Source organism: Pseudomonas putida (assembly GCF_016406145.1).
Taxonomy (GTDB): Bacteria; Pseudomonadota; Gammaproteobacteria; order Pseudomonadales; family Pseudomonadaceae; genus Aquipseudomonas; species Aquipseudomonas putida_E.
In genome coordinates this window covers 2,400,452-2,861,824 of sequence record NZ_CP066306.1, presented here as the reverse complement: position 1 = coordinate 2,861,824, position 461,373 = coordinate 2,400,452, and the positions used below count along the sequence as shown (strand labels likewise).

The 461,373-nt window shown below is 61.1% G+C and carries 409 protein-coding genes and 17 pseudogenes (2 of these 426 only partly in view); 213 read left to right on the top strand and 213 right to left on the bottom strand.

What is annotated here, in order from left to right; genetic code table 11:
* The 6 genes from JET17_RS13080 to JET17_RS13055 all read left to right on the top strand — a co-directional run.
* On the top strand, window positions 1-479 hold the 3' portion of the coding sequence (locus JET17_RS13080; protein WP_012314431.1) for a bestrophin family protein. Its footprint begins 442 nt before the window's first position; 479 of the gene's 921 nt are visible here — the last part of the coding sequence; its start codon lies beyond the left edge, outside the window; it ends in the stop codon at window positions 477-479.
* Between the two features lie 135 nt (window positions 480-614).
* The gene (locus JET17_RS13075; protein WP_012314430.1) at window positions 615-1,622 is read left to right on the top strand and encodes a zinc-binding alcohol dehydrogenase family protein; all 1,008 of its coding nucleotides are present in this window, start codon (window positions 615-617) and stop codon (window positions 1,620-1,622) included.
* An 11-nt stretch (window positions 1,623-1,633) separates the two neighbouring features.
* Window positions 1,634-2,017, top strand: a complete 384-nt coding sequence (locus JET17_RS13070) for a hypothetical protein (protein ID WP_012314429.1) — start codon at window positions 1,634-1,636, stop codon at window positions 2,015-2,017.
* 229 nt (window positions 2,018-2,246) lie between these two features.
* A complete protein-coding gene (locus tag JET17_RS13065; protein ID WP_012314428.1) occupies window positions 2,247-4,781 on the top strand; it encodes an HWE histidine kinase domain-containing protein in 2,535 nt (844 codons plus the stop codon).
* Between the two features lie 192 nt (window positions 4,782-4,973).
* Window positions 4,974-6,347, top strand: coding sequence for an APC family permease (locus tag JET17_RS13060; RefSeq protein WP_012314427.1), 1,374 nt, complete (start codon window positions 4,974-4,976; stop codon window positions 6,345-6,347).
* Window positions 6,348-6,435: 88 nt separating this feature from the next.
* Complete coding sequence (locus JET17_RS13055) at window positions 6,436-7,623, top strand: MFS transporter (protein ID WP_012314426.1); 1,188 nt, start codon at window positions 6,436-6,438, stop codon at window positions 7,621-7,623.
* 69 nt (window positions 7,624-7,692) lie between these two features.
* On the opposite strand, the gene JET17_RS13050 is transcribed toward JET17_RS13055, so the two are convergent.
* From JET17_RS13050 to JET17_RS12985, 14 genes are all read right to left on the bottom strand, one after another.
* Window positions 7,693-8,658, bottom strand: a complete 966-nt coding sequence (locus JET17_RS13050; protein ID WP_012314425.1) for a 2-hydroxyacid dehydrogenase — start codon at window positions 8,656-8,658, stop codon at window positions 7,693-7,695.
* Window positions 8,659-8,667: 9 nt separating this feature from the next.
* The gene (locus tag JET17_RS13045; protein ID WP_012314424.1) at window positions 8,668-9,960 is read right to left on the bottom strand and encodes an MFS transporter; all 1,293 of its coding nucleotides are present in this window, start codon (window positions 9,958-9,960) and stop codon (window positions 8,668-8,670) included.
* 61 nt (window positions 9,961-10,021) lie between these two features.
* Entirely contained in the window at window positions 10,022-10,972 is a 951-nt protein-coding gene (locus JET17_RS13040) for a sugar kinase (protein WP_012314423.1), read from the bottom strand.
* Entirely contained in the window at window positions 10,965-11,744 is a 780-nt protein-coding gene (locus tag JET17_RS13035; protein ID WP_012314422.1) for a sugar phosphate isomerase/epimerase family protein, read from the bottom strand. Before JET17_RS13035 ends, JET17_RS13040 begins: the two co-directional genes overlap by 8 nt.
* Window positions 11,745-11,815: 71 nt before the next feature.
* The gene (locus tag JET17_RS13030) at window positions 11,816-12,838 is read right to left on the bottom strand and encodes a LacI family DNA-binding transcriptional regulator (RefSeq protein ID WP_012314421.1); all 1,023 of its coding nucleotides are present in this window, start codon (window positions 12,836-12,838) and stop codon (window positions 11,816-11,818) included.
* Between the two features lie 250 nt (window positions 12,839-13,088).
* Entirely contained in the window at window positions 13,089-14,336 is a 1,248-nt protein-coding gene (locus JET17_RS13025; protein WP_012314420.1) for a cytochrome c, read from the bottom strand.
* Between the two features lie 11 nt (window positions 14,337-14,347).
* The gene (locus JET17_RS13020; protein ID WP_012314419.1) at window positions 14,348-16,132 is read right to left on the bottom strand and encodes a GMC family oxidoreductase; all 1,785 of its coding nucleotides are present in this window, start codon (window positions 16,130-16,132) and stop codon (window positions 14,348-14,350) included.
* A 3-nt stretch (window positions 16,133-16,135) separates the two neighbouring features.
* Window positions 16,136-16,873, bottom strand: coding sequence for a gluconate 2-dehydrogenase subunit 3 family protein (locus tag JET17_RS13015; RefSeq protein ID WP_012314418.1), 738 nt, complete (start codon window positions 16,871-16,873; stop codon window positions 16,136-16,138).
* 228 nt (window positions 16,874-17,101) lie between these two features.
* Window positions 17,102-18,385, bottom strand: a complete 1,284-nt coding sequence (locus JET17_RS13010; protein ID WP_012314417.1) for an OprD family porin — start codon at window positions 18,383-18,385, stop codon at window positions 17,102-17,104.
* Window positions 18,386-18,437: 52 nt separating this feature from the next.
* Window positions 18,438-19,754, bottom strand: a complete 1,317-nt coding sequence (locus JET17_RS13005) for an MFS transporter (protein WP_012314416.1) — start codon at window positions 19,752-19,754, stop codon at window positions 18,438-18,440.
* A gap of 65 nt (window positions 19,755-19,819) precedes the next feature.
* A complete protein-coding gene (locus tag JET17_RS13000) occupies window positions 19,820-20,344 on the bottom strand; it encodes a gamma carbonic anhydrase family protein (RefSeq protein ID WP_012314415.1) in 525 nt (174 codons plus the stop codon).
* Between the two features lie 2 nt (window positions 20,345-20,346).
* Window positions 20,347-21,540, bottom strand: coding sequence for a CaiB/BaiF CoA transferase family protein (locus tag JET17_RS12995; protein ID WP_012314414.1), 1,194 nt, complete (start codon window positions 21,538-21,540; stop codon window positions 20,347-20,349).
* Window positions 21,541-21,551: 11 nt separating this feature from the next.
* Window positions 21,552-22,460 (bottom strand): hydroxymethylglutaryl-CoA lyase, encoded by a 909-nt coding sequence (locus tag JET17_RS12990; protein WP_012314413.1) that lies wholly within the window; start codon window positions 22,458-22,460, stop codon window positions 21,552-21,554.
* A 101-nt stretch (window positions 22,461-22,561) separates the two neighbouring features.
* Window positions 22,562-23,473, bottom strand: a complete 912-nt coding sequence (locus JET17_RS12985) for a LysR family transcriptional regulator (protein ID WP_012314412.1) — start codon at window positions 23,471-23,473, stop codon at window positions 22,562-22,564.
* Between the two features lie 196 nt (window positions 23,474-23,669).
* Between JET17_RS12985 and JET17_RS12980 the strand changes: the two genes are divergently transcribed.
* Both JET17_RS12980 and JET17_RS12975 read left to right on the top strand, forming a co-directional pair.
* Window positions 23,670-24,521 (top strand): LysR family transcriptional regulator, encoded by an 852-nt coding sequence (locus JET17_RS12980; RefSeq protein ID WP_012314411.1) that lies wholly within the window; start codon window positions 23,670-23,672, stop codon window positions 24,519-24,521.
* 96 nt (window positions 24,522-24,617) lie between these two features.
* Window positions 24,618-25,613, top strand: coding sequence for an aldo/keto reductase (locus JET17_RS12975; protein WP_012314410.1), 996 nt, complete (start codon window positions 24,618-24,620; stop codon window positions 25,611-25,613).
* 69 nt (window positions 25,614-25,682) lie between these two features.
* On the opposite strand, the gene JET17_RS12970 is transcribed toward JET17_RS12975, so the two are convergent.
* The 7 genes from JET17_RS12970 to JET17_RS12940 all read right to left on the bottom strand — a co-directional run bounded on the left by JET17_RS12970 (window position 25,683) and on the right by JET17_RS12940 (window position 34,771).
* Window positions 25,683-26,741: a lipocalin-like domain-containing protein gene (locus JET17_RS12970; protein WP_012314409.1), complete on the bottom strand. Its 1,059-nt coding sequence runs from the start codon at window positions 26,739-26,741 to the stop codon at window positions 25,683-25,685.
* Entirely contained in the window at window positions 26,731-29,190 is a 2,460-nt protein-coding gene (locus JET17_RS12965; RefSeq protein ID WP_012314408.1) for an ABC transporter permease, read from the bottom strand. The genes JET17_RS12970 and JET17_RS12965 overlap by 11 nt, the downstream gene beginning before the upstream one ends.
* Window positions 29,190-29,846, bottom strand: coding sequence for an ABC transporter ATP-binding protein (locus JET17_RS12960; protein ID WP_012314407.1), 657 nt, complete (start codon window positions 29,844-29,846; stop codon window positions 29,190-29,192). Before JET17_RS12960 ends, JET17_RS12965 begins: the two co-directional genes overlap by 1 nt.
* A gap of 87 nt (window positions 29,847-29,933) precedes the next feature.
* The gene (locus JET17_RS12955; protein WP_012314406.1) at window positions 29,934-30,707 is read right to left on the bottom strand and encodes an IclR family transcriptional regulator; all 774 of its coding nucleotides are present in this window, start codon (window positions 30,705-30,707) and stop codon (window positions 29,934-29,936) included.
* A 69-nt stretch (window positions 30,708-30,776) separates the two neighbouring features.
* Window positions 30,777-32,234 (bottom strand): amidase, encoded by a 1,458-nt coding sequence (locus tag JET17_RS12950; protein WP_012314405.1) that lies wholly within the window; start codon window positions 32,232-32,234, stop codon window positions 30,777-30,779.
* The gene (locus tag JET17_RS12945) at window positions 32,231-33,541 is read right to left on the bottom strand and encodes a citrate-proton symporter (RefSeq protein ID WP_012314404.1); all 1,311 of its coding nucleotides are present in this window, start codon (window positions 33,539-33,541) and stop codon (window positions 32,231-32,233) included. The genes JET17_RS12950 and JET17_RS12945 overlap by 4 nt, the downstream gene beginning before the upstream one ends.
* Before the next feature lie 60 nt (window positions 33,542-33,601).
* On the bottom strand, window positions 33,602-34,771 hold the full coding sequence (locus JET17_RS12940) for a M20 aminoacylase family protein (RefSeq protein WP_012314403.1): 1,170 nt from the start codon (window positions 34,769-34,771) through the stop codon (window positions 33,602-33,604).
* Window positions 34,772-35,247: 476 nt separating this feature from the next.
* Between JET17_RS12940 and JET17_RS12935 the strand changes: the two genes are divergently transcribed.
* Both JET17_RS12935 and JET17_RS12930 read left to right on the top strand, forming a co-directional pair.
* Window positions 35,248-35,490: a hypothetical protein gene (locus JET17_RS12935; protein ID WP_042111452.1), complete on the top strand. Its 243-nt coding sequence runs from the start codon at window positions 35,248-35,250 to the stop codon at window positions 35,488-35,490.
* Between the two features lie 164 nt (window positions 35,491-35,654).
* Complete coding sequence (locus tag JET17_RS12930; RefSeq protein ID WP_012314401.1) at window positions 35,655-35,924, top strand: DUF3077 domain-containing protein; 270 nt, start codon at window positions 35,655-35,657, stop codon at window positions 35,922-35,924.
* Between the two features lie 427 nt (window positions 35,925-36,351).
* Here JET17_RS12930 and JET17_RS12925 read toward each other — a convergent pair.
* The 31 genes and pseudogenes from JET17_RS12925 to tssI all read right to left on the bottom strand — a co-directional run.
* Window positions 36,352-36,531, bottom strand: a pseudogene (locus JET17_RS12925) (DUF6531 domain-containing protein); the annotation flags it as partial.
* A 285-nt stretch (window positions 36,532-36,816) separates the two neighbouring features.
* Window positions 36,817-37,401 carry an imm11 family protein gene (locus tag JET17_RS12920; protein ID WP_042111451.1) on the bottom strand — a complete coding sequence of 195 codons (585 nt, stop codon included), beginning with the start codon at window positions 37,399-37,401 and terminating at the stop codon, window positions 36,817-36,819.
* A gap of 94 nt (window positions 37,402-37,495) precedes the next feature.
* A pseudogene (locus tag JET17_RS27795) lies at window positions 37,496-37,792 on the bottom strand (DUF6531 domain-containing protein); the annotation flags it as partial.
* Window positions 37,793-38,460: 668 nt separating this feature from the next.
* Window positions 38,461-38,988, bottom strand: a complete 528-nt coding sequence (locus JET17_RS12915) for an SMI1/KNR4 family protein (RefSeq protein ID WP_012314397.1) — start codon at window positions 38,986-38,988, stop codon at window positions 38,461-38,463.
* Window positions 38,989-39,023: 35 nt separating this feature from the next.
* Entirely contained in the window at window positions 39,024-39,281 is a 258-nt protein-coding gene (locus JET17_RS27790) for a DNA/RNA non-specific endonuclease (protein WP_420094550.1), read from the bottom strand.
* Window positions 39,227-40,014: pseudogene (locus JET17_RS12905) on the bottom strand (RHS domain-containing protein); the annotation flags it as partial. The pseudogene JET17_RS12905 and the gene JET17_RS27790, both read right to left, overlap by 55 nt.
* A 91-nt stretch (window positions 40,015-40,105) precedes the next feature.
* A complete protein-coding gene (locus JET17_RS12895; protein WP_233100430.1) occupies window positions 40,106-40,834 on the bottom strand; it encodes an SMI1/KNR4 family protein in 729 nt (242 codons plus the stop codon).
* Window positions 40,835-41,040: 206 nt separating this feature from the next.
* Window positions 41,041-41,502, bottom strand: a complete 462-nt coding sequence (locus tag JET17_RS12890) for an Imm26 family immunity protein (protein ID WP_012314395.1) — start codon at window positions 41,500-41,502, stop codon at window positions 41,041-41,043.
* Window positions 41,503-41,687: 185 nt separating this feature from the next.
* Window positions 41,688-42,270 (bottom strand): annotated as a pseudogene (locus JET17_RS27785) (type IV secretion protein Rhs); the annotation flags it as partial.
* A gap of 192 nt (window positions 42,271-42,462) precedes the next feature.
* On the bottom strand, window positions 42,463-42,810 hold the full coding sequence (locus JET17_RS12880) for a hypothetical protein (protein ID WP_012314394.1): 348 nt from the start codon (window positions 42,808-42,810) through the stop codon (window positions 42,463-42,465).
* A 290-nt stretch (window positions 42,811-43,100) separates the two neighbouring features.
* Window positions 43,101-43,736: an imm11 family protein gene (locus JET17_RS12875; protein WP_012314393.1), complete on the bottom strand. Its 636-nt coding sequence runs from the start codon at window positions 43,734-43,736 to the stop codon at window positions 43,101-43,103.
* Window positions 43,733-44,086: an AHH domain-containing protein gene (locus JET17_RS12870; protein WP_233100429.1), complete on the bottom strand. Its 354-nt coding sequence runs from the start codon at window positions 44,084-44,086 to the stop codon at window positions 43,733-43,735. The genes JET17_RS12875 and JET17_RS12870 overlap by 4 nt, the downstream gene beginning before the upstream one ends.
* A gap of 10 nt (window positions 44,087-44,096) precedes the next feature.
* Window positions 44,097-44,231: pseudogene (locus tag JET17_RS27250) on the bottom strand (RHS repeat-associated core domain-containing protein); the annotation flags it as partial.
* Window positions 44,219-44,761 (bottom strand): annotated as a pseudogene (locus JET17_RS12865) (IS630 family transposase); the annotation flags it as partial. The pseudogenes JET17_RS27250 and JET17_RS12865, both read right to left, overlap by 13 nt.
* A 39-nt stretch (window positions 44,762-44,800) precedes the next feature.
* Window positions 44,801-44,974: a choline/carnitine O-acyltransferase gene (locus JET17_RS12860; RefSeq protein WP_150105125.1), complete on the bottom strand. Its 174-nt coding sequence runs from the start codon at window positions 44,972-44,974 to the stop codon at window positions 44,801-44,803.
* A gap of 633 nt (window positions 44,975-45,607) precedes the next feature.
* Window positions 45,608-45,827, bottom strand: a pseudogene (locus JET17_RS27245) (RHS repeat-associated core domain-containing protein); the annotation flags it as partial.
* Window positions 45,809-46,420 (bottom strand): hypothetical protein, encoded by a 612-nt coding sequence (locus JET17_RS27780; RefSeq protein WP_012314388.1) that lies wholly within the window; start codon window positions 46,418-46,420, stop codon window positions 45,809-45,811. The pseudogene JET17_RS27245 and the gene JET17_RS27780, both read right to left, overlap by 19 nt.
* Window positions 46,421-46,530: 110 nt before the next feature.
* Window positions 46,531-46,870: pseudogene (locus tag JET17_RS27775) on the bottom strand (hypothetical protein); the annotation flags it as partial.
* Between the two features lie 199 nt (window positions 46,871-47,069).
* The gene (locus JET17_RS12845) at window positions 47,070-47,480 is read right to left on the bottom strand and encodes an immunity 22 family protein (protein ID WP_012314387.1); all 411 of its coding nucleotides are present in this window, start codon (window positions 47,478-47,480) and stop codon (window positions 47,070-47,072) included.
* Between the two features lie 316 nt (window positions 47,481-47,796).
* Window positions 47,797-48,720, bottom strand: a pseudogene (locus JET17_RS27235) (type IV secretion protein Rhs); the annotation flags it as partial.
* A gap of 185 nt (window positions 48,721-48,905) precedes the next feature.
* Window positions 48,906-49,436, bottom strand: a complete 531-nt coding sequence (locus JET17_RS12835; protein WP_012314385.1) for a DUF4303 domain-containing protein — start codon at window positions 49,434-49,436, stop codon at window positions 48,906-48,908.
* Between the two features lie 12 nt (window positions 49,437-49,448).
* Window positions 49,449-49,535: pseudogene (locus JET17_RS12830) on the bottom strand (RHS domain-containing protein); the annotation flags it as partial.
* A 335-nt stretch (window positions 49,536-49,870) separates the two neighbouring features.
* Window positions 49,871-50,380 (bottom strand): DUF4303 domain-containing protein, encoded by a 510-nt coding sequence (locus JET17_RS12825; RefSeq protein ID WP_012314384.1) that lies wholly within the window; start codon window positions 50,378-50,380, stop codon window positions 49,871-49,873.
* A 375-nt stretch (window positions 50,381-50,755) separates the two neighbouring features.
* Window positions 50,756-52,226 (bottom strand): annotated as a pseudogene (locus tag JET17_RS12815) (RHS repeat-associated core domain-containing protein); the annotation flags it as partial.
* Window positions 52,227-52,510: 284 nt separating this feature from the next.
* A complete protein-coding gene (locus tag JET17_RS12810) occupies window positions 52,511-53,104 on the bottom strand; it encodes an SMI1/KNR4 family protein (protein WP_012314382.1) in 594 nt (197 codons plus the stop codon).
* Window positions 53,104-54,888 (bottom strand): annotated as a pseudogene (locus tag JET17_RS12805) (RHS repeat-associated core domain-containing protein). The gene JET17_RS12810 and the pseudogene JET17_RS12805 overlap by 1 nt, the downstream one beginning before the upstream one ends.
* 252 nt (window positions 54,889-55,140) lie before the next feature.
* Complete coding sequence (locus tag JET17_RS12800; RefSeq protein ID WP_012314381.1) at window positions 55,141-55,926, bottom strand: hypothetical protein; 786 nt, start codon at window positions 55,924-55,926, stop codon at window positions 55,141-55,143.
* Between the two features lie 8 nt (window positions 55,927-55,934).
* Window positions 55,935-60,170 carry an RHS repeat-associated core domain-containing protein gene (locus JET17_RS12795; RefSeq protein WP_012314380.1) on the bottom strand — a complete coding sequence of 1,412 codons (4,236 nt, stop codon included), beginning with the start codon at window positions 60,168-60,170 and terminating at the stop codon, window positions 55,935-55,937.
* A gap of 4 nt (window positions 60,171-60,174) precedes the next feature.
* Window positions 60,175-60,642: a DcrB-related protein gene (locus tag JET17_RS12790; protein ID WP_012314379.1), complete on the bottom strand. Its 468-nt coding sequence runs from the start codon at window positions 60,640-60,642 to the stop codon at window positions 60,175-60,177.
* A 38-nt stretch (window positions 60,643-60,680) separates the two neighbouring features.
* On the bottom strand, window positions 60,681-61,292 hold the full coding sequence (locus JET17_RS12785) for a hypothetical protein (RefSeq protein WP_233100428.1): 612 nt from the start codon (window positions 61,290-61,292) through the stop codon (window positions 60,681-60,683).
* The gene (tssI, locus tag JET17_RS12780; protein ID WP_012314377.1) at window positions 61,273-63,123 is read right to left on the bottom strand and encodes a type VI secretion system tip protein TssI/VgrG; all 1,851 of its coding nucleotides are present in this window, start codon (window positions 63,121-63,123) and stop codon (window positions 61,273-61,275) included. Before tssI ends, JET17_RS12785 begins: the two co-directional genes overlap by 20 nt.
* 211 nt (window positions 63,124-63,334) lie before the next feature.
* Here tssI and JET17_RS12775 point away from each other — a divergent pair, with 211 nt between their 5' ends.
* Window positions 63,335-64,351, top strand: coding sequence for a hypothetical protein (locus JET17_RS12775; protein WP_012314376.1), 1,017 nt, complete (start codon window positions 63,335-63,337; stop codon window positions 64,349-64,351).
* Between the two features lie 951 nt (window positions 64,352-65,302).
* Window positions 65,303-65,674, top strand: coding sequence for a hypothetical protein (locus JET17_RS12770; RefSeq protein ID WP_012314374.1), 372 nt, complete (start codon window positions 65,303-65,305; stop codon window positions 65,672-65,674).
* 637 nt (window positions 65,675-66,311) lie between these two features.
* Here JET17_RS12770 and tri1 read toward each other — a convergent pair.
* Window positions 66,312-67,427, bottom strand: a complete 1,116-nt coding sequence (tri1, locus tag JET17_RS12765; protein ID WP_012314373.1) for an ADP-ribosylarginine hydrolase Tri1 — start codon at window positions 67,425-67,427, stop codon at window positions 66,312-66,314.
* Between the two features lie 130 nt (window positions 67,428-67,557).
* Between tri1 and JET17_RS12760 the strand changes: the two genes are divergently transcribed.
* From JET17_RS12760 to JET17_RS12665, 20 genes are all read left to right on the top strand, one after another.
* A complete protein-coding gene (locus JET17_RS12760) occupies window positions 67,558-68,109 on the top strand; it encodes a hypothetical protein (RefSeq protein ID WP_012314372.1) in 552 nt (183 codons plus the stop codon).
* 742 nt (window positions 68,110-68,851) lie between these two features.
* Window positions 68,852-69,601 carry a hypothetical protein gene (locus tag JET17_RS12755; RefSeq protein WP_012314371.1) on the top strand — a complete coding sequence of 250 codons (750 nt, stop codon included), beginning with the start codon at window positions 68,852-68,854 and terminating at the stop codon, window positions 69,599-69,601.
* A 62-nt stretch (window positions 69,602-69,663) separates the two neighbouring features.
* The gene (tssB, locus tag JET17_RS12750; protein WP_012314370.1) at window positions 69,664-70,197 is read left to right on the top strand and encodes a type VI secretion system contractile sheath small subunit; all 534 of its coding nucleotides are present in this window, start codon (window positions 69,664-69,666) and stop codon (window positions 70,195-70,197) included.
* Window positions 70,198-70,211: 14 nt separating this feature from the next.
* Window positions 70,212-71,714 (top strand): type VI secretion system contractile sheath large subunit, encoded by a 1,503-nt coding sequence (gene tssC / locus JET17_RS12745; protein WP_012314369.1) that lies wholly within the window; start codon window positions 70,212-70,214, stop codon window positions 71,712-71,714.
* A gap of 26 nt (window positions 71,715-71,740) precedes the next feature.
* Window positions 71,741-72,223, top strand: coding sequence for a type VI secretion system baseplate subunit TssE (tssE, locus tag JET17_RS12740; RefSeq protein ID WP_012314368.1), 483 nt, complete (start codon window positions 71,741-71,743; stop codon window positions 72,221-72,223).
* On the top strand, window positions 72,223-74,043 hold the full coding sequence (gene tssF / locus JET17_RS12735; RefSeq protein ID WP_012314367.1) for a type VI secretion system baseplate subunit TssF: 1,821 nt from the start codon (window positions 72,223-72,225) through the stop codon (window positions 74,041-74,043). The genes tssE and tssF overlap by 1 nt, the downstream gene beginning before the upstream one ends.
* Entirely contained in the window at window positions 74,007-75,077 is a 1,071-nt protein-coding gene (gene tssG, locus JET17_RS12730; RefSeq protein ID WP_012314366.1) for a type VI secretion system baseplate subunit TssG, read from the top strand. The genes tssF and tssG overlap by 37 nt, the downstream gene beginning before the upstream one ends.
* The gene (gene tssH, locus JET17_RS12725; RefSeq protein WP_012314365.1) at window positions 75,074-77,671 is read left to right on the top strand and encodes a type VI secretion system ATPase TssH; all 2,598 of its coding nucleotides are present in this window, start codon (window positions 75,074-75,076) and stop codon (window positions 77,669-77,671) included. Before tssG ends, tssH begins: the two co-directional genes overlap by 4 nt.
* A gap of 25 nt (window positions 77,672-77,696) precedes the next feature.
* Entirely contained in the window at window positions 77,697-78,419 is a 723-nt protein-coding gene (gene tssJ / locus JET17_RS12720; RefSeq protein ID WP_012314364.1) for a type VI secretion system lipoprotein TssJ, read from the top strand.
* Window positions 78,416-79,759 carry a type VI secretion system baseplate subunit TssK gene (tssK, locus tag JET17_RS12715; protein WP_012314363.1) on the top strand — a complete coding sequence of 448 codons (1,344 nt, stop codon included), beginning with the start codon at window positions 78,416-78,418 and terminating at the stop codon, window positions 79,757-79,759. Before tssJ ends, tssK begins: the two co-directional genes overlap by 4 nt.
* Entirely contained in the window at window positions 79,756-80,472 is a 717-nt protein-coding gene (gene icmH / locus JET17_RS12710; protein WP_012314362.1) for a type IVB secretion system protein IcmH/DotU, read from the top strand. The genes tssK and icmH overlap by 4 nt, the downstream gene beginning before the upstream one ends.
* Before the next feature lie 30 nt (window positions 80,473-80,502).
* On the top strand, window positions 80,503-84,309 hold the full coding sequence (locus JET17_RS12705; RefSeq protein ID WP_012314361.1) for a type VI secretion protein IcmF/TssM N-terminal domain-containing protein: 3,807 nt from the start codon (window positions 80,503-80,505) through the stop codon (window positions 84,307-84,309).
* Window positions 84,306-85,214, top strand: coding sequence for a type VI secretion system-associated protein TagF (gene tagF, locus JET17_RS12700; RefSeq protein ID WP_012314360.1), 909 nt, complete (start codon window positions 84,306-84,308; stop codon window positions 85,212-85,214). The genes JET17_RS12705 and tagF overlap by 4 nt, the downstream gene beginning before the upstream one ends.
* Window positions 85,211-87,706 carry a type VI secretion system membrane subunit TssM gene (gene tssM, locus JET17_RS12695; RefSeq protein WP_012314359.1) on the top strand — a complete coding sequence of 832 codons (2,496 nt, stop codon included), beginning with the start codon at window positions 85,211-85,213 and terminating at the stop codon, window positions 87,704-87,706. Before tagF ends, tssM begins: the two co-directional genes overlap by 4 nt.
* Window positions 87,707-87,849: 143 nt before the next feature.
* The gene (locus tag JET17_RS12690) at window positions 87,850-88,368 is read left to right on the top strand and encodes an Hcp family type VI secretion system effector (RefSeq protein WP_012314358.1); all 519 of its coding nucleotides are present in this window, start codon (window positions 87,850-87,852) and stop codon (window positions 88,366-88,368) included.
* 94 nt (window positions 88,369-88,462) lie between these two features.
* Window positions 88,463-89,557 (top strand): type VI secretion system protein TssA, encoded by a 1,095-nt coding sequence (gene tssA, locus JET17_RS12685; protein WP_012314357.1) that lies wholly within the window; start codon window positions 88,463-88,465, stop codon window positions 89,555-89,557.
* Between the two features lie 62 nt (window positions 89,558-89,619).
* Window positions 89,620-92,136: an excinuclease ABC subunit UvrA gene (gene uvrA, locus JET17_RS12680; protein WP_012314356.1), complete on the top strand. Its 2,517-nt coding sequence runs from the start codon at window positions 89,620-89,622 to the stop codon at window positions 92,134-92,136.
* Between the two features lie 123 nt (window positions 92,137-92,259).
* Window positions 92,260-93,909: an MFS transporter gene (locus JET17_RS12675; RefSeq protein WP_012314355.1), complete on the top strand. Its 1,650-nt coding sequence runs from the start codon at window positions 92,260-92,262 to the stop codon at window positions 93,907-93,909.
* The gene (locus JET17_RS12670; protein ID WP_012314354.1) at window positions 93,906-95,039 is read left to right on the top strand and encodes an HlyD family secretion protein; all 1,134 of its coding nucleotides are present in this window, start codon (window positions 93,906-93,908) and stop codon (window positions 95,037-95,039) included. Before JET17_RS12675 ends, JET17_RS12670 begins: the two co-directional genes overlap by 4 nt.
* Window positions 95,040-95,168: 129 nt before the next feature.
* Window positions 95,169-95,801, top strand: coding sequence for a hypothetical protein (locus JET17_RS12665; RefSeq protein ID WP_012314353.1), 633 nt, complete (start codon window positions 95,169-95,171; stop codon window positions 95,799-95,801).
* Between the two features lie 35 nt (window positions 95,802-95,836).
* On the opposite strand, the gene JET17_RS12660 is transcribed toward JET17_RS12665, so the two are convergent.
* A complete protein-coding gene (locus tag JET17_RS12660) occupies window positions 95,837-96,712 on the bottom strand; it encodes an AEC family transporter (protein ID WP_012314352.1) in 876 nt (291 codons plus the stop codon).
* A 536-nt stretch (window positions 96,713-97,248) separates the two neighbouring features.
* Between JET17_RS12660 and JET17_RS12655 the strand changes: the two genes are divergently transcribed.
* From JET17_RS12655 to JET17_RS12630, 6 genes are all read left to right on the top strand, one after another.
* Window positions 97,249-98,541 (top strand): MFS transporter, encoded by a 1,293-nt coding sequence (locus JET17_RS12655; RefSeq protein WP_012314351.1) that lies wholly within the window; start codon window positions 97,249-97,251, stop codon window positions 98,539-98,541.
* Window positions 98,542-98,653: 112 nt separating this feature from the next.
* Window positions 98,654-98,965 carry a hypothetical protein gene (locus JET17_RS12650; RefSeq protein ID WP_012314350.1) on the top strand — a complete coding sequence of 104 codons (312 nt, stop codon included), beginning with the start codon at window positions 98,654-98,656 and terminating at the stop codon, window positions 98,963-98,965.
* Between the two features lie 48 nt (window positions 98,966-99,013).
* Window positions 99,014-99,565, top strand: a complete 552-nt coding sequence (locus JET17_RS12645) for a YbhB/YbcL family Raf kinase inhibitor-like protein (RefSeq protein WP_012314349.1) — start codon at window positions 99,014-99,016, stop codon at window positions 99,563-99,565.
* A 44-nt stretch (window positions 99,566-99,609) separates the two neighbouring features.
* Complete coding sequence (locus JET17_RS12640) at window positions 99,610-100,281, top strand: class I SAM-dependent methyltransferase (RefSeq protein WP_012314348.1); 672 nt, start codon at window positions 99,610-99,612, stop codon at window positions 100,279-100,281.
* 200 nt (window positions 100,282-100,481) lie between these two features.
* Complete coding sequence (locus tag JET17_RS12635; protein ID WP_012314347.1) at window positions 100,482-101,318, top strand: bifunctional allantoicase/(S)-ureidoglycine aminohydrolase; 837 nt, start codon at window positions 100,482-100,484, stop codon at window positions 101,316-101,318.
* 89 nt (window positions 101,319-101,407) lie between these two features.
* The gene (locus JET17_RS12630) at window positions 101,408-102,007 is read left to right on the top strand and encodes an START domain-containing protein (RefSeq protein WP_012314346.1); all 600 of its coding nucleotides are present in this window, start codon (window positions 101,408-101,410) and stop codon (window positions 102,005-102,007) included.
* A gap of 6 nt (window positions 102,008-102,013) precedes the next feature.
* On the opposite strand, the gene sodC is transcribed toward JET17_RS12630, so the two are convergent.
* The gene (sodC, locus tag JET17_RS12625; protein WP_012314345.1) at window positions 102,014-102,529 is read right to left on the bottom strand and encodes a superoxide dismutase family protein; all 516 of its coding nucleotides are present in this window, start codon (window positions 102,527-102,529) and stop codon (window positions 102,014-102,016) included.
* A gap of 205 nt (window positions 102,530-102,734) precedes the next feature.
* Here sodC and JET17_RS12620 point away from each other — a divergent pair, with 205 nt between their 5' ends.
* Complete coding sequence (locus tag JET17_RS12620) at window positions 102,735-103,652, top strand: AEC family transporter (protein ID WP_012314344.1); 918 nt, start codon at window positions 102,735-102,737, stop codon at window positions 103,650-103,652.
* A 48-nt stretch (window positions 103,653-103,700) separates the two neighbouring features.
* A complete protein-coding gene (locus tag JET17_RS12615) occupies window positions 103,701-104,312 on the top strand; it encodes a cell wall hydrolase (protein WP_012314343.1) in 612 nt (203 codons plus the stop codon).
* Window positions 104,313-104,374: 62 nt separating this feature from the next.
* Here the strand turns inward: JET17_RS12615 and JET17_RS12610 are convergent, their stop codons facing one another.
* Window positions 104,375-104,548: a hypothetical protein gene (locus JET17_RS12610; RefSeq protein WP_190273323.1), complete on the bottom strand. Its 174-nt coding sequence runs from the start codon at window positions 104,546-104,548 to the stop codon at window positions 104,375-104,377.
* 12 nt (window positions 104,549-104,560) lie between these two features.
* Between JET17_RS12610 and JET17_RS12605 the strand changes: the two genes are divergently transcribed.
* Entirely contained in the window at window positions 104,561-105,412 is an 852-nt protein-coding gene (locus JET17_RS12605; protein WP_012314342.1) for a CAP domain-containing protein, read from the top strand.
* Here the strand turns inward: JET17_RS12605 and JET17_RS12600 are convergent.
* Entirely contained in the window at window positions 105,379-106,374 is a 996-nt protein-coding gene (locus JET17_RS12600) for a GlxA family transcriptional regulator (RefSeq protein WP_012314341.1), read from the bottom strand. The genes JET17_RS12605 and JET17_RS12600 overlap by 34 nt on opposite strands.
* A gap of 106 nt (window positions 106,375-106,480) precedes the next feature.
* On the opposite strand from JET17_RS12600, the gene JET17_RS12595 reads away from it, so the two are divergent.
* Window positions 106,481-107,092 carry a LysE family translocator gene (locus JET17_RS12595; RefSeq protein WP_012314340.1) on the top strand — a complete coding sequence of 204 codons (612 nt, stop codon included), beginning with the start codon at window positions 106,481-106,483 and terminating at the stop codon, window positions 107,090-107,092.
* 4 nt (window positions 107,093-107,096) lie between these two features.
* Here the strand turns inward: JET17_RS12595 and JET17_RS12590 are convergent, their stop codons facing one another.
* The gene (locus tag JET17_RS12590; RefSeq protein ID WP_012314339.1) at window positions 107,097-108,305 is read right to left on the bottom strand and encodes an MFS transporter; all 1,209 of its coding nucleotides are present in this window, start codon (window positions 108,303-108,305) and stop codon (window positions 107,097-107,099) included.
* A 113-nt stretch (window positions 108,306-108,418) separates the two neighbouring features.
* A complete protein-coding gene (locus JET17_RS12585; RefSeq protein ID WP_012314338.1) occupies window positions 108,419-109,318 on the bottom strand; it encodes a LysR family transcriptional regulator in 900 nt (299 codons plus the stop codon).
* A 117-nt stretch (window positions 109,319-109,435) separates the two neighbouring features.
* Here JET17_RS12585 and JET17_RS12580 point away from each other — a divergent pair, with 117 nt between their 5' ends.
* The 3 genes from JET17_RS12580 to JET17_RS12570 all read left to right on the top strand — a co-directional run bounded on the left by JET17_RS12580 (window position 109,436) and on the right by JET17_RS12570 (window position 111,311).
* Complete coding sequence (locus JET17_RS12580) at window positions 109,436-109,789, top strand: cupin (protein WP_012314337.1); 354 nt, start codon at window positions 109,436-109,438, stop codon at window positions 109,787-109,789.
* Window positions 109,790-109,830: 41 nt separating this feature from the next.
* A complete protein-coding gene (alkB, locus tag JET17_RS12575) occupies window positions 109,831-110,475 on the top strand; it encodes a DNA oxidative demethylase AlkB (protein ID WP_012314336.1) in 645 nt (214 codons plus the stop codon).
* Between the two features lie 113 nt (window positions 110,476-110,588).
* Window positions 110,589-111,311, top strand: coding sequence for a ribonuclease T2 family protein (locus JET17_RS12570; RefSeq protein ID WP_012314335.1), 723 nt, complete (start codon window positions 110,589-110,591; stop codon window positions 111,309-111,311).
* Between the two features lie 92 nt (window positions 111,312-111,403).
* On the opposite strand, the gene JET17_RS12565 is transcribed toward JET17_RS12570, so the two are convergent.
* The 19 genes from JET17_RS12565 to mnxG all read right to left on the bottom strand — a co-directional run bounded on the left by JET17_RS12565 (window position 111,404) and on the right by mnxG (window position 132,800).
* Window positions 111,404-112,255, bottom strand: a complete 852-nt coding sequence (locus tag JET17_RS12565; protein WP_012314334.1) for a CsgG/HfaB family protein — start codon at window positions 112,253-112,255, stop codon at window positions 111,404-111,406.
* Window positions 112,256-112,288: 33 nt separating this feature from the next.
* On the bottom strand, window positions 112,289-112,702 hold the full coding sequence (locus JET17_RS12560; RefSeq protein ID WP_012314333.1) for a curli assembly protein CsgF: 414 nt from the start codon (window positions 112,700-112,702) through the stop codon (window positions 112,289-112,291).
* Window positions 112,699-113,106: a curli production assembly/transport protein CsgE gene (csgE, locus tag JET17_RS12555; RefSeq protein ID WP_012314332.1), complete on the bottom strand. Its 408-nt coding sequence runs from the start codon at window positions 113,104-113,106 to the stop codon at window positions 112,699-112,701. The genes JET17_RS12560 and csgE overlap by 4 nt, the downstream gene beginning before the upstream one ends.
* A complete protein-coding gene (locus JET17_RS12550; protein ID WP_012314331.1) occupies window positions 113,103-113,630 on the bottom strand; it encodes a type II secretion system protein in 528 nt (175 codons plus the stop codon). Before JET17_RS12550 ends, csgE begins: the two co-directional genes overlap by 4 nt.
* Window positions 113,605-113,979, bottom strand: coding sequence for a type II secretion system protein (locus JET17_RS12545; RefSeq protein WP_012314330.1), 375 nt, complete (start codon window positions 113,977-113,979; stop codon window positions 113,605-113,607). Before JET17_RS12545 ends, JET17_RS12550 begins: the two co-directional genes overlap by 26 nt.
* A 5-nt stretch (window positions 113,980-113,984) precedes the next feature.
* Window positions 113,985-114,458: a type II secretion system protein gene (locus tag JET17_RS12540; RefSeq protein ID WP_012314329.1), complete on the bottom strand. Its 474-nt coding sequence runs from the start codon at window positions 114,456-114,458 to the stop codon at window positions 113,985-113,987.
* Window positions 114,455-116,332 carry a secretin N-terminal domain-containing protein gene (locus JET17_RS12535; RefSeq protein WP_012314328.1) on the bottom strand — a complete coding sequence of 626 codons (1,878 nt, stop codon included), beginning with the start codon at window positions 116,330-116,332 and terminating at the stop codon, window positions 114,455-114,457. Before JET17_RS12535 ends, JET17_RS12540 begins: the two co-directional genes overlap by 4 nt.
* Entirely contained in the window at window positions 116,329-116,826 is a 498-nt protein-coding gene (locus tag JET17_RS12530) for a hypothetical protein (RefSeq protein ID WP_012314327.1), read from the bottom strand. The genes JET17_RS12535 and JET17_RS12530 overlap by 4 nt, the downstream gene beginning before the upstream one ends.
* On the bottom strand, window positions 116,826-117,389 hold the full coding sequence (pilO, locus tag JET17_RS12525) for a type 4a pilus biogenesis protein PilO (RefSeq protein ID WP_012314326.1): 564 nt from the start codon (window positions 117,387-117,389) through the stop codon (window positions 116,826-116,828). Before pilO ends, JET17_RS12530 begins: the two co-directional genes overlap by 1 nt.
* Complete coding sequence (locus JET17_RS12520) at window positions 117,376-117,918, bottom strand: PilN domain-containing protein (protein ID WP_012314325.1); 543 nt, start codon at window positions 117,916-117,918, stop codon at window positions 117,376-117,378. The genes pilO and JET17_RS12520 overlap by 14 nt, the downstream gene beginning before the upstream one ends.
* A gap of 1 nt (window position 117,919) precedes the next feature.
* Complete coding sequence (locus tag JET17_RS12515) at window positions 117,920-118,714, bottom strand: hypothetical protein (protein ID WP_012314324.1); 795 nt, start codon at window positions 118,712-118,714, stop codon at window positions 117,920-117,922.
* On the bottom strand, window positions 118,695-120,323 hold the full coding sequence (locus JET17_RS12510; protein WP_085984878.1) for a GspE/PulE family protein: 1,629 nt from the start codon (window positions 120,321-120,323) through the stop codon (window positions 118,695-118,697). Before JET17_RS12510 ends, JET17_RS12515 begins: the two co-directional genes overlap by 20 nt.
* A 219-nt stretch (window positions 120,324-120,542) precedes the next feature.
* Window positions 120,543-121,076 carry a response regulator gene (locus JET17_RS12505; RefSeq protein WP_042111969.1) on the bottom strand — a complete coding sequence of 178 codons (534 nt, stop codon included), beginning with the start codon at window positions 121,074-121,076 and terminating at the stop codon, window positions 120,543-120,545.
* A gap of 237 nt (window positions 121,077-121,313) precedes the next feature.
* A complete protein-coding gene (locus JET17_RS12500) occupies window positions 121,314-121,955 on the bottom strand; it encodes a SurA N-terminal domain-containing protein (protein ID WP_012314321.1) in 642 nt (213 codons plus the stop codon).
* Between the two features lie 12 nt (window positions 121,956-121,967).
* Window positions 121,968-123,494, bottom strand: a complete 1,527-nt coding sequence (locus JET17_RS12495; protein WP_012314320.1) for an ABC transporter substrate-binding protein — start codon at window positions 123,492-123,494, stop codon at window positions 121,968-121,970.
* A gap of 110 nt (window positions 123,495-123,604) precedes the next feature.
* Window positions 123,605-124,270: an SCO family protein gene (locus JET17_RS12490; RefSeq protein WP_012314319.1), complete on the bottom strand. Its 666-nt coding sequence runs from the start codon at window positions 124,268-124,270 to the stop codon at window positions 123,605-123,607.
* The gene (locus tag JET17_RS12485) at window positions 124,267-124,923 is read right to left on the bottom strand and encodes an SCO family protein (RefSeq protein WP_012314318.1); all 657 of its coding nucleotides are present in this window, start codon (window positions 124,921-124,923) and stop codon (window positions 124,267-124,269) included. The genes JET17_RS12490 and JET17_RS12485 overlap by 4 nt, the downstream gene beginning before the upstream one ends.
* On the bottom strand, window positions 124,920-126,902 hold the full coding sequence (locus JET17_RS12480; RefSeq protein ID WP_012314317.1) for a cytochrome D1 domain-containing protein: 1,983 nt from the start codon (window positions 126,900-126,902) through the stop codon (window positions 124,920-124,922). Before JET17_RS12480 ends, JET17_RS12485 begins: the two co-directional genes overlap by 4 nt.
* An 18-nt stretch (window positions 126,903-126,920) precedes the next feature.
* The gene (gene mnxG / locus JET17_RS12475; RefSeq protein WP_012314316.1) at window positions 126,921-132,800 is read right to left on the bottom strand and encodes a manganese-oxidizing multicopper oxidase MnxG; all 5,880 of its coding nucleotides are present in this window, start codon (window positions 132,798-132,800) and stop codon (window positions 126,921-126,923) included.
* A 270-nt stretch (window positions 132,801-133,070) separates the two neighbouring features.
* On the opposite strand from mnxG, the gene JET17_RS12470 reads away from it, so the two are divergent.
* The gene (locus JET17_RS12470; protein WP_012314315.1) at window positions 133,071-133,358 is read left to right on the top strand and encodes a hypothetical protein; all 288 of its coding nucleotides are present in this window, start codon (window positions 133,071-133,073) and stop codon (window positions 133,356-133,358) included.
* Window positions 133,359-133,438: 80 nt separating this feature from the next.
* On the opposite strand, the gene JET17_RS12465 is transcribed toward JET17_RS12470, so the two are convergent.
* The 4 genes from JET17_RS12465 to JET17_RS12450 form a co-directional block, all read right to left on the bottom strand.
* Window positions 133,439-133,699: a DUF1652 domain-containing protein gene (locus JET17_RS12465; protein WP_012314314.1), complete on the bottom strand. Its 261-nt coding sequence runs from the start codon at window positions 133,697-133,699 to the stop codon at window positions 133,439-133,441.
* A 219-nt stretch (window positions 133,700-133,918) separates the two neighbouring features.
* A complete protein-coding gene (locus JET17_RS12460) occupies window positions 133,919-134,794 on the bottom strand; it encodes a pirin family protein (protein WP_012314313.1) in 876 nt (291 codons plus the stop codon).
* Window positions 134,795-134,895: 101 nt separating this feature from the next.
* Window positions 134,896-135,768, bottom strand: a complete 873-nt coding sequence (locus JET17_RS12455; protein ID WP_012314312.1) for an alpha/beta fold hydrolase — start codon at window positions 135,766-135,768, stop codon at window positions 134,896-134,898.
* Window positions 135,769-135,789: 21 nt separating this feature from the next.
* Entirely contained in the window at window positions 135,790-136,419 is a 630-nt protein-coding gene (locus JET17_RS12450; RefSeq protein ID WP_012314311.1) for a LysE family translocator, read from the bottom strand.
* 128 nt (window positions 136,420-136,547) lie between these two features.
* Here JET17_RS12450 and JET17_RS12445 point away from each other — a divergent pair, with 128 nt between their 5' ends.
* A complete protein-coding gene (locus JET17_RS12445) occupies window positions 136,548-137,027 on the top strand; it encodes a GNAT family N-acetyltransferase (RefSeq protein ID WP_012314310.1) in 480 nt (159 codons plus the stop codon).
* Between the two features lie 139 nt (window positions 137,028-137,166).
* On the opposite strand, the gene JET17_RS12440 is transcribed toward JET17_RS12445, so the two are convergent.
* Window positions 137,167-138,288, bottom strand: a complete 1,122-nt coding sequence (locus JET17_RS12440; protein WP_042111968.1) for an MFS transporter — start codon at window positions 138,286-138,288, stop codon at window positions 137,167-137,169.
* A 230-nt stretch (window positions 138,289-138,518) separates the two neighbouring features.
* Here JET17_RS12440 and mexE point away from each other — a divergent pair, with 230 nt between their 5' ends.
* From mexE to JET17_RS12415, 5 genes are all read left to right on the top strand, one after another.
* Complete coding sequence (gene mexE / locus JET17_RS12435; RefSeq protein ID WP_012314308.1) at window positions 138,519-139,760, top strand: multidrug efflux RND transporter periplasmic adaptor subunit MexE; 1,242 nt, start codon at window positions 138,519-138,521, stop codon at window positions 139,758-139,760.
* Between the two features lie 12 nt (window positions 139,761-139,772).
* Entirely contained in the window at window positions 139,773-142,952 is a 3,180-nt protein-coding gene (locus JET17_RS12430) for an efflux RND transporter permease subunit (protein ID WP_012314307.1), read from the top strand.
* Window positions 142,949-144,364, top strand: coding sequence for an efflux transporter outer membrane subunit (locus JET17_RS12425; RefSeq protein ID WP_012314306.1), 1,416 nt, complete (start codon window positions 142,949-142,951; stop codon window positions 144,362-144,364). The genes JET17_RS12430 and JET17_RS12425 overlap by 4 nt, the downstream gene beginning before the upstream one ends.
* 200 nt (window positions 144,365-144,564) lie before the next feature.
* Entirely contained in the window at window positions 144,565-145,620 is a 1,056-nt protein-coding gene (locus JET17_RS12420) for a tetratricopeptide repeat protein (RefSeq protein WP_012314305.1), read from the top strand.
* A gap of 92 nt (window positions 145,621-145,712) precedes the next feature.
* On the top strand, window positions 145,713-147,326 hold the full coding sequence (locus tag JET17_RS12415; protein WP_042111426.1) for a response regulator: 1,614 nt from the start codon (window positions 145,713-145,715) through the stop codon (window positions 147,324-147,326).
* A gap of 5 nt (window positions 147,327-147,331) precedes the next feature.
* Here the strand turns inward: JET17_RS12415 and JET17_RS12410 are convergent, their stop codons facing one another.
* A complete protein-coding gene (locus tag JET17_RS12410; protein ID WP_233100427.1) occupies window positions 147,332-149,320 on the bottom strand; it encodes a hybrid sensor histidine kinase/response regulator in 1,989 nt (662 codons plus the stop codon).
* Window positions 149,321-149,599: 279 nt separating this feature from the next.
* Here JET17_RS12410 and JET17_RS12405 point away from each other — a divergent pair, with 279 nt between their 5' ends.
* Both JET17_RS12405 and JET17_RS12400 read left to right on the top strand, forming a co-directional pair.
* Entirely contained in the window at window positions 149,600-150,283 is a 684-nt protein-coding gene (locus JET17_RS12405) for a type 1 glutamine amidotransferase domain-containing protein (RefSeq protein ID WP_012314302.1), read from the top strand.
* 134 nt (window positions 150,284-150,417) lie between these two features.
* Window positions 150,418-151,224: a CSS-motif domain-containing protein gene (locus JET17_RS12400; protein ID WP_012314301.1), complete on the top strand. Its 807-nt coding sequence runs from the start codon at window positions 150,418-150,420 to the stop codon at window positions 151,222-151,224.
* Window positions 151,225-151,240: 16 nt separating this feature from the next.
* On the opposite strand, the gene hppD is transcribed toward JET17_RS12400, so the two are convergent.
* A complete protein-coding gene (gene hppD, locus JET17_RS12395; RefSeq protein ID WP_012314300.1) occupies window positions 151,241-152,317 on the bottom strand; it encodes a 4-hydroxyphenylpyruvate dioxygenase in 1,077 nt (358 codons plus the stop codon).
* 298 nt (window positions 152,318-152,615) lie between these two features.
* On the opposite strand from hppD, the gene JET17_RS12390 reads away from it, so the two are divergent.
* Together JET17_RS12390 and rarD are read left to right on the top strand one after the other, a co-directional pair.
* A complete protein-coding gene (locus tag JET17_RS12390; RefSeq protein WP_012314298.1) occupies window positions 152,616-154,202 on the top strand; it encodes an EAL domain-containing protein in 1,587 nt (528 codons plus the stop codon).
* Window positions 154,203-154,234: 32 nt separating this feature from the next.
* Window positions 154,235-155,122, top strand: coding sequence for an EamA family transporter RarD (rarD, locus tag JET17_RS12385; protein ID WP_012314297.1), 888 nt, complete (start codon window positions 154,235-154,237; stop codon window positions 155,120-155,122).
* On the opposite strand, the gene JET17_RS12380 is transcribed toward rarD, so the two are convergent.
* Window positions 155,085-156,656 (bottom strand): TerC family protein, encoded by a 1,572-nt coding sequence (locus tag JET17_RS12380; protein ID WP_012314296.1) that lies wholly within the window; start codon window positions 156,654-156,656, stop codon window positions 155,085-155,087. The two genes, rarD and JET17_RS12380, sit on opposite strands and share 38 nt — an antisense overlap.
* 258 nt (window positions 156,657-156,914) lie before the next feature.
* On the opposite strand from JET17_RS12380, the gene JET17_RS12375 reads away from it, so the two are divergent.
* Window positions 156,915-157,496: a LysE family translocator gene (locus JET17_RS12375; RefSeq protein ID WP_012314295.1), complete on the top strand. Its 582-nt coding sequence runs from the start codon at window positions 156,915-156,917 to the stop codon at window positions 157,494-157,496.
* On the opposite strand, the gene JET17_RS12370 is transcribed toward JET17_RS12375, so the two are convergent.
* The 4 genes from JET17_RS12370 to JET17_RS12355 all read right to left on the bottom strand — a co-directional run bounded on the left by JET17_RS12370 (window position 157,458) and on the right by JET17_RS12355 (window position 161,381).
* Window positions 157,458-158,279, bottom strand: a complete 822-nt coding sequence (locus JET17_RS12370) for a helix-turn-helix domain-containing protein (protein WP_012314294.1) — start codon at window positions 158,277-158,279, stop codon at window positions 157,458-157,460. The genes JET17_RS12375 and JET17_RS12370 overlap by 39 nt on opposite strands.
* 145 nt (window positions 158,280-158,424) lie before the next feature.
* Window positions 158,425-159,843: a short-chain fatty acid transporter gene (locus tag JET17_RS12365; protein ID WP_012314293.1), complete on the bottom strand. Its 1,419-nt coding sequence runs from the start codon at window positions 159,841-159,843 to the stop codon at window positions 158,425-158,427.
* 147 nt (window positions 159,844-159,990) lie between these two features.
* Complete coding sequence (locus JET17_RS12360) at window positions 159,991-160,647, bottom strand: CoA transferase subunit B (protein WP_012314292.1); 657 nt, start codon at window positions 160,645-160,647, stop codon at window positions 159,991-159,993.
* Window positions 160,648-160,682: 35 nt separating this feature from the next.
* Window positions 160,683-161,381: a CoA transferase subunit A gene (locus JET17_RS12355; RefSeq protein ID WP_012314291.1), complete on the bottom strand. Its 699-nt coding sequence runs from the start codon at window positions 161,379-161,381 to the stop codon at window positions 160,683-160,685.
* A 139-nt stretch (window positions 161,382-161,520) separates the two neighbouring features.
* Between JET17_RS12355 and JET17_RS12350 the strand changes: the two genes are divergently transcribed.
* Together JET17_RS12350 and JET17_RS12345 are read left to right on the top strand one after the other, a co-directional pair.
* Complete coding sequence (locus JET17_RS12350; protein WP_012314290.1) at window positions 161,521-162,426, top strand: LysR family transcriptional regulator; 906 nt, start codon at window positions 161,521-161,523, stop codon at window positions 162,424-162,426.
* The gene (locus JET17_RS12345) at window positions 162,414-163,235 is read left to right on the top strand and encodes an aldo/keto reductase (RefSeq protein WP_042111421.1); all 822 of its coding nucleotides are present in this window, start codon (window positions 162,414-162,416) and stop codon (window positions 163,233-163,235) included. The genes JET17_RS12350 and JET17_RS12345 overlap by 13 nt, the downstream gene beginning before the upstream one ends.
* 55 nt (window positions 163,236-163,290) lie before the next feature.
* Here JET17_RS12345 and JET17_RS12340 read toward each other — a convergent pair whose 3' ends face one another.
* Genes JET17_RS12340 through lexA form a run of 4 tightly spaced genes read right to left on the bottom strand, consistent with a single transcriptional unit; the run spans window position 163,291 to window position 169,030 of the window.
* Window positions 163,291-166,371 (bottom strand): error-prone DNA polymerase, encoded by a 3,081-nt coding sequence (locus JET17_RS12340; protein ID WP_012314288.1) that lies wholly within the window; start codon window positions 166,369-166,371, stop codon window positions 163,291-163,293.
* A complete protein-coding gene (locus JET17_RS12335; protein WP_012314287.1) occupies window positions 166,368-167,786 on the bottom strand; it encodes a Y-family DNA polymerase in 1,419 nt (472 codons plus the stop codon). Before JET17_RS12335 ends, JET17_RS12340 begins: the two co-directional genes overlap by 4 nt.
* Before the next feature lie 6 nt (window positions 167,787-167,792).
* Window positions 167,793-168,413, bottom strand: coding sequence for a translesion DNA synthesis-associated protein ImuA (gene imuA, locus JET17_RS12330; protein ID WP_012314286.1), 621 nt, complete (start codon window positions 168,411-168,413; stop codon window positions 167,793-167,795).
* Window positions 168,413-169,030: a transcriptional repressor LexA gene (gene lexA / locus JET17_RS12325; protein ID WP_012314285.1), complete on the bottom strand. Its 618-nt coding sequence runs from the start codon at window positions 169,028-169,030 to the stop codon at window positions 168,413-168,415. Before lexA ends, imuA begins: the two co-directional genes overlap by 1 nt.
* Window positions 169,031-169,123: 93 nt before the next feature.
* On the opposite strand from lexA, the gene JET17_RS12320 reads away from it, so the two are divergent.
* From JET17_RS12320 to JET17_RS12310, 3 genes are all read left to right on the top strand, one after another.
* Window positions 169,124-169,789 carry an HAD family hydrolase gene (locus JET17_RS12320; RefSeq protein WP_012314284.1) on the top strand — a complete coding sequence of 222 codons (666 nt, stop codon included), beginning with the start codon at window positions 169,124-169,126 and terminating at the stop codon, window positions 169,787-169,789.
* A 119-nt stretch (window positions 169,790-169,908) separates the two neighbouring features.
* Window positions 169,909-170,631 (top strand): DUF899 domain-containing protein, encoded by a 723-nt coding sequence (locus JET17_RS12315; RefSeq protein ID WP_012314283.1) that lies wholly within the window; start codon window positions 169,909-169,911, stop codon window positions 170,629-170,631.
* 131 nt (window positions 170,632-170,762) lie between these two features.
* Complete coding sequence (locus JET17_RS12310) at window positions 170,763-172,343, top strand: sensor domain-containing diguanylate cyclase (RefSeq protein ID WP_233100426.1); 1,581 nt, start codon at window positions 170,763-170,765, stop codon at window positions 172,341-172,343.
* On the opposite strand, the gene ureG is transcribed toward JET17_RS12310, so the two are convergent.
* The 8 genes from ureG to JET17_RS12270 are packed head-to-tail and all read right to left on the bottom strand — an operon-like array spanning window position 172,306 to window position 177,859.
* Window positions 172,306-172,929 (bottom strand): urease accessory protein UreG, encoded by a 624-nt coding sequence (ureG, locus tag JET17_RS12305; RefSeq protein WP_012314281.1) that lies wholly within the window; start codon window positions 172,927-172,929, stop codon window positions 172,306-172,308. The genes JET17_RS12310 and ureG overlap by 38 nt on opposite strands.
* 11 nt (window positions 172,930-172,940) lie before the next feature.
* Window positions 172,941-173,615 (bottom strand): urease accessory protein UreF, encoded by a 675-nt coding sequence (locus JET17_RS12300; protein WP_012314280.1) that lies wholly within the window; start codon window positions 173,613-173,615, stop codon window positions 172,941-172,943.
* Entirely contained in the window at window positions 173,615-174,160 is a 546-nt protein-coding gene (locus tag JET17_RS12295) for a HupE/UreJ family protein (protein WP_012314279.1), read from the bottom strand. The genes JET17_RS12300 and JET17_RS12295 overlap by 1 nt, the downstream gene beginning before the upstream one ends.
* Before the next feature lie 20 nt (window positions 174,161-174,180).
* Window positions 174,181-174,666, bottom strand: a complete 486-nt coding sequence (ureE, locus tag JET17_RS12290; protein ID WP_012314278.1) for an urease accessory protein UreE — start codon at window positions 174,664-174,666, stop codon at window positions 174,181-174,183.
* Between the two features lie 10 nt (window positions 174,667-174,676).
* On the bottom strand, window positions 174,677-176,380 hold the full coding sequence (gene ureC, locus JET17_RS12285; protein ID WP_012314277.1) for an urease subunit alpha: 1,704 nt from the start codon (window positions 176,378-176,380) through the stop codon (window positions 174,677-174,679).
* Window positions 176,377-176,694: an urease subunit beta gene (locus tag JET17_RS12280; protein WP_012314276.1), complete on the bottom strand. Its 318-nt coding sequence runs from the start codon at window positions 176,692-176,694 to the stop codon at window positions 176,377-176,379. The genes ureC and JET17_RS12280 overlap by 4 nt, the downstream gene beginning before the upstream one ends.
* 19 nt (window positions 176,695-176,713) lie before the next feature.
* A complete protein-coding gene (locus JET17_RS12275; RefSeq protein WP_012314275.1) occupies window positions 176,714-177,016 on the bottom strand; it encodes an urease subunit gamma in 303 nt (100 codons plus the stop codon).
* 9 nt (window positions 177,017-177,025) lie between these two features.
* Window positions 177,026-177,859: an urease accessory protein UreD gene (locus JET17_RS12270; protein ID WP_012314274.1), complete on the bottom strand. Its 834-nt coding sequence runs from the start codon at window positions 177,857-177,859 to the stop codon at window positions 177,026-177,028.
* Between the two features lie 328 nt (window positions 177,860-178,187).
* Here JET17_RS12270 and JET17_RS12265 point away from each other — a divergent pair, with 328 nt between their 5' ends.
* From JET17_RS12265 to JET17_RS12240, 6 genes are all read left to right on the top strand, one after another.
* Window positions 178,188-178,565, top strand: a complete 378-nt coding sequence (locus JET17_RS12265) for a glyoxalase superfamily protein (protein WP_012314273.1) — start codon at window positions 178,188-178,190, stop codon at window positions 178,563-178,565.
* Entirely contained in the window at window positions 178,562-178,921 is a 360-nt protein-coding gene (locus tag JET17_RS12260) for a hypothetical protein (RefSeq protein WP_012314272.1), read from the top strand. The genes JET17_RS12265 and JET17_RS12260 overlap by 4 nt, the downstream gene beginning before the upstream one ends.
* Window positions 178,922-179,089: 168 nt before the next feature.
* On the top strand, window positions 179,090-180,682 hold the full coding sequence (locus JET17_RS12255; protein ID WP_012314271.1) for an ATP-binding cassette domain-containing protein: 1,593 nt from the start codon (window positions 179,090-179,092) through the stop codon (window positions 180,680-180,682).
* Window positions 180,683-180,804: 122 nt separating this feature from the next.
* A complete protein-coding gene (locus JET17_RS12250; RefSeq protein ID WP_012314270.1) occupies window positions 180,805-181,824 on the top strand; it encodes a branched-chain amino acid aminotransferase in 1,020 nt (339 codons plus the stop codon).
* Between the two features lie 239 nt (window positions 181,825-182,063).
* On the top strand, window positions 182,064-182,744 hold the full coding sequence (locus tag JET17_RS12245) for a response regulator transcription factor (protein WP_012314269.1): 681 nt from the start codon (window positions 182,064-182,066) through the stop codon (window positions 182,742-182,744).
* Window positions 182,722-184,113 (top strand): sensor histidine kinase, encoded by a 1,392-nt coding sequence (locus JET17_RS12240; protein WP_012314268.1) that lies wholly within the window; start codon window positions 182,722-182,724, stop codon window positions 184,111-184,113. The genes JET17_RS12245 and JET17_RS12240 overlap by 23 nt, the downstream gene beginning before the upstream one ends.
* Before the next feature lie 134 nt (window positions 184,114-184,247).
* Here the strand turns inward: JET17_RS12240 and cysS are convergent, their stop codons facing one another.
* Together cysS and JET17_RS12230 are read right to left on the bottom strand one after the other, a co-directional pair.
* Complete coding sequence (gene cysS, locus JET17_RS12235; RefSeq protein WP_012314267.1) at window positions 184,248-185,630, bottom strand: cysteine--tRNA ligase; 1,383 nt, start codon at window positions 185,628-185,630, stop codon at window positions 184,248-184,250.
* Window positions 185,631-185,639: 9 nt separating this feature from the next.
* The gene (locus JET17_RS12230) at window positions 185,640-187,343 is read right to left on the bottom strand and encodes a glutamine--tRNA ligase/YqeY domain fusion protein (RefSeq protein WP_012314266.1); all 1,704 of its coding nucleotides are present in this window, start codon (window positions 187,341-187,343) and stop codon (window positions 185,640-185,642) included.
* Between the two features lie 248 nt (window positions 187,344-187,591).
* Here JET17_RS12230 and JET17_RS12225 point away from each other — a divergent pair, with 248 nt between their 5' ends.
* Window positions 187,592-188,092: a peptidylprolyl isomerase gene (locus tag JET17_RS12225; RefSeq protein WP_012314265.1), complete on the top strand. Its 501-nt coding sequence runs from the start codon at window positions 187,592-187,594 to the stop codon at window positions 188,090-188,092.
* Window positions 188,089-188,811 (top strand): UDP-2,3-diacylglucosamine diphosphatase, encoded by a 723-nt coding sequence (locus JET17_RS12220; protein WP_012314264.1) that lies wholly within the window; start codon window positions 188,089-188,091, stop codon window positions 188,809-188,811. The genes JET17_RS12225 and JET17_RS12220 overlap by 4 nt, the downstream gene beginning before the upstream one ends.
* Window positions 188,812-188,942: 131 nt before the next feature.
* Here the strand turns inward: JET17_RS12220 and JET17_RS12215 are convergent, their stop codons facing one another.
* A complete protein-coding gene (locus tag JET17_RS12215; protein ID WP_042111420.1) occupies window positions 188,943-191,234 on the bottom strand; it encodes an acylase in 2,292 nt (763 codons plus the stop codon).
* A gap of 219 nt (window positions 191,235-191,453) precedes the next feature.
* Between JET17_RS12215 and JET17_RS12210 the strand changes: the two genes are divergently transcribed.
* Window positions 191,454-191,828: a hypothetical protein gene (locus tag JET17_RS12210; protein WP_012314262.1), complete on the top strand. Its 375-nt coding sequence runs from the start codon at window positions 191,454-191,456 to the stop codon at window positions 191,826-191,828.
* 36 nt (window positions 191,829-191,864) lie between these two features.
* On the opposite strand, the gene JET17_RS12205 is transcribed toward JET17_RS12210, so the two are convergent.
* On the bottom strand, window positions 191,865-192,053 hold the full coding sequence (locus tag JET17_RS12205) for a hypothetical protein (protein WP_012314261.1): 189 nt from the start codon (window positions 192,051-192,053) through the stop codon (window positions 191,865-191,867).
* A 151-nt stretch (window positions 192,054-192,204) separates the two neighbouring features.
* Between JET17_RS12205 and JET17_RS12200 the strand changes: the two genes are divergently transcribed.
* The 4 genes from JET17_RS12200 to JET17_RS12185 all read left to right on the top strand — a co-directional run bounded on the left by JET17_RS12200 (window position 192,205) and on the right by JET17_RS12185 (window position 194,670).
* Window positions 192,205-192,705, top strand: coding sequence for a hypothetical protein (locus tag JET17_RS12200; protein WP_012314260.1), 501 nt, complete (start codon window positions 192,205-192,207; stop codon window positions 192,703-192,705).
* A 232-nt stretch (window positions 192,706-192,937) separates the two neighbouring features.
* Window positions 192,938-193,318: a Mor transcription activator family protein gene (locus tag JET17_RS12195; protein WP_012314259.1), complete on the top strand. Its 381-nt coding sequence runs from the start codon at window positions 192,938-192,940 to the stop codon at window positions 193,316-193,318.
* Window positions 193,319-193,383: 65 nt separating this feature from the next.
* Window positions 193,384-194,040, top strand: a complete 657-nt coding sequence (locus tag JET17_RS12190) for a DUF2589 domain-containing protein (RefSeq protein WP_012314258.1) — start codon at window positions 193,384-193,386, stop codon at window positions 194,038-194,040.
* Between the two features lie 72 nt (window positions 194,041-194,112).
* Window positions 194,113-194,670, top strand: a complete 558-nt coding sequence (locus JET17_RS12185; protein ID WP_012314257.1) for a DUF2589 domain-containing protein — start codon at window positions 194,113-194,115, stop codon at window positions 194,668-194,670.
* 10 nt (window positions 194,671-194,680) lie between these two features.
* Here the strand turns inward: JET17_RS12185 and JET17_RS12180 are convergent, their stop codons facing one another.
* From JET17_RS12180 to JET17_RS12170, 3 genes are read right to left on the bottom strand one after another with little or no spacing between them, the layout of a single operon-like run.
* The gene (locus JET17_RS12180) at window positions 194,681-198,355 is read right to left on the bottom strand and encodes a translocation/assembly module TamB domain-containing protein (protein WP_080516473.1); all 3,675 of its coding nucleotides are present in this window, start codon (window positions 198,353-198,355) and stop codon (window positions 194,681-194,683) included.
* On the bottom strand, window positions 198,352-200,094 hold the full coding sequence (locus tag JET17_RS12175; RefSeq protein WP_042111966.1) for an autotransporter assembly complex protein TamA: 1,743 nt from the start codon (window positions 200,092-200,094) through the stop codon (window positions 198,352-198,354). Before JET17_RS12175 ends, JET17_RS12180 begins: the two co-directional genes overlap by 4 nt.
* 51 nt (window positions 200,095-200,145) lie before the next feature.
* A complete protein-coding gene (locus JET17_RS12170) occupies window positions 200,146-200,796 on the bottom strand; it encodes a GNAT family N-acetyltransferase (protein ID WP_012314254.1) in 651 nt (216 codons plus the stop codon).
* Between the two features lie 162 nt (window positions 200,797-200,958).
* On the opposite strand from JET17_RS12170, the gene xthA reads away from it, so the two are divergent.
* Window positions 200,959-201,771, top strand: a complete 813-nt coding sequence (gene xthA / locus JET17_RS12165) for an exodeoxyribonuclease III (RefSeq protein ID WP_012314253.1) — start codon at window positions 200,959-200,961, stop codon at window positions 201,769-201,771.
* A 157-nt stretch (window positions 201,772-201,928) separates the two neighbouring features.
* Here xthA and JET17_RS12160 read toward each other — a convergent pair whose 3' ends face one another.
* The gene (locus JET17_RS12160; RefSeq protein ID WP_012314252.1) at window positions 201,929-202,681 is read right to left on the bottom strand and encodes an anti-sigma factor family protein; all 753 of its coding nucleotides are present in this window, start codon (window positions 202,679-202,681) and stop codon (window positions 201,929-201,931) included.
* Window positions 202,678-203,199, bottom strand: coding sequence for a sigma-70 family RNA polymerase sigma factor (locus tag JET17_RS12155; protein WP_012314251.1), 522 nt, complete (start codon window positions 203,197-203,199; stop codon window positions 202,678-202,680). The genes JET17_RS12160 and JET17_RS12155 overlap by 4 nt, the downstream gene beginning before the upstream one ends.
* A 129-nt stretch (window positions 203,200-203,328) precedes the next feature.
* On the opposite strand from JET17_RS12155, the gene JET17_RS12150 reads away from it, so the two are divergent.
* From JET17_RS12150 to JET17_RS12135, 4 genes are all read left to right on the top strand, one after another.
* Complete coding sequence (locus JET17_RS12150; RefSeq protein ID WP_012314250.1) at window positions 203,329-204,375, top strand: catalase family peroxidase; 1,047 nt, start codon at window positions 203,329-203,331, stop codon at window positions 204,373-204,375.
* Complete coding sequence (locus JET17_RS12145; protein WP_012314249.1) at window positions 204,372-204,905, top strand: cytochrome b; 534 nt, start codon at window positions 204,372-204,374, stop codon at window positions 204,903-204,905. The genes JET17_RS12150 and JET17_RS12145 overlap by 4 nt, the downstream gene beginning before the upstream one ends.
* Window positions 204,906-204,992: 87 nt before the next feature.
* On the top strand, window positions 204,993-206,195 hold the full coding sequence (locus tag JET17_RS12140) for an MFS transporter (RefSeq protein ID WP_012314248.1): 1,203 nt from the start codon (window positions 204,993-204,995) through the stop codon (window positions 206,193-206,195).
* 76 nt (window positions 206,196-206,271) lie between these two features.
* Complete coding sequence (locus JET17_RS12135) at window positions 206,272-206,817, top strand: cupin domain-containing protein (RefSeq protein ID WP_012314247.1); 546 nt, start codon at window positions 206,272-206,274, stop codon at window positions 206,815-206,817.
* Window positions 206,818-206,874: 57 nt separating this feature from the next.
* Here the strand turns inward: JET17_RS12135 and JET17_RS12130 are convergent, their stop codons facing one another.
* Together JET17_RS12130 and JET17_RS12125 are read right to left on the bottom strand one after the other, a co-directional pair.
* Window positions 206,875-207,468, bottom strand: coding sequence for a 2-hydroxychromene-2-carboxylate isomerase (locus JET17_RS12130; protein WP_012314246.1), 594 nt, complete (start codon window positions 207,466-207,468; stop codon window positions 206,875-206,877).
* 27 nt (window positions 207,469-207,495) lie between these two features.
* Entirely contained in the window at window positions 207,496-208,227 is a 732-nt protein-coding gene (locus JET17_RS12125) for an SDR family oxidoreductase (RefSeq protein WP_012314245.1), read from the bottom strand.
* An 88-nt stretch (window positions 208,228-208,315) separates the two neighbouring features.
* Here JET17_RS12125 and JET17_RS12120 point away from each other — a divergent pair, with 88 nt between their 5' ends.
* Both JET17_RS12120 and JET17_RS12115 read left to right on the top strand, forming a co-directional pair.
* Complete coding sequence (locus tag JET17_RS12120; RefSeq protein ID WP_012314244.1) at window positions 208,316-208,879, top strand: TetR/AcrR family transcriptional regulator; 564 nt, start codon at window positions 208,316-208,318, stop codon at window positions 208,877-208,879.
* Complete coding sequence (locus JET17_RS12115) at window positions 208,866-209,459, top strand: DUF4157 domain-containing protein (protein ID WP_012314243.1); 594 nt, start codon at window positions 208,866-208,868, stop codon at window positions 209,457-209,459. Before JET17_RS12120 ends, JET17_RS12115 begins: the two co-directional genes overlap by 14 nt.
* Window positions 209,460-209,515: 56 nt before the next feature.
* On the opposite strand, the gene JET17_RS12110 is transcribed toward JET17_RS12115, so the two are convergent.
* Window positions 209,516-210,508, bottom strand: a complete 993-nt coding sequence (locus tag JET17_RS12110; RefSeq protein ID WP_012314242.1) for a bile acid:sodium symporter family protein — start codon at window positions 210,506-210,508, stop codon at window positions 209,516-209,518.
* A 118-nt stretch (window positions 210,509-210,626) separates the two neighbouring features.
* Here JET17_RS12110 and ampC point away from each other — a divergent pair, with 118 nt between their 5' ends.
* A complete protein-coding gene (gene ampC / locus JET17_RS12105) occupies window positions 210,627-211,766 on the top strand; it encodes a class C beta-lactamase (RefSeq protein WP_012314241.1) in 1,140 nt (379 codons plus the stop codon).
* Between the two features lie 298 nt (window positions 211,767-212,064).
* Complete coding sequence (locus tag JET17_RS12100) at window positions 212,065-212,397, top strand: hypothetical protein (RefSeq protein ID WP_012314240.1); 333 nt, start codon at window positions 212,065-212,067, stop codon at window positions 212,395-212,397.
* Window positions 212,398-212,454: 57 nt separating this feature from the next.
* Here the strand turns inward: JET17_RS12100 and JET17_RS12095 are convergent, their stop codons facing one another.
* The 4 genes from JET17_RS12095 to JET17_RS12080 all read right to left on the bottom strand — a co-directional run bounded on the left by JET17_RS12095 (window position 212,455) and on the right by JET17_RS12080 (window position 214,531).
* Entirely contained in the window at window positions 212,455-212,754 is a 300-nt protein-coding gene (locus JET17_RS12095) for a hypothetical protein (protein ID WP_012314239.1), read from the bottom strand.
* Window positions 212,755-212,896: 142 nt separating this feature from the next.
* Window positions 212,897-213,085: a hypothetical protein gene (locus JET17_RS12090; RefSeq protein ID WP_012314238.1), complete on the bottom strand. Its 189-nt coding sequence runs from the start codon at window positions 213,083-213,085 to the stop codon at window positions 212,897-212,899.
* Window positions 213,086-213,227: 142 nt separating this feature from the next.
* Entirely contained in the window at window positions 213,228-213,548 is a 321-nt protein-coding gene (locus JET17_RS12085; protein WP_012314237.1) for a YbjQ family protein, read from the bottom strand.
* A gap of 95 nt (window positions 213,549-213,643) precedes the next feature.
* Window positions 213,644-214,531, bottom strand: a complete 888-nt coding sequence (locus JET17_RS12080; protein ID WP_012314236.1) for an O-acetylserine/cysteine exporter — start codon at window positions 214,529-214,531, stop codon at window positions 213,644-213,646.
* 243 nt (window positions 214,532-214,774) lie between these two features.
* Here JET17_RS12080 and JET17_RS12075 point away from each other — a divergent pair, with 243 nt between their 5' ends.
* Together JET17_RS12075 and JET17_RS12070 are read left to right on the top strand one after the other, a co-directional pair.
* Complete coding sequence (locus tag JET17_RS12075; RefSeq protein ID WP_012314235.1) at window positions 214,775-215,830, top strand: GlxA family transcriptional regulator; 1,056 nt, start codon at window positions 214,775-214,777, stop codon at window positions 215,828-215,830.
* Between the two features lie 82 nt (window positions 215,831-215,912).
* Window positions 215,913-217,118: an NAD(P)/FAD-dependent oxidoreductase gene (locus JET17_RS12070; RefSeq protein ID WP_012314234.1), complete on the top strand. Its 1,206-nt coding sequence runs from the start codon at window positions 215,913-215,915 to the stop codon at window positions 217,116-217,118.
* Window positions 217,119-217,175: 57 nt separating this feature from the next.
* Here the strand turns inward: JET17_RS12070 and JET17_RS12065 are convergent, their stop codons facing one another.
* Entirely contained in the window at window positions 217,176-218,078 is a 903-nt protein-coding gene (locus JET17_RS12065) for a LysR family transcriptional regulator (protein WP_012314233.1), read from the bottom strand.
* 122 nt (window positions 218,079-218,200) lie between these two features.
* On the opposite strand from JET17_RS12065, the gene JET17_RS12060 reads away from it, so the two are divergent.
* A complete protein-coding gene (locus tag JET17_RS12060) occupies window positions 218,201-219,265 on the top strand; it encodes an AbrB family transcriptional regulator (RefSeq protein ID WP_012314232.1) in 1,065 nt (354 codons plus the stop codon).
* 29 nt (window positions 219,266-219,294) lie between these two features.
* Here the strand turns inward: JET17_RS12060 and JET17_RS12055 are convergent, their stop codons facing one another.
* Window positions 219,295-219,774, bottom strand: coding sequence for a VOC family protein (locus tag JET17_RS12055; RefSeq protein WP_042111416.1), 480 nt, complete (start codon window positions 219,772-219,774; stop codon window positions 219,295-219,297).
* Between the two features lie 241 nt (window positions 219,775-220,015).
* On the opposite strand from JET17_RS12055, the gene JET17_RS12050 reads away from it, so the two are divergent.
* Window positions 220,016-221,233 (top strand): hypothetical protein, encoded by a 1,218-nt coding sequence (locus JET17_RS12050; protein ID WP_012314230.1) that lies wholly within the window; start codon window positions 220,016-220,018, stop codon window positions 221,231-221,233.
* Window positions 221,234-221,490: 257 nt separating this feature from the next.
* The gene (locus JET17_RS12045) at window positions 221,491-222,141 is read left to right on the top strand and encodes a TIGR04211 family SH3 domain-containing protein (RefSeq protein ID WP_042111414.1); all 651 of its coding nucleotides are present in this window, start codon (window positions 221,491-221,493) and stop codon (window positions 222,139-222,141) included.
* A 127-nt stretch (window positions 222,142-222,268) separates the two neighbouring features.
* Here the strand turns inward: JET17_RS12045 and JET17_RS12040 are convergent, their stop codons facing one another.
* Entirely contained in the window at window positions 222,269-222,532 is a 264-nt protein-coding gene (locus JET17_RS12040; RefSeq protein WP_012314228.1) for a hypothetical protein, read from the bottom strand.
* 93 nt (window positions 222,533-222,625) lie between these two features.
* Window positions 222,626-223,546 carry a LysR family transcriptional regulator gene (locus JET17_RS12035; RefSeq protein WP_012314227.1) on the bottom strand — a complete coding sequence of 307 codons (921 nt, stop codon included), beginning with the start codon at window positions 223,544-223,546 and terminating at the stop codon, window positions 222,626-222,628.
* A gap of 124 nt (window positions 223,547-223,670) precedes the next feature.
* Here JET17_RS12035 and JET17_RS12030 point away from each other — a divergent pair, with 124 nt between their 5' ends.
* A complete protein-coding gene (locus JET17_RS12030) occupies window positions 223,671-224,405 on the top strand; it encodes an SDR family NAD(P)-dependent oxidoreductase (RefSeq protein WP_012314226.1) in 735 nt (244 codons plus the stop codon).
* Between the two features lie 18 nt (window positions 224,406-224,423).
* Window positions 224,424-224,630, top strand: a complete 207-nt coding sequence (locus tag JET17_RS12025; protein WP_012314225.1) for a tautomerase family protein — start codon at window positions 224,424-224,426, stop codon at window positions 224,628-224,630.
* A 40-nt stretch (window positions 224,631-224,670) separates the two neighbouring features.
* Here the strand turns inward: JET17_RS12025 and JET17_RS12020 are convergent, their stop codons facing one another.
* Window positions 224,671-225,552 (bottom strand): LysR family transcriptional regulator, encoded by an 882-nt coding sequence (locus JET17_RS12020; RefSeq protein WP_012314224.1) that lies wholly within the window; start codon window positions 225,550-225,552, stop codon window positions 224,671-224,673.
* Between the two features lie 124 nt (window positions 225,553-225,676).
* Here JET17_RS12020 and argC point away from each other — a divergent pair, with 124 nt between their 5' ends.
* Together argC and JET17_RS12010 are read left to right on the top strand one after the other, a co-directional pair.
* On the top strand, window positions 225,677-226,618 hold the full coding sequence (gene argC / locus JET17_RS12015) for an N-acetyl-gamma-glutamyl-phosphate reductase (RefSeq protein WP_012314223.1): 942 nt from the start codon (window positions 225,677-225,679) through the stop codon (window positions 226,616-226,618).
* A gap of 79 nt (window positions 226,619-226,697) precedes the next feature.
* Window positions 226,698-227,384, top strand: a complete 687-nt coding sequence (locus tag JET17_RS12010; protein WP_012314222.1) for a GNAT family N-acetyltransferase — start codon at window positions 226,698-226,700, stop codon at window positions 227,382-227,384.
* Between the two features lie 49 nt (window positions 227,385-227,433).
* Here the strand turns inward: JET17_RS12010 and JET17_RS12005 are convergent, their stop codons facing one another.
* Complete coding sequence (locus tag JET17_RS12005) at window positions 227,434-227,973, bottom strand: RrF2 family transcriptional regulator (protein WP_012314221.1); 540 nt, start codon at window positions 227,971-227,973, stop codon at window positions 227,434-227,436.
* A gap of 835 nt (window positions 227,974-228,808) precedes the next feature.
* Here JET17_RS12005 and JET17_RS12000 point away from each other — a divergent pair.
* A complete protein-coding gene (locus JET17_RS12000) occupies window positions 228,809-229,363 on the top strand; it encodes a hypothetical protein (protein ID WP_012314220.1) in 555 nt (184 codons plus the stop codon).
* A gap of 58 nt (window positions 229,364-229,421) precedes the next feature.
* On the opposite strand, the gene JET17_RS11995 is transcribed toward JET17_RS12000, so the two are convergent.
* Entirely contained in the window at window positions 229,422-230,468 is a 1,047-nt protein-coding gene (locus tag JET17_RS11995) for a hypothetical protein (protein ID WP_146018910.1), read from the bottom strand.
* Window positions 230,469-230,670: 202 nt separating this feature from the next.
* Here JET17_RS11995 and JET17_RS11990 point away from each other — a divergent pair, with 202 nt between their 5' ends.
* From JET17_RS11990 to JET17_RS11980, 3 genes are all read left to right on the top strand, one after another.
* Window positions 230,671-231,588, top strand: coding sequence for a hypothetical protein (locus JET17_RS11990; RefSeq protein WP_012314219.1), 918 nt, complete (start codon window positions 230,671-230,673; stop codon window positions 231,586-231,588).
* Between the two features lie 759 nt (window positions 231,589-232,347).
* Window positions 232,348-233,130 carry a CHAP domain-containing protein gene (locus JET17_RS11985; protein WP_012314217.1) on the top strand — a complete coding sequence of 261 codons (783 nt, stop codon included), beginning with the start codon at window positions 232,348-232,350 and terminating at the stop codon, window positions 233,128-233,130.
* Between the two features lie 133 nt (window positions 233,131-233,263).
* Window positions 233,264-234,487 carry a S1 family peptidase gene (locus tag JET17_RS11980; RefSeq protein WP_158246725.1) on the top strand — a complete coding sequence of 408 codons (1,224 nt, stop codon included), beginning with the start codon at window positions 233,264-233,266 and terminating at the stop codon, window positions 234,485-234,487.
* A gap of 201 nt (window positions 234,488-234,688) precedes the next feature.
* Here JET17_RS11980 and JET17_RS11975 read toward each other — a convergent pair whose 3' ends face one another.
* Together JET17_RS11975 and JET17_RS11970 are read right to left on the bottom strand one after the other, a co-directional pair.
* Window positions 234,689-236,713, bottom strand: coding sequence for a CHAT domain-containing protein (locus tag JET17_RS11975; protein WP_190273322.1), 2,025 nt, complete (start codon window positions 236,711-236,713; stop codon window positions 234,689-234,691).
* Between the two features lie 624 nt (window positions 236,714-237,337).
* Entirely contained in the window at window positions 237,338-238,192 is an 855-nt protein-coding gene (locus JET17_RS11970; protein WP_012314214.1) for a glycoside hydrolase family protein, read from the bottom strand.
* Between the two features lie 526 nt (window positions 238,193-238,718).
* Here JET17_RS11970 and JET17_RS27230 point away from each other — a divergent pair.
* Window positions 238,719-238,856 (top strand): annotated as a pseudogene (locus tag JET17_RS27230) (NAD(P)-dependent alcohol dehydrogenase); the annotation flags it as partial.
* Here JET17_RS27230 and JET17_RS11965 read toward each other — a convergent pair.
* Complete coding sequence (locus JET17_RS11965) at window positions 238,794-239,120, bottom strand: hypothetical protein (RefSeq protein WP_102667843.1); 327 nt, start codon at window positions 239,118-239,120, stop codon at window positions 238,794-238,796. The pseudogene JET17_RS27230 and the gene JET17_RS11965 sit on opposite strands and share 63 nt — an antisense overlap.
* Before the next feature lie 872 nt (window positions 239,121-239,992).
* Between JET17_RS11965 and JET17_RS11960 the strand changes: the two genes are divergently transcribed.
* Window positions 239,993-240,433 carry a hypothetical protein gene (locus tag JET17_RS11960; protein ID WP_012314211.1) on the top strand — a complete coding sequence of 147 codons (441 nt, stop codon included), beginning with the start codon at window positions 239,993-239,995 and terminating at the stop codon, window positions 240,431-240,433.
* Window positions 240,434-240,787: 354 nt separating this feature from the next.
* Here JET17_RS11960 and JET17_RS11955 read toward each other — a convergent pair whose 3' ends face one another.
* On the bottom strand, window positions 240,788-241,063 hold the full coding sequence (locus tag JET17_RS11955; protein WP_012314210.1) for a helix-turn-helix domain-containing protein: 276 nt from the start codon (window positions 241,061-241,063) through the stop codon (window positions 240,788-240,790).
* Between the two features lie 142 nt (window positions 241,064-241,205).
* Between JET17_RS11955 and JET17_RS11950 the strand changes: the two genes are divergently transcribed.
* Entirely contained in the window at window positions 241,206-241,667 is a 462-nt protein-coding gene (locus JET17_RS11950; protein ID WP_173857497.1) for a hypothetical protein, read from the top strand.
* A 191-nt stretch (window positions 241,668-241,858) separates the two neighbouring features.
* Window positions 241,859-242,617, top strand: coding sequence for an SIR2 family NAD-dependent protein deacylase (locus JET17_RS11945; protein ID WP_012314208.1), 759 nt, complete (start codon window positions 241,859-241,861; stop codon window positions 242,615-242,617).
* A 69-nt stretch (window positions 242,618-242,686) separates the two neighbouring features.
* Here JET17_RS11945 and JET17_RS11940 read toward each other — a convergent pair.
* Window positions 242,687-243,543 (bottom strand): IS5 family transposase gene (locus JET17_RS11940; RefSeq protein ID WP_085984877.1). Its coding sequence is split into 2 segments (ribosomal slippage): window positions 242,687-243,199 and window positions 243,202-243,543, totalling 855 coding nucleotides; the frame shifts between segments, so codons are not numbered across the junction.
* A 580-nt stretch (window positions 243,544-244,123) separates the two neighbouring features.
* Here JET17_RS11940 and JET17_RS11935 point away from each other — a divergent pair.
* The gene (locus JET17_RS11935; RefSeq protein WP_012314205.1) at window positions 244,124-244,486 is read left to right on the top strand and encodes a histone-like nucleoid-structuring protein, MvaT/MvaU family; all 363 of its coding nucleotides are present in this window, start codon (window positions 244,124-244,126) and stop codon (window positions 244,484-244,486) included.
* Window positions 244,487-244,555: 69 nt separating this feature from the next.
* On the opposite strand, the gene JET17_RS11930 is transcribed toward JET17_RS11935, so the two are convergent.
* Both JET17_RS11930 and JET17_RS11925 read right to left on the bottom strand, forming a co-directional pair.
* The gene (locus tag JET17_RS11930; protein ID WP_052293016.1) at window positions 244,556-245,539 is read right to left on the bottom strand and encodes a DUF2220 family protein; all 984 of its coding nucleotides are present in this window, start codon (window positions 245,537-245,539) and stop codon (window positions 244,556-244,558) included.
* Window positions 245,532-246,188 (bottom strand): DUF6791 domain-containing protein, encoded by a 657-nt coding sequence (locus JET17_RS11925; protein ID WP_233100425.1) that lies wholly within the window; start codon window positions 246,186-246,188, stop codon window positions 245,532-245,534. The genes JET17_RS11930 and JET17_RS11925 overlap by 8 nt, the downstream gene beginning before the upstream one ends.
* A gap of 85 nt (window positions 246,189-246,273) precedes the next feature.
* Here JET17_RS11925 and JET17_RS27510 point away from each other — a divergent pair, with 85 nt between their 5' ends.
* A complete protein-coding gene (locus JET17_RS27510) occupies window positions 246,274-246,408 on the top strand; it encodes a hypothetical protein (protein WP_256587412.1) in 135 nt (44 codons plus the stop codon).
* Here the strand turns inward: JET17_RS27510 and JET17_RS11920 are convergent.
* Together JET17_RS11920 and JET17_RS11915 are read right to left on the bottom strand one after the other, a co-directional pair.
* The gene (locus tag JET17_RS11920; RefSeq protein ID WP_233100440.1) at window positions 246,405-247,556 is read right to left on the bottom strand and encodes a putative bifunctional diguanylate cyclase/phosphodiesterase; all 1,152 of its coding nucleotides are present in this window, start codon (window positions 247,554-247,556) and stop codon (window positions 246,405-246,407) included. The two genes, JET17_RS27510 and JET17_RS11920, sit on opposite strands and share 4 nt — an antisense overlap.
* A 169-nt stretch (window positions 247,557-247,725) precedes the next feature.
* Complete coding sequence (locus JET17_RS11915) at window positions 247,726-248,160, bottom strand: mercury resistance transcriptional regulator MerR (protein ID WP_003131969.1); 435 nt, start codon at window positions 248,158-248,160, stop codon at window positions 247,726-247,728.
* A 71-nt stretch (window positions 248,161-248,231) separates the two neighbouring features.
* Between JET17_RS11915 and merT the strand changes: the two genes are divergently transcribed.
* The 7 genes and pseudogenes from merT to JET17_RS11880 all read left to right on the top strand — a co-directional run.
* Entirely contained in the window at window positions 248,232-248,582 is a 351-nt protein-coding gene (gene merT, locus JET17_RS11910; protein ID WP_003131974.1) for a mercuric ion transporter MerT, read from the top strand.
* Between the two features lie 12 nt (window positions 248,583-248,594).
* Window positions 248,595-248,870 (top strand): mercury resistance system periplasmic binding protein MerP, encoded by a 276-nt coding sequence (gene merP / locus JET17_RS11905; RefSeq protein WP_003131987.1) that lies wholly within the window; start codon window positions 248,595-248,597, stop codon window positions 248,868-248,870.
* Window positions 248,871-248,941: 71 nt separating this feature from the next.
* A complete protein-coding gene (gene merA, locus JET17_RS11900) occupies window positions 248,942-250,627 on the top strand; it encodes a mercury(II) reductase (RefSeq protein WP_003156770.1) in 1,686 nt (561 codons plus the stop codon).
* Between the two features lie 17 nt (window positions 250,628-250,644).
* Window positions 250,645-251,010 (top strand): mercury resistance co-regulator MerD, encoded by a 366-nt coding sequence (gene merD / locus JET17_RS11895; protein WP_000995360.1) that lies wholly within the window; start codon window positions 250,645-250,647, stop codon window positions 251,008-251,010.
* Window positions 251,007-251,243 (top strand): broad-spectrum mercury transporter MerE, encoded by a 237-nt coding sequence (gene merE / locus JET17_RS11890; protein WP_003132004.1) that lies wholly within the window; start codon window positions 251,007-251,009, stop codon window positions 251,241-251,243. The genes merD and merE overlap by 4 nt, the downstream gene beginning before the upstream one ends.
* A complete protein-coding gene (locus tag JET17_RS11885; RefSeq protein ID WP_012314201.1) occupies window positions 251,240-252,229 on the top strand; it encodes a DUF3330 domain-containing protein in 990 nt (329 codons plus the stop codon). The genes merE and JET17_RS11885 overlap by 4 nt, the downstream gene beginning before the upstream one ends.
* Window positions 252,230-252,405: 176 nt before the next feature.
* Window positions 252,406-252,783 (top strand): annotated as a pseudogene (locus JET17_RS11880) (helix-turn-helix domain-containing protein); the annotation flags it as partial.
* A 259-nt stretch (window positions 252,784-253,042) separates the two neighbouring features.
* Here JET17_RS11880 and JET17_RS11875 read toward each other — a convergent pair.
* Together JET17_RS11875 and JET17_RS11870 are read right to left on the bottom strand one after the other, a co-directional pair.
* A pseudogene (locus tag JET17_RS11875) lies at window positions 253,043-253,306 on the bottom strand (LysR family transcriptional regulator); the annotation flags it as partial.
* Between the two features lie 144 nt (window positions 253,307-253,450).
* Window positions 253,451-254,113, bottom strand: a complete 663-nt coding sequence (locus tag JET17_RS11870; protein ID WP_011005883.1) for a recombinase family protein — start codon at window positions 254,111-254,113, stop codon at window positions 253,451-253,453.
* Between the two features lie 85 nt (window positions 254,114-254,198).
* Between JET17_RS11870 and JET17_RS11865 the strand changes: the two genes are divergently transcribed.
* From JET17_RS11865 to JET17_RS11855, 3 genes are read left to right on the top strand one after another with little or no spacing between them, the layout of a single operon-like run.
* Window positions 254,199-254,600, top strand: coding sequence for an ArsR/SmtB family transcription factor (locus JET17_RS11865; RefSeq protein ID WP_012314199.1), 402 nt, complete (start codon window positions 254,199-254,201; stop codon window positions 254,598-254,600).
* 18 nt (window positions 254,601-254,618) lie between these two features.
* Window positions 254,619-255,071, top strand: coding sequence for a DMT family transporter (locus JET17_RS11860; protein WP_014003980.1), 453 nt, complete (start codon window positions 254,619-254,621; stop codon window positions 255,069-255,071).
* Between the two features lie 52 nt (window positions 255,072-255,123).
* Window positions 255,124-255,456, top strand: a complete 333-nt coding sequence (locus JET17_RS11855; RefSeq protein WP_011005940.1) for a DMT family transporter — start codon at window positions 255,124-255,126, stop codon at window positions 255,454-255,456.
* Between the two features lie 284 nt (window positions 255,457-255,740).
* On the opposite strand, the gene JET17_RS11850 is transcribed toward JET17_RS11855, so the two are convergent.
* From JET17_RS11850 to JET17_RS11840, 3 genes are read right to left on the bottom strand one after another with little or no spacing between them, the layout of a single operon-like run.
* Window positions 255,741-257,030: an ISL3-like element ISPpu12 family transposase gene (locus JET17_RS11850; protein ID WP_004574636.1), complete on the bottom strand. Its 1,290-nt coding sequence runs from the start codon at window positions 257,028-257,030 to the stop codon at window positions 255,741-255,743.
* Between the two features lie 21 nt (window positions 257,031-257,051).
* The gene (lspA, locus tag JET17_RS11845) at window positions 257,052-257,564 is read right to left on the bottom strand and encodes a signal peptidase II (RefSeq protein WP_003821921.1); all 513 of its coding nucleotides are present in this window, start codon (window positions 257,562-257,564) and stop codon (window positions 257,052-257,054) included.
* A gap of 3 nt (window positions 257,565-257,567) precedes the next feature.
* A complete protein-coding gene (locus JET17_RS11840) occupies window positions 257,568-258,464 on the bottom strand; it encodes a cation transporter (RefSeq protein ID WP_004364974.1) in 897 nt (298 codons plus the stop codon).
* 95 nt (window positions 258,465-258,559) lie between these two features.
* Here JET17_RS11840 and cadR point away from each other — a divergent pair, with 95 nt between their 5' ends.
* Window positions 258,560-258,967, top strand: coding sequence for a Cd(II)/Pb(II)-responsive transcriptional regulator (gene cadR, locus JET17_RS11835; RefSeq protein WP_010794431.1), 408 nt, complete (start codon window positions 258,560-258,562; stop codon window positions 258,965-258,967).
* Between the two features lie 81 nt (window positions 258,968-259,048).
* Here cadR and merB read toward each other — a convergent pair whose 3' ends face one another.
* On the bottom strand, window positions 259,049-259,594 hold the full coding sequence (gene merB / locus JET17_RS11830) for an organomercurial lyase (protein WP_011005942.1): 546 nt from the start codon (window positions 259,592-259,594) through the stop codon (window positions 259,049-259,051).
* Between the two features lie 92 nt (window positions 259,595-259,686).
* Here merB and JET17_RS11825 point away from each other — a divergent pair, with 92 nt between their 5' ends.
* From JET17_RS11825 to JET17_RS11815, 3 genes are all read left to right on the top strand, one after another.
* Window positions 259,687-260,121, top strand: coding sequence for a mercury resistance transcriptional regulator MerR (locus JET17_RS11825; protein ID WP_011005943.1), 435 nt, complete (start codon window positions 259,687-259,689; stop codon window positions 260,119-260,121).
* Window positions 260,122-260,385: 264 nt separating this feature from the next.
* Window positions 260,386-260,946 carry a recombinase family protein gene (locus JET17_RS11820; RefSeq protein ID WP_010921730.1) on the top strand — a complete coding sequence of 187 codons (561 nt, stop codon included), beginning with the start codon at window positions 260,386-260,388 and terminating at the stop codon, window positions 260,944-260,946.
* Window positions 260,947-260,949: 3 nt separating this feature from the next.
* Complete coding sequence (locus JET17_RS11815; RefSeq protein WP_010921731.1) at window positions 260,950-263,916, top strand: Tn3-like element TnAs1 family transposase; 2,967 nt, start codon at window positions 260,950-260,952, stop codon at window positions 263,914-263,916.
* On the opposite strand, the gene JET17_RS11810 is transcribed toward JET17_RS11815, so the two are convergent.
* From JET17_RS11810 to JET17_RS11790, 6 genes and pseudogenes are all read right to left on the bottom strand, one after another.
* Window positions 263,893-264,999: a GGDEF domain-containing protein gene (locus tag JET17_RS11810; protein WP_012314197.1), complete on the bottom strand. Its 1,107-nt coding sequence runs from the start codon at window positions 264,997-264,999 to the stop codon at window positions 263,893-263,895. The two genes, JET17_RS11815 and JET17_RS11810, sit on opposite strands and share 24 nt — an antisense overlap.
* Window positions 265,000-265,003: 4 nt before the next feature.
* Window positions 265,004-265,780 (bottom strand): methyl-accepting chemotaxis protein, encoded by a 777-nt coding sequence (locus JET17_RS27770; RefSeq protein WP_371316875.1) that lies wholly within the window; start codon window positions 265,778-265,780, stop codon window positions 265,004-265,006.
* Window positions 265,781-265,861: 81 nt separating this feature from the next.
* Window positions 265,862-266,644: pseudogene (locus JET17_RS27765) on the bottom strand (MCP four helix bundle domain-containing protein); the annotation flags it as partial.
* Between the two features lie 160 nt (window positions 266,645-266,804).
* A complete protein-coding gene (locus JET17_RS11800; RefSeq protein ID WP_004577346.1) occupies window positions 266,805-267,182 on the bottom strand; it encodes a response regulator transcription factor in 378 nt (125 codons plus the stop codon).
* An 81-nt stretch (window positions 267,183-267,263) separates the two neighbouring features.
* Window positions 267,264-267,893: a response regulator transcription factor gene (locus tag JET17_RS11795; RefSeq protein WP_004577345.1), complete on the bottom strand. Its 630-nt coding sequence runs from the start codon at window positions 267,891-267,893 to the stop codon at window positions 267,264-267,266.
* Window positions 267,890-269,338 (bottom strand): sensor histidine kinase, encoded by a 1,449-nt coding sequence (locus tag JET17_RS11790; protein WP_052293013.1) that lies wholly within the window; start codon window positions 269,336-269,338, stop codon window positions 267,890-267,892. Before JET17_RS11790 ends, JET17_RS11795 begins: the two co-directional genes overlap by 4 nt.
* A gap of 330 nt (window positions 269,339-269,668) precedes the next feature.
* Here JET17_RS11790 and JET17_RS11785 point away from each other — a divergent pair, with 330 nt between their 5' ends.
* Window positions 269,669-270,739 (top strand): cupin, encoded by a 1,071-nt coding sequence (locus tag JET17_RS11785; RefSeq protein WP_012314194.1) that lies wholly within the window; start codon window positions 269,669-269,671, stop codon window positions 270,737-270,739.
* Between the two features lie 16 nt (window positions 270,740-270,755).
* Here the strand turns inward: JET17_RS11785 and JET17_RS11780 are convergent, their stop codons facing one another.
* Window positions 270,756-271,661 carry a LysR family transcriptional regulator gene (locus JET17_RS11780; protein WP_004577342.1) on the bottom strand — a complete coding sequence of 302 codons (906 nt, stop codon included), beginning with the start codon at window positions 271,659-271,661 and terminating at the stop codon, window positions 270,756-270,758.
* A 43-nt stretch (window positions 271,662-271,704) separates the two neighbouring features.
* A complete protein-coding gene (locus JET17_RS11775) occupies window positions 271,705-272,610 on the bottom strand; it encodes a LysR family transcriptional regulator (protein ID WP_004577341.1) in 906 nt (301 codons plus the stop codon).
* Window positions 272,611-272,722: 112 nt separating this feature from the next.
* Here JET17_RS11775 and gcl point away from each other — a divergent pair, with 112 nt between their 5' ends.
* The 5 genes from gcl (at window position 272,723) to pyk (ending at window position 279,116) form a co-directional block, all read left to right on the top strand.
* Window positions 272,723-274,498, top strand: coding sequence for a glyoxylate carboligase (gene gcl, locus JET17_RS11770; protein WP_004577340.1), 1,776 nt, complete (start codon window positions 272,723-272,725; stop codon window positions 274,496-274,498).
* Window positions 274,499-274,511: 13 nt separating this feature from the next.
* On the top strand, window positions 274,512-275,282 hold the full coding sequence (gene hyi / locus JET17_RS11765; RefSeq protein WP_012314193.1) for a hydroxypyruvate isomerase: 771 nt from the start codon (window positions 274,512-274,514) through the stop codon (window positions 275,280-275,282).
* Between the two features lie 76 nt (window positions 275,283-275,358).
* Window positions 275,359-276,243: a 2-hydroxy-3-oxopropionate reductase gene (locus JET17_RS11760; protein ID WP_004577338.1), complete on the top strand. Its 885-nt coding sequence runs from the start codon at window positions 275,359-275,361 to the stop codon at window positions 276,241-276,243.
* Between the two features lie 181 nt (window positions 276,244-276,424).
* Window positions 276,425-277,705, top strand: a complete 1,281-nt coding sequence (locus JET17_RS11755) for a glycerate kinase type-2 family protein (protein ID WP_004577337.1) — start codon at window positions 276,425-276,427, stop codon at window positions 277,703-277,705.
* Window positions 277,695-279,116, top strand: coding sequence for a pyruvate kinase (gene pyk / locus JET17_RS11750; protein ID WP_004577336.1), 1,422 nt, complete (start codon window positions 277,695-277,697; stop codon window positions 279,114-279,116). The genes JET17_RS11755 and pyk overlap by 11 nt, the downstream gene beginning before the upstream one ends.
* A 48-nt stretch (window positions 279,117-279,164) precedes the next feature.
* Here the strand turns inward: pyk and glcC (JET17_RS11745) are convergent, their stop codons facing one another.
* Window positions 279,165-279,944, bottom strand: coding sequence for a transcriptional regulator GlcC (glcC, locus tag JET17_RS11745; RefSeq protein WP_012314192.1), 780 nt, complete (start codon window positions 279,942-279,944; stop codon window positions 279,165-279,167).
* Window positions 279,945-280,203: 259 nt separating this feature from the next.
* On the opposite strand from glcC (JET17_RS11745), the gene glcD (JET17_RS11740) reads away from it, so the two are divergent.
* From glcD (JET17_RS11740) to JET17_RS11710, 7 genes are all read left to right on the top strand, one after another.
* A complete protein-coding gene (glcD, locus tag JET17_RS11740) occupies window positions 280,204-281,703 on the top strand; it encodes a glycolate oxidase subunit GlcD (RefSeq protein ID WP_004577334.1) in 1,500 nt (499 codons plus the stop codon).
* On the top strand, window positions 281,703-282,755 hold the full coding sequence (gene glcE / locus JET17_RS11735; RefSeq protein ID WP_012314191.1) for a glycolate oxidase subunit GlcE: 1,053 nt from the start codon (window positions 281,703-281,705) through the stop codon (window positions 282,753-282,755). Before glcD (JET17_RS11740) ends, glcE (JET17_RS11735) begins: the two co-directional genes overlap by 1 nt.
* 9 nt (window positions 282,756-282,764) lie before the next feature.
* A complete protein-coding gene (glcF, locus tag JET17_RS11730) occupies window positions 282,765-283,982 on the top strand; it encodes a glycolate oxidase subunit GlcF (RefSeq protein ID WP_012314190.1) in 1,218 nt (405 codons plus the stop codon).
* Window positions 283,983-284,180: 198 nt separating this feature from the next.
* The gene (locus JET17_RS11725; RefSeq protein ID WP_004577331.1) at window positions 284,181-284,579 is read left to right on the top strand and encodes a heme-binding protein; all 399 of its coding nucleotides are present in this window, start codon (window positions 284,181-284,183) and stop codon (window positions 284,577-284,579) included.
* 45 nt (window positions 284,580-284,624) lie between these two features.
* Window positions 284,625-286,802: a malate synthase G gene (locus JET17_RS11720; protein ID WP_012314189.1), complete on the top strand. Its 2,178-nt coding sequence runs from the start codon at window positions 284,625-284,627 to the stop codon at window positions 286,800-286,802.
* Between the two features lie 216 nt (window positions 286,803-287,018).
* Entirely contained in the window at window positions 287,019-288,704 is a 1,686-nt protein-coding gene (locus JET17_RS11715) for a lactate permease LctP family transporter (protein WP_012314188.1), read from the top strand.
* A gap of 61 nt (window positions 288,705-288,765) precedes the next feature.
* Window positions 288,766-290,010 carry a malic enzyme-like NAD(P)-binding protein gene (locus JET17_RS11710; protein ID WP_004577328.1) on the top strand — a complete coding sequence of 415 codons (1,245 nt, stop codon included), beginning with the start codon at window positions 288,766-288,768 and terminating at the stop codon, window positions 290,008-290,010.
* A 14-nt stretch (window positions 290,011-290,024) separates the two neighbouring features.
* Here the strand turns inward: JET17_RS11710 and JET17_RS11705 are convergent, their stop codons facing one another.
* The 12 genes from JET17_RS11705 to JET17_RS11650 form a co-directional block, all read right to left on the bottom strand.
* A complete protein-coding gene (locus JET17_RS11705; protein ID WP_042111395.1) occupies window positions 290,025-290,747 on the bottom strand; it encodes an LrgB family protein in 723 nt (240 codons plus the stop codon).
* A complete protein-coding gene (locus tag JET17_RS11700) occupies window positions 290,744-291,145 on the bottom strand; it encodes a CidA/LrgA family protein (protein WP_012314186.1) in 402 nt (133 codons plus the stop codon). Before JET17_RS11700 ends, JET17_RS11705 begins: the two co-directional genes overlap by 4 nt.
* Before the next feature lie 451 nt (window positions 291,146-291,596).
* Window positions 291,597-292,616 carry an aldo/keto reductase gene (locus JET17_RS11695; protein WP_012314185.1) on the bottom strand — a complete coding sequence of 340 codons (1,020 nt, stop codon included), beginning with the start codon at window positions 292,614-292,616 and terminating at the stop codon, window positions 291,597-291,599.
* 97 nt (window positions 292,617-292,713) lie between these two features.
* Window positions 292,714-293,085: a 4-carboxymuconolactone decarboxylase gene (gene pcaC / locus JET17_RS11690; protein ID WP_012314184.1), complete on the bottom strand. Its 372-nt coding sequence runs from the start codon at window positions 293,083-293,085 to the stop codon at window positions 292,714-292,716.
* A 61-nt stretch (window positions 293,086-293,146) separates the two neighbouring features.
* Window positions 293,147-294,160, bottom strand: a complete 1,014-nt coding sequence (gene proX / locus JET17_RS11685) for a glycine betaine/L-proline ABC transporter substrate-binding protein ProX (protein WP_012314183.1) — start codon at window positions 294,158-294,160, stop codon at window positions 293,147-293,149.
* A gap of 75 nt (window positions 294,161-294,235) precedes the next feature.
* Window positions 294,236-295,150 carry an ABC transporter permease gene (locus JET17_RS11680; protein ID WP_012314182.1) on the bottom strand — a complete coding sequence of 305 codons (915 nt, stop codon included), beginning with the start codon at window positions 295,148-295,150 and terminating at the stop codon, window positions 294,236-294,238.
* Window positions 295,143-296,321, bottom strand: a complete 1,179-nt coding sequence (locus tag JET17_RS11675) for a quaternary amine ABC transporter ATP-binding protein (protein ID WP_012314181.1) — start codon at window positions 296,319-296,321, stop codon at window positions 295,143-295,145. The genes JET17_RS11680 and JET17_RS11675 overlap by 8 nt, the downstream gene beginning before the upstream one ends.
* A gap of 233 nt (window positions 296,322-296,554) precedes the next feature.
* Window positions 296,555-297,382, bottom strand: a complete 828-nt coding sequence (locus tag JET17_RS11670) for an alpha/beta fold hydrolase (RefSeq protein WP_012314180.1) — start codon at window positions 297,380-297,382, stop codon at window positions 296,555-296,557.
* Window positions 297,383-297,400: 18 nt separating this feature from the next.
* Complete coding sequence (locus tag JET17_RS11665; protein ID WP_012314179.1) at window positions 297,401-298,465, bottom strand: LLM class flavin-dependent oxidoreductase; 1,065 nt, start codon at window positions 298,463-298,465, stop codon at window positions 297,401-297,403.
* Window positions 298,466-298,504: 39 nt separating this feature from the next.
* Window positions 298,505-300,016, bottom strand: coding sequence for an aldehyde dehydrogenase (locus tag JET17_RS11660; RefSeq protein ID WP_012314178.1), 1,512 nt, complete (start codon window positions 300,014-300,016; stop codon window positions 298,505-298,507).
* 25 nt (window positions 300,017-300,041) lie between these two features.
* A complete protein-coding gene (locus tag JET17_RS11655) occupies window positions 300,042-301,013 on the bottom strand; it encodes a flavin reductase family protein (protein WP_012314177.1) in 972 nt (323 codons plus the stop codon).
* 159 nt (window positions 301,014-301,172) lie between these two features.
* Window positions 301,173-302,966: a helix-turn-helix domain-containing protein gene (locus JET17_RS11650; protein WP_012314176.1), complete on the bottom strand. Its 1,794-nt coding sequence runs from the start codon at window positions 302,964-302,966 to the stop codon at window positions 301,173-301,175.
* A gap of 142 nt (window positions 302,967-303,108) precedes the next feature.
* On the opposite strand from JET17_RS11650, the gene JET17_RS11645 reads away from it, so the two are divergent.
* The 4 genes from JET17_RS11645 to JET17_RS11630 all read left to right on the top strand — a co-directional run bounded on the left by JET17_RS11645 (window position 303,109) and on the right by JET17_RS11630 (window position 309,839).
* Window positions 303,109-303,699, top strand: coding sequence for an amino acid synthesis family protein (locus tag JET17_RS11645; RefSeq protein ID WP_012314175.1), 591 nt, complete (start codon window positions 303,109-303,111; stop codon window positions 303,697-303,699).
* Between the two features lie 124 nt (window positions 303,700-303,823).
* Window positions 303,824-305,296, top strand: a complete 1,473-nt coding sequence (locus tag JET17_RS11640; protein ID WP_012314174.1) for an NAD-dependent succinate-semialdehyde dehydrogenase — start codon at window positions 303,824-303,826, stop codon at window positions 305,294-305,296.
* Window positions 305,297-305,317: 21 nt separating this feature from the next.
* Window positions 305,318-306,709 carry an aspartate aminotransferase family protein gene (locus tag JET17_RS11635; protein WP_012314173.1) on the top strand — a complete coding sequence of 464 codons (1,392 nt, stop codon included), beginning with the start codon at window positions 305,318-305,320 and terminating at the stop codon, window positions 306,707-306,709.
* A 1,168-nt stretch (window positions 306,710-307,877) separates the two neighbouring features.
* Complete coding sequence (locus JET17_RS11630; RefSeq protein ID WP_012314172.1) at window positions 307,878-309,839, top strand: methyl-accepting chemotaxis protein; 1,962 nt, start codon at window positions 307,878-307,880, stop codon at window positions 309,837-309,839.
* 587 nt (window positions 309,840-310,426) lie between these two features.
* On the opposite strand, the gene JET17_RS11625 is transcribed toward JET17_RS11630, so the two are convergent.
* A complete protein-coding gene (locus JET17_RS11625; protein WP_012314171.1) occupies window positions 310,427-314,089 on the bottom strand; it encodes a DEAD/DEAH box helicase in 3,663 nt (1,220 codons plus the stop codon).
* A 3-nt stretch (window positions 314,090-314,092) separates the two neighbouring features.
* A complete protein-coding gene (locus tag JET17_RS11620; protein ID WP_012314170.1) occupies window positions 314,093-315,013 on the bottom strand; it encodes a hypothetical protein in 921 nt (306 codons plus the stop codon).
* A gap of 504 nt (window positions 315,014-315,517) precedes the next feature.
* On the opposite strand from JET17_RS11620, the gene JET17_RS11615 reads away from it, so the two are divergent.
* The gene (locus JET17_RS11615; RefSeq protein ID WP_012314169.1) at window positions 315,518-316,459 is read left to right on the top strand and encodes an SMEK domain-containing protein; all 942 of its coding nucleotides are present in this window, start codon (window positions 315,518-315,520) and stop codon (window positions 316,457-316,459) included.
* A gap of 62 nt (window positions 316,460-316,521) precedes the next feature.
* Here JET17_RS11615 and JET17_RS11610 read toward each other — a convergent pair whose 3' ends face one another.
* From JET17_RS11610 to JET17_RS11590, 5 genes are all read right to left on the bottom strand, one after another.
* Complete coding sequence (locus JET17_RS11610) at window positions 316,522-320,733, bottom strand: DEAD/DEAH box helicase (RefSeq protein ID WP_012314168.1); 4,212 nt, start codon at window positions 320,731-320,733, stop codon at window positions 316,522-316,524.
* Window positions 320,734-320,763: 30 nt separating this feature from the next.
* The gene (locus tag JET17_RS11605) at window positions 320,764-322,848 is read right to left on the bottom strand and encodes a hypothetical protein (protein ID WP_146018917.1); all 2,085 of its coding nucleotides are present in this window, start codon (window positions 322,846-322,848) and stop codon (window positions 320,764-320,766) included.
* A 415-nt stretch (window positions 322,849-323,263) separates the two neighbouring features.
* Window positions 323,264-323,944, bottom strand: coding sequence for a DUF2290 domain-containing protein (locus JET17_RS11600; protein ID WP_012314166.1), 681 nt, complete (start codon window positions 323,942-323,944; stop codon window positions 323,264-323,266).
* Window positions 323,941-326,103 (bottom strand): DEAD/DEAH box helicase, encoded by a 2,163-nt coding sequence (locus JET17_RS11595; RefSeq protein WP_012314165.1) that lies wholly within the window; start codon window positions 326,101-326,103, stop codon window positions 323,941-323,943. The genes JET17_RS11600 and JET17_RS11595 overlap by 4 nt, the downstream gene beginning before the upstream one ends.
* A 404-nt stretch (window positions 326,104-326,507) precedes the next feature.
* Complete coding sequence (locus JET17_RS11590) at window positions 326,508-327,416, bottom strand: site-specific integrase (protein ID WP_042111950.1); 909 nt, start codon at window positions 327,414-327,416, stop codon at window positions 326,508-326,510.
* Window positions 327,417-327,588: 172 nt separating this feature from the next.
* Here JET17_RS11590 and JET17_RS11585 point away from each other — a divergent pair, with 172 nt between their 5' ends.
* Complete coding sequence (locus JET17_RS11585) at window positions 327,589-328,563, top strand: DNA-binding protein (RefSeq protein WP_012314163.1); 975 nt, start codon at window positions 327,589-327,591, stop codon at window positions 328,561-328,563.
* Window positions 328,564-328,903: 340 nt separating this feature from the next.
* A complete protein-coding gene (locus tag JET17_RS11580) occupies window positions 328,904-329,326 on the top strand; it encodes a hypothetical protein (protein WP_042111389.1) in 423 nt (140 codons plus the stop codon).
* A gap of 136 nt (window positions 329,327-329,462) precedes the next feature.
* Here the strand turns inward: JET17_RS11580 and JET17_RS11575 are convergent, their stop codons facing one another.
* The 3 genes from JET17_RS11575 to JET17_RS11565 all read right to left on the bottom strand — a co-directional run bounded on the left by JET17_RS11575 (window position 329,463) and on the right by JET17_RS11565 (window position 332,665).
* Window positions 329,463-329,621, bottom strand: coding sequence for a hypothetical protein (locus JET17_RS11575; protein WP_173857510.1), 159 nt, complete (start codon window positions 329,619-329,621; stop codon window positions 329,463-329,465).
* A 135-nt stretch (window positions 329,622-329,756) separates the two neighbouring features.
* A complete protein-coding gene (locus JET17_RS11570; protein ID WP_012314161.1) occupies window positions 329,757-329,945 on the bottom strand; it encodes an antitoxin Xre/MbcA/ParS toxin-binding domain-containing protein in 189 nt (62 codons plus the stop codon).
* A gap of 1,571 nt (window positions 329,946-331,516) precedes the next feature.
* Window positions 331,517-332,665 carry a hypothetical protein gene (locus JET17_RS11565; protein WP_012314159.1) on the bottom strand — a complete coding sequence of 383 codons (1,149 nt, stop codon included), beginning with the start codon at window positions 332,663-332,665 and terminating at the stop codon, window positions 331,517-331,519.
* A gap of 1,015 nt (window positions 332,666-333,680) precedes the next feature.
* On the opposite strand from JET17_RS11565, the gene JET17_RS11560 reads away from it, so the two are divergent.
* The 8 genes from JET17_RS11560 (at window position 333,681) to JET17_RS11525 (ending at window position 344,755) form a co-directional block, all read left to right on the top strand.
* A complete protein-coding gene (locus tag JET17_RS11560) occupies window positions 333,681-334,382 on the top strand; it encodes a hypothetical protein (protein WP_012314158.1) in 702 nt (233 codons plus the stop codon).
* A gap of 179 nt (window positions 334,383-334,561) precedes the next feature.
* Window positions 334,562-334,813, top strand: coding sequence for a hypothetical protein (locus JET17_RS11555; RefSeq protein WP_012314157.1), 252 nt, complete (start codon window positions 334,562-334,564; stop codon window positions 334,811-334,813).
* A gap of 432 nt (window positions 334,814-335,245) precedes the next feature.
* Window positions 335,246-335,881, top strand: a complete 636-nt coding sequence (locus tag JET17_RS11550; protein ID WP_042111387.1) for a hypothetical protein — start codon at window positions 335,246-335,248, stop codon at window positions 335,879-335,881.
* Complete coding sequence (locus JET17_RS11545; protein ID WP_012314155.1) at window positions 335,878-337,758, top strand: DDE-type integrase/transposase/recombinase; 1,881 nt, start codon at window positions 335,878-335,880, stop codon at window positions 337,756-337,758. The genes JET17_RS11550 and JET17_RS11545 overlap by 4 nt, the downstream gene beginning before the upstream one ends.
* A 93-nt stretch (window positions 337,759-337,851) precedes the next feature.
* The gene (locus JET17_RS11540) at window positions 337,852-338,799 is read left to right on the top strand and encodes a TniB family NTP-binding protein (RefSeq protein WP_012314154.1); all 948 of its coding nucleotides are present in this window, start codon (window positions 337,852-337,854) and stop codon (window positions 338,797-338,799) included.
* Complete coding sequence (locus tag JET17_RS11535) at window positions 338,792-341,338, top strand: TniQ family protein (protein WP_158246729.1); 2,547 nt, start codon at window positions 338,792-338,794, stop codon at window positions 341,336-341,338. The genes JET17_RS11540 and JET17_RS11535 overlap by 8 nt, the downstream gene beginning before the upstream one ends.
* Before the next feature lie 367 nt (window positions 341,339-341,705).
* Window positions 341,706-342,905, top strand: coding sequence for an NAD(P)/FAD-dependent oxidoreductase (locus JET17_RS11530; RefSeq protein ID WP_012314152.1), 1,200 nt, complete (start codon window positions 341,706-341,708; stop codon window positions 342,903-342,905).
* A 224-nt stretch (window positions 342,906-343,129) separates the two neighbouring features.
* Window positions 343,130-344,755, top strand: a complete 1,626-nt coding sequence (locus tag JET17_RS11525; protein WP_012314151.1) for a methyl-accepting chemotaxis protein — start codon at window positions 343,130-343,132, stop codon at window positions 344,753-344,755.
* 94 nt (window positions 344,756-344,849) lie between these two features.
* Here JET17_RS11525 and JET17_RS11520 read toward each other — a convergent pair whose 3' ends face one another.
* The gene (locus JET17_RS11520; RefSeq protein WP_012314150.1) at window positions 344,850-346,253 is read right to left on the bottom strand and encodes a purine-cytosine permease family protein; all 1,404 of its coding nucleotides are present in this window, start codon (window positions 346,251-346,253) and stop codon (window positions 344,850-344,852) included.
* A gap of 316 nt (window positions 346,254-346,569) precedes the next feature.
* Between JET17_RS11520 and JET17_RS11515 the strand changes: the two genes are divergently transcribed.
* The 10 genes from JET17_RS11515 (at window position 346,570) to JET17_RS11470 (ending at window position 356,121) form a co-directional block, all read left to right on the top strand.
* The gene (locus JET17_RS11515) at window positions 346,570-347,055 is read left to right on the top strand and encodes a flavin reductase family protein (protein WP_012314149.1); all 486 of its coding nucleotides are present in this window, start codon (window positions 346,570-346,572) and stop codon (window positions 347,053-347,055) included.
* Between the two features lie 66 nt (window positions 347,056-347,121).
* Entirely contained in the window at window positions 347,122-348,165 is a 1,044-nt protein-coding gene (locus JET17_RS11510; protein WP_012314148.1) for an LLM class flavin-dependent oxidoreductase, read from the top strand.
* 245 nt (window positions 348,166-348,410) lie between these two features.
* The gene (locus JET17_RS11505; protein ID WP_003256068.1) at window positions 348,411-349,007 is read left to right on the top strand and encodes an amino acid synthesis family protein; all 597 of its coding nucleotides are present in this window, start codon (window positions 348,411-348,413) and stop codon (window positions 349,005-349,007) included.
* Between the two features lie 68 nt (window positions 349,008-349,075).
* The gene (locus JET17_RS11500) at window positions 349,076-349,909 is read left to right on the top strand and encodes an alpha/beta fold hydrolase (RefSeq protein ID WP_012314147.1); all 834 of its coding nucleotides are present in this window, start codon (window positions 349,076-349,078) and stop codon (window positions 349,907-349,909) included.
* Entirely contained in the window at window positions 349,906-351,387 is a 1,482-nt protein-coding gene (locus JET17_RS11495; RefSeq protein WP_012314146.1) for an aldehyde dehydrogenase, read from the top strand. Before JET17_RS11500 ends, JET17_RS11495 begins: the two co-directional genes overlap by 4 nt.
* A 13-nt stretch (window positions 351,388-351,400) precedes the next feature.
* Window positions 351,401-351,886 (top strand): flavin reductase family protein, encoded by a 486-nt coding sequence (locus tag JET17_RS11490; protein WP_012314145.1) that lies wholly within the window; start codon window positions 351,401-351,403, stop codon window positions 351,884-351,886.
* A gap of 137 nt (window positions 351,887-352,023) precedes the next feature.
* Window positions 352,024-352,413, top strand: coding sequence for a carboxymuconolactone decarboxylase family protein (locus tag JET17_RS11485; protein WP_012314144.1), 390 nt, complete (start codon window positions 352,024-352,026; stop codon window positions 352,411-352,413).
* Window positions 352,414-352,501: 88 nt separating this feature from the next.
* Window positions 352,502-353,266, top strand: coding sequence for a GntR family transcriptional regulator (locus JET17_RS11480; protein ID WP_012314143.1), 765 nt, complete (start codon window positions 352,502-352,504; stop codon window positions 353,264-353,266).
* 2 nt (window positions 353,267-353,268) lie between these two features.
* Window positions 353,269-353,832, top strand: a complete 564-nt coding sequence (locus tag JET17_RS11475; RefSeq protein ID WP_012314142.1) for an NUDIX hydrolase — start codon at window positions 353,269-353,271, stop codon at window positions 353,830-353,832.
* A gap of 105 nt (window positions 353,833-353,937) precedes the next feature.
* Window positions 353,938-356,121: an ATP-binding protein gene (locus JET17_RS11470; protein ID WP_042111385.1), complete on the top strand. Its 2,184-nt coding sequence runs from the start codon at window positions 353,938-353,940 to the stop codon at window positions 356,119-356,121.
* 6 nt (window positions 356,122-356,127) lie between these two features.
* On the opposite strand, the gene JET17_RS11465 is transcribed toward JET17_RS11470, so the two are convergent.
* Entirely contained in the window at window positions 356,128-358,293 is a 2,166-nt protein-coding gene (locus JET17_RS11465; protein ID WP_012314140.1) for a response regulator, read from the bottom strand.
* Between the two features lie 117 nt (window positions 358,294-358,410).
* The gene (locus tag JET17_RS11460) at window positions 358,411-359,025 is read right to left on the bottom strand and encodes a LysE family translocator (RefSeq protein WP_012314139.1); all 615 of its coding nucleotides are present in this window, start codon (window positions 359,023-359,025) and stop codon (window positions 358,411-358,413) included.
* 109 nt (window positions 359,026-359,134) lie between these two features.
* Between JET17_RS11460 and JET17_RS11455 the strand changes: the two genes are divergently transcribed.
* Together JET17_RS11455 and JET17_RS11450 are read left to right on the top strand one after the other, a co-directional pair.
* Complete coding sequence (locus JET17_RS11455; protein WP_012314138.1) at window positions 359,135-359,587, top strand: Lrp/AsnC family transcriptional regulator; 453 nt, start codon at window positions 359,135-359,137, stop codon at window positions 359,585-359,587.
* Window positions 359,588-359,874: 287 nt separating this feature from the next.
* Window positions 359,875-361,287 carry a purine-cytosine permease family protein gene (locus JET17_RS11450; RefSeq protein ID WP_012314137.1) on the top strand — a complete coding sequence of 471 codons (1,413 nt, stop codon included), beginning with the start codon at window positions 359,875-359,877 and terminating at the stop codon, window positions 361,285-361,287.
* 238 nt (window positions 361,288-361,525) lie between these two features.
* Here the strand turns inward: JET17_RS11450 and JET17_RS11445 are convergent, their stop codons facing one another.
* Window positions 361,526-362,230: an NUDIX hydrolase gene (locus tag JET17_RS11445; RefSeq protein WP_012314136.1), complete on the bottom strand. Its 705-nt coding sequence runs from the start codon at window positions 362,228-362,230 to the stop codon at window positions 361,526-361,528.
* Between the two features lie 138 nt (window positions 362,231-362,368).
* On the opposite strand from JET17_RS11445, the gene JET17_RS11440 reads away from it, so the two are divergent.
* The 3 genes from JET17_RS11440 to JET17_RS11430 all read left to right on the top strand — a co-directional run bounded on the left by JET17_RS11440 (window position 362,369) and on the right by JET17_RS11430 (window position 364,686).
* Complete coding sequence (locus tag JET17_RS11440) at window positions 362,369-363,019, top strand: isochorismatase family protein (protein WP_012314135.1); 651 nt, start codon at window positions 362,369-362,371, stop codon at window positions 363,017-363,019.
* Complete coding sequence (gene pncB / locus JET17_RS11435; RefSeq protein ID WP_012314134.1) at window positions 363,016-364,215, top strand: nicotinate phosphoribosyltransferase; 1,200 nt, start codon at window positions 363,016-363,018, stop codon at window positions 364,213-364,215. The genes JET17_RS11440 and pncB overlap by 4 nt, the downstream gene beginning before the upstream one ends.
* Window positions 364,216-364,395: 180 nt before the next feature.
* The gene (locus tag JET17_RS11430) at window positions 364,396-364,686 is read left to right on the top strand and encodes a hypothetical protein (RefSeq protein WP_012314133.1); all 291 of its coding nucleotides are present in this window, start codon (window positions 364,396-364,398) and stop codon (window positions 364,684-364,686) included.
* Between the two features lie 125 nt (window positions 364,687-364,811).
* Here the strand turns inward: JET17_RS11430 and JET17_RS11425 are convergent, their stop codons facing one another.
* Window positions 364,812-365,681: a LysR substrate-binding domain-containing protein gene (locus JET17_RS11425; protein ID WP_012314132.1), complete on the bottom strand. Its 870-nt coding sequence runs from the start codon at window positions 365,679-365,681 to the stop codon at window positions 364,812-364,814.
* Between the two features lie 110 nt (window positions 365,682-365,791).
* Between JET17_RS11425 and JET17_RS11420 the strand changes: the two genes are divergently transcribed.
* Window positions 365,792-366,853, top strand: coding sequence for a YeiH family protein (locus tag JET17_RS11420; protein WP_012314131.1), 1,062 nt, complete (start codon window positions 365,792-365,794; stop codon window positions 366,851-366,853).
* Between the two features lie 50 nt (window positions 366,854-366,903).
* The gene (ppnN, locus tag JET17_RS11415) at window positions 366,904-368,277 is read left to right on the top strand and encodes a nucleotide 5'-monophosphate nucleosidase PpnN (protein ID WP_012314130.1); all 1,374 of its coding nucleotides are present in this window, start codon (window positions 366,904-366,906) and stop codon (window positions 368,275-368,277) included.
* Between the two features lie 103 nt (window positions 368,278-368,380).
* On the opposite strand, the gene JET17_RS11410 is transcribed toward ppnN, so the two are convergent.
* Both JET17_RS11410 and pssA read right to left on the bottom strand, forming a co-directional pair.
* The gene (locus JET17_RS11410; RefSeq protein WP_012314129.1) at window positions 368,381-369,547 is read right to left on the bottom strand and encodes a GGDEF domain-containing protein; all 1,167 of its coding nucleotides are present in this window, start codon (window positions 369,545-369,547) and stop codon (window positions 368,381-368,383) included.
* Window positions 369,548-369,629: 82 nt separating this feature from the next.
* The gene (gene pssA, locus JET17_RS11405; RefSeq protein WP_012314128.1) at window positions 369,630-370,958 is read right to left on the bottom strand and encodes a CDP-diacylglycerol--serine O-phosphatidyltransferase; all 1,329 of its coding nucleotides are present in this window, start codon (window positions 370,956-370,958) and stop codon (window positions 369,630-369,632) included.
* Window positions 370,959-371,114: 156 nt separating this feature from the next.
* Here pssA and JET17_RS11400 point away from each other — a divergent pair, with 156 nt between their 5' ends.
* The gene (locus JET17_RS11400; RefSeq protein ID WP_012314127.1) at window positions 371,115-372,107 is read left to right on the top strand and encodes a GlxA family transcriptional regulator; all 993 of its coding nucleotides are present in this window, start codon (window positions 371,115-371,117) and stop codon (window positions 372,105-372,107) included.
* A 4-nt stretch (window positions 372,108-372,111) separates the two neighbouring features.
* Here the strand turns inward: JET17_RS11400 and JET17_RS11395 are convergent, their stop codons facing one another.
* The 3 genes from JET17_RS11395 to katG all read right to left on the bottom strand — a co-directional run bounded on the left by JET17_RS11395 (window position 372,112) and on the right by katG (window position 377,269).
* On the bottom strand, window positions 372,112-373,446 hold the full coding sequence (locus tag JET17_RS11395) for an MFS transporter (protein WP_012314126.1): 1,335 nt from the start codon (window positions 373,444-373,446) through the stop codon (window positions 372,112-372,114).
* Window positions 373,447-373,560: 114 nt separating this feature from the next.
* Window positions 373,561-374,772 (bottom strand): M24 family metallopeptidase, encoded by a 1,212-nt coding sequence (locus JET17_RS11390; protein WP_012314125.1) that lies wholly within the window; start codon window positions 374,770-374,772, stop codon window positions 373,561-373,563.
* 238 nt (window positions 374,773-375,010) lie between these two features.
* Window positions 375,011-377,269 (bottom strand): catalase/peroxidase HPI, encoded by a 2,259-nt coding sequence (gene katG, locus JET17_RS11385; protein WP_012314124.1) that lies wholly within the window; start codon window positions 377,267-377,269, stop codon window positions 375,011-375,013.
* 381 nt (window positions 377,270-377,650) lie between these two features.
* On the opposite strand from katG, the gene JET17_RS11380 reads away from it, so the two are divergent.
* Window positions 377,651-378,553 (top strand): LysR family transcriptional regulator, encoded by a 903-nt coding sequence (locus JET17_RS11380; protein ID WP_012314123.1) that lies wholly within the window; start codon window positions 377,651-377,653, stop codon window positions 378,551-378,553.
* Window positions 378,554-378,571: 18 nt separating this feature from the next.
* Here the strand turns inward: JET17_RS11380 and JET17_RS11375 are convergent, their stop codons facing one another.
* On the bottom strand, window positions 378,572-379,450 hold the full coding sequence (locus tag JET17_RS11375; protein ID WP_012314122.1) for a DMT family transporter: 879 nt from the start codon (window positions 379,448-379,450) through the stop codon (window positions 378,572-378,574).
* A gap of 228 nt (window positions 379,451-379,678) precedes the next feature.
* Between JET17_RS11375 and JET17_RS11370 the strand changes: the two genes are divergently transcribed.
* Window positions 379,679-380,503, top strand: a complete 825-nt coding sequence (locus JET17_RS11370; RefSeq protein ID WP_012314121.1) for an aldo/keto reductase — start codon at window positions 379,679-379,681, stop codon at window positions 380,501-380,503.
* A 26-nt stretch (window positions 380,504-380,529) separates the two neighbouring features.
* Here the strand turns inward: JET17_RS11370 and JET17_RS11365 are convergent, their stop codons facing one another.
* From JET17_RS11365 to JET17_RS11350, 4 genes are all read right to left on the bottom strand, one after another.
* Complete coding sequence (locus tag JET17_RS11365) at window positions 380,530-382,629, bottom strand: EAL domain-containing protein (protein ID WP_012314120.1); 2,100 nt, start codon at window positions 382,627-382,629, stop codon at window positions 380,530-380,532.
* Window positions 382,630-382,765: 136 nt separating this feature from the next.
* Window positions 382,766-383,260, bottom strand: coding sequence for a GNAT family N-acetyltransferase (locus JET17_RS11360; protein ID WP_012314119.1), 495 nt, complete (start codon window positions 383,258-383,260; stop codon window positions 382,766-382,768).
* Window positions 383,261-383,381: 121 nt separating this feature from the next.
* Window positions 383,382-383,594: a PLDc N-terminal domain-containing protein gene (locus tag JET17_RS11355; protein ID WP_012314118.1), complete on the bottom strand. Its 213-nt coding sequence runs from the start codon at window positions 383,592-383,594 to the stop codon at window positions 383,382-383,384.
* A 53-nt stretch (window positions 383,595-383,647) separates the two neighbouring features.
* Window positions 383,648-384,127: a hypothetical protein gene (locus tag JET17_RS11350; RefSeq protein WP_012314117.1), complete on the bottom strand. Its 480-nt coding sequence runs from the start codon at window positions 384,125-384,127 to the stop codon at window positions 383,648-383,650.
* Between the two features lie 139 nt (window positions 384,128-384,266).
* Between JET17_RS11350 and JET17_RS11345 the strand changes: the two genes are divergently transcribed.
* The gene (locus JET17_RS11345) at window positions 384,267-385,274 is read left to right on the top strand and encodes a GlxA family transcriptional regulator (RefSeq protein WP_012314116.1); all 1,008 of its coding nucleotides are present in this window, start codon (window positions 384,267-384,269) and stop codon (window positions 385,272-385,274) included.
* Window positions 385,275-385,281: 7 nt separating this feature from the next.
* On the opposite strand, the gene JET17_RS11340 is transcribed toward JET17_RS11345, so the two are convergent.
* Both JET17_RS11340 and quiC read right to left on the bottom strand, forming a co-directional pair.
* Entirely contained in the window at window positions 385,282-385,953 is a 672-nt protein-coding gene (locus JET17_RS11340; protein WP_012314115.1) for a TetR/AcrR family transcriptional regulator, read from the bottom strand.
* Window positions 385,954-386,125: 172 nt separating this feature from the next.
* Window positions 386,126-388,033, bottom strand: a complete 1,908-nt coding sequence (gene quiC / locus JET17_RS11335; RefSeq protein ID WP_012314114.1) for a 3-dehydroshikimate dehydratase QuiC — start codon at window positions 388,031-388,033, stop codon at window positions 386,126-386,128.
* Between the two features lie 493 nt (window positions 388,034-388,526).
* Between quiC and JET17_RS11330 the strand changes: the two genes are divergently transcribed.
* Window positions 388,527-389,900, top strand: a complete 1,374-nt coding sequence (locus JET17_RS11330) for an MFS transporter (RefSeq protein WP_012314113.1) — start codon at window positions 388,527-388,529, stop codon at window positions 389,898-389,900.
* Between the two features lie 35 nt (window positions 389,901-389,935).
* Here JET17_RS11330 and JET17_RS11325 read toward each other — a convergent pair whose 3' ends face one another.
* The 5 genes from JET17_RS11325 to JET17_RS11305 all read right to left on the bottom strand — a co-directional run bounded on the left by JET17_RS11325 (window position 389,936) and on the right by JET17_RS11305 (window position 396,159).
* Window positions 389,936-391,348, bottom strand: a complete 1,413-nt coding sequence (locus JET17_RS11325; protein WP_012314112.1) for a DOPA decarboxylase — start codon at window positions 391,346-391,348, stop codon at window positions 389,936-389,938.
* 201 nt (window positions 391,349-391,549) lie between these two features.
* Window positions 391,550-392,494 carry a LysR family transcriptional regulator gene (locus tag JET17_RS11320; protein ID WP_012314111.1) on the bottom strand — a complete coding sequence of 315 codons (945 nt, stop codon included), beginning with the start codon at window positions 392,492-392,494 and terminating at the stop codon, window positions 391,550-391,552.
* A 136-nt stretch (window positions 392,495-392,630) separates the two neighbouring features.
* Window positions 392,631-393,341 carry a YebC/PmpR family DNA-binding transcriptional regulator gene (locus tag JET17_RS11315; RefSeq protein WP_012314110.1) on the bottom strand — a complete coding sequence of 237 codons (711 nt, stop codon included), beginning with the start codon at window positions 393,339-393,341 and terminating at the stop codon, window positions 392,631-392,633.
* Window positions 393,342-393,436: 95 nt separating this feature from the next.
* Window positions 393,437-394,828, bottom strand: a complete 1,392-nt coding sequence (locus JET17_RS11310) for an FAD-dependent oxidoreductase (RefSeq protein WP_012314109.1) — start codon at window positions 394,826-394,828, stop codon at window positions 393,437-393,439.
* 14 nt (window positions 394,829-394,842) lie between these two features.
* Complete coding sequence (locus tag JET17_RS11305; protein WP_012314108.1) at window positions 394,843-396,159, bottom strand: MFS transporter; 1,317 nt, start codon at window positions 396,157-396,159, stop codon at window positions 394,843-394,845.
* 240 nt (window positions 396,160-396,399) lie between these two features.
* On the opposite strand from JET17_RS11305, the gene JET17_RS11300 reads away from it, so the two are divergent.
* A complete protein-coding gene (locus JET17_RS11300; protein WP_012314107.1) occupies window positions 396,400-397,269 on the top strand; it encodes a LysR substrate-binding domain-containing protein in 870 nt (289 codons plus the stop codon).
* Window positions 397,270-397,370: 101 nt separating this feature from the next.
* Window positions 397,371-397,745, top strand: coding sequence for a DUF2784 domain-containing protein (locus JET17_RS11295; protein ID WP_042111377.1), 375 nt, complete (start codon window positions 397,371-397,373; stop codon window positions 397,743-397,745).
* Here JET17_RS11295 and tam read toward each other — a convergent pair.
* Entirely contained in the window at window positions 397,735-398,511 is a 777-nt protein-coding gene (gene tam / locus JET17_RS11290; protein WP_012314105.1) for a trans-aconitate 2-methyltransferase, read from the bottom strand. The genes JET17_RS11295 and tam overlap by 11 nt on opposite strands.
* A gap of 103 nt (window positions 398,512-398,614) precedes the next feature.
* Between tam and JET17_RS27215 the strand changes: the two genes are divergently transcribed.
* Window positions 398,615-398,794: a hypothetical protein gene (locus JET17_RS27215; protein WP_012314104.1), complete on the top strand. Its 180-nt coding sequence runs from the start codon at window positions 398,615-398,617 to the stop codon at window positions 398,792-398,794.
* 3 nt (window positions 398,795-398,797) lie between these two features.
* Here the strand turns inward: JET17_RS27215 and JET17_RS11285 are convergent, their stop codons facing one another.
* Window positions 398,798-400,207 (bottom strand): amino acid permease, encoded by a 1,410-nt coding sequence (locus tag JET17_RS11285; protein ID WP_012314103.1) that lies wholly within the window; start codon window positions 400,205-400,207, stop codon window positions 398,798-398,800.
* A gap of 325 nt (window positions 400,208-400,532) precedes the next feature.
* On the opposite strand from JET17_RS11285, the gene JET17_RS11280 reads away from it, so the two are divergent.
* Window positions 400,533-401,957, top strand: a complete 1,425-nt coding sequence (locus JET17_RS11280) for a PLP-dependent aminotransferase family protein (protein ID WP_012314102.1) — start codon at window positions 400,533-400,535, stop codon at window positions 401,955-401,957.
* Between the two features lie 282 nt (window positions 401,958-402,239).
* Window positions 402,240-402,782 carry a WYL domain-containing protein gene (locus JET17_RS11275; RefSeq protein WP_012314101.1) on the top strand — a complete coding sequence of 181 codons (543 nt, stop codon included), beginning with the start codon at window positions 402,240-402,242 and terminating at the stop codon, window positions 402,780-402,782.
* Window positions 402,783-402,798: 16 nt separating this feature from the next.
* Here JET17_RS11275 and JET17_RS11270 read toward each other — a convergent pair whose 3' ends face one another.
* The 5 genes from JET17_RS11270 to JET17_RS11250 form a co-directional block, all read right to left on the bottom strand.
* Window positions 402,799-403,533 carry a hypothetical protein gene (locus JET17_RS11270; RefSeq protein ID WP_012314100.1) on the bottom strand — a complete coding sequence of 245 codons (735 nt, stop codon included), beginning with the start codon at window positions 403,531-403,533 and terminating at the stop codon, window positions 402,799-402,801.
* Between the two features lie 98 nt (window positions 403,534-403,631).
* A complete protein-coding gene (codA, locus tag JET17_RS11265; protein ID WP_012314099.1) occupies window positions 403,632-404,873 on the bottom strand; it encodes a cytosine deaminase in 1,242 nt (413 codons plus the stop codon).
* A 4-nt stretch (window positions 404,874-404,877) separates the two neighbouring features.
* Window positions 404,878-406,095: a PucR family transcriptional regulator gene (locus tag JET17_RS11260; RefSeq protein WP_012314098.1), complete on the bottom strand. Its 1,218-nt coding sequence runs from the start codon at window positions 406,093-406,095 to the stop codon at window positions 404,878-404,880.
* Window positions 406,092-407,357: a cytosine permease gene (gene codB / locus JET17_RS11255; RefSeq protein WP_012314097.1), complete on the bottom strand. Its 1,266-nt coding sequence runs from the start codon at window positions 407,355-407,357 to the stop codon at window positions 406,092-406,094. Before codB ends, JET17_RS11260 begins: the two co-directional genes overlap by 4 nt.
* A gap of 241 nt (window positions 407,358-407,598) precedes the next feature.
* Window positions 407,599-408,228, bottom strand: coding sequence for a glutathione S-transferase family protein (locus JET17_RS11250; RefSeq protein ID WP_012314096.1), 630 nt, complete (start codon window positions 408,226-408,228; stop codon window positions 407,599-407,601).
* 146 nt (window positions 408,229-408,374) lie between these two features.
* On the opposite strand from JET17_RS11250, the gene JET17_RS11245 reads away from it, so the two are divergent.
* The 3 genes from JET17_RS11245 (at window position 408,375) to JET17_RS11235 (ending at window position 410,695) form a co-directional block, all read left to right on the top strand.
* Window positions 408,375-408,896 (top strand): GNAT family N-acetyltransferase, encoded by a 522-nt coding sequence (locus JET17_RS11245; protein WP_012314095.1) that lies wholly within the window; start codon window positions 408,375-408,377, stop codon window positions 408,894-408,896.
* A gap of 126 nt (window positions 408,897-409,022) precedes the next feature.
* Window positions 409,023-409,340: a DUF2388 domain-containing protein gene (locus JET17_RS11240; RefSeq protein ID WP_012314094.1), complete on the top strand. Its 318-nt coding sequence runs from the start codon at window positions 409,023-409,025 to the stop codon at window positions 409,338-409,340.
* Window positions 409,341-409,462: 122 nt separating this feature from the next.
* Window positions 409,463-410,695, top strand: coding sequence for a M20/M25/M40 family metallo-hydrolase (locus JET17_RS11235; protein WP_012314093.1), 1,233 nt, complete (start codon window positions 409,463-409,465; stop codon window positions 410,693-410,695).
* Window positions 410,696-410,751: 56 nt separating this feature from the next.
* Here JET17_RS11235 and glcC (JET17_RS11230) read toward each other — a convergent pair whose 3' ends face one another.
* Window positions 410,752-411,519, bottom strand: a complete 768-nt coding sequence (gene glcC / locus JET17_RS11230; RefSeq protein WP_012314092.1) for a transcriptional regulator GlcC — start codon at window positions 411,517-411,519, stop codon at window positions 410,752-410,754.
* A gap of 195 nt (window positions 411,520-411,714) precedes the next feature.
* Here glcC (JET17_RS11230) and glcD (JET17_RS11225) point away from each other — a divergent pair, with 195 nt between their 5' ends.
* From glcD (JET17_RS11225) to JET17_RS11205, 5 genes are all read left to right on the top strand, one after another.
* On the top strand, window positions 411,715-413,214 hold the full coding sequence (gene glcD, locus JET17_RS11225; RefSeq protein ID WP_012314091.1) for a glycolate oxidase subunit GlcD: 1,500 nt from the start codon (window positions 411,715-411,717) through the stop codon (window positions 413,212-413,214).
* Window positions 413,214-414,266 carry a glycolate oxidase subunit GlcE gene (gene glcE / locus JET17_RS11220; RefSeq protein WP_012314090.1) on the top strand — a complete coding sequence of 351 codons (1,053 nt, stop codon included), beginning with the start codon at window positions 413,214-413,216 and terminating at the stop codon, window positions 414,264-414,266. Before glcD (JET17_RS11225) ends, glcE (JET17_RS11220) begins: the two co-directional genes overlap by 1 nt.
* 9 nt (window positions 414,267-414,275) lie before the next feature.
* On the top strand, window positions 414,276-415,511 hold the full coding sequence (glcF, locus tag JET17_RS11215; RefSeq protein WP_012314089.1) for a glycolate oxidase subunit GlcF: 1,236 nt from the start codon (window positions 414,276-414,278) through the stop codon (window positions 415,509-415,511).
* The gene (locus JET17_RS11210) at window positions 415,504-415,905 is read left to right on the top strand and encodes a heme-binding protein (RefSeq protein ID WP_012314088.1); all 402 of its coding nucleotides are present in this window, start codon (window positions 415,504-415,506) and stop codon (window positions 415,903-415,905) included. The genes glcF (JET17_RS11215) and JET17_RS11210 overlap by 8 nt, the downstream gene beginning before the upstream one ends.
* A 193-nt stretch (window positions 415,906-416,098) precedes the next feature.
* Entirely contained in the window at window positions 416,099-416,437 is a 339-nt protein-coding gene (locus JET17_RS11205; protein ID WP_012314087.1) for a hypothetical protein, read from the top strand.
* A gap of 300 nt (window positions 416,438-416,737) precedes the next feature.
* On the opposite strand, the gene JET17_RS11200 is transcribed toward JET17_RS11205, so the two are convergent.
* Complete coding sequence (locus JET17_RS11200; RefSeq protein ID WP_012314086.1) at window positions 416,738-417,748, bottom strand: AraC family transcriptional regulator; 1,011 nt, start codon at window positions 417,746-417,748, stop codon at window positions 416,738-416,740.
* Between the two features lie 168 nt (window positions 417,749-417,916).
* Here JET17_RS11200 and JET17_RS11195 point away from each other — a divergent pair, with 168 nt between their 5' ends.
* From JET17_RS11195 to JET17_RS11185, 3 genes are read left to right on the top strand one after another with little or no spacing between them, the layout of a single operon-like run.
* Window positions 417,917-419,101, top strand: a complete 1,185-nt coding sequence (locus JET17_RS11195) for an acetyl-CoA C-acyltransferase family protein (RefSeq protein WP_012314085.1) — start codon at window positions 417,917-417,919, stop codon at window positions 419,099-419,101.
* A 13-nt stretch (window positions 419,102-419,114) separates the two neighbouring features.
* Window positions 419,115-419,963 (top strand): 3-hydroxybutyryl-CoA dehydrogenase, encoded by an 849-nt coding sequence (locus JET17_RS11190; protein WP_012314084.1) that lies wholly within the window; start codon window positions 419,115-419,117, stop codon window positions 419,961-419,963.
* Between the two features lie 12 nt (window positions 419,964-419,975).
* Window positions 419,976-420,557, top strand: a complete 582-nt coding sequence (locus JET17_RS11185; RefSeq protein ID WP_012314083.1) for a TetR/AcrR family transcriptional regulator — start codon at window positions 419,976-419,978, stop codon at window positions 420,555-420,557.
* A gap of 37 nt (window positions 420,558-420,594) precedes the next feature.
* On the opposite strand, the gene JET17_RS11180 is transcribed toward JET17_RS11185, so the two are convergent.
* Window positions 420,595-421,236, bottom strand: a complete 642-nt coding sequence (locus JET17_RS11180) for a DUF1109 domain-containing protein (RefSeq protein WP_012314082.1) — start codon at window positions 421,234-421,236, stop codon at window positions 420,595-420,597.
* Window positions 421,226-421,810 (bottom strand): sigma-70 family RNA polymerase sigma factor, encoded by a 585-nt coding sequence (locus JET17_RS11175; RefSeq protein ID WP_012314081.1) that lies wholly within the window; start codon window positions 421,808-421,810, stop codon window positions 421,226-421,228. Before JET17_RS11175 ends, JET17_RS11180 begins: the two co-directional genes overlap by 11 nt.
* 198 nt (window positions 421,811-422,008) lie before the next feature.
* Here JET17_RS11175 and JET17_RS11170 point away from each other — a divergent pair, with 198 nt between their 5' ends.
* The 6 genes from JET17_RS11170 to JET17_RS11145 all read left to right on the top strand — a co-directional run bounded on the left by JET17_RS11170 (window position 422,009) and on the right by JET17_RS11145 (window position 426,563).
* The gene (locus JET17_RS11170; RefSeq protein ID WP_012314080.1) at window positions 422,009-422,287 is read left to right on the top strand and encodes a DUF2282 domain-containing protein; all 279 of its coding nucleotides are present in this window, start codon (window positions 422,009-422,011) and stop codon (window positions 422,285-422,287) included.
* 16 nt (window positions 422,288-422,303) lie between these two features.
* A complete protein-coding gene (locus tag JET17_RS11165; RefSeq protein WP_012314079.1) occupies window positions 422,304-423,137 on the top strand; it encodes a DUF692 domain-containing protein in 834 nt (277 codons plus the stop codon).
* Window positions 423,134-423,889, top strand: coding sequence for a DNA-binding domain-containing protein (locus tag JET17_RS11160; protein ID WP_012314078.1), 756 nt, complete (start codon window positions 423,134-423,136; stop codon window positions 423,887-423,889). Before JET17_RS11165 ends, JET17_RS11160 begins: the two co-directional genes overlap by 4 nt.
* A 10-nt stretch (window positions 423,890-423,899) precedes the next feature.
* Window positions 423,900-424,367 (top strand): DoxX family protein, encoded by a 468-nt coding sequence (locus JET17_RS11155; protein WP_012314077.1) that lies wholly within the window; start codon window positions 423,900-423,902, stop codon window positions 424,365-424,367.
* 138 nt (window positions 424,368-424,505) lie between these two features.
* Window positions 424,506-425,846: an MATE family efflux transporter gene (locus JET17_RS11150; RefSeq protein ID WP_012314076.1), complete on the top strand. Its 1,341-nt coding sequence runs from the start codon at window positions 424,506-424,508 to the stop codon at window positions 425,844-425,846.
* Window positions 425,847-425,918: 72 nt separating this feature from the next.
* Window positions 425,919-426,563 (top strand): TetR/AcrR family transcriptional regulator, encoded by a 645-nt coding sequence (locus JET17_RS11145; RefSeq protein WP_012314075.1) that lies wholly within the window; start codon window positions 425,919-425,921, stop codon window positions 426,561-426,563.
* Window positions 426,564-426,571: 8 nt separating this feature from the next.
* On the opposite strand, the gene JET17_RS11140 is transcribed toward JET17_RS11145, so the two are convergent.
* Window positions 426,572-429,226 carry a glycoside hydrolase family 3 protein gene (locus tag JET17_RS11140; RefSeq protein WP_012314074.1) on the bottom strand — a complete coding sequence of 885 codons (2,655 nt, stop codon included), beginning with the start codon at window positions 429,224-429,226 and terminating at the stop codon, window positions 426,572-426,574.
* Window positions 429,227-429,302: 76 nt separating this feature from the next.
* Window positions 429,303-429,545: a hypothetical protein gene (locus JET17_RS11135; RefSeq protein ID WP_012314073.1), complete on the bottom strand. Its 243-nt coding sequence runs from the start codon at window positions 429,543-429,545 to the stop codon at window positions 429,303-429,305.
* Window positions 429,546-430,027: 482 nt separating this feature from the next.
* On the opposite strand from JET17_RS11135, the gene gspE reads away from it, so the two are divergent.
* From gspE to JET17_RS11070, 13 genes are all read left to right on the top strand, one after another.
* Entirely contained in the window at window positions 430,028-431,719 is a 1,692-nt protein-coding gene (gspE, locus tag JET17_RS11130) for a type II secretion system ATPase GspE (protein ID WP_012314072.1), read from the top strand.
* A gap of 1 nt (window position 431,720) precedes the next feature.
* Window positions 431,721-432,920, top strand: a complete 1,200-nt coding sequence (locus tag JET17_RS11125; RefSeq protein ID WP_012314071.1) for a type II secretion system F family protein — start codon at window positions 431,721-431,723, stop codon at window positions 432,918-432,920.
* Between the two features lie 10 nt (window positions 432,921-432,930).
* Window positions 432,931-433,353, top strand: a complete 423-nt coding sequence (gene gspG, locus JET17_RS11120; protein WP_012314070.1) for a type II secretion system major pseudopilin GspG — start codon at window positions 432,931-432,933, stop codon at window positions 433,351-433,353.
* 2 nt (window positions 433,354-433,355) lie between these two features.
* Window positions 433,356-433,796, top strand: coding sequence for a GspH/FimT family pseudopilin (locus tag JET17_RS11115; RefSeq protein ID WP_012314069.1), 441 nt, complete (start codon window positions 433,356-433,358; stop codon window positions 433,794-433,796).
* Window positions 433,793-434,155, top strand: a complete 363-nt coding sequence (locus tag JET17_RS11110; protein WP_012314068.1) for a type II secretion system protein — start codon at window positions 433,793-433,795, stop codon at window positions 434,153-434,155. Before JET17_RS11115 ends, JET17_RS11110 begins: the two co-directional genes overlap by 4 nt.
* On the top strand, window positions 434,152-434,757 hold the full coding sequence (locus JET17_RS11105; RefSeq protein ID WP_012314067.1) for a prepilin-type N-terminal cleavage/methylation domain-containing protein: 606 nt from the start codon (window positions 434,152-434,154) through the stop codon (window positions 434,755-434,757). The genes JET17_RS11110 and JET17_RS11105 overlap by 4 nt, the downstream gene beginning before the upstream one ends.
* The gene (locus JET17_RS11100; RefSeq protein WP_012314066.1) at window positions 434,754-435,467 is read left to right on the top strand and encodes a type II secretion system protein GspK; all 714 of its coding nucleotides are present in this window, start codon (window positions 434,754-434,756) and stop codon (window positions 435,465-435,467) included. Before JET17_RS11105 ends, JET17_RS11100 begins: the two co-directional genes overlap by 4 nt.
* The gene (locus tag JET17_RS11095) at window positions 435,455-436,504 is read left to right on the top strand and encodes a type II secretion system protein GspL (RefSeq protein WP_150105122.1); all 1,050 of its coding nucleotides are present in this window, start codon (window positions 435,455-435,457) and stop codon (window positions 436,502-436,504) included. The genes JET17_RS11100 and JET17_RS11095 overlap by 13 nt, the downstream gene beginning before the upstream one ends.
* Entirely contained in the window at window positions 436,488-437,099 is a 612-nt protein-coding gene (gene gspM / locus JET17_RS11090; protein WP_012314064.1) for a type II secretion system protein GspM, read from the top strand. The genes JET17_RS11095 and gspM overlap by 17 nt, the downstream gene beginning before the upstream one ends.
* The gene (locus JET17_RS11085) at window positions 437,096-437,605 is read left to right on the top strand and encodes a type II secretion system protein N (RefSeq protein WP_012314063.1); all 510 of its coding nucleotides are present in this window, start codon (window positions 437,096-437,098) and stop codon (window positions 437,603-437,605) included. The genes gspM and JET17_RS11085 overlap by 4 nt, the downstream gene beginning before the upstream one ends.
* A complete protein-coding gene (gene gspD / locus JET17_RS11080) occupies window positions 437,602-439,839 on the top strand; it encodes a type II secretion system secretin GspD (protein ID WP_012314062.1) in 2,238 nt (745 codons plus the stop codon). Before JET17_RS11085 ends, gspD begins: the two co-directional genes overlap by 4 nt.
* A gap of 398 nt (window positions 439,840-440,237) precedes the next feature.
* Window positions 440,238-442,370, top strand: coding sequence for a bifunctional mannitol-1-phosphate dehydrogenase/phosphatase (gene mtlD, locus JET17_RS11075; protein ID WP_012314061.1), 2,133 nt, complete (start codon window positions 440,238-440,240; stop codon window positions 442,368-442,370).
* A gap of 199 nt (window positions 442,371-442,569) precedes the next feature.
* Window positions 442,570-443,694, top strand: coding sequence for a mechanosensitive ion channel family protein (locus tag JET17_RS11070; RefSeq protein WP_012314060.1), 1,125 nt, complete (start codon window positions 442,570-442,572; stop codon window positions 443,692-443,694).
* Between the two features lie 24 nt (window positions 443,695-443,718).
* On the opposite strand, the gene JET17_RS11065 is transcribed toward JET17_RS11070, so the two are convergent.
* Entirely contained in the window at window positions 443,719-444,099 is a 381-nt protein-coding gene (locus JET17_RS11065) for a hypothetical protein (protein ID WP_012314059.1), read from the bottom strand.
* Window positions 444,100-444,315: 216 nt separating this feature from the next.
* Between JET17_RS11065 and JET17_RS11060 the strand changes: the two genes are divergently transcribed.
* From JET17_RS11060 to JET17_RS11050, 3 genes are read left to right on the top strand one after another with little or no spacing between them, the layout of a single operon-like run.
* Window positions 444,316-444,528 carry a hypothetical protein gene (locus JET17_RS11060; RefSeq protein WP_042111372.1) on the top strand — a complete coding sequence of 71 codons (213 nt, stop codon included), beginning with the start codon at window positions 444,316-444,318 and terminating at the stop codon, window positions 444,526-444,528.
* A gap of 16 nt (window positions 444,529-444,544) precedes the next feature.
* Window positions 444,545-446,398 carry an ABC transporter ATP-binding protein gene (locus tag JET17_RS11055; RefSeq protein ID WP_012314058.1) on the top strand — a complete coding sequence of 618 codons (1,854 nt, stop codon included), beginning with the start codon at window positions 444,545-444,547 and terminating at the stop codon, window positions 446,396-446,398.
* Window positions 446,399-446,401: 3 nt separating this feature from the next.
* Window positions 446,402-448,162, top strand: a complete 1,761-nt coding sequence (locus JET17_RS11050; protein ID WP_012314057.1) for a S8/S53 family peptidase — start codon at window positions 446,402-446,404, stop codon at window positions 448,160-448,162.
* Window positions 448,163-448,196: 34 nt separating this feature from the next.
* Here JET17_RS11050 and JET17_RS27210 read toward each other — a convergent pair.
* Together JET17_RS27210 and JET17_RS11040 are read right to left on the bottom strand one after the other, a co-directional pair.
* A pseudogene (locus JET17_RS27210) lies at window positions 448,197-448,337 on the bottom strand (DUF6021 family protein); the annotation flags it as partial.
* A 348-nt stretch (window positions 448,338-448,685) separates the two neighbouring features.
* Complete coding sequence (locus JET17_RS11040) at window positions 448,686-449,084, bottom strand: nuclear transport factor 2 family protein (protein ID WP_012314055.1); 399 nt, start codon at window positions 449,082-449,084, stop codon at window positions 448,686-448,688.
* 184 nt (window positions 449,085-449,268) lie between these two features.
* On the opposite strand from JET17_RS11040, the gene JET17_RS11035 reads away from it, so the two are divergent.
* From JET17_RS11035 to JET17_RS11020, 4 genes are read left to right on the top strand one after another with little or no spacing between them, the layout of a single operon-like run.
* Complete coding sequence (locus tag JET17_RS11035) at window positions 449,269-450,441, top strand: ABC transporter substrate-binding protein (protein WP_012314054.1); 1,173 nt, start codon at window positions 449,269-449,271, stop codon at window positions 450,439-450,441.
* A gap of 15 nt (window positions 450,442-450,456) precedes the next feature.
* Window positions 450,457-451,326 carry a branched-chain amino acid ABC transporter permease gene (locus JET17_RS11030; RefSeq protein WP_012314053.1) on the top strand — a complete coding sequence of 290 codons (870 nt, stop codon included), beginning with the start codon at window positions 450,457-450,459 and terminating at the stop codon, window positions 451,324-451,326.
* Entirely contained in the window at window positions 451,323-453,809 is a 2,487-nt protein-coding gene (locus JET17_RS11025) for an ATP-binding cassette domain-containing protein (RefSeq protein ID WP_012314052.1), read from the top strand. Before JET17_RS11030 ends, JET17_RS11025 begins: the two co-directional genes overlap by 4 nt.
* Window positions 453,806-455,053, top strand: a complete 1,248-nt coding sequence (locus JET17_RS11020) for an amidohydrolase family protein (protein WP_012314051.1) — start codon at window positions 453,806-453,808, stop codon at window positions 455,051-455,053. The genes JET17_RS11025 and JET17_RS11020 overlap by 4 nt, the downstream gene beginning before the upstream one ends.
* On the opposite strand, the gene JET17_RS11015 is transcribed toward JET17_RS11020, so the two are convergent.
* Both JET17_RS11015 and JET17_RS11010 read right to left on the bottom strand, forming a co-directional pair.
* Window positions 455,022-455,717: a GntR family transcriptional regulator gene (locus JET17_RS11015; RefSeq protein ID WP_012314050.1), complete on the bottom strand. Its 696-nt coding sequence runs from the start codon at window positions 455,715-455,717 to the stop codon at window positions 455,022-455,024. The genes JET17_RS11020 and JET17_RS11015 overlap by 32 nt on opposite strands.
* Window positions 455,718-455,791: 74 nt before the next feature.
* Entirely contained in the window at window positions 455,792-457,333 is a 1,542-nt protein-coding gene (locus JET17_RS11010) for a gamma-glutamyltransferase family protein (protein WP_012314049.1), read from the bottom strand.
* Window positions 457,334-457,471: 138 nt separating this feature from the next.
* On the opposite strand from JET17_RS11010, the gene JET17_RS11005 reads away from it, so the two are divergent.
* Window positions 457,472-457,720 (top strand): CsbD family protein, encoded by a 249-nt coding sequence (locus JET17_RS11005; RefSeq protein WP_012314048.1) that lies wholly within the window; start codon window positions 457,472-457,474, stop codon window positions 457,718-457,720.
* Window positions 457,721-457,815: 95 nt separating this feature from the next.
* Here JET17_RS11005 and JET17_RS11000 read toward each other — a convergent pair whose 3' ends face one another.
* Window positions 457,816-459,291 (bottom strand): PAS domain S-box protein, encoded by a 1,476-nt coding sequence (locus JET17_RS11000; protein ID WP_012314047.1) that lies wholly within the window; start codon window positions 459,289-459,291, stop codon window positions 457,816-457,818.
* A 195-nt stretch (window positions 459,292-459,486) separates the two neighbouring features.
* Here JET17_RS11000 and JET17_RS10995 point away from each other — a divergent pair, with 195 nt between their 5' ends.
* The 3 genes from JET17_RS10995 (at window position 459,487) to JET17_RS10985 (ending at window position 461,156) form a co-directional block, all read left to right on the top strand.
* Window positions 459,487-460,473, top strand: a complete 987-nt coding sequence (locus JET17_RS10995; protein WP_012314046.1) for a hypothetical protein — start codon at window positions 459,487-459,489, stop codon at window positions 460,471-460,473.
* A 73-nt stretch (window positions 460,474-460,546) separates the two neighbouring features.
* Window positions 460,547-460,726, top strand: coding sequence for a CsbD family protein (locus JET17_RS10990; RefSeq protein ID WP_012314045.1), 180 nt, complete (start codon window positions 460,547-460,549; stop codon window positions 460,724-460,726).
* Window positions 460,727-460,940: 214 nt separating this feature from the next.
* On the top strand, window positions 460,941-461,156 hold the full coding sequence (locus JET17_RS10985) for a TIGR02450 family Trp-rich protein (protein WP_012314044.1): 216 nt from the start codon (window positions 460,941-460,943) through the stop codon (window positions 461,154-461,156).
* 51 nt (window positions 461,157-461,207) lie between these two features.
* On the opposite strand, the gene JET17_RS10980 is transcribed toward JET17_RS10985, so the two are convergent.
* Window positions 461,208-461,373, bottom strand: the end of a protein-coding gene (locus JET17_RS10980) for an IclR family transcriptional regulator domain-containing protein (RefSeq protein WP_012314043.1). It continues 605 nt past the right edge of the window; only the last 166 of its 771 coding nucleotides appear in the window; its start codon lies beyond the right edge, outside the window; it ends in the stop codon at window positions 461,208-461,210.

Genomic DNA, 461,373 nt, shown 5'->3' with positions numbered 1-461,373 from the left:
TGGCGGGAACCAGCAATTTGCCCAACGACATTCTTAGCGGTTCGGCAGAACTGATCACGCGCGAGTTCAGCGAAGGCCGGCTGGACAGCATCAGGCTGGCGCGCATCGAGTCGACGCTGGTAGACCTTTCAAACTGGCAAGGTGGCATGGAGCGTATCGCCAATACACCGCTGCCCTACCCTTATGTGTATTTCCCAAGGCTGTTTGGCACGCTGTTCTGCATCATCATGCCGCTGAGCCTCGTCCCCTCCCTGGGCTGGTTCACACCGGTGGTGTCGACGGTCGTGGGCTGCATGCTGCTGGCCATGGAGCGCATCGGCACGGACCTTCAGGCGCCTTTCGGCAACAGCCAGCACCGCATCCGCACCGAAGACTTTTGCCGCAATATCGAAAGCAACCTCAAGTCGATGTTCAACTCGCCAGAACGAGGGGTGCTGTCGGTATGCGGTGAGCTTACGCCAGCGCTCAAGAGGCTTTGACCGCGCTGATCGAAACATGCAGGCATCGCCGGATTTTCACTGGAAAAGTGAAAGTCTTATCTCACTCCCCCTGTTTTTGACTTAACGCAATGCAGGTAGCCTGACCAGCACTCCCCCCTTATCGAGGTAATGGCAATGAAGGCCATTGTATTCAACCAGCCCGGCTTGCCCATTGAAGACCCGCAATCGCTGTATGAGGCAGACCTGCCCAAGCCAACCCCGGGTGCCCGCGATCTGTTGGTCGAAATCAAGGCCATTGCGGTCAACCCGGTCGATACCAAAGTGCGCGCATCACGCAGCGCCGAGCAACCCCAGGTGCTGGGCTGGGATGCTGTAGGTATCGTGCGCGAGGTCGGCAACGCAGTGACACTGTTCCAGCCCGGCGACGAGGTGTTCTACGCCGGCGCCATCGACCGCCCTGGCAGCTACAGCGAGTATCACCTGGTGGACGAACGCATTGTCGGGCACAAACCCCGCAGCCTGGACAATGCCAGCGCTGCGGCGTTGCCGCTGACGTCCATCACTGCCTGGGAGTTGCTGTTCGACCGGCTGAGCGTCGAGCAGTACGGTGGCAAGGGGCAAAGCCTGCTGATCATTGGCGCCGGTGGCGGCGTCGGCTCGATCCTGGTGCAACTGGCCAGGCAGCTCACCCAACTGACCGTGATCGGCACGGCCTCCCGCCCGCAAACCCAGCAATGGGTCAGCGAACTGGGCGCCCATCATGTCATCGATCACACGGTTCCGATTCCACAACAACTGGCGGAACTCAAGCTGGAGCCAGTGGATTACGTGATCAGCCTGACGCACACCGATACTTACCTGGCGCAACTGGTGGAAGTGCTTCGGCCGCAAGGCAAGCTTGCGCTGATCGATGACCCCGTACAACTGGACGTCGTGCCGCTCAAACGCAAGTCATTGTCCCTGCACTGGGAGCTGATGTTCACGCGTTCGCTGTACACGACCGAAGACATGATCAAGCAGCATCAATTGCTCGAGCGCGTATCGGCCCTGGTCGACGAGGGTGTGCTCAAAACCACCGTAGGCGAGCACTTCGGCGCAATAAACGCTGACAACCTCAGGCGCGCCCATGCCCTGCTCGAAAGCGGTAAGGCCCGCGGCAAGGTCGTGCTGGAAGGTTTCTGAACCAAAGGTTCATGGCAAAACTGCAGCACCCGGTGATGATGTGCATCGGCGTGTTGGCCACCCGGATACCGGATCACATGGGAACATCACTGCTGTGCCCCGAAGGCGCCCGTTCTGCCAAAGCAGGCGCAAGGAGTGCCACAGCAGCCAAGCCAGGCTGCATCCTTGAGCCTTGGGCGGTATGGTACGGGGCATTGCGCAACCCAACTGCCAAGGAGGTGGCCATGGCGCTGTTCTGTAGGCTGAGTTTGTTGACCCTGCTCGCTGGCATGCTGCTGGGTGACATCGTGATCGCCACGGTAGGCCTGGTCGGCGTGTGCGCAGCTGCCGTATACCTCGACATCCGCCAGGATGCACACAATGATGCGCCCAACGAACCGGACTTTCTGGCATAGGTAGGCCCGCCCCGGCGTGCTTCGCTCAAGCCTGAGCATCCACGCCAATGCACCGCTGCCCGATGATGGCAATTTGGGCGATAGCTCGCGAAACCTCTGCGACGCCAAGGTGACTAAGCCATAGGCGCAGGCTAGACTCGCCCATGAAAGCGACTGTGAACACTGCGTTTACTTGAACATGCTCGGCGGTCACACAGGCAGCCGGCCTTTGCACTGCCGGCGGGAACCCATGACCTTGCAACCTGACGTCAATTTGACCAATTGTGATCGCGAACCGATCCAGATACCGGGCAGCATTCAGCCACACGGCTGTCTGCTCGCTTGCGACGCCTCTGCCAGCCTGGTCCTGCGCCACTCCGTAAATACCTCCCAAATGCTTAGCGTGACCGGCGGCGTCAATGGTCAGAGACTTGAGGCGATCATCGGAATCGAGGCTGCCCACACGGTTCGCAACTCCCTGGCACGTGTGAAGGAAGCTTCCCGGCCAGCGCTGTCATTCGGCGTGCCGCTGGCTTCAGGCCAGGCGTTCGATGTGTCTGCCCACCTGTTCAAGGGTACTGTCATCCTCGAATTCGAGCCCGCCAGCCAGAGCATCGCCGAACCGATCGAACTGGTGCGCACGGTCATCGCCCAGTTGCGCGAGATCGACCGCTCCGACAGGCTTGTGGCCGATACCGCCAAGCGTGTTCGTGCACTGCTGGGTTACGACCGCGTGATGATCTATCAGCTCGGCGCCGACGGCGCTGGCAAGGTTGTAGCCGAAGCCCGGCGTAGCGGGCTTGAAAGCTTTCTGGGGCAATACTTTCCGGCATCGGATATTCCCCAGCAGGCCCGTGCGCTGTATGTGCGCAACCCTGTGAGGGTGATTGCCGACGCCAACTTCAAAACCGTGCCGCTCGAGCCGGTGCTGGATTTGTCTGGCGAGCCGCTCGACCTGTCCTACGCGCACCTGCGCAGCGTTTCGCCGATTCACTGCGAATACCTGAACAACATGGGCGTGGGCGCATCCATGTCCATTTCAGTGATCGTCGACGGTGCCCTTTGGGGGCTGATCGCCTGCCACCATTACGCACCACGCACGCTGAGCATGGGCCAACGGGTCGCCGCAGAAATGTTCGGTGAGTTCTTTTCCCTGCATATCCAGACACTGCAGGCCAGGCAAACCCTGGAGGCCGCCGCCCACGCCCGTCAGGTGCTCGACAACCTGCTGCACGATGCCCACCGCACAACGGACATCGATGAACTGCTGCGCGCTCGCTTGAGCGACTTCCAGGCCCTCATCCCCTGCGATGGCATTGGCATGTCGTTGCAAGGCCAATGGACCGTGGCCGGGCTGACGCCGCCAAGGCAGGCGGTGCCCGGGCTGCTCAGCTTCGCCGAGGGTGTTGCCGAGGGCCGCACCTGGGCGTCGAACTGCCTGTCGCTGGCGCACCCTGCAGCACAGGACTATGCCATGGAGGTCTCGGGGGTACTGATCATCCCGATGTCGCAGCACCCACGGGACTACCTCATGCTGTTTCGCAAGGAGGTGATCGAAACCCTGGATTGGGCCGGCGACCCCAACAAGACCTACGAGAGCGGGCCCCTGGGTGACCGCCTCACCCCCCGCAAGAGCTTCGCCGTGTGGAAGCAGACGGTCCACCACCACTGCCTGCCCTGGTCCGAGCAGGACCGCCAGTTTGGCGAAGCCATCCGCGCGGCGGTGGTCGAGGTCGCGCTGCACAACAGCGAGCTACTGGCCGATGAACGCTCCAAGGCGCAGGTTCGCCAACGCATGCTCAACGAGGAGCTCAACCACCGGGTGAAGAACATTCTTTCGCTCATCGGTGCGTTGGTGGCCCACCCCACCTCAGAACACCAGACCCTCAACGGCTATGTGGCGACGCTCAAGGGTCGGATCCAGGCGTTGTCACTGGCACACGATCAGGTGGTCCGGGGTGACGGTGGTGGCCGTTTTGCCAACTTGCTGGAGGCCGAACTGTCCCCGTACCGCACCAGCGCCGATGCACTGGTACTCACCGGCCCCGCGCTGTTGCTCGATGCCCGCGCCTATTCGGTGATGGCTTTAGTGCTTCATGAGCTGGCGACCAACGCGGCAAAGTACGGGGCCCTGTCCAGGGCGGGCGGCAGGTTGTCTGTCGACTGGGTTGTCGACACGGGCGGGGCCTGTGACATCACGTGGCGCGAGAGCGGCGGGCCAACGGTACGGGCACCGACGCGCAGCGGCTTCGGCTCTGTTCTGATCGAACGAAGCATCCCGTTCGACCTCGGTGGCAGCAGCACCCTTGAATACAGGCCAGAGGGCCTGCAGGGGTTCTTCCGGATTCCGGCAAAGCACCTGACGCTGGTCGAAGAGCTCGCCAGCGATACCCCGGCGGTTGCACAGCAGCCACAGGTAGACTGCAGCAGCCTGGTCAGCGCGCGTGTGCTCATACTCGAAGACCAGTTGGTGATTGCGGTTGGCCTTGAGCAGATTCTGGCCGATGCACAGGTGCAGGATGTGCTTACCGCAAGCTCCGAAGCCGAAGCCCTGAAGCTGCTTGCCAGCCACACGCCGGATGTCGCAGTGCTGGACATCAACCTGGGTACCGGCACCTCCATTGCCGTGGCCGAAGCCCTCACAAGCCTGGGTATCCCCTTCCTGTTCGCCACCGGCTATGGCGACAGCCTGAACATCCCTGACCATTTGAAGCATGTGCCGGTGGTGCGCAAGCCCTACGACGCAGCCTCGATCCTGCACAACCTGGAAAACCTGCTGGCCTAGCGCGTCACCTGCGCGAGGGGACCGTGCGGCGGTCCCTGCACGGGCTCCCCCCAAAGGGTGATTTCGAGTGCCCCGCGAGTGTGGGAGCATTCCCACGTCCCACCTCAAGCTCTGCCCCTGATCCAACGCCATCAACAGTATCGAGCCTGCTCGCATATTGCGGCGTCCTGCATCCAGAACCAGGAGTCAGCAATGCATACAACAACAAATACAGCCCATCCGCCCCACCCTGCGTCGCACCCCACCGCTTCAGGCCGTTTCAGAAAATCCATGGGCATGACCGCGCTGGTGCTGTTCGGCCTCGCCTACATGGTCCCCCTGGCCGTATTCACCACCTACGGGCTGGTCACCCAGATGACCAAAGGGCACCTGCCCACCGCCTACCTGCTGACCCTCGCCGCCATGTTGCTCACGGCCTACAGCTATGGCCGCATGGTCCAGGCGCACCCCTACTCCGGCTCGGTCTACACCTACACCCGCAAAGCCTTCGGCAGCCACTTCGGTTTCATCGCCGGCTGGACCCTGCTGCTCGACTACATCTTCCTGCCCTTGCTCAGCTACCTGCTGATCGGCATCTACATGTCCGAGTATTTCCCGTCGGTGCCTGCGTGGGTGTGGGTGCTGGGCTCAATCGCCCTGGTCACCTTCCTCAACCTGATCGGCATCGAGTCGATCACACGGGTCAACTGGATACTGGTGGTTGCGCAACTGGTGTTCATCGTCGTGTTCGTCGCGCTGTCGTTGCGCAACCTTAGCGAGCAGAGCGCGCCGGTGTCATTGCTGGCACCGTTCCATCATGAGGGCTTCAGCGTTCCGCTGGTCATGGCCGGCGCTGCGGTGCTGTGCCTGTCTTTTCTGGGCTTCGACGCCGTGTCGACCATGGCCGAGGAAACCAGCGACCCGACCCGGCGTATCCCGCAGGCAATCATGGCAGTGTCGGTGATCGGTGGCCTGCTGTTTCTGCTGGTGTCGTATTGCGCCCAGATGGTCTTCCCCGATTGGGCCTCGTTCGCTGACCCGGACTCCGCCTCGGTGGATGTGATGCGCCATGTCGGTGGCGAACTGCTGGTGACCGGCTTTACCGCTACCTACGTGGCCGGCTGCTTCGCCTCAGCCATGGTGTCCCAGGCCAGCGTGTCCCGCGTGCTGTTCGCCATGGGCCGCGACGGCGCATTGCCGCGGGCCTTTGGCCGCCTGGTGACGAAAAAGCGCGTGCCGGCCACGGCGATCATGCTGGTCAGCACCCTGTCGCTGGTCGCTCTGTTCATCACCCTGGACACTGTCGCCAACATGATCAGCTTCGGCGCGCTGTTCGCCTTCTCGGCAGTCAACCTGGCGGTGCTCAAGCATTACCTTGTCGACCAAAAGCTGCGTGGCACACGCAACTGCCTGCTGTATGGCGCGCTGCCGGCGCTGGGTTTTATGAGCACACTGTGGCTGTGGAGCAGCCTGTCGAGCATGTCGTTCACCATCGGCCTGTGCTGGATGGCCGCAGGTTTCGTCTGCCTGCTGGGGCTGACCCGCGCGTTCCGGGTGAAACTGCCCGACCTGCAGATGACAGACTGATCCGGCAAGCCGTCATCCTCGACGCTCAGGGCGCGAATTGACTATGATCCCGACTTGAACGTTTCAGCATGTTTCAATAGGGACTCCAATGTCTGTTCAGGAAATACCGCCGGTCGCCCTCTCCAAAGGCGAAATCGGCAAGATGGAAGCCGCCATGGCCTTGGGCAGTTTTGCCATTGGCACCGGCGAATTCGCGATCATGGGGCTGATGCCGGACATCGCCGGCAACCTGCAATTGAGCGAACCGCAGGTAGGCCATGCGATCAGCGCTTACGCGCTGGGCGTGGTGGTGGGTGCGCCGGCGCTCGCCATTCTTGGCGCCAAGCTGCTGCGCAAGCACATGCTGCTTTTGTTGATGGCGCTGTATGCCGTGGGCAACCTGGCCACCGCCTTCGCTCCGTCGTTCGCAGGCCTGGTGGCCTTCCGCTTCATCAGCGGCCTGCCCCATGGGGCGTACTTCGGCATCGCCGCGGTGGTTGCCTCGAGCATGGTGCCGAGCAACCAGCGCGCCGGTGCCGTGGCCCGGGTAATGATGGGCCTCACACTGGCCATGTTGCTGGGTAACCCCGTGGCGACATTGCTGGGGCAGTACTTTGGCTGGCGCTCGGCGTTTTTGCTGGTAGGCCTGATCGCTGTGTGCACCATCGCGCTGGTCTGGCAGTACGTGCCGCAGCGTCGCGATGAAGCACGCAGTGACCCACGCAAGGAGCTTAAAGCCTTCACCTTACCGCAAGTGTGGATGGCGCTGGCCATCGCCTCGATCGGTTTTGCCGGCATGTTCTGTGTGTTCAGCTACCTCGCGCCGACCATGCTAGAGGTGACTCAGGTCGCCCCCCAGTGGATCCCCTTCGGCCTGGCCGCATTCGGTATCGGCGGCATCATCGGCAACATTGCCGGCGGCAAGCTGTTCGACCGGCTGCAATTCCGCGCCGTGGGCATCGTACTGGTGTGGTCGACCGCCGTGCTGTTGTTCTTCACCTTCGCTGCCCATGCGCTGTGGACACTGCTGCTGGGCATCGGCCTGGTCGGCACCATGATCGCACTGGCCGCCCCCTTGCAGATCCGCCTGATGGACATTGCCCACGAAGCCCCGAGCCTGGCAGCAGCGTCCAACCATGCAGCCTTCAACCTGGCCAATGCCTTGGGGCCTTGGTTTGGCGGCATGGCCATCAGTGCCGGACTGGGCTGGACCAGCACCGGCTATATCGGTGCCGCTGCGGCGCTGGTAGGTCTGGGGATCTACGCGGTGGCACGGCGGATGAAGGGTGGCCAGTAGTCGCCTACTGCCTATCGAGCGCCGCACGAGCGGCGCTCGTTTTAGCCAGGCGTTACTCCCCCAAAACCACTAGACCTCATTCACCAGATTCGCCGGCCTCTGCCCCGCCAACGCGCTCAACAGGTTCTCTACCGCACAGCGCGCCATGGCCTCACGGGTTTCGTGGGTCGCCGAGCCGATGTGCGGCGTGGCCACCACGTTGTCCAGTTGCAACAGCGGCGAGTGGGCCGGCAGTGGCTCCTGCACGAACACATCCAGCCCGGCGCCGCGGATGCGCTTGGCTTGCAACGCCGCAAGCAGTGCCTGTTCATCCACCACACGCCCGCGGGCAATGTTCACCAGGATCGCCTCGGGCTTCATCAGCGAAAGCTCCCTTGCGCCGATCAGGCCTTCGGTGCTGGCGCTCAAGGGCACCGTCAAACAGACAAAATCCGCCTCGCGCAGCAACTCGTCCAGGGTGCGATACCGGGCACCATAGCGGGCCTCCACCTCTGGTTTGGCCCGCGAACTGTGGTACAGCACGCGCATGCCGAACCCGGCCGCACCACGGCGGGCCAAGGCCTCACCAATGCGCCCCATGCCGACGATGCCCAAGGTCTTGCCATGCACGTCACTGCCAAAATGCGCCGGCCCAAGGTTGGCCTGCCAATGGCCGTCACGTACCCAGCCGGCCAGCTCCACCACCCGCCGGGCAGTGGCCAGGATCAAGGCAAAGCCGGTGTCGGCGGTGGTCTCGGTCAATACATCAGGGGTGTTGGTCAGCATCACGCCACGGCGGGTCAGCTCGGCAACGTCGTAGTTGTCGACGCCAACCGACACACTGGCCACCACCTCAAGCTGTGGCGCCAGGTCCAGCAGGCTGCTGTCCAGCCGCAAACTGGCGCCCAGCAGGCCATGGGCACCGGGCAAGGCATCGCGCAGCCGGGCCAGGCCATCACTGCCGGAGGTATCCACCCAGGTCACCTCGACCTGCTGTTGCAGGCGCGCCAGCAGGGCCTCGGGCAGGCGCTTGTAAAGGACGATTCGCTTTTTCATAGCCGTTTCCTATTGGCTCATTGCCAGGCGCTGGCTGCGGGGCTTGGCCTGGCCTGAGGTTTGTGATGTTTTCAGCACAGCCGTGAGCGCCACTGCCGTCAGCAGCGCACCGCACATGAACAGGTACGAAGCGCCAGGGCCACCGGTGGCGCCGTTGAGATAGCCGACTAGCCACGAGCCGCCAAACGAACCCAGCGCTCCCATGCTGTTGATCAGGGCCATGGCCCCACCGGCCACGTTGCTGGGCAGGATCTCCGGCACGATGGCGAAGAACGGGCCATAGGGGGCGTACATACAAGCCCCGGCGACCACCAGCAGCGCATAGGACGCCCAGAAATGCTCGGTGCCCAAGGCGTAGGAGCCATAGAAGGCCAGCGCGGCAATCAGCAAGGGCGGCCAGACGAAACGCTTACGCTTCTGCAGTTTGTCAGAGGCCCACGACACCCCGACCATGGCCACGACCGCTGCCAGGTAAGGCACCGAGGCCAGCCACCCGGCCTCGACGATGTCGACGTTCGCCGCCTGCTTGAGGATCGAGGGCAGCCACAGCACGAAACCGTACACCCCGATGCTCCAGCAGAAATACTGCAGCGACAGCACGATGACCTGCGGCGAGCGAAACGCCTCGCGGTAGTTCTTAACCGGTTTGATGCCTTGCTGTTCAGCGGCCAGTGCCTGTTCGAGCGCGGCTTTCTCCTGCTCGCTCAACCACGTCACCTGAGCTGGCCGGTCGTCCACCAGGCGCCACCAGACGAACGCCCAGAGCACCGCAGGCAGGCCCTCGATTATGAACATCCAGCGCCAGTCGAAATGCTTGATCAGGTACCCCGAGACCACCGACATCCACAGGATGGTCACCGGGTTGCCCAGCATCAGGAAGGTATTGGCGCGCGAGCGTTCGGCGCGGGTGAACCAGTGGCACAGGTACACCAGCATCGCCGGCATCACCGCCGCCTCGACCACGCCGAGCAGGAAGCGGATGCCGATCAGCAGGTAGACATTGCTGACCATGCCGGTCAGGGTCGCCAGGCTACCCCAGAGGATCAGGCTGACGAAAATCAGCTTTTTGACGCTGCGTTTTTGCGCGTAGATGGCGCCAGGCACCTGGAAGAAGAAGTACCCGAGGAAAAACAGCGCCCCCAGCAGGGACGACAGCGCCGGGGTGATCTTCAGGTCATCGGCCATGCCCGAGGCGGCGGCGAAGCCGTAGTTGGCACGGTCGAGGTAGGCCAGGCTGTAAGTGACGAAGACGATCGGGATGATGTACCACCAACGGCGTGGGGCGAGGCTTGTCGATTGCATGATGCGGCTCCTGAGCTTGTTGTTTTTGTAGCAACCGGCCGGCGTACCGGCGATCAAAGTTTCAGGCACTCTCGGGTAATGCGTAAGCTTCCAGCTCCCGGCGCAGTGGCAAGCCTTCCATGTCGCCGCGCGATTGCACGGCGCGGCTGCCGCACCAGTTGCCGCGAACCACCGCCTCGGCGAGCGGGCGGCCTTCGAGTAGGCCGCTGACCACGCCAACGGCAAAGGCGTCGCCGGCACCGACGGTGTCCACCACCCTGGCCACCGGCACCGGGGCGACCTGCCCTTGGCACTGGGCATTGCGGTAGTAGGCACCCTCACCGCCCAGCTTGATGACTACGTGCTCGACACCACGGTCGAGGTAGAACGCGGCGATGTCCGCCGGGGTTTGCAGGCCGGTCAACAGCCGCCCTTCCTCGAGCCCTGGCAGCAGCCAGTGCGCCTTTACCGCCAGCGCATTGACCTCACGGACCATGCTCGCGCAGTCAGGCCACAGCGACGGGCGCAGGTTGGGGTCGAAGGAAATGCTGCGCCCCTCACTGCGCATGCGCTCGACCAGTTCATGGGCCAGCACCCTGCAGCCGGCCGACAGCGCCAGCGGAATACCGGTGGCGTGCAGGTGGCGGGCCTGCAGCAACGCCGGGCTGAGCTGCGCCAGCGATAGGTGGCTGGCCGCAGAGTTGCGGCGAAAATACTCCACCACCGGGTCGCTGCCATCGTCGCTACGGCCCTTGAGCTGGAAGCCTGTCGGGTGGTGGTCATCGACCTCCACGTGGCTGCAGTCCAGGCCCTCTTGCTGCAGGGTGTCGAGCACGAAGCGGCCCAACGAGTCGTTGCCCACCCGGCTCAGCCAGCGCACCCGAAAACCCAACCGGGCCAGGCCGATGGCCACATTGCTGTCGGCGCCGGCAATGCGCTTGGTAAATGCCCCCACCGCCGCCAGATCACCGACCTGCTCGGCAACGAACATGGCCATGGTTTCGCCAAAACACAGCACGTCATGCTCAGGCATGGCTCACCTCCTCGGTCATGCCGATGCGGGCCAGGTTGTTGACCTGGGCGCGGGTCAAAGCCAGCAAGTCAGCCCCGGCCAGCGGGTACTCCACGGCGCGCATCAGCCCGGGGGTGAACTCGGCGAACATTGCCTCCCAGGCCATCAGGTCCCGTGCCTGCGGCACAACGGCCACCAGGCGCCCGCTGGCCTCGCGCTGCACTGCCTTGCAATGCACGTAACGCACCCAGCGACCGAGCAAGCGCGCTGCCTGCGCGGCGGATTCACCCTGCCATTGCCAGTTGCCGATATCGAAGGTCATGCCCAGCGCCAGCCCCTGGGCCTCGCAGCGCTCAAAGAACTGCAGCAGCGGCGCGATGCGCCCGCCCTGCGCGGTCTGGTCGTTCTCCACCAGCAACAGTGGGTCACCAGGGCGCAGTTGCGCTTGCAAGGCCGCCAGGTCGCATGCGCAAGCGTAATGCCCCAACGACACCTTCAGCGCCATGGCGCCGAGTGCGCGGGCAAGCGCCAGCTTGGCAGGCAAGCGCGCGTCCAGCTGCCCTTCAGGCGTCCACAGCTCCAGTGGCGAGGAATACAGGCACTGCAACTGCAGCGCGTTGATTGCCGCCGACAGCGCGGCGGCATCCGGGGCCTCGTCGAACAACTCTTCGCGCAGTTCGACACGTGTCACGCCGGCAGCGGCCAGCAGTTCAAGGAAGCTCTCCTGCCCACGCTCCCGGACCAAGCTGGCACCGTAGCTGGAGAGGCTGATGGAAACGGGGTTCGCGTGCATTGTTTTTGTCCTTATGAAACCGGTTTCATTTTTGACTGCAGCAATGGCCGGCGTCGTTACCGGCCGTTTCTTCATTCGCGTGTTTGAGTGGAACCTCGGATGATCAACTCTGCCTTGAAGTCCAGGCGCCGTGGCGCCCCGCTCTCGCCGCGCAGGCGGTCGTGCAGGCAGTCGAAGGCGGCCACACCGATGCGTTCGGTGGGTTGGGCGAGCGCGGTAATGCCGCTACCGACCAGCGGGTACCAGTCCAGTTCGTCCAGCGCAATCAGGCCGACGTCCTGGAACAGGTTGCAACCAGCGTCGTGCAATACACGGGTCACCGTCAGGGTGGCCACGCCGTTGAAGGTAAAGATCGCCTGCGGCCCGTGCCCGTTACTGCCGAGGAAGGCGTCAAGCCGGGCGTGCAGGTTGCCGTCGATCTCCACCAGTTGCTGACGCATGCCGGCGCGACGGCTGATCGAGGCGGTGAACGCCTGCGTGCGTTCGAGCCGGGAGCTGGTGCCGTCCAGTGGTTCGGTGACCGCCAGGATGTCGCGGTAGCCACGCGCCTGCAGGTGGTCCAGGGCCTGCTCGATGGCCTGGGCGTTATCGAGCCCTACCAGGTCTACGTTCAGCTCCGGCAGTTGCCGGTCTACCAGGACCATGGGCATGTCACGCTGAAGGTTGAGCAGCTCGCCGGGGTGATGGCCAAGGGTATTCACGATCAGGCCCTCGACGTTGTAAGACTGCAGGGCCGCCAGGTGATGGCGCTCCTGCTCGTCGTCGCGGTTGGTGTTGCATACCACAAGGCTGTAGCCGTGCTGACGGCAGGCGGTTTCGACGCCGTGCATCACCGCGACTGAATAGGGGTTGAGGATGTCTGCTACCAGCATGCCGATCAAACGCGTCTGGCCACGCTTGAGGCCGCGGGCCATCTGGTTGGGCCGGTAGCCCAGGCGCTCGATGACTTCTTCAAGGCGCTTGGCGGTAGCTTCGGCCAGCAGCTGGCGATCGCCGCCAATGTAGCGCGACACGGTGGCCTTGGAGACGCCGGCAACGCGTGCGACCTCACTTATGGTCACGCGTTCGCGGGAATGGGCAGGCAAGTCGGTCATTTCGGTCCCTTGTGATTATTGTCGGTGACGGTGACTGAAACCGGTTTCAATACATCAAAACCGAGCGGTTTCGTCACCTACCGTTCGTCGGGATTCTACCTTTTCCGGCGCACTGCCCCACCCAATTTCTACAGCCGACGCCAATCCTGTAGGAGCCGGCTTGCCGGCGATCACCGGCAAAGCCGGTGCCATGCACTGCAGCGTCTGCATTGCCGGCAAGCCCCTCAAGGTATGACGCCGGGCGCCGGCCTTAGCGGATGGCTTTCACATCACTGGCCGAAACAGCACTGCCTTGGTTACCCCAACTGGTCCGGATGAAATTCACCACCTCAGCCACTTCCTGGTCGCTCAAGCGCCAGCCGAACGCTGGCATGGTGAGATTCGACGGCGCGGTATGCGTCGCCGGCACAGTGCCGCCATCCAGCACCACATGGATCAACGAGGTGGCATCGGCCGTCTGCACCACCGGGTTGCCGGCAAGCGCCGGGAACACGCGGGTATACCCCTGGCCGTCGGTACGGTGGCAGGCAGCGCAGTTGTCGACGTACACCGCCGCACCCGGCTTGCTGTCATCCCCGTTCCATAAAGCCTGTGCCACGTGCTTGTCGTACACATGCGGCTGGTCGTGCGGGTCGCTTGCCGGTAGCGTCTTGAGGTAGCGGGCAATGGCCGTCAGGTCGGCATCGCTCAAGTGCTGCATGCTGTGTTCGACCACATCGCTCATGCCGCCGAACACGGCACTGCGGTCACTGCGGCCGGTTTTAAGGAACTGCACCAGCTGTTCCTCACTCCAGCTACCCAGGCCGTCCTTGTGGTCACCGCGCAGGTTCTTGGCGATCCAGCCTTCCAGTGGCGCACTGCCAGCGAGGAACTGCTTGCCATCAGCGGGGCTCAGGGCCTCTTCCTGCATGGTCAGGGCACGCGGGGTATGGCACGCGCCACAATGGCCCAGCCCCTCCACCAGGTAGGCGCCGCGGCTGACCACCGGGTCGGCACCGGCCGGCGCTTGCCAGGCTTTCACCTCTGGCGCGAACACGCCACGCCAGATCGCCAGCGGCCAACGCATGCTCAGGGGCCAAGGGATGTCGGTGGCCTTGTTTGGCTGCGCCACCGGTTGCACGCCTTGCATGAAGTAGGCGTACAAGGCGCGCATGTCCTCGTCCTTGACCCGCGCATAGGACGGGTACGGCATGGCCGGGTACAGCGTGCTGCCGTCCTTGGCCACACCTTTGCGCACGGCCAGGTCGAAGTCTTCGAAACTGTACTGGCCGATGCCGGTGGCATCCGGTGTGATGTTGGTGGAGTACACGGTGCCGATGGGGGTTTCCATCGGCAGCCCACCGGCAAAAGGCTTGCCGCCCTTGGCGGTATGGCAGGCCACGCAGTCACCGGCACGGGCCAGGTACTCGCCCTTCTTCACCAGCGCATCGGTAGCTTCATCAGCCTGGGCAGCCAGGCCCGTGCCCAGCAGCAGGGTCGCGATCAACAGTTTTTTCATGCCATCGCTCCTCAAGCCTGAACCAGCGGGCCGGGGTTTTTCAGGTACTGCTCCCGGATGGCCCGCGCCGACCAGTAGGTCAGCGCAGCCACCAGGCCGGTGGGGTTGTAACCCAGGCCTTGGGGGAACGCCGATGCGCCCGGCACGAACACGTTGTGCACGTCCCAGCTTTGCAGGTAGCGGTTCAAGGCACTGGTTTTGGGGTCGGTGCCCATGATTGCGCCGCCGTTGAGGTGGGTGGTCTGGTAGCTGGCGGTGTTGAAGTGCTCCTGGACCTTCTTGCCTAGCACAGCGATGGCCTTGGGGTTCATCGCCTGGGCGATCTTGCTCAGCTTGTCGACCATGAACTGGTTCATCTTGATGTCGTTTTCCTGCCAGTCGAAAGTCATGCGCAGCAGCGGCTGGCCGTAGGCATCCCGGTAGGTCGGGTCGAGGTCCAGGTAGTTGCCACGGTACGACTGGTGCGCGCCGTGGGCGTCCATCGACAGCTGGTGGGTGTAGTAATCGGCCGTGGCCTTCTTCCAGGCACTGCCCCAGGCGGGCGTGCCGGGCGGGTTGGCAATACCGGCAATCGGCCGGCTGCCGGCCTGGTTGACCCACATCGGCGAGCCGCCGACGAAACCGTGCGGCCCATGGTCGAAGTTGTCGGCGTTGAAGTCGTCGATCGCCACACCGTTGCCGCCGGCGCCGATGAAGTTGTTGGTGTAGGTGTCCTTGTCGAAGAACGCTTTCACCGTGCCCATGTTCTGGTAGGCGAAGTTGCGCCCCACAACCCCTTCGTTCTTGATCGGGTCATAGGGTTTGCCGATGCCCGACAGCAGCATCAGGCGCACGTTGTTGAACTGGAACGCGGCAAGGATGACGATGTCAGCCGGCTGCTCCACTTCCCGCCCCTGGGCATCGATGTAGGTCACCCCGGTAGCCTTGCGCTTGCTGTCGTCCAGGTTCACCCGCAGCACATGGGCATTGGCCCGCAGCTCGAAATGGGGCACCTGGCGCAGCGCCGGCAGGATGTTCACGTTGGGTGACGCCTTGGAGTACATGTAGCACACGTACCCGCTGCAGAAACCACAGAAGTTGCACGGCCCCATCTGCGCCCCATAAGGGTTGGTGTAGGGCCCTGATGTGTTGGCCGAAGGCAGGTTGTAGGGCTTGTAGCCCAGGCTGGCGGTTGCCTTCTGGAACAGCTGCGCAGACACCACGTTCTTCTGCGACACCAGCGGGAAGGGGTTGGAGCGGTCCGGTGCATAAGGGTTGCCACCCTTCCCTTCGCCGACCACCTTGCCGTTCACGGTCCAGGCCTGGCCCGAGGTGCCGAAGACCTTCTCGGCGAAGTCGAAGCAGGGCTCGAGCTCCTCGTAGCTCACGCCAAAGTCCTGGATCGTCATGTCTTCAGGAATGAAGCGTTTGCCGTAGCGCTCTTCGTAGTGGCTGCGCATGCGCAGCTCCATCGGGTCTACACGAAAATGCACGCCGGACCAGTGCAGGCCTGCGCCGCCCACGCCCTTGCCGGGCAGGAAGGCACCGAGCTGGCGGTTGGGCAGCGCGACATCGTTGACGCTGTGGCGGATGGTGACGGTTTCTTTGGAGACATCCACGAACAGCTTCTTGCGCACGCTGTAGGTCAGCTCATCGATGACCTGCGGGTAGCTGCCTTCGGGGTAGGTGTCCTGCATCGGCCCGCGCTCCAGCGCGACCACCTGCAACCCGGCCTCGGTGAGTTCCTTGGCCATGATGGCGCCCGCCCAGCCGAAACCGACGATCACCGCATCGACCTTCTTCATTGCATTGGCCATGCCTTACGCCCTCTCGCCACGAATCGATACTGCCGGGAACGGGTAAGGCTCATTGCGCTCGACCCAGTCCATGAAGTCTGCACGGGCGCCGGGGAAGCCGATTTGCGTCCAGCCGACCATACCCTTGTTGCCACCGTGAATCGGGTCGCAGAAGAACCCCTCGCGGGTGTTCTGCACCAGCAGGCTGAAAAACACCTTGGCAGGCAGCTGTTCGAAAACGATCTCACCGGCTTCGATCTTGCCGAGAACTTTGTCTCGGGTAGCGCTATCTTGCTCAGCAAACGTTTTACCGCTGGCGTTTTTGCACCATGCATCCGCAGCGGCGATGCCCAGGCGGTAGATTTGCTGGGGGCTCAGTTGCAGCTGGTAGCCAAGCTCTGGCGCGGCGTCGGCCTTGAACGGGCCCTGCATGTACCACTGGGCACCTGTGGCATAGGGGGTGTTCATCTGGCGATCAATAAACTCGGCGGCGCCTGCTTCGAGTGCGCCGGGGCCCAGCTCGTCAGCGGGGATGATGCGCGACACCGCCGCCTGTACAAAGGCCCATTCTTCGGCGGTGAAGAAAGTCGGCTGGTAATGGCCAGGGGGCGGTGTAGCAGGCACCTTGGGTTCGCGGGCCGGCTGGGCCAGCAGCTGGCCGGCACCCAGGCCGGTGCTGGTAGCCACGGTGACCACGGGAATAAGGGTCAACGTTTTGCGCAGAAAGTCCCGGCGCGGGTTGTCGGGGGCATGCTCAGGCATTGCAAATCCTCATCAGCATTGGGGCGGCCTTGGGTTGCGCCGTCTGGGTTTGGATCAGGGAGAGGCCCTGAGAAAGCCGCGTAATCTAGCTGGTTCGGAAACATTTTGAAACCGGTTTCATAGGGAGCACCAGGCTCTCCCAATACCGTTAACTTGATGACATGCACCCAGAAATGCCCCTTCCAACGCACCCGATATCAACCTAAGAGCACATTTGTACTCCACCTCTCAAAACTCGACCGTGTACCCCACGATCACCCGATTTTCATCCGCCGCATCGGCAAAATTGGAGCGCATGGTCGCATTGCGCCAACGCAGCGCCAGGCTCCTGAACACCCCCGACTGCACTACATAGCTGATGTCGGTGGTCCGCTCCCACTCCTCACCTTCGCCACCCCGCGCGGCCAGCGCCCGGCCTTTGCTGCTGGCAATCCGCTGTGGGTCGATCTGGTCACCCTTGACGTAGCGCACATTGAACGTCAGCCCCGGGATGCCCAATGCTGCAAAGTTGTAGTCGTAACGCAGCATCCATGCCCGCTCGTTGGCCAAGGCAAAAGTGCTCACCTGCTGCTCGCTGAACAGGTAGGTATCGGTCCCACCAACATACGCGTAGGCGGTATTTCCACTGGCCTTCTGGTAACCACCGCTGAAGGTATGCCCGTGCAGGCCATAGCCGATGTTGGTGCTCAAGGTCCGGTTATCCACCTCGCCCAGCAACGCCCTGCCCTGGTCGTGCGCGTTGAACCAGCGCCATTCGGTGAATGCCTCCCCCGGCCCAAGGCCGGCCCTGTACTTGAACCCCGCAAAGTCCCGCTGGAACAGGTCTTCAAGCTGACTGGTGTGCACGCTGAGGGTCAGGCTCTTCGCCGGCTGATAATCGACACCCGCGTAGTACAGGCGGTCGCTGGTCACCGTTGCCGAATAGGCGCCCTGTTGCGCCATGGCGGTCAGGCTTTCAAAGTCGGTGGAGTCGCGCAGCTTGGTGGCATCGACCTGCAGCAAGGTAAAGGTGAAACGGTCCAAGTCCTTGCTGACCAACTGGGTACCCTTGAACCACTGCGGGAACAACCGGCTGTAGTTCGACGCCAGCAATGGCAACTGGGGGCTCAAACCACCCAGCTGCAGTTGGGTCTGCGAAAGCTTCGCCTTGACGGTGGCAACCGCCTTGCCATAGCCATCCACCGCGCGCCTGTCACTGCCGCGGGGCAACAGCCCGCTGCCGCTGCGGTCCGGGGATGAATCGAGCTTGACGCCGAGCATCCCTGCCGCATCCAGGCCAAACCCGACGACACCTTCGGTGTAGCCCGATTGCCACTTGAGCAAAAAGCCCTGGGCCCATTCACCGCGCCTGGACTGGCTGGCAGCAGCACCGTGAAAGTCGCGATCAAAGTAAAAATTGCGCAGCTCCAGGCTGCCTTTGCCGTCAGCGACAAAGGCCGCCTGGGCCGATTGCCACGCACAGCACAACGCCGCGAGCATCAGTGATGCCCGCCGTGAGACGGAAGTGTTCATGGGTTATGCCTTGTTATTGTTCTTGTTGTTCAGCGTCAAGGGCTTGCCAGGTTCAGACCTTGGGGTTTCTGACGTAGCGCATCACCACCAGGCAGGCGAGCAGGATGAGCGGTGCAATCGAGAGCATGCCCATGTATGTGCTGCCTGTGATGTCGTTGATCTGCCCCACCATCACCGGTGCCACGATGCCGCTGAGCTGGCCCACGGAGTTGATTGCCGCGGTACCGGTTGCAATCGCCAACCCGGAGAAGGTCGACTGCGGGATGGTCCAGAAGATCGGGATGGCAATGAACGTACCCGCTGTCGCCAGTACCAGCGCCGCCATCATCGCCCAAGACGAGCCCGAGAACAGGCACGCGAGCAAGTAACCAACGGCTGCGGCCAGCAAGCAGTACACAAGGTAGCGCTTGCGCTCGCCGGTGCGGTCCGAGCGCCGGGTGAGCAGCACCATACCGACGCACGCCACCGCATAAGGCAGCGCAGACAACACACCGACCCACAGCATGTCCTGTACCCCTGAAGACTTGATCAGGTGCGGCATCCAGAAATTCAGGCCATAGGACGCGCTTTTGATCACGTAGTAGATGAACGCCATGATCGCCACCTCTCGGGTCAGCAGCACCCGCCACAGCGAACCCAGCACCGGTTTGTCCGCGCGTTTGTCCTGGGCAAGGTTTTCCTGCAACAGGGCTTTCTCTTCAAGGGTCAGCCACTTGGCCGACGCAATGTCGCGATCGAGCTTGCACAGCACCAACACGCCCAGCACCACGCACGGCAAGCCCGACATCAGAAACAGCCAGTGCCAGCCGGCAAGGCCCAGCACACCGTCCATGGTCCCCAGCAAAAAGCCCGCCGCAGGGCCGCCAACCGCGCCAGCCAAGGGCACAGCCAGAAACCACAGCCCGTTCATCTTCGCCAGGTGCTTGCGGGGGAACCAGCAGGCCAGATAGAACAGGATGGCCGGCCCGAAACCAGCCTCCATCACGCCGATCAGAAAACGCAGGAAGTACAGGGTGTAATGGGTATAGGCAAATACCAGAGCCGCAGTAGCCAGCCCCCAGGACACCATGATCCGGCAGATCCACGCCGGCGCGCCGTAGCGCTTCAGGCCCAGGCTGCTCGGCACCTCGAACAGCACGTAGCCAATGAAGAACATGCTCGCGGCCAGCCCGTAGGCCGCGTCGCTCAGGCCAAGCTCGGCCTGCATCTGGGTCTTGGCGAAGCTGATGTTGATGCGGTCGAAATAGGAGAACAGGAAACAGATGATGGCCAGTGGCATGATGCGCCAGGCCACCCGCCGGTACAGCAGCAGTTCATTGATGTGACGCTCATTGCGCTCACGCGCCAGAACACCGGTCAAGGCAACCATGGTGGATCTCCATTCTTGTAATTATTGGAGAGCGGCGGCGCCCTTCAGGGCGCCACTGAAGGGGGTTAGCCGATACGCACGAGCTTTTCCTTGCAGGCTTGGCCTTTGCGCACGTAGTCAGCGGCATTGGCGTGCATGTGCGCGATGGCCTCTGGCGACAGCTCACGCACCACTTTGGCAGGTGCACCGAGGATCAGTGAATTGTCGGGGAAGACCTTGCCTTCGGTGACGATGGCACCCGCCCCCACCAGGCAATTGCGGCCGATGACCGCGCCGTTGAGTACCACCGCCTGTATGCCGATCAGTGCACCATCGCCAATCGTGCAGCCATGCAGCATCGCCTGGTGGCCGATGGTCACGCCACTGCCCACGGTCAGGTTGAAACCAGGGTCGGCATGCAGCACCGCGCCCTCCTGCACATTGCTGTGCTGGCCAATGTGGATCGGTTCATTGTCGCCGCGCAGCACCGCTTGCGGCCACACACTAACGCCTTGCGCCAGCGTGACATCGCCGATCACCGTAGCTTGCTCGGCAACGAAGGTTTCCGGGTGCAGGTTAGGGACAAGCGTGTCGTATCGGTAGATGGCCATTTTCAGCGCTCCTGCTCGTCAGTCTTGAGCACGCCTGCGGCGCACAGCTCGGCAATGTGCGCATCGCTGTAACCAAGCTCGCGCATGACTTTCTGGGTGTGCTCGCCGATACGCGGGATCGGCCTGCGCGGTTGCAGGCGCTGGCCATCGAGCGCCAGCGGCAGCAGTGGCATCGGCGTGCTGCTGCCGTCCTCCAGGGTGAGGTCGGCCATGCCCCCGCTTTGCATCAGGTGGGGGTCATCGAACAGCTCCTCCGGGCGACGGATCGGCGCGAAGGGGATGCCATTGGCCTCAAGCTCGACCGCCAGTTGCTGCGCATCAAGTGTGGCGAATACCTCGGCCAGGTGCGCCAGCAAACGCGGGCGCTGCAACACCCGGTCGTTGTTGCTGGCCAGGGTGGGGTCGTCGCGCAATGCCGCCTGGCCAAGCACGGTGCACAGCGCCTGCCACTGCCCCTCCCCTGTGGCGGCGACAAACATCTGCTCGCCCCCGGCAAAGGTGAACACATCATAAATGGCCCAGGCACTGATACGGTTGGGCATTGGCGCTGCCGCCTCCCCCGTGACCACAAACTGCTGCATGTGCTGGGCGGCCAGCAGCACGCAGTTCTCGTACAGTGCGCTCTGTACCTCGCGGCCAACGCCGGTGCTGTTGCGCTCGTTGAGCGCGGCCAGCACCCCGATGGCCCCGAACATGCCGCCCATGATGTCGTTCACCGAACTGCCCGCACGCAGCGGCCGCCCCACCGGCCCGGTCATGTAGGCCAGGCCCGCCATCATCTGCACCACTTCATCCAGAGCCAGCCGATTGTCGTAAGGGCCGCTGAGAAAGCCCTTGTGCGAGGCGTAAATCAACCGCCGGTTGCGCTCGCGCAGGGCGGTGTAGTCAAAGCCGAGCGTATGCATGCGCCCTGGCTTGAAGTTCTCGATGAACACATCGGCCGTGTCGATCAGCGCCAGCACGGCATCCCGGCCCTGGGGCGTTTCCACATCCACGGCGATGCATTGCTTGTTGCGGTTGAAGGTGCGGAAAAACCCGGCGCCTGCGCCGAGCAAGCGCCGTGTGCCATCGCCACGGGTGGGCTCGATCTTGATCACTTCTGCGCCAAGATCACCGAGGATCATGCCGCAGGTGGGGCCCATGACCATGTGCGAAATCTCAACGACACGAATGCCGTCCAAGGGGAGTCTGGACATGCGGGTAGCCCTTAGTAGTTGAGCGGCAGGCCGGCGCGGGCGAGCGCGCCGTACAGAGGTTCATCGGGCAAGGCATCACGCAGTACCTGGCGTGAGTCGATCAATGCCTGCAGGTCGATGCCGGTGTCGTAACCCATGCTTTGCAGCATGAACACCAGGTCTTCGGTCACGGTATTGCCGGAGGCACCTGGCGCGAACGGGCAACCGCCAAGGCCGGCCAGCGAGGCGTCCAGCTCGCGGATACCTTGCTGCACGGCGACCAGGCTGTTGGCCAGCGCCAGGCCACGGGTGTCGTGGAAGTGCGCGGCGCGCAGGCGCTCCCCGGCAATGCCCCGCACCGCCTGGATCACCTTGGCTACCTGCCCGGGGTTGGCGTAGCCGACGGTATCGGCCAGCGACACCAGGTCGCAACCCGCCTCGATCACCTGGCGTGTCAATGCGCACAGGTCACCCAGCGGCACATCACCCTGACGGGTGCAGCCGAAGGCCACTGACATGCCGGCGATCATCTGCACGTCATGCCGGCCCATCTCGCTGCGCAGCTGGCACATGCGCCCCAGCTCCTCAACCATTTCCTGCGGCGTGCGGCGTACGTTGGCCATGCTGTGGGCGTTGCTTACCGACACCGGGGCGACGACGCGTTGCGCACCAGACTCCAGTGCATCCTGGGCACCGCGCAGGTTAGGGGCCAGTACCGTAACCAGCAGGCCCGGGTAGGTCAGTGCGTGGGCGACCACCTGTTTGGCGTCGGCCATCTGCGGCAACAGCCTGGCCGGCACGAACGAGGCAACTTCCATGTGGCGCACGCCAGCGGCATACGCGCTGTCGATCCAGCGCAGCTTGGCGGCAGTCGGCATGACCGTCTGCAGGCTCTGCAGGCCATCGCGCAGGCCGACTTCATTGATTGTTATTGTTGTCATCAGGGGGCTCTCTGTCTGAAGCGTGTGGCCAGACTAAGAGCAGCATGGCGGGCAGAAAAGACGTCTTTCACGGGCTGATCCATCGTCAGCCGCGATGGATATCAGGGCATGGCCTGCCAGGCCGGCGCGCGCAGCAGCAAGTGGTCCAGCAGGCGCCGCGCCGACAGCGACAGCGCGTGCCGGTCACGCATGCAGATGACGAACTCACCCAACGCCCAGTCATCGGTCAGCGGGATCACCCGCAAGTCGAACAGTGGCGCATAACGCGCCACCGCCTCCTGCGGGAACACCGCCAGGCCCAGGCCGAACTGCACCAGCCGGTAGGCCGCATCGAACGACGACACGTACGAGCGAAAACGCAATTCCTTGCCAGCTGCCTCGGCGCTCTTGCACATGAAACTGTTCAACGTGGCGAACGCCGACAGCCCTAGGTGCTCGTAGCCAAGCGTTTCGGCAAAGGCAATGCTGCTGCGCGCTGCCAGCGGGTGGCTGGCACCGACCACCACCGCCAGGTGGTCTTGCCGATAAGGCACGAACTCAAGGCCGCCGACTGCGGTGGACTTCCTGCAGATACCCAGGTCGGCATTGCCCTCCGCCACGCCACGGACCACATCGGGGCTGAAGCGCTCTTCGATATCGGCCTGGATCAACGGGTTTTCCAGCATGAAGGCCGACAGTTCCTCGGGCAGAAACTCCATGATCGACGAGACATTGGCCAGCACCCGCACATGCCCCCGGGCGCCCTCGGCGTATTCGCTCAGCTCACTGTCGAGGCGCTCCATGGCCCGGGTCAGGCCGCGGGCATGGCGCAACAGGGCAAGCCCTGCCGGGGTGGGTTCGACCCCGCGCTTACTGCGCTTGAGCAGCGTGGTGCCAAAGCGCGCTTCGATGTCCGAGATACGTTTGCTGACAGCCGAAGGCGCCATGAACGCCCGCTCACCGGCGCGGGCGATGGTGCCCTCTTCGCAGACCACGATGAACAGGTGCAAGGACAGGTGGTCGAGGGGCTGCATGGCGGTATCCGGGTAAGGAGAGGCAGCCATCCTAGCATCAGTTATTTGTGTTGCCCCACCGCCGGCAAGCCGGCTCCGGCAGCGATGGCGGTGCTTTTGAAATGGACGCGAAACGTGTGTGCCGGCATTGGAGCCGGCTCAGCTCGTGGGAATCGCCAAGAGGCTTTATCATGGCCCTCCACCACAGAGGCCCGCCATGTTCGATTGGGAAGACCTGCGCCATTTCTGCGCCTTCATCAGCACCGGCTCCCTGTCGGCCGCAGCCAAGCAGCTGGGCGTCGACCACGCCACCGTGGCCCGGCGCATCGCCGCACTGGAAGCTGCGCTCAACCTCAAGCTGGTCGACCGCCGCCCCAGGGCTTACGTGCTGACCGAGCAAGGCCGCCGGGTGGGCGATTACGCCGAGCAGATGACCCAGGCCTCCTTCGCCCTGGAACACTTCGCCAGCGCAGGCCAGCAGCAGGTTGAAGGCCAGGTGGTACTGGCCGCCCCGCCCGCCTTGCTCGGCAGCCTCATTGCGCGGCGCCTGGCCACGCTGTGCAACCGCTACCCGCAGCTGCACCTGAAACTGGTCGGCAGCAAGTCGCGCGCCTCGCTGGCGCGCCGCGAGGCCGATATCAGCGTGGCCCTGGCCAGGCCCAGCGAGCCCACCCTGGTGGCCAGCCTGCTGGGTTACCTGGATTACCGCCTGTACGCCGCCCCCGGCTACCTGCGCAGCACCAGCACGCCGCGCTATATCGGCTACGACCAGTCCCAGGCCAAGTCGGCGCAGCAACAGTGGCTGCTCGCCCAGACCCACCACCAGCCCTTTGTAGTGCAAAGCAACGATTTGCGCATCCAGGCCCAGGCCGCTGCCGGCGGCATCGGCATTGCCTGCCTGCCGGCATTCATGGCCCAGGAGCATGGCTTGCAGGCCATCGGGGAGGAAACACAGACCATGAGCATCGAACTATGGCTGGCCGTGCATGAAGACGTGCGCAACACACCGCGCATCAAGGCCGTCACCGATTTTTTGCAGCAACAGGTCAAGCCACTGCTGCGCTTGTGAATTTCTGCAGAGCTCGCCTGCACCGATACGGGATTTCCGCACGCCCACAGCCCCGCTAAGCTTCCCCCATCGCAAACGACCACCGAGGAGAAGCAGATGCAGTACGTCAAGTTGGGCAACACCGGCCTGGATGTTTCGAAACTGTGCCTGGGCTGCATGACCTTCGGCGAGCCGGGCGCCGGCACCCACCCCTGGACCCTCGGCGAAGCCGACAGCCGCCCGATCATCCGCCACGCCGTGGAGCAAGGCATCAACTTCTTCGACACCGCCAACAGCTACTCGGCCGGCACCTCGGAGCTGATCCTGGGCAAGCTGCTGAAGGCGTTCACCCGCCGCGAAGAAACCGTGATCGCCACCAAGGTGTTCTTCCCGGCCAACATGTGGGAAGGCAGCACCCGGCCCAACGAGCAGGGCCTGTCACGCAAGGCGATCATGGCCAACATCGACGCCAGCCTCACCCGGCTTGGGACCGACTATGTCGACCTGTACCAGATCCACCGCTGGGACTACCACACCCCGATCGAGGAGACCATGGAGGCGCTGCACGATGTGGTCAAAGCCGGCAAGGCGCGCTACATCGGCGCATCCTCGATGTATGCTTGGCAGTTCGCCAAAGCCCAGCAGGTGGCGGCCAGCAACGGCTGGAGCCGCTTCGTGTCGATGCAGAACTACCTCAACCTGATCTACCGCGAGGAAGAGCGCGAAATGATCCCGCTGTGCCTGGACCAGGGCGTGGGCCTGATGCCCTGGAGCCCGATGGCCCGCGGCCGGCTGACCCGCCCGCATGGCCAGCAGACTGAACGTACCCGTACCGACATTTCCGGCCGGTCGTTCTATGAGAAGACCGAAGTGGAGGACGGCCGGGTGATCGATGTGGTCGAACAGATAGCCCGCGAGCGTGGCGTGCCCATGGCGCAGGTGGCGCTGGCCTGGGTACTGGGCAAGCAAGGGGTTTCGGCGCCGATCGTGGGCGCGTCGAAGGTGGCGCAGCTCGATGATGCGATTGGCGCGTTGCAGTTCGAGCTCAGCGCCGAAGAAGTGGAGCGCTTGCAAGCGCCCTACGTGCCGCATGCAGTGACGGGCTTCAAGTAGGCCTGCCCGGGCCTCACCAGCGGCATACCGATGCCCCCACAGGTACTGCACCCAGGCAGGTGCAGTACCTCAATAGCCCGTCATTTCCAGATACCCACGCCCCTCCTTACCCACACGCACCGGGCCCTCCCAGTAAGGGAAGCGCGTGCCCATCCAGGCCTTGGGCTCCAGCGCATCCACCTCGACATCCACCTGTACCGCTGGCACCTTGACCCGCCAACGGGTGGGCACCTTTTTGCCATTGTCCTGCCGCGTCCAGGCCAGCGGTGTCAGCTCGATCTGCCCGCCCTGCAGCGCACGCGCCTGCCCTTGGGCATCGACCCAGGTGCCCGCGCGGTAAGGCGGCCCCTGGTCCTCGCGCACCTGGAACAGCATCAGCTTGGCGCCCGTGCCCAGGTGCAGCGAAAACCAGTCCCAGCCACTTTGCCCGGCGGCCAACGGCTGGCTGCTCCATTCCCGGTCAAGCCAGGCCTGCCCTGTGACGGCGACCCGCTGCCCCTCGCGCTCGACCTCGCCACTAACCGTGTAGAACGGCTGGCTGTAGTAGTACGACGCCTGGCCCTTGCCGGATTTTTCGCTGTAACCCTGCACACCGTGCAGCAGCAGCGGCTGATCACTGGTGAGGGCAAGGTCATAACCAAACCCTTGGCCCCTGGCCCGCATCTGCAGGCGGTCGACTCCGGGTTTGCCCTGCAGCGACCAGTCGTTGATCCACGCCCGGAACGGTTGTGCCTCGACGCCCGCCTGGCCAACCCCACCGCGCGCGAGCGTTTCACTGACCTGGTGGCCGCCCGGGCCGGTCAGCGCGGCGTGGCCCATCCACAGGTTGGGGCTGTTCCAGTTCCAGGTCTCAGGCCCAGGCCGCAAGGCCGAGCGGAACAACGTCCATTGCACACCCCAGTCACGGCCCTGGGCATCGCGCAGGTTGGCGGTGACGTACCACCATTCGATACGAAAGCCCCCATGCGCGCCATGGTCACGTGGAAATTCCAGCGCATGCCCTGGTATCACCTGCCTGAACGCCGCCGCATCGTCGCCCAGGCCCGCATAACTCTTGGGTTCTGGCGCAGGCGGGTCGCACCCTGCCAGCAGCAGGCAGGCCATCAATAGCAAGGTTTCAGCTTTCATCGGCAAATTGCCTCAACAGCGCACTTGGCTGGCTGCGTGCCAGTTGCCACAACGGCCAGGCACTGGCCAGCAGGCTAGTCAACAGGCCCAGTACGGCCAGTTGCACCAGTTGCCCGGTAAATACATGCCAAGGCAGACGCCAGCCGAACGCCTGCACATTCACCACCGCCACCAGGCACCAGGCCAGCAGCAGGCCCAAGGGGATCGCCAGCAGCACGGTGAAGCAGCTGAGCATCAGCGTTTGCCCCAGGCTCAGCCAGGCCAGCCAGCGCCGTGGTACACCCAAGGCCCACAACGGTGCCAACTGCCCCAGGCGGCGCTGGCTCAAGGTCAGCTGGCTGATGAACAACGCCACGCCGGCAACCCCTAGAGTCAGGCTGTTCAATGCCGCCGTGACCGCGAAGGTGCGGCTGAACACCTCGCTGGACCAGGCTTTGAGGCGGGCCTGCTCCACCACCTGATTGTCATCCAGGGCATAGCGCCGTTGCAGTTCATCCTTCAGCGCAGCCACCCGTTCAGGCGGCACCAGCAGGCTGAAACCCGCAAGGCTGGCCGCTGGTGCATGGCTACGCAACCAGCCGGCGTTTACCAGCACATGGCCCTTGGGGTTGCCATAGTCGGCATAAACGCCCACCACGGTCATGGCCTGGGGCGGCTCGCCAGGCAACTGCAGCGTCTGCCCTACAGCCAGGCCAAGGCGACGGGCAAGTTGCTCGCTGAGCATTGCACCACGGCCGGCGGCCAGCGCCTGCCAGGCGCCCGGTGCCTGCTGCAGCAGTGGCCAGTGCTGGCGGTAGAAAGGGTGATCATCCACCCCCTGTACCTGCACCGGCCACTGCTGCAGGCGCCAGTCCACCCGCCAGCTGGGCAGCACCGCGCTGACGGTACGGTCTGCCAGCAAGCGCGCGTAGATCTGCTGCGCCTGCGCGCTGTCGCGGGGCGTGACGTACACATCGGCGGCCAGGCGCTGGTCCAGCCAGCCGATGAAGGTGCGGCGAAAGCCTTCGGTCATGCCGCCAACCCCGACACTGGCGGCCAAGGCCAGCAACAGCGCCATCAACGCCAGGCTCAAGGCCGGTAGTTGCTGGCGGCTGTCGGCAACGAACCACTGCGCCAGCGGGCGCTTGCACACCCGCGCCAAGCCGCCGAGCAAGAGCGCCAGCAACCCCGGCAACAACAGCGCCGCCGCCAGCAGCAAAGCCGCCAGCATGCCGAATGCACTGGGCAGCCCATTGCCCAGGTAGCCGCAGCCCCCCGCCACCATCAGCAGCACGGCGCCGGCGCCACCCTGGCGCCGCAACCACGGCACTTGCGCCAGGCGCCAGGCCTGGGGCTGCGCCAAGGCCAGCAATGGCAGGCGCGCGGCACGCAGCAGGCTGTCGAGCCCCGCCAGCAACGCGCCCAACAGGCTGACGGCAATGCCTGCCAGCCACCAGGTGGCCGGCAAGTGCAGCTCCCCCGCCACCTGGGCGCCATAAAGCCCGCGCAGGCTGGAGGCGAAATCAGGCAGCATCAGTGCGGCCAGCAGGTAACCTGCAGCCACGCCTGCCACACCGCCCAGCACGGCAAACAACCCCAGCTCCAGGGCAAGGGCTGCCAGCAGCACCTGCAAGCTCACACCACAAGCGCGCAAGGTGCGGATCAACCCGCGCCGCTGTTCCAGCGCCAGGCCAATGGCCGCATGGGCAATGAACAGCCCCACCACGAAGGCCAGCAGGCCGAGGGCGGTGAGGTTCAGGTGAAAGCTGGCGGTCAGCCGCTGCAGGTCGGCATCATCCCCGGGCGGCTGCAGCTTCAGCCTCGCCGCAATGTCGCTCGGCAGTGGCTGGTCACTGTCGCTGAGCAGCCACGACAATTGCCCGGGGGCATTGAGCAAGGCCTGCGCCTGGCCGATGTCGACCACCACCACACCCGGTGCCAGCTGCGCATGCATGGTAAGCGGCGGCAATACTTGCCCGTCCACCGTGGTCAGCTGCTCGCCGGGTTGGCGCCCCAGCTGGCGCAGCGTGTCCGGGCCCACCCACGCTTGCCCCGGCGTACCCACGAACGCCTGCAGGTCAAAATCCTGCACATCGGCACCGGCAACGGCCATGCCCGGCAACAGGCCAAGCGGCTCGATCCCGACCAGGCGCAGCGCAACCTGCGGCGCTGCAGCCAGCCGCAAGCGCCCTTCCAGCACCGGCGTCACCGGCCAGCCTAGCCTGCGCAATTGCACATACAGCGCCTGGTCGAAGCGCTGCCCCGAGCGTGCCACCAATTGCGGGCGGGCAGGCCCGGCGAGCACCGCACTGGCTTGTGCGTAGTCGTTGCGCGCCTGAGTGTTGAGCGCCTGAACGCCGGCCCACAGGGCCGTGGCCAGCCACAAACCGGTGAAGATGCTGATGCACTGCAGCCGGTGACGCCACCAATGGCTGCACAGGGCCTGCACGGTGATCCGCAAGCTGTTCATCACCCCTGCACCCGGCCCATCTGCAGCACGCAGCGGCGCTGCAGCATGGCGGCCAGGCGCTGGCTGTGGGTCACCATCAGCACGCTGCTACCCGCCTCGTGCACCAGCTGCAGCAGCAGCGCCAACACCTCGTCGCTGCTGGCCTCGTCAAGGCTGCCGGTGGGTTCGTCGGCCAGCAGCAGCAAGGGCCTGCTGGCCAGCGCGCGGCCAATGGCAACGCGCTGCTGCTGCCCGCCAGACAGTTGTTCCGGGTAGCGTTGCAGCAACGGGGCCAGCCCCAACCGGGTGGCCAGGTGCGTCACCCAGACCGGGTCATGGCGCCCCGCCAGGCGCGCCTGGAAGGCCAGGTTGGCGGCCACGTCCAGGCTGCTGATGAGGTTGTACTGCTGGAACACCAGGCCGATGCCCTCGCGCCGCCAACGTGCCAAGGCAGCTTCGCCGCGGTTGTCCAGGGGTTGGCCATCGATCAGGATGCGCCCGCTGTCGGCGCGGTCCAGGCCCGCCAGCAGGTGCAGCAAGGTGCTCTTGCCGCTGCCGGATTCGCCCATCAAGGCCAGGCTGCTGCCGCGTGCCAGCGTCAGGTCCACCCCGCGCAGCACCTCCAGCGGGCCTTGGGCAGTGGCGAACGACTTGCACAGGTTTTCGACGACCAACATTTGGCGGGCCTTATTTGCCGGGTCAGACTGTAGGCATAGCTGCAAACGCCGCTTTGGGGCAAATAGCTTGCGCTGTTTTCACTGGCCTCAGTTCACCAATGCGTGCTGCACCTGCCCCACCGTCGCCGCCAAGCTGTTCAGGTGCAAGCTCAGCACCCGCTCCACCGGTGCCTGGTCCAGCGGCCAGTGCAGCGCAATGCTGCCCGCCAGCCGCCCCTCCACCCGCACCGGTAAGGCAATCGCCCGGATCAGGAACGGCAAGCGCACGGGGTATTCCCAAAACCCTTCGGTGCGCTGGCCAAAGCCTTTGTGCCCATCGGCCTCGATATCGCGCAACAGCGCTTCATCGCCCACCCGCTGATGCGTCGCCAGGCGCTGCACCTCAGCCGGCGCCAGCTCCTTCAGGCACGCCCGGCCCATGGCCGAGTGAAACAAGCTGGCATGCTGCCCGACGATCTGACAGTTGTGCGGGTAGCGTTTACGCAGCACCTGCGGGATGGCGCTCTCCATCACCTCCAGCCGCTCGCCGTCGAATGAAGAAAGGTCCGCCACCAGCCCGGTGCGCTCGCTCAGCTCCAGTAGCAGCGGCGCGGCACGTTCCACCAGTTGGCGCTTGAAGCGCAGCTGGCGGTCGCCAAACAGGCGCCGGGCACACAAGCGGTAACGGCGGTCGCTCAGGCCACGGTAAACCCAACCCTGTTCCTGCAAGGTGGCAAGCATGCGCGATACCGTGGCCTTGGGCAGTGCCGTCAGGTAGTGCAGCTCTTCGAGCCCCAGCGCCTGGTGCTCGCCAAGCAGTTCGACGATCGCCAGTGCCCGCTCCACCGAGCGCACGCCACCGCTGTCTGCGGTAATACCCATGGGTCCGACCTCCCTGTCTGTGCGTGGATGGTCATCATGCCCAGCAAGATACGGGCCTGCCCAGGGCTTTCAGCGCACCTGCAAACACCCGGGCGGCCGCCGCGCTATCCAGCGCGTCAGTTGTTCATGGGCATAGGCCAGTTGCAGCACGGCGTGATCGGCCTGGGCCGGGCCTATGATCTGCAGGCCCATCGGCAGCCCGGCGGCGTTGAAACCCACCGGCACGCTCATGCTCGGCAGGCCGGCCAAGGTCGGGCCAATCACCACCTCCATCCAGCGGTGGTAGGTGTCCATGGCCTGCCCGCCAACCACCTTCGGCCATGGCTCGGTTGCGTCGAAAGGGAACACCTGGGCAGCCGGCAACAGCAAATAATCGTAACGCTCGAACAATTTACCCAGCGCCTGGTACCACGCGCTGCGGTCCAGCGAGGCCTGGTAAACGTCCGCCGCGGTCAGGCGCAGGCCACCCTCCACCTCCCACTGCGCCTCCGGCTTGAGCTGGGCGCGTTTGCCTGGGTCGGCATACGCCGCGCCCAGGTTGCCGTGCACCAGGAAGTGGCGATGGGTGAGCCAGCATTGCCATAAACGCCCCAGGTCGAACCCCGGCTGGCACGCCTCGACCTCGCAGCCCAGCTCGGCGAAGTCTGCCAGCGCCGCCTGGCACAGGCCCAACACCCCTTCGTCCATCGGCAGGTAGCCGTCAAAGTTACCCAGCCAGCCAACCCGTACGCCCTTGAAATCGCGCTGCAACCCGGCGGCAAAGTCACGCAGGCCGTCACTGAGCGACAGGGGCGCGCGCGGGTCGTGCCCGGCCTGCACCGACAGCAACCGCGCCACGTCCGTCACCGTGCGCCCCATCGGCCCCTCGGTGGCCAGCTGCTGCACGAACAGCTCCGGCGTTGGCCCGTATGGCACCCGCCCTTGCGAAGGGCGCAGGCCGAACACGTTGTTGAACGCTGCCGGGTTACGCAGCGAGCCCATCATGTCGCTGCCGTCGGCCACCGGCAGCAGTCGCATGGCCAACGCCGCTGCGGCGCCGCCACTGCTGCCGCCTGCCACACGGCTGTGGTCGTAGGCATTGGTGGTGGTGCCGAACAGCGTGTTGTAGCTCTGCGAGCCCAAGCCGAATTCCGGCACATTGCTTTTGCCGACAATGATCGCCCCGCTCGCCCGCACCCGCGCCACGCTGATGGCGTCATGCGCCGGCACCTGCTCGGCAAACAGCGGCGAGCCCAGCGTCGTGCGCAGCCCCGCCGTGGCCGCCAGGTCTTTGACTGCCTGCGGCATGCCATGCATCCAGCCACGCGACTGGCCGGCGGCCAGCTCACGGTCGCGCACCTCAGCCTCGGCCAGCAGCACCGCGCCCTCGCGCAGCGATACCAGCGCATTGACCTGCGGATTGAAGCGCTCGATATGGCCCAAGTAGGCCTGCATCACCTCACGGCACGACAACTGGCGCGCGTGGATCGCCTCGGACAGCGCCTGGGCATCGAGGGCGACGATCGGGTCGATGGCTAACGGGTTCACGGTTTCACTCCAAGGTTGAAAGCGACAGCCTTGCCAGCGCGGGGTGCTTCTTTCAGGCAATAGGTGCCCAGCAGCGTCAACAGGCAGGCGAACAGCACATAGAACGACGGGGCCACCGGGGTGCCGAGCACCTTGCTCAGCCAGGTGACAATCAACGGGGCAAAGCCGCCGAACACCATCACCGCCACGTTATAAGCCACCGACACGCCGGTGGAGCGCACCGCGATCGGGAACTGCTCGGCCAGGGCGGTTGGCGCCGGGCCGAAGAAGCCGCCAATGGCGGTGCACAGCAGCAGTTGCATCACCAGCAGGCGCTCGATCGACGGCGCTGCGGCCACCCACACGTACAGCGGGTACACCATCACGAAAAATGCCAGGGTAAAGGCCATCAGCACCGGCCGCCGGCCAAGCCGGTCCGACAGCGCTCCGGCCAGGGGGATGACCACGGTCATCAGGCCCACGGCCAGCATCTGCACCAGCAGCACCTGGTCCAGTGGCAGGCCAAGGTTTTTGTGGGCGAAGGTGGGCATGTTCACCAGCACTACGTAAAACGACACCGTCGCACCACAGGCCAGGCCCATCGAGACCAAAAGGCTGCGCCGATGCTCCCGCAGCACCTGCAACAGGCTGGGCGCCTGGCCCTTGGCCTGCTTGCGCGCCTCTAGGAATTCCTCGGGTTCTTCCATGTGTTTGCGAATCCACAGCCCCACCGGGCCGATCAGCAATCCGATCACGAACGGAATCCGCCAGCCCCAGCTGTCCAGCGCCTCGGGCGTGCACAGGTGGGTCACCAGCGCGACCATCCCCGCCCCGCTGAACACCGCCAGGCACTGCCCCACCAGCTGCCACGAGCCGTATAGCCCCTTGCGATGGGCTGGTGCGCTTTCCACCAGAAACGCCGTTGCACTGGCGTACTCACCGCCCGTGGCAAAGCCCTGCAGCATGCGCGCCACCACGATCAACAGCGGCGCGCCCATGCCAATGGCCAGGTAGCTGGGGGCAAAGGCGATCATGGCGATGGACACCGTCATCAGGCGGATGATCAGTTGCATCGCCGCCTTGCGCCCCTTGCGATCGGAATAGATGCCCAGCAGCACGCCGCCCACCGGGCGCATGAAAAAGCCCACGCCGAAGGTGGCCAAGGCCATCAGCAGCGAGGCGTACTCGTCGTCGGAGGGGAAGAACTGGCGGGCGATGATGCTGGCCAGAAAGCCGTACACGATAAAGTCATACCATTCCAGGGCATTACCGATGACCGCCGCGACCACTTGCCGGGTACGCGACGCGCCTGTGTGTGAAGTCTGCATGCGGAACACTCCATCAATCTGTTGGCCAGAAACGGCGGCGGGCTGCAGCTTGAAGCTTCCCTAGTTGAGCCAGCGCTCGGTCAGGGCGCCCCAGTAGGCGGCGCCGGTCAGCAGGATGTCGTCGTTGAAGTCGTAGGCAGGGTTGTGCACCATCGGCCGCTGCACGCCGTTGCCGATGAACAGGTAGGCGCCGGGGCAGCGCTGTAGCATCCAGGCGAAGTCTTCGCTGCCCATCAGCTTGCGGGTGTTGCCGTCCACCGCCTCGGCGCCGAGCAGCTCGACGCCGACCTGGTGGGCAAAGGCGTTTTCGTCGGCGTGGTTGACCAGCACCGGGTACGCCGGGCGGTGTTCGATGCTGGCGGTGCAGCCGTAGCTTTGGGCCTGGCTAAGGATGATGGCCTGCACCCGCTCCAGGGTCTGCGCGCGCACCTCGGCGTTCAGCGCACGCAAGCTCAAACGCAGCAACGCCTGCTGCGGGATCACGTTGGCCGCCTCGCCTGCCTGCAGTGCGCCCACGGTGACCACGGCCGCCTCCTGCGCATCGATATTGCGCGCCACCACGGTTTGCAGGGCCATCACCACACTGGCTGCGGCCACCAACGGGTCGACCGCCAGGTGCGGCATGGAGCCATGCCCGCCGACGCCTTCGATGGTCACGGTGAGCAGGTCCTGCGAAGCCATCATCGGCCCTTCTCGAAAGCCCAGGTGCCCCGCCGGCAACCCCGGCATGTTGTGCATGCCGAACAGGGCGTCACACGGGAAGCGCTCCAGCAGCCCATCGGCCAGCATCGCCTCGGCGCCGCCCTGGCCTTCCTCGGCCGGCTGGAAGATCAGCGTCAGCGTGCCATCGAACTGGCGCGTGGCCGCCAGGTAGCGTGCCGCGCCCAGCAGCATGGTGGTATGCCCGTCGTGGCCGCAGGCGTGCATGCAGCCCTGGTGGCGGCTGGTGTATTCAGCGCCGGTGGCTTCTACGATGGGCAGCGCGTCCATGTCGGCACGCAGGCCCAGTTTGCGTGGGCTGCTGCCATTGCGCAGCACGCCGACCACACCGGTTTTGCCGATGCCGGTGTGCACTTCGTAGCCCCAGTCTTTGAGCAGTTGCGCGACCAGGGCCGCGGTGCGGTTTTCTTCGAAACCGAGTTCGGGGTGGGCGTGGATATCGTGGCGGATGGCGTGCAGGTCGCTGGCCACGTCGTTGAGCCAGGCCAGGATGTGCTGGTGTTGCTGCATGTGGAATCTCCTCGCGCGGGTGGGTGCCGTTCTTGTTGTTCGCTTTGAGATCACGACGGTTTAGGCAGGTCGTGGTTGCGGACAGATAAGCGCGAGTGGGGCGGGAGCACAATTGAATGTGGTTTCACGTGGTGGAACATCACATGGGCGGGGATGTTTTCCTACAGAAACCGGCTGAAAAAATCAGATTAATTCCCTTTCTTGTAGTCCGTTTCCCAAAGATACTGCCGACGCCTGTTTTTCGTTGCACGCGCTAAACGTGGGCCATAGTCTCGGCCGGTCGCTGCCAATTCAGCGACCGGCTTTGACAGGCCGTCGATTGTTGTCCGTGTGCATACGCTTATGGCGGCTGTACGTGCGGGCACCTTCGTGTGCGCCGAGTGCCAACAATCTCGGTCTGTCAACCCGCGTACAGCTGCCACCCTCTTGTTTGACAGCAAGGCGGCTTGCAGCTCAACCATTGTTGGAGCGTAAGCATGCTGAAGATAGTCCCCGATCCACCCTACACTTCCCACTCCCTGGAAGACACACTCATGATGGCTGCTGACTACGCACTTTGCGCAGAAGCCGTTGCCCAGCAGGCGATGATGATGCAACCCAAATCGCCCTCCTCCTTGTTGATCATGACCTCCATGCACGAGCTCGAAACCTTGCGCAAATTGCTTGAGGTGGCCTTGGCGCAAGTGCAAATGCCGACAGAGCCGAGAACGCTGCACTAAGTCGCATCATGTCAGGCCTGGCCTGGCTCTTTCAAAAGTTAACCACTCGCACGGCGCCGCCCCTGAGGTTGTAGACGACCCTTAGGCGCACGGTGAACCCGTGTGGGCCCGGCTTGCCAGCGAAAGGGCCAGCCCAGGCATCCGCATTTTCAGGGAGCCAACCAATGCCAAAAGACGGCACAAACGAATACACCACACCCGGTAAAACCATGTTCTACCAGGCAGAGGGCCAGACCCGACCCCTGTTCTGCATCGCCCCAGGCATCCCCTGCCAAGATGCCCGGGAGCAAGCCTCGGAGCTGATGGGGTGTGTGCGCGACCTGACCATCGCCGGGCTGATGGAAGAAAACCCGCAACTGATCTGGGCGTCCTATTACCTGAGCGCGCTGGCCAAGGCGCTGCTGGATGATGCCGAGTTGGGGATGCAGCGGTAGGTCAGCAAGCGGCGGGCTCGCCCATCGAGGACAACTAGGCTCCGTACGAAAAATTGTGTATCGCTGCCACCGTTGGAGCCGGCTTGTCAGCGCCTTCAGGAGTTTTCATACAAAGCCAAGTGATGGGCCAGTTCGATAAGGCGATGCGGTGATCATGGGCTCTCAAATGGCCCGATTATGGCACCAAAGGAGTACAATCCAACGTGATCTCACGTGGGGGAACTTATCTACCAAACGTGATTATACAGCGCGTACCCACACGCTAGTACAGAAGCGATCAGAATGAACCCAGAAATCCTGCGCCCTTCATAAATATGGCTCCAAGGCACTACATGTACCAGCCGCTCAGGCGGCACGCTTTTCAGAAAACGGTAGCGAATGATGAAGTACGTGATGCTGATCAGGGGATAAATGAATACGGCTATCTGCCCTTGCGGCGCAGGCTTTGTTCCCACGGCAGTACCCAGCCGCGGCCGAGCACGCTGTCGACCGTCAGGTCGCTTGCGTAGAAGCGCGCCCCCTCGATGGGCATCAGGCCGGGCAGGCTGAAGTCGATTTCGTCGGGGATGAGTTTGCGGCCGGTGGTCAGGTTTACCGGGCTACCGCTTCGACCACGTAGCGGCTGGCGCCGCCGCCAGCGACAGGGCAGCCCTGTCAAAAACATGCAAAAAACTAATTAACCTCATGCAACATCACGGCCAGCAATACAACTCTAGCAGCACATAAAGCTGGAAGCGTAATGAGACAAAGTTGGCATCGACGTCCAAACCAGCTATTTTAAAGATCATTTTGTGGTTGGCGACCCTGAGCGCCCCTGATAAATAAACTTGATCGAACTCCATCCCCCATACTTAGCATATCAACGCATAAAAACACCCGCCAAGCCAATTGCTCAACCGAGAGCAACAAACCTTATCGCGAGCTTCTTGCTTTCGACCTTACTGACAAAAACCTCCGACACGATCGGATCAATCCAAATGACGTCACCCAAAAATAAGAAATGAGAACCATCTGCTTTTGATTCATCAACACACAGCTTTGTTACACCTCGGGCCATGTACTCAGCATCCAACTCACTCGACTTCAATTTTTTTAAAATCATAGCTTTACCAGAGTAATCTGAACGCTCATAGTCGAAGCATTTTATCTTCTGATTCAAGTGTATTAAAAAGTAATCTTTTTCTACAGGCCTGCCGTCAAAATATTTCACCTCAGCCTTTACAAGTTCAGCGCTAGAACCTAACCCTTCAAATACAACTCTTAATTCCCTCGAGCCAAAAAATGCACCGCATGCAGTTAAGAAAAAATCAGATTTCAGACTGCGAATTTTTTTATCCAGCACTACAGTAATTGATAGCCCTTTTAACGAAATGCATTTCCCTACTTGATAGTAGTCATTGAGCTCCGGAGAGAATGAAACCTCGCCATCCGTATACCCCCCTTCAACTACTTCATGCAACATTGTAAAATAATTCATAATTTCCCTCCTAACATGTCGATCTAGCGCCTTTCGGCCTAGGGTCCGTATTTTGTAAGCGCTAGGTGTCTGAACCAAGACTCATCCTCATACTGCGTTCGCCAGGGCCGATCGTGTTAAGAACGGTCTTATCAGTGTGATACACGAAGCCGCCGCTGCGGCGTAGGCTTTCCTCCCAAGGCAGCACCCAGCCTCGGCCCAGCACGCTGTCGATAGCCAGGTCGCTGGCGTAGAAGCGTGACCACTCGATTGGCATCGTCCCTGGCAGGACAGAACCCGTTTCGTAGGCCAGCAATTTGCGGCCAGTCGTCATATTTACAGGATTACCGGTGAAACCGCCGATCGCACGTTCGATGGCCGGGCCAACGATGAAGCGCCCGGCAAGGTAGCCGCCCGGGATCTTCGCTCAATATCGATAACCTAATGATAGGGTTAATCTTGACCTTAAAACTCAGGTCAGAACCAAGAAAACGCAAGAAGTGGCTGAGACAAAGTTGGCAGCCACTTCCATGGCTCATCCTCAATTTTAATGAGCAAAACCCGTGCTACCGTTTACGCGTCACTCCAACCGCACCTCAAACCAATCACCACACCCGAATTCACTAGACATCTAATACATATAGATAAATAAGGCGACAATTCAACATTCAATCAACTAAAATAGTTCCCGGCTCATTCTTATATTGCTAGACCAGTTTTACAACCATTTCCCAACCATCATCCTGACGGTCTTTTTGACCAAAAAATACATACGTCATCAAACCCTCGTAACGATCGCCACTCGAGCAACCCTCCACTTCAAACTGATGCACAAAATCCATTGGCGTATTACCCAGAAATCGCCAGCTTGGCTCGTCCACCCATTTCGGCGACGCCCCGTAGCAACGAAAACTATTGGCCAATCGGGAGGTTATCCAGGTTACGGCTTTCTTTGGAGCTGCGACAATCCAGTCTACTGTCGTCTACCATGTGCCCACTCCTTTTATGACTGCAATCAACTCGTAGCCTCCTTTCTGATGGCCCGCCAACTCTCTACCATTACCCCTTATGACCAACAGGCTAAATGATATCGAAACGAATGCCGGCAGAAGCAAAACCACTGGGTAGTGAGCTCGAACTTAATCGACCTATGAGCAATCCCTCAAGCACGGCAGTCAAATTATCTTTAAAATATTCAATTTCTGGCGACCTAGAGGCAATAATCGCCACATGCCACTCGTCGCTATTTTGCTTCGAGGTCACAACCCAAAAAATGCAATCTCCATTATCCGTAACACCTACCGGAATCAGCCCGTTCTCTACAGGATAAAGAGGATATTTAAAATACTCACTATCAGACGCTACCAGATCATTAAAACTACCTAAAACCAACCTAAACTGATCAAAAAAATTGATGTCTTCATTTTGACTAAAAGGGTTAAATACAATCAAGAAATCCGCTATCCTCCCTGACCCATATACATTTATGAACTCAACATAGTCCGAAGGGAAAAACATCCCATCAATCATTGGCCACTGTTTCCCTGCACCCGCTTCATTAGGTGTGGCAGGAGGCGTCAATACTACAAGAAGGTTATTTATTGACATAATCACATCCCAGGAGGTTTAAGTACTGTAACATGCTACCCCCCCGCCCCCTCCACCTTGATAGTGATACCGGCTGGAATCCTAGAGGGACCGGGGTAAATCGGTGCTATATTAACATCTACAACCCGCCCCTGCTCCAAAGCCTTACCAATCCGCCCCTCAACTGCACTCATAACAGGTGTATTAGCCGGTCGCTGCTGATTAGTAATTATGTTTCTGAAATCTTCTCCTGAGCCGCCTAGCTGACAGCCCAATAAGTGGCCGCGAGCCCTGTTTGAGTCTGCACCGGCAATGAACCCTGGAGGCTGTATACCAGGAAACGATACGTCGCCTGCCAGACAATCTCGCCCTCGCTATTGCTCATTTTTAGGGGCGTGCCAATCTGATCGGTATGGAAGTAGTAGACCTCCTGCTCTTCCCCCTCCGCTTGATCCACCGCGCCAACGGCGCATAGCTACCCGGCTCGTAGAGATACAGATGCTCTGCCCCGGCGTCTCCTCGCGTAGCATCTTCAGTCCTTCCCAGAGGAAATGCTTATGTTCCGAGGTGCCGCCGATTTCAGCGGTTGCGGTACTCCTGATCCCGCCAGCGCTTGATGCGGTTATCTCTGACCTTCTCCAGTTGCCGCGCATTGAAGTCCAGCCGGTTGGCCGCCGGGTCGTAGCGGAACGCTTCGCTACCTACGAGGGCCCCGGTATCGCGGCTATGCAACTGGCCGTTGGTTTCGTATTCGTACTTGATCTTGCCACGCAGCTTGTCCAGTGTGCGCACCAATTCGCCCGCCGGGCCGTACTGTTAGCGACGGTGAATCGGGTTGTACGCATGCTCCACCAGCAACGAGGTGTTGATACCGGTGTTGTGCACCTGTGACAGCTTTTCGGCCAGCAGCGTGGACGCAAACTGCCAGGGCTTGCGCCCCATCGCATCGTAGCCAAAGCAACTGGTGAGCTTGCCCTGCGTGCGATACACCTCACGGTGCAAGTCGTCGCGCTCCATGTCGCTGATCACCTGGCCGTCCAAGTTCAACATCACCTAAAACAGCAAGCGAACACGAGAATTGGAGCGCATGAGATTTCTATATGCGACAGCAACCACGCAAAACCTAAAGATTCAAAGCTCATTGATTGAGACGACTTAAAAACTCAGGAAAAGCATCTGCAACCACATGATACTCCTCAGTATCCATAATCCACAACCCGACTTCACCTTGCTCTTCTCCTGACAGAGTAAGCAAAAAATAGTTACCACCCTCATCAAACGCAAACGGCACTCGCCCTTTCATTTGCGGAAAATCCTCGACCAACTCTCTATACGCTATGTCCATTGGAATGCGACCATACTTAATAGGGACAAATCCAGTAAGCAACAAATCATTCCCACCTTGCGCATCGCCAATATAACCGCCATTCGATGACAAGTACAACCGACGAAACTCCGGCGGCAGCCTGCCGCCCAATACCTCTTCCAAAAAGTCAAGATCCGCGCACGATATTGCTTTTTCAGTATCACTCAATGGAATCAACATGAAGATTTTCCACTCCTTTTTACTTGCTGGGTGAACATATGTTTTTCCAGTTGCAGCCTTATATTGACTCACTCCACCTATATGAGGAATACCGCTGTGAGCTGGCTGTTCAACCAACTGCATAGTACCTTTACTAGTGACCGGGCCGTAATCATCCACATGATGCCATCCATGGCCGATAGGAGTTGTTTTTTGATTAAGGCCAGCCTTATGATTAGCAGCTTCAAAATCCAAGTCGTAGTCGCTAGTATATGATATTTCGAGTATTGGATTGACATTAGGCCTCTTAGGATAAAGAGCATTGCTTTCTGCATAATTCAACCCTCCCCCTTCGGTAAACTGAACTCCAGAGTAGAATTCAATAGCGGCCTGACAACGCCACACCTAATGCAGAACAAAATTGATTCATGCCAGAATTCTTCAGGCTAGGCCTATATACAGATAGCATACTTTCACCCTGCTAACCACCGAACGGCTCACTTACAATAACCCTACAAGAAACAAAAAACCCAAGTACCGACACCTAGTTAAACACCCATAAACTCTTTAATATCTTCATCACCCATAGGCGCGTAGAGAGGAAAGCTAGCCTTAGCACCGCTGAAGGGCACTTCGTTGTCAAATATATCAACCAGTTTTACATTGTCAGCCACTCCATAAACAAATCGGACTGGTTCCTCAACCGAAGGTTGATACTTCAGGTCGTGAGCAATAATTCGCCAGTCTCCTTCCGTTTTACGATCAAAAAGTGAGTACGAATCTAAAATAACAGGCCTAGCAAACCTTTTTTCAGGAATTTCATTTATGTTCGGTTCTTGGGTTACGACATCAAATATCTCCGCAACATGACCAAGGCTATTACGGGTCATAATTCGCCCTACACCATAGCCTCTGCCATTTATTACAAAGCAGAAAATATCTCCAACCTTTATACTTCGCAATGCAGTTTTTGCTTTTTTATTCCAACCAAAAAACTGAATAGCACTCATCCACAACCCCCTTTCAAACCAGCAGTCTTTCTATCGAAATTACTTTCAAAGTTTGCCTGTCGAGCGGCACTTCTTGTTGCATTAGCATGATCATAAGAATTGATTTTATTACCGCGATTAGTCGACGAGATATCCTCACCAATCACTCCAGTTTTCGTCTCATAGTGCTGTATATGAGCCTCGTCCTTGAAGTGCAACTGGTTGCCGTCCGGCAGGGTCAGGCCGACCATGTTGCCGTAGTCGTCCAGCGCGATGGCGTAACGCTCGCCGCCGTAGTCGCGGCTGGCGAACACGCGGTGGTCGGCAGTTGTACTGCACCTCCAGCTCGCGGACGAGTACGTCCGTGGCCCAGCTGATGCGCCGGGCGAAGTCATAGCGGAAATGGAAATGTTCGCCGTCGCTGGTCCAGTGCTCGACCACGCGGTGCTGGCCGTCGAGGGTTTCCCAACGGTAATGGCAGGTCAGGCCCAGGGCATTGCTGTGGCTAGCCATTACGCCGTCGGCGTAGCTGAAGCTGCGCACGGTGTCGCCGTTGCGGTTGATCACCGTGCTGAGCTGGCCGTGTTCGTCGTAGCGGTATTGAGCCAGGGTTTCGACCGCTTCGTTGTTCACCACCCGTTTGATGTCGGTCAGCCGGCCCAGCGGATGGTCGTAATGCAGGTGCACGCGGGTGCCGCCGGTGGCGCTGATGTCGGTCAGCGTGCCTTCGGCGGTACGGGTGAAGTGCAGGAAGTGGCCGAGGGCGTTTTCGATGCGTTGCAGCGGCACGTCTCAAAATGAGATTCCAGTGACTGGCTATTACACCTGAGCCCTAACAAAATAAACAAAAAAGGGACCATTAGAGCCCCTTCTAATTTCAATAACCCCATTTATTAAAGATCATATCGCAACACCAGACCATTTAATCAAGAACTTTTCGACACCTAAGCCAGCCATACCGGAGGCACAGATCACGGCCGATCAGCCATAAACATTTTCCTCTTGTGCTTTGTCAATGAAAATATCTTGCAAATCACCTTGAATCTCTTCACTATCGCAAATCAATACAAAGTCCTCTACCAGATTATCTAGATAATGAACCCCATCTAAGGTTCCGAGAATGACGGAGGCGCTATCTGCAATGACCAGCTTGAGAAAACCAATAACATCTTGCTTTTGAGTGCTGTCAAGTAGTGACAAAGCATTTCGTGCACGCGCATATGCATCATCATCCTTGTTGACTGGCTTTAGGAGCGCCTCTTTGTATTGTTCAAAGTTTTTGTAAAAAAGCTCGCCAAACACTGCCCCTACAAACTGTTTGTCTTTCATGCCACACAACCCTTTATTTACGCACCCCAGGATACATTAATTTATTTAGAGCTATCAGCTCATGAAATTCTGAATTCGTGACATCCGAATAAACGCGCCATAGCGCCTAAGACCCTGCACCACAAAATCTATCCTCGTTGTGCTAATTTTCAGCATTAAGCGCCAGAAAAAAACAACGCTGGCCCTGCCACTGGCTAGGCCGCACCAACGCAGCTGCATATTTTTAAGGATCTGGCGTAACGAACAACAATAGAAAATACCTTACTCCTTGCAAAACACACTCAAAACCTTCAAATATCTCTCAACTCAGTCCATGCATCATACGAGTAAGTATCATCAACTATTTCAAACGAAACACCCTTCAAGCCAGTTGCCGCTGACTTAAAGCTCTCACTACAAAATAGTTCTAAGGTTTCCTGGCATCTGAAAATTTCCGACTGCAGCTCCGGGGAAACTACAAACTTACTTATAGCATCAATATTCACAGCCCCAGGATATATATGACTTTCAATTTCGAGGCCGGTTTCCAGGTCCTTGGATGCCTCGAACAACGACTCAGCCTTATCCAGAGCCGCCAAACTTTCACCAGGAAGGAAAATAAAAAAATCTCCTTTTCTAGACTGTTCCTTATAGGTTATTTCCAAAGGAATAGCCTTGTACTTTCCCCCGACCTTATCGCAAGCCTCTAAAAACCTTTTAGAAACATAGGTATCACCTATGCTATAGTAATCAAACTCTAACTCAGATAACTCCATTTCCAATCCGGACAGCTTTAAAACATATTTCTTTTCTACACTCAACCCCATAGGGTTTGGTTCAAGTGGATCCCATTCAAATTCAGTACAATTAAAGAAGCCCGACAGCACGACTGGACAGCCACTATCTTTCGGATTATAGCGCAAAACGTAATAATTGGAACTACTCACAAAAGCCTCTCAGTGATCGTATCCACTACAAATGTATTATTTGTAAGGTTTTCTCTCGCGAAACTTTGAATTTTACCTATACCTAAGACCAATTGCGCATCAGAAATCTTACCAGCCCTAAAGGCGTCATTCAAAGCAGAAACCTTAGTCTCCACGATCTTAGTATATTTAGCATGATCTGACCAATGCCCAGGCAAATCTATATTTTGCGTTAACTTCTTACTACCCGGTAAAAATACACCATTGGAAGCACCATCATCATTAAAATCCATTGATCGAAGTTTGTTAAACATTTTCGCGTAACGAGGCTTTTTCATGATTTCTTCGGGGATTAAATGATGATTAGCCATTCCATCGCCACCACCCCAGGGGATCGATTTCTTGAATAGGATTTTCAGCGTACGAATATATATTCAAGCCGCCTGCCAAACCTATAGGATCCTGCGTCAAAAATCGGCCAACATTAGGATCATAGAACCTGAAAGTGTTGTAATTTGGCTCTTTTCATCGCAGCAGAGCACCAACGCCTTATCCGGTGGCGCAAGGTACAGTCCGATGACGTCCCAGAATTTCTCTTCGAACTGAGGATCATTGGACAGCTTGAAGGTACGTGTGAGGTGCGGCTTGATGTCGTAGGCAGCCCAGATCCGCTAAACGCTGGCCGGAGAAATACCCGCGACACGCGCCATGCTACGGCAGCTCCAACGAGGCTGACCGATACGCGGTTGGGTGACTTGCTCAAGTGTTCGCTTCAAGGCTTCGGCAGGTAATGATGGCTTGCGACCTCGTCCCGGCAGATCCACCAGTCCTTCTAGACGTAGTGCCTGGAAACGCTTGCACCAGCGAGTAACGGAAACAAGGGAGAGCCCCGTCAGTTCGGCGATTTCTTTACGTGAATGACCTTGAGCGGCCAACAGAATCACGCGTGCTCGGCGACCGTCGCGTTGGCTAATGGTGGCCGAGCGAACCCGCCGGCTCAGCTCGGCCTGCTCATCATCACTGAGCACGATGTCTTGAGAGTTCATGGCTTCACCCAATATCCCGGTTGACGATGGAAGTTAAGCTCAAATGGAATATTTATTTTTGAGACAGGACACTAGGCCGCCAAAAAGCGCCAGGAACGCTGGGGTAAACAGGTAGGCATACTTCACCCAAAAGTCCAGCTCTAAAAGGTGCTCATGGACTTCACCGCCGGGGTGCTGTGCTTTTTTTGTACGTTTGCTCGTCCTTGCAGGCATTTGAAATCTCCTTTTTCACTTATTGCGGCTTGGCACGCACAGATAGCCTTGCCTGGAACAAGCCCAGTTATGCTGCTACTTTGGGATCCTGGTGACACGATACGTCTGTTTAAATGCGAACTCCCTCAAGGCAGAGATAGCAGCCTCAGCATCAGGATCCTGATAATTCAATCCTTGCACCGCATTGAATGCATCAATCCAACATTTATCAAAGGGTGGCTTATCTCGCTTCCCGAGAATAACTTCCCAATTCTCGACACCCGCGACAACTGATTCAAAATAACCATTGCTTTGAATCATATGCCAAAGCGCAATCAAGCCTATCTATCAGCTGCAAAGAGCCAGGGCTATCACCGTGGTGCCATGTCAGCTTCGGAGGTGAGTCGCCGGAGAAGCCACCATCGACACGATAGTTGTACATGCTTAGTAATGCCTGGATATTTGGCCTCAATAGAGGCTTTGAAGTCAGCATCAGGATCTGCGTTCATGCGTTCATGCGTTCATGCGTTCATGAACGGACTGATTTGCGAGGCTAAAGTGCGCAGCATCGTTTAGCTTGAATTCAGGCGGCGCTAGTATTTTCTCATGAAACACATCATACACCCCGAGCTGACGCACTCCTTCTCCGTTATACCAGCCCAGCGGGTCTATCCATTTTATTGGATTTGGTGCGTATAAATATAAATTCAGCCTCCCAATTAATCCGATTGGGTCCTGAGTATTAAAATGCCCCGCAACAGCGGTCATAATATCTGAAGTTGTTGTAGTGCAGCGTCGTTTCGCTATCGAAATATTGCCCTTGAAAGCGCGGATTCTGCTCAACCTCATTAATCGTCAGCTGCTCAATCGCCCCCCCCACGGAGCATATACAAATCCCTCATCAATTTTCTCAAAATAGAGCCCGATGAAACTATTTCTTAGGTATGCCTCTCTAAACACAGAAGAACAGACCATTTGCTTCAATTCCTCACAGTAGAATAAATCATACTCTACATCTGATCTCGGGAAAAACTTATCTATTCGAGCATACAATGGCGACATATGTTGGCGCTCGCTTTCTGGGCACAAAACTCCGTCATCCACCAATTCAAAAGTAGATCGATCAACATCTAGCAATGAACATCTACTAAGGACGCAGAAAAATCTATAATCCTTTTTAGGCTTCGCAGAACCGCGAAGCGAAATCATCACAGGAATGGTCAGAGAATTACAATGAAAATTTTCGCACATTCGAATGAATTCCGATGACGCGAGATACTGCTCAAATATCACATCTACGTGAAGCTTATTCAAGTCAGCTTTCATTTCATAGGAGCTTGAAAAATCCAATACATCAGGGTTTGCAATTACTTGATTGAACTCCGGTAATTCCGGGACCCACATCTCATCAAAGAAAAGCGGAACATCGTCGCCTTCCGCAGCACTGAGCACATAAAATTCTTTCATAAGAACTCACAGCAACCTAAAAGTAGATGGACCGGTCTTAAACAGCCCGTTTTGAAGCCCGGAGCTCGCCGAGCTTTGAATATTTTTAACACCCAAAACCAGGGGCCGTCGAGGGTTTCCCAACGGTAATGGCAGGTCAGGCCCAGGGCATTGCTGTGGCTTGCCATTACGTCGTCGGCGTAGCTGAAGCTGCGCACGGTGTCGCCGTTGCGGATGATCACCGTGCTGAGCTGGCCGTGTTCGTCGTAACGGTATTGAGCCAGGGTTTCGACCGCTTCGTTGTTCACCACCCGCTTGATGTCGGCCAGCCGGCCCAGCGGATGTTAGTAATGCAGGTGCACGCGGGTGCAGCCGCCCTCGGTGCACACCAGGTACACCTGCTCGTGCGGGTTGTAGATGCGTTCGCCCGGCTGCAGGGTCACGAACGGCACCACGTCCCTGTTTGTCGGTGGGAGATGAGGTCGGTGGCTTAACATCGCGAGCACTCACTAAAGTGCCATTTCTCAGAAACCATTAGACGTAAAAGTTGCTGCCCATATATGACAGCAACCTAATTCCGATCCATACTTTTAAGAAATAACAGCATCCTCACGCAGATCAAACAGCTCCATGAGAAGCAAATACTAAGCTTGATCCAAAAATCCTACCATCAATTCCCCTCAAAAAGCCCTATATATACCAACCCGTTATAACTTTTCTTTAAGGGCTCAGATACTACAATCCCACCATCTGAGTACCAAAAAATAGCGTTTGCGTTATTAATACCTTTGCTAAGGCAGATAGCCTTCAGCCTGTCTAGTTCACTAGGATCAACCGAAGAGTCCTTGATTATCTCATCCAAACCAACTTCCTGAGGACTCCTCGGAATTATTCCGATAAAGTCCTCATCATACCATCGGATACCGACATCCTTGCAGAAACCGCACATTTTGTATGAAGGATCATCTATACCTACGGAATAATCCAACTCGAAATACTTCAAGTAATCAGCTTCCGACTCAAAATTACTCCCAACCCATACATGGATTTTTTCATATCTCTCGATATCATAAATATCCACTTAGCAAGCTCCCAATCTCATATGATTACGATGATGAACGCCAATTACGCTTAGCGTCTCAACTTTACTCTGCGTTTTAACCAAGTCTTTAATCAGCTTACTATGAAACTTCCTTTCTGCACTACTTCCATGGTGCGGGCCATCCGGTACAAGATTCCCGTGCCTATTAGTAATAGCCTACGAAAGTGATATTTTTTGTAGGCACAGTCATCTCTTTAGCTCTTGAGCAGTGATTCCAAGTTCCTTCGCTTTCGAGGCAATTGAGACAGGAAACATCTCATGCTTACTACCAGGTTTTCGAAGTACATCCTCTACCCCCGTCCGTCTTGCGTTCCAGCGTGGTGGTCTGGTGCGCCGCATCCGTCACGGCCACCAGGTGCTGGCGGTCGTCGTAGCGGTAATAGGTGTTTTAACCCGAACAGTCCTGATAGCGTTCGACCTGGGCCAGGGTGTTCCACCACAGGTACTTGGACTTGTAGCTTGCATCGATGATGGTATGCGGCAAACCATCTTCGCCATTGAGGTACTCGGTCAGGTGGCCCAGGGCATCGGTTTCGGCGAGCAGGTTGCCCTTGTCGTCGTAGCGCGCCTGCCAGGTGCTGCCGTCCGGGTAGGTGACCTTGGTTACCAGGGTGGTCAGGTGGTGGTATTCGTAGGCGATGGTGCGGCCCAGCGGGTCGGTCTCTTCGAGCAGGCGGGCGTATTCGTCGTACTTGAAGTGCAACTGGTTGCCGTCCGGCAGGGTCAGGCCGAACATGTTGCCGTAGTCGTCCAGCGCGATGGCGTAGCGCTCGCCGCCGTAGTGGCTGGCAAAAACGCGGTGGTCGGCGTTGTACTGCACCTCCAACTCGCGGCCGAGTACGTCCGTGGCCCAGCTGATGCGCTGGGCGAAGTCGTAGCGGAAATGGAAGTGTTCGCCGTCGCTGGTCCAGTGCTCGACCACGCGGGGCTGGCCGTCGAGGGTTTCCCAACGATAATGGCAGGTCAGGCCCAGGGCATTGCTGTGGCTTGCCATTACGCCGTCTGCGTAGCTGAAGCTGCGCACGGTGTCGCCGTTGCGGTTGATCACGGCACTTAGCTGGCCGTGTTCGTCGTAGCGGTACTGGGTCAGCGTTTCGACGGCCAGGTTGTCGACCACCCGCTTGATGTCGGTCAGCCGGCCCAGCAGGTTGTCGTACTGTAGGTGTACGCGGGTGCCGCCGGTGGCGAGAAAACGCAAGAAGTGGCTGAGACAACGTTGGCAGCCACTTCTATGTCTCATCCCTCAATTTTAATGAACAAAACCCGTGCTACCTTTTACGCGTCACTCCAACCACACATCAAAACCATAACATATAAACCTTAACTTTTGAATGACCGACAATTATAATCGCTCAAATTTTAGTCCATCTTACTGCCGATCATCTAACGCTCACGAAAACATGATCAAGCTTCATACCTGCTTGAAAACTCTTCATAAACATCCAAAGAATTAAGCCTGCAAGCCGTTCTATCTTCAAGCTCTTCAGCAGCATTATCATCGGTAACGCTAACAAACAAAATAGGTTCTGTCGCCAAGAAGCTCTGAAAGAAGCCTGTCTCTCGCAACGAACTTAAAACTCGTGCCATGGCAGAATAAAGCCCCTCCCTGAAGGTCGAGATATCAGTACGCTCACTGTCCTCTCTCAACTCCTTACAAGCATTTTTAAACAGATCTCTACGCCAGCCCTCGTACACCCACTCCGAAGTAGCCCACTTGAAATACGAGACTGAATCCTCGCGATCCTCCTCATCTTCTTTCTGAACTTTTAGATCCAACGCTTCGAGAGAGCTGCCTGCAACGGCAATAGTCATTGCACTGCTGTCAGTATAAAGAGAAAATGCGTAAAATCTCTCGTCAGAGTGCGTCCTCTGCAACGCATCCAAAGCTTGTTTGACAAGCGGCGTAATTTTGCCTTCAAATTCCGTCCAGTTCATCATCCACTCCTACAAAGTACCCCACGAGCGATACGTCGACTGCCAGACAATCTCACCCTCGCTATTGCTCATTTCTAGGGGCGTGCCGATCTGATCGGACATCGATGATGGTATGCGGCAGGCCGTCTTCGCCACAGAAAATCTCGTTCTCTAACTAAGCGTAGCTTTGGATAACCTCAAGCGCGGCAATGGCAGCGACATAACCCCTACTGCAGATTTAAATGGATCTCAATAAATTGGGGCGGTTACCGCCCCATAGATATCATCTCCTATTTTAAAGAGCATGATCTAGATTCGGCCTGTAGAACATACACATTATGGAAAGTGGAACTGATTTGATCGATGACGCCAAATCTTGTAACAGGGCGCTAATCTAAACACCACCCAGAAACCAAGAACATTGAATTATACGGCTTAAATAAAAATTTGAACCGTCAGAGATCATTTATCCAAATCTCGAACTTCTTGGCCTCCTCCGCCGAGTTCAACTGGGCAATCCACTTGCACTCCCAGTCTGGCCTAACCATATCGGAAACCGCAAAGACTACAATTTTACCGGACAAATGCGTAGCACGCACCTCATCCAACACGTCTACGCACATTTGAAAAACACCTTCACAATGAGCTTCAAAATCTTGCTCTGGACTTACGGAATCGCTCAGGCTTGCTAACTCCTCAGAAATTCCATCAAACAATTCAGCAGCATAAGCTTCATGGCTCCACTCCGCTGGCGCCCACTTATAATATATAGCATCATCTGGATCACTCGACTGCATTGCTTCCAAATTGCTCTTCAGATTAAAGGAGGGGGCTAAAGTACGAGCATCTGTGTCCGAGTAAAGAGCAAACGCACAAACTTCATGACCCGAAAACTCATTAGTCATTCTATTAATAGCGGCAATCGTAGCCGCCTTAATTTTTTCTTTCAAATCCTTGCAGTCCATATACTCACCTTCATCATCTATGGCAATAAATCAATCGTACCGTCCGCGAAATGCTGGCCGATTTTTCTTAAAGCTGCGACTACGCTATCTCTGGACCCTGCGCCACCGGCATCGGCCTTAGCCAAAGCCTCGTATACTTTTCTCGCGTTGGCAGTTGAGTGCCCAGTATTGGGCGCCCAAACCAAGTTCTCTTTACCCTTGTACCAATCAATATCATGTCTTTCCAGAATTTCCTTACTCTTATCAAGAATAGCTCGCATCTCTTTGCTTTTACCATTCTTGAACACAATGTGATGGGCATGCGGCCTGACCATTCCTTTAGTGGGTTCACCTCCACCAATGCTTCAGAGTGATTACCCCACTTGACAGTATCGGCGCAGAGGCCCAAGGGATCCACCCAGGTGAATGGATTGACTGTATACTCATAAAGGTTCCAGCCACCATATAAACCGATTGGATCTTGCGTTAAAAACTTACCAACTTCAGGGTCATAGTACCGTAACGTGTTGTAATGAAGTCCTGTGTCGTAATCAAAATACTGACCTTGGAATCGCAGATTTTGCTCAATCTCATTAACAGCAAGGCTCTCAATCGCCCCCCACGAACGATACGTCGCCTGCCAAACGATCTCACCCTCACTATTGCTCATTTCAAGGGGCGTGCCGATCTGATCGGTGTGGAAGTAGTAGACCTTCTGCTCTTGGCCCTCCGCCTGATCAACACGAGCCAACGGTGCATAGCTGCCCGGCTCATAGAAATACAGAATACTCTGCCCAGGCGTCTCCTCACGCAGCATCCTCAGCCCTTGCCAGAGGAAGCGCTTTTGTTCCGAGGTGCCGCCGATTTCAGCGGTTTTGGCAATCCGCCGCCCCAGGCTGTCATAGCGATAAGCGCCCGTACTTTCCAGCTTGCCGTTGACCAGCGTCTCCGCCCGAACCAGCCGGTTCTCGCAGTCATAGGCAAAGTTCTGCAGCTTGCTATGCCCCGAGCGCTTCTCGATCAGGTTGCCCCACGGATCGTAGCGGTACTCCTGATCGCGCCAACGCTTGATGCGGTTGTCCTTCACCTTCTCAAACTGCCGAGCGTTGAAGTCGAGCCTGTTGGCCGCCGGGTCATAGCGGAACTCTTCGCTGCCTACGAGGGAACCAGTATCGCGGCTGTGCAACTGGCCGTTGGCTTCGTACTCGTACTTGATCTCGCCGCGCAGCTTGTCCAGCGTGCGTACCAATTCGCCCGCCGGGTCGTACTGGTAGCGACGGTGAATCGGGTTGTAAGCGTGCTCCACCAGCAGTGAGGTGTTGATGCCGGGGTTCTGCACTTGCGACAGCTTTTCCGCCGGCAGGGTCGACGCAAACTGCCAAGCCTTGCGCCCCATGGCGTCGTAGCCAAAGCAACTGGTGAGCTTGCCCTGCGTGCGGTACACCTCGCGGTGCAGGTCATCGCGCTCCATGTCGCTGATGACCTGGCCGTCCAGGTTCAGCTGGTGCAGATGGCCGCTGCCGTAGTACAGATGGTTGACCTTGCGCCCGTCAGGCAGGATCAGCGTGATCAGGTTGCTGCGCGCTTCGTACTTATAATCCACTACACCGCTCGGGGTGAGTTCCTGGGTCAGCCGTCCCAGCAGCTCGTAGCGGTCACTCAGATTTTCATCCGTGATGCCCAATTGTTTACCCGTGCTGGTCGGCAGGCGCTGGATATTCAGCACCCGGTCGGCATCGTCGTACTCGAAGGCTTGCCCGGCATCGCGATTGACCTTGGCCAGCAACCAGCCAATGGCATCATGCTTGAACAGCTTGTGCCGCTCTGGGCGCTCACCGCTTTCGCCTTAGCCGATTTCGTCTAGGCGGGGGCTGTCTACGTAGTGCAGCGGACTTATTCAATCATATACGAAATCATCTGGAGCAGGAGTGTCATTCAGCTGAGAAATGCGCAGTGTGGGTCCAACCAGCAACGCCTCCCTTAAAAATTCCATTTAATGAGCAAATTCAGACTATAAATCAGCAAATTGAAGAGCACTACCGTAAGCGACCAAATGGACAGGGCCATCTTTTACAATAAAAGATTATGCGACCTGAGGGCCAACGGCGTCAATTTCGACCATGAAGCAACTCACTACTTAGAATCGTAAAATTACCTAAATTCAATAATATGCGAAAATCTTTTTAGGGCCTCTTGGTATTTCTGAGCGTAAACAGATTTCATTACAACCTGCCCAGATTCACCCAACATAGCCTTTAGCTGCACAATCGAATAATTTAGCCCTAGCATTTTCTTTATATCAACAACTTCTTCAATGCTTGGCTTGCAGCTTCCCTTACTGAAGATGTCACCTAAACCAGCTGTCGCGACCTCTCCCTCATCCTCCTCAATATAATCTAAAAGCTTTTCGATAGTTTCGAATCGGTCACATCCGTCCAGAGTCGTGCTCCCTGAATCCACAAGAAAAAAATCCCCCTCCCCACATTTATTTATTAGTATTAATCGGCCACCAGAATCATCTCCAACGGCAATCATTCCTTTAAAATTATCTTCGACTTCAAATGTATTATTGCGCTCTTCAATATCGCTAACGGAATAAATCAAGACCTGATCATTCAAGAGTGCTCCATCACTTTTTCTCCAGAAGTCAACAATCCATGCCCTATTGGAGATACCAAGAGCATTACGCAAAGCTTCAATGCTCGCAGCAGAAGCAGCCCCGTGACGCTCAGTAAAAATAACCATCAGTTAAATGCTCCCAAAGCTTCGTAATATTTATATGATTTAGCCGCTGCCCGTTTCGCAGCATCCGGAAGGACCCCAGCGTCGATCATCTCCTTGTACGCAACATTGAATTCGTCCCTTAATGTACCGCTAAAGCCTAACGACTTGCGCCTTGCCCGCTGCATGGCAGAGATCATAGCATGCGACTCGCCAGAGCTACTTTTGAGCAGAATTGCTGGCGCACTATTCCTCTTATATCCTTTTACATTGAGCTTAGCCCATTCATGCTGGATAAAGTGGTGTGACTGCACGAAATCATCCGCAGCAATATTCTTATTACCCACAGCCCTGTTCACTTGAGGTGATAAATTGCCGTGAGCATCAACGTCACCAGCTTTGTATCCGCCAGGCCTATTGCAAGCCCAGCCCCACGGATCCACCCAGCTAGTTGGATTCGGGACGTACCGATACAGATTGAGCCCACCATCTATACCTATCGGGTCTAGCGTAACAAAGCGCCCCACCAAGGGATCGTAATAACGGAACGTGTTGTAGTGCAGCCCTGTCTCATCATCTTGATACTGCCCTTGGAATCGCAGATTCTGCTCGACCTCATTGATCGTCAGCTGCTCGATCGCTCCCCACGAACGATACGTCGCTTGCCAAACAACCTCACCCTCGCTATCCGTCAGCTCCAGCGGCGTACCAATCTGGTCAGTGTGGAAGTAGTAGACCTTCTGCTCTTCCCCTTCCGCCTGGTCAACCCGCGCCAACGGCGCATAGCTACCCGGCTCATAGAGATACAGAATGCTCTGCCCCGGCGTCTCCTCGCGCAGCATCCTCAGCCCTTGCCAGAGGAAATGCTTCTGCTCCGTCGCGCCTTCGATTTCAGCGGTTTTGGCAATCCGTCGCCCCAGGCTGTCATAGCGATAAGCGCCCGTACTTTCCAGCTTGCCGTTGACCAGCGTCTCCGCCCGAACCAGCCGGTTCTCGCAGTCATAGCTAAAGCTCTACAACTTGCTATGCCCCGAGCGCTTCTCGATCAGGTTGCCCCACGGATCGTAGCGGTACTCCTGATCGCGCCAACGCTTGATGCGGTTGTCCTTCACCTTCTCAAACTGCCGAGCGTTGAAGTCGAGCCTGTTGGCCGCCGGGTCATAGCGGAACTCTTCGCTGCCTATGAGGGAACCAGTATCGCGGCTGTGCAACTGGCCGTTGGCTTCGTATTCGTACTTGATTTCGCCACGCAATTTGTCGAGGGTGCGTACCAGTTCACCTGCCGGATCGTACTGGTAGCGACGGTGAATCGGGTTGTAAGCGTGCTCCACCAGCAGTGAGGTGTTGATGCCCGGGTTCTGCACTTGCGACAGCTTCTCTGCAGGCAGCGTCGAAGCAAACTGCCACGCCTTGCGCCCCATGGCGTCGTAGCCAAAGCAACTGGTGAGCTTGCCCTGCGTGCGGTACACCTCGCGGTGCAGGTCATCGCGTTCCAAGTCGCTGATGACCTGGCCGTCCAGGTTCAGCTGGTGCAGGTGCCCGCTGCCGTAGTGCAGTTGGTTGACCTTGCGCCCGTCCGGCAAGGTCAGCGTGGTCAGGTTGCTCAGTGGGTCGTATTCGTAGCCGAGTACGCCTTGCGGTGTGATTTCCTGGGTCAGTCGGCCCAGCAGGTCATAGCTGTACTCCAGCTTTTCTTCGGCGATGCCCAGCTGCTTACCGATGCTGGTTGGGTGTCGCTCAATGCTCAACAACCGGTCTACTTCGTCGTATGCATAATCCTGACGGGCATCACGGTTGAGCTTGGCCATCAGCCGGCCAATGGGGTCGCGCTCGAACAGCGTTTCGCGTTGCGGCTGCTCACCGTTCTCGCCGTAGCCAATTCCGTCCAGCCGGGTCAGATGGCCGCCTGTGTCATAGCTGAAGCGTCGGGTCAGGTTGTCGACCCGCACTTCTTCAATCAGGCGGTCCAATGCGTCATAGGCAAAGCATATAACTAGGCTCTGCGAGCAAATAACTGGCCCAGGCAGTACCTTTCGCAAAAATATTGCTCGAAATAAAAATCAAAAACGCTTTTTGACATCCGGTTTTTTCCATGAAATTAGGATACCGGCCTCGCCTAGAGACTTATTTACGTTTTGAAGCTGATCGGCCTCAACGTACCACAGCCAAGTCGAGGAGGTTAATGGCTCGAGTGATCCTCGCCCGCCACTCTCACCAATCCAATCTCTCAGCACCACCCCCTCAACGTCCGCCTCCAAATGTCGGCTACTTAATATATTAACGGGATAAACCATCCTCAATAAATCCTCCTTATAGCGCTCTCGCCCCTGAAATCTACCAGGCACTTCCCTTTTAAATGCAGATGAATTCTCATACGGATATATCGCCACCATATTATTACCAGCAGCGTAACTAAATGCCTTACTTACTTTTTCGCAATTATAGATAATTCCATAAGGCACTACAACATCAGCACTGATATCTTTAACAAACTTTATCAGGCTCTCTAGCCCCACAGAACCCTCAGAGCATTGGCCATCAAAGTGATAGAAGCTGCCAAAATCATTCGTAGAATAACCAAAGGATGCAAACCATGGGATAGCACCTGATGCCTCGTTGTATATCCTAAACGCAGTAACTGTACCGTTATTCACTCTCGCCTCAAGTTCGGTCAATTCCACAGCTACAAGATCGTGATCGCCAACATGATCCCCTTCTCTCAAATATGTATAATAACCCGCACCCGTAATCGACAGGTTGATGCAAGCAAAAAAGTGCTTAGCAAATTTAAGGGCCAACTTAGGATTAACGTCTTCAACACCGTACAAAGCCAACGCAACAGACATATACCCACCTATATTCCAGAAATCAAATCATCAAGCAAAGACTTCATGTCAGAAGCACTATATGGATGCTCTAACACCAAAACCTCGCCTTGCTTACTAAGAGGTAAATTACTCATTGCAGTTTCATTACGCGTAGTAAGCGTGGGAAGCTTTCTGCCCATATCCGTCTTAGAGGCAAGTTCGATCGCATGGACCTTTCCGTTCACATCAACAGCCATGACATCTGGACGTCGAGCTGAGACGCCTCGCCCATTTGCGAAGCTATATGAACGATTTAAGTACACATCCGAGAACCTTCCGCTCATAGCCAATTTATTAGCGATCGCTTCTGAAAACTGATCATGCCCAGGGGTTCCGTCTACCTGTCCACGACCATGAATCTTTGTGTTATTAACAACTCGCACTTGACATGGGGCGAGCCCCGTTGGATCAATCCAATAAATCGGATTTACATTGTATCTAAAAAGATTTACACCGCCGCGCAAGCCAATGGGATCTGGACCAATGAATCTACCAACGTCAGGGTCGTAATATCTTAGCGTATTGTAATGAAGCGACGTCTCGCGATCAAAGTACTGGCCCTGGAACCGTAAATTTTGGTCAATCTCGTTGACCGTTAGCTGCTCAATCGCGCCCCACGAACGATACGTCGCCTGCCAAACAATCTTACCCTCGCTATCAGTCAGCTCCAGCGGCGTACCAATCTGGTCAGTATGGAAATAGTAGATCTTCTGCTCATCCCCTTCCGCCTGATCCACCCGCGCCAACGGCGCATAGCTACCCGGCTCATAGAGATACAGAATGCTCTGCCCCGGCGTCTCCTCACGCAACATCCTTAGCCCTTGCCACAGAAAACGCTTCTGCTCCGTGGTGCCGTTAATCTCCGACTGCTTGGCAATCCGCCGCCCCAGGCTGTCATAGCGATAAGCGCCCGTACTTTCCAGCTTGCCGTTGACCAGCGTCTCCGCCCGAACCAGCCGGTTCTCGCAGTCATAGCTGAAGCTCTGCAACTTGCTGTGCCCCGAGCGCTTCTCAATCAAATTGCCCCACGGATCGTAGCGGTACTCCTGATCGCGCCAACGCTTGATGCGGTTGTCCTTCACCTTCTCAAACTGCCGAGCGTTGAAGTCGAGCCTGTTGGCCGCCGGGTCATAGCGGAACTCTTCGCTGCCTACGAGGGAACCAGTATCGCGGCTGTGCAACTGGCCGTTGGCTTCGTACTCGTACTTGATCTCGCCGCGCAGCTTGTCCAGCGTGCGTACCAATTCGCCCGCCGGGTCGTACTGGTAGCGACGGTGAATCGGGTTGTAAGCGTGCTCCACCAGCAGTGAGGTGTTGATGCCGGGGTTCTGCACTTGCGACAGCTTTTCAGCCGGCAGGGTCGAAGCAAACTGCCAAGCCTTGCGCCCCATGGCGTCGTACCCAAAGCAACTGGTGAGCTTGCCCTGCGTGCGGTACACCTCGCGGTGCAGGTCATCGCGTTCCATGTCGCTGATGACCTGGCCGTCCAGGTTCAGCTGGTGCAGATGGCCGCTGCCGTAGTACAGGTGGTTGACCTTGCGCCCGTCTGGCAGGGTCAGTGTGGTCAGGTTGCTCAGCGGGTCGTACTCATAATCCAGTGCTCCGCTTGGGGTCAGTTCCTGCGTCAAGCGTCCCAGCAGGTCGTAGCGGTAACTCAGCTTTTCACCCGTGATGCCCAACTGTTTGCCCAAACTGCTCGGCGTGCGCTGAATGCTCAGCAGCCGGTCGGCCTCGTCGTACTCGAAATCCTGGCGTGCATCGCGGTTGACCTTGGCCAGCAAGCGGCCAATCGCATCGCGCTCAAATACGGTATCGCGCTCCGGGCGCTCGCCGTTTTCGCCATAGCCGATTTCGTCCAGGCGAACCAGATTGCCGCCAGCGTCATAACTGAAGCGCCGGGTCAGGTTGTCCACCCGCACTTCTTCACTCAGGCGGTCCGAGGCGTCATAGGCAAAGCGGTAGGCTGCGCTGTTCTCGTTGACCAGGGCGGTCAGGCGCAGCGCTTTGTCGTACTCGTAGCGAACCCACTGCCCTTTGGCATCCTGGCGGCTGCTGGGCAAACCGCGCGACGTACGCTGCAGCCGTGTGGTCTGGCCTTTGCCGTCGGTGTGGGTGAGCACTTGGCCAAGGGTGTTGTAGGTGAAGCTCTCTGCTGTACCGTCCGGGTGGTGGATGCGCAGCACTTCACCATCCGGCTTGCGCTCCAGCGTGGTGGTCTGGTTCAGCGCGTCGGTGACGGCTATCAGGTGCTGACGCTCGTCGTAGCGGTAATACGTGCTCTTGCCCGAGCAGTCTTCAAAGCGCTCGACCTGGGCGTAGGTGTTCCACCACAAGTACTTGGACTTGAAGTTCGCATCGATGATCGTGTGCGGCAGGCCATCCTCACCGTTGAGGTACTCGGTCTTGTGGCCAAGTGGGTCGATCTCGGCAATCAGATTGCCCTTGCCGTCGTAACGAGACTTCCAGATGCTGCCATCGGGGAAGCGGGTTTCAGTTACCAGTGGCGTGGCGAGGTGGTGTTTGTAGCTGATCTTGCGGCCCAGTGGATCGGTTTCCTCGACGAGCCTGCCAAAGTCATCGTACTTGAGCCCAAGGCGATTGCCGTCCGGCAAGGTGAAGCCAATGATGTTGCCGAACGCATCGAACTCCATGCCGTAGCGCTCGCCGCCAAAGTCGCGGCTGGCGACGACGCGGTGGTCTTCGTTGTAGTGAATCTCCAGCTCTCGGCCCAGCACATCGGTTGCCCAGCTCGTGCGCTGGGCGAAGTCGTAGCGGAAATGGTAATGCTCGCCGTCACTGGTCCAGTGTTCGACAACGCGGGGTTTGTCGTTCTGGGTTTGCCACCGGTATTCGCAGATCAGGCCAAGGGCATTGCTGTGGCGAACCATCAGGCCTTCGGCGTAATGGAACTGTCGGACCGAATCACCGTTACGGTTGATGACTTCAGTCAGTTGGCCGCTGTCGTCATAGCGGTAGCGCACCAGGGTTTCCACGGCTTGCTGGTCGACGATGCGTTTGACTTCGGTCAGGCGACCGAGGGGGTGCTCGTAATGCAGGTGCACCCGCACACTGCCGGGCGCGCTGATATCGGTCAGGCGCTGATCGGCATCACGGGTGAAATGCAGGTAGTGACCCAGCGCATTTTCCAGGCGGTACAGCGGTACGGCGGTGTTGTCGTCCGGTACCTCACCGAAATAGAAGAACACATTGTCCAGGGTCTGCAGCAGGTAGTGGCCGCCTACGGTGCGGACCAGATGGATTTTCTCGTTCGGGTTGTAGATGCTTTCGCCCGGCTCAAGGTCAATGAACGGAACGCTGCGCCCCTGGTTGTCGGCGTGATACACGAAGCCGCCGCTACGGCGCAGGCTTTGCTCCCAAGGCAGCACCCAGCCTTGGCCCAGCACGCTGTCGATAGCCAGGTCGCTGGCGTAGAAGCGTGACCACTCGATTGGCATCATCCCTGGCAGGACGAAATCCGTTTCATTGGCCAGCAATTTGCGGCCAGTCGTCATATCTACAGGATTACCGGCGAAACCGCCGATCGCACGTTCTATGGCCGGGCCAACGATGAAGCGCCCGGCAAGGTAGCTGCCTGCGATCGTCGCGCCCGTCTGCAAGGCACAGGGGCCGGCAGCCTTGAGGCCTGCCTGTAACCCCAAACGGCCAACCGCGAGTATCGACCGGCCCATTGAAGCCGCGATCATCAGCACATCGACGGTGACACGCAGCCATTCCGGGATTTCTTCGTCTACCGGCAGATAGCGCTGGGTACCACCGCCGATGAAGACGTTGTTCGAGCCGCCGGAGATCTTTGCCCCGCAGGTGAGCTTGTCGCCTTTGCGCGACGCCGCTACACCGTTGATGAAGACATTCGAAGACCCTTCAGCCACCAGCACCGGAGGTGGATGCTTGTCGCATTTAGCAGTGCTCAGTTCAGCATGAGCAGCATTGCGATTGTTGATGAAAACGTTGGTCGAACACCCGGCTAACTCGATCTGCCCAGCCGGTGAGCTGAACATTGACCCGAATTTCTCCCCCAGCATTGGCAGCAGGCCTGCGCCCAGGCCAATAGCCGCGCCCAGCAAAAAACCGCCAAGGCCAGCCGTGCAAATCGTGAAGGCTGCGGCCGTCGCGATCGCCAGCCCAATTACCGCACCGGCAAGAAACCCAGCCAGGGCGCCAGTGTGTTCGATCTCATCACCCCACCGCGCTGCTTCAAACATGAGCTCAGTCCTGAGTGGCGTTTTCGGACGATGCCACTGCATCCTGGCGCGGCTGGAAGCTATTCAGAAGCTCAAGCCAGCTTTCATTCTGTTTGCCGCTGAAATCCTTCTGGCTGGTGGTGGAGAACACCAGGATTCGGCCTGGGGCGACTTCAAAAGCGGCCTGGCGCTGATAAACAGGCCGGCCCTCGTTCATGTAATACCCCTCGACCTGGATGCCGGCCAATGGTTGGCTGGAAGACAACTGCGCAGGCGTTTTGCTGAGCACCGTGTAACCGCGAAGCTTTGTGGCGATCAGTTTCACTTGGCGGTCAATGTAGGCTTTGAGGTCTTCGGCAGGTAACAGGTTGTCACGCGAAAGCGTGATATTCAGCGGCGCTGGAATGTTGTTGCCCAGGATGAACATGTTCACTGTCCGGTCCTGGAAGCCTTCCGGCAACGTGATAGATCCTTCCTGAAGCTGATAGTCCATTGTTTTAAAATTCCATTAACACGAAAAATTAGGAGTACTTACTGTGCGGTCATGCCGGCAAGCATTGCGTCGAATTCGATCAGCCAGTCGGCCAATTGAGCCTGGCTCGGGTCGATGTGCGTGGACATTTCGAGCCATTGCCGTGGGCCATCGTCGCTACTGATAATCGCGCATACGGTGCGCCCGTGCCGACGCTGCTGGGCAACAGGAAACAAATAATCGAGCGCTATGGCCGGGTGCCCCGCCAGCAGGCGGTCGTCCTGACGTACCAGGGTCATCTGGGCGTGGCATTCGCGCAGGTTCTTGACATACAGCTCAACTGCCTTGGGCAGATCCAAACCTTCTGGCGCCGCTCTTCGGCGCGCGCTGAACGTTACCTCGCACCCCGCAAACTCCAGGGTGGTTTCGATATCGCGAAAGCTGAAACCCGACGGCATCAACAGATTGAGCCCTGCAATCCGTAACGCATTCTGCTCAACCTGCAACCCCAATACCGGCACAGGTTCTGGCAGGCTGCTCAGGACTTCGGCGGCCGCCCGCTCCTGCTCGGCCTGTTGTCGGGCGAGCGCTTCGGCGGCCTCACGCTTTTGGGAGATTCTGTCGTAAATGCTGGTAGCCATCGGCTTCGTCTTACTCGTTGATATCGACACGGTCACCTTTGACGAAGGTGTTTTTACCAAGGATGTCGATCTTGTCGGCTTCGATGGTGATGCCTTCGGGTGTAATCGCGATCTTGCTGCCCCCGACCTGAAGCAATATGCGTTCTTTGGCGCTCACCTGAACGAACTTGTTATCCACCTGCAGGGTGTAGCCACCTTCCTGAACATTCACTACCGTATCTTTCTTGATGATCTCGGTGTGCGCGCCCCCCACCGTGATCGTCCGGTTGTTCCCCACATCATGGGTCTCATCCAGCTCGATCTCGGTGTCCATGTTGCGCTCGGCGTGCATGATGATCTGCTCGGCGCCGGCCTTGTCTTCGAAGCGGAAGAAGTTCGCGGTACCGCCGTCGCCTTTCATCGAGCGGGTCAGGAAGCCACTCTGGGTCTTGTTCGCCGGCAACGACCAGGGCGGGGTGTTGCTGCTGTTGTACAGGCTGCCCATGATCAGCGGGCGGTCGGGGTTGCCGTCGAGGAACACCACCACCACTTCGTCGCCGACGCGGGGGATCAAAATGCTGCCGAAGCCGCCGCTGGCACCGGACTGGGCGACGCGTACCCAGCAGGAACTCTGGTCGTTGAACTCGCCGTTGCGGTCCCAGTGGAACTGCAATTTCACTCGGCCCAGTTCGTCGGTGTAGATCTCTTCGCCCGGCGGGCCGACGACAATGGCTGTTTGGGGCCCGGAGATGCCTGCCCTAGGCGTGCTCAATGAGGGGCGGAACGGAATTTTGCGACGGATACAGGTAAAGCTGTTCCCATACCCTGCTTCACCGTCATTGGCGTAATTGTTACGCCCCCAGTGAGTGACGGACAGCAGAAGAAACTGGCGATCGTCCGGAGTGTCGTTGTCGTGATCGTAATGCTGGCTAAGCTCGAAGTAACGACCCGGCTCCATGGCGCGGCAATTGCTCTTGCCATGGAATGTCTTGCCGTCCACCTCTATTGCCTCCAGCCGACGCCGAGCCTTGCGCAGGCCCTCATCTGAATCGGCGTAACCGTAAAGGCCTTCGTATTCGAAGACTTCGTACTGGCCGACCTCGCCCTGCTGGTTGACGGAATTGAGCTGTACCAAATGCGGGTTGGCAGGCTGCTTGTAGTCGAACGACTTTAGAGCCAAGCGCGTTGGCTGCATCCGCCGCGCCGAAGACCAGGCGGTGATCGAATCTGCAGTTTCGGTGACCGAAGCACTGTGGTAACGGATCAGTGGCTGACGCTCCAGCTGCGGAAGAATGCTGCTGTCATCGCTGATAATCATGCGATGACCTTCCTTAGAATGCTCGAAGGTGAAGAACAGCCCTTCCTGCTCAAGCATACGCAGCACGAAATTCAGGTCAGATTCCTGATACTGCGTACAGTAGCTGATCGGTTTGAGCGGTTGGCTCAGGCGGAATTCGTGGTCGGCCAAGGTCAGGTAGTAATCGAAGACTTCCTTGACGATCTGCTCGGTGGTCTTGTCTTGGAAGATGCGCGAATCACGGCGACGGCTGAGGATCCAGATCCACGGCACGAGCTCTGCGCTGTAGTTAGCAACGCCCCCATCGGCACCGGTATGCACGAAGTCAGAAACATGCGCACTGAGGTATCTGGTGCTCCCATCGGCCAGCGCGATGCCTACAGTTACCTTCTTGCCAATGAGTTTCTTGAGCTCGATCCGAGCATCCTGGGAGATGAGTTCTGCCTGGAAGCTGAACAGTTCCGAAATCGCCTCGCGGCCGCTGAAGCTAAGCAGTTGAAGCTCTTGTTCGGGAGGCAAAGGTGAGTCGAAAGTGAACAGGCGTTTATTCTGCGTGAGCATCGACTCGAGGGCGTCCGTAATCATTTCAATGCATCCTGCATCAAGCTGGAAATCTACCAATGAAAACGTGGTTCGCTGGTGCTGTCAAATGATGCCATTAAGCCATCTCCCTTTCGCCAAAGCTGAAACCACATGAGATCATGACCATCAGTTTGCTCTCGCTCACGTCTGGGGTGTAGGCTCCCTGCGCTTAGCCATGAGGCAGCACACAGCGAATTTTTCAGGGAGAACCGCGATGAGCGTGAGTGAAAGCCAACTCAGCCAACTTGACCGGGAGATGGATTCTAACCACATGGAAGTGGTGATGATGCCGATAGAAGCTTTCCAGGCTCAGGCCCGCTCCACACAACAAGCACACGCCGTGACACAGCCTCCGCAGGTATGCACTCGCACACAGGGCGACCTGCTGAGCGGCATCGGGCAAAGCGTCAAGTCAGCCTACAACGGGCTGCCTCACACGTTTGTCAATACCACATGGGGCGTTCCCGCAGCCATGGCCGCCTGGGATGCACGCAATGCGGCTTCTTTCGTTAGAGATATGGGTGGCTTACTCACCAAGGTGCGCCACACCGTGTACAAGGGTAAGCAGTACGTGATCATCACGGGTTACCCTGGATTGCGCAAAACGCTTAATGCGCCGCGCTATGGTATTCAGAACGCGAAACTGATCAGCATGGGCATCGGCAAATACGGTGTTCGCGGTTCCTCCCTCAAGGCACTCAGGCTCTCCTGCTATGTTGCCGTCGGTATCGAAGTGGCGGAGTGGGTGTTTGGCGACGAGCACGTGATGAGTGACTTGTTTGGTGGTATCGGGGTGGAGTTGGTCAAAGCAGGGATCGCAACAGCAGTGGGATATGCCGTTGGACTGGCCCTTGGCACAATGGCCACTTTCGCCGCCGCACCGGTGATCGCGGGTGCGGCTGTGGTGTTCGCAGTGGGCTGGGGGCTTAACGTACTCGACACCGAATACGGGATAAAAAATTCTGTTAAAGCCGGCCTCCGCTACGCCGTGGATAATATTCAATATTTACAGCAGCAGGCCAGCCGCATCAGCGTTGAGGACATGCAAAAATACGCAGAGGAAACCGTCACCAACATTGTCGGTGAGATTGCGGAGAACCTATATAGCGAGGCCAAGCGCTGGGCACTTCGAAAATTGCAGCCTGGAGACCTCAATTTACCGGGGTGGCCGTCTTTGCCTGAGTTACCGTCCATGCCCTCCCTCCCGACTTTCAATCTACCAAAGTTCTAACAATGACCACACATCGCCCCTATGAATTTCACGAGCGCTCACCCTATATTTTCCGCCTCGTGGCTTTTATTACCTGCCTATTGACTGCCGCTTTAGGCTTCCTTTCGGCCCGCTGGCTTGCAAGCGACATACTGCCGTTATTCGGCAGTCTGTTTACAGATACACCCATTGTAGTCACGCCTTATTTGGGGTTTATGCTCATTGCCATGTGCACTGTTAGCCCCATACTTATCATAACCTCCGCTTACGCATGCTGGCGCGCCAAAAAATTTGACCCGCCCATCAACTCTCGCCTTTACCGATTCCAGTATCAATCTTATAAATTGACACTATGGTCAATGATTTGTATAGCCCCGGCATTGGCGATACTTGTAACGCTAGGCTTATGGGCGAAGGGATACACGCCATGTCAAAAATTGCTGATCTCCGGGTCGGCGTGGAAAGTGTATTGGGTGAACGATGCGCGGTACTGCTTCAAACCTGACTCCTACACTGACGACAACCAACCATGTAAGCGTATCGGGGATAAAACTGTATGCGTACAATTTGAGGATCGGTAACTAATTCTGGAGATGGGCTACGAAGCTCCGGAGGGCTAATGCTCTGCGCAAGAACAGTTCGCGCACCGCATAATCGGGCCGGTACTCGTCATCGCAGGTCGCTGCCAAGCAAAGCGCCGTACTCGTATAGTCGACCCACTCGCCTAGCTTCAGGCGCAATGGCCAAGCGCTGACTCTCTCTGATCTGACCATGATCCCCCCCAAGCTCTGAGCATTGGAAATGAATTCTAACAACCCGACATTTGCCTCTATTAAGTTCAGACTACTCGCTGCCTTGACACTTTTGATCTGTGCGACAGTAGGGGTATTCGCTACGTACTGGTTGATTACACATGTCCTGCCAATATATGGACAAATGTGGCGTCGCGCCTCGGCCATCGAGGCCCCATACATGGCTTTCGGCCTCATCATGGCACCACCTGTTATGCTTGCCTGTACAGTAGCCAGCGCATTCGCCATATGGAGAGGCAAACGATTTGATCCACCGGAACAATCCGCGCTTGCGAAACTTCAGACAGGCCTGATGAAGGCCTCAGTCTATTCACTCATAGGCCTTGCACCACTCACTGCTATCAGCACGACAATTGCACTCAACGCATTAGACTATACAACCTGCCCGCAACTCAGAAAATCGGGATCGGCATGGCAGACGTACTGGGTAAACCATCCCGGCTTTTGTTTTAAACCGGACAGCTATACCGAAAATCGATGGCCCTGCAAAAATATAGACGGCAAAAAACTTTGCATAAACATGGACGATTAGCGACGGTCTGAGGCCCTCGGGCACGATTGGCTGGATGCAGGGCCCGCACTTGCTCCTGGCTTGGCTACCACCGCGCTGGCGTTGGTGGCGTACGGATTGGGATATTACCGACCTGGCAAAAGTAGCATGCTGCAATTCATGGGGGTTTCAAACACAAGTTCCCACCAACTCGGACGAACCCCTGGCGGGTGGCATACGTGACCGCTAGTGTGCGGAGCGATGCGAACAGCGGTGAGGATGATAAGTTGAAGAACATGCGCAAATTCGCAAAACTACAAAGCGTTCACTGCAATAAGCACAGTTTATGCACCACAATGTCATCGTCATCATCACACCGAGGGCCGGTATAGCGAAAAACTTTGGAGCTACACCGATCATAAGCACGGCGACTATCACGGTCAGCATCCAGACCGACCAAATTTTTGCAAAAAATCTATCCGTGGTAAACATAAGACTATTTCTAAAGTATTTTGCCTGATCATCAACAGTGGGGTTGCAAATCACACTCCTATCCGGAAGTTGAGCAGCACCCCGAAGGCCCCTTGCCCAAAGCAGCAAACCTGGTAGTGATTCGTACCTCAACGTGGTGGCGCGAGATCCCGTGCCGCCAGCCGTTCACCATAGGAAAGCTTGAGCATCAGTTGTCGTCATACACCAGCTCATCGAGTTCGTCAGTTGCCGGCGAATGCTCAAACAAGTGCCTTGCCAAGTGACATATACGCTGCGACCAGGCCACCTTGGCTACCCACTCGGGCGGCATTCCCGACACCCCATACAAGGCACCTGCCAACTGCCCCGCCGTGGCGGCCACGCTGTCGGCATCGTCGGCAAGGTTGGCCGCGAGCAGAATCGCATCCTTGAAATTGTCGGTGTGCCAAACTGCCCAGAGCGCTGCTTCGAGGGTGTCGACCACATAGCCGGAAGAGCGAATCTGCTCTCGTGACTTGAGCTTGTATTCGCCGGCATTGATGATCCGCGGCCGAGACTTCAGCGGGCGCACTTTGGCTGCCAGCGCCTCGTGTTTGTCGGCGCCATTGAGTGCCAGATGCAACTGCGCGCCGAATAGGCTACAGCACTGCAGCACTTCGGGCGCGCTGTGCGTGACCGTGCTCTGCGTGGCACTTTCTCCCCAAGTCGCCGAGAGCGAGTGGCGCCGAAAAATGGCAGTGGGCGCAAGCCTGATCAACGAACCGTTGCCAGCAGCCGAGGGCTCGGCATTCCCTTGCCAAGCAAGCCGCTCAGTTTCCCACCCTTCGAGCGCGCGCCGAGTGACATTGCCGATGTCGAAACAGCGCCCATTGACGCTGTTCTCGCCCTGGCGGTACCAACGCACCAGTGCGTCTGCAAAAGTCGCGAAATCGAACCTGCCCTTGGCCTCGTAAGTATCCGCCAGGCACAGCGCCATGCTGGTATCGTCGGTCCACTCGCCGGGCGCCAGACGGAATGGGCCACCACCGACCATGTCTGTAACCTGGCCCTGACCGCGGCGCTGAAACTCCAGTGTGGTCCCCACCGCATCACCGATTGCCAGGCCCAGCAGTGCGCCCTGTGCGCGGTCGAGTGCTTGTTCGCGTGAAAGCGTGCAAGGCCTGTCGCTAAGCCAGGCTGGCTTGATGCGTGGCAATATGGGCGCGTCTGGATCGTATATGTACTCCATGCGCTGCTGTAACTGGGGGGATACGTCGGGGACCAGGTCGATGTAGCGCTGGGCGTATTCGCTCAGGACTGCGTCCGGACTTCTCAGGTCGATCATGCTGGCTCCTTGCAAAGGCTTGCTCTCATCCATCGGCCCATTTTGCTGACCTGGTCAGGCCCTGACAACAGCTCCAGACAGGATCGGGCATAATCTACGATCAAGCACAGCAAGGAACGCTGACGTCATCATGAAATCTCATCCCGAACTCCATCTCAGATCCCCGCTGCTCTTTCGCTGCGTGGCCATCGGCTTTGCGCTGTGCATGCTAGCGGTGTGCGCACTTGCGTTCTACGTACTGTGGGCCGAACTGCTGCCGCTGTATGGCCGCCTCTACAGAAATGCACCCGTTGTGGAAACGCCGCTCATGAGTTTTTTCGTACTCGCGGCGATTCCGGGGACGCCCTACTCGCTCGTTGTCTGCGCCTTCGCGGCATGGACCGGTCAGAAATTCGACCCGCCCAAAAAGTCCAGGCTTCACACGTTCGAAATCCGGTCGTTGCAGTTGATGTTCGCGATAATGTGCTGCGCTGCCCCGGCCATGATCATTGCGACCACGGCCACACTCTCTGCGAAGGGCTACTGGTCTTGCCCAAAGCTCCGTATTTCAGGCTCCGCATGGCAGATGTTCTGGGTGAACGATGAGCGCATATGCTTTACGCCCGATTCCTACATCAACGACCATTGGCCATGCAAAGTTGTCGGGAACAAGACTATTTGCGTCCAGGTGGACGGTAGGTAGCAACGCCCCAACCTGCCGCCGAACGACACGATCGAGGGGGGATGGCACCGGCTTTGCCGGTGATCGCCGGCAAGCCGGCCACAGGGGTGTGGACTGCCCTTGGATAAACCTCATCAATACTGGAAAAGCGCCAGGCAAGCGGTGCCACAATCGTCGGCGCTGATGACGCACAAGCGGTTGCGACCAGCGTGCCAATAGCGGCCTGGGTCAAATATCCAAAGCCCACACCTCCCCCTGTGGGAGCCGGCTTGCCGGCGATCACGGGCGCAGCCCGTGCCAGTCATCCTGTCAAACACGCAGCTCAAATACGCCGGCTCTTGGATCATAAAAACCTCGCCACCGCCTGCTACATGCGGCGTATTCCGTCGCATTGCCATCATTGAAAGGCCCGCCGTAAAGCCCTTGCATCACCGCCCGACCCAACCAGAAATGCGACCTGCTTCACCTTTTGAAAAATATTTTCCAATCTCTTTTTCAGTTGTTTTCACACACCCCAAACCCCTTCCCCACGGGCCCAAGCCCAGATTTTACGCCCCCAAAACCCCTGGCCGATATCAATGCGACATCATTGCGCCGCGTCACAAACAGGGAAAAAATCGCGGCCCCGGCGGGAACTTCTTCCAACGCGGGGTGCCCTACACGGCATTACTGGCAACACGATATTCATGTGCCAGTACCGAGTTTCCAGTCCACGCCAGCGGCGTATCAGGACGATTCAAAAAGGCTCATGGACGATGTACCGATGACACAGACGTTTGATGTCGAAGCACTGATCAAGCTGCGTAGCCAAACGCGGGCAATCTCCGATGCGCTCAAGGCGCAGGCGGCCGATTACCTCGCCACCGCGGCGCCGCTGATCCGTCCGCAAACGCTGTTCGGTGAATACCTGCAGGGGGCGCAACGCAGCAGCGGGCGCGAAACCCAGGGCCACTTCCAGTCGCTTATCGAACTCTACGAGCGCATCGGCTCGGCCGCGCCCTTCCAGCTGGTCAGCGAGCTGGAAGTGCCGCTCAACCTCATCAGCACCACCCCCGAACTGTTCCCCCTGGAATACGACAAGGCCCTGGTCCCCAGCGGCCAGGTCATCCGCATCACCAGCCCAGTGCGCTGGGTCGTGGGCTTTCAGGGCTTCGAGCTGGCGCGCTTTCGCAATGTCATCCACGACCCCAACCGCAGCAGCGCCGAGCTGTACCGCTTCGTGGTGCACTACCTGGTGCTGTTCTACTGCCTGAGCAAGTCGCCTGGCCTTGGCCGCCTGTTCGAAGGCCTGCGCTTTGGCTTGAGCTTCGAACGCCTCAAGGGCATGGGTGACCTGCCCTTCTGCGTCATCAGCTCGCCGGTGCGTTCGGAACTTCCCGACGATTCGGTCATCCGTAGCAGCACGCAAATTGCCGGCAACACCAGTTTCGAAGAGCTGGTGGGCCGCGACAACATTCTGGAAATGAACGACGAAATCCGTCAGCGCCTGCTGCTGACGATCGAAGGACTGTAACGCGCAGGCCCCCGCCGGGCCGCGCCATGATTCGCAGCGAATTGCTCGCACTGGAGAACACGATGGCGAAGAAGGAAAGTACCCAGCACAAACTCGACCGCGTTCGCGCGCCGCGGGTTCACATCACTTACGACGTGGACATCGGTGATGCGATCGAGAAAAAGGAGCTGCCCTTTGTCGTTGGCGTGCTGGGCGATTTTTCCGGCAACCCGCTGGAGCCCTTGCCCAAGCTCAAGGACCGCAAGTTCGTCTTCATCGACCGCGACAACTTCAACGGCGTGCTCAAAGGCATCAAGCCGCGCCTGACCTACCGCGTCGACAACACCCTGGCCAAAAACGGCACCCAGCTGGGCGTGGAGCTGAACTTCAACAGCATGGAAGACTTCGAGCCACAGAACGTGGTGAAGCAAGTCGAGCCACTGCGCAAGCTTTTGGAAGTGCGCAACAAGCTGGCCGACCTGCGTAACAAGATGGGCGGCAACGACAAGCTCGAAGAGTTGCTGATGGACGTGCTGCAGAACACCGAGAAGCTGAAAACCCTGGGCAAGGAATTCGGTCGCGAAGCCGCCGTACCCGCCGCCGATGGCAAAGAGTAAGCAGGAGCCAGACGATGACCGACAAGCAAACACTGCCACAACAGGACACCGACCTGGTCGAGGTGGAAACCTTCGCCCCGCAGGCCTCGCTGCTCGACAGCATCATTTCGCAAAGCCGTGTGGCCCGCTCCGACACCGAGCGCAACCGCACCCGTGACCTGATCGGTGAGCTGGTCAACCAGGTGCTCGAGGGCGAGATGACCCCGAGCAAGGACCTGATCGCTGTGCTGGACGCGCGCATCGCCGAGATCGACTCGATGCTCTCCGAGCAGATGAACGAGATCATGCACGCCCGCGAATTCCAGCAGCTGGAAGCCTCGTGGCGCGGCCTGAAGTATCAGGTCGACCAGACCGAAACCAGCACCACGCTGAAGATCCACCTGCTCAACGCCTCGAAGAAGGACCTGGTGCGCGACCTCAAGGCCGCCAGCGAATTCGACCAGAGCGCGCTGTTCAAGAAGGTATACGAAGAAGAGTACGGCACCTTCGGTGGCGCCCCGTTCGGCATGCTGATCGGTGACTACGAATTCAACCGCAACCCCGAAGACATGTACCTGCTCGAAGAGATCTCGCACGTGGCCGCCGCGGCCCATGCGCCATTCATCTCGGCCGCATCGCCCGAGCTGTTTGGCTGGGACTCGTTCACCGATATGTCCGGCCCGCGTGACCTGGCGAAAATCTTCGACACGGTCGAATACGCCAAGTGGAAGTCGTTCCGCGCCTCGGAGGACTCACGCTATGTCGGCCTGACCCTGCCGCACGTGCTAGGCCGCCTGCCATATGGCCCTGATACCACCCCGGTGGAAGAATTCAACTTCGTCGAAAGCGTCGACGGCCGTGACCACAACAAGTACCTGTGGATGAACGCCGCCTACGCCCTGGGTACCCGTGTCACCGATGCCTTCTCGCGTTACGGCTGGTGCGTGGCCATCCGCGGTGTAGAAGGTGGCGGCCTGGTAGAAGGCCTGCCAACCCACACCTTCAAGACCGATGACGGCGAAATTGCCCTCAAATGCCCAACTGAGATCGCCATCACCGACCGCCGTGAAAAAGAGCTGTCGGACCTTGGCTTCATCCCGCTGGTGCACTGCAAAGGCACCGACTACGCCGCGTTCTTCGGCACCCAGTCGGCGCAGAAGCAGAAGCAGTACAACACCGACATCGCCAATGCCAACGCACGCCTGTCGGCGCAGCTGCAGTACATCTTCGCCACCTCGCGCATTGCCCACTACATGAAGGCGATCATGCGCGACAAGATTGGCAGCTTCGCCTCGCGCATGGACGTCGAGCGTTTCCTCAACCAGTGGCTGGCCAGCTATGTGCTGCTTGACGACACTGCCAGCCAGGAAGCCAAAGCCAAGTTCCCGCTGCGCGAAGCCCGTGCCGAAGTGTTCGAGGTACCAGGCAAGCCAGGTGTGTACAAGGCCGTGACCTACCTGCGGCCGCACTACCAGCTCGACGAACTGACCGCTTCGCTGCGCCTGGTCGCAGAGCTGCCGCAAGGCGCTCGCGGCTGACCGGCCTGCGTGTTCAAGGATGACACATGAGTAATCAGGCCCGCCTGCTGCCCTCGCTGCTCGACCGGCTGCTGGACGACCGTCCGTTTCAGTCGGCCGAGCCGGCTGTGCAGCGCACCTGCTCGCTGGCCGAATACAAGGCCAGCATCGTGCGCGACCTGGAGGTGCTGGTGAATACCCGCCAGTCCCTGGTCGCCGAGCAGATCGAAGGTTTCAGCCAGCTCGGTGGCTCCATCCTTGAATACGGCATGCCCGACTTCATCAGCCGCAGCGTGCTCGACCCGCACGACCGGCGGCTGATCCAGCAACAGCTGGAGCGCGCGATCAGTACCGGCGACCGGCGTTTTCGCCGGGTGCGCGTACAGCTGCTGGCCCAGCAGAACGGCCATCGCATGTTGACCTTCCGCGTGGACGCCGTGTTGCGTCTGCAGGACATCAGCCGCCAGGTGTCGTTTGACGCCGTGCTGCAGGTCAACACCCAGGAATACAAAGTGCAGAACCTCAACTGATGCTCGACGAACTGCTGCCCTACTACGAAAAGGAACTGTCGCACCTGCGCTTCCTCGGCCAGGAGTTTGCTGCGCAGTACCCGAAAATCGCCTCGCGGCTGCTGATCGAGGGCGACAACTGTGAGGACCCGCATACCGAGCGCCTGATCGAGGCGTTCTCGTTCCTCTCGGCGCGGGTGCACAAAAAGCTCGATGACGAGTTCCCGGAGATTGTCGAGTCGTTCCTTGAGGTGCTGTACCCGCACTACCTGCGCCCTACCCCGTCGATGTCGATCGCCGAGCTTAGCCTTGGCAAGCAGGAGAAGGTCACCGAAGCCTACCGCGTGGCGCGGCACACCGAGATGCATGCCAATGCCGTTGAAGGCGTGGTTTGCAAGTTCCGCACCTGCTACCCGGTGGAGCTGTGGCCGGTTGCCGTGCAGCAGGCCTCGTTCACCGAGATGGAACGCTCGGCCTTCAACGGCCACAGCGCCGATCTGGTGGCGCGCTTGCGCATCCGCCTGCAAGCCACCGGCGACGTCTTGTTCGGCCAGATGGAGCTTGACCGCCTGCGCTTCTTCCTCGACGGCGAAGCAACGCTGATGCACCAGCTCTACGAGCTGCTGTTCAACAACCTCGCCAAGGCCACACTCAGCTTCCAGGACGAAGGCCGCAGCCGTGAAGTCGCACTGCCCGCCGGCGCCCTGAAAGCGGTGGGTTATGCCCGCGACGAAGGTCTGGTGGATTACTCCGAGCGCTCGTTCCTCGGTTACCGCCTGCTGCACGAGTACTTCACGTTCCCCGACAAATTCATGTTCTTCGACCTCTCAGGTTTTGCCCGCATCCTGCAGGGCAAGGCCATCGAGCAGGTCGAGATCAACTTCTACTTCAACGATTACGACCTCAGCGAGCGCCTGGCGCGGCTGGCCCAGAACATCGGGCGCAACAATTTCAAGCTCAACTGCACGCCGATCATCAACCTGTTCCGCCAGCAGGCCGAGCCGATCAAGCTCACCCACACCCAGCACGAATACCCGGTCACCCCGGACATTCGCCTGCACAACGCGGCGGAAGTGGTGTCGATCGACCGGGTGCGGCGCGTACGCAAGCTCGGTGGCATCGACCACGTCGGCACCTGCCAGCCGTTCTTCGAGCCGCGTGGCGAGCAAGACCCGCACAACAGCTTCTGGATTGCCCGCCGGCGCAACCAGGGCGATGCCACGGCGATGAGCATCCGCGTGGTCGACCGCGACCTGGAGCTGATCGACGGCACCAGCGACACCCTGAGCATCAGCCTGACCTGCAGCAACCGTGATGTACCCCTGCTGCTGCCGTTCGGTGGCGAGCGCGGTGATTTCAACATCCCGGCCAACTCGGTGATCAAAGACATCCGCTGCCTGCGCAAGCCCACCGCCACGGTGCGCGTCCCGCTGGGCAAAGGCCTGATCTGGCGGCTGATCGCGCACCTGTCGCTCAACCACCTGTCGCTGGTGAGCCAGGGCCGCGAAGTGCTGCTCGAGCTGCTGTCGCTTTACAACTACCGCAACGTCTCGGCCATCCGCAAACAGATCAACGGCATCAAGGCAATCAGCAGCGAGCCGGTGGTAGCGCGCATCGGCCACCCGCGGCCGAATTTCGTGCGCGGCGTGGGCATCACCCTGACCTTCGACGAAAGCCAGTTCACCGGTAGCGGCGTGTTCCTGTTCGGCATGGTGCTGGACCACTTCTTTGGCCAGTACTGCTCGATGAACAGCTTCACCCAACTGACCCTGCGTACCCAACAACGAGAAAAGAGAGTCGTCCAATGGCCAGCACGTACTGGCGATCAGCCCCTGGTCTGATCGATCAAGCCAGAGCCGAGCCGCACCGATTCGAATTCTTTCAATTGGTGCGTCTGCTTCGCCTGCACTACAGCCGCACCGGGCGCATGGACCTGGCAACCCGGCCGCACGAAGACCCGCTGCGTTTCCGCACTCAGCTGTCGCTGGCGTTTCCGGCCAGCGAGGTCAGCGACCTGCAGTTCGAGCGTGAGGGCAAGGTGTCGACGGCCGGCCTGCCGCTGTCGGAAGTCCAGGTCACTTTCATGGGCCTGGTAGGCCCGTCGGGCGTATTGCCTCGCCCGTACACCGAGCTGCTGCTCGAGCGCCACGTGCAGTACCGCGACGATGCCGCCCATGCGTTTCTCGACATCTTCTCGCACCGCATGACCACGCTGTTCTACGAAGCCTGGCAAAAGTACAAATTCCATATCGAGCACGAGCGCAACGGCACCTCGGGCTTCGATGGCTACCTGCTCAACCTGGTCGGCCTGGGCCCGCGCGCCCAGCAGCTGAAGTTCGAACGCCAGCAACCGGTGCTGCGCCGCGAGCTGTTCAGCTACTTTGCCGGGCTGCTCAGCCAGAAGCCACGCAACGCGCTGAACCTGGAGCGGATGCTCGGCTTCTATTTCTCCCTGCCGATCAAGGTCAGGCAGTTCGCCGGCCGTTGGTTGAACCTGCAGCCCGAACAGTGCACCCAGCTTGGCCGCAAGAACGCCCAGCTCGGCATCAGCGCCGTGGCCGGCAACCGCGTGTGGGACTACCAGTCGTGCATCCGTATCGAGCTCGGCCCCTTGGCGTTGGCCGATTACCGGCGGTTCCAGCCTGGCACCGACGACTACCGCAAGCTGGTCGAGCTGGTGCGCTTCTATGTAGGCGCCGAGCTTGATTTCGAAATCGCCCCGCTGCTCAGACGCGAAGCCGTGCCCCGTGCCCAACTGGGCCGCAGCGGCAATGTCGCGCTGGGCTGGCTGGGCTGGCTCAAACGCCCTGGCCGTGACGCGGAGCCTTCGCGTTGCGCCGTCTTCCACATTCCTTACGATGGGGTCGCCTTGTGAACCTGAAGTCTCTGTTCGCCAAGCTTAACGAAACCAGCCGCACGGCCACTGAAAGCGCGGCGGCCCTGTGCCTGTCGGAGCACCACTACGACGTCGAGGTGGAACACCTGCTGCTGCAGTTGCTGGACAACAGCGACAGTGACCTGCCGCTGATCCTGCGCCACTACGACGTGGTCGCCGAGCGCCTGCAGGCGCAACTGGTGACCGCCCTGGGTACCTTCAAGAAGGGCAACACCCGCACCCCGGCGCTGTCCCCGCACATCACCCGCATGATCGAGCAGGCATGGGTACTGGCCTCGATCGAGTATGGTGTGGGCCAGGTGCGCAGTGCGCACCTGTTGCAAGCATTGCTCGACGACGCCGAACTGCGCCGGGTGGTCATCGCCTCCGCACCGGAGCTTGAGAAGATCAACGCCGACGACCTGCGCCTGAACCTCAGCGCACTGGTCGAAGGCAGTGCCGAATCCCGGCTCGCCAGCCCTCTGGCCAGCCCCTCGGCGCCAGTGGCAGGCGCCGGCAAGGTTGGCGGCAAGACCCCGGCCCTGGACCAGTACACCGTCAACCTCACACAAAGCGCCCGTGACGGCCGGATCGACCCGGTGCTTGGCCGCGAGTTCGAAGTGCGGCAGATGGTCGACATCCTCACCCGTCGCCGCCAGAACAACCCGATCCTCACCGGCGAAGCCGGCGTCGGCAAGACCGCAGTGGTCGAAGGCCTGGCCTTGCGCATCGCCCAGGGCGATGTGCCAGCCCCACTCAAGGACGTCGCCGTGCACACCCTCGACCTGGGCCTGCTGCAGGCGGGTGCCGGGGTCAAGGGCGAGTTCGAAAACCGCCTCAAAGCGGTGATCGAAGAGGTCAAGCGCAGCCTGCACCCGATCATCCTGTTCATCGACGAAGCCCACACCCTGATCGGCTCCGGTGGCCAGGCCGGGCAGAACGATGCCGCGAACCTGCTCAAGCCAGCCCTGGCCCGTGGCGAGCTGCGCACCATCGCTGCCACCACCTGGGCCGAATACAAGAAGTACTTCGAAAAAGACGCCGCCCTCGCCCGTCGCTTCCAGGTAGTCAAGGTCGAAGAGCCTGACGAAGACAAGGCCATCCACATGCTGCGCGGCCTGCTCGGCAAGATGCGCGAGCACCACAAGGTGGCGGTGATGGACGAAGCACTGGTACAGGCCGTGCGCCTGTCCAACCGCTACATCACCGGCCGCCAGCTGCCCGACAAGGCGGTCAGCGTGCTCGATACCGCCTGCGCACGCATCGCCTTGGCGCAGTCGTCGCAACCCGGCGCGCTGGAAGACTGCCGCCGCCATATCGACAACCTGCAGGCCGAAATCGCCGTGCTCGACCACGAAGCCGGCAAGGGCCACGACCATGCCCGGCGCCTTGCCGAGCTGCAGGCCGCCCTGCAGGCCGAGCAGTCGCACGAACAGCGCCTGAGCGCCCAGTGGCAGCAGGAGCTGGGCCTGGTCGAGCAACTCAAAGCCCTGGACAGCGCCAAGGACACCGACGCCGCCCAGCTCAACGCCCTGCGCGCCGAGCTGAGCGCCGTCCAGGGCGACCAGCCCCTGGTCCACGCCTTGGTCGATGCCGGCGCCATCGCCCAGGTGATCAGCGGCTGGACCGGTATCCCGCTGGGCAAGATGCTGCGTGACGAGATCGACACCGTGCAGCGCCTGCCTGCGCTGCTCGGTGAACGCGTGCTGGGCCAGGACCACGCGCTGCACGAAATCGGCAAGCGCATCAAGATTTCCCGCGCCCGCATGGAAGACCCAAACAAACCGATCGGCGTGTTCCTGCTGCTGGGCCCCAGCGGCGTCGGCAAGACCGAAACCGCGCTGGCATTGGCCGACACCCTGTACGGCGGTGAGCGCAACCTGATCACCATCAACATGTCCGAGTACCAGGAGGCCCACACCGTATCGAGCCTCAAAGGCTCGCCACCCGGCTACGTCGGTTACGGCGAAGGCGGCGTGCTGACCGAGGCCGTGCGCCGCAAGCCCTACAGCGTGGTGCTGCTCGACGAGGTGGAGAAGGCCCACCCCGACGTGCTCGAGCTGTTCTTCCAGGTGTTCGACAAAGGCGTGCTGGACGACGGCGAAGGCCGCGAGATCAACTTCCGCAACACGGTGATCATCCTCACGTCCAACACCGGCACCGAGCGCATCATGCAGACCTGCCTGAATGCCCAGACGCTGCCTACCCCCGAGGCCATCGTCGAAGGCCTGCGCGACGAGCTGAACCACGTCTTCAAACCGGCCTTCCTCGGCCGCCTGAGCATCGTGCCGTTCTACCCGGTGCAGGACCAGATCCTCGAGCGCATCGTTGCCCTCAAGCTCGAGCGTATCGCCAAACGTTTCGCCCGCAACCACCAGGCTGAGCTGAGCTACGACGACGCCCTGGTCAAGGCCATCGCGGCACGTTGCACCGAGGTCGACAGCGGCGCACGCAACATCGACAACATCCTGTCCCGCACCCTGATGCCCGAGCTTGCCCAGCACGTTCTCGAGCGCATGGCCCAGGACGCGCCGATCGAGCGCTTGACGATCGAGCTGGGCAGCGATGGCGATTTCGCCTATCGCCTGGCCTGAACGAGTACCCGGAGGTTTAGCCGTCATGTACCACACACACACCGCCCTGAAGCGCCTGACCGTCGCAGCCCTGCTGCTGGCACTGGCCGGTTGCGGCGTCACCGACCGTATCGGCAAGCGCATGGAAGACAGCTGGGCGGCCGATATGCTGGCCGACAGCGAGAAGGTCATCCTGACCTCCGACGGTGGTAACCAGCTCAACCCCGACGCCGAGGGCAAGCCGTTGTCGGTGGTGATGCGCGTGTACCAGCTGACCGACCTCGAGCGCTTTGCAGCCACCGACGCCGAGACACTTTGGGACACACCGGAAAAAGCCCTAGGCAACACGCTGGTCGAAGCCCGCGAGCTCACCCTGCTGCCGGGTATCGGCCAGACCGACCAGTGGCCGCTGGCCAAGACCGCCCGCTATGTCGGCGTGGCAGCGTTCTTCCGCAATGAGCAGGATGCCCGCTGGAAGGTCGCATTCGATGCCGAGTCGCTGCGCAAGGACGGTATCTGGTTCTCGTCCGATGGCCTGCGGGTACTGGTGGACAACACCGAAATCAGCGCCCTGCGTGGCGTCGATGTGCTGAACAAGCCGCCCACCGCCGACCAGTTGGCTGCTGCGCAAAAGGCCGACGATACGCCGCCTGCCCTCACCGACAAAGTGCAGGACGCCGTGATCGAAAAGGCCACCGACGCTGCCGGTAAATCGGCCAGCAACGCCATGGATTCAACCTTCAACTCTTTAGTGGATAGCGTCAAATGAGCAAGCAGAGCCGGGTGATGTGGTCGGAAGGCATGTTCCTGCTGCCCCAGCACTTCCAATACCAGGATGAGTTCCACCAGCACCAGCTGGCCGAGGCCACCCTGCGCGGCACCCCGTTCCATTGGGGCGTGCAGGCGCTGCAGGTGGACGAAGATGCCCTGGCCAATGGTTCGCTGCAGCTCAAGCGCCTGAAACTGGTGTTTCCGGACGGCAGCCTGTACGACGCGCCGCAGCACGACCCGCTGCCGGCCGCGCGCGACCTCAAGGACCTGCTCAAGGCCAACGACCTGAAGGTTTACGCCGCACTCAAGCTGCCCGAGCCCTTCGGCCTGAACTATGTCGAAGATGGCCAGGAGCACAAGGCGGCGCGGCGCTTTCGCAAGCAGTTCGACACCCTGCCGGACCTTAACGAAGGTGAACTGGAAAACGAAATCACCAGCCTGCGCCTGAATGTGGTGCTGCTGGTCGATGGCGACAGCCTCGATGGCTACAGCCATTGCCCGTTGGCCAAACTCACCCGCAACAGCATGGGCGGCTTCAACCTGGACCCGCACTTCGTCCACCCCACCCTGCACCTGGGCAGCCACGAGACCCTGGCCGGCATCGGCAAGCGCCTGCTCGGTGCCCTGCAGGCCAAGAGCAAGGCGTTGTCGGGCCGGCGCCGTGAGCGCGCCGACCAGATCGCCGAATTCGGCTCCAGCGACGTCACACTGTTCTGGTTGCTGAACACGGTCAACCGTGCGCACCCGCAACTGGCCCACCTGCTGGCCCACCCGCGGCTGCACCCCGAGCGCCTGTACCTGTTCCTGGCCGACCTTGCCGGCGGGCTGTTGACGTTCACCCTCGACACCCAGCTTAGTGATATCCCCGAATACGATCACCACGACCCGGCGGCATCACTGGTCAAACTGGACGAGATGATCCGGGTGATGCTCGACAATGTCGTGCCCAACCAGTGCATCGTCATCAACCTCACCCAGACCAAGCCGTCGTACTGGCAGGGGCAACTGCGCGACCCGCGCCTGGCCGAGGCCGACTTCTATATCTCGGTACACGCCGACATGCCAGGTGCCAGCCTGCTGGAGCTGGTGCCACGGGCGTTCAAGGTTGGCTCGCCGGAAGACATCGAAGTGGTGGTCAACAGCGCCATGCCCGGCGTCACCCTCAACCATGCTGCGCGGTTGCCCAACGCCATTCCGGTACGCCTGGACAACCAGTACTTCGCCATCGAGCCGCATGGCCATGTTTACGAGCGAATGATGAACGCCCAGACCATCTGCTTCTATGCGCCCAGCGCCTTTACCAACCTCAAGCTTGAACTGATGGCGGTGCTCAAATGACCGAAGCCGTATTGCAACAGGGCGCCGTTGCGCCCGCCAGCGACAAACCGACCCTCAAGGGCCTGGTACAGGACTTCATCAGCATGGCGCTGATTGTCCGCCGTGGCCGCCAGGTCACGTCAGTACAAGCCTTCGAAGCCAGCGTCGACCGCTTCTTCGCCAACCTGGAGCGCGATGCCCGCGCCGCCAACTACAGCGTCGAGCAGGTCAAGGACACCCAATACGCCCTATGCGCGTTCCTCGACGAAAGCGTGCTGCGCTCCGGCGACAACGAACTGCGCGGGCACTTCGAGCTGCAACCGCTGCAGTTCCGCTACTTTGGCGTGCACCTGGCCGGTGAAGGCTTCTTCGAGAAGGTCGAAGCGTTGCGCGCCGACGTCAAACAGAACCTCGATGTGCTGGAGGTCTACCACCTGTGCCTGGCGCTGGGTTTCGAGGGCAAGTTCAGCCTCGGCCAGAAAGACCAGCTGCGCTACCTGGCCAACGCCCTGGGCCAGGACATCGCGCGCTACCGCAAACCACCCAAAACCCTCTCGCCGGACTGGGCCCTGCCCGACCAGGTGTCGCAGATGCTGCGCCACGAAGTACCGCTGTGGGTGTACCTGGTGTTGATTGCGCTGGTCTGTGTCGCGGTGTACCTGACGCTCGACTGGTTGCTGGACAAGGATGTCGCCGCCCTTTCCGAACAAATCCGCCAGCTGTTCAGTGCCTGAGCACACCTCAGGTAGCCGAGTCAGGAAGACATGAAAACATTACTGCGTCTGTTGAAGAGTTTCTGGATTCTCCTGCCACTGCTGTGGTTGGTGACCCTGTTGATCTGCTGGCTGGTGGCACCGATGGTGCCCTGGCTGCGCCACCATGTGCCCGAAGCGCTGGCCATCATCAGCGCCTGCTTCCTGCTGGTGATCGTGCTGCGCCAGTACCAGCGCATCCGCGCCGAGCATAACCTGGAGAACCTGCTGCAGATCGAGGTCGATCGCTCGTGGAACGCCACCGGTGAATTCCGCGACCAGCAAGTGCTGCGCGAGCGCCTCAAGCATGCCATCGCCATGCTGCGCACCGACCGCTCCGCCGGTGGCGGTGGCAAGGCGGCCCTGTCCGACCTGCCCTGGTACCTGGTGATCGGCATGTCGGCTGCAGGCAAAACCTCGCTGTTGACCCACTCGGGCCTCTCGGCCAGCATCGCCACCGCCAATGACAGCGAAAGTGGCACCCAGCACTGTGACTGGTATTTCAGCCCCGACGCAGTGATGATCGACACCGCAGGCCGTTACCTGCGCGACGATCAGTCTGCCAGCGAGTTTTCAGCCTTCCTGCGCATGCTGCGCAAGCAACGCGGCAAGGCAGCGATCAACGGCCTGGTGCTGGTGGTCAGCCTGCCTGAACTGTTGGCGGCCAACAGCGACGGCCGTAACGCGCTTGCCGCGCAGTTGGTGGCGCGCGTGGAGGAATACGCCGAGTGCCTGGGCACCAACCCGCCTGTGTACCTGATGCTGAGCAAGACCGACCAGTTGCCCGGCTTCAACCAGGCCTTCGAAGGCCTGGACCTGCACCAGCGCCAGCAGCCGCTGGGCATGACCTTTGGCCTGTCGGAAATCCGCAACAACGGTTTGCAGGCGGTGCTCAACACTCGCCTGAAAAACCTGCAAAGCCACATCCGCCGCCACGTCGATGCGCAGATGATCAGCCTCGGCGCAGATGCCGACAGCACACTGCTCAACTTCCCCCAGTACTTCGCAGAACTCAATGGCGTGCTGGAGCAGTTCCTTGAGCACTTCACCCGCGGCCAGGGTGGCGGTGCCCCGCTGCTGTTGCGCGGCTTGTACTTCACCAGTGCGCTGCAGACCGAGCAGCAACTGGGCCAGGTGTACGATGACGTCATCGCCGACAACTTTGCCCTGCAAGCGGCCCACGATGAAGGCGCCCAGCCGGCCAGCCACACGCAGGGCAACCGCAGCTACTTCATCACCGACACATTCCGCCAGGTGATTTTCCCCGACCGCGACCTGACCCTGTACCAGTCGCGCCTGGGCCGCAAGGCAGGCTTCAGCCCCCTGTTGCTGGGCCTGGCCGCTGCCGCCGGGGTGGCCTTTATCGGCTGGCAGGCGCTATCGTTCGCCAACAACCGCCAGTGGCTGGACAGCCTGCGTGGCCAACTGGCCGAAATCGAACGCGCCGATGACCGCGCACAGCTGTTGGCTGCCGGTAAAGGCCTGGAAGTGCTACGCGGGCAGATGGCCACGGTCGAGGCCCATCGCCAGCAGGGTGTCCCGCTGCAATTGAGCGCCGGCCTGTACCACGGCGAGGCTATTCACCAGGTGGCCCGCGACGCCTACCTGGCGCAACTGCGCAGCCAGGCACTGGAGCCGATTGCCCGCAGCCTGCAGGTGCAGATGCGTGCGTTCAACACCTTTGCCAGCGGCATCAACCAGGAGCTGGAGTTCACCCCGGCGCCGAAAAGCCGCAATGGCAAACCGTTGACGCCTCGCCTGGCGGCCAAGGCCCAAGCGGCCCTGACCAAAACCCGTGCCGGCGCCTACGCCGCCAAGGTCAACCTGGCCACGGCCAGCGACGCGGCCGAATTGTCCGCCACCACCGGCGGCCTGTCACTGTCAGAAGAGATGCTCGGACGCCTGGACGAACAGCAGGTGGCGTCGATCATCGAGGCCTATAACACCCTCAAGCTGTACCTGCTGTTGACCGAGCCACAAGCCCACCCGGACCCAGCCTTCGTCGCTGCCAGCCTGCCGCAGGCCTGGGCAGGCGCCGCAACCCAAGGTTCCCCCGCCGACGCAGCCGTCATCAGCGAAAACGCCCCTCTGTACGTTCAATTGCTGGAGCAAGGCCAGGCGCCGTCGCTGCCGCGTAACCAACAGCTGATCGACGAAACCCGGCAGAACCTCAAGGCATTCATGATTTCCAGCTCGCTGGTGGATCGCGAATACCTGCGCCTGCAACTGGAGTCCAGCCGCCAGTTCCCGGCGCTGAGCCTCAACGACCTGGTGCCAACGCCTGGCCGTAACCTGTTGTACAGCTCTGCCGGCGTGCCGGCGATCTATACCCGCCAGGGCTGGGACACCTTCGTCAAGCCCGAGCTGATCAAGCTGGTTTCGGGCAACCTGCGCAACGAGTCGGACTGGGTGCTCGACGGCGAAGGCGGCGATGCCATCGTGCAGAAAGCCAACTTCGTGCGCGAGTTCATGGCCCGCTACAAACGCGATTACACCCAGGCCTGGTACAAGATGGTCAGCAGCGTGGGCGTGCGCCACTTCGCCGACCTGGCCTCGGCCACAGAACACCTTGGGCTGCTCAGCGATGTGCAGAACTCGCCGGTGAAGAACCTGCTGGCAGCGGTCAATGACAACACTCAGTGGGACTTGCCGGTCAAGCGCGACACCACGCCTACGGGCAATGCCCGCGCGGACGGCTTCTGGAGCAAGGTAACCGGCCTGATCGACGAAGCCAAAGACGTGGCGCCTGAAGCCCTGGCCCCTAGCCTGCCGGCCGTGGACGACGGCAGCCTGGCCAAGCGTTTCGAGCCGGTCGCCCGGGTGTTCGCAGCCAACAACGCCGAAGGCGCCGACAGCACCATCATGGACCGCTACCTGGCCGCGCTGCGCAAGCTCAAGGTGCGCATGAACAACATCCAGCGCTCGCAGGATGTCGGTAAAAGCAGCAAGCAGCTGATCAGCGAAACTCTGGAAGGCCAGCCGAGCGAGGTGACCACCGTGCGCAACTACGTGGAAACCAGCGTCGACACCAGCCAGGACGGCCTGTCGCGTTCGCTGCAGGGCCTGTTCAGCCTGCCGATCCAGTACGCCTGGGAAACCCTGCGCGACCCGGCCGGCCAACAGATCGCCAAAGCCTGGAAGCAGCAGATCGCCAAGCCCTGGGAGCAGGTCATGGCGCACCGTTACCCGATCGCCACCGGCAGCCGCAACGAAGCTTCGGTCAAGGACCTGCAGCGTTTCGTCGACCCCGAAAGCGGCCTGCTGCCGACCTTCAAGCGCAACGAGATCGGCAACCTGTCCGGCGGTGAAGGGCTGGGCCTGAGCAACGGCAAGGCGCCGGCGCTGGTCAACCCGGGGATGCTCAACAGCATCGACAAGGCCAGCAACGTGGGTCAGGTGATCGCCAGCCTGTCGGACCGCGACAACGGCTTCGAGATCATGCTTGAGCCGTCGGCCAACTTTACCGACATTGTGTTCACCCTTGATGGCCAGGAGCAGCACTACCGCAACGGCCGCAGCAGCTGGAGCCGCTTTGCCTGGCCAGGCACCAACAACACGCCGGGCGCACGCCTGGACGTGGTCACCCTCAGCGGTGCACGCATCACCGTGTTCGACTTCCCGGGGCGGTGGGGCCTGCTGCGCATGAACGAAAGCGCCCGGGTCGACGACCTGGACGGCATCCAGCAGCGCTTCAGCTGGAACACGGCCAATGGCCGGGTCAGCCTGGTGGTGCGCAACTTCGGCGGGGTCAAACTCACCGACCTGGGCGACGTCAAGGCGCTGAGCGCCCTCAACGACGCTGGCAGGGGCGCACAATGATCGGCTGCTTCGGCAAGCTGCCGTCGAGCGCAGACTTCGTCAGCCTGCATGGCGCGGCGGAGGAAGTCTGCGAGTTCGACGCCTGGCTACAGGCCTCGTTGGCGGCAATGCGCCACCGCGAGGACTGGCAGGCGTTGTTCGATGCTCTGCCGATGTGCTTCTTCTGCTACCGCGCGCGCAATGGCAACTGGCTGCTGGGCGGCCTGCTCAGCTCCCGCGATGCCAGTGCCCGACGCTACCCGTTCTTCATCTTCCAGCTGCTCAAGGGCCAAGAAGGTGAAACGCTGCTCAACCCGTTCACCCTCGGCGAGCTGTTCAGTGCGCAAATCAAGCCGTTGCTGCATCAGGCAGTGCAAGGCGCCGAGCGCGCCAGCCTGTTCGAACGCATCAAGGCCCTGCGCCCGCTGCAGGCCCAGGACATGGACCTGTTCCGGCGTGTGTACAGCAAGTTCCTGCATGATTTCAGCTTCAGCGACATCGCCCGTGCGCTGAAGGGCTCCTGGCCGGCCTTCGACGGTGCTACCGCGCTGGCACGCTTGCGGGCTACGCAATTGGCGCTGCACGGCGACTTCGACGGCGGTATCGAGCTGCCGTTGCCGGCCGAGCGTGGCCTGAAAAACCCCACCGCCGACCTGTGGCTGACCTGGCTGACGCGCATTGCCAGGCGCCATGACGTACCAGCGGTAACCTTGCTGGCCGACGATTTCATGCACCCGCGGCTGTACTGCTTCCCGTCGCGCCATACCGGCACAGCGTATCGCCTGCTCAGCGGCACGGCCGCAGCCGGCCAACGCTTGGATCTGCTCAACCCGTTGCCGCCACAAACGCCCGTGCACGACTACGACCGACCTCTAGAACACGTCATCGACCGCTTTGTCGATGCGTTGGATGCGACGCCTGTATGAACAAGATCAAGTACTACTGCCTGCGCTATCAACCTTACCTCCTGGGGCTGGCCTTCTTCCTGGCGATCTTCGTGGTGTGGGCCCTGGGCCGTGCCCTGGGTTTTGCCTCGCTGCACAGCCTGCTCGCGGGCATTGGCGTGTTCCTGCTGCTGTCGGCGGGCTATGTACTGCTGCTTTACCGTGGCGCAGGCCAGCACCACAACCTTGAGGCGCTGCTGCGTGATGACGCAGACCAGGCGGTACTCAACGCCACCCCGGCCGACCGCGAAGAAATCAGCCTGCTGCGCGAGCGCCTGCTGCAGAGCATCGAGCGCCTGCACAGCAACAAACCACGCGCCACCCCTGCAAAGGACGCCTTGTACGCCCTGCCCTGGTACCTGGTGATCGGCCAACCGGCCGCCGGCAAAAGCACCATGATCCTGCAGTCCGGGCTCAATTTCCCTTACGCCGAGCGCGAAGGTGCGCGGGTTGCAGGCTTGGGCGGCACGCGCAACTGCGACTGGTTCTTCAGCTCCGAAGCGGTGCTGCTGGACACCGCCGGCCGCTACATGAACAGCCCCGAGGAAGCCGGCAAGTGGCGTGGTTTTCTGCAGCTGCTACGCCAGCACCGCCAGCGCCGGCCACTCAACGGGCTGATCGTCAGCGTCAGCATCGCCGATATCCTGCATGGCTCGGCCGAAGACCAGGAGCGTGTGGCCAAGCGCCTGCGCGAGCGTATCCAGGAAAGCTGCGCCCTGCTGGAAGTACGCCTGCCCATCTACCTGGTGTTCACCAAATGCGACCTGATCCCAGGCTTCACACCCTTCTACCGCCAGCTGGATGACGCAGCGCGCGGTGAGGTGATGGGCAAGACGTTCTCGCACAAAGGCTATGAACAAGCCGACTGGGGCCAGCGCTTCGGCAAGGCCATGGACGAGCTGACCGGCTATTGGGAGCAGGTGGCGAGCCAGCAACTGATGCAGCAGGATATTCAGGTAACCCGCCAGAACAATGCCGCCTACCGCTTCCCGCTCGAGCTGGCTGCGCTCAAGCCACGCTTGCAGCAGTTCGTCGACAGCCTGCTGCGGGCCAACCCGTACCAGAACGCCGAACTGCTGCGTGGTTTCTATTTCACCGCAGCGCTGGAAGCCGACGACGCCCTGTGGGGCAGCCATGGCCAGCATGTCGCCGAGCGTTTCGCCCTGGCGCATGGCCAGGACCGTAGCGGGGGTAACAGCCAGCCGGCACCGCTTTTCATCAACAGCCTGTTCCGCAAGGTGATAATCCCCGACCAGCACCTGGTGGCGGTGTACACCAGCAACCGCCGTGAACGCCAGCGCAAGGCCGCCTGGGTGGGTGCCGCCAGCCTGGCGGGATTGCTGCTGTGCAGCCTGTGGGGCTGGTCGTACATGAACAACCGCAACACCCTCGACACCATGGCCGCCGAACTTGCCCAGGCCAAGCGCGAAGACCAGGCCAACCCTGGCCATTACGCCCCTTGGCACAGCCTCGACCGCCTGCGTTTCTGGGCAGCACACTACTACCAACAGCACCACGACCAGGCCGTGCCGCTGGGTATGCGCCTGGGCTTGTACCAGGGCCATGCGGTCGAGCCGGTACTGCGTGCGCGCTACTTCGCCACCCTGCAGAACGTGATGCTCAAGCCCACGGCAGACAACCTGACACGCACCCTGTACCTGCTGACCACACTGAAGGTCTACCAGCGCAATACCCGTGAGTTGCAGCCGGTGACCGGTGTCGACAGTGTCGAGGCAGAAGCCCTGCCCCATGACAACCGTGCCCAGTCGATCGCCGACTTCGGCAAGGCAGCGCTGGACACCTACGTGATGCTGTCACCTGCCCAGCGGGAAAAGGCCGACCCGGCATTGCTCAAGGCCAGGTTACCGGACTACTGGTACCCGGCCATCGCCCGCCACACCGGCAAGCGCATGGACGCCGCCGGCGGCGAAAGTCCTGCCAACCAGGACTACCTGTACGCCAGCCGCCAGATCGTGTTCTACAGCGACCAGATCCGTGAACCCGATGTACCGCGCATCCTCGACAACGCGTTCCTGATGTCCAGTTCGCGCAACTACATCAACAGCCTGCTGACCCAGTCGTTGCGCTCGATCGAAACCATCACGCTGGAGTCCGACACCCTGTTCGCCTTTGCCCGCGCCGACTTCCAGAGCCTCAAGAGCGAAGGCCAGAACCAGCTGAGCGCTATCGCCAGCAAACTGCTGAACACCCCGAACATCGGCAAGATCATCATCTCGGGCCACGCCGACCAGCTCGGCGATGCCCAAGGCAACCTGCAGGTTTCCCGGCAACGGGCGCAAACCATCCGCACCTACCTGGTCGGCAAGGGCGTACCCGCCGAGCTGGTAAGTGCACAGGGCGAAGGCAGCCGCAAACCGCTGGTCAACTGCGACATGCAACAACCGCGGGCGCAACTGATCAAGTGCCTGGAGCCCAACCGGCGGGTGGAAATCGAAGTGCGCGGGCTCAACTGAGGCCGCGCTGCAAGAACCGGCCACCCGGGCCTCACAGGAGGAGGCCCGGGTGGCGGCAAGCTACCTCTGCTGACAGGTTCGGCGAGGTCAACACGAAGGGGCGCATGAGCGGCCTTTAATTGATGTTAATGGAGAGTTTTACAATGGCATTTGACGCGTATATCCAAATCGACGGCATCCCGGGCGAAGTTCTGGATGAAAAACACAAGGACTGGATCGAAGTGCTGGGCTACGAGTACGGCGCCACCCAGGCCACTTCGGCCACTGCCAGCTCCTCGGGCGGTGCATCCTCCGAGCGCGTGTCGCTGACCGACTTCAAGATCCGCAAGGCAGTCGACAAGGCCTCGGCCAAACTGTTCGAGCACTGCTGCACCGGCAAGCACATCGCCAAGCTGAAGCTGAACGTCAACCGTGCCGGTGGTGACAAGGTCACCTACCTGACCATCGACATGGAAGAAGTGGTGGTGTCCTCGGTCAAGTTCGTCGCCGGTGGCAACCAGGGCGGTGAAGACAAGGCGGTAAGCGACCTGCCGATTGAAGAAATCAGCTTCAACTTCGCCCGCATCAAAACCACCTACACCCAGCAGAACCGTACCGACGGCCAGGCTGGCGGCAACATCGTCGGTGGCTGGGACCGCACCGCGAACAAAGTGTTTGCCTAAGCACTTGTTTGGCCTGGGCCGCGCAAGCGGCCCATACCCTGCGGCGTGCCGGGCCTCCCGGCACGTTGCTCTTTACCCCTGATCAGAGTGTTTTATGCCTGAATTCCTCAACGGCCTTTCGCTGGCCGAGCTGGCCGCGCCGATCGACGGTGGCAGCGGCGAAGACTTGAGCTTCTCTGCCTTGTTCGACCAGATCAAGGAGGCGCGCCGGGCAGACCCTGACTACCTGACCCAGGGCGACTGGCAGACCGACCTGAAAACCGCCGACTGGGAAAAGGTCATCAACCTGTCGGCCCAAGGGCTTGAGCAGCAGAGCAAGGACCTGATGCTGGTCGCCTGGCTCAACGAAGGCTTGGCCCAGCGCGATCACTTCCAAGGCATCACCTTCGGCCTGACCCTGTGCGAACGCATCCTGGAAACATTCTGGGAGACCGCCTACCCGTCACTCGAAGACGGCCTGGACGAGCGCGCTGCGCGGCTGTCCTGGCTCAAGACCACCCTCACCGACATTGTCGGTGGCTTGCCCATTACCCAAGGGCAGAATTTCGGCGTGCTGCGTTACGACGAATCACGCCATGTAGAAAACCTTGCCTTGCAGAACCCCAAGGCGATGCAAACCGCGCTCAATGAGGGCAAGATCAACGCCGAGATCTTCCAGCGCTCGGTGGTGCTCAGCGACACCGAGCACCTGCAGGCCAAAGCGGTGGAGATTGCCGCCAGCCTGCAGGCCTGCCAACGCCTGCAAGCGACCACCGACCGCCTGTTCGGTACCGAAGCGCCAAGTTTTGCCAGCCTCGCCGACATGCTGTCGCGGGCCAGCCAACTGGCAGAGAAACTGCTCAAGGACCGCGGCATCGAACTGCACCCTGTCGCCGCAGAGCCAGAGCCTGCCGTCACCCTCAGCGCAGCCAGCGAGCCAGGTGAACCTATGAATACGCCCGTTCAGGCCGCAGCGCCTGCGCCCATGCGCACCACGCCACTGACCCGCGACGAAGCCTTCACGATGCTCGCCGGCATTGCCCAGTTCTTCAAACAGACCGAGCCGCAAAGCCCGGTACCGTACCTGATAGAGCGCGCCATCAAGTGGGGCAACATGCCGCTCGAGGGCTGGCTGAGCGATGTGATCAAGGACAGTAATGTGGTGGACAACATCCGCGACGTGCTGGGGACACGTGAGCAGCGCTCCTGAGGCCTGCACTACCCGCACAAATGGTGCAAACTTGAGGCTTGCCCCCCGCGAAGGAAAGCCCCATGCCACCACGCCACCCCACCCCGCCAGGCTTCATCCGCGTACGTGGCGCCCGTGAGCATAACCTCAAGAACATCGACGTCGACATCCCCCGCGACGCCTTGGTGGTATTCACCGGCGTCTCTGGCTCAGGCAAGTCCTCGCTGGCCTTCTCCACCCTCTACGCCGAAGCCCAGCGCCGCTACTTCGAGTCGGTCGCGCCCTATGCCCGGCGCCTGATCGACCAGGTCGGCGTGCCGGATGTCGACGCCATCGAGGGCCTGCCGCCAGCCGTGGCCCTGCAGCAGCAACGCGGTACCCCTAGTGCGCGCTCGTCGGTGGGTAGCGTCACCACCCTGTCCAGTTCGATCCGCATGCTCTACTCCCGAGCCGGCAGCTACCCGGCGGGCCAGCCGATGCTGTATGCAGAGGACTTTTCGCCCAACACGCCCCAGGGCGCCTGCCCCGAATGCCATGGCCTGGGCCGGGTCTATGAGGTGACCGAGGCGACCATGGTCCCCGACCCGTCGCTAACCATACGTGAAAGGGCGGTGGCAGCCTGGCCAATGGCCTGGCAAGGGCAGAACCTGCGCGACATTCTCGTGACCCTGGGCTACGACGTCGACATCCCCTGGCGTGAATTGCCCCAAGAGCAACGCGACTGGATCCTCTACACCGACGAGACCCCCACCGTACCGGTGTACGCCGGCCTCACCCCGGCGCAGACCCGCACCGCGCTCAAGCGCAAGCTCGAACCCAGCTACCAGGGCACCTTCAGCGGTGCCCGGCGCTATGTGATGCACACGTTCATGCATTCGCAGAGTGCGCAGATGCGCAAACGCGTCTCCCAGTTCATGCGCCCCAGCCCTTGCCCGCTGTGCCAGGGCAAACGCCTGAAGCGTGAAGCGCTGGCAGTCACCTTCGCCGGCCGCGACATCGGCGAGCTGTCGCGCCTGCCGCTGCAGGCACTGGCCGAGGTGTTGCGCACAGTGGCGGCGCCCGGTTACCTGGAGCAGCATGAAGACACCCTGACGCTGGAAAAACGCCTGGCCGCACAGCGCATCGCCCACGAGTTGCTGGAGCGCATCGCGCCGCTGATCGACCTGGGGCTCGGCTACCTGGCCCTGGAGCGCAGCACACCGACGCTTTCTTCGGGCGAACTGCAGCGCCTGCGCCTGGCCACGCAGCTCAACTCGCAGCTGTTTGGCGTCATCTATGTGCTCGACGAGCCGTCGGCCGGGCTGCATCCGGCTGACAGCGAGGCGCTTTTCGAGGCGCTGCAGCGGCTAAAACAGGCGGGCAACTCGGTGTATGTGGTGGAGCACGACCTGGACACCATGCGCAGGGCCGACTGGCTGATAGATGTCGGCCCTGCGGCGGGTGAACACGGCGGCCAGGTGCTTTACAGCGGCCCGCCACCGGGCCTTGCACAGGTTGCGGCGTCGCGCACCGGCGCCTACCTGTTCGCCGGGCGACAGCCGGCCAGCCGCACACCACGCCCGGCGCAGGCCTGGTTGCGGCTTGAAGGCATTACCCGCAACAACCTGCGTGAGCTCAGTGCGCAGTTTCCGCTGGGCTGCTTCACTGCGGTCACTGGCGTTTCCGGCTCGGGCAAGTCGAGCCTGGTCAGCCAGGCCTTGCTGGAGCTGGTCAGTGCACACCTGGGCCATGCCGCACAGCCGGCCGAGCCCGAGGAACAGAGCCTTGAAGACGCGCCCGAGCAGCCCAGCAGCGGGCGCGTGAGCGCGGGGCTGGAGTGCGTCAAGCGGCTGGTGCAGGTCGACCAGAAACCCATCGGCCGCACGCCACGCTCCAACCTGGCCACCTATACCGGGCTGTTCGACCATGTGCGCAAGCTGTTCGCCGCTACCGAGCAGGCCAAGGCCCTTGGCTTCGATGCCGGGCGCTTCTCGTTCAACGTCGCCAAGGGCCGCTGCGCGACCTGCGAGGGCGAAGGTTTCGTCAGTGTCGAGCTGCTGTTCATGCCCAGCGTCTATGCGCCCTGCCCGACCTGCCACGGCGCACGCTACAACCCACAGACGCTGACCGTGACATGGCAAGGCATGACCATCGCCCAGGTGCTGCAATTGACCGTCGACCAGGCGCTTGAAGTGTTTGCCGAACAGCTCCCGGCCCGGCGCTGCCTGCAGGTGCTGCAGGACATCGGCCTGGGCTACCTGCGCCTGGGCCAGCCGGCCACCGAGCTGTCCGGCGGCGAGGCGCAGCGGATCAAGCTGGCCACCGAACTGCAGCGCACCGCCCGCGGCGCCACGCTGTATGTGCTGGATGAGCCCACCAACGGCCTGCACCCGCAGGACATCGACCGCTTGCTGGTGCAGCTCAACCGCCTGGTCGACGGCGGGCACAGTGTGGTGGTGGTCGAACATGACATGCGCGTGGTAGCGCAGAGCGACTGGGTGATCGACATTGGGCCGGGGGCTGGGGATGCGGGGGGCACGGTGGTGGTGAGTGGTACGCCTCGGGATGTGGCGGGGTGCGCTGAAAGCCGCACAGCCGAGTTTCTGGCCAGAGCACTTTAGCGCCTTTAGTGGCCCTATCGCCGGCAAGCCGGCTCCCACAAGTACCCCGCTGCTCTCAAGCTCAGCGCAAACCCAGTGAGAGCCGGCTTGCTGGCAGTAGGGCCTGTGGGTACAGTCTGCGCCATGGATAAATACACCCCTCACCAGTGGCTCCCGCACGAAAGGCCGAGCCTTCCCGGTTCCCCTTCCACGCCCCTGCACAGCCCAGCCAAACGCCTGGCCTTCGGTGTGGTCGGCCTGCTGGTGGCGATCACCGGCGGCCTGGGCAACGCGCTGGTCACCGCCAACCTGGTTTTTCTGCAGGGTGCCTTGGGCGCAACCACCGCAGAAATGGCCTGGCTGCCTGCCGCCTACGTGATGACCAACGTGTCGATCAACCTGCTGCTGGTCAAGTTTCGCCAGCAGTTCGGCCTGCGCGCCTTCACTGAAGTGTTTCTGGTGCTCTATGCACTGGTCACCTTCGCCCACCTGTTCGTCAACGACCTCAACTCGGCCATCGCCGTACGGGCGGCCCATGGCATGGTGGGCGCCGCGCTGAGTTCGCTGGGCTTGTACTACATGATCCAGGCGTTCCCGGCGCAGTGGCGGCTCAAGGCCATGGTGCTGGGCCTGGGTGCCTCGCAGCTGGCCCTGCCGCTGGCGCGGATTTTCTCCGAAGACCTGCTGCAAATCGCTGAGTGGCGCGGCCTGTACCTGTTCGAACTGGGCCTGGCGCTGGCCGCGCTCGGTTGCGTTCTGCTACTCAAGCTGCCCCCTGGCGACCGCTTCAAAACCTTCGAGCCGCTGGACTTTTTGACCTTCACCCTGATGGCCAGCGGCACCGCCCTGCTGTGCGCCGCCCTGTCGCTGGGGCGCATCGAGTGGTGGCTGGAGGCGCCATGGATAGGGGTCGCCCTGGCAGCGTCGATCGCCCTGGTGTTCAGTGGCCTGGCCATCGAGCACAACCGCCAGAACCCGCTGCTGATGACGCGCTGGCTGGGCAGCGGCGCAATCATCCGCCTGGGCTTGTGCGTGATCCTGATCCGTATGGTCACCTCCGAGCAGTCCACCGGCGCCGTGGGTTTTCTGCAAGTGCTGAACATGGGCAGCGAGCAGATGCGCACGTTGTACTGGGTGATGCTGCTCGGCGCGGTGGCGGGCCTGGCCAGCAGCGCGCTGACCATCAGCCCCAACCACCTGGTGATCCCGCTGTTCATCTCGTTGCTGGCCATGGCCACCGGGGCGTTCATGGACAGCAGCTCAAGCAACCTCACGCGGCCGGCGCAGATGTACCTGAGCCAGTTCCTGCTGGCCTTTGGCAGTACCTTCTTCCTCGGCCCGTCCATGGCCCTGGGCATCAGCCACGTGCGCGCCAACCCGCGCAACCTGGTGAGCTTCTCGGTGCTGTTCGGCATCTGCAACAACCTCGGAGGCCTGATCGGCGCCGCGCTGCTGGGTACCTTCCAGACCTGGCGCGAAAAATTCCATTCCAGCCACCTGGTCGACCGCCTCAGCTACCTCGAACCGCTGGTCAACGCCCGCGTGCAAAGCGGTGGCGGTGGTTATGCCGGCATCCTCGCTGACCCGGCCCTGCGCAGCGAGGCCGGGCTGCGCGTATTGGCCAACGCGGCCACGCGTGAGGCCAACGTCATGGCCTACAACGATGTGTTCATGCTGATCGGCAGCATCGCTATCCTCACCATGATCTGGATTTGCATCCGCGGTTCCTGGCTGTGGTACACAGCCCGCCAGGCCGCTTCACCCGACTCCACCAGCGGTACTGCCAACCGATGACCGACCCAACCCGCACAACCACCACCACTGCCCTTGCCGAAACCCCGGAAGGCGCCGCACCGCCCAGCGAACCGACCAGCCCGGTGCGCACGCGACGGGTGCGCATCCTGTCTTCGGTCATGTTCGCCTGCGTGGCTCTGGCCGGCATCCTGCTGGTGCTCTATGCCTGGCGCCTGCCGCCGTTCGGCAGTGCCATCGAAAGTACCGAAAACGCCATGGTACGCGGCCAGGTCACCATCATCGGGCCGCAACTGAGCGGCTATGTGGTCGATGTGCCTGTGCATGACTTCCAGTTCGTCAAGGCCGGCGACTTGCTGGTGCAACTGGACGACCGCATCTACAAACAGCGCCTGGCCCAGGCCATCGCCCAACTGCAACAGGAGCAGGCGGCGCTGGCCAACAACCTGCAGCAGCGCAATAGCGCCGAAGCCACCATCGCCCAGCGCCAGGCCGCCATTGGCGATGCCAAGGCCCAGGCGGAAAAGGCCCGCGCCGACCTCAGCCGCAACCAGGCGCTGGTCAGCGATGGCTCGGTGTCGCGCCGCGACCTGGACGTTACCCGCGCCAGCCAGGCCGCCGCCGTCGCCACCCTCGCCCAGGCCAAGGCCGCGCTGGCCATCGCCCGCCAGGACCGCGAGACGGTCATCGTCAACCGCGCCGCGCTGGAGGCCTCGGTTGAAAACGCCAAGGCTGCCGTGGAGCTGGCCCGCATCGACCTCGACAACACCCGGGTCACTGCGCCGCGTGATGGCCAGCTGGGGCAGATCGGTACCCGCCTGGGCGCTTACGTCAACTCCGGCGCACAACTGATGGCACTGGTGCCCGATACCGTGTGGGTGATTGCCAACATGAAGGAAACCCAGATGGCCGATGTGCGCATCGGCCAGCCGGTGACCTTCACCGTGGACGCCCTCAACCACCTGAAGCTGCGGGGCCATGTGCAGCAGATTTCACCGGCCACAGGCTCCGAGTTCGCCTTGCTGCAGGCCGACAACGCCACCGGCAACTTCGTCAAGATCGCCCAGCGGATACCCGTGCGGATCACCGTCGATGCCGACCAGCCAGCGGCGAGGCGCCTGAGCCCGGGGATGTCGGTGGTGGTGAGTATCGATACCCGTGACGAAAAATGACTGGGCCCGCGCGGGGGTGAATCTGAGAATCGCGTCGAGATGCCGTCCTGCCACGATTGCGCCGCTCTAGCCCGTGGGTTCTAATTCTGACCCACCGGTTTTATCTTCGCCATCCAAGGACGCTTGATCATGTACAGGAAGCTCGTACCGCTGGCGCTGCTGGCCACTATGGCCGGCTGCTCGGACACCACGGACACCAGCGAAACCCATTTCCAGAAAGCAGCGCAGGCCTACCTCGACACCCAGTACCCCCATTGTTTCGTGGTCACTTCTTTCCCCGCCAAGACCCAGGACTTCGATACCAACGGCACCAACAAGGCGCTGCATGCGCTGGCGCAAGTCGGCGTGGTCAGCGAGAAGGAAATCTCCCGCACCGAAGTGCCGGAACGCCTGTGGCAACCGGCACGCACCGACATCTACTACGCCTACGATCTTACCGCTGAAGGCCGCAAGTACTACAAGGCCGATGCGCAGAAGATGCTCAACGGCAGCACCCGCGGCGGGCTGTGTTTCGGCAAGGCGCAGGTCACTGCAATCGAGCGGTTTACCGAACCGGGTGAGGTGATGGGCCAGACGATTTCCAACGTCACCTATACCTACAAGATCACCGGCCTGCCGGCCTGGGCGGCTAACAACGAAGTGCAAACGAACATACGCCTGCTGGCTGAGGCCGTGGCCACCAACCAGACCCCGGCCAGGGAGACAAGGGCAATGGTGCTGACCAACAAGGGCTGGGTGCACGAGCGCCTGTTTGATAAATGAGGGTGCCTACCGGCCCTTTCGCGGGGCCGGCCCCGTCACAGCCACCAGGCCAGCACCAGCGGTAACCAGGCAAACGACAGCACTGTCGAGCACATCACCAGGTTGGCTACCTGCTCCGGCTCACGGTTGGCGCGCACTGCCATCAGGTAGTTGAACACCGCCACTGGCATGGCCGACTGCAGCATCAGCACCGCGCGCTCCATCTGCTCCAGCCCCAGCGCCATGCCCACTGCCCAACCCACCGCCGCCCCCAGCACGATGCGCAGGCCGCCCAGCACCAGGCCGCTGCCAATGTGCTGCGCGCGGATGCTCGCCAGCGATACACCCAGGGTCAGCAACATCAACGGGATCGACATGCCACCGAGCAGGTCTGCCGTGTTGGCCAGCCAGCGCGGCAGCTCGAAGTCCAGGAAGATGATCGGCATGGCCCCAGCCAGGCTGATGACGATGGGGTTGCGCAGCAGCGCCTTGAACGAGGCCGCCGTACCGGCGATGGCCATGCCGAGGGTGAACTGCACGATCGACAGGGTAAGGAAGAACGCTACCGCCAACGCCAGCCCATGCTCGCCGAAGGCGTACAGGCTGATGGGCAGGCCCATGTTGCCGGTATTGGGGAACATGAACGCCGGCATCAGCACGCGCCAGTGCTGGCCCGAGGCACGACACACCAGCCAGCCGCCCAACGCCATCGCCAGCGTGCACAGCAGGCAGGCGATCGCCATGCTGGTAAAGGCAGCCGGATCCAGCTCGGTGCGGCTGAGGGTCGACAGTACCAGCGAAGGGGTGCCCACCGTCATCACCATGCGGGCGACGAATGCCGTGGGGTAGTCCAGGCCCTTGCGGGCCCAGGCGTAGCCGATGCCGGCGACGATGAAGACCGGGGCCAGAACGGCGAACAGTGAAGCGAGCATGGGGTAGGCCTTCCTTGGAGCGTTTGGGCGACATTATGCCGCAGCCTTCAACATCGCGGGGTTGCTTTGCAGCCCTATCGCCGGCAAGCCGGCTCCCACAGGGACAGCAGTATGCTTGGGATCACGCTGTCGGGGTGGGAGCTGGCTTGCCAGCGATGGGGCTGCAAAGTAGCCCCACACAATGTCGGCTCCAGACACAAAGCCGAAGTATTCCGACCTGCGGCGTCCCGTCGCACTCTACCCCCCCTTGGGCAAACCCCTCGAAGGCCGTAGAATCGCGCCTCCTTTTCGCCCGTCGCCTTGAACGGTGGCAACCGGCAGCAACGACAGAGTCCGTGCCTGACCACATGCCCGTCCATGTGAAATAGGCTCAACCGACCCCGCCCGGCCAAGCTCTTTATGGGGCCAGCGGTTGAGTCTTGCCCAGGTCGCATCCAGCCCAGGCACACCCGTGCAGCCTTGCGGCCCTCATTGGGCCTGTTTGGCGTGCGCGTTCGAAAAGGCGCTCCCAACCGCCACTCCAACTTGAGGTTTGTATGTCTGCGCGTTTGCTGGCCATGGCGCTGGCGCCCCTGCTCGGGCTGTTCATCATTGCCCTGGGCAACGGTTTCATGTCTTCCCTGACGACCCTGCGCCTTGGCGCTGCCGGTGAATCGGCAACGATGATCGGTATCGTGTCGTCGAGCTACTTCCTGGGCCTGACCCTGGGCGCGATCTTCAACGACCGGCTGATCCTACGCATCGGCCATATCCGCGCCTACTCCAGCTTCGCCGCGCTGATCGCCGCGACTATCCTGCTGCAGGGCCTTTTCTACGACACCACCTGGTGGTCGATCCTGCGCCTGATCAATGGCTGGGCTGCGGTCGGTGTGTTCCTGGTGATCGAGAGCTGGCTGCTGCTGGCGGGCGATGCGAAAATCCGCGGCCGATTGCTGGCGCTGTACATGATTGCCTTCTACGGCGCCGGGGTGATTGCCCAGGCCGGTTTGGGCGAAATCACTCACCTGGGTGACAGCGCTCCGTTCATGCTGGCAGGGATGCTCGCCGCGTTGTCGGTGCTGCCGATCGTGATCCTGCCACGTGTATCGCCGCTGCTGGACCAGGTCGAACCGTTGAAACCGCGCCAGTTGCTGGGTGTGGCGCCTTCCGGGCTGGTCGGCTGCTTCGGCTCGGGCGTGGCCATTGCCGGGATCTACGCCTTGCTGCCGCTGTACCTGCAGCGCATCGGCCTGGACGTGGGTGAAGTCGGCAACATGATGGCCTGGGTAATCCTCGGCGCCATGCTGCTGCAGTATCCGGTGGGGCGCTGGTCCGACCGCAAGGACCGCCAGGATGTGCTGATCGCGCTGGCGGCGCTGTGCGTGGTGCTGTCGCTGATCACCGTGTTCCTGCCGTCGCAGTCATCGTTGCTGCCGGTGATGCTGTTTTTGCTCGGTGGTGGGGTGTTCGCGCTGTACCCGGTTGCGGTCAGCCATGCGGCCGACCGGGCCCCGTCCGATGCGCTGGTGCCGATGATCCAGGGCCTGCTGCTGATCAACTCGCTGGGTTCGGCCATGGCCCCGCTGGCGATTTCTCCGGCCATGACCGAGTTTGGCGAGGCCGGGCTGTTCTGGGCATTCGCCGTGGTCAACCTGGGCATGGTGTGCTTTTTCCTGTGGCGCCGGGGCAAACGCCCGGCGGCGGAGCACCCGGCACCGTTCACTGCCTCGACCACGTTCTCGCCGACCGGTGCCGAGTTGCGGGTGACCGAAGACCTCAAGCAGGCGGCGCAGGAGCACCCGCCGCTGGAGCCGGCAGAGGCTCAGGCCTCAGGCGTCAACGCGCACTGAACCCAGGGGGCTGGCGAGCAGCCCCTGATGGTGACCGCCCGTCGCCCCAAGGGCACCCCGCCATCACTGGCCAGCCAAACGAATGACAGATCATCCTCACAGGAGATTCGCCATGATCCGCATTCGTCCACTCCCCCTGCTCCTAACACTTGCCCTGGGCCTGGGCTCGGCCACCAGTTTCGCTGCTTCCGATACCTCAAACACCAACACCGACGCTTACCCGAAAACCGACCAGCAAGGCGGCAAGACTGCCGGTGAGGGCAGCAGCGTCAACAGCCCCGGCAGCAGCCAGGACAACGACAGCGCCGATACCGGCGGCGATGCGGCCGATGGCGCCGCAGGCGGCTCCAACAGTACTGGCGAAGCAACGGGGTCTGGCGCCGGGCATACCGGTGGCACCGCCGAGGACCAGGACAGCCGTTGACGGCAGCCTGGGCTACACTGCGGCGAGTCGCCCTGCCAAGGAATCGTCATGAACCTCAAACCCTGGCTGTTCGCCGCGCTGCTGCCCGGCACTGTGCTGGCCGCGGGCAGCGGCTCCGGTGCGCTGTCGATCAGCTCAGCGTCTTTCACCGATGGCGGTGTCATCGCCCTGCAGCAGGTCGGGCCCGACCCGGCCTGCGGTGCGGGCGAGGAGCGTACCCCACAGTTGAGCTGGACGAACTTGCCTGCCGGCACGCGCTCGCTGGCCTTGGTGATGTTCGACCCGGACGGCGGCAAGGGTATCGGGGTGGTGCATTGGGTCGCTTATAACATCGACCCTGAATTGGGTAGCCTGGAAGAAGGCAAGTACGCCTTGACCACCAAGGGTGTGACCGTGGGCCGCAATTCGCGCGGCACCCTCACCTACCGTGGGCCGTGCCCGCCAGCCGGGGATAACCCGCACCACTATGCGTTGACACTGATAGCGACCGACATCCCCATCGGAGTATTGCCCGATGGGCTGGACCGCAATGGTCTGATGGAGTTGCTGCAAGGGCATGCCTTGGGTGCGCAGAGCCTGGTTGGCCGGTATGGACATTGAGGTTGAAGGCGCCGGTTTTTTCGCAGGCAAACCCGGAGGCCATCGTGCCCTCACCTGAAGCAGCCCTGCGCCTGAGCTGGCAGCAAAACGCCAATAGCTGGATCGAAGCCGTGCGCAGTGGCGCCATCGAAAGCCGCCGGCAAGTCACCGATCAAGCCATCCTGGTAGCGATACTGGGCCGCCAGCCTGAACGTGTTCTCGACCTGGGTTGTGGTGAGGGGTGGCTCCTGCGCGCCTTGGCCGAGCGCGGCATCGACGCCACCGGGGTGGATGGCGATGCGTCGCTGGTTGAGGCGGCACGGGCAGCCGGCTCGCCACAGGTGCACCTGGCAAGCTACCGGCAACTGTGCGACGGCGCTGTGCCGATTGGCACAGGTTACGACCTGGTTTGCAGCAACTTCGCCTTGCTGCACCAGGACATCATCCCGCTGCTGGCGGCGGTCAACGCACTGCTGGCACCCGGCGGTGCGCTGGTGATCCAGACACTGCACCCTTGGAGTGAGGCGCACGGGGATTACCAGGATGGCTGGCGCGAGGAATCGTTTGCCGGCGTTGCCGGCAACTGGCGGCCGATGCCGTGGTACTTCCGCACCCTGGCCAGTTGGTTGAACGCGCTGGAAATGGCAGGTCTCAAGTTGGTGAGCCTGCAGGAGCCGCAACACCCACAGAGTACAGAACCGCAGTCATTGCTACTGGTGGCTGATCGGTTTGATTGACTGCGCACATAGCCCGGGGCAACCCCTTGGCCAAGGCGTGCACAGCGTAGCTGGCTCACATTCAGTAACTAAATACCGCGCATTCCAACATTTAATTTGTGGATGCGCGGGGCTTGCCCCTATGCTGGCCGTGCATCCCCTGCACGCACCGGCCGGTGTGGTCCAAGGCATGGGGAGAGAACAACAAGTCGAGATCGTTCATGTCGAATCACTCCTACTTCGCCCCCCACGGTGGGCACCCGGCTCAAACCGAGCTGCTGACTGACCGTGCAATGTTCACCGAAGCCTATGCCGTCATTCCCAAAGGCGTGATGCGTGACATCGTCACCAGCCACCTGCCGTTCTGGGACAAGATGCGCATGTGGGTCATCGCCCGCCCACTCACCGGCTTTGCCGAAACCTTCGCCCAGTACATCGTCGAAGTGGCCCCGGAAGGCGGCAGCGAGCGTCCTGAACTGGACCCCAATGCCGAAGCCGTCGTATTCGTCGTCGAAGGCGAAATCGACATCACCGTCGAAGGCAAGCACCACACCCTGGGCCAGGGCGGTTACGCATTCCTCGCCCCGGGCGCCGAGTGGAGCCTGCGCAACAACAGCAAGTCCAACGTCACCTTCCACTGGCTGCGCAAGCACTACCAGAAGGTTGAAGGCCTGGATATCCCTGAGTCGTTCGTTACCCACCGCGACAACGCCACCGTCATCGAAATGCCGGGTACCGAAGGCCGCTGGGTCACTACCCGCTTCGTCGACATGGCCGACATGCGCCACGACATGCACGTCAACATCGTGACCTTCCAGCCGGGCGGCGTGATTCCGTTCGCTGAAACCCACGTCATGGAACACGGCCTGTACGTACTGGAAGGCAAGGCGGTCTATCGCTTGAACCAGGACTGGGTCGAAGTGGAAGCGGGCGACTTCATGTGGCTGCGTGCATTCTGCCCGCAAGCCTGCTACGCAGGCGGCCCAGGCAAGTTCAGCTACCTGCTGTACAAAGACGTGAACCGTCATGTGCACCTGACGCTGAACCCACAGCGTTAAGCCCTGAATGCGGTAGCAAAGCCCGCCACCTGGCGGGCTTTGTGTTTGCCACACATACTCAAAGGCCTACCCACTTCGCGGTGCACGCCATGAACCGCAGTACCTTGTTCGCCGCCCTGTTGGCCTGCGCCTGCGTGCAAGCCGCTGATGACTGGAACCTGGCTTACGACCGCGAAGGCATTCGCGTGTACCTGCGCGGCGTGACCGGCTCACCCTATCAACAGTTTCGCGGGGTCAGCACCATGCAGGCCAGCGTGCGCACCCTTACCGACCTGCAGGAAAATTTGCGCGTCGCCTGTAAATGGCTGTATGCCTGCGAGCAGATGCGCCTGCTGGAGGTCGCGGGCGACAGCACCTGGGTCTACCTGACCACCGACTTGCCATGGCCTACCCTGCCGCGCGACATCATCCTCAAAGTCACCAGCGAACGGCTCGACGACGGCACCCTGGTGCGCCACTTGAGTGCCGAGCCGAACAAACTGCCGGAGCAGCCGGGGCTGATCCGCGTACAGCACCTGAGTGGCGAGTGGGTCATGAAGCCGCTGGGCGAACGCACGACCGAGGTTACTTATCAGCTGCAGGCCGATCCGGCCGGGGATGTGCCAGGCTGGCTGGCCAACCGCTTCGTGGTGGATGCGCCGGTGGTAACGCTGCGAACCCTTCGGGCTGTGGCCGAGCGCCAGCCTTGAGGCAGCCTACTGGACTACCCCGCAAGCAACCCGTGCACCGCCGCCACCGAGCTTCTCGGGGTGGTCACTGTGGTTGTCGCCCCCTGCATGCACCATCAGCGCGTGCCCTTTGAAGTCCGAAGCCTTCAGGCGTGGCGCCAGTACCGGGTAATTGGCCTTGCCATCTGCGCCCACATACAGCGCCGGCAGGTCACCGCGATGACCGCTGTCGTCGTAAGGGCCCTTGTGTGCATTGGTCGAGTCCGGATCCCAGTGGCCGCCCGCTGCACCTGCAGGCACAGGTTTGCCATTTTCCTCGGCAGGTGCGCAAGAAGGTTTCTGGTGCAGGTGGAAGCCGTGCACACCCGGTGGCAAGTCTTTGAGGTCCGGGGTGAGCACGGCGCCGTACTTGCTCTGCTCGATGCTGACGGTGCCGATCACTTTGCCTGGGCCGTCCGGGGCGGCCAGCTTCAGTTCCACGGTCTGCGCTGCCTGGGCGAGGCCGGCCGAGGCCAGCAAGGCGCTGAATACCAGTGCTTTCATGTTGTATCTCCATGGTTTGAGGTGAGCGGGTGTCATACCCACATAACAGGTGTGACTGCACAGGTTTGCAGGCATTCCATCCAGCCACAGAATGAAATATTTCCTACCGGAACCCGTCGGCGTATCCCTCAAGGCCGAAATAAGCGTTTTTACCAACCCGCCAGCCACGCTAACCTGTGGCTGTACCCGGCCCTGGATCCCGCCCATGCTTCACCTTCTGCTGACCACGCTGGTTCCCATCATCCTGCTGATCGCCCTGGGCACATTGCTGCGTGTACGCGGTTTTCTTGCTGAAACCTTCTGGCCAGGTGCCGAACGCCTGAGCTACTACGTGCTGCTGCCATCGCTGTTCCTTCATGGCCTGGCCACCGCCAACCTCGACGGTGTGCCGGTGCTTGGCATGGTCGGCGTGCTGATGCTCTCAACCTTGCTCGGCGCCGCGCTGCTGGTGCTGTATCAAGGTGCAGTGAATCACGATGGCGCAGACTTCACCTCGGTGTTCCAGGGTGGAGTGCGGTTCAACAACTATATTGGCGCCACCCTGGCCGCCGGGCTCTACGGTAGTGCAGGCATCGCCCTGGCTGCGGTGGCCAATGCCGCAATCGTGCCCCTGGTGAATCTGCTTTGCGTGCTGGTGTTCGCCCGCTTCAGCGCTCGCCACAGCTCCCCGGCCACCGTGCTGCGGGCGATTTTCGCCAACCCGCTGATCGTGGGGTGCGCTGGCGGGCTGCTGCTGCGCGTCACCGGGCTGGGGCTACCCGCTGGCATCGAGCCAACAGTCAAGGCACTGGGTCAGGCCGCCCTGCCCCTGGGCCTTTTGTGTGTCGGCGCAGCACTGGGCGGCGCCAGCGTCGGCCAGCAGGTACGCCCCCTGCTGGCGGCCTCGACGTTCAAGTTTCTGGTCATGCCACTGACCACTTGGGGCCTGTGCCGCCTGCTCGGCCTTAGCGGCCAGGCGGCAGTGGTGGCGGTGCTGTTCCAGGCATTGCCTACAGCATCGTCGTCCTATGTCATGGCGCGGCAAATGGGCGGCAACGCACCGTTGATGGCGACCATCATTGCCTTGCAGACCGTGGCCGCTGCGGTGACCCTACCCTTGATGTTAATGCTTTCGCTCAACTGAATACGCTTGGCTAGACTGAGGATCAGCACACACTTCGGGACCTGGACCATGCGCCTATTTTGGATAGTGATCGGCTTCACCTCGGCCCTGCTCGCAGGCCCATTGAATGCCGCCGACACTGCCAAGGCCATTGTTGCAGAGGACAAGGCCGAGGTACTTGAAGAGAAGGTGGCCGACGATGCGCCACCGCCGAAAAAAACCGAAACCCTGACGCCCAGTGAAGTCAAGGCAGTCGACCCGGCAGGCCAGGCGCCGCTGGACGACAGCATCACCTGCCTGGCACGCACGATCTACTGGGAAGCCAAAGGTGCCGATCAAAAAGACATGAGCGCTGTGGCCAGCGTGGTGCTCAACCGCCTCGGCAAGGACGGTTTCCCCGACACCATCTGTGGTGTGGTCAAGCAAGGGGTTGAAAGCAAGTCTTGCCAGTTCTCCTGGTGGTGTGACGGGCGTTCCGACCAGGTAGAGGAGCCGCAGCGGTATGACATCGCCAAGGAAATCGCGCGCAAGGCGCTCAACCAGCAGCTAAAAGACACCACCGGTGGCGCGCTTTACTTTCATGACCGCACAGTGCGCCCCGACTGGGCCAAAGCCTACCGCAGGACCGCCCAGACAAGGCTCTTTCTGTTCTACAAACCCAACCCGGCGCTGGCGCGCTGAGCCGGTGCCTGTTGCAGAGCCCCTAACACCGACGAACGTTTACTCACGGCGTGCAGTCGAACTTAAGCCCCGGCATTGATTGGCAACTCATCGCACTTTTCCGGCAGCACGCGGTCTACCACCTCTTTTGTCGCCTGCAAGCCATTGCTGGTGTTTTCATTGCTTTGCACGACACCGGGCCAAAAGCCTTGGGCTTGTGTAGGATGAGCAGCGCATACCAAGACGCTGCCAGTCACAGGGAGATCCACATGCGCGTCCTGTCATCCGTTGCCGCCTTGTCGTTAAGCCTGGCCGTTTCGACTTCGAGCCTGGCTGCCAACGGCGAAGAGGCGCAACTGATCGATTCGATCAATGCCTACCGCAGCCAGGCCCAACCCTGCGGCGATGAAGCATCGCTTGAGCTGCCGCCGCTCAACAGCGACACCCGCTTGGCGCTGTCGCCCGAAGGTACACGCGACCTCCAGCAGGCCATGACCCGCGCGGCCTACCCCATGGTCAACGTACAGGCGATCAGCCTGTCCGGCCCACGCGACGCCCGCGCCGCGATGCATGCGATCCAGGAAAGCTTCTGCCAGGTGGTGCTCGACCCGCAGTTCGTCGACATTGGCGTCAGCCAGGAAGGCCGCGACTGGCGCATCGTACTGGCGCGCCCATTGCTCAGCGGGCGCCTGGGCGACTGGCAGGCTGAGGGGCAAAATGTGCTGCAGGCGATCAACGCTGCGCGCAAGGCACCGCGACAATGCGGCGGCCAACCCTTCGCCGCAGCACCCGCGCTTGGCTGGAGCACCGCGCTGGCGGGGGTGGCGGCCAACCATACACGGGCCATGGCCAACCAAAATTTCTTCGACCACATCGACCACGACGGCCGCACCCCGGGTGACCGTGCCGAACTGGCCGGCTACCTGTACCAGCAGATTGGCGAGAACATCGCAGCCGGGCGTGACTCGGCACAAAAGGTGGTAGATGGCTGGTTGGCCAGCCCTGGGCATTGCGCAACCTTGATGAACCCAGACTTCCGCGAAATGGGGGCTGCCTATGCAGTGGACCCCAAGAGTGATGCGGGCATCTATTGGACAGGGTTGTTCGGCACGCCGCAGTGAGCCCCCTTGCGCAGCGCCTGCGCGGTGCAACCAAAGCGCTGTCGTACGCGCCTGCCCAGGTAACTGGCATCTGCAAACCCTACCTCCTCGGCAATCTGCGCCAGGCCATGGCTGGAGTTGCACAGGCGCCAGCGGGCCTGTTGCAGGCGCATTTCCAGCCACCAGGCCTTGGCGCTCATACCATGGCTGGCCTGGAACTGGCGGTCCAGTTGCCGTCGGCTGATAGCCAGCTCTGCCGCCAATCGCTCGATGGACAGGCGCGCCCCCATGTGGTGGCGCATCAACGCCAGCGCGCGCTGCACCTGGCGCCCCTGCCCTGCGCCGGCCTCCAGCGAGCGCAGGGCATGGCGGCTGTCACGGGTCTCATCCACCAGCATGTCGGCCAACCCCTTGAGCGCGCGAGCGCGGCCACAGGCCTCTGACAGCAGCGCCACCGCCAGGTCGATGGCTGCCGTGCCACCGGCGCAGGTAATACGGGCCCCATCGATGCAGTACAGCTGCTCGCGCAGTACCTGAAGGTGCGGGAACGTTGCCCGGAACTCGGTTTCGTGACGCCAGTGCACAACCACCCTGTGCCCCTCCAGCAAACCGCAGGCCGCCAGCAGGAAAACCGCGTTGTCGATGGCGACCAGTTTCACACCAGCTTTGGCCGCGCGCCTGAGCAGGCTTTTATAGCGAGGAGCCAACCCGGCAGTGGCCTGCGCGTTGCGGCTGCCGAACAGCACCAGGTAATCGAAACCCTTCAGCGCCAGCGAATCGGTAATAGCCTCCACCTGCACCACCGCGCCGCTGCTGGAAACCACAGGCTCCCCGGTCAGCCCGCCAAGTGTCCAGCTGCAGTAGCGCTGGCGACTGTAATCTTCGTCATCGGCGCTGAAACGCAGCTTGTCGAGAAATGCGCCGAAGGGCAGCAACGCGAAATCCGGCAAGGGCAGGATCAGCAGGCGAATATCGGGGACCATGCAAGGATGTCCAGAAAGTACCTTCGAATGTCCAGATAATACCCTGCCCCAACCACGCCGTCGCTTAGACTGGACACCTGAACACTGATCGAAAAAGGCGCGTTACATGGCTCTGGATATCTGGCTCATTTACCTGCTGGCAAGCATCGGCCTGTCGCTGACCCCTGGGCCGAACAGCTTGCTGGCACTGACCCATGGCGCGCTGTATGGCGCTCACCGCACCTTGTTCACCATCGTTGGCGGCGTGTTCGGCTTCAGTGCGTTGATCGGCCTGGCCATGTTCGGCCTGACGGCCCTGCTGCAAACGTCAGCGGCATTGCTGACGGTATTGAAGTGGGTGGGCGGCGCCTACCTGGTGTGGTTGGGCATTGCGCTCTGGCGCAGCCCGCCCTTGCACCTTGAGATGAACACGCGCGCCGTGCAGTCGAGCAATGCCGGCCTGTTCCGCCAGGGCCTGCTGTCGGCCATGGCCAACCCCAAGGTGCTGCTGTTCTATGGCGCATTCCTGCCTCAGTTCATCGACCCCCAGCGCGGCTTGCTCCTGCAGTTTCTGATCATGGCAGCCACCTTCGCCAGCGTGGAGTTCGTGGTTGAATACCTGCTGGCGCGGTTGGCGTTCCGTATCAGGCCTTGGCTGGCCAGAGGTGGCAAGGGTTTCAATCGGTGCTGTGGGGGGTTGTTCGCGTTGATCGGGGTGGCGCTACCGCTCGGCCGCTAGCGGGTCAATGGCCAGGTTCGCGCCGCGCAACCAGAAGGAATGCCGCCAACGCCAGGCCCGGTAACAAAGCCCCCAGTGCGGCCACGCCGTGCCATCCGTAGTCGGAAAACACCGCGCTGGCCGCGGCCGAACCCAGTGCACCACCGAGGAAAATGCTCGTCATGTACAGCGCGTTGAGCCGCCCACGGCTAGCCGGGTCCAGCGCATAGACCTCGCGCTGGCCGATGACCATGTTCATCTGCACCGCAAAATCCAGCAGTACCCCTGTCGTTGCCAGGCCGATGACGCTAAACCCCGGTGCGGTCAACCCCAGCAGCAATGCCACAGGCGCCAACACCAAGGCAAGCAGTGACGCGGCGCGGGCATGGCCGGCGTCGGCCAGGCGTCCAGCCAGTGGCGCGGCGATGGCCCCGACTGCACCAACCAGGGCAAACAACGCGATCTGGCTCTGCGAAAGGCCATGCTCTTGCGCCAGGACCAGCGGCACCGCCGTCCAGTAAAGGCTGAACGCCCCGAACATCAATGCTTGATACAACGAGCGTTGGCGCAACACCGGGTACTGTCGCAACAATGCAATCAACGAGACCATCAGTGCGGCGTAGCTGGCCTTGTGGTCGGGTACCCGACGCGGCAGGGTCAACACCAACAGCAAGATGATCGCCAACATCAGGCTCGCTGCACCGATGAACACCATGCGCCAGCCGAAATGGTCAGCCACAAGGCTCGACACCGGCCGCGCCAGCAGGATGCCCAACAACAGGCCGCCCATGATATTGCCGACCACACGCCCGCGCTGCTGCTCCGGCGCCAGGTGCGCTGCCAGCGGAATGAGCATCTGTACTGCGACCGAACTGAAACCGATCAACAGCGCGTACCCGAGGAATAACAGACCTTGGCCATGGCTGCTGGTACCCGCCAACACAAGGCTTGCGCAAGCGAGCACGGCAGTGAAGATCATCAGCCGACGGTTTTCAAGCAGATCGGCCAGCGGTACCAGTAGCAGCAGACCCAGCGCATAACCCAACTGGGTCAACGAAACGATCAGGCTGGCTCGCTCTGCAGACAGCCCAAGGTCCGGAGCAATCAACCCGACAATAGGTTGGGCGTAATAGATGTTGGCGACGATGGCGCCGCAACAGAACGCCAGCAGCGTAATCAGGGCACGACTCAGTACTGGAGCTGTAGCCTGCGCAGCAGCTAGAGAGGGATTCATGCGAGGTTCCTCGGCATTGGGTGGAATATGCCGGGCACATTAGCGGTACATGCCCGGCAAGAGAATCCGGCCTCGACGCAACGGGGCTTTGCATCCTGCGCAACGCAAGTTTCTCAAGGCTCCAGCAGCCCTTCGCAAAACCTTATGAATGCCTGCACGCGTCGCGAACCGCGATGGTTGGGGAGATACAAGGCATTGATGCTGGCGTTGGCGGTGCCCGGGCTGATCTGCCAGGTATCGAACAGACGGCGCAAGCGCCCGGCTGCGACATCCTCGCGGACCAGCCAGTCAGCCAGCAGCGCGATGCCGCTACCGGCCAGCGCAGCTTCGCGCAGCAGATCAGCGTTGGCGCTGCGCAGTGGGCCCCTGACATCCAGCTCCAGCACTTCATCGCCCAGCCGCAAGCGCCAAGGGCGCACCATCGGCCCATAGCTAAAGCGCAGGCAGGCGTGATCAAGCAGCTGACCGGGGTGCTGCAAGGGCTCGCAACCGGCCAGATAGTCAGGACTTGCCACCAGCCAGCGCTCGAAGCGGCCCAGTTGCCGGCACACCAGTTCCTCGCTGGGCGCAGGGTCGCCAAGCCGGATCGACAAGTCGTAACGACCGCCAAGCAGGTCATCGACCCGGTCACTCATGTCGATGTCCAGCTCCAGAGCACGATGGCGCGCCAGAAACTGCCCAAGGTGTGGCGCAATCACCCGACGGCCGAACTCAACCGGCAGGCATAAGCGCAGCACACCTACCGGCTCCTCGCCACGGTCGGCGACACTGGCATCGGCTTTATCAAGCGCTTCGAAAATTTCACGTGCACGGGCGTAGTAACGGGCACCTGCTTCTGTAAGGGTGACCTGGCGCGTGGAGCGGTTAAGCAAGGTGGCCCCAAGCGCCGATTCCAGAGCATCGACCAGGCGCGTCACCGACGAGGTGGCCACGCCGAGCTTGCGCGCTGCGGCGGAAAAGCCCTGAGCGTCGACGGTGGCAGCGAACATCCTCATTGCCAGAAGCTTGTCCATATGAGTCCTTTGGCATTTGGTCTCAGAAAAGTCTTACATTCGAGATAGGTGGTCAAGAAGCGCGCGTTATTTCGATCCAGTCCATAGTGAAATACCTCCCATACAGCGAGATCTGCCATGACACCTGCCAACGTGCTGATCCACCTCCCACCCTGTGATCCTGGCGCACCGGAACGGGTCGATGACCTCCTCAAACGCCCGGGCCTGCGTATCGAGCGCATTGTTTCCAGCGGCCAGTGCAGCCCTCCCGGGTTCTGGTACGACCAGCCCGAAGGCGAATGGATCGTGCTGCTGAGCGGCAGTGCCGGCCTGCGCCTCGAGCATGAAGCCTACACACGGCTGCTGGCCCCGGGTGATTGCCTGGACATCCCGGCCCATTGCCGCCATCGCGTGGAATGGACCGCACAAGGCACCCATACCGTGTGGCTCGCCGTGTTCTATAGCAGTGAAAAACCCTGGCCTGCCTGCTGAGCGGGTTAGAATGGCCACACCCATCCCTCGACATCACGACCATGATCCAGTCCGATCTCGACCTGTTCGGCCCCCAGCCACAACGACTGGCCAGCCACACCGTGCTGTTGCCCGGCTTTGCCCTTGCGCAAGTCGAGCAGCTGCTCGACGCCCTGCGCCCTGTGCTTCGCGCAGCCCCCTTCCGGCACATGCGTACGCCCGGCGGTCTGCACATGGCGGTGGCCTTGACCAACTGCGGTTCGCTGGGTTGGGTCAGCGACGCCAAAGGCTACCGATACAGCCCGACCGACCCCGTCAGCGGCGAGCCTTGGCCAGCCCTGCCTGAAGCTCTGCTTGAGCTGGCCGGGCGCGCTGCGGCCGCGGCAGGCTTCGACGCGTTCGTACCTGATGCCTGCCTGGTCAACCACTATCTGCCCGGTACCCGCCTGAGCCTACACCAGGATCGCGACGAAGCTGACTTCGGCCAGCCGATCGTGTCGGTATCTCTAGGGTTGCCGGCGGTGTTCCTGCTGGGTGGTTTCCAGCGCTCGGACAAGACTCGGCGAATAGCGTTGAGCCATGGCGATGTGCTGGTCTGGGGAGGTGAGGACCGGTTGCGCTTTCATGGGGTATTGCCGATCAAGCCGGGCGTGCATCCGCGGATGGGCGAGCGGCGGATCAACCTGACTTTGCGCAAGGCCGGGTAATGCAAGCAAATAGCCACCCGACATTTCTGCCAGTAGACGCGCGCCCGCCTGCTCCCGGTTAATTGATCTGACGCCGCCACTACCAGAGCGGTCCCGTTCAAGGGAGCGAACCCATGCGCTTGATGATAACAATCTTGCTACTGCTGACCCTCTTAGGGGCAAGCCGTGTGATGGCACTGGATGCCAATGAAGAGGCCCACATCAATGCACCTCCCTCCAAGTACCTGGTCTACTCCGTCACTTGGCAACCCACTTTCTGCCTCATGAAGCCCTCGACGCCAGGCTGTGAGGAGGCACCGGAACGCTTTCTCACCCACGGTATCTGGCCCTACAGCGAAAGCATTGGCAACCTGACCAATCGTCACCCCCAGTACTGCACCAATTCCCCTGACTGCACCAACGGCGAAGCCTGTGCAATGAGGGCCGATGAGATGAGTGCAGTGCTTGCCAACAAAGCCCTGCGGGCCATCGTTACCAGCGAACCCGAGAAGCTGTTCGCGCATGAATGGCAAAAACACGGCACTTGCTCGGGCAAGCGTATGCAGGAGTACTTTCAGGACTTCGTCGACTTGAACAAGGTGGTCAGTTTTGACAATGACGCGTTCGAGGCGATGGTAGGGCACGCTACCGAGTTCTCGAAGATTCGCGAGGTCTTCCCTGACAACACGGCGTTCAGATGTTACCGGGATAAGCAGGGTAAGCAGTACCTGCATGAGGTGTTCTACCTGGTCGACGAAAAAGGGAACCCCTATACGGAAGAAACCAACCTGCAGATCGGCGTTCAGTGTGAAACGCAGAAAACATGGATCCCGGAGCGTCCCAAGGCTACATCCTGAAGGCAGGCTTTACATGGGCAAGGATGGCACCCCGAGGTACGGCGCGCGCTCGGACGCCGCTGTACCTGTGAGGGGCGGTCTCGTCTCCATTGTCATTGCGCCTGAGACTGGCTCAGGTACTTGTCCACCGCAGCCTTGCCATCCCCTGCATCCCCCGCCACCTGCCACAACCGCCGCTCGATCCCTTGTGCCAGCAAATGCCCTACCGCCGACTCGATAGCCGACAGCACGCATAACTGTGCTGGTTCGTTGGTGGTGTAGCCCACTTCTGCCTCGAGCAGTTTCTTGAACTCGATGAATTTGAACACCCCGGCGCTACGCCCCACCGAGTAGATGGTCTTGCTGGTCATCACATTGGCCAATACCTGCCCGGTGCGTACGTCCACCGCACGCAGGTTGACTGTGACCTGGTCCACCCGGTACTCGCGGGAGATGTCAATGCCCAGGTAGCGTGCCCCTTCCCCGCCGCTACGCACATTGGTGTCGTAGGCGATGATGCCGCCTTCGAGCATCAGGTTGGCCGCTTGCAGCGGCGGCAGCTCGGTCTGGATGTTCTCCGGTACATCGGCCTTTTTCTGCGAGGCACGGATGATCTTGCGTTCGGTCAGCAGGTTCTGCAGGCCTTCACGCTCCAGCACCACGAACCAGCCGCTGGCATTGAGAGCGTCCATCAGCATGCTCGCCGCCCCTTGGGTAACACTGGTGGAGAACGAGCTGGCCGGGGTCGGCTTGTATTGCCCGGTCTGGTCGCGGAAGCCATACACCACCGCCATCAGCCTGCCCTTGGGCCGTGGCATGTTGATCAGGTCGTAGTAAGTCGAAGCGCGCGGGGTCAGGGTCGGGGTTTCCGAGTCCTGTTCGGCCGACATCGGTTCGCGCAGGCCGCAACCTTGGAGGCTTTGCAGGGCGGCGAGGATCAGCAAAGTGCTCAGCAGACGTTTCATGGTGTTCTCTCCCCAGATAACAACCCGTCCCTCTCAGGGGTTCAGGCCGCTGACCTCAATGATCGAAATTTCTCCTGTGACGCGGTCGGTGACCTTGATGCTCAAAGCACCGGAGTCATCGATCACATCGATCAGGAAGGCATCGGTGGCCATGCTGCCGGTCTGGCCATTGCTGATGTTGTCCAGCAACTGCGACAACATCCGCGACTCCAGCTGGTTGCTGAAGCGCTCCAGGGCCGAGGTACCGCCAAAGGCGGAGGTGCGGTCCTTGAGGTCAGGGTCGTCATAGTCGTTTTGCGCTTGGGCGTTGTTCAGCAACCAGGTGCCGTTGAGCGGGTTGCCACCGAACGCCGGATTGACCGGGGTGTACACCAGTTCCGTGGCCTGGGCGGTAACGGCGCAGGCCACAAGACAGGCGGCGATGCAGTGGGGAATACGCGTGTTCATAGCTCGTCCCTCTCCAGATCAGTGGTGTCCTGGAGCAGGCGCTGCAGCTTGCGCTGAATGACCTCCTGCTTGACCAGGTCGGCGGCCGCGACGGCCTCTTCTTTCAATTGGGTGACATTGGGCGGCAGGAAGCGGCGGTACAGCACATCGCGCTCGAATTCCACCGTGATCAGGCTGCCCCAGCGGGCATCCGGGCGTTCGCGCACCACCAGGTTGAAATCCAGGCGGCTGGTGGCGCGCAGGCGGTCGGCAAAGTAGGCGTAAAAGTCGTGGCCGATGTGCGAGATGGTGTTGTCGACGATAAAGCCCTTCATCTCATCTTCGGCGTCGGCCCGTGCCACATCGGATACCCCGGCGGCCAGCAACAGGCCAAGGCTCAGGCAAAACACGTTCAGGCGTTTCATGGCGCATCCCCCGGGCTACTGTGGGTCTGTGCGCCACTGGCGCTTTCGCTGAAGGCCTGCTCGGCGACGAACTGCCAATCGCTGTAGTGCTCGAGGCCTTCGAAGCCGGACCACTGAGTGTCGAAACCACTGCGTTTGAACGGGGTGGCGTCGGAGCGGCTGTGCACCCCGGTGATGCGCCCGTCGATCGAACGCAACAGCCCCCATTCATCACTGCCGGTGACCGGGTCCGGGTACAACCGGCGGATGTGCCGTTTCGGCTCTGGAAAGCGGTTGTCCTCCAGCAGGTCGGCCAGCGCCTGCGGGTACTGCGCCAGGCCTGGCGAAGCGCGGTAATAGCTGCGCAGTGCCTGGGCATACTGGCCACCCACCCACAGCAACTGACGCTCCTTTTCGCGCTGCGCCGCGCTGGACCACAGCGTGCCGCTGGACGCCAGGGCCACGCTGCTGGCTGCGATCAGCAGCAATACACCCAGGTAGGTGAAGCCGTTGCAGGCCTTACCATTGTGCGAAGTGGCTGCCATCACGTGCCCTCCCTGTTGCACCGCTCTTGATGTCGGCCACGCCACCGGCTACCCCTTCAGGCGGTGGCAGCAGTTGCCAGGCATCACTGCGTTCGGTTATTGGGTCGACCGGTGTGTTGCGCAGGTAGCGCTGCTCGACAAGTTGCTCCAGCGAATCCGGGTAGCGACCGGTGTCGCCGTAGTAATGGTCCAGCGCCTCACGCAGCACCGCCAGGCTCTGGCGCAGGGCAGCCTCGCGGGAGCTTTCCAGGCTGTTGAAGTAACGTGGCATGGCAATGGTCATCAGCGTGGCGATGATCGCCATCACCACCAGCAGTTCGATCAAGGTGAAACCTCGGCTGCGTTTCATGGTTGTCACCATTGCCCGTAAGGGATGTTGTTGAGGCCTTTGCCGCGGGCCTTGGAATACACGTCGTAAACGTCTTGGCCGTCACGCGGGTTGTCCGGCCCGCTGTCATAGGCGCGCAAGCCCCAGCCACCACCGTCATCGTCTTTTGCCGCCACTAGCGGGTCGTGCGGGATGCGCCGCAGGAAGTAGAACTTGCTGCCCTTGGCGCTGCGTACATCGCGCACCCCGTCGACCAGTACCTGCAGGTTTGGTGGGTAACCACTGGCATCCAGGCCTTTTTCGATGAAACCTGCGTCGAAGGCACGCTTGTAGGCATCGATGGCATCGCGGATCTGGTACAGCGCCTGACGCAATTGCTGCTCCTTGGTGCGGCGCACCACGGTTTCGGTCAGCGGTGCAGCCATGCTGGCGAGCAGCCCGAGCAATGCCAGGGTCAGCACCACCTCGATCAGGCTGAAGCCTTGCACGCGGCGTTTCATGGCCGTGGGCCCTTGCCGGCAGGCACCACCGCCATCTGGCTGTCGACAACCGGTGCATCGTCAGGCGCCTGGCCCGGCTCATCGGCCGGCAGCGCGCCGGCTGGCAAAGGCAGGGCCAGTTGGCGCACCTGCATGCTCGATTCGGTACCGGTGGCGAACTCCATGTCCGAGGGGCTCTGGTAAGGCAGGTTGCGTACGATCCGCGGGGTGATCGCCAGTACCAGTTCGGACTTGCTCATGTCATCGCGGTTGCTGCCGAACAGCCGGCCCAGGCCAGGGATGTCGCCCAGGCCCGGGATCTTGTTGCCGCTAGAGGTCTTGTCGTTGCGCACCAGCCCCGCCAGCACCTGGGTTTCGCCGTCGTGCAGGCGCAGGCTGGTCTGGGCATTGCGGGTGTCGACCTGGACCGGGATGGTGCCCTGGCGGGTTGGCTCCAGCGGGGTGGCGTTGCTGACCTCAAGCGCTACCTTGATCGCCACCTCGTTGTTCAGGTGCACGGTAGGCTGCACTTCAAGCTTCAGACCGACATCCAGGTAGGTGACGCTTTCGGTGATCACCGGCCCTTGGGTGGAAGGTACCGAGGTGGCGCTGATGATCGGCACACGCTGGCCGATGTGGATGCGCGCTTGCTCGCGGTTGCTGACGCGTATCACCGGACTGGCCAGGGTGTTGATGTCCTTGTCCTGGGCGTTGATCTTGGCCTGGGGCGCCGGCGAGATGCTGATACGCCCGGAGTTGATGCCGCGCAACTGGTCCAGCACGCTGACCGGGTTGCCCTCATCGCTCAGCACCCCGAAGGTATTGGGCCATTGCAGGCCAAGGTCGAGGATGCGCGAGCGGGCCACCTCCATCACCTCCACTTCCAGCACCACCTCGGGGTTGGACTGGTCCTGCGACTGCAGCAGCTTCTCGGCCATGCGCACGGCGTCTGGGGTGTCGCGCATGGTCAGGGTATTGAGGCGCTCATCAACGAATACATCGCGGGTCTTGAGCATGGTCTTGACCATGTTCAGTGCGGTGTTGGCATCGATGCTGGTCAGGTAGAACGTGCGCATGACCAGTTCCTGGTAGTCCTTGGTCTTCTGCGGCGAGTCGGGGTAGACCAGCAAGGTGTTGTCGTTGACGATCTTCTGGCGCAACTGGTTCTGTTCCAGCAACAGGGCTATGGCATCCTCGATGCGCACCTCGCGCACGAAGATGGTGGCCTTCATGTCCGGGCGCAGGTCCTTGTCGAAAATGAAGTTGATGCCGGCCACCTGGGACAGCACTTCGAAAATGACCTTGAGCTCGGCATCGCGAAACTCCAGGGTCACCGGGCGCTCCAGCTTGCTGCGCAGTTGCGGGAAGGGCTGTGCCGTACGGGCCTGGACGTTCTCGATATCGCTGCGCAGCATGATGCCCTTCTGGTTTTGCGGGTCCAGGCGCAGCACTTCGCGCATGTAACGCTCGGCACCGAACAGGTCGCCCTGGCGCAGCGCAGCCTGGCCCAGCGCAACACGGTCATCGAGGGTGCGCATCAGTTCCAGCTGGCGGATGCCCTCATGCGCGCGGCGGTTGTTCGGTTCCAGGGTGAGCACGCGGCCGTAACCTAGGCGCGCACCGGCGAAGTCGTGGCGGATGCGGTCGCTGTCGGCCTGGCTCAGCAGCGCCTCGACCGCCTGCTGCCGGCCTTGGGCCAACGCAATGTTCAGGTCGGTGTCACGCGGGTCGTCGCGCAGCGCCTCTTCCAGGCGAGCGATACCGGCCTCGTACTGGCCTTCTTTCATCAGCGCCTGGCTGTCCTTGCGCACCGCGCTCGAACCGCAGCCGGCAATGGCCACGCAGAGCGCCAGCAGCATGAACGGAGCAGGCTTGCACAACTTCGATGGCTTCATGGTGCGCTCCCGACAGACAAAGTCTGTGACTGGTGCAAAGGCAGGTAGACCAGGCCCAGCTCATTGGCCGAAACCCGATCGAGACGGTAGGTGTCGTCAATCACATCGCCCTGGCGCACGACGTAGAGTTTTTCGCCGCTGCGCAGGAAGACCTGCAGGTCGTCGCGATCGCCCAGGCGGCCGACGAACTGGAAAGGCAGCGCCGGGGCTGCGGGGGCAGCGGCTACCACCGCAGTGGCAACCACAGGTTGTTCGGTGACAGTGGCCAGGGCCTTGGGTTTAGTCCATTGCTGGCGGGGGAACAGGTCGCGCGTGGCCTGTTCCGGCTTCATCACCGGCATGCCGGCACTCTCAGAAACCGGTTGTGTGGGCACCGGCTTGCCGGCGATCAGGGCCTCCTCGCTTTCCTCGCCGAACCAGTGCCCCGGCGCCCAGGCCAACGCACCGGCAAGCCCCAGAAACCCCACCCACACCACTGCACGCTGAGTGTTCATCACGACCTCGACAGGTAAAGGGTCATGCGCAGGCGGCCATTGAGCTCACTGTCGCCAATGCGCTTGCGCTGCAGCTCAAGGTCTTCCAGCACCAGGGTCGGCAACTGGCCCAGCAGGCCGCGCACAAAGCCGCGGATCTGCGGATAGCTGCCGCGTACCGGCAGGACGATCTGGTAACGCGCCAGCTGGGTCTTGGGGTCGACACCCAGGGCGTACTCACCACGGGCCAGGCTGATACGTTCGGCGCTGGCCAGGTGGTACAGCCGCTCGATCAGTTCGCTGGCTTCAGGTTGCCCTGGCAGTTGCTGACGCAGGCTGTCCAGCGCTTGCTGTTCAGGCTTGACGGCGACTTTCAGCTCGCCACGCCTGACCCGCTCGACCTGGGCGCTGGCATCGGCCTCGCTGGCGCGCAGCTCGCGCAGGGCCTGCCACTGCGGCAGCACCCCGGCCAGCGCTACAGCGACTGCCAGGACGGCCACTGCGGCGCCGGCCAGGCCGACCGGGCCGATACGGCGCAACTGCTCCTGGAGGATCAGGCTGTTTATCGAGTCAGGGGCGCGCATGGCCGGTCTCCCAGGTGGCGGTAAGGGTGAAGCGCACCGGGTGCTCGGGTTGGCCCGCCACTACCTCGTGGTTGAGCAGCGATACATCGCTGAGCTCGGTGCTCTGTTCCAGGCGGTGGTGGTACTGCAGCATCGCTTCCAGGTTGCGGGCCTCGGCGGCAATACGCACCTGGCCCTTGCGGGCATCCGGGGTCAGGCTGAGCAGGGCCACGTCTTCCTGGGGTTGCGCTTCAAGCATGGCGAACAGTTGCTGCCAGGGCCGTTGCAGTTGCTGTGAAACGCTGCGCATCTGCGCCAGGCGTTCGGCCTGCTCGCGGCTGGCGGCGCTGTTCTGCGGGGCGACCGTGGCCGGGCGGCGACCCAGTTGCAGCTCCAGGCTGTGCAGCCGGGCCTCAAGGTGGACCTGCTCGGCTTGCAGGTGCTGTTGCAGCAGTACCAGCACGGCCACCACCGCGCCGCCCAGGGCCAGCAGCGACCAGGCCAGCGGGCTGCTGCGCCGGGGCTGGAATTCCAGGTCAAGGCGGCGCATGTCAGGCCACCGCCCGCCACATGGCGCACAGCGGGTCGGCTTCGCTGGCCGGCTGGCACAGCTGCACCGCCGCCAGTTGCGGCACGTCGCCCCGGCCCGGGGCATGCAGGTAGACCTGCGGCATGTGCTCCCCATACAGCTCACAGGTCCGCTCGATCAGGGCCTGCAGGGCTTGGTCGCTGTCGGCGCAGCCCTGCGTCAGCACCTGCTGCCAGGCGCCACCGGCGGCCAGCAGCAGCACGCTGCGCCGTGGCTCGGCGAGGACAAACAGGAAATCACCCGCCTGCAGCTGCGATGAGCAGCGGTTGTAGGCAGCCATCAGGTACGGCTGCACCGAACGCAGGCGCAAGCGGTTTTCCCGGGCCAGTGCCTGCAGCCCCTGCAGCAGTGCCTCGGGCAAGGCCGTAGCAATGCGCGCGGCACCGGCCGGCTCTGGCGAAAGGACGATGCGCCAGTCATCGAGCGGCTGGGCATAGAGGTTCTCGAAGCAGGCCTGGGCGTAAGCCTCAAGCTCGCGTGGATGGCTGATGGCAGCGCTCCAGGGCACCAGGCAGAACCGGCTGTAGCGCGCCGACAGCAGCACCTGACACTGGCCACCGCGCACGGCATGCTCGCCCAGCAGCGCGGCCAGGGCCTGCAGGGCCGCATCCCAGGCCGGTTGCGCGGCGTCACCGGTGAAGGCGCGGCTGCCCAGCCATTGGTGCTGGTTGCCGTGCCAGCGGCCCAGGCCGACGCCTTCGGCGCCGAGCACGGCGCAGTAACGGGTAGAGGCATGATCACGCAATGAATGTGACACGGTTGATCTCCTCAAGCGTGGTACGGCCCTCGCGGACCAGGTCCAGGGCGGATGCGCGCAGCAGGCGCAGGCCGCGTTGGCAAGCCAGCGCCTTGATCTGCGCCAGCGGGCGTCTTTCGACGATCATTTGCCGCAGGTCGTCGTCCAGGTGCAGCAGTTCGGCGATGGCGCTGCGGCCGCGGTAGCCACTGCCGCGGCACTGGCCACAGCCCTGGGCGCGGACGAACGTCCAGCCCTGCACGCCTTCACGGGTAAGGCCGGAGGCGGCCAGAATTTCGTCATCGGCCTCGCACGGCGTGCAGCAATGCGGGCAGGCCAGGCGGATCAGGCGTTGGGCCAGCACGGCGTTGAGGGCGGAGACGAAGCTGTAGGGGTCGACCTGCATCTGGCTGAAGCGGCCGATCACATCGAAAACGTTGTTGGCGTGGATGGTGGTGAACACCAGGTGGCCGGTGAGTGCCGACTGCACGGCGATCTGCGCGGTATCGGGGTCGCGGATTTCGCCGACCAGGATCTTGTCAGGGTCGTGGCGCAAGATCGAGCGCAGGCCACGGGCGAAGGTCAAGCCCTTCTTCTCGTTGACCGGGATCTGCAGCACACCGGGCAACTGGTACTCGACCGGGTCTTCGATGGTGATGATCTTGTCCACACCGTGGTTGATCTCGCTGATCATGGCGTACAGGGTTGTGGTCTTGCCGCTGCCGGTGGGGCCGGTGACCAGGATCATGCCGTAGGGCTCGGCTGCCAGGCGGCGCAAGGCACGCAGGGTTTCATCGGCAAAGCCCAGGGCCTGCAGCTGCACGCCGCTGACACGGTCGGACAGGTCCTGTTTGTCGAGCACCCGCAGCACCGCGTCTTCACCGAAGATGCTGGGCATGATCGACACCCGGAAGTCGATCTGGCGCTCGCCTACGGCAACCTTGAAGCGGCCATCCTGGGGCACGCGCTTTTCACCGATATCCAGCTCGGCCATGACCTTGATGCGCGAAATCACCTGGTCGGCGAAGGCGCTGCCACTGGCCTTGCCGGCCGCGTTGAGCACGCCGTCGATGCGGTATTTGATGGTCAGGCCCTGGCCGGTCATGCCCAGGTGAATATCGCTGGCGTGCTGCTTGAGGGCGTCGTAAAGGGTTGAGTTGACCAGCTTGACCACCTTGCTCTGGTCTTCGCTGATGCTGGTCAGCGACAGCCGTTGCAGCGGGTCGCTTTCGCTGCTGGCTTCGGCATCGTGATCTAGGGCATCGACGGCGTGAAAGCTTTCTTCGTGGCGGGCCAGGAAGGTGGCAAGGTCAGCGGCGTGGGCCAGGTACAAAGGCGCGCCTTGCAGCACATCGTCGATCCAGGCCAGGCGGGCGTGGTCGAAGGGGTCGGCGAACACACCCAGCAGTTCACCGCCCTGCTCTATCAGCACGAACTCACGCTTCAGGCATTGGGCCAGGCTGATTTTGTCGAAACGAGGGGTGCTGGCCAACAGGCTCTGGCTGTCCAGTACCGGGTAATGCAGGGTGCTGCCCAGGCGGCGGATGAAGGTGTCGGGGGTGTCGCAGGCGAGGCGTTCGAGGCAATTGAGCAGGCGCTCGCCGCTGGCTTGCAGGCGGGCCTGGGCCATGAGATCGCGGGGGTAGCTTGAGGCTGGCGGAGCCTGTACTGGCGCTATCGCCGGCAAGCCGGCTACTACAGGTTCAGAGCAATGTTCAGGCGTGCGCTGAGCCTGTGGGAGCCGGCTTGCCGGCGATGAGGCCGAAACGCTGTGATCGACTGCATTGGACATGGCCTGCGACTCCGCTCAGGGGGCGCGTCGCAGGCTCGGTGAGGGCTGCGGGCGCCGCTATTCCCCGGTGAGCAGTTGGTCGTCGTCGGGTCCGGGGGGCTTGGCGCCATTACGGCGGCGGTCGGCCAGTACCCAGCTACCATCGTACAACTGCAAGGGGAACGATTCGTTCCTGTTCTGGCGTCGTTCGACGAACCCTTCTGCCGGGTTGTCCGTGGCCCTGCGCCGGCGCTCGATGCCCATCAGGTCGAAGATCGGGCGCGCCAGTTCCGACAGCGGGAACGGCTTGAACAGGACATGGGTCACGCCAAGTTCGGCGGCTCGCTCACGGACCTCGGCGGTCGGGTGGGCGGTGATCAGCACGAAGTGGCACTGCCTGTTCTTGCGCACAGTCTCCAGTACCTGAAAACCCTCCATATCGGGCAAGCGGTAATCCAGCACAATCACATCCGGTGCCAGGCACTCAGCCAGGCCGATACCACTGGCACCGTCGTGGGCAACATGGACTTCCAGGCCTTGCGCCTGCAGGTACGCTTGCAGGTTTTGCGCAAGAGTCTGTTCGTCATCGACTACCAATACTCTGTTCACCAAGGTCGACTCCCAAGAACTGCCCGGTTCCCCGGTCTGCGAAGTGCGGCCTTGGTAAGGCTTGAGCAGGCTTCGTGCCAGGCATGAATAGTCATGTTGCACCACGTCAAGTTATTGATTTTGCTGGTACGTTTGATAGCCCTACGAACAGGCTCAGGCCCGCTGCCCCACATCCGGGGCACCTGGTGGCACTTTGCCAAGCCGTTATTCCCCAGCTTTGGGGAAACGCCATCGCAGGCTTCAGTCAGCGATTTCCACTTTAGCGGATTCGCGCAAACGTTGGCGCGCCGCTTGCCTCGACTGCGCCTGCAATTGGCTGATGAGCGAGGCCCTGGCCAGCACCAGGCCCTGTTCGCGTATGACCGAAGAATTATCACTTTGGTTCTGCGCTCCTTGCAGTCTCTCTTGGTTGGCCTGATAAAACGCTTCCACCTCGGCCTGGGTGGGTTCGGCTACCGCGCTGAGCTGGGCATACACCTGTTGCGCTGCCAGCTCCCGGTGCAGGTAGTCAGCGTATGCTGCGCGGTCGAACCCTGCCTCTGCAAGCCGTCTTTCAAACAGCGCCGGGCTAGAGAATGCCGCCTCGACTTCACCTAGCTGCGCTGACACCTGTTCATCGCTGATGGCGATACCGCGGCGTTGGGCTTCTTGCCATAGCAACTCCTTGTCGATCAATTCGTCCAGGGCCTGGCTGCGCAGACGCTTGTACAGGGTGGGGTTGCGGATGCTGGTCACCGCCCGCCCCTGTGCCTGCAGATACTCGCTGAAGTAGCGTTCCAGGCGCAGCAGCCCGATGTCCACACCATTGACCCGCGCCGCCGGGCTATCGGCCCAGCCCGCCTTGGCGACCAGCAACAGCAGGCACAGCAACAGGATACGCATGGCAACCTCCACTCAAGGGCTGACCGGTACAGGCCGATACGGGGCGACAGCTGTAAAGCGTGGCCCAGGCAGAGCCACCGCGACCACATGGGCGCCGGCCAGGCCCTGGCGCTGGCCAGGCCCGAAGCCCAGCGGCGGGGTCAGACCGGTATCGACGTCATGCAGGCCCTCCAGCGCCGCAACCAGGCGTTCGCGGCTGGCGTCACGGCCGATCTGCTTGAGGGCTTCGCCAAGCAGGCGCAGGGCACACAGGGTGTTGACCTGCAGCGAGGCCTGACGCGGGTCGAGGCCTTGACGCTGCTGCAGGCCGGCCAAGGTCGCCCTGCCCTGCTCGGTCCAGTCGGCGGGCACGAACGGATAGGCCAGGAACACCCGCTGCGACCACTGGGCCGGCAGCGAGGCCACGGCACCGGCCACCTGGCTGGAGGTGGCGAACAGATAGGGGGCACGGCCTGCCGCCTGCAACGCCTTGGCCAGCTCGGCAAAGGCCTGGGCGCGGCCTAGAAAAACAATGCCCTGCCCCTGCACCGGCTGGCCTTTGAAGCCCTCGATCGGTGCTGGCGTCCACCCCAGCTGCTGCAGACGCTCGCGCACCTGTTCGGCCAGCATTGCCTGGTCATTGCCGGCATACACGACGCGCAAGCCATCTGGCGCCAGGCCCAGGGTATCGCGGGCATGTACGGCCAGGCTCAGCAACTGCGTGGCGATGCCTGGCAAGGGGTCGAAGATTTGTGCGCTGCCGCCGCCACGCGGTGTACTGCCAACCAGTGGCACGCCGTGTTGTTCGAGCAGCAGGGCCAGGCGCGGGTCGAGCATCGGAGCCAGCGGGCTGATCAGCGCAAATATTCGCGCCTGCTCGAGCAACTGCTGCAACGCATGCTCGGCACTGGCCAGGTCGCTGCCGGGGTCGGCGATCACCAGTTCCAGGCGCCGACCATGAATGCCGCCCTGCTGATTGAGTTGGGCCATCCCGTCCTCAAGCACCGCGCGCACCACGTGCCCGGCCTCGGCCAATGGCCCGCTGGCGGGCAACAGGGTACCTAGGCGCAGCACCCCTTCTTCCACGCCAGGGTCGCGCTCATCAGCCAGGCGTTTTAGGTAGGCGGTGAGGTTGCGCTGGTCGGCCAGGGTCAGTTCAAAGCGAGGCATGGCCGGGTCCAGGCGGTTGCCGGCCGGGTCCAGGCCGTGCTGGATGGCGCGGGCCAGGCTGTTGTCGGTGTAAGCCGGGTAGCTGCGACCGTTGCTCTGGCGTGCGCCCTGGCCCTGGGCCAGGCGCTGCCAGTCGAGGCTGGACGGGCGCACCCCGCCTTCGGCGCGGCCACGGCCATCATTGCCGTGGCAACTGGCGCAGGGCAACACGCTGGCGGGCACGCGCATGTCGCTGGCACCTACGCGGGCCAGCAATTGTGCGTCGCTACTGGATACGCCCTCGCGGTACAGGCGTTTACCGGCTTGCTCGTGGGCAGTGAGGTCAAGGGCAAGCGCCTGAACGCAGCAGCTCAGGCCCAGCGCCAAGCAAAGTAATCTCGCTGTGTTCATTCTGGCCTCATCGCCGGCAAGCCGGCTCCCACTGTGTTCTGCGCCGCTGCGCAGATCCTGTCAGTGCTGCCACTGTGTTCTGCGCCGCTACGCACATCCTGTCAGTGCATTTATCGTCCGGCCAACGGCTGGGTCAGCAACTGCATGCGTTGGGCAATGGCCGCTGGCGGTGCATCGGGGCGGATCTTGCTCCAGCGCTTGCCCGCCACGTCACCGGCTATCAGCTGGGTCGAGTGCTGTTCGGGGCTGGGCAGGAACTGGCCGATACGCCCCAGCACCAGATCGACGCTGGCCTTGTCGCCGGTCAGGAACAGCCAGTTGGCGCTGTCCACCCCCTGTTTTTCAGCAAAGGCCTTGAGCGCTGCCGGGGTGTCGTTGAGCGGGTCGCTGCTGATTGAGACGAAGGTCACCTGGCTGGCCAGCTCCGGCCCCATGGCCTCGCGCACCTCACGCAGCTTGCGGGTGATCAGCGGGCAGGCATCGGTGCAGTGGGTAAAGATGACGTTGAGCATCACCACCTTGTCTTTGAGCACATCACTGTAAAAGCGCAGCGCGCGGCCATTCTGGTCCTGGAGCACGGTGTCGGTGAACCAGGTGTGCGCATCGCGGGTTCCACCGCCACTGGCCATGGTCGGTGGCGCCGGTTGCGGGCTCGGGGAGCTCGGCGCGTGGTCTTCGTGGGCCATGGCGACCGACGCGAAGATCCACAGGCAACCGGCCAGGGCCAGCCAGTCGAAGCTGCGCATGCCGACGCGACAGGACGCTTGGCTGCTCATGGCTGCACCTCCTGGTGTTCGGCGATGGCCGTACTCTTGGCATGCACCCGGCGGGCGCTGAGGCGGTTGATTTCGTCGATCAGCACGGCTGGGTCGGTGAACCCGTAATAACGCGTCCAGTGGCCGCTGTGCCCGTCACCCACCAGAATCAGCGGAGGGTGCTGGCTGAGGTCGGCACTGAAGCTGCCCAGGCCTTTGAGGGTCTCAGTGATGGCATAGGGCGAGCCGGTCAGCCAGCTCCAGCCGGGGCCATGCTGGAAGGCCTTGGCGTAATACTGCAGGCGTTTGGAGTCGTCACGCTGCGGGTCCACGCTGATCGAAACCAGGCGGATTTCCTCGCCTACCCGGCCACCCAGTTGCTGCTGGACCTTGCCCATGATCGAAGACACTACCGGGCACACCGTGGTGCAACTGGTGTAAATGAAGCCCATCACCACCAGATGATCGCCGACCAGGTCCTTTTCCAGGCGCACCGGCATGCCATTCTGGTCGAGCAATGAAACATCGGCAAAGCGCACGCTGGCTTTCTCCTGATGTACCGCTGGCGGCTGCTGAGCATGCCCACTGTGGTCATGCCCCGCGTGGGCCAGGGCGAGTTGGCTGGCGATTGCCATGGAAAGTGCGAGCAGCTTGCAAGAATGTCTGGCGTTCATTGCACATTCCTCACTTCAGTCTGTGAAGCGGCAGACGCTGCGGCCGGCAGGACGCGCAGGCTGGTGTAGTTTTCTTCGGCGAACTTGCGCCCCAGCGACGGTGACTGCACATGCAGGTACCAGGCACCCGCTTCAGGCAGCATCAGCGCGGCCTGGTACACGCCCTCACCCACCTCTTCCAGCCGCAAGTTGCGCGGCATCGACGACGGCGCCAGGAAGTAACGCAGGGTCAGGTCGTCCAGGCCTACGCGCGGGCGTCCGTCATCACCGACGATACGCACCTTGGCGGTGAAGGCGCTGTGTTGCGGTAAAGGTTGGTCGAGGCCGAGGAACTCGGCATGCGCGCCCTTGCGCTTGACCGCATCCGGGGCGGCAGCCACGTCGGTGCTGAAACAGTGGATGATCTGCGGCTGGTTGAGCAGGAACGCCACGTCGAACTTGCCCGACGCCGGCATCTTCACCGTCGAGCCATACACCCCTGGGGCCAGTTCGCGCAGGCTGCGGTCGATGACGATGGCGGCACGGGCCTGGTGGCCGCGGTTGTTGTAACCCGACATCGGTGCATTCATGCCTTCGGTATAGAAGTACGTGGTGTTGTCCACCGGATTGACCACGAATACCGAATTGTCATCCCGTGACACCGATAACCCCTGGGCCAACGGCAGGTCCCCGGCCTGGCGCGGCGCGGCGGGACCAGCATCGAAACCCTGGATGATCGGTTGACGCCCTTCGCCCAGGCTGCTCAGGTTGATCATGCTGACCTTCGAAGACGCCAGGCCGCGCACGTAGGCATAACCTTTGGTGAACGTCAGTTGGTACGGCTCGGCCGCCACCGGGATGCGGTGGATCAACCTGTCGGTACTGGCATCGATCACCAGCGCCTGGTTTTCCAAGGTGTTGAGGACGATGCCGTAACGGCCATCGCTGCTAAAGCGCATCGGCCCCAGGCCTTGCTCGGCCTGGACGGTATGGCGCAACTGATGGCTACGGGCATCGTACACCCGCACCGTGCCCTCTGAACCATCGCTCACGTACACCGCCTGGGATAGCGGCGAGTAGGCCACTGCCAGCGGATGCGGGCCGACGTCGAGTGTTTTCACCAGGCGCATTTCGGGGATGTCGATGATGCTCAAGGTGCCGCCGTCGCGGTTGCTGACGAAGGCGTAGCGCGAATCGGCGCTGAAGGCGATTTCGTGGTGCCCGGAGCCGGTGGCGAAGCTCTTGAGCGTGGTGCGGCTGTGTACATCGATCACCGTCACCCCGCCCTTGGCCGGATCATCACTGTTGTTGCCGACCCACAACCGGCGCTGGTCCGGCTGCAAGGCCACGCGCAGCGGCATCTCGCCGGCCGCCAGGGTGGCCACGCGGGTAAAGGTTTCGGTGTCGATCACCGCGACCTCGCCGCGTTCGGGTATCGACACGAATACCTGCTTGTCATCGCCGGTAGCCACCCAGTCCATGGGCCGACCCGGCAAATCGATGCGTGCCAGGGTGCTGGTAACACCGCCCACCGAGACTGTCGGGTCGATCACGGTCAGGCTGGCATCCTTGTTCAGCACCAAAAGGAAGTAGCTGTTCAGGTCCAGCAGCGGCCTGGCACCGATGCTGCTCTTGAGAAACAGCGCCACCCGGGCCTTGCAGCTCTGGTCACGGCTGCTTTCCAGTGGGGCCGACTGCGCCGGGTCGATCCACGCCCCTGGCGCCATCCCCGACAGCGGTTGGCCGCTGTTCTGGTCGGTGACCTTGAAGCGAATATTGGCGAAGGCGCCTTCGCGCAGCTCGCTACCGGCCAGGGGCCGCGCTTCGAACTCCACGGTCACACCATCCCGGCTGAGCCGGTGCAGCGCCTGCGGGTCTGCGGGCTCCTGCAGCAGCTCGCGCGGGTCACACCAGAGCTCCTCGTAGGCCACGCCCAGGCCGATCAACGCCGTGCCCAGCAATACCCCCAGCACGGCGGGGCGGGTTTTCTTGTTATGCATATTCGTGCGCCCCTTTTCTTATTGTGCCGGCGCCGTTGCCGGCGGTGCGTCGTCGGTAACCCGCAGAATCCCCCACAGCCCCGAGGTATTGCCGTATGCGGCGTAGTCTCGGAACAGATAGTCGCCCGGCACCGCGTTGGCGCCCCCGGCGCTGGGCAACATGAAGCTGAAGTGCGCGGCGGGCAGCACGCTCTCCTGGGCACCGATGTACATCGACATCGGGTTGTAGCCAAAGCGCACCGAACCGATACCAGGCTGCTTCATCGGGTAGCCGTCGAGGTCGTTTTTCTCGGCCTGGTAGGCATGCAGTGGCCACAGGTGCCCGTCAAGCTGGTAGGTGATGCCACGGCTGCCGCCACTGGGCATCACCACATGGTTGCGCACGGGTTGACCGGGTTTGGCATACAGCACCGGGGTTTGCGGGTCGCTGCCCACCAGGGCATTGCTGTAGGCCATGTGCGCGTTGGGTACATCGCCGAAGCCAAAGCCATCGGCACGACCAAACGGAGCGTCCGGTGCCAGGCCGAAGCGCAACCACAGCGGCTCGGTCTTGTAGTTGATGGCCATGTTGCCGTTGTCTTTCGGGTCACCTGGCACACCGTTGCCTTCGGTGGCGATACCCTCCACCGGGCGGCCGTCGGCCCAACGCATGTTCAGCGCACGCTGCCAGACGGTGACGAAGTCGCGGTAGTCCGGCTGGCCACTGACCTTGACCGTGGCCTGGGTCCGGCTGGCCGCGTCCTCGGTAAAGGTCGCGGTCTGCGGCAGGATGCTCATGGCACCGACCAGGCCTTTCTGCGGTTGCTTGATGACATCCGCCGGGGTGAGGTTGAGGGCGCCGAACTCGATTGCCGTGGTGCGGATGTTGTCCACCGTGCGGCCCAGTTGCAGTACCGGCTTGCCTTCGCGTTCCAGGTGCCCGGCATAGTACTGGTACACCCTGGTCGGGTAGGCACCACTGTTACCGCTGCGCGGCGGTACGGTCTGCTCCGGGTTGAGGCCGACGTTGACGCCATCGGACTTGGTGATGTCATAGGCCAGCAGCTGTGCGTGCAGGCCAACGTGGCTGGAGGGCCGCATCAGGTTGTTGTTGAAGGCGGTGGCACCTTCGCTGTCGTTGCGATCGCGCTTGACCACGTTCTGCATCACCGCCGTGCTGGGCAGGTCCGGCATCACCAGCGGCAGGCGGTTCTCTAGGGTGATGCTTATGCAGTCGCCGGCATTGGCGCGCAGCACCAGAGGCTCGACCGGCACCCCGGCCTTGAGCTTGCCGGTGTTGGTGTCCAGGTCGGCCTTGCGCACATACAGCACGGCGGTCGGGTCGTGCAGTGGCGCGCTGTGCCCGCCCACGGTGAAGGTGGTGCCATCCTCCTCGTCGGTCACCGTCACCTGCGGGATGCTGGTGGTACGGCTGTTGAACACCAGGGTGCCACCATTGGCCTTCAGCGGGCCGCCGACGTGCTGGCCGATACCGGCCGGATCGTTGATGCTGACACCGTTGCGGTTTTCGAGGATGTCGTTGGCCAGCGCGGCAACGATTTCGTAGTTGCGCTTGACCGTTGGCCGGCTGCCGACGCCGCTGGGGTTGGCCGTGGTTCTTGGGCAGATGCCATCGAAGTTGATGGTGTTGCGCATGGCCACCGGCTGCGGGTTGTTCGGCAGCGCGAACAGGTCGGCACGCTGCGTGGTGTAGTTGCGCATGACGCCCCAGATACCGTTCCAGTAGCCTTCCAGGGCCGCGTCCAGCGAATACAGGTAGTCGCCATTGGTGGCCGCGGAGCTGGAGATCATCGACACCGGCGCCAGGAAGCCCAGCTGCTCGGATATGCCGATCATCTGCGAGGCCTTCCACCCCGAGTTGGAGCTACTGCCGTAGCCGGTACCGTTCTGCAGCCATTTGACGCCGTGCATCGTGACGTTGTGCTCCTCCTCATAGCCGCCAGCGTGCATACGCAACCGCACGTTGTCGCCAGAGTAGGTACGCAGCATCGGGGTGAACGGGTCGCCTGGCTCGCTGCCTGCCGTATTGATGTGCGGCGGGAACAAGGTGGTGCCACCCGTCGGGCCGACCGCGGAGTTGATCGCCGAGGGCGCCAGGTTCATGGCCGGGATGGCACGGTCGGTACGGCTCTGCAGGGCATAGCCCAGGTCGCCACCGAGGCCGTCGGCCTGCATGCCGCGTTTGCCGTCCGGCGCGACCTTGTTCGGGTCGAACACGCGCAAGGCCAACGGCTCGTTGCGGTAGTTGACGACGAACATGCCCGGGTCATCCACGGAGATCGCCTGTGGGCATGGCCGGGTCGGGCAACCAGGATTGAGGCCACCGCGCGATTCGACGATCGACTCCAGCAGGTTCGAGGCCTTCTGCCGCACGGGTGGGTTTATGGCGTAGCGGAAGCTGTCGGCCGTGGCTGGATAGGCCTGGGCATTGGGCACACCATCGGGACCGGCGCCCACATACACGCCGGCTTCATAGGCATGCTGGAAGTCGCTGTACTCAAGGAAGAACTCGCGATAGCTGTCGTTCTTGCCATCACCGTCATTGTCGCCGGTACTGATCACCGCCTGCCACGAGGTCGGGCCACCGTCCTGGCGCAGTGCGGGGTTGTACAGCTGCTCGCCGGTTTCGGCGTGGTGCCAGGTGGAGCCGGCAGGCTCGGCCAGCACAGTGGCATACAGGCCCAACTGCTGGTGGGTCGATGGGCCGAAGTGGTCATGGGTGAAGATGGTGCCCAGGCCGCGGTCGACGTTGTGCACGTTGATCAGCGGGTCGGCGAACCAGCGCTGCATGGCTGTGCGCGCACCCACCCAGTCGGCCCGGCCAAAGCGGCCGAAGTACGGGTGCAGCTTGGCCGTCGGGCAGGCGGCAGTGCCGTCGCGGCTGTCGCCCTGTGAACAGCCATTGAAAGCACGGATGGCGTTCACGCGTTCCACCACGCTGCCGGGCGAGAGGACACCGTCCTCGTAGTTCCAGCCGTTGGCCGAACCGTCGGCTGCGGTCAGGTCCCACTTGGGCAGGTGGATGTGCTGGCCGATCACATCGGTCGGTGTACGCACCTGGTAGTCGTCCATTTCATAGAACGCCGGGATCAGGTTGGTTTGTTGGTACATGGTGCAGTCGAAGGTGTTCATGCGCATCACCAGCGGCTCTGGCGGGCGCTGCTTGGTGATCACCGGCCATGCGTCTTCCCACAGCGCAAGGATGCGCGCCTGTGGGAAGTGATAGCCGACCTTGTTGTACACCGCGTCGAACTGGATGTTGGCCGCCTTGTAGATACGAGGGCGGTCGGCAGTGAACGTGGAGGCACCACGGAAGGTGATACCGCCCAGGCTCTCGCCGCTGAAGTATTCGCCCGTGGACGAGGCCTGGGTAAGGCGTTTGCCGCGGTCATCCATGCAGGGTTCGAAGAAGGGGGCGCCGGCGGTTGGCAGTGCGCCATTGGTGCGAAACGCCTTGGCCACCGGTTGGCTGCCAGGGATCAGGGCAAAGCTTGGGTGCTCGGCCTTGGCGTGGAACTGCATGGCGGCCTGCTCGACGTCGGTGCCCTCCTCGGGCAGGTAGATCGGCTTGGCCTTTTCTACCACCTTGGAGAAATCCAGCTTGGTGGTGGTGGTCACGGCCTCCCCCCCAGCGGACACACCATCGAGCGCATGGCGGCCCAAGCCGCCGTCCCAACCGTCGACCTGGTTGCCATCGAGGTTGGCCCACAGTGCTGCGCCGCTATCCTTGAGCTGGCGCGCCATGGCCGGGTCGAGCATGTCCAGCGGCGGGGTCGGCGGACGCTGGCCGACGCTGCTTTCCATACCGCCGATCCAGAAGGGGTAACCTGGGTTTTTCAGGGTGCCGTCAGCGTTGCGGTTGGTTTCGCTGCGGTCGACCAGCGCCAGCGAGCCTACAGCCTTGGCTGCGCCTGGCGCGTCGCTGTGATCGTCATCGCCGTGCTCTGGGTCTTCGTGATCCTCGTCATCCTCGGCGATCAGCTCTTGAGCCAGTTTCGGCACTACCACGACCTTGCCCGGCATCGGCGCCATGGCTTTGCCTGGCAGCGGCACGATCGCCGGGATCGGCGTACCTGCGATGATTTCGCCGTCCGGCAGCGCCCGTGCGCCGGCCGCCGGCTTGCCGCTGCGCAAGGCGAACGGCGTGTCATGGAAGCCGTCCTCCCCCTGCCCGCTGACTTCCAGGCGGGTACCCTCTTCGAACACATCGTGCACCCGCCACATGGCCCACATGCCTTGGGCGAAGTGCGGGTAGAAGTGGCAATGGTAAATGGCATCACCCGCCACACGGTTGCGGTTGCCCGAGCCGCCGTTGGCGATCTCGTAGGTGTACCCAACACCTGGGCCTATGCCCTGGGCGTCGATGTAGTCGGAGTTGTCGTCATTGGGGTTGAACAGCCACTGGTGGCCGTGCAGGTGGAAAATGTGTTGCTCATGGCCGTTGTGGGTGTTGCGGAACTTGGTGAAGTCGCCAATGTAGCTGTGGTGCACGTTGGCAGGCTCCGACGGGTACAGGGCCATGCTGGCCTTGACGCCAATGGCGTTTGCCGGTGGGGTTTCGCCTGGGCGAATGTGTTCCAGGCCGATGTTGGCCGGCACGTCCACCAGGGTGCCGATATCACCCACGGTGTGCGCGCTGAGGAAGAACTCTTCGTAGGCGCAGGACAGGCAATCATGCATCGGCCCGACCCCCAGGCGGTTGGCCACGACTTCCGCGCCCATGCCCCCCGAGCCGTAGTTGATCATGAACGCGTCGCGCGTAGGCTCCAGCACATGCCCCATGACCGGGTCCGCCCAGTAGCCGGGGAAGGCCTGAGTGGCGGCCACTTCATCGGCAAACTGCGAGGCGAAATCGCGGAACGCTTCCAGGCGGTTGGGCAAGGCCGGGTTGCGCTTGTTGATGCTCTCCAGCGGGTAGGTGGAACGCGGGAAGCTGCCGTCCGGGTTGGGCCCCATGACAATAGCGTCGGTTTCACTGCTGAGGATCTCGTTGCCGTCGACCATGGCGATGATCGGCTTGCCGGCTTTGCCTTCGGCTATCCACGGTTCAACCTGTGGGTAGCGGGCCTCGTAGTCGACCACGGGCTGGCCGGTGGCGGCACGGCCGGTACTGGCCAAGCGCATTTCCTCTTCGGTCAGGGTATTTCGATAGGTGCGCCCACCTTTGGGCACCACCACCACCTGGCCGAACAGGCCATTGGCTACGTTGCCGGCGTTGCCCTGGCCGCCGAACGTGGCACCCTGGCTGGTGGCGGCGAAGGCACCTTCGCGCTCGGCGTAGAGGGTGTAGCTGCGGGTAGCGCCAGGGGCGATCAGGAAGTTGCCATTGCGGCCGGTGTTGGCGGCAATGTCGCCGATGCTGTTGACGGCCTGAAGGCCGTTGACCTGAAAGCCGACGTGGCGATCAGTGACCTGCTCGTCGACGACGAAGTTCTCGCCCCCGTCATTTTCCACTTCTGCAGCTTCTTCGGCGTCTTCGCCTTCTTCTCCCTCTACACCTTCGACCTCGTTTTCATCATGGTCGATACCGTGTTTGTTGGGATTGGCCTGGTAAGCCAACAGGTTGGTCAGGTTGACCGTCAGGCAATCACCGGCGGCAACCCGCAGCACGATGGGACGTGGGCGTTTGTCCGGGCGCAGGGTCACTTTGCCCGGCACTGCGGCGCCCCCCTTGCTGAGCGGTACCTGATGCTCGTCCACTACATCCTGACGCAGGGCGAACATCATGCCGTTGGCGTTTTGCGCGCCAAGGCGGTTGAACATCAGGGGCTGGTCCAGGGCGATCACGTTCGCCACCAAGGTGCGCTGGCATTGCACAGCCGCCTCGCTGGTCGCCGTCCAGCCCATCAGGGCCAGTACAAGTGATGTGAGGACGGGGCCTTTGCTGGGGGTCGACATGCTGCACCTCCGGGACACAGGAACTGTGCAAGAGGGTCAGCAAGGTGCATGCCAGAAGAAAATATCCTTTCTATTCAATAACTTGGCTTTCGAATCGAACCGGATTGGGGTGAATTCCCCGCTGCGATCCCCACATCGGGGGATGGTATTCATTGTCATTGCGGGGGATTGGGTAAACGGCTTGTCAACAACCCTTGGAAAAAATTGAACGTCCGCGCTCACTTGCTTTCAAGATGATGAGTGACATCAACTCCCAGGAGCCCCGCAACGATGAAGATGCCCGGCCGCGCCCCCAACGCCAACGTGCAACTCGATTATGTGCGCGACACGCTGTTCGGCCCGGTAGCCCTGAGCGTTGAATGCCAGTGCCAGCTTGCCGCGCTGAACTTGCAGGGCCGCCCCGCCCTGCGCTTGCATATCTGCCCGCCGCTTCCGGACAAAGTCGAGCGCGCGCACAGCGTAGCCTTCGTGTGGGATGGTCGCAGTTACCACGGCGTTGTTCGTGACAAGGGCAAATGCGGCGATGGTGGGCTGAACCTGCTGGTTGAACTGCAATAAGCCGATCTACCGACTTTAAGTGGCCTGATGCCGGAATATGTGCGCCCGGCCAGCCTCGGCTGACCGGCGCACCCGAGCAATCAGGCGATCGCCCTTAGCGACGCTGGTTGACTGTCGCGCAGCGCATGCAGGTGATCGACCAGCTTCACCACGTCACGGCAACTGTTCAGGCTCTGCAATGAAACCCCGCTAAGCGTCACGCCCTGCTCCATATTTGGCCCCTGACCCAAGCGGATGGTCAGGCTGGTGCCATCCAGGCAACTGACTTCACAGTGATCAGGCAGGCAGGCCTGTTCAATCATTTGCCGCATTTCCAGTATCGAAACGCCTATCAATGACATGTTACGACCCTCTCTTCAGTGGATGGCCTGTTTATTGGAGTACGCCTTTGGCAGGCGGGGTGCCAATTGATAATGAGCATGCCAAGGCGGCCGTCCATGCGCCGGGGCAATGGTGATGCGGGAGATCATCTAGCACCTTAGTAAAAGAACGGACGCGCCCCACTACCGTTCGACCCAATGATGGCACTTCGCGACAAGCGGTCAGCGATGCAAGGCTGGTCAGTGGGGCTCGACCGCCATCTGGCCGAAGCGCCCGGCATGGAAATCATCGAAGGATTCGGCAATTTCCGCCTGGCTGTTCATCACGAATGGCCCATAACCCACAATCGGTTCGTCGATCGGCTCGCCGCTGAGCAACAGCACACTCGCTCCGTCCAGCGCTTCGATGGCCACGTCTTCACCCGCTCGCTCCAGCAATACCAGGCTGGCCGGCCCGGCTTCACGCTCACTGTTGACCCTCACAGTGCCACGCAGCACGACAAGAGCTGCATTGCGGCCAGCAGCGACAGGCAACTGCACTGCAGCACCTGCGCCCAGGCGCATGTCCCAGACATCCATCGCGGTGAAGGTGCGCGCTGGGCCTGGATGTCCCTGGTAGCTGCCAGCGATCACCCGAAGGCTACCTGCCTGCCCCGCCAACGGCACTTCAGGGATATCGGCTGCCAGCAGCGTCTGGTAACCGGCAGCGGCTCGTTTGTCCTGCGCAGGCAGGTTGACCCACAGCTGCACCATTTCCAGCATACCGCCACTGCGGGCGAACGCCGGGGAATGGAATTCCTCGTGGAGGATGCCGTTGGCGGCCGTCATCCATTGCACATCGCCAGGGCCAATCAGGCCTCCGGCACCGGTGGAATCACGGTGTTCCAGTTCGCCCTGATAAACGATAGTGACCGTTTCGAAACCACGATGTGGATGCTGGCCTACGCCGCGCCGGGCACTGGTGGGCGTGAAGGCGTGGGGGCCGGCATAATCCAGCAGCAGGAACGGGCTGATCTGCTTGGCCAGGTTGTCGTAGGTGAACAGGCTGCGCACCGGAAAGCCATCCCCTACCCAGTGGGTGTGAGGGCTGCGGTGAATACCCAGGATCTTTTTCATGAGAAGTCTCCTCTCTAAGGCTGGGTTAACCTTACCAATGAGACCAATCAGCCGGTAGCCCGCGCAAATGGCATGCATCGTTCCAGCAATGGAACAGTGATTTAGCCCTGCAGGTAATCCAGTATCCGCTGCGCGGCCATGCCCGGGTCTTCCTGCATGAAACAATGGCCTCCGGCGACCTGGCAGGCTTCGACCCTGGGGTTGATCGACGCCAGCCGCTGCACCGAATGCGGCACGAAGGGATAGGTCTGTTCGCCATACAGCACCCGGGTTGGCGCCTGGATGGCGGCAAGATGCGCCCACATGCGCGTCGGGAAGGAACTGAAAATCTCAACTTCACGGCTGGGCCGGCACTTGAGCACCACGCCCTCACCGCAATCGCCGATGGCATGTTCGATGTAGGCCTGCAGCGCCGCATCGCTCCAGCCCTTGAAGATGCCCCGCCCTTGCAGGGAGGCCAGCGCCGCTTCGCGGTCGGGCCAATGGCTGCGGCGGTTGGCGGCCTTGCGTGCCAGGACATGCCGGCGATGCAGCCCCACCAGCGCGGCGGCCCCCATGACCCCGATCATGCGCCGGCTGAACAATACCGGGTCAAGCAATACGGCGCGCTCGAACAACGCAGGGCTGCTGGCCAGGATCAGCCCGGTGAGCACGCCGCCAAAGCTGTGCCCCAGTGCATAGCGAGGTACGTCGCCATACTCGCCACGGCCCGTTTCGAAAGCCTCCACTGCCAACTCAGCCGTGCGGTTCCAGCCGCGGAACACACCGCCATGGTCACTGTCGCCATGCCCCTGAACATCACTGAGCCACAGGTCGAAGTGCTCGCCGAGACGCGCCAGCATCGGCTGGTAGGCCAGGCAGCAGAAGCCATTGCCGTGCAAGAAATGCAGCAGCGGCTTGCCGCTGGCCGGCGAGCGCCAGCCGCGTAAGGTGAAACCTTCGGAGCATTGGTGAGACCAGGGAATCAACTGCATCGGTTTGCCGTACTCTACGCGTTACGAAAACGCCGATTCTACAAACAGCAGCGGGTAAAGCGATATCACTAGCAGCAAGGCCATCAGGACATTGAACAGCATCAGCCAACGCGGGTTCTGCAGCAGGTTGCGCAGCGCACTGCCAAACATCACCCACACGCCGACGCTGGGCAGATTGACCAAGGCGAACACAGCCGCGATGACGATCACGTTCATCACATAGCCCTGGGCCGGTGTGTAGGTGGTGATCGCCCCTACCGCCATCACCCACGCTTTGGGGTTGACCCACTGGAACGCTGCTGCCCCCCAGAAGCCCAGAGGCTTGCGGGCATTGGACGAATCGGCGCTCAACGGCCCGGAGGTGGCGATTTTCCAAGCCAGGTAGAGCAAATAGGCGGCGCCCACGTAACGCAGCACGGTGTACAACGCAGGCCAGGCCTTGAACACCTCGCCAAGGCCCAGGCCAACGGCCAGTACCAAGACCATGAAACCGATGCTGATGCCCAGGGCGTGAGGGATGGAGCGACGCACGCCAAAGTTCACCCCTGATGCCAACAGCATGGTGTTATTGGGGCCTGGGGTTATCGAGGAAACGAAGGCAAACAGCACAAAGGCCATCAGCAGGTCGAAAGAGGCGAGCATGGCAGGCATTCCAGAATCGTTATGAGTGCTGTCACACTACGGCAGTCGCCTTCCGCACAACCGGTACAGTTACATTAAATTACGCAGATACACATGACTGTATCGATACGACGCACTGCTTTCCAAGGAAGCCCAGCATGAGCCTTACCATTCGCCCCGCAGTACGTACTGATGCCGCACAGATTCTTGCATTCATCACCGAACTGGCCGAGTACGAGCGTGCGCGCCATGAAGTGATCGCCACCCTTGCCGATATCGAGCACAGCCTGTTCGATGAAGGCAGCACGGTGCACAGCCTGATCTGCGAACGCGATGGCCAGGCAGTGGGGTTTGCCGTGTATTTCTACAGCTATTCGACGTGGCTGGGGCGCAACGGTATTTACCTGGAAGACCTGTACATCACGCCTGAGCAGCGCGGTGGCGGCGCGGGCCGCGACCTGCTGCGGCATATTGCCCGCGAAGCCGTGGAGAACCGCTGCGGGCGGCTGGAGTGGAGTGTGCTGGACTGGAATGAACCGGCGATCGGTTTCTACAAGTCGCTGGGGGCCGAGCCGCAGGATGAGTGGGTGCGGTACCGGCTGGATGGGGACAAGCTGCTGCAGTTTGCCCGCGGTTGATCGGTAACCTGTGTGAGCTTGCCGGCGATGCAGACGCTGCGGTGCAGGGCACCGGCTTCGCCGGTGATCGCCGGCAAGCCGGCTCCTACAGGTACCCCGCTGCTCTCAAGCTCAGCGCAAACCCAGTGGGAGCCGCCCGTCACGCGCCGCTGCGCACCCGTTGCATCACCGCGCCCACCAGCACCACATTGACCAGCGCCAACAGGCACAAGGTCACCAGCACCCCCATCGCGCCAAAGTGCTCGAACAGGTAGCCCCCCACCAGCGGCGTCAACGCTTGGCCGATCAGCGATGGCCGCGACATGCGCCCCATCAACAGCACGTATTGCGCAGGCGGCATCATCGCCAAGGGCAACAGCCCGCGCACGATCGCCCGCAAGCCATTACCACAACCGAACACCAGCAGGCCCACGGCCGTGGCCGCCGGCACCAGCGTCACCAGCAGCAGGCCGACCAGCACCAGGCTGACCCAAGCCAAGGCCGTCCAGATCGGATGGCGCTGGCCGGCCAGAATCTGCAACACCCTGGAGGCCACCTGGCTGGGGCCGAGCATCGCCGCCAGGCCAATTGCCACCGGCAGCGAGTGCCCAAGGCCCTGGAGCACGGCCACCAGTTGCACGGCAATTGCCGTCATGATGATCGCGCCAATAGCGAACATGCTGGTCAACAGCAGATAAAGCTGGCGATCGACCCCGATCGCGTTGCCTTGATCCTGTGCCTTGCGCACCTCCACCCGCCCCCCGGCCGGCAACACTCGCCAATACAAAGGCGCCACCACCACCAGCAGCACGAGCGCATAGCAGGCGCAGGTGGTGCGCCAGCCCAGGTGTTCGATGGCCAAGGCCACTGTCGGCCAGGACAGGGTCGAAGCGAAGCCGGCGATCAGGGTGATGCCCGTGATTGCCTTGCCCGCACCCTCGCCATACAACCCGCCAAGGGTGGCGAACAGTGCCTCGTACAGCCCCATCGCCATGCCGACCCCGATCACCGCCCAGGCCAGCAGGAACAGCCCCAGCCCTTGGCTGACGGCCATGAGCAGCAAGCCCATCGCGACCACGGCGCCACTGGCGGCCATCTGCGGACGGCCACCGTAGCGTGCAACCAGGCGGCTGGACAGCGGGGCAAGCAGCGCCGAGACCATCAAGCTCAGCGATAGCGCACCGTACACCCACTGGCTGGGCCATCCAGTGTCGCGGCTGATGGGCTCGGCCATCACCGCCATGAGGAAGAACGAACCGCCCCAGACCAGTATTTGCAGGATGCCCAGGCAGACGATGCCAAAGGGCCCGGGGAGTTGAGGGGAGCTGTTCACTATCGGGCCTTGGGTCACATGCGCGGGAGGATCAAAGCTGGCACCCTACCATGCCCGCCATCGATGAAATATCCCGACATATCATTGCGCGTGATAATAACCTTCGCTGCGTTCGATTCGTGCGTCACGCGCAAGGCACTCACACTCCGCCCACTACTAATACTTTGGCGGAGTTCTCCATGGACCACTCACTCAAACCCTTGCGCTTCCCCCTCGCTGCCCTGGCAGTGGTGGTGCTCAGCGCTTGTGGCCGCACCCCAGATGCCGTGCAGGCTCCCGCCGCGCCCAAGGTCACCGTCGCCAAAGTGATCGAGCAGCCGATCAACGAATGGGACGAATTCACTGGCCGCCTCGAAGCCCCGGAAACCGTCGAAGTGCGCCCGCGCGTATCCGGCCAGATCGACCTGGTGGGCTTCACCGAAGGCGCCCAGGTCAAGAAAGGCGACCTGCTGTTCCAGATCGATCCACGCCCGTTCCAGGCCGAAGTGCGCCGCCTCGAAGCACAATTGCAACAGGCCAAGGCCACCGCCATCCGCAGCGCCAACGAAGCCCGCCGTGGCGAGCGTCTGCGTGACAGCAACGCCATCTCCGCCGAGCTTGCCGAGTCGCGAAGCAGCGCCGCCGCCGAGGCCCGCGCCGGTGTCGATGCGATCCAGGCCCAGCTTGACCTGGCCCGCCTGAACCTCAGCTTTACCCGTGTCACCGCGCCGATCAGCGGCCGTGTCAGCCGCGCCCAGTACACCGCCGGCAACATCGTCACTGCCGATGTCACGCCACTGACCAGCGTGGTCTCCACCGACAAGGTCTATGCCTACTTCGACGCCGACGAGCGCGTGTACCTCAAGTACACACAGCTGGCCCGTGAAGGGCAGCGCGGCCAAGCCACTCCGGTTTACCTGGGCCTGACCAACGAAACCGGCAACCCGCACCTTGGCCAGATGAACTTCGTCGACAACCAGGTCAACCCGCGCACCGGCACCATCCGTGGCCGTGCCGTGTTCGACAACCGCGACGGCCAGTTCACCCCTGGCCTGTATGCCCGTCTGAAGCTGGTGGGCAGCGCCCAGTACGACGCCGTGCTGATCAACGACGAAGCCGTGGGCACCGACCTTGGCAAGAAGTTCGTGCTGGTGATGGACAAGGACAACAAGGCGACCTACCGCGCCGTGGAACTGGGGCCCAAGCTCGAAGGCCTGCGTATCGTGCGCAGCGGCCTGGGCAAGGATGATCGCATCGTGGTCAAGGGCCTGCAGCGGGTACGCCCTGGCTCGCCAGTCACCCCGCAAGAAACACCCATGGCCAGCGAACAGACCCTCGCCGCCCTCGCCCAGCAGCGCCAGGCTCTAGAAGCCAGCAACCCGCCGCCGAAGGTTGCCGGCACCAATGCAAAAGTCGCCAGCGCCCAAGCGCCGCGCGGTTAAGGGACAACACCGATGAACTTTTCGAAATTCTTCATTACCCGGCCGATCTTCGCTGCGGTGCTGTCGCTGGTGCTGCTGATCGCGGGTTCCATCTCGCTGTTCCAGTTGCCGATCAGTGAATACCCGGAAGTAGTGCCGCCTACCGTGGTGGTGCGCGCCAACTTCCCGGGCGCCAACCCCAAAGTTATCGGCGAAACCGTCGCCGCACCGCTGGAGCAGGCCATCACCGGTGTCGAGAACATGTTGTACATGTCCTCGCAATCCACCGCCGACGGCAAGCTCACCCTGACCATCACCTTCGCCCTGGGCACCGACCTGGACAACGCGCAGGTTCAGGTCCAGAACCGTGTCACGCGCACCCAGCCCAAGCTGCCGGAAGAAGTGACCCGTATCGGTATCACCGTCGACAAGGCTTCACCCGACCTGACCATGGTGGTGCACCTGACTTCGCCGGACAATCGCTACGACATGCTCTACCTGTCCAACTACGCCATCCTCAACATCAAGGACGAGCTGGCACGCCTGGGCGGCGTGGGTGATGTGCAACTGTTCGGCATGGGCGACTACTCGCTGCGGGTGTGGCTCGACCCGAACAAGACCGCTTCGCGCAACCTGACCGCCGGTGACGTGGTCGCGGCCATCCGCGAGCAGAACCGCCAGGTTGCCGCGGGCCAGCTGGGTGCCCCGCCCGCCCCCGGCTCGACAAGCTTCCAGCTGTCGATCAACACCCAGGGCCGGCTGGTGAACGAGGAAGAGTTCGAGAACATCATCATCCGCGCCGGTGCCGATGGCGAAATCACTCGCCTGAAGGACATCGCCCGGGTCGAGCTCGGCTCCAGCCAGTACGCCCTGCGTTCGTTGCTGAACAACCAGCCGGCGGTGGCCATTCCGATCTTCCAACGCCCCGGTTCCAACGCCATCGAGATCTCCGACGAAGTGCGGGCGAAGATGGCCGAGCTGAAGAAAGACTTCCCTGAAGGCATGGACTACAGCATCGTCTATGACCCGACCATCTTCGTGCGCGGCTCCATCGAAGCAGTGGTGCACACCCTGTTCGAAGCGCTGGTGCTGGTGGTGCTGGTGGTGATCCTGTTCCTGCAGACATGGCGCGCCTCGATCATCCCGCTACTGGCTGTGCCGGTGTCGCTGATCGGGACCTTCGCGGTGATGCACCTGTTCGGTTTCTCGCTCAACGCCCTGTCGCTGTTCGGCCTGGTATTGGCCATCGGTATCGTGGTGGACGACGCCATCGTCGTGGTGGAGAACGTCGAACGCAATATCGGGCTAGGCCTCAAACCGCTGGAAGCCACGCAAAAGGCGATGGGCGAAGTGACCGGGCCGATCATCGCCACCGCCCTGGTGCTGTGCGCAGTGTTCGTGCCCGCCGCGTTCATCTCCGGCCTTACCGGGCAGTTTTACAAACAGTTCGCCCTGACCATCGCCATCTCGACCGTGATTTCGGCTTTCAACTCGCTGACCCTGTCGCCAGCCCTGGCCGCAGTGCTGCTCAAGGACCACCACGCACCCAAAGACCGTTTCTCGCGGCTGCTGGAAAAACTGCTGGGCAGCTGGCTGTTCGCCCCGTTCAACCGCTTCTTCGACCGCGCCAGCCACAGTTACGTCGGTGGTGTGCGCCGGGTCATCCGCTCCAGCGGCATCGCCCTGTTCGTTTATGCCGGCCTGATGGGCCTGACCTATCTGGGCTTCTCGTCCACCCCGACCGGCTTCGTGCCGGCCCAGGACAAGCAGTACCTGGTGGCGTTCGCCCAGTTGCCTGACGCCGCCAGCCTCGACCGCACCGAGGCGGTGATCAAGCGCATGAGCGAAATCGCCCTGAAGCAACCTGGCGTGGCCGACTCGGTAGCCTTCCCGGGCCTGTCGATCAACGGTTTCACCAACAGCCCCAACAGCGGCATCGTGTTCACCCCGCTCAAGCCGTTCGATGAGCGCAAGGACCCGAGCCAGTCGGCAGCGGCCATTGCCGCCGCCTTGAACGCCCAGTTCGCCGACATCCAGGATGCCTACATCGCGATCTTTCCCCCACCGCCGGTACAAGGCCTGGGCACCATCGGCGGCTTCCGCCTGCAGATCGAGGACCGCGGCAACCTGGGCTACGAAGCGCTGTACAAGGAAACCCAGAACATCATCGCCAAGAGCCACAACGTACCGGAGCTGGCAGGCCTGTTCACCAGCTACCAGGTGAACGTGCCCCAGGTAGATGCGGCCATCGACCGGGAAAAGGCCAAGACCCACGGCGTGGCGATCACCGACATCTTCGACACCCTGCAGGTTTACCTGGGTTCGCTGTACACCAACGACTTCAACCGCTTTGGCCGCACCTACCAGGTCAACGTCCAGGCTGAGCAGCAGTTCCGCCTCGATGCCGAGCAGATCGGCCAGTTGAAGGTGCGCAACAACCTGGGCGAGATGATCCCGCTGGCGACCTTCCTGAAGGTCAGCGACACCTCCGGGCCTGATCGCGTGATGCACTACAACGGCTTCATCACCGCGGAAATCAACGGTGCGGCAGCCCCGGGCTACAGCTCCGGCCAGGCCGAAGCCGCGATCGAGAAACTGCTGAACGAGGAACTGCCCAACGGCATGACCTTTGAGTGGACCGACCTGACCTACCAGCAGATCCTCTCCGGCAATACCGCTCTGCTGGTGTTCCCGCTGTGCGTGCTGCTGGCGTTCCTGGTGCTGGCGGCCCAATACGAAAGCTGGAGCCTGCCGCTGGCGGTGATCCTGATCGTGCCGATGACCCTGCTGTCAGCAATCACCGGGGTGATCGTCTCCGGTGGCGACAACAACATCTTCACCCAGATCGGTTTGATCGTACTGGTGGGCCTGGCGTGCAAGAACGCCATCCTGATCGTCGAGTTCGCCAAGGACGAGCAAGCCAAGGGCCTCGACCCGCTGGCTGCGGTGCTGGAAGCCTGCCGCCTGCGCCTGCGGCCGATCCTGATGACCTCGATCGCGTTCATCATGGGCGTGGTACCGCTGGTGTTCTCCTCCGGTGCCGGCTCGGAAATGCGCCATGCGATGGGTGTAGCGGTGTTCTCGGGGATGATCGGCGTGACCGTGTTCGGCCTGTTCCTGACACCGGTGTTCTTCTTCCTGATTCGCCGTTTCGTCGAACGTCGCCAGGCCCGCAAGGCCGAACGCGTTCAATCGCTGGAGAACCACGCATGAAGCTGCTCAAACCCCTGACCCCGAGCCTGCTGGCACTGGCCCTGGCGGCCTGCGCGGTAGGCCCGGACTACAAAGCGCCGGACACTGAGCCTGCGCGTTTGGCCAGCGACGTGCAGGCCAAGGCCTTCGACCGTAGCCGCTTCGAAAGCGTGTGGTGGAAGCAGTTCGATGACCCGGTACTGAACCAGTTGGTGCAGGCTTCGCTGGACGGCAACCGCGACCTGCGCGTGGCCTTTGCACGGCTCAAGTCGGCGCGGGCGATCCGCGATGATGCCGCCAATGACCAGTTGCCGGTGGTCACCAGCCGCGCCAGCAGTGAGATCGGCAAGGGCCAGGTACCCGGCCAGACCGATCAACGGGTCAACAGCGAGCGTTACGACCTGGGCCTGGACATGGCCTGGGAGCTCGACCTGTTCGGCCGTATCCAGCGCCAGATCGAAGCCAGCGACGCTCAGGCAGCTGCCGCCCAGGCCGACCTGCAGCAGTTGCAGGTCAGCCTGATCGCTGAACTGGTCGATGCCTATGGCCAGCTGCGGGGTGCACAACTGCGCGAGAAGATCGCCGTGGCCAACCTCAAGACCCAGCAGGAATCGCGCAGCATCACGGTGACCCTGCGCGACGCCGGGGTCGGCAACGAGCTCGATGTGGTGCGCGCTGACGCCCGCCTGGCCGGGGTCGAAGCCACAGTGCCGCAACTGCAGGCCGAGCAGGCACGGGCTCGCCACCGCATTGCCACCCTGCTCGGCCAGCGCCCGGATGCCCTGAGCGTGGACCTCTCGCCCAAGGCCTTGCCGGCTATCGCCAAGGCCCTGCCGGTAGGCGACCCGGGTGAACTGCTGCGCCGCCGCCCAGATATCCGCAGTGCCGAGCGCCAACTCGCCGCAGCCACCGCCAATGTGGGCGTGGCGACTGCCGACCTGTTCCCGCGGGTAAGCCTGAGCGGCTTTTTAGGCTTTACCGCGGCGCGCGGTTCGCAGATCGGCTCGTCGGCAGCCAACGCCTGGGGGCTGGGGCCAAGCATCACTTGGGCTGCGTTCGATCTGGGTAGCGTGCGCGCCCGCCTGCGCGGTGCCAAAGCCGATGCAGAGGGTGCCTTGGCCAATTATGAACAGCAGGTATTACTGGCCCTGGAAGAGTCGGCCAATGCCTTCAGCGACTATGACAAGACCCAGCAGCGGCTGCTGTCGCTGATGCGTCAGAGCGATGCCAGCCGCAAGGCGGCAGATCTGGCCTCGGTGCGCTACCGCGAAGGTACGGTGGATTATCTGGTGCTGCTCGATGCCGAGCGTGAGCGGCTGAGCGCCGAAGATGCACAGGCGCAGGGTGAGGTTGACCTGTATCGCGGCATTGTCTCGATCTACAAGGCGCTGGGCGGCGGCTGGCAGCCGGACTCGGTGGCCAGCGTGCGCTGATTTCCAACTTTTCAAACGACTCCTTTGGTTGGCTCCTCCCCCAACCGTTTGCCCCGCTGGCCTTGGCTTGCGGGGCTTTTTTTGGTTTGTTTACAGGTCGCTGATAGTGCGGCCGGGCACATGCCTTGATTGCTGTGGTGCCCTTGCAGCCCACGCCAATCTGCCCCAAGCTTCCACTTCCTCCGCCATGGCCCCCTCCGATGCCCACACGCCACCGCTACCTGATCGCTGTGTTACTGCTGATTCTGGTATCAGTCGGCATCGTCTACCTGCGCCGGGATACCCCGCCAGCACAACCGACACTTCCCCCGCACAGCTACGCCAAAGCCCTGCGCCAGGCTCATGAAGGCCAACCGGGCGCCGCGCGGGTGCTCTACCAGCAACTGCAACGCAACGACCTGGCGCCGATCCGCCGCGCAGCCTTGTACGCAGAGCTGCCTAACTACCCTTCACCACAAGCGCTGAAACTGGCCCGCATGGACCTGGAAAACGATGAACCCTTGGTCCGTCGTGCAGCGATCGCCAGCATCCGCCGCCTGCTGCCTGCGGCACAGCGCAGCCTGGTTCTTGGCCCCCTGCTGGATGATGCCGAGCAAAGTGTACGCTTCGCCGCCGTCGATGCCTTGCTTGGCCTGGACCCCGACGCCATTGGTCTGTACTTCGGCCCACTGCAGGCCGCACTGGAGCAATACCAGCAAACGCTGGAACAACAGCCCCAGGATGCCGCGGCCCAGGTACACCTGGCACGCCTGTATCTGCATGAGAATGAGTACACAGAGGCTGCATCCGCCCTGCAACGTAGCCTCGCGTCAAACCCGGACAACCTCGACGCCCTGGCGACCCAGGTACGCTTGCTCGAACGTCAAGGCCACCACGACCAGTCCCGGCAGGTACTGGCACAGGCACTGGCGCTGCGCCCGGATTCGGCCTTCCTGCAACACGAACTGGGGCGCTGGCTGATCCGCCATGGCCAGCGCGAATTCGCCCTGCTCGCTTTGTCCCGCGCAGTCGAGCTGGAGCCGGACAATGCCGACTATCGCTATAGCCTGGCAGTGACCCTGCACGACCTGGAACAGTCCGATGCAGCGCAAAAGCAGCTCGAAACCCTGCTCAGCCGGCAACCGGCAAATCGCCGGGCGCGGGTGTTGCTGATTCAATACTGGAAAGAAACAGGCCAGTTGCAGAACGTTCAGGTGCTGCTTGCCGAACTGGAGCGGCAAAACCCTGACGATCCGTTTCTGCAGCAGGGGCTTTAGATGCGTTGAACCCTAAGGGATTGCCTGTGGTCCAGTGGGTATCGGCCCATTCACGGCTTGGCCAGGCATGGCAGCCCTTAAGGAGAATCACATTGGCCAGGTCGCTGTCACTCGACGAACGTGCCTTGATTCTGGCACCCAGGCAACTTGCCACGCACGCCTCGACGTTTCTGACGAGCGCTGGCATCGATTGCCTGTGTTCGCGTGACATGGCCCACCTGCAGGACGGACTTGGCAGTGGCGCAGGCTTGGTGGTCATCGACGAACACATGCTCAACAGCAGCCAAAGCGGACTGTTGCAGGATTTCATCGACCAACAACCGCCCTGGTCGGACTTGCCCATCGTACTGCTCACGCAAACCCCGCAACCGTCAGCCAGCCCCTGCACGCCCGCCGACCATCCACTGGGCAACCTGACGCTGCTGGCCATTCCGTTCGAAAATGAGCAGCTACTGGAGCTGATCAAGGTGGCACTTCGTCACCGTCGCCGCCAGTACCTGGCGCGCGACCAGTTACTTGACCTGCAGCAACGCCTGGAGGCTCACAGCGAGGCACAGCAAAGCACGGAGCAAGCGCGGCACCAGACCCGCAAGATGGACGCCATCGGGCAATTGGCCGGCGGTGTGGCACACGACTTCAACAACTTGCTGACCAGCATCGGGGGCAGTTTCGAACTGATCGACAGACGGTTGAAACAGGGCAGCACCAAGGGGGTGGAAAGCTTGCTGCACAGGGGGCAGGAGGCCGTTTCGCGTGCAGCGCGCCTTACCCATCGGTTATTGGCGTTCTCATCCAGACAGTCGCTGCAGAGCCGTCGCATCGACCTGCAGGCAATGCTACAGCCAAAACGGCTGGAGGCCGCACTGCAACACGGCGTGATACTGCAACTGACAGTGCCCCAAAACACCTGGCCAGTGGCCGGCGACGACACACAATTGCAAGAAGCCGTGGACAACCTGCTGCTCAATGCCTGCGAAGCCATGCCCAACGGCGGGAAGGTGCGTGTCGAAGCCAGCAATCGAAAGGTAACGGCGAGGCAGTTTGCCGATGGCAGCCTGGCGGTGGGCGACTATACGTGCCTGAGCGTCACTGACGAAGGCCAAGGCATGTCACAGAGCACACTCGAACATGCCTTCGAGCCATTCTTCAGCACCAAACCGGTGGGCCAAGGTATCGGTCTGGGCCTTTCGATGGTCTACGGCTTCAGCAAACAGTCCCAAGGGCATGTGGTACTGCATAGCCAGATAGGCCAAGGCACCCGCGTGGACCTTTACCTGCCGCGACACCTGGAGCAAGAACAAGCGCAGGCTCCCGCAGCGCCACCACTTTCACGGCGTAGCGGCCGCACGATCCTGGTGGTCGAAGATGACCCGGATGTGCGCCAGCTTTTGTGCCAGACCCTTAAGGAGCAGGGTTTCCCGTACCGCAGTGCGTGCAATGCCAGTGAGGCCCTGCAAATATTGCGATCCTCTGAGGCAATCGACCTGCTGGTCAGTGACGTAGGCCTTCCGGGCATGAACGGGCGGCAATTGGCAGAAATCGCCCGTACCTTGCACCCGCATCTGCCCATATTGTTCATCACCGGCTACACCGAAACGGCAATGGCACGGGAGGGTTTTCTCGGGGCAGGCATGCAATTGATGTGCAAACCATTCGAACTGGCGCAATTTCATGCCCGAGTGATGCAGATTCTAGGTGAGGCCTGACGGGCTCATTCGTCCAGCAACAGCAGTGCCTGGTCGGCCAATGTCGACAATTCAAAGGGTTTGATCAACAGCGCCGTGCCTGGCATTTCCAGTATGTGCGGCTCCAGCGGTTGATCCACATAACCGGTGATATACAGTATCTTCTGGTCAGGTTTGATGGTGCGCATGGCTCTGGCCATCTGACGACCACTCAAGCCCCCAGGCAGCCCGATGTCGGTGATGACCAGATCAAACGGGCCATCTTGACGGAAACACTCCAGCGCAGTATTGGCGTCTCTCACATCAGTGACCGTAAAACCCCGCTCGCGCAGATACTCGCCCATGACCGTGCGCAGGCTGTGCTCGTCGTCTATCAACAACACGCGCTGCCCGTTTGCCAGTGACGTCTGTGGCACCGGTACGGCAGGCGCTTGCGGTATCTCTTCCAGGCATCGCGGGAATAGCATGCATACCTTCGTACCTTGGTCAGGTGACGATTCGATCCACACGTAACCGCCTGATTGCCCGACGAAGCCATGCACCATCGCCAGCCCCATCCCTGAGCCACGCCCAATGGGTTTGCTGGTGAAAAACGGCTCGAAGGCCCTGGCCACATCCTCTGCCGGCATGCCATGGCCATCGTCCATGACCTGCAAACCCAGATAGTCACCCGGCGGCAGGCCACCTTCTTCAGGAAACGCCGAGGCCAACCGGGTGTTGATCGTGCGAATCGCAACATTGCCCCGGCCCAGGCAAGCTTCACGTGCATTGGCGCACAGGTTGATCAGGCTGTTTTCCAGTTGGCAGACATCCAGGCACACGGTCCATGGCTCGACATCCAACTCCCAGGACAAACACACTTCAGCCCCGAGCACATGGCGCAACATCGGCTCCATGGCGGTCAGCTGGCAGTTGATATTCAAAGGTGCAGCAGCAAGGGGCTGATGGCGGGAGAACGCCAGCAGCCGGTGGGTAAGGCTCATGGCGCGCTGCACCGAATCGCGCGCCATCTCCACGTAGCTGTCGATAAGCTCCATCCGGCCTTGGCTCATACGTCGCTGCAACAATTCCAGGCTGCCGCCAATACCCGACAACAGGTTGTTCATCTCATGGGCCAAGCCGCCAGCCACTTGACCGACTGCCTCCAGCCTTTGAGTGTTGCGCAACAGTACCTGGGACTGGCGCATGGCCTCTTCACGGTCGTCGGTAATGTCCCGCCCAACGGCCGTCAGTACAGAACCGTCGAAGCTGCCACTCCAGTGGAACCAGCGGTAATGCCCGTCGACATGGCGCACACGTGTTTCGAGCTCTGAAGGCCCTCTGTCGTTGACGAAATCGATTGCAGCCGCTTCAACTTCATCCCTGTCGGCCGGATGAACCAGATCCAGGATCGACGTACCCTGCACCTGAAGCTCGCTCCAGCCCAGGGCGCGATGCCAGGCCGGGTTGGCCGCGATCATTTTGAGGTCCAGGCTCACGGTGAGCATGGCATCACGTGATAGGCGCCACATGTAATCGCGGTCTGCCATGTATCGCGCCATCTGACGCTCGAATGCCTGCGCCTGCTCGCGCCACCTGTCATGCGCTGCAACACTGTCAGAGCTCTGGATCACGGTATGCAGCATACCCACAACTTCATGTTGCTCGTCACGAATCGGCGCATAACTGAATACGTACAAGCGCAGGGCACCAGTCTTTGCGCACTTGATCTGATGAGGCTGATCTTCGACAAAACTGGTACCACCTTCCAGTGCCTTGAACACCCATGGGCCGATATCGTCCCAGACGCTGTTCCACAACGAATCGAAGCGCATGCCCAGCGCTTGGTCCAGGCCACCGATCAGCGCCACATAGGAATCGTTATGGACAACGTTCATGTTCGGCCCCCAGACCACTGCACTGGGGAACGACGACATCAGCATCATGTCGATCGCAATGCGCAACGTGGCATCCCAGTGCGGCAAAGGCCCAAGGTCCGTATCCCGCCAGTCGAACTGCACAATCCTTTCCCTCATGCCAGCAGTCGACTGTGCAGGGGTAGACAGTGCCATGCCACGCGGCGGGGTATCACAAGGTGTACTGTTTGCTACCAAGATGTTGATTCCACTGTTGCTCTAGATTCAATGAGGTGTTCCTGCATCATCGGCTCCACGTTCAAGCGCTGCAATAGGCCATGTGCGAATCGCACCGATTCTGGCACCTGGGCAGGCAGTGCTTACAACGCCAGCTATGCTTTACTGGCTTCCCGCGCCATGCGCTGACTTCCCCGGTTGATTACAGGCAGGAGTGTCGTGATGAGCAAGAAAATTCTGGTGGTACTGACCAATACCGCCAAATATCCGACCCTGAATCGCGCAACCGGTTTATGGCTGGGTGAAGCTGTGCATTTTGTAGAGACGGTTCAGCAAGCTGGTTATACAGTAGACTACGTCAGCCCCGGAGGCGGCTACGTGCCAATCGATCCGCACAGCTTGCAGATGGCGCCCGAGATGGATTGGAACTACTACAACGACAAGGGTTTCATGAACCGCCTGGGCGCCTCGCTAAGCCCCGGCCAGGTCACGGCAGACGAATACTGTGCCATCTATTACACCGGTGGCCATGGCGTGATGTGGGACTTCCCTGACAACCCGCAATTGCAGGAGCTGGCGCGCAGGATATACGAGAAGAACGGCGTGGTGGCGGCTGTCTGCCACGGCGTCGCAGGGCTGCTTAACATCAAACTCAGTGATAACAAGCTGCTGCTCAAGGATCGCCAGGTCACCGGTTTTTCAAATACCGAAGAAAAGCTTGCCGAACTTGAGGAGGTGGTGCCTTTTCTCACCGAGAACGAACTGGGCGCGCGAGGGGGCAGTTACAGCAAGCATGATGATCCCTGGAAGCCCTTTGTTGTCTGTGATGGCCGCCTGATCACAGGACAAAACCCCGCCTCTACGCGTTTACTGGCAGAAAAAGTAGTTCAGACGCTCAACCCGTAATCATTCTTACGCCGCAACTGCGCAAATCCTCAGTCAGACACGGTTGGGGATTACAGTAGCGACTCCGCTGAATACATAGGCTCTCCGGTCAACTGTCCATCTCGGACAACTCGGATCAGGAGGGCTGCAGTCCTATGTCAAAATTCAGGGTTCTCGGTCGCAGCATGATGGCGCTGTTGTTGACGCTGGCGATCAGTTCGATACCTGTTGCCTCAGGCTTGATGGTGATGATCTATCAGCACGATAACAAGCTCAAGGAGACGGCTCGCGTATCGTTGAAAGAAGCCATCTTTTCCATTGATATGTCCCTCAACCGCTTGCACGACGCGGCCGTGGTGGCAATGCCGCTGGCTGGCAGCGCTTGCGAGACAGCCAAGGCGCCCCTGTTGAAACAAGTTCAAGACGTCCGCTACCTGCGAGCGTTGGCCTTGACTGTCGATGCGCGTGTCTACTGTGACACCCAGGTTCCTCCCCGTACGAAAAGCAGATTTACGACTACCTCGGAGTCTCCGGTACAACTGATCTTCGATTCTCCTACAGCGCCCAATGCAGTGCTTGTCGCCTACCAACTTCGTCGCGAAAACCTGAGTGTGATCGCGTCAACCTACGGCATGGAACTTCGCAACGAACTGCGTGCATTTCAAACCGGGCTGGTATTGCTGCTGGAGTTCGGAGATTTTTACATCTGGGCCGATGGCGACAGCCGAGACCCTGCCCGCCCCTCTCAATCCGAGTTCTTCATGACCGGAAAATCGGACAAGTACGGCTACACCGTGAAGGTCGGCTATCCCGACGGCTTTGCCGCTAATGAAAGGCGCCACATGCTGATGCAGATCCTGCCATCGCTTGCGTTGATTGGCATCATCACGGGTTCGATCTTCTACTGGGGGCTGTTCAGGCAATGGGGTAAACCTGGCTGTGCCGCCGCCCAGAATTCGTGACGGCGGCACACTTCACTTATTGAACGTCGAGCACACCTCGGCGAACCTGGTCGCGCTCGATCGACTCGAACAGTGCCTTGAAGTTGCCTTCGCCAAAGCCGTCATCACCTTTGCGCTGGATGAACTCGAAGAAAACCGGCCCGAGCAGGGTTTCCGAGAAGATCTGCAGCAGCAGGCGCTTGTCGCCTGCTTCGGAGGCGCCGTCAAGCAGAATGCCGCGAGCCTGCAGCTGGTCGACAGGTTCACCGTGCCCTGGCAGGCGCTCTTCGAGCATTTCGTAATAGGTCTGCGGCGGCGCAGTCATGAAGCGCATGCCGTAGCCCTTGAGCGCATCCCAGGTCTTGAGCAGGTCATCGGTGAGGAAGGCCACATGCTGGATGCCCTCACCGTTGAACTGCATCAAGAATTCTTCAATCTGCCCCGCCCCTTTGGACGACTCTTCATTGAGTGGAATGCGGATCATGCCATCCGGCGCGGTCATGGCCTTGGAGGTCAGGCCGGTGTACTCGCCCTTGATGTCGAAGTAACGAATTTCGCGGAAGTTGAAGAGTTTCTCGTAGAAGCCGGCCCAGTAAGCCATACGGCCGCGATACACGTTATGGGTCAGGTGATCGATGATCTTCAGGCCTGCGCCCGGCGGGTTGCGGTCGACGCCCTCGATGAAGTTGAAGTCGATGTCGTAGATCGAGCTGCCTTCTTCGAAGCGGTCGATCAGGTAAAGCGGAGCGCCGCCGATGCCCTTGATCGCCGGCAGGCGCAGTTCCATCGGGCCGGTTTCGATCTCGACCGGCTGGGCGCCCAACTCCAGCGCACGGGCATAGGCTTCATGAGCGTTGCGTACCCGGAACGCCATACCACACACCGACGGCCCATGCTCTGCTGCAAAGTAGGAGGCGATGCTTTTCGGCTCGTTGTTGAGAATCAGGTTGATGCCACCTTGCCGATAAAGGTGCACGTCCTTGGAGCGGTGTGTGGCTACCTTGGTGAAACCGAGCATCTGGAAGACGGGCTCCAGAACACCAGGGGTTGGCGAAGCCAGTTCAATGAATTCAAAGCCCATCAGGCCCATTGGATTGTCAAAGATATCAGCCATGTTCGTATCCTCATCTGCAGCGAAAATTATTGAATGCCTGGGATGTGGTACGTAACTGGCGGTGAGCATGGGATGCCGCGCACGCTTCTGGCGAGGAAGTCACCAATGATCAGCTTGAACCCTTGGTTTGTCATATAGGCCCATTCTCGGTGGGGTTGATCCTTCAATGAAGAAAGACCTTATTGTTGTATTCGTAAATCGATTCTACATTGCGTAAATTTCTTTGTCGCGCATTAGTTGTTCACACGCGCCGACAAACGGCTATCCTCAGTCATTTCAAGTTAAAGATTACGCCAACATGCCCCTGCGCAGTAAAAGTCCCGCCCGCTGGAGCTGGCGCACCCTCCTCCCTTGGGGCGTTGGCATCTTGCCCCTGGCGTTCGGCCTGATCGTGATGAACTGGCAAATCGAGCGCGAACTGCGCGCCAGCAGCCAGGCTACCGCGCGACAAGTGGTCGAGCAGGTCGAGCGCATACTGGACAGCATCTCCGGTGCCGCCCAGACCCTGCTGCCGCTAGCTGGCAGCCCATGCGGGCAAGTCGAACTGGCCTTGCGTGGACAGGTGACGCGCAACGCCTATGTACGCTCGACCAACCTGTTCCGGCAGGACACACTGTATTGCACCTCTCTGTTCGGCGAGTTCGACGAGCCGGTAGATGCCCGCGACTACACCGATGGCACGCTGTGGCTGATGGACGGCAACTCGGTCACACCCGGGCACCCACTGCTGGTGTATCGGGCCAGTGACGGCGACAGAGGCGCGATCACCACAGTAGATGGCGACCATTTACTGACTGCATTACGCCTTATGGGCCCCGATGAGGCGCTGCAATTGCGCGTCGGTACGGCGTGGATGGGCAAGGACGGCGTGGTGCATCAAGGCCAGCCGCCCACCGCCCCCATTGGCGACGTGACACTCGGATCGACGCACTACCCCTTCAGCGTTCACGGTGGTTATGCCGCCGACAAGCGGGGCGAAGTGCTGCGCAGCCGCTACCCGGCATTGCTCAGCTTGCTGCTGTTGCTCGGTGTTGCAGCCGGTTGCACTTGTCGCTGGCAAATCCGCCGCGCCAACTCTCCACGCGCCGAACTGCGCCGTGCGCTGGAAGCTGACGAGTTCCTGCCGTACTTCCAGCCGGTGGTGCGCAAAGGCGATTATCGCTGGGCTGGCGCCGAAGTGCTGATGCGCTGGAACCACCCGCACGAGGGCCTGGTGCGCCCCGATCTGTTCATTCCCTATGCCGAACACAGCGGCCAGATCGTCGACATGACCCGTGCGTTGATGCAGCACACTGCGCAAAGCCTGGCGCCGTACGCTGCATTGCTGGAAGACGGCTTCCACATTGGCATCAACATTACGGCCGACCACTGCCATGACCTGGCCCTGATCGACGACTGCCGCACGTTCCTCGAGCACTTCCCCCCCGGGCGGGTGGTGCTGACGCTGGAGCTGACTGAGCGCAAACTGATCGAGGCCACCGGGGTAACGCTGGAATTGTTCGACAAACTCCACGAAATGGGTGTGATGATCGCACTGGACGATTTCGGCACCGGCCAGTCCAGCCTCAACTATCTGCGTCAGTTCAAAATCGACTACCTGAAAATCGATCAGAGCTTTGTGGCAATGATCGGAGGCGATGCGCTGTCGCAGCACATCCTTGACAGCATCATCGAGCTGTCGGCAAAGCTGGGCCTGGGCATCGTCGCCGAAGGCGTGGAAACCGAAGTGCAGCGCGAGTATCTGGCCCGGTATGACGTGGACTTTCAGCAGGGCTATCTGTTCGCCAGACCAATGCCGGCAGCGCAATTTCTCCAGGCGCTGGCCACGCGACCGGGCGTTACGCGGTTGCCGCATGACGCGGCCCCTGAGATCATGCGCGGCTGATCCAACCGCCCATCCAGCTATTCGAGGCATTCGTGTCAAAAGGCATTCTCTGTTCGGTCATGGCCTCCTGCCTGTTCGCCGTGATGTACTTCTATACCTCCCTGCTCACTCCACTCGATGGCGAAGAGATCTTTGGCTGGCGCACACTGCTCACACTACCCTGCCTGACGCTGTTCATGCTGGCCAGCAAAGACTGGAAGCGGGTCGGCGACCTGCTGGCGCGGGTGCGTCAGACGCCTGTGCTGCTGCTGGGCATGGTCGGCACCTCATGGCTGATGGGCGTGCAACTGTGGCTGTTCCTCTGGGCCCCCCTGCACGGGCGCAGCCTTGAGGTATCGATGGGCTACTTCCTGCTGCCGCTGGCGATGGTGCTGACGGGCCGCCTGGTTTACGGCGAACGCCTGTCACGCCTGCAAAAAGTGGCAGTGGCCTGCGCTGCGCTGGGCGTGGCGCACGAGCTTTACCAGCACGGCAGCTTTGCCTGGGAAACCATGCTGGTGATGATTGGCTACCCTATCTACTTCGTACTGCGCCGACGCTGCCGCACCGACCACCTGGGCGGTTTGTGGTGCGACATGTGCCTGTTGCTGCCCTGGGCCCTGTACTTCGTCATCCAAGGGCCGCTGTCGAGCGCAGACCTGCTTGCGCATCCCGGCCTGTACGGCCTGATTCCACTGCTCGGCGCGATCAGTGCCTCAGCCCTGATCGCCTACGTGCTGGCAAGCCGACTGCTGCCGTTCAGCCTGTTCGGCCTGCTCAGTTATGTCGAACCGGTGCTACTGGTGGGCGTGGCGCTGCTGCTGGGCGAAACCATCGGCCCGGATCAGTGGCTGACTTACCTGCCGATCTGGGCCGCGGTGCTGGTGCTGGTGCTTGAGGGTTTCAGGCACCTGCTGCGCCAACGTCGCCGTTCGGTTTGAGGCGCACCTGGCGCACCCGCCGCTCCTCCACCGCCACCACGGTCATGCTCCAGCCGTTCCAGGCCAGGTGGTCACCGACCACCGGCAGGCGGTCGAGCAGGCTCATCACCAGGCCGGCAAGGGTCTGGTAATCTTCGGTGGCACGCGCGCTGAAGCCGGTACGCGCCTGCACCTGGCTGAGGTTCAGCGCGCCGCTGACGACAAAGCCATCAGCTTCCTCAACGATACCCGGGCCTTCCACCTCACTGGCATCAGGCAGCTCACCGGCGATCGACTCGAGGATGTCGGTCATGGTCAGCAAGCCGGTAAAGTCACCGAACTCGTTCACCACGAAGGCGATGTGCGTCGACTGGCCGCGCATCTGCTCCAGGGCGTTGAGGATGCTGAAGCTTTCCAGCAGGTTCAACGGTGCCCGGGCCATGCGCTCAAGGTCCGGCTGGTTGCCGGAGAGCAGCTCCTTGAGCAGCTCCTTCTTGTGCACAAAGCCCAGCGGCTCGTCGATGCGGCCGTCACGAATCAGCGGCAGGCGCGAATAAGGTGAGTTGGCCAACGCCTCGGTAATGGTTGCAGCAGGCTGCGCCAGGTCGAGGACGTCGACTTCGGTACGGGCAGTCATTACCGTCCGGATTGGCCGCTCGGCCAGGTTCAGCACCCCGCTGATCATCACCCGTTCGCGGCGGTCGAACAGCACATGTTCCTCACCGCCGGCAACCAGGTCAGCGATCTCCTCGCCAACCTCGTCAGCCTCCACCCTGCGCCCGCCCAGCAGGCGCAGCACGGCGTGCGCGGTACGCTCACGCAATGGCCGGTGCTGCTGCAGGCTCTGCTTGCGGCGGGCACGGGCAAGCTGGTTGAAGAGCTCGATAAGGATCGAGAAACCAATGGCCGCATACAGATACCCTTTGGGGATATGGAAGCCCAGGCCTTCGGCCGTCAGGCTGAAGCCGATCATCATCAAAAAGCCCAGGCACAGCATGATGACCGTTGGGTGAGCATTGACGAAGCGGGTCAGCGGCTTGCTGGCGACGATCATGATGCCGATCGAGAAGATCACCGCGATCATCATCACCGACAGGTGTTCGACCATACCTACTGCAGTAATCACCGCATCCAGCGAGAATACTGCGTCGAGCACCACGATCTGCGCCACGATGGGCCAGAACGCGGCATGGCGCACCGCGCCACTGGCCTGCGTGACATGGCCTTCGAGGCGTTCATGCAATTCCATGGTGGCCTTGAACAGCAGGAACACACCGCCGAACAGCATGATCAGGTCACGGCCGGAGAAGCTCTTGCCGAACACCTCGAACAACGGCGCGGTCAGGGTGACCATCCACGAGATACTGGCCAGCAAGCCCAGGCGCATGATCAGCGCCAGGCTCAGACCGATCACCCGCGCCCGATCGCGCTGATGCGGCGGCAGTTTGTCGGCCAGGATGGCGATGAACACCAGGTTGTCGATACCCAGCACCAGCTCGAGGACGATAAGCGTCAACAGGCCCAGCCAGGCCGTGGGGTCGGCTAGCCATTCCATTAGCGGGTACTCACGAAGGAAGCGTCACGGAGACGGGGAAAGGATGGCCAGGACGGCCGAAAACTGGGGGGTTCCGCGAAGGTGCTCATGGGGACCTGGATAGAAAATAGGGAATCCGATCCTACAAGAGCAGAGCTTTTTTCTGATAGCGCCAAACTATTACAAAACCTGTACGCAGTTTTATGGGGACTTTTCTTCAATACCACGGTTTGGCTTCTGGGCAGCATGGCAAGTACCTCCTTCACACGGACATTCCCGATGAGCCTGTACCTCTCAATGGCTGCGTTTGCGTTGGCAGCATCGATATCCCCCGGCCCGGTGAACATCGTCGCCCTTGGCAGCGGAGCACGCCACGGCCTGCGCGCCAGCCTCGCGCATGTTGCCGGGGCGACCTTGGGCTTTTGCCTGCTGCTGGTGCTGGTGGGGCTGGGCTTGCACGCACTGTTGATGCGCTGGCCGTTGCTGGGCGTGGCGCTGCACTGGGGCGGCGTGGCGTTCCTGCTGTACCTGGCGTGGAAGCTGGCCAGTGATGACGGGCAGTTGGGTGGTGAGCACCCGCAACGCGCCCCTTCGGCTTGGGAGGGCGCAGCCATGCAGTGGCTGAACCCCAAGGCCTGGCTAGCGGCGGTGGCGGGCGTGGCAGCCTATACCGGTGGCGAGCAGCAGATGCTGTGGCTGTTCACGTGGATCTATGGGCCGATCTGTTTTGTTTCAGTGGCCAGCTGGGCTTGGGCAGGCAGCATGATTCAGCAGTACTTGCGCAAGCCGCGCTACCTGCAGATGTTCAACCGAGGCTTGGCGTTACTGCTGGTGATCAGCGCGCTGTACCTGCTCGTTTGATGGTCGCTGAGCCTTGCGATAATGCCCGGGCGTCGCCGCCAGATGTTGCTTGAACGCCCGCTGCAGATGGGCCTGATCGGCAAATCCTGCCTCCAGTGCCACCTCGGCAATCGCCCGCCCCGTGCGCAGTTGCGCGCGGGCATACTGCACGCGCTGATCAAGCAGGTAACCATGCGGCGTCAAGCCGAAACGCTGGGCAAAGGTACGGATCAGATAAGAGCGGGACAAGCCGCTGGCAGCACAGATGTCTTGCAGCGTCAGCGGGTCGGTGCGGTGGGCCCGGATGAACGCAGCTGCCGCCTCCAGCTGCGGGTGATGGGCTTGCGTTTTGCCGGTAGCAGCCTGCAGGTAGCCTGGCAGTGCATTGAAAAAACACGCCAGCCGGGCCTCTCGGTCATCCAGGTTGCCGTCGAACAGGTCGGCAAACACTTGCAGCACGGCACTGTAGAGTGCCGGCGAGGTACTGCAGGTTTGCGCGGGCAAGTTGAAACCGAGCGCCTTCAGCCACGGCATGTCGACGAACAGCATCAGGTATGACCAGCCCTGCCCAGCAATAGGATTGCACGTGTGGACCACACCGGGGTTCATGAGCACCGTGGTACCAGCGCCCACTTCGACTTGGCTGGTCCCACTCAGGTAGGTGCTGCGCCCCCCGGTGATCACGCCGAGCGAAAAACTTTCATGGGAATGGGCGGCATAGCACACCTGACGCCCATCCCCAACGCGCCTTGCTTCTACAAAAGGCAACGCCGAATCCCGCCAGAACCCCGACACCTCGATCATCGCCCCTGCCCTCACCTGCTGCTGTAGCCGGGCCTGTGCTCAGACGCTAACGCCTGCGCGAAAAAGAGCCACGCTTCGTGCCCGGCTCGCCATGATACACACCCGTAAAAGGTGTGTTCAGCCGCAACTTCAATGAAAGTTCAGCTCAAGGCATCACCGGCGGCACGTACTGCAAGGTCGTACCCAACGCCCACAACAGCACCAGCACCAGCGGCACATGCACCAGCAGCTGCACGAACGAAAAGCCGATCAGGTCGCGCGCCTTCAGGCCCAGCACACCCAGTAGCGGCAGCATGTAGAACGGGTTGATCAGGTTGGGTAGCGCTTCAGCGGCGTTGTAGATCTGCACTGCCCAGCCCAAGTGGTACTGCAGGTCATTGGCCACCAGCATCACGTAGGGCGCTTCGATGATCCACTTGCCACCGCCCGAGGGGATGAAGAAACCCAGCACCGCCGAGTACACGCCCATGAGTACGGCATAGGTGTCATGGGTGGCGATCTGGGTGAAGAAAAGCGAAATGTGGTGGGCCAGGGTTTGCTCATCGACCCCCTTCACTTGGGTGAGAATGGCGGCGATCGAGCCGTACAGCGGGAACTGGATCAGCACCCCGGTGGTGGTCGGTACTGCACGCGCCACGGCGTCAAGGAAGCTGCGTGGGCGCCAGTGCAGCAATGCACCGAGCATGATGAACAGCAGGTTGTAGGTATTGAGCCCGGAGATCGCGGTAATGGCCGGTTTGGTGGCGAACTCCTGGTACAGCCAGCCGCCGGCCAGCGCTACCATCAGCAGGATAAGGATCGGGCTGTATTCCAGCCATTCACCCGGGCGGGTGCGCTGGGGTGCGGGCGGCGCGGTGAAACTGGGGTCGACGCCGCAGTCTTCGGCACTGCGCGCACTGTTCGGGCCAGGTGCGGTCGCGTAGGCGATCACCAGCGAGACAATGACCAGGGCCGCCAGCAACACCCCGGACTGCCAGAGGAAGATGGTTTCAGTGAATGGGATCACGCCGGTGATCGACAGAATGGACGGCGGCAGGCTGGCCGGGTTGGCCTGCAACTGCGCCGCTGAAGACGACAGGCCCAGGGCCCAGACCGCACCTAGGCCCAGGTAAGCAGCGGCACCGGCGGCGCGGTAGTCCATCTTCAGGTCACTGCGCCGTGCCAGCGCGCGCACCAGCAGGCCACCGAACACCAGGGACAGGCCCCAGTTGAGCAAGGATGCCAGCATCGAGATCAGCGCCACCCAGCACACCGCCGAACGACCGTTCTTCGGCACCCGCGCCAGGCGGTCGATCAGCCGTGCGGCAGGGGGTGAGCTGGCCACCACGTAGCCGCCGATGACCACGAAGGCCATTTGCATGGTGAAAGGGATCAGGCTCCAGAAGCCATCGCCAAAGGCCTTGGCGGTATCGGTAGGTTTGGCGCCCATGACCATGGCGCCGAGGCATACCAGCACCACTGCCAGGGCAGCGAACACCCAGGAATCAGGGAACCAGCGCTCGGCCCAGTTGGAGCAACGCAGGGCAAAGCGCGCGGAGCGGCTGTCTTGGATTTCAGCGGCCACTGTAACTTCCTTTTATTGGTTTTATGGGGGCTACGTTTCAAGCTCAACGCACAAAACCCTGTGGCAACGACGACACCTGCGAAAGCGTTGGTGCATTGACCATCGCATTCACAGCTGCCGCCGCTGCCACAGGGCTGGGGATGTGTATCAGAAGGTCATTTCTTTCACATCGTCCGGCACGATCAGCTTGCCGGCGGTTTTCGCGATGATTTCTTCAACACTCACACCGGGCGCGGTTTCGCGCAGGATGAAGGCGCCGTTTTCGATTTCCAGGTAGGCCAGGTCGGTGAGCACCTTGCGGATGCAACCGGCACCGGTCAGCGGCAGGCTGCAGCGCGGCAGCAGCTTGGACTCGCCATCCTTCGAGGCGTGGGTCATGGTGACGATGATGTTCTCGGCCCCGGCTACCAGGTCCATGGCGCCGCCCATACCCTTGACCAGCTTGCCCGGGATCATCCACGAGGCGATGTTGCCCTCGACGTCCACTTCGAAGGCCCCGAGCACGGTGAGGTCGACATGGCCGCCACGGATCATGGCGAACGATTGTGCCGAATCGAAGATCGAGGCGCCGCGGCGGGCGGTGACCGTCTGCTTGCCGGCGTTGATCATGTCGGCGTCGATGGTGCTCTCGGTAGGGAACTCGCCCATGCCCAGCAGGCCATTTTCCGACTGCAGCATCACATCCATGTCAGCAGGGACGTAGTTGGCCACCAGGGTGGGGATGCCGATGCCGAGGTTGACGTAGAAGCCGTCCTTCAGTTCACGTGCGACGCGTTGTGCCATCTGTTCGCGGGTCAGTGCCATGGTGAAAATCTCTTTGTTGTTCTGGAGGACGGCGCTCAGGCCTTGACGGTGCGCTTTTCGATGCGTTTTTCGAAGGCGCCCACAATGACCCGGTCGACGAAGATGCCAGGGGTGTGGATCTCGCTGGGCAGCAGCACGCCTGGCTCGACGATCTCTTCCACTTCGACCACGGTGATCTTGCCGGCGGTGGCGGCCAGCGGGTTGAAGTTTTGAGCAGTGTTGCGGTAAACCACGTTGCCGTAGTGGTCGGCCTTCCAGCCTTTGACGATGGCGAAATCGCCGGTAATCGATTCTTCCAGGATGTATTTGCGGCCCTTGAACTCCCGCACTTCCTTGCCTTCGGCAACTGGCGTGCCATAGCCGGTGGCGGTGTAGAAGGCCGGAATGCCGGCGCCGCCAGCGCGCATTTTTTCGGCTAGGGTGCCTTGCGGGGTCAGTTCCACTTCCAGCTCGCCACTGAGCAGCTGGCGCTCGAATTCGGCATTTTCGCCGACGTACGAGGCAATCATCTTGCGGATCTGCCGCTCTTCCAGCAGTACGCCCAGGCCAAAGCCATCGACGCCGCAGTTGTTGGAAACCACGGTGAGGCCCTTGACGCCACGGCGCTTGATTTCGGCGATGAGGTTTTCCGGGATACCGCACAGGCCGAAACCGCCGGCCAGTACCGTCATGTTGTCGGTCAAGCCTTCAAGGGCCTGTTCATAGGTTGCTACGCGCTTGTCCAGTCCGGCCATGCTGATCCGCCTTTTGTAGTTGTTGACCGACGAGGCTGTCGGTGAGCGTGTGCAGGCATCTTCACCGCTGGCGACTGATTTGTTAATTTTGTTTTCGTCATCGATTGATAACTTTTTCAAAACAACCTGTGAGCCCGCCATGAACGTCAAGCAACTGCGCGCCTTCGTCGCCGTGGCCAAGTACCAAAGTTTTGCCCAGGCCGGCGAACACCTGCATGTATCACAACCGGCGTTGAGCCTGACCATCAAGGCCCTGGAGGACAACCTTGGCGGCGCCCTGCTCACCCGCACCACGCGCAGCGTCAGCCTGACGGCCGAAGGTGAGGTCCTGCTGCCACTGGCCCGGCGCCTGCTGGCCGACTGGGACGACACCGAGGAAATGCTGCGCCAGCGCTTCACCCTGCAATTGGGGCGGGTGTCGGTGGCGGCCATGCCGGCTTTTGCCGGCAACCTGCTGCCCCGTTCACTCAAGGTGTTTCGCCAACGTTACCCGAAGGTCAACGTCACGGTGCACGACGTGATCAACGAGCAGGTCCTTGAACTGGTGCGCCACCGCCGCGTCGAACTGGGCATCGGCTTCGAACCGGAAAACACCGACGGCCTGCGCTTCCACCCGCTGTACCTGGACCGCTTCGTTGCTGTGGTGCCCACCGATTCCCCGTTGGCCGAGCTGGCCGAAGTCAGCTGGGCGCAGTTGCTGGCCGAAGATTTCATCGCCCTGCAGCGCCCTTCGGCCGTGCGCCTGCTGCTGGAGCAGAACGTAGCGGCACTGCACGGCAAGCTCGCGGTGGCGTTTGAAAGCCACCAGCTCTCGACCATTGGCCGCATGGTCGCCAGTGGGCTGGGCGTGAGCGCGGTGCCGGCGCTGTGCATCAACCAGATGCAGGAGCTTGGCGCGCGTTGCATTACCCTGGTAGAGCCCGCTGTAGAACGGCGGATCGGCGTCATCGCCTTGAGCGACCATAAACTTTCCACTGCAGCGCAGGCGCTGCTTGAGGTACTGCTTTCCCACACACAGATTCCGGAGGTGACATGCGTTACATGAAACTGGCAGGTTGCAAAGTGCCGGCCATTGGCCAGGGCACCTGGTACATGGGCGAGGATCCGGCACGCAGAGCTGCCGAGGTGGCCGCGCTGCAACAAGGCATCGACTTGGGGATGAACCTGATCGATACCGCCGAGATGTACGCCGAAGGTGGCGCTGAGCAAGTGGTCGGGCGGGCCATCGCCGGGCGGCGCGATCAGGTCTTTCTGGTCAGCAAGGTATACCCGCACAATGCCAGCCAGCGCGGCGTACCCGCTGCTTGTGAACGCAGCCTCACTCGCTTGGGCACCGATGTCATCGACTTGTACCTGCTGCACTGGCGCGGCCAATACCCGCTGGAAGAAACCGTCGAGGCGTTCGAGCGCTTGCGCGAACAGGGCAAGATTCGCCACTGGGGTGTTTCCAACTTCGATGTCGACGACCTGAGCGAGCTGGACCGCCCTGCTTGCGCCACTAACCAAGTGCTGTACAACCCGATACAGCGTGGCATCGAGTTCGACCTGCTGCCCTGGAGCCGGCAACGCGGGTTACCGACCATGGCCTACTGCCCGTTGGCCCAGGCAGGAAAACTGCTGCAGCATCCGCTCTTGCACGAGATCGCCGAGCGCCATGGGGCCACCCCGGCGCAGGTCTGCCTGGCCTGGGTGACGCGCGAAGACGGGGTCATAGCGATTCCCAAGGCGGTGTCGCCGGAGCATGTAAGGTTGAATGCGGCTGCCGCAGGCTTGAGCTTGACCAGTGAGGACTTGCGGGCCATTGACAGGGCATTCCCGGCGCCAACACGCAAGCAGCACCTGGCAATGGTCTGACCGCTCGGCCGACAACGGCGACTGCGGCTGCGTTGCAGCCCGTTCGCCGGTCAAATCAGTGAAAGTCCCGGCTCCTCACATCCAGCCCCTGCAGCAACACACTGACATCCTCCAGCCGCCGCGCAATCAGGTGCCGCACCCCGTTCTCCTGTTCCAGGCGGCCACTCACCTTGAGCAATTGAGCCCCCACCAGCGCGCGCCGTTGCCGCCCGGCCAGCTCGCGCCAAACCACCACATTGACCATGCCGAATTCATCCTCAAGGGTCACAAAAGTCACCCCGCTGGCGGTCTGTGGCCGTTGCCGCCCCACCACCAGCCCAGCCACGGCGACTGCATCGCCATGCTCAACACCCGCCAGCTCCTGCGAGCTGCGACAGCCCAGCACCCGAAGGCGCGAACGCAGCAACGTCAGCGGGTGGGGGCCCAGCGTGGTTCCCAAAGTGGCGTAGTCGGCCACCAGGTCTTCGCCGACAGTAGGCGCAGGCAATGCCACCGCGGCTTCGGGCGTTGCCTGCAACTCGGCGAACAGGGGCAGTTGCGGCTGCACCGCCGCGACCTGCCAGCGAGCCTGGTGACGGTCACGTGCCAGGGCGCGCAACGCCCCGGCATCGGCCAACCGGGCGCGGGCTCTGCTGTCGAGGCCGGCACGCAAGCACAGGTCCTCGACATCGCGCCACGGCCTGCGCGCCCTGGCCGCTTCCAGCCGCCGAGCATCGGCTTCGGCAAAACCTCGGATCTGCCGCAACCCCAGGCGGATGGCCAAGGCACCTTCAGCAACAGGCTCCAGTGTGCAATCCCACTGGCTATGGCCTACATCCACCGGCCGTACCTCGATCCCCTGGCGGCGTGCCTCCTGCAACAGTTGGTCGGGGCTATAGAAGCCCATCGGCCAGCTATTGACCAGCGCACAGGTGAAAATCGCCGGCTCATGGCATTTGAGCCAACTGCTGGCATAGCACAGCAAGGCGAAACTGGCCGCGTGCGATTCCGGGAAGCCATAACTGCCAAAGCCCTTGATCTGCTCGAATATGCGCTCGGCAAACGCCAGGTCGTAGCCGTTGCGCAGCATGCCCTGTACCAGCCGTTCGCGGTGTGGCTCCAGGCCACCATGGCGCTTCCAGGCGGCCATGCTGCGGCGTAACTGGTCGGCCTCACCGGGGCTGTAGTCTGCGGCCACCATGGCCAGCTCCATGACCTGCTCCTGAAACAGCGGCACGCCCAAAGTGCGCTCGAAGACTTCCTTGAGCTTGAGCGATGGGTAGGTCACCGGCTCCTGCTTCAAGCGCCTGCGCAGGTAGGGGTGCACCATATCGCCCTGAATCGGCCCCGGGCGCACGATGGCGACTTCGATTACCAGGTCATAGAAGGTGGAGGGCTTGAGCCGCGGCAGCATGGCCATCTGAGCGCGTGATTCGATCTGGAAAACGCCCATGGTCTCTGCGCGGCTGATCATCGCGTAGGTGGCCGGGTCTTCGGCGGGGATCGTCGCCAGGGTCAGGTGCCGGCCCCGGTGCTGCTGCATCAGGTCGAAACAGCGGCGCAAGGCGCTGAGCATGCCCAGGGCGAGCACATCGACCTTGAGCAGGCCGACCATGTCCAGATCGTCCTTGTCCCACTGGATGACCGTACGTTCAGCCATGGCGGCGTTTTCGACCGGCACCAGGTGGTCCAGCGGTTGCTCGGAAATGACGAAGCCGCCTGGGTGCTGAGACAGATGACGGGGGAACCCTATCAGCTGCGCGGCCAGCACCAGAATGCGCCGCAACGAAGGGCTGCCGGGCTCGAAGCCGGCCTCGGCCAGGCGTTGCTCGTCCGGTATGCGATCGCTCCAGCGACCACAGCACTTGGCCAGGGCATCGACCTGATCGGCAGGCAAACCCAGTACACGGGCGACATCACGCACCGCGCCGGCAGCGTGGTAGGTGTTGACCACCGCAGTGAGCGCTGCGCGGTGCCGGCCATAACGCCGAAACACGTACTGGATCACTTCTTCGCGACGGTCGTGCTCGAAGTCGACGTCGATGTCCGGTGGCTCGTTGCGCTCGCGTGACAGAAAACGCTCGAACAGCAGGCGATGCTTCATCGGGTCGAGCTCGGTGATACCCAGCACGAAACACACCACCGAGTTGGCTGCCGAACCGCGGCCCTGGCAAAGGATGTGCTGGCTGCGGGCAAAGGCGACGATATCGTGCACAGTCAAAAAGTAGCTTTCGTAGCCAAGCTCTGCGATCAGCGCCAGCTCCTTGGCCAGCACCTCGCGCACCTTGTCGCTTGGCCCCGACGGCCAGCGATGGGCCAGGCCACGCTCGCACAACTGGCGCAACCAACTGGCCGGGGTTTGCCCCTCGGGCACCAGCTCACGCGGATACTGGTAGCGCAATTCACCGAGGTCGAACTGACAGCGTTCGGCAATACAGAGTGTTTCGCTCAGCAGGTCGGCCGGATAAAGTTCGGCCAGTTGCTCCAGCGTGCGCAGGTGACGCTCGCCATTGGCGAAGAGAAACCGCCCTGCCTCGGCGACACTGCAATGCTGGCGGATAGCGGTCATGCAATCCTGCAAAGCCCGCCGGCCGCGTACGTGCATGTGCACGTCACCGCACGCCACGGCGCGAATGCCCAGTTGCCCAGCCAGGCCGCGTAGCCGGGCCAGGCGGGTCTCGTCATCGCTGCCCCGATGCAGGTGCACACCCAACCATAAGCGTTCGCCGAACACGCCCTGCAGCCATTGGCCGGTTGCCAGGTCCCTGGAGTCCTCGGCAAGCCATAACGCCAGCAGCCCTCGGTGCAGTTCGCGCAGGTCGTCAGGGAACAATTGATAGCTGCCCTTTTGAGCTCGCCGGCGGGCGCGGGTAATCAAGGCGCACAGGTTCTGGTAACCACTTAGGTCCTGTACCAGCAACACAAGCTTCGGGCCATTGTGCAGGCGCACTTCACTGCCGACGATCAGGCGTATCTGCTGCGCTTTGGCAGCCTGCCAGGCACGCACGATACCGGCCAGGGTGCACTCATCGGTAATCGCCAGGGCCTGGTAACCCTGCTCCCGGGCTCGGCGCAGCAGCTCTTCGGCGCTGGATGCGCCGCGCTGGAAGCTGAAGTTGGACAGGCAATGCAGTTCGGCGTAGCCCGGCGCGCTCATGCGAACCAGCCCTGCAGCCACAAGGGGCCGGGCTTGGCCAGGTCGCGATAGGCCCAGCCGCGCAGGCCTTCACGGGTTTCGATGCAGTAATAGTCGCGGCGTACATCACCGCCATCCCACCAGCCCGACTCGATACGCTCGGCCTGCCCCAGCAACCTGTGAGTGCTGGCATCCAGTGCCAGTGGCTGGGGCAACAACCAGCCCGGGCGGCTCCCGGGCAAGGCGGGCAGGCTGCCCTGCCCGCCTTGCTCGGCGGACTGCCAGGCACATTCGGGGCGGTGGTCGGCTTCAGCGCGCAGGCCCTTGACCGCTTCGTCGCCCAGGCGGGCACGCAAGCGCTCGCGCAGTTGCTCCCAGGGTTGGGCCTGGTGGGCGCGTGGGTCGAACAACGCGTGGTGCTGGGGCACGAAAGCCGGCAAGTCATCGGCCACCAGGCGCAGTTTACGCACCGGTGCCGGGATGCGCAGAGGCTCCAGGCGCCCGCGCGCCAGCTCGAAGAGCATTGCCGCATCACGCTCGGCGGCCAGCAGGCCGACCTGCAATGGCGTATCCGGCCCCTCGGCATGCTCCAGGTACAGGCAAAACCGCTGTACACCGCAGTCTCGCCCGGCGAGGAAAGCGGCCAGATCGTTGAGCATGCGCCGCAACGGGAACAGCAACGCCTGGTGCGATTCGACGTCGAAGTTGAGCTCCAGCCGCGTTTCGAAGCGGTCCGGCGGTTGATAGAAACTCAAGCCAAGCGTACGCAGGCCCAGCAACTGGTCAAGGTGCAACTGGACCTGGGCACTGAAGCGCCTGGCCAATGCATCACGCGGCAACGCCAGTACCTGGTCAAGCTGATGCAGCCCCATGCGGGCGAACGCTTCAGCGGCGTCCTGCGGTAAACCCACCCGCGCAATAGGCATGCGTGCAAGCGCCGCCCGGGTTTCTTCCGGGCAGCTCAGCGCCAGCCCATCATGGCCATTGGCAAGCATGCGCGCCGCCACCGGGTTGGTGGCCAGGACAATCCGCTGACGCAGCCCCAAGGCTGCGAGTTCCTCGCGCAAGCGCGCCTCGAACGCGGGCCAGGGGCCGAACAGTTGCAGGCTGGAGCCCACTTCCAGCAACAAAGCGCGCGGGTAGTGCAGGCTGACCTGGGCACTGAAGCGGTACGCCCAGGCCGCCAGCAATTGCTGCAGATGCTCGATGCGCGCAGCATCTGCCTCGACACAGTTGAAACCGTCGGCCAAGGCGCGGGCAGCGGTCAGGGTAAGCCCGGCACGCAGGCCGAGGGCCGCCGCAGCGGGGTTTACGGCCTGCAACACGCGCCGTTGTACAGGCCCGCCAATCAGCACCAATGGTGCATCGGCGTCATCGCGTTCGCGCAGGATCGAGTCCAGCGCCAACTGCGGCAAAAGAATGCAGGCCCAAAGCATGTTGCATCAACCCTGCCCGGGACAGGCGATGGCAGCAGCCGGCGGTAAACCACCCCGGCACTTGAGCACACGCCATTGCGCGGGCCGCGCGTCGATGGCGATGCGCACCGCGGCCGGGGATGGATTGTGCGCAGCCTGTTGTGGCCTGCAGGCAAAAGCCAGCGCCTGCCCGGTTTCTGCCGCCACCTGCAAGCGCCGCAACGCACGGTCATCGGCACGCTCCGGCCAGCACAGTACGGCGGCGCAACTGCCAGAACGCAGGCACTGCTCGGCAGCCCAGAGCGCGTCGGCCTGTTCGGCATCGACCTGGACCAGCCAGCGCAAGTCCACCCCGGCAGCTTGCCAGGCCGGTGCGTAGGGAATGAAGGGGGGCGCCACCAGCACCACTCGCCCGCTATCGGCGGTCAGCCGGGCCAATGAGGGCCACAGCAGTTGCAGTTCGCCACACCCGGGGCTGGCCAGCAGCAATTCGCTCAGCGCAGCTGCGGGCCAGCCACCCTCCGGCAGCCGTTGATCAAGCGCCGCATGGCCAGTGGGCTGCAACCCGGTCGGCCGTACCCGGGCCTGCCGGCCGCGCCAGACCTGGCGCTGGTCCAGCAACCGGTCAAGATCGACCACCGCGCCCATCAGTCGCGCCTCAACAGGCCGCAGAACACGCCTTCGATGAAGAACTCGCGTTCAGGCCCGACATCGATCGGCGCATAGGCAGGGTTGCGTGGCAGCAACCGGTAGCCGCCCGGTTGGCGTTGCAGGCGTTTGATGGTGACCTCACCGTCGAGACGGGCGACCACGATCTGGCCATCACGGGCCTCGCCTTGCTGGCGGATACCCACCAGGTCACCGTCGAAGATACCGTCATTGATCATGGAGTCGCCGCGCACCTTGAGCAGGTAGTCCGGTGTGCGTCGGAACAGGCTGGGGTCAATCAGCAACTGCTCGTGAATGCCAAGGTCGGGGCCAATCGGCGCGCCTGCAGCCACCTGGCCCAGCACGGGCACTTCGAGAATTTCCGGGCGGCGCAAGGGTGCGGCCAGGCGGATGCCCCGTGCCTGGTTGGGCGTGACGTCGATGTACCCAGCCTGGCACAGGGCAGTGATGTGCTTGCGCGCAACGCTGCGTGATGCAAAGCCGAAGCGGATGGCGATGTCGGCAAGGCTCGGCGGTTGGCCGTGATCGGTGATGCGTTCACGGATGAAGTCGAGGATTGCGCGGCGTTTGGGGGTGAGATTGTCCATGGAGCACATTTGTACTCTTTTCATCGAAAGCTGAACAGCCCCCTTCGTCGCCAGGTTTCGCTATCATCCCCTGACATGTGTTTTCTACTGCCTGGATGCCTGATGCTGACTGCACTGCTGTTCGATCTCGACGGAACCCTCACCGACACCGATACCCTGCATTTGCAGGCCTTCCGTCAGTTGTTGCGCGAACATGACGGCCGTGAGCTGACCCAGGCCCAGTTCGATGCCCAGATCAGTGGCCGGGCCAATGGGCCATTATTTGCCGAGCTGTTTCCAAAAGCCGGCGCGCATGAATGCCTGGCGCTGGCTGATCGCAAGGAAGCGCTGTTCCGCGAGCTGGCCCCTGCCCTTGAACCCATGCCGGGCTTGCTGCGCCTGCTGGACTATGCGCAGGCGGTCTGTATCGAAATGTGCGTGGTGACCAATGCACCTCGGCTCAATGCCGAGCACATGCTCAATGCAATGGGCCTCGGCGCACATTTCGAGCATGTACTGGTGGCCGAAGAGCTGGAACGGCCCAAGCCTGACCCGTTGCCGTACCTGACCGGCTTGCAGCGCCTGGGGGCAACGGCCGAGCAAGCGCTGGCGTTCGAGGATTCGTTGCCGGGCGTGAAAGCGGCGAGCGGTGCCGGGATCTTCACCGTGGGGGTGGCGACTACACAGACGGCAGAACGGCTGATGGCAGCGGGGGCCAGGCTGGTGGTGGATGATTTTGACGATCCGCGGTTGTGGGAGGTCATCGAAACGATGCAGTGTGCCGATTGATTCTCCTGGCGTGACTGGGATCGCGCGGCGCACAACCATTCGTCGCGGCAACAGGGCCTGCTGTCGATCTCACTCCTCCCCGCTCGACCACACTTGAACCCTCGTGCGGAGTCACCCTCATGAACCCTCAAAAGCCCGACATCGTCTCGCGCAGCCAATGGTTGGCCGCTCGCCGTCAGCTATGGCTGCATGAAAAGGCCTTCACCCACCAGCGCGATGAACTGGCCGCCGCCCGCCGCGCCCTGCCCTGGGTCAAGCTGGAACAGCCCTACCGTTTTCAAGGCGCGGAAGGCCAGCTGAGTCTCGCCGACCTGTTCGCCGGGCGCAGTCAATTGCTGGTCTACCACTTCATGTTCGCCGAAGGCTGGAGCGAAGGCTGCCCCGGCTGCTCGTTTCTCGCCGACCATTTCGACGGCGCCAACCAGCACCTGGCGCATCATGATGTTTCGCTGGTCGCCGTTTCGCGTGCGCCCCACGCTGAGTTCCAGGCATTTCGCCAGCGCATGGGCTGGCGCTTTCCCTGGTACTCGTCAAACGGCAGCAGTTTCAATGAGGATTTCGGCGTCAGTGTCGCCACTGAAGGCAACAGCCAATACAACTACGAACCCTATACCGGCAACGAAAGCGAGCTGCCTGGGTTGAGCGCCTTCTACCGGGCGCCGGACGGCACAATCTTTCATACCTACTCCACCTATGCCCGCGGGCTCGACATCCTGGTCAATACCTACAATTTCCTCGACATCGCGCCATTGGGGCGCAACGAGGCAGGCACCATGGATTGGGTGCGGCATCACGATCGCTACGAAAGCCAGCCCGGCAAACCTCATTGCTGCCATGACTGAACACGCCACAGTGCCGCCTGCGCCATGGCTGAGCAGCCCGGGCGGCACAATGGCTGCAGCTCGGCAGAATACGGCCATACTTGAGCCCGTCGCCCTTGCATTACAGGCCCCCCATGCTCAAGCGCTTGCCCATGTTCCACCTACGAACCCTGGTTGTCGGCATTGTCGTGCTGGCGTGCCTGGCAACCCTGTGCAACACCCTCGCTGTCGCCTACCGGGTACAGCACCACGCCTTGGTAGACCTTGAGCTGAAGGCCAACCAAGCCTATGCGAGCAAACTGGCATCGGATATCAACGAGTTCCTGCGCTCGGCACGCAACCACCTGTCCTACGCCGCCCGGCAACTGGACGGTGGCCTGGACGACATGACCATGCTGAAAAGGGAAGCCAAGCGACTGCAGGTGCAGGACAAGGACTTCAACTCCATCGTCATCGTCAACGCCCAAGGCCAGGTGCTGGTGGCTCATCCGAACACAGAGCAGATCACCAGCCACCACCAGCACTCCAGCGAAATCCGCCAAGCCGTGCAAGCCCGTCAGCCGTGGGTCAGTTCCGCCTACACCTCGCGCGGGGGCGAGCTGGTGATATTCGTTTCGCAGCCGATCTTTGCCGCCGATGGCCGTTACCTGGGCATTGTCGGCGGTTCGGTGTTTCTCAAAAAAGAAAGCGCACTGCATACGTTGATTGGCCTTCACTACCAACAGGACGGTACCTTCGCTTTCGTCGCCGACGGCAATGGACGCCTGCTGCACCACCCCGACCATGCGCGCATTGGCACCCAGGTCAGCAGCAGCCCGACGATCAGCGCGGCCTTGCGTGGCGAGGCAGGCACCCTTGAAGTGCCCAACTATATTGGCGTTCCCATGCTCGCAGGCTTTGCCCCGGTGCCTGAAGCGCACTGGGCAGTGGTGGTCCAGACACCGCGGGATCTGGCCTTGGCACCACTGGGCGAAATGACCCGCAAGGTGCTGCTTTATATACTGCCGGTCAGCATTATCGGCTTGCTGTTGATGCTATGGATGACCTACCGCCTGACCTTGCCGTTACGCCAACTGGCGCACAGCGCCAGTCACCTGTCCGCCACCCAGACCGGCGAACAGCTGCGCCGTATCGACGCGTGGTACGTAGAGGTCGCAGCCATCCGCCGCGCCTTGCTGACAGGCGAGCAATTGCTGCAAGAAAAATTCGGCAAGCTGCGCCAGCAGGCTCAGAGTGATGCCCTCACCGGCCTTGCCAACCGGCGTGCCATGCAACTGGCGCTGGACGCCTTGATGCAAAGCTCAAGAGCATTCGCCGTGCTGGCCCTGGACATCGACCACTTCAAACGGGTCAACGATACCTTTGGCCACGATGCTGGCGACGAGGTGCTCAAACACCTCGCCGAGCTGCTGCGTCACAATTCACGCCAGGATGACCTGCCCTGCCGGGTCGGTGGCGAGGAGTTCACCATGCTGCTGCCCGACACTGGCCTGGCCGATGCCCGGCGCATTGCCGAACGGATACGCAGCGCGGTCGAACAGGCCGATTCACCCCATGTGGGCAAGCTTACCGTGTCGATTGGCGTAGCCTGCCGCCGGCCCGATACACAACAGGCCGGCAGCGTGCTCAAGCAAGCCGACGAGCAGCTGTACAAGGCTAAACACAACGGCCGCAACCGGGTCGAAGTGCTTGACCTCAGCCCCTCACCCCCAGCATTCCCCGCTCGACGATGAAGTCGATCACAGCCTGCAGGCCGTCGCCTTTCTTCAGGTTGCTGAAAGTCCACGGCCGCTCAGGGCGCATGCGCTGGGTATCGCGCTCCATCACCTCCAGCGAGGCACCGACGTAGGGCGCAAGGTCCGTCTTGTTGATCACCAGGAAATCGGACTTGGTGATGCCAGGGCCGCCCTTGCGCGGGATTTTTTCGCCTTCGGCGACATCAATCACGTAAATGGTCAGGTCGGCCAGTTCCGGGCTGAAGGTGGCACTAAGGTTATCGCCACCGCTTTCCACGAAGATCACTTCAAGGTTGCCGAACTTGCGCGCCAGCGCTTCCACGGCTGCAAGGTTCATCGAGGCGTCCTCGCGGATGGCGGTGTGCGGGCAGCCGCCGGTCTCGACGCCGACGATGCGCTCGGGCTCCAGGGCGCCAGCCTCGGTGAGGATGCGCTGGTCTTCCTTGGTGTAGATGTCGTTGGTGACCACGGCGATCTGGTAGTGATCACGCATGGCTTTGCACAGGCATTCGAGCAGCGCAGTCTTGCCGGAGCCGACCGGGCCGCCGACGCCGACGCGCAGGGGTTGCTGATAGCTTTGCATGTAGGCAGTCCTCAGGAACGGAACAAACGGGTGTATTGGGTTTCGTGACGCGATGATGCAATGGCCAGCAGCGGCAGGCCGCCACCGAGCTGGTCGTCACCCAGCGCCAGGGCCTGGTCGATGACGCCGGGCAGAATCTCGCCCAGATCGCGCAGCAGGGTCTGGGCCGCCTGCTGGCCGAACGGCACCAGTTTCACCCCAGCCATGACCGCGCCCTCTAGCCAGGCGAAGGCATGCCCGAGGGCAAGCTGACGCAACGGGATCGACCAGTGCACGGCTAGCCAGGCCATACCGCCCAACTGGCTGAGCTCCAGGCTTGGGCGCCAGGCAGGCGCCTGGCCCAACTGCCAGCCATCGAGCAGGCGCGCCAGGGCCGCGCCACGCTGCTGCTCTTCCAGGCGCAGCTCGGCGGTTTCGCGGTTGGCCAGCAGAAAGCGGCTCCAGCGCGCAAACGCGTCGGCATCATCGGCCTTGCACGCGTAGTACAGGCGCGCCAGCACCGGCCAGTCCAGGTAAGCGAGGGTGTCGTTCATCTGCTCGCGCTGCCAGGCGCTGAAGCTTTTGATGTCACGCACCCAACCCGCCTCGACGGCCCACTCAAGGCCCTGCGAGTAGGTAAAGCCACCCACCGGCAAGCCGGGGCTGGCCAGCTGCAGCAGGCGCAGCAGTGCCAGGTCGCTGTTCATCAACCGGCCAGCACCACTGCGGCGCCGGCAAGCATGCCGCCACCAAAGGCTTTCTGCAGGGCGCTATGGCGGCGCAGCAGGCAACCGACAGCAAAGCCCACTACCAGCAGCAAGCCGCTCACGGTAACGAAGCCGGCGCTGAACATCCAGAAGGCACTGGGCGTGGCCTCCACGCCGTGGGCCCAGCCATGGAACAGGGCGAACACCGGCATGGCCAGCGCCAGCAGCAACTGCCGGCTAGGCAGCAGTACGGCAACGCCAGCCACCAGCACCGACACGGCGATCATGGTCTCCATGCCCAGCACATCACCGAACAGATGGCCGCATAGCGCACCAGCGAACATTGCTGCCAGGGTTGCCAGTGGCAGCGCCAGGTTACGCCGGGTCAAGGCCGCCAGTACCCCGGTCCCCAACAGCATCAACAAGTGGTCAAGGCCGGTCAGCGGATGCAGCAGGCCATCGTGCAGCGGGTTGCTGTCGTGGCCCGGGTGGGCGAAGGCCGGCAGCGCAACCAGCAGCAGGGCAAGGGCAAGCGTTTTTTTCATTGTGGGCTCCAAGGGGCAGTTCAGGAATGGGCTGGCAGGCGCACGAAGGGGTGATCGTGCGCATGACTGTGGCTGTGCGGTGCGCTCTGGTAGGCACCGGCTTCCGGCTCGAACGGCGCCTGCTCGGCCTCGACCGCCAGGCCCAGGCCACGCAGCATGTCGTCAAGCACATGGTCATGCTGGTAACGCAGCAGGCCCGGCTGGATCTGCAGCGGGACATGGCGGTTGCCCAAGTGATACGCGGCACGCGCCAGCAGGTGCGGATCGCTGCAACGCACGGTCGATACGGCCTCGGGTGCTGCAAGTACTCGCACCACCTGGCTGCCGGCGGCATCGGCCAGCAGCTCGCCACCGCGCAGCAAGTGGCCGCGCTCGAGCATCAGGCCGGCCTCGCGGCCATCGTCCAGGGTAACGCGCAGGCGGCTCTTGATACGGCTGTCGACGTCGAGGGTAACGGTGCCGGTGATAGTGTCGGATTCATCGATCCGGCGGGTCAGGACAATCATCTTCGCTCCTTTAGAACAGGAAATAACGCTGAGCCAGCGGCAGTTCGCTGGCCGGCTCGCAAACCAGCAGTTCGCCGTCGGCGCGCACCTGGTAGGTCTGCGAATCGACTTCGATCACCGGTTGCAATGTGTTGTGGACCATATCGGCCTTGCGCACCCGGCGGCAGCCGTGAGCCACACCGATCAGGCTCTGCAAACCCAGTTCCTGGGCCAGGCCACGGTCCATGGCGGCCTGGGGCAGGAAGGTCATGCGCGTGGCATGGCGGGCCGCACCGAGCGCGCCGAACATGGGACGGTAATGCACCGGTTGTGGCGTCGGGATAGAGCCATTGATGTCGCCCATGGGCGCTGTGACGATCATCCCGCCCTTGATGACCAGCGCCGGCTTGACTGCGAAGAAGGCCGGCGACCACAGCACCAGGTCAGCCAGCTTGCCCACCTCCACCGAACCCACCTCATGGGCGATGCCATGGGTGAGCGCAGGGTTGAGGGTGTATTTGGCGATGTAGCGCTTGACCCGGAAGTTGTCGCTGTAGCTGCTGTCCGGTGCCAGCGGGCCGCGGCGCACTTTCATCTGGTGCGCGACTTGCCAGGTACGCAGCACCACCTCGCCAACGCGGCCCATGGCCTGAGAGTCGGACGAGGTCATGGCGAAGGCGCCCATGTCGTGCAGGATGTCCTCGGCGGCGATGGTTTCACGGCGGATGCGCGATTCGGCGAACGCCACGTCCTCGGCGATGCTCGGGTCCAGGTGGTGGCAGACCATCAGCATGTCGAGGTGTTCATCGACGGTATTGACCGTATAGGGCAGGGTCGGGTTGGTCGAGGACGGCAGCACGTTGGCCTGCCCCGCCGCGCGGATGATATCGGGTGCATGGCCGCCGCCGGCCCCTTCGGTGTGGAAGGTATGGATGGTGCGATCACCGATGGCGGCCAGGGTGTCTTCAATGCAACCGGATTCGTTGAGGGTGTCGGTGTGAATCGCCACCTGGATGTCCATTTCTTCGGCGACGCTCAGGCAGCAGTCGATGGCTGCCGGGGTAGACCCCCAATCCTCGTGGAGCTTCAGGCCCACCGCGCCTGCAGCGATCTGCTCGCGCAGCGCTTCAGGGCGCGAGGCATTGCCCTTGCCCAGCAAGCCGATGTTGATCGGCAGGCTGTCGGCCGCCTGGAGCATGCGCGCCAGGTACCACGGCCCTGGGGTGCAGGTCGTGGCATTGGTACCGGTGGCAGGCCCGGTGCCGCCGCCGATGAACGTGGTAACGCCACTGGTCAGCGCCTCTTCCACCTGCTGCGGGCAGATGAAGTGAATGTGCGAATCGATGCCCCCGGCCGTGACGATCTTGCCTTCGGCCGCGATCACTTCAGTGCCCGGGCCGACCGGCACGGTCACGCCCGGCTGCACGTCAGGGTTGCCGGCCTTGCCGATGGCAGCGATACGCCCGTGCTTGACCCCGATATCGGCTTTCACGATGCCCCAGTGGTCGATGATCAGGGCGTTGGTCAGCACCAGGTCCATGGCCTGGGCCGCGAGCATCTGGCCCTGCCCCATGCCGTCGCGGATGACCTTGCCACCGCCGAACTTGACCTCTTCGCCGTAAACCGTGAAGTCCTTCTCGACCTCCACCCACAGGGCAGTGTCGGCCAGGCGCACCCGGTCGCCGACGGTAGGGCCGAACATGTCGGCATAGGCCCGACGTGAGATACGGCTCATGCCTTGCCCTCCAGTGCACCCATCACTTTGCCCTGAAAGCCATACACCTCGCGTTTGCCAGCGTAGGCCACCAGCTGCACGGTACGCGCCTGGCCCGGCTCGAAGCGCACGGCAGTGCCGGCCGGGATGTCGAGGCGAAAGCCGCGGCTAGGCTCGCGGTCGAACACCAGTGCATCGTTGACCTCGTAAAAATGGTAATGCGAGCCCACCTGCACCGGCCGGTCGCCATGATTGGCCACATTGACACTGACCGTTTCACGGCCGACATTGAGTTCGATGTCGCCGGCGGCGACCTGGATTTCACCTGGAATCATGCTGGGCTCCTCGGCCAGGTCAGACGATAGGGTCATGCACAGTCACCAGCTTGGTGCCGTCAGGGAAGGTGGCTTCGACCTGCACGTCATGGAGCATCTCGGGAACACCGTCCATGACCTGCTCGCGACCGATCACTTCGCGGCCCAGGCTCATCAGCTCGGCTACCGTGCGGCCATCGCGGGCGCCTTCGAGCACGGCGGCGCTGATCAACGCCACCGCCTCCGGGTAGTTGAGCTTCAGGCCACGGGCCAAGCGCCGTTCCGCCAACAGTGCGGCGGTGAACAGCAGCAGTTTGTCTTTCTCTCTCGGGGTCAGCTCCATGGCGCTCTCTCAAGTGGCCCAGATGCGCGGCGGGCACGCCGGCAGGCCGAGAACGGCCGGCCGCAGGACGTGCCAGAGGCGCTGCAGGGTGTGTTGCAGATGTTGGTTGTCGTGGTCCAGCAGGCGAATCACCAGCAGCGAACCCAGCAAGGTGGCGCCGGCGGGGGTTTTCAGTTCATCGAGCAGGTGCCGCACCTTTTCCAGCACGGACGGGTCTGCCGGGGACGCACAGAAGGTAGCGAGCAACGGGTGGCCGCCGAGCTTTTCGAGCTGGCCACCGCTGATGCGCAGGCGTTCGTGCAAGCCTGGGTCGTCGGGTAACTCGATGCTCAGACGGCTGTCCAGCGCGCCCTGATCGAATCGCTCGCCCATCACCGGGCGGCCCAGGCACAGCGTTTCCCAGGCCAGCAGGCGGGCCCCGGGCTCCAGGGTGAAGCGGCTGTCGAGGCTGGCGCGGGCGCCGGAGAAGAAAATGCTGTCCTGCGGCAGCCACTCCAGCGTGCTGCCAGCTTGCAGGTGAAAGCGCTGGGTAAGCCGCGCGGTGGGGCCAATGCTGCGGTAGAACTTGCTGGCGCCAGGCATGGTCAGCAGCGCATGGCTGCCGGGTTCCAGATGAATATCCAGCTCCAGGCGGTCGCCGGCGACGATGCCGCCAGGCGGGTGCAGCACATAGACGTGGCAAGGCGCACCTTCCGGGTAGAACGGCCGCTGCACCAAAAGCGGGCCGAAATGCCGGCGCGCACCAAGGCGGGTCACGCCACCACCCTCGACAAAGCGCAACTGCAGGTGGGCACTCCAGCCTGCATCATGTTCAGATTGTTCGACGCGCTCCGCCAGCAACATCCTATAGCCCCTGATATCCACGGCCTGGTGGCCGTTAAGAGGATCAACGCCGCGCACCGACGTGCTGCAGGCCTGACCACTCGATCAAATTCGATTGGCTGGGATATAGCAGTTTGCGGGCCAACTACGCAGGTGAAGCCATATGAAACATATTGCGCGAGGCTCTGGCATGGGGCATGCCGGGTCATGACGCACGACACAAGGGCACTGATCAGCCCTGTTTCGGTGCTTGAATCTGCCAGAGTAATCACCGCGTACAAGACAGCTCGCCGCGACAATCAGTAGACTGGCAATCCACTTGAGTACCGCCCACGGCCAAGGAACAGCCATGCTTCTCGCCCCTGCCATCCCCATCCTGCGCATTTTCTCGGTCGAAAAGGCCAAGGAGTTCTACCTCGATTTCCTCGGCTTCACCCTGGACTGGGAGCACCGCTTCAGCCCGGATCTGCCTTTGTATGCGCAAATCCACCGCGACGGCCTGGTCCTGCACCTGAGCGAGCATCACGGCGACGCCTGCCCAGGTTCGACGGTGTTTGCCCGTACCGATGAACTGCTGGCGCTGGAACGTGAACTGCAGGACAAACAGTACAGCTACGCCCGCCCTCAGGCCGAGCGTGTCGACTGGGGCCTGCAGATGCAGATACGTGACCCGTTCGGTAACCTGTTGCGTTTCTGCCAGCAGATCGATGACGAGGCCGCGCAATGAAAGCATTGGGCAAACGCGAATTGGCGCGCCTTGAGCGTGAACTGGTGGCGTGCCTGACCGACGCCTGCGAAACGGCCAAGGCGCAAATCGTCGGGTTCAGCTGGCTGACACATCGCCTGGACCCTGATCAGTTCCCTGCAAGCTTGCGCATTACCTGGGTATTCGAGCGCGAGGTGGACAAGGCCGCAGCGCTGGCGAGTGATGCGAAGGTACACATGCTCAAACTGACGGCCCAGGCGCTGGACGAGGCAGGTATAAGGCTGGATCACCCGGCATGGCATGTGCGCTTCGACAGTGAAGAAGCCTGCCAACGAAGCCACGCAGGCGACTGGAACAAGCGCTTGCAGGGGCGTTGAGGCCAACAGGCGAGCGGTGATTTACCTCCCCTCGCCTTTGCGCTAGGCTCTTGCATCTCACTACAGGAGGTATTCGTCCAATGCGCCATTGATGCCGCCGTCCCTTCGACGGCCAGCCTTCAGCCTCTGGTTTGCTCCGGAGATGTCGCGGCATGAGTGGAGTTGTGCATGACGAATACGTCGTTCCTGACGCTGGACAGCGTCTCCCTGGTTTTGCCCGATGGCAAGCCACTGTTTACCGACCTCAACGCGTGCTTTGACCAACGCCCGACCGGCATGGTCGGGCGTAATGGTGTGGGCAAAAGCCTGCTCGGGCAGATACTCGCCGGCCAGCGTTTGCCCAGCAGCGGCCGCTGCACTCGCCATGGCAGGGTTCATCACCTGGACCAGCAAGTGATCCGGCACAGTACCACCGTCGCCGATCTAGCCCAGATCGGGCAGGTGATCGCTGCGTTGCAAAGTATCGAAAAAGGCAGCATCGACCTTCACGGTTTCGACACTGTGGGCGATCAATGGGACATTCGTGAGCGGCTGCACATCCTGCTGGATCGCCACGGCCTGGGTCACCTCACCCCCGATTACCCCGCTGCCGAGCTCAGCGGCGGCCAGGCTATGCGCGTCGCCCTGCTCGGTGCCTGGCTCAGCGATAGCGATTACCTGATCCTGGACGAGCCCAGCAACCACTTGGACAGCGAAGGGCGCGCTCAGCTTATGGCCATGATCACGGCTTGGGACCGGGGCTTGCTGGTTATCAGCCATGACCGTGGCTTGCTCGAACACATGTCGCGCATCGTCGAACTGTCGAGCCTTGGCTTGCAGGCATTCGGGGGCCCTTACAGCTTCTATGCCCAGCGCAAGGCCGAACAGCGCGAACAGGCTCAGCAACAACTGGTCCGCGCAAAGCATGAGCGCCAGCTCACCGCCAAAACGTTGCACGAACAACGGGAGCGCCTTGAACGCCACCAGTCACGTGCCAGCCACCACGCCAAGCACGCCAACCAGGCCAAGATACTCATCGACCGCCAGCAGCAACGTAGCCAGGCCACGGCTGGCAAACAGCGTCGCGATCACAACGATGCCCTGCAGGCCCTGCAAACGCAGGTGCAGGAAGCGGCGCGCCAGGTAGAGCGAGACAGCGCGATCATTCTTCATGCGCCGACACCTCAATCGCACCCTGGTCGCGAAGTGCTGGCACTGCAGGGGCTTGTGCTGCCGCGCGGCAGTACCGAACCGATCGACCTGCGCCTTTGCCTGGGCCAACGGCTCGGACTGGTCGGTACCAACGGCAGTGGTAAGTCAACACTCCTTCAGGTGCTGTGCGAAGCGTTGCCCATCCAGGCCGGCAGCGTTCGGATGAGTGGCGAAGTCGCGATGCTCGACCAGCACTGCAGTTCATTACCCGGGCAGCAGACCGTTCTGGCACACCTGCGCGAGGCTAACCCGACACTGCCATCCGGCGTTCTGCGCATGCGGCTGGCTCAACTGGGCCTCGATGCCGCACGCATCGAGCTGCCCAGCAGTTTGCTCAGCGGCGGCGAGCGGCTCAAGGCAGCACTGGCTGGTGTGCTTTATCGCAAACGCGGCGTGGACCTGCTGTTGCTCGATGAGCCCGGCAACCATCTGGACCTGCCGTCGCTTGAAGCGCTGGAGGCCATGCTACGGCAGTTTCAGGGGGCGATGCTGGTGGCTTCCCATGATTCAGTGTTTCTCCAGCAACTGGCGCTGGACGCTTACCTGCACCTGCCATCGGCGTCACCATGATCCAGATAGCCGCCAATTCGTGACTGGCCGTTCCCGATCCGCAGCGGATGTATTATCGTGGCGAGGTGCGCATATAACAGCAGCCCGAGCGATCGGGCACTTGCAAGACAATCGAGGGTGTCATGAGTAACGAAAGCATTAACTGGGACAAGCTGGGTTTCGACTACATCAAGACCGACAAGCGCTACCTGTCCGTATGGCGCAATGGTGAGTGGGACAAAGGCACCCTGACTGAAGACAACGTGCTGCACATCAGTGAAGGCTCCACTGCCCTGCACTATGGCCAGCAGTGTTTCGAAGGCCTCAAGGCCTACCGCTGCAAGGACGGCTCGATCAACCTGTTCCGCCCTGACCAGAACGCCGCCCGCATGCAGCGCAGCTGCGCTCGCCTGCTGATGCCGCATGTGCCGACCGATGTGTTCATCGAGGCCTGCAAACAAGTGGTCAAGGCCAACGAGAAATTCGTCCCGCCACACGGCAAGGGTGCCCTGTACCTGCGCCCGTTCGTGATCGGCACCGGCGACAACATCGGCGTGCGCACCGCCCCGGAGTTCATTTTTTCGGTATTCGCCATCCCGGTTGGCTCCTACTTCAAAGGCGGCATGAAGCCGCACAACTTCCAGATTTCCAACTTCGACCGCGCAGCTCCGCAAGGCACCGGCGCGGCCAAGGTCGGCGGCAACTATGCGGCCAGCCTGCAGCCAGGTGCTGAAGCCAAGAAAGCCAACTTCGCCGACGCCATCTACCTCGATCCGCTGACGCACACCAAGATCGAGGAAGTCGGTTCGGCCAACTTCTTCGGCATCACCGCCAACAACGAATTCATCACCCCGAAATCAGCTTCGGTACTGCCAGGCATCACCCGCCTGTCGCTGATGGAACTGGCGTCCTCGCGCCTGGGCCTGACCGTGATCGAAGGCGATGTCGAAATCAACAAGCTCGACCGCTTCATCGAAGCCGGTGCCTGCGGTACCGCCGCGGTGATCACCCCGATCGGTGGCATCGAGTACAACGGCAAGCTGCACGTGTTCCATGACCTGGAAAAGGTTGGCCCGGTCACCCAGAAGCTCTACAACGAGCTGACCGGTATCCAGAGCGGCGACGTCGAAGCGCCGGCGGGCTGGATCGTCAAGGTCGCCTGAGCCATCGCGCCACGCTGAACCACGGGGCATGCCAGACGCTGGCATGCCCCTTTTTTTGGCTGAGCGTTACGGCCCCATCGCCGACAAGCCCGCTACCACAGGGATTGCGTCATCTTTAGACATTGAGCAAGCGAGTTTGCCCCGCAACAAAGAAACTGCAGCCAGATGAATTTTTCTTAAATTCCCGGCAGTCTATTCTTTGGCACAATCAAGCCTCCACTAGACGCCCAGGAACCAGCATGCCACGCGTACTGACCATCGAAGACGACGCCGTCACCGGCCAGGAAATCGTCGCCGAACTCACCAGCCACGGTCTGGAAGTGGATTGGGCAGATAATGGCCGTGAAGGCCTGGCCAAGGCCATCGGCGGCGGCTACGACCTGATCACCCTGGACCGCATGCTGCCTGAGGTCGATGGCCTGACCATCGTCACCACCCTGCGCAACCTGAAAATCGCAACGCCCATCCTGATGATCAGCGCACTGTCCGACGTCGATGAGCGTGTACGAGGCCTGCGTGCCGGTGGCGACGACTACCTGACCAAACCGTTCGCCTCCGACGAGATGGCCGCCCGGGTGGAAGTGCTGTTGCGGCGCAACAGCGTGCCGATGACCCAGACCCGGCTGCAGGTCGCCGACTTGCAACTGGACCTGATCAGCCATGAGGCCCGCCGCGGCGACCAGACGCTCAACCTGCTGCCCACCGAGTACAAATTGCTGGAGTACCTGATGCGCCACAGCGGCCAGGTAATCACGCGGATGATGATCTTCGAGGAAGTCTGGGGCTACCACTTCGACCCTGGCACCAACCTGATCGATGTGCATATCGGCCGGCTGCGCAAGAAGATCGATTCCCCCGGGCAATCGCCGCTGATCCGTACCGTACGGGGCTCCGGCTATGCCATTGCTGAACCCGTCTAAGGGCTGGAGCTCCTCGACCAGCCGCCTGCTGGCGCTGTACAGCTTCCTCTTCGTGGCGTGGAGCAGCATCCTCATGGGGGTGCTGTACTTCGAGGTTTCCAGCTACCTGAACAAGCTGACCCGCCATTCCATGCTGCAGCGCCAGCACCTGTTCGCGCACATGAGCGGCAAGCAGCTGGACGACGCACTGATCGCCAGCCAGGCGTTCGAGGAACGCGCCTTTGATGCTTACGGCCTGTTCGACGCCCAGCTAAACCCGATCGGCGGGCGTATCCGTGCAATTCCGCCGGAACTCGGCCTGGACGGCAAGGTACATGAACTGGAGCGTTGCCTGGACGCCGATGACCCGCACATGCCACGTGACAGCTGCGACGCGGTGGCAATCAAGGTTCAGGACGGCCGCTGGCTGGTACTGCTGCGCGACAACGGCTCGTTGTTCGTGGTGACACGCATCATCCTGCACGCCTTGCTATGGGGCATATCGCTGACACTTATCCCGGGCTTCGCCGGCTGGTACCTGCTGCGCCGCAGGCCTTTGAAACGCATTCGGGCCATACAGGCGCAGGCAGAGCTGATCGTCGCCGGCGACCTCACCCACCGCCTGCCGCTGTCGGCCCGGCGCGACGAGCTGGACATGCTGGCCGCCATCGTCAACGCCATGCTTGACCGGATAGAACGGCTGATGCATGAGGTCAAGGGCGTGTGCGACAACATTGCCCACGACCTGCGCACACCACTCACCCGCCTGCGTGCACAGCTGTACCGCATCCGCCAGCAGACCGGGCTGGACTCGGCACAAGCCGAGGCACTGGACCAGGCCATCGGCGAAACCGATACCCTGATGGCACGTTTTCGCGGCCTGTTGCGCATCAGTGAACTGGAGGATCGCCAGCGCCGCGCTGGCTTCGTTCAGCTGGCCCCGCGTGAGCTGCTGGTGGAGTTGCATGATTTCTACCTGCCCCTGGCCGAAGATGGCGGTATTCGCCTGCAGCTGCAACAGCCTGAGCACTTGCCGGCGCTGCATGGGGACCGCGAGTTGCTGTTCGAAGCGCTGGCCAACCTGGTGGGCAATGCCATCAAGTTCACGCCAGAAGGTGGCCGGGTGGCCATTACGGCTACGCAGGACGAAGCAGGCGTGCATATCGCTATCGAGGACAGCGGACCCGGGATTCCGGAGGAAGAGCGGACTGCAGTGCTGAAGCGGTTTTATCGCAGCGAGGAAGGACACCGTCACCCGGGGTTCGGGCTGGGGTTGTCGATCGTTGCGGCGATCGTCGACCTGCATGGGTTTGAGCTGGTGGTGGGTGATAGTGAGCTGGGTGGGGCCAAGCTGGTGTTGCATTGCCCGTTGGCGGGGTTGCCCAGGTAAAAGCGGGGGCTGCTGTGCAGCCCATCGCCGGCAAGCCGGCTCCCACCACGACAGCACAATCTTCGAGCCCTGCGCAATACCTGTGGGAGCCGGCTTGCCGGCGATGGGGCCGCAAAGCGGCCCCTGTTACATCATCAGTCAGCCAGACGCCAGGTGGTCGCGCCCTTGCTGTCTTCCAGCACTACGCCCATGGCGGTCAGCTGGTCGCGGATACGGTCGGACTCTGCCCAGTTCTTGTCGGCACGCGCCTGCAGGCGCGCCTGGATCAGCGCTTCTACTTCAGCCGCATCGACCTTGCCCTCAGCCCCTGCACGCAGGAAGTCATCGGCCTCCAGCTGCAGTACACCCAGCACATCACCCAGCTCACGCAGGCGACCGGCCAGGCCGGCAGCCGCATCCGGGTCGCTGTCGCGCAGGCGGTTGATTTCGCGCACCAGGTCGAACAGCACAGCGCAGGCTTCGGGGGTGCCGAAGTCGTCGTTCATCGCCACGCTGAAGCGCTCGACGAATTCCTCACCACCCTTGGCCGCCACACGTGGCAAGCCACGCAGTGCGTGATAGAAGCGCTCCAGGGCACCCTTGGCATCACGCAAGCTGTCTTCGGAGTAGTTGATGGCACTGCGGTAGTGGCTGGCCACCAGCAGGTAGCGCACCACCTCCGGGTGGTACACGTCGAGCACGTCACGGATGGTAAAGAAGTTGTTCAATGACTTGGACATCTTCTCGCCATTGATGCGGATCATGCCGCAATGCATCCAGGCGTTGGCGTACTGCTTGCCGGTCGCCGCTTCGCTCTGGGCGATTTCGTTCTCGTGGTGCGGGAACTCCAGGTCGCTGCCGCCACCGTGGATGTCGAAGCTCTCGCCCAGGCAGCAGGTGGACATCACCGAGCACTCGATGTGCCAGCCCGGACGGCCCGGTCCCCAAGGCGAATCCCAGTACGGTTCGCCCGGTTTGACGCCTTTCCACAGCACGAAGTCGAGCGGGTCCTGCTTGGCCTCGTCGACCTCGATGCGGGCACCGATGCGCAGGTCCTCGATCTTCTTGCGCGACAGCTTGCCGTAGCCGACGAACTTCCCGACCCGGTAGTACACGTCGCCATTGCCCGGTGCGTAGGCGTAACCCTTGTCGATCAGGGTCTGGATCATCGCGTGCATGCCGGCGATATGATCGGTGGCTCGCGGTTCCTGATCCGGCTTGAGGATGTTCAGGCGCCGTTCATCTTCGTGCATCGCATCGATCATGCGGGCCGTCAGCGCGTCGAACGTTTCGCCGTTCTCGTTGGCCCGGTTGATGATCTTGTCGTCGATGTCGGTGATGTTGCGCACATAGGTCAGCTCATAGCCGCTCTTGCGCAGCCAGCGCGTGACCAGGTCGAAGGCCACCATGCTGCGGCCATGGCCAAGGTGGCAGTAGTCGTACACGGTCATGCCGCACACGTACATGCGCACCTTGTTGCCATCGAGCGGCTTGAAGACTTCCTTGGTTTTGCTCAGCGTGTTGTAGATGGTAAGCACGGTGGTTCCTTAGCTGCCCCAGGAGTCACGCAGGGTGACGGTGCGGTTGAACACCGGGCGGCCCGGCTGGCTGTCCTTGAGGTCGGCGCAGAAGTAGCCTTCGCGCTCGAACTGGAAGCGGTCTTCAGGCTGCGCCTGGCCCAGCGACGGCTCGGCACGGCAGCCGGTCAGCACTTGCAGCGAGTCCGGGTTGATGTTGTCGAGGAAGCTGGCGCCCTCCTCGGCCTTTTCCGGGTTCGGCGAGCGGAACAGGCGGTCGTACAGGCGTACTTCGCATTCGACGCTGGCCTCTGCCGGCACCCAGTGGATCACGCCCTTGACCTTGCGCCCCTCGGGGTTCTTGCCCAGTGTGTCCGGGTCGTAGGAGCAGCGCAGCTCGACGATGTTGCCATCGGCGTCCTTGACCGCTTCGTCGGCGCGGATCACGTAGCTGCCGCGCAGGCGCACTTCACCGGCCGGTTCCAGGCGCTTGTAGCCCTTTGGCGGTTCTTCCATGAAGTCGTCGCGGTCGATGTACAGTTCGCGGGCGAAGGGCAGTACGCGTACGCCCATGTCTTCCTTGGGATGGCGCGGCAGTTCGAGCTGCTCGACCTGGCCTTCAGGGTAGTTGGTGATGACCACTTTCAGCGGGCGCAGTACGCACATGGCCCGAGGCGCGGTGCGGTCGAGGTCGTCACGGATGCTGAATTCGAGCATCGACATGTCGACAACACCGTCGGAGCGGTTGGTACCGACCATCTCGCAGAAGTTGCGGATCGAGGCCGGGGTGTAACCGCGACGACGGAAGCCCGACAGGGTCGACATGCGCGGATCGTCCCAGGCGCTGACGTGCTTCTCGTCGACCAGCTGCTTGAGCTTGCGCTTGGAGGTGATGGTGTAGTTAAGGTTCAGGCGGCTGAACTCGTACTGACGCGGGTGCGCCGGTACCGGCAGGTTGTCGAGGAACCAGTCGTACAGCGGCCGATGGCCTTCGAACTCCAGGGTGCAGATCGAGTGGGTGATGCCTTCGATGGCATCGGACTGACCATGGGTGAAGTCGTAGTTGGGGTAGATGCACCACTTGTCACCGGTCTGGTGGTGGTGGGCATGACGGATGCGGTACAGGATCGGGTCGCGCAGGTTCATGTTCGGCGAGGCCATGTCGATCTTGGCACGCAGCACGCGCTCGCCGTCCTTGAACTCGCCGGCCTTCATGCGTGCGAACAGGTCGAGGTTCTCTTCAACGCTGCGCTCACGGAACGGGCTGTTCTGGCCTGGCTCGGTCAGGCTGCCACGGTAGGCCTTGGCCTGATCAGGGGTCAGGTCGCAGACATAGGCCTTGCCACGCTTGATCAGTTCAACGGCCCAGTCGTGCAATTGGTCGAAGTAGTTCGAGGCATAACGCACGTCGCCGGCCCAGTCGAAGCCCAGCCATTTGACGTCGCGCTGGATGGCATCGATGTACTCCTGGTCTTCCTTGGCCGGGTTGGTGTCGTCGAAGCGCAGGTGACAGACGCCGCCGAACTCCTTGGCCAGGCCGAAATTGACGCAGATCGACTTGGCATGGCCGATGTGCAGGTAGCCATTGGGCTCCGGCGGGAAACGAGTGACGATGCTGCTGTGCTTGCCCGAGTCCAGGTCGGCCTGGATGATCGGCCGCAGGAAGTTCGCAGGGACGGCGGGGGCGCCTTTGGCAGCGGCGTTGGGCGCGTTGTCGGCAGTGGGCTTGCTCATAGGATCCTTGAATGCACGTGTCCGGCCTGGGTAGGCCGATTGAATCAAAGGGCCTATCATAGCCGAAGCAGTCAAGCTGCTGACAGCCAGGCTCGGACAAACTGCCGTGATTTATCGCAGCTTTTTGTCGCGGCCTGGCAAAATGGCCAGTGCGCGCCATGTGTCGCGGTCGCCCGATCTTGCGTCAGGTGACTACAGGCGCACTGCGCACCCTAATTCCCGAATGCCTTGAAAGAGCGAATTCCAGCATGTCCAAAGTCAAACTGACCACCAACCACGGCGTTATCGTCCTGCAACTGGACGCCGAGAAGGCGCCGCTCACCACGGAAAACTTCGTTCAGTACGTCAAGGACGGTCACTACGATGGCACCGTGTTCCACCGTGTGATCAAGGGTTTCATGATCCAGGGCGGCGGCTTCGAGCCGGGCATGAGCCAGAAGAAAACCCGCGCCAGCATCCAGAACGAAGCTGACAACGGCCTGAAGAACACCAAGTACAGCATCGCCATGGCCCGCACCATGGAGCCACACTCCGCCTCGGCCCAGTTCTTCATCAACGCTTCCGACAACGACTTCCTCAACCACAGCGGCAAGAACACCCAGGGCTGGGGCTACGCGGTATTCGGCGAAGTGACCGAAGGCCGTGAAATCGTCGACGCCATCGAAAAGGTTGCCACCGGTTCCAAGGCTGGCCACCAGGACGTACCAAAAGACGACGTGATCATCGAGAAAGCCGAGATCGCTGAGTGATACTGCTGATCTCTGATCTGCACCTGCAAGAAGAACGCCCGGACATTACCCGGGCGTTTCTTGATCTGCTCGACGGCCGCGCACGCCATGCCAAGGCGCTGTACATCCTCGGCGACTTCTTCGAAGCCTGGATCGGCGACGATGCCATGACGCCGTTCCAGCAGTCGATCTGCCAGGCCGTGCGCCAGCTGAGCGACAGCGGCACCGCCGTGTACCTGATGCACGGCAACCGTGACTTTCTGATCGGCGAGGGTTTCTGCAAGGCCGCCGGCTGCACCCTGTTGGCTGACCCCAGCGTGATCAGCCTGGGCGGCGAGCAGGTTTTGCTGATGCATGGCGACACCCTGTGCACCCGCGACATTGGCTACATGAAGATGCGCCGCTATCTGCGCAACCCGTTGAGCCTGTGGATTTTGCGGCACTTGCCGCTTGCCACCCGGCAGAAATTGGCACGCAAGCTGCGTAGCGAAAGCCGTGCACAGACGCGCATGAAAGCCACCGAAATTGTCGATGTCACACCGGAAGAAGTGCCAGCGGTGATGGCGGCACACGGTGTGAAAACGCTTGTGCATGGCCACACTCATCGGCCGGCGATCCACAAGCTGGTGGTGAACGGGGAGCCGGCCCGGCGCATCGTGCTGGGTGATTGGGACCGTCGCGGCTGGACCCTGCAGGTGGATGCGCAGGGCTTTCAGCTGGAGCCGTTCGAGTTTTCCTGAAACTGGCAGCTTTGCCATACCGGCCTCATCGCCGGCAAGCCGGCTCCTACAGGTACGCCACCGCCCTCGAGAGCAGTGGAGTGCCTGCAGGAGCCGGCTTGCCGGCGATGAGGCCGGTACAGGTTTGCATCTTAAGGCTGGCTCGCCACTGCCCCCTTGTCCCACTCACTGATCACATAATGCCGATACTCGGGGTCAGCCTTGATTTGCGCCTCGGTGAACGGAATGGGCGCCAACTGCTTGGTCGAGAACGCCTTGGTCTGGTCGCTCGAATGCGCCGATGCGGCTTCGCTGGACTGCGAGAAGGCCAACAACCCGCGCGCCTGGGGCCCATCCTCGGTGAAACTGACCAGTTGCAAGTAACTGGTGCCACTGACCACCAGCCGCTTGCCCGCCCCGTGCGGTACGCTGAAGATCGCGTTATACACCCCCAACCCCTGCGGGCCGCCCGGTACCGGCGTGCCATCGGCCGCCTGCTGGATCTGCCCCCAACGGCTGCCTTCAGCAACGCCGGCTTTGGCTACCTGCTGCATTGAGGCCAGCGCCGCTTCGCGCAGCAACTTGCGCACCGCCGCCTGCTCCACTGCCAAACCACGCGGCGTGTGCTGCGGGTCTGCCGGGTCAAACGCCACTCGCCAGCTTTGCGGATACCTGGCCATGGCCTCGACGATGTTCTGGAAATGCACCAGGCCAATGCCACTGTTCAGGTCAGCCTTGCCATCCCAGCTCGCCAGGCTCGTACACAGTGCCTGCAAATCAGCCTCAGCGCCTTTGCACCATTGCAACAAGTCTGGAAGCACCAGGCTGGCCAAGTAGACCTCGTCATCCATCACCATACGCTGCAGGTCCTCCACACCCAGCTTGGCATTGCCTTGCAGGCGCTCAAGCGCGAAACGCCCGCGCATACCCAAAGGCTGGTCGCTGCGGCTGATCAGCGGCGAGTACCCCGTCAACGGCTGGGCGGGGTTGGTCATCCACGCCGGATCGTTGGAGCTTTGCACGAAATCCTTGCGCGCAAGGCTGGGCAACAGATGCGCCGGGAAGATGCCAGGCTGCGCCGCCTGTGCATCGACCTTCCACTGGCAGGCGCTGCGCGAACCATCGAGCACCACCAGCGGGCCTTGCGCCGCCGGGTTACTGCACTGGCTCAGCAACTGCTGGTCCACATATGGCACCACCGATTGGTTCAGGTAAAGCGCCTGGCCACCCGAATCGACGGCCAAGGTGTTGACCCAGGGGATGCCTTGCAACTGCTCGATCGAGCCCTTCAGTGCCGCCAGGCTATCGGCACGGTTGATGCGATACCACTGCTGCAGCACGCGAGTATTGTCCAGATTGGCGTCACGCAGGCTATAGGCCGCTTTGCTGTCCCAGTCCAGGCGACCTGGCCACTGCACCACGGGCCCGAATTTCGAGCTGTAGACCTGGCGCTCCACCTTGCTCAGCGTGCCATCACCAGCCTTGACCGTGACACTCACAGCCTGCCGGGTCAGCGGCAATGACTTGCCATCGAACAGGTAGCGCGTCGGATCCTTGGGGTCCAGTTGCAGTCGGTAGAGGGTGAAGTGTTTGGAAGTATCGACCGTGTGGGTCCAGGCCAGATGACGGTTGAAACCGATGTTCACTACCGGTAACCCAGGCAGTGCGGCCCCCATGACGTCCAGTTGGCCAGGGATGGTCAGTTGCATCTGGTAGAAGCGCATCCCGCCCATCCAAGGGAAATGCGGGTTGGCCAGCAACAGCCCGCGGCCGTTGGCCGAACGCTCTGCGCCCACCGCAACGGCGTTACTGCCCCGTTCCGAAGCGAAGCGCTGTTGCTGGGCCAGTGCCTCGCCAAACGTGTGCACTGCCTGCTGACTCGTCAACTGTGGCGGCTGGGCAGCCGCCAACGCTTCGGCGAACTGCCCCAGCCCGCCCTCCGATAGCAGGCGACGGGTCAGCTTGACCAGGTCCAGACTGGTGATCGGCCGCAACCACTGGCCATCCCCACACTCTGCCGGCAGCCCTTGGCTACGACGCTCGGCCAAGGCGCGGTTGAAACCACTGGCATAGCCCTCCAGCAAATCACGCACCTGAGCGGGTTGGGCCTGGAGGAAGCTGTTGACCGCAGTCGGCGTATTGAGCCAGGTGAAAAACAGGTCGCTGGCCAGGTTATCGCGCTGCTCAAGGGTTTTGCCCTGCGTGCCAAAAAAGCGCGAACGCTCACCGTTGACCGTCAGCACTTCATTGGCAAGCAGGCACAGATTGTCCTGGCCATAGGCATAACCGATACCGTAACCCAGGCCGCGCTCATCCTTGGCCACGATATGCGGCACGCCGAAACTGGTGCGCCGAATTTGCGCAGCGGCATCGGTGCTGGCTTCTCGCGCCTGTGCGGCCAGGCTGCAGGCAACCAACGCGGCCGCTAGGCCAACGCAGGTCATGGGACTTGAAATTGAGAGCACGGGCACTCCTCGGCTTCTGGGATCATTCCAATCAGACGAACACCCAGATGAAAATTTTACGCAGGAGGAGTCACAGATTCGTCTTCATGACACCGGCAGAGATTTTTTTTGCGCGAAGGCTGCAGATTCTCCGCTCTCATTCGTCCTAGTAAGTGAGGCACCCATATTTCGGGACAGTCCACGAAAAGGAGCATTCACATGTACAACCCGCAACCTTCACTTCAGACCGGGCGAACCCCGGCCAAAGCGGCCAATGGACAGGACGCCTGCGGGGAAGAGCGTGTCGGCAACGAACAGATCCGCGAGTTGCTGCGCACCTATGGGCTGCGTACCAGCCTGATTCGTCTCAAAGTGATCGATGCCCTGCACAGCGCCGGCCGCGCCGGCCGCAGCATTGGCGTGCGCGGTGTGCACGCGCACCTGGAACAATTGGATATTCCGCTGTCGTTTCTCAGTGTGCGGGAGGTGCTCAAGCGACTGTGCGCAGAGGGGGTGATCAATCTGGGCAACGACAAGTGCTACAGCCTCAACCCGCAAGCGCAGGCCGTGCTCGAGCAGCCCTCTTCGCGCTGAGCGCATGGCCGGCCATGCCTGGCCGGCCGGCAAGGGTCAGGGCTTGACCTTGCGCCGCAGAATGCCGTTGATCACGACCACCACTACCGCAATGGCGATAGCCAGCAGCTGGAAGGTCTGTTCACTGATGGTGCCCTGCTTCTGCAGGTGTGACAGGCCCAGCATGAGGCCCAGCACCACCAGGATGATAAGAATCGAATATTTGAGGCGCTGCACGTGTGTCATCGATAGTTCCTTGCAACATCGGGGGCAAATGGCTCGCAACGAGCCGGCGCCATGATACAACGCCGGTGGCTTTCGGCGCTGTATTTCCTGCTTAGCGCGGCACCTCAAGCCTGAAAGCATTGGCCTCCCTACCGCCCATGCTGGAGGCTCCATGCTCAAGCCCGCCCTGCTCATTCTGTTATTACTCCCCTCTCTCCCCACTCACGCGCTGGATATTCGCCAGATACCACCTGAACAATTGCTCCAACTGGGCCGTGAACTGGCGGCGTCCGCCGGCAGCAACCAATGGCAACAGTTATGGCATCGAACAAGGGCGGCCGGGCACCTGCTCGCCAGGCCTGGCCACGCCCATTTCACAATCGAGCAGCCGCAGTTGCCAAGGCTCGCGTACGAAACCTTGGCCAACGCCGGACAGGTCGATGCCGTAGGCAAGACCCTTGCACTCTATCGCCGGTCCTTCCCAGGTAAAGTACTGGGCCGGCACGATGAGCAATCTCTGAGTGCACTCTGCCTCGTGGTCGATTGGCGCAGTCTCCCTCAAACCATGGCCAATTGGCCCCACGCCTACCTCGCAAACGTGAGCTTGATGCATGTTTACCCTTGCAGTGAGGGTACTGGCACCCAGTTGCCTCACGGAAAAGTGACCCCCTGAGTATCAACGCCTGTAGGGCAACGCCAGAGCGATGTCCTACAACACGCGAAATCGTTGCCTTCAAATCCTGCTCCCCGAGGCTACAACAGCTGGACCACTTGGCGCCTAGCGACAGTATTCGTCACTCACTGACAATCCGCTCATGCCAACGACCGAACGCCGATGGTAATCGCCGATCCGCAAATGCGGAATATCAAAGCATCGCGCCCCATCTACCTCGAGGGAGCCACACATGGAATTGCAAGACCTCACAGCCATAGATATCAGCCAGCTACCGCACTCGCTGCAGTCCCTGATCGAATGTATCGGCATAGAAAACGCCTACCAGCTGACCTGCGCCTTCGGCGGCAGACCCAAGTACATACCCAAGCATCGCGAGCGAACCAAGCTCGCTGAGGTACTCCCTGGCGAAGCCCTCGACGCGCTGATCAAGCGTTTTGCCGGTGTGGCACTGGAAATCCCCAAGCCGGACCACTTCCTGCGGCAATTGCGCAACCTGCAAATCCAGAAAGAAAGCGCCGAAGGGCTGTCACGCAGCCTGCTGGCCGACAAGTACGGCCTGAGCCTGCGCCAGATCGGCAATATCCGTCGCCAGGAGCCTTGCACGCGCTGACGACACCCACCCGGCCGCACTGACGGCCGTCTTTGCAGCACCCATCAGAGAAAGAGAATCCAGCTATGTCCCTAGACAACAGCCTCATCGGATCGGTCATCAATGCCTTGCCAATGGACCGGATGATCGCCGGGCCACTACAAGCCATGGTTCAAGCGCAGGTCACTGCGAGCAAATCCTACGCGGACTTCCTCATGCAGGTTTGCGTACAGGATGGTAAAGCGGTTGCCATCCAGTTCGACTATGACGAGACCATCGTCAACGAACAGGGCGAATACAAAGGCGTCGTCAGCAAGTCCATGAAGGTCCCGCTGCTGGCGGCCATTACCCACCCGAACATTGTCATTGAAGAAGGAAAGGTCGAGTTCGAACTGACCATCAGTCAGGCGGCAGAGGATTTCAGTGAGTCCAGCAAAAGTGGGGACGTGGCCGCCTCGCTGGGTTGGGGGCCGTTCAAGCTGGATATGAAGGGCAGCATCAGTCATAAGTCCACTCAAACCCGCAAGTCCGATACCCGTGCCCGCTATGCGTTCAACACCACTTTGCGCCGACAGGATCCACCAGAGGCGGTAATGAGAGTCATCGATTTCCTCACCGATGCCGCCACCAAACCGACGGTGGTACCCAACTCGACCCTGATAAGCACGGATTCGATTTCCGATGCAGACGTACTGAAGGACGATACAGCGAGCACCTCCGCTGCAGGTGGCACTCCTTCCTGATACTTCGCCCTGTCTCAAAATGTCCGCCTCGCTGATGCAGCGGGGCACCCTGTGCACCAAGGAGACACGTGAGTGGACAACCACCCTGCCCCCATGACATCGATTGATCTGCGGGATATCACCCGTGGCCTGCAGGAAGCCGCAGCGGCAACCAACAGCCTGATTGCCCAGCAGTACATCAACTTGTTCGACCATTTTTTCGACGTAGACGCGCAGGCCCTCGGCGCGCCGATGAAAGCCAAGATGGTCGAGGTCGCCATGGACGACAAGCATGTGATACGCGTGCCATTGTTCGCCCTGGTATCACCCAAGGGGCTTGCCTTGGAGCGCATGCAAGTCGACCTCTCGGTGCGGGTCAATGGCACGGAGGCTCTGCGTGCGATGCAGACGAATGATGAGGCCGGCGGCGCAGCAGCCTTCAAGGTCACCATCGGGAGCCAGGGCCGCCAAGGCGAAACTCGAGACCCGGACGAGGTACAGATCCGCATGCAGTTTCAAGCCAGCGAGCCACCCGAAGCGCTCAACCGCCTGATCGAGGAATACACCAAGCTGATCAACCCCACACGCAAACCGGCCACCGAGCCCACACCTGATACCAACGAGTTCATCGATGCCGCCACCGTACGATGACGGCATCCATTCAGAAATCTCGCTTGTAAAAAATATCCAGCGAACTGGCCAGACCACTGGCTGCCTCGAGGTAGACTTTCTTGCTCAGCTTGTACCGCAAGGCAATGGTATTGGCGGGCTCGAACACCCCCACCCCGTACCGCAGGCTAAGCTTCTCGGTCAAATTACCGCTGGCCACTACGCTTGTGGTGTTGCCAGAGCCCTCGGTGTCCAGCTGGAAGTCGTCAATCCCGAGGCTGGACGCGATGCTGCCGGTAACCCCTGCGCTGCCAGCAAGGCCCAGGCCCAGGGCCGCCTCGGCCAACATGTTGTTGTCCTCGCCCGAAGTGCCCAGCGGTCGGCCCAGTACCAGGTAGGACAGCGCCTGCTCCTGGCTCATCGCCGGCTCCGAGAACACCTTGGTAGTAGGCTGCTCGGCGCTGCCGCTCAGGCGAATACCGGCAATAACGTCATCAACTTGCCGAATGGCTTCGATGTCCAGGTAGGGCTGGTCGATGGGCCCGGCGAACAGCAAGCGCGCACGGCGAATGGTCAGGCGCTGACCGTAAGCGCGGTAGCGTCCGTCAGCCAGGCTCAACTCACCACGGGTGTCCATGTTGTCGCCGATATGTACATGGCCGAGCAAGTTGGCGGTAAGCCCAAAACCGCTGAACGACAGTTTGTCTCGCCCCACTTCTACATCAATGTCCATGGCCACCGCCATAGGCGTTTTACCTTCCTCGGTCTGGTGGCCAACGATGACGGTGTCGTCTGATACCTTCACGGTCGATGGCGGCAGTTCACGCACCGTGATATTGCCTTTGGGCACCAGCACCTTGCCGGTCACCGCCAGTTTGTCGTCGATCAGGCGCAAGTTCAGGTCCGGCGCTACCTCAAGGGTTGCGTAGGGTTCGACGGTAACCGGCAACTGCTGGCCCTGCAGGCGCAGGTTCATGCCCAGGGCCTGGCCCCAGGTCAGGTCTCCGCTCAGCCGGCCACGGCCCGCCTCGCCACTGCGCCAGCCACCGTTGAGCTGAACCTGCTCGCCAGCGATCAAGGCCTGCAGCGACAGGTCCTGCAAACTGACGGGCAGCTCAGCGCCACTGACCTCGCCACCACTGAGCATCAGGTTGCCGTTGACCTTTGGCGCCAGCAAGGTGCCGGACAATCGGCCACTGCCATTCAATTGGCCTGCCAGGCGCTCGACCATCGGTACGAAAGGCCGGGCAACCGACAGGTCCAGACCGGCGAGGCGGAAGTCACCCGACAATGGCTTGTCCTTCCCCAGCGGGTCGAGATGGATGTTCACGCTCAACTCGCCGAGGCGCTCGCCTCGGAAATTCAGCCGTGTATCGATGCGGCGAGGCGCCAGGGTACTGTCCAGGCGCAGCGCCTGGTAAGGGAAATCGACCCAGCGCCCATCGTCCCGCACCCTCAGCGTGCCGCCACTGGCATCGATACGCACGGCACCCTTGGGGCCGCTGGCCGGAATGTCCAGATTCACGTCAGCGTTGAGCAGCCCCTGCCAGGCGAAATCCTTCGGCAACCATTGGGCCAGGCTGTCCAGCGGAAACTGCTTGAGGTGATAACGCAGGCGCGGCTCCGGCGCCAGACGTTGATCCTCGCCACACAGGCTGGCCTGACCGGAGCGCCAGCAGTGGGCACCGAAGTCCAGTTGGCCGCTGGCCAGGCGCTGCAGGCGAGCCGGGGCCTGCAACTGCCAGTCCTGGCCACCTGCCTGGACTCTGCCGCTGGCCAGGCGACCACGCCAGTCCCCCTTGTTCAACTGGCCGTCAAGGCTCAGGTCCAGCTTCAGCTGTGGGCCATCGAGCCCCAAGGTCAAGGCTTGCTGGCGGATGTCGCCCTTGCCATTGGCCTGCAAGGTGCCCAGCGCCGTATCGCCGAGGCGGATACCATTGGCCTTGAGGTTGATCACACCACGCTGGGCGTTGTCCAGGCGTGCATTGAGGTCAAGACGCTGGATACGGTTCTGCTCCTGCGCCAGCTTCTGGCCTTGCAGGGTCAGGGTACCCTGGGGAGCGCTCAGCGTGCCGCTGACATCCAGCCGCCCTTTGGCCTGGCCTCGCAGCCCGGGCCACAGTTGCCCGAGCCGGGGCAGGTCGAGGTCGACACGCCCGGCCAAGCGCTGCTGCAGGCTGCCACTGCCGTTGATGCGGTTGTCGCCCAACTGCACGGCCAGCGCACCGAGGGTCCAGTTCTGCCCGGCGCCTTCGGCCTGTACCTTGAGCATCGCCGGCTGGCCGCGCAGGCGGCCCTTTAGATCAAGCTGGGCATCGAGGGTGAGCTGCTCACCCTTCATTTCACCTTTGCTGCGCAACGGACCGGCCAGAGTACCGGGCAGTTCGGCGAGCCAGTAGGCCGGATCGAGTGCCGACAGCTGCAGGTCAACGTCCCAGGCCAGGGTATCGGCAAAGCGCACCGCGACGCTGCCGGCGGCCTTGCCTTGCCCGGCGGTCAGGGCCAACTGCGGCAGGCGCACCTGGCTAAGGTCACCCTCGAAAGGGCTGGCCAACGTAAAGGCTCCGGCCGGGCCGTCGAGGTCGCCATTGAAAGTACCCTGGTAACTGCCATCGCGGTATTGCACCTGCGCGTTGAAGCGCTTGAGCGTGACATCTGGCGGCGCGTCCAACGGGTACAGACGTAGCCACGGGAAATCCTGCCAGTCGAGCTGGGCATCGGCCAGCAAGCCTTGCTGCCAGTCGGCACTGGCCTTCAGCTTCACGTGCTGAGCGTCGCTGGCAGAAAGGTCCAACGCCTGAACGTTCGCCCCGTTTGCATCTACCTTGCCCATGAGCAGCAAGGCGATCGGTGCCTGTTCTGCCGGCAGGCTGGCGCTACCAGCCACCTGATAACCCCTGAGCAAATCGCCCTCGGCGTCGAGCTTGAGCTGATTGAGCTGCAGCGTGTCCGGTAACGTCTGCGCGGGTTTGAAGGCATCGGAGCGCAGTTGCAACCTGGCCGGCAGGTGCTCGGCCAGTGCCTGCAACTCACCGGTCAGACGCGCGTTGAGGTAACCGCTGCTGGTCGCATCCAGTTCGAGGGTTTTCTGCAACTCGCCCTTGGCGGTCAGTGCCAGTTGCCAGGCCTGCCCTTGCACCGCAGGCAGTTGCACCTGCCCCTGCAGTTGCACCGGCCAGTCACCCTCGGGTTGCAGATCACCCTGCACATTCAAGTGCAGGTCATCACGCTGCAGTTGCAGGCTGTCGATCTGCAGACCTGTGGCAGTCCAGTGCGCCGCCAGGTGAAGATCGCCAAGCAGGTCACTGCCATCGAGGCGCACCTGACCAACCTTGACGTCACCCAGCTCGATGGCCACCGGCAGCCGCAAAACCGGTAACTGCAGCGGCCCGCTATCGGCAGGTTGATCGCTCGGCGCGAACACCATGTCGATACGCTGGGCATGCAGTTGATCGATGCACAGGGTTGCCCGCAATAAACATCCAGGTGTCCAGTTCAGCAGCGGAGCCTGCACTTCGACGCGGTTGCCGCCGTCAGCCCACGTCAATTGGCTCGCCTGCCACCTGCCCGCAAGGCGCCCTTGGAAGTCATGGATCTGCAGGCCGGGCACGCGCCCAAGCACCCAATGGCTGCCGCCTTCGGTACCAAGTAACGCTCCTAGCGCCAGAACAACCAGCAGCACGCTGCCAAGCAGGCCCAGCAGAATGAATTTGAACACACGCATCAAAGCTCTGGCCCCATGGAGAAATGCAGGCGGATACCACCGTCGTCATCAAGGGCCTTGGCCAAGTCAAGGCGCAATGGCCCGACCGGCGAAACCCAGCGCACGCCGAAACCGACCCCGGTCTTGAGGCTCGGCAGCTCCAGCGTGTTGAACGAATTGCCCTGGTCGACGAACGTCGCCACACGCCACTTCTCGGTCACCGAATACTGGTATTCGACGCTGCCTGCCACCAGATAGCGGCCACCAATACGGTCGCCGTCGCTGTTCTTTGGCGACAGCGTCTGATAGTCGTAGCCGCGCACGCTCTGGTCGCCACCGGCGAAGAAACGCAGGGATGGCGGGATGTTGTTCTTGTAACCGTTGGTGGCGCTGCCACCGAACTGTACCCTGCCAAGCAAGCGGTGGTTGTGCCCGAGCGTGGTCAGGCCCTTGAGCAGCACGTTGCCATGCAACAGGTTGGTGTCGGACACCAGCCCTTCCTTGGCCACCTGGGTATCGAACTGCAGGCGGTAGCCGTTGTGCGGGTCAATTCGGTTGTCGCTGCGCAAGTAGGAGAAGCTTACGCCCGGCATAAGCAGGTTGCTCAGGCCCGAATCGTCGCCAAGACGATACTCTTCACGCTGGTACTTGAGCGAGATCACGCGTTGCCAGCCACTGGGCAGCTTGCTGTGCCATTCGGGCCCCACGGTCAGTAGCTTGCTGAGTGTGTCTGTACCGGCTATCTCTTCATTCTGATAGCCGCCAGCGAAACGCAACTTGTCGGTCAGGGGTGGGTCAAGTGGCACGTCGTACCACAGCCCCACGTTTTGCCGGGGAGCTGAAAGTTCTGTCTCCCACCCGTAGCTATGGCCTTGGGGGTTGACCCAGTGGCGCGTCCAGTTGGCTTTGCCGCGCGGACCGACATCCGTAGAAAACCCTAGGCCAAGCCCCATCGTCCGCGGCTTGCGGGTATCGAGGCGTACGTCCACAGGGATTTGCTCAGCCACTGCGGCGGTGGGCGCGGCATCGACCCGTACACCCTCGAAATAACCGCTGGACTGCAGGTCATTGTTCAGCTCAGCGATAAGTTCCGAGTCGTAGGGCGTGCCCGGTTCGAACGAGACCATACGCTGCAGCAGATCTTCGTCCAGCGGTGTATCGCCACTGAACCTTACCGCCCCCAAGCGATAGCGTGGGCCGCTCTGATACACCAGTTCGATATCGGCGACCCCGGCCTGCGGGTCGACGGCAAGGCGCTGGCGGCTGAAATGCCCGCTGAAAAAGCCGTAGCGCGAGGCCTGGTTCTGGATCAACCGTTTGGCGTCCTCGTACAGCCCATGGTTGAGTTGCTCACCGGCGCGCAGGGCTTTGCTGTCAGGTACGCGAAACGCCTTCATCTCGCTGGCAGGCCCTTCGATGCGCACGGTTACGTTGCGCAGGCGCACAGGCTCGCCCGGGTCGATATGAAGGATCAGCTTCGCAGGTTGGTCGGCCTTGGCAGGAGGCCTGACCTCGCTATCGATCTGCGCCTGATAGTAGCCAAGCGCTTGCGCCGCTTTTCGCGCCTGCTCCTGCGCCCCGCGACTGAAGCGCAAAAGCGCCTCTTCATCGCGGTCCCCAAGGGTACCTATATAGCCTTCGACATTGGCTTTGAGCGCTTTGTTGGCAGGTTTCACCTGCACCAGCAATTCGCTCTGCCCCCATGCTGTGAAACTGGCGGCCCAGAAAACCAGGCCCCAAGTCAGTCTTCCTGAATACGTCATGCGGCGCATGCTACCAGAGCCAGGCGCTCAAGGGAGCCGCCTGGCGGGCTTTCATGCAGTCGGGGAAATTGAAGATACCGGACAGGGGTGAAAAAACACCCTTTCCCGGATTGGCCCTACAGCCACCTCGCCAATCTCCTCATACCCCTGCCGCTCATAGAATGGGAGGTAATGCTCATTGCCCGAATCCAGCACCACGCCTTGGGTATTGGGGTCTTCTGCGCACCAGTCGTGCACGGCCTGTAACAATTGTTCGCCATAGTGCTGACCGCGAAACGCCGGGTGCACGCCAAGAAGCGGCAACATGTGGACCTGCTCTGTTGGCAGGCAACCGACAAGCGCCGCCTGGTAATCCATGTAGCGTCGCGTGCAGCGTTGCCCGGTACCCAGCAGCATGCGCAGGCGCCAGGCCCAGCTGTCGGCCACCCCTAACCTGCGCTGCGGAGGTACGATCAGCGCCAATGCTATCAGGCGGTCATCCAGCAACAGGCCAATGGCCGGTAACTGCAGGTAGAAATGCTGTCGTACCCACTCGCGCACCATTACCCGCAAGCGTCGTTCATAGCCAGGGCGCTGGGCCTCAAAAATATAGGCAAAGGTGGGCTCATTCAGGTAGGCGTTGTACAGCAGTGAGCGTGCCTCACGGCTATAGCCATCATCGAGTGTGCAGATGCGAGCCTGGGCGGCAGTGGCTTCGGGCATTGCGGGCAGTCCTCCTGGAATGGGCATACAGTGCCTTGGATGAGCCCCACGGCGCATCGTTCCCCCTTGAGTGCACGTTAGCAGCGCCTTCGCAAAGCCGCCACGCTGGTGATCAGGGACGATGTCGGCTAGGATCCGGCCTTTTACCGGGATTGTCTTTCCATGAAGATCGTCTGTTTCAACATCAACGGCCTGCGTGCCCGCCCGCACCAGCTGGCGGCGCTGATCGAAAAGCATCAGCCTGACGTGATCGGCCTGCAGGAAACCAAGGTCAGCGACGATCAGTTCCCCTTGGCCGACGTACAGGCCCTGGGCTACCACGTGCACTACCACGGCCAGAAAGGCCACTACGGCGTCGCCCTGCTCTCGCGCCAGGCGCCGCTGAGCCTGTTCAAAGGCTTTGCCACAGACGAAGAAGACGCGCAGCGCCGTTTCATCTGGGGCACGTTCGCTGATGCCAATGGCACGCCGATCACCATCATGAACGGTTATTTCCCGCAGGGCGAAAGCCGCGACCATCCCACCAAGTTTCCGGCCAAGCAGCGTTTCTACAGCGACCTGCAGGCGTTGCTGGAGGGGCAGTTCAAGCAGGACCAGCCCGTGCTGGTGATGGGCGACATGAACATCTCGCCCCAGGACTGCGACATCGGTATCGGTCCTGACAACGCCAAACGCTGGTTGAAAACAGGCAAATGCAGCTTCCTCCCCGAGGAGCGCGAGTGGATGGAGCGCCTCAAGGGCTGGGGGCTGGTGGACAGTTTCCGCCACCTGCACCCTGAAGTAACCGACCGTTTCAGTTGGTTCGATTACCGCAGCCGCGGCTTCGAGGACGAACCCAAGCGTGGCCTGCGCATCGACTTGATCATGGCTTCGCAGCACCTGGTGCCGCGGATCAAGGCGGCGGGTGTGGACTATGAACTGCGCGCGATGGAAAAACCCTCGGACCATGCACCGATCTGGCTGGAACTGAGCTGACGGGCTCCGGCGCCTTCGCGAGTGAGGCAGCCCAACGCCTGTAGTGTGAACCTGCTTGCAGCGATGCAGGCGCTGCGGTGCATGGCACCGGCTTTGCCGGTGATCGCCGGCAAGCTGGCTCCCACAGCGGACACGTTGCGACAGGGCCTGACTGGCGCTAAAGGCCTAAACGCAAGGCCTCCCCCACACCCGCCCCGCGCACATCATCCGCCGCACTGACCAGGGCAAAGTTGTAGGCTCCATGCGACCAGTACCTCGCCTCCAGCTGGCCATCGACACGCTGCCCTTGCGGCATACGCTCGAAACGCTCGCCAGGTGAGCGCAGGAACAGGCTGATGCGCTGCCCTTGACGGTCCTGGAACACCAGCAACGCCGCCGGCCCTTGCTCATTGCTCAACAATCGTGCGCCCACAGGCTGGAACCCGTAACCGGTCAAATCAGGCAATTGCCCCACCCTGCTGAAATGCCTGCCCAGCCAGTGACGCAGCTGCGTCGGGTCACTTGCCTGGATATCCAGCGCCTCACTGCCGGCGAACAAGCGATGCGCCTGGAGCGCATCGGCCATGGGCAACTCGCTCCCTGCCAGCGTGACCTGCCGCGCCTGCCAACCGCCAACCCCGCCCACGCCCAGGGCCAGCAGCAGCACAGCAGCCGAAGCCAGCCGACGCTGGCGCCGTTGACGCACACGACGCTGTAACTGGCCCAGATCCAACTGGGCCGCCCTGGGTTGATCGCCAAACCCGGCCAGGGCCGTGCGCAAGCGTCGAGCATCGTTGCGCCAGGCCTCGATACGCGCAGCTTGCTGAGGGTTGGCCGTCAGCCAGGCCTGCACCTCGGCACGTCGCGTCGGCTCGAGTCGATCGTCAACATAGGCATGCAGTTCGTCTTCGCTGGGTATCAGGCGCGTCATTTCAGTCTCCGCAAGGCTGGGGGCTGGGGGTTGCCCTCAGTCAGTTCACGCAAGGCGGCACGGGCACGTGACAGGCGCGACATCACCGTGCCAATCGGAATGCCCAGTGCTTGGGCCGCCTCCTTGTAGCTCAGCCCTTCGACACTCACCAACAGCAACAAGGCACGCTGTTCGGTCGATAGCCGGGCAAAGGCTTGCAGGTCGGCCTGGGCCAGAACGATGTTTTCGATGTTGCCGCCGAGTACTTCGCTCTCCTGCTCGGCGCGGCCGAACCACGATAGCCACCGGTTGTGCAGGCGCTCACGGCGTTTACCGTCGAGAAACAGCCGGTAAAGAATGGTGAACAACCAGGCACGCAGCGCATCACCATCACGTTGCTGGCTGCTGCGGCTGAGGGCACGCTCTACAGTGCCCTGCACCAGGTCGTCGGCGCTGCCCGGGTCGCGGCTCAGCCACAAGGCAAAGCGGCGCAGGCGCTGCAGCAACTCGCGCCACTGCTGTTCGTCCAGGTCGTGCATGGCAAGGTACCGGCTCGGGGGTTGTCAGTGTAGGGGGCAGACGCGCCGCCACAAAATTTATTCCCACCGAGGGAATAAATATTTCCCTGCCCCGTCTTACCGGCATCTTCACTGAACCGGATGCACACCATGAACTCACCCTTGCACGGCCCGGACAAGGCCCTGCGCCTGGCCGGCATTGGCGCCGTGATGCTGGCTTTGGGCGCGGGCTTTGCCTACGCCGCAGGCTGGATCGGCGGGCCGCAGCTGACGCCGCAACGCATCATCGACACCTTCGAAGCCCAGGCCGGCCACTACCCGGGCTATCGCAAGAACCACGCAAAAGGCCTGTGCGTCAGCGGCTACTTCCAGCCCAGCGGCCAGGCCGCCACGCTGTCCACAGCACGTGCGTTCACTCAGGATCGCGTACCGGTAATCGGCCGTTTCGCCATCGGTGGCGCCAACCCGTTCGCCCCCGATACGGGCGTACCGGTGCGCAGCCTGGCAATTGAGCTGAGCACCGACGACGGCCAGGTCTGGCGCACCGGGATGAACAATCCGCCCGTGCTGGCGATCAGCACACCACAAGGGTTTTACGACCAGGTGCTGGCCAACGCGCCAGACCCTGCTACCGGCAAGCCGGACCCGGCAAAGCAGCAGGCCTTCTTTGCCGCCCACCCGGAAAGCGCGGCCTTCCGCCAATGGGCCGCAAGCTATAAACCCAGCGACAGTTTCGCCAACACCCAGTACCACAGCATCAATGCCTTCCGTCTGATCGATGCCAGTGGCGCTGCGCACCCAGTGCGTTGGCAACTCGAGCCGCAAACGCCTTTTGCTGCCCTGCCCGGCAAGGTCGACGACAAGCAGTTCCTGCAGCATGACCTGCAGCAACGCCTGACCCAGGGCCCGTTGCGCTGGACCCTGCGGCTTGTGTTGGCCAACCCCGGCGATGCGCAGGACGACCCGGCGCAGCCCTGGCCCGCCGAGCGGCGCAGCGTCGATGCCGGCACCCTGGTCATCGAACAGGTGGATGCCCCGGAGCAAGGCGCTTGCCGTGACCTGAATTTCGACCCGTTGATCCTGCCCACCGGCATTCAGCCCTCCAATGACCCGATTCTCGCTGCCCGTTCGGCGGCCTACTCGGAGTCCTTCAACCGCCGCAGCCGCGAAGCCCTCGGCGCAGGAGCCCGCCCATGAAACCCGAAGCCTTCCACCCCCTTGCCCGCTTGGTGCATTGGCTGATGGCGATTCTGATCATCGCCATGCTGTTCATTGGCGTGAGCATGGTTGGCGACCTGTCGCTGCGCCACCCGGTGCTGGTAGAGTTGCACAAGGCTACGGGCCTTGGGCTGCTGCTTCTGGTGATCGTGCGTATCGGCCTGCGCCTGAGCCTTCCTCACCCTCCTCTACCTAAGGACCTGCCCGCGCTGCAGCGGCTCGCCGCAGGCGCATCGCACCTGTTGCTCTACGCTTTGATGCTGGCAATGCCGCTCTTGGGCTGGGCCATGCTGTCGGCAGGCGGCTATCCTCGCCCGCTGCAACTGCCCGCGATCGCCCCGCACGACCTGCAACTGTACGCAATGTTGCGCCAGGCGCACGGCTGGGCCGGCTACCTGTTGTTCGCTACGGTGCTGGTGCACCTGGGCGCTGCGCTGATGCATGCACTGGTGCGCCGGGACGGGGTATTGCGTAGCATGTGGCCAGGGCCGCTGCGCCGCAGTGACTGACGGCATGCGGTGCGTGGGCTGGCCCGACAAACGCTGAATGTTCTCATCGTTATGCACGCCGTCTGTTCAATTGCCCTGGACTGCCCAATGAATGTCGCCAAGGACCCTGCCACACTGACCACCGCCAGTACACTGGACACGCGCCCGTTGCTGCTGGCCAACATGGCCTGCACCATGTCGATGATGGCGTTCGTCGCCTTGATCGGGCCAATCGCCCGCCTGCTCGGCATGGCCACCTGGCAAGCCGGCGCTGCGGTGACTGTGTCAGGTGTGGTCTGGGTGCTGCTGGCCCGCCCCTGGGGGCGCGCAGCCGACCGCCTGGGCCGCCGGCGCATCCTGCTGCTGGGCAGTGCCGGCTTCACGGTGGCGTATTGGCTGCTGTGCCTGTTCGTCGAAGGCGCATTGCGCTGGATACCGGGGGCTAGCTTGGCGTTCGTCGGCCTGATGCTCGCGCGCGGCTGCATCGGCGCCTTCTACGCGGCCATCCCGGTGGGCTGCAATGCGCTGATCGCCGACCATATAGGGCCACAACAGCGCGCCCGGGCCATGGCATCGCTGGGTGCAGCGAATGCTGTGGGCCTGGTACTCGGGCCAGCGTTTGCGGCATTGCTGGCACGGCACAGCCTGAGCCTACCCTTCCATGTGATGTCGCTGCTGCCTGCCAGTGCGTTTCTGGTCCTGCTGTTCAAACTCAAGCCACAGCCACTGGCCCATCGCCATGCGCCCAGCCCGGTGCACTTGAGCGACCCGCGCCTGCGCCGGCCTCTGCTGGTGGCCTTCAGCGCGATGCTCAGTGTGACGGTGTCGCAGATCATCGTCGGCTTCTTCGCCCTCGACCGCCTGCAGTTGGGGCCGGCAGAGGCCGCCCAGGCTGCCGGCATCGCCCTGACCACCGTCGGGGTGGCACTCATCCTGTCACAAATCATCCTGCGCCAGCTCGAGTGGCCACCGCTGAAAATGATCCGCGTTGGCGCCAGCGTTTCGGGACTGGGCTTTGCCGCCGGTTCGCTGGCTACCAGCGCGCCGTGGCTGTGGGGGTGCTATTTTGTCGCCGCCGCCGGCATGGGCTTTGTCTTCCCAGCGTTCTCGGCACTCGCCGCCAATGCCATGCACGCTTCAGAACAGGGCGCCACTGCCGGCTCCATCGGCGCCGCTCAAGGTATGGGCGCGGTGATCGGCCCGCTGGCCGGGACGCTGATCTACGCCCTCGACCCACGCCTGCCATTTCTGGTAGTGGCTGTGCTGTTGTTGCTGGTCGGGCTATGGCCGATGCCGCGCTCGCGGGCCTGACAAGCACAGCGCGCGAGCGTGCATAGTGTGTTTTAATGCGCCCATTATTTTAAACACCTCTGATTACAAGGCGGCTATGGACACGGGGACACGACTCAAACTGGTGCGTGAACGCAACAACCTTTCCCAACGCGAACTGGCCCGCCGCAGCGGGCTGACCAACTCGACCATTTCGCAAATCGAGCAAAACCGCGTCAGCCCATCGGTAAGCTCCCTGAAAAAACTGCTCGAAGGCATCCCGATGACCCTGGCAGAGTTCTTCAGCTTCGACGAGCCGGTACGGGAAGAGCGCTTCGTGTTCCGCGCCTCCGAGCAGCCCGACCTGGGCCGCAATGGCCTGCGCATGTTGCTGGTCGGTGCCAGCGTAGAGGCACGGCAGATGCGCATGCTGCGTGAACTGTATGCACCGGGTGCCGATTCGGGTGAACCGATCGTGCACGCCGAGGGCGAGGAATGCGGGCTGGTCACACGGGGCACCGTGGAACTGTGGGTCGATGGCCAGGTCAGCGTTCTCAACTCCGGCGACGGTTATTACATCCCCACCACCCTGCCGCACAGCTTCAAGAACATTGGTCAGGACGAGGCGGAGATCATCAGCGCCAACACGCCGGCCAACTTCTGATCCAAGGCCCAATGGGCCTGGCTGTTCGCGGGCAACACCGCGAACAGCCCGCTGCGCTCAAAGCTTCAGTGCATCCGCCACGAAATCCAGACGATCCTGACCAAAGTACATCTGCCCATCGACAAAACAGGTCGGCGCACCAAACACCCCGCGTTCCACAGCCTCTTCTGTCGCCTGTTTCAATGCCACCTTCACCTCTGCGTCGCCAGTCAGCAACTGAAATTCAGCGGCGGTAAAACCGTTTTCAGCGAGCACCTGCTCCAATACGGCGGCATCACCAAGATTGCGCCGTTGTGCCCATAACCCGTTGAACAGCGCCGCCAACAAGGCTTCGAAGCGTTCCGGCGTGCGCAACTGCGTGCCTACCAGGCCACGCATCAAGGCCAAGGTGTTGATGGGAAAGCCAGGCGGCAGCCCGAACGGCACGCCATAGCGCGCGGCAAACCGCCCCAGGTCTGTGAACATGTAGCGCCCCTTGGCGGGGATCATCACTGGCGACGCATTGCCTGTGGCCTGAAACACACCGCCAAGCAACATCGGCCGATAACGCAACGTTGCGCCATGGCGGACGCACAGTGCCGGCAGCTGGGTCCAGGCCAGATAACTGGCGGGGCTACCCAGGTCGAAAAAGAACTCCACAGTCTTGCTCATGCAACGCACTCCTTGAGGGGGCAGGGCTTACCAGCGCTCCATCCACGGGCGCAGGTCGAGTTCGAAGGTCCAGGCGTCGCGTGGTTGTGCGTGCAGGAACCAGTAGCTGTCGGCAATGTGCGCCGGATCCAGAATGCCGTCCTGATCCTTGAGGGCGTAGCGTTCGGGGAAACTGTCACGGATGAATGCGGTGTCGATGGCGCCATCCACCACCACATGGGCAACGTGGATATTACGCGGCCCCAACTCACGCGCCATGCTTTGCGCCAAAGCCCGCAGGCCATGTTTGGCTCCGGCGAAGGCCGCAAACCCGGCTGCGCCACGGGTGCCCGCGGTGGCACCGGTAAACAGGATTGTGCCGCGCTCACGCACGACCATGCGCCGCGCCACCGCCTGGGCGGTGAGAAAGCCTGCGAAACAGGCCATTTCCCAGATCTTGAAGTACTTGCGCGGAGTTTCCTCAAGGATGCTACAGGGGACATTGGCGCCAATATTGAAAACGAAGGCTTCGATCGGCCCGATATCGCGCTCGATGGTTTCGACAAGCTCGGCGACTTCATCTTCCTTGCGTGCATCGGAGGCGAAACCGTGTGCCTGGCCGCCGGCAGCACGGATCTCTTCCACCAAGGGTTGCAGTTTGTCGACCTGACGCCGTGTGACGCAGGCGATGTACCCCTCGCGGGAAAAGCGCTTGGCGATTTCACCGCCAGTGGCATCTCCCGCACCGATCACCAGCACCACTTTTTTTTGTTCTATCATGCGCGCCTCAATTGATGAACGATCGTTTAGTAAACGAACGCTATGTTACGATCCCCGGCAACGTCAAGCCCGCCCGTGAGGTTTTCAGGTGCGCTACTCAACTGAACACAAGCAACAAACCCGTGACAAACTGCTAGCCAGCAGCGGCGCACTGGCCAAGCGCGGCGGTTTTGCCAGCACCGGCGTGGCCGGGCTGATGAAAGCCATCGGCCTGACCGGTGGCGCCTTCTACAACCACTTCCCGTCCAAGGACGACCTGTTTACCGAAGTGGTCCGTCAGGAGCTTTGCAACAGCCCGCTGGCACGCCTGGCCAATCAGGGCGCCAGCCGCGAACGCCTGGCGCGCTGCCTGCAGCAGTACCTGAGCCTGGCGCATCTGCACAATGCCGAGGGCGGCTGCCCGTTGCCGCCACTGGGGGTGGAAATCGCCCGCGCCGAACCGCCGGTGCGTGAAGAAGCCGAACACTGGCTGGTGAAACTGCACGCTGCGTGGAGCCAGACGCTGGAGGATGAAGCCTTGGCCTGGGTGCTGATCAGCCAGTGTGTCGGGGCGCTGGTGGTCGGGCGCATGCTGGCCAGCGAGTCGGTTCAAACCCAACTTCTGCAGGCCAATCGAAGTAGCGTCGAAAGGGCTCTGAATGAGAGCTGCTAGCCTGCTGTGTGCAATGTTGCTGAGCACTGCGGCCTCTGCCGAGCAGGCCTGCCCACCGGGGCAGTATCAGGTCTGCCTGATGGGTTGCTTCTGCGCGCCGATCGACCTTGGCCAGGCCGGCCAGGTGCTAAAGGACGTCGAGGTCATGGCCTCCAGCAGCCTGGCCTTCGCCTTGCGCCAAGCCCGCGATGAAGCTACCGCCAACGGCAGTGAACCGATCCCCTTGCACATACGGGCCCAGCTCGAGGGCTGGTATGACTTTGCCGTGCTCGATGCAGCGCGCTTTCGGGTTGGCGACGAGCAGCAGATCAGCGCCGCCAATGCCCTGCTGCAGAATCCGGATGTGAATGCGGTGACGCTGATCGACACGATCATCTTCCGCCATGCCAGTGATGCAGAGGACAACGTGGCACTGTGGGCGCATGAGCTCAAGCATGTGCAGCAGTACCAGGAACTGGGGGTAGAGGAATTCGCCCGTCGCTATACGCGCAATTACGAGGCGCTGGAAGAGCCCGCCTACGAGGTCGAGGCCGAGGTGGGCAAAGCCTTGCGCCAGCGCAGTTCGGGGCAGGCTCGTTAGTGTTTACCGGCCTGCTCGCGGCCAGACCCGCGCGCAGGCCGGTAAAGTGATGTCCATCAGGAGGAAGCAGTAGCCCCCTCACCCTCCTCCATCCGGCTGGCATACCGCTGCGCCAGCACCGCACACACCATCAACTGGATCTGATGGAACAGCATCAGCGGCAAGATCATGGCCCCGATGCCACTGCCCACGAACAGCACTTGCGCCATTGGCACGCCCGTAGCCAGGCTCTTCTTGGAGCCTGCAAACAGGATGGTGATGCGGTCTTCAAGGCTGAACCCCAATGCCTTGCCCAGCAGACGCGTACCGAGCAGCACCACCGCCAGCAAAATCCCACACACCGCGAACAACCCCGCCAGATGCTGCGCCGATACCGTGTGCCACAAGCCCGTCACTACCGCCTCGCTGAACGCGGTGTAGACCACCAGCAGGATCGAACTCTGATCAACCAGTTTGAGCCAGCGCGCATTGCGCTTGACCCATGCGCCGATCCAGCGGCGAGCGATCTGCCCGGCGACGAAGGGCACCAACAGCTGCAGGGTAATTTTCAACACTGCATCCAGCCCCGAACCGGTATCCCCCCCAGCCCCCAACAGCAACATCACCAGCAGCGGCGTCAGGAAAATCCCGATCAGGCTGGAGGCCGCTGCACTGCAGATGGCTGCCGGCACGTTGCCGCGGGCCAGCGACGTGAAGGCAATGGCCGACTGCACGGTGGCCGGCAAAGCGCAGAGGTAGAGGACGCCCAGATACAACTCGTTGCCCACCAGCGGCACGAACAGTGGCTTGAAAGCCAGGCCGAGCAACGGGAACAGCACGAAGGTGCAGGAGAACACCAGCAAGTGCAGACGCCAGTGCCCGGCACCGGCGATTATCGCCTCGCGCGACAGTTTGGCACCGTGAAGGAAGAACAGCAGACCGATGGCCAGGTTGGTCAACCAACCGAAATACACCGCGCCATCGCCCGAGCAGGGCAGCACAGTGGCGATCAGCACCACCCCGAGCAGGGCCAAGGTGAAGTTGTCGAACAGCATGCGCAAATACTTCATAACAGTTTCCGTCTTGTCGTTGTGCAAGAACAGACGATATGGTTCTGGGCTTTTTCCCGCTAACGCCGGAACCCCCACCGGTATCGCTCAACGGACACAAACTGAAAAGGATCTTTGTATGCACTTCGCTTCCCTCACTGCCGCTACCGCACTGGCCTTGATCGCCACCAGTGCAAACGCAGCCGATCCACTGCAGGCGCAGGTGGACGACATCATCCGCCCACTGATGCATGACCAGGACATCGCCGGCATGGCCGTGGGCCTGTACGTAAACGGCAAGGCGCACTACTTCAGCTACGGCGTGGCCAGCAAGACCGACAACAGCCCTGTCACCGCCGATACGCTGTTCGAGATCGGCTCATTGAGCAAGACCTACACCGCTACCCTTGCCGCACTGGCCAGCGCCGAAGGCAAGCTCGATCTCGACGCACCGGCCCAACGCTACCAGCCAGCCCTTGCCGGCACATCGTTGGGTAAGACCAGTGTGCTCGAACTGGGGGCGTACAGCGCCGACTGCCTGCCACTGCAGTTCCCTGACTCTGTCCAGACGGACGAGCAAGCCCTGGAATTTTTCAGAACCTGGAAGCCCCGTGCCGAACACGGCACCCAGCGCTGCTATTCCAATCCCAGCCTGGGACTGTTCGGCGACTTGGCGGCACGCGCGCAGCAGCAGCCATTCGCTGAACTGATGACCAAAAGCCTGTTGCCGCAAATGGGCCTGAAACACACCTACCTGCAAGTACCTGCCAGCGCGCAGGGCCTCTATGCCCAAGGGTATGACGCGCAGAACCGGCCGGTGCACGTCAGCCCGGGCCCGTATGCCGATGAGGCCTACGGAATCAAGACCAGCGCCAGCGACCTGCTGCGCTACGTGCGCCTGCACATGCAGCCAGCCGAGCTATCGCCTGCGTTGAGAAAGGCGGCCGCCATCACCCAGGCGGGCTATTTCCAGGTCGGCGCAATGATCCAAGGTCTGGGATGGGAGCGCTACCCCTACCCCGCAGCGCTCGATACGCTGGTCGATGGCAACAGCTCGCGGATCGTTCGCGAACCTCAAGCCACCCAGCGTCTGAACCCGACACGCCCCGCCCTGCCCCAGGCCTGGTACAACAAGACCGGCGCCACAAGCGGCTTTGGTGCCTATGCCGCGTTCATTCCTGCTGAAGGCAAGGCCATCGTTCTTCTCGCAAACCGCAATTATCCCAACGAAGAGCGCGTGCGTGCAGCCTACCGGATCCTCTCCAGTATCGACCGCTGAAAGGCACTCCGAGCAGGATTGTCCGACAAGATGTAGTGGCAAAAAATATTCACTACAAAACGGTTGACGCCATTCATCGCGCTTGGGCATGATGAAGCTGTCTCCCCGATCGGGAGCGGTGGCAAGGGTGTTCCAGATGGTCTGCGCGGTAACGCAGGCCGTCCGTGGAGAGGGAACTGTCCAAAAGGCAGCGTGAGAAAGCCCCTGTTGCGATGCTGCTGTAGCAGCCTTGGTAGTGCGCTACATGCTGTAGCGCCAACTGTGAAAATCACCAACAAAAACGGGTAATGGGGGCTTTATGATGAACTTGAACAACAATCCCACAATTGACCAACTGGCCCAGCTGTTTGCCATGCGCAAGGACAGCCTCGACGACCATCTGCTGTGGGTCAGCCAAACCGGCGAAGTGCGCCTCGACCGCCTTCCGCCGAACACCATCGAAGATGAATTTGAAGAGCACCTGCCCAGCATGCGTGCCCGCTTCAAGGTCTACCGCCGAGGCCAAGGCTACGTCGGCAAGAAGGCCGCCGCCGACACCGAGTTCGTTGGCCGCGTGCTGCAGACCCTGCAACAAGAATGGCCCGCCGCCCGTGAGCGGCAGGCAGTCAAGGTGATCGAGCCGCTCAACTGACCCTTCATTGGGCTGCCACACCACTTCCTGAGCCCGGCCCGAACAGGCCGGGCTTTTTCATGCCTGGCGACGCTGTCGCTGCGGCAATGCCAATGCGCCGGTCGCCAGCGCCCTGGCCCGCTCAACGCCCCATACCATGGCTCGTGTCATGGTCTCACCAGGCCGTGCCGGGTAGTACTCTTCAAGCAACGCTTTGCCGTCCAGGCCGTATAGCCCGAGGAACAGTTGCGTGGCGCCCAGCCGTGACAGGCGCACCTGGACATCGATGGTGGTGCCATCGCTCAGTGCTTCATCGTGGCTGCGGCAGTGCAATTGCGCATCGGCCCACTGCCAGTAAGTCTCTTCCCTGACCCGCATGCAAACATCACTCCTTTCCTGAGATCCCGGGCAGAAGACCACAGTTGCATCGATTCGGCGAGCACAACCCAGCGTTACCATGAGCAAGATCAAACAAGGAACTAAAAAACCCCGCAACTGGTGCGGGGTTATGTGAACGGGGTCACTTTCTCGGCGCAACCCTCGGCGTGAAGCGGCCCTTTTTGCTGCGTTGCAGATGTGCCGGTTGCAGCTGCTCCGAATCATCCAGCGTCATGTGGGCAAAGCCCAGGCGAAACGCTGCCTGACCGCAGCGCACCTGGCTGTTGATGGGGAACGCATCATTCATGTCTTCGAAAAAGGACTCACTCATGCCCCGTCTCCATTTCAGTGGCGACCGCGCCGGCAAGTAAAGGGTTTTGCCTGGAAAAACGCAGCCTGTGAAAGTGAGACTAGCCGGTCATTTACGGACCGCTCGGGCAAAACACCCGGAGCCGACCAATGGCACAATGCCTTTATTTAAGGCGCACAGCGGTGCCCGTGGCGAACACTACAACCATGCCGCCTTGCACCGAGGGCATGCTGATTTCGAAATCCACACCCACTACTGCATCGGCTTGCAACTGCCGTGCCCGTGCTTTCAATTCTTCGGTCGCCTGCTCGCGGGCGAGGCGTAGTGCGCCTTCCAGCGTCTGGGAACGGCCGCCGAAGAAGTCGCGAAATCGTGCAAAGAAATCGCGCACGAAGTTGATGCCTTGCACCGATTCGGAGCTGACTACGCCAAGGTACTCAGCAATCGGCCGGCCTTCGAGTTGGCTGGTGGTGGATATGATCATGGGGGCTCCGGTGGCGTGACAAAAGAGCCCGAGTCTAACAAAGCATCGGCCCTTCGGGTTTACCCGGGAGAGGGCCGAACGGCTCTACACAATCGTTATTGAGCGCTCGCAGCCCGTAACCGCTGCCCAAGCTTGGGTCCGAACACATTGACCAGCAACCCTAGCATCACCAACAGCGCCCCCCACCCCTGCACCGCCGTAAGCCGCTCCCCCAGCAACCAGGCGGAAGAACTCAAGCCAATCACCGGCACCAGCAACGAGAACGGCGCGACCTTACCCGCCGGGTGCCGCGACAGCAGCGTGCTCCACAAGCTGTAGCCGAGCATGGTGGCTACGAACGCCAGGTAGATCAGCGCCAGCACCGAGCTCCAGCTGATATTGGCCAACGCATGGCCGATACGCTCGGGCCCTTCCAGCCACCAAGACAGGGCCAAAAATGGCAGCGGCGGGATCAGCCCGCCCCATATCACCAGCGCAACCAGGTCGACCGAGCCAAACCGCCGCGTGATGATGTTGCCCATGCCCCACATCGCACCTGCGCACAAAGTTAGCAGCAGGGCCACCATCGGCACGTGGCCACTGTCCTCGCTGCCGATCAGCGCCAGCCCGCTGGCTGCCACCAGCAAACCCAGCAGGCTCGCCAGGCGCAAGCGCTCCCCGAGAAAAAGCGCGGCAAACCCGAGGGTGAAGAAAGCCTGTGATTGCAACACCAGTGACGCCAGGCCTGGCGGCATGCCGCTGTACATGGCCTGGAAGAGGAAGGCGAACTGCCCCAGGGAAATCGTGGCGCCATAGGCGATCAGCCAGCGCCACGGCAGTTTCGGCCGCTTGACCAGCAAGATAGCCGGGAACGCAACCAGCAGAAAGCGCAATGCCCCCAACAACATCGGAGGCAGGCCATCAAGGCCTACCTTGATGACCACGAAATTGACTCCCCAGGCGACGATCACCACCAGAGCAATCAGCAGGTCCTTGAGCGGCATTGCAGCTTCCTTCTTCAGGCGTTCTAGACATATTTCGTTACAGCATAAAGCCATTTGCGCATGCTGGACCGGCACAGTTAGGCTTCGGCCTTGCGCAACAGTACAGATAATCTGGATCGCGCCTGGGCATTCACCCAGACTCAAACTCCCTGTAACGTTGCACAGCGCGACCAGTGCATGCCCTGTGGGCCGTTTCGGTGACCCAGCGGTCAAGCGCCACTTTCGTTTCAATCAGGCCACACCATGACCGATATCGCAGGGCAACTTGACCCTCCCCTGTTACCCGTCGACCAGCCTCGGGTAGTGGTTTTCGTTGCCTACCCCGCCATGGGCCTGCTCGACCTCAGCGGCGCGCAAACCGTGTTCTGGGCAGCCACCAAGGCCATGGCCGAGCGCGGTCTGCCCGGCTACCGCCTACATACCGCCAGCCTCGACGGTGGCCTCCAGCCAACCGCCGAAGGCCTGGTGGTGGCCACCGAGCGCCTGGATGACGCCATGGCCCAGGCCGTCGACACACTGATCGTACCCGGCGCGCCGGACATCATCCGTAGCCTTCCCCAGCACGGCCCACTGGTGGCCTGGCTGCGCCGCGCCAGCCTGCACGCCAGGCGTACGGCGTCTGTCTGCAGCGGCACTTTCCTGCTGGCCAGCGCCGGCCTGCTCGACGGCCGGCGCGCTGCCACCCACTGGGCCATGTGCGAGGCGTTGCGCCGTGACTTCCCGGCCGTGCAGGTGGACCACGAATCGATCTTCGTTCAGCAAGGCACCGTGTGGACCTCGGCGGGTGTGAGTGCAGGGATCGACCTGGCCCTGGCGCTGGTCGAAATGGACTGCGGCCGCGACGTCGCGATGCAGGTGGCGCGCGAACTGGTGGTGTTTCTCAAGCGCCCGGGCGGCCAGGCGCAGTTCAGCGAATTGCTCAAGCTGCAAGGCCAGCAGAGCGCGGAGTTCGAAGCCCTGCACCTGTGGCTCAATGAGCACTTGGGCGACCCACGCCTGAGCGTCGAGCGCCTGGCCGAACAGGCGCATATGAGCCTGCGCAATTTCACCCGGGTGTACAAACTGAAGACCGGCCGCACACCGGCCAAGGCGATCGAGGTGTTCCGCCTGGAAGCGGCCCGGCGCCAGCTGGAAAACACCGATAGCCACATCGAGCAGGTCGCCCGCCTGTGCGGCTTCGGTAGCGAAGAACGCATGCGCCTGGCCTTCCAACGCCACCTGGCTGTCACCCCGCGCGACTACCGTGCACGCTTCGCCCGCAGCGTGCCGCTGGCCGAAATTCAGGGTTCTTTGGCCTAGGGCCCGCGCTTCGTCGCCCGTAGCATCGTTGATCGCATACAAGGGCTACCTTGTTCTATCCGGACCTTCCAGGAGCACAACGATGAAAAACATCCTGATCATTGGCGCAGGTTTCGCCGGCCTGTGGAGCGCCCTGAGCGCTGTCCGCCAACTGGACCTGCATGGCCGTACGGATATCGAGGTGACGCTGCTCGCGCCTCAGCCCGAATTGCATGTGCGCCCACGGTTCTACGAGCCCGACGTACACACCATGGCTGCACCGTTGCAGGCGTTGTTCGAGGCGGTGAGTGTGCGTTTCGTGCAGGGCACGGCGTTCCACATCGACGAAGCCGGCAAGCGTGTGAGCTACCGCACCCAAAGCGGCACCGAGTGCAGCCTGCCCTACGACCGACTGATCATGGCCTGTGGCAGCGTTCTCAACCGCCCGGACATGGTCGGTATCGAACATGTCTTCGATGTCGACAAGATCGACAGTGCCGCACGCCTTGAGGCCCACCTCAAGTCCTTGGCCAACCTGCCCGACACCCCTGCCCGCAATACAGTGGTGGTGGCGGGCGGCGGCTTCACCGGCATCGAGACCGCGACCGAATTGCCATCGCGCTTGCGCAAGATCCTCGGCGAGCAGGCACGGCTGCGCGTGGTGGTGGTCGACCGCGGCGTGAAAATCGGTGCAGCCCTGGGCGAGGGCATTCGCCCCTCTATCGAACAGGCCTGCGCGTCACTGGGTATCGAATGGATCTGCGCGGCCACCGTGGCTGCGGTCGACCCCGAAGGCGTACTGCTGGACAACGGCCAGCGCATCGAGGCCAGTACAGTGATCTGGACCGTGGGTTTCAAGGCCAACCCGTTGACCGAACAGATCAGCGGCGACCGCGACCGTCAAGGCCGCCTGCATGTGGATGGCAACCTCAAGGTCAAGGGCAACGATGCTGTGTATGCGGCCGGTGACGTGGCCTACGCAGCCTGCGATGACGCGGGCAACTACGCGGTGATGTCCTGCCAGCATGCCATCCCGCTCGGGCGTTACGCAGGCAACAACGCTGTGGCCGAACTGATTGGGGTGGCGCCAATGCCCTACAGCCAGCCCAAGTACGTAACCTGCCTCGACCTGGGTGCCTGGGGCGCGGTGTACACAGAAGGCTGGGAGCGCACGGTCTCGCCGCCCACTGACAAGGCCGAAGCCAAGGTGCTGAAGTCGCAGATCAACTCGATCTGGATCTATCCGCCGGCAGCCGAGGACCGCCAGGCCGCACTGGCGGCGGCGGACCCGACCATTCCAGTGGCCTGACCCCGCACACAGGGCCCACGTTTGATAGCCCGGCAAAGCCGGTGCCGTGCAAGCGACTCAATCCCGCTCGAAGAAGCTTGGGCCCTTTTCCTTCAGCAGCGCCACCATCACTCCGGCTGCCGGCGACAGGTAGGCGTCGGTGCGCACCGACACCGCGACTGTCCGGCGCATGGTGGTTTGCTGCAGCGGCACCTCGCGCAACCACGACATCCCTAACCCGTGCTCCAGCGTTTCCCGTGCGACAAAGCTGAGCAGTTGCGTGCGGGCGATCAGCCGTGGCAACAGTGAAATCGCGTTGGTTTCGACTTGCACTTGCGGCGCCGGCAACTGGTGGCTGATGAATAGATTATCGATCCAGCGCCGCGCTGTAACGGTCGGCCCTGCCAGCACCCACCGGTACTGGCAGAGATCCTTCAGCTCGATGGGCCCGCAGAACACCGGATGCTCGGCGCTGGCCACCACGATCGCCTCATCCTCAAGGATGGCATGCGTGGTGAATTGCGGGTCATCGGCAAGCTGCGGCGAAATGATCACATCCAGGCGCCCCGCCCGCAGCGATTCCTTGAGTACATCGTCCTGCGCGATGGACAGCTTCAGGGTTACCTCAGGCGCCCGTTCGAGCAAGGCGGCAGTCAGGTGAGGCAGCAAGTGGTCGGCCATGCTCGCCGCGCAGCCCAGGCGAATGTTACCCACCAGCCCATTGGCAAAATCACGCACCTCTCGCTCGGTTTCGGCGATGTTCAGTTGCAGCTGCCTGCCACGCGCTACCAATAGCTGGCCGACATCAGTGAGTTTGATGCGGCGGCCGTCGCGCTGAAATAACCGGGCGCCCAGCGACTCTTCAAGCCGTTGAATGCTCTTGGTCAGGGCCGGCTGGCTGCGGTTGAGCTTTTCTGCGGCTCGGCCCAGATGGCCGAGTTCGGCGATGGTTTCGAAGTAGGTGAGATCGCGCAGGTCCATGATTCATGAATTTCAGTTATGGATTCATCAAAAGTAGAAAATAGACTTGATCGATTACGCAGTCGATAATTTTCTGCGCTGGCGCTGCCAGCCCGCGTTGTCGCTACGCAAGGAGTATCCCGGTGCAGACTGCCCTCTCAGGCTCTTCCAGAACCCCCATCCTGTGGCTAGCCCTGCTGACCTGCGCCGGAGCCTCCGGCCAGCTGCTGCATGCCATGGCTGTACCGGCCGGCTTGTTCCTCGGCCCCATGCTGGTAGCCATTGCGTTTGGCGTATCCGGAGCACGCTTGAGCATGCACCGCCAGGTATTCCGGTTCGGCCAAGGCTGTGTTGGCCTGCTGGTTGCGCACTCGGTGACCTGGGCTGTAATGGTCTCAATGGCGCAGTCCTGGCACCTGATGCTGCTGGCCACCTTCATTACCGTTGCCCTGAGCGCCCTGGTCGGGCTCGGTACCGTGCGCTTCGGTGGCATACCTGGCAGCACGGCTGCGTGGGGTACCGCGCCGGGCGCGGCCTCGGCCATGGTATCGATGGCCGAGGAAAACGGCGCTGACGCCCGGGTGGTGGCGACCATGCAGTATGTGCGGGTGGTGTGCGTGGTGATGATCGGTGCACTGGTCAGCCACCTGCTGGGCGCTACGCAGGGCAACGGCGCCGCGGCCAGTTCACCGGCGGTGCTGCAAAGCCCGCACCTGTTCGACGCGGTGCTCAGCGTTGGCGTGGTGCTGATCGGTGTGCTGGTGGGTAGCCGCATGCCGGCCGGCGCCCTGCTGATGCCGCTTTTGCTCGGCGGTGCGCTGCAACTGAGCGGCGTGCTGACGATCACCCTGCCCGAACCACTGCTGGCCTTCGCCTACGGCGCCATCGGTTGCTACATAGGCCTGCGCTTTGACCGGCAGACCGTGCGCTATGTCTGGAAGCGCTTGCCGACGATGATCGCCGGCGCCATGGCCTTGATCATCCTGTGTGCCGCCTGTGCCTGGGTACTGGCAATCGCCATGGACACCGACTTTTTGTCGATGTACCTGGCCACCAGCCCCGGCGGGCTGGATGCCATGGCGATTATCGCAGTCGAAACCCACGCCGATGTCGGGCTGGTGCTGGCGATGCAGACCTTGCGCCTGTTTGGCGTGATTATTACCGGCGCCTTCTGTGCACGGCAGATCATTCGGTTGACACAGGCATGACCTGCCTCATGCGCGCCCTGCGCTGACGGTCAGCCGCGCAACGCCGCCTCGATTGCGGCCACATCGATCTTGCCCATGTCCAGCATCGCCTCGAACGCCCGCTTTGCCGCCGCCCGGTCCGGGTTGCCGATGGCTTCGATCAGGATCCTTGGGCAGATCTGCCAGGATATTCCCCACTTGTCCTTGCACCAGCCGCAGACGCTTTCCTGTCCACCATTGCTGACGATGGCGTGCCACAGTCGGTCGGTCTCGGCCTGGTCCTCAGTGCTGACCTGAAACGAAAATGCCTCTGAGTGGCTGAACGCCTTGCCGCCATTGAGCCCCACGCAAGGGATGCCCATTACGGTGAATTCGACCGTGATCACATCACCCGCCTTGCCCGAGGGGTAATCACTCGGTGCCTGGTGTACCGCGATCACCTCGCTGTCGGGAAAAGTGCTGGCGTAGAAGTTCGCAGCGTCTTGCGCGTCGTGATCGAACCACAGGCAAATCGTGTTCTTGGCAGTCATGGCATAGCTCCAGGGACAGGCCGGGAACATTCAGTCTAGCCCCTGGGCACTGCACGAGGATCGGCAGGGCGCACGCTTGATCGCAGTGCGTCAAGCGCAGTGATTGCCGATGCCTGGCCAAATCAGAAAAGCCCTACACGCAATGGAGAATTATCTAGCCTTTGCACGCTTCACTTATCCATCCGGCAAGCACGATCATCTCCACAGCGGGCTATTACGGACTTTTCAGGGAGATTCAGGTTTGTCGGACTTCCAAGCAAAGCTGCAGCACCTTACCGCTGAACAGGTCGAGGCGCTGTACAGCGAATACATCAGCGGTGAAAAGATTGCACACCTGCTCAAGCGCTACGCCATCGACGTGGCACCCAGCAGTCTGATCAAGGCCTTTCCCCCCCTGCCCTGCGCCGCCCTTCGGTGCCCCTACTGCAAAACCAGCCTGTACGAGCGGCGCAAAAGCCGCACGGCTGCCAGCTGCCACGAAAACATGGCGTTCTGTAAAACCTGCGAGCATCGCCATTACTTCCCCGGGCGTCGGCAGTGGCACCGTGTTTGCGCGTGTCAACCGTGCCTGGCGGCGCGTCAGCAGGCCAGGCTGGAGCTGCAAGCGCTACAGCGCCAACGCATAAGGGAACACTGGTCACTGGCCAGACGCCAGCCGATCCCCCTGCGCAGCCTTTCGATAACCCGCAAGCTGCAACTGTTGGCCCTGCTGGAGGTGCGGATGGACAAACAACACGACCGGCTGCTGCCGGCGGAGCATCCCACTGGTGGTCAATGGGTCAGCCCTTCCAAGGCCATGGATGCAAGTCTGCTGCAGGCTTTGCAAGAGGACCTGATCCTGCTGGTCGACCCTGATTCTCCGCCGGCATGTTTCAGCAATGACCTAACGCCCAGGGCATGGCGTGACAAAGTGTACTGGGTAGTCAATGTAAGCCTGCACGGCCACCAACGTGCAAGCCTGATGCTACTGCATCGCGCGCTGCTTGAACTGCTGGGCGCAGGCCCCCGGCCCGAGTGGCGCGAACAGCTCAGAGAGGCAATCACAACCCTGGCGATTGAAGAGGTGTGTGCCTGCATCGCTTCGCGCTGCGCAGCGCATGGCCTGCCCTTCGAAGCCAGGGAAAAGGCCGCGCGGGTTGCCGCGCACCTGCTCGGCAGGCTGCCAGTAGCGTCTGCCTTGTCGCTTGTCGACGGCGCGGTGCACGGTGCGCTTGCCTACATAGCACGCAGCCATGTCACGCCGCTTCATGCCAGCAGCACCATTCCCGCCAACATGCTGGCGGCAGCTGAACGGGCCGTGAGCGAGCAGTGGCAGTTCAGCCCGTGCAGCTACGCAAGCGACGCAGCGCGCAGCCGCTACAGCCACGCGCTATTCGATGTACTGCTCAAACAGGAGGATCACGGCCTGCGGCGCAGGATTGCCGAATACATCGAGCAGCTTCCCTGTCGTGGCGCATAAAGGCAGTAACTGCGAGGTTCTCTCCAGGCGCTTGACGATCCCGCGTACGGGCCGCTTCCAACACGCAAAGCGGCCTGTACGCCGGAGCGCTCTAGCCCACCTTTTGCAACATCCTGCAGACAATTCCCGCACCCAGCAGTGAACCTGCATACAAAAATGAGGTCTTTCGCTGACGGTCAATTCACCGACCGGTTCGCCGGCCAGCTAACGTTCAAACGTCAACGGGCCTATTTTTCCTGATGCAGCGAAGACCCAACATGCCTGAATCCCGCCCAGCCTCCCTCGCCCTCCCTGCCCTGCGCGGCAGCCTGATCGCCGCCCTGGTGGCTCTCGCCGCCCCCGTGCATGCCCAAGAGCCGGCCAGCGATGCGCGCTGGGTCAGCGACAGCCTGAGCACCTATGTACGCAGCGGCCCTACCGACGGCCACCGCATCGTCGGCACACTCAAATCCGGACAGAAGCTGACCCTGATCGGCAGCCAGGGTAATTACAGCCAGGTGCGCGGGCAGAACGGTGACCTGGTGTGGATCCTCTCCAGCGACCTGCAATCGGTCCCCGGCCAAGGGGAGCGCTTGCCTGAACTTGACGCGCAAGTGGCGCAGTTGTCCGGGCAGCTGAAAACCATCGATGACAGCTGGAAGAACCGCGTACAGGGCATGCAGGAAACCCTCGACTCGCGCAAAAAGCTGGTCGACGAACTGCAAGCACGCAACCAGGCATTGAACGAACAGCTTGATCAGGCCCAGTCGAACCTGCGCGATGCTCAGGCGCGCCTGGGCGATGAGAACAAACAGGTAATGATGCGCTACATGGTCTACGGCGGCAGCATTGCCGGCGCGGGCCTGCTGGCGGGGCTGATCCTGCCGGCGCTGACCCGCGGTCGCAAGAAGAACGACCGCTGGTTCTGAGGCTTATCCGGCCCAGTACCAACCTGATCGCCGGCGAGCAGGCTCCCACAGATACCTCATCGGTCAATGTTTCAGCAAGGATCCTGTGGGCGGGCTCGGCGGCGATCAGGGCAGAACTGGATGGCCGCTATTTGTTGCGGGCCTTGTTGTAGATGGTCTTGGCCTGGTCGGCGGAGGACTGGCATTTGGTCATGTCACCCGCCTCCCGAGCATCTTTGGCATTTTGCATATGCACCTTGAAGTCATGGGCCATGCCACCGTGCATTGCCTGACCACTGGCCTTGTGCATGTCTTCCAGTTCCTTGATCTTCGCATCGCAATTGCTGGCGGGGTCGGCATGGGCGGCAAAACTCAGCACAGAAGCAATTACCAGCAGTGTCATGGATTTCATGGAGCGGTCTCCTCGGAAATCGGAAAGGTCATCGAGAGGCATTGGCTCGACGCAGCAAATAGCATAGTCGGCCAAGCGCGCTGACGCTTGGGCTCAGCCTTGCGGTCGCACTCCCTCGGCAAACAGGAAATCGATGAATAGCCGCACCCTCAACGGCATGTGCCGAGCCTGAGGATAGATCAGCATGAAGGGCTGCGAGGTACCGCCGTATGCCGTCAGGACCTCCACCAACTCGCCGCTGTCCAGCGCGTCCTGCACGGTAAAACGGTAGGCCTGCATCAGCCCGCCACCATGGCGCACCAAGGTCGCGGTGGCGAGGAAGTCGCCCAGACAAGTGAAGCCCCCTTGCGTCTCGAGTTCCAGCTCACGGCCCTCACGACGAAAACGCCAAGGCGGCCGGCGGCCGGTACTGGCCAGCTCGAACTGAATGCATTCATGCCCGGCCAAGTCCTCCGGCACATGCGGCGTACCCATCCGCGCCAAATAGGCGGGAGTTGCCACCACCACTAGTTCGGCGTTCTCCAGCCGCCGTACCACCAGCCGCGAGTCAGCAGGCTCACGGCCGCGGATGGCGAGATCAAAGTGCTCCTCGGCAAAGTCGACGTTGCGGTTGCTGACGTGCACGTCAACCTGCACCTGCGGGTAGCGTTGCCGAAAATGCGGCAGCAGCGGCAACAGGCGGTAGTGGGCATAGGGCGTGGGCGCACTGATGCGCAAGCGGCCACTGGGCATGGCCTGCCCACCACTGACCTGGCGCTCAGCCTCGACCAGTTGTCCGAGGGCTTGGCGACACTGCAGGTAATACGCCTGCCCCGCCTCGGAAAGACGCATCAGCCGGGTGGTACGCACGAACAGGCGCACCCCCAGACGCTCTTCCAGGCGCGCCACGCTGCGGCTTACCGCAGCCGGTGTGACCCCCGCCTCGGTGGCGGCGGCGGTGAAGCTGCTACGTTCGGCCGCCAGACAGAACAGCTCCAGGCTGCCCAGTTGCAGATCATCGAAATGGCGGGTCATGACGGCTCGATTAATTACACAGTGTATGAATTGAAATGCCTTGCAGCGTATTTTTCAAGCACGCGTTACAGCCTAAGGTGACCTCCACAACGAGCCACAGGCTCACTTTCTGGAGAACGCAAGCATGACTCAGCCAAGAACCGTCATTGTCACAGGGGCCTCCAGCGGTCTGGGCTTCGCCCTCACCAAGGCTTTCCTGGAACGGGGTGACAATGTGATCGGCAACGCCCGCAGCCAGGCACGCCTGGACCAGGCCGCCGCCCGCCTCGGCCACCCCCGACACTTGCTCGGCGTGGCAGGTGACATTGCACAGGCTGATACCGCCCGGCGGCTGATTGCCGCAGCCGTAGACACCTTCGGCGGCGTCGACATACTGATCAACAACGCCGGTATATTTATCCCCAAACCGTTTACCGATTACACCGAGGCCGATGTCGACACTCTGGTCGGCACCAATCTCAAGGGCTTCTTCTACCCAGCCCAGGCGGCGGCGCGGGTTATGGCCGAGCAAGGCCATGGGCATATCATCGCCATTACCGCATCCATCGCCCTACAGCCAGATACCCGGGTGCCGGCGCTGCTACCGGTGCTGGTCAAGGGCGGGCTCAACCAAGCTGTCAAAGGCCTGGCTCTCGAGCTGGCAGCCAGTGGGGTGCAGGTTAACGCGGTGGCACCGGGAATCATTGATACGCCACTGCACAGCGGCAATGTTGAGGGCCTGGGTGCGCTGTCGCCGAGCGGCCGGACCGGCTCGCCTCAAGACGTGGTGGACGCCGTTTTATACCTGACCGACTCACGCTTCGTCAGCGGCGTCATTCTTCCGGTGGACGGCGGCAGCACCGCCGGTACCTGGCACTGAGCAAAGGAGCGACCAGCCATGCCTTATATCCATATTCGCGTAACCGACGAAGGGGTCAGCGCGGAGCACAAACGTCAGTTGATTGAGGGCACCACCCGTTTGCTGGAGCAAGTCCTGGGCAAGCCGCCAGCCAGTACATTCGTCGTGATCGAAGAAGTGCCGACGGATAATTGGGGCGTGGGCGGGGAGACCGTGACGGCGGTGAGACGACAAGCACACAGGTGACCCCCTGGGGCGGGCTGTGTGGCTCATTCACCACAGCCACTCACTGCCGCAACCGCTCCAATGCCTCCAGCACGAACCTCGTCGCCCGCTCGGTCTCGCCTTCCCGGCAGGCAATCCCCAGTTGCCGCCACAACCCAGGGCGCAGCGGCCGGCGCGCAATGCGCCGGTCCAGTTCGGCCATCTCGCCTTCCTGGGGCAGCAAGGTAGCGCCATAACCGGCACCCACCAGGCTCTTGATCGCGTCGTTGTAGTTCAACTCGATCCGCGGCTCAGGATACAACCCGGCGGCAGCGAACCACTCTGCGGTCACCCGCGACAGCTGGGTGCTGCTGTCATTGAGAATCAGCGCTCGCTGCCCAAGCCAGGCCGGGGAGACCCTGGCCGGTGGCTGCCAGTCGGCCGGCACGTAGGCCAGGATCGGGTCGCGCCGCCAGGCGGTGACCTTGATGCCCTTGCCCGCCACCTGCGGCAAAGCCACCAGGCCGATATCCAGGGCGCCTTCGCGCAGCCGCACCAGAGAAGCCTGGGAGGTCAGCACCTGCACCTGTACATCGATGCCTGGATGTGCAACCCGCAGGTGCTCCAATGCCTGGGGCAACAGGTGGGCGATGGCGCCGGTCGAGGCGCCCAGGCGTACCCGACCGGTCAAGCCTTCGACCTGGCGCCGCACTTCATCCAAGGCAAGGTCGGCATCGGCCAACAGCCGGCGGGCACGTAAGAGCAGGGTTTCGCCTATAGCGGTGGGGCGCACCTGGTTACGGTTACGGGTCAACAGCGGCGCACCGACCTTCGCTTCGAGCTCGGCCACGTGCAGGCTGATGGTCGGCGGTGCCAGGTTGAGCTGGCGCGCGGCCTCGGCGAATGACCCCAGATCGGTAATGACCACAAGGGTGCGGAGGCGATCGAGGCTGATTTCGCGCATGGGGTGGGCCGGCTCAGGGTGACTTTCGTTCAGGAAATATGAACGTCTGCATCATGATATTCAAATTTTGTTTACCACGATGACAAGCGAGCATAGGCCATCTTTCTTTTGAACGGACCCGACCATGCGCCACCCCATTGTCTTCATCGACGGCGACCAAGGCACCACCGGCCTACAGATCCATGCCCGCCTGCAAGGACGCACTGATTTGCAACTGCTGACCCTGCCCGACGCCGAACGCAAGGACCCGCAACGGCGCAGCGACGCCATCAACAGCGCTGACATCGCCCTGCTCTGCCTGCCCGACGACGCGGCGCGCGAGGCCGTGTCGGCCATCCGCAACCCAAAGGTGCGGGTGATCGATGCGAGCTCCGCGCATCGCACCACCCCCGGCTGGGTCTACGGCCTGCCTGAACTGGCCCCGCGGCAGGCCGAGCACATTGCCTTGGCCAAGCGGGTCAGCAACCCCGGTTGCTACCCCACTGGCGCCATCGCCCTGCTGCGCCCGCTGGTGCAAGCTGGCCTGTTACCCGCCGACTACCCGCTGAGCATCCATGCCATCTCCGGCTATTCCGGCGGTGGCCGTGCGGCGGTCGAACGCCATGAGCAGCCCGGGGCACAGCAGGCGCCCACGTTGCAGATGTACGGCCTGGAGCTGGCGCACAAGCATGTACCGGAAATCCAGCTGCATGCCGGCCTGGCAGCCCGGCCGATGTTCATGCCTGGTTATGCGGCCTATCGTCAGGGCATCGTCCTGAGCATCCCGCTGCAATTGCGCCTGCTGCCAGGCCAGATCCGCGCCGAGCAATTGCAGGCATGCCTTGAACGGCACTACCAGGGCGCACGCCACGTGATGGTCTCCCCACTGCACCAGCAGGGGGCGGCCTCGCCGCTGGATCCTGAGGCATTGAACGACAGCAACGACCTGCGCCTGGCCCTGTACGCCAACCCCGAACACGGCCAGGTACTGCTCACGGCAGTATTCGACAACCTGGGCAAGGGCGCCTCGGGTGCGGCGGTGCAAAACCTCGAGCTGATGGTCGCAGCACTGCAGGCCCAAGGCTGACAGGCAAAAAAGGGGTAGACTGTGTGTCCCGCATCAACCGGTGCGGGGCGATCCAACAGCCGCCGGAGCCCGTCCACCGATGTTCATTCTGAGCCGCCTCGACAGCGTGCCGCCCGAATCTTTCCAGAACCAGATCCGTGAGCTGGTGATCCACCATGTCGGCGAACTGAGCAGCGTCGCCATTCGTGCCGACAATCCGTTGTACCCGCTGTACCAGTACGGCGTCGGTATGGAAGTGCATCAGTACCTGCAGGCCATGGACGGTACGCGCGGCCTGGCCGTGGAGCTGACCCTGGCACTGGACGCCGAAGCGCCAGACCAGATGCTCGGTTTCGCCCTGACGTTACCGGCCCAGGACAATGCCCAAGCCTGTGCTCTGGCCTTTCTCGCCGTGACGCCTGGGCATCGCCGTCAAGGTATCGGCCGCGCATTGCTGGCCGATGTGCAGGCGCGCTTTGCCAGCGTCGAACTGAACGCCTTTGCCAACCAGGTGCCATGGTTCGAAGCGAGGGGCATGCAAGTGGTGGCCGGCAGTGGGCCGCAAGTGCTGATGAGCAGCACCGGCCAGGCCAGCGGCGCACTCATCGGACGACTGGATATCGCGCCAATCTACCAGGCCACTGAAGTGCACCAGATTCACACCTACCTGCTCAATCAGCAGGGTGAAGATGCGATGATCGAAGCCGAGCAGCAGCGCGATGAGTGGCTGGATGAGCTGACGGCGCAGGCCCGCGCATGTGTGAGGCAACGCAAGACGGTGCATTGAGCTCAGGGCCTCATCGCCCCCCGCGATCAGGCCTGAACAAGCACTTGAGCTAGACCTGACTCACCGGAATATCTCCCCCACCTTTGCCCTCGCGCCGCTCCCCTATCCAGTCACTGACCTGCTGGCCGAACTCCGCCGGTGCCTTGCGCCCAAAGCGCCGTGCCAGGTCGAGGATAGTCTGCTGCGCCAGGGCCTCTTCCATCCGCTTCTGCGCCCCCAGCATCACTGCATGAATCGCACAGGTGCCCTCGGTGGCCCAACCCGGCGGTGAGCCTTCGAACAGCGTGCAACGCTCGCGGATCTCGCGGCAGTCGAAGATCTTCTTCGGCCCGTCAATAGCATTGACGATGTCCAGCACGGTGATCTCGTCCGACGGCCGTGCCAGTCGAAAGCCCCCTCGCACGCCTTCGGTCGCTGCCACCAGTTTGGCCCGGGCCAGTTTGGTGAATACCTTGGCCAGGTATTCCTGCGGCACCCCCTGTAACTGCGCCAGGTCGCGAACGCTGGACTCGCGGGTATCACCGCGCTCGTCAACCAGGTACAGCAGGCAATGGATGCCGTATTCAACGCCAGCACTGTAGAGCGACATATAAATCTCCGACCAATCTTGTCGCCAAGATTACGCTGATCGGCGTGCGATGGCAAAGCCAGGCCCCACTTGTCACGAAACATTGACACGATGTCAGGATGACTTGACACGAATGATGAGCCTGCATTCAACCGCACTCAAGCGGGTAATTTTTCGTCAATTATTATTTACGAAAAAGGTGTTCTTTAGGTTTAAACAGGAGCAGCCCTAGCTGAGTTACCATGCACTACAAGCGAATGGCTAACGACTGACCATCAGCAAAAACTGTTCCTTTTCAGTCTGTCACATCTCGGCCGAGCTTAAAACTCCGGCCCCAAAGAAGTGCAGAAGACATGCGTCACAGCAACCCAAGGACAGCCCAGAACTCTTATTATTATGCCAACGCATTGGTATGCGTGACGTATGAGAGCGGAATGCTCAGGCGGTGTCTAGATGGCCGGAGTGCCATGCTATAGACGCCATTGATCGTTTGATGACCTACGCCAAAATAACGGCTCCGCCGATATCGATCGCTCCTAGTTACGCTAGGAATGACTTATCGTGGCCCTAAGCTATCATCCAGGTATTGAGTATCCTCATCACCGATTATTAGGGGACGTGTATGCGCTTAGGTTTAGGCCCTGCAACTGTGCTATCGATTAGCTTGCTCACAGGTTGTGTTAACCCCTACCCCCTCCCCGTCAATGAACCAACAGAGAATGACTCCGTTCTCCAGCCTCAAACCGGCGTGGGGGGCGGTGGAAAGACTAGGCCTGCACGTACACAGCGAGAAGCAAACCCAGAACGACTAGGTGCACTCGCCGCGGCCTTAAAGAAACCAGAGACTCAACACGACTTGAAGCTCAACCTGATGATCTACCGCGATCATTATTTCAAGGTCCATAACGACCTTGTCACCGCGAATAACGCTGCCAAGGACACGGCCGTGGCTGGTGGGATCATCGGTGTTATCGGAGGTTTAACTAAATCAGCCTCGACCGTTTACACCGGGAGTGCCATTGCGGCCGGCTCTTCCATCTACGGCCAGCGCTATGATTTTACGATTCAGGCATTGAACTACCGTAAAGCCAGTATCGCCATGGACTGCATGCTGGGTGTTGTCGCTCCCCTCCCAGATGTAACCCCTCTCTCCAATCCGGGCATAACAACAGCGTCTGAAAATATCGAAGAAGTTCGCCGAAAGCTGTATCAGGCTCAGTCTACTGTGGTTCTGAAGGACCCAGACTTGAAACAATTAAAAGAAGCTCTGAGAGCTGAGATGGATGCCAATACAAAATTCGATATATATATAAAAAATGGAGCTGCTGCAAAAGCTGCAAGCGCGAACCTTGCGCAAGAAGAAGAAACCTTGGTTCTTGCTCGGCTCGATTCGTGCACCAAGCAGTTCTAATTCAACTAAGCAGTGCTTGTGATCACTTTTGAACGGATTTAATCACAAGCACTTAAATTCACCTTGGAAGGCATGCGAGCATTTTATCAATTGCCTCTTTTGTGTAGCCAGCTTTGTCCGCCGTCGACTTTATCGACTCAGCAGAAACTGCCTCTGTTATTATTCTACCATCCATTTGAAATTTGGCATCGCCAAGAACCACGAAATCCAACTCTTCTATTATACCTGTGTAGGCTCGAATATCGCTTGGTGACTTAGCCGTATAACCAGGTCTGCATTTGTCACTAGGACGGTCCGGTCTTGATTGAAACGGTGGCCGCAATCCTAGTTCGCCAGCCCCACAACGATCTTCTAAAGCGATAGGTCCTGACTTCTGCTCTGAAATTACTCCAGTACGCAACAGCTGGTGGAGCGCTATAGAACCCTCACCGAATGCAGGACCTTTGTCCCCGATTATGGCGTACGTGCTTCTGTAACCCGTACCACCTATCCAAACAACCTTTCCAAGCAGATCAGTCCTTGGCGTAACGGCGATCGGGAGTGTTTCAGAATCCAAATGCTGAACAACCCCCTCAATAGTATGCCTACTAGATGTTGTAGAAACATAAGATCTGACTTGCTTGCCGGTAACAGTATCTAGCATACCGCCCAATTTTGGTTTCCCCTTACCGTTCCCAATTACAAGTCGTCCGTCACCGCATGACACAAGTCCACGGCCTGGTTCCAACGGCTCGACCTCCATCGCGAAGACGCAGAACTCGGTGGTGCCAGTTTCGAAGCCTTTCGATTCAGCTTTTCTAAACTCTTTTGAGCACGGTATGTCGCACTCATGGCGCTTACCATTCCGCCAGGCAGATAGACCATTCGCAATATAGGTGAATCCGTGATCACCAACTGTGTACGAACCAGGACCACCATCTGGGTTTACAGATAACCGTGCTCTCACAGCTATTGATCCGTCTTGAAAGAAACGAGCCTTTAAATCGATTTTCTTCTTATCTAATTTTCCTACTATCGCCCCCGGCACTCCACAGTCGTCTGCAAAGATTGACATTGAAGCACCTAATAGTAACAACACACTAGCTATCTTCGAGTGGACTCTCATGTACATTCACCTAGGACGCTTGAACAATGATTAATTCGAGGGAACGCTATAGCTCTCAGTGCAGACGCATTCCGGCCCCGCGTCAAGGAGGATCAAATTTAATTCCATAATAAGGCATATCGCGAATTTGCCTCCGAGCTCATTGGACGGCGCACAGAGGCTAATCTAAGCTGATCCAACCAATCAGCCCGGTGGACCCAACATGAATAAAGCGCTGTTCCTGCTGATAATGCTCTCAATGGGTGTGTCAGCAGCTGATATCGAGGATGTGCTCAAGGGGCGTGGCGTGTGGTGGAAAAGCCCTGCAAATTACTCAGACGCGTTGATCCAAAAGCTCGAAGACATTGGTGTCCGCCGTGTCCACATCATGCTGACGAAGGACCCTGCAGAAGCAACTAAATGTCCGCCCCATATCCCTGCCTCCAAAGCCGAGAGACCAATACCTCTTGCCACGTTGGACCAAGTAGAGAAGCTGGTGAAAGCTCTTCGAGCTAAGCAGATGCATGTCATAGCGACTGTGTACTTGCCACCAACGAAGGTCGCCATTGATGACCTTCTCGATTCAAGCTCAGACCTAGTGCCCGCCTTGGTTACCGGTGGCATCGATGCAGTTGAGCTTGATCTTGAGGGCAAGTGGAGGCGTAACGCAGTTTGCGGCTACAAAACCCATGCCGAGGCATTTCAAGACCTGAAGGATAGGGTGAAGGCTCTGAAGCCAGGTGTATCAGTGGGCATTACAACCCATGGGGGCCACATTGGAGCTAAAGAGATTCCGCTGTCGGCGGCCGACTTTGTCTCTATGCAGGCCTACAGCAAGTGCCAAGAAGACTGCAAACCTTTCGATGACAGCAGGACAGGCCCGGGTAACAGGCAGCATTACATAGCAGGAATAATGAAGGGTATCAGAGGCCCCATTTTGCTCGGTCTTGCAGCCTACGGACAGCAATGGAGTAGATACACTTGGGACGAGGCGATGGGGAAAGCCCTATCTGCTACCGAGGAAATAATGGCCAATGATCCACGTGTGATAGGGTATTCCTACTGGTCATCAACATCTTTTGACGGATCCGGGACCGAGAACAAACCGTACCAGTTTCTGCTGAAACACCAACCGAAGTAGATCAGGCGCCGGCGCTCTCTACTACCGGACCTGACGGGCGCACGCGGTCGAGTGGTGGCCGAGCTGCCTCACGGCTTTCAAACGCCTACTAAAGGATATTCTGCGGCTGGAGGCATATATTCGCCGACACCATCCCCCGACTTCGCACGGACTCGAGAGCATTGACTTTTAGGCTGTACAGCGATGCGCAGTTTCACCGCTGAAGGCAGCATTGACCCGGAGCATGCAAGGAGCCGGTGCCGGCACATTGCCTTGCGCAGCAGCAAAATGATGAACAACTCCTTCTACCAGGATTTGACGGGTAAGCCAAGGCTGTTTATTAATACAGTATTTCCGAAGAATTGCATCGTGATCATCAACACCCTTCGCCAAATCTCACAATCTGAGCTCCCAGGGCTACTCTGTGTCCTATCGGGTAGAGCATCCGCCGGCTTCCCAAGCCAAGCAGCTGATCTTTACGAGCCACCAATTCTTGTGGAACCGCGTGAGCCGCACGTATGGCGGACCGAAGCTGAAGGCGACAGTATGTCCCCTGCCGGGATACTCACTGAGTGCCACAAGTAGCGAGAATAGGTTAGCGAGCTACTATTACTAACTGTGACCAGTTTGATCCGTACTCCCCCATCGAGAATGCTTAGCTAGGGTTGTTCCGTTCTTGGGTGTTATTTCAACTTGAAGTAATTGTGCTGACTTTGCCGACACTAGAGCCCGCCCCACTTGGGACAGGGCGTACACAGCAACATACTTGAGGGCACTCCCATGTCTCTATCACGACGCGACATCTTGGTAGCTACCTGCCTCGCTGCAGTCGTACCACGATTCGTATTGGCAGACGGGCCGAACTGGAGTGCCCTCGCGCAGGAAGACGATGAAGCACCACTCATTCCATCAAGTTTGGAAGCCTTCAAGGATCAGCCGTCCCTCAACCAAGGCGTGCTCACAGACTACACACCGATGGGCACCCAGGCGGCAACGAGCGCGGAAGAGAGACTTGCCCGTGAGGTGCTTAAGGCGGTGCCCATGAATTGTACTCCAATTGAGATCGCTCTGTACTTCCACGACGTGGGTCAAGGCAAGTACGGAGAGGACCGCAAACCCTACATCACTGCTTGGCCGGTACGATGGAACCCAGTGATCGTCGAGTTTTTCAAGGCCACAAGGCTTCAGCCCAGTGGAGACACGACAGCATGGTGCGCGGCGTTCATGAACTACTGCCTCATGATGGCCTCGACTGGCAAAACGCTTCCGCCAGATGCAAGCCCCCGGACCAAGAGTGCTGCTGCGCTTTCATTCAGAGACTGGGGAAAGGAGACAAAATCACCTAACCCGGGTGACATTGTTGTTTTCAAAAACATGAGGTCACAAGGTAAGGGGCACGTCGGTTTTTTTCTGGCTGATCAAGGTGACAAGGTGTTAGTGCTTGGCGGTAATCAGTTTGAGGGGACGCCAACCAGGCATACGATAAACCGGAAGTCGCTCCTCAAGGATGGTCCAGTGCTAAAGCTCCACTCCTATCGAACAGAGCCTCAATTGCATGTTTAGGGGGCTAATTTCCTTCGCTGCAGCGCTCACAGCAATGCCGGCGCTAGGCGAGCCATACTTTGAAGCTGGGCCTGCCGTTATACAGCTCCATGTCTACGGCACACTCAAGCGGCCTCTTCCCAACGAACAATCAGTGGACTTCCATGAGCGCGGTACCGGCTTCGTTGCTTCTCCGGATGGGTTGGTGCTCTCAGCCGGCCACAATATCCCAGATAAATCTCTGTTCGATGAAGATGGCTTCTTCATTGAAGGGTATTTTCCCGCTAAGGATCAGGATGCACTGAGCGCAGTCGATCCGCCGGTTGAGTTGGAGGTGATCACTGCCACTCAATCACCCTACGATGTGTCATTACTACGCATCAAGAACTCAGACACAGTGAGACCCTTTTTGCGTTTATGCGATAACTACAAACGAGCCGGAAATTTCGACTTCGTGGTATTGGGCTACCAGGGTGGAGACCGAATACTAACGAGTAATTACGGACCAGTTATGGCTGGCGCTGGGGCGACATCGAGTATTCTGGTGCAAATACCGTTAAACAAAGGAAATAGTGGTGGTCCAATCTTCAACGAGCTAGGAATGGTATTTGGTATTGCAATTGGTGAAAAAACTGTTGGCTCAGAGCGCATGCAATCAACCTCCATAGCTGTTCCAATGTCAAAAGTTATGCAGACGCTTGGTGATGCCTCAAAACCACTCGCGGGGGTTAGTTACGACCCTGACTGTGGTAAACAGTTGAAGCCACAGTTCACAGCCCTCATTGAATCACCGATCAAGGTGGGCCGGGAGCCACGCCCAGTAGCAGCTGAGGTGATAACCACTGAAACAATCGATTACTCGAAAGTTGTGAAGGAAATACCGCCACCGACAGGTTACAAGGTCGTGGCCTACAAATCGATTAAAGTCGATCAACCAGGGGTTAAAACAGAAATATTCGTTCCAAAGGATGGCTCTAAAATATTTGTGAAAGGGACTAGCAAAGAACCCAAATTGCCAACATCAGTAAACGCAAATATCGAAGTATTGCTGGAGCCGACATCACCAAAAAACGCAGCCCCCAGCTTTCGAGTACAAACCTTCCCTTACTCAAAAACCCTTGATACGCATAACATAGAGATTACATCAAAGGACTTCAAAGACACCATTCCTGCGCCGGAAGGGTTTGTCTTCAAGGAATTCCTGAAAATAGATTACGTAAGCCTCAACCACTCTCCTAGCAAAGGAGCCAATGTTCAAATAAGCCCAGATGGAAAAGCCCTGCTAGTAAGCTACAGCCTCCAAAGTGGGCCCATCTATGATCAATGGCGCGGCTGGATAGATGCTTTCATTACTGCAAAGCTGGAACCGAAACCATAACAGAGGTTCGAGGCGATCGATGTGCTGCCGGCAGGTCAGGTCTCCGGCTCCGTTACTTCGATAATGGGGTCGATGAACTCCTCCTGCATGGTGTAATAGAGAGTGCGATCGTCCTCCCCCGAGTTGGGGTAGCTGGAGAGCTGGGAATTTAGAGTTGGATGCGATAGTCCGAACAACTCTTAATTCCCGGGCCGAGTCTTTCTATAGCTTGGAACGCCCTCCGACCAACACGAAAGGGGCCCAATCGCCTGGTAAGTCGGCAACCAGCGCCTGGCTGCGCCGAGCCTCGCAAAGCGCCATCCTCATGGCCTCCGCAGCGTTGCGGTCTGCTTGGCCTCCCCGCTCACACTCTTTGATCGTGGGATCTCCCATCATTAGCGCAACTATCCTTGGCGTAACGAAAGCGGCCACATCATCACGTACTGTCCACTGAGACAGTAATACAGACTCTGCGCCGGCTCGAAAGAACGCAGTGGCGAAGCCGGCCAAGGCATCACCTGCAGCATCACCACTCGAGCCAGTGTTACACGCTGAAAGAATGGCAAGCCTCGCTTTCAGCTGCAGCTGCATGATTTCGCTCAACGTAAGGAAGCTGTCTGAATGAGTCGGTCCTTTAAGTCTTGGCCTGGACAGCACGAGGGCAGACTTCTTGAGCCCAAAATCCCCTCGCATGAGCCCATGGGTGGCGAATACCAAAACCTCCGCTTGGTTCATGGACCGTTTGGTTCTGGATGCGGCGCGTAGCCCAGTTTCTGTGGCGCTCTCCCATAAGAGAACACGGGATGCTTTGTTTGACGCGACGCCTTTGAGCTTGGACATGGCCAGCAGCTCGCACCGGGTTCCTGGCAATGGCGCTAGCGCCCGCATCGGATCGCCAAAAGACTCGCCGCGGTCACGTCGGCTACGGGGAGTGAACTGCGTGCAATCGACTTTACGCCCTGTAGCGAGATTGTCACCCAAGGTCGGATCGCCCACTCCAAACAGGCGGATTTTGTCGAGGGCCTGCTCACTTACATCCGCCTCTAAGTAGCTGTTGACCGATGGATAGATCTGGATGGCCTTCTCTAAGCCCAACCACTTAGTTGATGCCGCCGCGACAGGTCCGCGCCCTGCCCTCGGCCGTTCAAAAGGTAGCGCGCCGAACGGTACCGAGGCTAACTCCCCTTGAGGCACAATGATCAACTCTTCCGCCTTCGAAGCCATGCCTCGAATTGTCGAATCGGCGAATATCTCGTCGAACACTCGATAAGCTATTGAAGCCTCAAAGTCCTCCTCTTGTAACGGGCAGTCCTCGACTGAATCAAGGTTGTACTCGGCGATGTATGCGTCTTTGAGACGGCGGTACGCAGCCCCCATTCGTGAGTTAGCAGGGAACGTGCAACACATCTTCACGTCCAGGGAGCAACGAAGGGTCTCGATGTCTGTACGTAACGTCTCGCGGTCAGTGCCGAGGGCGGCCCACACAGTTCCCTGCGTATCTTGCGCCCAAATGCGCCCGGCACCTGTACCTGCACCAGGGCTGATCATGAGAAAGAGCTGCCCAGGTTTCAGCTGAAACTCTGACAGTTGGGCGCTATTTGGCGTGTCCCGGTCGAACTGCTCCCAAAACGCCTTGTGCTCAGCCTTTGTGAAAACGGCAGGGTCACGCGGGTGCACTCTCCCTTCTGAGTGTCGGTGAACGGCAAGCGCCGCAATCGACGATTGATAGTCCTGTGCTACAACAAACGCTTCATCACGGACAGAGTCAGACATTTCACCTGACCTGAATAGCGAGCGCAGTCGTACCGCTTCAAGTGCCTGGTACGCCCTCATTCGCGGGCTGGATGTCGGCGACGTTGGCGATCGGATGTCGCCCTCACTGTATGCAGGACTGATTTGCCCAGCTGCGAACAGGGCAAACTGTGCCATCTGATCCAGCCGCTTGGGCTCGAAATTTGCCCGTTCCAAAAATTCAAAGTACGCGCTGAAAACAAGGGCTGGGCGATACGTGTACCCCAACCCTTCCAATACGCTGGCCTGCGCAATCGCGGTCTGCAGGATCGCGTGCGCCAGCTCCTTCTCGCCGGTCGCTTCTTTATATTGGGCCACCCGGACAAGGCAGTCCACGAATGGTCCAGCACGCGGGTACGAGTCTAGGTACTCTTCCTCCAAATACGCTGAGAACGCTTCAGAGTAATAACCTGCCTGCGCATTAGGTTCGCCCAGCGCATCAAGCTCAGTAATCACGTCTCCTACGGGCCCAGGTACTTTGATTGGTTGCGGGGCAACCGGGTCCCATAAGGTGCCACTGACACGGGGCCGATCCATGAAGAAGGTTTGTTCGTGTCCAGCCGCGGCGTACAACTTCAAAGACTCGAGATATCCCGCCGCAGCTGCACTGGTATCACCGGTCTGCTCGTCAGCATAAGCCCGCTCGCAGATGACCCGAGCCCGCGTAACTCTGGGCAGGGACGCCGGATCTTGTAGTGCCAACGTAAAGGCCTCTGTAGCTCCTTGATAGTCGCCTTGATCCAATAGGATAGTGCCCCGTGCAGCTACTACTGCCGGTCTGCTCCCCAATGGCGCCAGAAGGCGCAGTGCCTCGGCATGTCGATCTAGCAGAGTGAGCGCGGGAGCCAACAGGATTGCCGCGGGCACCGCATCCGGAGCGCGGCGATGACTCATCTGGTACTGGAGTGCGATCCGCGCCCCCTCGGCCGCAAGTTCCCATTCGCCCGTGTGTACTAGCTGGGCGACACTTCGCGCTTGGTCTGTAGATTTTGCCGCTATCGCGGATTCAGCCAGCAACACTACGAAGACAGTAAGCAACCCCGCTGTGAGCCGATAGTGCCACATGATTGAGCTCCCAGGTTAGGCCTTCAAGCCTTGCTCAAAAAGGAGCGCTTCAAGTTCCCGCCGCTTCAGCAGTCCTCGTGCCTGAGGATCGTCCTTCCAGAGTCGTTTCATGTCACGAAACTTGGTTGGAATGGCGCCAAAATCGCGGTCTCGCATAAGTGCGTAGATCTCGCGCATTTCGCGGCGACGATCCGACGTGCGAGAAAGACTGGCTCCACGGTTATAAATCAGTGAGACCAATGCACCGAAAGAGTCCAGATGGAGATGGCTGCAGTTCTTAAACGTATCCTCCGTCTGGCCAACCACATACCGAAGGTACGCATCGAACTGGGTATTTGATTCTGTCCAGCCAACCTTGTCGTCGCGGAGTTCTCTAGTCTTCTGTGATGCCGGTCTTCCTTTGGTTCCACAACACCTTGCGAGCCTGACGACTGTAGGCTCAGGCAGCAGCCGGGCCCAGTCCGATCGGAAGTTAGCTGCCGTGGTATACCCAAGATCGTATCCAATGCCGATGGTCACGCCCGACTCACCACCAGGCCAGATAGGGCTCTGGAGCTTGGAGCGGTAGTTGGCTTCGCTAGTCACCTCGCAAGCAACAATTAGGCTCCTGGCTGATGTCGAGATCTGCCGATCACTCGGGTGACCACGATACCCTCCCTGAGAGCGGGGCTGATCGCCCGGGTAGACCATGAATTTTTCGCGGTCTGCACCAGTGAAAGACAGGTCGTTTGAAGCAATGGCCTGGGCTAACTCTGTGTCAAAAGGGGTCGGCGCCGCTTGCGCTCGTCTTGTGGTCGCCCACGCCATAGCCCCTAGAAAAATCAGCATCTCACGCCGGCTCAAACCGAAGTGTTCGCGTTGATTCTCCATACATTTCTCCCGAGAGCACAAATTGGCGGGGCAACCCCGTTTTATGAACGGTTGAGAAGCAGCCGACTATGGCTTTACAAATAGAGAATAGGAGATCCACGACGGTGAGGAGAGAGTTTGCACCATCACGGTCATGATGTGCCGGCACCGCTCACGATGAGCACACCAGCCTCTACGCAGAATGAATTCTCTGAGCATGTGCACAAGAACGCGAAGATTCCAAGGGACCTAACCTTTGTAATGGTAAACAGCTTCGCCCACTTTAGGCCGCTACCGCTAGATGCTAAGTGCAGATCGCCCATACAGCATCCGTTGAGCCGGTGGGCGGTAGTGTGGGAAGTCAGAAGCATGGGCGATCATACAGAGGATTAGACAATGACATGACCGCAGATCTGTGCCTGTGCGTTTCCCCGGCCGTACACCTCCGGAGGATTAGGCATTACTTACGCGGGAACGGACATGCCCGCACCCCGGCCTGGTGCGCACAATGCGCCGCCTCAACACTCAGCACTTAGCGAGGCATCACATGTACACAGCTATCGGTTATGCCGGCCCAGTCGGCCACAGCTCCCCTCGCCCCATGACTTTCAACGGTCGCAGCTCACGAGCTGACGACGTGGCCATCGAAATCCTGTATTGCCGCGTTTGCCACACCGGCATCCACTAAGCGCGCAAGGAGCAGGCCATCTATGGATTTTCGAAAGTCCACCTGTTTGGGGTAGAGGTACACTTTTTCGACTTTGGCGTCGGGTCGCATCATGGCGTGCGGGCTCCAGAAGATCGAGAGCACAGCACTAGGGACCAGCGAAGCGCTTTGAATGTGGCTTTCATGGAGCGTGTACTTTGCTCCAGGCTGGACGTGTCCGTCAGGAGCAAAAACAGCAGGCACAAAAAAACCACCTAAAAGGTGGTTTTTGTGCTTTCGCATATCCCAAGGCGAAACCAGCTCCTATGCTGACTCCTAACCAAGTGGCTTGTAACGAGATTGTAGGTGATTTGGATTCATCCATCAAGGCCTAAGGCCTCAGTACGCGGCAGTAAAATTGGCGCATATAATGCCTCTAACTTCCGATTACTGTCATAACTGGAAGTCTATTGTCTTCAAAACTCTGGCTGGTATTTCATGGCGCGCGCACCCACACCCTTGTTCGAAACCTACGATAACTTTATCGAGCAAGACTTCAGTTTGCAGGGCTCATCGCTCGCCTGCGTCGCTTCCTTTTTGGATGAGTGTGAAGCTGCTTTGGAACCTGATCGTGGCTAGGCGGCGGTGCGTGCATTCATGCGCGCGTTTTCCGACAACGCGCAGGGCCGCGGGTGGTTACCAGTATGGAACTCTACAAGCCCACTGGGGGTATGGCAGTGAGCACGATGGTCAGCGATTTGAGGTAAACCTCTGTGAGCACTGCTTTTTTCAGACCTTGGCGTACCTGAAGCAAGAGCGACGCGTTCAACAGCTGTTCAGTGATGAGCCGACTGCTGAGAGCGGTGATTTGGGCCTGGTTGCCCAGGACGATTACTTCCAGGACACGGGCTGCCGTTGATAAATTGGCATCAATCAGCCAACGGAGAGGTTTCTGCGCATGCGGTTAGCAGACTCAACAATGAGCGACCTGTTACCCAGGCTCTGCCTGGCCCCGCTCTTATAAGCGGACTTCCGGGTGTGCCTGTCACTTTGGGCATACGTCGACCACGACCAGCGTTGAAAATCCGAATTAGCGATGATCTGTCTCTCGGCGGGCAGACCAGAACTGGCTGGTGACATCCCCTCACCCTAATGCTTAAGGAGCGTCTTGCAGAATGCGTGCAACTCCAAAGGTGAGGAACCTTTCCCGCCGAGAGGCCATTTTCCAGTCCAAGGCACAAGCCAGGGTCATAGCCAGCGGAGACTGGCTTACCTGGCCAGAGCTGAATGCCCTGTTGCCGGCGGTGGCTGAGCAACGCAGCGACGGCGCTCCTGACCGGTATTTAGACGGTGCGATCTTCTCTATCAACTACGAGGGTGTGGAGTACTTTCCACGTTTCGCCATCGAAGCACGCACCTTGGCCATTGCGGCCCAGGGAATGCAGCGCGTCATCGCTGTGCTGGCCACCAGGGTGAATGGCTGGGGCATGGCTTTATGGTTCGAATCGTCCAATTCGTATTTGGGGGGTAAGCTGCCGAAGGACTTCATATCCTCCGAGCCCGACGCGGTTGTTCAAGCCGCACAGGAGGAGATAGATGGGGTCTCGCATGGCTAGCGCTGCTCGTGGCTAGGCCCATCCTCGCGCCTCGCTCGCTATACCCGAGAGACAAAACAGCATTATTTAGCTATGCCCTCCTCCATCCAGGCTCCCTGCCTGCAGCCTTTCGCCAGTGCTAGTCAGGAATCCTCCACGATTCTCGATACGGTCGCCTGTACAAGCCAATTGAAAAACGGAGAGCAGCGGCGGTGGCCATAGGCATTTGAATGTAGAAGGGGTCACCTTAGCCATGGAATGATCTACGCATGGCTACGCTGCTCCCCGAAGCTGGTTCTCAGTGAGCAGCGCGATAGTAGTCGATTCAGGATGGCATGAACACTATAGCGCTCATTTTGGGCATTGGATCGACTTTCAAGGCTTGAGCGCTTCCTTTTTCACCTGCTTGATCAGCCCGTCGAAGCCCACATCGGGATCTTGGATAAGGTATGCAGACACGATGAGGCTGAGTGGGTGGATACCCATGCGGCCGGCCAGCTCTTCAATTTTTTGAATCGTCGGCGACTTGAGTCCGCGTTCGAGTGAGCTCACGTAGGTTCGGCTACTGACTACGGCGAAATCTTCCTGGGTCAGGTCGTGAAGAATGCGCATGCGCCGCAGTGCCTCACCCAGGGATTCACGGATTTCCATCATCATTCCTCTGAAAAGGAATGATGAAGCGCTATCGAACACGATAGGGCTACAATCTATAGTGTTCATTGTGGGATAATTTGAGGTTTCCAGCCCTGGTGGCCGTTCGCCAAGGGGTATACAGCGCTCAGTGGAGCCCGTTTTGATCTATTTGTCCGAATCTCACACCCGTACTGTCCGTACAGGTTCTTATTGTGAAATTGAGGGGATGTGCTTTTGGGTAACCTTGCGGTCGCTTTTCAACGATGAGAGCGAGCGAGCAGCTGTTGTGGAAGATGCCTACGAACTCAACGTTTTCCTCACCCAGGCAACGGGCGTCGAGATCGCGCAGGTGCAAATGCTATGCCCTCCATCCATCAGCGGACGTCCGCACTGGAGCCTGGAAGAGCTTCGTAAGATTGTGATTCACCGTGGGCTTGAGTGCTCGCAAAGCGCGGTGATTTACGAGACTGCGGTGGCCACCTACAAATTAGGAGATCTCGACTTACGCCTGCGGAAACGGTCACATGCGTTGTACTCGGCGCGAACCCTGAAAGCGCGAACGACCTGCGTGGCCCTTCCACCTAAACCTGCTGACGAACCGCAGTTGTACGCACACTTTTGATGCAGAAGCGCACACCGTCATTGGCCGATAAAACCCCACTGGAATGCGGTTTGGGTTCTGCGAGTGCGAGCCTGGCTATTTCGGCACGAGGCGCCCGTCACAACTGTGCACTTAATAAAGTCAATTCCGATGCCGCTCGCGGCCGTTATCCTGACAGATCTCTCTGCCCCGCGTTAGGCTGATGAATACCCATGGACAACCTAGCAAAAGCCGCTGAGGCACTGCGGTCCGCGCAACATATCATGGTGTTTACCGGCGCTGGCGTTTCTGCCGGCAGCGGGATTCCGACTTTCCGCGACGAGCTGACCGGGTTGTGGGAGCGCCAAGACCCGCAGCGTTTAGAAACGGCGCAGGCATTCCGCGAAAATCCGGCGCTGGTTTGGGGCTGGTACCTATGGCGGCGCCAGCAAGTAATGCAAGCCAAGCCTAATGCGGCACATCAGGCGATCCATCGGTTATCTGGCAGCGGCCGGAGTGTCACCGTGGTCACTCAGAATATTGATGATTTGCACGAGCGGGCAGGTAATCAGGAGGTGCTTCATCTCCATGGCAGCCTGATGCGCCCCAAGTGTTTCGCCTGTCATCGATTCGTCGTGGAACCGCTGGTGTTTCCGATTATTCCAGCGGAAGGCGCTTTGATAGAACCGCCCCGCTGCCGCCGATGCAACGGCCGCTTGCGTCCAGCTATCGTGTGGTTTGGTGAGTACCTCCCGCCAGGTGTATGGAAAGCCGCCAGCCAAGCAGCACGACAGTGTGACATCCTGCTTTCTATCGGGACTTCCGGTGTGGTCAGGCCTGCTGCTGACTTACCAGATATCGCCTTAGCGTCTGGTGCAGTGGTCATACACGTCAATAACGTAGATGTATCCATGAATGGGCCGAACGAGATCATGCTGATAGGCCCTGCTGAGAAAATACTGCCACAGCTGATTGCTCTGGCGTTGACATGACCATCCACTACCCGGGCAAGGAGAAAGCTTTGAAACGCTCTAAACCTTTATAACTAGCTGTGCAAAGGACTAGGCTCTGTACGAAAAAAGATGTCGCAAACACTGCATGGAACAAGCCAACGAGACCATAGCTGCATAGCTTTTCGCGAGCTTGTCGAAGCGTGTCACGATACGGCGGTTCTCTTTCAGCCAGCCAAACATCCGTTCGATGATGTTGCGCTGTCGGTACTTGGGCCGATCAAACAGCCTGGGTAAGCCAGGCTTGGTTTTGCGCTTCATTGATCGCAGCGGGATGACGGGCTGCATTCGATACTGATCGCAGTAGCGGCGTAGCGCTTCGGCGTCGTATCCCTTGTCAGCAAGCAGCCATTTACAGCGCTTGCGCGGGCGGCCTCGTTGGCTCGACGGAATGCGGACTTCGTCCAGCAGTGGCTGGGCATAGCTGATGTCACTGGCTTGACCGCCAGAGAGGAGAAAGCGCAACGGTGTCCCGTTGGCGTCGCAGAGCATGTGGTTTTTGGTCGTCAGACCACCGCGACTGCGCCCTAGAGCGTGATCGGCAGGCTCGTCAGGCCCCCTTTTTTCCCGGCGCCAGATGAGGCTCGGGTTGCGCGCACTGCGGTTGAATCGATCATCCAGGTTTGCAGATCGATCAAGCCCTGTTCATTCAATCTCAGGTGCAGACGTTTGAGCATCTGATCGAACGTGCCCTGATTTCGCCAGCCCCGAAACCGTTGATACACCGTTGACCATGGGCCGAAGCGCTCCGGCATATCTCGCCACGCAGCACCCGAGCAGAGTACCCAGAGCACGCCGTCGAGCATCAGCCGGTCGCTCAGGCGCGGGCGCCCTCGGCCATGGGTTTCGATGAAGAGATCGGACACCACCTCCCAGGCCTCGTCCGAGAGTTCGTAACGCTTTGCCATCACAGGATTCCTTTCCGTTGATGACGGGGGACTCTACAAAATCTCAGCGTTCGAGGGGCGGCGATTGGGTTTCTCGGGATTTCGTACAGAGCCTAAGTTCAGGGATAACCCTGAAGCCAATTCACCCGTTTTTCGACATCAGGCTGACTTAGTGCTGCCTTGAGTAAGGCTGGTGTGAGAAGCCTTAGCACACTATAGTCCGCCTGGCCCTAGAGGCTGATGGGTTCGTATGGATTTGCAATGTGCAAATTCTGCACATTACTCCCTTCTCGACAATTTGAAAGCGGGCATGCTCATTCCACCATTCACCAGACTCGTGCGTTAAACGTCCGGCGGGTATCTGTGGCTCAGGCAATAGTCGATTACACAAAAGAGTAAATACGGCAATACCGATACTGACAGGGACAACGAACAGCGGAGCTCCTGTCACATCGGAGCTCTGGTATCCTTGGCGAAGCTGGACTCATGGATAACCAAATTCAGTACGACCCTCCATAGTTCAGGTATAGAACCTAGCACCGCATCACGCTGGATGACGCTCGTCATGTATAGTGATTCACTCCCATGGTAGAGGTGCAAAATGTCCCGTCTCGCAGAATTTAGGAAACTCGAACAACAATTGGCCCAGCAGCTCGCCGAGCTTGAAAGCCTCAAGAATGATGACGGTCTCAAGGTGGAAATCGAGTTTGAGACCAAACTTCGTGGCCTGCTGGGCGAGTACGGCTTCAGCCTGCGCAATGTGATTGACCTGCTGGATCCGGAAGCCTCACGCCGCTCTGCCCCAACGGTAGAGAAGGCTAGCCGAAAGCCTCGCCAGCTCAAAATCTACAAAAACCCCCACACCGGTGAGCGCGTCGAGACCAAGGGCGGCAACCACAAAACCTTGAAAGAGTGGAAATCCCAGTACGGTGCAGAAACCGTTGAATCCTGGGCTTCCCACTGAGCTCCTAAGCGGTAGTCTGGTCATCTAGATAGCATGGGCGGCAATATTGCTGCCCTTGTTCCTCGCCTTTCAGCTAGTCCTCATGAGCTGCTCTAGACCCAAACCCTCCTGGGGCAACCAGAAGCCCTCGCCCCACAGGGTATTCACTTCCTCAGCCAAGTCTGGCAGCCAAGCCGTCGCCAAACTTTCATAGCCGCTAGGAAGCATCACAAGCTCTCGCCGCCGCCCCACCTCGAGCAGCATCTGGAAGAAGACGCCCGGACTCAACTGTAGTTCGTGCAGTCGATTAAATTTCAGCGGAATGCTCAGTCCTTCGGGGTCAATGTCTCCAAAATATTCTGCTCGCTGGGCCTCTCGTTCGCGCATGACCTCAACCAGTGCTAATCCTGAGGCACAGATAGTGTTACCACTCCCGTAAACGATGGCGCTGTAGCGCTTAGCCTGCTCATTCCACTCCCCCAGGCTCCATAAAGTGTGGTGGTTTTCGACCACAAGCACGGGTAACCCAATGGCATCGGCTGGCCGATATGCAAGTGGATGCTCAACCCGCATTGCCCCGATAGCACTTAATGGCATGCGCCCGTTGAACAGCGCGCCATTGCGCGCCCGCGAATCCAGGAATTTCTCATCACCCAAGATATCGAGTGAACGCTCCCGAAGCGGCACCTGCATGAAGCGCCCCCGCCGCCGGATGAGCCATTCGTTGATCATGAAGGCGGTCGCTTGCTCGCCTGGCGAAAGGTTCGGCCAGAAACCCATTTCAGGAAGCCAGGAAACAGCGCCGTAATCAATTGCTTGAGGACGCCTCTCCTCCCGAATCAGAGTCACCGCCTTTGGCATGGGGGGATTGCCCAGCTTCTCGAAGCTTGCTGGCCCGGGCAGGCGCAGAACTCCCTGTGTCTGCGCCAAAGCTAAAGCTGCAAGTAGCTGCTGATCCCTATCAGGCGTTGCGACCTGTTCCGGATACGCGTCCAACCAAAGAGTTCTCAGAGTCGTCAACGCGACGCGCTTGCCGGGCTGGAGGATGAGCTTATCGACGAAAAGGCTAAGCACCTGTACCGCCCAGACCAATAATGGCAATACGCAGTGAGCTAAACCTGGCGTTGAGCGCCGTGGTACCGTAACGCGCCGAAGCCGTATCTTCGTAATGGAACACGGAATCCGGTGACTCCGCCTCCACCACTTTATACGTCAGGGGTGTGACGTCGGGGTCCGCAGCCCGAGCCTCATTCCAGAGGATGCGGGTGTAATGCCAGACCTTGTCGTAAAAGCTTGCAAACCCATTGGTACCTTGCGGCTTGTTTGAAAAGGCAAAGTTCGCGACCAGGCTCGACGTCAAGGGTAATGTTCCAGCCGAGTACTCAATTGCGGTAATCCTGCCGCCATTGTGCTTGTGGGGGGATTCACCAATGAAGTGCATGACATGAGTGCTCGGAGTCCCCACCACGTCAGGGCTGGGCTGATCGAGCGGACAGAAGAACGTACCGCGCTTCACCTCTCCTTGCGCGTTGAGGTAGGGAATGGAGTGCACGACCAAATGACCCTCGCGCACTTCCAGTTCGAACCCCTCATTGCGGAGGTCGAGGAGCGTTTGATTAAGACTTATCACTGACCGAGACATAGAATTCCATCCCCTCTTTGACACGAACTTGTTGACCGTCTGCCACCGAACCCTCCGGTTGGTCGTGAGGGCCGTGGTCATAATCAATCGTGTAAACCGTCTACGGAGGATGCTGGCTACCAGGGAATGCCAGCTCAACCAATTGTTGGTAGGTCAGGTAGCGGGTGTGCACCACGCGAGGCTTGGCGTTGATGACGATAGTCGCCTTGAAGGGCATGACCACGAAGTGCTCAACGCCCGGTTTGGTCAGGTCGACGTAGTCCTTGTCACCGACCAGGATGTCGCGGCCATGGTTGATTAGACTGCTCCCAAAGCAGATGACATGAACAACTCGAATTCCTTCACCGGCACTGGTCGGGAGAAGTAATAGCCCTGAGCTTCGTCGCACCCCATACGACTCAATATGGGTAATACATTGTCGCTTTCCACACCCTCCGCGACGATCTGCAAATTGAGATTGTGCGCCAAGGTTACCATTGTGCCGACGATAGCTCTGTCATCGGCATTGTCGGCCAGATTCTGGACGAATGAGCGATCGATCTTCAGCCGATCAATCGTAAGATGTTTGAGGTAAGCCATGCTCGAATAGCCGGTACCGAAATCATCGATTGCCAACCGTACGCCCATAGCCTTCAACCGCCGGAAACAAGCGATCATCCTCTCGGTGTCCTCGATGAGAATCGACTCGGTGAGTTCTAGCTCCAATAAAGACGACTCTAAACCGGATGTGCTTAATGCCAGGGCGACACTATCGACATAATCGCCTTGTTTGAACTCAATAGCAGAGCAGTTCACCGCCACTATGAGTGTTCCAAGGCCCATGCGTTGCCAAGCCACGGCCTGTTCGCATGCAGTGGTAAGCAACCAACGCCCGATGGGCACGATTAATCCACTGGACTCCGCTTCAGCAATGAACTCCCCCGGGTATATCATTCCTCGAGAAGGGTGGCGCCAGCGCAATAATGCCTCTGCTCCGACTACCTCCCCGCTGTCTAGATTCACCTGCGGCTGGTAGTGCAGCTCGAACTCATCGTTGTGTAGTGCAACCCGCAACTCAACTTGCAGTTGTAGTGACTTCAGCGCTCGCTCTCCCATCGCTGGGGTGTAGAAGGTATGCCGGGCCCGACCGCATTTCTTTGCCTGATTCAGCGCAATGTCTGCAGCCTTGAATAAGTCGTCAAAGCTCGTCCCGTGATCAGGATGACAGGCAATACCAATGGAAGTCCGCACCTCCAACAAGCAGTTATGTACCAGCCAAGGCTCTCGCAGACGACTGTCAAGGTCGCGCAGCAACTGCTCCAACTGTTTTCTGGTCGTGGCTCTGACCAACATCAGATACTCATCTCCCCCCAAGCGGGCAGTAGTATCGATGCCCTGCAGACTTGTAAGACGCTGCGCCAGTTCGCACAGCACCTGGTCTCCGGCCACATGACCGAGGGAATCATTGATGGTCTTGAAATTGTCCAGATCGAGGTACAGCAGGTGGAAATCTTCTGCGTCGACAAGGGGGAACCGCAGAATTCGGAAAAAATCGTACGCTAAGCTAACGGTGTTCTCGTGACAGCTCTTTGACTAGGCTTTCTAAGGGGTCGTCTCAGAAAACGGAAAATAAAGCACGCTAAGGCATAGCCGAACCTGCCAAGCTTGCTCCACCCTGTAGTGACGCGATCAGCGGGCAGGAAACGTTCCCCCTTCGCGCATGGCAGGCGCACACCAACTCAGACAGCACGGCCTCCATGCGCGCCAGGTCAGCCATTTTCTCGCGCACGTCCTTGAGCTTGTGCTCGGCCAGACTGCTGGCTTCCTCGCAATGGGTGCCATCCTCCAGCCGCAGCAGCTCGGCGATCTCATCCAGGCTGAAGCCCAGCCGCTGGGCTGATTTCACGAAGCGCACCCGCGTTACATCCGCCTCGCCATAGCGGCGGATGCTGCCATAGGGCTTGTCAGGCTCCAGCAACAAGCCCTTGCGCTGATAGAAACGGATGGTCTCCACATTGACCCCGGCCGCCTTGGCGAAAACGCCAATGGTCAGGTTCTCCAAATTGTTTTCCATATCGCTTGACTCCGTACATGAGTACGGAAGTAAGGTTACGCTATCCAATTTCAATTCGAAAGGACAAGCGCATGTCTGAACCAAAAACCGGGCGCGGCGCGCTCTTCACTGGAGGGCTTGCCGCCATCCTCGCCTCGGCTTGCTGCCTCGGGCCGTTGGTTCTGATCGCCTTGGGGTTCAGCGGCGCTTGGATCGGCAACTTGGCGGTGTTGGAACCCTATCGCCCCATCTTTATCGGCGTGGCGCTGGTGGCGTTGTTCTTCGCCTGGCGGCGCATCTACCGGCAGGCAGCGGCCTGCAAACCGGGTGAGGTCTGCGCGATTCCCCAAGTGCGAGCTACTTACAAGCTCATTTTCTGGATCGTGGCCGCGCTGGTTCTGGTCGCGCTCGGATTTCCCTACGTCATGCCATTTTTCTACTGATCGGAGTTCACCATGAAGAAACTGTTTGCCTCCCTCGCCCTCGCCGCCGTTGTTGCCCCCGTCTGGGCCGCCACCCAGACCGTCACGCTGTCCGTACCGGGCATGACCTGCTCCGCCTGCCCGATCACTGTCAAGAAGGCGATTTCCAAGGTCGAAGGCGTCAGCAAAGTTGACGTGACTTTCGAGACACGCCAAGCGGTCGTCACCTTCGACGATGCCAAGACCAGCGTGCAGAAGCTGACCAAGGCAACCGCAGACGCGGGCTATCCGTCCAGCGTCAAGCAGTGAGTCACTGAAAACGGCACCGCAGCACAACGGACGTCATTGTCTGGCGCCACAAACGATAAAGGATCTGTTGCATGACCCATCTAAAAATCACCGGCATGACTTGCGACTCGTGCGCGGCGCACGTCAAGGAAGCGCTGGAAAAAGTGCCAGGCGTGCAGTCGGCGCTGGTGTCCTATCCGAAGGGCACAGCGCAACTCGCCATCGTGCCGGGCACATCGCCGGACGCGCTGACTGCCGCCGTGGCCGGACTGGGCTACAAGGCAACGCTAGCCGATGCGCCACTGGCGGACAACCGCGTCGGACTGCTCGACAAGGTGCGGGGATGGATGGCCGCCGCCGAAAAGCACAGTGGCAACGAGCCCCCGGTGCAGGTAGCGGTCATTGGCAGCGGTGGAGCCGCGATGGCGGCGGCGCTGAAGGCCGTCGAGCAAGGCGCGCAGGTCACGCTGATCGAGCGCGGCACCATCGGCGGCACCTGCGTCAATGTCGGCTGTGTGCCGTCCAAGATCATGATCCGCGCCGCCCACATCGCCCATCTGCGCCGGGAAAGCCCGTTCGATGGCGGTATTGCGGCAACTGTGCCTACGATTGACCGCAGTAAGCTGCTGGCCCAGCAGCAGGCCCGCGTCGACGAACTGCGGCACGCCAAGTACGAAGGCATCCTGGGCGGTAATCCGGCCATCACCGTTGTGCACGGTGAGGCGCGCTTCAAGGACGACCAGAGCCTTACCGTCCGTTTGAACGAGGGTGGCGAGCGCGTCGTGATGTTCGACCGCTGCCTGGTCGCCACGGGTGCCAGCCCGGCGGTCCCGCCGATTCCGGGGTTGAAAGAGTCACCCTACTGGACTTCCACCGAGGCCCTGGCGAGCGACACCATTCCCGAACGCCTTGCCGTAATCGGCTCGTCGGTGGTGGCGCTGGAGCTGGCGCAAGCCTTTGCCCGGCTGGGCAGCAAGGTCACGGTCCTGGCGCGCAATACCTTGTTCTTCCGTGAAGACCCGGCCATCGGCGAGGCGGTGACAGCCGCTTTCCGTGCCGAGGGCATCGAGGTGCTGGAGCACACGCAAGCCAGCCAGGTCGCCCATATGGACGGTGAATTCGTGCTGACCACCACGCACGGTGAATTGCGCGCCGACAAACTGCTGGTTGCCACCGGTCGGACACCGAACACGCGCAGCCTCGCGCTGGACGCAGCGGGGGTCACTGTCAATGCGCAAGGTGCCATCGTCATCGACCAAGGCATGCGCACGAGCAACCCGAACATCTACGCGGCCGGCGACTGCACCGACCAGCCGCAGTTCGTCTATGTGGCGGCAGCGGCCGGCACCCGTGCCGCGATCAACATGACCGGCGGCGATGCGGCGCTCGACCTGACCGCAATGCCGGCCGTGGTGTTCACCGATCCGCAAGTGGCGACCGTGGGCTACAGCGAGGCGGAAGCCCACCACGACGGGATCGAGACCGACAGCCGCACCTTGACCTTGGACAACGTGCCGCGTGCGCTCGCCAACTTCGACACACGCGGCTTCATCAAGTTGGTTATCGAGGAAGGCAGCCATCGGCTGATCGGCGTACAGGCGGTCGCGCCGGAAGCGGGTGAACTGATCCAGACGGCGGCTCTGGCCATTCGCAACCGCATGACGGTGCAGGAACTGGCCGACCAGTTGTTCCCCTACCTGACGATGGTCGAGGGGTTGAAGCTCGCGGCGCAGACCTTCAACAAGGATGTGAAGCAGCTTTCCTGCTGCGCCGGGTGAGAAAAAGGAGGTGTTCAATGAACGCCTACACGGTGTCCCGGCTGGCTCTTGATGCCGGGGTGAGCGTGCATATCGTGCGCGACTACCTGCTGCGCGGATTGCTGCGCCCGGTGGCGTGCACACCAGGCGGCTACGGCTTGTTCGATGACGCCGCCTTGCAACGGCTGTGCTTCGTGCGGGCGGCCTTCGAGGCGGGCATCGGCCTCGACGCGCTGGCGCGGCTGTGCCGGGCGCTGGATGCGGCGGACGGCGACGAAGCGGCCGCGCAGCTTGCCCTGCTGCGTCAGTTCGTCGAGCGTCGGCGCGAAGCGTTGGCCGATCTGGAAGTGCAGTTGGCCACCCTGCCGACCGAGCCGGCACAGCACGCGGAGAGTCTGCCATGAACAACCCCGAGCGCTTGCCGTCCGAGACGCACAAACCGATCACCGGCTACCTGTGGGGCGGACTGGCTGTGCTGACTTGCCCCTGCCACCTGCCCATCCTCGCTGTCGTGCTGGCCGGCACAACCGCCGGTGCTTTCCTCGGCGAGCATTGGGTCATCGCGGCGCTCGGTTTGACCGGCCTGTTCCTTCTGTCCCTGTCGCGGGCGTTGCGGGCATTCAGGGAAAGAGAATGAGCGCTTTCCGGCCGGATGGATGGACGACGCCGGAACTGGCCCAAGCGGTCGAGCGCGGGCAGCTTGAACTGCACTACCAGCCCGTCGTCGATCTGCGCAGTGGTGGGATTGTCGGCGCGGAAGCCCTGTTGCGCTGGCGTCATCCGACGCTTGGACTATTGCCACCGGGCCAGTTCCTGCCCGTGGTCGAATCGTCCGGCCTGATGCCTGAAATCGGCGCTTGGGTGCTGGGCGAAGCCTGCCGCCAGATGCGTGACTGGCGAATGCTGGCATGGCGACCGTTCCGGCTGGCCGTCAATGCTTCGGCGAGCCAAGTGGGACCGGACTTCGACGGGTGGGTAAAGGGCGTGCTGGCTGATGCCGAGTTGCCCGCCGAGTATCTCGAAATCGAGCTGACCGAATCGGTCGCGTTTGGTGATCCGGCGATCTTCCCCGCCCTGGACGCCTTGCGGCAGATCGGTGTGCGCTTCGCCGCCGATGACTTCGGGACGGGGTATTCCTGTCTGCAACATCTGAAGTGCTGCCCAATCAGCACGCTCAAGATCGACCAATCGTTTGTCGCCGGGCTCGCCAACGACCGCCGCGACCAAACCATCGTGCACACCGTGATTCAGCTTGCGCACGGGCTGGGCATGGATGTGGTGGCTGAAGGCGTGGAAACATCGGCGAGTCTTGATCTATTGCGACAAGCGGACTGCGACACAGGACAAGGCTTCCTGTTCGCGAAGCCAATGCCGGCGGCGGCATTCGCCGTCTTCGTCAGTCAATGGAGGGGTGCCACCATGAATGCAAGTGACTCGACCACCACCAGTTGCTGCGTGTGCTGCAAGGAAATCCCGCTCGATGCCGCCTTCACCCCGGAAGGCGCGGAATACGTCGAGCACTTCTGCGGGTTGGAGTGTTATCAACGCTTCGAAGCGCGTGCCAAGACAGGGAACGAAACCGATGCCGATCCGAACGCCTGCGACTCGCTACCGTCAGATTGAGGCATACCCTAACTGGATGTCAGGCAGGGCCGCTGTCGTTTTCAGAAGACGACCGCACCATCCGACTGGATGTAACGCCTGGTGTGCATACGGCTCCTGACAGCCCAATATCAGGAGTCGTCTGCACCAATCTCGACTATGCTCAATACTCGTGTGCACCAAAGCGAGGTTTGGGCATGACATCAGACACTCCACCGATTGCCGCGCAAGGCGTGGCCACCCTGCCCGACGAGGCATGGGCGCAAGCCCGGCACCGGACGGAAATCATCGGGCCACTGGCAGCGCTTGAGGTGGTCGGGCATGAAGCCGCCGATGAGGCAGCCCAAGCGCTGGGCCTGTCCCGGCGACAGGTATATGTCCTGATCCGTCGCGCCCGGCAGGGTACTGGCCTGGTAACAGACCTGACGCCCGGCCGATCCGGCGGCGGCAAAGGCAAGGGGCGCTTGCCGGAACCGGTCGAGCGCATCATCCGCGAGCTGCTGCAAAAGCGCTTCCTGACCAAGCAGAAACGCAGCCTGGCGGCGTTCCACCGCGAAGTCGCGCAGGCGTGCAAAAGGGGTTTGGGGAGCAGTGGAACCAAAAACCAACGTAAGGCTTAGCTAGAGTTCACCGCTGCCGAAAATAGGGGCGGTTATCCAGACTTTGTTTTACTGAACGACTTTTCTGCACTGCTTTTCATGCGTTTGGACGGCCTGGCGTCAGTGCCTGCCAGGGTTCGACAAAAGGATGGTTTTCCCGAACTAACCAGACGCCACAAGGGTTTGCGGGCAGGCGCTGGGCTTAAGTGCACTTTCTGTTCCGTTGCTCCCCAAACCCCTTTGCCGCGGCGCGTGCCTTGGTCCGAGCTTGCTCGAAGGCCAGCAGTACGCGCCGGGCTTCTTCTAGGAAGACCTGTCCCGCCAATGTGAGACGAACACCGCGTGGCGAGCGGTCGAGCAGCGACACCCCTAGATCCGCCTCCATCTGGTGGATCGTGCGCGACAGTGGAGACTGTTCGATGTGCAGCCGTCGAGCGGCTCGGCCGAAGTGCAGTTCCTCTGCCACGGCGATGAAGCAGCGAAGATGGCGTATGTTCATGCTTGCTCCCTACTGATTTAATCAGTCCATATGATCGTAGGGAGCCGCATAGGTGCGGATGAGTCACGTCTGTATAGGGATGAGAACCATTCTGGGGGCGATGTTCGACTGCTTTTCGCCCACGTCTACGCCCACGGCGACCCGTCACGCACAATCACCTTGACACCGCGCTATACAGGGCATGTGCGACTGCCGCGCCCACGTCGCCGCTTCTTCGCACGAGAACGATAGTGAAGTGGTCCATGAGCCGTCAGACCCGACGTGCTGATAAAGGGGCTGACGAATCATGCCGAGTTCCTGGCATAGCTCACTGACTTTCGTCCCGGACTGGCCCATGGCCGCCATCGCCAAGCGGACTTTCGCCGCCTTCATCTTGAATGGCGCACCGCCTTTGCGACCCCGTGCCCGGGCCGCTACCAGCCCAGCCTTGGCGTGCTCCGAGATCAGTTCCCGTTCGAATTCCGCAAGGGCGGCAAGAATTCCAAACGCCAGCCTGCCGGCAGGCGTCGTGGTGTCGATGGAAGCGCCATGACCCGTGAGCACCTTGAACCCGATGCCGTGTTGCGTCAGGTCATGCGCTGTGTTTATGAGATGGCGTAAATTCCCGCCGAGCCTGTCAAGTTCCCACCCTACCAGGGTGTCGCCTTCGCGCAGCGCCTTGAGCATCGCCGTCAGGCTAGGCCGAGCATCAAGCTTCTTCCCTGATGAGTGGTCCTCGTAGGCATGCGCCAGGTTGACGCCAGCGGCAATAAGCGCGTCCCGTTGCAAGTTAACGCTCAGCGCGCCGTCCGACTTCGATACTCGCATGTAGCCTGCTGCCCGATCCACTGCAGCAGGAACGCCGGCAGGGCGGTGTCTTTACAAACACATCATCATTGGATAATATGATGATATGAAGAAGGCTGGAACTGATATTTTGAATGAGGGAGCTTTACACCCACGAACGGTGAGCCCAAGCGCGCTTCGCCGCAAAGCTGAACACATGGCGAAGCTCTGCCGCGGACTGTCGGACCCATCCCGTCTGTCAATCCTTGAGGCATTGCGTTCGGGGACGCTCACCGTCAGCGAAATCGTCCAAGCGACCGGCATGACGCAGTCCAATGTCTCGAACCACTTGGGCGGTCTATACGACTGCGGTCTGGTTCGCCGCGATCAGGAGGGACGTTTCGTGCGCTATCGCCTGAGCGATCCGCGTGTCGAGATGCTTCTGCGCCTTTCCGAGGAACTTCTGGCTGATACGGCCCGTGGCGTGATTGGCTGTACGGAAATCGGGCCTCACGAGGACGGGGTATGACCAATATGAGGACGGGGTATGACCAATATGAGTAAGACGTCGGATGTCGAGACCATCGCCGCACCCACTTGCGGGCGTGTGGACAATTGTGTTTCTGGGTCGCCGGGAAACGCCAGGATTGCCGCGCCGGCGGGGCGCGGTACGTGGTTGCTCTTGGGCGTCGCGATCCTTGGCGAGATTTCTGGCGCGATCAGCCTTCGGTTCAGCGAAGGCTTCACCCAACTCTTTCCCACGGCCGTGGCGCTCGCATCGTTTGCACTCGCGCTCTACTTGGTGAGCCGCGTCATGCGCACGTTACCGGTTAGCGTGGCCTATCCGGTCTGGGCCGGTGTAGGGACCGCTGGGGTGACACTAATCGGCGTGCTTGAACTGGGCGAGTCGCTCGGAGCGCTAAAGGGTCTCGGCGTCGTACTGGTTGTTGCTGGCGTCGTTATTCTCAACATCGCATCTGAAAAAAGGAGCGGCTGCTAATGTCAAAATCGTTGCCCAAGGTCTGGGAAGCAACCGTCAATGGAGGTAATCCATGAATTCGGCGTGGCTGCTTTTAGGTGTGGCGATCATCTGTGAAATATCGGCTGCGATCGCCCTGCGTTTTAGCGATGGCTTCACCAAGGTTTTTCCGACCGTTTTGGCCATCGTAGCTTTTGGAATGGCCTTTTATACCGTGAGTGTTGCGATGAAAACGCTCCCAGTAAGCATCGCATATCCGGTTTGGGCGGGCGCCGGTACCGCGGGCGTCGCTCTTCTTGGCGTATTGGCGCTGCGCGAGCCTGCGAGCATCAGCAAAGGAATCGGTGTTGCTTTGGTTGTCGCAGGGGTCGTGCTCTTGAACATCGCTTCGGGTGGAGCAGCATGAAGCACGCTGCTCTCATACGCTTGAACTCTCTGTATCTCTTGGTGGCTGCTGCCAATTGCCATTGCGCGTCTGCCGCTGGACGTTGCCCACTTGAGCGGCTGGTGGCAGTGGCCGAAACCAAGTGGTTACATTCCGTCCGACATGGCCGCATGGCGGTGGATTTCAATGACAGTGGGCTGTCACACCTGTCTTGACGAAATGATTGCTCGCAATGTCATTCTTAAATGGGTATACGGATTTAATGGTTGATGGGGCACCTTCACCCCATCAATCTGATACCACCCTCAGATGGTTGATAGATCGACTCCGTAGTTGAGTTCCTCTGCGAAGTCCGGCAGTCCGTAACCGATGGTTTTCTTGTAGAAAGGAGAGACCTTCGCAGTCGGTGCCTTCTTCTTGTGCTTCGTGGTGTAGAGCATTCGTGCCCGCATCACCTCGAAGGAGTAACCGCGCCCTTCACGGTTCTTGTCCTTGGCCAGTCGGTTGATGGACTCCGTGTAAGCGTTGGTGACGGGCATGTCCGTCTCGAAGTAGGTCATGGTCTCTTCGCGCCAGTTTCCCACTGCCCTGACCAGATCGCTCCAGACTTCCTTTTGGCCCTTCGGGATGGTGGCTATCCACTCGTCCAGGGCGGCTTCTGCCTGGAGCCGTGTGGTGGCGTCCCAGATGCCGTAGAAGCGCTCCTTGTGCTCGTAGGCGGCCAGCAGTTGCGGGAACGCGCCTGTCCAGGTCTCCATGATGAGGCGCTCCCGGTCTGAGACTTCGTGAGCGCGTTTCAGCAGGATTTTCCGGTCTCCCTTGAGAGTCCGGCTCTGGGACGGTTTCAGCTCCTTTCTGAGGCCCTTGCGCACTCTCTCTAGGGCATCGTTGGCCATGCGCACCACATGGAACTTATCGACCACGATACGGGCCTGGGGCAGCACAGCCTTGACCGCTGCCCGGTAGGGGTTCCACATGTCCATGCTGACGATCTCGACCTTCTGCCGGTCTTTCAGCTTCATCAGGTAGTTGGTCACCACGTCCTGGCGGCGGGTGGCCAGCAGGTCGAGCAGGGTTCGCTCCTCAATGTTGGTCAGAATGCAGCGGTAGCGCTTGTTCAGGTATAGCTCGTCAATGCCCAGGATGCGGGGCGTCTCGAAGCGGTGCCAGCGCCCCAGGAACTCGGCGCGGGCGTTGAAGATGTCGCGCACCGTCTTCTCGTCCAGGCCGGTCTGTGCCGCCACAAAGGTGTAGGGGTGGTTGAAGGATTCCTTCTCCACGTACTCATGCAGCCGCAGTGTCATACGGAATCCGTCCACCATCTCCGGTAGCTGGGGCCTGAATGTTGTCTTGCAGGCCCGGCAGGTGTATCGGCGGCGGACCACCCAGAGAGTGACCCGCTTGCCGTGGATGGGCAGATCACGATAGGGAACGTCACGCTTGCCGAACCGTACGAACTCACCCTGCACGCCGCATTCCTCGCAGGCGATGGGATCGGGCACGTCCACCTGGAAGTGCATTTCGTCGTCGGTTGATTTGCAGCCCAGTACTTGGTATTGCGGCAGGTGAAGGATGTTGTCGGGAAGTTCGGTCATGGTGTTGTATAGGCGTAGGTGTCAGTCAGATCCATCCGACTCGGCATTGGTGTTTGCTTTTTTACCCAACAAGCTGCTGGAAACGAAAAGTAAGGCACCGAGGACAATTGCAATATCAGCCAGGTTGAAGGCCGGCCAATGCCAGTCTCGCCAATAGAAATCAAAGGAATCCACAACATAGCCGCGAAAGACCCGGTCAATCAGGTTGCCCATGGCGCCACCGAGGATAAGACTGTAAGCGATGGCTTCTCCTTTATGACGATTTTCAAGGATCAGCTTGATCAGAAAAATCGAGACCACTACCGCGATTCCGATAAAAAAGTAGCGCTGCCAGCCTCCACCATTCGCAAAAAGACTGAATGCGGCACCGGTGTTCCATAGGTGCACCCAGTTAAAGAACGGGGTCACCGAAACATACTCGCCATAGGCCATTGATTGCTGCACCAGCCACTTTACAGCCTGATCAGACGCTGCCAGCAGGCCCGATATGGACAATAGGGCATACGGCGAGAGCTTTTTGCCAATAATGAGCATTATTTAACCCTTCAACGCCAAAATGCGTCTGGCACCGTTAAGTACAATGCCCCCCGCGATGGTGCCGATAATCAGATCCGGATAATTGGAACCGGTCCACGCGACCAGGGCGCCGGCGGTGATGACCCCCAGGTTGATCACCACGTCGTTGGCCGAGAATATCCAGCTTGCCTTCATGTGCGCCCCGCCTTCCCGATGTTTGGATATGAGCAGCAGACAACTGGTATTGGCAATCAATGCGACGAATGCGATAGCCATCATCACCAGCGATTCAGGCTCACTACCGAATACAAAGCGTCTCACCACCTCTACGAGCACGCCCACAGCCAAGATCAGTTGCAGTACACCAGCAAGATGCGCGGCACGTACCTGCATTTTCACGCTATGTCCAACCGCATAAAGGGCAAGCCCGTACACCGCCGCATCGGCAAAATTGTCCAGGGATTCTCCAATCAGGCCGGTGGACCGGGCGATCAGACCGGCAGTCATTTCCACCACGAACAGAAGTGCATTGATGCCGAGCAACCAGCGCAGGGTCCCGGATTCTTGCTTAGCAGAAGCTGCCGAAAACTCGGCGGCCTTGATGGTCTCCGGATTTGCAGCGACGGTTTCCTGAAGCGAGGCGCCTAGCCCCAAGGTCTTCAGTTTCGAGGTGACGGGCTCGACCTCGCCGTCATGCACGACCTTCAGCCGGCGGTTCGACAAGTCGAAGGACAGCGCCCGAATCTCCTCAAAGCCGTTCAGGGCTAGGCGAATCATTCGTTCTTCTGATGGACAGTCCATCTTCGGCACGGCATAAACACTGACCCATCTCCCTGGCGCCTCGGAGGAGGCCTGTATATCGGTATCCGCTGCGGACGTTGCATCACCGCCACAGGCGCCACCACAGGATTTGCTCATGATACGACTCCACTTGAACAATGTTGTGGTACCATTTAAAACTATAAAGCTACTATAAGGTCAATAGAGTAAAGAATCCGTTGGGGAGGAGGCTGATGCGCATTGGTCAGTTGGCGCAGTTGGTAGGGGTCGAAACACAGACGATCCGCTTCTATGAACAGCAGGGCTTGTTGCCGCCGCCTGATCGGCAGGACAACGGTTACCGTGTCTATACCGAGAAACACGTTGAGCGGCTGGCCTTTATTCGTCGCTGCCGCATCCTGGATCTGTCACTGGCAGAAATTCACGAACTAAAGCGCTATCAGGACGACCCTCATCAGCCTTGTACCGCCGTCAACGCCTTGCTCGATGATCACATCTCTCATGTGCGGTCGCAGATAACCGCTCTGCAAGCGCTTGAGAAACAACTCGTTTCACTGAGAGCGAGTTGCAACGATGACCGGGAAGTTGAGGCGTGTGGGGTTCTTGCTGGAATTAGCGAAGGAAACATGCACCAGCAGTAGGTGAAGCATCAACCAGATAATCCGATGAGATGCCGGTCTGTCTCACTCTCATGCAAAGGTAAGATCAACCATTTAATCCGCTTACCCAAAATTGATATTGGCGCATAAGCTGTTGCAGCATGCTTGTCCTTCTCCCGCACCGGATTCCCAGACGACGCGTGCGGCCTCCGGATTCTGATGTTCCTTCTCGACACTGCCGTTCGCCGCCAGCGAGCAGGCGAGGTGGCAGCGGCAAACCACGCACCGAGCTATGATGCGCGCGGCGTGCCGCACCATGCGTGGAATCGCGAGCGCATCGATCGCGCACATGGCATGGACACTCTTGCCGGCGAAATGAACGTGGATTTCAGTCTGGCGAGCGCTGAAGGGATAGCAGCCGATGCCTTGCTCGCCGATGACGATGGCATCCATCGCGCACAGCGCGTCGAGCACCGCCTGCGACCCAATCCCCGCTGCGGGCGGTGCTGCTTCGCGTATCCAATGACCGAGAATCCTGGCATAGGTCGACTGCAGCGTGGGATGCGCGTCTTCGATCCGTGCCTGCAACGGAAACTCGTCCGCCAGCTTCTGCTGCGCACGCGTCACCGCCGCTTTGAGTTCCAGTCGCGATTCGGTCGATATATTCATATTCATGGTTCCTCGACTTAGAAAAGAGCAATGGCAAACGTATTCCAAATGGCTTAAGCTTATTTCCGTAGTCATGTACGGAGTCAAACGATATGGAAAACAATTTGGAGAATCTGACTATCGGCGTATTCGCCAAGGCGGCCGGGGTCAATGTGGAAACCATCCGGTTCTACCAACGCAAGGGCTTGCTGCCTGAGCCGGAGAAGCCCTATGGCGGCATCCGCCGTTACGGTGACGCCGATGTGGCGCGCGTGCGGTTCGTGAAATCAGCCCAGCGGCTGGGCTTCAGCCTGGATGAGATCGCCGAGCTGCTGCGGCTGGAGGATGGCACCCATTGCGAGGAAGCCAGCAGTCTGGCCGAGCACAAGCTCAAGGACGTGCGCGAGAAAATGGCTGACCTGGCGCGCATGGAGGCCGTGCTGTCTGATTTGGTGTGCGCCTGCCATGCGCGGAAGGGGAACGTTTCCTGCCCGCTGATTGCGTCACTGCAAGGGAAGAAAGAACCGCGCAGTGCGGACGCGGTGTAGCCCGAGGGAACTACGCCTTAGCGTGCTTTATTTTCCGTTTTCTGAGGCGACTCCAACGTCAGAAAAGACCGTGCGGTCGACTTTTGATATTTCGTGCTGTCGCCTTCTGAAAGTGACAGCCGCGCCGCTTAGTCAGAATAGAGTCATCTTTCGCATTTTTGACACATGCCTGCGAAGGTCATAGATTTCAGCCTGACAGAAACGGGGTTTGAGGCACAACGGAACAGAAGGAGCACTTAAGCCGCCTTCAACCAAGGAGACATCGTGCAGGGGCACCGCATCGGCTACGTCCGGGTCAGCAGCTTCGACCAGAACCCGGAACGCCAGCTGGAACAGACACAGGTGAGCAAGGTGTTCACCGACAAGGCATCGGGCAAGGACACCCAGCGCCCCCAGCTCGAAGCGCTGCTGAGCTTCGTCCGCGAAGGCGATACAGTGGTGGTGCACAGCATGGACCGGCTGGCCCGCAACCTCGATGACCTGCGTCGCTTGGTACAGAAGCTGACTCAACGCGGCGTGCGCATCGAGTTCCTGAAGGAGGGCCTGGTGTTCACTGGCGAGGACTCGCCGATGGCCAACCTGATGCTGTCGGTGATGGGGGCCTTCGCTGAGTTCGAGCGCGCCCTGATCCGCGAGCGGCAGCGTGAGGGCATCACCTTGGCCAAGCAGCGTGGCGCGTACCGGGGCCGCAAGAAAGCCCTGTCCGATGAGCAGGCTGCTACCCTGCGGCAGCGAGCGACGGCCGGCGAGCCCAAGGCGCAGCTTGCCCGCGAGTTCAACATCAGCCGGGAAACCCTCTACCAGTACCTCCGCACGGACGACTGACACATGCCGCGTCGCTTGATCCTCTCGGCCACGGAGCGGGGCACCCTGCTCGCGTTGCCAGAAAGCCAGGATGACCTGATCCGCTACTACACCTTCAACGACTCCGACCTGTCGCTGATCCGTCAGCGGCGCGGCGACGCCAACCGCCTCGGCTTCGCCGTGCAACTCTGCCTGCTGCGCTACCCCGGCTATGCGTTGGGCACTGACAGCGAGCTGCCCGAACCGGTCATCCTGTGGGTGGCCAAGCAAGTCCAGACCGATCCGGCGAGTTGGACGAAGTACGGCGAGCGCGATGTGACCCGTCGCGAGCACGCCCAGGAACTGCGCACCTACCTTCAACTGGCCCCGTTCGGCCTGTCCGACTTCCGCGCCCTGGTGCGCGAGCTGACCGAACTGGCCCAGCAGACCGACAAGGGCTTGCTGCTGGCCGGCCAGGCGCTGGAGAGCCTGCGGCAGAAGCGACGCATCCTGCCGGCGTTGAGCGTGATCGACCGGGCTTGCTCGGAGGCCATTGCACGGGCCAATCGGCGGGTCTACCGCGCCCTGGTTGAACCGCTCACGGACTCGCATCGGGCCAAGCTGGACGAGCTGTTGAAGCTCAAGGCCGGCAGCAGCATCACCTGGTTGACCTGGCTGCGCCAGGCACCGCTGAAACCCAACTCTCGGCACATGCTTGAGCACATCGAGCGGCTGAAGACATTTCAGCTGGTGGACTTGCCCGAAGTCCTGGGCCGGCACATCCACCAGAACCGCCTGCTCAAGCTGGCCCGCGAGGGTGGGCAGATGACGCCCAAAGACCTCGGCAAGTTCGAGCCGCAGCGGCGCTATGCGACCCTGGCCGCCGTGGTGCTGGAGAGCACTGCAACCGTGATTGATGAGCTGGTGGATCTGCACGACCGCATCCTAGTCAAGCTGTTCAGCGGCGCGAAGCACAAGCATCAGCAGCAGTTCCAGAAGCAGGGCAAGGCGATCAACGACAAGGTGCGCCTGTACTCCAAGATCGGCCAGGCGCTGCTGGAGGCCAAGGAAGCCGGCAGCGACCCCTATGCCGCCATCGAGGCGGTGATCCCCTGGGACGAGTTCACCGAGAGCGTCAGCGAAGCCGAGCTGCTGGCCCGGCCGGAGGGCTTCGACCACCTGCACCTGGTCGGCGAGAACTTCGCCACCCTGCGCCGCTACACGCCGGCTCTGCTGGAGGTATTGGAGCTGCGCGCCGCCCCGGCCGCGCAGGGCGTGCTGGCAGCCGTGCAGACGCTGCGCGAGATGAACGCCGACAACCTGCGCAAGGTGCCGGCCGATGCTCCCACCGCCTTCATCAAGCCGCGCTGGAAGCCACTGGTGATCACCCCGGAAGGCCTCGACCGGCGCTTCTACGAAATCTGCGCCCTGTCCGAGCTGAAGAACGCCCTGCGCTCCGGCGACATCTGGGTCAAGGGCTCGCGGCAGTTCCGCGACTTCGACGACTACCTGTTGCCGGCCGAGAAGTTCGCCGCGCTCAAGCGGGAACAGGCCCTGCCGCTGGCGATCAACCCGAACAGCGACCAGTATCTGGAAGAGCGCTTGCAGCTGCTGGACGAGCAGTTGGCCACTGTCGCCCGCCTGGCCAAGGACAACGAGCTGCCCGATGCCATCCTCACCGAGTCCGGGTTGAAGATCACCCCGCTGGATGCGGCGGTGCCGGATCGGGCGCAGGCGCTGATCGACCAGACCAGTCAGTTACTGCCGCGCATCAAGATCACCGAACTGCTGATGGACGTGGACGACTGGACGGGCTTCAGCCGCCACTTCACCCACCTGAAGGACGGGGCCGAGGCCAAAGACCGGACGTTGCTGCTGTCCGCGATCCTCGGTGATGCGATCAACCTCGGGCTGACCAAGATGGCCGAGTCGAGCCCCGGTCTGACCTACGCCAAGCTGTCCTGGCTGCAAGCCTGGCACATCCGCGACGAGACCTATTCGGCGGCCCTGGCCGAGCTGGTCAACCACCAGTACCAGCATGCCTTCGCCGCCCACTGGGGCGACGGCACCACCTCATCCTCCGATGGCCAGCGTTTCCGGGCTGGCGGCCGGGGCGAGAGCACCGGACACGTCAACCCGAAGTACGGCAGTGAGCCGGGACGGCTGTTCTACACCCATATCTCCGACCAGTACGCGCCGTTCAGCACCCGCGTGGTGAATGTCGGCGTGCGCGATTCCACCTATGTGCTCGACGGCCTGCTGTACCACGAGTCCGACCTGCGGATCGAGGAGCACTACACCGACACGGCCGGCTTCACCGATCACGTCTTCGCCCTGATGCACCTGCTGGGCTTCCGTTTCGCGCCGCGCATCCGCGACCTCGGCGAAACCAAGCTGTACGTGCCGCAGGGCGTGCAGACCTACCCGACGCTGCGGCCGCTGATCGGCGGCACCCTGAACATCAAGCACGTCCGCGCCCATTGGGACGACATCCTGCGCCTGGCCAGCTCGATCAAACAGGGCACCGTCACTGCCTCGCTGATGCTGCGCAAGCTCGGCAGCTATCCGCGCCAGAACGGCCTGGCCGTGGCCCTGCGCGAGCTGGGCCGGATCGAACGCACGCTGTTCATCCTAGACTGGCTGCAAAGTGTTGAGCTGCGCCGCCGCGTGCATGCCGGCCTGAACAAAGGTGAGGCGCGCAACTCGCTGGCCAGGGCGGTGTTCTTCAACCGCCTTGGGGAAATCAGGGATCGGAGCTTCGAGCAGCAGCGCTACCGGGCCAGCGGCCTCAACCTGGTGACGGCGGCTATCGTGCTGTGGAACACGGTGTACCTGGAGCGCGCCACCCAGGGGTTGGTCGAGGCCGGCAAGCCGGTGGACGGCGAGCTGCTGCAATTCCTGTCGCCGCTGGGCTGGGAGCACATCAACCTCACCGGCGATTACGTCTGGCGGCAGAGCCGCAGACTGGAAGACGGGAAGTTTCGGCCCCTACGGATGCCCGGAAAACCTTAGCGTACGATTTTTTCCGAATTCTGCGAGCCCCCCGACAATGGCTTCTTCAATGCGCTCACTGATGCGATGCCGGTTCGGCAGCCCGGTCAGGGCATCGTGGTACGCCATAAATGCGAGGTCGGCTGTCGCTCGTGACTCACGCCGTTGCGCACGATGCAGACGACGGTCCAGAGAGATGATCACCAAAAAGAACACGGCGCTGAGCGCACAGGCCCAACCGAAGGTGTAGTGCCATTCCTTTCGGTAATCGTCGGTGGCAAGGCCGATAGTTAATGCCAGCGGATACTCGCCTATACGTTTAAAGCCATACAGGCGCTCAATGCCATCCAGCGGTGAACGCATATAGAAGTCACCGTCACGGCGTCCGCTCACATGCTGCTCGTCCAGGGCGACGCGTTCCTGAGGATCAAGAGGATTGGCCAGAGGGGGATCGCGCAGCACGCTTTCCGGCCGATCCACTCGACGTACACTGATGACGCCGTGGAGCCCGACGTCTACCTCGTGGAACAGTTCGAGCACCGTTGCCAAATTTAGCGACGTGGCGACCCAACCCTGCCTGCTTCCCAAGCGATCAAAGATAGGTATGGCGAAGTGCAGCCGCGGTTGATTAGGATCTTGCTCGATCACCAGCGAGTCACCGTCTTGCGCTTGCCGAGCAAGCAGTGACCAGTATCGAAGTTGGTCGAAGGAAGGCGCGGCGGTGCCATCGAAGCTGCTAGCAACCAGGCGCCCCTTTTCGTCGATCAGTTCGAAGGGCATCTGGCTTGGCAGGCTAGCCGCCTCTTCGTGAAAGCGCCTGATCAACGTGGCATCCAAACCGTGGTTACTTACCTCCCCGCCCGATAGCCGGGTAGCCAGAGTACGCAGATTGGCGTGTAGAGGTTGTAGCAAGCCAGAATCAAGCCGCGCCTCTAGTGCGAGCCCCAGATTGCGAACATCCAGCCGCGCCTGACGCTCTGTCTGTCGGTAAGCCACCACCAAGAGGGCTGCGAGCAGCACGAACAGACCGCAGCCGAATACCTTCCACAGATGTCCACGCCATGTTTGTAGTGCCGAGCGTGCGCTGTCACGGGTCGAAATCATGGGGTTACACCGAAAAACGCGAAATCATACCCTTGAGCTGGACCGCCAGTTGTGACAACTGCAGGCTTGCCACAGACGTCTGGGTCGCACTCGTGGCGCAATGGTTGGACAAGGTGCGGATGCTGACCAGGTTGCGGTCGAGCTCACGGGCCACGAGGGCCTGTTGTTCGGAGGCGCTGGCAATGACCAAATTGCGTTCGTTGATCATTGAAACGGCCTCCGTAGTTCGCTGTAACGAACCGCTCACAGCCTGGGCCCTCTCAAGGGTCTGAGCCACTTGACCAACACTCATCTGCAAGGCCTCAACTGTGACGACTGTGCCCTGCTGGATCGCAGTGATGATGCTCTCAATCTCCAGAGTTGAACTCTGCGTACGCTGAGCCAGTGAGCGAACCTCGTCGGCTACTACCGCGAAGCCTCTCCCCGCCTCTCCGGCGCGGGCTGCCTCGATCGCGGCGTTCAAGGCCAGTAGATTAGTCTGCTCGGCAATGCCACGGATGACCTCCATAACCATGCTGATGTCTCGTACCTGATCCGACAGTCCACTTGCCTGCCCGGAGGAACGCGTGATGCCCTCGGCTAGAACCTGAATCTGGTCAACGATGTTGGCGACCTGGCTGTGACCATTGCGCATCTCCTCGTCCGACTCGCGGGACAACTCGGAGGTGGAAACAGCATTGCCCGCCACCTCATCCACGGCGCTGCTCATCTGGGTGATCGCGGTCGCGGCCTGTTCGATTTCCTCGCTTTGCTGTTGAAGGCCTCGAGTACTCTCGTCCATCGCCGTGCTCATCTGCTCCGAGGCGGTGGCCAATTGACCGGCAGAGTCACTGATCAGGCCGATAGTTGTGCGCAGGCTATGTTGCATTTCCGCCATCGCATGCAGCAACTGCGCGGGCTCATCCTTGCCGGAGGGTACGATCGGCCTGTCTAGGTGACCGTCAGCGATGGCACGTGCCGCCTGCAGCGCGGTATGCAACGGCCTGACGATGCTGCGGGTGAGTAGCAACGCAAGCAGTACGGTGGCCGCAATCGAGGCACACAAGGCAGAGGCGACGACCACGACCACTCGTTCGTACAGCGCTTGGGCCTGAGTGATGGCCTTCGCCCCCCCTGCTTGGTTCTGCGAAACAAGTGCGTCGATCTGTTCGCCGATCAGGCTCCCACTTTGTGCCAGGGCCGCATTGATTTCCGCCTGTTGCGAAGCATCTGGGGTGCCAACCTGCAAGAGCCGAAGCAACCGGTCCAGATTGCCCACGTAATTTGCTAGCTCTACCTCTAGCATCTCGACCATTTGTTTCTCTAGCGCCGAAATCCCGCGGTTCTTGTATCGCGCTAGCTCTTCGGTCAGCCGCTGCCGGGCAGAGATGATCAAGTCTTCACTGCGAACCAAGGCCTGTGGATCAGATGTCGACCGAATGCGCACGCTCTCAATTCGCATAACGGCAACCTGAGCACTGAAGGTTTGCAGGATGCTCATTCCCGACATCCAAGTATCATTCACATGTCGTGCTACTCGATTTAGCTCGGCCATGCGCGACAAGCTGAAGATTCCAGTGAGCAGGAAGATTAGTGTGACCACCGCGAAGCCCAAGGCCGCACGCTTGCCTATCGTAAGATTGCTCAAAAGCACTGCGACCCCCATCCAGATAAACCCAGGAGATACCTCTCCTACTCTTCTGCCGTGAGATAGCCAGATGCCATCTCCGGATGAGTCTCAATGATGGAGCAACGTCACGATCACGCCTGCCACACCTTGGACGAGCCGGCGTCATATCATGGTGCTAACGACTCATACCTTGGTATTAACGCCCGCGTCCAAGTCGGCCCGCCCGCTCGATCAGGCTTACCAACGTGCGACCATCAAAGGGTTTGCCAAGGAACTCCAGAGCCCCGGCGGCCAGAGCCTGCTCACGCCAGCGAGCCTCAGGAAACGCGGTAATGAAAATTAGCGGCAGGCATACGCCCAAGGTCAGTAGCTGCTGTTGCAGCTCGAGCCCGGACAGCCCTGGCATCTGCACATCAAGGATTAGGCAATCGCAGGTGTGCAATGCTTGCGACGCCAGGAATTCAGTTGCCGACCCAAAGGTGTCAGCGCAATGGCCCATCGAACGGACCAGCCCATCGAGCGCCATCCTGACGCTTTCATCGTCATCGACGATACAAATATGGTAGGGAGACAAGACGTACTACCTGAAAAGCCAAAGACCGAGCTTTAGACTATGCTGCACTTGGCCTGCTGCAAATCATGCTCTGGTATGCCCCTAGGCTTGACCTTGTGCTTGCCATTGCACTGATAACGCTTGAGCCATGCGCACTAATTCGGCGAACGAGCCGGCGTTCATCTTGCGCATCGCACTGCCTCGATGAATCTTCACCGTGACCTCGCTAATCCCTAGCTCGGCTGCAATTTGCTTGTTCAACAGGCCAGTCGTGGCCATGGCCATCACCTCCTGCTCACGTGTGCTTAGGCGGTTGTGGCGCTCACGCAACTCGATGATGCCTTCCTCGCTCACTCGGCGTTGACGATCATGCTCAAGAGCCTCTACTACAGCATCGAGTAGATCCTGATCGCGAAATGGTTTGGTGAGAAAGCCCAAGGCGCCGGCCTTCATGGCCCTGACGCTCATTGGGATATCCCCGTAGGCAGTCATCATGATTACTGGAATGTTCACCCGCAAATCGTCCATACGAGCTTGGAAGTCCAGGCCGCTAGCGCCTTTGAGGCGCACATCGAGAATCAAACAACTAGGAACCTCCGGACGCGGAAACTGGAGGAACTCATTCGGCGAAGCGAAGGTTTTCACGGCCAGATCAACCGAACGCAGAAGCCCAACTACGGCCTCGCACAGGTCGTGATCATCGTCCACCATGTAGATGCAGGTGTTTTTCATGCTATTACCTCCTCGCAGACTCTAGGCAGTACAAACGACAAGGTCGCGCCTTCTCCCGCTCGGCTGTCGGCCCAGATGCGACCGCCATGCACCTCGATGATTGAGCGGCAGATGGGCAGGCCAATACCGATCCCCTCATCCTTGGTGGTGAAGAATGCGTTGAACAACATGTCGAGGTGCTCTTCCTCTATACCTTTACCACTGTCTCTGACCGTGACCTGCACCTGCTGATCCTGCTCACAAACCTCGATGTACAAATGGCGAGCTGAGCCTTCACGCTCGTCGATAGCGTCGATGCCGTTAATCAACAGGTTGATCATGACCTGTTGCAGTTGAATCCGGTCACCGCGTACCGTCAGACGACGGACCGGGCTTCGAAAGAGTTGTATCCGGCGATGCTGGATATCCCGCTCAAGGAGGGTCAGGGATTCGCTCACAACACTCTCTATATCCAGGCATTCATGCCGTGGCTCGGCCTTGCGGGTATGTTCGCGAATCCGCTGTATCACATCGCTCGCCCGTCGGGCATTGCTGGCCACCCTGCCAATTGCCACGCGCGCTTCATGTGCGTCGGCACGGTCCAGCCAACGTTGGGCCGCTTCGGCATTGGTTACGATGGCAGCCAGTGACTGGTTAACTTCATGAGCTATTGAGGTGCCCAACTCGCCCAACATGCTGACTCGGCTTACGTGGGCCAGTTCAGCCTGGGAGCGATGTAGTGCGACCTCGGCTAGGCGCCGGTCGGTCACATCGTTGTTACTGGCCAGAATCGCCCTGGGATTGCCAAGTTGGTCTCGGTGTAGCGACCATCGGCTGAGGATTGTGACCTCTTTGCCGGCGCGTGTTGTCTCGATCAGTTCGCCTTCCCAAACACCTTTTTCCAACAGCTCGGCCTTGATTGCCTGCGGTGCCTGTGATGAACGACTGCAGAGCAAATCCCAGCAGTCTCGTCCGATTACTTCATCGGCGGTCCAGCCGTAGAGTGCCTCGGCACCGGAATTCCAACTGCGAATACGGCTGTCAAACGTACAGACGATAATCGCATCATGGGTCTGCGACAGCAGTGCAAACTGCTCTCGTAAACGGTCGGTGACCTTCCGACTTTTCACGGCAAGCCAGCCAGCGACTGCAATGGCAACAAGGCTGACTAGGCAGCGGGCCAAAGCCTCACTGAAGAACTGGTTGTGGTGCGAAAGCAGGAAAGCCGCCAACGTCAGGCAACTACAAATCGCTGCTAGCAGACGTATGCCCCTCACCGAAAGACGGGTCGTGGCGATCATGATGACCAGTACGTAGAGGACGGCAACGGCGATCTCGAACGAAGTCAGAGTGTCGACAATGAAGATCGCCAGGGTGATGAGGCAGATGAAGCGCAAAAGCAGATCGTTGAACGCGCCACGCTCTGGCGCCATTGCATCGATCTCCTGGCCAGGAAAGCCCTGCATAGACAAATCCACTAATGAAGAAGGGTAACGGCGACGTCGCTACGGAAACGAGTGATATCCGCGCTTTTACAGCAAAAAAAATCCGGATTGGTAACACCGGAACTGGTATTCGTTTTTGCAGGTCCTCACAGCCCAAAGCTCAGTGCAATAGGATGAAGGTACAACCTTCGAAGATGGCGCATACATACTTGGGCTTGATCCTCACTGGTTCCGGGGGCTGACAAAGGCATACGGCGCTATAGCTGTTTTTGAATCCTTCGCCATCGAGCAAGAGCACGGCCTCGTCTGCATACGAAGGTGCCGTCCAATATGTGGGGGTGTCATTATCCAATGATGGTAAGGCTGTTCACATCCCCTACTGGCACAACACCTATGCTCTTTGGGGGCTTAATCCTCCTCCCCCACGTTTGTACAGTGACCTCGCACCACCGCTTTCATCGTTTATCAAGAGGTCATACCGTGAACAAACCCCTGAACGAGCAGATCATCTCAGCACGTCCGAGCTACTTAGCCGAAGCCGAATTCTTCGAGTACAGCAAAGCTGCCAATCCCATTGGCGCGAAGCTGATCTCTCGGGTGCCGTACCATACGTTTCCGGCGTCCCTATGTCAGGAGGGCGAGTCTCGAGTCATACCACTGGACTTAAGCCAAGCACTGGGTTGCGAAGGACCTGCCACGGGGCCGGGGCTGTGCGCTAACTTCGTACGAGTACTTGCTGGCGACAGCTTGCGTCTAGCTCCTAACGCCACCTCGCAAGTGCTCTACGTCATCGAGGGTGAGGGTCGGTTGACCTATGACAAATCCACCTTCGAGTGGCATAAAGGCTGCTTCGTTGCGCTGCCGGCCATGCATGCGAGCATCCTTCAGGCGTCTAGCGACAGCCGATTCTACTATGTGCACGACGAACCGCTGCTTCGTTACCTGGGCGCCACACGCAGTGAGGACCGTTTTGCACCGACGCTGTATGCCAGCGAGGTCGCCAACGCCCACTTGCGCCAAGCCGCCGCCGACCCGCGGGCCAAGGACCGCAGCCGAGTCAGCATTCTGCTCGGTAATCGTAACTTCCCGCAAACTCGCACCGTCACCCACGTGCTTTGGGCGATGTATGGCCTGGTCCCGGCTGGTGCCGTGCAGAAACCCCACCGACACCAGTCCCTCGCGCTGGACTTTATCGTCGACTGCCCGCCAGGTTGCTACAGTCTGGTCGGTACACAACTCGACGAAGCCGGTGAAATCGTTAACCCGACTCGGGTCGACTGGACCCCAGGCCTGGCTTTCGTCACCCCGCCCGGTTACTGGCATGCCCACTACAATACTTCCGATCGTGAGGCGCTGCTGATCCCGATCCAGGACGCAGGGCTGCAGACCTGGTTGCGCGCCTTAGATATCCGTTTCAGTTGAGTACTGTGGCCGGCACTCAAAGACGCCAGTATGGAGCCTCGCCAATGCGTTGCACCATGAAGTCGATGAAGCTGCGCACCTTAGAGGAAACGATCCGTTTCGGCGGATAGATAAACCACAGCGAGGTACCTACCTCTCCAGGCTGGCACTGCCATGCTGATAACCAGCGCACCAACGTGCCTTGGCGGATCGCCGTAGCGACCAGCCAAGCCGGCAGCAGGACGGGGCCCTGCCCCGCCTGCGCGGCGACTAGCTGAGCCTCAAGGTCGTTGGTTCGCAACGTAACCGTGTGACTTTGCCGGACTGTCTCGCCAGCGTGGCTCCAATACAGGTCCAGACGTTGGCTGGACGCAATGAAGCCTTGATCCGCCAGGGCCTCTGGATGCTCTGGTCCGCTCGGCTCATGCCACAATGAGGGCGCGGCGCACAGCACCCACTGCTCGTCAGCAATCTTCCTGGCTTTAAGCGAGGAGTCCGGCAAGCAACCGAGACGTATTGCTAAATCGGCTCCGGCGTCGATGAGATTGACCTGACTCTCCTCACAGGTGAGATCGACTTGGATTTGTGGAAATCGCGCCCTGAACTCGCTCAGCGCCGGCACGATGTGGTGCCGGGCAAACGCCGGTGGTGCGTTAAGTTGGAGCACGCCACGGGGCTCGTCATTCAACGAAGAGGCTGCGGCGCGCGCGACTTCCAGTTCATCCAGCACGCGCTGAGCATGTACCAGGAATGTTCTCCCGCCCTCTGTCAGCCTCAGCGCGCGGGTTGAGCGATTAAACAAAGCAATACCCAGGTCCGTCTCTAAGTCTCTTACGTACCGAGAAATAGTTGAGGCCTTCACCTCCAGTCGTTCTGCCGCCCGTGAGAAGTTGCTCTGCCGCGCCGCCTCGACGAAGGCATTCAAAGCACTGAAATAATCCAAACCGCGACCTCTATAGCATCCATAGGGTGCATCGCTGCCCCTATCACTGTTCCCAATATCCGGGGCTCTGGTACACCAGCTTCAGGTACTCAATAAAATGCCGCACCTTGGCTGGCAAGAAGCGCTGCTGTGGATACACCGCTTGGATATCGTAGTCATCGAGGGCAAAGTCATCCAGAACCGTGACCAGTTCGCCGCTTAGCAACTCCTTCTGAATCTCCCACGTCGAGCGCCAGCCGATCCCCAAGCCTTGGCGCATCCATGAGAACAGCAGTTCGCCATCGTTACACGCGAGACTGCCGCTGACCCGCATCGCTACCTGTCGGCCATTCCGCTGGAATACCCAGCCCCGTTGCTGGCCGCCCTGCAAAGTAAATGCCAAGCAATTGTGGTCGGCCAGGTCCTCCAGGGTGGTCGGACGGCCATTCCGGGCAAAGTATTCAGGGGTGCCACAAACTACCCGACGATTGCTGAACAACTTGACCGCTACATAGTTCGGGTCGGTTACCCCGCCAATGCGGATGCTCATGTCGTAGCCCTCGCTAACCAGATCGACGAGGCTGTCGGTGAGGTTGAACGAGAGCTTCAAGTTGGGAAACTCTTGGTGAAACCCCAATGCGTGCGGGGCAACGTGAACTCTGCCAAAAGAAGCGGGCGCCGAAACCATCAGGTTGCCTTTGACCATAGAGCCGCAGCCACTGATATCGGCCTCCATGTCGTCAAAATCACGCAGCAGTAACCTAGCGCGCTCCAGCAATTGCTCCCCAAGTTCGGTCAGGCGCAAACCCCGAGTCGATCGGTGCATCAGTTTAACGCCCAAGCGTTTCTCCAACGCATCTAGTCGCCTACCGAGTATTGCCGGGGTCACGCCTTCGCTCAGCGCGGCAGAAGCGAAGCTGCCCTTCTGGGCAACCTGAACGAAGCTATGTAGCTCTGTGTACCGTGCCATTCGATACCTTTCATATCGACAGAAAACATTTTTCAGGTGTTCTAACGCACGCAAGCCTAATACAGACTGACCTCCACTACAAAAATTATCGACCCGTGCGAAGGAGTACACAATGGCCAAAATGAGAGCAATCGAGGCCGCCGTTCTGGTGCTGCGCCGTGAAGGTATCGATACCGCATTCGGTATCCCCGGAGCCGCAATCAATCCGTTCTACGCTGCCTTGAAAAAAATTGGTGGAATCGACCATGTATTGGCCCGCCATGTCGAGGGTGCCTCGCACATGGCCGAGGGCTACACCCGTACCCACGCAGGTAATATCGGCCTGTGCATCGGCACATCCGGCCCGGCTGGCACCGACATGGTCACTGGCCTGTACAGCGCCTCGGCAGATTCCATTCCGATTCTCTGCATCACAGGGCAAGCCCCTCGAGCTCGACTGCACAAGGAAGACTTCCAGGCCGTCGACATCACCAGCATTGTCAAACCGGTGACCAAGTGGGCCACTACTGTGCTGGAGCCAGGTCAGGTGCCCTATGCCTTCCAGAAAGCTTTTTACGAAATGCGCAGCGGCCGGCCCGGTCCAGTACTGATCGACCTGCCATTTGACGTGCAGATGGCCGAGATCGAGTTTGACATCGACGCCTACGAGCCGCTACCGGTGCACAAGCCCCAAGCCAGTCGCGTTCAGGCCGAGAAGGCTCTTGCCATGCTCAATGCCGCTGAGCGCCCGCTGATCGTCGCCGGTGGCGGTATCATCAACGCCGACGCCAGTGACAAGCTGGTGGCCTTCGCCGAACTGACCGGCGTGCCGGTAATCCCTACCCTGATGGGCTGGGGAACCCTGCCCGATGACCACCCGTTGATGGCGGGCATGTGTGGCCTGCAGACCTCGCACCGCTACGGCAACGCTACCCTGCTCGAGTCGGATCTGGTGTTCGGCATCGGCAATCGCTGGGCCAACCGCCATACTGGCTCTGTCGACGTCTACACCGAAGGCCGCACGTTTGTGCACGTGGACATCGAGCCGACCCAGATCGGTCGTGTGTTCACCCCGGACCTCGGCATCGTCTCCGACGCAGGCGCCGCCCTCGATGTATTCCTCGAGGTAGCTCGCGAGTGGCAGGCCGCTGGCAAGCTCAAGGACCGCAAAGCCTGGGCTGAAGCCTGCCGTGAACGCAAACGCACCCTGCAACGCAAGACCCACTTCGACGAAGTGCCGGTCAAGCCGCAACGGGTATACGAGGAAATGAATCGTTTCTTCGGCAAGGATACTTGCTACGTCAGTACCATCGGTCTGTCGCAGATTGCCGGCGCCCAGTTCCTGCACGTGTACAAGCCGCGTCACTGGATCAACTGCGGCCAGGCGGGGCCGTTGGGTTGGACCATCCCCGCTGCTCTCGGCGTAGTGAAAGCCGATCCAGAGCGCCAGGTCGTCGCGTTGTCTGGTGACTACGACTTCCAGTTCATGATCGAGGAACTGGCGGTGGGCGCACAGTTCAACCTGCCGTACATCCACGTGCTGGTGAATAACGCCTACCTCGGTCTGATTCGCCAAGCCCAGCGTGGCTTTGACATCGACTACTGCGTGCAGCTGTCGTTCGAAAACGTCAACGCGCCAGAACTGGGTAGCTACGGCGTGGACCACGTGACCGTGGTTGAGGGCTTAGGCTGCAAGGCCATCCGTGTATTCGACGCGAACCAGTTGCCCGCCGCCTTCGCCCAGGCCCGCGAACTGATGGAAACCTTCCGCGTACCGGTGGTGGTCGAGGTAATCCTGGAGCGCGTCACGAACATCGCCATGGGTACTGAGATCAACGCCATTAACGAATTTGAGGCGCTGGCTACCAGTCGAGCCGACGCCCCTACTTCCATCCTGCCACTGGACTGACCCGGAGCCGATCATGCCTCGTTTTGCCGCTAACCTGTCCATGCTGTTCACCGAGGTGGACTTCCTGGACCGTTTTAAAGCCGCCGCCCAGGCCGGATTCCGTGGTGTCGAGTACCTGTTCCCCTACGATTACCCCGTAGAGGAGATCCGCGCCCGCCTGGATGCCAACCAACTGCAACAGGTGCTCTTCAATCTGCCCGCTGGCGACTGGGCTAAGGGTGAGCGTGGTATCGCCTGCCTGCCGGAACGGGTCGAGGATTTCCGTGCCGGCGTCGACATTGCCATTGAATACGCCAAGGTGCTGGGTAACACCCAGGTTAACTGTCTGGCTGGCATCACGCCGCAGGGTGTAGACCCGTTCATGGTGCAAAACACCCTGCTCGACAACCTCGAGTACGCTGCCGACCGCCTCGAAGCGGTGGGCATCAAGCTGGTGATGGAGATGATCAATACCCGTGACATCCCCGGTTTCTACCTGAACACCACGAAGCAAGCGCTGGAGATTCGTGAACAGGTCGGCAGCCCAAACCTGTTCCTGCAGTACGACATCTACCACATGCAGATCATGGAAGGGGACCTGGCACGCACGATGGCAGCCAACCTCGCTGCGATCAACCACATCCAGTTGGCCGACAATCCTGGGCGCAACGAGCCCGGCACTGGCGAGATCAATTATGCGTTCCTGTTCGAACACCTGGACCGCATTGGCTACCAAGGCTGGGTGGGCGCGGAATACAAACCACTGACAACAACCAAAGCGGGGCTCGGCTGGCTCAAGGCCTGATCGAGACCAAAGCCCCCATACAGTTCCGTGACACGTAACTGTATGGGGTCAACAAATAGAAAAGAGGCAATTTCTCATGGCTAAAATCGGTTTCATCGGCACTGGTATCATGGGCAAGCCCATGGCCCAAAACCTGCAAAAAGCAGGTCATGAACTGTTCGTTTCTACCCACCATGACCCGGTGCCCGCCGACCTCATCGCCACACCACTGCCCAGCCCAAAAGCGGTGGCCGAAGCAGTTGAGTTCATCATCGTCATGGTGCCCGACACCCCTCACGTTGAGGATGTTCTGTTTCGTCAAAACGGTGTAATCGAGGGCGTGGGCGAAGGCAAGGTGGTGATCGACATGAGTTCGATCTCACCAACCGCCACCAAGGTTTTCGCCGAGAAGGTCAAGGCCACCGGCGCTGCCTACCTCGACGCCCCAGTGTCCGGCGGCGAAGTCGGTGCCAAAGCCGCGACCCTGAGCATCATGGTCGGTGGCTGCCCGAACGCCTTCGAACGCGCTCTGCCGCTGTTCCAGGCCATGGGCAAGAACATCACCCGCGTCGGTGGTAACGGTGACGGCCAGACCGCCAAGGTCGCCAACCAGATCATCGTCGCCCTGAACATCCAGGCCGTCGCCGAAGCGCTGCTGTTCGCCGCCAAGAACGGCGCAGATCCTGCCAAGGTACGTGAAGCACTGATGGGCGGCTTCGCCTCCTCGAAGATCCTCGAAGTGCACGGCGAGCGCATGATCAAGGGCACCTTCGACCCAGGCTTCCGCATCAGCCTGCACCAGAAGGACCTGAACCTGGCCCTGCAAGGCGCCAAGGAACTGAACATCAACCTGCCCAACACTGCCAACGCGCAACAGGTGTTCAGCACCTGCGCGGCCATCGGTGGCAGCAACTGGGACCACTCCGCACTGATCAAAGGCCTTGAGCACATGGCCAACTTCTCGATCCGCGACGAGAAGTGATTCCCTAGCGACTACAGCGGTTTCTTCGCTGGAAGTTCGCAAAGCGTCCAGCACTGTCTGACTTGCGACCACGGGTCAGGCAGCGGCAATGAGCAATACCCGCCCTTGGTTCGGCCTGCACGGAGGCAGTTCCAGGGGCGTTTTCGATTCTGCAGAACAACAAGAATTTTGGGAGCCTGCCATGTCGGTCGATCCGCAAAAAATCCTTCGCAAGCTGTTCGATACAGCCATCAACGCCGCGCATCCCCGCCAGGTGCTCGAAGCCCATCTGCCCAGCGACCGCACCGGCCGCGTCATCGTCATCGGCGCTGGCAAAGCCGCCGCAGCCATGGCCGAAGTGGTCGAGCGCAGTTGGCAAGGCGACGTCTCGGGCCTGGTGGTCACCCGCTACGGCCACGGCGCCAACTGCTCGAAGATCGAGGTGGTCGAAGCCGCCCACCCGGTACCGGACGCCGCGGGCCTGGCCGTTGCCAAGCGCGTGCTGGAGATGGTCAGCAACCTCACCGAAGACGACCGTGTCATCTTCCTGCTTTCCGGCGGTGGCTCTGCCCTGCTGGCCCTGCCCGCCGAAGGCCTGACCCTGGCCGACAAGCAGCAGATCAACAAGGCGCTGCTCAAGTCCGGCGCCACCATCGGCGAGATGAACTGCGTGCGCAAGCACCTCTCGGCGATCAAGGGCGGCCGCCTGGCCAAGGCCTGCTGGCCGGCCACGGTCTACACCTATGCGATTTCCGATGTACCGGGCGACCTCGCCACGGTCATCGCCTCCGGCCCCACCGTGGCCGACCCGAGCACCAGCGCCGAAGCCCTGGCGATCATCAAGCGCTACAACATCGCCGCACCAAAAGCGGTGATCGACTGGCTGAACAACCCGGCTTCGGAAACCGTCAAGGAAAACGACCCGGCCCTGGCCCGCAGCCACTTCCAGTTGATCGCCAAGCCCCAGCAGTCGCTGGACGCCGCCGCCGTGATCGCCCGCAAGCACGGCTTCAGCCCGTTGATCCTTGGCGACCTGGAAGGCGAGTCGCGTGAAGTGGCCAAGGTGCACGCCGGCATCGCCCGGCAGATCCGCCTGCATGGCCAGCCGCTGGCCGCGCCCTGCGTGATCCTTTCCGGCGGCGAGACCACCGTGACCGTGCGCGGCAACGGCCGTGGCGGGCGCAACGCCGAGTTCCTGCTGAGCCTGACCGAAAGCCTCAAGGGCCTGCCGGGCGTCTACGCCCTGGCCGGTGACACCGACGGCATCGACGGTTCGGAAGAGAACGCCGGGGCGATCATGACCCCCGACAGCTACGCCCGCGCCCAGGCCCTGGGCCTGTCGGCCGCCGACGAGCTGGACAACAACAACGGCTACGGCTACTTCGCCGCGCTGGATGCGCTGATCGTCACCGAGCCGACCCGCACCAACGTCAACGATTTCCGCGCCATCCTGATCCTCGAGACTGCCCAACATGACGCCTGATAAAAAAGTAAAGATCCTTGCCACCCTGGGCCCTGCGATCAAGGGCATCGACGACGTACGCCAGTTGGTCGAGGCCGGGGTGAACATCTTCCGCCTCAACTTCAGCCACGGCGAGCACGCCGACCATGCGATGCGTTTCAAGTGGATCCGCGAAGTGGAAAGCCAACTGAACTACCCACTGGGCATCCTCATGGACCTGCAAGGTCCGAAACTGCGCGTTGGCCGCTTTGCCGAAGGCAAGGTCCATCTGCAACGTGGCCAGTCTCTACGCCTGGACTTGGATGGCACGCCGGGCGATGAGCGTCGAGTTAATCTGCCGCACCCTGAGATCATCGCCGCCCTGGAGCTGGGCATGGATCTGCTACTGGACGATGGCAAGTTGCGCCTGCGGGTGACCGCCAAGCACGCTGATGCTATCGACACCGAGGTGCTCAATGGTGGCGAGCTGTCCGACCGCAAGGGCGTGAACGTGCCGCAGGCGGTGCTCGACCTCTCTCCGCTCACCGAGAAAGACCGCCGCGACCTGACCTTCGGCCTGGAACTGGGCGTGGACTGGGTGGCGCTGTCGTTCGTGCAGCGCCCGCAGGACATCGTCGAGGCGCGCCAACTGATCGGCGACCGTGCCTTCCTCATGGCCAAGATCGAGAAACCGTCGGCCGTTACCCAACTGCGCGAGATCGCCGAACTGAGCGACGCGATCATGGTCGCCCGTGGTGACCTAGGTGTGGAAGTGCCGGCCGAAAGCGTGCCGCAGATCCAGAAGAGCATCATCACCATCTGCCGCCAGTTGGGCCGCCCGGTGGTTGTTGCGACCCAGATGCTCGAGTCCATGCGATTCTCCCCTGCCCCGACCCGCGCTGAGGTCACGGACGTAGCCAACGCCGTGGCCGAAGGTGCGGACGCGGTGATGTTGTCGGCCGAGACTGCCTCGGGTGACTACCCACTGGAAGCGGTGCAGATGATGAGTAAGATCATCCGCCAGGTTGAAGCGGGCCCGGATTACCAGGTGCAGTTAGACGTTGGACGGCCTCAGGCCGAGGCCACTGTCTCGGATGCGATCAGTTGTGCGATCCGCCGGATCAGCGGCATTCTGCCGGTGGCGGTGCTGGTGAATTATAGCGAATCAGGGGCGTCGACCCTGCGTGCCGCCCGTGAGCGCCCGAGAGCTCCTATCCTCAACCTGACACCAAATCTGAACACAGGTCGACGTCTGAGCGTCGCCTGGGGCGTCTATTCGGTCGTCAATCAACGGTTGCGGAAGGTCGAGGATGTTACGAGTACAGCACTCTCTCAAGTGCAATTGCTGGAAATGGCCAAGCCCGGCGACACGGTTGTCATAACCGCCGGTATGCCGTTTGGACGCCTTGGCAGCACCAACACGTTACGCATAGAACAAATTCCCATGAGCTAGGACCCTCAGGCCATAGTCCCGAGCACAGGCGCTTACAAGCGCCTGTTTTTATTTCCAACCTTCCAGGCGCATAGTCGCTCGAACCAGGCGTTGTTCTTCTTGCTCAATCTCTTGCAGGTTGTCACGGACGCTAGTGATGTGTTCTCGAGCAGCTCGTTGGGCCTGTTCGGGTAACTGCTCCATCACCGCATGGTAGAGCCGAGAGTGCTGGCGATCGATCTGCCGTTTCTGCGCTGGCCGACAGTAGAGATTATTGACGGAAGCAAACACCGTGCTGAGCGTCAAATCGCTGAGTGACTGCAAGGTGTGCACTAAGACCGGGTTATGCGAAGCCTCACTAATCGCTCTGTGGAAGGCATGGTCGCGCCGGGCGTGCTCACGTGGGTCATGGGATTCTGGATTCTCATGGGCGTCTACCATCTCGTCGTAGCGACGTTTGATCAGCACCCGATCAATATCAGTCGCACGTAGTGCGGCCAGTCTGGCCGACTCTGCTTCAAGAAGTGCTCGCACTTCCAGCAGGTCGAACAGCGTCCGCGGTTGTGAGCTAAAAAGGTGCATCAAAGGGGTCGCATTACCTGTCCTACTCAAATCTGCAACGAATGAACCCCGCCCTTGTTCGGTCTCAACAATGCCTCTGCCACGTAGCACTCGCAAACCTTCCCGTAATGCTGATCGCGAGCATCCCAGCTTCTCCACCAGACGTCGCTCAGAAGGCAATGCCTGGCCAACCTTGAGTACACCATCGACGATCAGCTTTTCGATACGTTCGGCCACTTGATCGGCGATCTGTACTTTTTCATGCTTCTGCGAAACCACGGTGTCCATTGCCACCTCTCAACTGGTAGGACCAGCTTCTTATTGTTATCTCGTTAGAGAAAGATTTTCACGCAAAAACCTCTCTACCACCACATTCATTTTAGCCATGCGGCAAAAAAGTGGTCCTACCAGTTGGCGTGCTCATCGACTCCCCGCGATAGAACGAGCAGCCTAATCTCGACTTCGGTCTGGTGAGCCAGCGTCGTATGGGTGATCCCCCCAGGCGCCCCGGCCACGCCAAAAAACAACAAAAATACAAGTGAGCCTTATGAATATTCTCTACGATGAGCGAGTCGACGGTGCCCTGCCGCGGGTCGACAAGGCTGCCCTGCTTTTTGAGCTACAAGAGTCCCTTCCAGATCTGGAAATCCTCCACAGCCAAGAAGATCTCCTTCCCTACGAGTGTGATGGTCTTTCCGCCTACCGTGTGGTTCCGCTGTTGGTGGTACTGCCTAAGCGGATCGAGCACGTCCAAGCCCTTTTAAAGATTTGTCATGCCCGTCAGGTCCCGGTGGTCGCACGCGGCGCTGGCACAGGTCTATCCGGAGGCGCCCTGCCACTGGAGCAAGGCATTCTGTTGGTAATGGCCCGCTTCAACCGAATCATTGAGGTCAATCCCGAAGGTCGTTACGCACGGGTTCAGCCCGGTGTTCGTAACCTGGCGATTTCTCAGGCGGCTGCGCCTCATGGGTTGTACTACGCACCTGATCCTTCCTCACAGATCGCTTGCTCAATCGGCGGCAACGTCGCCGAGAACGCAGGTGGCGTGCATTGTCTGAAGTACGGTTTAACCGTACACAACCTGCTCAAGGTTGAGATTCTCACCATCGAAGGCGAGTACATGACCTTGGGCAGCGATGCGCTAGACGCCCCAGGGTTTGACCTGTTGGCGCTGTTTACTGGTTCTGAAGGCATGTTGGGCATTGTCACTGAGGTGACTGTCAAACTGTTGCCCAAGCCCCAGGTCGCACGCGTTTTGCTGGCTAGCTTCGACTCGGTGGAAAAAGCCGGGCGCGCAGTTGGCGATATCATCGCCGCCGGCATCATCCCCGGGGGGCTGGAGATGATGGACAACCTGTCTATCCGCGCCACGGAGGACTTCATTCACGCCGGTTACCCCGTGGACGCTGCTGCCATCCTGTTGTGCGAGCTTGACGGCGTAGAGTCCGACGTGCAGGAGGACTGCGAATGCGTCGAGGCAGTGCTTCGGGCTGCGGGCGCGACCGACGTGCGTCTGGCCTGCGATGAAGCCGAGCGCGCGCGCTTCTGGGCCGGACGCAAGAACGCCTTCCCGGCGGTGGGGCGCATCTCTCCAGACTATTACTGCATGGACGGCACCATTCCACGCCGTGAGTTGCCGGGCGTGCTCAATGGCATCACGGAGCTTTCGGAACAATACGGTTTGCGTGTCGCCAACGTATTCCATGCCGGCGACGGCAATATGCATCCGCTGATTCTCTTCGATGCCAACCAGCCTGGTGAACTGGAACGTGCCGAGGCGTTGGGCGGGAAGATCCTCGAGCTGTGCGTGGCAGTCGGTGGCAGCATCACCGGTGAGCACGGTGTGGGCCGCGAGAAAATCAACCAGATGTGCGCGCAATTCAACAGCGATGAGCTGACCCTGTTCCACGCCGTCAAGCACGCCTTCGACCCGCAGGGCCTGCTCAACCCCGGCAAGAATATCCCTACCCTGCACCGCTGCGCCGAATTTGGCTCGATGCACGTGCACCACGGCAAGTTGCCCTTCCCTGAACTGGAGCGCTTCTGATGCGACACGATCACGACGCTAGCGCTGCCCTGCTGGAGCAGGTCAATCAGGCGCTCAACGAACGCACGCCTCTGCGCATTCAGGGCAGCAACAGCAAGAATATGCTTGGCTGTCCGGTCACGGGCGAGGTGCTTGATACCCGCAGCCACCGCGGGATTGTCAGCTATGACCCCACCGAGTTGGTACTAACCGCCCGCGCCGGTACGCCGTTGGTGGACATCGAGGCCGCGCTCGACGCCGCCGGCCAGATGCTGCCTTTCGAGCCACCGCATTTTGGCCCTGGAGCCACCCTCGGCGGCATGGTCGCCGCCGGACTTTCCGGCCCACGCCGCCCTTGGGCCGGCTCGGTACGGGACTATGTACTGGGCACCCGCGTTATCACCGGTCACGGCAAACTGCTGCGCTTCGGTGGTGAAGTAATGAAGAACGTCGCTGGCTACGATCTCTCGCGGCTGATGGCGGGTAGTTTCGGGTGCCTGGGGGTGTTGACCGAAGTGTCGCTGAAGGTGCTACCCAAGCCGCGCAAGTGCCAGAGCCTGCGCTTGGAAATGGACCTGCACCAGGCCTTGGGCGAGCTGGCCGAATGGGGCCAGCAACCGATACCGATCAGTGCAGCCTCCTACGACGGGCATGCCCTGCACCTGCGCCTGGAAGGCGGCGAAGGCTCGGTGGCCTCCGCGGTCGAGCGTCTGGGAGGTGAGGACCTCGATGGTAGTTATTGGACTGACCTGCGTGAGCAACGCCTGGGCTTCTTCGAGGCCCCTCAACCGCTGTGGCGCCTTTCGCTGCCACACAACAGCGCGCCGATCGAATTGCCGGGCAGGCAGTTGCTGGACTGGGGTGGCGCACAGCGCTGGTTGAAATCCGACGTCCCCGCAGAACTGATTCGCCAGGCGGTAGCCCGCATCGGCGGTCATGCGACTCTTTATAAATCAGATCCGGCGTCGTTCCATCCGCTGGTGGCACCGCTGCTGCGCTACCACCGCAATCTCAAGTTGCAACTCGATCCCCAGGGCATCTTCAACCCGGGCCGCCTGTACGCCGAAGTCTGAGAGTGCACCATGCAAACTAATCTGAGCGAACAAGCCAAAAGTCTTCCCCGTGCCGAGGAAGCCGAACGTATTCTGCGCTCCTGCGTGCATTGCGGGTTCTGCACGGCCACCTGCCCCACCTACCAACTGCTGGGCGATGAGTTGGATAGTCCGCGCGGACGCATTTACCTGATCAAACAGGTGCTCGAAGGACAGCCGGTCACGGCCAAGACCCAAGCTCACCTGGACCGCTGCCTGACCTGCCGCAACTGTGAAACCACCTGTCCGTCCGGAGTGCAATACCACAACCTGCTCGACATCGGCCGCGCCGTGGTTGAGCAACAGGTGCCTCGCCCGCTGGGCCAGCGGCTACTGCGTGAGGGCCTGCGTGCAGTGGTACCGCGTCCTGCACTGTTCAAGGCCTTGACCAGCACCGCCAAAGCCTTCCGTCCGTTGCTGCCGCAAACCCTGCAAGCCAAGCTACCGCGCCATCCGCACCCGGCCAAGCCTCGTCCTCAACTGTTGCATGCACGTCGTGTGCTAATGCTCGAAGGCTGCGTGCAACCTGCCCTCTCGCCCAACACAAATGCGGCGGCAGCACGTGTGCTTGACCGCTTGGGAATTTCTGTGACTGCGGCCCGCGAGGCCGGTTGCTGTGGTGCAGTGGACTACCACCTCAATGCTCAAGAAAAGGGCTTGGAACGCGCCCGGCGCAATATCGATGCCTGGTGGCCAGCTATCGAGGCAGGTGCCGAAGCCATCGTACAGACGGCCAGTGGCTGCGGCGCTTTTGTGCGCGACTACGGCCATCTGCTCGAAGACGACCCTGCATACGCCGAAAAGGCCGCGCGGGTCAGTACTCTGGCTCGTGACTTGGTCGAGGTGTTGCGCGACGAGCCATTGGAACGGCTGGGTATCCACGGCGATCGTCGCTTGGCCTTCCACTGCCCCTGCACTCTGCAACATGCACAAAAGCTCGGTGGCGCTGTTGAAGGTGTGCTTGAGCGACTGGGCTTCAGCCTAACCGCCGTGCCTGACAGTCACCTGTGTTGCGGTTCGGCAGGCACCTATTCGCTGACTCAGCCGGAACTGTCATTTCAACTGCGCGACAACAAGCTCAACGCCCTGGAAAGCGGCAATCCGGAAGTTATCGTCACCGCCAACATCGGCTGCCAGACCCACCTCGACGGCGCTGGACGCACACCTGTGCGCCATTGGATTGAACTGGTGGAAGAAGCACTCGTTTAGGTGACTCCGATGATCTCCCACGGCGCTACGTTCCGTCCGTGGGAGTTCCCGAAGTGCCATTCGATACCTTTTGTATCGGCAGAAAACGCTTTCCAAGTGTTCTGCCGCTAACAAGCCTCATCCAGACTGATAGCCACAGAAAACCTAGTGCCATGCAACGCATAGCAGTATGCAAGAAGCACTAGCCAGGAGAACACCATGCAACGCAAAGCTGTGCTCGAACAAGCCGAAGTCGCCCGCATCCTCGCTGCCGCACGCGAAGAGGCGCAGCGTAACCAGTGGGCGGTGTGTATCGCCGTAGTCGATGACGGCGGCCACCCGCTGGCCCTCGAGCGCCTCGATGGTTGCGCCCCCATCGCTGCTTACATCGCCACCGAAAAGGCTCGCAGCGCAGCGCTCGGCCGACGCGACACCAAGGGTTACGAGGAAATGGTCAACGGCGGGCGCACCGCGTTTGTCAGCGCACCGCTGCTGACATCGCTCGAAGGGGGCCTTCCGCTGCGGGTGGACGGGCAAGTGGTTGCTGCCGTGGGCGTTTCCGGAGTGAAGGCCGAACAGGATGCCCAAGTGGCTGCAGCCGGGATCGCTGCGCTCTGAGCGCGGCTTCAAGAACAGATGAACCAAGCGATAGGAGAGACGAGAATGACCGAGCGCGTGCCATGCCAGCGTTTGCAGGTGGCTGAGAACTTCAAGCACTTCATCGAGGATGAGGTGCTCCCCGGCACCGAGATTACGTCGGATCATTTCTGGAGGGGGCTCGATGCCCTGGTGCACGATCTGGCGCCGCGCAACCGCGCTTTGCTGGCCGAGCGTGTTCACTTGCAGGGCGAATTGGATACCTGGCACCGCGCCCACCCCGGGTCGGTAACGGACATGGAGGCCTATCAGCGCTTCCTTGGCAGCATCGGTTATCTGCTGCCACAACCTGAAAAGGTTAAGGTCGGCACGGACCATGTCGACCGTGAGGTAGCAGTGCAGGCCGGCCCGCAGTTGGTGGTGCCGGTGATGAACGCACGCTATGCGCTCAACGCCGCTAATGCCCGTTGGGGCTCGTTGTACGATGCCCTGTATGGCACCGACGCCATCGCCGAAGACGGCGGCGCCAGCAAGGGGCCTGGATACAATCCGGTGCGTGGCGCTCGAGTCATTGCGTTCGCCCGCGCCTTCCTCGACCAGGCCTTCCCCCTGCAGGGCGGTTCTCACGTCGATGCCAGCGCCTACCAGGTAGTGGATGGTCAATTGCGGGTATCGCTGCATAGCGGTGAAGCGATCGGTTTGGCCCAATCGGATCAATTCGTTGGTCACCAGGGCGAAGCATCGTCACCGACCGTCGTACTGCTCGTGCATCATGACTTGCACGTGGAGATCCAGATCGACCCGACCAGCCCAGTCGGCAGCACCGATGCCGCTGGCGTCAAGGACCTGGTGCTGGAGTCGGCCTTGACCACCATCATGGACTGCGAAGATTCAGTGGCCGCGGTCGATGCCGATGACAAGGTGGCTGTCTACCGTAACTGGCTGGGCCTGATGAAGGGCAACCTGACTGAAACCGTGAGCAAGAACGGGAAGGCATTCACGCGTACCCTGAACCCTGACCGCACCTACCAGGGCCGCGACGGTAAACCAGTAACCCTGCCGGGGCGCTCGCTGCTGTTCGTGCGCAACGTTGGTCATCTGATGAGCACCCCAACCATCCTCGATCAGGAAGGTCAGGAGATTCCCGAAGGAATTCTCGATGCCGTAATCACTAGCCTTGCAGCCGTTCACGACCTGCGCCGCCGCGGCAACTCGCGTAGCGGCAGCGTCTATATTGTGAAGCCCAAGATGCACGGCCCTGCTGAGGTAGCATTTGCCAACAGGCTGTTTGGTCGAGTTGAGGATCTTCTTGGCCTGGCCCCTCATACCTTGAAGATGGGCATCATGGACGAGGAGCGCCGCACCAGCATCAACCTCAAGGCGTGCATCGCCGAAGCCGCCAATCGCGTGGTGTTCATCAATACCGGATTCCTCGACCGTACGGGCGACGAGATGCACTCGACCATGGAAGCCGGCGCCATGCTGCGCAAGGGCGACATGAAGTCGACTCCCTGGATCCAGTCCTATGAGCGCAACAACGTACTGGTGGGGCTGGACTGTGGCCTGCGTGGACGTGCGCAAATCGGCAAGGGCATGTGGGCCATGCCGGACCTGATGGCAGCCATGCTTGAACAGAAAATTGCTCACCCCAAGGCCGGTGCCAACACCGCGTGGGTACCTTCGCCTACCGCCGCGACGCTGCACGCGCTGCACTACCACCAGGTAGACGTGCGTCAAGTGCAACAAGAGTTGGAACGCATCGACCTAGACAGCCAGCGCGCCGAGTTGCTGCAAGGCCTGCTCAGTGTGCCGGTCAGTGTCGATCGCAATTGGAGCCCGACCGAGATCCAGGCAGAACTGGATAACAACTGCCAGAGCATCCTTGGCTATGTAGTGCGCTGGATCGAACAGGGCGTTGGTTGTTCCAAAGTGCTCGATATCCACGACGTAGGTTTGATGGAAGACCGCGCCACCCTGCGTATCTCCGCCCAGCATATTGCGAACTGGCTGCACCATCGTGTGGTTAGCACTGGCCAAGTCCGTGCAGCGCTGGAGCGCATGGCTCAGGTGGTCGATGGGCAGAATGCTGGGGACCAAGCCTACCGCCCGATGGCGCCGGACTTTGAAAGCAGCCATGCCTTCCGAGCCGCCTGTGACCTGGTGTTCAAGGGACGTGAGCAGCCAAGTGGCTACACAGAGCCGCTGCTTCATGCCTGGCGGTTGCGCTTCAAACAGGCTCGCTGAACCCGTACCTGCCCGTCGCTGATGAGCTCACTCCCACATGACTGCACCGCGTCTGTGGGAGATCCCAAATAACGTTTTCGCAGCATCCAGTACCGACAGGATCTGGCTTGCCAGCGAGGAGGCATTGCTCACCGTCATACACATTCGACCAGCTAACCCCGTCGAAACATCCGCATCACCCTTACAAGCTATCAACAATAAAAAGAGGCTTTTAACATGCAAACTTGGGAACAGATGTACACTCCCCTCGGCAGCCTGGGCTTGTCAGCCCTGGTCGCGCTGATCCCGATCATTTTCTTCTTTATTGCTCTCGCCGTCTTTCGCATGAAAGGCTATATCGCCGGCACCATCACCTTGGTGTTGTCGATCCTCGTCGCCACCCTGGCCTACGACATGCCCCTGGACATGGCCTTTGCCGCTGCCGGTTACGGCTTCGCCTATGGTCTGTGGCCAATCGCCTGGATCATTGTCGCGGCCGTATTCCTCTACAAGCTTACGGTCAAGAGCGGTCAGTTCGAGGTGATTCGCAGCTCGGTGCTCTCGATCACCGATGACCAGCGCCTGCAGGTACTGCTGATCGGCTTCTCCTTCGGGGCTTTCCTCGAAGGTGCGGCCGGCTTTGGCGCGCCAGTGGCGATCACCGGCGCCCTGCTTGTGGGGCTGGGTTTCAATCCGCTGTACGCCGCCGGGCTGTGCCTGATCGCCAACACCGCACCGGTGGCCTTCGGTGCTTTAGGTGTGCCGATTATCGTTGCTGGGCAAGTGACTGGCATCGACGCGTTCAAGATTGGCGCCATGGCCGGACGCCAACTGCCGCTGCTGTCGGTCATCGTACCGTTCTGGCTGGTAGCGATCATGGATGGTTGGCGCGGCGTCAAAGAAACCTGGCCTGCCGCGTTGGTGGCCGGTGCGAGCTTTGCCATCACTCAGTACCTGACCTCGAATTACATCGGCCCGGAACTGCCGGATATCACCTCGGCGCTGGTCAGCATCGTCTCGCTGACGCTGTTCCTCAAGGTCTGGCAGCCGACCCGTGCCGCCGATCGTGAGGTGGTCAGCGTGTCCGGCGGTGCGGCGGTCATGGGCGGTTTCTCCGGCCCTCGCGGCAGTACGCCGTCGCCGTATAGCTTCGGGCAGATCCTCAAGGCTTGGTCGCCGTTCCTGATCCTCACTGTGCTGGTAACCATCTGGACGCTCAAACCATTCAAGGCGATGTTCGCCCCAGGTGGCGCGCTCGAGCAGTTGGTGCTGATGTTCAAGATTCCGCACCTGGACCAACTGGTGATGAAGGCCGCACCCATCGTCGCCCAACCTACCCCAATGGCGGCGGTGTATAAGTTCGACTTGGTGTCGGCGGGTGGTAGTGCAATCTTACTGTCGGCGCTGGTCTCGATGTTTGTCCTGCGCATCAACTGGAAGACCGGACTGGTCAGCTTTAAGGAGACCCTGGTCGAACTCAAGCTACCGATCCTGTCCATCGGCATGGTGCTGGCTTTCGCCTTCGTCACCAACTATTCCGGTATGTCTACCACCTTGGCGCTGGTGCTGGCCGGTACTGGCGCGGCGTTCCCGTTCTTCTCGCCGTTCCTGGGCTGGCTGGGGGTATTCCTGACCGGCTCCGACACCTCGTCCAATGCCCTGTTCGGCTCGCTGCAAGCCACCACCGCGCACCAGATTGGCGTCAGCGACACCCTGCTGGTCGCTGCCAATACCAGTGGCGGCGTAACCGGCAAGATGATCTCGCCGCAGTCGATCGCTGTGGCGTGTGCTGCCACCAGCATCGTCGGCAAGGAGTCGGATCTGTTCCGCTTCACCTTGAAGCACAGCCTGATCTTTGCCGCCATCATCGGTCTGATCACCCTGTCCCAGGCATACGTGTTCACCGGCATGCTGGTGCACTGATACCCACCGGGCGCCGGGTTCACCGGCGCCTTTCCACCCCAATCATGATCGGTGAGAACCCATGACCTCCAATTTCAAGCAAGCAGCCCTGGACTATCATGAACATCCCACGCCAGGGAAAATCCGTATCGAACTGAGTAAGCCGGCCAACACCGCCAACGATCTTGCCTTGGCTTACAGCCCAGGCGTCGCCGAGCCAGTAAGGGCTATCGCTGCCTGCCCAGATGATGCGTACCGCTATACCAGCAAGGGCAACTTGGTCGCCGTTATCAGCAACGGTTCGGCGATCCTCGGCCTCGGCAACCTCGGCCCGCTGGCCAGTAAGCCAGTGATGGAGGGTAAAGCACTGCTCTTCAAGCGCTTTGCGGACATCGATTCGGTAGATATCGAGGTCAAGGCCACGACGCCCGAGACGTTTATCGATACCGTGGCACGCATAGCCGACACGTTCGGTGGCATCAACCTTGAAGATATCAAGGCGCCGGACTGCTTCGAGATTGAGCAGAAATTGATTGAGCTGTGCGACATCCCTGTCTTCCACGACGACCAACATGGCACGGCGATCGTGACTGCGGCCGGTCTACTCAATGCGCTAGAAATCCAGGACAAGCGCTTAGAGGACGCTCGCATCGTTTGTCTTGGTGCCGGTGCGGCAGCAACCGCTTGCATGAACCTGCTGGTTGCACTCGGCGCCCGTCGCGACAAGCTGTATATGCTGGACCGTCAAGGCGTGATCCACTCTGGTCGTGAAGGTCTCGATCCGCACAAGTTGGCATTCGCCAATGACTCAGGAGCACGCACCCTGGACGAGGCCTTGCAAGGCGCCGATGTATTCTTGGGTCTGTCTGGTGCGAACCTGTTGACCCCTGAGGCACTCGGCAATATGGCAGCGAGGCCAATCCTGTTTGCCTGCTCCAACCCTGACCCAGAGATTAGCCCTGAGTTGGCCAAATCCGTGCGTGACGATCTGATCATCGCCACCGGTCGGTCTGACTACCCCAACCAAGTGAATAACGTGCTGGGCTTCCCATTCATCTTCCGTGGTGCCCTGGATGTGAGGGCTCGACATATCAATGAAGCGATGAAAATTGCGGCGGTAGAGGCACTGCGACAGTTGGCCAAAACCCCGGTCCCAAGTGACGTACTGCAGGCCTATCAACTGGACAGTCTGGCATTTGGCCGGGATTACATCTTGCCCAAACCGATGGATGCCCGCTTGCTGGTAGCGATTTCGAGCGCAGTCGCCAAGGCTGCAGTCGAGTCAGGCGTTGCCCGCCTGCCATACCCGGCGCATTACCCCGTATAGGGGTAAAGCAACACTCAGGCAGGCCACAGGGAACTGATCAGGGGGACGATCACTGCGGTCAACAGTCCATTAAGGCCAATGCCGACCGCCGCGAACGCAGCCCCCAACCCACTGAGCGGAGCAATCTGCGCGGCGGCTACCCCACTGCCGGCGACCCCAGCAGCCAGCCCATGGGCACGCCAGTCGTCGACACGTAGCCAACCCAACACACTCCGCCCCAAGACTGCGGCTACGATTCCCCCGGCAATGGCCAGGCTGGCGGTCAATGCGGGGACTCCCCCAACTTCCTCCGCCAATGCCATGGCGATTGGCGTAGTGACCGATTTGGGTGCCATAGAAAGCGCCACACTCCGATCCCCTCCCAGTAACCAGACCAGCACAACACCGCTGAGCGTCGTGGTGAGCGAACCGGCCAGGAGGGCCAACCCCACCCCACTCAAGCTGCGCCTCACATGGCTGAGGTTAAGTGCGAGTGGTACCGCAAGTGCGACAGTTGCTGGTCCCAAGAGGAAATTGATGAACTGCGCACCAGCATAGTAGGTGTCGTAGTCGGTCCCGGTCGCTTGCAATACCACGACCATCAATACGATGGCTATCAACACGGGGTTCGCCCAGGCGGCCCCTGCACATCGGCGTTGCACCTGTTGACCGACCACGAAGGCTAACAACGACAGTGACAGCCATAACAGAGGAGAGACTGCCAATGGTGTCCATAACGCAAGCAATGAACTAATCATGCCCGATCCTCTTCACTCGCCGATGCTTGACGCCGTTCAGCCAGACGCGTCAGGTGATGCATCACCATGCCAGTGACCACCAGGCCAAGCAGTGTAGAAACTAGAAGGCCGACCACAATCGGTATCCAGTCTCGCTCGAGTACACCCAACTCGGCCACAATACCTACGCCAGCCGGTACAAACAGCAATCCCATGTTACCGATCAGCGACTGCGCCACTTGCGTCAACGGCGCCGGTGCCCCATCACTTGGGACAATCCAATGGTTGGCAAAAGTGACCAGTGCCACTGCAAGCAGGAACATACCAATCACTGGCCCAGGTAACGGCAGATGGAACAGGCGCCGGGCAATTTCCCCCAGCAGTTGTGCACCGATGAGCATGGCGAAAGCAGCGGGCATATGAACCTCAGTCTAAGAAGTTGCGACCCGCGACCAGTCTAAAAACCTGAGCCACCCAGAGGTTGAAGACCAGTACAATGGACCGAACAGAGTCAGAACATGGCCCGTTCCCCTTTGCATCTGGAAGGACCGACGAGGTCATGCTGGCCTTTCGGGGGCGCGCTGAAAACCACCCGACTGGCAAATGATTTGTGCGGAAAGGGTATTTGAATGGGTATCCGCTGTGGAGAAGACATGGATACTTTGGCGAGCACGCTTTCTGACCTTTCAAAGGCAACGCTGCAGGGTTGATCGCTACCACCACAGCCCGCTGGCCAATCGCTTGCTTGCTACCCTACTTCGCCTCATACCCCCGGCCACGGTGGCCTGGCCGGGTAGCGTCAATATCGACATTGAACGCCAGCAAGTTGGTCTGCTCGCCATCCAAGTGAAGCTTACGATCGGCGGGACATTAGCGCCCAGGCAAGGGAGAACTGAAACGCCCCTCGACCGGATAGCTAGGGTCAGTGTAGTGCGGCGTGGAGCAATGCCCGGGCGGTACCAGGCTGTCGACGAAGCACTCGTCCTGCTCCTCGATACGCACCTGCAATGCTTCTAGGTAACCGTACCACTGCGCCTCGGTGCGAGGCCCGGCGATGACCGAGCTCACGCAGCGGTTGTTGAGGACCCAGGCCAGAGCAAAGGCAGCGCTGCTGGTGCCGCGTGAGGCGGCGTGGGCGGCGACCGATTGGGCAATGTGCAGGGATTCGCGCCGCCATTCGGTTTGGCGGATGCGCTGGTCGCCGCGCCCTGCCCGGCTGTCCGACGGTGGCGGGCCGTCTGGAGCGTACTTGCCGGTCAGAACACCTCGCGCCAGCGGGCTGTAAGGCACAACACCCAAACCGTAGTGATGGGCGGCAGGCAAATGCTCGATCTCAACGCTGCGGTTGACCAGGTTATACAGCGGCTGGCTGGCCACCGGCCGGTCCAGGCTCATATCGTCGGCCAGACGCACCACTTCGGCAATGTACCAACTGCGGAAGTTTGACACCCCGAAATAACGTACCTTCCCCTGGCGGATCAGGTCGCCGACGGCGCGCACGCCTTCTTCCAAGGTCACACCGGGAACGGCACGGTGGAAGTAAAGGATGTCGAGGTAGTCGGTGCCGAGGCGCTTGAGGCTCGCCTCGACGACTTGGTTGATCCACTTGCGCGACTGGCCCTGGCGGTTCGGGGCAGTATCGACGGGTGAGCCGAACTTGCTGGCCAGCACCCAGTCGTCGCGCTGGGAGGCGATGCCCCGGCCGACGATACACTCGGCGGCACCGCCGGTGTAAACGTCGGCGGTGTCGATGAAGTTGACACCCTGGGCATGGGCGTGGGCAATGATGCGCTGGGCGGTCGGTTCGTCGGTCGCGCCGCCGAACATCATGGTACCCAGGCACAAGGGGGAGACCTTCAGGGCGCTGTGGCCCAAGTAGCGGTAGTCCATGAATATCACCGTGGGAAGGGTTGGAAGTGTGCCTGCAGCGGCTGAGTCACGGGGCGAACTCGCGATAGCGCTGACGCGAGAGCCCCGTGCCAGGGCATCAACCCTGCTGGAACACCTCACGGGCACAGCGGAAGCTGTCCACCGCCGCCGGCACCCCTGCGTAGATCGCCGCCTGCAGGAACACCTCGCGGATTTCCTCCTTGCTCACCCCATTATTCAGCGCACCACGAATGTGAAGCTTAAGCTCATGAGGCCGGTTAAGCGCAGTCATGAAGGCCAGGTTGAGCAGGCTACGGGTGCGCCGGTCCAGGCCCGGTCGGTTCCATACATCGCCCCAGCAGTATTGCGACACCAGTTCCTGCATCGGCATGCCGAACTCATCAGCGTTGGCCAGGGCGGCGTCCACGTAGGCGTCGCCTAACACTTCACGACGGGTCTGCAGCCCGCGTTCAAACAATTCCTGATTCATGCAAGGTTCTCCGTTTCGATACTGGATAAGCGCCGGGGCGCCAGCCGCCCCGGCGTGACTGTCACTTGGCCGCGGCGATCCACTGATCGAACTGCGCCTGGTTGGCGCCGATCCACTGGTCGGCAAGCTTGCGGATCATTTCCGGCGAGCCGCCCTCCTTGCCGATCGCTGCCTCCCACTGCGACCACACGGCGGTGGGGAAATGCACCTGCTGCATCAGTTGCCGGATCGCCGGGTTATCGGCGAGGAACTGCTTGTTCGCCACCGTGTGGTAGTTCCACGACCCCATGGCCATACGGCACGGGTTGGCATCGCCGGCGCAGCCCTCGACGTCCTTGACCAGCGCCGAGCCGTCGTTGGGAATGTCCGGCGGCAGCGCGTCCTTGGGCGTAGGCAGCCACAGCACGTCGCTACCTGGGACCAGCGCATTGGTCACCCACGACGGGCTCCAGGCGTAGAAGAACACTGGTTTGCCGCCCTTGACCTTGGTCACCACGTCGGCCATCAGCTCCTCGTACTTGCCACGCACCTGGCGCACCGTGCCGGTCAGCTCGAAAGCCTTCATCTGGTAGTCGATCACCTTGCCACAGCTCCACGCCGGGTCGCAGCTGGTCAGCTCGGCCTTGCCACTGGAGCCGAACAACGCGGCGACCTTTGGATCTTTCAACTGTTCCAGGGTGGTGATGTTGTTGGCCAGTGCGGTCTTCTTGTCGATCAAGTAGCCGTTGATGCCACCGCCAATGATCATCCCCTCTCCCACCAGTTCGGCGTCCTTTGCCACGGCGCGAAAACCTGGTTCGCGCTGCGGCAGGGTGATATCGGTGCCGATGTCCATGTCACGTTGGGCTACGGCGGGAAAGAACAGGGTGTTGTCCAGGGTGACCAGCTTGACCTTGTATCCCAGCGCCTTGAAGGCGTCGGAGACGATCTGCGCCACCACATAGTTACCGCCCAAGCTGCTGTCCTGGGCATAGCGGATGGTCCGGCCATCGCCAGGCAACCCCTCGGCTCGGGCGGTGCCCGTCAGGGCCAATAGTACGGCGGCACAGGCGAGCGTCTTGTGAAACATGTTCATCGTTGTCTACCTTCTTTTTATGCTCGTTATCGGGTTGTGACACACACGCAAACGCATCAAGCAAGGTGCTGCGGCTCAGCGCCCCTGGGACAGCAGGCGCTCTCCGCGCAGGCAGCGGCGGAGCACGCTTTTAAAGGTCAGGGCCTTGCCTGACCGGGGCGCGCCCAGTGCCTGGGAGAACCGGTCAAGCATGATCGCCAGCAGCACAATGGCGATGCCGCCGACCGCCGCGCCACCGACGTCGAGTCGGCCGATGCCCTGCAGCACCACCAGGCCCAAGCCCTCGGCGCCGATCATCGAGATCACCACCGACATCACCATCGCGGTCAGCACCGTCTGGTTCAGGCCGCCGAGGATGGTCGGCATCGCCAGCGGGAGTTGCACCTCCCACAACAGCTGCCACTTGTTGGCACCGAACGCCTGGCCGGCCTCGACGATCTCGCTGTCGACCATGCAGATGCCCAACTGGGTGAAGCGGATCAATGGCGGCATCGCCGCGGTGGCCACCGCTACTTCACCGGGAACATTGCCGACACCGAACAGCATCACCACCGGTACCAGGTACACGAAGGTCGGCGTGGTCTGCATCACGTCCAGTACTGGACGCACCACCATCCATGCCCCAGGGCTGCGTGCGCACCAGATGCCGATAGGGATACCAATTACCGCGCAGAACACGATGGCGGTGGTGATCAGCGACAGTGTGGTCATCGCCTCCGACCACACCCCAAGCACCGCGATGGTCACGTAAGCGGCAACGCTAAAGAGCGCCACGCGAAGGTTGGCCAGGCGCCAGAACAGCACGAAGGTCAACAGCACCATCACCGGGAACGGCATGGCATGGAAGGCGCCGTCGACGAAGTTGAGCAACTGCTCGATTGGCCACTTCAGGCTGGAGAACAGCGGACGGAAGTTCTCCGCCAGCCACTGCACACCGTTTTGTATCCAGTCGGCGATGGGGAACACCGCCAGGTCGTTGGCTTCAAGCATGTCGCACCTCCACGCCCTGTGCGGCGCCAATACGGGCGAGAATATGCCCCGCATCCAGGAACCCGAGCAGTCGCCCGGACTCGTCCGTGACTCCCACTGGTTGGCCACCAATGCACTGCGGTGCGACGTCCACCAGCCGTGCCGTGCTCGGCACGCAAGTGAAGCCTGCAGCCGGCTGCGGCGCCTGCTGGCCGCTGCGGGCTAGGGCAACCTGCTGCTGGCTGAGGATGCCCAGTAGCCGCTGCTCGCCATCGACCAGGAACCCCGGTCCCTGGCTGTTGGCACCCAGCAAGGTGCGGCCTTCGCCACGCCACACCGGCGTAAGCACGGTCATCACGGAAGCGGCGTCGAACACCCGGGCGCGGTCGACCTCGCGGGTGAAGCCGGCCACGTACTCGCTGCCCGGTTCCATGACAATTGACTGCGGCGTGCCCTCGCGGACCACCCGGCCTTCGGACATGATGGCAATGCGTGAGCCGAGCTTGAGCGCTTCCTGGAAGTCGTGGGTGATGAACAGGATGGTCTTGTTCAGGGTGCGTTGCAGGCGCAGCAGTTCATCCTGCATCTCGGTGCGGATCAATGGATCGAGGGCGCTGAACGCCTCATCCATGATCAGCACGTCGGCGTCGGTGGCCAGTGCCCGGGCCAGGCCAACACGTTGACGCATGCCGCCGCTGAGCTCATGGGGCATGTGGTAGGCCCACTTGCTCAAGCCCACCACCGCCAACACTTCCTCGGCTCGGGCGCGGCGCTGGGCCGGCGCGGTGCCGCGCATCTTCAGACCGAACTCGACGTTCTCGATCACCCGCCGGTTGGGCAGCAGGCCGAAGTGCTGGAACACCATGGAGATCCGGGAGCGGCGCACCTCGCGCAGGCCCGCTTCGTCCAGCGCGCAGAGGTCCTCGCCGTCAAGCAGGATGCGTCCGGCGCTGGGCTCGTTGAGGCGATTGATGCAGCGCGCCAGAGTAGATTTGCCCGAGCCGGACAGGCCCATGATCATGTAGATCGAGCCGGACGGGATGCGCAGCGACACGTCGTCCACGCCCACCACCTGGCTCAGGGTGTCCAGCACCTCGGCGCGACCCTTGCCTTCGCGCAGCATCGCTAGCGCTGGGCCGGGTTTGTCGCTGAACACCTTGTAGAGATTCTCAATGACCAGTCGGTCAGTCATGGCTGCGACTCCTCGTGCAAGTTCGGATGGCCCGCGAACTGAGTTCGCGGGGACACGGCAGTCGATGAAGGCCCGGCCTCACGCAAGGCGGCCAGGTGGAGGGATATCGAACCGCTTTTTATTCGGGGGATGCGTTTTTCGATGTTCATTGCCAGCACTCTCGTAGCAAACAGAATCTCACTGACCGGACCGACACCCCCCGCCGCAGCGAGTTTGGTGGCGTGTCCGTCCACTCACTGATCGTCCATGAAGAACTCATGCAATAGGCCGGCGACCTGCTGCGGTGCCTCGATCAGGATCGAGTGGCGCAACCCCGGCAGGATTTCAAGCCTGGAGCCTGGGATGCATTCGTGCATGAAAGTCGCCATGCGCGGGTTAGAGCCCTGGTCCTGCTCGCCGGTGGCGATCAGGGTAGGTACCTGGATTTGGTCGATGAAACCGCCATAGTCGGTCTCAGCCAGCACCCGGTACGCTGCCGCATAGCACTGAGGGTCGTTCTCGGCGTCACGCTGGCGCAGGCAGGCGATTAGTTCCGGATTGCGCGCCTGGAAGTCCTCCGACAGCCAGCGAGACAGCGAGGCATCATGGTGCGAGCCGCGTTCGCCCTCCTGCAACGCCGCCAGACGCTCCAGTACCCGCGTGCGTTCCTCGCGGGTGCGCCCAGAGACCGTGGCCAGCAGCGCCAGGCGCCGCAGCCGGTGCGGGTGCTGTAAGGCCAGGCGCTGGGCAATCAGGCCGCCCAGGGAGAAACCGGCCAGGTCGAAGGTGTCGAAGCCCACGTGAGCGGCCAACGCCAAGGTGTCGCCGACGAAGTCGTCGATCTCGTAGCGGCCGTACACCCGCGAGGAACGCCCGTGGCCGCGCAGGTCGAAGGTGAGGATGCGAAAGTCCTCGACCAGGTGGCTGGCAACCGCGTCCCAGGCTTCCAGGTATGAGCCCACACCGTGGATGCATACCAGCGGGCGCGGGCCGCGCCCCTGCAGGCGGTAGTTCAGTTCGATGCCGCCGGTGGCCAGGGTGCCCTGGATCATGCCCGATGGGTCGGAGGTTTGCGTCAGCATATGCGCTCCCTGTCCGTCTCAATCGGCCTGACGCGCGGCGGCGCGACGGGCGAAATGCGGCATGACTTCGTCGATGAACAGGCGCAGCGTCTTCTCCTGCAACTCGAACGGGAGGTTGAAGGCCAACCCCAGGCAGAACTGGTCGACCCCTTGCGCCTCGTACAATTCCAGCTTGCGGATGATCTCGTCAGGGGTACCGAACATCAGGTTCTCACGGATCGCCTCGGGGTTGTAGCTATCGCGGTTGGCCACCAGTTCATAGGGTACCGCCTCGGGGAAGCCGTTGTTCACGGTGCCGATGTTCTGCATCAGGTTCTCGAAGGCGCGCCCGTAGTCGATGCTGTGGCGCACGGCCACTTCCCAGTCCTGCTCACGGTCGTAGACACAGGTGCGGCGCTGCATCATGAAGCGCGGGCGCGGTACCTCGGGATGGTCGGCCACCGCCTTGCGGAACTTCTCACCCAGTACGACGACTTCGCTGGCCGGTGCTGACAACGGCGTGGAGAGGATGTTGGCGCCGACACTGACGGCCCAGTCAAAGCTTGCCGGATCACGTGTGGCTACCCAGATTGGCGGGTGTGGCTGCTGCAGCGGCTTGGGTACCGAGGTCGCGACCGGGAACTTCCAGTAATGGCCGTCGTGGGCATAATCTCCCTGCCAGAGCTTTTTCACTGCCGGCAACAACTCTTTCATGTAGGCCACCCCTTCTTGCTGCGGGATGCCGCCGGCCATGCGGTCGAACTCGTATTGGTAGGCACCGCGGGCGATGCCGAACTCCAGGCGCCCACCTGTCAGGTGGTCACACAAGGCGGACTCACCCGCCAGGCGTATCGGCGACCAGTACGGCGCCACCAGCGTCGAGGTGCCGAGACGAATGTTCTGCGTGTGCTGGGCCAGCCAGGTCAGCGTAATGAATGGGTTGGGCGAGATCGTGCACTCGAGCGTATGGTGCTCGGCGGTCCACAGGGTCTCGAAGCCACCCTCATCGGCCATGCGCACCAGCTTGAGGAAGTTGTGGATCTTGTCGCTCATCCGCTCCTCGGGGTTGAAGCGCTCCATGCTCAGGGAAACTGCGAATTTCATTGTTGTTGTCTCCAGTCGTGTGGGGTTGGGCAAGCGCAATCAGCGCAGGCGGATGACGAATGGGTCTTGCAAGGTCTCGGAATAGTCCACCAGCACGTTTTTCAGGCGCGAGAACTCACGCATCACCTCGAAACCGCCGCGAATGCCATAGCCGCTGTTTTTCATGCCGCCGTTCGACGACATATAGGCCGTCGAGCGATAGGTGTTGATCCAGACCGTGCCGGCGTCGACGTCACGGGCAAAGCGCATGGCGCGGCTAATGTCTCGGGTCCAAACACCGGCGGCAAGGCCGTACTCGGTGTCGTTGGCCAGTTCGATCAGTTGCGCCTCGGTATCGAAGGGCACGACCCCGACCACCGGGCCGAAGATTTCATCGCGCATGAAGCGCATGTCGTTGCGCGCATCGACGATGACCGTCGGTTCGAAGTACCAGCCACCGTCTCGCACCGCTTCAGCCGCGCGCCGACCGCCCACGGCGACCCGGGCCCCTTCTCGGATCGCTGAATCGACGTAGTGCTCGACTTTCTCCAACTGCGCGGCCAGCGCCAGCGGGCCGATATCGGTGTCTTCCATGGTCGGGTGGCCGACCTTGATCCGCCGTGCGCGCTCGACCAGCGCATCGACGAACGCGGGATAGATCGAGGACTCGACAAAGCAGCGCGAGCCAGCGACGCAGGTCTGCCCGGCGGCGGCGAACACACCGGCGACCACGCCGTTGACCGCATATTCGATGTTGGCGTCGGCGAACACCACATGGGGTGATTTACCGCCCAGTTCCATCTGGCACGACACCAGGTTCTGCGCCGCATTGGCGGCGATTTTGCGGCCAGTGGCAGTGCTGCCGGTAAACACCAATTTGGCAACGCCGGGGTGGCGACTGAGCGCCTCGCCGGTCGTCGGGCCGTCGCCCGTCACCACGTTGATCACTCCCGGCGGAATACCGGCCTGGATCGCCAGTTCGGCCAACGCCAAGGTCGATGCGCTGGTGTGTTCGGACGGTTTGATGACGACGGTGTTACCGATCGCCAAGCACGGTGCCAGGGTGCCGGTGAGCAGCATCAACGGCGAGTTCCAAGGCGTGATCATGGCCACCACGCCAATCGGCTCACGCAGGTTGTAGTTCAGCGCATCGAGCTTATTGACCGGGATGGTGTCGCCCTGCAGCTTGTCGGCCATGCCGGCGAAGTAGTAGAACGAGTCAGGCAGGCCGCGCATCTGCGCCACCATTTCCTTGAGCAGCTTGCCGTTGTCGCGGCACTCGATGCGCGCCAACTCGTCGGCATGAACCGCAACCAGCTCACCCAGTCGGCGCACCAGCTTGCCGCGCTCAGTTTGCGTCATGCGACGCCAGGCAGCGCCTTTCAATGCGGCCTGTGCGCTACGTACCGCTGCATCAACGTCCCGAGCATCGGCCTGGGAAAATTCGTACCAGGGTTGCCCGGTGGTCGGGTCAAAACTGGGCAGGAACTCGCCGCTCTGGGCGACGGTGAACTGGCCGTCGATGAACAGTTGCTGCCGGGAGCCTTGCAGGCTTTGCAGTGTGGTTTGCATGTGTGATCAACTCCTGATTTCTGACTCAGTAGGCTTTGTCCCAGCTCTGCGCGCTGCCGACCATCGCGACACGCCCGCCCTCCTGGGAGTCCATGTAGATGCCGAAGCTGCCGCGCTCGGTCTCACGCGCATAGCGCTGCAACATGGCGCGTATCTCGTGGGAGATAATGGTTTCGTAGGGCAGTTGATCGAGGGAGAAGAAGTGCAGCGAAGGCGGCAACGCACCCTCCAGCAGCGACTCGCCCAGTTTGGCGCGATAGATCAGATAACCCGGGTCGTTATCGGCGGTGTCGAACACCGAATAGAGGAAGGTGTCATCGGGCAACAGAGCCAACTCGCCGCCCACGGACAGCGGCAGACGGCCGTCCTTGAGTCGACGCGAAGCGGTCGGCAGCACCCAGCCGCCCTTGCCATCCTCGGCCAGGAGCAAGCGCCCTTCGGATTCGATCAGGTAGCCGGTGATCATGTCGCTCGCCGAGAGCCAGCCCGGTGGCAGCGGGTCCTTGACCTGGGCATAGCGGCCGCGACAGAAACCCAACGGCGCCTCTGGGCTGGTACCGAACGCCTGGACCTGGCCGAGCAGGATGATATGGTCACCAGCATCGATGCACTGGTGCACCGTGCAGTCGAACCAGGTCAGGCAATCGGTCAGCACCGGTGCCCCGGTGTGCACCGCGACGTGGCTAACCTGGTCGAATTTGTCGGGGGCTTTGGAGGCGAAGACGTTGGAAAGCGCGACCTGCCCTTCGTGCAGCAGGTTGACGGCAAAGCTGTCGGCCTGCAGGAACACCGGATAGCTCGCTGCACCCTTGCCAATGCACACCAGCAGCAACGCCGGATCAAGCGAAACGGAGGTGAACGAATTGGCCGTCATGCCCCTTGGGCTGCCCTGCTCGTCACGGGTTGTGACCACGGTTACCCCGGTGACGAACGTACCGAAGGCACGGCGCAGGGCCATTGGGTCTATCGTCTTGTATTCGTGTTCAACGGTCTGCATGTCACTCACCTCAAGAATGCCGTTGCATTGATTGAGGTCAACTATAGGGACGGTGACAGGCAGGGTTCTTCCTAGGTATGGAGGAATAATCGGTTATTTATTCTCGGTTTAAGAGCAAAGCAGACTACCCCTGCGCCTCACCCGAGGTAGTCCTGCCCCTCATCTTTTGCCGAGTTCTGCGCCGGTAGTCAGTTGGTGTAACTGCAGCGCTAGTTCAAGGGCGAAACGCCGCTCAGGAGTATCGAAGTCCAGACCGAACAGCTCTTGAATCCGTGCCAGCCGGTAACGCAGCGTGGTCACGTGCAAGCCCATCGCATCGGCGGCCAACTGGCTGCGACAACCTGAGCGCAGGTAAGCCGTCACGGTCTCCAGGTAAGGTGCAGAGTTGCGCTTGTCATACTCGATCAGCTTGCCCAGAGTGCCGCTAATGAAGTGCCGCACATCGGTGGCGTCGGCGGCGCCGATGAGCAGCGGTAGCGCACCCAGGTCCGGCATTTCGAGCATGCCGCTGCGCCCGTAGTCACGGGCCACGCGGATCATCCGCCAACAGCGCTCCCACTCGATGGCCAAAGGCTCGAGCCCCTCGAACGTTTCTCCCAGCACCACGATCGGCTCATGGCCTAGCACACGCCCGAGGGCATCGGCGATACGCCGGCCAAACCGCGCTTGCACCGCCACCTGCTCGGCGTCTACCGGCAGTAGACAAACCAGGCCGCTACCTAGGGTGACCATGTGCATGGGCACTTGCAACTGCTTGGCCAGGCCGGAAACCTGCCGACTGCATTCGAGCATCAGATTGTTTCGATGGCTTCCATGACCTGCAAAATCCACGACTAACATGCGCAGCGGCGCGGCCAACGGCAAGCCGAGGCGCCGGGCGCGCGCGAGGACATCCTCCGAATCGCGGAAGCGGCGCTCGACGATCTCGGAAAACAACTCGGTCAGGGTGCGGGTCTCAAAGCGGTAGCGGATCACGCTGCGCATCAATTGCACGCTCAAGGCGAAGCAGGCGTTCTCCAGGAGCAGCTTGCGCAGGGTGTCGGGCGGCGCATCACCCACGACCAGCAGCGCACCGACCTGTTCATCATCCACCGTCAGCGCTTCGATGTGCGCCGCGAGCCGATGCTCTCCCTCAAGCGGCAGCATCACCTGACCGTCACGCTGATGCTGCAAGGTGTCGTGAATGTAGCCCAGCAGTTCGCGCCCGCCGCTGCCAGCCAGCCAGCGTGTCCATTGCGTGTCGTCGTACAGCGCCGGCAAGGCCGAAGCCGAGCCGACCACGTGGCCGGCGGAGAAATCCGCCACCAGTACCGCACCACCGAGCAACTCTCCCAGGGTGGCGGCCAAGGCTTGCAACGAGTCGCCCGCCAGCACGTTGCGTAACAGCGAACGCTGCGAACCGAGGATGCGTTGTAACTGCTCATTGGCTTCCAGTTGCGCACGGCGTCGATGGGCACGGTCCACCGCGATCGCCCCCAGATCAACCACCGCGGCCATGAAGGTCAGGTCCTCCTCGGCCACCTCCCTGACCGAGCGAGAAATGACAGTGAGCACCATCGGACGTCCTTCAGCGTCGCTGCTGGGCATCGGCAGGGCCAGTACGGTTCGGTAGTTGCGTGCCAGGGCGTCACGCCGATAGCCCGGAAAGCGTGTCGTGTGCTGGGCATCGCGGATGTAGACCGGCTCCCCACTCTGCAACGCGATTAGCGAGGGACTGGTCGCCAGTTCCCAGCGGTCCTGCATTTTCTGCGGCAAACGGCTGCTCTCATACCGTGCCATGACCACACCGTAACCGTGAGCGAGATCAATGCACATCACAGACCCTAGATCCCAGCCGCCTTGCTGGCAGGCTGAGCGGGTCAACTCACCGAGCAACGATTCCAGGTCCTCGTCGGAACTGATCTGGCTCGCCACCCGCCGCAACGCCGTGATTTTTTCTTGTTGTTCAGGCATCGGGGACCCCTTCCACCGATAAGGATTAATCGAATCAGAGGAAAAATAACAGAATCTTGCGATGGTTCGACGGAAGATTCGCTCCGAATCAGTGACTAGCATGGCCTTCAATTCCACATGGCCCACTGTCCTGGAGGCTTTGATGCCCGCTGATATCCGCAAGATCGTGACGTTTATCGAAACTACCCATCAGGAAGGCGGCAAGGACGCACCCAGGCCGATTACCTCGGTGGTTGTCGCGGCCGTGCTGCGCAACCCTTGGGCCGGCGAAGGTTTCGTCGAAGACCTGAGTCCCGAGATCGTTCGCCTGGCACCCGAGTTGGGCAAAATGATGTCCGCGGCGCTGGTGGCCCACCTGCCCAAAGAGCACGTACAGGCCTATGGGAAAGCCGCGGTGGTGGGCACCAGCGGCGAGATCGAGCACGCCGCCGCACTGATCCACACCCTGCGCTTTGGCGACGTGTACCGCGAGGCGGTGGATGGCACGGCGTTTCTCAGCTTCATCAACACCCGGGTTGGCGCGGGCGCGTTGCTCAGCGTACCGATGATCCACAAGTCCGAGACGGGTAAGCGCTCGCACTTCATCACCTCCACCTTCCAGATCGCCGACGCACCTGGCCCTGACGAGATTGTCATCGCCATTGGTGCCAGTGATGGCGGGCGTGTCCACCCACGCATCGGCGATCGATTCAAGGACCTGGAAGATATTGCCGCAGAACGCAAGCGTGCCTGACATCCCGCATGAACATCTGACGACTGTTCCTTTGCGTCGGCAGTTCCACACGCGGGATCCACATCCCGCGTAATGCTCGCCGCATGAGCAAACCCTCACGCCGGAAAAACCGAGGCAAAAAATAATGAAAAATCGTGCAACGGCAGCGTTACAACAGTTGAGCCGTCCAGATCTCCTGGAACTGCGTGCCTACATAGCAGGGCAATGGATTCATGGCGAAGGACACTTGGCCGTCACCGATCCTGCTACCGACGAGGTCATTGCCCACGTCGCCCATTGCGACGAGCACTGGATCGACCGTGCAGTGGAGGCGGCCAGCGAAGCCTTCGTCAGTTGGCGTGCACTGCTGCCAGCTCAGCGCGGCAATCTGCTGCGCAAATGGGCAGCGCTGACCCGTGAGCATTGCCAGTACCTTGCGACCATCATGTCGGCCGAGCAAGGCAAGCCCTACGCCGAGTCCCTCGGTGAGATCGACTACGGTGCCAACTTCCTGGAGTGGTTCGCAGCAGAAGGCGAGCGCAGCTACGCAGAATCGATCCCTAGCCATCTGCCGGGTAGTCAGCTCACTACCCGGCTGCAACCCATTGGCGTCACTGCAGCAGTCACGCCTTGGAATTTTCCGAACGCTATGATCACCCGCAAAGCCGGCGCGGCACTTGCAGCCGGCTGCCCGATGATCATCAAGCCGGCGCCAGAAACGCCCCTTTCCGCGCTCGCCTTGGCGAGGCTCGCCGAAGAAGCCGGGCTCCCGGCCGGGGTATTCCAGGTGGTCACCGGCGACGCGCCGAAACTGTCCAAGCAGTTGCTTCAGCACACCGAGGTGAGAGCCTTCAGCTTCACTGGCTCTACCGAAGTCGGCCGGATTCTGCTGCGCCAGTCCGCCGACACGGTGAAAAAGGTCTCGCTTGAACTGGGTGGGCACGCGCCTTTCATTGTCTTCGATGACGCCGACGTGAACGAAGCCGCCACAGCGTGCATCGCCGCCAAGTTTGCCACTTCTGGCCAGGACTGTCTGGCCGCCAACCGCATCTACGTGCAGCGCAGCCACTATGACGCCTTCGTCACCGAGTTCACTCGGCTGGCCAAGTCACTGCGTGTCGGTCACGGCCTGGCAGAGGGTGTGGATATCGGCCCGATGACGCGTGTCAGCGTTGCCAACAAATGCCGTGACCATATTGGCAATGCGATTTCGCTGGGCGCACGGCTGATGTGCGGTGGCCTGGATCACAACCTGGGCAGCAGTTTCGTCCTGCCGACCGTGCTAGCGGATGTCACCGATGAAATGGACATCGCGTTTGAAGAAACCTTCGGCCCGGTCGCGGCGATCCTACCGTTCGACAGCGAGCATGAGGTCGTTCAGCGCGCCAATGAAACCGAGTACGGCCTGGCGGCTTATGTCTACACCAATGATCTGAAGCGCGCGGCGCGCGTCTCCGAGCAGTTGGAGTACGGCATGGTCGCGCTCAACACGGCGAAATTCACCGGAGCACCGATTCCTTTCGGTGGCTGGAAACAGTCCGGCCTGGGCCGGGAAGGCTCCAAACATGGCCTGGCCGAGTACATGGAACTTAAATACGTCTGCGTCGGCGGCCTTTGATCAAATAACAGGAGAACAACCATGGATAAGCAAAAGATCGACCTCGTTTCGGCCCAGGATCGTGGCGCGGTACTGCACCCGTTCACCCACCTGAAGGACTTCGCTTCCGGGAAACTGGGAGACCCAACAATCGTCGAGACCGGCAAAGGCATCACCATCACAGACGCGACCGGCCGTGAGTACATCGACGGCTTCGCCGGCTTGTATTGCATGAACGTCGGCTACGGCCGCACCGAGGTAGCCGAAGCCATCTCCCGCCAGGCCCACAAGCTCGCGTACTACCATACCTATGCCGCGCACACCACCGACGAGTTGGCGCGGCTGTCCGATCGGCTGGTAAAAATGGCCCCGGGCAAGATGAGCAAGGTGTTTTACGGCCTGTCGGGCTCCGACGCCAACGAAACCCAAGCCAAGCTGGTCTGGTACTACAACAACCTGCGTGGTCTGCCGAAGAAGAAAAAGATCATTTCCCGTGATCGCGGTTACCATGGCTGCTCAGTCGTTTCGGGCTCCATGACCGGTATGTCGTTCTACCACGACTTCATGGACCTGCCGGTCTCCGGTATCTTGCGAACCGGCGCTGCGCACTACTACTGGGGTGCCGAACCAGGTGAGACCGAACAACAGTTCTCGCAGCGTCGAGCTAACGAGCTGGAGGAACTGATCCTGCGCGAAGGCCCCGACACCATCGGTGCATTCATTGCCGAGCCGGTGCTGGGTACCGGCGGCATCACCCCACCACCCGCTGGATACTGGGCAGCCATTCAGCCGATCCTGAAAAAGTACGACATCCTGCTGATTGCCGATGAAGTCATCACCGGCTTCGGCCGTACCGGCGCCATGTTCGGCTGCGATAAGTACGACATCGAGCCTGACCTGATCACGGTAGCCAAGGGCCTGACCTCAGCCTATGCGCCGCTCTCCGCCTCGATCGTGGGTGAGAAGGTTTACAAGGTCATGGAGGAAGGTGCGGACAAAGTGGGGGCGTTCTCCCACGGCTACACCTATTCCGGTCACCCCATCGGGGTCGCAGCTGCCAATGCGGTGCTGGACATCGTCGAGCAGGAAGACATTCCGGGCAACGCGGCAAGGGTCGGCGAGTACTTCCAGAAGTCCATGCAGGAAACCTTCGGCGCGCTGCCGATCGTGGGTGAGGTGCGTGGCGTGGGCTTGATGGCGGCCATAGAGTTCGTCGCCGACCCGCTCACCAAGACGCGCCTGGACCCGTCGCTGAAAGTCGGTGCGCGTATTTCCAAGGCGGCCCGTGATCGCGGTCTGATCGCCCGTGCTATGCCGCATGGCGAAATCCTTGGCTTCGCACCACCACTGGTCACCACCCGAGAAGAAGTCGACCGGATAATCGACATTGCTCACCGTGCAGTCTTAAGTGTTATGGGCGAGCTCAAGATTTGACCTTGATGTGATCAGAATAGTCTGACCTGGTGTGGCGCTTCTCAAACACCGCTCGTAGCATCAGTAATGCCTGAAGCAATGGTATGACAACTGACTGAGCCACTGCTCTGATCGATGTGAGCGACGAAGAATGCAGCGAATTTCTTCGTCGCTCACATCAGCGCAAAAGCCGCGCCGAACCATGCTCCTCGAATGCAAGCGCAATCCAGATGAAGCTATCACCCTCCGACTTATGACCAGATTGGCTAGGCCATTCAAATTTCAGTTGCAGCGTAACTACCTAGATGGCGAGTGCCTCTCGGCCTCCGATCGTGGGAGCCTAAGAGTTAGACATACACCAGCCTATTGCGCCCCAAAGGTGCAACTGCTCTGATCGATGCACAAAACTGCAGCGCCCCCCCCTTTTTAGGGACCAAGCGAGCTTTTCCGATTCTCTCTTTTCGCCAGCAACACGTTCCATCCAATCGGAACAGCACCAACTGATGACGAATGATCGCTCTCCGGCATTGCACATCGCGTAGGCGAACATATTGCCCCTATCGGCGTGCACTGTTTGTGGTGCGAACGAGCTCGCCATATCGAATCGCACGACGCTACTTGGCCTCCACACAAGATCGTGGATGACCTCGTCGAGTGATATTGAGGCTTCTACAAGTAGCCACATAGCCGCTTCTCGTAAGGCTGGGGGCCGACCATCGTCGAACAGCCCAGATCAGTCAGCTTGATGTGCATATCCGAACGTGCACTTCGCAGCCAATCCTTGGCGCGACTCCTGAGGGGAATTTGTAGGTCGCACAAAATTGAAGGGTCATGGCGAAATCAGAGGCGATTCGATGTTGCTGGACCTCGACCATTTCAACTCGATCAATGATCGGTCTCACGGTTAGCTCCGACCCACTGCTGACGCTTATCGGTGGCGAGGTATTTGCAGAGGTGAGTTAGGTCCCCGACATGACATGGGCGTCCCTTGACCAACGCCTGCGGGCTGGCCTGCATCACTGAACTGGTAGCTGCGAGCGGCGTCCCGGACTCCCGCCAGTCCCCCATTGGAGGGCCAGTAGTGGTCTCGCGACCGGGCATCAGTTGCTGTCCAGGCAGACGTTCTTTGTATGAGACCGAACGCTCAGATGCCTACTGAATAGCTCTCCTTCTTTTTGAGGCCATAAGCATGCTGTCCAATGCCCCCCTTCGCCTGAAGCTGTTGCTGATATTGATCTTTCCACTCCTGGGGTTCCTGTGTCTCTCCAGCCTGTATGCCACTGACAACTACCGTGCCGTGCGCGACATGCAGTCCACCGTCAGCGCGAGCAGTACTGTCGATGGCCTGAGTCAATTGATTACCGCCCTGCAGCGCGAACGGGGAGCCAGTGGCATCTTCATTGGTAGCCGCGGCACCAGCCTGCAGGATCGCCTGCAACAACTGCGCAAGAACAGTGACCAGGCCATTGCTGCTGTGCGCCGCCTGCCCGACGCAAAACAGGATGATAACGAGAAGTTACTTGCGGCTATCGAGCACCTGGCCGACACCCGCGAACAGATAGATCGACTGGCGATCGATAGTAGCGAATCCGGCACCCGCTACACGAACATGATCCAGCAATTGATCAGCTTTACCCAGGCACTGGAGAACCAAGTCAATGATATTGCCGTCGTGCATGCCCTCGCAGCACTCAACCAGTTCATCGAACTGAAGGAGCGCGCCGGTCGGGAACGTGCGCTGCTTGGCATCGTGTTCAGCCAGGACCATTTCAATGAAGTGCTTTTGTCCCGTTTCAGTCGCAACCTGGGAGAGTTCTCCGCCTATGCCGACGGCTTCCGTCGCCAAGCATCCGCAGCCTCCCTGAAGCAGTTCGAGACGGTTCTGCACACAGCCGATGCCCTTGAAGTAGCTCGCTTACAGCGGGTGGCCATCGAGACACCGCTGGGTCAACCCCTCGGCATCAAGCCCGACAGCTGGTTTGAAACCTCGACCCGACGCATCGACCAGATGAGCACGGTGGAACATGCATTGGCGGCCAATGTCGCCGCATTGGCCAACCAGGCGCTCCAGCATGCCAAGCGCGCATTGTGGCTGACGCTTGCCGGTACACTGGCGGCAGTGCTGCTAGCCGGGCTGTTCTCGTGGCGTATCATCCGCACGATCGGCGGGGCCGTACGGGACATCAATGCTGTACTGGCAAGCCTTGCCGAACGTGACCTCACCGCCAGGACTCGCTATCGCAGCCAGGATGAGTTTGGCCATATCGCTGACAACCTCAACCGCATGGCCCACGAAATCACCGACATCATCCAGGAGATCGGTCACGCGACCGCTCAAGTGGCCACTGCTGCCGATGAGTCCTCTGCGGTCACCCTGCAGACCAGCCGCAGCGTCGAGCAACAGCGTCAGAGCACCGAACTGGTGGCGACCGCCATCAACGAGATGAGCGCCACAGTACGTGAAGTGGCCCAGAGCACTAGCGCTGCTGCGAACCTGTCGCAACAAATTCATGCTAGTACGGCCCAGGGACGCAGCGAGATCGAAAGCACCGTAGGATTGATTCGTGAGTTGTCGGCACAAGCGCAGCATACCGCGACCATCCTCGGCGAACTGAAACAGGAGAGCGATACGATTTCCTCGGTACTGGATGTCATTCGGGACATTGCCGAGCAAACCAACCTGCTGGCCTTGAATGCGGCCATCGAGGCGGCGCGCGCCGGTGACCATGGCCGAGGCTTCGCCGTTGTCGCATCGGAAGTGCGCACCCTGGCCCAGAAGACTCAAGAATCGACCGGCAGCATCCAGCAAATGATCAGCAACCTGCAAGCCGGGTCCGACCGAGCGAGCACGTCCATGCACGTGACCCTGGCCAAGGCTCAGGACGGAGCCCGCCGAATCGGCCGTGCCGGTGAACTGCTTGCTGCGATAAACGAAGGTGTCGCGAGCATCAACGACCGAAACATTCAGATCGCGTCAGCCGCCGAGGAACAGAGCGCCGTATCCGAAGATATTAACCGTAACGTCACGGGCATCAACGACCTGGTGATCCAGGTCAGCGCCGGCGCACAGCAGACTGCTGTCACCAGCCAGGAACTGGCGCGACTCGCCGAGCATCAGCAGGTGCTGGTCAGCCGTTTCAGGCTGGCTTGACGCAAGGAAGTCACCCGGTGTGCAAGCATTCATATCCAGCGGTTCGAAGCCCCTGGCTGTTTACGGCTATTAGTCGGTCCTGGAGTGAGGCGCATTGAACATTCAGAAACCAGAGCGCCCCTGGTTTCTGAGTGAGTCGTGCCTAGGTCCCAAGGGCTGGCGGCAGTTATGCTGAAGCTAGCCCCAGCAGCCAACGAAGAGTGATAAGCGTATCCGTCCGGCCAACACATCTTCCTGTCGCGACCGCCGAAGGCCATGGTGTCCACCTAATTAAGTGGACACCATTTCTGGCCCATCAAGCGGATTTCCCGTGCCACCTTAGCGCCGCACCTACAGCAAATCTCAAAGCCCAGGTCGTTCAGACATCGCCTTGGTCTACAGCCTCAATGCCAACCCCGTCCACAAAAAGATTCGGCTGCACAATCAGAAAACCGCGGCTATTCAGCCGGCGTTCATCCCGCTGCACCCTCACGTACTCGGCGCGGGATCGCATCACCAGCACATCAGCATTTGCCTTGAAATCCAACCCCCACGCACAGAGTTCAGACGGCAACCATCAAAGTGATCAATTAGCAGCATTGGGCATGTCAGGAGCTTCGGAAAACTCGACGCACGTAACTCATACCTCGTGAAACTTTCAGCTCGTAATCATCGCGATACGAAATACCAGCTATGTCCTCACGCGTCGTACTCCTAGCCAATTCAAATCCAGAGGCATCGAGCCAGATTATTTCCTCACGGTTTGGCAATGGCAACACCCTATAAAGGCCTTTGTGGCCGTCGGTCCCAGTTAATTGGGCCCCTAGTTTCTGAGGCTGAGAGGACTCTTTCATGGACAACGGTAAGCTCTGCTGCCACTGTAGAAAGTACTGAGGGTCAATCCAGTCTTCCGACTCGATATCCGTATAATTTTCCTCCATCCAGTTTTTGAATTCTTGTCGAAGAACCTGAGCCTCATCGCGCGTACCCGCTAGACCCTGCGCTAGAGCGAACGCGACGAACGGCTCAAGTGTTCCCCATCGCAACATCTCTCTAGCCCAGAAACCGAACCACGGCAGTCCCGTGATCTCTTTCCACTCTTTTAGAGACGGGACGGAGCTCGGATCGTCGGCACCCTCGGACCATGCACGCGCTACTACGGCGCCTATCGCAACCCCTAGTCGAAACTCCAAGTTATCCGATACAAAACGCTGCCACGATCGTAGGTTCTCAGCAGATGGTACCTTTGCATCTGGCGCGCACATCCACCACGCAAGCAGAGACTTCCAGCTTTTGAGTAGTCCTTGATCGGCCACACTGGAACGTACCCGGAAGCCAAACCCAGGATCCTTGGATACTAAAAGCCCCAAGCGCTTAAAGAGATCAAGACGCTGCTTTGGACCGGAGGAGCCATAGCCCTGCGCCATCTTCAGTATCTCACTAATTTTCGGCGCAATGCGTTCAAACCTTCGACCCACGTACGGAGTGAAGCCATACTGATATAGACGTCGCCTTTCATCGGTATCGCTATATAGCGTGCCAACAATACCTTGCCCACGTCGTACGAATGCCCGCTCTAGCCAAGCTTCTTCAGCGCTCACAACCTTGCTGAACGTGTACTTCCATACTTTTTTAAGCAAAGCTTCTGTCTTGGCAGGAGAGTCCACCCGCGCCCCAACTGTTGCCAGCTCTTCTATAGCCGTCAGCAATACGCCATCAAGCTCATCTAGAGAATCCGCAAGCCTAGACTCATCATCAGCATCAACTAAACCAGCCTTTACGCTGATATCGTCAGGCGCCGTCTCTTCGAGCCAGTCCAGGAAGTACTCCTCATCAACTCCAAGCAAAGTTTGCGCTTTTTCCCGAATCGCCTCCAGTAACAACGTCAGAGGACTCAGCACCTCATTGCGCTCCTTCTCTTCTGAGCGGAGTCTATCCAGCAAATCATTATAGTGCTTTCGCAACTCCTTTATCTGCCCCAGCTGAGTTCGGATCTGCCCTGATGCTGTCGTTGACGGCTTGGTGGGTAGCGCCACAAGCGTTATACCCTCCTGACCTTGAGATGCTCCTGGTCGGCCGGCGCGGCCGGCGAGATTTCTAAATTCTGCCGCAGATAAGGGGTTAACTTTGGATTGGTTTTTGGTCGGGTCAAACGATCGCCGCGTTATCGATGGAACTAGAATAAGATCGAACGGCAGATTAACGCCTTCCGTCAGGGTTGCAGTAGCAACTGTAATCGTACAGATCCTGCGATCGATAAGGGCCGTCATCAGTCTTCGAAGGCGCTGAGGCATCTGACCGTGGCTTGTAGCAATGCCATGATCCAGCAATGAGACCTCATAGGATGTTTTGCCACAGTAATCCACGCAGCTTGCTCTGGCTGCTTTAAATAGAAGGATTGCTTCAGGGTCTGTCGGGCCCGAGAATCGACAGGCATCACGCCATTGAGGTAACTCAAGTGCTTCCTTAAACCACTTCATTGTCAGTTCAGGCTGCTGGGCTATGGAAATCAAGACGCGACGATCTCCCTCCACCAAATGCATTGCGGTCCACAAGACATTCACTTCGTTATAGCGAGCGATGCTGTTACGCATCGTCGCTGGCAACTGCGGCATCGGGGCTATGCGCAGTGGAATGTAAACTGACTCATCTCGACCTCGAACCTGGAGTTCTGCCCCGTTCAGCAAGTCGAAGCTCATCTGCCCCGCTTCGCCCGAAGTTGCAGCGAGCGTTCCTATGAGTTGTCGCGTACTTCTGTAGTTTGCGCCAATAGGCTCAGCTTCCCTTACTCCTTCAACCCAACAGGCGACAGGCGTTGCTGCCCCGCCGGCGACAGCAGTCAGAGCAACGCGCGCAATTTTCGGCGCTCGAGCTAACAGTCGCGAAACAAAACTCTCTAGACGCAACGTGCGACTGCTATGTTCCGCGAAGTCCACCTCTGCTCTATCGCGATCAGCGACTACGACCTGATGTGCCTCATCAACAATCAGAAGCCGCAGGCGAGCAACGATCAATGGGCCGACATAGCGCATTATGGCGTCAGCCTTCTCGACTGTGGCGATCAGGACTGTTGGCTTGTCGGCCCTCAACCAGTAATCAGTAATCCCCCAATCGGAACCACCATAAAGACCTGTAACAACAAGATCACTACCCAGCTCACTGACTAGCTTGGCTTCCACCTCTCCCGCTAGAGCTCTGGAAGGCACCAGATAGAGGGCAAGCGGCCCAGACTGATCGTCCGGCGCAAGCATCAGTTCTTTAACCAGCGCAAGGTTGGCCACCAACGTCTTCCCTGAGCCTGTCGGAGTACAGAGGGCGAACGAGGCAGAATTGAGCAAACGCTCCAATCCGCGGATCTGGGAAGGCCACAGGATGCCGCGCCCCCGTCCGAACTGGTCACGAGCAAATCTGCGCAGGCGATCCACTCGCTCCGGCTTAATCTCGGCCAGCTGCAAAATTGGGCCATAAATGCTCGAAGAGCTGTAGCTTTCGGCGACGGTTGCCAATAGCGAAATGAGCATAGAGAGCTCATCGCCATATGCTCGGGTAGCCATTTTGTCGAGCGCCTTTAACTTTCGAAGGCCCTGCTGCGTGCGACCGCTGTCGCCTTGCATCAGCGAGGATGCTATGACACCCAAACTGCGCACCAGCTCCACAACAAAGTACCATTCAAGGCTTCCAGCTTCGCGGGAGGTCCCAAGTTCTCCTGACGCCTCTGCTTCCGCTGGTTCCCTATCCGCTAACAACCGCATAGAAGATTCACGCTCTGTCAAGTGGGGATTCTGCCGCCAGAAAGCTAAAGCCCCCTCAACAACCCCATTAAAATCTCCGCTAAGAAACTTCGAAAGTAACCGAGTGCCATCATCAGCAATCTCCAACTGCCCTAAAAGGGCCGTTGCCATCGCTGGCAGCCCCCCGAGCTGAAATGCCGCAGCAGCCAGCAGCCCTGCAGGAGCAAAGCTTGAAGGCTCCTCCTGCATCCGTGTGAGCCATTCAAGTAGTTCAGCGGCTCTACGAAAGCAATCTTTGGCAGATTCTGATTCTGGTCCATCCAGTTCGCGACAAATCTCGGCGGCGTGTATCAGCCTATTTGCGTCATGGATTAGCTTTTCCGACTCGCCCTCATGCCACTGAATGGGCGGTACACGCCAAGTCGTTTGTAACCCACGAACGAAAGCCCGAGCATGCTCAGGGTGGAGACGGTTTTCGCTCGCTATACCGAGGCGTACTTGCTCCGCAAGATTTAGTCGTTTTTCCTCAAAATCAGTCATGCCTTAGACCCCATTCCAAAGGCTCTCATAAATCATATCTATCAGGTCCTCACCTCCACCCGACAAAATCAGCTCGACTACCTGAAGATCGTGCTCCGATTTATAGTCTTTGGGCATTTTTTTCCAGTCGATTATGGGGGTCGCTGACTCCCTGCCCTTGAAGTCGTTACCACAAATGAAGACAAGATTTGTTCGTGGAATGGGGGTTGCGTTGTTGAGCAGCAAGGCCTGATCGATCGAAAAAATAGCGGCCTGGAACTTTTTCGGATCGGATTCCTTGAGCAATTTCTGAAGCTGTCGCATTCCATGCGGTATGTTCTTGTCGCGCTCACTGAGCTGGTACCAAATTCCCTTGCCATCGGCGTCTTTCAATAAGCTCTGTACGACAGCTTTACCAAGCGTCTTTCGCCATTTAGCCTCACCAGCAAGGTACCGCTTCACCTTTCCGTCAGCATCCAAGGCTATTGCCAGGAAGTCTGATCCGTGGCGACCCAGCATCTGGCGCGTAAGCTGAGCGTCTCGTGCCAGCGCAAAAAGATACTGTTTGGCGTCCTCATGGTGACGAAAGAGGAAGATCGGGACCTGCCATTCGTGTTTACCGACGTAGGTGTAGTGCTCAGTAAGCATCCCCGCCATCACCTCACCGAACAGCCCTCTTCGCGCAACGATAGGCAAGCATTTGGGATAAGTAGCGTGAGAACCGGCGCTCCCCGCATCAGGGTGTAAATCGATACAAATTTCTTCGTGAAAGTGCTTTCTTGCGTCCAGGTGTGCCGATTCAAAGTATGGCCGAAATGCCGCTGCCAACGCTGCGTCGCTAGCTCCAACCTGCTCAAGCAACAAATGACCATAGCTGCCCTTTGTAGACGGGTACCCGACCAACCAGTTTTTGAGGACCTTTTTGGGCAGTTTGTATGTATGCAATTGTTCTCTCCATGAGCAACGGAATGGGCTTTGCGGCGCGTATGTTACCGATCCAAATTGTACATAGATTGGGAATTTTTTTGCTCAGCAAATGAGCTAACAAACGAGCAGTCATCGAAGGTCGCGCAGCCCGGTGGTTCACAATTGAGTCGATCCGGGCTTCGTAGCGGCTGTTCCGCTCGGATCTGGTCGCTTTGTCCTGACTTGCTAGTAGCTGGTGAACGTCTGTCCAAACTACACCGGCGAGGCATATGCTCAAGCCAGTCTGAGCAGCCAACGATGAGTGATAAGCCGGTTATCGATCCTTGACAACCAAATGGAAAGCACACCTAGCTCTCGATGACTAGCCGTAGTTTTCGAACACAAGGCTTCCCCGCACATTAAAAATTTCGCTCACATGCATTATCTAGAACGATCCATTCGGCATTGCTCCAATCAAGACTGTGCACTAGAGCGGGGCGATGTTAATCTGAGCGTTTCTCAACACTACGACTTAGGTGCTCCATGCTGGCCCATGAAAAACTAATGAAGTACATCATTGAGAATCTGACGAGAATCAGTGTACAAGCAGAACTCTTGGGAAAAGTCCATTTTTTCGATCATCACATTGCATCTGAACATTTCTTCCAACAGCTTCTTAACCAGGTCTACGGCTACCAGCTCACGAATGCGAACCACACCCGGCTTAACGCCGCAGCCATTGACCTTTGCGATCCTCACCGCAAGTTGGCGATTCAAGTCACAGCGCAACGCCAGGCGGCAAAAATTCAGAAAACCGTAGATAATTTCGCCAACCATGGGCTGGGCAGCACCTACTCGACACTAAAAGTACTTATTATTGGGAAGCGAACTGGAACTTACAGTACAATCTCAGTTCCACCAACTGTTACTTTTAATGGAAAAACAGACGTCATTGATCTCGCTTCACTGGTCCACGACATCACCAAACAGTCCACGACAGCCCTACAAGCCATCGTGGATGTGATGAAGCGTGAGATCACTTACTGTCAGAATGCTTCAGCGGTTGAGCAGATGTCTGATGAAGACGCTATTCTTAAGCTTCGTAATTTGATGGATCGCCCTGCGCTGCAAGACCCGTGGCAATGGGAAGTTAACCTCAATGCTTTCCAAGATGCCATTACTGATTTAATCGAGGCCATCAACACGGGCCATATCAGCGGCACCCTATCTACGAAGCCTAGATTTTCGTACAGTGACAAAATTATGGCTAGTCAGTTGGCAGCGATCTACCACCAATTGCGCCTGCTTCGTCAGCTTTTCCGTAAACATGTCGCCTCTGGCGAAATTGACCCTTTCGCCAATCGATGCATGTTCGCAACGGCTCAGGCGGGCGCGGCATTTGATGCTCAGCGTAATGCTATTAATGCTCAATTCAATGTATTGCTGGCGCAGTTCAATCATCCCGCACTTCCTGCGGTCGGCTAGCTTCAGCGCTTTCTCATATGCCGCGGCAGCAGGCGGAGCATGAATCCGCCTGCCTGGTGAGCTTACGACTGAGGCTGCTTGCAGCGGAACGAGCCTTGACGTCGGTTGATGATCCCCTCGCCCTCTTTAAATGGTATCGACATGTCCGCGCGGCTGTCGAGGAAAGTCTCGGCGAAGTACTTGAGCAATCTGGAGTCGCGCATGATCTTGATATCACCCGGCAGATGGTTGATGACCTCCTGACTGGCCAGTACGATCAACTTCGCTCGCGGTCGGGACGACATAACATTGAAGCGATTGAGTGACAGTAGAAATTCGTCTTCGTCGGCAATGGCATCGGGGTCTCCCAATGCATAGCTGGCAATGATGACATCTCGCTGCTGGCCTTGAAAACGTTCGACGGTGTTCACGGCATCACGAATCAACTGAGCGTCGTCACCCATTGGTCCGAATAATGCCTGCAAACGAGATACCACCAGTGCCTTATGTGCTCGGTGTGGCGTGACCACGCCGACGCCGCTCTTCCAAAAACTTTCCGCATCATGCAGATCGTTCCCGACTGCATCCGGTAGGTTGGCCAAATTCTTCATAAGATGCCGCCGCAGCAGCACGAGCATTGCCGCGACCGTTTGCGCCTCGAAGTCGTTCCATTGACTGCTTCTACCCTCAGGGTAAATAAATGCGGAAATAGGTTGCGCCGGATCCAGCAGCATCGACAATTCTTCGGCGAACTCAATACTGGGTGGCCAATCCTGGGGGCGCACCTTCGGTAGCGGTACGTCTGTTGCGATCCGCAAATCAGGGAAGAATGCATTCAATTCTGCCGGGTACCCCGCAAAGCGGCTGAACCCCACAATGGCCGCATTGGAACGGTAGTTTTCCAACAGACTGGCCGGTTTAACACCGCGATGATCAGCCACAAAGTCATAAATCGAACCCACCAGTTTCTCGAGACCAACGGGCGGTTCAACTTGCTGAATAGGCGGCAATTGCTTAGGGTCACCCACTACAATCACGGCGCCATTGGATGCAATGGGAGCCAGGGCGAGGACTGCATTCGCCATATCCATTTGCGAAGCTTCATCGATCAACACAACATCAAACAATGGTTCTGCCGCATTGTTGTTGACAGCCGCGAACTTGGTGACCTGCTGCGGCGGTGCCGACACGATGACACTGCAGAGTTTCGCTCGCAGCGTCGCATGCAACTCGCGAACTTTGGGATCCATAGGATCATTCAGCAGATCAATCTCCGCTGCCAGCTCCTTCGACGCCGCCTTAGCACCAGAACGCAAGCGTACCAACTGCACCGCCCCGGTCTCTTGCGCCCCTAACTCCAAGATCCTTTTGAAACCCTTCACCACGACGTTGTCGGTGGCATCGTAGGTATTGCTGGTGACCAGAATACGTATTGGATTCTCCGTTTGCTGCGAGTCCACTAGCAGTCCGAGCAGAATCGCCCGCAACGTCTCGGACTTTCCAGTACCCGGAGGCCCCCAGATTAATGCCAGGCGCTGCTCCACCGCCTGACGCAGGGCAACCCACTGGCTGTCATTCAATCTGACGCCATAGCCTTCGAGGCGCGGTCGAATCCTGGTTACGCTTCGCTCCGTCGGGGTATGTGCCAGCGTTGCGGTATTCCACAACACCTCTTCGACCGGGACCGAAGCGCTGACTTTCTTGACGGCCGGCTTGCCCAGTACCTGCAAAGTCGAGATTCCCGCCTTTACGGCGAGCGGGGGATTACCAATTGCCTTCAGTGCCGTTTCCAAGCGTTTGGTCAAGTAGTCGGTCACCAACTTGTCCAACACCACGTCTCGACTCAAATCTAGATTCGGTTCGATCGAGCGCAGAAAATCATCAACCTCCGGGTCCAGATACACTGCAATACAACGCTTGTCACGGTCAATCGCCAGAATCTTGGTTCGGGTTAACGATGTTGCGTAACCGTACGGGTTCAGCTTGATCCCGGGTGGCAACGGTTGACCGCCGGTCACATCACCCACCCGCTTCATATGAAAATCGCCCATGGACGCCGGCGACAGAGCGCAGAGGAAGTCGCCCGGTTCGAACTTCGCTTCCCGAGAATGCTGACCAAGCCGATAAATCCGAACGCCGGGCGCTTGAGCGACCCCCAGCGACATTGCTGCCTGATGAGCCTCAGTCCCCACCAGCTCGCGCTCGAGTCGGGCCGCCAGGTAGCGCGCCTCGCGCTCGTGTACCGGAGTGGCCATGGTGATGGTTTGTTCAAGTGCCGCCACCTGAGCGTTCAGTTTGGCGTAAGCAAACCAGACCTGCCCATCCGCGCTGACCTTGTCCAACATAGACGGTGCTTTGATATCGGCGATCTTCGGCGATCGGCTGCGCAGAGCACCTTTTAGCTCCACGCGCAAGCGATTAACAATCGACGCCGTCGCGCGCAACTTGGTAATGACCGTCGATCTGAGCTGGGTGACCTGCTGACTCCAAGGGCGGGGGGCACCCATCCGGGTCCAAATTTCATGAGCCCGCTCTGACGGCACTTGGTCGGATAAGGGATCCTCGAAAATGGTGGGAACTCGGAACTCGAAGGGTGTTTGGTCAGGCTTGATCGGCGGCCGGAACTCGCGCGCCAGAGCCAACAACGAGTAGTAATGGGGAATCGGGGCCGCGACCAAGGCTTGCACCGCGTTTCGCACGATGGTGATGGGCGCATTTGCGGAGCGGTAGCTTGCGTTTTCGATCAACTCGTCGCCAGGGAACAGCCAGGCCAGCTTTTTAAGGTTGCTATCGGCCATGATGTACTGCAAGTTGCGGCCAATGACCCGGATTAGGTGCTCATACGTCACCGAGTCCCAGAGGTAGATCTGGACAGTAGCCTTGGGCTCTGCCTTCAGCGCAGCGCTCAGCGCTTTGCTCAGGTAAGTCAGGAAGTTCAGCAGCTCTCGGCGCTCGCTCTCAATGCTGCGAATGTCATTCACGAATACCTGCGCATCGACGCGCTCGGTCTCGCCATTAATCCTGGAGAAACCGCCTATGCCGAACGCCAGCGTCAAACCACTTCCGACGTCAAAGTCTGCGGAGAGGTACAGGCTGAGGTCCGACCAGCTAGGCAGCACTGCAGAGGTACCCGAGCCTGAAGGGATACTGCTGACTTTAGTAGAGAGGGCCTGTGCCCTGCCCGCCACGACCGTGCGCGCCGCTCGTAACCGCGGGTGACAATCAAACGCCTCATCATCAGCAGATAGGCCCGCCAAGGTTTCTGCCTGGGTCACTGCACGATCGCCCAAGGCCCGTCGTGCACCCCGAGGCAAGAAAGCAATCGAGCTCAGGTGACCATCCGATGCTGCACGCGGTATGCAATGCTCAGCATGAGGCACAACATCCGGGTTCCAGCTGTAGCCCAAATATTCACAGCCGCTGCAAGCGGTACTGACGTGATAGTCCTGGCCGCGCCAAGGCCTCTGGAGGGCGGTACGCAGTTCAACGTTGAAAAAGTAACGCAGCCGCGGAGCGAATACTTCGATTTCCAGGGTTTCGATGTCCAGTTGCAGAGCTGCTCGCAGCTCCGCATCCGAGGCTTGCCTACCCTCCTCGCGCCTGGCCGCTTGTAGCTTGACGATCTCAGCCGCATCGTGCGAACCAGGCCAGATCGCCGCCTCGGCAACCACGGCGAATCGGTCGGCGAATCCCTGATCCTGCAGCCAGCCGGCGAGCGCAAGCGAGTAGTAGGTGATCTCGGCAAAATACGAGGCACTAGGTTCGGCTGTCATTTTGATGTCAATGACCCGAAGCCCTACCCGACCATCGGCAGGATGCACGGTGCCATCAGCGTGAACGATCCGCTCAATGTCCTCCGGTGCAATCACCTGGATCAAATCGGGAATGAGGTTTGCAAAGGCGAGTTCGTTAGTGACACTCATCTCGTCAATGGTCAACGCTCGCGTAAACGTCTCACCAACCTGGAATTCCGGCCGTACGAGGAACATACCGGGCAATGCGTGCGCGATGACCGTCGACAGTTTTTGGTCTTGGTAGTCGTTATTGGTCTTTATACCAAGCACCGCCCTACCACCAAAGGTTACCTCGAGGTCATGGAGCTTGGCCTGCTCCCAACGCCCACCCTCCTCAGTCAGCGCGTTCATGCCCGTACGCCCCACCGCCTTGGGCGGCATTTCAAGCACGCTGCGCGCAGGCTCGTACTGTTTGTTGTGGGGATAGAGCATCAACGCCAGCTGGCGCGGACAATCGGTACGAAAATAGTTGCTGATAACCCGCTTACTGAGATAAGGCACTGGCGTTTCCTTCCACTTCAATTGAGCTGTCTAACGCAACGCCTCCTTGAGCGGTACGTGATCAAGCCCGACTTTTTTATTCTTGGCCAAGGCTTGCCCCACAAGAAAGGCCCTCCTCAGAGCAATCGCGTCAATTGCATTAAAGGCTATCGACAGGCAACCATATCGATCGCGCCATTCAGCAACCGCCACATCTGCGGCCAAGAGGTCAGCTGGGGAGACAAGCAGTTCCTGCGTCTCACCCACAAGACGCCGGCCACGTCGCAGGATGAAGATGGCATCCCACAGCCCGCGCTCGCCCTGTCCATGCAAACCCATACCCACTTCACCAGGCATTGGCAGAACACGAGTAACGTGTAAGCCGGTAGCAGCAATGGCCTCTGCTAGCGCTAACCACGCAGGTGCTTCGGTATGCCGATAGCTAAATGCTACCACCCCTTTGGGGCGCAGTACTCGTTCAATCTCTGCGAACGCCTCGCCCAGCCCGGTGATGAAGTGTTGAACACTCTGTGGCTGGTGCTTGCGTGCGACCAGGCTCTCGCTCATGACATGATCACGGGGCAAACTGCCGATCACCCCCAGTGCTTTCAGCCAAGGGGTGAAGAACTGAGCAAGCTCGGAATACGCAATGTTGTCGAAGTAAGGCGGGTCTGTCATGACCACGTCGACAGAGCCACTTTTGAGAAAGCTCAGTGCACGTGCGCTGCCGAGGTGGATGCGTCCTGGACGCTTCGACAATCGACGCGTAACAGAAATGAACTCCGCTGTCGCCTTTGGTTCTTTAGGGGACCTAGCATAAGCGGCGGCCTGCCCCAACTTACGAACAGTGTTAGGGAAGCTTCCTCGCCCCGTCCGCTCGACCCAAGGATTCAATTCCACTGGCCGTTGAATGTGACGAAACGCGCGGACAGAAAAGAGTGGAGTCAGACGACGCCAGCCATAAGCATAGGAAGCCATCATGCAGTTAGTCGTCAGATGGTCGCTGAATGCCATGGCTATGAATGATCGAACCGGGTCCGGCAATTCGGTTATTTCTTTCAATAGCCACGCCAAATGCAAAAGTTGCCGGTCATTGAACAGCTGAGACCATTGACGGTAGCCGTACGCGGTCAAGCGTTCATCAGACCAACCCTCAGCTTCAATCGGGTCCGCCGGTAAGGCGAGACTGCCCTCGGCCAGACCGCGGCGCAATACCATGGAAGCCTCCGCGTACTGCTGACGGTCATCGTCACTGGCGCGCCTGAACACCCGATTGGCAATTGGCACTACCCGACGGTCATCGGTGCGGGGTATCGTCTCGACGGCAAAAAGCCGCCAAGCGGGGACACCGCTACGACGACCGTGGTCAATCAACGGTTCCGCATGCCCACAGTTCGGACACGCCGCTCGCCCCCCCTTGCCCGGACCTGCGTCACACACTGTGTGTTGACCGCAGGAGGTACAATCAAACGCCCGCGTGCCAGAGACAAGCGTCGCCACTTCGTCACAGTGCGCGCACACAGCATGACGCACTTTTCCGTCATCGGCGAGGATGTAGCTGGGGTGAGCATCGAAGCTAGTCGAACACTGCTGGCAACTGACATGCTGCACCCAGAAATGATGCAGTACGAGATCATCACCGGAGCGATGGAACTCGAGCACCTTTTGTCCCACGCGTGCCTTGAGTTGCTCCAGGGCCGGTTGCAAATCCGGCATGTCGGCAGCATCGAGCTCGAGTTGACTGACTGCACACGCGACTGGATCGACATCGCAGCCGTGGACGTTAGCACCCAAGCGAAAGGCTTCAAATACCGAGGTGCCACCACCTACAAACGGGTCCAATACGGTAAGCCCTTGTAGGTCAGCAGCTCCGTAATACAGCGATTCAAAGTCAGCCCCCGGCGCACTCGTCACTCCAATTAGCAAGCTTCGAAACACGGAGGGCAGGCGGCGGGCAAACCACTTATGGGCGGTGTAGATAGGACGCGGACGCCGACCGTCTCGCATGGCAAAGCGTATCAGTGTCTCAACTGGAATTTCGTCAGCTTCAGCAAGGGTTAGCGCAGGGATGGTCAAACGTTGCTTAGCTGGGGCAAGTAACGCCAACGCAGGATTCGGAGTGCTTACATCACCCACTGAAAATTCTCGCTTTTAAATTTGACAACTGCGGTAGCCGATTGCCCTGAGACAATGACTAGACCGGGCAGGTCGTCCGCTAATAAGATGACCGGCGATAGTACCCTGTTGACCGCTTCGGGTCACCCAAACAGTCCTTCGGATGAGCCTCATGAAAGGCTGGTGCAGCCTCACGCAGGCTGGCCCAACAGAACAGCCACCCTGCCCTCGTGCCGGGCCTGCCGTTGAGCTCGGTCGCCAGCTGCGTTTAACTGGCACCACCTGCCTCCCATCGAGGACGCCTTGGTTTGCACTCACTTGAGGACAGACCGAGCTCGGGCATCAATCCGCGCCAGCATCCTCAGCGTGATCTTGCCCGAAGACGGCCAGAGCTAACTGAACGCTGCCGGGATCTACGGGCAGTGAAACCTTCGGACTATTCTGCTCCCGGTACGGTCAAGTGAATCAGCTTTTGCTCGTTGACACTGATACTGGCATCGAAAAAATGCTTGTGACCAGGAAACCGCGAAATGAATTCGTGCTTATCGGTTTGATAAAAATTCCTGACAATGAACTCAATGAATTGTCGTGGCGTGAGTGGGCAGTGCACGGGGATACGGCATCCTTCAACATCCCCAAGCGTCAGGTGACAGGAAGGATGCGCTACATCCTTTGTAGCGCCCAAGTCATAATCGAAACGTATGGGAAAGGGAACCAAGCGACGACTGACAATATCCACGTACAACTCCTCGCGCAAATAAACCTCCGGATCATCTTGAAACGGACGCAAGCTCGGCGAGGGATAGTAGGCGAGCCGATGCTTGACCAAAGAGTCCCTGTCAAACCGATACGACAACTGCAGCAGGCCACCATCGATTAGCTTCAGGCAAAATGATCGGTTGGCAAAAAGCTCCTGATACAGATCACCATAGTCAATATCGCCCATGGCGAGAGAAATCGCCTCGGCACCATGAAAAGTAACTTCCCACACATCAGGGCCGATTTGTCTCATCGCAGGAAAATTTTGATCATCCGCTAGCCCGAGCCCTATGAGCTCAGCCGTCAGACACTCCAGATCGTGCCTGACCTTCTCACGCGCCGGCGCATGTCGACTCATTTATTGCCACTCAACAGCGCAAGCAATTTCGCTCGCGTTTCACCGTCAAGATCCTCAGGATTCAGTTCACCCGTTTCTAGGGCGTGAGTCAGCTCCTGCGCATTGTACTTCTTTTGCTCCAAGCGCTGCTTGTCATGCTCCGACAAATCACGATGAACAATACGCAATTTACTCAGTTGCGCGTCGGTGGGGTAGACCATGTCCAATCGATACTGATGCTGCTTCAACTGCGCATACTCTTGCACCAACGCATCCATGCCAGGTCCATGACCAACCACCCGTACCCAACCCTTGCTTCGGGTAATTGCGGTAAACAGTCGATTGCGCAGCGTCGACAATCCAGCACCCACGCCATCACATTCCTGTGCATTAATGACGTACACCATCCCGGCCTCGTTACCCTTGGCCCGATAGATACCGGTGAAGGTCACCGAGCCCAAATCAGAGCGGAAGAAGACATCTTGGTCAGTATCGACGCCGGCCAGGTGGCTTTGAATACCTCGACCAAATAAGGTCTTTCGTATTGCGGCACAGCGCTCACGAGCGTTGATTGGATTAGGGTTGATCACGATGACATCATCGTAACGCAGCTCATCCTCACTCAGGTTCTTCTCGATCTGCTGGGCAACCCAGTCATTCTGTTCGGCTTCACTGTTGAACTTGATAATCTGCACCAGCTCATCGATGGACGAGTGGGTTTCGAGGAACAGAGGACTGGTTTCATCGGTTCGCTCCAACGACACTCGTGCGCCCTTTCTCAGGTCGCCCGTGTGGACGCGATAACCGATCTCCCCCCATAGAGCAGGCTGTTCAAACATCTGCACCAGGCCAGTCTCCGCCATTTTTGGGGGAGCACGGTAGACTCCGAAACCCAAGGCATGTGCGGTGACCAGCACCGGTCGCGAATTCCGATAGCATTTTTGCAGAATCACGTCTCGCCGTTGCTGGTGATCTCCGGCGAACGAGACCAGGGCATTCCCTTCTTCATCCGCTCCGAACAGATCTTCAGGCGGTGGCAGCGATGTACCGGACAGGTTTTGCAATTCATCGTACGCATAAACCAGCCGCTTCGGCGCCTTAAGCATGGAATAGCACAGCTGCAGGAAACTCGGCGAAAAATCTTGCGCCTCATCTACCAGAATGGTGTCGTAGACATCTAACGACTTGTTGATTTTACTGAGCGCGGCCTTACAGGCGCCGTCAAACGCCCGATTGCTGCCACCAAAGTGGCTACTGGCAGTGCGAAAATCGTAGAAATCAGTGCCACTCTGGCGGCACGCTTCGTAATACATCCCATCTCGCTCCGCCCCGCCAGGAGCGCCCCAAGCATTCAAGATCCGAAGCTTGGTCCAATCGGGTTCTTCACCACTCTGCTCGATACAGAAATTGTTGATCAACCGTTTAAACTGCCCCTTCAAAGAACGAGTGTTAAAGGTTACGGCGATTCGCCAATCGGGCTGTTGGGTATGCAGGTAAGCGGCTTTTAGCGCTAGCACGATGGTTTTACCCGAGCCCGCCAAGCCGCGAATACGCTGTACCCCTTCAACGGTCTCCACGACAGCACGATTCTGCCGGTAATCCAGGGTGGCAATGGAGTCTTCCAGCTTTTTCAGCTTCGCACCGAGCGAGTCGACGCGCGTCACTTCACGTTTTGAGCGGCTCTTGCGGATTGACGACAGGCTCTCGATGGCCGACGTCGTCAGGCGATAAATTTCATCATCCGCATTGTCCCATTCCAAACTCTGTATCAGCGACGCGAGATTGTGCTCATTCGCCAGCGGGTAATCTTCTTGCGCATGACTTGCAAGATTGATCAACGATGGCGCGAAGGTGATGACATGCAACTGCGGCAGGAGCTTCCGCCCCTTCATCAGGTCTTTATGCAGTTTCAGCTTCGATTCGATCTTGTTGACGAGATCATCTTGACGATCAGCATAGTCGCCTAGATTCTGCCCTTCTACTATATCGAAGAGAATGACGCCTTTATCGGGATTCAAAAAAGTCGCATCCACGAAATACTTGCCTTCGGGAGTTGCAATCAATGGGTAACCGAAGAAACAACTACCATCAAGACCAATGGTATTTGCCAAACAGTCTTCAAGGGCGGCAGACGCAGCGGGTTTGCCATTCGTACCTCGGGTGAACTCCACTGTATTCATAAAGGCATCCAGACTAAAGGGGTGAGTGTCGCACACTGCTTCACACAATCATGCCGAGGAGTATACGAACAATAGAAGGCTACAGCGACCCCCTCCCCTGCCTCTAAGCGAGTAGCTGAATCAGCTAAAACGGCCATTACCCTGCTGCGCATCACACGGTGGACGATGCACTGGAGCAAGCGAACGGAAGAGGTTCCTACCACTAGAGCGCCACGCAGACAGAGCCGAGCCCCTCAGTCCCTGGCCAAGTTGCACGCTTCAAGACTGTCGCCCTGGGCCGAGGCATAGCCGTCAGCCGTGTTCAGGGCGACTACCAGATTGCGCGTACCGTTCCAGGTGGTGCTCACTGAAATGATGGGCCGACGACCCAGCAACAGAGTACCGCAGGCAGCGTTTTGACCGCGTTACTCCGCCCACGCGCCAAATGGCGCCTTGCTATCTATATAGCGGGTTGCCGTTTGGATGTCGCGCCACCCAACATAGTCCATCAGAGCTTTGCTATTCCACTGATTCGCACTCGCCCAGGTGGCAAAGCCTCGACGCAAGGAGTGCCCCGAATAGCCCTGCGGATCAACGCTGCTGCTGAACATGATTTGCCGCAGCAGCCGCGAAATACTGTTGGGATTCAGCGCCTGTGCCGAGAGGTGTCCCCACCGATCGACAGCGCGAAACAGTGGACCGTGCTGGATGCCACTGCACTCCAGCCACTGCTCAACGGCCGTTACCGGGCACAGTCGCTTCAGCGCCGGCACACTCAGCTGACGACCCCGATTGCTGCGATCAGTTTTACTGCTGGGCAAAAATACCACGAGCCCCTCTCCCCGGCGTATCTGTAGGTGCTCAGTCTGCAGCCGGCACAGTTCATCGCCGCGTAAGGCCCGCCAAAAGCCCAGCAAAAGCAGGGCGCGATCCCGCGCGGCGCGCAGGCGTACCGCCTTCTCGCTACTGACCAGCGCCTCCTCAAGGCTGTCGACACAGGCCTGCAAATCCTCTAACGCCAGAGCCTCGGCCTGCTGCTGCGGCTGCAGGTGCAGTGCCTGGATGCCACGCAAAACATCGCGCACCCGCGCCGTCTTAGTCGGATCGCTAAAACCATGCGCCCGGTGCCACTGGGCCAAGGCCGCCAAGTGTACGCGCAATGTCCCGCTGCTCAATTGCGCCCCATAGGCGGCCAGGTAGCGCACCACACTTTCGCTGGACGCCGGCAGCAACCCGCCCCACTCCGCCTCGAAGTGTGCAATGGCTTGAGCATAGCGCCGCTCGGTACTGGCGCGACGCGCGGCCCGGAGATAGCGCTCGGGCAAAGTGTCCACACCTTCCTCCCGCTGTACCCCGTTCACTGCCAAAAAACCTGAACAGCGTGATCACGTTCGAGAATCTGGGCTTCTCAAACGTCAGTCTGTCCGATTATTGGTACCGAATCGGGCACCTGTACACGTGTACTTCCATACTGTTTGAACAGTACGAAAAAGTGGGAGCAGACCCATGGCCCGCGCCGGAATCAACAAAGCCCTCGTGCAGCGAGCACGGGATGCCCTCCTCGCCCGTGGTCTGTCACCCAGTATCGAGGCCGTGCGTGCAGAACTCGGCCACACGGGCTCGAAGACCACCATCCTTCGCTACCTGCGTGAACTGGACGTGGCAGAACCCCATCCGCCACAGGTGAACCTGTCGGAAGAATTGCAGGCGCTGCTGCAGAGTCTAGCTGAGCGTTTGGCGAGTGAAGCGCAGGCGACGGTCGCCGTCGACCGCGCCCGCCTGGAGCGGCAACAAGCGGCCTATCAGCAACAGCGCGCGGTAGAGGGCGCGCGCTTCGAGCAGTTGCAAGTGGCACATACCGCAGAGATGGAGGCCCATCGGCAGTTGCGTCTGCGGGAAGTGCAACTGACGGGCCAACTGCAACTGGCCGAAGGCGAGCGACGGCGCCTTGAAGAAGCCTGCCGGCAACAGCTTCAGCTCCTCGAGGAGCGTGCGACGACGATCCACTCGCTCGAGACCAAACACCAGCAGGCACGTGAATCGCTGGAGCACTTTCGCCAACAGCATCAACTGCAACGCCAGGAAGAACTGCAGCGGCATGATCAGCAGTTAAGTCAGTTACAAACCGAGGTGCGGGGATTGCGTGAACAACTCGCTGTCCGCCAGGAAGAACTGACTCAACTCTACCGAGATCTGGAACGTTCGACCGGCGCTCAGGGCTACCAGCAGCAACAGCTCCGTCAGCTCGAGCGTGAGTTGAACGCCGCGCAACAGCACTTGGCGGCCGAAAAGCTGCTCATGAACCAGGCGCATCAGCAGGCAGAAATAATGGCGAGCGAGATCACCTTGCTACGCGAGAAGTCCAGGTCTTACCTCCTCGCCCACCGACATGACCAGCGCCTTCTGCGTGCGCAGGCGCAACAACTGGCACGCCTGCAAGGCTTGGTCGAGCCGGGGTCATCCGACAGTCCAATTCCTTAATGACGGATCAAGCCTGGCGCGGAGTCGTCCCTCAGGCGAGCGTAGGTGTGTGCCTCAGCGCATACTCGGTAGGAAAGTTAAGAAAAAATGCAGGAAAAACTCAAAACTGAAGATTTTCATGGGCCGCTGAAGAAAAAACTGACGACCGAGTCTTTTTGAACAGAAAATTCCCGCATAGCCTCATACCACTCAAGCACTAGGCTAGCCTGTCACAGCGACCTGGCGGTCCCTGCTCACGACACTGGGTCCTGCCCGCACAAGGCCGGATTGTGGGCTTACGGATCAAATCGTTAAATTGGGTGGTAGGCGGCCACTGATCACCAGACGGAAATCCATGTGTATGCGCCCTACCCTTTCCCGTGAAACGGCCATGCTGGAGAAGGGCAAAGTACGCCTCCTGAGAAGCGGTGATTTCTTGACTGCCGATGCGTTTGCCGTGCTGGCTCAGCTGAGCACGGAGCAATGCACTCTTGAACTCAAGGAGTGGAAGCGCGCGGGCAACATCTTTTCGCTGGCTCATGAAGACAAGGAATACTTTCCCCTCTATGCCTTTGACCCCGCTTCGAGCTTCCGCCCATTTTCGTCATTGGCAGCCATCATCACGACGCTCGGCTCCTGCAAGCCTGACTGGGCTATGGCGCTCTGGTTCGGCTCTTCCAATAGCTACCTGGGGGGCCAGATGCCGAAAGATGTGATGATGAACGACCCGGGGCGGGTACTGGATGCCGCCCGAAGCGAGACGTATGGGGCGCTACAGGGTTGATTGGAGCCCAACGGTTTGCCCTGCCTCGCCCGATTCTTAGGCACACCAGACTACGAAACGTTTACCAGCGTAAGCGAAGCAGCTGACACAACAGGCTCAGCATTGGACCCGGGAAAGCGCTTTTTCGCAGGTAGACTTAACCTGCCAGACGCCCTACAGGCTCCCAACTACGGTCTTTGGAGGCAGCAATGTCGAGAAAGCGACTTTGGTTGCTACGCTTGGCCAGTGCTTGGCGTGCTTCTGCTTGCAAACGGGCGGTCATCAGAGGCTTGGGTTCGTGTTTGATCTGCTTCATGGGCACCCCGCGTATCATGACATTTAGGTGGATAGTATTACGCTCAGCGACCCTGCCCAAGCGCTTCGTCGCCTGCTACTCGAATGCGGCAGCCTCGGGACAGGCAGCAACTGCTACCTAGAATTTACGTGGTGATCAATAGACACCGTAATCGAGCCGTACCAGGAAATCCGCAACCTCCATGTACCCCTGATCAGTTTCCAAGAGCATGCACGGCAGACGCCGGCTAAGTCCAATCGCCTGCTTGGTGAGCCATGCTTCAGCCAGTTCAGGATTGCCGAACACTTGCTCAGCTGTCATCAAAATTTGTTCGCGACGCCTCATGAAGCAGCGGTGCTTTAGGCTCCAACACCTGTCAGGAAATGGCGAGCTGAGTACGAGGATTCTAAATACAGTCATGCTGCATAACGCCCGAGTGGTAAACCCCAACTGCATCGGGGAGGTCTGATTTGCGATTGGAGATGTCTCCCAAGGGCTGCCGGTCCTTTACCCTGTAACGGTATTCATGGGGAGAGAATCGTCCCGAGCCAAATAGCAACTGAGCGGTGAACGACTCCACGAACGCAATAGCCTCCCTTTGCACGTAGCGTTCGTAACGGGCGCGATAGGCCCAAGGTAAGGTAGCGCGGTTGCCTAAGCAAAGGCTGACCAGCTCAGATAAGAGGTAGCCACGGACGTCGTAACGCACATCCGCCGCTTTGAGCACAGTTGCATAACAAAAGTGGTAAACGAGCGTTGCATCACGGGAGCTCTGGGGCAATTTTTGATCGCTAATTTCTAAATTCCTATAGCGCCATTAAACAGCTGACGCACTCACGACACCAGCGAGTCAGCGATGAGATAGGTTGGGTTCGGCGCTGGTGAAAGGCAAGAACATTTTAAAAGGGTTTCAACCTGAGGACTCTGTGATCCGACAGAAAAAACTATGCGCATTCCAGGCGCCGAACCCCAGGCCAACCGGGCGAGTTTTCCGAGGACTGTTCGCCGCTAGACAGACGGTTGCCTGTGATCGGTTCATCAGATGATTGGAGCATCTGGAAACCTTGGCGTAAGCCTGGAGTGAGCACGACACGGTTCCCCGTAAGGAGAGCGGTTTTATCTACCGGCGAGGGATTTGTGGTCCCATTACGCTTGAAGATTCTGCGGGCGGCAAGAGCATCCATAAGCGCATGCATCTCGACAATGTTCTCGGGATCACCTGGGTTCGAGTAATCGATCTTTGAACAAACAGGTTCATAGCCACATAATCAAGGGGTCGACGGCGAACTCAGTTTTCGCCATTGGCAGCCATCATTTCGACGCTAGTCCCCAGCCAGCATGACTGCGCTATGGCGCTCTGGTTCAGCTCATCCAATAGCTACCTGAGAGGCCTGATTCCAAGATGTCATGATGGACGACCTGGCGTGGGTACTGGATGCAGCCTGAAGCGATGCGCATGGGACGCTATTCAATTGACGAGCAGATTCATCACTTGGCGTTGACTTCAACGAGGGGTTTTTCCTCGGTCAGCAACAGACGATAGAGCTAACACCACAGGGTCACCCATCAGCGCAGGCATGGCCTGACACCTAATGTGGCGCTAGCGATCGTTGAATAGCGTTGTCGTACCGTTTCACGAAATCCTGATCGCTGTGCACTCCTGATCGGGTTTCTAAAGCCGGCTAGGTCAGCACCGCCCAAGCCAAATTGGTCAACCGTGTACGCCTAGTAGATGACTACCGGGATATGCCCATATGAAGGTCTGAACATATCTGCAAAAAAATGTGCAGAACCCCGTCACCAAAAATCCCTGGCCAAGCCACGAAAGGCCCGCCCCTGTTGAGCTATAAGGGCTGGAAAGCGGCGCGAAAAAATGTGCAGTCTTGCCCCCAAATTGATCTAGGCATCACGCCCCTTCAAGGTGGGCCCTGACCACCAACAAGTCGAGGGCTGCCGCGACGTCGTTTACCCCCAGGGCGAAGCTGACTCCAATCCACCTGCCGGGCTAATGCATCATGCTCCAGCCAGTATTCCAGCACGCGTGTAAATGCCGTCGTGTAAGCCAACCGTTTGAAAGTAAAGACGGCGTCAGCTCGCCATCGTCGTTGCCGCGCGCATCGCGCAAGCAATTCGTCGACAGCGGGAGCCGCTAAGTCTTCCACCCCCTCTGCACTAAACAGAGCCAAGTCTGAAACGAACGGTACGCAACAATGCTGGCCTGGTTTGGGGTTGTTGAAGATACTCAAATCATGAAACATCAAGCGCAGCGTGCGCAATGCTGCAGCTTCGCTCAAACAATACTCGAGACGCAGTTGCGCTTCTAATGTGGCCAAGCGAGCCAGGCGGCCCTCAAATTCTTTCACATCTTGCGGCCATCCCGGTACCGGCCATAGAACACCGCGGCGCATCAATTGATCGATCACCAGAAATAACGCAGTGGCACTTGAACTCACATTCGGATGCAGGCAGTGCAGTAAAAAGACGAGTGCGAATCGCCGAGCAAGCCAGCACCGCGTTGTTTGGTATTGAGGCGCCCGACTCGCCAGTACGGCGAGTTGGATGGACAGTACCGGCCACTCGCCAAGGAGCATCAACCGCTGGCGCGCTGTTGGCGAAGCTTCAAGAAAAGGTCGCTGGTTAATGTGCAGTCGGCGTAATGGCTGATTAAGCATCTTGATCAGATATCGGCGACTCGGCCGCCGCTTCCCTCTTCCCAAGGCATCTAGCAGCCGCGCTGCCTGCTCCAGATGTAGCAGAACAGTCCACAATGGGCTAGCCAGTGTCATCAACACGATGGGAAAGGCACGGCAGGCCGCTTCACGCACCCTTAGCGACATCATCACTCCACTGCAAAAGCGAGACCACTTACCCCGACAGCCTTCACTGGCAAAGCCAAAAACTACCGTTTCAAATCTCTTCCCATATTCCCCAAAGGCGTCGTATGGCGCTGGAGCCGCAACGATATCCGCTGCGCTGGCCAGTGTTTGAGCCACTATGCGCGCGTAAATGCTTCTGATCGTGCCTCGCAGATTGGAAGGTAAGCCGTCACCCTCGGTAGCCTTCACGACGTCGCCCCCTACTAGATGTTCACTTTATTAAACACCTTTTTGAGGCCATTGATAGAGCCAAGTAATGAAGGCCGGAAAAATTAATTCAAAATCGGTAACAATAATTAAAAATAAAAAGCTCGATACATATATTTAAACAGCATAACCCGATCATTTGGGCATTTCTACGAAAAAGATTTCGCAAAACTCCCAAATATTGCGTTGCGAGAACTCCAGCAGGGTGAGCCACAATACGAATCCGAAGCGGAAAACGACCCTAACTTGACCAGCCTGGAGAACCATCATGGTGCGCCGCGATAAGATCCTCTACATGCCTGCACTCCGGAAAACTGCTTGCCAGCGCCAGGGTGTTCCTGAGCGCCGTTGGTCCTTTAAAGCGTCTCAAACCACCGCTAAAGCGTCCGCAACGCAATTTGAGGCAGCTTTCCTTTGGGAGCGGAACCAAATTGGAGCGGAGCTGGTGATAGGGGATGAAACGTGTACCGATATTTACGCATCCCAAATTGCTTGGGCTGCACGCTCACACGTGATTTGGGCCTATCGCTTCGCAGAAACACTCGCAACTTTGAGAAAGACTCCTTGGGTCGTTGACCCCCGTTGTCTCATGCAGCGCCGAGCACATATCCATTCCAAGAAACATTACTCATTCAATTCTCTCGTAATCGGCTCCTCACTTAGCGCTCCCTGCCTCCTTATTAGGCCCATGCCCGCGTTCCCTTCCCACTTCCGTAAGTGGGCGCGGTTGCAAGTAGGCAGGTCGTGTGCCGACGCTGATGGGTGCATAGCCCTGACGGCTACTCGTCGCCGCATGATTTTTTCCGCTTTGACCGTCTTTCGAAGGACGCACGTGCTCTCGTTCTCCTGAAGACGCGAAGTCTATGCAAAAACGCATAGGGATCCTGCGATGAGTCCTGGAGCAAACTTCTCTGTGGTCAGTCCTGCTCATTGCGGTGATCCCTTTCATACAACGACCGGCCAACATTGATTGGTGCGTAGAAATCAGGAGGTAGCTATGTTCACTTATCCTTTCAGCATGCTTCCAAACGGTGTCTCGGTAACTCAGCCCCCCTCTTGGAAGAGCATTCTCTCAACACCACGCCTCGCGCATTTCCGGTCCATGAAAAATGGCCTGATCATGTCCTGCAACCCAAGGCACGCCTCCTTCTGTATCCGCCTCGAATGTGACTGGCGAATTAACGCTTATACCAACCGTCCGTTTGCCTTCCACTTCACCGATCAGCATTACACCGTGTATCCAACCTACGTTGCTTGCCTGACTGATGGGACCTGTTTGCATTATCAGTTGACCACGCGCGAGCAGAGGTACGATCCCGAAATCCGCAGCCTTCTGCGGCAGTGCCGCGTCTGTTTTGCAGATGTTGGACTCACCTTGAAACAGGTCGATGTCGGCCTGGACTGCCCTTCACTTCGTCGCCTGTACCACGAAGCCACTCTCGGTTCCGCCTCACAGATCCCGGCCATTCAGCAATTGCTGAAAGAGCAACCCCATGGGCGGGCGACGCTTGACTATCTGCTCCATCAGGGCATGCAAAAATACGATGTCGCCTACGGTCTCTTCCATCATTTCCTGGCTGCAGACCTGACCCGGCCACTGACAGCGGAAACTGAAATCGCAACAGCTAAAGCTATGCCGCCTCATCTCCCCACCGGCTCGCCTGCTAGTGATGCCCCTTTGCTGTCAAGCGCAGCCTAACGGGCCTGGCTTGACCTGATGGACGCGGTCGTTAACAGAAACCTTCTACGATCGAGAGCAACTGTATCGCTTTTGGGACGCACCTCAGAGCCGACTCCGGTCACGGCGGTGACGCAAGCTATTGCAGCCGCCTGCCCCCAAAAATTCATGTGAATCGACACACTCAAAAGGAGCAAACAATGATTATCTCTTCTGAACATGCATTAAAGTCTGTGCTTCGCGACGACCTAGATGGCGGTGCACCCCAACATTACATTGTCGATAGAGCAGCTGAATATGTACCTAAAAACATACTAGGCACGATCATGATGCTGGGTTGTGAAATCTACTACTGCGAACCAGCTCCACCCAATCAAAAACCTTACATAGAATCATTTTTCCGCGTCCTACCCAAAGAATTAGAGGCTCTGATGATAAGGTCAACTTTTTAGCTTCTGCTGATCCCGACGACTGTGAAGATACAGTCCATGCGCAGATCACGCGCCTACGAACATCGCCAAAGGCGACCAGGCATGGCCGCCTAATTAACTGCCACCAGTTTGGCTTTTATTTGGTCGAACAGCAACTCACTGTGTAACCAAACGACTTTTCTCAACCAACTGATGTTACTGGTCCGAGCTATCAGTTGACCACGTCTGAACAGATGTACGATCCCGAAGTTCGCAGACTTCTACGGCTATGCCAAGTGTGTTTCGACAGCAATATAGAGGTGTCCTCGCCGCCAGGCGTTCTACGATCGTGATCACCTGTCTCGCCATAGGGACGCACCACAGCCTCCACTGTAGCCACTGCGTTGGCGAACCAGCCATCACAACCGGCTGCCCCCAATTGATTTGAGTCAACGCACTCAAATGGAGCAAGCAATGATTACCTCCGCCGAAAGTGCAATCAAGTTTTTGCCTCGCAAGGAACTACGTAGGGGCTGTCATGGTAAACGAGTGACCTTGTTGTATTCGCGTAAGAATGACACCCCTGTGGCCTGCGCCAACGTCCTGCAAGCCGAGCAGTGCATTTACCTTGAATACCGTAAGGACGTCATCGCCTACGAATGCCGCCCGCCCACCCTTTGCCGAGGCACAACCGTGTTCAATGCTGACTTCCTGGTTCATCTAAAAACGGGATCAAGGGTGTATTACAAGGTGCTCAGTCCGCGTTTTCGGGAGATGCCTGACGCACAGCAAGCAATGAATGCAGTGGAGACCATGCTGCTGGATAGCGGCTACTTCTTTCACTGGATTGAGCATGCCCAACTACCCAATTCCATCATTACCCAAAACTTGCAGTACCTCTACCACCATAGCTTGGCTGGAAGTGAAAGCTCTGCACAGCGGGTATGCCAATTGGTGAGTGACGTACAACCTAACCGAACGGATCTAAAGACCCTTATAGACATGGATGTGGCCACCTCAGATATCTGTTACGCAATTTTTCAAGGCCATCTGTCGGTCAACCTCAATCAAAAGTTGACACTGTCGACCCACATTTGGAGGCAATCATGAACGCGTTCGAAATGAAAGTCGGGGAGCGCTACCAGTACCGCGGCTGCCGCTACGAAGTTACCCAGATTCGCGGTGAACACATCCAATTGCGAGCGACCGAAGGCACCAAAACTATACTGCGGAACACTTTGCCCCTACTCTATGGGGCATGGAAAAGTGGTCGACTTGTAAAAGTTCAAGAAGCACCTATCCAACATGAACCTACAGCTGTTCTGGCTGGATTACCCAAGCGTATTGCAGAAGGATATAACCGCCGGCAGCATTATACGAAGCCGGTCAATGATCGCTTCCCAGGCAGGCTGCCTAGTGTCCTGACACGAGCATTGATTCACAAACTTGCTCAACAGATCAATGATATCAGCGCGCCAAGCCTGAATACCGTACGGGGATGGGTCCGCAAACTGCGACTCGGCGGAGAAAACTATATTAGCCTAGTACCGAAGACCCGAACCAGACTCAAGCAACGGATAGACAATCAGCCTCACGAGGTACAACAAATCATTGAGGCGGAAATTAAGCTCCACTACTTAAATGAGGAACCTGCCCGAAAAACCGAAGTGATCGACACGATTCTCGAGACACTCGACGAAGTTAATGAGACCCGCCCCCTCTACGACAAGTTAAAAGCTCCGTCCTGCTCGACCTTGAATCGAATCTTACGGGAAGTCGATAGCTATGAAAAAGATCTCGCACAGAAGGGTGTTAAGTATGCCCGCCGGCAGCACCACTGGTCCGTTAAACACAGTAGGGCAACACATGTCTTGGAACTGATAGAGGCCGACACCCAAATGCTGCATGTAATATTAGTCGATCAGTTTGGCCAGGTAATTGGGCGACCATACTTGACCGCCTTTATGGACGTTTGTAGCCGAATGATCTGCGCGTGGGCTGTATCATTCAATCCACCCTCTTTGGACACCACATTAAGAGCGCTTCGTTTGTCCTTGTCTAGCGACAATCCATATGGCGGTGTAGGCCAACGTTACGTTTTTGATGGTGGACCTGAGTACATAGCTGAAAACTTACAACGCATTATCATGATGCTGGGCGGGGAAATCTGCTACTGCGAACCAGGTTCTCCCAACCAAAAGCCCCACATCGAAGCTTTTTTCGGAACTCTTTCCAAAGAGCTAATTCACCTGATGCCAGGGACGACTTTTGCCGCCCCTGCTGATCGCGGCGAGTACGACTCCGAGGAGCGAGCAATGTTGCAACTTGACGAGTTAGTCGAATTTATTGGCCGATGGATTTCAGAGGTTTACGCTGAACGGAGACACAGCACCATCGGAATTTCACCCCGGCAAGCCTGGGAGAAATACAGCAACGCTCTTTTTCAACCAAAACGATACTCATCGGATGAACTAAACAAACATTTTTGGCAAGCATTCAGAGCGACGCCAAGCCAAGGAAGGTTACGCTTTGATTCGCTGTTTTGGACAGGCCCAGCGGTCGGCTACCTTGCTAATCAGTATTCCACAGAGAAGAAACTACTGGTTTATTACGACCGTAGCAATTTAGGAAAAGCTTGGGTCTGCCACCCTGATCACCGTGAAGAGGTATTCGAATTAGAAGCGGTAGACGCTGACTATCAAGACGGCCTTACCCTGCACCTCCATAAGCTCATACAAAAACGCGTGCGCGAAGACCGGCAGAAATTTAACTCTCGCGTAGCACGGAGAGCCAGGGTCAAAATCCTGCGTGAGATCTCCGATATTAAGAACAAGAAAAATCGGCTCAAACGTCATCGTATTGAAGAGTGCAAAGAGGGAATGCAACTCAAGCCGAAGAAAAGTAAGTTGATCCAACGCACGAAACCTGTAGTGGATTACCCCTATCATCAAGACACACCAGATGATTACTCGGCACCTGGAATTTAACGCAGCAGCAAATCAAATTAAGGGAAAAAACCTGCATTTACCTTCACTACCTTTCAGTGGATCAGTGAGGGCTAGATATCCTTGGAGGTCATCATGACACCGGACATGGCCAGTGCCTTGCACGCATTTGATAAAACCATCATTTTCTACCCAAGCTTTCGCCGAGCGTTTTCGCAAATCCAGAACGCGATTGAAAACACACAAACATTGGGGAGGCCAGTTTGTGCTTTACTTTCTGCCCCTAGCGGGCTTGGAAAATCGACGCTGCTCAACTATTTTCGCACCCTTCACCAACCCGACGATGTTAGGGAAGACGGTGTCTACACACGGATGCCAGTAATCTACTGCGAAGTTCCTGCCCAAGCAACCGTCAAAGGCCTTATAACTAATATCTTGCGCATGTTGATCAATCGGACACCTGGGGGCACACGAGAAAAGCTGACGCACCAACTCGTCACGTGCTTGATCACAGCAGGTGTCAAAGTAATTTTTCTCGACGAAATTCAACGCCTGTGCGTCACCGCCGGGGAAAACGTTCGGGTTGACTCGTTAGCATGGATAGTTTCTCTTTTGAATACACTCCGGATTCCAATTATTCTTTCGGGCACCGAAGAGTGCATAAATATTCGTGACAACAACAGAGCTTTTGCACGCCGTTATCCATACCTAGTAGAGTTGAATAACTTCCATTACTCAGAAGGGCCGGATTCTGAGTTTTATTCGATGCTCCAAAAACTTGACTCCAGTATGTACCAGCTAACACCGCTCGGTCTTGGGGCGCATCTGAACGACCGAGCTATTGCATCGGCGTTATACGTTGCCACCAATGGTAACATCGGGACACTGCGCCTTATTATCAGCGACGCCCTAAAATATTGCCTCAATCGTAACGGAACCATGTCCCTTACTGCAAATGACTTCCTAATCGCCACTGAATATATTGATCTGCCCGAACGCCTAAGCGCGACCAACCCTTTCACACTCAGCTACTCGGAGCTCAAAGAAATAATAAACGAAAAAGATGGAGACCCTGATGAATAACTTACTATTTATTCCTATCCCACAAGCGGAAGAAAGCCCCACCAGCATACTTAAACGCATGGCATTTAAACATGGATGTTTTTACGGGCGTGAAATTTTCAAAATCTTGGGCACTACCTCCATTAGCTCTGCTCCTATTTGTCAAGACAATCCAGCAATAATGAAAATGGCTGAGGAGGCTGGCCATCTTCGAGACCTAGTCCTCAATGGTTTCTACCCGCCCGCACCAGATGAGGTAGTGACATCTTCATTGATAATCAGCGGCATAAAAGTGCCTAGAAAGTACATAAGAGCACGCAACAATGCATTTTGCTCTAACTGCTGGAAAGAAGGCAAGGAACACTTCATAATAGACATAAAACTAAGCACATTTTGCCCATTCCACCACACTCAATACATTCTGATATGCCCACGCTGCAAAAAATCAATTAAATGGTGGAAGCCGATAGAGGACAAATGCCAATGCGGTTGCGTCCTCAAGTCGCCTCCCTGCGACCCAGCGGACACGGTGATTGAGCAATTTTTGCTTAAAATATTCCGAACCCATGACCAGGAAAAATTCGACGCATTGCAAAAAATTTTAATATCCATTACAAATTCATTTGCGTGTGACTGGCAGAGCTCAACAGGCCGAGCCATTTTGGGTATTGCAATAGGCGTTATCGACGAATGCCAATCACTGATAGAAGAAAACCTTAAGAAATTTCGCACCCTTTATCCAGACATACCCGCCCGGGTGCTGTTCGCTAAATTCTCTCGAATCCCACACCCTATGATGCAGAACTCAGTGTTACGCGTATTACGCCACCGCTGCAGTGAGGAAAAACCGCCCCTGCAATACAAAGATAACAGCTTAAATGCTAAGAAAGGTAAACCTATAGAGTTCATACTTATCAGCTCACAACTCATGGCGTGGCTTAAAATCCCGATGCCACACTGGCCTGCATTCGTCTCATCTGTTGTAAAAGTTAGTGACCGTGGCCCGTACACTTGGCGTCAGGCGCTCGCTATTTCTGACGCGGCGTTAAAATTCCGTCTCAACATCGGCAAACTAAAGGCAAGCCCAGCACTACCGCTACATCTGTCAAGATACGAGACAATGCAAAAATTATGCATTAGCCTAAAGATGCTCCGCGAGATCTTGAACGAAGGTCTTTTAACCGGACTGCGAACTCCGACCAGCAAATTAGTTATCACTACCGAATCCGTATCTCGGTTTGACGATGACTTAACGTCAATTGAGCTATTAGCAGCCAGCCACAACCTTACAACATCACGCATCTTCAAGGCGCGAGCAGCGCTTAGAATTTTGCCCCCTAGCTGCAGAAGTCGGCTATTACAAGAAAAATTGATACACCGGAAAGATCATTCAGCAATCATAGCCTACTGCAACTCCTCCGTAACTCCTCCGCCTGTACGCACACTTAACCTTCCCATGATTTCAGACTCACCCACCGAAACTTGGCTTACGGTTACAGAGGGTGCGTGCTACATGGGAAGGAGCAGAATGGTAATACGAAGTCTAGTTTCGAAGGGGCTATTAAAAGGCGCTTATACTTTCGAAACCAAAAATGGCTTCTCGGTTAGCAAAGAATCCATTGATACGTTTCTTGATAAACATTTCAACTCACGCGATGCAGCAAACCTACTTGGATGCGCTATAAATCGCCAATCTAGCAAAGCAGCTGAACTCAATATAGTTCCAGTCCGCAGTCCTGAGGTAGATGGCACGCCCTGTATCTTTTATTCTAAAGACAGTTTCAAGAACTTGCAGAACAAGACCGCTAAAGGAGCAACTATAGAAGATGGAAATGGCCTAACGATCACTGAAACTGCCAAACTTCTTCACGTAGACGCCGCAGCAATAGCTTCAATGGCAAATCGCAACCTTTTGAAGTCTATTTATCACCTGACACGTAAACGTCGGCTAATAACCAGCTCGTCAGTTAATGAATTTTATGAGCTTTATGTGAGAGCAGCTACTTTAGCCGATTGGTTAGGCATTACCCCTTCAAAAATCGTCAAAGCTCTTTCTCAGCTTGGAATTGCGCCAATCACAGGAAGTCCACTGGACATCTCGCGCTCGCGCTTATATTCTATTGAATCCTTAACAAATTCTCCTTTTTTCATTAGAAATACCTCCCCCGAAAAGAACCAACCACCTGCAAAACACCGAGCAGGCCTAGATCACTGCCTCAAACTAAATCTACACAATTTACAGAGCGTTATCAAATCCCACAACATAAGCCCTCTTGCATTTTACAACTTATTCAGCAAGCCAGGCACTATTAAAATTATCACCATTAACAAATTAAAATTCATCACCCCTATCGACAAAAATAAAATTGATGAAATCCTTAGTAACTATTACACTTGCCCACAAGCCAATCTCATTCTAAAACCTAAGTTTGCAGAAGCTCTAATTAAAACAGGTAAACTCATCGCGCGCTACCCGTTATCTTCTGCCACAACGACCCCTTTGCTGTCAAAAAAAGATGTACATGACTACATCAAGTCCCTTAAATCCTCAGAAAAATAATTAATTCTCTTAATTTTAGATCTCAAATCTTTGGCATGATTTGGCTCTTACTGTGACTGTTTTCGACAAAACTCAGAGAAACTTGACAGTCAACTGTTAAGTCATTTTGGCATTCCTATGTAATTCAAAGGGCAAAATTCACCGTCAGATTGAAAAATGGGGCCAGGAATGCCATTGGTCGCTAGCCGTGATCCCTCTGTATCTCCATGGAAACCTTTATTCATATGCCTTTCAGCGTTCAGATCCGTTCTTTGGTCAGCGTTCGGCAGGAAAAAAGAGTTGCACGGATAAACTACGATCGCTACAGTCGTAGTTATTCGAGGCAGACACACCCCGCTCGAAGCCCCCTTACCCACGGAGCATCCTCATGAAATCTAACGTTCTGATCATCGGTGCCGGCTTTGCCGGTGTATGGAGTGCATTGAGCGCCGCCCGCCTGCTCGACAAGGCCCGGCGCGACGACCTGAGCATCAGCGTGCTGGCGCCCCAGCCTGAACTGCGTATCCGGCCACGCTTCTACGAAGCCGACGTGCATGCCATGAAGGCGCCAGTGGGTGAGCTGTTCGAAGCCGTGGGCGTGCAGTTCCTCGAAGGCCACGCGCAGACCATCGACCCCCAAGGGCGCAGCGTGAGCTACACCGACGCAAGCGGCCTGCCCCAGCAAATCGCCTATGACCGCCTGATCCTGGCAGCCGGCAGCCAGGTGGCGCGCCCGGCGATAGCAGGTATGGCCGAACACACTTTTGACGTCGACCAGATGGAGTCGGCTGTGCGCCTCGAGCAGCACTTGGCGGGCTTGGCCGCCCTGCCCGCCTCACCGGCACGCAACACCGTGGTGGTTTGCGGCGGTGGTTTCACGGGCATCGAGACCGCTACTGAAATGCCTGCCCGCCTGCGTGCCGTGCTCGGTGACGCAGCGGTGCGCGTGCTGGTGGTCGACCGCGGTACCCGTGTAGGCGCCGCGCTGGGCGCGGGCATCACGCCTTCGATTGTCGCGGCTTGCGAACAGGCGGGCGTCGAGTGGTTGGCCGGTACATCGGTGGTTGCGGTTGATGCCGGTGGCGTCACCTTGGACAACGGCGAGTACATCGCCAGTAAAACCGTAATCTGGACTGTGGGCGTCAAGGCAAGCCCGCTGACCGCCCAGGTGGCCGGCGAGCGCGACAACTTCGGCCGTCTGAAGGTAGACGACCACCTCAAGGTGGTTGGCCAGGCACACATCTACGCCACGGGTGACACCGCCTGGGCAGCCGTCGACGAACTGGGCAACCATGCGCTGATGACCTGCCAGCACGCCATCCCCATGGGCCGCTACGCTGGCAACAATGCCATGGCCGACCTGCTCGGCGAACAGCCGGTGGTGTATCGCCAACCCAAGTACGTCACCTGTCTGGACCTGGGTGGCTGGGGCGCGGCGTTCAGTGAAGGCTGGGAGCGCGAACTTAAATTGCAAGGCCAGGAAGGCAAAGCCCTCAAGCGCCAGATCAACACCGTATGGATCTATCCACCAGCCGCTGACCGTGCCTTGGCCCTGGCGGCCGCCGACCCATTGATTCCGATCGTTTAACTGCAATTTCCTGACAGATCCGTCAATAAATGACGGTTTTATCAGCTGATGACGCTGCATTGAATGTCTGGTCAATAATGATGGCAATATGGCACTATTCTGAAAAACAATAATCAGAGGTGAGGCACATAACTATATTGCAGCACATTGAGAGCTTGGCACCGCCCCGGTGAACCGGGAGTTTGCCATGCCCTTGATTGCGCACCACCGTCAAGGAACATTCCATGCAGTTACGGAATATGAAGATCGGCATTCGCGCTGCCAGCGTATTTGCCCTGTTGGGCGCCCTGGTCCTGGTCATGGGCCTTATAGCACTTTACGAAACCCGGCAGATGGACGAGGCCACGGACGAAATCCGCGTCACCTGGATGCCTGCCGTGGTCGCCCTCGGTGACATCAGTACCAACCTCGGCCGCGCCCGCGCTATCACCCTGCGCGCCGCGCTGGATGACAGCCACAGCGAGCGCATGCGCAACATCGAGTTGTTCAAACGCATCAATGAGCAACTCAACAACGGCCTGAAAGACTATGAAGCCACCATCATCGCCGCCGATGACCGTGCCCTGTTCAACGCATTGATCGCGGCCCATCAACAGTACTTCGGCCTGCAGTCGCAGGTACTCAAAGACATTGCCGCCGGCCGCATGGCCGAGGCCAAGCAGCAGATCAGCGGGCCGCTCACCCAGCACGCCGACACCATGATGAAAGCCCTGTCGGCCTTGATCACGTATAACAGCAAGGGGGCCGAACAAGCCTCGCAGCGCAGCAGTGACGTGGCCGACGAAGCCTTCGCAGCCATTATCGGTTCACTGCTGGTGATCATGATCGCCTTGGTGGCCATTGCCACCGTGCTTACCCGCAGCATCGTCGTGCCATTGGCAGATGCCGTGGCCGTGGCCGAACGTGTCGCCACCGGCGACCTGACCCAGGACATCACGATTACCGGCCGCGATGAACCAGCCTTGCTGCTGCGCGCCCTGAGCCGCATGCAGGCAAGCCTGCGCGATACCATTCGCAAGATTGCGGCCTCGTCCGACCAGCTGGCCTCGGCTTCGGAAGAGCTGCACACGGTTACCGAAGATACCAGCCGTGGCCTGCACCAACAGAGCGCGGAGATCGACCAGGCGGCGACGGCCGTCAACCAGATGACCGCCGCCGTAGAAGAAGTGGCGAACAACGCGGTGAGCACTGCAGATGCGTCCCAGGGCGCCGACCGCACCACGCGCGATGGCCGCGATCAGGTCAACCAGGCGCTGGCCTCTATCCAGCACCTGGTCGATGACGTCACCGGCACCTCTGCCGAAATCGAGCAGTTGGCCAGCAATGCCAACGAGATCAGCCGCGTGCTCGATGTGATTGGCGCGATTGCCGGCCAGACCAACCTGCTGGCCCTCAACGCTGCCATCGAAGCGGCACGTGCCGGTGAAGCGGGCCGTGGTTTTGCCGTGGTCGCCGATGAAGTGCGTGCCCTTGCCCACCGCACCCAGCAGTCCACCGCAGAGATCGAACAGATGATCGCAGGGATTCAGAACGGTACCGAGCGTGCGGTGACGGCCATGCACAGCAGCCAAGGCCGTGCCACCGGTACGCTTGAAGTGGCACAGGGTGCCGGGCAGGCGCTGGAAGTGATTGCCGAAGCGATCGCTTCGATCAACCAGCGCAACCTGGTGATCGCCAGTGCTTCGGAAGAACAGGCACAAGTGGCGCGGGAGGTGGACCGCAACCTGGTCAACATCCGCGACCTGGCGATGCAGACCTCGGCGGGCGCCAATCAGACCAGTGCGGCGGCGCAGGATTTGTCGCGCCTGGCGGTTGATTTGAACGGCATGGTCGCGCAGTTCAAAGTCTGATCTGAAACTACAGGGGCCGCGTTGCGGCCCTTTCGCGACACAAGGCCGCTCCTACGCAAACGCTTGAGCTTTGGTGTCGCGAAACCCCGGGCAACTACCCTTTGGCGCTGACAGCCCGCACAGCCTTCTCGGGCTTGTTCCGCGTAGCCAGGCAGTAATACAACGGCACCGTCACGATCAAGCCGAACAGCCAGGACAAGTCCGCCCCCTCGACAATGTTCGAATATGGCCCTACATAAAGCGACGTGTTCGCAAACGGCAACTGCACCAGAATCCCGCACGCATAGGCAATGATCGCGTGGGGGTTGAAGCGCCCGTAAATCCCGCCATCAGCGCGGAAGATCGAGGCGATGTCGTACTCGCCCTTCTTGATCAGGTAAAAGTCGATCAGGTTGATCGAAGCCCACGGCACCAGCACCAGCAACAGTGCCAGGATCAGCCCGATGAAGTGGCCGATGAAATCCGCCGAGGCATTGAGCGCAACCATCCCGCACGCCACCAGAATCACTGCAGCCAGCATTACCCGCACCTTGATGCTAGGCGTCCATTGAGCGAAGAAGGTCTGGATGGCCGTGACGATCGACAGTACCGCGCCATACAGGTTGAGGGCGTTGTGGCTGATGATGTTGAGCAGGAACAACACCATCAGGATCGGGCCCAGCCAGCCGGTGGCCTGCTTGACCGCGTCCATCGCGTCGGTGCCTTGGGGCACGCACAGCACTGCCACCGCACCAAAGCTGAAGCACAGTATGGTGCCCAGTGTGGCGCCGAAATACGTCGCCCAGAACGGCTTTGCAATACCGACTTCCTTAGGCAGGTAGCGCGAGTAATCGGAGGTGTACGGGGAGAAGCTGATCTGCCAGATGGTGCCCAGCGATACGGTGGCAATGAAGCCCGACAGGTTGAACGCGCCTCGGCTTAAGAAGTCGGCGGGCAGTTCTTGGGTAAACATCATGATGAAACCGGCCAGCAATGCCGACCCCATCACCCAGGTGCCAATGCGGTTCAGGCTATGAATGAAGCGGTAGCCGATAACACCGATCGCCGTCGCGCTCAGGGCGCCGATGACGATCGCCGTAGGCATCGGCACGCTCGGAGCAATGCCGTGGATCGACTTGCCTGCCAGCACGATGTTGGAAATGAAGAAGCCAACATAGATCAACGCCGTGAAGAACACGATCAGCAAGGCACCGTACCGACCGAACTGGCCGCGGCTCTGCACCATCTGTGGGATCCCCAGCTGTGGTCCCTGCGCAGAGGCCAGGGCGATGACCACGCCCCCGATCAGATGGCCCAGCACGATGGCGATCAGGCCCCACAGCAGGTTCAGGTGGAATACCTGGACCACCATGGCGCCGGTGACGATAGGCAGTGGCGCGATGTTGGTACTGAACCAGAGGGTGAACAGGTCGCGCGCCTTCCCATGGCGCTCGGCAGGTGGAACGTAATCGACCGTGTGATTCTCGACAAACTGGTGTTGCGATGACGGTTGGGACATGGTTTTCAGCTCGAAAGGTCGTTTTTATCTTTGTAAGGAAACCGCGTCTAGGCGGCCTCTCAGCTGCGGACCATATTATGGTATTCCAAACTTTTGACAACACTGATTCGGTTTTAAAAACCCTTACTGATCCGGTTCAGCAGCCGCGACCACGCCTTGATGTTTTCAGCTAAGCCCCGTTACACGCGGCTTTGAGCCACTCATCATGTTTTTTACACCGATAAAAATTCCGCTTGCAAAACGAGTATTACGGTATACCATCAGACACATCAACGATAAAAAGCGGCCCACCGCTACCCCCTTCGAGGTACACGCCATGATCGACGCAACCGTTTACAAGAACGTCTTGGGCTCCTTCCCCTCAGGCGTCACCGTCATCACCACCCTGGACGACGACGGCTCGATCGTCGGCCTTACCGCCAGCGCCTTTTCTTCCCTGTCGATGGACCCGCCGCTGGTGCTGTTCTGCCCCAACTACAGTTCCGATTCCTACCCTGTGCTGATCAAGAACAAGCGCTTTGCCATTCACCTGCTCTCTGGTGAACAGCAGGCTGAAGCCTACGCCTTCGCCAAAAAAGGCAAGGACAAGGCCGCCGGTATCGAGTGGACCCTGAGTGAACTGGGCAACCCGGTGCTGGCGGGGGCCACTGCGGTGATCGAATGCGAGTTGTGGCGTGAATATGAAGGTGGCGACCACGCGATAATGGTCGGCAAGGTGCACAACCTGATCGTTCCCGAGCAGGCCCCACGGCCGATGGTCTACTGCCGCGGCAAAATGGCCAGCCTGCCCGCCTTCGCCTGAGACGCCTAACGTTATTACTGACGCCTGGCACGCCAGGCGAGACTTTCAAGCTGCGAGGAATGCCCCATGAAATTTTCGTTGTTCGTACACATGGAACGTTGGGATGAACAGGTCAGCCACCGCCAGCTGTTCGAAGACCTTACCGAACTGACCCTGATGGCCGAAAACGGCGGTTTCAGCACCGTGTGGATCGGCGAACACCACGCCATGGAATACACCATTTCACCAAGCCCGATGCCGCTGTTGGCCTACCTGGCCGCACGCACCGAGAAGATCCGTCTGGGCGCCGGCACCATCATTGCGCCGTTCTGGAACCCGATCCGCGTGGCTGGCGAGTGCGCCCTGCTCGACGTGATCAGCAACGGTCGCATGGAAGTGGGCCTGGCCCGTGGCGCCTACCAGTTCGAGTTCGACCGCATGGCCAATGGCATGCCGGCCACCGACGGCGGCAAGGCCCTGCGCGAAATGGTCCCGGCGGTACGCAAGCTGTGGGAAGGCGACTACGCCCATGAAGGCGAAGTCTACAATTTCCCCACCTCCACCAGTGTGCCCAAGCCGGTGCAGCAGGGCATGCCGCCGATGTGGATCGCTGCGCGCGACCCGGACTCACACAACTTTGCGGTGAAAAACGGCTGCAACGTCATGGTCACCCCGTTGATGAAGGGTGATGAAGAAGTACTGGACCTGAAAAACAAGTTCCAGGCTGCACTGGACAACAACCCCGAGGTACAGCGCCCGCAACTGATGGTGCTGCGCCACACCCATGTGCACAGCCCGTCGGAGCCCGATGGCTGGAAAATCGGCGCCCAGGCCATTTCGCGCTTCTACCGTACCTTCGATGCCTGGTTTGGCAACAAGACGGTCCCGGTCAACGGCTTCCTGGAACCAAGCCCAGAGTCGAAGTTCGCCGAGGTGCCGGCCTTCGCGCTGGAGAACATCCGCAAGAACACCATGATCGGTACACCAGAAGAAATCATCGCGCGCATCAAGTACTACCAGGAACTTGGCGTCGACGAGTTCAGCTTCTGGTGCGACAACAGCCTGCCCCACGCCGAGAAGAAGAAGTCGCTCGAGCTGTTCATCAAGGAAGTGGTGCCGGCGTTCGCCTGAATTCCCATTGCCTGAAAACGTTGCGGGATCAGCCCGCTCCCGGCGGCCGTGTTGGCCCTCGCGAGCGGGCGTTTTTTTAGCTGCAAGCAAGGGCGTATGTGCTCGTCCGCGAGCTTGGAGCTTGAAGCCGGCTCACGCCGCCTTTCGTCTTCTCATCAGAGAAATTTCCAGCGGCCTCTTGCACAACAAATATTATGGTATACCATCAGACAACAAGAGCTGATAACCCTCACCAGGAGCCCCTCATGAGTTTCGAAATCCGCAAGATCGTCACCTACTCCGAAGAGACCCGCATCGAAGGCGGCAAGGCCACCGACAAGCCGGTGACCATGGTCGGCCTGGCCGTGGTGATCAAGAACCCATGGGCCGGCCGCGGCTTCGTTGAAGACCTCAAGCCGGAAATCCGCGCCAACTGCTCCGAGCTGGGTGCGCTGATGGTCGAGCGCCTGACAGCTGCCATCGGTGGCGCCGACAAGATCGAAGCCTACGGTAAAGCTGCCGTGGTCGGCGCCGATGGCGAGATCGAGCACGCTTCGGCGGTGATCCACACCCTGCGCTTCGGCAACCATTACCGCGAAGCCGTACAAGCCAAGAGCTACCTGAGCTTCACCAACAAGCGCGGCGGCCCGGGCACCTCGATCCAGATCCCGATGATGCAGAAGGACGACGAAGGCCTGCGCTCGCACTACATCACCCTGGAAATGCAGATCGAAGACGCCCCGCGTGCCGACGAAATCGTCGTGGTACTGGGCGCTGCCGACGGCGGCCGCCTGCACCCGCGCATCGGCAACCGTTATATCGACCTGGAAGAACTGGCTGCCGAAAAAGCCAACGCTCAATAACAACAACCAAGACGGGCCGGGGCGTGGCGTGCTTACCCGCCGCGCCCGACCTTCAAGGAGCGCCCTCCATGATTCAGCCTGTCGCTGAACGTACACCGGCCGGGACCAGTTACCTGGCCCAAGGCCAGGGCCAACCCGTGGTGCTGATCCACGGCGTGGGCCTGAACAAGGAAATGTGGGGCGGGCAGTTCGTGGGCCTTGCCAACGACTACCGCGTCATTGCCTACGACATGCTCGGCCATGGCCAGAGCGCACTGCCTGCCGCCGACACCGGCCTGGAAGGCTACGCTGCCCAGCTGGCGGAACTGCTCGACCACCTGCAGATCGCCCAGGCGACCGTGATCGGCTTCTCCATGGGCGGCCTGGTCGCACGCGCCTTTGCCCTGAACTACCCACAGCGCTTGTCTGCGCTGGTGGTACTCAACAGCGTGTTCAACCGCACCCCGGAGCAGAGCGCTGGCGTCATCGCACGCGCAGCCCAAGCTGCCCAACAAGGCCCCGATGCCAACGTCGACGCCGCGCTCGACCGCTGGTTCAGTCGGGAATACAAGGCAGCCAACCCGGCGCAGGTCGCCGCGATTCGCCAGGTACTGGCGAGCAACGACCCGCAGGGCTACCACACCACTTATTCGCTGTTCGCCACCCAGGACATGTACCGCGCCAGTGACCTGGGCAGCATTCAGGTGCCGACACTGATCGCCACCGGCGAACTCGACTCGGGCTCCACCCCGGCCATGACCCGCCAGCTCGCTGCCAGCATTCCTGGCGCGCAAAGTGTGGTCCTCGCCGAACAACGGCATATGATGCCGGTGGAGGCACCCCGTGAAGTCAACAAGATGCTTCTGGATTTCCTCAGCCAAGCCCGCACCCTCACCGAATCCGCCAAGGGGATTGTTGCATGACCCTCGTTCGTTTCCAGATGTGCATCGACGGCCAATGGCTCGATGCCCAGAGCGGCAAGACCTTCGACAGCCTCAACCCGGCCACCGCCCAGGCCTGGGCGCAACTGCCCGACGCTGATGAGGCCGATGTGGAGTTGGCGGTCCAGGCCGCCCAGCGTGCGTTCGACAGCAAAGGCTGGCGCAGCATCACCGCCACCGCACGGGGCAAACTGCTGCGCAAGCTGGGTGACCTGATCGCCGAAAACAAAGAACACTTGGCTCAGCTGGAAAGCCGTGACAACGGCAAGCTGATCCGCGAAACCCGCGGCCAGGTCGGTTACCTGCCCGAGTTCTTCCACTACACCGCGGGCCTGGCCGACAAGCTCGAAGGCGGTACCCTGCCGCTGGACAAGCCTGACCTGTTCGCCTACACCGTGCACGAACCGATCGGCGTGGTAGCCGGGATCATCCCGTGGAACAGCCCCCTGTACCTCACCGCGATCAAACTGGCGCCAGCGCTGGCCGCCGGCAACACCATCGTGCTCAAGCCTTCCGAGCATGCCTCGGCGACCATCCTCGAGCTGGCCCGCCTGGCCTTGGAAGCAGGCTTCCCGCCGGGCGTGGTCAACGTGGTCACCGGCTACGGCCCAAGCACCGGCGCTGCGCTGACGCGCCACCCGCTGGTGCGCAAGATCGCCTTCACCGGCGGCGCCGCCACCGCTCGCCACGTGGTGCGCAGCAGTGCCGAGAACTTCGCCAAACTGTCGCTGGAGCTGGGCGGCAAGTCACCGAACATCATTTTCGCCGACGCCGATCTGGACAGTGCCATCAACGGTGCTGTGGCCGGCATCTATGCCGCCTCCGGGCAAAGCTGCGTGGCAGGTTCGCGCCTGCTGGTGCAGGACGAGATCTTCGACGAGTTCGTCGCCCGCCTGATCGAGCGGGCCAAGCGCATCCGCATCGGTAACCCTCAGGACGACACCAGCGAAATGGGCCCGATGGCCACCGCCCAGCAGTTGGCCGTGGTCGAAAGCCTGGTTGCTGCGGCCAAGGCTGAAGGCGCGAAGCTGCACATGGGCGGCAAACGTGCCGAAGTCGAGGGCGAAGGCTGGTTCTACGAACCGACGCTGTTCGAGTGCGATAGCAACTCGATGACCATCATGCAGGAAGAGGTGTTCGGCCCGGTCGCCGCGGTCATCCGCTTCAAGACCGAGGAGGAGGCCCTGGCCATCGCCAACGACTCGCAGTTCGGCCTGGCGGCCGGCATCTGGACGCGCGACTTGGGCCGCGCCCACCGCCTGGCTCGCGACGTGCGTTCGGGGATCATATGGGTGAACACATACCGCGCAGTATCGGCCATGGCGCCGATCGGCGGCTTCAAGAACAGCGGCTACGGCCGTGAAAGCGGCATCGATTCGGTGCTGGCCTATACCGAGCTGAAGACCGTGTGGATCAACCTGTCCACCGCGCCGATGCCCGACCCGTTTGTGATGCGCTAAGAGGTAATACACGATGATCGAACCAGGCATCTACAAAGACGTGATGGGCTCCTTCCCATCCGGGGTCACGGTGGTCACCACCCTGGACGCCGACGGCGGCATTGTCGGCATCACCGCCAGCGCGTTCAGCGCGCTGTCGATCGACCCGGCGCTGGTGCTGTTCTGCCCCAACTATGCCTCTGACACTTACCCGATCCTGCGGGACAGCAAGCAGTTCGCGATCCACCTGCTGTCCGCCGAACAGACCGCCGAGGCCTACGCCTTCGCCGGCAAGGGCAAGGACAAGGCAAAGGGCATCGAGTGGCACCTGAGCGAGCTGGGCAACCCGCTGCTGGCTAAGGCCACAGCGATCATCGAGTGCGAGCTGTGGCGCGAGTATGATGGCGGCGATCACGCGATCATCGTCGGCGCGGTGAAGAACCTGGTGCTGCCCGCCGATCCGGTGACCCCGATGGTCTATCACAGAGGCAAACTGGGCGCCCTGCCCCCGCTGGGCTGATGCCCTGGGGGCTGCTACACAGCCCAATCGCCGGCTTGCCGGCGATTGGGCCGCAAAGCGGCCCCGATACTTTTTTCAGGGGCCGCGCGACCCTCTCACCCTTGGTTGCGGCCCCTCTTTTGATTCGGAGCTAGGCAATGAGCAACGAAAAGTACGAAAAAGGCCTGCAGATCCGCACCCAGGTGCTGGGCGAGGACTACGTCAACCGCTCGATCCAGAACGCCGATGACTTCACCAAGCCTTTGCAGGAGCTGGTTACAGAGTACTGCTGGGGCCACGTCTGGGGCCGCGATGGCTTGTCGCTCAAAGAGCGCAGCATGATAAACTTGGCCATGATTTCCGCGCTCAACCGGCCCCACGAGCTCAAGCTGCATATTCGCGGCGCCTTGCGTAATGGCCTGAGCCGTGAACAGATTCGCGAGATCCTGCTCCAGGTCGGCATTTATTGCGGCGTACCCGCGGCGGTGGACAGTTTCCGCCTGGCCCGCGAGGCGTTCGCCGAAGCCGATGCGGAGTCAACCCGTTAACAACGGGCTGTTCGAACCACTGCAGGGAGCACCTCGGTTCGGGGTGTTCCGCGATGTTGGCGAAACAGCCTCATAAAGAGCGCACCCGATGAAACGCCAGCCACTCGACGACAGCTTCAAGGTCAACCGCAACCCCGTAACACTGCGTGAAATCGTGCTCGACAAGCTGCGCGGCGCGATCATGAATTTCCACCTGCTCCCGGGCGATCGCCTGGTCGAGCGCGACCTCTGTGACCGCCTCGGCGTCAGCCGTACCTCGGTGCGTGAAGCCCTGCGTCACCTGGAGTCCGAAGGCCTGGTGGAATTCGCCGATGCCAAGGGCCCACGCGTGGCCATCATCACTCTGGAAGACGCCCGCGATATCTACGAGCTGCGCTGTGTACTCGAAGGCCTGATCGTGCAGCTGTTCACCCTCAATGCCAAAGCCAAGGACATCCGGGCCCTGGAACGGGCGCTGGAAGTCAACCGCGAAGCACTCGAGGAAGGCGAGTTGCAGCAGGTGCTGGACTCGGTGCAAGGCTTCTACGAGGTGCTGCTCGAGGGCTCCGGAAATCAGGTCGCAGCTCAGCAACTGCGCCAGTTGCAGGCGCGCATCAGCTACCTGCGCGCCACCTCGGTGTCGCAGCAAAACCGCCGTGGCGCCAGCAACCTTGAAATGGAAAAGATCGTCGACGCCATCAAGAGTGGCGACCCGCTGGTCGCCCACCAGGCCTCGGTCGATCATGTGCGCGCCGCCGCCAAGGTGGCGCTGGACTACCTGCGCCAGAAGCAGGACGACAACACCAAGGTGCGCGACATGGTCGAGCCTTTGGCACTCAAGGAACCTCGTATAGAACCCCGCATAGGCCGCTGACCATGCCCAACGCCCCGCGCTACTGCCCGCACTGCACCACAGAACTGGCCCGGGGCGTTCCCGACGGCGACACCCACGAGCGCCTGCACTGTACCGGGTGCGGCTATGTCCACTACGTGAACCCGAAAATCATCGCCGGCTGCATCATCGAGCGCGATGGCAAGTACCTGCTGTGCCAGCGGGCGATCCCGCCCCGCCCAGGCACCTGGACGTTGCCGGCCGGGTTCATGGAGGCTGGCGAAACCACCGAGCAGGCAGCGCTGCGCGAGGTGTGGGAGGAAAGCGGCGTGCGTGCCGAAATCGTCTCGCCCTACTCGATCTTCAGCGTGCCGACAATCAGCGAGGTGTACATCATCTTTCGCGCGATCGCCACCGAGGAGACCGGGCAGTATGGGCCCGAGACGCTGGCCTACACGTTTTTCGAACCCGACCAGATCCCTTGGGAAGAGATCTACTACCCGGCGATACGGCAGATTCTCGAGCGTTACATCCTCGAGCGGCAGGCTGGGGTGTACGGGATCTACATGGGCAATGACGACACAGGCAAGGTGCACTTCATTCGTTGAGCCTGCTGCGGCCTAGTCTCCGGGACAGACAGCAAAAAGCCCTCGCCAATCCGCTATTCTCGGTGCACCCTTATCATCCCCGGCAGAAGGATGGGCAGAGCACACATGGCTAAATGGCTAGACGGCGGCGGGCTGATGGCTGAACGCATTCGCAATCACGATTGGTCCACTACCTCCCTGGGCCCGATCGAGACCTGGCCTGACGTACTCAAGACCACCGTGGCCCTGTGTCTGGCCTCGCGCTTTCCCCAGGCAATTCTCTGGGGGCAAGACCTGCTCACTCTGCACAACGACGCATTCCTGCCAATCCTTGGCAAAAAACCGCAAGCGCTGGGCAAGCCGTTTTGCGAAGTATGGCAGGAGGCCTGGGCCGACATCGCGGCTATGGTCGAACGCGCCCTGGGTGGCGAAGCCGTCTATATCGAGGACTTCCCGCTGACCATCGACCGCAACGGCGGCCCGGAGCGAGCTTACTTCACCTTCTGCTACAGCCCTATCCGTGACCAGAACGGCGATGTGGTGGGCATGCTCGACACGGTCACCGAAACGACCGCCAGCGTGGTCACCAATCAGCGGCTGGCGTTTCTTGACGACCTGGGCCGGGCTGTGGCGAATGCCACCGATTCGGACCGAGTAATGGCCATCACCACTGGCATGCTGTTGGAGCACCTGCAGTTGTCCAGTTGCGCCTATGCCGTAATGGAGGCCGACCAAGATGGCTTCACTATCTGCGGCGACTCTGTCGCACCCGGCTCCCCGCGGCTGCTGGGCCAGTATCGCCTGGCTGACTTCGGCCGCCTGGCGGTCAGCCAACTGCGCAAGGGTCTGCCGCTGGTGATCAACGACAACCTGAGTGAGTTGGCCAGGGAAGAAGCCGCCACCTTCCAGGCCATTGGCATCACTGCCACCATTTGCATGCCACTGGTCAAGGGGGGCCGACTCACCGCACTGATGGCCATCCACGATAAAATGCCACGGCGATGGACGGGCTACGAACAGGCGCTGATCGGGGAAGTGACGGAACGTTGCTGGGCACATATCCAGCGGGTCCAGTCCCATGCCGAAATGCGTGAGGCGCTGGCTGCGCTAGAGTCACTCAATGCCACCCTGGAACACCGTGTCGAAGAACGCACTACCCAATTGCTGCACACCGAAGCCGTGCTGCGCCAGGCCCAGAAGCTCGAAGCCATAGGCCAGCTGACCGGTGGCGTGGCCCATGACTTCAACAATCTGCTGACCATCATTCGCTCGTCACTGCACTTCCTGCAACGCCCCAACCTCGAAGACAGCCGTCGCGAACGCTACCTCAAGACCATTACCGACACGGTCGACCGAGGCGCCAAGCTGACCGGCCAGTTGCTGGCCTTCGCCCGCCGTCAGGCATTGAGCCCCCAAGTATTCGAAGCCCGATCGCGCCTGCAGGCCATGGCCGACATGCTTGATACCGCTACGGGCGCGCGGATCCAGGTAAAACTGGAGTTGCCGTCAACGCCATGCCACATCCGCGCCGACCTCAGCCAACTGGAAACCGCTGTGATCAACCTGATGCTCAACGGCCGTGACGCCATGGCTGGCGAAGGCACCTTGCACCTGCGCCTGCTGCCCAACCAAAGCATGCCTGGCCTGCGCGAACAGCAAGAGCACCCAGGGCCGTTTGCCGCCATCTCGGTGGTGGACAGCGGTGTCGGCATCGCCGCCGAGTTGCTCGACCGTATCTTCGACCCGTTCTTCACCACCAAGGCGCCCGGCGAAGGCACAGGGCTTGGACTGTCGCAGGTGTTCGGCTTCGCCAAGCAATCCGGGGGCGATGTAGAGGTAGCCAGCATCCAGGGCCAAGGGACGACCTTCACCCTGTACCTGCCACAGGTGGAACAGCCTGCCGAGCAGGCCAATGCAGCCGCAGAGTTGAGCCAATCGCAGGTGAGTGGCGCGCGGCGAAGAATACTGGTGGTAGAAGACAACCCGGACCTTGGCACTTTCACTGCACAGATCCTCGAAGACCACGGCTACCGGATCAGCTGGGTGAACTCTGCGGAAGAAGCCTTGATGGAGTTGAACGGCGCGGCGGGCGACTTCGATGCCGTATTTTCCGATGTGGTCATGCCCGGTATGGGCGGCCTGGCCCTGGCCCGCGAGCTACGCCGCCAGTGCCCGCAATTGCCTGTGATACTCACCTCCGGCTACAGCGACGCGATTGCCGAAGGCGGCCACGAGGGATTCACATTCCTGGCCAAGCCCTACTCCGCCGAGCAAGTATGCCTGCTGCTTGGGAAGGTGCTGGCGCCCTGATGGCCGTCAAGGCCTGCCGGTAAGCAAGCGCGCCACACTCTGCGCCAGTTCTGCGCGCCGGTACGGCTTGCGCAACACCTCGAAGCCCTTGAGTTCGCGCGGTGTCAGGTTGGCGTAGCCGGTAATGATCAACACCGGCAGGTCTGCCTGACGCTCGCGCATCTGTTGAGCAAACCGCACCCCGGTCATATCAGCCATGACATGATCGGTCACCAGCACATCCGGCCACCAGCCCTTCTCCAGCAGCTGCAATGCTGCAGCGGCACTGGCGGCTTCGGTCACCTGATAACCCAGTTCACGCAACTGCAGCGCTGTGGCATGGCGCACGATCTCCTCGTCGTCCACCAACAGCACCCGAAGTGCACCGTCGGCAAGCGGCACCTCGGCCATTTCGCTGTCACGACACACCGCAGCCACATCGCTGCTCGGCAGCCATAACGTGGCAACGGTACCCTCCCCTTGCTGCGAGCGTATCTGGAAGCCGCCACCGGACTGTACGGCCAGTCCCTGGACCATCGGCAGGCCAAGACCAGTGCCCTTGCCCACGCCTTTGGTGGAATAGAACGGTTCGACGCAGCGACGCAACTGATCTTCGTCCATGCCACTGCCACTGTCGCGAACCTGCAACCACACCAGCGTCCCTTCGGTGAGGCCCGCAGGCCTTGGGGGACCGTCGGTCTCAAGCCCTGCGCAGATCCTCAAGGTGCCACCGTCGCCCATGGCGTCGCGGGCGTTGACCGCAAGGTTAAGCAGCGCCAGTTCCAGTTGATGGGGGTCTACGAGGACTGCAGGCAGGGCTGGGTCAATCTGTACCTGCACGGCAACTGTCGGCCCCAGTGATCGGGCCAGCAGCTCGTGCATGTCCTCTACCAGAGCGGCCAGCGACACGGCCTGTGGCTTGAGAGTTTGTCGGCGGGCAAAGCTGAGCAACCGCCCGACCAGATTGCGCGCACGCTCGGCAGCCTGCAGCCCCCCGTCGATCAGGCGCGGGGCACGTTCGGAGTGCGGCTGCCGGCGCAGCAGCTCGAAAGAGGCGATGATAGGCGTGAGCATGTTGTTCAAGTCATGGGCAATACCGCCAGTCAACTGTCCGATCATTTCCAGCTTGTGCGCTTCGTGCAACTGCAGCATTGCCGCCTCACGCTGGGCGAGTGCCGCCGTGACGCGCTCCTCCAGGCTGTCGTTGAGCAGGTGCAGGGCGCGTTCTGCGCGGGCATGTGTGATGGCCGCCCAGCCCTGCTTGGCGGCTTCCTCCACCAATTGGCATTCCTCTTCAAGGCACTGGCGCGTGCTGTGAAAGTGCACGCCAAGCATGGCCTCCAGACGACCGCCACGCAGCACCGGCACATGCAACGTGGAGCACAGACCGCTCAGGGGTGACGTTGCACTGTCATACGCCTGCTGCACCACCTGCCCTGCCGCCAGTTGCTCATGCAGCGATGCGCCGTAAGTCGCATAGTGGTGTTGACCGACCAGCGATGGCACGCCCTCAGCCCAATCGTGCGCGACCTTGAAACCCGCGCCGTCGCCCTGATCTTCGCCAAAACAGACCTGCGCCGCCCCCAGGTGCTCGGCCAGGCGGCTCACCACATAGGCTTCGATGCGGTCTGCTTCACCCAGCCCGGGCAACGTGCGGCCCAACTCCAGCAAGAACGCCTGATTCTGCTGGAGGCGCACCCGCTCGGTGGTCTCGGTGACCAGGCACAGCACCCCGCCGACACTTCCATCGGCCTCACGCACCGCGGAATAAGACACATCGAAGTACACCGTCTCGCCCAATCCGTGGCGTTCTATATAAAAGGGGCGATCCTTGGCCGAGAAGGTCTGGCCAGTCTCACGCACGCCACGCAGCAACGGCTCGAGGTCATGCCACAGTTCGCGCCAGTATTCCTTGCCTGGACGCCCCAATGCGTGGGGATGCTTGCTGCCAATGGTCGGCGCATAGGCGTCATTGTAAAGCGCAGCAAAGGCCTCACCCCAGAACAGCACGAACTGCGCCTGGGCAGGCAGTAATGTGGCCATCACCGCCTGCAAGTGGGGCGACCATGCTTCAGGCGGGCCGAGCGGCGAGTCGCTCCAGTCCATCGTCTGCAGCAGTGTGCCGATGGCACCGCCATTGAGCAGGAAGTGTGGTAGCGGATTGGGGGTTTCGTGTCGTTGAAGCGGTTTCATGTCTGGGATGTCCCGGGCATATTGCCATCCATCTGAGGATAAGAGATGTGCAATAAACAGTTCGTTCCCAGGGATTCGCCGTTAATTACTCCCCCGCTCAGGCGAGCATGCGCAGCATCAGCCGAGTTGCCCGATCATCAACCCCAACGCCACCAGGATCATCGCCGTTCCCGATAACCGCCCGACCCACTTCGCCGCCTCCGGCCGGGTACTCAGGACGGCTTTGGCGCCATAGCCGACCAGCAGATAGATCACCAGCGAACTGCACAGGTGGACCAACCCCAGCAGCAGGATCTGCACAGGCACCGGCCAGCTCGACTGTGGGTCGGTGAATTGCGGCAGCAAGGCCAGGAAAAGCAGGAACACCTTGGGGTTGAGCCCGCTCACGCAAAAGCCTTTTAGCGCCCAGCGCGAGCCGCTATCGCCTGCATCACCCGGCCCTCCTTGCGGCACCGCCGGGCTCAGCAACAGGTTGCCGCCCAGCCAGAGCAGATAGGTGCAGCCAGCCAAGGTCAGCAACAATAAGGCCAGCGGATGCCCGGCAACCAGGCTACCCACGCCAGCTGCAACGATCAGGGTTGCCAGAAAATGCCCGGACAGCATGCCTGCCACCGCAGGCATCACCCAGCGCCCGCGCATGCCGGCCGAGATGGCGTAAGCCCAGTCTGCACCGGGTGTGATCACGAACAGCAATGACACGGCCCAGAACGCCGTCAGCACACTGATTGCCACTTGAGTCTTCCTTCACTGGATTGGGAGTGAGGAAAGCGTACGGATTCCATCGAGGGATTATCTTTCGTATATTTCCCTTTCAAGCCTTATTGATGGAAGATTCTTCTCCGTGGACAGGACAGACCGCAAGATACTTGCCGAACTGCAGAAAGATGGTCGTTTGTCGGTTACCGAACTGGCTGAACGCGTGGGGCTGAGCCTGTCGCCTTGCCATCGGCGGCTAAAGGCACTGGAGGATTCGGGAGCCATCCTCGGTTACCACGCTCGCCTGGCACCAAGCGCCCTGGGGCTGAACTTCGCCGCGCTGGTGTTCGTCACGTTGCGCGAAGTCACCCGTCAGCCGGTCGCGGATTTCGAGGCGGCACTGGGCGAAATACCGCAGATCGTCGAGGCGCAGCGGCTGTTCGGCGACCCGGATTACCTGCTGCATGTCGTGGCAAAAGACCTGCCGGCGTTTCAGAAACTGTATGACGAACAGCTGACCAGCATTCCCAACGTGAAGCGCTTGAGCTCGACCCTGGTGATGAAAGAGGTGATTCAGGACCGGATGCTGCCGATGTAACTGCATGCACTTCAATCGGGCAGCTCGCACCAACACCACACACCCGTTTGGACCCGTACCTGCCCAAACCTGCCAAACCCGGGCCTCCCAGCCCGGTGGCCCGCTCCTTGCTACCACTCGCCCCTTAACCTTTTGTCAGCCTTAGGTTTTTTAAGGTTTATGGGCACATATTTACTAATTTCTCCTTCCCCCCGCACCCCGCATCATCGCTCCAACAAGAACGCGTCGCCCTTCGCCGGCACGCACCCGGGCAGCACCCGATGCCCCACCTTGCCTTGGAGTCAGTCATGACCAGTGCAGCCAATTCGGCACCCCTCATAGAAAAACACACGATCGGCTACGTGCCCCCGCAAGACCGCCATGGAAAGGTAAGGGATCTGTTCACGCTGTGGTTCGGCGGCAACATCGCGCCGCTGCCCATCGTCACCGGCGCGCTCGGCGTACAGCTGTTTCACCTGAACCTGCTGTGGGGCATCGTCGCCATTCTGGTTGGCCACCTGGTCGGCGGAGTGCTGATGGCGCTGCACTCGGCCCAGGGCCCGCAAATGGGCATCCCGCAGATGATCCAGAGCCGCGCCCAGTTCGGCTCGCTCGGGGCACTGCTGGTGGTGGTGATCGCCGGCGTGATGTACATCGGGTTTTTCGCCTCCAACATCGTCCTGGCCGGCAAATCGCTGCATGGCGTGGTCGACAGCGTGCCGGTACCGGTGGGTATCGTCATCGGCGCGCTGGGCTCGGGGATCATCGGCATCATCGGCTATCGCTTCATCCACGTGCTCAACCGTATCGGCACCTGGGTACTGGGCATCGGCATCGTGATCGGTTTCGGCTACATCTTCAGCCACGTGCAGAGCGACGATTTCCTCACCCGCGGCGGCTTCAACCTAGCCGGCTGGCTGGCCACCGTGTCGCTCGCGGCGCTGTGGCAGATCGCCTTTGCTCCCTACGTGTCGGACTATTCGCGTTACCTGCCGGCTGACGTGAAGGTCTCATCGACCTTCTGGACCACCTACCTGGGGTCGGCACTGGGCTCGAGCCTGTCGTTCATCTTTGGCGCCGTGGCGGTGCTGGCGATACCCGCCGGCATGGACACCATGGACGCGGTCAAACTCGCCACCGGCACCCTCGGCCCGATCATGCTGGTACTTTTCCTGCTCAGCGTGATCAGCCACAACGCCCTCAACCTCTATGGCGCAGTGCTGTCGATCATCACCCTGATCCAGACCTTCGCCTACCGCTGGATCCCCACAGCCAAGAGCCGTGCGGTCCTGTCGCTGATCGTGCTGGCGGCCTGCTGCGTGGTGGCGGTGTTCGCCTCGGCGGACTTCATCGGCCACTTCGTCGACATGGTGCTGGTGTTGCTGGTGGTGCTGGTGCCGTGGACCGCGATCAACCTGATCGACTTCTACGTGATTCACAAGGGCGACTACGACATCCAGTCGATCTTCAAGGTCGATGGCGGTATCTACGGGCGCTACAACCCGCAGGCGCTGACCGCCTATGCAGTGGGTATCGTGGTGCAGATTCCGTTCATGAACACGCCGCTGTACGTGGGGCCGATCTCCGAGCACATCAACGGTGCAGACCTGTCCTGGCTGGTGGGCCTGCTGATCACTTCGCCGCTGTACTGGTGGCTGGCGAGCCGCGACAGTGCCTATCGCCGTCGCCAGACCAGTGCCAAGCTCGCGGCTGCAAGCTGATCAGGCAGCGGATTCGGCGGGGGCCAGAGTGACAATCACCAGGGAACAGGCGGTTGATCGGCTCAGGGCTCCGCCAGCCACCGCTCAGTGATGCTGAGCGCACTTTCGAACAAGGTCGATCACTTTAGCGTCACACTGTGCAGAGTTTTTTTAAGTTACCCAAAGTGCAGCAAGCTGCCCGCTGGCAGTCAGACCAGGCCGCTTCTCCCCACGGACAATCGCGGAACAGTTTGAGCGATCAAGCACCTTCCGGCAGTAAGCTACGGTCGAACATGAACGGCCGATCTCCCAGCGGCGTATATTGATACAACTGCTGCGGCCTGCCGAGCCGCGGCTGATTCTTCTCCCCCGTATCACGCACCCAACCCAGCTCACGCAGGCGCTCCAGGCGCTTGCGCAGCGAGGTGTTGTTCACGGCCTGGCCCAGGCACGCCTGCACCGCCCCCAATGCATCGAGCACCGTGAACTTCTCGGCCAGCAGGTTCAGCGGCAGGCTGCTGTACACCGTCTTGCTCGCCAGCCGCTCGCGAGCGCGCTCCACCAGCAGGTTGTGATCGAACGGAAGCAGGACCTTGCGGCCCAACACACTGGCCAGGTCAAAAAAGGCCAACTGGTCACCCTCAACCTGCTGCCGAGGGTCAAGCAAGGCCAGGTAATAGGTGCTCAACGACCAGCCGCGCGGGTCGCGGAAGGCATTGCCTTCGGTACCTACCTGCTCCAGGTAACGCGGCAGCACCCGGGCCTTCTCGCCCAGCGCGCGCTCGGCAGCAGCCTCCAGGCTGGTGTCCGGGGTGCGGCCATTGACGAGCACACCGGGCAAAGCCCACTGAGCAGCATGGGGCTCGCGCTCGCGGCGATGCAACAACACTTGCAGATGCTGGGCTTCGGGGGCCAGGCGCAGGGCGACGATATCGACGCTGGCCAGGACTTCGGCTGTACTCACTAAAAGGCTCCACTGCTCAATGACGTAATATTCCACCAGAGCGCTTAACTTGGGCAAGCATCGATAACTGCAAGACGTGTGCTTGACACACTTATATCACCAGGTGAATTATATGGCCAGACCAGCGAGGAGAGCCCCATGAAAATCGCCAGTTTCGATGTCGACGCGCAAAACGGCTTCACCGCCAATGCCCCACAGGAATTGCCGGTGCCCGAAGGCAATGAAATCGCCGCCGATCTCAACACCATGGCCCTGCGCGCCGACCTGCGCCTGGGCAGCAAGGACGCGCACCCGGCCAATGCCGCGTGGGTGGTCACAGAACCTGGGCAAATGCTGCAACCGCTGACGCTGGCCAATGCCGACCTGACCTGGGTCAGCCACTGCGTGCCGGGCACGCCGGGCTTCGAACTGCTGCCAGGCCTGCCCGCCCCCATCGATTACGACTACTTCGTGTGGAAAGGCGTCGAACCCGACCTGCACCCCTACGGTGCCTGCTACCACGACCTGGCCGAGCGCCGCTCCACGGGCGTCATCGAATACCTCAAGGTGCAGCAGGTGGGCGCGGTGATCGTCGGTGGCCTGGCCCTGGACTACTGCGTCAAAACCACCGCCCGGCAGTTGCGCCAGGCGGGCTTCCAGGTACTCCTTTACTTGCCTGCCTGCCGCGCCCTGACCCAGGAAGGCGCCATCGCAGCGTGCGGCGCACTGGCCGCCGAGGGCGTCATCCTCTGCGGCGACGAGGCCGCGCTCGACCACCAGCTCTCTCTGATCAAGGAAGACCGCCCATGAGCGAAAGCGTTTTCGGCCCACGAATCATCCAGAACCTGCTCGACACCGACTTCTACAAGATCACCATGATGCAGGCGGTGCTGCACAACTACCCCAACGCCGAGGTGGAATGGGAGTTTCGCTGCCGTAACGGCGAGGACCTCTCGCCTTACCTGGCTGAAATTCGCTATCAGGTGGAGCAACTGGCAGACGTCACAGTCACCCACGACCAACTGGCGTATCTGGAGAAAATTCCGTTCATCAAGCCGGACTTCATCCGCTTCCTAAGCCTGTTCCGCTTCAACCTGCGCTATGTCCAGGTCGGCCTGGATGATGCCGGGCAACTGGCAATCCGTGTGCGCGGGCCGTGGCTGCACGTGATTCTTTACGAGATCCCGTTGCTGGCGATCATCAGCGAGGTACGCAACCGCTACCGCCATCGCGAAGTGGTGATGGAACAGGTGGGCGAGCGGCTGTACCAGAAACTGGACTGGCTCAAGGCCCACGCCAGTGCCGACGAGCTGGCGGGCTTGCAGCTGGCTGATTTCGGTACCCGGCGGCGCTTTTCGTACCGTGTACAGGAAACCGTGGTACATACCCTCAAACGCGATTTCCCGGGGCGCTTCGTCGGCACCAGCAACGTGCACCTGGCCCGCGAATACGAGCTCAAGCCCATCGGTACCATGGCCCACGAATGGTTCATGGCCCACCAGCAACTCGGCCCGCGCCTGGTCGACAGCCAGGCTGCCGCGCTTGAGTGCTGGGTACGCGAATACCGTGGGTTGCTGGGCATCGCGCTGACCGACTGCATCACCATGGACGCGTTCATGGGCGATTTCGACCTGTACTTTGCCAAGCTGTTCGATGGCCTGCGCCACGACTCGGGCGACCCGCTGGCATGGGCCGAAAAGGCCATCGCCCACTACCAGAAACTGGGCATCGACCCGCAGAGCAAAACGCTGATCTTTTCCGATGGCCTGGACTTCGCCAAGACGCTTGGGCTGTACCGCGCCTTGCACGGGCGCATCAATGTGAGTTTTGGCATCGGCACCAACCTCACCTGCGATATTCCCGGCGTCAAGCCCATGAACATGGTGATCAAAATGACGGCCTGCAACGGCGCGCCGGTGGCCAAGATCAGTGACAGCCCAGGCAAGACCCAGTGCCGCGATGAGAACTTCGTGGCGTACCTTAAACATGTATTCAAAGTGGCTTGATCACTGTCATATACACCGCCCGGCCTATTGGCCAAGCGGCTTTTACGACGCAATACATCTGCCTTCACATTCATTCGCGCACCCCGTCCGGTAATACAAAAGTAGAGGGAGCGAGTGCCTTGCACCTGGCGTCGGAATTAAACACAACCTTTTCTGTGTGAATTCACGAGGTGCAAGATCATGGCTAACGATCAAGGCAAAAGTGGACAACAAGGCGGCACTCCCCAGCACAACCCGGACCAGGTCTCTAACGACCCGCAAAAACCTTGGGACACAGGGCATCAAGGCGGCCAGATGCCAGAAGACAAGTGGGAGAACGACCCGCAACGCTCAGGGGGTGGTGCACAACAAGGCGCAACGGGTGGCCATGGCTCCGGGAGCCGTGCCGGTACCGATGTCGAACAAGGCATGGATTCCGACCCTCAACTCGATGACGAAGAAGACAGCGGCATGAACAAGGACGATCGCTGATCTCCTATGGCCAGGGTTGATGGAACACCCTGGCCGTTAACATCTGGCGTGCGACCTCTGCGTCAGCGCCGGCGCGACCTGACTGCTGACGCTAGTAATCTCGCTTACCCTGCCGGACATGGGTGTCATGTACACAATGCCATGAACCGCGCCGCCGCCCGCGAGGGCGTGGCCGCATGCGGCAGCAGAATGGAAAAGTGCCTGACCAACGGCTGCGGGGCGATGTGCAATCGCTGCAGTGCGCCCCCTTCATGCCTGATCGACATCGCCGAAACGAAGCCAATGCCCATCCCCGCCCGCACGGCCTCCTTCACCCCTTCGACGCCGGCAATTTCCAACGCTACGCGCATGGCCACGCCACTGCGCGCAAATGCCCGTTCAACGATCTGCCGAACCCCGGAGCCGCTTTCACGCAGTACCAAGGGATAGCTGCCCAAGGCTTCCAGCGTCTGACCCGCCTGATTGGCCAACGGGTGAGCGCTTGGCACGATGGCGACGATTTCGTCCTCACGCCACGGTGTGACACCCGTGCCCAGCGGCAATTCCTGCCCGGGCGGGCCTTCGATCAGGGCGATGTCCACACTGCCCAGCGCCGAGACGATCTCTGCGGTATTGCCGTGCAAGGTGCTCACCTGCACCTCGGGGTATTGCGCATGGAAGTCGGCGATCAGGTAAGGCAGCAGGTAGCTGGCGGGCGTAGTGCTGGCACCGATGCGCAAGGTGCCGCGCTCCAGCCCGCGCATGGCGTCGCGCAGTGCCTGGGCCTGGCGAAAGGTTTCGCGCAGGCGTTCGGCATGGGCCAACAGCTGCTCGCCGGCCGCAGTAAGCCGCACTCCGCGGCCGGCACGCTGGTAAAGGGGCTCGCCGAATGCGTCCTGCAGCAGCTTGAGCTGGCCGGAGACAGCCGGCTGCGACAGATGCAAGGCCAACGCCGCATGGCTGATGTTGCCATGCTCGGCAACGGTGGCAAAAGTTATCAGTTGTTCCGGGGTCATTTATGCAAAATATCAGCTAGGCGGATATTTGCCATCCTGAATTACGATTTTTTATAAGCTTATAACCAAATTAAAGTAGGCCCTGTCGATTCAATGTCCGGAGGACTCACATGGCCACGGTACCGTCCAACCCTGCCTTTGCCCCTACCTTCTCTACCCGAGGGCGGCTCAACGGCATCCTGTTCGTCGCGTTGTTCGCGTTCGCCGTCACCCAACTGGCGGCCATGCCCGTTATCGCCAACCTGGGCATCAGCCCGCTGATCGTCGGCATCGTCGCCGGTGCCCTTTACGGCAACGCCCTGCGTGATAGCGTACCGGCCAGTTGGGCGGCGGGCATCAATTTCTCTGCCCGCGGGCTACTGCGCATCGCGGTGGCCTTTTTCGGCCTGCGTGTCAGCCTGCAGGAAATCGCCGAAGTCGGCTGGTCTGGCCTCACGGTCTCGCTGCTGGTGGTGGTCAGCACCCTGCTGATCGGCCTGTGGTGTGGCATGAAGCTGCTCAAGCTGGACCGCGATACCGCCTTGTTGACAGCAGCCGGCAGCGCCATTTGCGGCGCCGCAGCAGTGCTGGCCTTCGAATCGGCGCTGCGCAGCGCACCGCACAAGAGTGCCATGGCAGTGGGCAGCGTGGTGCTGTTCGGCACCCTGTCGATGTTCCTGTACCCGCTACTGATCAACAGCGGCTGGCTGCACCTCGATACCCTGGGTGCCGGCCTGTTCCTGGGCGGCACCGTTCATGAGGTTGCTCAGGTGGTGGGCGCAGCAAGCAATGTCAGCCCCGAGGCCACGCACATCGCTACCATCGTCAAGATGACCCGGGTGATGCTGTTGGTGCCGGTACTGCTGGTGGTGGGTGTCTGGATCAGCCGTACCCGGCTGCCGGGTCAGGCACAAGGCAACGGCCGCATCGCCATGCCATGGTTCGCCTTCGGCTTCCTCGCGCTGGTATTGGTGAACTCGCTGCAGGTATTGCCAGGCAGCGTGACCCAAGCGGTCAACGGCCTGGACACCTTCGCCCTGACCATGGCCATGACCGCACTGGGCATGGAGACACGCTTGAGCCAGATCCGCCAGGCCGGCCCGCGGGCGCTGGTGACAGGGGCGATTCTCAACCTGTGGCTGCTCGGTGGCGGGCTGGCGATTACGCTGGGTGTGCAAAAGCTCTTCGCATGACTTATGGTGTTGTCAAAGAAGGATGTTTTACCTGCACAGGAAAGACTTAGATGCCCCAACGCCATGTCATCAATGCATCCGTCAGCCCCAAAGGCAGCCTGGAGACGCTGTCGCAACGTGAAGTCCAGCAACTGAGTGAAGCCGGCACCGGTAGCCTCTACACCCTGTTCCGCCAGTGCGCCCTGGCCATCCTCAACACCGGCGCCCATGTCGACAATGCCAAGACCATCCTTGAGGCCTACAAGGACTTCGAGGTACGCATCCACCAGCAAGACCGCGGCGTGCGCCTGGAGCTGCTCAATGCACCGGCCGATGCCTTCGTCGATGGTGAAATGATCGCCAGCACCCGCGAGATGCTGTTCAGCGCCCTGCGCGATATCGTCTACACCGAAAGCGAACTGGCCAGCCAGCGCATCGACCTGGAAAGCTCCCAGGGCATCACCGACTACGTCTTCCACCTGCTGCGCAACGCACGCACCCTGCGCCCGGGCGTCGAGCCGAAAATGGTGGTGTGCTGGGGCGGCCATTCGATCAGCAGCGAGGAGTACCAGTACACCAAGAAGGTTGGCCACGAACTGGGCCTGCGCAAGCTCGACATCTGCACCGGGTGCGGCCCGGGCGTGATGAAGGGGCCGATGAAAGGCGCCACCATCGCCCATGCCAAGCAACGCATGCACGGCAGCCGTTACCTGGGCTTGACCGAACCGGGCATCATTGCCGCCGAGGCGCCCAACCCGATCGTCAACGAACTGGTGATTCTGCCGGACATCGAGAAGCGCCTGGAAGCCTTCGTACGTGTCGGCCACGGCATCATCATCTTCCCAGGTGGCGCCGGTACTGCCGAGGAGTTCCTCTACCTGCTCGGCATCCTGATGCACCCGGACAACCAAGAGCTGCCTTTCCCGGTGGTGCTGACCGGGCCGCGCAGTGCCGAGCCGTTCCTGCTGCAATTGCATGCCTTCGTTGGCGCCACCCTGGGTGAGGCAGCCCAGCGCCACTACCAGATCATCATCGATGACCCGGCCGAGGTAGCGCGGCAGATGGTCGAAGGGCTCAAGGAGGTCAAGCAGTTCCGCCGTGAGCGCAACGACGCGTTCCACTTCAACTGGCTGTTGAAGATCGACGGCGGCTTCCAGCATCCGTTCGACCCGACCCACGCCAACATGGCGGAACTTGCCCTGCGCCGTGACCTGCCGCCGCATGAACTGGCCGCCAACCTGCGCCGGGCGTTTTCCGGCATCGTTGCCGGCAACGTCAAGGACAAGGGCATCCGCCTGATCGAGGAGCACGGGCCTTATCAGATCCGCGGGGACAGTGCGGTACTGGAGCCGCTGGGGCGTCTGCTGCAGGCGTTTGTCGACCAGCACCGGATGAAACTGCCGGGTGGCGCGGAGTATGTGCCTTGTTATCAGGTTGTGACCTGAAGACAACGGGGCCGCACTGCGGCCCATCGCCGGCAAGCCGGCTCCCACTGGGTTTGCGCTGAGCTTGAGAGCAGCGGGGTACCTGTGAGGGCCGGTTGAAGCGCTACCTGACCGGGTTCATCTCGCTGCGGTCAACCAGGCGAATACTGTTACGCCCGCCACGCTTGGACTGATACAGCGCCACATCACCCTGCTCGATCAACGCCGCCAGGCTCGCCGGCGGATGGTCGAACAGGTTGGCGCCAATACTCAGGGTCACGGCCTGCGGGGTCGGCATTGCCTGCTCGGCAAATTGCTGGAACTGGCTACGCAAAACGCCACCCAGCTCCACCACCCGCTCACTGCTGGCGTCGCTGAGCAGGATGACGAACTCATCCCCGCCCAGCCGTGCCGCCAGTGACCGCTCCGGCAACACCGCACGGATCATCTCGCTGAGCGTGACCAACAGCCGGTCGCCAGCCGCGTGGCCATGCAGGTCATTGACCAGCTTGAAGTTGTCGATGTCTATCAGCAGCAGCGCCCCAGGCCGGGCCGGGCTCACGTCTTTGAACAGGGGCGTGGCGCGGACTTCCAGCGCCCGGCGGTTGTACAACGCCGTCAACGGATCGCGAGCAGCCAGCCGGGCGATCCGCTCTTCACGGCGATAACGCACGGTACCGGTCATCGACAGGGCGATCAGCATGATCGCCATGGTTCCCTCAACCAGCGACACCTGAATGATCAGGCCGCCGAAGGTCGCCAGGTCGATCAGCGTGCCAGGCGTCACCGCGATGACAGCCTTGACCACATAGAACAGGCCATGGATGAGCAGCACATAACGCAACTGCACCGCCCCCACGCTCAACGATTTGCCGTGCGGGCGCAACAGCAGGCTGGCCTTGAGCGTGAGCAGCGCCACCAGCAGCGAGTTGACCATCAGCATGACCTTCGACCACTCAGGCCCCACGGGCAGCAGCAGCAAGGCAAACCAGGCGACGACGATCAGCAGCCAGCCCCGCGACAGGCGGGCCTGGGTAAAGCGCAGCACCCCCAGCAGGAAGAACGCATGCGCCACCACCAGCAAGCCGTTGGCGAACCAGATACCGATCAACAGCAGGCCGATCCCGCGCAACAGGGCCAGGGTGGAGCCGATGGTGATGGTGGCGAAACCCGCGCTCCAGAACAGCAGCGAGGGTTCGCGGACGCTGCGCCACTCGATCGCCAGGTACAAGGCTGCGGCGGCAGCCAGGGCGATGGTGATGGTCAGCATCGTGGGTGGATCAAGCGCCATGAAAGTTTTGGCCTGTCTGGTTAACGTGGAAAACGGCTGATTGTATTCGTTTGCCATGACTTTTCAGAGAGGTAAAAACGGCTCACAACACCCGCTTGATCAACGGCTCCAGGCGACTGAAACGCAAGCGGCGCAAGAACCTGCGCACTTCTTTGGGGTGCTCCGCCTTGACGCCCAATTCTTGGGCCGAGCCGATCTTCGGTGCAAACCGGCGAATGCCCTCCAGTTCCACTTCCCGCGGCACCGTCCATTCGCCCTGCGGGTCGTCGATCAGCAGCCCGTTCTCCAGGTCCAGGTTGAACCCGCGCGGATTGAGGTTGTTGCCTGTCAGCAACGAGTAACGCTGATCGACCCAGACGCCTTTGGCATGAAAGGTATGCCCAGGGTCGTTCCAGATCCGAACCACCAGTTGGCCGCTGACAATGCTGGCATGGCGGCGCCGGGCAAAGGCGCGCAAGTTATCCTCATACAGATAGGGCAACGCGCCACTGGCGCTGAACGGCTCACCGGGCGCGATATAGAAATCATTGGCCGTACGGTGGCCGACAATCAGTTCCACCCGCACGCCGCGGTCCAGGGCGTGGTCGATCTCGCGCATCACCACTCGGGGCGGGTTGAAATAAGGCGTGCTGATGATGATCTGTGACCGCGCCGCAGCCAGCAACGCGCACACCGCGCGGTTAAGCGGGTTGCCACGGCCAACGCCGAGCAACGGCACCACCCGCAGGCCCTGCCCTGCAACGGCAGCCGGTGCGTCATACGCCATGCGCCGCAGCCGTGCACGCAAGCGGCGAATATCGCCGCGCAGGCTGCGGTTGGTCGGTGGCGCCGGCAGGTCCAGGCGCGGCGTTGCAGTGTGGTGCAGCAGCCGCCGCACCAGGGCGACCATGGCATCGGCCAGCTCAGGCGACTGGAACAGGTGGTAACGGTCCAGGCGATAACGGTCGAAACGGTGCAGGTAGACGTTGTTCAGGCTGGCGCCGGTATAGATCACGCAGTCGTCGATCACGCTGCCCTTGAGGTGCAGCACGCCGAACAACTCACGGGTTTGCACTGGCACGCCATGAATAACCACGTCCAACCCACGCAGCTGACGCTGGGCCTGGTACCAGGCGGCATTGCCCGGCTGGCGCCCGGCGCCCAGCAGGCCACGGCGTGCGCGAAACCAGTCGACCACGATGACGATCTCCAGGCCCGGCCGCGCCGCCTTGGCCTGGTACAGGGCATCCAGCACTTCCTGCCCGGCCTCGTCCTCCTGCAAGTACAAGGCGACGATGACAATACGCCGGGTCGCAGCGCCGATGCGCTCAAGCAAGCAGGTGCGATAGGCCGCGGCATCGGGCAAAACCTGGATGGCCTGCGGCGCGATGGCGAAACCTGGCAGCGCGGCCAGCATGGATTCGGGGTTCAAGTAGCTTCACCTTCTGTCTGCATTCAGGTCCATTCCTGGCCATCACGCCGGAGTGTAAGATCGACCGGGCAACGACCCATAACAACAAGAAACATGCGAGGCCTGTTTTTCACTGCCCCCGACGAATCACGCCTCAGCTTGCACAGGAAGATCGCAATGGTCCACCCCGTTTCTGCAATCGTCTCGCCTTGCCCAGCCAAGACCTTCGGTTTTCTGGTGCTGCCCAACTTCACCACCATCGGCCTGGCGTCGGCGGTGGAAACCTTGCGCATGGCCAATCTGGCAGCCCGCCGCCCCCTCTACCGCACCGTATTGCTCGCCGCCAGCGAAGCGCCGGTGATGGCCAGTAATGGCATGCGTATCCTGCCTGACCATGCCATCGCCGATGCCCCGCCGCTGGATGCCCTGTTCGTGGTCGGGGCCAACCCGATCGACCGCAGCCGAGGTAACCGGCCCCTGATCGACTGGCTGCGCCAACTGGCCCGCCAGCACGTTCCGCTAGGCGGCATCTGTACCGGTAGCTACCTGCTGGCCAAAGCCGACCTGCTCAAAGGCTATCGTTGCACCATCCATTGGGAGGACATCGAGGCCCTGCAGGAGCATTTCCCCGGGATCGTCATTTCCAGCCAGCTTTTCGAACTGGACCGCGACCGTTACACCTGCTCCGGTGGCGTTGCGGCCATGGACATGATGCTACAACTGGTCGCCCGCGAAGCCGGTGGCCAAGACATCGCCGCCAAGGCGGCCGAGTTGCTGCTGTGCGACCGGGTGCGCGGCGAGCGCGAGCGACAGCGCGTGCCGTTGCGCACCTTGCTGGGCAGTGCCCAGCCCAAGCTTAGCCAAGTGGTGGCGATCATGGAGGCCAACCTGGAGGAGCCGCTGGCGCTGGAGGAACTGGCCAGCCTCAACGAGGTGACCGTGCGCCAGCTAGAGCGGCTGTTCCACAAGTATTTGCAGCGCACGCCCAGCCAGTATTACCTGGAGTTGCGGCTGTCGCGGGCGCGGGAATTGCTGTTGCGCAGCGACGTGCAAGTGCGGGAGGTGGCGCTGGCATGCGGGTTCAGTTCGCCGGCGCATTTTTCCAAAAGCTACAGCCGCTTCTTTGGCCTGTCGCCGCTGGGGGAACGGCGGCAGGCATCGTTGCACTGATACCTCAGTCTTTCAGTTCGTCGTGGGCCGTTTCCCGGCACATCAACATGGCCACCAGCGCCACCAGCGCCGCCGCCAGCAGGTACCCGGCCGGCGCCAGTTTGCTACCGGTCACATGAATCAACCAGGTGGCGATGAACGGTGCCGTCCCGCCAAACAAGGCGTTGGCCAGGTTGAAGCTCAAGGCAAAGCCACTGAAACGGACGCGAGTGGGGAAGATTTCCGCGAGCAGGCAAGGCAAGGTGCCGTCGTTCATCGCCAGCATCGCCCCGAAGAAGATCTGGATCGCCAGGACCACCAGCAGGGGCTGACCATCGAGCAGCTTGAACAGCGGCACGGTCAACCCCAGGAACAGCAGCGAAGCAACCACCAGCATAGTCTTGCGGCCAAAGTGGTCAGACAAGCGTCCCATCAGGAAGATCAGGCCGATGTAGGTGGCCAGGGAAACCGTCGAGGCGATGAACGAGTCACGCTCGCTCATGCCCATTTCACTCGACAGGTAAGTGGGCATGTAACTGAGCAGCAGGTAGAACGCCACAGCATTGAGGCAGGTAACCCCGATACCGATGGCCAGGCTGCGGCGGTGCCGGCTCAGCAGTTCGCGGATCGGCGCCGGCGTCATGCAGGCCTTGCTTTCCAGCCGCTGTTCCATCTCCAGGAACTTGGGTGTGTCCTGCAGGCTCATGCGGATATAACGTCCCACCAGGCCAAACGGCGCCGCCAGCAAAAATGGCAGGCGCCAGCCCCAGCTGTGCAGGTCTTCAGTGCTGAGCAGTTCATGCAAGGCCGCGACAAATGCTGCACCAAACAACAGCCCGGCCGCAGTGCTGGCCGGCACGATGCTGGTGTACAGCCCCCTTCGGCCAGGCGGTGCATACTCGGCGAGAAATGCCGCAGCGCCGGCATACTCGCCCGAAGCAGAAAAGCCCTGCACGAGGCGGATCAGCAACAACAGGCACGGCGCCCACAGGCCGATCTGCGCATACCCCGGCAGCAGGCCAATGCAGAAGGTCGAAATCGACATGATCAGGATCGACAGTGACAAAGCATTGCGCCGGCCATGACGATCGCCAAAATGGCCCCACACCACCCCGCCCAGCGGGCGTACGAGGAAGGACAGGGCGAATACCGCGAACGTCGCGAGCAAGCCGCTGGTCTTGTCGGTTTGCGGAAAGAAGGTGGCGGCGATGATGGTCGCCAGGTAGCCGTAGGCCGCGTAATCGAACCATTCGACGAAGTTGCCCATGAAACTGGCGCGGGCGGCCTTGCGCAGGGCCTGGCGTTCGGCGCCTTGGGTGGCACCGGCGAGGGTGGGAGCATTCAGGGTGGTGCTGGACATGACGGATACCCTCTGGTTCTTCTAATTGGAGGCAGGGTCTGAAGGTCATACAGTTAGTTGTTATTGTGTTGTTTGTGCCGGCCTCTTCATTCGCGCAGAGGCCGGCACCTGTCATCATTTGCGAATGATGTTGCGCTCCGGTCCATACGGGAACTTGGTGATGTTCTCGGCACCCGTTTCATTGACGATCAGGATGTCATGCTCGCGGTAGCCCCCTGCCCCCGGCAGCCCTTCGGGCAGCATGATCATCGGCTCGATCGATACCACCATGCCCGGTTCCAGCACCGTATCGATGTCCTCGCGCAGCTCCAGCCCTGCCTCACGGCCGTAGTAGTGGCTGAGTGTGCCGAACGAGTGGCCATAGCCGAAGGTGCGGTACTGCAGCAGGTCATGGCGCAGGAAGATCTCGTTCAGCTCGCGGGCGATATCGCAGCAGCGCATGCCCGGGCGCACCAGCTTGAGCCCTGCCTCGTGCACTTCGACGTTGGCTTGCCACAGGCGCAAATGCTCGTCCGGGCAGTGGCCCAGGAACAACGTACGCTCCAGTGCGGTGTAGTAGCCGGCGATCATGGGGAAGCAGTTGAGGCTGAGAATGTCGCCCGGGTTTACCTTGCGGCTGGTCACCGGGTTGTGCGCACCGTCAGTGTTGAGCCCGGACTGGAACCAGGTCCAGGTGTCCATCAACTCGCTGTCGGGGAAACTGCGGGCGATCTCGCGGATCATCGCCTGGGTGGCATGCAGTGCCACTTCATATTCCGGCACCTGGTCCTGCAGCGCCTCGACCACCGCCGCACCGCCAATGTCAGCCACCCGCGCCCCATGGCGAATGAGCGCCTGTTCTTCGGCGGACTTGATCATGCGCATGCGCATGCAGGGCGCACCGATGTCCAGCAGCTCGGCCCTTGGGTAGCAGGCAGCGAGCTTGGCATGGTTCTGCAGGTTGAGGTGGTCGTACTCAACGCCGATACGCGACGCCAGCGGTAGCGCCTGCTGGATGGCCACAAAATAGTTGTCGCGCTGCCAGTCGGTATAGACGATGTTGTCGGTGCCGACCGTGCGACGCCAAGGTTGGCCACCGTCGATGTTGGCGCTGATCGACACCACCTTGTCGTGGGTCACCACCAGTGCATAAGGGCGGCCAAACGAACAGTAGAGGAAGTCGCTGTAGTAGTTGACGTTGTGGTACGAGGTGAAGATCGCCGCCTCGATATCCTGCTCGGCCATATAGGCCCGCAGCCGGGCATGGCGGGCGGCATATTCCTGTGCGGAAAAAGTCGGTTTGACCTTGTTGCCGTTGCGGATCTTCAGGGTCTGGGGCATTTGCATGGTCGGTGTTCCTTGTCGTTGTGAGCACGCTGTTTCAGGCCGGCCGCCTGAGATGCATTGCAGCAGAACGAACGAGGACGCTTTTGTACCTATCCGACCTGGAATTGGCGCGATGGCCACTGCCCCATTGCAAACAAGCCGGCCCCCACAAGCACTCCACCGCCTTCTGGCTTTGTGGTGTGACTGCGGGGGCCGGCTTGCCGGCGATTGGGCTGCAAAGCAGCCCCAGTCATTACCTTTATTTCAAATCAAAACGATCCAGCTCCATCACCTTCACCCAAGCTGCAACGAAGTCCTTGACGAACTTGTCCTTGCCATCGCTGCTGCCATACACCTCGCTCAGCGCCCGCAACTGCGCATGCGAGCCGAACACCAGGTCCACACGGGTGCCTGTCCACTTCACTTGCCCGGTCTTGCGGTCGCGGCCTTCGAAGCTTTCGTTGTCGCCCGAGGTGGCCTTCCACTCCACACCCATGTCCAGCAGGTTGCGGAAGAAGTCATTGCTCAGGGTGCCAGGCTGGTCGGTGAACACGCCGTGCTTGCTGCCGCCATGGTTGGCGCCCAGCACCCGCAGGCCGCCGATCAGCACGGTCAGTTCCGGCGCGGTGAGGGTCAGCAACTGGGCTTTATCCAGCAGCAGTTTCTCGGCCTTGACGCTGTAGCGCGCCTTGGTGAAATTGCGGAAACCGTCAGCCAGTGGCTCGAGCACAGCGAACGACTCGACATCGGTCTGTTCCTGGGAGGCGTCGACACGGCCCGGGCGGAATTGCACGTTGCCAGCGTAGCCGGCATCCTTGGCGGCCTTTTCCACCGCGGCGGTACCGGCCAGCACAATCAGGTCGGCCAGAGAGATGTGCTTGCCACCGTTGTTGAATTCACCCTGGATCTGCTCCAGTGCCGCCAGCACTTTGCCCGTGCCCTGATTGGCTGGCCAGTCCTTCTGCGGCGCCAGGCGCAGGCGTGCACCATTGGCGCCGCCGCGCTTGTCGGAACCACGGAACGTCGAGGCGGCTGCCCAGGCGGTGGATACCAGCTCACCGACACTCAACCCTGACGCCAGGACCTTGGTCTTGAGCGCGGCTATGTCTTGCTCGCTTGGCAACGGCTGATCGGCCTTGGGCAATGGGTCTTGCCACAACAGTTCCTCATTGGGCATTTCTGGCCCGAGGTAACGTGCCAGCGGGCCCATGTCGCGGTGGATCAGCTTGTACCAGGCACGGGCGAAGGCGTCTGCCAGCTGGTCGGGATTGTCTTTGAAGCGCCGGGCAATCGGCTCGTAGATCGGGTCGAAACGCAGGGCCAGGTCCGAGGTGAGCATGGACGGTGCGTGGCGTTTGCTCGGGTCATGGGCATCCGGCACGGTGCCAGCGCCTTTGCCCTCCTTGGGCTGCCACTGGTGGGCACCGGCCGGGCTCTTGGTCAGTTCCCACTCAAAGTTGAACAGGTTGTTGAGGTACTCGTTGCTCCACTGGGTCGGCGTCGAGGTCCAGGTCACTTCCAGGCCACTGGTGATGGTGTCACCACCCTTGCCGGTGCCAAATTTGTTGGCCCAGCCCAAGCCTTGCAGTTCAAGGCCGGCAGCTTCCGGTTCGGCGCCGACGTTGTCGGCCGGCCCTGCGCCGTGGGTTTTGCCGAAGGCGTGGCCGCCGGCGATCAACGCAACGGTTTCTTCATCGTTCATGGCCATGCGGCCGAAGGTTTCGCGGATATCCTTGCCCGAAGCCACCGGGTCGGGGTTGCCTTCCGGGCCTTCCGGGTTGACGTAGATCAGGCCCATCTGCACGGCGGCCAGCGGGTTTTCCAAGTTGCGCTCGGCCGACAGGTCGCGGTTCTGCTCTTCACCGTGCTTGGCGGGTTCGGCCACCAGGTCCCCCTGCCCGGGCGCCTGGGCCTTGACCTGGTCCTTGCCATAGCGGGTGTCGCCGCCGAGCCAGACCTTTTCCGAGCCCCAGTACACGTCTTCGTCCGGCTCCCACACATCCGCGCGGCCGCCGGAGAAGCCGAAGGTCTTGAAGCCCATCGATTCCAGGGCGACGTTGCCGGTGAGCACGATCAGGTCGGCCCAGGAAATCTTGTTGCCGTACTTCTGCTTGATCGGCCACAGCAGGCGCCGGGCCTTGTCCAGGCTGACGTTGTCGGGCCAGCTGTTGAGCGGCGCGAAACGCTGCTGACCAGAGCCGGCGCCGCCGCGGCCGTCACCGATGCGGTAGGTGCCGGCGCTGTGCCAGGCCATGCGGATGAACAATGGGCCATAGTGGCCGAAGTCGGCCGGCCACCAGTCCTGGGAGTCGGTCATCAAGGCGGTCAGGTCTTGCTTGAGCGCCTGGAAGTCGAGGCTCTTGAACGCCTTGGCGTAGTCGAAGTCCGGGTCCATCGGGTCGGACTTGGTGCCATGTTGGTGGAGAATCCTGAGGTTGAGCTGGTCAGGCCACCAGTCTCGGTTGGTGGTGCCGCCACCTGCGGTTTGATGGAACGGGCATTTCGATTCGTTCGACATCTGCTGTTACCTTTGGGTCGGTTATCCAGATTTCCGGTCTATGCCAGGTGTTCTTTGAGCCGAGCACATGGGCTCATGCCTACCCCTCATCAGGTCAGGTCGGTCACGTTCCGACAGGGGCTTGCGAAGCTGTCACGGCGTGGCGGCAGGGTCTTGCACCCAGGTGCTCTGACGCCGCCCGCAGGGGAATTCGCAGGGCCACGGTCAAGACTAGTCGAGCTTGGGCAGACTTCTAATAGAGTGGCTATTGGAGGGTGATAGGTTGGCTCTGTCAGGTATTCAGTATGTCTCCCCTACCGGCACATCCTTACAAGGCGCAAGGGCCCGTGCCGTGCTTCAATACACCGCCAACCACCCAATTTCCTGCGTGAGCCAAGCCCCATGAACCGCAACGACCTGCGCCGCGTCGACATGAACCTGCTGGTGCTTTTTGAAGCCCTGATGATCGAGCGTAACCTGACCCGCGTCGGCGAAAAGCTGTTCATCACCCAGTCCACCGTCAGCGCCGCCTTGGCCCGCCTGCGCGAACTGTTCGATGACCCACTACTGATCCGCAGCGGCCGGGTCATGGAGCCAACTCCCCGGGCCATGCAGATCTTCGCCGAGCTGGGGCCGGCCATGGACGTGATCTCTTCAGCGATCAGCCGCGCCCGGGAGTTCGACCCGACCAACAGCTGCAACGTATTCCGCTTGGGGCTCTCAGATGACGCCGAATTCGGCCTGTTCCCGGCCCTGCTGCAAGCCCTGCGCGAAGAAGCACCGAACATCAGCGTGGTGGTGCGCCGTACCAACTTCCTGCTGATGCCTGGCCTGCTGGCCAGCGGCGAGATCTCGGTGGGCGTCAGCTATACCACCGACCTGCCGGCCACGGCCAAGCGCCGCAAGCTGCGTGACATCGGCGTGCGCGTATTGCGCGCCGACGGTCGCCCAGGCCCGCTGACCCTGGACGAATACTGCGCCAGGCCGCATGTGATGGTGTCGTTTTCAGGAGACATGAGTGGCAACATCGACCTTGATCTGGCGCGCATCGGCCGTTGCCGCAAGGTAGTGCTGGCCGTGCCACAGTTCGGCAGCCTGCGCGCACTGCTGCGCAATACCGAACTGATCGCAACCGTGCCGGACTACGCCGCCTGCGCCCTGGCTGACGATGGCAGCCTGCGCGCCGACCCGGCGCCGTTCGACATCACCGAGGCGGAACTGTCGATGGTATGGAGCGGCGCGCAAGACAATGACCCGGCCGAACGCTGGTTGCGAGAACGGATTCTGCAGTTCATGGCCAGGTAGCGCAGGCATGGCACCTTTTCACTTGCGCCGTTGCATCCAAGCTGCCCCAAGCCCACTCAGGCAGATGATGGCGATGCCCAGCAAGGTGGTGCTATCGGGCACCTGCCCGTAGATCAGCAACCCCAGCAAGCCGGCAAACACGATCTGGCAATAACTGAACGGCGCCAGCAGAGCCGGCGCGGCGTGGCGGAAAGCCTGGGTCAGCAGCAGGTGCGCACTCATGCCGAAACCACCCAGTGCCAGCATCAGCAGCGCGTGGTCCCAGCGCGGTAGCTCCCAGAAAAACGGCACCAACGCACTCATCACCAGCGTGTTGCACAGCCCGGCGTAGAAGTTGCTGGTGGTGGGGCTGTCATGGGCGGCGAGTATGCGTGTGAGCAACTGGTAGAAGCAAAAGCCCAGTGCCGAGCCGAAGGGGTACAGGATCGCCGGGGTGAACATCGCGCCACCGGGGTGCACCACCACCAGCACGCCGATGAAGCCCAGCACCACCGCCACCCATTGCCCGGGTGTGACCCGCTCCTTGAGCAGCGGCGCCGACAGCGCAGTGACCAGCACCGGGGCCAGGAAGTTGACCGAGGTCGCCTCGGCCAGCGGCAGGTACTGCAAGCCGGTGGTGAACAACAGGCTGGTGCTGAGCAGGCTCAGGGCGCGCAAGGTCTGCAGCACCGGGCGCCGGGTGCGCAACACATTGAGGCCAGATTTGGGCAGGAAGATACCGGCCATCAGCAGGGTATGCACCAGGTAGCGGGCCCACACCACCATGATGATCGGGTACAGCCCACCGAGGAATTTGGACAAGGCATCGTGGCTGGCGAACAGAAACGTGGCCACCACCACCAGGGCGATGCCGCGCAGGGGGTGGTTGACTCCGGACAGCGGTGTGCTGGAACTCATGGCGTTCTCGATGGCGGCGCTGCGACATGCAACGCCAGGTGAAGGCAGTGCGACTGCAGGGATTCTAGAAGAGATACGACGACTTGAGGAAGGTCAATTGACACGCTCATGCAGGGCAATGTGTTTTCCGTTCGCTGATCGACCACTTTCTGGCCCCTGCTCATGGTCCCAGGCAGGCGAAACGCGCACCATCGAGCCTGGACCCTCGAACCCGAACAAGGAGTTTTCATGCATAGGCTCACCACCCGCAACGGCCTCGACCTGCCCAGCATTGGCCTGGGCACCTGGCCGATGACTGGCGCCGAGTGCACACGAGCAGTGCACCAGGCACTGGAGCTGGGTTACCGGCACATCGATACCGCCACTGCCTACGACAACGAAGCCGCTGTTGGCCAGGCGTTGCGCGACAGCAGCGTGCCACGCGAACAGATTCACCTGACCACCAAGGTCTGGTGGGACCGCCTGGCGCCCGAGGCCATGCGACAGTCCCTGGAGAACAGCCTGCGTGCCCTGGGCACCGAGCAGGTTGACCTGTTCCATATTCACTGGCCCGGCAAGGAATGGGACCTGGCCCGCAGCATCGAGACGCTGGTGGCCCTGCGTGACGAGGGCAAGGTACGCAGCATCGGCGTGGCCAACTTCCCGCTCGGCCTGCTGCGCCAGGTGATCGAAGCGCTGGACGCGCCGCTGGCGGCGATCCAGGTGGAATACCACGTACTGCTCAGCCAGCAACCGCTGCTCGACTACGCCCGCCAGCACGACCTGCTACTCACGGCGTATACCCCGCTGGCCCGCGGGCGGGCGGCGGCGCAGCCGGTGATCCAGGACATCGCCCGCAAGCATGGCGTGTTGCCGAGCCAGGTGGCGCTCAAGTGGTTGCTGGACCAGGACGGCGTGGCGGTGATCCCCAAGGCCAGCAGCCGCGAGAACCAGCTGAGCAACCTGGCGGCGCTGGATGTGCGCCTGGATGCTCAGGATCGGGCGCTGATTGCCGGGTTGCCCAAGGATCAGCGGGTGGTGAGCCCGGACTTTGCGCCGGACTGGAACAGCTGAATGCCAGGGGCCGCTTTGCGGCCCTTTCAACTCACCGCCACAGCCACCTGCTTCAACCGCTCCCCCGCCGGCACCGGGCGCCCATACAGATAACCCTGGAAGTGCGAGCACCCTTCCGCCGCCAGCCGCTGCATCTGCTCCTCGGACTCCACACCCTCAGCCGTGGTCTTGATCATCAGGCTGTTGGACAGTTCGGTGATCGCCCGGACGATGGACATCGCCTCGCGGCTGTCGCACATGTCATGCACGAACGACTTGTCGATCTTGATCCGGTCGAACGGGAACGAGCGCAGGTAACCGAGCGACGAATACCCGGTGCCGAAGTCATCCAGCGAAATCGACACCCCCAGGTCTTTCAGGGCGCGCAAGGTACGCACGTTCTCCTCGCTGTTGCCCAGCAGTACCGATTCGGTGATTTCCAGCTCCAGGCGTTGGGGCGCCAGGCCCGAGTCGGCCAGGGCCAGGGCCACGGTATGGACCAGGTTGGCGTTCTTGAACTGCACCGGTGACAGGTTGACCGACACCGTCTGCTCACTGTCCCAACTGGCCGCCTCCTGGCACGCCAGGTTCAGCGCACGGGTGCCGAGTTCGTGGATCAGCCCGGTCTCCTCGGCAATGGGAATGAAGTCCATGGGCATCACCATGCCGCGGGTCGGGTGCTCCCAGCGCAACAGCGCCTCGTAGCCAGTCACGCTGCTGGTCTGCTGATCCACTATCGGCTGGTAATGCAGGTGCAACTGCCCAAGGTGCAGCGCAGTGCGCAGGTCTGTTTCGACCAGGCGGCGCTGGCGGGCGGCGACATCCAGTTCGACGTGGAAGCACTCGTAGCGGTTACGCCCATTGCGCTTGGCTTCGTAGAGGGCCATATCGGCGTAACCGAGCAGCTGTTCGGCCTGTTCATTGTCATCGGGGGCAATGGCGATGCCGATGCTCACGCCCACCGTGAACTGGTGGCCTTCGATCTGGAACGGCGGGCAAATCGCTTCAATCAGGCGCTTCGCCGTATTGCAGGCAGCCTCGCGGCCGTCCAGGCCAGTCAGCACCACGGCGAACTCATCGCCGCCCAAGCGGGCCAGGGTGTCTTGCTCGCGCAGCTCACGGCGCAGGCGCTTGCCCAGTGCGCGCAGCAGCTTGTCGCCGAAGGCATGGCCGAGGGAATCGTTGATGTTCTTGAAGTTGTCCAGGTCCAGGCACAGCGCTGCGGTCAGCTTGTCGTTCTGATGGCCGCGCACCAGTGCCTGCTTGAGCCGCTCGTTGAACAGTGTGCGGTTGGGCAACCCGGTCAGCGCGTCGTGGTGCGCCATGTGATGGATCTGGGCGTGGGCGGCCAGTTCCTCGGTGGCGTCTTCTGCCACGAACAGCACATAGTCGGCCTGGCCCTCGCGGTTCTGGCTGAGCAATGCGCGGCTGCGCAGGGTCCGCGGACCACAGGCGGTATCGACGCAGGTTTCAGCGGCATAACCCTTTGGGTTGCGTGCGCCGCGGGCGAGTTGCTGTTCCAGGTAATCGGCCGCAGCCGGTGCCAGGCACTCACCCGGCAACCGGCCGATCATGCTGCGGCCGCGCCCACCGAACAGGCGTTCGGCCTGCTGGTTGGCCAGCAGGATACGCTGGCTTTCCAGGTCCTGGACGATAACGCTGGCGGGAATGTTGGCGATCACAGAATCAAGGAACTGCGAAAGCTTGGTCATCTCCTGGCTGTACTGTTCAGCCAGCTCCTTGGCCTGCAACAATTCCAGTTCCTGTTGGCGCCGCTCGGAAATGTCACGGGTGACCTTGGCGAAGCCGATCAGATGGCCGTTGTCATCGCGCACCGCCTCGATCACCACGTGGGCATGAAAGGTCGAGCCGTCCTTGCGCAGGCGTGCGCCGATTTCTTCGAAGCGGCCAGTGTCGCGCGCCTGCGCAAGGTTCTGCTCGGGCAGGCCGGCGACGCGCTCGGCTTCGCTGTAGAACAGCGAGTAGTGCTTGCCGATAATCTCGTCGGCAAGGTAACCCTTGGCCCGCTGGGCGCCCGGGTTCCAGTTGGCGACGATACCGTCGGGGGTGAGCAGGTAGATGGCATAGTCCACCACGCTCTGGATCAACAGCCGGTACATGACGTCGGGGCTTGCGACTAGCGACATGAAAATTTCCCTGAACCTGCAACGCGCACGAAAAGGAACCCCAGGCCAGAGCGGCCGGGTCTTGAATACAAGGTAATGGCATTATGCCGCTTGAATGGATTTTGTGAAGTGGATCACAGTTTTTTGCCGGCGCCGCTCAGTGGTAAGCGGACGTAACCTTGTAGGTCAGCAGGTCCGGATCATCACCCAGCACGATTTGCTGCACCGGCCGGGGCAATTCGGCCACGACGGCTTTGCAGAAGGCAACAGCGGCGGGGTCTGGCGCATAGCAGCGTAGCAGCCAGTCTCCGGCACCAGTCAGCACCTGCAGCGCGACCGCACGGCCAATACCTTGGCGGCGGTAGCGCTTGAGGATAAACAGGTCGGCCAGTTCACTGGCGTTGATGCCAGGCAGCTCGCTGCGCTCGACCAGCACGAAACCGGCAATGAAACCATCCACCAGTACCAGGTTGGCGCTCCAACCTTCTGCAAGCCAATAGCGCTGCAGATGCTCTTCGTGAATGTAGAAGCGCCCGTTTACCTCAACGTCTTCCTGCTCCCAGTCAGAGGACTCGTAGGCATAGAACTGATAAAGATTACGGATCAGGTCGGCCTGGTCGGGAGTAGTGGTGCGCAGTTCGATGGGCAGCATGGGGGGGCTCGGGGCAAAGGAGTGGTTCGAAGACTTTCATGTAGAAAGTACCGCCCCCCAGATTATGGCTCAACTCACGCCACGAACGGCATCAGGCGCCCCGCACCTGATGCCGTGCCCCTCACTTTTCCTGCAGTACCGCCCTGCCCTTCACTGCCCGCGGCCCCCGCCAGGCCCAAAACAGCAACCCAGGGAACGGGGCGTAGACGACGAAGACGATCCACAGCATCTTGCGCTCCGCGCGCCGTTCGCTGCCGATGATATGCCAGATGGCGAAGATCTCCAGCAAGATGACCAAGGCCGCGACAATGATCCAGATCGTTCCGATTTCCATGAGCACTCTCCCGTTGGCATGTAAAGGGTTGGGTTACTGCCTGCGGCAAGGGTTCATTCGGATTTACTTGCCTGCGCCTTTTCCAGCGCAGCCTTCAACGCCGGCGCATCAGCGAACTCCTGCTGGCTGACCAACGCTCCCTGCTCAAGCTGCAACCAAAGCACCTTGCCTTCCTGACCAGGATAGCGGCTGGCAACCTGCCCTTCACGGTCGAGCATCACCCGGTAGTTGTAATCACGCATGGCAGGGATGGCGAAGAGCTTGCTGATCAGCGCAGGCATGCGCTGGATATCCGCCACAAACACCGCATCGCGCGACTCCAGGTAGCCCTTGGGCTGTTCAGCCAGAGCCGCCTTCACCAGCTTGGCGCCGTCCATGTCGCGGGCCACGAGCAGCACATGCGTGCCGGCGTCCAGGGTATAGGGCTGGTCGTGCTGATCGAGCAGTGTCCACGGTGCGAGCTTTTCCCCGGTTTGCAGGGCGTTTGCCACCAGCGGCAGGAGGCTGAACAACAGGGCGACGGCGTATTTCATCGAGGTTCTCCAGGTGGGAGGCGCCAGCATAGCCCAGTTGCCTCAATACGACCTCCAATACCACATGCCCACCCTGGCGATTGTCTTTCCACAGGCCACCCGCCACACTCTGCAGGCCAGCCAGGAAGCGGAGTCCAGAGTGCCCACCCCACGCCAGTTCAGCAAGAAGACCAGCACCACCAACATGCTGCGGCTCAAGTCCACCGCGGGCAGCGCCCAGGCGCCCTATCGCGTCGACTTCGTCCTGCTCAAACACTTCTCCATGGCCAGCTTCACTGTGGCCATGGACGTACTGGTCACCGCCAACCTGCTGCGCGCCGACAGCTTCAGCTTTACCCCGCTGTCGCTGGACGGCGACCGAGTGCTGAGCGACCTGGGCCTGGAGCTGGTGGCCACTGACCTTGTTGCCAGCGAGCTGAAAGCACTTGACCTGCTGATCATCTGCGGCGGCTTGCGCACACCGCTCAAGTACCCCGAGCTGGACCGCCTGCTGGGTGACTGCGCCGCCCACGGCAAGGCCCTGGGCGGGCTATGGAACGGCGCCTGGTTCCTTGGCCGCGCCGGGGTACTGGATGACTATGGCTGCAGCATCCACCCCGAGCAGCGCGCCAGCCTGTCCGAGCGCAGCCCGCAGACACGCATTACCCCGGCCAGCTTCACCCTGGACCGTGACCGGCTCAGCGCCGCCAGCCCCAATGGTGCCATGGAACTGATGCTCGGCCTGGTCCGCCGTCTTTACGGTGACGGCCTGGCAGAAGGCGTCGAGGAAATCCTGTCGTTCTCCGGTGCACGCCACCGCCAGGTCGGGCCGGGGGCGAAAAAGTCGATGAGCCTGCACCTGCGCACCATCGTCGAGCTGATGGAGAACAACCTCGAGGAAACCCTCAGCCTCGACCAGTTGGCGGCCTACAGCGGCCGCTCCCGGCGGCAGATCGACCGCCTGTTCCAGGCCCAGCTGGGCACCTCGCCACGGCGCTATTACATGGAACTGCGCATCACCAAGAGCCGCCGCCTGCTGCAGTACTCCGACCTGTCGGTGATGGAGGTTGCGGTGGCCTGCGGCTTTGTTTCGGTGTCGCACTTCAGCAAGTGCTACGCGGCCTATTTCGGCTACCCGCCGTCACGTGAGCAACGGCTGGGCGAGTGAACGGCACTCAGGCCTGGATGTAACGCATCACTGCTTCGCAGATCATGGCCTTGTGGCGCAGTTTGACCTGCTCATCGAGCAGGTCGATCTGGAAGATGTCGCCGAAGGTGTGGCGGTTCGAGACCCGATAGAAGCAGAACGCGCTCATCAGCATGTGCAGGTCGATGACCTCGATGCCCGGGCGGAACACCCCCTCTTGCACGCCCCGCTCCAGCGTGCGGCCCAGCGCCTGCAGCACCAGGCTGCTCATCTCGCGGATGGCCGGGGTTTTCTTCACGTACTCGCCGTAGTGGATGTTTTCGGTGCAGACCATGCGCACGAAATCGACGTTGCGGTCGTGATGGTCGAAGGTGAACTCGGTCAGGCGCTGGATGGCCTGCTCGGCCGGCAGCGACTCCAGGTCCAGGCGGTGCTCGGTCTTGCGGATGTCGCCGTACAATTTGACCAGGCACTCGACGTACAGCTGCTCCTTGCTGCCGAAGTAGTAGTAGATCATGCGCTTGGAAGTGGCTGTGCGCTCGGCGATGGCATCCACCCGCGCGCCTGCCAGGCCTTGCTGGACAAACTCGTTGATGGCGGCCTGGAGGATGTCCTCACGGGTTTTTTCAGGGTTGTTCTTGCGCGACTTGCGTGTCCCTTCGATCTCGGGCTGGCCGAGGGGGGCAACGGGATTGCTCATAGCTGCTCACGGGGTATTTATTGGGATTTGGACGGGATTATCCGTGAGTGGAGGGTTGGAAGGAAGCGCGCTGTTGATCGGGTGGGCAGGATTGGCGTGTGCCCAGCCTGAGGCCCATGATCAAGCGCTGCACAGGCAGCGCCCGATCTCACAGGCCGTGAACCCCGGGCGGTTACAACACCGGCTTGCGCGCCGCTCCGCTGCGCCGCTTGGCCATCGCCGCCAACCGCACAGGAACGTTGGCCGCACCGTACCCGGCATACCCCCCCTTGCGCTGGATGATTTCAAAGAAGAACCGGTCCTCGAACGCCTCGGTGTATACGTGGAACAGCTCGCCACCCTGAGCGTCGCGGTCATACAGCACGTTGTAGTACGCCAGCTCGCTGAGGAACTCGTCGTCGAAATCGAAACGAGCCGCCAGATCGTCGTAATAATTGAGCGGAATCTCCAGCAACGGCACACCGGCTTCCTTCGCTCGGGCCACTTCCTTGAAGATGTCGGCACAATCGAAGGCGATATGGTGAACACCCGACCCGCGATAGCTCGACAGCGCATGAGCGATGGCGGTGTTGCGGTTCTCCGAGATGTTCAGCGGCAGGCGCAGGCTGCCGCACTGGCTGCGCAGGGCACGGCTTTTGACCAGGCCGTACGGGTCGGGCAATACCACTTCATCATCTGCGGCAAAGTCGAACAGGCTCTTGTAGAACAGCACCCAGCTGTCCAGCGACTCGGCTGGCAAGGCCAGGGCCATGTGGTCGATGCGCTGCAGGCCACCGGTGCTGCTGGCGCTCTGGTCCAGGCGGAAGTCGGTGTCGTACAGCGACGGGCCTTCCTTGCCCTGCTCCACCAGGTAGATCAGGCTGCCATCCGGGGCGCGTACTGCAGGCACCTCACATTCGTTGGGGCCGACCAGCCCGCGGAACGGCTGGCCGCGGAAGTCGGTGGCGCGCTGCAGCGCCGCGTGCTCGTCCTTGACCCGCAGCGCGGTGGCGCACAACGATGGGCCGTGGGCCTCGAAGAAGTTGTGGCCAAAGGAGTAGGGCTCGGCGTTGAGCACGATGTTGATGTCGTTCTGGCGTAGCAGGCGTACATCCTTGCTGCGGTGCTTGCCGGCGTCGGCAAAGCCCAGGCGCTTGAGCCAGCTGCCCAGACGCGCGCCGACCGCTTCGTCGACGGCAAATTCGAGGAATTCCACACCGTCGTAGGTACTCGCGGCAGGCGGTGCGAACAGCACACCCGGCTCGATGGCGGTGCCCTCCTGCTGCAGGCGCAGGCGGGTCTGTTCTTCCAGGTACAACAGCGAACGCAGGCCATCGGCGGCGTTCTGGCGCGGTGGTGCAGCGCGGAAGCCGTCGTTGAAGATTTCCAGCGACAACGGGCCACGATAACCGGTGGCCAGGATCGGCGCGAGGAAGCCGGCCAGGTCCATTTCGCCCTGCCCAGGGAAACAGCGGAAGTGGCGACTCCACTCCAGCACATCCATGGCCAGGATCGGTGCGTCGGCCATCTGCACGAAGAAGATCTTGTCGCCGGGGATATCGCGGATCGCGGCAGGGTCACCTTTGAGCGACAGGGTGTGGAAGCTGTCGAGGATAACGCCCAGCGCCGGGTGGTCGGCCTGGCGCACCAGGTTCCACACTTGCTGATAGGTGTTGACGTGACGCCCCCATGCCAAGGCTTCGTAGCCGATGCGCATGCCGCGTTGGCCGGCGTGCTCAGCGAGCAGGCGCAGGTCGTCCACCAGCAGTTGTTCTTCGCCCAGGGCGTCGGCCTGCACGTTGCTGCACACCAGCACCAGGTCGGTGCCCAGCTCTTGCATCAGGTCGAACTTGCGCTCGGCGCGGTCGATGTTCTTCTGCAGGCGGTCGCGGCGGCAGCCTTCAAAATCGCGGAACGGCTGGAATAGGGTGATGGCGATACCGAGGTCAGCGCACATCTGCCGCACTTCGCGGGGGCTGCCGGCATAGTAGAGAAGATCATTCTCGAAGATCTCGACGCCGTCGAAACCGGCGGCGGCGATGGCTTCGAGCTTTTCCGGCAGTGTGCCGCTCAAGGACACGGTGGCTATCGAACGCTGCATGTTGGAATTCCTTGTTATGGGGCTACTGGGCTGGAAGCTGGGGCTAAGCAACACACCATCAGACTTCTTGGCATGATGAATTATTCGCAGGTAAAGTCATGGCAGCAATCACTTTGTACGGAACGGTTAGTTTTGCGTTCGATTACCGCACAAAACCCGTTTTGGCGAATTGATTCACTGCCATCCCTGCGCAACCATGAGACCAGACGCAGGCACACCGACCACCACTTTCTGCCCAGTGGCCGTTCGGCACAACCTGCGCTCACAAGCCCAGCGCCACGACATAATAAGTTCAATAAAACGGGTATCGACCTATGCAAAACTCCCTCGCCTTGCAACCCGCACCTGCTCGATCGTTGTCTCCAAACAGACTTGGCCCGCGATCGTCGGCCCTTTAAGCACCCAAATACTCCCGATAGCGATCGCACACCCCCTGGCTTGCCGCCTGACGGCACCGGCTGTGCGGCGACCAACAAAAACAACGGAGACAACGATGGCTCACTCCAGCTCTCAAGCCAAGAAAGCGACCGCCAGCGGATGGATAGGCTCGGCACTCGAGTACTACGACTTTTTCATCTATGCCCAGGCTGCGGCACTGATCTTCCCGCAGATCTTCTTCCCCAACACCGACCCCAAGATGGCGATCATCGCCTCGCTGGCCACCTACGGCGTGGGTTACCTGGCCCGTCCGGTTGGCGCTTTCGTGCTCGGCCACTGGGGTGATACCCGCGGGCGCAAAAACGTGCTGCTTCTGTGCATGTTCCTCATGGGCATTTCGACCATGGCCGTGGGCCTGCTGCCTACCTACCACGATATCGGCATGCTCGCCCCGGCCTTGCTGGTGCTGCTGCGCCTGGTCCAAGGCTTTGCCGTGGCCGGTGAAATCTCCGGGGCCAGTTCGATGATCATGGAGCACGCACCGTTCGGGCGGCGCGGCTACTTCGCCAGCTTCACCTTGCAGGGCGTTCAGGCCGGCCAGGTAATGGCGGCGGCGGTATTCCTGCCACTGGCCTACTTCATGCCCAGCGAGGCGTTCAACGACTGGGGCTGGCGCATTCCGTTCCTGATGAGCGCCATCGTGCTGATCGCAGGCTTCATCATCCGTAAGGAAGTGCACGAAACCCCGGCCTTTGTGAAAGAAGAGAAACAGGACAAGGTTGCCAAGTCGCCAATCAGCGAGGCCTTCCGCCACAGCTGGAAGCACATGGTGCTGGTGATGTTCATGGCCTTGATGAACGTGATCCCGGTAGTTGCCACCATCTTCGGCGCGGCCTACGCGGTACAGCCGGCCTACGGCATCGGCTTCGACAAGAGCGTGTACCTGTGGATCCCAGTGGTGGGCAACATCGTTGCAGTGCTGGTCATCCCGTTCGTGGGCAATCTTTCCGACAAGATCGGCCGTCGCCCGACCATGATCGCCGGTTGCCTGGGCTCGGGCCTGCTGGCCTTCGCATACCTGTATGCAATCAGCATCCAGAACGTGCCGCTGGCCTTCGCTACCTCGATCCTCATGTGGGGCATGGTTTACCAAGGCTACAACGCGGTGTTCCCAAGCTTCTTCCCTGAGCTGTTCAACACCCGCTACCGCGTATCGGCCATGGCCATTGCACAGAACATCGGCACCATGCTGACCGCCATGCTGCCGGCCTTGTTCGCACTGGTGGCGCCACCGGGTTCGGATAACATTCCGCTGGTGATTGGCGGCCTGGCGTTCTTCATTACCTGCGTATGTGCCCTGGCAGCGTATATCGCGCCGGAAACCCATCGCCTGGCGATGGAAGACCTGGGTAACCCGCAGGCCAAGCCGATGGACAAGGATGCCTACGAGGCCAGCCGCAAGGGCAACCTGCAGACGGTGAGCCACTGATAGACGCAAGGGGCCGCTCTGCGGCCCCTTGCATTTCAGCCGTTTACCACTGCCTGCAAGCGCTGCCACAACTGCTCGACATGCTCGCGCTCAGTGGGCAGCGCCCCCACCGAAACCCGCACCATCCAGCGCCCGTTCAAGGTCGCCGGCGTAACATAGGCCTCACCCGAGGCATTGAGCCGCTCAGCCCATGCCTTGGTATGCGCATCCAGCGCCTCCCCTTCCAGCCCCGCAGGCCGGTGCACAATGCACAAGGTCTGCAACTGTACCGGCGCCAACAGCACCCACTCCCCTGCCGCCTCGATCTGCCCCGCCAGCCAACGGGCATTGTCCAGGTCGCGCCGCAAGCGCTGCTGCAACGCCTCGACCCCCTCGCTGCGCAACATGAACCATAGCTTCAATGCCCGGAACCGGCGCCCCAGCGGGATGCCCCAGTCGCGCAGGTTCTTCACCTCGCCATCGACCGCTGACTGCAGGTAGCTTGGGTTGGTGCTCATCACCCGGATCAGGTGCTGCGGGTCACGCACGTAGTAGATAGAACAGTCGAACGCCACCCCCAACCACTTATGCGCGTTGACCACCACAGAATCAGCCAGCTCGATGCCGTCCCACATCCAGCGGCATTCGGGCAGGATCATCGCGGAGCCGGCCATGGCTGAATCGACGTGCAGCCATAACCCCTGGGCCTGGGCGATTTCGCCAATCTGGCGCAAAGGGTCCAGCGCCGTGGTGGCCGTGGTGCCGGTGGTAGCAACCACAGCGCAGGGCAAGTTACCGTCGGCCAGGTCCTGTTCGATAGCCGCCAACAAGGCTTCGGGGCGCATGGCGAACTGCTCGTCGGTAGCGATCAGGCGTATGTTGGCGCGGCCGAAGCCGGCCAGCAGCGCGGCCTTGTCTACCGAACTGTGGGCGTGGGCACTGACATAGACGATCAGCGGTTTGGCTTCGGCTTGCAGGCCGCCACGCACCAGGGCGTAATCGGTGGCACGCTCACGGGCACAGATCAGCGCGACCAGAGTGCTGGTAGACGCTGTGTCCTGAATCACGCCGCTCCACTGCTCCGACAGGCCCAGCAACTGGCGCACCCAGTCGAGGGTGGTTTCCTCCAGCTCGCTCAGAGCCGGGCTCGATTGCCATGACAGGCCCAGCACACCCAGGCCCGTGCTGAGAAAGTCGCCGAGCACCGACGAAAGAGTGCCATTGGACGGGAAGTAGCCATAAAAATCGGGGTGTTGCCAATGCGACAGGCCAGGCATCACCAGCGTGTTGACGTCATCGAGGATCGCTTCGAAGGGCTCGCCCTGTTGCGGGGCGCCGGCAGGCAAGGCAGCTTTGAGATAGCCGGGCTCGACCTGAGCCATCACCGGGCGTTCACCGACCGTCTGGCGGTAATCGGCGATCAGGTCGATCAATTGATGGCCGTACTGGCGGAATTGTTCTGGGGTCACGCGCGGTCTCCTGTGGGTTGTCAGCTGTCAGGCCCGGCCCCATCGCCGGCAAGCCGGCTCCCACAGGTACTGCACTGGGCTTGAAGGCTCTGGGCAGCTGTGGGAGCAGGCAAGCCGGCGATGGGGGGCATCACCAACAGCACAAGGGCCCCAGTCTAGGCGCCTGCCGCCACACCAATAACCCCGCTTGGCGCATACCTGCTATGGCAAAGCCGCATGCCCACCCTGCACGCCGAACTGTGATTGGCGCCACAGCTCGAAGACCCGGTTGCGCAACCAGCGGTGCTCGGCCGACGCCTGCAGGCGCTGGTGCCACACCACCCAGTAGCGCTGGGTATGCTCCACAAACCCCAGCGGCCGCCAGGCCAGGCCATGCAGCCGGCACAGTTGGCGGGCAATATGCTCGGGCACCGTCGCCAGCGCCTGGCTGTTGCCAACGACCTGCACGGTGGCCGAAAAGAACGGCACCTCCAGGCTGATGCGCCGCTGCAGACCTTGGGTGCGCAGGTGGCGGTCAATGAAGCTGTCCTTGTCGCCACCACCAGAGATGCGCACGTGCTTGAAGGCCAGGTAGTCGTCCTGGCTCAGCACTTCGCAGGCCGTCAGCGGATGGTCCCGGCGCATCAGGCACACCGCACGGTCCTCGCCAAGCAGGCGACCGTGCAGGTTGGCCGGCGACTCGTCGAACAGCGTGGTCGCAAGGTCGATCTCGCCGCTGGCGAGCAAAGCGTATTGCCCGGCCTGCCAGGTGCGGTAGTCGATGCTTACACCCGGTGCTTCCTGCTCCAGCGCCGCCACCAGCAGCGGCAGCATGTGCTCTGCAACATAGTCGGACGCGGCCAGGCAGAAGCGCCGTTCGCAACGGGCCGGATCGAACGCGGCGGGCTGGCGCAGAGCCTGGAGTTCTTCAAGCACCTGGCGCAGCGGCTCGACCAAGGCTTGGCCGTATTCGCTGAGCACGTAGCCACGGCCCTGGCGCACCAGCAATGGGTCGTCGAAGGCTTCACGCAGGTGTGCCAGCTGGCGGCTCAACGCCGACTGGCTGACGCCAAGGCGCTCGGCGGCGTGGCTGAGGTTTTTCAGCTGCAGGAGGCAGTCGAGGGTGCGCAGGTGGGCGAGGCTGAGGGAGGCGAAGGTTGGGTTCATACAGGCTTCCCCAGGCTGGACACAGGCCCAATCGCCGGCAAGCCGGCCCTCACAAGTACCTCACAGAGCCATGGCGCTGCAGTGTACGTGTGGGAGCCGGCTTGCCGGCGATTGGGCCGCAAAGCGGCCCCGGCTTTTACTCGGTCAGGCCAACGTAGACGTTCTGTACGTCATCATTCTCGTCGATCGCTTCGAGGAACGCCTCGACTTCAGCCAGTGCCTCGGCACTGAGGCTGGCAGCGCTCACCGGGTTCTTCGGGGTGTAGCCGATCTTGGCCGAGGAAACGGTGAAACCGTGCTCGGGCAGGGCTTTCTGCACTGCATCCAGGTCGGTGGTGTCAGTGATGAACAGGGTCGAGCCCTCTTCTTCACCGTCTTCAAAGTCCTGGGCTCCGGCTTCGATGGCGGCCATTTCAGGGTCGGCATCGCCGTCGGGCATGGCTTCGATCAGGCCCACATGGTTGAAGTCCCAGGCCACCGAACCACTGGCACCCAGCTGACCCTTGCGGAACAGCACGCGAATCTGCGCGACGGTGCGGTTGACGTTGTCGGTCAGGCACTCGACGATCAGTGGCACCTGGTGCGGCGCGAAACCTTCGTAAGTCACCGCCTGGTACTGCACGGCATCACCGTCCAGGCCCGCGCCCTTACGGATTGCCCGGTCCAGGGTCTCGCGGGTCATGGAAGCCTTCTTGGCTTGCACGATGGCCAGGCGCAGGCGTGGGTTCATGTCGGGATCGGCGCCCGACCTGGCCGCGATCTGGATTTCCTTGGACAGCTTGCCCATGATCTTGCCCTTGGCATTGGCAGCTGTTTCTCTATGCTTGGCTTTCCACTGTGCGCCCATGTCGACTCTCTTGTTTCAGCGGCCGGTTCAGGAAGCGACCGGCCAAAAAGTGGGAGCAGTTTATACGCCCTCGGGCCAGTGTTCGACAAGAAATCTCACGCTTTGTCAGCCTTGCCCGCCGCCGCCGCGAACCGGGCCAGCCGCACGTCCAGATGGCGTGGCCGCAGCCCCCTGTCTTCGGCGCGCTCCTTACGCCGGATTGCATTGCGTACCATCAGCGACCCCAGGTAACGGATCGGCTCCGGCGGGAACAGCCCCAACGGGCCCTTGACCAGTGGCGAGCGGGTCCAGGGGTTGTCCAGCCCCAGCGCCAGCGACGAGAGGATCTGCCCGCCCATGTGGCACGGCCCTACCCCGCTGCCAGAATATCCGAAGCCATAGAACACGTTGCCCTGCCCGTCCAACCGCCCGAAGAACGGCAGCCCGGTCACCGAGCGGTCCGAGGGGCCGTTCCAGCTGGCCGCCAGGGGCACCTGGGCCAAGGCAGGGAAGAAATCGGCCAGGCTCTCACGCAGCAGCGGCCGGTACGGCGAAGGTTGATCGAATACCGGCAGCATGCGCCCGCCATAGGCGAAGGTGTTGCCACCCTTGCCAAGCATCAGCCGGCCATCGGAGGTGTTGTGGTAGTAATGCACGAAGATCCGTGAGTCCAGCACGCTGATGCCGTTGTTCAGGCCGATCTCGTGCAGCAACTCGGGGCACGGCTCGGTGATCACCATGTCACTGGAAACGATAGCCACGCTGCGTTCGAACTGCGGGAAAGCGCGTGCCATCCAGGCATTGAGGCCGAGCACCACGCGGTCGGCACGCACCGTGCCGTGGGCCGTGCGCACCTGCGCCGGGGCGCCGTGCTCCAGGCCGGTCATGGCCGTGCCTTCGTGAATTCGCACGCCGCGCTGCAACGCCACGCGCCGCAGGCCGCGCACCAACCGGCCAGGCTGGACGGTGGCGGCGGCCGGCGAAAACCAGCCCTCCAGGTGCCGCGCCGAACCGGCCAGGCGCTGTACCTCGTCCAGCGGCAAACGCTCGAATGAATTGATCCCCTTGTGCTCCAGCGCAGCGATCACCGCATCGGTTGCACCCACCTGGGCCTGGTTGGTAGCGGTGTACAGTGTGCCGTCCAGGCGGTAGTCGCAATCGATGCCATTGGCCGCGCAAAACGCGCCAATGGCACCGATGCTGCGCTCTGACTCGCTTACCAGGCGCACCGCTTCGGCCACCCCGAACAGCCGCTCGAGGGTGAAGTACTTGGCCGACCAGGACAGCGCGCAACCACCGTTGCGCCCACTGGCGCCCGCACCGCAGATGTCAGCCTCGATCAGCAGCACGTCCAGCGCCGGCACCGCCTCCTTGAGCATCAGCGCGGTCCAGAGGCCCGTGTAGCCGCCGCCGACGATGCACACGTCGCAGCGGGCATCGCCTTGCAGTGGCGGGCATACCGCGTCCTGTTCACGATCCAGGGCCTGTTGCAGCCAGAAGGGTCTCATTCGCTCGCTTTCCTTTAGGTACGCAGTGGCTTGATCGCCATGCTGGTGTTGGGCGCCACATCATTGGCCTGGGCTGCGCTGGCCGGGCGGCTGTTCCAGTGGGGCAGCAGCACCAGGGCCGAGAACAGTGCGCAACCGGCGAACACGATGAACACCGTGACGCTGTCGAAGTAGCCGGGCAGCAGGCCGCCGAGCACCGCGCCCACCGAACCGCAGCCATTGACGAAACCCGCTGCCGTGGCACCGGCCTTGGCGGTGCCGAAGTCGATGGCCGCCGCGCCGCTGATCATCGAGTCTGGCCCGTACAGGGTCAGGCCCATGAAGAACAGCAGGCCAACCACCATGACGATGCTGCCGCTGTGCATGGCTGCCATGAACGCCGCCAGGGCCACGGTCAGCAGCACCAGGCTGATCACACAGGCCGGCATGCGCCGGGCGCCAAACAGCTTGTCCGAGGCCAGGCCGATGATGATCGGGCCCAGCAGCCCGGCCAGTTCAAAGGCCGTGGGGATGATCGCAGCACCTACCTTGCCGACCGAGGGCATCTGCTCGAAGACGATTACCGGCCCCCATAGCAAGATCGCGTAGCGCGCCGGTTTTAGAAGAAAGTACGCCAGGCCCAAGGTCAGTACCGTGCGGTTGCGCAGGATCTCGCGCAGCGGCGCCCACACACTGCACAGGCTGCCGGCCGGGGCCATGCTCTGCGGCTCGGGCTCGACCGCCGGCAAGCCCACATCCTCGGGTTTGTTGCGCTGCAGGAAGAAGAACAACACCGCCACCGCCGCCACCACCGCGGCAGTGGAGAAGAATGCCGCCTGCCAGGTGCCGATCAGGGTATAGGCCCACCAGCCGGCGAACGGCGAGGCGACCAGGCCGCCAAATGCATAGCACGAGCTCCACAACCCCAGTACCCGGCCGCGCTGCACGGCGGGGAAGAAGCTGCCGATGTTCTTGCACAGCCCGGCCCAGCCGGTGGACTGCGCCAGGCCCTGGATCAGCATGCAGGTGGCGAAGATCGGGAAGGTCGCGTAACTGCCCATCACCACTGCTGCTGCCGCCGAGATCAACAAGCCACCGAGCACCACCACACGCGGGCCGAAGCGGTCGGCAAGCATGCCCCAGGTGAACTGGCCCACGGCATAGGCGGCCAGGTAGATGGCGTCGAGGTTGGCCATGGAGGCCTTGTCGAGCATGAAAGTCGGGTCTTCACCAATGCCGAGCTTGGCCACCGAGAAGGCCTTGCGGGTGAAGTAGAAGGCGGCGTAGGCCAGCCAGGTGATAGCGAAAATCTGGATGCGCCAGCGTTTCAACGCGGCTAGGGAATGATTCATGTGCGTCTGACCTCTTGCTCAAGTGTGCCGGCAGAATGTGAATAAACGCCTGTCTTGTTTTTGTGTTGCGCACTGCATGACGTGGCTCGTCATCTGGTCAGATGGCGCAGGGGTGCGCGCCATGCCCGGCGGCCGCTTGTGGCAGCGCTGGGTTGGTCAGTATGGAAACAGCTGGTGACTGATAAATAAAATCGATTTATCGTATTTCACACATAAGCTCAGCTTGTTACTGGAGTCGACATGTCGGTGTCCCACGCTCAACTCAGGGCTTTCCACGCAGTGGCCGTGCACGGCAGCTTCACCCGGGCAGCAGAAAAGCTGTTTTTGACCCAGCCGGCCGTGTCCGACCAAGTGCGCAAGCTCGAAGAGCGCTTCGGGGTTTTGCTGTTCCACCGCAACAAGCGTTCGGTGCAGTTGACCGACCTGGGCGAACGCCTGCTGGGCATCAGCAAGCGCCTGTTCGCCTGTGAGGCCGAAGCCCACGAACTGCTGCAGGACTCCCGCGCCCTGCACACCGGCAGCCTGGTGCTGGCGGTGGATGCGCCAGTGCATGTGCTGCCGCAGATCGCACGCTTCTGCCAGCGCTACCCGGGCATCCAGGTCAAGGTCGAGACCGGCAACACCGATGAATCCCTGGCCCGCCTGTTCAGCTACCAGGCCGACCTGGCACTGCTAGGGCGCGATGTCGACGATGAGCGACTGCACTGCGTGCCGCTGCGCCGCGACCCGATGGTGGCGTTCGTGTCGCACAACCACCCATGGGCCAGCCGTGGCTCGATCAGCCTGGCGGACCTGGACGACACGCCGCTGGTGCTACGCGAGCCCGGCTCGGTGACCCGGCAGACGCTGGAGGAAGAAATGCAGCGCGCCGGCCTGCGGATCCGTCCCGCTATTCAGGTTGAGGGCCGGGAGGCAGCACGCGAGGCGGTGGTGGTGGGGATTGGCGTGGGGGTAGTGTCGGCCGCCGAGTTCGGCGCCGATGCGCGGGTGTGTGCGCTGCCCATTGTCGATTGCCAGCGGCACCTCACCGAGACACTGGTGTGTTTGAGCGAGCAGCGTACGCGGCGGGTGGTCGCGACGTTCCTGCAGGTGGTGCAGGAAAGCTTGTAGCGGCCATCCGGGCCCTATCGCCGGCAAGCCGGCTCCCACTGGTTTTGCGCTGAGCCTTGATAACTATGCTGGGTATACATTCCTCTCTAAATGTGCACCTCATGTTTTTCCGTCTAGCCGCCGACACCCTGGTCCTGCTCCATCTGGCCTTCATCCTGCTGGTGCTGTTCGGTGGCCTGCTGGTGCTCAGATGGCGCCCAGCCCTGTTTATCCACCTGCCCGCCCTGGCCTGGGGCCTGGCGGTTGAGGGGCTGCACCTGGAATGCCCGCTGACCGGCTGGGAGAACCGCATGCGCTTCGCCGCAGGTGGTGCCGGCTACCACGGCGGCTTCGTCGAGCACTACATCTGGCCGCTGATCTACCCCGCCGGGTTGACGCCGCAGATCCAGTGGCTGCTAGGCGGCGTCGTGCTGCTGGTCAACCTCGTGATCTATGGCTACGTGATCTGGCGCTGGCGCCAATCACCTACCGCGTAGCAATCACAAACAGCCGCGGGAACGGCAGTAGCACCTTGCCGTCGGTGGCAGCCGGATAGTCGTGCTGCATGGCCTGCAGGTACATCTGCAGGAAGCTCGCCTGCTCCTGCTCGTCCAGCCTGGCCAGATAAGGCCGCAGGGCCGACCCCTTGAACCACTCCACCACGGCCTCGGCGCCACCGGGCAACGGGTGATGGTAGGTCGTGCGCCACACATCCACCCGCGTACACAGCGGGCTGAGCAGGTCGTAGTAGAACGCCGCGTTATGCCGGGGCGGCAAGCTCAGGTCGGCGAATTTTTCAGCCCAGGGGCCGCGGCCGGCGATCTCGCGCAACTGGCGGTGGGCCGGCTCGTCGAGGTTGTCCGGGGTTTGCACGGCCAGGCTTGCACCTTCACTCAGCTGGCGCACCAGGTGCGGGTAGAGCGAACCGTGGTCGGGCACCCATTGCAGCGAAGCGTTGGCCAGGATCAGGTCCTGTGGTTCGGGGGCGGTCCAGTGGGCGATATCGGCAATTTCGCAACGCACCCTGGGGATGCGCAGGCGCTGGCGTGCACGCGCCTTGTCGATCATGTCCGGATCGCTGTCCAGGGCAGTCACCTGGGCATCGGGGTGGCGCTGCAGCAGTATTTCGGTGGAATTACCAGGGCCGCAACCCAGGTCGGTAGCGTGGCGCACCGGGCGTGGAGGCACCGCGGCAAGCAGGTCGCGCACCGCACGGGTGCGTTCGTCTTCGAACAGGGAATACTGGGTGGCGGACCAAGCCATGAGGGGCTCCTTAGGGCGGGCAATGTGCTCAGCATAAGCCATCTGTCGCCTGTACGGGCCCTGTCGCGGGAACTGTTAGCTCATCCTCGAAGTCAGTCCCCTTATGCGCATGCCTATGAAAACATTCCTGGCCCTGGCCCTTCTGGCCCTGATCACCGCCGCCGCCCTCCTCGGCTCACCGTGGATGAACGGGCGCTTTCACATGCCGGAGGACAAACCTCCTGCCCATCAACGCGAAACGGCCGGGTCCACGAGGGAGCCGGCCGCTTCGGACAACCACTAGCGCTTAGTGCTTGCGGGCGCTGCGCATCTGGTGCACCACACCCATGGCCACCACGATGGCCGCAGCAATGCCGGTGGAGATCACCAGGATCTGGTAGTCAGGCATGAAGGCCATGGTTACCAGTGCGGCGACGATGAAGGCGATCACCAGGTAGGTCAGCCACGGGAACAGCCACATCTTCAGGCGTACTTCCTTGCCCTCGGCGATCAGCTTGCGGCGCATGCGCAGCTGCGAGAAGGCAATCACCAGGTACACCAGCAAAGCGATCATGCCGGTGGTGTTCATCAGCGTATCGAGCACGTCTTTCGGGCGCAGGGTCTCGCTGAAGTTGATCAGCGCGCACACCACGGCCACGGCGCACGAACCGATAATCGCGTTCACCGGTACGCCGGTGCCGGCGCGTGTCGTCTTGAAGAACGACGGCGCATCGCCACGCTGTGCCAGCGAGAACAGCATGCGCGAAGCGGTGTAGTGGCCCGAGATCAGGCAGCTGCTCACCGACGTCAGCACCACGAAGTTCATCAACAGCTCGGCATACGGCACACCCAGCAGTTCCAAGGTGCGGCGATAGGCGCCATAACCGGAAACGCCCAGGTGCGGGTCGTTCCACGGCACCAGGCAGACGATCAGGAAGATCGAGCCGACATAGAACAGGCATACACGCCACACCACAGAGTTGGTGGCCTTGACGATCTGAGTGGCCGGGTCCTTGGCTTCGGACGCGGCGATGGTGACGATTTCGGCACCGAGGAAGGCGAACATCACACCAAGCAACGCACCGATCACCGTGGTGATGCCATTGGGCATGAAGCCTTCGGCGGTCAGGTGGGTGATGCCGCGCACTTCACCGAACTGCCAAATGTTCATCACCGCAGCGGTACACACGATCAGGAAACAGACGATCGCGATCACCTTGATCAACGCGAACCAGAACTCGAACTCGCCGTAGTGCTTGACGTTGAAGAAGTTGACGGTGATCAGCACCAGGGTCGTGGCCAGCACGAACACGTTGACGCTCACATCAGGGAAGAAACCATGCAGGATCTTGCCCGCCACATAAGCTTCCCAGGCCATGAGGATGACCCAGTACCACCAGTACAGCCAGCCGATGGTGAAACCGGCCCAACGGCCGATGGCGCGGTCGGCGTAGGTGGAAAACGAACCGGTGTCGGGCGAAGAAGTCGCCATTTCACCCAGCATGCGCATGATCAGTACCACCAGGATGCCGCCTGCCAGGTAGGCCAGGACAGCAGCCGGGCCGGCGCTGTGGATCACGCTGCCGGAGCCGACGAACAAGGCGCCGCCGATAACCCCGGCGATCGACATCATCGTCAGGTGGCGCGACTTCAGCGAGGCACTGAGTTTGCTCTCATGCCCGCTGTTCGCGGTGGTGGTTGTGGATGTTGCGTCCATCAGTTGTGTACCCCGTGCTTCTTTTTATCCAAGGAAAACTGTAAGACCGCGATGGTCATCGGCCTCACCTGTACATCAGTGCTAATGCGGGCAGGAGGTGTGCTGTTACACACGCAGGCCTTCCATGGCGGCCTGCTGACGCGCCCCAGGGTTTGCCCCTGGAGCGAACTGAACATGCTTTATGTGGCGCTATCTGACACCTAATGTAAAAATGTCCGACACATAGAGCCATGCACAGTGGCATGAAAGTCGCACTGCACTGTACAGGTCGCCGATGCAATACACCCTGCAGGCGCCTGCCGTTACGCACCCTCAAGGCCCCCGAATGCTTGAATTACACCCAGACTCCTCGACGCCGTTGGTCAACCAGATCATCGACGGGCTGCGTGAGCTGATCGACAACCAGACCCTCAAGCCAGGTGCCAAGGTCCCGTCGATCCGCGCGTTTGCCGCGACCTATTCGGTGAGCACCTTCACTGTGGTCGAGGCGTACGACCGCCTGGTCGCCCAGGGGCTGTTGGTGAGCAAGGGCAATGCCGGGTTCTTCGTCAACCGTGCGGCGGCTGAATTGCTGGACAACCACAGCGCCGAGGCCGACGCCAGTCGACCATCGTTCAACTCCGAATGGTACCTGCAGCAGATCTTCGAGACCCGCCAGTTGCCATTCAAACCGGGCTGCGGCTGGCTGCCCAACGACTGGATGTACGAAGAAGGCCTGCGCCGCGGCCTGCGCCAGGTTGCCGGCAGCCCGCTGGAGCTGTCCGGCTATGGCGACCCGATGGGCCTGCCGGAATTGCGCGCGCTGACCGCGCAGAACCTGCAGCAGGAACTATCGATCGTCGCCAACACCGCCCAGCTGATGCTTACCCACGGTGCCAGCCAGGCTCTGGACCTTGCCGTGCGCACGCTTGTGCGCCCGGGTGACGTGGTGCTGGTGGACGACCCCGGCTACCCCAACCTGATGAGCATCCTGCGTACCCAGGGCGCCACTTTGATCGGCGTGCCGCGCACCCCCAATGGCTACGACCTCAACCACCTCGAACAGCTGTTGGCGCACCACCGCCCGACTGCTTTCTTCACTCAGCCGCACCTGCACAGCCCGACCTGCTCGCGCACCCCGCTGGCGCAGCTGCACCGCTTGCTGCAACTGGCCAGCCAGCACGGCTTTCGCCTGGTGGAAAACAACCTGTACGCCGACATGGTCGCCGAGCCGCAGCCGTGCCTGGCCAGCCTCGACCACCTGCAGCAGGTGGTGTACGTGGGCAGCTACTCCAAGAGCATTTCGCCCAACGTGCGGGTCGGCTACCTGCTGGCCAACCCACAGCTGTCGCAAAAGCTGCTGCACCTTAAGATGCGCTCGGGCCTGACCACCTCGCAGGTTATGGAGCGTGTGGTGTATGCCGCGATCATCGACGGCCGCTGGCGCAAGCACCTCAAGCGCCTGCGCCAGCGCCTGGCCGAGGCCCATCAGGAAGTTGGCCGGCACCTGCACCGGCTGGGTTTCGAACTGTTCATCGAGTCGGACGAAGGCATGTACATCTGGACCCGCCACCCGGCCATCCCGGACAGCGCAGCGCTACTGGATGATGCGCTGGAGAAAGGCATCATGCTCGGGCCCGGGCAGTTGTTCATGGTCGATGCCAAACCGACCGGGTGGATGCGGTTCAACGTGGCGTTCAGTACCGACCCTGCGATGTGGGAGTTGCTGGAGAAGGTGTTGGTGAAGCATGTGCGCCGGGGTGGGTTCTAGGGGCGCTGGGGTATTGGAATAAGCCACACACAGGGACCACGCAAACCTCAGGAACTGCGCCCACCTGTGGGAGCTGGCTTGCCTGCGATGGGGTGCGTAGCAGCCCTGTAGCGCCTGAGCCGCGCAGAAGCGCTGTTCATCCAGGCACTGCAGGCATGAAACAAGGCACAGGCCACTCATCCTGCTGAACTTGGATCCTATTCACTGAACGGGTATGCTCGCGCAATAGCCAATTGCCATCATTCAGGCGCGCACCACGCCTGAACTTCAAGGACGAGCCCTTTGCCCAGCAACTCTACCCGCCACACGATCGCCCGCCAGTGGCAACTGCTCAAATTGCTGCCCGACCGCCACCCGGGCATGAGCTCCACACAGTTGCAGGCCGCACTGGCCAAGGTCGGCTACAAGACCAGCAAACGCACGGTGGAACGTGACCTCAATGAGCTTGCGTCGCTGTTCCATTTACGCTGCAACAACAAGGGCATGCCCTACGGCTGGTACTGGCAGCCAGGCCGCAGCCTCGGTGAGGCTCAGCAACTGCAGCCCGATGCGCTCTGCCCTGCCCGGCAGATCGAATTGCGCGCCTGGGTGGATGACGCCCTCGCACGGCGCCTGGAGGACCAGCCCTTGTCAGATGACATGCGCCTGTCCCCGCACGGCAATGGCGGGGCGACCCTGGATGCCACCGTCGACGACAGCCGCGCGTTGATGGGCTGGCTGCTGTCCCAAGCGGGCTCCATACGTGTACAGGCGCCAGAGGCATTGCGCACAGCCGTGATCGAGCAGTTGCGCCAAAGCCTGGCCCTGCACGACGGCGGCCACTAAGCGCCAGGTGACGCCATCAGGAGGGCAATATAGGCTTGCGTGACCGCACGAGGCAGGCGTAGCCCAGGCCCAGCACGCTGAGCACCAGCACACCGAGCAGCACCATCAGCTCCCGGCTATAGCGCGCCACCAGCGCCGGAAAACCGATGAACTCTCGATACACCTGCACATCCGCCACACCGTCGGCATGGCTGATGCTGATACCACCTTGGCGGATCTGCGAGTAGTCGGCATCGAAGTAGACCCACACCTTGCACGCCCGGCCTTGCTCGATGACAGGGATCTCGACCATCGGCGTGGAGGCCTCGTAGAGGGTGTCGTTGCCTGAGCCATCGCGCACTTGCACCAAACCCTTGGCCGGCAGGCGCACCTTGACCTCGCGCACCTCGGTGTGACCGGTGTTGCGCAGCTCTATGAGCAAGCCGGTACGGTGATCCACCAACCCGGCCTCGAACGGTTTGGCGAACAGTTGGGCGTAGGGTGCCTGGGCCAGGTCGATCAGCCTGTCGACCTGATCCTGGCTCAGCGCCCCCTGGCCGATGCTGGCGATGCGTGGCTGCAGCCGCTCGTACTTGAGCTGTTCATTGGTCTTGCTGATGCGCTCGCTGAACTGGCTTGGGTAGGTGAGGTAGGCATAGGTCAGGGAAGCTTCGAGGCGGGCGTTGTCCTTGAGCACCACGTAGGCCACCAGCCAGAACATCAGGCCAAGCAACAGGGCTACGAGCAGTTTCCCGATTTTGTCCCAACTCAACGGTAGGTTTCCTTCTGTCACGGCATGGACGGCTCAGCGGCCACAAAGGGTGCCAAGTTCGACGTCACCAGGCAAGCACTCAGTGACCCCGTACCGCTTCAGGCAAACCGTTCGACCTGCGCCTGCGTACGGCGCATCAGCACCTTGCCATGCCGTATCGATACCAGCGCATGGCCTTGGCTGCGCACCATCTCATAGTCGTCCGGCGCCGACAGCAACAACAAATTCGCCGGGCGCCCCACCTCGATGCCGTAGCGCTCGCCTAGGTTGAGTGTGCGCGCACTGTTGTCGGTGATCAGGTCCAGGCAACGTTGCAGGTCTTCGTAGCCCAGCATGTGGCAGATGTGCAACCCTGCCTCGAGGATGCGCAGGATGTTGCCATTGCCCAGCGGGTACCAAGGGTCAACGATCGAGTCCTGGCCAAAGCACACATTCATCCCTGCCCTGTCGATCTCGGCCACACGCGTCAGGCCGCGGCGTTTAGGGTAGCTGTCGAAGCGCCCCTGCAGGTGGATGCTCTCGGTCGGGCACGAAACGAAATTGATGCCCGACATTTTCAACAGGCGGAACAGTTTGGAACAGTAGGCATTGTCATACGAGCCCATGGCCGTGGTGTGGCTCGCGGTCACCCGTGCCCCCATCCCGCGCACCCGCGCTTCTTCGGCCAGCACCTCGAGGAAGCGCGACTGCGGGTCGTCGGTTTCGTCGCAATGCACGTCCACCAGGCAGCCCGTGCGCTCGGCCAGCTCCATGAGGAATTTCACTGACGACACGCCCTGGTCGCGGGTGTTCTCGAAGTGTGGAATGCCGCCGACCACGTCGGCGCCCATCGCTACCGCCTCGGTCATCAACGCACGGCCGTTGGCGTACGACTCGATGCCTTCCTGCGGGAACGCGACGATCTGCAGGTCGATCAGCCCGCGCACCTCCTCACGCACCTCGACCATCGCCTTGAGCGCGGTGAGCTTTGGATCGGTCACATCCACATGGGTACGCACATGCTGGATGCCATGGTCGACGAGCATGCCGATGGTCTTCTTGGCCCGAGTCTTGATGTCGTCGTGGGTTGTGATTGCCTTGCGCTCGGCCCAGCGCTCGATACCCTCGAACAGCGTGCCGCTCATGTTCCAGTTCGGCTCACCGGCGGTCAAAGTGGCATCGAGGTGAATGTGCGGTTCGACGAAGGGGGGCACCACCAGGTTCTGTTGGGCGTCCAGGTCGTCTGGGCTGGAGGGCATGACGGCATTGGCCTGGGGCACAATGGCGGCGATACGCTCGCCGTCCAGTTCGATGCGCATCAGGCCGGGCTTGCCGCGCAGTCGTGCGTTGATGATGTTCATGGAGTTACTCCTTGCCTTGGGCTTCGGTCATGCGCCATATCAGCATAGCGACCGCAGCGTTCATACGGAAAAGCGGGTCGTCCAGGGACTGCCCGCTCAGTTGTTCGATGCGTTGCATCCGTTGATTGATGGTGTTGCGGTGCAAACCCAGGCGCTGCCCGGCCTTGAGGCCATTGCCGTTCTCCTTGAGCAGCGCGTCGAGGGTGTGCAGCAATGCGTTGGGCTGTTTGCGCCCGGGGGTGCGCAGCGGGCCGAGGGTCTGGGCGACGAAGTCATCGATCAGCGAACGGTCGACGATACCCTGCAACAGGCGCAATACACCGAGCTCGCTGAAGTCGCACAGGCCGGTGGCCGGGCGCAGGTTTTGCGCAACCTCCAGGGCCTGGCGCGCCTGGTTGAGGGCCTGACGGTAATGGCCACAGTCCCCGGCGAGGCTCGACAGGCCCATGAACAGCCCCATCTCACAAGCCTGCGCTGCCAACTGCCGGTGCAGACCGGCCAGGGCTGCACGCAAGTCCGGCGTATCGGGCAGCAGCAACACGAACAGGTCACCGGCCAGTTGCGCCGTGACCGCGCCGGCCCGGGCCCGGCACCAGGCCTCAAGCTGGTCTTCCAGGGCTTGGCGGGTGTCCTGCCACAGGCGTTCGCCTTTGGCCAGGCCATGCCGCTCGAACAGCCCGTCCACCGCCGACAAGCGCAACGCCACCAAACGCCGCGGCCCGTCCAGGTCGAGCTGCAGGTGCGCGGCCCGCTGCCGGGCGATGGCCAGGCTCGGATAGTCACCGGTCAGCAGTTGCCCGAGGATATCGTTGCGCGAGCGGCGCACCTGGGCCATCTGTACCAGTGCAGTACCGATCAGGTGTGTGACCACCACCATCTTCAGGGCATAGGGCTGTTCGATCAGTGGCAACCCCAACTGCTCGGCGCGCTCTATTACCGCGGCCGGAATACACTGGATGAAGGTACCGCCTGTGAGGATCACCATGCCGGCGATACCCACCGCATCGCCGTCTTCGACCAGGCTCAACAGGTTGCCCTCGCCGCGTGGGTGGTTGATGCCGGTGACGAACACCAGCTCACCGCCCATCACCCATTCGGCGATGCCCTCGTTCTCCGCCACGTAGGGCCAGCGCACCCGCCGCTGCAGGTTGCGTGCACCAGCCCGCACGCTCATCTCGTGCAGGCCGGGCAGGTGCAGGATCTCTTCCAGGGCCAGGCTCACGGCTCGACCCGCGCCTGGCCCAGTGCCCGGCGTCGGCCGCCAAGTTCAAGCAACACGATGTAGCACAGCGCCGAGGCGCCGATGCCCACCAATGGCGCCACCCAGGGCGAGGCATAGGCCGCCAGCGCACCGACCCCATAGGCGAACAGCCCCAGCAGGTTGTAGCGCGGCAGGCTGACCGTAGCCAGGGCCGGATACTTGCCACGGTGGCGGTACCAGAAGTCGGCCATGATCACCCCACCCACTGGCGGGATGATCGAACCCAGCAATACCAGGAAGGGAATCAGCAACTCGTACATGCCACCGATCGCCAACACGATGCCCACCCCTGCCGCCACCAGCGTTGCCGTGCGCCGGCGTTCGCTACGCACCAGGTGACACGCTGCGGCGGCAACGTTGTAGATGGTTGGCCCCTGGATGGTCCACAGGTTGAGGCAGAGCATTACCACCGCTGCGAACGACAGCCCTTGCAGCATCATCACTTCGACGATGTCGGCCTGCTGGTAGACCATCGCGCACCAGGCGCCGGCCACGACCATCAGCCCGTTGCCGAGCAGAAATGCCACCACACTGGCCGTCACCGCCACCCGCCCGCTGCGCGACAGGCGCGTCCAGTTGGTGGCTTGGGTGGCGCCGCTGGCAAAAGTGCCGAAGACCATGGTCACCGCCGCCGAAAAAGTCATGGTTTCATGCGGTACCAGTGCCGCCAGTTGCTGCAGGCCACCCACGTCACGGGTGGCGATTACCATGGAAACGATCAACAGGACGAACATCAGCGGTACCGATACCCGCGACAGCAGGTCCAGCCCCTTGAAACCGACCATTGCCGTGATGCTGAAGCCCAACCCGAACAGCACCATCAACGGCACGGTGAAGCCCTCGGCAAGCCCAAGCAGTTTGACCAGCACGATCGCCACAGTGGCCGTGCCCCACGCATACCAGCCCAGTTCGGCGAAGCCGAGCAGGAAGTCCGACAGCCGGCTGCCGGCCTCGCCGAAGCAGAAGCGCCCCATCAGTACAGTGTTGAGCCCGCTGCGCGAAGCGATGAACGCCAGCGCGGCGGCGTAAAGGGCCAGCAGCGTGTTGCCGAGGGTGGCGATCCAGAGCATGTCGATGAACCCGAAGGCCATGCCCAGCTTGCCCCCGGCGAACATCGTGCCGGTGAAGAAAGTGAAACTGAACAGGACCATGGCGATTGGCAAAAGGCCCTTGCGGGCGTGCTGCGGCGCCTCGCAAAGCGGGAATTCGGAGGGGGAACTCATTGTCAGGTGCTCCGGGTTTAGGTTGGAGCAGCCAGAGCAATATACGGGCCGCTTTTTGCTGGCCGATGTACGGCGAAATAGCAGGCGCACGGCATGACAAATAGTGTGCAGGTTGCACAGCATGGCCCGTTCTTGATGGTTTTTTATGTGCCGGTTGCCTCAATTTGAGGCCGCCGCGCACCAAAGCGGGACGCGGCTGGGTAGTTTTCACCCGGCCGCCCCTCAAGTACGAAGCGTCCGGTCAGACCGACGCTGCGCGTGGCATCAGTTCATAGGGATGCTTCCAGCCCGGCAGCGCCTGGATACGCGCTTTCCACGCTTCAATATGGGTGAATTGTGCCAACGGGATGCCGGTATCTTCCGGCATGAACACATAGCCCGCCAGCGACAGGTCAGCGATGGTCAGGCGCCCACCGACCATATAGGGCGTTTTCGCCAGGTGCGCATCGACCACCCGGTAAGCAGCCGTGGCGCGCTCGCGAAGAAACTGGGTTACTGGTGTTTCGCCGGAGTTCTTCAGGCAGAAGATGAACCGCAGCGCCGCGTAATAGGCAGTGAACTTGTGGTTGTCGAACAGCATCCAGCGCCAGATTTCGCGCTTTTCGTTGTCATCGCGCGGGCCGAACTGGCCGGTGCGTTCGGCGAGGTATTCGAGGATTAGCGCCGACTGGGTGATTTTCTGGCCCGCATGCTCCAGCACCGGCACTTCGCCCTGCTCGTTGACCTCATCACGCCAGCTTTGCTCGCGAGTCTGGCCGTTGAAGAAATCGACGAACACCGGCTGCCAGGCCTGGCCGGTGAGTTCGAGCATGAGGGCAGCTTTATAGGCATTGCCGGATTCGGCGAAGCAGTGCAGTTTGAAGTCGGGCATGGTGGTCCTTCATTTTCCCAGGGTCGATGGCGCTGTTCGTGGGGACCGCAAATGGGTCGTCAAGCTGAGCAGACCACGCCCGCTCGACACGGTCAATGCAGTACGCGCAAAGTAGAGTGGTACTCCTTCACGCCAGGATGGCCCGTATGCCCTACCCCACACTCCCTTTCTCCCTGACCACCCCGCGCACCCGCCTGGTCCGCCCCGACCCGGCCCTTGCAGCGCAACTGCGCCAGGCCCTGCTCGAAAGCTACACCCTGCACCAACCCTTCCTGGCCTGGGCCAAACCTGACTGGACGCTGCAGGAAGTACGCGAGAGCCTGCAACTGAGTGCCGGTGAATTTCTCGACCCCGCAGCCGAAAAGCGGTACTTCGTGCTGCACGCGGACAGTGACGCAGTCATCGGCTGCATCGGTCTGCGCCCGGGCAACGCAGAGTACGAGGTAGGTTACTGGGCCAGCCAGGCGTTCAGTGGCAAAGGGCTGATGCGCGAAGCATTGACCGGCCTGCTCGATGCCATCGCAACCCCGGTGTGGCTGACCACCGATATCGACAACCAGGCCAGCCAGCGCCTGGCAGAGCGCGCCGGCTTCGTCATAGCCGGCGCCAAGCTCACCGAACTCGATCCGAGCACGCCGCGCCCGCTGTATCGACGCTCACCAGCATAAGCGCTGAAAGTTTTGTCAATCCGCGCTCGACGGTAATGATCCACCAAGGGAACTACCACCCCAGTTGCGCCATCTTACTCACTGAGTGGTATTTCCCTTGGGCTTCACGCTATTGGAGAACACGCTATGCGCCACCTATTCCTCGCACCTGCATTGCTGCTCCTGCTGCCTGCCGGTGCTGCCATGGCCCGCGTCGATGCGGGCGACGTCGCTACCTCGGCCGGTGTATCCGCCTCGCTGTATTCGACTTTCAAGGATGACAAACGGATCATCCCCGCCCGTGACGAGTTGTCTGCATTCGTCGCCAGCGGTGGTGCTATTCGAGGCGCCTACGTGGAATCGGCGCTGGAACAGGCACGCAAGGACAATCCTGGCTTGCAGGCCAGCGATGAAGAGCTGGCTCGAGCCATATTGTCCCAAGATGACCCAATGGCTCACCACTGAGGCCTGTATGACTTTCTCGCGGGCCGCCCCCCGGGGCGTGCCCGCGAAAAGGCTGCATTTGCCCGGGCAGGTACACGCTTGAGGGGCTAGGCTCAACGGTCCACCACGACAAGGAAGAACCGATGCCTTTGCCCCGCCCTCCCCACGCCATCGCCCTGGCGCTTTTGATCGCCTGTACCCAGGCAACCGCTGCCCAACCTTCTCCCCAGGACCTGCTCAAGCAAGCCCAAGGCGAACAGGCAGCCTACCTTGAAACCCTCAAGAGCCTGGTTTCGGTCGACACCGGTACCGGCACCGAGCCCGGCCTTGAACAAGTCAGCGCCGCGCTGGTCCAGCGCCTCGAGGCATTGGGTGCCCAGGTGCAAACCCACTCCGCCAAACCGTCAGTGGGCGACAACATCGTCGGCACCTTCAAAGGTACCGGCAGCAAAGATTTCCTGCTCATGGTCCACTACGACACCGTCTTCGTCCCTGGCACCGTGGCCAAGCGCCCGTTCCGCGTGGATGGCCCACGCGCCTACGGCCCGGGCGTTGCCGACGCCAAGGGTGGCGTGGCGATGATCCTGCATGCACTCAAACTGCTGCAACAGCAAGAGTTCAAGGGTTACCGCACGCTCACCGTGCTGTTCAACCCGGATGAGGAAATGGGTTCGGCCGGGTCGAAGCAGATCATCGCCGAACTGGCGCGCAAGCATGACTACGTGTTCTCTTACGAGCCACCGGACAAGGACGCCGTGACGGTCGCCACCAATGGCATCAACCGCCTCAGGCTCGAGGTCAAGGGCCGTGCCTCGCACGCAGGCTCGGCCCCCGAGGAGGGGCGCAACGCGTTGACCGAACTGGCCCATCAGTTGCTCCAGCTCAATGACCTGGGTGATGCCAGCAAAGGCACCACGGTGAACTGGACCCTGGCCAAAGCCGGCGAAAAGGCCAACATCATCCCGGCATTGGCCACTGCCGAAGCGGACATGCGCTACTCGGACCTGAGCGAGACCGACCGGGTGCAGAGCGACGCTCAGCGCATCGTGAAAAAACTGCTGGTCGCCGACACCCAAGCGACCGTCACCGTCGAAAAAGGCCGCCCACCCCTGGCACGCAATGACGCATCGGCGAAGCTGGCCCAGACTGCCCAGCAGCTGTACGCCAAAGTCGGCCACAAGATCGAGCCGATTGCCATGCGCTTCGGCACCGATGCCGGTTATGCCTACGTACCGGGCAGCGACAAGCCTGCAGTGCTGGAAACCCTGGGCGTGGTCGGCGCGGGGCTGCATGGGGACGATGAGTACATCGAGCTGAACAGTGTGGCGCCGCGCTTGTACTTGACGGTCGCGATGATCCGGCATCTGGCGCAATAAAGGTATTTCTGTCACGACCCTGAGGGCGCCGGCAAACCGGCGCCCTCAGGGTCACTTCACCCCCACCCGTCCATGCGCATGGTCGCCCGCACCAGCCGCTGCTCCTCCTGCTCGATCTCGCGCAAACTGTCGCGAATCCCGTTGATGTGTTCGCGCGCCGCCCGCTGCGCCTGCTCCGGCATTTGCTCCATCACAGCGTGATACAACCGCGCGTGCTGGCGGTCGATCTGGCGCTTCTGCGCGGGGCGGCAATACAGGTTGTTGACCGATGCGAACACCGTGCTCAAGGTCAGGTCGCTGAGCGACTGCAGGGTGTGCACCAGCACCGGGTTGTGCGAGGCCTCGCTGATCGCCCGGTGGAATGCATGGTCGCGATGGGCGTGCTCACGCGCATCCAGCCCTTCGGGCGCTGCGTGGGCGGCGAGCATGTCTTCGTAGCGACGGCGGATCAGCAGGCGGTCCACATCGGTGGCACGCAACGCCGCCAGGCGAGCCGACTCGGCCTCGAGCAGCGCACGCACCTCCAGCAGGTCGAACAAGGTGCGCGGTTGCGAGCTGAACAGGTGCATCAGCGGCGTGACGCCCACCTGCTGCCCGGTCAGGTCGGCGACGAACGAACCGCGCCCCTGTTCAGTGTCGATGATGCCGCGCCCGCGCAGTATGCGCAGGCCTTCACGCAGTGCCGAGCGCGAACAGCCGAGCTTTTCCACCAGGCGTCGCTCCGAAGGCAAGGCCTGTCCCACCTTGAGCACACCCTCGACGATCAGCCGTTCGACCCGCTCGGCAACCTGGTCGGCGACCTTGGCCTTGCCTTCAGCAACCATGCGCACCCCTCGACTGGTAGGACCACTTCCATAGCTTGCGCCAATCTACGCACGTAAACCGGTAAATGAACAGCAACTGGCACAAAAACTGGTAGGACCAGTGTGCTTCGCGCTCGACCTGTTGCGATGGGGGGCGCAGGCTGCGTGGGTGAACGGTTTACCCACAACAACAAAAACTGCCGTTGAGTGAGCCTGATGAACATTCTCTACGACGAACGGGTCGATGGCGCGCTGCCTGCCGTGGACCAGCCGGCCCTGCTGCAGGCCTTGCGCGAAGCGCTGCCCGACCTTGAGATCCTGCATCGGGGCGAAGACCTCACACCTTACGAATGCGATGGCCTCTCTGCCTACCGCACCGTGCCCCTGATGGTGGTGCTGCCAGAGCGTCTGGAGCAGGTGCAGACGTTGCTAAGGCTGTGTCACCAACGCGGTGTCCCTGTCGTGGCTCGCGGCGCCGGCACGGGCTTGTCAGGCGGCGCATTGCCACTGGCCAAGGGCATCCTGCTGGTGATGGCACGTTTCAACCGCATTCTGGAAGTCAACCCGCAAGGCTGTTTCGCCCGGGTTCAGCCGGGGGTGCGCAACCTGGCCATTTCCCAGGCAGCGGCGCCGTACGGCCTTTACTACGCCCCCGACCCCTCTTCGCAAATCGCCTGTTCCATCGGCGGCAACGTCGCTGAAAACGCAGGTGGCGTGCACTGCCTGAAGTACGGCTTGACCGTGCACAACCTGCTCAAGGTGGAGATCCTCACCGTCGAAGGCGAACGGCTGACCCTGGGCAGCGATGCCCTCGATAGCCCGGGTTTCGACCTGCTGGCGCTGTTCACGGGTTCCGAAGGCATGCTCGGGATCGTCACCGAAGTGACCGTCAAACTGCTGCCCAAGCCCCAGGTCGCCCGGGTCCTGCTGGCCAGTTTCGGCAGTGTCGAAGACGCCGGCCGGGCCGTGGCCGAAATCATTGCTGCCGGGATCATCCCCGGTGGCCTGGAAATGATGGACAACCTGGCAATCCGCGCCGCCGAAGACTTCATCCACGCCGGCTACCCGGTAGAGGCAGCAGCGATCCTTTTGTGCGAACTCGATGGTGTCGAGGCCGACGTGCAGGACGACTGCGAGCGTGTGGCAGCAGTACTACAGCAGGCCGGCGCCAGCGAGGTGCGCCTGGCCTGCGACGAGGCCGAGCGCGTGCGCTTCTGGGCAGGCCGCAAGAACGCATTCCCGGCGGTGGGGCGCATCTCGCCGGACTACTACTGCATGGACGGGACCATCCCGCGCCGCGAACTGGCGCGCGTGCTCAAGGGCATCAGCGAACTGTCCGAGCAGTACGGCCTGCGCGTTGCCAACGTGTTCCACGCCGGCGACGGCAACATGCACCCACTGATCCTGTTCGATGCCAACCTGCCCGGCGAACTGGAACGCGCCGAAGCCATCGGCGGGCGCATCCTTGAACTGTGCGTGGCAGTGGGCGGCAGCATCACCGGCGAACATGGCGTAGGCCGCGAGAAAATCAACCAGATGTGCGCGCAGTTCAACAGCGACGAAATCACCCTGTTCCATGCCGTGAAGGCAGCGTTTGACCCCAAAGGGCTGCTCAACCCGGGCAAGAACATCCCCACCCTGCACCGCTGCGCCGAGTTCGGTGCCATGCATGTGCATCACGGCCAACTGCCCTTCCCTGACCTGGAGCGCTTCTGATGAGCCTGGACCGCGACATGAGCCAGGACCTGCTCGAACAGGTCAACCAGGCCTTGACCCTGAACACCCCGCTGCGCATTCAGGGCAGCAACAGCAAAGCCATGCTGGGGCGCCCGGTGGCCGGGGAGATCGTTGATACACGCGGCCACCGCGGCATCGTCAGTTACGACCCGACCGAGCTGGTACTCACTGCTCGCGCCGGTACGCCGCTGCAGGAGATCGAGGCGGCGCTGTTCGAGGCCGGGCAGATGCTGCCGTGCGAACCGCCCCACCTCGGCGCCGGTGCGACCTTGGGCGGCGTGGTCGCAGCGGGGCTGTCCGGGCCGCGTCGGCCCTGGGCCGGGTCGGTACGCGACTATGTGCTCGGCACGCGGGTCATTACCGGTCACGGCAAGCTGCTGCGCTTTGGCGGTGAGGTGATGAAAAACGTCGCCGGTTACGACGTGTCGCGGCTGATGGCCGGCAGCTTCGGCTGCCTGGGCCTGCTGACCGAGGTGTCGCTTAAGGTGCTGCCACGACCGCGCCGATGCCTGAGCCTGCGCATGCCGATGGCCCGCCATCAGGCCCTGGCCGAGCTGGCCGAATGGGGCCAGCAGCCATTGCCGATCAGTGCAGCCTGCCACGACGGCGAAGCACTGTACCTGCGCCTGGAAGGCGGTGAGGGCTCAGTGCAATCGGCCCGCCAGCGCTTGGGCGGGGAAGTACTCGACAGCCAGTTCTGGAGTGACCTGCGCGAGCAGCGCCTGGCCTTCTTCGACGGCGCCGAACCGCTGTGGCGCCTGTCGCTGCCCATTGCCACCGCCGAACTGGACCTGCCGGGGCGCCAGTTGATCGATTGGGGCGGCGCGCAGCGCTGGCTGAAGTCGAGCGCCCCCGCAGCGGCGATCCGCGAGCTGGTGGCCAAGGCCGGCGGCCACGCCACCGGCTATGCCCCGGGCGAGCACAGCAGCGCACCGCTGCCCGCCGCGCTGATGCGTTATCACCACGCCCTCAAGCGACAACTCGACCCCCAGGGCCTGTTCAACCCTGGCCGCCTGTACCCGGACCTGTGAGGCCACGCCATGCAAACCAACCTGAGCGACAGCGCCAAGCGCCTGGCCCGCGCCGAAGAGGCCGAAAGCATCCTGCGCGCATGCGTGCACTGTGGCTTCTGCACGGCCACCTGCCCCACCTACCAGTTGCTCGGCGATGAACTGGATGGACCGCGCGGGCGTATCTACCTGATCAAGCAAGTACTCGAAGGTGCGCCGGTCACCGCCAGTACCCAACTGCACCTGGACCGCTGCCTGACCTGCCGCAACTGTGAGACCACCTGCCCGTCAGGGGTCAGATACCATGACCTGCTGGACATCGGCCGCGCCGTGGTCGAACAGCAAGTGCCCCGCCCGCTCGGCCAGCGCCTGCTGCGCCAAGGCTTGCGTGCAGTGGTGCCGCGCCCGGCGCTGTTCAAGGCGCTGACCCGCGCGGGCCAAACCCTGCGCCCAGTCCTGCCGGGCGCACTCAAGAGCAAGTTGCCCGCCCAGGTGGCCTCCCCTGGCAAGCGCCCGGCGGTGCGCCACGCACGCCGCGTGCTGCTGCTTGAAGGCTGCGTACAGCCGGCCCTGTCACCCAACACCAACGCCGCCACCGCGCGGTTGCTGGACCGCCTGGGCATCAGCGTCGAGCCAGCACGCCAAGCTGGCTGCTGTGGCGCAGTGGATTACCACCTCAATGCCCAGGAGCAAGGCCTGCAGCGTGCCCGGCGCAACATTGATGCCTGGTGGCCCGCCATCGAAGCGGGCGCCGAAGCCATCGTGCAGACCGCTAGTGGCTGCGGCGCCTTCGTGCGTGACTACGGCCACCTGCTGGAGAAGGATCCGCTTTACGCGGCCAAGGCTGCGCGGGTCAGCGCGCTATCGCGCGACCTGGTGGAAGTGCTGCGCAACGAGCCGGTCGAGCAACTGGGCGTGTGCGCCGAACAACGCCTGGCCTTTCATTGCCCGTGCACCCTGCAGCACGCCCTCAAGCTCGGCGGCCAGGTTGAGAGCCTGCTGGCCCGGCTTGGCTTCACTCTCACCGCAGTGCCCGACGGCCATTTGTGCTGCGGCTCTGCCGGTACCTACTCGCTGACCCAGCCCGAACTGTCGCGGCAACTGCGCGACAACCGACTCAACGCGCTGGAAAGCGGCAAGCCGCAAATCATCGCCACCGCCAACATTGGTTGCCAGACCCACCTCGCTGGTGCCGGACGCACACCGGTACGGCACTGGATCGAAATCGTCGAAGCAGCCCTGAACCAGGAGAACAGCCATGCATAGCAAGTCCGTGATAGGCCAGGCCGAAGTTGCCCGCGTGCTTGCAGCCGCCCGCCAGGAGGCCCTGGCGCACCAGTGGAACGTCACCATCGCGGTGGTCGACGACGGCGGCCATCCGCTTGGCCTGGAGCGCATGGACGGCTGCGCGGCAGCCAGTGCGTACATCGCCGTTGAAAAGGCTCGCAGCTCGGCCTTGGGCCGCAAGGAAACGCGCGATTACGAACAGATGGTCAACGGCGGGCGCACCGCGTTCGTCACCGCGCCGCTGCTGACCAGCCTGGAGGGCGGCGTGCCGTTGCGGGTGGATGGCCAGGTGGTTGGCGCTATCGGTGTGTCCGGGGTCAGGCCTGAACAGGATGCCCAGGTGGCCAAGGCCGGGGCGGCGGCCATCACGTAATCCGCGCCTTGACAGCTCACCGGCAACAGAAGAGCCGGGCCGCGGTTGGCTTTTGCAGGTCGACCGCTTGCAAGCCACCCGGCCCCTCTCTACACGTTCAGAAAATTCCTACCCAACCTCTCGGAAGCGTCCTACTTGCCGCGCACCACCATGGAAAACATGATCGGCACTTGTGTCCCAGAGGAAGCAGCGCATGCATCCACACACCCGCACCACTGCCGAGCTGCGCAGTACCCTGCGCGAGCTGCTGGCTCATGATGTCAGCAACCCTGACGATGACCCGCACTTGTCGGGCGTATTGTTCTTCTGTGCCACCGACGAGCGCACGCGAGGGCTGATCGAACGTATCGAGTTGCTGGCCAGCGAGTTGTTCTTCGACGCTTGTGGCCGCCTCATCGCCCACCGTATCCGCGCCGTTGCCGTCGAGGGCGTGTCCATCAAGCAAAAACGCAAAGCACCCGCCGACGAGACCGTGATCCGCATTTCGCTGCTGGACAAAGGCTACATCACGGTGAGTACCGCACGATTCTGAAGCCAAGAGGCAAATGCGACACCGCCGCAACGTTGCCGCTCCATTTTTTGCAAGCTCTGCTTCTGCTTCTGCTTCTGCTTCTAAGCGCGCGGTAGCTCAGCCACCACAGATTGCGACTTCAGGAGGCCGAGCGCAGCGTAGGGGCCGGATGATGGGAGCGGGCGGTTTTTGGTCCCTTTTTGCCAAGACAAAAAGGGACCCGCCGTAAGGGCACAAAGGTGAGTGAGCGCCACCATGGCAAACGGATATGCCCACCCGAATCAAAGCCCCCTAGCTTCTATCTTGCAGCTTGCCGCTGACCTAGTGCCCAACCAACCTAGCCCGATATCTCCCCGGACTTTGCCCCGTCCACTTCTTGAACGCCCGATGAAACGCACTGGGCTCCTGGAACCCCGCCTGCTCGGCGATTTCAGCAATGCTCATCACCCCCTCGCGCAAACGCTCGAACGCCATGGCACGCCGCACCTCATCCTTGATCTGCTGATACGACCGCCCTTCGCGCTCCAACTGCCGACGAAAAGTGCTGGCACTGATACCCTGCCACTGCGCCATGGCCGCCAGCGTCGGCCATTGCCCATAGCGCCGGGCACGCAGATGCCGGTACACCTGAGCCACCAACCCATTCTGGTTGCGAAAGCGGATCACCAGGCCCTGGGGTGCACTACGCAGGAAAGTTTTAAGGCCGGCCAAGTCTTGGACCACCGGCAGACGCAGGTAGGCGCTGTCGAACTCAACCTCGGTGCGCCCGCTACCCAGGCGTAAGTCCGGCCCCCACAGCAGCAGGTCGTCGTCCTGGGCCGGACGCGCCACTGCAAGCTCGGTGCGGTCAATGGCCAGACGGCGCCCGGCCAGCCAGCACAGCAGGCCAACCACCAGCACCAGATAGGTCTCTTCGGCATAAACCCGGGTCAACGGGTCGGCAATGTCCGAGTGCACGCTGATCACCGCGCGCCCGGCGCGCACCGTCAGGCTGCCGCGCAGGTCATGCAGGAACAGGCTGAAATTGCCCAAGCATTGGCGCAGTGCCTTGTCCAGGTTCGGCTCCTGGATAAGGCCGCGACAGATCAGGGCAAAGCTGCCCAGCGGCATGCCATGGCTGTCGAGGCGAAAGAACTCATCGTCCAGCAGCTGGATCTGCGTCAGCCATAATTGGGCGAACGCCTTGGCCGGTACGCGGGCCTGTGGCTGATCGAGCAGCGCCGGGTCGATGCCCACCGCACGCAGATGGGCGTCACGCACCAAGGGCTGGTCGCGCAGGGCATGAAACATGGCATTGAGAAAGTACACGGCGACCGAATCGCTATCGCGCATGGCGTTATTCGCTGTCTATGCTGAGTGGCAAAAAGTGCCAGGTTGACTGAACAGATCCGGCATAGGCTGGAACAGGGCCTTTGCCTAGACTCGGACTCAACGAGGGAGCGCCGGCCATTCTCGCAGAGCCTGGCCCGCTCCCGCCATGCCTTCGCAATCGGAGCCTCTATGAGCAGCGCAGAAATCTACGTCGTCAGTGCCGTCCGTTCCGCCATCGGTGGTTTTGGTGGCTCGCTCAAGGACCTGCCGCTGGCAGACCTCGCCACCGCCATCAGCCGCGCCGCCCTCGAGCGCTCGGGCGTAGCCCCTGAGCAGGTCGGCCATGTGGTCATGGGTAATGTCATCCCCACCGAACCACGCGACGCCTACCTGTCGCGGGTCGCCGCGATGAACGCTGGTATCCCTAAGGAAACCCCGGCGTTCAACGTCAACCGCCTGTGCGGTTCGGGCCTTCAGGCCATCGTTTCCGCTACCCAGTGCCTGCTGCTGGGTGATGCCGATGTGGCCCTGGCCGCCGGTGCCGAGTCCATGAGCCGTGGCCCTTACTTGCTGCCACAGGCCCGCTGGGGTGCACGCATGGGCGACCTGCAAGGCATCGACTACACCGTCGGCGTTCTGCAGGACCCGTTCGAACACTTCCACATGGGCATCACGGCGGAAAATGTCGCCGCCAAGCACGGCATCACCCGCCAGATGCAGGATGAACTGGCCCTGACCAGCCAGCGCCGCGCCGCCCGTGCCATAGCTGAAGGCCGCTTCGCCAGCCAGATCGTGCCGCTGGAACTGAAAACCCGCAAAGGCACCGTCGAGTTTGCCGTTGACGAACACGTACGCGGCGATGTGACCGCCGAACAGCTGGCCGGCATGAAAACCGTCTTCAAGAAAGACGGCACCGTTACCGCCGGCAATGCCAGCGGCATCAATGACGGAGCTGCCGGCCTGGTGCTGGCGACCGGTGACGCCGTACACCGCCTGGGCCTCAAGCCGCTGGCGCGCCTGGTGGCCTACGCCCATGCCGGCGTCGAGCCCGAGCTGATGGGCCTGGGGCCGATCCCGGCAACACGCAAAGCCCTGGAAAAGGCCGGCCTAAACATCAGCGACCTAGACGTGATCGAGTCCAATGAAGCCTTCGCCGCCCAAGCCTGTGCCGTAGCCCGCGCGCTGGACTTCGACCCGGAGAAGGTCAACCCGAACGGGTCCGGCATTTCCCTGGGCCACCCGGTGGGTGCCACCGGGGCGATCATCGCCACCAAGGCCATCCATGAACTGCAGCGTATCCAGGGCCGTTACGCGCTGGCCACCATGTGCATTGGCGGCGGCCAGGGCATCGCCGTCGTCTTCGAGCGCGTCTGAGGGACCTTGCAACATGAGCATTGAACAGATCGCCGTGATCGGCGCCGGCACCATGGGCAACGGCATCGCGCAAGTCTGCGCGGTGGCCGGCTATCAGGTGCTGCTGGTGGATGTCGCCGAGGCCGCACTAGAGCGCGGCGTAGCCACCCTGAGCAAAAACCTGGAGCGCCAGGTCAACAAGGGTACCCTCGATGCCGAGCGTGCCAGCGCAGCGAAAGCGCGCATCCGCACCAGCACCGATTACGCGCAATTGAGCACTGCGCAACTGGTGATCGAGGCGGCGACCGAAAACCTGCAGCTCAAGCAACGCATCCTCCAGCAAGTGGCTGCCAACGTGGCGCCCGATTGCCTGATTGCCACCAACACCTCGTCACTTTCGGTGACCCAGCTGGCGGCCAGTATCGAGCACCCTGAGCGGTTCATCGGCGTGCACTTCTTCAACCCGGTGCCGATGATGGCCCTGGTCGAGATCATCCGTGGCCTGCAAACCAGCGACAGCACCTATGCCCAGGCGCTGCTGGTTACCGAGAAGCTCGGCAAGACGCCGATCACTGCCGGTAACCGCCCGGGCTTCGTGGTCAACCGCATCCTGGTGCCGATGATCAACGAAGCGATCTTCGTGCGCCAGGAGGGCCTGGCCAGTGCCGAGGACATCGACACCGGCATGCGCCTGGGTTGCAACCAGCCGATCGGCCCGCTGGCGCTGGCCGACCTGATTGGCCTGGACACCTTGCTGGCGATCATGGAAGCCTTCCATGAGGGTTTCAACGACAGCAAGTACCGCCCTGCCCCACTGCTAAGGGAAATGGTCGCGGCCGGCTGGTTGGGGCGCAAGAGTGGCCGCGGCTTCTTCACCTACTGAGGAGCGGACAGCATGCCCCCGGTCAATGCCGCGATGCGCTGTGCCAATTTTGAAGAGCGACGTGACCGTGCCATGGCCCTGTTCGCCGAGAAAGGCTTCGGCCAGGTGAGCATGCGCGAACTGGCGGCACATCTGGGCGTGACCGCAGGTTCGCTGTATCACCACTTCCCGAGCAAGCAGGACTTGCTGTACGACCTGATCGAAGAGTTGTACGAGGAGCTGCAAGCAACCCTGGAGCCTGGCCGCCGCGCCATGGCGCGCGGGGGTTCGGCACTGGCTTGCCTGATTGCAGCGCACTGGCAACTGCATGCCGAACGGCCCCTGCAGTTTCGCTTGGCCGCACGGGATTTCTGCTGCCTGAGCGAAGCGCAGCAAACGCGCCTGGCGTTGTTGCGCAAGCGTTATGAGACAGGGTTGCTGCGGTTGATCGCACCACAGGCGAAACTGCCCGACGCGGCATTGGCGGCGACGGCGCAGGTGGTGGCGACGTTGCTCAACCAGTTGCCTGGGATGCTGAAGGCTTTGCCTGAGGAACAGGGGTTGGGGTTGATGGAAAGCCTGCTGGTTGGGGGAATTGAGCGAACATTGCGCTAGCCCACCGTACCCGCTCGATCAATCAGGCTCTACATCTTCACCACCTCAAAAAACGCGGGCCAAGCACTGCTCCCATCAACGTGGGCAGCAACATCCCCAGCACGTACCAGGTCCCCCAGAACGGCACCTGCATTTCCGGGCAGTGCAGGCAGTAAACCAAGGTTGCGGTCGAACCGGCGAGCAGGCCCGCTGCGGCGCCAGCCTGGCGCAGCCGCGTGGGTGCCAGGCCACGCAATGCCCAGAACAGGGTAATGAACACCGGCACGCACAGCAGCGTGATGTTCAACGCACAGGTGCGCCAGGTACGCCCAAAAATCAAATCGGCACGGGCTTCGACCGGAGCCCCGAACAGGCTGATCGCCGCCCCCAGCCAGACCAGCAGCAACGGTAGCCCGAGCAGTTGCCACACCACCCCGCCGCGCACGCCGGGCCTGGCCAGGCGCTGCGTCAACCAAAGCCCTAGCAGCGCCAGGCTGGCGGGCAAGGCCAGCTTGGCCCAGAACAGTGGCGTACGCGCCACTTCGGCAAGGTCGCTGCGCACGCCATAAAGAGCCACCGTCATCAGCACCGCACCCAGTGTGCCTGCAAGCAACGCCAGCGCCAGGCGCCGTGCCAGCGCATGACGGCCCACCGGCTCTTCACCAGCAGCCAGCAGGGTAATCAGTTCATCAGTCTTCATGCTCTTCACTGCCTCGAATCAGCTTGGCCAGCGCCTTGAGCCCCCGGTGTATCCCCACCTTGACCGCCGAACAGGAAAGCCCGGTGATACGCGCAGTCTCCTCCACCGACAGCCCTTCGAGCTTGACGTGGACGATGGGCAAACGCTGGCGCGCCGGCAACCGCCCCAGCAGCTTGCCCAGGTCGCGATTGGCCTGGGCAGGCGCTTCATCACTGGTGGCGAACAGGTCACTGTCGTCTTCCAGCACCTCGTGCAACGCGTCTTGGTGCGCATAGCGGCGCAGGTAATCTGCCAGCTTGTAACGGGCAATCGCCTGTACCCACGCCGTCAGCGGCTGTTGCGGCTGGTAGGTATGACGTGCGTTATGCACGGCCAGCAACACTTCCTGCAGCAAGTCTTCGATTTCGGCCGGGCGCTGCTGCAGGCGCCGCCGCAGAAACCCACGCACATGCAGCGCCAGCGCCGCAAGGAATTCGCGGTAGGCCCGTGCATCGCCCGCCAGCCCGCGCAGCAGCAAGGCCTGCAACTGCGCCTCGCGTGCGCCGAGGTGGTCCTGAGAGTTAGTTCGTTGCATGGGGCGCCAAGGTTACACCGTCTGAAGTTTTTTCTTTTATCGAACCTTAGCCGCTGCTGCGCTTTTGAGCGCATAGGTCAGGGCAAATGCACCAAGCAAAAAATATTTCCGCGTGCCTGTAACCGCAGCAGCGGCCACCGCGAACTAGTCCATGAGCCTTCGGTACATCACCACGGCCCATCCTCTGGAGACATCCCCATGAATACCCTCGCCCTTACCACTGCCGCCCTGGCCCTTGCTTCCATGGCCAGCGTCGCCACCGCCGCCGATACCAACAGCAACGGTGCAGCCATGGAGAAATGCTACGGCGTCGCCATGGCCGGCAAGAACGACTGTAAAGCCGGTGCCGGCACCAGTTGCGCTGGCAGCTCCAAAAAAGACTACGACGGCATGGCCTGGAAAAATGTCCCGGCCGGCACCTGCACCTCGATCAAGACGCCCAACGGCATGGGTTCACTGACCCCGATCAAGTCCTGAGCAGAGGCCGCCGACCATGAACCGAACTGCCCCTCTGGGCGCCGGGCTCGGGCTCAAGGCTGAACACTTTGCCCAGGCCTTGGCCTGCGACGCAGACGGCCTGTGGTATGAGGTGCATCCAGAGAACTACATGGTCGGCGGGCCGCGCCTGGCGTGGCTGCAGCGCATGGCCGAACGCCATGCGCTGTCGCTGCACGGCGTTGCCCTGTCACTGGCAGCGGACGCCGAACCGGACATCACCCACCTGCGCCGGCTGCGCGTGCTGATCGACCAGGTAAACCCGGTGCTGGTGTCGGAGCACCTGGCCTGGTCCGCCTGGCGTGACCAGTATCACCCCGACCTGCTGCCGTTCCCCCGCAGCCACGAAGCATTGGCACGCATCAGCGACAATATCCTGCGCACCCAGGATGCCCTGGGGCGCTGCATCGCCATCGAAAACCCCAGCCACTACCTGCAATTGCAAGGTCACGACCTGGACGAAATCGAGTTCCTCAACGAGCTGGTGCGCCGCACCGATTGCACGCTGTTGCTGGATATCAACAACGTTCATGTCAGCGCACACAACCTGGGTTTCAACGCCAAGGACTACCTCGACCGCTTCCCGGCCCATGCCATCAGCGAAGTTCACCTGGCCGGCCACAGCCACGACGACCAAGGCGCACTGCTGATCGACTCGCACGATACAGCCATTGCCGAACCGGTCTGGGCCTTGTACCGCCGGCTGATCGCGCGCATCGGTGCGCGCCCGACACTGATCGAACGCGACGGCAACCTGCCGGCCTTCGATGAACTGCTTGCCGAACGGGCGATTGCCCAGACGACCCTCGACCACGCAGGAGCCTTGCCATGAACCTGTCACTTGGCCAGTTCCAGGACGCCTTCATCGACGCACTCTACCTGCGCCCTGCTCCGCTGCTGCAAAACCTGACTTGCCAACCGGCGTTCGCGGTCTACCGCAATACCGTGATGGCCGGCTGCGTGGACGCACTGCGAGCCAACTTCCCCAGTGTCGAAACTCTGGTCGGTGCCGACTGGATGCAGCAAGCCGCTGCCGCCTACGCAAAACACACCCCACCTGACGACGCACGGCTTATACGCTACGGTGCGACGTTCGCGGCGTTTCTGCAAGACAGCCAGGCCAGCCACGGGCTGCCTTACCTGGCCGATGTCGCACGCCTGGACTGGCATTGGTGCGAAGTTTTCAGCGCCATCGAGCAACCTTGCCTGGCCTTGGCCGACCTGGCAGGCATGACGGCCAGTGACCTGGGTGGCAGCCACCTGCGGCCGCGCCAGAACGTGCGCTGGCAGTGGTTCGACGCTCACCCGGCACTGAGCCTGTGGCGCTGCAGCCGCGAAGGCCTGCCATGGCCACAGTCGCAACCCTGGGTGGCAGAAGGCGCACTGTTGAGCGCCGACCAGCACGGCGTGAACCATCAGCCACTCGAGGCCGGTGGCTGCATGTTCCTGGATGCCTGCGCAGCCGGTCACTCACTGGAAAGCGCCTCGCAACTTGCCCTGCAACGCCAGCCTGACCTCGACTTCACCAGCCTGCTCGGTCGCCTGATGCAGGCCCGGGTCTTTCTCCCGCTTTCATTCGATTGAAGGAACGGCCATGGTCACCTTGCGCCCTACTGCCCCAGCCACTGGCCTGCGCCAACGCTGGAACGGCCTTGCCGACCGCCTGCAACGGCTGCTCAACGACAGCGCGTTGTGCCTGGTCGCACGGCTGGGCATCGCCTCGATATTTTTCCTGTCAGGCCGCACCAAGGTCGAAGGTTTGCTGAGCATCACGCCCGGTACCTACGAGCTGTTCCAGAGCGAGTATGCCTTGCCGCTGCTTTCGCCCTGGCTCGCAGCCCACCTGGCAACCTACGCCGAGCACCTGTTCCCACTGCTACTGGTGCTGGGCCTGTTCACCCGGCTTTCAGCGCTTGCCCTGCTCGGCATGACAGCGGTCATCCAGATATTCGTCTACCCGGACGCCTGGCCTACTCACCTGTCGTGGGCTGGCCTGCTGCTGTTGCTGATAGCCCGGGGTGCCGGCGCTCTGTCGCTGGACCGGTTGCTACGGCTGCATTGAGCCCAGCCGGCCAGCTACCACTTGGCAGTTGCAGCGTGTCGGGTGAAGATCACTCACGCGGCTTTTCCATTAAACTCTTCGCAGCCCACGTTGTCTTGGTACCGCACTGTTGCACCCACCCTAGCGGTACCCCCCAAGATGAAGCACCCCGCCACATTCACCCAAGGTTCATTGACCCACCACGTCCGGGTAATGGCGTTTACCAGTGCGCTGAGCCTGCTGGCGATCTTCCTGACCGACATTCTCACGCTCACGTATGTCGCCCTGCTGCATGACGAAGTACTCATTGCTGCGGTAGGCATCGCCAAGACCCTGGCCTTTTTCAATTCAAGCCTGGTGGCGGGCATTGTCGTCGCTGCAGGCACCATGATCTCCCGCAGGGTCGGCCAAGGTTCGAGTGCCTCGGTGCCTGCGCTGACCAGCCACATGCTGATCCTCGCCGCGCTGGTCTCGGCCGGTGTGTCTGCACTGCAGTGGTACTACCTGGACTTCTTCGCCGGCCTGGTGGGGGCCGATGCGCCCGCCTCACCGCTTGCCCGGCAATTCATCGCCATGACGCTGGTGGCGTCGGTGCTGATGGCGCTCACTCAGGCCGCGGCCCAAGTGCTCCGGGCGCAAGGTTTGAGCGGGCGCGCGCTGGCAGTGGTGCTGGCCAGTGCCGCCTGCCTGGCCATCGTCGACCCGATACTGATCTTTGGTCTGAACCTGAAACTGTTGGGCGCCGGCCTGTCCTGCCTGGTGGCAGCCACAGCAGGCAGCCTGACGGGTTTGTACCTGGTCAGGGCCCATGTAGGCCTTGCCACGCGCATACGCCTACGCCTGCTGCGGCTGTATGGCGCACGCATCATGCGCATTGCCTTGCCCTATACCCTCGCTAATCTGGCGATGCCCGTTGCCCTGACCTACACCATGGCGCAACTGGCGCTGTTCGGGGTGTCGGTCATGGCCGGCATGGCGGTAATGGACAGGGTGCTGCAGATTACCTACTGCCTGTACTTCGCCTTGCCGGGCGCGCTGGTGCCGATCCTGGCACAGAACCTGGGGGCGCACTGCCAGGGCCGTTCGCAGGCTGCCTTGCACAGCGCCGCCAGGCTGGTAGTAGTGTACGGCCTGGTCGCCTGGGCAGTACTGGCAAGCGCCGCGCCGTGGCTTGGCCCTGCCTTCACGCTGTCAGGCCCGGGGCAGGCGCTGATCGAGGACCTGTGCCGGTACGGGCCGGGGCTGTGGGTCATCATGGGCCTGGACTTCATCGCCATTTCGCTGTTCATCTGCCGTGGCCAGGCAGGCTGGGTGGCCTTCTACGCCTGGCTTCGCGCCACCTTGGGTACCCTGCCCTTCGTCACCGCAGGCGCAGCGCTGCAGGGTGCCAGCGGCGTCATGCTCGGGCTGTGGGTTGGCAATGCCCTGGTCGCACTGGCCAGCGTCGCAACGGCCATCCTGATCAACCGCCCAGGCGCATACCGGGCGCACGAACCCTAGAACTTTTGCCATAATCGCCCTCGCCGCTTCAGCGGAACCGGCACACCACCCACCACAGCTTGAAGTTGGTTTATGTCAGGTCAGGATCACGAAACCGAAGCGTCCAGCGCAACGGTCACCAAACGCCGCCGTGCCCCCAAGGGCGAGATGCGCCGCGCCGCCCTGCTGGATGCGGCCACCGCCGTGTTCGCCAAAGACGGTTATGCGGCAGCCTCCATGCGCGATGTGGCCGAAATCGCCGGCATCACCACGGTCGGGCTGTTGCACCACTTCCCCAACAAGGTGTCGTTGCTGCAGGCCTTGCTCGATCGGCGCGATCGGCGAGTGACGGAGAAATTTGCCGAGCTGGAGATGGCGCCGACGCTTGCGAACTTCCTGGCCTTCGTGCGCATGAGCATGAATTTCAGCGTGCAGAACCTGCTTGAATGCCAGGCTTCGATGATGATCAGCGTCGAAAGCCTGTCCGAGCAGCACCCGGCCTGGCCCTGGTACAAGGAGAAATTCGCGCTGACCCACGCCCACGCCAAGGCGCACCTGGCGGCGCTGGTCGAGCATGGCGAGGTGCGCAAGGACATTGATGCGAAGTCGTTGGCGACCGAGATCTTCGCCGTGATGGATGGCCTGCAGATCCAGTGGCTGCGCGCCCCGGACCAGGTCGACGTCGAAGCGGTCTTCGACGCCTACCTGCTACGCCTTGCCTCTTGCATCAAGGCCTAGTGCGACGGTCAGTAAGCCTGGCTGTCGCTGACCTGCACCGCCGCTTGCAGCGGTGCAGGTAGTGGGTTGCTGTCACGCGTGGTCAAGTGTTGCGGCATGAGCGTGACCAGCGTGCGCTGCAGCGTGAGGTTTTCCGAGTCCGGGCCGACCCACACCTTGAACTTGCCGGCATCGACGTCCCAACTGTCGGTGTTCTGCACGAAGTACGCCAGCGAGCGTGAGTCGATCGGCAGGCTCACGGTCTTGCTCTGGCCCGGCTCCAGGTACACCTTGGTAAAGCCCTTGAGCTCCTTCTTCGGGCGGTCGACTTGCGGGTCGATCGGCTGTATGTACAGCTGCGCGACCTCAAAGCCCGCCTTGTCACCCGTGTTGGTCAGGGTGAACGTGGCGTTCACGGTGTTGCCTGGGGTCATCACATTGGTCGAGAGCTTCAAGTCCGAATAGCCGAACGTGGTGTACGACAAGCCGAAGCCGAACGGGTAAAGCGGTTTGGCGTGCTTCTTGTCATAGCCGCGGTACCCCATGTAAAGCCCCTCGCTGTAGTCGATCTCGGTCAGCGGGTTGTCGCCCCGGTAGGCGGCCGGGTCCGGGTAGGACGCGTAACTTGGGTTGTCTTCGATCTTCTTGTCGATGGTCACTGGCAGCTTGCCCGACGGGTTCACCTTGCCATACAGGATTTCAGCCAGTGCCTGGCCGCCCTGTTGCCCCGGGAACCAGGCATGCAACGCTGCGCCAACCTTCTTGGCCCACGGCTGCATGTCGGCCACGCCGCCGCCATGGGTGACGACGATGGTGTTCGGGTTGGCCTTGGTGACGAATTTGATCAGCTCGGCCTGCTGGTCCGGCAGCGCGTAGTCGTGGTCGGAGCCTTCACCCTCGTTCTCGTAGTTGGTGCCTGCGGCGATCACCACGGCATCGTAGCTGGCGATATCCTTCGGCGGTCGCAGGGACGCCCAGCTCATCTGAACGCCTGCCAGGCCGCCCAGTGCCGGCGTGAAGTTGCCTTGCACACGGCGGTACTCAAGCTTGACGTTGTAGGACTTGCCCGCCACCAGGGCAGCGCTCTTGCCCGAAGTGGTCAGCGCGTTGACCACATCAGATGAGTACGGCACGCCGTCGCTCTGCACCACCAGCTTGCCATCGACCCAAAGCTTGTAAGGGCCGTCGGCGCGCACCTTGAACACATGCGCACCCGAGACGGTCGGTTTGATCGTCGCACTGAAGCGTGCGGAGAACGCCCCCGCCGTCGGGCTGAAGCCGGACACGGCAGTGGTGCCGGTGCTGGTTTCATTGGTGCTGGTGGTCCAGTTGAGGTTCACGCCCGGCTCGATGCGGGTCAGTACCGGGGCGCCGCTGAGGCTGGTGTTGCTGAAGTACTCGGCCTTCACCCCGGCATTGCTGACGCCGCTGCCGGACGAGGTCGGCTGGTACCAGACTGCCGCCTTGGGGTTCAGGCTCAACGCCGACAGGTAGGTGACATTGGCGCTGTTCGACGCCAGTTGCTGCAGCCCGCTGAGTTCGGTCACGTAGCTGTTGGGTGGCGAGTTGGCGGTACCGAACGGCGAGGCAGGCGCCTGGTTGGCCCAGTCGCCGATCACTGCGATTCTGGCGGTACGCGCCAGGGGCAGCAGCGGCTTGCCAGCAGCGGTATCGGCGTTGCGCAGCAGCACGATGCCTTCACGAGCAGCGTTCAGCGACGCGCGCTGGCCGTACTCGGTGTGCTCCAGCGTCTTTGCCGTGTTGAGGTTTTCCTGGAGGTCGTAGCTGACCACGGCACGCAGGTTGCGCTTGACCTTGTCGTCGATGACGTTCTGGGTCAGCTGGCCGCTACACAGGTACGGCAGCAGGTTGGCCTCGGTGAACTGCAGGCCCGAAGGCATGTCCAGGTCGGTGCCGGCCCATGCGCCTTTGAACGGGTCGTGAATGGCATTGAAGTCACTGATAACGGTGCCCTGATAGCCCCACTCGCCTTTGAGCACCTCGGTGATCAGGTGGTGGTTTTCACAGGCGTAGTCGCCGTTGACCTTGTTGAACCCGCACATGATCGACGCCACGTTGGCGTTCTTGACCATCGACTCGAAGCCGGGCAAGTACAGTTCGCGCAGCGTGCGCTCATCGGCCACGACATTGACCGCCTGGCGATTGGCTTCCTGCTCATTGGCCAGGTAATGCTTGCCACTGGCCTGGATCCCTTGGGCCTGGATGCCGTTGACGATGGCCGGCGCCAACACCGCGCCAAGGAACGGGTCCTCGCCACTGACGTACTCGGCCGAACGGCCGTTGTAGGGCGTGCGGTACAGGTTCACCCCGGGCGAGAGCATCTGCTGGCCGCCGGAAATACGCGTTTCATAGGCAATGGCCAGGCCGAACTCTTTGGCCCGGTTGATGCTCCAGGTGGCGGCCAGGGCAGACTGCGAAGGATATTGTGCGCCAAAGGTGGCGTTATTGACGTGCACGCCCATGGACGAGTCGTAGGCCACCGTGCCCTGGATACCCCACTTGAGCAGCGACGGGATCATGTGGCCGTCATTGACCCGGGTGAAGTTGATCTTCTCGGCCTGGTTCATGTTGTCCAGGATGGAGCTGACCCGGGCCTCCACCTCGTTGCCGGTGGCCGGCCCGGCCGCCAAAGCGCCCGAGGCCTGCATGACGCCGAGCGCCATCAGGCTCACGGCCTGTTTGAAATGTTTCACGGGTTGAATCCTCAAGAACAGAATGGGAGCAGGCAAACCTGCGGCCTTACGGCTGGCTGACCAGCGCGGGCGCATCGGCGGTGTCTACCGGCACGTCGACAAAGGCATTGGCATCAGTGGCGCCCTTTGCAACATCGCTGACGCCGGACAGGTGTTCGCGCTGGCTGTCCAGTTGTTCACGGGCTTCATAAGCCGCTGTACCAGAAGTGGCGCCGTTTGTATCTGCAAAGGCATTTGGCACAGTGGCCAGCAGTGCCGAACAGGCGAACGGCAGCAGTAGTCTATTCATCGAATAGTTCTCGAAAAAAGAATGCAGGAATTAGCGGGCCGCAAACATGGCCCGGCCGGCGCGTAAGTCTGGGCAGTTCAATGAAAAGTTCAAGCGCTCATGAAGTGCACAGTGGGCAACGTATCAAAAAAACAAAAAAACCACGCCAAATAACATCCAAACATAAAGAACAGAATCACATCAAATACATGTTCAGCGCATATTTGTATTTGCAGATTCCAAAAATTATTAGGATTGTGGTTTTCCCATGCTTTTTTTGAGAATTCAGGGCAAGAATTTGCCTCTCGCTAAACCTAGTTGCAATTAGGTTTAGCAGGGTGATATGCTTACGAGACCGCTGAAAACAGCCAGCTAATTCATACTGAACAAACCAAAAACATAGGCTGTTGCAACAGTTAAAATTCCAAAGTATTCTCCGGGCCACCTCAGGCCTGACAAGTAGTAAAGTGCCGCTATATAGCCAGCACTTGCACTAAGCCATCATGATGAAATCAACTATCCCCTCTGCTGACGATATATGTGAGTGGCTGCTCAATGCTGGCGCATTGCAACCGGCTGATATGAATCGCGCTGCACGCTTGGGCGTGGCCCAGGCAATGGGCGAACATGAAAAACTGCGCACCTTGCTGCGCCTGGGTGCAGTAAGAGAGCAGCAAATGGCCGCGGCCTACGCCGAGTTGCTGGGCGTGCCCAGGCTGGACAGGCAGCGTGTCGACTCCCCGCCTGTGGCCACTGAACGCTTTGCCCGCCACTACGGCGTGGTCACCCTCAGCGAAAGCAGCAGCCACTTGCAGGTCGCCGCCGCCGTGCCGCTTTCGGCCTACGCGCTGAACGCACTCGGTTACCAGGCGGCAAAACAGGTAGAGCTGGTGGTAGGGACCAGCGACGAAATCACCGCCCTGATCGAACAGGCCTACGGCGAAGGCCGCTCGGCCATGGGCGCGCTGATCCAGACCCTGGACGACGACAGCATCGACGAAGGCGACATCGAACAGCTCAAGGACATGGCCTCCGAGGCGCCAGTGATCCGCCTGGTCAACCTGATGCTGCAACACGCCGTCGACCGTCGCGCTTCGGACATCCACGTAGAACCGTTCGAAACCCAGCTGAAAGTGCGCTACCGGGTCGACGGCGTGCTCGTCGAAGGCGAAGCACCACCGGCCGGTTACGCCGCAGCGGTCATCTCGCGGCTGAAGATCATGGCCCGGCTGGATATCGCCGAGCGCCGCCTGCCGCAGGATGGGCGGATCATGCTGCGCATTCAGGGCCGCGAACTGGACTTGCGGGTCTCCACCGTGCCAACCAGTTTCGGCGAGTCGGTGGTGATGCGCCTGCTGGACCGGCAAACCGTGAGTTTCGACTTCGCCAGCCTGGGCATCCGTGGCCCCACCCTGCAAAGCATCGAGCATCTGCTGGCGCGCCCCCATGGCATCTTTTTGGTAACAGGGCCCACCGGCTCGGGCAAGACCACCACCCTTTACACCGCGTTGTCGGGCCTGAACACCGCCGAACGCAAGATCATCACCGTGGAAGACCCGGTCGAATACCAGCTCACCGGCATCAACCAGATCCAGGTCAAGCCTGCCATCGGCCTGGGGTTTGCCACGGCATTGCGCTCGATCGTGCGTCAGGACCCGGACGTGATCATGATCGGTGAAATGCGCGACCTGGAAACCTGCCGCATCGCCATCCAGTCATCGCTGACCGGGCACCTGGTACTGTCGACCCTGCACACCAACAGCGCCGCCGCCAGCATCACCCGCCTGCTGGACATGGGCGTCGAAGGTTACCTGCTCGCCTCCACCCTGCAGGGCATCCTTGCCCAGCGCCTGGTGCGCCGCCTCGACCCGGCCACCCGTATCGCCTTCCAGGCACCGGCCGAACTGGTCGAGCGCCACCAGTTGGCCCGCTACACGCAACAGCGTCCGATCATGCTGTACCGCCCAGACGAGCAGGCGCCGGGCGGTGGCTACCATGGGCGCAGCGCGATCACCGAACTGCTGGTCATGGACGAAGAGCTGCGCGGCATGCTCATGCGCCAGACCGATGCCGCCACACTCGAGGCCCACGCCCGTCGCAACGGGCTGGTGACCCTCTATGAGGACGGCCTGCGCCAGGCCCTGGCCGGCGTCACCTCGCTTGAAGAAGTGCTGCGCGTCACGGGTGGTGATTGAGGTGCCGACCTTTTCCTACACCGCGCTCGACAGCGAGGGCCGCAAGCAGCAAGGCGAACTGGACGCCAGTGACCGTGACCACGCCGCTCGCCAGTTGCAACGGCGCGGCCTGCTGATTCTGCAGCTCAGGCAGGGTAGCCGCCTGCTGCGTTCGGGCAAGGCGCGCAGCATGTTCCAGCCGGTGGAACTGATCACCATCACACAGCAGCTCACTACCCTGCTCAGCGCCGGGCAACCGCTGGACCGGGCGCTGGGCACCGTGCTGAAGAACGTGCGCAGGCCCGCCGCCAAGGCCGTGCTGGAGCGGGTGCGCGAGCAGGTCAAAGCCGGCTTGCCGCTGTCCCAGGCGCTTGAGGAACACCCGGGCAGTTTCTCACCGTTCTACACCAGCCTGGTGCGGGCCGGCGAAGCCGGCGGTGTACTCGAAGTGACCCTGGCCCAGCTTGCCGGCTACCTGGAACAAAGCCACAAACTGCGTGGCGAAGTGATCAACGCGCTGATCTACCCGGCTTTCCTGGTGATCGGTGTGGTCGGCTCGCTGGCGCTGCTGCTGGCCTATGTGGTGCCGCAATTCGTACCGATCTTCCAGGACCTGGGCGTGCCCATCCCGCTGGTGACCCGCGCTGTGCTGGCCATGGGCGAATTCGTCAATGCCTGGGGGCTGGCCTGCCTGCTGACGCTGCTCGGCGCCGGCTGGCTTGGCCTGGCCGCACGGCGTGACCCGCGCCGGCGAGTGGCCCAGGACCTGCGCCTGTGGCGCAACCGCCTGTTCGGCCCGCTGCTGCAGCGCCTGGAAACCGCACGCCTGGCGCGCACCTTGGGCACTTTGTTGAGCAACAGCGTCACCCTGCTCGGTTCACTGGCGATCGGCCGCGAAGTCAGTGCCAACCATGCACTGCGCGAGCATGTGGAGCGCACCACCGACCAGGTCAAGCAAGGCAGCAGCCTGAGCCTTGCGCTATCGGCAGAGGCTCTGCTGCCGGAGCTTGCCCTGCAGATGATCGAAGTCGGTGAACAGTCGGGCACCCTCGGCGCGATGCTGCTCAAAGTCGCCGATGTCTACGACCTTGAAGCCAAACGCACCATCGACCGCCTGCTCGCGGCGCTGGTGCCCACCCTGACCATCGTCATGGCGGTGATGGTGGCGGCAATCATGCTCGCCATCATGCTGCCGCTGATGAGCCTTACCAGCAATATCTAGGAAACCGCCCATGCCCTCCAAGCAACGCTTCAACGCCCGCCAAGCGGGCTTCACCCTGCTCGAAATGCTTGCCGTGATCGTGCTGCTGGGCATTGTCGCGACCATCGTGGTGCGCCAGGTCGGCGGTAACGTCGACAAGGGCAAGTACGGTGCCGGCAAGGCGCAGTTGGCCAGCCTGAGCATGAAGGTCGAAAGCTATGCCCTGGATGTCGGCGCGCCGCCGGCAAACCTTGGGCAACTGCTCGAAAAGCCGGCCAACGCCAACCGCTGGGCCGGGCCCTATGCCAAGCCCTCGGACCTGGTCGACCCCTTTGGCCATGGCTTCGCCTACCACTTCCCCGGTAGCCACGCCAGCTTCGACCTGATCTTCCTCGGCCAGGATGGCGCGGTCGGTGGCGAAGGCTACAAGGCCGACGTGGGCAACTGGGAATAACCATGGCAGCGCGCCCGCCCCGCGAACACGGTTTTACCCTGTTCGAACTGCTGATCGTCATCGTGCTGGTCGGCGTTGCCACGTCGATCCTGGCCGTTGGCATTGGCCGGGGCATGCTGGTGGCCCATGAGCGCAGTGCATTGGCAAACATGGTGTCAGCTCTGCGTAGCGCGCGCGTGCAGGCCATTGCCAGCGGGCAACCGGTGCGCGCGAGCTTCGACCTGCAGCGCAGGCAGGTGCAGGCACCTGGGCGCACGCCCCAGGGCTGGCCCGAAGACTTCACCGTGCGCCTGCAGACGGCCCGCGGCCTGGGTGCGGGCTTTGAGTTTTACCCCGATGGTGCGGCCAGCGGCGGCAACATCCTGATCAGCCGCGGCCAGGCGCGTTGGCGCATCGACGTCAGCTGGCTCACCGGCAGCGTGCAAGTGCGGGAGTTGCCATGACCGGTCAGCGTGGTTTCACCCTGCTGGAAATGCTGGCAGCAATTGCCCTGCTGGTGGTGGCCTCGAGCATCCTGCTGGGCGCATTCGCCCAGAGCAGCCGCTCACTGGCGCAGGTAGAGCGCAGTGACCGCCACAACGCGGCGGCGCGTTCGCTGCTGGACGACTTCGACCTGGGCCCGCTTGCCGTAGGCCAGCAACGGGGTAGCTGGCAGGGCATCGACTGGGTGCTGGACGTCACCCTGGAACAGGCAGTGCCCACACGCCTGGAACTGTACCGGCTGGACCTGACCCTGAGCGACAGCGGGCACACCTGGCGCTACAGCACCCTGCGCGCACGTACGCCAGGCAGTGGAACATGAAGCGCCAGGCAGGCTTTACCCTGCTGGAGATCCTGGTGGTCATCAGCCTGCTGGGGTTGCTGCTGGGCCTGGTCGGCAGCGCCCTGGTGGCGGCCAACCGCTCTGTGGCAAAGGCCGAGCGCTACAGCGCCCGGCTCGATGAATTGCGTGCAACTCAGCGGTTCCTGCGCCAGGCGCTGGGCCAGGTGTTGCCATTGACCGCAGCGACCGGCCAGGGCGCCCACACCGCAACGTTCGAAGGGCAAAACGATACGGTGGTGTTTTTCGCCCCGCTGCCAAGCTCTGTAGGTGGAGGTATCTACCGCCAGCGCCTGCAACTGCGCCAAGGGCACCTGGAGATCCGGTTGGCCAGGCTGCAAGGCCAACGCCTGCAGGCCTGGGGCGAGCCCCAGCGCTTGCTGGAGGGGGTCAAAGGGCTGCACCTGAATTACCGCGGCTACTCCCCGCTGGGCAAGGCCACCGGCTGGATGCCCCAGTGGCCGTGGCCAGAGCGCCTGCCCCAGGCAGTGCGCGTGGCGGTACAACTGCAAGGCACTCAGGCCTGGCCGCTGCTCCAGGTCAACCTGCTGCTTGACCTGTCCGGCGACGGTGGCCGGCCATGAGCCGCCAGCGCGGCGCGGCCCTGTTGCTGGTGCTCTGGGTCGTCGGTTTGCTGAGCGTGCTGCTCGGCGGCCTGGCGGTGTCGGTCCAGCTGCAGCAGCGCCAGGCCCGCTGGCAAGGCAACCAGACCCAGGCCGGGCTCGCCGCCCAGGCAGGTTTCAACCTGGCCGTGGCCTACCTGCTGCGCGACGGCCAGGCGCGCTGGCTCGCCGATGGCCAAGTCCACGTGGCCGACTTTGCAGGCAGTACGCTGCATATCAGTGTGGTCAGCGAGCGGGGCAAGCTGGACCTCAATGCAACACCGTCAACGAGCCTGGCAAAACTGCTGCGTGCCAGTGGCGCCACTGCCGAACGCTCGAAAATCATCACTCAGGCTTTAAGGACGAGGCGCAACCAGGTACCCCTGCGAATGCTCGAAGAATTTCGCGAATTGCCCGGCATGAGCTACGCCGTCTATGACCGTGCCCTGCCCTTCATTACCGTCTGGTCGGGCAATGCCCAGCCCGACCCCAGCCTGGCATCACCCACGCTGGCCGGTGTACTGGGCCTGCCCCGCTATCACGGGCCAACGCCGGATGGCGGGCCGATCCTCACCGTCACCAGCCAGGCCACCTTGCCCGGCGGCTTTCAGTCACGCCTGAAGGCAACCTTCGTGCTGCTGCCGGCCTACGCCGGTGGCAAGCCTTACCGGGTGTTGAGGTGGCAGGATTGATCCGCCAGGCAAAACACTGCGCGGCACGCTGGGGCAGCCAACAGCAGCTTTACCAGGCACGCTGGCGGGCCAGCCGTGCCCGGCACTGGCTCAGCGCATGGCAGGCCGAGTTGCTGGGCATGCTGCCGCAGGCGATCGCCGCGCGCCTGGCCAACGGTAATACGCCGCAGTTGCTGCCATGGCCTTTGCCTGCCGATTGCGAGCACGGTCGGCCTGCCGTTCTGCTGCTGCCTGCCTCGCACGTTCTTACGCAGCACATCGAGCTGCCCGTTGCCGCCACGCGCAATCTGATGCAGGTACTGGCCTACGAAATCGATCGATACACGCCGTATACCGCCGACCAGGTCCATTTTGTCGCCCGCGTGGCGCAGCGCCGCGCAGCACAGGCCCAAGTTGAACTGGTGGCCATCGCACGCAGCGCCCTGGACACTCTGCTGGCTGCTTGTGGCGAACACGGTGTGCACCTGGTCGGCATCGATGCACTGGACGCCCGCGGCGAACGCCTGATGATCGACTTGCTGCCGGCCGAAAGCGCCCGTACGCGGTCACGCCCAGGCAAGCTGGGCCGCTGGCTATGGCTTGGCTGCGCAGCCTGTTGCGTAATGCTTGGCGCAGCCTGGCTGGAGCGCCGCCAGGGCGAGGTCCAGGCCATGCAGCGCGAAGTGGCGGCACAACGCGAGGCCGCTCAGCAGGTGCAGCTCTTGCGCCAGGCCCTGGACACCACACTGGGCGCCTCGAGCTACCTGGCCAGCCTCAAGGCACAACGCCCCACCGTCACTGCGCTGCTGGCCGACCTCACCGCCTGCGTGGGCGACGACACCTGGATAGAGCAGCTGGAAGTGAGCGATGGCACGCAGGTGACGTTCACTGGCCAAAGCGAGCGCACCAGTGCCCTGCTGGCGCAGGTAAAGACCTGCACCACGCTTGAGCACGCGCAGTTCAAGGGCATCATCCAGGCCGACAAAACCACGGGCCGCGAGCGCTTTTCCATCACCGCCCAGCTCAGCCAGCAGGTGCCGCATGCGCCCACTCACTAGCAGGGAACGCAAGCTCTGCGCCTTGGGCGTGCTCGCGCTGTTGCTTTGGCTGGCCTGGTACCTGGTGTTCGAATGCCTGTGGCTTGCCCCCCTGCGCAGCCTGGACGCGCAAGCCCAGACATTGCGCGAGCAGCAACGGCGTTATGCCAGCCTCATGCTCCAGCAACCTGAACTGCAGGCCCAGTTGCAGCGCAGCCGCAACGACCCCGCCCAGCGCAACAGCCTGCTGCCGGGCGAAGACCCCAACGCCGTTGCCGCCGACCTGATGCAGCGTGCCGTCGATCAGGTGAAAGCGCAGGCGCACGTTGGCCCCGGCTGCGACATCACCCAGCGCATGCCCATCGCCCCCGCCGAGCAGGACCAGGCCGAGCCTTATCGCCCGGTCAAGGTCAGCCTGACACTGGCCTGCGCCATCGAGCCGCTGGCGGCCCTGCTGCATGCACTGGAGTACGGCCAGCCCAGCCTGTTCATCGACCAACTGAGCATACGCCGCAGTGCTGCGGCGCCAGCCAAGGGGCCTGCCGGGCGCCTGGAAGTTCACCTGCTGATACGCGGTTACCTGCACGCGCAGCCAGCAGAAGGAAGCGACTCATGATGCGTGCCGCTAACCTGGTGCTGCTGGCTGCCAATGTCAGTGCCCTCGCCGTGGTCGCCTGGATGCTTGTCGCGCCAAACCCACCGCAGTGGCTGCCGGCGCATAAGCCGTCAGCAACGCCCGCCCACCAGCCACCCGCGCCACTGGCCGAGCTCGCCCAGCCAGTGCGTGCCGCCACCTGGGCGCACCCGATCTTCAGCGTTGACCGTCAGCCCGACCCACAGCAGCAAGGCCAGCACAGCCCTGCATTGGCCAACCTGACGCTGACCGGCGTGGTACTCGACGGGCAGTCGCGCTGGGCCTACCTGCGTGAAGGCCGCAAACCAGCCAGCAAGGTTGCGCTGGGCAGTACGCTGGCAAGCGGCTGGACCCTCACCCGACTGACCGCGCTGAGCGCAACCTTCACCCGTGCCGGGCAACAGCACACCCTGAGCATGCCACTGCTGCGCCTGCCGCCGCCGTCCAAGGCATCCGCCATCACTCTTCCGCGTATTGAAACCCCATGACCATGCAAGCTCCTTCACGCCATCCATTCCCTACCCTGCGTGCGCCATTGCTCGGCCTGAGTGTCGCCATCGCCCTGGCCGGTTGCGCCACCACGCAACGTGACCTGCACACCGACCCGGCGCTGCTGCAACAAGCCTTCAGCGGCGCCGACGCCCCCGCCCCTGCGGCCACCGGCCCCGAGCCCGCTGCCGCGCCCGCTGCAGCGGCCCCACGCACCGCGCCTGGCCGGCAGATCATCACCGGCAACCAGCGTTTCATCCGCAAGGCCTCGGCAACGCCCCCCGCCGCGAAGGATGAGCAAGGCGATATCGTGTTCAACTTCACCGACCAGCCCATCGAGGCGGTGATCAACAGCGTCATGGGCGACCTGCTGCATGAAAACTACAGCATCAGCCAAGGTGTCAAAGGCAGCGTCAGTTTCTCCACCTCAAAGCCGGTCACCAAGCAGCAGGCACTGTCGATCCTGGAAACGCTGCTGTCGTGGACCGACAATGCAATGATCCGCCAGGGCGAGCGCTATGTGATCCTGCCGGCCGACAAGGCCGTCGCCGGCAAACTGGTGCCACAGGTACCGGTCGCTCAGCCTGCCACGGGCCTCGCCGCCCGGCTCTATCCGCTGCGCTACATCGGCGCCAGCGAAATGCAGAAGCTGCTCAAGCCTTTCGTACGTGAGAATGCCTTCCTGTTGGTCGACCCGGCCCGCAACGTGATCAGCCTGGCGGGCACCCCCGATGAACTGGCCAACTACCAGGACACCATCGACACCTTCGACGTCGACTGGCTCAAGGGCATGTCGATAGGCGTTTACGGCCTGCAACGCGCCTCGGTGGCCGAGCTCATGCCGCAGCTGCAGAAGCTGTTCGGGCCCGACAGCGGCATGCCATTGTCGGACATGGTCAGGTTCATGCCCAACGAACGCACCAACTCGATCGTCGCCATCTCTGCGCAACCGGAGTATCTGCAAGAAGTCGGCGACTGGATCCGCACCATCGATGAAGGCGGTGGCAACGAACCGCAGCTTTTCGTGTACGACGTGCGCAACATGAAAGCGGCGGACCTTGCCCGTTATCTGCGCCAGATCTATGGCTCGGGGCAGATCAACGACGACAAGGCGGCCAGCGTCGCGCCAGGGCTCAAGACCACCAGTCTGACCTCGCTCAACGGCACTGGCAGCCAGTCGGGCCAAGGCCTGAGCGGCATGGGCATGAACACCCAGGCCAGTATCCGCGAGGCACCCTCGGAGGATGACTATGAGGATACTGGGCAACCCGAGGCCAGCAGCGCCGAGTCGGCCGACGGCTCGGTCAAGAGCCTTGAAGAGTCCGTGCGCATCACCGCGCAGAAAAGCAGCAACCAGTTACTGGTACGCACGCGGCCTGCCCAGTGGAAAGAGATCGAATCGGCCATCAAGCGCCTGGACAGCCCGCCGCTGCAGGTGCAGATCGAAACACGCATCCTCGAAGTCAAGCTCACCGGCGATCTGGACCTGGGCGTGCAGTGGTACCTGGGCCGGCTGGCCGGCAATTCGTCCAGCACCACCGTCGCCAACGAAAGCGGCAGCCAGGGTGCGCTCGGTGCCGGTGGCGTCGCGCTGGGCAGCGCCTCGATGTTCTACTCCTTCGTCAGCAGCAACCTGCAGGTGGCCCTGCGCGCGCTGGAAACACGCGGCCTGACCCAGGTACTTTCGGCCCCCTCGCTGGTGGTGCTGAACAACCAGCAGGCGCAGATCCAGGTCGGCGACAACATTCCGATCAGCCAGACCACCGTCAACACCAGCGACTCCGATACCACCCTGAGCAGTGTCGAATACGTGCAGACCGGTGTCATTCTCGATGTCGTGCCACGGATCAACCCCGGTGGACTGGTGTACATGGACATCCAGCAGCAAGTGAGCGACGCCGACGACAGCGCCGTCACCACCACCCAGCCCAACCCGCGCATTTCCAGCCGTGCGGTATCGACCCAAGTGGCGGTGCAAAGCGGCCAGACGGTACTGCTGGGGGGCCTGATCAAGCAGGACAACGGCCAATCCGATACCCGTGTGCCGGGCCTGTCGAGCATACCCGGGCTGGGCTGGCTGTTCGGCAGCACCTCCAAAAGCCGTGACCGTACCGAGTTGATCGTGCTGATCACGCCAAGGGTCGTGAACAACCCTGAACAGGCGCGCCAGGTCACCGCAGATTATCGCCAGCAGATGCAGGTGCTCAGGGAACAAGCAGCGCTGAAGAGGTAAAGAACAAACCGTGCATGGCACCCTGCTCCGCCCTTGTCGGTTGCATGTCACTGCGCATCCGTGCAAGGGTAAAAAAGGAATCCCAGTTACAAACAAAGGAAGCGAAGCACCCCATGCCAGGAATCACACGTATCCATCGCTATTTGCGCTCACTGTCTGCAAACCGATCTGCAGCCAGTGGGCGTGAAGTCAAACAAGGCGCCCGAGCTGCCTCGAAGCTCGCAGACATCCTCTGCACTCCCCGCTCTGTCCCCCCTTATTTCTACGTCGCGCCGGTGCGCGGCCCTGTCGATCGCATGCCCCCTACCTGACAGCTCAAGCAGCGGTTTTTTCGCAATGCTCGCTTGTACCCGTCTGCAAGCCGAGATGAATCACGATTCACCAAGGGGCAATACCGAATGATCTTTTTTCAGGGCAAACGCATTTTCAGTGCCATCTTCGATATGGATGGCACCATGTTCGATACCGAGCGTCTGCGCTTCAAGACGTTGAAACAAGCGTCGCTGGAAATTGCCGGCAAGGCGCTGAGCGAACAGACATTGATCGGCTCGCTGGGCCTGAGCGCGAAAAAGGCCGAGGCCCTCGCCAAGGCCCATAACGGTGACGACTTCCCGTACGCCCGGATCCGCCAGCGCGCCGATGAGCTTGAGCTGGAGTACGTGCGCAATCACGGCGTACCTATCAAGGCCGGCTTGCTGGAAGTGCTGGAGCGGCTACGCAAGTCTGGCTTGACCATGGCCGTCGCCACCTCCAGCCGCCGCGCCATCGCCGAGGAGTACCTGATCAATGCCAATGTGCTCAAGTATTTCGACATCACCGTGTGTGGCGACGAAGTCAGCCAAGGCAAGCCCCACCCCGAAATCTTCCTGCGCGCCGCCACCGCACTCAATTGCGAGCCGAGCCAGTGCTTCATGGTCGAAGACTCGGAAAACGGCATGCTTTCGGCCATCCGTGCCGAAGGCCAGGCGATCCTGATCGAAGACATCAAGCCGCCGGCCGCTGAAGTCAAAGCGGGCGCGCTGAAAGCCTACCGCAGCATGAATGAATTCCTGGCTGACTTGAGCGAGTGCGTGCCTGATTTGGGCATGCCGCAGCTTGAAGAGCCCTTTCCAGCGTCACTGAACCAGTTCCGTGTCGGCATTCACGGGTTCGGGGCCATCGGCGGCGGCTACCTGACCCAGGTGTTCTCCCATTGGGACGGCTACACCCGGCCATGTGAAATCATCGCCGCCACCCGTTCGCGCATGCTGCGCGAGACCGTTTCTGCGTTTGGCCGTTACAGCGTGCGTTACGGCGCCACCTCGTTCGACCAGACCATCGAAAATGTGCGCATGATCGACATGGACGATGCCGAGGCGGTGATCGACATGTACAACGCGGCAGAAATCATCGGCCTGAGCCTACCGGAGCAGGCCATCCGCAAACAGGCCAAGGTGATTGCCCAAGGCTTGCTGCGACGCTTCGAACGCCGGGGCCGTGACCTGACCATCCTGATCGTGCTGAACAAGATCGGTGGCGCCGCTTTCGTGCGCCTGCACGTGCAGGCGGAGCTGGAATTGCTGTGCACGCCGGACATCACTCAACAGATCCTGCAAAAGACCCACTTCGCTGAAACGGTGGTCAGCCGCATCGTGTCCAAGCTCAGCAACGAGGCGTTGGTCCGCCAGTTGCGCATCAAGTCGCAAATGTTCCAGAACAGCCTCGACGACGAGCCTGCACCAGCCAGCAAACCATCCGCGCCGGTACCTGAATACGAGCGCCTGATCTGTCGATTCCGGCCTTTCGCGCAGTCCAGCAATGCGATGAGCCAATTGCACCTGATCCTGTTCAACAGCGAGCCGGACATGCCGTTGTATGTGGAGCGCGGCAGTGACCTGCTGGAGCGTCTGCGCCAGGTGAAAACGGTCGCCGACATCGCTCAGATCCAGGTCATCAAGAACCGCTTGTGGAACGGCCCTCACGCCATCATTGCCTGGTATGCAAGCCTGCTGGGCTATGACTGGGTAGGCCAGGCCATGGGCGACGACCGAGTCAGTGAACTGGCCGAGCGTTTGATCAGCCAAGAGGTCGCACCGGCACTGGTGGCTGAGAATGCCGACATGGCAGAGGCAGTGCGCGATTTTGCCAGTACCTTCCTGGAGCGCTGCAAAACGTCGTTCAAAGACCCTTGCGCCCGTGTGGGGCGCGACCCCCTGCGCAAGCTTCAGCGCAACGAGCGCATCCTGAGCAGTATAGACCTTGCCCACAAGCACGGCATCGAAACCCCCGGCCTGGCTTTCGGGGCAGCACTTGGCATTCACTATGCGTTGCGCTGCAAAGACAGCAAGGACCTGGAAGCGCAGACCATCAAGCGGCTTTACCAGGAGAACGGCGAAAGCGTCGAGGCTGTGCTTACCCACAAGGGCGATTACAACGGCAAGCCTTACCCGGGGTTGGACCCGGTTGGCGACGCGACGCTGATCGAGGCCATTGCAGGGAATTTCAGGCAGTTGCAGCAGGAGCAGGATTCGCTGATGTACGCGGCGAAGTGAGGCCTGGTTCGTCGTGATATGCAGACGCCCTTGAGAGCGAGCGCCGCCCGCGCGGCGCTCGCTCTCAAGGGCGTCGAAGCGCTCAAGGCATGCAAAGGTCGAGAAAAACCCAAAATCCGATCGACCTCTCACGACCTGTCGGCGTCCGATGAACTGCACGTGCGAATTCACTCAAGGGCAACCAGGAGGCCAATCGCTCATGAACGATCGCATCATCGAATTTTTCACCGACACCACCGTGTTCGGTATTTCCATCCTCAACCTGCTGCTGGCGCTGGCTGTCGCCGCACTGACCTTCCTGGCCACCCGGGCGGCCATCAGTTTTTTGCTCAGGCGGGTGCAACGCTGGTCCGAGCATGACGGCGCACTGAGCCAGGTAATGGCCAAAGTGCTGTCCGGCACCAGCAACTTCCTGCTGTTCCTTGCCTCTGTACTGGTGGGCCTGAGCATGCTCGACCTGCCCGAGCGCTGGCTGAGCCGGGTGGGCAGCCTCTGGTTCGTGGTGGCGGCGCTGCAGATCGGCTTGTGGGTCAACCGTGCCATCGGCCTGGGCCTTAACCGCTACTTCGCCCGGCACAGCACCGCGGGCCTGAACCAGGGCAGCGCCCTGGCCACCCTGGCGGGGTGGGGCGCACGGGTGCTGCTGTGGTCGGTGGTACTGCTGGCCATGCTGTCGAACCTGGGCGTGAACATCACCGCCTTCGTCGCAAGCCTTGGCGTGGGCGGCATTGCCGTTGCGCTTGCCGTGCAGAACATCCTCGGCGACCTGTTCGCCTCGCTGGCGATTGCCGTGGACAAGCCGTTCGAGGTGGGCGACTTCATCGTCATCGGCGCACTGGCCGGCACCGTAGAGCAGGTCGGGCTGAAGACCACGCGCATCCGCAGTTTGGGCGGTGAGCAGATCGTCATGGCCAATGCCAGCATGATCAGCAGCACCATCCAGAACTACAAGCGCCTGCAGGAGCGGCGCATCGTCTTTGAGTTCGGCCTGTCTTACGACACTCCGACCGAAGCAGTAAAAAAAGCCCCGGCCATTGTCGAGGAAGCGATCAGGGCACAGGAGCAGGCGCGTTTTGACCGCGCCCACTTGCGCGGTTTCGGCAAAGAGGCGCTGGAGTTCGAATGCGTCTACATCGTCAAGGACCCAGGCTACAACCTCTACATGGACATCCAGCAGGCCATCAACTTCCGCCTGCTCGAAAGGTTCTCCAGAATCGGCGCAAAATTCGCGGTACCGGTGCGGGCGATCAAGGTCACAGCGCTGCCGCAAGGGGCCGACGCCCTTGGCCAGGGCATCGAAGGGCGAGGCTTCAAGGAGGCCTGAGCGGCGCTTGGGCTCTGGCCGCTTTCAACCGTGCCTGCGCAGGGCTTCGACCAATTGGGCCTTGGTCATGCTGGAGCGCCCCTTGATGTCCTTGCTGCGGGCCTCCTTCATCAGGCTTTCCTTGGTCTGGGTCTGCAGGGACGAGCCTGATGCGCGGGCATGGCCCTGACGGGTTTTGGCAGCACGCCTGGCGGAATCAGAACGCGCGGTGCTCTTTTCGCCGGGCGCGGTCTTCTTGCCTGAGCCCCCAGCTTTCTCGCCACCTCCAGACTGCTTGTTGACGGTAGCCCATGCGCGAGCCTCGGCCTCATCCTTGGAGACCCCCTTATGCTCATAGCTTTCTTCTATGTGCTCAGCCTTGCGCTTTTGCTTTTCGGTGTATTTGTCCTTGTCTCCACGTGGCATGACATTGACTCCTCAGTGGTTGGAAGGCCGGGCTGCAGGCACAACCTTGAGACCCTGTGATTTTGAGAGCGTGGGACCGTGAATGTTCACCGTGGCATGCCAAACTGGGCAGAGGGCCTGCGCCGAGCGAAGCGAATCAAACTTTTATCCGCCTATGGGCTCTTCTGAAAGACGCTGACCGAACAGCCCTGCCCCCGTCAGCCAAAAGGACTTGCCATGACGACCCACGCCATGCAACAACCAGCCGGCGCCTCTGCGCAGGAGCGCTTCTACAGCACCGACCTCCCGGCCCGGCTCGACCGGGTGCCTTGGACGCGTTTTCATACCTTGCTGGTCATGGCGCGAGCGACGATGAATTCGGCCGTGGCGGCAGAACGACGGCCACTTGAACACGTGGCCAGACCCCTGTCGCAAGTGAGCGACACCTGACCCATTCGGAGACTTTATGCTGCGCGCCTTTGAACGACGGCTCGACCCTTTCCCACCCGACGAGGCTCCACCACCCCCGGTTGGCCTGCTGCGCTTCCTGTGGGCCTGCACGCGAGGCGCGCGTGGCTATGTGCTTGCGCTTGCGCTGCTAAGCTCCGGGGTGTCGATCTATGAAGCCTGGCTGTTTTCCTTCCTGGGGCAGGTCGTCGACCTGCTGGCGGCCTGGCAGGCGGGCGGCGCTGCCGATGGGCAGGAAACCCGGGTGTTGTGGGGCATCGCCATCGTATTGCTGACCAGCATAGGCCTGGTGGCGCTGCGCACGATGGTGCAGCACCAGGTACTGGCGATCAACCTGCCGCTGCGGCTGCGGTGGGACTTCCACCGGCTGATGCTGCGTCAGAGCCTTTCGTTCTTCTCTGACGAGTTCTCCGGCCGGGTCACCACCAAAGTGATGCAGACGGCACTGGCGGTGCGCGAGGTGCTGTTCACCATCATCGAGATCGCACCGGGCATCGGCGTGTATTTCATCGCGATCATCGCCCTGGCCGGCGGCTTCGACCTCAAGCTTATGCTGCCTTTTATTGCCTGGGTCGCGCTGTTCGGGCTGGCCATGCTGTACTTCGTACCGCGCCTGGGGCAAGTGGGGCAGGAGCAGGCCCACGCGCGTTCCTCGATGACCGGGCGGGTGTCGGACGCGTACACCAACATCACTACGGTGAAGCTGTTCTCGCACTCCAAGCGTGAAGCGCACTTTGCGCGGGCGGCAATGGAAGACTTCAAGCTCACCGGTTTTCGCCAGATGCGCCTGGTCAGCCAGTTCGAGATCGTCAACCAGGCGCTGGTGGTCGGCCTGATCGCTGGCGCTGGCGGCTATGCCCTGTGGCTCTGGCACCAGGGCGAAGTGGGCACGGGCGCCGTTGCGGCGATTACCGCCATGGCACTGCGGGTCAACGGCATGTCGCACTGGATCATGTGGCAGATGACTTCGTTGTTCGAGAACATCGGCACCGTGCATGACGGCATGGAAACCCTCACGCGCGGCCCGAAGGTGCAGGATGCACCGAACGCCGGGGTGCTCAAGACCACTGGCGGTGCAGTGGACTTCGACAATGTCAGCTTCAACTACAATGGCGAACGTCAGGTGCTCGATGGCCTGACGCTGCACATTCGCCCAGGCGAAAAAGTCGGCCTGGTGGGCCGTTCCGGCGCGGGAAAGTCCACACTGATCAACCTGCTGTTGCGCTTTTACGACGTCGACAGCGGCGAAATACGCATCGATGGGCAGAACATCGCCAAGGTCACCCAGGACAGCCTGCGCAGCGCCATCGGCATGGTCACCCAGGATACCTCTCTGCTGCACCGTTCCATCCGCGACAACATCGCCTACGGCCGCCCCGATGCGACCGAGCAACAGATCCGCCGCGCCGCAGCCAACGCCCAGGCCGACGCATTCATCGAGCAGCTCAGTGACCGGCAAGGCCACAGCGGCTATGACACCTTGGTGGGTGAACGCGGCATCAAGCTTTCAGGCGGCCAGCGCCAACGCATCGCCATCGCCCGGGTCATGCTCAAGAACGCCCCGATCCTGCTGCTCGACGAAGCCACCAGCGCGCTGGATTCGGAAGTCGAGGTCGCCATCCAGGAAAGCCTCAATGAAATGATGGAGGGCAAGACGGTCATCGCCATCGCCCACCGGCTGTCGACGATCGCCGCCATGGACCGGCTTATCGTCATGGACGAAGGGCGCATCATAGAACAGGGAACCCACAGCGAACTGCTCGCCAGGAACGGCACCTATGCCAGACTGTGGCAGCACCAGAGCGGTGGCTTCCTGGGTGAGGATCAGGGCGTGGCCGAGGCCATGGAGTAAGCCATGGGCCGTTCACGCATTGCCCTTGCCCTGGCGCTGGCTGTCAGTACCGCTGCGTTCGCCGAACAGCCGTTGCGCCTGCAACAACTCAAACGCTGCGGCGACTTGATGGACAACCAGCAGCAGACCTGGTGCCTGCGCGTGCAGGGGCTTGGCCAGGCCACACCGCAACTGCTGCTCAGCGGCAAAGCAGTGGCCCCAGAGCGTGTCCAGCGCCAGGGTGATACCTTGCGCCTGCAACTTGACAGCACGGCGCTGCAAAGCGCCCCGCTGTGGTTGCAGGACGGCCCGCGTGCCAGCAATGCCGCCTGGCTTACCCTGCACAACAACCATGTGCTGGCCGCAGGGCCCAAGGAAGTGGCCAGAAACATGGATGGCCTGACCACCTATGTCGACCTGGTCAGCGTGCTGATAGAAGAGGACCACGACGGCCGCCAGGAAGCCGAACGTTTGGCGCGCAAATACGGGGCCAAGGTGGTGGGCAGCATCGCTCCTCTGAACCTGTATCAGTTGCGCCTGCCCGCCCAGGACCTGGTGCAGCGTGATGCACTGGTATTGCGCCTTGGCGGTGAAACCAGCGTGGACGCGGTGGTGGTGGAGGAATCGGCGGCCGAAGAGGCAGAACACGCCGCCCCCAAGGCACCGGGGGCCAGCAAGCCTGCGCAAGGCTCGGACGAATGGGCTGCCAACCGCTTCCTCGATGCGGTGCACTACTATCAGCGGCGCATCCCGGGCCGCCAGGTGCCGGTGCTGCCCACCCCGGTTCGGGTCGGGGTGATCGAACGCAATGTCGACTTCGATACCGCAGATTTCGCCGACTACCTGGGCGCCTGCGAGGGGCACCGCACCTGCGTGTATGCCCAGGATGCCAGCAAACCGGACAACCACGGCACAACCGTCGCCGGCATTCTTGCCGCCGGCTGGGATGACGGAGGCAACACCGGCTTCCTGCGGGGGCTGGACAAGGCGGCAGGTGGCTTCGAGGTGATTGTCGAACGCAACTCCGATGCCGGCATCACCGCCAACATCGCCGCATCGGTGAACCTGGTCGAGGACGGCGTGCGCGTACTCAACTGGAGCTGGGGCATTCACCGCGTCGGTGCGCGCAACGTGCAAGGCGATGAGGTGGACTCCCTGCTGCGCTCCGGGATTGCCATGGGCGGTTATGAAGAGCTGCTCGAGGAGTTCTTCCTCTGGCTGCGCAAGGCCCATCCGGATGTGGTCGTGGTCAACTCGGCCGGCAACGGCGCCTCGTTCTCGGGCACCGATGAGTACCGCCTACCCTCCTCCTTCATCACCGAACAACTGCTCGTGGTGGGCGGCCATCAACGTAACGGGCAGGCTTCTGTCCCTGTCGAGTCGCCGAACTATGCCGTCAAACGCAGCACTTCGAACGTAGACATGCGCGTCGACATCACCGCCGCAGCCTGCGCCCACGCCTCTACCCGTCAGGCAGGCCAGCCCGGCGAGGTGCATTGCGGCACGTCCTATGCCACCCCGATGGTCACCGGCCTGGTGGCCGCGATGCTGTCGATCAACCCGCAGTTGCAGCCCGAGCAGCTACGCATGCTGCTGCGCCGAAGTGCCATGACCATTGGCGGCAACCACGACTTCGAACGAGAGGACGCCGAAGACCTTACCGCACCGATCCTGCCCTCCGAGCGCAACTTTCAATTGCACGACCGGGACGTCGGGCGCTCTGCGCGGCTGGACATGCAAAAAGCCCTGGAGCTTTCAGTACAAAGCCTTGAGCGGGTGCGCTGAGCATCACCCAGAACATCCGCGCTCACGGCCTCGATCATTTTGCCTTTTTCTCCACATCCCTGGGGGGCTTAGCCGGTCCTTGGGGATCGACCTGCGGGTCGTCCAGATCCGGTGAGTCCGGATCAAAGCCCAGATCATCCCGGGTGTCGGCGTGTTCGGACGAGTGCGGCCCCTTGCCTCGCGCGGTTTGCTGCGCGGTGGAATCATGCGCCGTACCGCTTGAGCCGTCTGGCCGATGGGCATCGTTGTCCCGCTCTACTTCACCTTGGCCCTTTGCCTGGCCTGCTTTTTCAGGCGCTAGCGTGGTTTGCGTCTTCATTGCCCCTCCTCAACCTTTGGCGTGATGCAGTGCTGGCTGCCCCACCGGGGCAACCACTGCTGTAACAGAGGAAGCCTGGACGCCCGCTAAAGTTCACCTCGCCATCGTTGTGCCGGGATGGGCGGCCAGGCCGAGGCGAGGGATTGCGCACGGGAAACTTGTACCCGGCAGCGGTGCGGTGCCGCATCGCAACAGTCGCCCCGCTCAGGCCTTGCCAATCTCCGGCATCAGCATCCACTCCGCGCTGTCGTTCCACACATCCATGCGCACGATCTTGCCCGCCTTCACTTCGAAGCGGTCCAGGTAACGGTTGCCGGAAAAGCTGCGGCCATCCGGCCACTGCCCGTACAGCGTGCCATTGGAATACACCACGGTGTGGTCCTCGTGCTCGCACCAGTCGAACTGCCCCAGCTGCTTTTTCACCCAGGTGTAACGCGCGCCGTTGAACGCGGTGATGTCGGTGGGGGTGGGCATCGCGCGGCCGCCGGTAAAGGTGATGCGTACGTCGTCGCTCATGAACGTGGCGGCGCGCACCGGGTCCGGGGCCATGGAGGCGGCGAGGAAGTCGCGCACGATCTGTACGGCGCTGTTGCTTTCGGTCATTGCAAGTCTCCGAGGGTGTCCAGAACGGGGCAGCGGCCCCGAACGATGCCTTGATCCAGTGCACGCGAGGGCGCTGAAGCCGAAGGCGCAAGCCCCAAAACACGGGGTGCCCGAAGTATTTTCCAAATGGCACCTGTTTTGCTAGCACATTTTTATAAATTGCTAGCAATCAGGAGTTCGAACCATGTTCAGCCGTTCCTTGCTACGTCGCTGGCTGCCCTGCGCAGCCTTTTCCCTGGCCTGCTGCACAGGCTGGGTACAGGCCGCCGAGCCAATCAAGATGGGCCTGGTGGCCGCGTTGTCGGGGCAGTCGGCCAAGTCCGGCGAGGCCCTTACCCGGGGCCTTACCCTGGCCATCGACGAAATCAATGCCAAAGGCGGGCTGCTGGGCCGCCCGGTGGAGCTGGTGCGCCGCGATGACGAAAGCAACCCGGCCAAGGGCATGCTGGCGGCACGCGAGCTGATCCAGCGGGAGAAGGTCAGCGTGCTGTTCGGCGGCCTCGACACCCCGGTGTCGCTGGCCATCGTGCCGTTGGCCAACCAACTGAAAACGCCGTTCATGGGCATCTGGGCGGCAGGCACCAAAATCACCGAGAACGGCGCGAAGGACAACTACGTGTTCCGCGTGTCGGCGGTGGATGAACAGGTGGATGAAGCGCTGGTCGCCTATGGCCTGCGCCAGGGCATGAAACAACCGGGTTTGATCCTGGCCAACAACCCTTGGGGCGAGTCGAACCTGGCAGGGCTCAACGCGGCCCTGGCCCGCCGCGACATGGCCCAGGCGCCGGCCGAGCGCTTTGAAGACAGTGACCTGGACATGGTGCCGCAACTCACCCGTCTGAAAAGCGCAGGTGTCGACACCCTGCTGCTGGTCGGCAACGTCGGCCCGTCGGCGCAGGTGGTCAAGTCGCTCCAGCAGATGGGCTGGAACGTGCCGGTGGTGTCGCACTGGGGGCCGGCTGGCGGTCGCTTTGGCGAGCTGGCCGGGCCAGACGCCGGGCGCGTGCACTTCATCCAGACCTTTGTCTTCAGCGCCCACAACAGCGCCCGCGGCGATGCCTTGCTGGCCGCACTCAAGCAGCGCTACCCGCAGGTCAAGACCCTGGCCGACGTGACCCCGGCCGTGGGCATCGCCAACGCCTACGACGCCATGCACCTGGTGGGCCTGGCGATCGACAAGGCCCAGGACACCCAAGGCACGAAGGTGCGTGACGGCTTCTATGCCATCAGCGACTACGACGGGCTGATCAAACACTACCAGCAGCCGTTCAGCGTTGACCGCCACGATGCCCTGGGCCCTGACGACTATATTTTCAGCCGCTTCGATGGCGACACCATCGTGCCTGTGACGCCCTGAGCGGAGGCCCTCGACATGATCACCACCGCACTGGTCAGCGGCCTGGGCCTGGGCAGCATGTATGCGCTGCTGGCTTTGGGCTTTCACCTCACCTATGCCGTGTCGCGCACGGTCAACTTTGCCCAAGGCAGCGCGATGATGGTCGGCGCCGTGCTTGGCTACAGCCTGGCAGTGACCTGGGGCTGGCCATTGTGGCTGGCACTGCCCACTACCCTGGTGCTGTGTGCGGTGCTGGGCCTGGCCATCGAGCGCTTTCTGGTGCGGCCGTTCCATGCCCGTGGCTCGGACGCCTGGCTGATGGCGACGGTGGCGGGCGGGCTGCTGCTGGACAACCTGGCGATGTTCACCTTCGGCAAGGAGCCGCGGCAGTTCGGCAGTGCCCTGACCAGCCTGCGTCTGGACCTGGGCGACAGCAGCCTGAATGCCGTGCAACTGGCCATCCCCCTGGCCGGTGCGGCAGTTGCGGCCACGCTTTACTGGGTGCGCAGACGCACGCAATTGGGCTTGCGCCTGGAGGCCTGCGTGCAGAACCCACGGGCAGCGCGGTTGATGGGCATCGAAGTGAACCGCGTGGTGGCGGCGGCCTTTGCCCTGTCGACCGTGTTCGCGGCACTGGCGGGCCTGCTGATCGCACCGCTGTACAGCGTGCACGCGGACATGGGCACGCTGTTCGGTCTGAAGGCTTTTGCCGTGGCCATCCTGGGCGGCATCGCCAGTGCCGGTGGGGTGTTTGCCGCAGGCCTGCTGTTTGGCCTGCTCGAGGCGGTGGTCACGCTGTATTTCGGCTCTGCGTTCACGCAATTGCTGTGCTTTGCACTGGTGATCGTGGTGCTCGCGGCACGTCCTGACGGCCTGTTCGGCCGCAAACTCTGGGTAAAGGTATGACCATGCGCGAGCGACTCGCCCCCCTCGGCCTGGCCCTGTTCGGGGTCGCCAGCATTGGCCTGGCACTGGGCCTGGACAGCTACTGGCTATTGATCCTGACCTTGTACGCGCTGGCGGTCACTGTCGGCGTGGGCCTGAACATCCTGATCGGTTTGTCCGGGCAGATGTCCTTCGGCCACATCGCCTTCTATGCCATCGGCGCCTACCTGTCGGCATTGCTGACGCTGGCCGGCCTGCCGCTTTCGGGCGCCCTGCCCCTGGCCGGCCTTGGCTGCGCAGTGCTGGGTGGCTTGCTGGCGATCCCGGCGCTGCGGGTCAGCGGCCCGTACCTGGCGATGATCACCATTGCCTTTGCGCTGGTGGTGCACAACGGCCTGATCGAGTGGCGCAGTGTCACCGGAGGGGCCAATGGCCTGATGGGCATCCCGCTGCCTGAACTCGGCACGCTGGACCCGGCACTACTGCTGGCACTGGCTTCGGTGCTGCTGATGCTGGCTGCGCTGGTCTTCTACTGGAGCCTGCAACGCAGCGGCTGGGGCCTGGCAATGCGTGCAGTGAAGGCTTCGGAGATCGCCGCGCGTTCACTGGGGGTCAACCCGGTGCAGACGCGGACCCTGGCCTTTGCCCTGTCGGCCGGCCTGGCGGGGGCGGCCGGTGCGCTGGTGGCGCCGGTGCTGATGTTCATCAACCCGGCGGCGTTCCCGTTCTCGCAGTCGATCCTGTTCGTTCTGGCGGTGATCGTCGGTGGCGCCGGCATGCTGTTCGGGCCAGTGCTCGGTGCACTGGTGATCGTGCTGCTGCCCGAATTGCTGGCCGACTTTGCCGAGTACCGCTTGCTGGCATTTTCGGTTTTGCTGCTGGCGGTACTGTGGGCTGCACCACGCGGTGTGCTGGGCAGCCTGGCCAAGCGCTTCTGGCGGCCGCGACACGAGCCGGTCACGGCACAGCCCGACACGGCGGCGCTGCGGGCGTTCTTCGCCGGTGGTGCGCAGCATGGGCTGAAGGTCGAGGGCATCGGCATCCGTTTTGGCGGTGTTCAGGCCGCGCAGCAGGTCAGCCTGCAGGCTGTGCCTGGCAGCATCACCAGCCTGATCGGGCCCAATGGTGCGGGCAAATCCACGGTGCTCAACCTGATCAGTGGTTTCTACCGCACCGACACCGGCTCGATCCAGCTGGGCGGGGAGCTGGCCGGGCAACCGGCCTGGCGCATCGCCCGCGCCGGTATCGCCCGTACGTACCAGACCACCCAGCTGTTCGGTGAGCTGAGCGTGCTCGAAAACCTGCTGCTGGCCTTCCAGCAAGGGGCCATCGAACGGCCCTGGCCATGCCAGCAAGCCACACGCAAGGCCATGGCCATTGAGTTGCTGGCGCTGGTCGGCTACCGCGGCAACCTGCACGTCGCCGCCGATGACCTGCCCCACGTCGACCGCCGCCTGGTCGAGATCGCCCGGGCCCTGGCCAGCCGGCCTCAGGTGCTGCTGCTCGACGAGCCTGCCGCCGGCCTCGGCCGGCAGGACACCGACCGCCTGGTCACGCTGCTGCAACGCCTGGCCGCCTTCAACCTGGCGATCATCCTTGTCGAGCACGACATGCCGCTGGTGATGGCAGTGTCGCAAAGGCTACTGGTGCTCGACGCCGGCAAACCGATCGCCTGGGGCACACCTGAACAGGTGCGCGCTGACCCGCGGGTGATTGCCGCGTACCTGGGTGGCACCGAGTACCAGGCCCAGCCGCGCGCGCAGGCTTGGGCAGGCTCGCGTGATGCCGTGCTGCACGTGCGCGACCTGTGCATCGACTATGGCGCGGCGCCAGTGGTCGAAGGTGTCGACCTGGTGGTCAACCCAGGCGAGCTGATCGCCATTCTGGGCGCCAATGGCGCCGGCAAATCGAGCATCCTGCAGGCCCTTGCCGGCCTGCACCGGCCGCGTGGCGGCAGCATCGTGCTGGACAACCGCAGCATCGAAAGCCTGGATGCCAGCCAGATCGCCCGCCTTGGCCTGGCCCTGGTCCCTGAAGGCCGGCAGCTGTTCGGCCAGTTGAGCGTGCGCGAGAACCTGCTGCTGGGGGCCAACGTGCGCCAGGATGCCGTCGATGCGGACGCCGAGATTGCCGCGATCCTCAAACGCTTCCCCCGCCTGCGCGAGCGTATCGACAGCCCGGCCGGGCTGCTCTCGGGCGGTGAGCAGCAGATGGTCGCGATCGGCCGCGGGCTGATGGCCAAGCCACGCATCCTGCTGCTCGACGAACCGTCCCTGGGCCTTTCCCCGGCGATGATCGGCGAGCTGTACGACGCCCTCGCCGCCCTGCGCGACGAAGGCGTGACGTTACTGCTGGTCGATCAGATGGCCAACCTGGCACTGCAGGTGGCCGACCGTGCCTACGTGCTGGAAACAGGCCGCATCGTCAAACAGGGCAGCGCCGAGCAACTGCGCGGCGACCCGCAACTGGAAGCCGCCTACCTGGGCGCAGGAGCCGCCGCATGAGCCACCTGGAACTGATCAATGTGCGCCTGGGCGACGGCCCGGCACAGAGCCGCCTGCTGATCGAAGACGGCCGGTTCGTGGCCCGGCTGAGCCGGCCGGCGCCCAAACTCGACCTCGGCGGCCGGCTGGTGTTGCCGGGCCTGATCGAAACCCATATCCACCTGGACAAGGCCTGCATCCTTTCGCGCTGCCAGCTGCGCGAAGGCACGCTGGCCGAAGCCATCGCCCAGACCCGCCTGGCCAAAGCCGATTTCACCGAGGCCGATGTGTACGCGCGCGGCGCGGCGGTGCTGGAGCAAGCCATCGTGCAAGGCACCACGCACATGCGTACCCATGTCGAGATCGACCCCGGCATCGGCCTGACCGGCCTGCGCGCCATCCGCAGGCTGCAGGCTGATTACGCCTGGGCCGTGACCCTGGAGATCTGCGTGTTCCCGCAGGAAGGCATGCTCGACAACCCCGGGACCGAAGCGCTGTTGTGCCAGGCCCTGGACGAAGGCGCCGAAGTGCTGGGCGGCTGCCCTTACACCGACGCCGACCCGCCTGCACAGATCCGCCGGCTGTTCGAACTGGCGGTGGCCTACGATCGCGACCTGGACCTGCACCTGGACTTCGACCTGCAGGTCGCCGGCATGACCCTGGGCGAGGTGATCCGCTGCACCCACCAGCATGGCTGGCAGGGCCGGGTCACCGTCGGCCATGTGACCAAGCTCTCGGCACTGCCGCAGGCCGAACTGCTACGCATGGGCCACGCGCTGGCAGAAGCCGGCGTGCAGGTCACCTGCCTGCCAGCCACCGACCTGTTCCTCACCGGCCGTGACCGCTTCCATGACAAGCCCCGGGGGCTTGCACCGCTGGCGCAGTTGCATCAGTGCGGGGTGACCTGTTCGTTGTCGAGCAACAACATCGGTAACCCCTTCACGCCCTACGGCGATGCCTCCCTGGTGCGTCAGGCCAACCTGTACGCCAACGTCGCCCAATTGGGCACGCCGCAGGAACTGCTGCTGTGCCTGGGCTGGATCTCACGGCAGTCGGCGCGCCTGCTGCGCCTTGCCGACTATGGCCTGGAGCCAGGTTGCCGCGCCGACTTCGTGGTGTTCGACGCGCCCTCGCCCGCCGAGGTGATCGGCCGTATCGCCGCGCCGCTGATGGGTTTCAAACATGGCCGGCAGACCTTCAGCCGGCCACCCGCCGAGCTGTTCCCGGCACAGCTCACAGCCCTGACAGTGCCTGACGCAGGTTGACCTCAGGCGCAGCTACATCCTCGAGGGCCAACTGGCCCTCGAGCTCGTCCAGGTGCGCGATCATTTCGTCCACGGCCGCCTGGGTATTGCCGGCGCGCAACGCATCGATGATCGCCTGGTGCTCGTCCGAGGCACAGGGCGGGCTGTCACCACGCTGGTAAAGGGCGACGATCAGCGAGCTGCGCACCATCAGGTTGCCGAGGATATCGGCCAGCACCTGGTTACCGCTCACCTCCCCCAGCAACAGGTGAAACTCGCTGAGTTCGCGGACGATGGCGCGGCGATCGGTGCTGGCAGTGGCTGCGCGCTCGTTGTGCATGTGCTGTTCGATGCGCACCTGATGCTCGGCGACATGGGTCGGGGTGATGGCCTCGACGATCGCCCGCTCCACGGCGCGGCGTGCGGCGAAGATTTCCCGTGCTTCGCGGGCACTGGGCTGGGCCACGGTGGCACCGCGGTTGGGCTCGATGTCGACGATGCGCTGCATGGCCAGGCGTTGCAACGCAGCCTGCACGTGGTTGCGGTTGGCCTGCAGGGTTTCGACGATGTGCGCCTCGACCAGCCGCACGCCGGGGCGTAGACGATGCTGGGCAATGGCCTTGGCGAGCATCTCGGCGATGCGCTGGACTTCTTGTTGCTTGCTGCTGACCGTCTTGCCTTTCATCGAGACCTCGAAACCCTCAAACGCATTGGGCCGGCATTATCCGCCGGGCCAGGCATTGCGGCAATCGGCGCGGTTCAGTCCTGCTGGCCAAGGGCGCTGCCCTGGCTGCGCGGGTCGTAGGCAGCAGTGCGCTGGCCGTCAGGGCCGATGGCGATCACACCGGCCAGGCCCATCAACGGGCTTAGCGCAGGCGTGGTCTCGACCTGATGGCCCCGGTCAGCCAGCCCCTGCACCACCGATTCGCCGATATCGGCCTCCAGTTTGAGGTTGTCGGTGCTGTCGAAGAAGCTGCGCCCAAGCAGAAACCGCGGTGCACGCAACGCCACCTCGGCAGGCTGCTGGTAGTCGATCAACTGGGTGGCAAGCACCATCTGCGTCTGGGGTTGGCCATCACCCCCTTGGGTGCCGAAGAACCAGCGGCGCCCATCATCGGCCAGGTAGGCCGAAGGGTTGAGCGTGTGCGCCGGCCGCTTGCCGGGCGCCCAGGCATTGCGGTGCCCCGGCTGGGGGCTGAAACCTGCCGCGCGGTTGTGCCAGAGGATGCCGGTATCGCCCAGGATGCAACCGGAGCCGAAGTCATGGAACAGGCTTTGGATCAGGCAGGCGCTGCGCCCGGCGCGGTCGGTGGCGGCCATCCACACAGTGTCGGCAGGTTGCCCGGGCTCTCCCCAGGGCGTCGCCCGCTGCTCGTCAAGGGTCGCGGCAGGCTGAGCAAGCGCGTGCTCGAAGTCCCAGCCGCTGGCGAGCGGGTCATGCAGTTGAGCGTTGCGCTGCAGCAGGCCCTGCTTGATGGCTTCGACCAGCAGGTGGTAGTAGCGCGGCGTGCCGTTTTCGCCCAGGTTCACAGCCTGCAGGGCAGCCATGGCGCGCAGCGTGTACAGGCCTTGGGTGGGTGGCGCGACGTTGTACAGTCGGCCGTTGCGATAGCGTACGGAGATCGGCGCCGCCAGGCAGGCCCGGGTGGCGCGCAAGTCTTCGACGGTCAGGCCGCAACCCAGCGCGTCGAACGCTACACCAAAGGCTTCTGCCAGTTCCCCGTGATAAAAGTCGCCTGGGCCACGCCGCGCCAGGTGCTCCAGGCTGTTGGCCAGCGCGGGTTGGCGCAGACGGCCACCTTGGGGCGTACACAATGGCTGCAGGCTGGACAGTGTCTTGATCAGGCTGGCGCGCTGCCCTTGCCAGAACAGTTGCGAGGGCGATACCTCAACCCCGTCGCGGGCCAACCCTGCGGCGCCAGTCAGCAGGTCGGCCCAGCCCAGCCGCGACCCCCACTGCTCGCTGATTGCCTTGGCCTGCGCCCAACTGGCCATGGCCCCGGCCGTGGTCCCGACGGAGCCAGGCCCGCGCAGGCTGATCGCGCCTGCTGCGGGCAAGCGCATCCCGGCCTGGCCGATCCCGATGATGGTGCGTACCTGATCGTCATGGAGCAACCACAGTGCATCGCCACCCAGGCCCGTCATGTGTGGGTATACCGCCGCCAGCACGGCACTGGCGGTGAGCATTGCATCGATTGCGCTACCCCCGCCATCGAGCACCTCCAGGCCCGCCGCGCTTGCCAAGGGGTGCGGGGTGCACAGCACGCCACCGCGGGAATGGGCGACCAGGGACTCGTTCATTGCTAGCTCCTTTTCTGATATTGCTAGCAATCAGCAAGAATCGTTCCCATTTGCCAAAACCGCTTTGAACTAATCCCCACCCCCCGCTCCCTAACCTTGTGCGTTCCCATTGCCACTCACTAGGAAGGTTTGATCACTATGAAAAGCGAACAAGTTGAAGGTGTTGCACAGAAAGTCGCTGGCAAGGCGCAGAGCGCAGTGGGCCGGCTGTTCGAGGACCCGGCCCTGGAGGCAGAGGGTGATGGCCGCCAGGTCGCAGGCCAACTGACCAAAACCTATGGTGACGCACTGAACAACGTCTCCACCTTCGTTAAAGAGAAGCCCATCACCGCCCTGGCAATCGGCGCCGCGCTCACCCTGGTGGTGAGCCGCCTGCTGCGTCGCTGATAAGCAAAAGGTCGGTCCAAGGGCTTCGAGGCATCTGAAGCCCTTTGGCATCAAGCAGCCTCGGCAAGCGCGAGAGCAGACTGTACCGAGGCGAATCAATGGGTGAACAGCCGTCGTTCGCGCGCCCAGACAATGGCTTCACTGCGGCTGTGAACATCGAGCTTGGAGTACACCGTTGCCACATGGTTGCGCACGGTATTGAGCGCCAGGTTAAGCCGCGTTGCGATTTCCTTGTCGGCAAGGCCTTCACAGATCAGCGCCAGCACATCGCGCTCACGGCGGGTCAGGTCGGTAAACGATGCATCTGGTAAACGCCCTGTGTTGATGCGCTTGGCATTGGCCAGTTTCTCGATCAAGGTCTGGCTGAACCATGACGCATCCTGCATCACCGTTTCTATCGCCTCGACTAACTCCAGCTCAGAACGCTTGCGCTCGGTAATGTCCATCAGTACCAACAGGTAGCACGGGGTGTCCTGCAAGCTGACGGTGTCCGCCTGCAGTACACAGTCGAGCCGGTCATTGCCTTTTTTTCGCAGCTTAAGGTCCAGCCCTTCGATGCGCCCGGTCTTTTCCAGCGCATCGAACACCTGGGTAGCAACACGCCGATCAGCCATGAAGTCGATTTCGGCCACTGTCTTGCCTATCAGCTCCTGGGCGGCGTAACCCAAGGTGTCCAGAAAGGCTTCATTGGCATCGATCAGCTGCTGCCTGTCGGCGCTGCACAACAGGGTGGGCACAGGGCTCAGGCGAAAGGCCTTGGCAAAGCGCTCCTCACTCTGGCGCAGGGCATTTTCCGCCTTTCGCCGGGGCTCCAGGTCGGTGAATGAAAACAGCATGCAATCTTCTTCATGCATGTCCAGTGGTTGCCCGGCAACGATCACCAGTTTGCTGCCACCATCGGGCAAGCGCAGTTCAGCCTGCATCTGCGGGATGGTCGCCCCTTCCATCAGACGTTCGATTGCCAATTCTTTGCGTTCGGCGTTTTCCAGCACATCCACTTCGTATACCGAACGGCCAATGACGTTCTCCCGCATATGGCCGGTCATTTCCAGAAAGCCCTGGTTGACCTTGATGAAGCGCAGGTCGCTGAGCCTGCAGATGACTGCAGGGGCCGGGTTGGCATTGAAGGTTTTTTCGAAACGCTGCTCGGCGCTGGCCCACTCGGTGGCATCGGCCAGGATCAGCACCAGCGATTCGGCCTCGCCCTTGCTGTCTTCCAGCACCATGCTGCGCACGCGGTGCACGCGGCTGCGCGCTTCATCGTCGCCAACAGCCAGCACCTCTACCATCACGTCGCTGAACACCTCCCCCGCAGCCACGCGGGCGATAGGGTACTGCTCGGCGTCAAGGGGGTGATTGTTGCGGTAGCGCAGGGCAAAGCGTTCGCGATAACCCTGAGCGTTGCTGCCCAGTTGCTCCAGGCTGTCGACCCCGTGCATGCGCAAAGCCGCTTCGTTGGCCCAGATGATGGATTGGTCGACCTCCAGCAGGATCACACCATCGGACAGCCCGGCGATGATTTGCTGAAGCTGGCGGCGGTTGGTCTCGCGGGCAAGCACGGCGTCGCTCATAGAGGTTCTCCAGTCGGCAGGTCTACATGGCCTGGAGCTTAAACGCTGCAGGCGAGCCAGGGTTGGTGCGAATGCACTAATCGATCAGGTGCGGATGCGCCAATACAGCCTTGCATGTGACCTGCAAACTGGCCCTGACGTTGCACTTGGCCTGTGTTGCCGGTGCTGCCGGAACTTACCCACGAGGATGCATAGATGACTGAATCGTACGTGACCACCCCAACCAACGCTGTCAGCCCGCTACGGGTATCGTGGAGCGCCGTGTTTGCAGGCGGCGCCATCGCCCTGGCCAGCTACCTGGTACTCAGCGTACTGGGCACGGCCATTGGCGCCGGAGCCATGAACCCGATGGCCGACGGCAATCCGCTGCAGGGCTTTGGGACCGGCGCTGGGGTGTGGCTGTTCATCAGCACCCTGCTCTCGGTCGCAGCCGGTGCCTGGGTCGCCGGGCGTACCGCGCCCACCCGCGGCGGCCTGCATGGCCTGTTGAGCTGGACGGTGACCACTCTGCTGGCTACCTGGTTGCTGGCTTCGTTGGCCGGCACCGTAGTTGGCACTGCCGGCAATATCGCTGGCAAAGGCCTGTCGCTGGCAGCTGACGGTGTCGCCGCCGCCGCACCCAGTGTGAGCCAGGGCATCAAGGAGCAACTGAACAAGAATGGCATCTCGCTGGACTGGGACAACCTGGAAGCGGAGTTGGACAAAACCTTGGCGCAGTCCGGCAAGGCTGAACTGGCCCCTTCGTCCCTGGAGCAGCAGGCCGATCAGGCCCAGGCTCAGGGAGAGTCGGCAGGGCGCGTCGCGGCCGAGGACCCGACCCAGGCCGTCGACCAGCTCAAGCAGTGGTTCGAGCGGGTGCGCAAGGCCGGTGAACCTGCCCTGAGCGCGGCAGACAAGCAAGCTTTGGTCAACATCGTCGCTGCGCGCACCGGCAAGAGCCAGCAGGAGGCCCAGCAGGTGGTCGATAACTACGCCCGTGCCTACCAACAGGCCGCCGAGCAAGTGAAAGTGCTCAAAGAGCAGGCCGAGCAACAGGCTCGCGAAGCCGCCCAGGTAGCCGCCAGCAACGTATCGAAAGCCGCCTGGGGCACCTTGGTAACCCTGCTGATCGGTGCCGCCTTGAGTTTTGGCGTAGGCCGCTTCGCGCTGACGTCTCGCAAGACCCGCGTCGCCACGGTGTGAGTCGCAACGCAAACGCTGTATGAACGCTTCACCCAACCCACGTTTCACTGATGTCTGTTGAAGGAGAACGACCATGAGCAGCACTTCGGACAAAGTAAAAGGCTTGGCCAACGAAGCCGTCGGCAAGGTCAAACAAGCCGTAGGCAAAGCCACTGGCAACACGGAGCTGGAGGTCAAAGGCAAGGTGCAGGAGAAAAAAGGCGAAGCTCAGCAGGTAGTCGCTGATGTCAAGGACGCGGTCAGCAAGGATTGACCATTGCGCTTGAGCCTATACAAACGGTCGCCTGAGGGCGGCCGTTTGCTATTTGGCGGCATACCCTTCTCGGCCAACGGCCGAGCCATGACGCGAGCACTCCATTGCGCACAGCGATCGACCGACCAAATGCTTCCCGTGCAAGTATCATCAGCTACTTGTCTGTTTGTATAACGATCAGCATGCAGGCCGCACTCTCGCCCAAGGAGCAATGATGAACCGCTTCAACCCTGGCAAATTGAAACTCTCGAAATGGACAGCGCGACACCCTGAGAACCGCGAAAAGCACTTTCTGGTGACCGACCTGGAGCTGGATGAAGAGGGGCATGTGCTGCGTGTGGAACTGGAAGCGGTACACAGCAAGCGCAGCCAGTGGCTGGACTGGCGGGTACTGCGCGACCCCGAGGTATGGCTGATGGGCTGGCAGTGAAAACGGCCTGATCCGCTGCGGCCCCGATCGTGCTCAACACACGCTCCCCGGTCAGCCAAATACCGGTTTCAGCAAGGCCTGCGCCTCATAGAGCGGTGGCAGGTAACGCAGCCGTATCTCATCCATGCTCAGCCGCGATGCATGGGTAGTAATGGTCAGTGTCGCCTTGAGCTGCCCCGCCCGGTCCAGTAACGGCACGCCGACTACGCGCATGCCG

Bases quoted from the DNA above. Each gene is read 5' to 3' on its own strand.
- JET17_RS13075 (WP_012314430.1), top strand. From the start codon at position 615: ATGAAGGCCATTGTATTCAACCAGCCCGGCTTGCCCATTGAAGACCCG.
- JET17_RS13070 (WP_012314429.1), top strand. From the start codon at position 1,634: ATGGCAAAACTGCAGCACCCGGTGATGATGTGCATCGGCGTGTTGGCC.
- JET17_RS13065 (WP_012314428.1), top strand. From the start codon at position 2,247: ATGACCTTGCAACCTGACGTCAATTTGACCAATTGTGATCGCGAACCG.
- JET17_RS13060 (WP_012314427.1), top strand. From the start codon at position 4,974: ATGCATACAACAACAAATACAGCCCATCCGCCCCACCCTGCGTCGCAC.
- JET17_RS13055 (WP_012314426.1), top strand. From the start codon at position 6,436: ATGTCTGTTCAGGAAATACCGCCGGTCGCCCTCTCCAAAGGCGAAATC.
- JET17_RS13050 (WP_012314425.1), bottom strand. From the start codon at position 8,658: ATGAAAAAGCGAATCGTCCTTTACAAGCGCCTGCCCGAGGCCCTGCTG.
- JET17_RS13045 (WP_012314424.1), bottom strand. From the start codon at position 9,960: ATGCAATCGACAAGCCTCGCCCCACGCCGTTGGTGGTACATCATCCCG.
- JET17_RS13040 (WP_012314423.1), bottom strand. From the start codon at position 10,972: ATGCCTGAGCATGACGTGCTGTGTTTTGGCGAAACCATGGCCATGTTC.
- JET17_RS13035 (WP_012314422.1), bottom strand. From the start codon at position 11,744: ATGCACGCGAACCCCGTTTCCATCAGCCTCTCCAGCTACGGTGCCAGC.
- JET17_RS13030 (WP_012314421.1), bottom strand. From the start codon at position 12,838: ATGACCGACTTGCCTGCCCATTCCCGCGAACGCGTGACCATAAGTGAG.
- JET17_RS13025 (WP_012314420.1), bottom strand. From the start codon at position 14,336: ATGAAAAAACTGTTGATCGCGACCCTGCTGCTGGGCACGGGCCTGGCT.
- JET17_RS13020 (WP_012314419.1), bottom strand. From the start codon at position 16,132: ATGGCCAATGCAATGAAGAAGGTCGATGCGGTGATCGTCGGTTTCGGC.
- JET17_RS13015 (WP_012314418.1), bottom strand. From the start codon at position 16,873: ATGCCTGAGCATGCCCCCGACAACCCGCGCCGGGACTTTCTGCGCAAA.
- JET17_RS13010 (WP_012314417.1), bottom strand. From the start codon at position 18,385: ATGAACACTTCCGTCTCACGGCGGGCATCACTGATGCTCGCGGCGTTG.
- JET17_RS13005 (WP_012314416.1), bottom strand. From the start codon at position 19,754: ATGGTTGCCTTGACCGGTGTTCTGGCGCGTGAGCGCAATGAGCGTCAC.
- JET17_RS13000 (WP_012314415.1), bottom strand. From the start codon at position 20,344: ATGGCCATCTACCGATACGACACGCTTGTCCCTAACCTGCACCCGGAA.
- JET17_RS12995 (WP_012314414.1), bottom strand. From the start codon at position 21,540: ATGTCCAGACTCCCCTTGGACGGCATTCGTGTCGTTGAGATTTCGCAC.
- JET17_RS12990 (WP_012314413.1), bottom strand. From the start codon at position 22,460: ATGACAACAATAACAATCAATGAAGTCGGCCTGCGCGATGGCCTGCAG.
- JET17_RS12985 (WP_012314412.1), bottom strand. From the start codon at position 23,473: ATGCAGCCCCTCGACCACCTGTCCTTGCACCTGTTCATCGTGGTCTGC.
- JET17_RS12980 (WP_012314411.1), top strand. From the start codon at position 23,670: ATGTTCGATTGGGAAGACCTGCGCCATTTCTGCGCCTTCATCAGCACC.
- JET17_RS12975 (WP_012314410.1), top strand. From the start codon at position 24,618: ATGCAGTACGTCAAGTTGGGCAACACCGGCCTGGATGTTTCGAAACTG.
- JET17_RS12970 (WP_012314409.1), bottom strand. From the start codon at position 26,741: ATGAAAGCTGAAACCTTGCTATTGATGGCCTGCCTGCTGCTGGCAGGG.
- JET17_RS12965 (WP_012314408.1), bottom strand. From the start codon at position 29,190: ATGAACAGCTTGCGGATCACCGTGCAGGCCCTGTGCAGCCATTGGTGG.
- JET17_RS12960 (WP_012314407.1), bottom strand. From the start codon at position 29,846: ATGTTGGTCGTCGAAAACCTGTGCAAGTCGTTCGCCACTGCCCAAGGC.
- JET17_RS12955 (WP_012314406.1), bottom strand. From the start codon at position 30,707: ATGGGTATTACCGCAGACAGCGGTGGCGTGCGCTCGGTGGAGCGGGCA.
- JET17_RS12945 (WP_012314404.1), bottom strand. From the start codon at position 33,541: ATGCAGACTTCACACACAGGCGCGTCGCGTACCCGGCAAGTGGTCGCG.
- JET17_RS12940 (WP_012314403.1), bottom strand. From the start codon at position 34,771: ATGCAGCAACACCAGCACATCCTGGCCTGGCTCAACGACGTGGCCAGC.
- JET17_RS12935 (WP_042111452.1), top strand. From the start codon at position 35,248: ATGCTGAAGATAGTCCCCGATCCACCCTACACTTCCCACTCCCTGGAA.
- JET17_RS12930 (WP_012314401.1), top strand. From the start codon at position 35,655: ATGCCAAAAGACGGCACAAACGAATACACCACACCCGGTAAAACCATG.
- JET17_RS12920 (WP_042111451.1), bottom strand. From the start codon at position 37,401: ATGAATTATTTTACAATGTTGCATGAAGTAGTTGAAGGGGGGTATACG.
- JET17_RS12915 (WP_012314397.1), bottom strand. From the start codon at position 38,988: ATGTCAATAAATAACCTTCTTGTAGTATTGACGCCTCCTGCCACACCT.
- JET17_RS12890 (WP_012314395.1), bottom strand. From the start codon at position 41,502: ATGAGTGCTATTCAGTTTTTTGGTTGGAATAAAAAAGCAAAAACTGCA.
- JET17_RS12880 (WP_012314394.1), bottom strand. From the start codon at position 42,810: ATGAAAGACAAACAGTTTGTAGGGGCAGTGTTTGGCGAGCTTTTTTAC.
- JET17_RS12870 (WP_233100429.1), bottom strand. From the start codon at position 44,086: ATGGCTAATCATCATTTAATCCCCGAAGAAATCATGAAAAAGCCTCGT.
- JET17_RS12860 (WP_150105125.1), bottom strand. From the start codon at position 44,974: ATGCCTGCAAGGACGAGCAAACGTACAAAAAAAGCACAGCACCCCGGC.
- JET17_RS27780 (WP_012314388.1), bottom strand. From the start codon at position 46,420: ATGAAAGAATTTTATGTGCTCAGTGCTGCGGAAGGCGACGATGTTCCG.
- JET17_RS12835 (WP_012314385.1), bottom strand. From the start codon at position 49,436: ATGAACTGGACGGAATTTGAAGGCAAAATTACGCCGCTTGTCAAACAA.
- JET17_RS12825 (WP_012314384.1), bottom strand. From the start codon at position 50,380: ATGGACTGCAAGGATTTGAAAGAAAAAATTAAGGCGGCTACGATTGCC.
- JET17_RS12810 (WP_012314382.1), bottom strand. From the start codon at position 53,104: ATGGTTATTTTTACTGAGCGTCACGGGGCTGCTTCTGCTGCGAGCATT.
- JET17_RS12800 (WP_012314381.1), bottom strand. From the start codon at position 55,926: ATGTCTGTTGCGTTGGCTTTGTACGGTGTTGAAGACGTTAATCCTAAG.
- JET17_RS12795 (WP_012314380.1), bottom strand. From the start codon at position 60,170: ATGTTTGAAGCAGCGCGGTGGGGTGATGAGATCGAACACACTGGCGCC.
- JET17_RS12790 (WP_012314379.1), bottom strand. From the start codon at position 60,642: ATGGACTATCAGCTTCAGGAAGGATCTATCACGTTGCCGGAAGGCTTC.
- tssI (WP_012314377.1), bottom strand. From the start codon at position 63,123: ATGATTACGGACGCCCTCGAGTCGATGCTCACGCAGAATAAACGCCTG.
- JET17_RS12775 (WP_012314376.1), top strand. From the start codon at position 63,335: ATGAGCGTGAGTGAAAGCCAACTCAGCCAACTTGACCGGGAGATGGAT.
- JET17_RS12770 (WP_012314374.1), top strand. From the start codon at position 65,303: ATGGCTTTCGGCCTCATCATGGCACCACCTGTTATGCTTGCCTGTACA.
- tri1 (WP_012314373.1), bottom strand. From the start codon at position 67,427: ATGATCGACCTGAGAAGTCCGGACGCAGTCCTGAGCGAATACGCCCAG.
- JET17_RS12760 (WP_012314372.1), top strand. From the start codon at position 67,558: ATGAAATCTCATCCCGAACTCCATCTCAGATCCCCGCTGCTCTTTCGC.
- JET17_RS12755 (WP_012314371.1), top strand. From the start codon at position 68,852: ATGACACAGACGTTTGATGTCGAAGCACTGATCAAGCTGCGTAGCCAA.
- tssB (WP_012314370.1), top strand. From the start codon at position 69,664: ATGGCGAAGAAGGAAAGTACCCAGCACAAACTCGACCGCGTTCGCGCG.
- tssC (WP_012314369.1), top strand. From the start codon at position 70,212: ATGACCGACAAGCAAACACTGCCACAACAGGACACCGACCTGGTCGAG.
- tssE (WP_012314368.1), top strand. From the start codon at position 71,741: ATGAGTAATCAGGCCCGCCTGCTGCCCTCGCTGCTCGACCGGCTGCTG.
- tssF (WP_012314367.1), top strand. From the start codon at position 72,223: ATGCTCGACGAACTGCTGCCCTACTACGAAAAGGAACTGTCGCACCTG.
- tssG (WP_012314366.1), top strand. From the start codon at position 74,007: ATGGCCAGCACGTACTGGCGATCAGCCCCTGGTCTGATCGATCAAGCC.
- tssJ (WP_012314364.1), top strand. From the start codon at position 77,697: ATGTACCACACACACACCGCCCTGAAGCGCCTGACCGTCGCAGCCCTG.
- tssK (WP_012314363.1), top strand. From the start codon at position 78,416: ATGAGCAAGCAGAGCCGGGTGATGTGGTCGGAAGGCATGTTCCTGCTG.
- icmH (WP_012314362.1), top strand. From the start codon at position 79,756: ATGACCGAAGCCGTATTGCAACAGGGCGCCGTTGCGCCCGCCAGCGAC.
- JET17_RS12705 (WP_012314361.1), top strand. From the start codon at position 80,503: ATGAAAACATTACTGCGTCTGTTGAAGAGTTTCTGGATTCTCCTGCCA.
- tagF (WP_012314360.1), top strand. From the start codon at position 84,306: ATGATCGGCTGCTTCGGCAAGCTGCCGTCGAGCGCAGACTTCGTCAGC.
- tssM (WP_012314359.1), top strand. From the start codon at position 85,211: ATGAACAAGATCAAGTACTACTGCCTGCGCTATCAACCTTACCTCCTG.
- JET17_RS12690 (WP_012314358.1), top strand. From the start codon at position 87,850: ATGGCATTTGACGCGTATATCCAAATCGACGGCATCCCGGGCGAAGTT.
- tssA (WP_012314357.1), top strand. From the start codon at position 88,463: ATGCCTGAATTCCTCAACGGCCTTTCGCTGGCCGAGCTGGCCGCGCCG.
- uvrA (WP_012314356.1), top strand. From the start codon at position 89,620: ATGCCACCACGCCACCCCACCCCGCCAGGCTTCATCCGCGTACGTGGC.
- JET17_RS12675 (WP_012314355.1), top strand. From the start codon at position 92,260: ATGGATAAATACACCCCTCACCAGTGGCTCCCGCACGAAAGGCCGAGC.
- JET17_RS12670 (WP_012314354.1), top strand. From the start codon at position 93,906: ATGACCGACCCAACCCGCACAACCACCACCACTGCCCTTGCCGAAACC.
- JET17_RS12665 (WP_012314353.1), top strand. From the start codon at position 95,169: ATGTACAGGAAGCTCGTACCGCTGGCGCTGCTGGCCACTATGGCCGGC.
- JET17_RS12660 (WP_012314352.1), bottom strand. From the start codon at position 96,712: ATGCTCGCTTCACTGTTCGCCGTTCTGGCCCCGGTCTTCATCGTCGCC.
- JET17_RS12655 (WP_012314351.1), top strand. From the start codon at position 97,249: ATGTCTGCGCGTTTGCTGGCCATGGCGCTGGCGCCCCTGCTCGGGCTG.
- JET17_RS12650 (WP_012314350.1), top strand. From the start codon at position 98,654: ATGATCCGCATTCGTCCACTCCCCCTGCTCCTAACACTTGCCCTGGGC.
- JET17_RS12645 (WP_012314349.1), top strand. From the start codon at position 99,014: ATGAACCTCAAACCCTGGCTGTTCGCCGCGCTGCTGCCCGGCACTGTG.
- JET17_RS12635 (WP_012314347.1), top strand. From the start codon at position 100,482: ATGTCGAATCACTCCTACTTCGCCCCCCACGGTGGGCACCCGGCTCAA.
- JET17_RS12630 (WP_012314346.1), top strand. From the start codon at position 101,408: ATGAACCGCAGTACCTTGTTCGCCGCCCTGTTGGCCTGCGCCTGCGTG.
- sodC (WP_012314345.1), bottom strand. From the start codon at position 102,529: ATGAAAGCACTGGTATTCAGCGCCTTGCTGGCCTCGGCCGGCCTCGCC.
- JET17_RS12620 (WP_012314344.1), top strand. From the start codon at position 102,735: ATGCTTCACCTTCTGCTGACCACGCTGGTTCCCATCATCCTGCTGATC.
- JET17_RS12615 (WP_012314343.1), top strand. From the start codon at position 103,701: ATGCGCCTATTTTGGATAGTGATCGGCTTCACCTCGGCCCTGCTCGCA.
- JET17_RS12605 (WP_012314342.1), top strand. From the start codon at position 104,561: ATGCGCGTCCTGTCATCCGTTGCCGCCTTGTCGTTAAGCCTGGCCGTT.
- JET17_RS12600 (WP_012314341.1), bottom strand. From the start codon at position 106,374: ATGGTCCCCGATATTCGCCTGCTGATCCTGCCCTTGCCGGATTTCGCG.
- JET17_RS12595 (WP_012314340.1), top strand. From the start codon at position 106,481: ATGGCTCTGGATATCTGGCTCATTTACCTGCTGGCAAGCATCGGCCTG.
- JET17_RS12590 (WP_012314339.1), bottom strand. From the start codon at position 108,305: ATGAATCCCTCTCTAGCTGCTGCGCAGGCTACAGCTCCAGTACTGAGT.
- JET17_RS12585 (WP_012314338.1), bottom strand. From the start codon at position 109,318: ATGGACAAGCTTCTGGCAATGAGGATGTTCGCTGCCACCGTCGACGCT.
- JET17_RS12580 (WP_012314337.1), top strand. From the start codon at position 109,436: ATGACACCTGCCAACGTGCTGATCCACCTCCCACCCTGTGATCCTGGC.
- alkB (WP_012314336.1), top strand. From the start codon at position 109,831: ATGATCCAGTCCGATCTCGACCTGTTCGGCCCCCAGCCACAACGACTG.
- JET17_RS12570 (WP_012314335.1), top strand. From the start codon at position 110,589: ATGCGCTTGATGATAACAATCTTGCTACTGCTGACCCTCTTAGGGGCA.
- JET17_RS12565 (WP_012314334.1), bottom strand. From the start codon at position 112,255: ATGAAACGTCTGCTGAGCACTTTGCTGATCCTCGCCGCCCTGCAAAGC.
- JET17_RS12560 (WP_012314333.1), bottom strand. From the start codon at position 112,702: ATGAACACGCGTATTCCCCACTGCATCGCCGCCTGTCTTGTGGCCTGC.
- csgE (WP_012314332.1), bottom strand. From the start codon at position 113,106: ATGAAACGCCTGAACGTGTTTTGCCTGAGCCTTGGCCTGTTGCTGGCC.
- JET17_RS12550 (WP_012314331.1), bottom strand. From the start codon at position 113,630: ATGGCAGCCACTTCGCACAATGGTAAGGCCTGCAACGGCTTCACCTAC.
- JET17_RS12545 (WP_012314330.1), bottom strand. From the start codon at position 113,979: ATGAAACGCAGCCGAGGTTTCACCTTGATCGAACTGCTGGTGGTGATG.
- JET17_RS12540 (WP_012314329.1), bottom strand. From the start codon at position 114,458: ATGAAACGCCGCGTGCAAGGCTTCAGCCTGATCGAGGTGGTGCTGACC.
- JET17_RS12535 (WP_012314328.1), bottom strand. From the start codon at position 116,332: ATGAAGCCATCGAAGTTGTGCAAGCCTGCTCCGTTCATGCTGCTGGCG.
- JET17_RS12530 (WP_012314327.1), bottom strand. From the start codon at position 116,826: ATGAACACTCAGCGTGCAGTGGTGTGGGTGGGGTTTCTGGGGCTTGCC.
- pilO (WP_012314326.1), bottom strand. From the start codon at position 117,389: ATGCGCGCCCCTGACTCGATAAACAGCCTGATCCTCCAGGAGCAGTTG.
- JET17_RS12520 (WP_012314325.1), bottom strand. From the start codon at position 117,918: ATGCGCCGCCTTGACCTGGAATTCCAGCCCCGGCGCAGCAGCCCGCTG.
- JET17_RS12510 (WP_085984878.1), bottom strand. From the start codon at position 120,323: ATGGCCCAGGCCCGCCTGCAAGCCAGCGGCGAGCGCCTGCTCAATTGC.
- JET17_RS12500 (WP_012314321.1), bottom strand. From the start codon at position 121,955: ATGCGTATCCTGTTGCTGTGCCTGCTGTTGCTGGTCGCCAAGGCGGGC.
- JET17_RS12495 (WP_012314320.1), bottom strand. From the start codon at position 123,494: ATGAACACAGCGAGATTACTTTGCTTGGCGCTGGGCCTGAGCTGCTGC.
- JET17_RS12490 (WP_012314319.1), bottom strand. From the start codon at position 124,270: ATGAGCAGCCAAGCGTCCTGTCGCGTCGGCATGCGCAGCTTCGACTGG.
- JET17_RS12485 (WP_012314318.1), bottom strand. From the start codon at position 124,923: ATGAACGCCAGACATTCTTGCAAGCTGCTCGCACTTTCCATGGCAATC.
- JET17_RS12480 (WP_012314317.1), bottom strand. From the start codon at position 126,902: ATGCATAACAAGAAAACCCGCCCCGCCGTGCTGGGGGTATTGCTGGGC.
- mnxG (WP_012314316.1), bottom strand. From the start codon at position 132,800: ATGTCGACCCCCAGCAAAGGCCCCGTCCTCACATCACTTGTACTGGCC.
- JET17_RS12470 (WP_012314315.1), top strand. From the start codon at position 133,071: ATGAAGATGCCCGGCCGCGCCCCCAACGCCAACGTGCAACTCGATTAT.
- JET17_RS12465 (WP_012314314.1), bottom strand. From the start codon at position 133,699: ATGTCATTGATAGGCGTTTCGATACTGGAAATGCGGCAAATGATTGAA.
- JET17_RS12460 (WP_012314313.1), bottom strand. From the start codon at position 134,794: ATGAAAAAGATCCTGGGTATTCACCGCAGCCCTCACACCCACTGGGTA.
- JET17_RS12455 (WP_012314312.1), bottom strand. From the start codon at position 135,768: ATGCAGTTGATTCCCTGGTCTCACCAATGCTCCGAAGGTTTCACCTTA.
- JET17_RS12450 (WP_012314311.1), bottom strand. From the start codon at position 136,419: ATGCCTGCCATGCTCGCCTCTTTCGACCTGCTGATGGCCTTTGTGCTG.
- JET17_RS12445 (WP_012314310.1), top strand. From the start codon at position 136,548: ATGAGCCTTACCATTCGCCCCGCAGTACGTACTGATGCCGCACAGATT.
- mexE (WP_012314308.1), top strand. From the start codon at position 138,519: ATGGACCACTCACTCAAACCCTTGCGCTTCCCCCTCGCTGCCCTGGCA.
- JET17_RS12430 (WP_012314307.1), top strand. From the start codon at position 139,773: ATGAACTTTTCGAAATTCTTCATTACCCGGCCGATCTTCGCTGCGGTG.
- JET17_RS12425 (WP_012314306.1), top strand. From the start codon at position 142,949: ATGAAGCTGCTCAAACCCCTGACCCCGAGCCTGCTGGCACTGGCCCTG.
- JET17_RS12420 (WP_012314305.1), top strand. From the start codon at position 144,565: ATGCCCACACGCCACCGCTACCTGATCGCTGTGTTACTGCTGATTCTG.
- JET17_RS12410 (WP_233100427.1), bottom strand. From the start codon at position 149,320: ATGAGGGAAAGGATTGTGCAGTTCGACTGGCGGGATACGGACCTTGGG.
- JET17_RS12405 (WP_012314302.1), top strand. From the start codon at position 149,600: ATGAGCAAGAAAATTCTGGTGGTACTGACCAATACCGCCAAATATCCG.
- JET17_RS12400 (WP_012314301.1), top strand. From the start codon at position 150,418: ATGTCAAAATTCAGGGTTCTCGGTCGCAGCATGATGGCGCTGTTGTTG.
- hppD (WP_012314300.1), bottom strand. From the start codon at position 152,317: ATGGCTGATATCTTTGACAATCCAATGGGCCTGATGGGCTTTGAATTC.
- JET17_RS12390 (WP_012314298.1), top strand. From the start codon at position 152,616: ATGCCCCTGCGCAGTAAAAGTCCCGCCCGCTGGAGCTGGCGCACCCTC.
- JET17_RS12380 (WP_012314296.1), bottom strand. From the start codon at position 156,656: ATGGAATGGCTAGCCGACCCCACGGCCTGGCTGGGCCTGTTGACGCTT.
- JET17_RS12375 (WP_012314295.1), top strand. From the start codon at position 156,915: ATGAGCCTGTACCTCTCAATGGCTGCGTTTGCGTTGGCAGCATCGATA.
- JET17_RS12370 (WP_012314294.1), bottom strand. From the start codon at position 158,279: ATGATCGAGGTGTCGGGGTTCTGGCGGGATTCGGCGTTGCCTTTTGTA.
- JET17_RS12360 (WP_012314292.1), bottom strand. From the start codon at position 160,647: ATGGCACTGACCCGCGAACAGATGGCACAACGCGTCGCACGTGAACTG.
- JET17_RS12355 (WP_012314291.1), bottom strand. From the start codon at position 161,381: ATGGCCGGACTGGACAAGCGCGTAGCAACCTATGAACAGGCCCTTGAA.
- JET17_RS12350 (WP_012314290.1), top strand. From the start codon at position 161,521: ATGAACGTCAAGCAACTGCGCGCCTTCGTCGCCGTGGCCAAGTACCAA.
- JET17_RS12345 (WP_042111421.1), top strand. From the start codon at position 162,414: ATGCGTTACATGAAACTGGCAGGTTGCAAAGTGCCGGCCATTGGCCAG.
- JET17_RS12340 (WP_012314288.1), bottom strand. From the start codon at position 166,371: ATGAGCGCGCCGGGCTACGCCGAACTGCATTGCCTGTCCAACTTCAGC.
- JET17_RS12335 (WP_012314287.1), bottom strand. From the start codon at position 167,786: ATGCTTTGGGCCTGCATTCTTTTGCCGCAGTTGGCGCTGGACTCGATC.
- imuA (WP_012314286.1), bottom strand. From the start codon at position 168,413: ATGGGCGCGGTGGTCGATCTTGACCGGTTGCTGGACCAGCGCCAGGTC.
- lexA (WP_012314285.1), bottom strand. From the start codon at position 169,030: ATGTGCTCCATGGACAATCTCACCCCCAAACGCCGCGCAATCCTCGAC.
- JET17_RS12320 (WP_012314284.1), top strand. From the start codon at position 169,124: ATGCTGACTGCACTGCTGTTCGATCTCGACGGAACCCTCACCGACACC.
- JET17_RS12315 (WP_012314283.1), top strand. From the start codon at position 169,909: ATGAACCCTCAAAAGCCCGACATCGTCTCGCGCAGCCAATGGTTGGCC.
- JET17_RS12310 (WP_233100426.1), top strand. From the start codon at position 170,763: ATGTTCCACCTACGAACCCTGGTTGTCGGCATTGTCGTGCTGGCGTGC.
- ureG (WP_012314281.1), bottom strand. From the start codon at position 172,929: ATGCAAAGCTATCAGCAACCCCTGCGCGTCGGCGTCGGCGGCCCGGTC.
- JET17_RS12300 (WP_012314280.1), bottom strand. From the start codon at position 173,615: ATGAACAGCGACCTGGCACTGCTGCGCCTGCTGCAGCTGGCCAGCCCC.
- JET17_RS12295 (WP_012314279.1), bottom strand. From the start codon at position 174,160: ATGAAAAAAACGCTTGCCCTTGCCCTGCTGCTGGTTGCGCTGCCGGCC.
- ureE (WP_012314278.1), bottom strand. From the start codon at position 174,666: ATGATTGTCCTGACCCGCCGGATCGATGAATCCGACACTATCACCGGC.
- ureC (WP_012314277.1), bottom strand. From the start codon at position 176,380: ATGAGCCGTATCTCACGTCGGGCCTATGCCGACATGTTCGGCCCTACC.
- JET17_RS12280 (WP_012314276.1), bottom strand. From the start codon at position 176,694: ATGATTCCAGGTGAAATCCAGGTCGCCGCCGGCGACATCGAACTCAAT.
- JET17_RS12275 (WP_012314275.1), bottom strand. From the start codon at position 177,016: ATGGAGCTGACCCCGAGAGAGAAAGACAAACTGCTGCTGTTCACCGCC.
- JET17_RS12270 (WP_012314274.1), bottom strand. From the start codon at position 177,859: ATGTTGCTGGCGGAGCGCGTCGAACAATCTGAACATGATGCAGGCTGG.
- JET17_RS12265 (WP_012314273.1), top strand. From the start codon at position 178,188: ATGCTTCTCGCCCCTGCCATCCCCATCCTGCGCATTTTCTCGGTCGAA.
- JET17_RS12260 (WP_012314272.1), top strand. From the start codon at position 178,562: ATGAAAGCATTGGGCAAACGCGAATTGGCGCGCCTTGAGCGTGAACTG.
- JET17_RS12255 (WP_012314271.1), top strand. From the start codon at position 179,090: ATGACGAATACGTCGTTCCTGACGCTGGACAGCGTCTCCCTGGTTTTG.
- JET17_RS12250 (WP_012314270.1), top strand. From the start codon at position 180,805: ATGAGTAACGAAAGCATTAACTGGGACAAGCTGGGTTTCGACTACATC.
- JET17_RS12245 (WP_012314269.1), top strand. From the start codon at position 182,064: ATGCCACGCGTACTGACCATCGAAGACGACGCCGTCACCGGCCAGGAA.
- JET17_RS12240 (WP_012314268.1), top strand. From the start codon at position 182,722: ATGCCATTGCTGAACCCGTCTAAGGGCTGGAGCTCCTCGACCAGCCGC.
- JET17_RS12230 (WP_012314266.1), bottom strand. From the start codon at position 187,343: ATGAGCAAGCCCACTGCCGACAACGCGCCCAACGCCGCTGCCAAAGGC.
- JET17_RS12225 (WP_012314265.1), top strand. From the start codon at position 187,592: ATGTCCAAAGTCAAACTGACCACCAACCACGGCGTTATCGTCCTGCAA.
- JET17_RS12215 (WP_042111420.1), bottom strand. From the start codon at position 191,234: ATGACCTGCGTTGGCCTAGCGGCCGCGTTGGTTGCCTGCAGCCTGGCC.
- JET17_RS12210 (WP_012314262.1), top strand. From the start codon at position 191,454: ATGTACAACCCGCAACCTTCACTTCAGACCGGGCGAACCCCGGCCAAA.
- JET17_RS12205 (WP_012314261.1), bottom strand. From the start codon at position 192,053: ATGACACACGTGCAGCGCCTCAAATATTCGATTCTTATCATCCTGGTG.
- JET17_RS12200 (WP_012314260.1), top strand. From the start codon at position 192,205: ATGCTCAAGCCCGCCCTGCTCATTCTGTTATTACTCCCCTCTCTCCCC.
- JET17_RS12195 (WP_012314259.1), top strand. From the start codon at position 192,938: ATGGAATTGCAAGACCTCACAGCCATAGATATCAGCCAGCTACCGCAC.
- JET17_RS12190 (WP_012314258.1), top strand. From the start codon at position 193,384: ATGTCCCTAGACAACAGCCTCATCGGATCGGTCATCAATGCCTTGCCA.
- JET17_RS12175 (WP_042111966.1), bottom strand. From the start codon at position 200,094: ATGACGTATTCAGGAAGACTGACTTGGGGCCTGGTTTTCTGGGCCGCC.
- JET17_RS12170 (WP_012314254.1), bottom strand. From the start codon at position 200,796: ATGCCCGAAGCCACTGCCGCCCAGGCTCGCATCTGCACACTCGATGAT.
- xthA (WP_012314253.1), top strand. From the start codon at position 200,959: ATGAAGATCGTCTGTTTCAACATCAACGGCCTGCGTGCCCGCCCGCAC.
- JET17_RS12160 (WP_012314252.1), bottom strand. From the start codon at position 202,681: ATGACGCGCCTGATACCCAGCGAAGACGAACTGCATGCCTATGTTGAC.
- JET17_RS12155 (WP_012314251.1), bottom strand. From the start codon at position 203,199: ATGCACGACCTGGACGAACAGCAGTGGCGCGAGTTGCTGCAGCGCCTG.
- JET17_RS12150 (WP_012314250.1), top strand. From the start codon at position 203,329: ATGAACTCACCCTTGCACGGCCCGGACAAGGCCCTGCGCCTGGCCGGC.
- JET17_RS12145 (WP_012314249.1), top strand. From the start codon at position 204,372: ATGAAACCCGAAGCCTTCCACCCCCTTGCCCGCTTGGTGCATTGGCTG.
- JET17_RS12140 (WP_012314248.1), top strand. From the start codon at position 204,993: ATGAATGTCGCCAAGGACCCTGCCACACTGACCACCGCCAGTACACTG.
- JET17_RS12135 (WP_012314247.1), top strand. From the start codon at position 206,272: ATGGACACGGGGACACGACTCAAACTGGTGCGTGAACGCAACAACCTT.
- JET17_RS12130 (WP_012314246.1), bottom strand. From the start codon at position 207,468: ATGAGCAAGACTGTGGAGTTCTTTTTCGACCTGGGTAGCCCCGCCAGT.
- JET17_RS12125 (WP_012314245.1), bottom strand. From the start codon at position 208,227: ATGATAGAACAAAAAAAAGTGGTGCTGGTGATCGGTGCGGGAGATGCC.
- JET17_RS12115 (WP_012314243.1), top strand. From the start codon at position 208,866: ATGAGAGCTGCTAGCCTGCTGTGTGCAATGTTGCTGAGCACTGCGGCC.
- JET17_RS12110 (WP_012314242.1), bottom strand. From the start codon at position 210,508: ATGAAGTATTTGCGCATGCTGTTCGACAACTTCACCTTGGCCCTGCTC.
- ampC (WP_012314241.1), top strand. From the start codon at position 210,627: ATGCACTTCGCTTCCCTCACTGCCGCTACCGCACTGGCCTTGATCGCC.
- JET17_RS12100 (WP_012314240.1), top strand. From the start codon at position 212,065: ATGATGAACTTGAACAACAATCCCACAATTGACCAACTGGCCCAGCTG.
- JET17_RS12095 (WP_012314239.1), bottom strand. From the start codon at position 212,754: ATGCGGGTCAGGGAAGAGACTTACTGGCAGTGGGCCGATGCGCAATTG.
- JET17_RS12090 (WP_012314238.1), bottom strand. From the start codon at position 213,085: ATGAGTGAGTCCTTTTTCGAAGACATGAATGATGCGTTCCCCATCAAC.
- JET17_RS12085 (WP_012314237.1), bottom strand. From the start codon at position 213,548: ATGATCATATCCACCACCAGCCAACTCGAAGGCCGGCCGATTGCTGAG.
- JET17_RS12080 (WP_012314236.1), bottom strand. From the start codon at position 214,531: ATGCCGCTCAAGGACCTGCTGATTGCTCTGGTGGTGATCGTCGCCTGG.
- JET17_RS12075 (WP_012314235.1), top strand. From the start codon at position 214,775: ATGACCGATATCGCAGGGCAACTTGACCCTCCCCTGTTACCCGTCGAC.
- JET17_RS12070 (WP_012314234.1), top strand. From the start codon at position 215,913: ATGAAAAACATCCTGATCATTGGCGCAGGTTTCGCCGGCCTGTGGAGC.
- JET17_RS12065 (WP_012314233.1), bottom strand. From the start codon at position 218,078: ATGGACCTGCGCGATCTCACCTACTTCGAAACCATCGCCGAACTCGGC.
- JET17_RS12055 (WP_042111416.1), bottom strand. From the start codon at position 219,774: ATGACTGCCAAGAACACGATTTGCCTGTGGTTCGATCACGACGCGCAA.
- JET17_RS12045 (WP_042111414.1), top strand. From the start codon at position 221,491: ATGCCTGAATCCCGCCCAGCCTCCCTCGCCCTCCCTGCCCTGCGCGGC.
- JET17_RS12040 (WP_012314228.1), bottom strand. From the start codon at position 222,532: ATGAAATCCATGACACTGCTGGTAATTGCTTCTGTGCTGAGTTTTGCC.
- JET17_RS12035 (WP_012314227.1), bottom strand. From the start codon at position 223,546: ATGACCCGCCATTTCGATGATCTGCAACTGGGCAGCCTGGAGCTGTTC.
- JET17_RS12030 (WP_012314226.1), top strand. From the start codon at position 223,671: ATGACTCAGCCAAGAACCGTCATTGTCACAGGGGCCTCCAGCGGTCTG.
- JET17_RS12025 (WP_012314225.1), top strand. From the start codon at position 224,424: ATGCCTTATATCCATATTCGCGTAACCGACGAAGGGGTCAGCGCGGAG.
- JET17_RS12020 (WP_012314224.1), bottom strand. From the start codon at position 225,552: ATGCGCGAAATCAGCCTCGATCGCCTCCGCACCCTTGTGGTCATTACC.
- argC (WP_012314223.1), top strand. From the start codon at position 225,677: ATGCGCCACCCCATTGTCTTCATCGACGGCGACCAAGGCACCACCGGC.
- JET17_RS12010 (WP_012314222.1), top strand. From the start codon at position 226,698: ATGTTCATTCTGAGCCGCCTCGACAGCGTGCCGCCCGAATCTTTCCAG.
- JET17_RS12005 (WP_012314221.1), bottom strand. From the start codon at position 227,973: ATGTCGCTCTACAGTGCTGGCGTTGAATACGGCATCCATTGCCTGCTG.
- JET17_RS11995 (WP_146018910.1), bottom strand. From the start codon at position 230,468: ATGAGAGTCCACTCGAAGATAGCTAGTGTGTTGTTACTATTAGGTGCT.
- JET17_RS11990 (WP_012314219.1), top strand. From the start codon at position 230,671: ATGAATAAAGCGCTGTTCCTGCTGATAATGCTCTCAATGGGTGTGTCA.
- JET17_RS11985 (WP_012314217.1), top strand. From the start codon at position 232,348: ATGTCTCTATCACGACGCGACATCTTGGTAGCTACCTGCCTCGCTGCA.
- JET17_RS11970 (WP_012314214.1), bottom strand. From the start codon at position 238,192: ATGGAGAATCAACGCGAACACTTCGGTTTGAGCCGGCGTGAGATGCTG.
- JET17_RS11965 (WP_102667843.1), bottom strand. From the start codon at position 239,120: ATGCGAAAGCACAAAAACCACCTTTTAGGTGGTTTTTTTGTGCCTGCT.
- JET17_RS11960 (WP_012314211.1), top strand. From the start codon at position 239,993: ATGCGTGCAACTCCAAAGGTGAGGAACCTTTCCCGCCGAGAGGCCATT.
- JET17_RS11955 (WP_012314210.1), bottom strand. From the start codon at position 241,063: ATGGAAATCCGTGAATCCCTGGGTGAGGCACTGCGGCGCATGCGCATT.
- JET17_RS11945 (WP_012314208.1), top strand. From the start codon at position 241,859: ATGGACAACCTAGCAAAAGCCGCTGAGGCACTGCGGTCCGCGCAACAT.
- JET17_RS11935 (WP_012314205.1), top strand. From the start codon at position 244,124: ATGTCCCGTCTCGCAGAATTTAGGAAACTCGAACAACAATTGGCCCAG.
- JET17_RS11925 (WP_233100425.1), bottom strand. From the start codon at position 246,188: ATGACCACGGCCCTCACGACCAACCGGAGGGTTCGGTGGCAGACGGTC.
- JET17_RS11915 (WP_003131969.1), bottom strand. From the start codon at position 248,160: ATGGAAAACAATTTGGAGAACCTGACCATTGGCGTTTTCGCCAAGGCG.
- merT (WP_003131974.1), top strand. From the start codon at position 248,232: ATGTCTGAACCAAAAACCGGGCGCGGCGCGCTCTTCACTGGAGGGCTT.
- merP (WP_003131987.1), top strand. From the start codon at position 248,595: ATGAAGAAACTGTTTGCCTCCCTCGCCCTCGCCGCCGTTGTTGCCCCC.
- merA (WP_003156770.1), top strand. From the start codon at position 248,942: ATGACCCATCTAAAAATCACCGGCATGACTTGCGACTCGTGCGCGGCG.
- merD (WP_000995360.1), top strand. From the start codon at position 250,645: ATGAACGCCTACACGGTGTCCCGGCTGGCTCTTGATGCCGGGGTGAGC.
- merE (WP_003132004.1), top strand. From the start codon at position 251,007: ATGAACAACCCCGAGCGCTTGCCGTCCGAGACGCACAAACCGATCACC.
- JET17_RS11885 (WP_012314201.1), top strand. From the start codon at position 251,240: ATGAGCGCTTTCCGGCCGGATGGATGGACGACGCCGGAACTGGCCCAA.
- JET17_RS11870 (WP_011005883.1), bottom strand. From the start codon at position 254,113: ATGCGAGTATCGAAGTCGGACGGCGCGCTGAGCGTTAACTTGCAACGG.
- JET17_RS11865 (WP_012314199.1), top strand. From the start codon at position 254,199: ATGAAGAAGGCTGGAACTGATATTTTGAATGAGGGAGCTTTACACCCA.
- JET17_RS11860 (WP_014003980.1), top strand. From the start codon at position 254,619: ATGACCAATATGAGTAAGACGTCGGATGTCGAGACCATCGCCGCACCC.
- JET17_RS11855 (WP_011005940.1), top strand. From the start codon at position 255,124: ATGAATTCGGCGTGGCTGCTTTTAGGTGTGGCGATCATCTGTGAAATA.
- JET17_RS11850 (WP_004574636.1), bottom strand. From the start codon at position 257,030: ATGACCGAACTTCCCGACAACATCCTTCACCTGCCGCAATACCAAGTA.
- lspA (WP_003821921.1), bottom strand. From the start codon at position 257,564: ATGCTCATTATTGGCAAAAAGCTCTCGCCGTATGCCCTATTGTCCATA.
- JET17_RS11840 (WP_004364974.1), bottom strand. From the start codon at position 258,464: ATGAGCAAATCCTGTGGTGGCGCCTGTGGCGGTGATGCAACGTCCGCA.
- cadR (WP_010794431.1), top strand. From the start codon at position 258,560: ATGCGCATTGGTCAGTTGGCGCAGTTGGTAGGGGTCGAAACACAGACG.
- merB (WP_011005942.1), bottom strand. From the start codon at position 259,594: ATGAATATATCGACCGAATCGCGACTGGAACTCAAAGCGGCGGTGACG.
- JET17_RS11825 (WP_011005943.1), top strand. From the start codon at position 259,687: ATGGAAAACAATTTGGAGAATCTGACTATCGGCGTATTCGCCAAGGCG.
- JET17_RS11815 (WP_010921731.1), top strand. From the start codon at position 260,950: ATGCCGCGTCGCTTGATCCTCTCGGCCACGGAGCGGGGCACCCTGCTC.
- JET17_RS11810 (WP_012314197.1), bottom strand. From the start codon at position 264,999: ATGATTTCGACCCGTGACAGCGCACGCTCGGCACTACAAACATGGCGT.
- JET17_RS27770 (WP_371316875.1), bottom strand. From the start codon at position 265,780: ATGGACGAGAGTACTCGAGGCCTTCAACAGCAAAGCGAGGAAATCGAA.
- JET17_RS11795 (WP_004577345.1), bottom strand. From the start codon at position 267,893: ATGAAAAACACCTGCATCTACATGGTGGACGATGATCACGACCTGTGC.
- JET17_RS11790 (WP_052293013.1), bottom strand. From the start codon at position 269,338: ATGCAGGGCTTTCCTGGCCAGGAGATCGATGCAATGGCGCCAGAGCGT.
- JET17_RS11785 (WP_012314194.1), top strand. From the start codon at position 269,669: ATGATGGTAAGGCTGTTCACATCCCCTACTGGCACAACACCTATGCTC.
- JET17_RS11775 (WP_004577341.1), bottom strand. From the start codon at position 272,610: ATGGCACGGTACACAGAGCTACATAGCTTCGTTCAGGTTGCCCAGAAG.
- gcl (WP_004577340.1), top strand. From the start codon at position 272,723: ATGGCCAAAATGAGAGCAATCGAGGCCGCCGTTCTGGTGCTGCGCCGT.
- hyi (WP_012314193.1), top strand. From the start codon at position 274,512: ATGCCTCGTTTTGCCGCTAACCTGTCCATGCTGTTCACCGAGGTGGAC.
- JET17_RS11760 (WP_004577338.1), top strand. From the start codon at position 275,359: ATGGCTAAAATCGGTTTCATCGGCACTGGTATCATGGGCAAGCCCATG.
- JET17_RS11755 (WP_004577337.1), top strand. From the start codon at position 276,425: ATGTCGGTCGATCCGCAAAAAATCCTTCGCAAGCTGTTCGATACAGCC.
- pyk (WP_004577336.1), top strand. From the start codon at position 277,695: ATGACGCCTGATAAAAAAGTAAAGATCCTTGCCACCCTGGGCCCTGCG.
- glcC (WP_012314192.1), bottom strand. From the start codon at position 279,944: ATGGACACCGTGGTTTCGCAGAAGCATGAAAAAGTACAGATCGCCGAT.
- glcD (WP_004577334.1), top strand. From the start codon at position 280,204: ATGAATATTCTCTACGATGAGCGAGTCGACGGTGCCCTGCCGCGGGTC.
- glcE (WP_012314191.1), top strand. From the start codon at position 281,703: ATGCGACACGATCACGACGCTAGCGCTGCCCTGCTGGAGCAGGTCAAT.
- glcF (WP_012314190.1), top strand. From the start codon at position 282,765: ATGCAAACTAATCTGAGCGAACAAGCCAAAAGTCTTCCCCGTGCCGAG.
- JET17_RS11725 (WP_004577331.1), top strand. From the start codon at position 284,181: ATGCAACGCAAAGCTGTGCTCGAACAAGCCGAAGTCGCCCGCATCCTC.
- JET17_RS11720 (WP_012314189.1), top strand. From the start codon at position 284,625: ATGACCGAGCGCGTGCCATGCCAGCGTTTGCAGGTGGCTGAGAACTTC.
- JET17_RS11715 (WP_012314188.1), top strand. From the start codon at position 287,019: ATGCAAACTTGGGAACAGATGTACACTCCCCTCGGCAGCCTGGGCTTG.
- JET17_RS11710 (WP_004577328.1), top strand. From the start codon at position 288,766: ATGACCTCCAATTTCAAGCAAGCAGCCCTGGACTATCATGAACATCCC.
- JET17_RS11705 (WP_042111395.1), bottom strand. From the start codon at position 290,747: ATGATTAGTTCATTGCTTGCGTTATGGACACCATTGGCAGTCTCTCCT.
- JET17_RS11700 (WP_012314186.1), bottom strand. From the start codon at position 291,145: ATGCCCGCTGCTTTCGCCATGCTCATCGGTGCACAACTGCTGGGGGAA.
- JET17_RS11695 (WP_012314185.1), bottom strand. From the start codon at position 292,616: ATGGACTACCGCTACTTGGGCCACAGCGCCCTGAAGGTCTCCCCCTTG.
- pcaC (WP_012314184.1), bottom strand. From the start codon at position 293,085: ATGAATCAGGAATTGTTTGAACGCGGGCTGCAGACCCGTCGTGAAGTG.
- proX (WP_012314183.1), bottom strand. From the start codon at position 294,160: ATGAACATGTTTCACAAGACGCTCGCCTGTGCCGCCGTACTATTGGCC.
- JET17_RS11680 (WP_012314182.1), bottom strand. From the start codon at position 295,150: ATGCTTGAAGCCAACGACCTGGCGGTGTTCCCCATCGCCGACTGGATA.
- JET17_RS11675 (WP_012314181.1), bottom strand. From the start codon at position 296,321: ATGACTGACCGACTGGTCATTGAGAATCTCTACAAGGTGTTCAGCGAC.
- JET17_RS11670 (WP_012314180.1), bottom strand. From the start codon at position 297,382: ATGCTGACGCAAACCTCCGACCCATCGGGCATGATCCAGGGCACCCTG.
- JET17_RS11665 (WP_012314179.1), bottom strand. From the start codon at position 298,465: ATGAAATTCGCAGTTTCCCTGAGCATGGAGCGCTTCAACCCCGAGGAG.
- JET17_RS11660 (WP_012314178.1), bottom strand. From the start codon at position 300,016: ATGCAAACCACACTGCAAAGCCTGCAAGGCTCCCGGCAGCAACTGTTC.
- JET17_RS11655 (WP_012314177.1), bottom strand. From the start codon at position 301,013: ATGCAGACCGTTGAACACGAATACAAGACGATAGACCCAATGGCCCTG.
- JET17_RS11650 (WP_012314176.1), bottom strand. From the start codon at position 302,966: ATGCCTGAACAACAAGAAAAAATCACGGCGTTGCGGCGGGTGGCGAGC.
- JET17_RS11645 (WP_012314175.1), top strand. From the start codon at position 303,109: ATGCCCGCTGATATCCGCAAGATCGTGACGTTTATCGAAACTACCCAT.
- JET17_RS11640 (WP_012314174.1), top strand. From the start codon at position 303,824: ATGAAAAATCGTGCAACGGCAGCGTTACAACAGTTGAGCCGTCCAGAT.
- JET17_RS11635 (WP_012314173.1), top strand. From the start codon at position 305,318: ATGGATAAGCAAAAGATCGACCTCGTTTCGGCCCAGGATCGTGGCGCG.
- JET17_RS11630 (WP_012314172.1), top strand. From the start codon at position 307,878: ATGCTGTCCAATGCCCCCCTTCGCCTGAAGCTGTTGCTGATATTGATC.
- JET17_RS11625 (WP_012314171.1), bottom strand. From the start codon at position 314,089: ATGACTGATTTTGAGGAAAAACGACTAAATCTTGCGGAGCAAGTACGC.
- JET17_RS11615 (WP_012314169.1), top strand. From the start codon at position 315,518: ATGCTGGCCCATGAAAAACTAATGAAGTACATCATTGAGAATCTGACG.
- JET17_RS11600 (WP_012314166.1), bottom strand. From the start codon at position 323,944: ATGAGTCGACATGCGCCGGCGCGTGAGAAGGTCAGGCACGATCTGGAG.
- JET17_RS11595 (WP_012314165.1), bottom strand. From the start codon at position 326,103: ATGAATACAGTGGAGTTCACCCGAGGTACGAATGGCAAACCCGCTGCG.
- JET17_RS11585 (WP_012314163.1), top strand. From the start codon at position 327,589: ATGGCCCGCGCCGGAATCAACAAAGCCCTCGTGCAGCGAGCACGGGAT.
- JET17_RS11580 (WP_042111389.1), top strand. From the start codon at position 328,904: ATGCGCCCTACCCTTTCCCGTGAAACGGCCATGCTGGAGAAGGGCAAA.
- JET17_RS11575 (WP_173857510.1), bottom strand. From the start codon at position 329,621: ATGAAGCAGATCAAACACGAACCCAAGCCTCTGATGACCGCCCGTTTG.
- JET17_RS11570 (WP_012314161.1), bottom strand. From the start codon at position 329,945: ATGAGGCGTCGCGAACAAATTTTGATGACAGCTGAGCAAGTGTTCGGC.
- JET17_RS11560 (WP_012314158.1), top strand. From the start codon at position 333,681: ATGTTCACTTATCCTTTCAGCATGCTTCCAAACGGTGTCTCGGTAACT.
- JET17_RS11555 (WP_012314157.1), top strand. From the start codon at position 334,562: ATGATTATCTCTTCTGAACATGCATTAAAGTCTGTGCTTCGCGACGAC.
- JET17_RS11550 (WP_042111387.1), top strand. From the start codon at position 335,246: ATGATTACCTCCGCCGAAAGTGCAATCAAGTTTTTGCCTCGCAAGGAA.
- JET17_RS11545 (WP_012314155.1), top strand. From the start codon at position 335,878: ATGAACGCGTTCGAAATGAAAGTCGGGGAGCGCTACCAGTACCGCGGC.
- JET17_RS11540 (WP_012314154.1), top strand. From the start codon at position 337,852: ATGACACCGGACATGGCCAGTGCCTTGCACGCATTTGATAAAACCATC.
- JET17_RS11535 (WP_158246729.1), top strand. From the start codon at position 338,792: ATGAATAACTTACTATTTATTCCTATCCCACAAGCGGAAGAAAGCCCC.
- JET17_RS11530 (WP_012314152.1), top strand. From the start codon at position 341,706: ATGAAATCTAACGTTCTGATCATCGGTGCCGGCTTTGCCGGTGTATGG.
- JET17_RS11525 (WP_012314151.1), top strand. From the start codon at position 343,130: ATGCAGTTACGGAATATGAAGATCGGCATTCGCGCTGCCAGCGTATTT.
- JET17_RS11520 (WP_012314150.1), bottom strand. From the start codon at position 346,253: ATGTCCCAACCGTCATCGCAACACCAGTTTGTCGAGAATCACACGGTC.
- JET17_RS11515 (WP_012314149.1), top strand. From the start codon at position 346,570: ATGATCGACGCAACCGTTTACAAGAACGTCTTGGGCTCCTTCCCCTCA.
- JET17_RS11510 (WP_012314148.1), top strand. From the start codon at position 347,122: ATGAAATTTTCGTTGTTCGTACACATGGAACGTTGGGATGAACAGGTC.
- JET17_RS11505 (WP_003256068.1), top strand. From the start codon at position 348,411: ATGAGTTTCGAAATCCGCAAGATCGTCACCTACTCCGAAGAGACCCGC.
- JET17_RS11500 (WP_012314147.1), top strand. From the start codon at position 349,076: ATGATTCAGCCTGTCGCTGAACGTACACCGGCCGGGACCAGTTACCTG.
- JET17_RS11495 (WP_012314146.1), top strand. From the start codon at position 349,906: ATGACCCTCGTTCGTTTCCAGATGTGCATCGACGGCCAATGGCTCGAT.
- JET17_RS11490 (WP_012314145.1), top strand. From the start codon at position 351,401: ATGATCGAACCAGGCATCTACAAAGACGTGATGGGCTCCTTCCCATCC.
- JET17_RS11485 (WP_012314144.1), top strand. From the start codon at position 352,024: ATGAGCAACGAAAAGTACGAAAAAGGCCTGCAGATCCGCACCCAGGTG.
- JET17_RS11480 (WP_012314143.1), top strand. From the start codon at position 352,502: ATGAAACGCCAGCCACTCGACGACAGCTTCAAGGTCAACCGCAACCCC.
- JET17_RS11475 (WP_012314142.1), top strand. From the start codon at position 353,269: ATGCCCAACGCCCCGCGCTACTGCCCGCACTGCACCACAGAACTGGCC.
- JET17_RS11470 (WP_042111385.1), top strand. From the start codon at position 353,938: ATGGCTAAATGGCTAGACGGCGGCGGGCTGATGGCTGAACGCATTCGC.
- JET17_RS11465 (WP_012314140.1), bottom strand. From the start codon at position 358,293: ATGAAACCGCTTCAACGACACGAAACCCCCAATCCGCTACCACACTTC.
- JET17_RS11450 (WP_012314137.1), top strand. From the start codon at position 359,875: ATGACCAGTGCAGCCAATTCGGCACCCCTCATAGAAAAACACACGATC.
- JET17_RS11440 (WP_012314135.1), top strand. From the start codon at position 362,369: ATGAAAATCGCCAGTTTCGATGTCGACGCGCAAAACGGCTTCACCGCC.
- pncB (WP_012314134.1), top strand. From the start codon at position 363,016: ATGAGCGAAAGCGTTTTCGGCCCACGAATCATCCAGAACCTGCTCGAC.
- JET17_RS11430 (WP_012314133.1), top strand. From the start codon at position 364,396: ATGGCTAACGATCAAGGCAAAAGTGGACAACAAGGCGGCACTCCCCAG.
- JET17_RS11425 (WP_012314132.1), bottom strand. From the start codon at position 365,681: ATGACCCCGGAACAACTGATAACTTTTGCCACCGTTGCCGAGCATGGC.
- JET17_RS11420 (WP_012314131.1), top strand. From the start codon at position 365,792: ATGGCCACGGTACCGTCCAACCCTGCCTTTGCCCCTACCTTCTCTACC.
- ppnN (WP_012314130.1), top strand. From the start codon at position 366,904: ATGCCCCAACGCCATGTCATCAATGCATCCGTCAGCCCCAAAGGCAGC.
- JET17_RS11410 (WP_012314129.1), bottom strand. From the start codon at position 369,547: ATGGCGCTTGATCCACCCACGATGCTGACCATCACCATCGCCCTGGCT.
- JET17_RS11400 (WP_012314127.1), top strand. From the start codon at position 371,115: ATGGTCCACCCCGTTTCTGCAATCGTCTCGCCTTGCCCAGCCAAGACC.
- JET17_RS11395 (WP_012314126.1), bottom strand. From the start codon at position 373,446: ATGTCCAGCACCACCCTGAATGCTCCCACCCTCGCCGGTGCCACCCAA.
- JET17_RS11390 (WP_012314125.1), bottom strand. From the start codon at position 374,772: ATGCAAATGCCCCAGACCCTGAAGATCCGCAACGGCAACAAGGTCAAA.
- katG (WP_012314124.1), bottom strand. From the start codon at position 377,269: ATGTCGAACGAATCGAAATGCCCGTTCCATCAAACCGCAGGTGGCGGC.
- JET17_RS11380 (WP_012314123.1), top strand. From the start codon at position 377,651: ATGAACCGCAACGACCTGCGCCGCGTCGACATGAACCTGCTGGTGCTT.
- JET17_RS11375 (WP_012314122.1), bottom strand. From the start codon at position 379,450: ATGAGTTCCAGCACACCGCTGTCCGGAGTCAACCACCCCCTGCGCGGC.
- JET17_RS11370 (WP_012314121.1), top strand. From the start codon at position 379,679: ATGCATAGGCTCACCACCCGCAACGGCCTCGACCTGCCCAGCATTGGC.
- JET17_RS11365 (WP_012314120.1), bottom strand. From the start codon at position 382,629: ATGTCGCTAGTCGCAAGCCCCGACGTCATGTACCGGCTGTTGATCCAG.
- JET17_RS11360 (WP_012314119.1), bottom strand. From the start codon at position 383,260: ATGCTGCCCATCGAACTGCGCACCACTACTCCCGACCAGGCCGACCTG.
- JET17_RS11355 (WP_012314118.1), bottom strand. From the start codon at position 383,594: ATGGAAATCGGAACGATCTGGATCATTGTCGCGGCCTTGGTCATCTTG.
- JET17_RS11350 (WP_012314117.1), bottom strand. From the start codon at position 384,127: ATGAAATACGCCGTCGCCCTGTTGTTCAGCCTCCTGCCGCTGGTGGCA.
- JET17_RS11340 (WP_012314115.1), bottom strand. From the start codon at position 385,953: ATGAGCAATCCCGTTGCCCCCCTCGGCCAGCCCGAGATCGAAGGGACA.
- quiC (WP_012314114.1), bottom strand. From the start codon at position 388,033: ATGCAGCGTTCGATAGCCACCGTGTCCTTGAGCGGCACACTGCCGGAA.
- JET17_RS11330 (WP_012314113.1), top strand. From the start codon at position 388,527: ATGGCTCACTCCAGCTCTCAAGCCAAGAAAGCGACCGCCAGCGGATGG.
- JET17_RS11320 (WP_012314111.1), bottom strand. From the start codon at position 392,494: ATGAACCCAACCTTCGCCTCCCTCAGCCTCGCCCACCTGCGCACCCTC.
- JET17_RS11315 (WP_012314110.1), bottom strand. From the start codon at position 393,341: ATGGGCGCACAGTGGAAAGCCAAGCATAGAGAAACAGCTGCCAATGCC.
- JET17_RS11310 (WP_012314109.1), bottom strand. From the start codon at position 394,828: ATGAGACCCTTCTGGCTGCAACAGGCCCTGGATCGTGAACAGGACGCG.
- JET17_RS11305 (WP_012314108.1), bottom strand. From the start codon at position 396,159: ATGAATCATTCCCTAGCCGCGTTGAAACGCTGGCGCATCCAGATTTTC.
- JET17_RS11300 (WP_012314107.1), top strand. From the start codon at position 396,400: ATGTCGGTGTCCCACGCTCAACTCAGGGCTTTCCACGCAGTGGCCGTG.
- JET17_RS11295 (WP_042111377.1), top strand. From the start codon at position 397,371: ATGTTTTTCCGTCTAGCCGCCGACACCCTGGTCCTGCTCCATCTGGCC.
- tam (WP_012314105.1), bottom strand. From the start codon at position 398,511: ATGGCTTGGTCCGCCACCCAGTATTCCCTGTTCGAAGACGAACGCACC.
- JET17_RS27215 (WP_012314104.1), top strand. From the start codon at position 398,615: ATGCGCATGCCTATGAAAACATTCCTGGCCCTGGCCCTTCTGGCCCTG.
- JET17_RS11285 (WP_012314103.1), bottom strand. From the start codon at position 400,207: ATGGACGCAACATCCACAACCACCACCGCGAACAGCGGGCATGAGAGC.
- JET17_RS11280 (WP_012314102.1), top strand. From the start codon at position 400,533: ATGCTTGAATTACACCCAGACTCCTCGACGCCGTTGGTCAACCAGATC.
- codA (WP_012314099.1), bottom strand. From the start codon at position 404,873: ATGAACATCATCAACGCACGACTGCGCGGCAAGCCCGGCCTGATGCGC.
- codB (WP_012314097.1), bottom strand. From the start codon at position 407,357: ATGAGTTCCCCCTCCGAATTCCCGCTTTGCGAGGCGCCGCAGCACGCC.
- JET17_RS11250 (WP_012314096.1), bottom strand. From the start codon at position 408,228: ATGCCCGACTTCAAACTGCACTGCTTCGCCGAATCCGGCAATGCCTAT.
- JET17_RS11245 (WP_012314095.1), top strand. From the start codon at position 408,375: ATGCCCTACCCCACACTCCCTTTCTCCCTGACCACCCCGCGCACCCGC.
- JET17_RS11240 (WP_012314094.1), top strand. From the start codon at position 409,023: ATGCGCCACCTATTCCTCGCACCTGCATTGCTGCTCCTGCTGCCTGCC.
- JET17_RS11235 (WP_012314093.1), top strand. From the start codon at position 409,463: ATGCCTTTGCCCCGCCCTCCCCACGCCATCGCCCTGGCGCTTTTGATC.
- glcC (WP_012314092.1), bottom strand. From the start codon at position 411,519: ATGGTTGCTGAAGGCAAGGCCAAGGTCGCCGACCAGGTTGCCGAGCGG.
- glcD (WP_012314091.1), top strand. From the start codon at position 411,715: ATGAACATTCTCTACGACGAACGGGTCGATGGCGCGCTGCCTGCCGTG.
- glcE (WP_012314090.1), top strand. From the start codon at position 413,214: ATGAGCCTGGACCGCGACATGAGCCAGGACCTGCTCGAACAGGTCAAC.
- glcF (WP_012314089.1), top strand. From the start codon at position 414,276: ATGCAAACCAACCTGAGCGACAGCGCCAAGCGCCTGGCCCGCGCCGAA.
- JET17_RS11210 (WP_012314088.1), top strand. From the start codon at position 415,504: ATGCATAGCAAGTCCGTGATAGGCCAGGCCGAAGTTGCCCGCGTGCTT.
- JET17_RS11205 (WP_012314087.1), top strand. From the start codon at position 416,099: ATGCATCCACACACCCGCACCACTGCCGAGCTGCGCAGTACCCTGCGC.
- JET17_RS11200 (WP_012314086.1), bottom strand. From the start codon at position 417,748: ATGCGCGATAGCGATTCGGTCGCCGTGTACTTTCTCAATGCCATGTTT.
- JET17_RS11195 (WP_012314085.1), top strand. From the start codon at position 417,917: ATGAGCAGCGCAGAAATCTACGTCGTCAGTGCCGTCCGTTCCGCCATC.
- JET17_RS11190 (WP_012314084.1), top strand. From the start codon at position 419,115: ATGAGCATTGAACAGATCGCCGTGATCGGCGCCGGCACCATGGGCAAC.
- JET17_RS11185 (WP_012314083.1), top strand. From the start codon at position 419,976: ATGCCCCCGGTCAATGCCGCGATGCGCTGTGCCAATTTTGAAGAGCGA.
- JET17_RS11180 (WP_012314082.1), bottom strand. From the start codon at position 421,236: ATGAAGACTGATGAACTGATTACCCTGCTGGCTGCTGGTGAAGAGCCG.
- JET17_RS11175 (WP_012314081.1), bottom strand. From the start codon at position 421,810: ATGCAACGAACTAACTCTCAGGACCACCTCGGCGCACGCGAGGCGCAG.
- JET17_RS11170 (WP_012314080.1), top strand. From the start codon at position 422,009: ATGAATACCCTCGCCCTTACCACTGCCGCCCTGGCCCTTGCTTCCATG.
- JET17_RS11165 (WP_012314079.1), top strand. From the start codon at position 422,304: ATGAACCGAACTGCCCCTCTGGGCGCCGGGCTCGGGCTCAAGGCTGAA.
- JET17_RS11160 (WP_012314078.1), top strand. From the start codon at position 423,134: ATGAACCTGTCACTTGGCCAGTTCCAGGACGCCTTCATCGACGCACTC.
- JET17_RS11155 (WP_012314077.1), top strand. From the start codon at position 423,900: ATGGTCACCTTGCGCCCTACTGCCCCAGCCACTGGCCTGCGCCAACGC.
- JET17_RS11150 (WP_012314076.1), top strand. From the start codon at position 424,506: ATGAAGCACCCCGCCACATTCACCCAAGGTTCATTGACCCACCACGTC.
- JET17_RS11145 (WP_012314075.1), top strand. From the start codon at position 425,919: ATGTCAGGTCAGGATCACGAAACCGAAGCGTCCAGCGCAACGGTCACC.
- JET17_RS11140 (WP_012314074.1), bottom strand. From the start codon at position 429,226: ATGGCGCTCGGCGTCATGCAGGCCTCGGGCGCTTTGGCGGCCGGGCCG.
- JET17_RS11135 (WP_012314073.1), bottom strand. From the start codon at position 429,545: ATGAATAGACTACTGCTGCCGTTCGCCTGTTCGGCACTGCTGGCCACT.
- gspE (WP_012314072.1), top strand. From the start codon at position 430,028: ATGATGAAATCAACTATCCCCTCTGCTGACGATATATGTGAGTGGCTG.
- gspG (WP_012314070.1), top strand. From the start codon at position 432,931: ATGCCCTCCAAGCAACGCTTCAACGCCCGCCAAGCGGGCTTCACCCTG.
- JET17_RS11115 (WP_012314069.1), top strand. From the start codon at position 433,356: ATGGCAGCGCGCCCGCCCCGCGAACACGGTTTTACCCTGTTCGAACTG.
- JET17_RS11110 (WP_012314068.1), top strand. From the start codon at position 433,793: ATGACCGGTCAGCGTGGTTTCACCCTGCTGGAAATGCTGGCAGCAATT.
- JET17_RS11105 (WP_012314067.1), top strand. From the start codon at position 434,152: ATGAAGCGCCAGGCAGGCTTTACCCTGCTGGAGATCCTGGTGGTCATC.
- JET17_RS11100 (WP_012314066.1), top strand. From the start codon at position 434,754: ATGAGCCGCCAGCGCGGCGCGGCCCTGTTGCTGGTGCTCTGGGTCGTC.
- gspM (WP_012314064.1), top strand. From the start codon at position 436,488: ATGCGCCCACTCACTAGCAGGGAACGCAAGCTCTGCGCCTTGGGCGTG.
- JET17_RS11085 (WP_012314063.1), top strand. From the start codon at position 437,096: ATGATGCGTGCCGCTAACCTGGTGCTGCTGGCTGCCAATGTCAGTGCC.
- gspD (WP_012314062.1), top strand. From the start codon at position 437,602: ATGACCATGCAAGCTCCTTCACGCCATCCATTCCCTACCCTGCGTGCG.
- mtlD (WP_012314061.1), top strand. From the start codon at position 440,238: ATGATCTTTTTTCAGGGCAAACGCATTTTCAGTGCCATCTTCGATATG.
- JET17_RS11070 (WP_012314060.1), top strand. From the start codon at position 442,570: ATGAACGATCGCATCATCGAATTTTTCACCGACACCACCGTGTTCGGT.
- JET17_RS11065 (WP_012314059.1), bottom strand. From the start codon at position 444,099: ATGCCACGTGGAGACAAGGACAAATACACCGAAAAGCAAAAGCGCAAG.
- JET17_RS11060 (WP_042111372.1), top strand. From the start codon at position 444,316: ATGACGACCCACGCCATGCAACAACCAGCCGGCGCCTCTGCGCAGGAG.
- JET17_RS11055 (WP_012314058.1), top strand. From the start codon at position 444,545: ATGCTGCGCGCCTTTGAACGACGGCTCGACCCTTTCCCACCCGACGAG.
- JET17_RS11050 (WP_012314057.1), top strand. From the start codon at position 446,402: ATGGGCCGTTCACGCATTGCCCTTGCCCTGGCGCTGGCTGTCAGTACC.
- JET17_RS11040 (WP_012314055.1), bottom strand. From the start codon at position 449,084: ATGACCGAAAGCAACAGCGCCGTACAGATCGTGCGCGACTTCCTCGCC.
- JET17_RS11035 (WP_012314054.1), top strand. From the start codon at position 449,269: ATGTTCAGCCGTTCCTTGCTACGTCGCTGGCTGCCCTGCGCAGCCTTT.
- JET17_RS11030 (WP_012314053.1), top strand. From the start codon at position 450,457: ATGATCACCACCGCACTGGTCAGCGGCCTGGGCCTGGGCAGCATGTAT.
- JET17_RS11025 (WP_012314052.1), top strand. From the start codon at position 451,323: ATGACCATGCGCGAGCGACTCGCCCCCCTCGGCCTGGCCCTGTTCGGG.
- JET17_RS11020 (WP_012314051.1), top strand. From the start codon at position 453,806: ATGAGCCACCTGGAACTGATCAATGTGCGCCTGGGCGACGGCCCGGCA.
- JET17_RS11015 (WP_012314050.1), bottom strand. From the start codon at position 455,717: ATGAAAGGCAAGACGGTCAGCAGCAAGCAACAAGAAGTCCAGCGCATC.
- JET17_RS11010 (WP_012314049.1), bottom strand. From the start codon at position 457,333: ATGAACGAGTCCCTGGTCGCCCATTCCCGCGGTGGCGTGCTGTGCACC.
- JET17_RS11005 (WP_012314048.1), top strand. From the start codon at position 457,472: ATGAAAAGCGAACAAGTTGAAGGTGTTGCACAGAAAGTCGCTGGCAAG.
- JET17_RS11000 (WP_012314047.1), bottom strand. From the start codon at position 459,291: ATGAGCGACGCCGTGCTTGCCCGCGAGACCAACCGCCGCCAGCTTCAG.
- JET17_RS10995 (WP_012314046.1), top strand. From the start codon at position 459,487: ATGACTGAATCGTACGTGACCACCCCAACCAACGCTGTCAGCCCGCTA.
- JET17_RS10990 (WP_012314045.1), top strand. From the start codon at position 460,547: ATGAGCAGCACTTCGGACAAAGTAAAAGGCTTGGCCAACGAAGCCGTC.
- JET17_RS10985 (WP_012314044.1), top strand. From the start codon at position 460,941: ATGAACCGCTTCAACCCTGGCAAATTGAAACTCTCGAAATGGACAGCG.